The sequence below is a fragment of the Kaistia hirudinis genome (assembly GCF_014196455.1).
GTDB lineage: Bacteria > Pseudomonadota > Alphaproteobacteria > Rhizobiales > Kaistiaceae > Kaistia > Kaistia hirudinis.
In genome coordinates this window covers 682,332-1,028,166 of sequence record NZ_JACIDS010000003.1, presented here as the reverse complement: position 1 = coordinate 1,028,166, position 345,835 = coordinate 682,332, and the positions used below count along the sequence as shown (strand labels likewise).

General features: G+C 67.1%; 315 protein-coding genes, 1 tRNA gene and 1 pseudogene (1 of these 317 running past the window's edge). 150 read left to right on the top strand and 167 right to left on the bottom strand.

Translation table 11 applies throughout. The features are described 5' to 3' along the window. The first annotated feature begins 714 nt into the window (after nucleotides 1–714). The gene (locus tag GGR25_RS25035) at nucleotides 715–2,808 is read left to right on the top strand and encodes a peptidoglycan DD-metalloendopeptidase family protein (RefSeq protein ID WP_183399529.1); all 2,094 of its coding nucleotides are present in this window, start codon (nucleotides 715–717) and stop codon (nucleotides 2,806–2,808) included. Between the two features lie 75 nt (nucleotides 2,809–2,883). On the opposite strand, the gene clpB is transcribed toward GGR25_RS25035, so the two are convergent. The 6 genes from clpB to GGR25_RS14725 all read right to left on the bottom strand — a co-directional run bounded on the left by clpB (nucleotide 2,884) and on the right by GGR25_RS14725 (nucleotide 13,556). Then, nucleotides 2,884–5,481, bottom strand: a complete 2,598-nt coding sequence (gene clpB, locus GGR25_RS14750; RefSeq protein WP_183399528.1) for an ATP-dependent chaperone ClpB — start codon at nucleotides 5,479–5,481, stop codon at nucleotides 2,884–2,886. 981 nt (nucleotides 5,482–6,462) lie between these two features. Then, nucleotides 6,463–7,467 (bottom strand): DUF4167 domain-containing protein, encoded by a 1,005-nt coding sequence (locus GGR25_RS14745; protein WP_183399527.1) that lies wholly within the window; start codon nucleotides 7,465–7,467, stop codon nucleotides 6,463–6,465. 419 nt (nucleotides 7,468–7,886) lie between these two features. Beyond that, nucleotides 7,887–8,747 (bottom strand): peptide chain release factor N(5)-glutamine methyltransferase, encoded by an 861-nt coding sequence (gene prmC, locus GGR25_RS14740; protein WP_183399526.1) that lies wholly within the window; start codon nucleotides 8,745–8,747, stop codon nucleotides 7,887–7,889. 35 nt (nucleotides 8,748–8,782) lie between these two features. Beyond that, entirely contained in the window at nucleotides 8,783–9,862 is a 1,080-nt protein-coding gene (gene prfA, locus GGR25_RS14735; protein ID WP_380146876.1) for a peptide chain release factor 1, read from the bottom strand. After that, nucleotides 9,859–12,123, bottom strand: coding sequence for a phosphoenolpyruvate--protein phosphotransferase (gene ptsP, locus GGR25_RS14730; RefSeq protein ID WP_183399525.1), 2,265 nt, complete (start codon nucleotides 12,121–12,123; stop codon nucleotides 9,859–9,861). The genes prfA and ptsP overlap by 4 nt, the downstream gene beginning before the upstream one ends. A gap of 179 nt (nucleotides 12,124–12,302) precedes the next feature. After that, nucleotides 12,303–13,556, bottom strand: coding sequence for an aspartate kinase (locus tag GGR25_RS14725; protein WP_183399619.1), 1,254 nt, complete (start codon nucleotides 13,554–13,556; stop codon nucleotides 12,303–12,305). A 222-nt stretch (nucleotides 13,557–13,778) separates the two neighbouring features. On the opposite strand from GGR25_RS14725, the gene GGR25_RS14720 reads away from it, so the two are divergent. Then, nucleotides 13,779–14,438, top strand: a complete 660-nt coding sequence (locus GGR25_RS14720) for an HD domain-containing protein (protein ID WP_183399524.1) — start codon at nucleotides 13,779–13,781, stop codon at nucleotides 14,436–14,438. Here the strand turns inward: GGR25_RS14720 and GGR25_RS14715 are convergent. Next, nucleotides 14,435–15,352 carry a LysR family transcriptional regulator gene (locus GGR25_RS14715; protein ID WP_183399523.1) on the bottom strand — a complete coding sequence of 306 codons (918 nt, stop codon included), beginning with the start codon at nucleotides 15,350–15,352 and terminating at the stop codon, nucleotides 14,435–14,437. The genes GGR25_RS14720 and GGR25_RS14715 overlap by 4 nt on opposite strands. Nucleotides 15,353–15,457: 105 nt before the next feature. On the opposite strand from GGR25_RS14715, the gene GGR25_RS14710 reads away from it, so the two are divergent. Further along, entirely contained in the window at nucleotides 15,458–16,258 is an 801-nt protein-coding gene (locus GGR25_RS14710) for an SDR family NAD(P)-dependent oxidoreductase (protein WP_183399522.1), read from the top strand. Between the two features lie 61 nt (nucleotides 16,259–16,319). Continuing rightward, nucleotides 16,320–17,069 carry a bifunctional 2-polyprenyl-6-hydroxyphenol methylase/3-demethylubiquinol 3-O-methyltransferase UbiG gene (ubiG, locus tag GGR25_RS14705; RefSeq protein ID WP_183399521.1) on the top strand — a complete coding sequence of 250 codons (750 nt, stop codon included), beginning with the start codon at nucleotides 16,320–16,322 and terminating at the stop codon, nucleotides 17,067–17,069. Nucleotides 17,070–17,073: 4 nt separating this feature from the next. On the opposite strand, the gene GGR25_RS14700 is transcribed toward ubiG, so the two are convergent. From GGR25_RS14700 to GGR25_RS14685, 4 genes are all read right to left on the bottom strand, one after another. Then, nucleotides 17,074–17,520: a DUF1178 family protein gene (locus GGR25_RS14700; RefSeq protein WP_183399520.1), complete on the bottom strand. Its 447-nt coding sequence runs from the start codon at nucleotides 17,518–17,520 to the stop codon at nucleotides 17,074–17,076. Between the two features lie 52 nt (nucleotides 17,521–17,572). Further along, nucleotides 17,573–18,424 (bottom strand): carbon-nitrogen hydrolase family protein, encoded by an 852-nt coding sequence (locus GGR25_RS14695; RefSeq protein ID WP_183399519.1) that lies wholly within the window; start codon nucleotides 18,422–18,424, stop codon nucleotides 17,573–17,575. Nucleotides 18,425–18,560: 136 nt separating this feature from the next. After that, on the bottom strand, nucleotides 18,561–18,818 hold the full coding sequence (gene grxC, locus GGR25_RS14690) for a glutaredoxin 3 (RefSeq protein WP_183399518.1): 258 nt from the start codon (nucleotides 18,816–18,818) through the stop codon (nucleotides 18,561–18,563). 41 nt (nucleotides 18,819–18,859) lie between these two features. After that, nucleotides 18,860–19,657, bottom strand: a complete 798-nt coding sequence (locus GGR25_RS14685; protein WP_183399517.1) for a ComF family protein — start codon at nucleotides 19,655–19,657, stop codon at nucleotides 18,860–18,862. An 83-nt stretch (nucleotides 19,658–19,740) separates the two neighbouring features. On the opposite strand from GGR25_RS14685, the gene GGR25_RS14680 reads away from it, so the two are divergent. Further along, a complete protein-coding gene (locus tag GGR25_RS14680; protein WP_183399516.1) occupies nucleotides 19,741–20,616 on the top strand; it encodes a methyltransferase domain-containing protein in 876 nt (291 codons plus the stop codon). Nucleotides 20,617–20,622: 6 nt separating this feature from the next. Here the strand turns inward: GGR25_RS14680 and mutT are convergent, their stop codons facing one another. From mutT to GGR25_RS14660, 4 genes are all read right to left on the bottom strand, one after another. Further along, nucleotides 20,623–21,024, bottom strand: coding sequence for an 8-oxo-dGTP diphosphatase MutT (gene mutT, locus GGR25_RS14675; RefSeq protein ID WP_183399515.1), 402 nt, complete (start codon nucleotides 21,022–21,024; stop codon nucleotides 20,623–20,625). A 16-nt stretch (nucleotides 21,025–21,040) separates the two neighbouring features. Beyond that, a complete protein-coding gene (locus tag GGR25_RS25030) occupies nucleotides 21,041–21,793 on the bottom strand; it encodes a GNAT family N-acetyltransferase (protein ID WP_183399514.1) in 753 nt (250 codons plus the stop codon). Between the two features lie 2 nt (nucleotides 21,794–21,795). After that, a complete protein-coding gene (argJ, locus tag GGR25_RS14665) occupies nucleotides 21,796–23,028 on the bottom strand; it encodes a bifunctional glutamate N-acetyltransferase/amino-acid acetyltransferase ArgJ (protein WP_183399618.1) in 1,233 nt (410 codons plus the stop codon). Nucleotides 23,029–23,196: 168 nt separating this feature from the next. Next, nucleotides 23,197–24,126, bottom strand: coding sequence for a peptidylprolyl isomerase (locus GGR25_RS14660; RefSeq protein ID WP_246409667.1), 930 nt, complete (start codon nucleotides 24,124–24,126; stop codon nucleotides 23,197–23,199). A 298-nt stretch (nucleotides 24,127–24,424) separates the two neighbouring features. On the opposite strand from GGR25_RS14660, the gene secA reads away from it, so the two are divergent. Then, nucleotides 24,425–27,142 (top strand): preprotein translocase subunit SecA, encoded by a 2,718-nt coding sequence (gene secA / locus GGR25_RS14655; protein ID WP_183399513.1) that lies wholly within the window; start codon nucleotides 24,425–24,427, stop codon nucleotides 27,140–27,142. 367 nt (nucleotides 27,143–27,509) lie between these two features. On the opposite strand, the gene GGR25_RS14650 is transcribed toward secA, so the two are convergent. Continuing rightward, nucleotides 27,510–28,685, bottom strand: a complete 1,176-nt coding sequence (locus tag GGR25_RS14650) for a L,D-transpeptidase family protein (RefSeq protein WP_183399512.1) — start codon at nucleotides 28,683–28,685, stop codon at nucleotides 27,510–27,512. Nucleotides 28,686–28,807: 122 nt separating this feature from the next. After that, complete coding sequence (locus GGR25_RS14645; RefSeq protein ID WP_183399511.1) at nucleotides 28,808–29,761, bottom strand: acetyl-CoA carboxylase carboxyltransferase subunit alpha; 954 nt, start codon at nucleotides 29,759–29,761, stop codon at nucleotides 28,808–28,810. 565 nt (nucleotides 29,762–30,326) lie between these two features. On the opposite strand from GGR25_RS14645, the gene GGR25_RS14640 reads away from it, so the two are divergent. Next, nucleotides 30,327–30,686, top strand: a complete 360-nt coding sequence (locus GGR25_RS14640; RefSeq protein ID WP_380146901.1) for a DUF2794 domain-containing protein — start codon at nucleotides 30,327–30,329, stop codon at nucleotides 30,684–30,686. Here the strand turns inward: GGR25_RS14640 and GGR25_RS14635 are convergent, their stop codons facing one another. From GGR25_RS14635 to GGR25_RS14620, 4 genes are all read right to left on the bottom strand, one after another. Next, nucleotides 30,687–31,229, bottom strand: coding sequence for a GNAT family N-acetyltransferase (locus tag GGR25_RS14635; RefSeq protein WP_183399509.1), 543 nt, complete (start codon nucleotides 31,227–31,229; stop codon nucleotides 30,687–30,689). Between the two features lie 73 nt (nucleotides 31,230–31,302). Next, complete coding sequence (locus GGR25_RS14630) at nucleotides 31,303–32,055, bottom strand: Bax inhibitor-1/YccA family protein (protein WP_183399508.1); 753 nt, start codon at nucleotides 32,053–32,055, stop codon at nucleotides 31,303–31,305. A 140-nt stretch (nucleotides 32,056–32,195) separates the two neighbouring features. Continuing rightward, on the bottom strand, nucleotides 32,196–34,718 hold the full coding sequence (locus GGR25_RS14625) for an ABC transporter permease (protein ID WP_183399507.1): 2,523 nt from the start codon (nucleotides 34,716–34,718) through the stop codon (nucleotides 32,196–32,198). Further along, nucleotides 34,715–35,452 (bottom strand): ABC transporter ATP-binding protein, encoded by a 738-nt coding sequence (locus tag GGR25_RS14620; RefSeq protein WP_183399506.1) that lies wholly within the window; start codon nucleotides 35,450–35,452, stop codon nucleotides 34,715–34,717. The genes GGR25_RS14625 and GGR25_RS14620 overlap by 4 nt, the downstream gene beginning before the upstream one ends. Nucleotides 35,453–35,535: 83 nt before the next feature. Here GGR25_RS14620 and GGR25_RS14615 point away from each other — a divergent pair, with 83 nt between their 5' ends. The 4 genes from GGR25_RS14615 to GGR25_RS14600 all read left to right on the top strand — a co-directional run bounded on the left by GGR25_RS14615 (nucleotide 35,536) and on the right by GGR25_RS14600 (nucleotide 38,181). Beyond that, nucleotides 35,536–36,168 (top strand): arylesterase, encoded by a 633-nt coding sequence (locus GGR25_RS14615; protein WP_183399505.1) that lies wholly within the window; start codon nucleotides 35,536–35,538, stop codon nucleotides 36,166–36,168. 46 nt (nucleotides 36,169–36,214) lie between these two features. After that, complete coding sequence (locus GGR25_RS14610) at nucleotides 36,215–37,264, top strand: aldo/keto reductase (RefSeq protein ID WP_183399504.1); 1,050 nt, start codon at nucleotides 36,215–36,217, stop codon at nucleotides 37,262–37,264. A gap of 84 nt (nucleotides 37,265–37,348) precedes the next feature. Continuing rightward, nucleotides 37,349–37,891, top strand: coding sequence for an RNA 2',3'-cyclic phosphodiesterase (gene thpR, locus GGR25_RS14605; RefSeq protein WP_183399503.1), 543 nt, complete (start codon nucleotides 37,349–37,351; stop codon nucleotides 37,889–37,891). Further along, nucleotides 37,888–38,181, top strand: coding sequence for a 4a-hydroxytetrahydrobiopterin dehydratase (locus tag GGR25_RS14600; protein ID WP_183399502.1), 294 nt, complete (start codon nucleotides 37,888–37,890; stop codon nucleotides 38,179–38,181). Before thpR ends, GGR25_RS14600 begins: the two co-directional genes overlap by 4 nt. Before the next feature lie 4 nt (nucleotides 38,182–38,185). Here the strand turns inward: GGR25_RS14600 and GGR25_RS14595 are convergent, their stop codons facing one another. From GGR25_RS14595 to GGR25_RS14580, 4 genes are all read right to left on the bottom strand, one after another. Continuing rightward, nucleotides 38,186–39,868, bottom strand: coding sequence for an EAL domain-containing protein (locus GGR25_RS14595; RefSeq protein WP_183399501.1), 1,683 nt, complete (start codon nucleotides 39,866–39,868; stop codon nucleotides 38,186–38,188). Between the two features lie 182 nt (nucleotides 39,869–40,050). Beyond that, nucleotides 40,051–40,236 (bottom strand): 50S ribosomal protein L32, encoded by a 186-nt coding sequence (gene rpmF, locus GGR25_RS14590; RefSeq protein ID WP_104219779.1) that lies wholly within the window; start codon nucleotides 40,234–40,236, stop codon nucleotides 40,051–40,053. A gap of 156 nt (nucleotides 40,237–40,392) precedes the next feature. Continuing rightward, nucleotides 40,393–41,505 carry a 3-isopropylmalate dehydrogenase gene (leuB, locus tag GGR25_RS14585; RefSeq protein ID WP_183399500.1) on the bottom strand — a complete coding sequence of 371 codons (1,113 nt, stop codon included), beginning with the start codon at nucleotides 41,503–41,505 and terminating at the stop codon, nucleotides 40,393–40,395. Between the two features lie 100 nt (nucleotides 41,506–41,605). Continuing rightward, entirely contained in the window at nucleotides 41,606–41,986 is a 381-nt protein-coding gene (locus tag GGR25_RS14580) for a RidA family protein (RefSeq protein WP_183399499.1), read from the bottom strand. A gap of 197 nt (nucleotides 41,987–42,183) precedes the next feature. On the opposite strand from GGR25_RS14580, the gene sdhC reads away from it, so the two are divergent. The 14 genes from sdhC (at nucleotide 42,184) to lpdA (ending at nucleotide 57,404) form a co-directional block, all read left to right on the top strand. After that, nucleotides 42,184–42,582, top strand: coding sequence for a succinate dehydrogenase, cytochrome b556 subunit (gene sdhC, locus GGR25_RS14575; protein WP_183399498.1), 399 nt, complete (start codon nucleotides 42,184–42,186; stop codon nucleotides 42,580–42,582). 14 nt (nucleotides 42,583–42,596) lie between these two features. Then, nucleotides 42,597–42,974, top strand: coding sequence for a succinate dehydrogenase, hydrophobic membrane anchor protein (gene sdhD, locus GGR25_RS14570; RefSeq protein WP_183399497.1), 378 nt, complete (start codon nucleotides 42,597–42,599; stop codon nucleotides 42,972–42,974). Nucleotide 42,975: 1 nt separating this feature from the next. Beyond that, on the top strand, nucleotides 42,976–44,799 hold the full coding sequence (sdhA, locus tag GGR25_RS14565) for a succinate dehydrogenase flavoprotein subunit (RefSeq protein WP_183399496.1): 1,824 nt from the start codon (nucleotides 42,976–42,978) through the stop codon (nucleotides 44,797–44,799). Between the two features lie 10 nt (nucleotides 44,800–44,809). Continuing rightward, a complete protein-coding gene (locus GGR25_RS14560; protein ID WP_183399495.1) occupies nucleotides 44,810–45,589 on the top strand; it encodes a succinate dehydrogenase iron-sulfur subunit in 780 nt (259 codons plus the stop codon). A 75-nt stretch (nucleotides 45,590–45,664) separates the two neighbouring features. After that, on the top strand, nucleotides 45,665–45,847 hold the full coding sequence (locus tag GGR25_RS14555) for a hypothetical protein (RefSeq protein WP_183399494.1): 183 nt from the start codon (nucleotides 45,665–45,667) through the stop codon (nucleotides 45,845–45,847). A 61-nt stretch (nucleotides 45,848–45,908) separates the two neighbouring features. Then, nucleotides 45,909–46,295: a VOC family protein gene (locus tag GGR25_RS14550; RefSeq protein ID WP_183399493.1), complete on the top strand. Its 387-nt coding sequence runs from the start codon at nucleotides 45,909–45,911 to the stop codon at nucleotides 46,293–46,295. 226 nt (nucleotides 46,296–46,521) lie between these two features. Beyond that, nucleotides 46,522–47,085 (top strand): AprI/Inh family metalloprotease inhibitor, encoded by a 564-nt coding sequence (locus GGR25_RS24935; RefSeq protein ID WP_210299934.1) that lies wholly within the window; start codon nucleotides 46,522–46,524, stop codon nucleotides 47,083–47,085. 28 nt (nucleotides 47,086–47,113) lie between these two features. Then, on the top strand, nucleotides 47,114–48,283 hold the full coding sequence (gene zapE, locus GGR25_RS14540; RefSeq protein WP_183399492.1) for a cell division protein ZapE: 1,170 nt from the start codon (nucleotides 47,114–47,116) through the stop codon (nucleotides 48,281–48,283). 159 nt (nucleotides 48,284–48,442) lie between these two features. After that, nucleotides 48,443–49,408 carry a malate dehydrogenase gene (mdh, locus tag GGR25_RS14535; protein WP_183399491.1) on the top strand — a complete coding sequence of 322 codons (966 nt, stop codon included), beginning with the start codon at nucleotides 48,443–48,445 and terminating at the stop codon, nucleotides 49,406–49,408. A gap of 35 nt (nucleotides 49,409–49,443) precedes the next feature. Beyond that, on the top strand, nucleotides 49,444–50,643 hold the full coding sequence (gene sucC / locus GGR25_RS14530; protein ID WP_183399490.1) for an ADP-forming succinate--CoA ligase subunit beta: 1,200 nt from the start codon (nucleotides 49,444–49,446) through the stop codon (nucleotides 50,641–50,643). Continuing rightward, nucleotides 50,643–51,527, top strand: coding sequence for a succinate--CoA ligase subunit alpha (sucD, locus tag GGR25_RS14525; protein ID WP_183399489.1), 885 nt, complete (start codon nucleotides 50,643–50,645; stop codon nucleotides 51,525–51,527). The genes sucC and sucD overlap by 1 nt, the downstream gene beginning before the upstream one ends. Before the next feature lie 106 nt (nucleotides 51,528–51,633). Then, nucleotides 51,634–54,609, top strand: a complete 2,976-nt coding sequence (locus GGR25_RS14520) for a 2-oxoglutarate dehydrogenase E1 component (protein WP_183399488.1) — start codon at nucleotides 51,634–51,636, stop codon at nucleotides 54,607–54,609. Nucleotides 54,610–54,675: 66 nt separating this feature from the next. Continuing rightward, nucleotides 54,676–55,917 (top strand): 2-oxoglutarate dehydrogenase complex dihydrolipoyllysine-residue succinyltransferase, encoded by a 1,242-nt coding sequence (odhB, locus tag GGR25_RS14515; protein WP_183399487.1) that lies wholly within the window; start codon nucleotides 54,676–54,678, stop codon nucleotides 55,915–55,917. A gap of 77 nt (nucleotides 55,918–55,994) precedes the next feature. Next, entirely contained in the window at nucleotides 55,995–57,404 is a 1,410-nt protein-coding gene (gene lpdA / locus GGR25_RS14510) for a dihydrolipoyl dehydrogenase (protein WP_183399486.1), read from the top strand. 81 nt (nucleotides 57,405–57,485) lie between these two features. Here the strand turns inward: lpdA and GGR25_RS14505 are convergent, their stop codons facing one another. Further along, nucleotides 57,486–58,805, bottom strand: coding sequence for an MFS transporter (locus GGR25_RS14505; RefSeq protein ID WP_183399485.1), 1,320 nt, complete (start codon nucleotides 58,803–58,805; stop codon nucleotides 57,486–57,488). Nucleotides 58,806–59,001: 196 nt separating this feature from the next. Here GGR25_RS14505 and GGR25_RS14500 point away from each other — a divergent pair, with 196 nt between their 5' ends. Then, nucleotides 59,002–60,258, top strand: coding sequence for an Hsp70 family protein (locus GGR25_RS14500; protein ID WP_183399484.1), 1,257 nt, complete (start codon nucleotides 59,002–59,004; stop codon nucleotides 60,256–60,258). Here GGR25_RS14500 and GGR25_RS14495 read toward each other — a convergent pair. The 4 genes from GGR25_RS14495 to GGR25_RS14480 form a co-directional block, all read right to left on the bottom strand. Continuing rightward, nucleotides 60,237–61,238 carry a DMT family transporter gene (locus tag GGR25_RS14495; RefSeq protein ID WP_183399483.1) on the bottom strand — a complete coding sequence of 334 codons (1,002 nt, stop codon included), beginning with the start codon at nucleotides 61,236–61,238 and terminating at the stop codon, nucleotides 60,237–60,239. The two genes, GGR25_RS14500 and GGR25_RS14495, sit on opposite strands and share 22 nt — an antisense overlap. 192 nt (nucleotides 61,239–61,430) lie before the next feature. Beyond that, nucleotides 61,431–62,393 carry a tyrosine recombinase XerC gene (locus GGR25_RS14490; protein ID WP_183399482.1) on the bottom strand — a complete coding sequence of 321 codons (963 nt, stop codon included), beginning with the start codon at nucleotides 62,391–62,393 and terminating at the stop codon, nucleotides 61,431–61,433. A 24-nt stretch (nucleotides 62,394–62,417) separates the two neighbouring features. Then, nucleotides 62,418–62,723 (bottom strand): antibiotic biosynthesis monooxygenase family protein, encoded by a 306-nt coding sequence (locus GGR25_RS14485; RefSeq protein ID WP_183399481.1) that lies wholly within the window; start codon nucleotides 62,721–62,723, stop codon nucleotides 62,418–62,420. Nucleotides 62,724–62,742: 19 nt separating this feature from the next. After that, on the bottom strand, nucleotides 62,743–63,357 hold the full coding sequence (locus GGR25_RS14480) for a CPBP family glutamic-type intramembrane protease (protein ID WP_246409792.1): 615 nt from the start codon (nucleotides 63,355–63,357) through the stop codon (nucleotides 62,743–62,745). A 161-nt stretch (nucleotides 63,358–63,518) separates the two neighbouring features. On the opposite strand from GGR25_RS14480, the gene polA reads away from it, so the two are divergent. Both polA and GGR25_RS14470 read left to right on the top strand, forming a co-directional pair. Next, complete coding sequence (gene polA / locus GGR25_RS14475) at nucleotides 63,519–66,470, top strand: DNA polymerase I (protein WP_183399479.1); 2,952 nt, start codon at nucleotides 63,519–63,521, stop codon at nucleotides 66,468–66,470. Nucleotides 66,471–66,682: 212 nt separating this feature from the next. Then, nucleotides 66,683–67,126 (top strand): hypothetical protein, encoded by a 444-nt coding sequence (locus GGR25_RS14470; RefSeq protein WP_183399478.1) that lies wholly within the window; start codon nucleotides 66,683–66,685, stop codon nucleotides 67,124–67,126. A gap of 144 nt (nucleotides 67,127–67,270) precedes the next feature. On the opposite strand, the gene GGR25_RS14465 is transcribed toward GGR25_RS14470, so the two are convergent. From GGR25_RS14465 to dps, 4 genes are all read right to left on the bottom strand, one after another. After that, nucleotides 67,271–70,564, bottom strand: coding sequence for a glycoside hydrolase family 99-like domain-containing protein (locus GGR25_RS14465; RefSeq protein WP_183399477.1), 3,294 nt, complete (start codon nucleotides 70,562–70,564; stop codon nucleotides 67,271–67,273). A gap of 347 nt (nucleotides 70,565–70,911) precedes the next feature. After that, nucleotides 70,912–71,400: a DUF992 domain-containing protein gene (locus tag GGR25_RS14460; RefSeq protein ID WP_183399476.1), complete on the bottom strand. Its 489-nt coding sequence runs from the start codon at nucleotides 71,398–71,400 to the stop codon at nucleotides 70,912–70,914. 75 nt (nucleotides 71,401–71,475) lie between these two features. Next, a complete protein-coding gene (locus GGR25_RS14455; protein WP_210299933.1) occupies nucleotides 71,476–71,952 on the bottom strand; it encodes a hypothetical protein in 477 nt (158 codons plus the stop codon). Next, the gene (gene dps / locus GGR25_RS14450) at nucleotides 71,945–72,427 is read right to left on the bottom strand and encodes a DNA starvation/stationary phase protection protein Dps (RefSeq protein WP_380146850.1); all 483 of its coding nucleotides are present in this window, start codon (nucleotides 72,425–72,427) and stop codon (nucleotides 71,945–71,947) included. The genes GGR25_RS14455 and dps overlap by 8 nt, the downstream gene beginning before the upstream one ends. Before the next feature lie 235 nt (nucleotides 72,428–72,662). Here dps and GGR25_RS14445 point away from each other — a divergent pair, with 235 nt between their 5' ends. Next, complete coding sequence (locus GGR25_RS14445; protein WP_210299932.1) at nucleotides 72,663–73,244, top strand: AAA family ATPase; 582 nt, start codon at nucleotides 72,663–72,665, stop codon at nucleotides 73,242–73,244. Nucleotides 73,245–73,334: 90 nt separating this feature from the next. Beyond that, nucleotides 73,335–73,826: a disulfide bond formation protein B gene (locus GGR25_RS14440; protein WP_343068064.1), complete on the top strand. Its 492-nt coding sequence runs from the start codon at nucleotides 73,335–73,337 to the stop codon at nucleotides 73,824–73,826. A gap of 4 nt (nucleotides 73,827–73,830) precedes the next feature. Here GGR25_RS14440 and GGR25_RS14435 read toward each other — a convergent pair whose 3' ends face one another. The 3 genes from GGR25_RS14435 to GGR25_RS14425 all read right to left on the bottom strand — a co-directional run bounded on the left by GGR25_RS14435 (nucleotide 73,831) and on the right by GGR25_RS14425 (nucleotide 75,949). Continuing rightward, the gene (locus GGR25_RS14435; RefSeq protein WP_183399473.1) at nucleotides 73,831–74,634 is read right to left on the bottom strand and encodes a TrmH family RNA methyltransferase; all 804 of its coding nucleotides are present in this window, start codon (nucleotides 74,632–74,634) and stop codon (nucleotides 73,831–73,833) included. After that, a complete protein-coding gene (locus tag GGR25_RS14430) occupies nucleotides 74,635–75,192 on the bottom strand; it encodes an HNH endonuclease (RefSeq protein WP_183399472.1) in 558 nt (185 codons plus the stop codon). It abuts the gene before it with no gap. Between the two features lie 100 nt (nucleotides 75,193–75,292). Next, nucleotides 75,293–75,949 carry an alpha/beta hydrolase gene (locus GGR25_RS14425; protein ID WP_183399471.1) on the bottom strand — a complete coding sequence of 219 codons (657 nt, stop codon included), beginning with the start codon at nucleotides 75,947–75,949 and terminating at the stop codon, nucleotides 75,293–75,295. Between the two features lie 181 nt (nucleotides 75,950–76,130). On the opposite strand from GGR25_RS14425, the gene gluQRS reads away from it, so the two are divergent. After that, nucleotides 76,131–77,018, top strand: a complete 888-nt coding sequence (gluQRS, locus tag GGR25_RS14420; protein ID WP_183399470.1) for a tRNA glutamyl-Q(34) synthetase GluQRS — start codon at nucleotides 76,131–76,133, stop codon at nucleotides 77,016–77,018. On the opposite strand, the gene GGR25_RS14415 is transcribed toward gluQRS, so the two are convergent. Then, on the bottom strand, nucleotides 76,997–77,941 hold the full coding sequence (locus tag GGR25_RS14415; protein ID WP_183399469.1) for an AEC family transporter: 945 nt from the start codon (nucleotides 77,939–77,941) through the stop codon (nucleotides 76,997–76,999). The two genes, gluQRS and GGR25_RS14415, sit on opposite strands and share 22 nt — an antisense overlap. Before the next feature lie 249 nt (nucleotides 77,942–78,190). On the opposite strand from GGR25_RS14415, the gene GGR25_RS14410 reads away from it, so the two are divergent. Further along, a tRNA-Leu gene (locus tag GGR25_RS14410) sits at nucleotides 78,191–78,275 on the top strand. 257 nt (nucleotides 78,276–78,532) lie between these two features. Here GGR25_RS14410 and GGR25_RS14405 read toward each other — a convergent pair. The 9 genes from GGR25_RS14405 to mhpA form a co-directional block, all read right to left on the bottom strand. Next, nucleotides 78,533–78,865, bottom strand: coding sequence for a hypothetical protein (locus GGR25_RS14405; protein ID WP_183399468.1), 333 nt, complete (start codon nucleotides 78,863–78,865; stop codon nucleotides 78,533–78,535). Nucleotides 78,866–78,951: 86 nt separating this feature from the next. Beyond that, entirely contained in the window at nucleotides 78,952–79,794 is an 843-nt protein-coding gene (locus tag GGR25_RS14400; RefSeq protein WP_183399467.1) for a dioxygenase family protein, read from the bottom strand. A 39-nt stretch (nucleotides 79,795–79,833) separates the two neighbouring features. Next, on the bottom strand, nucleotides 79,834–80,907 hold the full coding sequence (locus GGR25_RS14395; RefSeq protein ID WP_183399466.1) for a branched-chain amino acid ABC transporter permease: 1,074 nt from the start codon (nucleotides 80,905–80,907) through the stop codon (nucleotides 79,834–79,836). Between the two features lie 7 nt (nucleotides 80,908–80,914). Continuing rightward, nucleotides 80,915–81,778 carry a branched-chain amino acid ABC transporter permease gene (locus tag GGR25_RS14390; RefSeq protein WP_183399465.1) on the bottom strand — a complete coding sequence of 288 codons (864 nt, stop codon included), beginning with the start codon at nucleotides 81,776–81,778 and terminating at the stop codon, nucleotides 80,915–80,917. Then, nucleotides 81,775–82,494 (bottom strand): ABC transporter ATP-binding protein, encoded by a 720-nt coding sequence (locus GGR25_RS14385; RefSeq protein WP_183399464.1) that lies wholly within the window; start codon nucleotides 82,492–82,494, stop codon nucleotides 81,775–81,777. Before GGR25_RS14385 ends, GGR25_RS14390 begins: the two co-directional genes overlap by 4 nt. Further along, the gene (locus GGR25_RS14380; protein WP_183399463.1) at nucleotides 82,491–83,210 is read right to left on the bottom strand and encodes an ABC transporter ATP-binding protein; all 720 of its coding nucleotides are present in this window, start codon (nucleotides 83,208–83,210) and stop codon (nucleotides 82,491–82,493) included. The genes GGR25_RS14385 and GGR25_RS14380 overlap by 4 nt, the downstream gene beginning before the upstream one ends. Nucleotides 83,211–83,277: 67 nt before the next feature. After that, nucleotides 83,278–84,552: an ABC transporter substrate-binding protein gene (locus GGR25_RS14375; RefSeq protein WP_183399462.1), complete on the bottom strand. Its 1,275-nt coding sequence runs from the start codon at nucleotides 84,550–84,552 to the stop codon at nucleotides 83,278–83,280. Between the two features lie 43 nt (nucleotides 84,553–84,595). Next, complete coding sequence (locus tag GGR25_RS14370; protein WP_183399461.1) at nucleotides 84,596–85,654, bottom strand: maleylacetate reductase; 1,059 nt, start codon at nucleotides 85,652–85,654, stop codon at nucleotides 84,596–84,598. Nucleotides 85,655–85,666: 12 nt separating this feature from the next. Continuing rightward, nucleotides 85,667–87,304, bottom strand: coding sequence for a bifunctional 3-(3-hydroxy-phenyl)propionate/3-hydroxycinnamic acid hydroxylase MhpA (gene mhpA, locus GGR25_RS14365; protein WP_183399460.1), 1,638 nt, complete (start codon nucleotides 87,302–87,304; stop codon nucleotides 85,667–85,669). Nucleotides 87,305–87,714: 410 nt separating this feature from the next. On the opposite strand from mhpA, the gene GGR25_RS14360 reads away from it, so the two are divergent. Then, nucleotides 87,715–88,350, top strand: coding sequence for a TetR/AcrR family transcriptional regulator (locus tag GGR25_RS14360; protein WP_183399459.1), 636 nt, complete (start codon nucleotides 87,715–87,717; stop codon nucleotides 88,348–88,350). 347 nt (nucleotides 88,351–88,697) lie between these two features. Here GGR25_RS14360 and GGR25_RS14355 read toward each other — a convergent pair whose 3' ends face one another. Continuing rightward, nucleotides 88,698–89,402: a FadR/GntR family transcriptional regulator gene (locus GGR25_RS14355; protein WP_183399458.1), complete on the bottom strand. Its 705-nt coding sequence runs from the start codon at nucleotides 89,400–89,402 to the stop codon at nucleotides 88,698–88,700. Between the two features lie 181 nt (nucleotides 89,403–89,583). Between GGR25_RS14355 and GGR25_RS14350 the strand changes: the two genes are divergently transcribed. The 6 genes from GGR25_RS14350 to GGR25_RS14325 all read left to right on the top strand — a co-directional run bounded on the left by GGR25_RS14350 (nucleotide 89,584) and on the right by GGR25_RS14325 (nucleotide 96,532). Next, the gene (locus tag GGR25_RS14350) at nucleotides 89,584–90,585 is read left to right on the top strand and encodes a sugar ABC transporter substrate-binding protein (protein WP_183399457.1); all 1,002 of its coding nucleotides are present in this window, start codon (nucleotides 89,584–89,586) and stop codon (nucleotides 90,583–90,585) included. 136 nt (nucleotides 90,586–90,721) lie between these two features. Beyond that, nucleotides 90,722–91,714: an ABC transporter permease gene (locus GGR25_RS14345; protein ID WP_183399456.1), complete on the top strand. Its 993-nt coding sequence runs from the start codon at nucleotides 90,722–90,724 to the stop codon at nucleotides 91,712–91,714. After that, the gene (locus GGR25_RS14340) at nucleotides 91,711–93,273 is read left to right on the top strand and encodes a sugar ABC transporter ATP-binding protein (protein WP_246409664.1); all 1,563 of its coding nucleotides are present in this window, start codon (nucleotides 91,711–91,713) and stop codon (nucleotides 93,271–93,273) included. The genes GGR25_RS14345 and GGR25_RS14340 overlap by 4 nt, the downstream gene beginning before the upstream one ends. Then, the gene (locus GGR25_RS14335) at nucleotides 93,273–94,280 is read left to right on the top strand and encodes an ABC transporter permease (RefSeq protein WP_183399455.1); all 1,008 of its coding nucleotides are present in this window, start codon (nucleotides 93,273–93,275) and stop codon (nucleotides 94,278–94,280) included. The genes GGR25_RS14340 and GGR25_RS14335 overlap by 1 nt, the downstream gene beginning before the upstream one ends. A 22-nt stretch (nucleotides 94,281–94,302) precedes the next feature. Next, entirely contained in the window at nucleotides 94,303–95,337 is a 1,035-nt protein-coding gene (locus GGR25_RS14330) for a Gfo/Idh/MocA family protein (RefSeq protein WP_183399454.1), read from the top strand. 22 nt (nucleotides 95,338–95,359) lie between these two features. Further along, nucleotides 95,360–96,532: an L-rhamnonate dehydratase gene (locus GGR25_RS14325; protein WP_183399453.1), complete on the top strand. Its 1,173-nt coding sequence runs from the start codon at nucleotides 95,360–95,362 to the stop codon at nucleotides 96,530–96,532. Nucleotides 96,533–96,607: 75 nt separating this feature from the next. Here GGR25_RS14325 and GGR25_RS14320 read toward each other — a convergent pair whose 3' ends face one another. The 11 genes from GGR25_RS14320 to GGR25_RS14270 form a co-directional block, all read right to left on the bottom strand. After that, nucleotides 96,608–97,738: a glycoside hydrolase family 172 protein gene (locus tag GGR25_RS14320; protein ID WP_183399452.1), complete on the bottom strand. Its 1,131-nt coding sequence runs from the start codon at nucleotides 97,736–97,738 to the stop codon at nucleotides 96,608–96,610. 42 nt (nucleotides 97,739–97,780) lie between these two features. Then, nucleotides 97,781–98,626 carry a carbohydrate ABC transporter permease gene (locus GGR25_RS14315; protein ID WP_183399451.1) on the bottom strand — a complete coding sequence of 282 codons (846 nt, stop codon included), beginning with the start codon at nucleotides 98,624–98,626 and terminating at the stop codon, nucleotides 97,781–97,783. Next, nucleotides 98,619–99,515, bottom strand: coding sequence for a carbohydrate ABC transporter permease (locus tag GGR25_RS14310; protein WP_246409663.1), 897 nt, complete (start codon nucleotides 99,513–99,515; stop codon nucleotides 98,619–98,621). The genes GGR25_RS14315 and GGR25_RS14310 overlap by 8 nt, the downstream gene beginning before the upstream one ends. 44 nt (nucleotides 99,516–99,559) lie before the next feature. Continuing rightward, nucleotides 99,560–100,903, bottom strand: coding sequence for an ABC transporter substrate-binding protein (locus tag GGR25_RS14305; protein WP_183399450.1), 1,344 nt, complete (start codon nucleotides 100,901–100,903; stop codon nucleotides 99,560–99,562). A 99-nt stretch (nucleotides 100,904–101,002) separates the two neighbouring features. Continuing rightward, complete coding sequence (locus GGR25_RS14300) at nucleotides 101,003–102,007, bottom strand: LacI family DNA-binding transcriptional regulator (protein WP_183399449.1); 1,005 nt, start codon at nucleotides 102,005–102,007, stop codon at nucleotides 101,003–101,005. A 291-nt stretch (nucleotides 102,008–102,298) separates the two neighbouring features. Beyond that, on the bottom strand, nucleotides 102,299–103,177 hold the full coding sequence (locus tag GGR25_RS14295) for a MurR/RpiR family transcriptional regulator (protein WP_183399448.1): 879 nt from the start codon (nucleotides 103,175–103,177) through the stop codon (nucleotides 102,299–102,301). Beyond that, nucleotides 103,134–104,015, bottom strand: a complete 882-nt coding sequence (locus GGR25_RS14290; protein WP_183399446.1) for an MBL fold metallo-hydrolase — start codon at nucleotides 104,013–104,015, stop codon at nucleotides 103,134–103,136. Before GGR25_RS14290 ends, GGR25_RS14295 begins: the two co-directional genes overlap by 44 nt. Continuing rightward, nucleotides 104,005–104,940, bottom strand: a complete 936-nt coding sequence (locus GGR25_RS14285) for an NAD(P)-dependent oxidoreductase (RefSeq protein ID WP_183399444.1) — start codon at nucleotides 104,938–104,940, stop codon at nucleotides 104,005–104,007. The genes GGR25_RS14290 and GGR25_RS14285 overlap by 11 nt, the downstream gene beginning before the upstream one ends. Further along, nucleotides 104,940–105,905 (bottom strand): shikimate dehydrogenase family protein, encoded by a 966-nt coding sequence (locus tag GGR25_RS14280; protein ID WP_343068063.1) that lies wholly within the window; start codon nucleotides 105,903–105,905, stop codon nucleotides 104,940–104,942. The genes GGR25_RS14285 and GGR25_RS14280 overlap by 1 nt, the downstream gene beginning before the upstream one ends. Beyond that, nucleotides 105,902–106,549 carry a bifunctional 4-hydroxy-2-oxoglutarate aldolase/2-dehydro-3-deoxy-phosphogluconate aldolase gene (locus GGR25_RS14275; RefSeq protein ID WP_183399443.1) on the bottom strand — a complete coding sequence of 216 codons (648 nt, stop codon included), beginning with the start codon at nucleotides 106,547–106,549 and terminating at the stop codon, nucleotides 105,902–105,904. The genes GGR25_RS14280 and GGR25_RS14275 overlap by 4 nt, the downstream gene beginning before the upstream one ends. A 9-nt stretch (nucleotides 106,550–106,558) precedes the next feature. After that, nucleotides 106,559–107,179, bottom strand: a complete 621-nt coding sequence (locus GGR25_RS14270) for a glucose-6-phosphate isomerase family protein (RefSeq protein WP_183399441.1) — start codon at nucleotides 107,177–107,179, stop codon at nucleotides 106,559–106,561. Nucleotides 107,180–107,415: 236 nt separating this feature from the next. Between GGR25_RS14270 and GGR25_RS14265 the strand changes: the two genes are divergently transcribed. The 5 genes from GGR25_RS14265 (at nucleotide 107,416) to GGR25_RS14245 (ending at nucleotide 113,404) form a co-directional block, all read left to right on the top strand. After that, entirely contained in the window at nucleotides 107,416–108,303 is an 888-nt protein-coding gene (locus GGR25_RS14265) for a carbohydrate ABC transporter permease (RefSeq protein WP_183399440.1), read from the top strand. After that, nucleotides 108,303–109,319 carry a carbohydrate ABC transporter permease gene (locus tag GGR25_RS14260; protein ID WP_183399438.1) on the top strand — a complete coding sequence of 339 codons (1,017 nt, stop codon included), beginning with the start codon at nucleotides 108,303–108,305 and terminating at the stop codon, nucleotides 109,317–109,319. The genes GGR25_RS14265 and GGR25_RS14260 overlap by 1 nt, the downstream gene beginning before the upstream one ends. Nucleotides 109,320–109,338: 19 nt before the next feature. Beyond that, nucleotides 109,339–110,787, top strand: a complete 1,449-nt coding sequence (locus tag GGR25_RS14255) for an extracellular solute-binding protein (protein WP_183399437.1) — start codon at nucleotides 109,339–109,341, stop codon at nucleotides 110,785–110,787. Between the two features lie 65 nt (nucleotides 110,788–110,852). Next, nucleotides 110,853–111,914 (top strand): ABC transporter ATP-binding protein, encoded by a 1,062-nt coding sequence (locus GGR25_RS14250; protein ID WP_183399435.1) that lies wholly within the window; start codon nucleotides 110,853–110,855, stop codon nucleotides 111,912–111,914. Beyond that, nucleotides 111,914–113,404 (top strand): xylulokinase, encoded by a 1,491-nt coding sequence (locus tag GGR25_RS14245; protein WP_343068062.1) that lies wholly within the window; start codon nucleotides 111,914–111,916, stop codon nucleotides 113,402–113,404. Before GGR25_RS14250 ends, GGR25_RS14245 begins: the two co-directional genes overlap by 1 nt. Nucleotides 113,405–113,423: 19 nt before the next feature. On the opposite strand, the gene GGR25_RS14240 is transcribed toward GGR25_RS14245, so the two are convergent. Then, nucleotides 113,424–114,497: a LacI family DNA-binding transcriptional regulator gene (locus GGR25_RS14240; RefSeq protein WP_183399434.1), complete on the bottom strand. Its 1,074-nt coding sequence runs from the start codon at nucleotides 114,495–114,497 to the stop codon at nucleotides 113,424–113,426. Nucleotides 114,498–114,626: 129 nt separating this feature from the next. Here GGR25_RS14240 and GGR25_RS14235 point away from each other — a divergent pair, with 129 nt between their 5' ends. The 9 genes from GGR25_RS14235 (at nucleotide 114,627) to GGR25_RS14195 (ending at nucleotide 124,615) form a co-directional block, all read left to right on the top strand. Next, nucleotides 114,627–115,583: a glycoside hydrolase family protein gene (locus GGR25_RS14235; RefSeq protein WP_183399432.1), complete on the top strand. Its 957-nt coding sequence runs from the start codon at nucleotides 114,627–114,629 to the stop codon at nucleotides 115,581–115,583. Then, nucleotides 115,580–116,746 carry a serine hydrolase domain-containing protein gene (locus GGR25_RS14230; RefSeq protein WP_183399430.1) on the top strand — a complete coding sequence of 389 codons (1,167 nt, stop codon included), beginning with the start codon at nucleotides 115,580–115,582 and terminating at the stop codon, nucleotides 116,744–116,746. Before GGR25_RS14235 ends, GGR25_RS14230 begins: the two co-directional genes overlap by 4 nt. Nucleotides 116,747–116,846: 100 nt before the next feature. After that, a complete protein-coding gene (locus GGR25_RS14225; RefSeq protein ID WP_210299930.1) occupies nucleotides 116,847–118,145 on the top strand; it encodes an ABC transporter substrate-binding protein in 1,299 nt (432 codons plus the stop codon). Further along, complete coding sequence (locus GGR25_RS14220) at nucleotides 118,142–119,101, top strand: carbohydrate ABC transporter permease (RefSeq protein WP_246409662.1); 960 nt, start codon at nucleotides 118,142–118,144, stop codon at nucleotides 119,099–119,101. Before GGR25_RS14225 ends, GGR25_RS14220 begins: the two co-directional genes overlap by 4 nt. Further along, on the top strand, nucleotides 119,098–119,922 hold the full coding sequence (locus GGR25_RS14215) for a carbohydrate ABC transporter permease (protein ID WP_183399429.1): 825 nt from the start codon (nucleotides 119,098–119,100) through the stop codon (nucleotides 119,920–119,922). The genes GGR25_RS14220 and GGR25_RS14215 overlap by 4 nt, the downstream gene beginning before the upstream one ends. 198 nt (nucleotides 119,923–120,120) lie before the next feature. Then, on the top strand, nucleotides 120,121–122,580 hold the full coding sequence (locus GGR25_RS14210) for an alpha-ketoacid dehydrogenase subunit alpha/beta (protein ID WP_183399427.1): 2,460 nt from the start codon (nucleotides 120,121–120,123) through the stop codon (nucleotides 122,578–122,580). Nucleotides 122,581–122,621: 41 nt separating this feature from the next. After that, nucleotides 122,622–122,861 carry a biotin/lipoyl-containing protein gene (locus GGR25_RS14205; RefSeq protein WP_183399426.1) on the top strand — a complete coding sequence of 80 codons (240 nt, stop codon included), beginning with the start codon at nucleotides 122,622–122,624 and terminating at the stop codon, nucleotides 122,859–122,861. A gap of 3 nt (nucleotides 122,862–122,864) precedes the next feature. Beyond that, nucleotides 122,865–123,635, top strand: coding sequence for an alpha/beta fold hydrolase (locus tag GGR25_RS14200; RefSeq protein WP_183399424.1), 771 nt, complete (start codon nucleotides 122,865–122,867; stop codon nucleotides 123,633–123,635). A gap of 14 nt (nucleotides 123,636–123,649) precedes the next feature. Beyond that, complete coding sequence (locus GGR25_RS14195; RefSeq protein WP_183399423.1) at nucleotides 123,650–124,615, top strand: sugar-binding domain-containing protein; 966 nt, start codon at nucleotides 123,650–123,652, stop codon at nucleotides 124,613–124,615. Nucleotides 124,616–124,642: 27 nt separating this feature from the next. Here the strand turns inward: GGR25_RS14195 and GGR25_RS14190 are convergent, their stop codons facing one another. The 6 genes from GGR25_RS14190 to pcaD form a co-directional block, all read right to left on the bottom strand. Further along, on the bottom strand, nucleotides 124,643–125,656 hold the full coding sequence (locus GGR25_RS14190; RefSeq protein WP_380146898.1) for a branched-chain amino acid ABC transporter permease: 1,014 nt from the start codon (nucleotides 125,654–125,656) through the stop codon (nucleotides 124,643–124,645). A gap of 2 nt (nucleotides 125,657–125,658) precedes the next feature. Then, complete coding sequence (locus GGR25_RS14185) at nucleotides 125,659–126,525, bottom strand: branched-chain amino acid ABC transporter permease (protein WP_183399421.1); 867 nt, start codon at nucleotides 126,523–126,525, stop codon at nucleotides 125,659–125,661. After that, the gene (locus tag GGR25_RS14180; protein WP_183399420.1) at nucleotides 126,522–127,238 is read right to left on the bottom strand and encodes an ABC transporter ATP-binding protein; all 717 of its coding nucleotides are present in this window, start codon (nucleotides 127,236–127,238) and stop codon (nucleotides 126,522–126,524) included. The genes GGR25_RS14185 and GGR25_RS14180 overlap by 4 nt, the downstream gene beginning before the upstream one ends. Then, the gene (locus GGR25_RS14175) at nucleotides 127,235–127,951 is read right to left on the bottom strand and encodes an ABC transporter ATP-binding protein (protein WP_183399419.1); all 717 of its coding nucleotides are present in this window, start codon (nucleotides 127,949–127,951) and stop codon (nucleotides 127,235–127,237) included. The genes GGR25_RS14180 and GGR25_RS14175 overlap by 4 nt, the downstream gene beginning before the upstream one ends. Before the next feature lie 55 nt (nucleotides 127,952–128,006). Next, complete coding sequence (locus GGR25_RS14170) at nucleotides 128,007–129,266, bottom strand: ABC transporter substrate-binding protein (RefSeq protein ID WP_210299970.1); 1,260 nt, start codon at nucleotides 129,264–129,266, stop codon at nucleotides 128,007–128,009. 375 nt (nucleotides 129,267–129,641) lie between these two features. Further along, nucleotides 129,642–130,433 carry a 3-oxoadipate enol-lactonase gene (gene pcaD / locus GGR25_RS14165; RefSeq protein ID WP_183399418.1) on the bottom strand — a complete coding sequence of 264 codons (792 nt, stop codon included), beginning with the start codon at nucleotides 130,431–130,433 and terminating at the stop codon, nucleotides 129,642–129,644. Between the two features lie 146 nt (nucleotides 130,434–130,579). On the opposite strand from pcaD, the gene GGR25_RS14160 reads away from it, so the two are divergent. After that, nucleotides 130,580–131,467: a LysR family transcriptional regulator gene (locus GGR25_RS14160; protein WP_183399416.1), complete on the top strand. Its 888-nt coding sequence runs from the start codon at nucleotides 130,580–130,582 to the stop codon at nucleotides 131,465–131,467. A gap of 9 nt (nucleotides 131,468–131,476) precedes the next feature. Here GGR25_RS14160 and GGR25_RS14155 read toward each other — a convergent pair whose 3' ends face one another. The 3 genes from GGR25_RS14155 to GGR25_RS14145 all read right to left on the bottom strand — a co-directional run bounded on the left by GGR25_RS14155 (nucleotide 131,477) and on the right by GGR25_RS14145 (nucleotide 134,265). Continuing rightward, nucleotides 131,477–132,112 carry a glutathione S-transferase family protein gene (locus GGR25_RS14155; RefSeq protein WP_183399415.1) on the bottom strand — a complete coding sequence of 212 codons (636 nt, stop codon included), beginning with the start codon at nucleotides 132,110–132,112 and terminating at the stop codon, nucleotides 131,477–131,479. Between the two features lie 3 nt (nucleotides 132,113–132,115). Next, entirely contained in the window at nucleotides 132,116–133,294 is a 1,179-nt protein-coding gene (locus tag GGR25_RS14150) for a muconate/chloromuconate family cycloisomerase (RefSeq protein WP_246409658.1), read from the bottom strand. A gap of 98 nt (nucleotides 133,295–133,392) precedes the next feature. After that, entirely contained in the window at nucleotides 133,393–134,265 is an 873-nt protein-coding gene (locus GGR25_RS14145; protein ID WP_183399414.1) for a dioxygenase family protein, read from the bottom strand. A gap of 473 nt (nucleotides 134,266–134,738) precedes the next feature. On the opposite strand from GGR25_RS14145, the gene GGR25_RS14140 reads away from it, so the two are divergent. From GGR25_RS14140 to GGR25_RS14120, 5 genes are read left to right on the top strand one after another with little or no spacing between them, the layout of a single operon-like run. Further along, nucleotides 134,739–135,506 (top strand): SDR family NAD(P)-dependent oxidoreductase, encoded by a 768-nt coding sequence (locus GGR25_RS14140; protein ID WP_183399412.1) that lies wholly within the window; start codon nucleotides 134,739–134,741, stop codon nucleotides 135,504–135,506. 22 nt (nucleotides 135,507–135,528) lie between these two features. Next, nucleotides 135,529–137,715 carry an alpha-ketoacid dehydrogenase subunit alpha/beta gene (locus GGR25_RS14135; RefSeq protein WP_183399410.1) on the top strand — a complete coding sequence of 729 codons (2,187 nt, stop codon included), beginning with the start codon at nucleotides 135,529–135,531 and terminating at the stop codon, nucleotides 137,713–137,715. 21 nt (nucleotides 137,716–137,736) lie between these two features. Then, a complete protein-coding gene (locus GGR25_RS14130) occupies nucleotides 137,737–138,975 on the top strand; it encodes a pyruvate dehydrogenase complex dihydrolipoamide acetyltransferase (RefSeq protein ID WP_183399409.1) in 1,239 nt (412 codons plus the stop codon). Nucleotides 138,976–138,987: 12 nt separating this feature from the next. Continuing rightward, nucleotides 138,988–140,430 carry an NAD-dependent succinate-semialdehyde dehydrogenase gene (locus GGR25_RS14125; RefSeq protein WP_183399408.1) on the top strand — a complete coding sequence of 481 codons (1,443 nt, stop codon included), beginning with the start codon at nucleotides 138,988–138,990 and terminating at the stop codon, nucleotides 140,428–140,430. Nucleotides 140,431–140,459: 29 nt separating this feature from the next. Further along, nucleotides 140,460–141,176 carry an SDR family NAD(P)-dependent oxidoreductase gene (locus GGR25_RS14120; RefSeq protein WP_183399407.1) on the top strand — a complete coding sequence of 239 codons (717 nt, stop codon included), beginning with the start codon at nucleotides 140,460–140,462 and terminating at the stop codon, nucleotides 141,174–141,176. Nucleotides 141,177–141,209: 33 nt separating this feature from the next. Here the strand turns inward: GGR25_RS14120 and GGR25_RS14115 are convergent, their stop codons facing one another. From GGR25_RS14115 to GGR25_RS14095, 5 genes are all read right to left on the bottom strand, one after another. Beyond that, nucleotides 141,210–142,712 (bottom strand): sugar ABC transporter ATP-binding protein, encoded by a 1,503-nt coding sequence (locus GGR25_RS14115; RefSeq protein ID WP_183399604.1) that lies wholly within the window; start codon nucleotides 142,710–142,712, stop codon nucleotides 141,210–141,212. Further along, nucleotides 142,712–143,806 carry a hypothetical protein gene (locus tag GGR25_RS14110; RefSeq protein ID WP_183399406.1) on the bottom strand — a complete coding sequence of 365 codons (1,095 nt, stop codon included), beginning with the start codon at nucleotides 143,804–143,806 and terminating at the stop codon, nucleotides 142,712–142,714. Before GGR25_RS14110 ends, GGR25_RS14115 begins: the two co-directional genes overlap by 1 nt. After that, nucleotides 143,806–145,926 carry an ABC transporter permease gene (locus GGR25_RS14105; RefSeq protein ID WP_183399405.1) on the bottom strand — a complete coding sequence of 707 codons (2,121 nt, stop codon included), beginning with the start codon at nucleotides 145,924–145,926 and terminating at the stop codon, nucleotides 143,806–143,808. The genes GGR25_RS14110 and GGR25_RS14105 overlap by 1 nt, the downstream gene beginning before the upstream one ends. 71 nt (nucleotides 145,927–145,997) lie before the next feature. Next, entirely contained in the window at nucleotides 145,998–147,014 is a 1,017-nt protein-coding gene (locus GGR25_RS14100; RefSeq protein WP_183399404.1) for a sugar ABC transporter substrate-binding protein, read from the bottom strand. 25 nt (nucleotides 147,015–147,039) lie between these two features. Continuing rightward, complete coding sequence (locus GGR25_RS14095; RefSeq protein ID WP_183399403.1) at nucleotides 147,040–148,035, bottom strand: ABC transporter permease; 996 nt, start codon at nucleotides 148,033–148,035, stop codon at nucleotides 147,040–147,042. 338 nt (nucleotides 148,036–148,373) lie between these two features. Between GGR25_RS14095 and GGR25_RS14090 the strand changes: the two genes are divergently transcribed. Beyond that, nucleotides 148,374–149,090: a FadR/GntR family transcriptional regulator gene (locus GGR25_RS14090; protein WP_246409656.1), complete on the top strand. Its 717-nt coding sequence runs from the start codon at nucleotides 148,374–148,376 to the stop codon at nucleotides 149,088–149,090. Between the two features lie 26 nt (nucleotides 149,091–149,116). Here GGR25_RS14090 and GGR25_RS14085 read toward each other — a convergent pair whose 3' ends face one another. Further along, on the bottom strand, nucleotides 149,117–150,169 hold the full coding sequence (locus tag GGR25_RS14085) for a zinc-dependent alcohol dehydrogenase (RefSeq protein WP_183399401.1): 1,053 nt from the start codon (nucleotides 150,167–150,169) through the stop codon (nucleotides 149,117–149,119). A gap of 20 nt (nucleotides 150,170–150,189) precedes the next feature. Further along, complete coding sequence (locus GGR25_RS14080) at nucleotides 150,190–151,926, bottom strand: acetolactate synthase catalytic subunit (protein ID WP_183399400.1); 1,737 nt, start codon at nucleotides 151,924–151,926, stop codon at nucleotides 150,190–150,192. Nucleotides 151,927–152,025: 99 nt separating this feature from the next. On the opposite strand from GGR25_RS14080, the gene GGR25_RS14075 reads away from it, so the two are divergent. From GGR25_RS14075 to GGR25_RS14065, 3 genes are all read left to right on the top strand, one after another. Next, a complete protein-coding gene (locus GGR25_RS14075) occupies nucleotides 152,026–152,715 on the top strand; it encodes a GntR family transcriptional regulator (RefSeq protein ID WP_183399398.1) in 690 nt (229 codons plus the stop codon). A 125-nt stretch (nucleotides 152,716–152,840) separates the two neighbouring features. Further along, complete coding sequence (locus tag GGR25_RS14070) at nucleotides 152,841–153,827, top strand: HAD family hydrolase (protein WP_183399397.1); 987 nt, start codon at nucleotides 152,841–152,843, stop codon at nucleotides 153,825–153,827. 45 nt (nucleotides 153,828–153,872) lie between these two features. Continuing rightward, complete coding sequence (locus GGR25_RS14065; protein WP_183399396.1) at nucleotides 153,873–155,531, top strand: arylsulfatase; 1,659 nt, start codon at nucleotides 153,873–153,875, stop codon at nucleotides 155,529–155,531. A 100-nt stretch (nucleotides 155,532–155,631) separates the two neighbouring features. Here GGR25_RS14065 and GGR25_RS14060 read toward each other — a convergent pair whose 3' ends face one another. Next, nucleotides 155,632–156,495 (bottom strand): DMT family transporter, encoded by an 864-nt coding sequence (locus GGR25_RS14060; RefSeq protein WP_183399395.1) that lies wholly within the window; start codon nucleotides 156,493–156,495, stop codon nucleotides 155,632–155,634. 107 nt (nucleotides 156,496–156,602) lie between these two features. Between GGR25_RS14060 and GGR25_RS14055 the strand changes: the two genes are divergently transcribed. Continuing rightward, nucleotides 156,603–158,021: an aminotransferase-like domain-containing protein gene (locus GGR25_RS14055; protein ID WP_183399394.1), complete on the top strand. Its 1,419-nt coding sequence runs from the start codon at nucleotides 156,603–156,605 to the stop codon at nucleotides 158,019–158,021. A 3-nt stretch (nucleotides 158,022–158,024) separates the two neighbouring features. Here the strand turns inward: GGR25_RS14055 and GGR25_RS14050 are convergent, their stop codons facing one another. Continuing rightward, nucleotides 158,025–159,059, bottom strand: a complete 1,035-nt coding sequence (locus GGR25_RS14050) for an aldo/keto reductase (RefSeq protein WP_183399393.1) — start codon at nucleotides 159,057–159,059, stop codon at nucleotides 158,025–158,027. A gap of 282 nt (nucleotides 159,060–159,341) precedes the next feature. Between GGR25_RS14050 and kdgD the strand changes: the two genes are divergently transcribed. Continuing rightward, a complete protein-coding gene (kdgD, locus tag GGR25_RS14045) occupies nucleotides 159,342–160,274 on the top strand; it encodes a 5-dehydro-4-deoxyglucarate dehydratase (protein WP_246409654.1) in 933 nt (310 codons plus the stop codon). A 36-nt stretch (nucleotides 160,275–160,310) separates the two neighbouring features. Here the strand turns inward: kdgD and GGR25_RS14040 are convergent, their stop codons facing one another. Next, nucleotides 160,311–161,045, bottom strand: coding sequence for a FadR/GntR family transcriptional regulator (locus GGR25_RS14040; RefSeq protein WP_246409776.1), 735 nt, complete (start codon nucleotides 161,043–161,045; stop codon nucleotides 160,311–160,313). A gap of 141 nt (nucleotides 161,046–161,186) precedes the next feature. On the opposite strand from GGR25_RS14040, the gene GGR25_RS14035 reads away from it, so the two are divergent. Beyond that, nucleotides 161,187–162,017 (top strand): NAD-dependent epimerase/dehydratase family protein, encoded by an 831-nt coding sequence (locus tag GGR25_RS14035; protein WP_183399390.1) that lies wholly within the window; start codon nucleotides 161,187–161,189, stop codon nucleotides 162,015–162,017. A 15-nt stretch (nucleotides 162,018–162,032) separates the two neighbouring features. On the opposite strand, the gene GGR25_RS14030 is transcribed toward GGR25_RS14035, so the two are convergent. Further along, nucleotides 162,033–163,628: a GMC family oxidoreductase gene (locus GGR25_RS14030; RefSeq protein ID WP_183399389.1), complete on the bottom strand. Its 1,596-nt coding sequence runs from the start codon at nucleotides 163,626–163,628 to the stop codon at nucleotides 162,033–162,035. A 216-nt stretch (nucleotides 163,629–163,844) separates the two neighbouring features. Here GGR25_RS14030 and GGR25_RS14025 point away from each other — a divergent pair, with 216 nt between their 5' ends. The 4 genes from GGR25_RS14025 (at nucleotide 163,845) to GGR25_RS14010 (ending at nucleotide 168,533) form a co-directional block, all read left to right on the top strand. Then, on the top strand, nucleotides 163,845–164,924 hold the full coding sequence (locus tag GGR25_RS14025; RefSeq protein WP_183399388.1) for a sugar ABC transporter substrate-binding protein: 1,080 nt from the start codon (nucleotides 163,845–163,847) through the stop codon (nucleotides 164,922–164,924). 108 nt (nucleotides 164,925–165,032) lie between these two features. Continuing rightward, nucleotides 165,033–166,049 carry an ABC transporter permease gene (locus GGR25_RS14020; RefSeq protein ID WP_246409652.1) on the top strand — a complete coding sequence of 339 codons (1,017 nt, stop codon included), beginning with the start codon at nucleotides 165,033–165,035 and terminating at the stop codon, nucleotides 166,047–166,049. A 5-nt stretch (nucleotides 166,050–166,054) separates the two neighbouring features. After that, nucleotides 166,055–167,557 (top strand): sugar ABC transporter ATP-binding protein, encoded by a 1,503-nt coding sequence (locus tag GGR25_RS14015; RefSeq protein WP_183399387.1) that lies wholly within the window; start codon nucleotides 166,055–166,057, stop codon nucleotides 167,555–167,557. Nucleotides 167,558–167,564: 7 nt separating this feature from the next. After that, nucleotides 167,565–168,533 carry an ABC transporter permease gene (locus GGR25_RS14010; RefSeq protein ID WP_183399386.1) on the top strand — a complete coding sequence of 323 codons (969 nt, stop codon included), beginning with the start codon at nucleotides 167,565–167,567 and terminating at the stop codon, nucleotides 168,531–168,533. Between the two features lie 80 nt (nucleotides 168,534–168,613). On the opposite strand, the gene gloA is transcribed toward GGR25_RS14010, so the two are convergent. Beyond that, nucleotides 168,614–169,030: a lactoylglutathione lyase gene (gene gloA / locus GGR25_RS14005; protein WP_183399385.1), complete on the bottom strand. Its 417-nt coding sequence runs from the start codon at nucleotides 169,028–169,030 to the stop codon at nucleotides 168,614–168,616. Nucleotides 169,031–169,190: 160 nt separating this feature from the next. Here gloA and GGR25_RS14000 point away from each other — a divergent pair, with 160 nt between their 5' ends. Beyond that, nucleotides 169,191–170,624 (top strand): FAD-binding oxidoreductase, encoded by a 1,434-nt coding sequence (locus tag GGR25_RS14000; RefSeq protein WP_183399384.1) that lies wholly within the window; start codon nucleotides 169,191–169,193, stop codon nucleotides 170,622–170,624. 13 nt (nucleotides 170,625–170,637) lie between these two features. Then, nucleotides 170,638–171,357 carry an FCD domain-containing protein gene (locus GGR25_RS13995; RefSeq protein ID WP_183399383.1) on the top strand — a complete coding sequence of 240 codons (720 nt, stop codon included), beginning with the start codon at nucleotides 170,638–170,640 and terminating at the stop codon, nucleotides 171,355–171,357. 42 nt (nucleotides 171,358–171,399) lie between these two features. Here the strand turns inward: GGR25_RS13995 and larB are convergent, their stop codons facing one another. The 4 genes from larB to GGR25_RS13975 are packed head-to-tail and all read right to left on the bottom strand — an operon-like array spanning nucleotide 171,400 to nucleotide 175,110. Continuing rightward, nucleotides 171,400–172,089, bottom strand: coding sequence for a nickel pincer cofactor biosynthesis protein LarB (larB, locus tag GGR25_RS13990; protein ID WP_183399382.1), 690 nt, complete (start codon nucleotides 172,087–172,089; stop codon nucleotides 171,400–171,402). Further along, nucleotides 172,086–172,880, bottom strand: coding sequence for an ATP-dependent sacrificial sulfur transferase LarE (gene larE / locus GGR25_RS13985; RefSeq protein ID WP_183399380.1), 795 nt, complete (start codon nucleotides 172,878–172,880; stop codon nucleotides 172,086–172,088). Before larE ends, larB begins: the two co-directional genes overlap by 4 nt. Then, complete coding sequence (gene larC / locus GGR25_RS13980; RefSeq protein ID WP_183399379.1) at nucleotides 172,877–174,187, bottom strand: nickel pincer cofactor biosynthesis protein LarC; 1,311 nt, start codon at nucleotides 174,185–174,187, stop codon at nucleotides 172,877–172,879. The genes larE and larC overlap by 4 nt, the downstream gene beginning before the upstream one ends. Nucleotides 174,188–174,198: 11 nt before the next feature. Then, nucleotides 174,199–175,110, bottom strand: coding sequence for an NAD(P)-dependent oxidoreductase (locus GGR25_RS13975; protein ID WP_183399378.1), 912 nt, complete (start codon nucleotides 175,108–175,110; stop codon nucleotides 174,199–174,201). A gap of 127 nt (nucleotides 175,111–175,237) precedes the next feature. On the opposite strand from GGR25_RS13975, the gene GGR25_RS13970 reads away from it, so the two are divergent. Then, a complete protein-coding gene (locus GGR25_RS13970; protein ID WP_183399601.1) occupies nucleotides 175,238–175,984 on the top strand; it encodes a FadR/GntR family transcriptional regulator in 747 nt (248 codons plus the stop codon). 103 nt (nucleotides 175,985–176,087) lie between these two features. On the opposite strand, the gene GGR25_RS13965 is transcribed toward GGR25_RS13970, so the two are convergent. The 6 genes from GGR25_RS13965 to GGR25_RS13940 all read right to left on the bottom strand — a co-directional run bounded on the left by GGR25_RS13965 (nucleotide 176,088) and on the right by GGR25_RS13940 (nucleotide 182,119). Continuing rightward, complete coding sequence (locus tag GGR25_RS13965) at nucleotides 176,088–177,380, bottom strand: nickel-dependent lactate racemase family protein (RefSeq protein ID WP_183399377.1); 1,293 nt, start codon at nucleotides 177,378–177,380, stop codon at nucleotides 176,088–176,090. Then, nucleotides 177,377–178,108, bottom strand: coding sequence for an ATP-binding cassette domain-containing protein (locus GGR25_RS13960; protein ID WP_183399376.1), 732 nt, complete (start codon nucleotides 178,106–178,108; stop codon nucleotides 177,377–177,379). The genes GGR25_RS13965 and GGR25_RS13960 overlap by 4 nt, the downstream gene beginning before the upstream one ends. Continuing rightward, a complete protein-coding gene (locus GGR25_RS13955) occupies nucleotides 178,105–178,830 on the bottom strand; it encodes an ABC transporter ATP-binding protein (protein WP_246409649.1) in 726 nt (241 codons plus the stop codon). The genes GGR25_RS13960 and GGR25_RS13955 overlap by 4 nt, the downstream gene beginning before the upstream one ends. After that, nucleotides 178,827–179,840, bottom strand: a complete 1,014-nt coding sequence (locus GGR25_RS13950) for a branched-chain amino acid ABC transporter permease (RefSeq protein WP_183399375.1) — start codon at nucleotides 179,838–179,840, stop codon at nucleotides 178,827–178,829. The genes GGR25_RS13955 and GGR25_RS13950 overlap by 4 nt, the downstream gene beginning before the upstream one ends. An 18-nt stretch (nucleotides 179,841–179,858) precedes the next feature. Next, nucleotides 179,859–180,731 carry a branched-chain amino acid ABC transporter permease gene (locus tag GGR25_RS13945; protein WP_246409645.1) on the bottom strand — a complete coding sequence of 291 codons (873 nt, stop codon included), beginning with the start codon at nucleotides 180,729–180,731 and terminating at the stop codon, nucleotides 179,859–179,861. Between the two features lie 173 nt (nucleotides 180,732–180,904). Further along, nucleotides 180,905–182,119: an ABC transporter substrate-binding protein gene (locus GGR25_RS13940; protein WP_183399374.1), complete on the bottom strand. Its 1,215-nt coding sequence runs from the start codon at nucleotides 182,117–182,119 to the stop codon at nucleotides 180,905–180,907. A 151-nt stretch (nucleotides 182,120–182,270) separates the two neighbouring features. Here GGR25_RS13940 and GGR25_RS13935 point away from each other — a divergent pair, with 151 nt between their 5' ends. From GGR25_RS13935 to GGR25_RS13925, 3 genes are read left to right on the top strand one after another with little or no spacing between them, the layout of a single operon-like run. Continuing rightward, nucleotides 182,271–183,257: an aldo/keto reductase gene (locus GGR25_RS13935; RefSeq protein WP_183399373.1), complete on the top strand. Its 987-nt coding sequence runs from the start codon at nucleotides 182,271–182,273 to the stop codon at nucleotides 183,255–183,257. A 12-nt stretch (nucleotides 183,258–183,269) separates the two neighbouring features. After that, complete coding sequence (locus tag GGR25_RS13930; protein ID WP_183399372.1) at nucleotides 183,270–184,148, top strand: amidohydrolase family protein; 879 nt, start codon at nucleotides 183,270–183,272, stop codon at nucleotides 184,146–184,148. Beyond that, nucleotides 184,141–185,121, top strand: coding sequence for an aldo/keto reductase (locus tag GGR25_RS13925; RefSeq protein ID WP_183399371.1), 981 nt, complete (start codon nucleotides 184,141–184,143; stop codon nucleotides 185,119–185,121). The genes GGR25_RS13930 and GGR25_RS13925 overlap by 8 nt, the downstream gene beginning before the upstream one ends. A 14-nt stretch (nucleotides 185,122–185,135) precedes the next feature. On the opposite strand, the gene GGR25_RS13920 is transcribed toward GGR25_RS13925, so the two are convergent. From GGR25_RS13920 to GGR25_RS13890, 7 genes are all read right to left on the bottom strand, one after another. Then, nucleotides 185,136–186,314 (bottom strand): M24 family metallopeptidase, encoded by a 1,179-nt coding sequence (locus tag GGR25_RS13920; RefSeq protein WP_183399370.1) that lies wholly within the window; start codon nucleotides 186,312–186,314, stop codon nucleotides 185,136–185,138. Between the two features lie 19 nt (nucleotides 186,315–186,333). Then, on the bottom strand, nucleotides 186,334–187,704 hold the full coding sequence (locus GGR25_RS13915; protein ID WP_183399369.1) for an LLM class flavin-dependent oxidoreductase: 1,371 nt from the start codon (nucleotides 187,702–187,704) through the stop codon (nucleotides 186,334–186,336). Between the two features lie 26 nt (nucleotides 187,705–187,730). Beyond that, nucleotides 187,731–188,840 (bottom strand): pyridoxal-phosphate-dependent aminotransferase family protein, encoded by a 1,110-nt coding sequence (locus GGR25_RS13910; protein ID WP_183399368.1) that lies wholly within the window; start codon nucleotides 188,838–188,840, stop codon nucleotides 187,731–187,733. 12 nt (nucleotides 188,841–188,852) lie between these two features. Further along, a complete protein-coding gene (locus tag GGR25_RS13905; protein ID WP_183399367.1) occupies nucleotides 188,853–189,692 on the bottom strand; it encodes an ABC transporter permease in 840 nt (279 codons plus the stop codon). After that, a complete protein-coding gene (locus GGR25_RS13900) occupies nucleotides 189,689–190,558 on the bottom strand; it encodes an ABC transporter permease (protein ID WP_183399366.1) in 870 nt (289 codons plus the stop codon). Before GGR25_RS13900 ends, GGR25_RS13905 begins: the two co-directional genes overlap by 4 nt. A 214-nt stretch (nucleotides 190,559–190,772) precedes the next feature. Then, nucleotides 190,773–191,888: an ABC transporter substrate-binding protein gene (locus GGR25_RS13895; protein WP_183399365.1), complete on the bottom strand. Its 1,116-nt coding sequence runs from the start codon at nucleotides 191,886–191,888 to the stop codon at nucleotides 190,773–190,775. Nucleotides 191,889–191,921: 33 nt separating this feature from the next. Next, nucleotides 191,922–193,031, bottom strand: coding sequence for an ABC transporter ATP-binding protein (locus GGR25_RS13890; protein WP_183399364.1), 1,110 nt, complete (start codon nucleotides 193,029–193,031; stop codon nucleotides 191,922–191,924). 230 nt (nucleotides 193,032–193,261) lie between these two features. On the opposite strand from GGR25_RS13890, the gene GGR25_RS13885 reads away from it, so the two are divergent. The 8 genes from GGR25_RS13885 (at nucleotide 193,262) to GGR25_RS13850 (ending at nucleotide 201,194) form a co-directional block, all read left to right on the top strand. Beyond that, nucleotides 193,262–194,296 (top strand): LacI family DNA-binding transcriptional regulator, encoded by a 1,035-nt coding sequence (locus tag GGR25_RS13885; RefSeq protein WP_183399363.1) that lies wholly within the window; start codon nucleotides 193,262–193,264, stop codon nucleotides 194,294–194,296. A 152-nt stretch (nucleotides 194,297–194,448) separates the two neighbouring features. Then, nucleotides 194,449–195,837 (top strand): ABC transporter substrate-binding protein, encoded by a 1,389-nt coding sequence (locus GGR25_RS13880; protein WP_246409643.1) that lies wholly within the window; start codon nucleotides 194,449–194,451, stop codon nucleotides 195,835–195,837. A 73-nt stretch (nucleotides 195,838–195,910) separates the two neighbouring features. Then, a complete protein-coding gene (locus tag GGR25_RS13875; RefSeq protein ID WP_183399362.1) occupies nucleotides 195,911–196,771 on the top strand; it encodes a carbohydrate ABC transporter permease in 861 nt (286 codons plus the stop codon). Beyond that, the gene (locus GGR25_RS13870; protein WP_183399361.1) at nucleotides 196,768–197,616 is read left to right on the top strand and encodes a carbohydrate ABC transporter permease; all 849 of its coding nucleotides are present in this window, start codon (nucleotides 196,768–196,770) and stop codon (nucleotides 197,614–197,616) included. Before GGR25_RS13875 ends, GGR25_RS13870 begins: the two co-directional genes overlap by 4 nt. Beyond that, a complete protein-coding gene (locus tag GGR25_RS13865; RefSeq protein ID WP_183399360.1) occupies nucleotides 197,613–198,386 on the top strand; it encodes a creatininase family protein in 774 nt (257 codons plus the stop codon). The genes GGR25_RS13870 and GGR25_RS13865 overlap by 4 nt, the downstream gene beginning before the upstream one ends. Continuing rightward, the gene (locus tag GGR25_RS13860; protein WP_183399359.1) at nucleotides 198,383–199,309 is read left to right on the top strand and encodes a phosphotriesterase family protein; all 927 of its coding nucleotides are present in this window, start codon (nucleotides 198,383–198,385) and stop codon (nucleotides 199,307–199,309) included. Before GGR25_RS13865 ends, GGR25_RS13860 begins: the two co-directional genes overlap by 4 nt. Next, nucleotides 199,309–200,805 carry a xylulokinase gene (locus GGR25_RS13855; RefSeq protein WP_183399358.1) on the top strand — a complete coding sequence of 499 codons (1,497 nt, stop codon included), beginning with the start codon at nucleotides 199,309–199,311 and terminating at the stop codon, nucleotides 200,803–200,805. The genes GGR25_RS13860 and GGR25_RS13855 overlap by 1 nt, the downstream gene beginning before the upstream one ends. Nucleotides 200,806–200,846: 41 nt before the next feature. Further along, nucleotides 200,847–201,194 (top strand): RidA family protein, encoded by a 348-nt coding sequence (locus GGR25_RS13850; RefSeq protein ID WP_183399357.1) that lies wholly within the window; start codon nucleotides 200,847–200,849, stop codon nucleotides 201,192–201,194. A gap of 5 nt (nucleotides 201,195–201,199) precedes the next feature. Here GGR25_RS13850 and GGR25_RS13845 read toward each other — a convergent pair whose 3' ends face one another. The 14 genes from GGR25_RS13845 to GGR25_RS13780 form a co-directional block, all read right to left on the bottom strand. Next, on the bottom strand, nucleotides 201,200–201,907 hold the full coding sequence (locus GGR25_RS13845; protein WP_183399356.1) for a glutamine amidotransferase: 708 nt from the start codon (nucleotides 201,905–201,907) through the stop codon (nucleotides 201,200–201,202). A gap of 352 nt (nucleotides 201,908–202,259) precedes the next feature. Next, the gene (locus GGR25_RS13840; protein ID WP_183399355.1) at nucleotides 202,260–202,934 is read right to left on the bottom strand and encodes an RraA family protein; all 675 of its coding nucleotides are present in this window, start codon (nucleotides 202,932–202,934) and stop codon (nucleotides 202,260–202,262) included. An 8-nt stretch (nucleotides 202,935–202,942) separates the two neighbouring features. Next, nucleotides 202,943–203,782: an SMP-30/gluconolactonase/LRE family protein gene (locus GGR25_RS13835; RefSeq protein ID WP_183399354.1), complete on the bottom strand. Its 840-nt coding sequence runs from the start codon at nucleotides 203,780–203,782 to the stop codon at nucleotides 202,943–202,945. Next, nucleotides 203,779–205,542 carry a CoA-transferase gene (locus tag GGR25_RS13830; protein WP_343068057.1) on the bottom strand — a complete coding sequence of 588 codons (1,764 nt, stop codon included), beginning with the start codon at nucleotides 205,540–205,542 and terminating at the stop codon, nucleotides 203,779–203,781. Before GGR25_RS13830 ends, GGR25_RS13835 begins: the two co-directional genes overlap by 4 nt. A 250-nt stretch (nucleotides 205,543–205,792) precedes the next feature. Then, nucleotides 205,793–206,812 (bottom strand): aldose epimerase family protein, encoded by a 1,020-nt coding sequence (locus tag GGR25_RS13825; protein ID WP_183399353.1) that lies wholly within the window; start codon nucleotides 206,810–206,812, stop codon nucleotides 205,793–205,795. Beyond that, nucleotides 206,809–207,618: an enoyl-CoA hydratase/isomerase family protein gene (locus GGR25_RS13820; protein ID WP_183399352.1), complete on the bottom strand. Its 810-nt coding sequence runs from the start codon at nucleotides 207,616–207,618 to the stop codon at nucleotides 206,809–206,811. The genes GGR25_RS13825 and GGR25_RS13820 overlap by 4 nt, the downstream gene beginning before the upstream one ends. 4 nt (nucleotides 207,619–207,622) lie before the next feature. Further along, a complete protein-coding gene (locus GGR25_RS13815; RefSeq protein WP_183399351.1) occupies nucleotides 207,623–208,828 on the bottom strand; it encodes a CaiB/BaiF CoA transferase family protein in 1,206 nt (401 codons plus the stop codon). Nucleotides 208,829–208,855: 27 nt separating this feature from the next. Further along, nucleotides 208,856–209,641, bottom strand: coding sequence for an SDR family NAD(P)-dependent oxidoreductase (locus GGR25_RS13810; RefSeq protein WP_183399350.1), 786 nt, complete (start codon nucleotides 209,639–209,641; stop codon nucleotides 208,856–208,858). An 11-nt stretch (nucleotides 209,642–209,652) separates the two neighbouring features. Beyond that, entirely contained in the window at nucleotides 209,653–210,645 is a 993-nt protein-coding gene (locus tag GGR25_RS13805) for an ABC transporter permease (RefSeq protein ID WP_183399349.1), read from the bottom strand. After that, nucleotides 210,629–212,155, bottom strand: coding sequence for a sugar ABC transporter ATP-binding protein (locus GGR25_RS13800; protein WP_183399348.1), 1,527 nt, complete (start codon nucleotides 212,153–212,155; stop codon nucleotides 210,629–210,631). The genes GGR25_RS13805 and GGR25_RS13800 overlap by 17 nt, the downstream gene beginning before the upstream one ends. Next, entirely contained in the window at nucleotides 212,145–213,128 is a 984-nt protein-coding gene (locus tag GGR25_RS13795) for an ABC transporter permease (protein WP_183399347.1), read from the bottom strand. Before GGR25_RS13795 ends, GGR25_RS13800 begins: the two co-directional genes overlap by 11 nt. Nucleotides 213,129–213,385: 257 nt before the next feature. Continuing rightward, entirely contained in the window at nucleotides 213,386–214,417 is a 1,032-nt protein-coding gene (locus GGR25_RS13790) for a sugar ABC transporter substrate-binding protein (RefSeq protein WP_183399346.1), read from the bottom strand. A 48-nt stretch (nucleotides 214,418–214,465) separates the two neighbouring features. After that, complete coding sequence (locus tag GGR25_RS13785; RefSeq protein ID WP_183399345.1) at nucleotides 214,466–215,308, bottom strand: IclR family transcriptional regulator; 843 nt, start codon at nucleotides 215,306–215,308, stop codon at nucleotides 214,466–214,468. Then, nucleotides 215,305–216,474 (bottom strand): ABC transporter substrate-binding protein, encoded by a 1,170-nt coding sequence (locus GGR25_RS13780; protein WP_246409641.1) that lies wholly within the window; start codon nucleotides 216,472–216,474, stop codon nucleotides 215,305–215,307. Before GGR25_RS13780 ends, GGR25_RS13785 begins: the two co-directional genes overlap by 4 nt. 316 nt (nucleotides 216,475–216,790) lie before the next feature. On the opposite strand from GGR25_RS13780, the gene GGR25_RS13775 reads away from it, so the two are divergent. Both GGR25_RS13775 and GGR25_RS13770 read left to right on the top strand, forming a co-directional pair. Continuing rightward, entirely contained in the window at nucleotides 216,791–217,453 is a 663-nt protein-coding gene (locus GGR25_RS13775) for a GntR family transcriptional regulator (protein WP_183399344.1), read from the top strand. A gap of 52 nt (nucleotides 217,454–217,505) precedes the next feature. Beyond that, the gene (locus tag GGR25_RS13770; protein ID WP_183399343.1) at nucleotides 217,506–218,729 is read left to right on the top strand and encodes an enolase C-terminal domain-like protein; all 1,224 of its coding nucleotides are present in this window, start codon (nucleotides 217,506–217,508) and stop codon (nucleotides 218,727–218,729) included. Nucleotides 218,730–218,738: 9 nt separating this feature from the next. On the opposite strand, the gene GGR25_RS13765 is transcribed toward GGR25_RS13770, so the two are convergent. Then, on the bottom strand, nucleotides 218,739–219,170 hold the full coding sequence (locus tag GGR25_RS13765) for a DUF1801 domain-containing protein (protein ID WP_183399342.1): 432 nt from the start codon (nucleotides 219,168–219,170) through the stop codon (nucleotides 218,739–218,741). A gap of 189 nt (nucleotides 219,171–219,359) precedes the next feature. On the opposite strand from GGR25_RS13765, the gene GGR25_RS13760 reads away from it, so the two are divergent. Together GGR25_RS13760 and GGR25_RS13755 are read left to right on the top strand one after the other, a co-directional pair. Continuing rightward, the gene (locus tag GGR25_RS13760) at nucleotides 219,360–219,839 is read left to right on the top strand and encodes a VOC family protein (protein WP_183399341.1); all 480 of its coding nucleotides are present in this window, start codon (nucleotides 219,360–219,362) and stop codon (nucleotides 219,837–219,839) included. 43 nt (nucleotides 219,840–219,882) lie between these two features. Next, complete coding sequence (locus GGR25_RS13755; RefSeq protein ID WP_183399340.1) at nucleotides 219,883–220,437, top strand: AAA family ATPase; 555 nt, start codon at nucleotides 219,883–219,885, stop codon at nucleotides 220,435–220,437. 22 nt (nucleotides 220,438–220,459) lie between these two features. On the opposite strand, the gene zwf is transcribed toward GGR25_RS13755, so the two are convergent. Further along, nucleotides 220,460–222,001, bottom strand: a complete 1,542-nt coding sequence (gene zwf / locus GGR25_RS13750; RefSeq protein WP_183399339.1) for a glucose-6-phosphate dehydrogenase — start codon at nucleotides 221,999–222,001, stop codon at nucleotides 220,460–220,462. Between the two features lie 172 nt (nucleotides 222,002–222,173). Between zwf and GGR25_RS13745 the strand changes: the two genes are divergently transcribed. Together GGR25_RS13745 and GGR25_RS13740 are read left to right on the top strand one after the other, a co-directional pair. Next, nucleotides 222,174–224,666 carry a glucan 1,4-alpha-glucosidase gene (locus GGR25_RS13745; RefSeq protein WP_183399338.1) on the top strand — a complete coding sequence of 831 codons (2,493 nt, stop codon included), beginning with the start codon at nucleotides 222,174–222,176 and terminating at the stop codon, nucleotides 224,664–224,666. A 25-nt stretch (nucleotides 224,667–224,691) separates the two neighbouring features. Further along, nucleotides 224,692–225,432 (top strand): ROK family protein, encoded by a 741-nt coding sequence (locus GGR25_RS13740; protein ID WP_246409638.1) that lies wholly within the window; start codon nucleotides 224,692–224,694, stop codon nucleotides 225,430–225,432. 25 nt (nucleotides 225,433–225,457) lie between these two features. Here the strand turns inward: GGR25_RS13740 and GGR25_RS13735 are convergent, their stop codons facing one another. After that, complete coding sequence (locus GGR25_RS13735; protein WP_183399336.1) at nucleotides 225,458–226,807, bottom strand: 8-oxoguanine deaminase; 1,350 nt, start codon at nucleotides 226,805–226,807, stop codon at nucleotides 225,458–225,460. A gap of 226 nt (nucleotides 226,808–227,033) precedes the next feature. On the opposite strand from GGR25_RS13735, the gene GGR25_RS13730 reads away from it, so the two are divergent. Further along, the gene (locus GGR25_RS13730) at nucleotides 227,034–230,831 is read left to right on the top strand and encodes an autotransporter outer membrane beta-barrel domain-containing protein (RefSeq protein WP_183399335.1); all 3,798 of its coding nucleotides are present in this window, start codon (nucleotides 227,034–227,036) and stop codon (nucleotides 230,829–230,831) included. A gap of 38 nt (nucleotides 230,832–230,869) precedes the next feature. Continuing rightward, the gene (locus tag GGR25_RS13725) at nucleotides 230,870–231,367 is read left to right on the top strand and encodes an OsmC family protein (RefSeq protein ID WP_183399334.1); all 498 of its coding nucleotides are present in this window, start codon (nucleotides 230,870–230,872) and stop codon (nucleotides 231,365–231,367) included. A gap of 11 nt (nucleotides 231,368–231,378) precedes the next feature. Here GGR25_RS13725 and GGR25_RS13720 read toward each other — a convergent pair whose 3' ends face one another. Beyond that, nucleotides 231,379–232,194 carry a hypothetical protein gene (locus GGR25_RS13720; protein ID WP_183399333.1) on the bottom strand — a complete coding sequence of 272 codons (816 nt, stop codon included), beginning with the start codon at nucleotides 232,192–232,194 and terminating at the stop codon, nucleotides 231,379–231,381. 361 nt (nucleotides 232,195–232,555) lie between these two features. On the opposite strand from GGR25_RS13720, the gene GGR25_RS13715 reads away from it, so the two are divergent. Next, the gene (locus tag GGR25_RS13715) at nucleotides 232,556–233,212 is read left to right on the top strand and encodes a carbonic anhydrase (protein ID WP_183399595.1); all 657 of its coding nucleotides are present in this window, start codon (nucleotides 232,556–232,558) and stop codon (nucleotides 233,210–233,212) included. Nucleotides 233,213–233,328: 116 nt separating this feature from the next. Here the strand turns inward: GGR25_RS13715 and GGR25_RS13710 are convergent, their stop codons facing one another. Next, the gene (locus GGR25_RS13710; protein ID WP_183399332.1) at nucleotides 233,329–234,681 is read right to left on the bottom strand and encodes an Nramp family divalent metal transporter; all 1,353 of its coding nucleotides are present in this window, start codon (nucleotides 234,679–234,681) and stop codon (nucleotides 233,329–233,331) included. Between the two features lie 126 nt (nucleotides 234,682–234,807). Between GGR25_RS13710 and GGR25_RS13705 the strand changes: the two genes are divergently transcribed. Genes GGR25_RS13705 through GGR25_RS13695 form a run of 3 tightly spaced genes read left to right on the top strand, consistent with a single transcriptional unit; the run spans nucleotide 234,808 to nucleotide 236,255 of the window. Further along, nucleotides 234,808–235,122 (top strand): ArsR/SmtB family transcription factor, encoded by a 315-nt coding sequence (locus GGR25_RS13705; RefSeq protein ID WP_183399594.1) that lies wholly within the window; start codon nucleotides 234,808–234,810, stop codon nucleotides 235,120–235,122. Further along, complete coding sequence (locus GGR25_RS13700; RefSeq protein ID WP_183399331.1) at nucleotides 235,119–235,643, top strand: SRPBCC family protein; 525 nt, start codon at nucleotides 235,119–235,121, stop codon at nucleotides 235,641–235,643. The genes GGR25_RS13705 and GGR25_RS13700 overlap by 4 nt, the downstream gene beginning before the upstream one ends. A gap of 12 nt (nucleotides 235,644–235,655) precedes the next feature. Then, nucleotides 235,656–236,255: an ATP-dependent Clp protease proteolytic subunit gene (locus GGR25_RS13695; RefSeq protein WP_183399330.1), complete on the top strand. Its 600-nt coding sequence runs from the start codon at nucleotides 235,656–235,658 to the stop codon at nucleotides 236,253–236,255. 6 nt (nucleotides 236,256–236,261) lie between these two features. On the opposite strand, the gene GGR25_RS13690 is transcribed toward GGR25_RS13695, so the two are convergent. Beyond that, nucleotides 236,262–236,702: a hypothetical protein gene (locus GGR25_RS13690; protein ID WP_183399329.1), complete on the bottom strand. Its 441-nt coding sequence runs from the start codon at nucleotides 236,700–236,702 to the stop codon at nucleotides 236,262–236,264. A 333-nt stretch (nucleotides 236,703–237,035) separates the two neighbouring features. Between GGR25_RS13690 and GGR25_RS13685 the strand changes: the two genes are divergently transcribed. Both GGR25_RS13685 and GGR25_RS13680 read left to right on the top strand, forming a co-directional pair. After that, nucleotides 237,036–238,070 carry an aspartate-semialdehyde dehydrogenase gene (locus GGR25_RS13685; RefSeq protein ID WP_183399328.1) on the top strand — a complete coding sequence of 345 codons (1,035 nt, stop codon included), beginning with the start codon at nucleotides 237,036–237,038 and terminating at the stop codon, nucleotides 238,068–238,070. 1,523 nt (nucleotides 238,071–239,593) lie between these two features. Next, the gene (locus GGR25_RS13680) at nucleotides 239,594–239,881 is read left to right on the top strand and encodes a DUF3892 domain-containing protein (RefSeq protein WP_183399327.1); all 288 of its coding nucleotides are present in this window, start codon (nucleotides 239,594–239,596) and stop codon (nucleotides 239,879–239,881) included. Nucleotides 239,882–240,554: 673 nt separating this feature from the next. Here GGR25_RS13680 and GGR25_RS13675 read toward each other — a convergent pair. The 4 genes from GGR25_RS13675 to GGR25_RS13660 all read right to left on the bottom strand — a co-directional run bounded on the left by GGR25_RS13675 (nucleotide 240,555) and on the right by GGR25_RS13660 (nucleotide 244,500). Beyond that, nucleotides 240,555–241,301 carry an Ntn hydrolase family protein gene (locus tag GGR25_RS13675; RefSeq protein ID WP_343068075.1) on the bottom strand — a complete coding sequence of 249 codons (747 nt, stop codon included), beginning with the start codon at nucleotides 241,299–241,301 and terminating at the stop codon, nucleotides 240,555–240,557. A 20-nt stretch (nucleotides 241,302–241,321) separates the two neighbouring features. After that, nucleotides 241,322–241,753, bottom strand: a complete 432-nt coding sequence (locus GGR25_RS13670; protein WP_183399325.1) for a hypothetical protein — start codon at nucleotides 241,751–241,753, stop codon at nucleotides 241,322–241,324. A 118-nt stretch (nucleotides 241,754–241,871) separates the two neighbouring features. After that, entirely contained in the window at nucleotides 241,872–243,404 is a 1,533-nt protein-coding gene (locus GGR25_RS13665; RefSeq protein ID WP_183399324.1) for a UxaA family hydrolase, read from the bottom strand. A 178-nt stretch (nucleotides 243,405–243,582) separates the two neighbouring features. Further along, entirely contained in the window at nucleotides 243,583–244,500 is a 918-nt protein-coding gene (locus GGR25_RS13660) for a ribokinase (RefSeq protein ID WP_183399323.1), read from the bottom strand. Nucleotides 244,501–244,901: 401 nt separating this feature from the next. On the opposite strand from GGR25_RS13660, the gene GGR25_RS13655 reads away from it, so the two are divergent. The 5 genes from GGR25_RS13655 (at nucleotide 244,902) to GGR25_RS13635 (ending at nucleotide 254,827) form a co-directional block, all read left to right on the top strand. Next, nucleotides 244,902–246,497 carry an OpgD/OpgG family glucan biosynthesis protein gene (locus GGR25_RS13655; RefSeq protein ID WP_183399322.1) on the top strand — a complete coding sequence of 532 codons (1,596 nt, stop codon included), beginning with the start codon at nucleotides 244,902–244,904 and terminating at the stop codon, nucleotides 246,495–246,497. Continuing rightward, nucleotides 246,479–248,683, top strand: a complete 2,205-nt coding sequence (gene mdoH / locus GGR25_RS13650) for a glucans biosynthesis glucosyltransferase MdoH (protein WP_183399321.1) — start codon at nucleotides 246,479–246,481, stop codon at nucleotides 248,681–248,683. The genes GGR25_RS13655 and mdoH overlap by 19 nt, the downstream gene beginning before the upstream one ends. 117 nt (nucleotides 248,684–248,800) lie before the next feature. After that, nucleotides 248,801–252,241 (top strand): pyruvate carboxylase, encoded by a 3,441-nt coding sequence (gene pyc / locus GGR25_RS13645; RefSeq protein WP_183399320.1) that lies wholly within the window; start codon nucleotides 248,801–248,803, stop codon nucleotides 252,239–252,241. A 131-nt stretch (nucleotides 252,242–252,372) separates the two neighbouring features. Continuing rightward, nucleotides 252,373–253,122, top strand: a complete 750-nt coding sequence (locus GGR25_RS13640; RefSeq protein WP_183399319.1) for an SDR family oxidoreductase — start codon at nucleotides 252,373–252,375, stop codon at nucleotides 253,120–253,122. Nucleotides 253,123–253,348: 226 nt separating this feature from the next. Next, nucleotides 253,349–254,827, top strand: a complete 1,479-nt coding sequence (locus tag GGR25_RS13635; protein ID WP_246409633.1) for a sensor domain-containing diguanylate cyclase — start codon at nucleotides 253,349–253,351, stop codon at nucleotides 254,825–254,827. Here the strand turns inward: GGR25_RS13635 and GGR25_RS13630 are convergent. From GGR25_RS13630 to GGR25_RS13600, 7 genes are all read right to left on the bottom strand, one after another. Next, nucleotides 254,817–255,098, bottom strand: coding sequence for a hypothetical protein (locus GGR25_RS13630; protein WP_183399317.1), 282 nt, complete (start codon nucleotides 255,096–255,098; stop codon nucleotides 254,817–254,819). The genes GGR25_RS13635 and GGR25_RS13630 overlap by 11 nt on opposite strands. 150 nt (nucleotides 255,099–255,248) lie before the next feature. Next, a complete protein-coding gene (locus GGR25_RS13625) occupies nucleotides 255,249–257,225 on the bottom strand; it encodes a glycoside hydrolase family 127 protein (protein WP_183399316.1) in 1,977 nt (658 codons plus the stop codon). 34 nt (nucleotides 257,226–257,259) lie between these two features. Next, nucleotides 257,260–258,114, bottom strand: coding sequence for a carbohydrate ABC transporter permease (locus GGR25_RS13620; RefSeq protein ID WP_183399315.1), 855 nt, complete (start codon nucleotides 258,112–258,114; stop codon nucleotides 257,260–257,262). After that, entirely contained in the window at nucleotides 258,114–259,094 is a 981-nt protein-coding gene (locus tag GGR25_RS13615) for a carbohydrate ABC transporter permease (RefSeq protein ID WP_246409630.1), read from the bottom strand. Before GGR25_RS13615 ends, GGR25_RS13620 begins: the two co-directional genes overlap by 1 nt. A gap of 87 nt (nucleotides 259,095–259,181) precedes the next feature. Further along, the gene (locus tag GGR25_RS13610) at nucleotides 259,182–260,429 is read right to left on the bottom strand and encodes an ABC transporter substrate-binding protein (protein WP_183399314.1); all 1,248 of its coding nucleotides are present in this window, start codon (nucleotides 260,427–260,429) and stop codon (nucleotides 259,182–259,184) included. Between the two features lie 58 nt (nucleotides 260,430–260,487). Further along, entirely contained in the window at nucleotides 260,488–261,537 is a 1,050-nt protein-coding gene (locus tag GGR25_RS13605; protein ID WP_183399313.1) for a LacI family DNA-binding transcriptional regulator, read from the bottom strand. Nucleotides 261,538–261,736: 199 nt separating this feature from the next. Then, complete coding sequence (locus GGR25_RS13600; RefSeq protein ID WP_183399312.1) at nucleotides 261,737–262,471, bottom strand: exopolysaccharide biosynthesis protein; 735 nt, start codon at nucleotides 262,469–262,471, stop codon at nucleotides 261,737–261,739. A 169-nt stretch (nucleotides 262,472–262,640) separates the two neighbouring features. Here GGR25_RS13600 and GGR25_RS13595 point away from each other — a divergent pair, with 169 nt between their 5' ends. Both GGR25_RS13595 and GGR25_RS13590 read left to right on the top strand, forming a co-directional pair. Further along, entirely contained in the window at nucleotides 262,641–264,989 is a 2,349-nt protein-coding gene (locus GGR25_RS13595) for a DUF3772 domain-containing protein (protein WP_183399311.1), read from the top strand. 90 nt (nucleotides 264,990–265,079) lie between these two features. Beyond that, entirely contained in the window at nucleotides 265,080–265,688 is a 609-nt protein-coding gene (locus GGR25_RS13590; protein WP_183399310.1) for a CAP domain-containing protein, read from the top strand. A 4-nt stretch (nucleotides 265,689–265,692) separates the two neighbouring features. Here the strand turns inward: GGR25_RS13590 and GGR25_RS13585 are convergent, their stop codons facing one another. The 3 genes from GGR25_RS13585 to GGR25_RS13575 are packed head-to-tail and all read right to left on the bottom strand — an operon-like array spanning nucleotide 265,693 to nucleotide 269,167. Beyond that, entirely contained in the window at nucleotides 265,693–266,637 is a 945-nt protein-coding gene (locus GGR25_RS13585) for a cupin-like domain-containing protein (RefSeq protein WP_246409627.1), read from the bottom strand. After that, on the bottom strand, nucleotides 266,634–267,731 hold the full coding sequence (locus tag GGR25_RS13580; protein ID WP_183399309.1) for a GNAT family N-acetyltransferase: 1,098 nt from the start codon (nucleotides 267,729–267,731) through the stop codon (nucleotides 266,634–266,636). The genes GGR25_RS13585 and GGR25_RS13580 overlap by 4 nt, the downstream gene beginning before the upstream one ends. Further along, on the bottom strand, nucleotides 267,728–269,167 hold the full coding sequence (locus tag GGR25_RS13575) for a lipopolysaccharide biosynthesis protein (RefSeq protein ID WP_246409624.1): 1,440 nt from the start codon (nucleotides 269,165–269,167) through the stop codon (nucleotides 267,728–267,730). Before GGR25_RS13575 ends, GGR25_RS13580 begins: the two co-directional genes overlap by 4 nt. A 162-nt stretch (nucleotides 269,168–269,329) precedes the next feature. On the opposite strand from GGR25_RS13575, the gene GGR25_RS13570 reads away from it, so the two are divergent. From GGR25_RS13570 to GGR25_RS13515, 12 genes are all read left to right on the top strand, one after another. Continuing rightward, a complete protein-coding gene (locus GGR25_RS13570; protein WP_183399307.1) occupies nucleotides 269,330–269,605 on the top strand; it encodes a sulfurtransferase TusA family protein in 276 nt (91 codons plus the stop codon). A 60-nt stretch (nucleotides 269,606–269,665) separates the two neighbouring features. Next, nucleotides 269,666–270,604 (top strand): Gfo/Idh/MocA family protein, encoded by a 939-nt coding sequence (locus GGR25_RS13565; protein ID WP_183399306.1) that lies wholly within the window; start codon nucleotides 269,666–269,668, stop codon nucleotides 270,602–270,604. A 220-nt stretch (nucleotides 270,605–270,824) separates the two neighbouring features. Then, a complete protein-coding gene (locus tag GGR25_RS13560) occupies nucleotides 270,825–271,979 on the top strand; it encodes an extensin family protein (protein WP_183399305.1) in 1,155 nt (384 codons plus the stop codon). 36 nt (nucleotides 271,980–272,015) lie between these two features. Beyond that, a complete protein-coding gene (locus GGR25_RS13555; protein ID WP_183399304.1) occupies nucleotides 272,016–272,849 on the top strand; it encodes an SDR family oxidoreductase in 834 nt (277 codons plus the stop codon). An 80-nt stretch (nucleotides 272,850–272,929) separates the two neighbouring features. Beyond that, nucleotides 272,930–273,457, top strand: a complete 528-nt coding sequence (locus GGR25_RS13550; RefSeq protein ID WP_183399303.1) for a TspO/MBR family protein — start codon at nucleotides 272,930–272,932, stop codon at nucleotides 273,455–273,457. Between the two features lie 91 nt (nucleotides 273,458–273,548). After that, nucleotides 273,549–273,740, top strand: a complete 192-nt coding sequence (locus GGR25_RS13545) for a twin transmembrane helix small protein (RefSeq protein WP_183399302.1) — start codon at nucleotides 273,549–273,551, stop codon at nucleotides 273,738–273,740. 10 nt (nucleotides 273,741–273,750) lie between these two features. Then, entirely contained in the window at nucleotides 273,751–274,323 is a 573-nt protein-coding gene (locus GGR25_RS13540) for a cob(I)yrinic acid a,c-diamide adenosyltransferase (RefSeq protein WP_183399301.1), read from the top strand. Between the two features lie 10 nt (nucleotides 274,324–274,333). After that, nucleotides 274,334–275,053 (top strand): rhomboid family intramembrane serine protease, encoded by a 720-nt coding sequence (locus GGR25_RS13535; protein ID WP_183399300.1) that lies wholly within the window; start codon nucleotides 274,334–274,336, stop codon nucleotides 275,051–275,053. 101 nt (nucleotides 275,054–275,154) lie between these two features. Next, on the top strand, nucleotides 275,155–275,904 hold the full coding sequence (locus GGR25_RS13530) for an electron transfer flavoprotein subunit beta/FixA family protein (RefSeq protein ID WP_183399299.1): 750 nt from the start codon (nucleotides 275,155–275,157) through the stop codon (nucleotides 275,902–275,904). Nucleotide 275,905: 1 nt separating this feature from the next. Continuing rightward, entirely contained in the window at nucleotides 275,906–276,841 is a 936-nt protein-coding gene (locus GGR25_RS13525; protein ID WP_183399298.1) for an electron transfer flavoprotein subunit alpha/FixB family protein, read from the top strand. 159 nt (nucleotides 276,842–277,000) lie between these two features. Beyond that, entirely contained in the window at nucleotides 277,001–277,882 is an 882-nt protein-coding gene (locus GGR25_RS13520) for a 3-hydroxybutyryl-CoA dehydrogenase (protein ID WP_183399297.1), read from the top strand. A 67-nt stretch (nucleotides 277,883–277,949) separates the two neighbouring features. Continuing rightward, entirely contained in the window at nucleotides 277,950–279,119 is a 1,170-nt protein-coding gene (locus GGR25_RS13515; protein ID WP_183399296.1) for an MFS transporter, read from the top strand. A gap of 68 nt (nucleotides 279,120–279,187) precedes the next feature. On the opposite strand, the gene tlpA is transcribed toward GGR25_RS13515, so the two are convergent. After that, complete coding sequence (tlpA, locus tag GGR25_RS13510; protein ID WP_183399295.1) at nucleotides 279,188–279,862, bottom strand: thiol:disulfide interchange protein TlpA; 675 nt, start codon at nucleotides 279,860–279,862, stop codon at nucleotides 279,188–279,190. 33 nt (nucleotides 279,863–279,895) lie between these two features. Between tlpA and argH the strand changes: the two genes are divergently transcribed. The 4 genes from argH (at nucleotide 279,896) to GGR25_RS13490 (ending at nucleotide 285,654) form a co-directional block, all read left to right on the top strand. After that, on the top strand, nucleotides 279,896–281,296 hold the full coding sequence (argH, locus tag GGR25_RS13505; protein WP_183399294.1) for an argininosuccinate lyase: 1,401 nt from the start codon (nucleotides 279,896–279,898) through the stop codon (nucleotides 281,294–281,296). Nucleotides 281,297–281,396: 100 nt separating this feature from the next. Continuing rightward, nucleotides 281,397–281,594 carry an LPS translocon maturation chaperone LptM gene (lptM, locus tag GGR25_RS13500; protein ID WP_246409621.1) on the top strand — a complete coding sequence of 66 codons (198 nt, stop codon included), beginning with the start codon at nucleotides 281,397–281,399 and terminating at the stop codon, nucleotides 281,592–281,594. 137 nt (nucleotides 281,595–281,731) lie between these two features. Then, nucleotides 281,732–283,000, top strand: coding sequence for a diaminopimelate decarboxylase (gene lysA / locus GGR25_RS13495; RefSeq protein ID WP_183399293.1), 1,269 nt, complete (start codon nucleotides 281,732–281,734; stop codon nucleotides 282,998–283,000). A gap of 107 nt (nucleotides 283,001–283,107) precedes the next feature. Continuing rightward, nucleotides 283,108–285,654: a TIGR02302 family protein gene (locus tag GGR25_RS13490; protein ID WP_183399292.1), complete on the top strand. Its 2,547-nt coding sequence runs from the start codon at nucleotides 283,108–283,110 to the stop codon at nucleotides 285,652–285,654. Between the two features lie 7 nt (nucleotides 285,655–285,661). On the opposite strand, the gene GGR25_RS13485 is transcribed toward GGR25_RS13490, so the two are convergent. Genes GGR25_RS13485 through GGR25_RS13475 form a run of 3 tightly spaced genes read right to left on the bottom strand, consistent with a single transcriptional unit; the run spans nucleotide 285,662 to nucleotide 287,310 of the window. Then, a complete protein-coding gene (locus GGR25_RS13485) occupies nucleotides 285,662–286,060 on the bottom strand; it encodes a response regulator (protein WP_183399291.1) in 399 nt (132 codons plus the stop codon). Between the two features lie 31 nt (nucleotides 286,061–286,091). After that, nucleotides 286,092–286,631, bottom strand: a complete 540-nt coding sequence (gene hpt / locus GGR25_RS13480; protein ID WP_183399290.1) for a hypoxanthine phosphoribosyltransferase — start codon at nucleotides 286,629–286,631, stop codon at nucleotides 286,092–286,094. Between the two features lies 1 nt (nucleotide 286,632). Continuing rightward, complete coding sequence (locus tag GGR25_RS13475; RefSeq protein WP_183399289.1) at nucleotides 286,633–287,310, bottom strand: FxLYD domain-containing protein; 678 nt, start codon at nucleotides 287,308–287,310, stop codon at nucleotides 286,633–286,635. A 62-nt stretch (nucleotides 287,311–287,372) separates the two neighbouring features. Between GGR25_RS13475 and ftsE the strand changes: the two genes are divergently transcribed. From ftsE to GGR25_RS13455, 4 genes are read left to right on the top strand one after another with little or no spacing between them, the layout of a single operon-like run. Continuing rightward, nucleotides 287,373–288,032: a cell division ATP-binding protein FtsE gene (ftsE, locus tag GGR25_RS13470; RefSeq protein WP_183399288.1), complete on the top strand. Its 660-nt coding sequence runs from the start codon at nucleotides 287,373–287,375 to the stop codon at nucleotides 288,030–288,032. Further along, nucleotides 288,025–289,023 carry a cell division protein FtsX gene (locus GGR25_RS13465; RefSeq protein ID WP_183399287.1) on the top strand — a complete coding sequence of 333 codons (999 nt, stop codon included), beginning with the start codon at nucleotides 288,025–288,027 and terminating at the stop codon, nucleotides 289,021–289,023. Before ftsE ends, GGR25_RS13465 begins: the two co-directional genes overlap by 8 nt. Nucleotides 289,024–289,080: 57 nt before the next feature. After that, the gene (locus GGR25_RS13460) at nucleotides 289,081–289,842 is read left to right on the top strand and encodes a YdcF family protein (RefSeq protein ID WP_183399286.1); all 762 of its coding nucleotides are present in this window, start codon (nucleotides 289,081–289,083) and stop codon (nucleotides 289,840–289,842) included. Nucleotides 289,843–289,876: 34 nt separating this feature from the next. After that, the gene (locus GGR25_RS13455) at nucleotides 289,877–290,659 is read left to right on the top strand and encodes a lysophospholipid acyltransferase family protein (RefSeq protein WP_183399285.1); all 783 of its coding nucleotides are present in this window, start codon (nucleotides 289,877–289,879) and stop codon (nucleotides 290,657–290,659) included. Here GGR25_RS13455 and GGR25_RS13450 read toward each other — a convergent pair. Then, nucleotides 290,646–291,188, bottom strand: coding sequence for a gamma-glutamylcyclotransferase (locus tag GGR25_RS13450; RefSeq protein WP_183399284.1), 543 nt, complete (start codon nucleotides 291,186–291,188; stop codon nucleotides 290,646–290,648). The two genes, GGR25_RS13455 and GGR25_RS13450, sit on opposite strands and share 14 nt — an antisense overlap. Before the next feature lie 63 nt (nucleotides 291,189–291,251). Here GGR25_RS13450 and GGR25_RS13445 point away from each other — a divergent pair, with 63 nt between their 5' ends. Continuing rightward, on the top strand, nucleotides 291,252–292,538 hold the full coding sequence (locus GGR25_RS13445) for a DUF2125 domain-containing protein (protein ID WP_183399283.1): 1,287 nt from the start codon (nucleotides 291,252–291,254) through the stop codon (nucleotides 292,536–292,538). On the opposite strand, the gene GGR25_RS13440 is transcribed toward GGR25_RS13445, so the two are convergent. The 5 genes from GGR25_RS13440 to GGR25_RS13420 form a co-directional block, all read right to left on the bottom strand. Continuing rightward, entirely contained in the window at nucleotides 292,539–293,420 is an 882-nt protein-coding gene (locus GGR25_RS13440) for an SMP-30/gluconolactonase/LRE family protein (protein WP_183399282.1), read from the bottom strand. An 11-nt stretch (nucleotides 293,421–293,431) separates the two neighbouring features. Beyond that, nucleotides 293,432–294,397, bottom strand: coding sequence for an ABC transporter permease (locus tag GGR25_RS13435; RefSeq protein ID WP_183399281.1), 966 nt, complete (start codon nucleotides 294,395–294,397; stop codon nucleotides 293,432–293,434). Continuing rightward, a complete protein-coding gene (locus GGR25_RS13430) occupies nucleotides 294,394–295,407 on the bottom strand; it encodes an ABC transporter permease (RefSeq protein ID WP_183399280.1) in 1,014 nt (337 codons plus the stop codon). Before GGR25_RS13430 ends, GGR25_RS13435 begins: the two co-directional genes overlap by 4 nt. Next, entirely contained in the window at nucleotides 295,404–296,909 is a 1,506-nt protein-coding gene (locus tag GGR25_RS13425; RefSeq protein ID WP_183399279.1) for a sugar ABC transporter ATP-binding protein, read from the bottom strand. The genes GGR25_RS13430 and GGR25_RS13425 overlap by 4 nt, the downstream gene beginning before the upstream one ends. Nucleotides 296,910–297,001: 92 nt before the next feature. Next, the gene (locus GGR25_RS13420; RefSeq protein ID WP_343068054.1) at nucleotides 297,002–298,060 is read right to left on the bottom strand and encodes a substrate-binding domain-containing protein; all 1,059 of its coding nucleotides are present in this window, start codon (nucleotides 298,058–298,060) and stop codon (nucleotides 297,002–297,004) included. 388 nt (nucleotides 298,061–298,448) lie between these two features. Here GGR25_RS13420 and GGR25_RS13415 point away from each other — a divergent pair, with 388 nt between their 5' ends. Further along, complete coding sequence (locus GGR25_RS13415) at nucleotides 298,449–299,645, top strand: low temperature requirement protein A (protein ID WP_183399277.1); 1,197 nt, start codon at nucleotides 298,449–298,451, stop codon at nucleotides 299,643–299,645. Here the strand turns inward: GGR25_RS13415 and GGR25_RS13410 are convergent. Continuing rightward, nucleotides 299,618–300,400, bottom strand: coding sequence for a GntR family transcriptional regulator (locus GGR25_RS13410; RefSeq protein ID WP_343068053.1), 783 nt, complete (start codon nucleotides 300,398–300,400; stop codon nucleotides 299,618–299,620). The two genes, GGR25_RS13415 and GGR25_RS13410, sit on opposite strands and share 28 nt — an antisense overlap. Before the next feature lie 202 nt (nucleotides 300,401–300,602). Between GGR25_RS13410 and GGR25_RS13405 the strand changes: the two genes are divergently transcribed. Further along, on the top strand, nucleotides 300,603–301,382 hold the full coding sequence (locus GGR25_RS13405; RefSeq protein ID WP_183399276.1) for an SDR family NAD(P)-dependent oxidoreductase: 780 nt from the start codon (nucleotides 300,603–300,605) through the stop codon (nucleotides 301,380–301,382). A gap of 355 nt (nucleotides 301,383–301,737) precedes the next feature. Here the strand turns inward: GGR25_RS13405 and GGR25_RS13400 are convergent, their stop codons facing one another. Continuing rightward, nucleotides 301,738–302,439, bottom strand: coding sequence for an E3 binding domain-containing protein (locus tag GGR25_RS13400; protein WP_183399275.1), 702 nt, complete (start codon nucleotides 302,437–302,439; stop codon nucleotides 301,738–301,740). Further along, nucleotides 302,436–304,880: a pyruvate dehydrogenase complex E1 component subunit beta gene (locus GGR25_RS13395; protein ID WP_246409617.1), complete on the bottom strand. Its 2,445-nt coding sequence runs from the start codon at nucleotides 304,878–304,880 to the stop codon at nucleotides 302,436–302,438. Before GGR25_RS13395 ends, GGR25_RS13400 begins: the two co-directional genes overlap by 4 nt. Before the next feature lie 177 nt (nucleotides 304,881–305,057). On the opposite strand from GGR25_RS13395, the gene GGR25_RS13390 reads away from it, so the two are divergent. Continuing rightward, on the top strand, nucleotides 305,058–305,642 hold the full coding sequence (locus tag GGR25_RS13390) for an SDR family oxidoreductase (RefSeq protein ID WP_183399273.1): 585 nt from the start codon (nucleotides 305,058–305,060) through the stop codon (nucleotides 305,640–305,642). Further along, a complete protein-coding gene (locus GGR25_RS13385; RefSeq protein ID WP_183399272.1) occupies nucleotides 305,626–306,525 on the top strand; it encodes an aldose 1-epimerase in 900 nt (299 codons plus the stop codon). Before GGR25_RS13390 ends, GGR25_RS13385 begins: the two co-directional genes overlap by 17 nt. A gap of 6 nt (nucleotides 306,526–306,531) precedes the next feature. Here the strand turns inward: GGR25_RS13385 and GGR25_RS13380 are convergent, their stop codons facing one another. The 4 genes from GGR25_RS13380 to GGR25_RS13365 form a co-directional block, all read right to left on the bottom strand. Then, entirely contained in the window at nucleotides 306,532–307,326 is a 795-nt protein-coding gene (locus GGR25_RS13380) for an SDR family NAD(P)-dependent oxidoreductase (RefSeq protein ID WP_183399271.1), read from the bottom strand. Next, nucleotides 307,323–308,906, bottom strand: coding sequence for a sugar ABC transporter ATP-binding protein (locus GGR25_RS13375; RefSeq protein ID WP_183399270.1), 1,584 nt, complete (start codon nucleotides 308,904–308,906; stop codon nucleotides 307,323–307,325). Before GGR25_RS13375 ends, GGR25_RS13380 begins: the two co-directional genes overlap by 4 nt. Nucleotides 308,907–309,031: 125 nt before the next feature. Next, nucleotides 309,032–310,009 carry a sugar ABC transporter substrate-binding protein gene (locus GGR25_RS13370; RefSeq protein ID WP_183399269.1) on the bottom strand — a complete coding sequence of 326 codons (978 nt, stop codon included), beginning with the start codon at nucleotides 310,007–310,009 and terminating at the stop codon, nucleotides 309,032–309,034. Nucleotides 310,010–310,089: 80 nt separating this feature from the next. After that, on the bottom strand, nucleotides 310,090–311,142 hold the full coding sequence (locus tag GGR25_RS13365; protein WP_183399268.1) for an ABC transporter permease: 1,053 nt from the start codon (nucleotides 311,140–311,142) through the stop codon (nucleotides 310,090–310,092). 218 nt (nucleotides 311,143–311,360) lie between these two features. Here GGR25_RS13365 and GGR25_RS13360 point away from each other — a divergent pair, with 218 nt between their 5' ends. Then, complete coding sequence (locus tag GGR25_RS13360; RefSeq protein WP_183399267.1) at nucleotides 311,361–312,395, top strand: LacI family DNA-binding transcriptional regulator; 1,035 nt, start codon at nucleotides 311,361–311,363, stop codon at nucleotides 312,393–312,395. Between the two features lie 23 nt (nucleotides 312,396–312,418). Here the strand turns inward: GGR25_RS13360 and GGR25_RS13355 are convergent, their stop codons facing one another. The 7 genes from GGR25_RS13355 to GGR25_RS13325 all read right to left on the bottom strand — a co-directional run bounded on the left by GGR25_RS13355 (nucleotide 312,419) and on the right by GGR25_RS13325 (nucleotide 318,613). Beyond that, complete coding sequence (locus tag GGR25_RS13355) at nucleotides 312,419–313,090, bottom strand: amino acid ABC transporter permease (RefSeq protein ID WP_183399266.1); 672 nt, start codon at nucleotides 313,088–313,090, stop codon at nucleotides 312,419–312,421. Then, on the bottom strand, nucleotides 313,087–313,752 hold the full coding sequence (locus tag GGR25_RS13350; RefSeq protein ID WP_183399265.1) for an amino acid ABC transporter permease: 666 nt from the start codon (nucleotides 313,750–313,752) through the stop codon (nucleotides 313,087–313,089). Before GGR25_RS13350 ends, GGR25_RS13355 begins: the two co-directional genes overlap by 4 nt. 67 nt (nucleotides 313,753–313,819) lie before the next feature. After that, the gene (locus GGR25_RS13345) at nucleotides 313,820–314,638 is read right to left on the bottom strand and encodes a transporter substrate-binding domain-containing protein (RefSeq protein ID WP_183399264.1); all 819 of its coding nucleotides are present in this window, start codon (nucleotides 314,636–314,638) and stop codon (nucleotides 313,820–313,822) included. A 183-nt stretch (nucleotides 314,639–314,821) separates the two neighbouring features. Continuing rightward, entirely contained in the window at nucleotides 314,822–315,988 is a 1,167-nt protein-coding gene (locus tag GGR25_RS13340) for an enolase C-terminal domain-like protein (protein ID WP_183399263.1), read from the bottom strand. Next, on the bottom strand, nucleotides 315,985–316,986 hold the full coding sequence (locus tag GGR25_RS13335; RefSeq protein WP_183399262.1) for a transketolase family protein: 1,002 nt from the start codon (nucleotides 316,984–316,986) through the stop codon (nucleotides 315,985–315,987). The genes GGR25_RS13340 and GGR25_RS13335 overlap by 4 nt, the downstream gene beginning before the upstream one ends. After that, nucleotides 316,979–317,833, bottom strand: a complete 855-nt coding sequence (locus GGR25_RS13330) for a transketolase (RefSeq protein ID WP_183399261.1) — start codon at nucleotides 317,831–317,833, stop codon at nucleotides 316,979–316,981. The genes GGR25_RS13335 and GGR25_RS13330 overlap by 8 nt, the downstream gene beginning before the upstream one ends. A gap of 3 nt (nucleotides 317,834–317,836) precedes the next feature. Next, nucleotides 317,837–318,613 carry an SDR family NAD(P)-dependent oxidoreductase gene (locus GGR25_RS13325; RefSeq protein ID WP_343068052.1) on the bottom strand — a complete coding sequence of 259 codons (777 nt, stop codon included), beginning with the start codon at nucleotides 318,611–318,613 and terminating at the stop codon, nucleotides 317,837–317,839. 264 nt (nucleotides 318,614–318,877) lie between these two features. On the opposite strand from GGR25_RS13325, the gene GGR25_RS13320 reads away from it, so the two are divergent. From GGR25_RS13320 to GGR25_RS13305, 4 genes are all read left to right on the top strand, one after another. Then, nucleotides 318,878–319,282, top strand: coding sequence for a hypothetical protein (locus tag GGR25_RS13320; protein WP_183399259.1), 405 nt, complete (start codon nucleotides 318,878–318,880; stop codon nucleotides 319,280–319,282). Beyond that, a complete protein-coding gene (locus GGR25_RS13315; protein ID WP_183399258.1) occupies nucleotides 319,279–319,821 on the top strand; it encodes a hypothetical protein in 543 nt (180 codons plus the stop codon). The genes GGR25_RS13320 and GGR25_RS13315 overlap by 4 nt, the downstream gene beginning before the upstream one ends. A 3-nt stretch (nucleotides 319,822–319,824) precedes the next feature. Next, a complete protein-coding gene (locus GGR25_RS13310) occupies nucleotides 319,825–321,285 on the top strand; it encodes an SGNH/GDSL hydrolase family protein (RefSeq protein WP_183399257.1) in 1,461 nt (486 codons plus the stop codon). A 96-nt stretch (nucleotides 321,286–321,381) separates the two neighbouring features. Beyond that, nucleotides 321,382–322,017 (top strand): SGNH/GDSL hydrolase family protein, encoded by a 636-nt coding sequence (locus GGR25_RS13305; RefSeq protein WP_183399256.1) that lies wholly within the window; start codon nucleotides 321,382–321,384, stop codon nucleotides 322,015–322,017. 3 nt (nucleotides 322,018–322,020) lie between these two features. On the opposite strand, the gene GGR25_RS13300 is transcribed toward GGR25_RS13305, so the two are convergent. The 3 genes from GGR25_RS13300 to GGR25_RS13290 are packed head-to-tail and all read right to left on the bottom strand — an operon-like array spanning nucleotide 322,021 to nucleotide 324,985. Beyond that, nucleotides 322,021–322,953 (bottom strand): prephenate/arogenate dehydrogenase family protein, encoded by a 933-nt coding sequence (locus tag GGR25_RS13300; RefSeq protein ID WP_183399255.1) that lies wholly within the window; start codon nucleotides 322,951–322,953, stop codon nucleotides 322,021–322,023. Further along, entirely contained in the window at nucleotides 322,953–324,086 is a 1,134-nt protein-coding gene (locus GGR25_RS13295; protein WP_183399254.1) for a pyridoxal phosphate-dependent aminotransferase, read from the bottom strand. Before GGR25_RS13295 ends, GGR25_RS13300 begins: the two co-directional genes overlap by 1 nt. Next, nucleotides 324,083–324,985: a chorismate mutase gene (locus GGR25_RS13290; protein WP_183399253.1), complete on the bottom strand. Its 903-nt coding sequence runs from the start codon at nucleotides 324,983–324,985 to the stop codon at nucleotides 324,083–324,085. Before GGR25_RS13290 ends, GGR25_RS13295 begins: the two co-directional genes overlap by 4 nt. Nucleotides 324,986–325,161: 176 nt before the next feature. On the opposite strand from GGR25_RS13290, the gene metX reads away from it, so the two are divergent. The 3 genes from metX (at nucleotide 325,162) to GGR25_RS13275 (ending at nucleotide 328,026) form a co-directional block, all read left to right on the top strand. Continuing rightward, nucleotides 325,162–326,337 carry a homoserine O-acetyltransferase MetX gene (gene metX, locus GGR25_RS13285; protein ID WP_183399252.1) on the top strand — a complete coding sequence of 392 codons (1,176 nt, stop codon included), beginning with the start codon at nucleotides 325,162–325,164 and terminating at the stop codon, nucleotides 326,335–326,337. 5 nt (nucleotides 326,338–326,342) lie between these two features. Next, a complete protein-coding gene (metW, locus tag GGR25_RS13280; protein WP_183399251.1) occupies nucleotides 326,343–326,978 on the top strand; it encodes a methionine biosynthesis protein MetW in 636 nt (211 codons plus the stop codon). Nucleotides 326,979–327,072: 94 nt separating this feature from the next. After that, nucleotides 327,073–328,026 (top strand): aldo/keto reductase, encoded by a 954-nt coding sequence (locus GGR25_RS13275; protein WP_183399250.1) that lies wholly within the window; start codon nucleotides 327,073–327,075, stop codon nucleotides 328,024–328,026. On the opposite strand, the gene GGR25_RS13270 is transcribed toward GGR25_RS13275, so the two are convergent. Beyond that, nucleotides 327,983–328,816: a class I SAM-dependent methyltransferase gene (locus tag GGR25_RS13270; RefSeq protein ID WP_210299924.1), complete on the bottom strand. Its 834-nt coding sequence runs from the start codon at nucleotides 328,814–328,816 to the stop codon at nucleotides 327,983–327,985. The genes GGR25_RS13275 and GGR25_RS13270 overlap by 44 nt on opposite strands. Nucleotides 328,817–328,929: 113 nt before the next feature. On the opposite strand from GGR25_RS13270, the gene gloB reads away from it, so the two are divergent. The 6 genes and pseudogenes from gloB (at nucleotide 328,930) to leuC (ending at nucleotide 333,301) form a co-directional block, all read left to right on the top strand. Next, on the top strand, nucleotides 328,930–329,703 hold the full coding sequence (gene gloB, locus GGR25_RS13265; protein WP_183399249.1) for a hydroxyacylglutathione hydrolase: 774 nt from the start codon (nucleotides 328,930–328,932) through the stop codon (nucleotides 329,701–329,703). Next, entirely contained in the window at nucleotides 329,700–330,134 is a 435-nt protein-coding gene (locus GGR25_RS13260) for a cupin domain-containing protein (protein WP_183399248.1), read from the top strand. Before gloB ends, GGR25_RS13260 begins: the two co-directional genes overlap by 4 nt. Nucleotides 330,135–330,289: 155 nt before the next feature. After that, nucleotides 330,290–330,664 (top strand): annotated as a pseudogene (rplS, locus tag GGR25_RS13255) (50S ribosomal protein L19); the annotation flags it as partial. 116 nt (nucleotides 330,665–330,780) lie between these two features. After that, nucleotides 330,781–331,596 carry a class I SAM-dependent methyltransferase gene (locus GGR25_RS13250; RefSeq protein ID WP_183399246.1) on the top strand — a complete coding sequence of 272 codons (816 nt, stop codon included), beginning with the start codon at nucleotides 330,781–330,783 and terminating at the stop codon, nucleotides 331,594–331,596. 87 nt (nucleotides 331,597–331,683) lie between these two features. Beyond that, nucleotides 331,684–331,821, top strand: coding sequence for a hypothetical protein (locus GGR25_RS13245; protein WP_183399245.1), 138 nt, complete (start codon nucleotides 331,684–331,686; stop codon nucleotides 331,819–331,821). Nucleotides 331,822–331,882: 61 nt separating this feature from the next. After that, nucleotides 331,883–333,301: a 3-isopropylmalate dehydratase large subunit gene (gene leuC, locus GGR25_RS13240; RefSeq protein WP_183399244.1), complete on the top strand. Its 1,419-nt coding sequence runs from the start codon at nucleotides 331,883–331,885 to the stop codon at nucleotides 333,299–333,301. A gap of 45 nt (nucleotides 333,302–333,346) precedes the next feature. On the opposite strand, the gene GGR25_RS13235 is transcribed toward leuC, so the two are convergent. Continuing rightward, the gene (locus GGR25_RS13235; protein WP_183399243.1) at nucleotides 333,347–333,628 is read right to left on the bottom strand and encodes a hypothetical protein; all 282 of its coding nucleotides are present in this window, start codon (nucleotides 333,626–333,628) and stop codon (nucleotides 333,347–333,349) included. Nucleotides 333,629–333,760: 132 nt separating this feature from the next. Between GGR25_RS13235 and GGR25_RS13230 the strand changes: the two genes are divergently transcribed. Beyond that, the gene (locus GGR25_RS13230; protein WP_183399242.1) at nucleotides 333,761–334,174 is read left to right on the top strand and encodes a metallopeptidase family protein; all 414 of its coding nucleotides are present in this window, start codon (nucleotides 333,761–333,763) and stop codon (nucleotides 334,172–334,174) included. A gap of 98 nt (nucleotides 334,175–334,272) precedes the next feature. Continuing rightward, complete coding sequence (gene leuD, locus GGR25_RS13225; RefSeq protein WP_183399241.1) at nucleotides 334,273–334,878, top strand: 3-isopropylmalate dehydratase small subunit; 606 nt, start codon at nucleotides 334,273–334,275, stop codon at nucleotides 334,876–334,878. Between the two features lie 133 nt (nucleotides 334,879–335,011). On the opposite strand, the gene GGR25_RS13220 is transcribed toward leuD, so the two are convergent. The 4 genes from GGR25_RS13220 to GGR25_RS13205 all read right to left on the bottom strand — a co-directional run bounded on the left by GGR25_RS13220 (nucleotide 335,012) and on the right by GGR25_RS13205 (nucleotide 337,338). Further along, a complete protein-coding gene (locus GGR25_RS13220; RefSeq protein WP_183399240.1) occupies nucleotides 335,012–335,287 on the bottom strand; it encodes a DUF1344 domain-containing protein in 276 nt (91 codons plus the stop codon). A 121-nt stretch (nucleotides 335,288–335,408) separates the two neighbouring features. Further along, nucleotides 335,409–335,684, bottom strand: coding sequence for a DUF1344 domain-containing protein (locus tag GGR25_RS13215; protein ID WP_183399240.1), 276 nt, complete (start codon nucleotides 335,682–335,684; stop codon nucleotides 335,409–335,411). A 136-nt stretch (nucleotides 335,685–335,820) separates the two neighbouring features. Then, nucleotides 335,821–336,096 carry a DUF1344 domain-containing protein gene (locus tag GGR25_RS13210; RefSeq protein WP_183399239.1) on the bottom strand — a complete coding sequence of 92 codons (276 nt, stop codon included), beginning with the start codon at nucleotides 336,094–336,096 and terminating at the stop codon, nucleotides 335,821–335,823. 330 nt (nucleotides 336,097–336,426) lie between these two features. Further along, on the bottom strand, nucleotides 336,427–337,338 hold the full coding sequence (locus tag GGR25_RS13205) for an HpcH/HpaI aldolase/citrate lyase family protein (RefSeq protein ID WP_183399238.1): 912 nt from the start codon (nucleotides 337,336–337,338) through the stop codon (nucleotides 336,427–336,429). 179 nt (nucleotides 337,339–337,517) lie between these two features. Here GGR25_RS13205 and pdxY point away from each other — a divergent pair, with 179 nt between their 5' ends. The 4 genes from pdxY to GGR25_RS13185 all read left to right on the top strand — a co-directional run bounded on the left by pdxY (nucleotide 337,518) and on the right by GGR25_RS13185 (nucleotide 340,203). After that, nucleotides 337,518–338,372, top strand: a complete 855-nt coding sequence (gene pdxY, locus GGR25_RS13200; protein WP_183399237.1) for a pyridoxal kinase — start codon at nucleotides 337,518–337,520, stop codon at nucleotides 338,370–338,372. Next, a complete protein-coding gene (locus GGR25_RS13195; RefSeq protein ID WP_183399236.1) occupies nucleotides 338,359–339,093 on the top strand; it encodes a DUF429 domain-containing protein in 735 nt (244 codons plus the stop codon). The genes pdxY and GGR25_RS13195 overlap by 14 nt, the downstream gene beginning before the upstream one ends. Nucleotides 339,094–339,242: 149 nt before the next feature. Beyond that, the gene (locus GGR25_RS13190) at nucleotides 339,243–339,656 is read left to right on the top strand and encodes a DUF3830 family protein (RefSeq protein WP_183399235.1); all 414 of its coding nucleotides are present in this window, start codon (nucleotides 339,243–339,245) and stop codon (nucleotides 339,654–339,656) included. Between the two features lie 37 nt (nucleotides 339,657–339,693). Beyond that, nucleotides 339,694–340,203 (top strand): heme-degrading domain-containing protein, encoded by a 510-nt coding sequence (locus tag GGR25_RS13185; RefSeq protein ID WP_183399234.1) that lies wholly within the window; start codon nucleotides 339,694–339,696, stop codon nucleotides 340,201–340,203. 94 nt (nucleotides 340,204–340,297) lie between these two features. Here GGR25_RS13185 and GGR25_RS13180 read toward each other — a convergent pair whose 3' ends face one another. Next, on the bottom strand, nucleotides 340,298–341,722 hold the full coding sequence (locus tag GGR25_RS13180; RefSeq protein ID WP_183399233.1) for a glutamate synthase subunit beta: 1,425 nt from the start codon (nucleotides 341,720–341,722) through the stop codon (nucleotides 340,298–340,300). Nucleotides 341,723–341,731: 9 nt separating this feature from the next. Then, nucleotides 341,732–345,835, bottom strand: partial view of a glutamate synthase large subunit gene (gltB, locus tag GGR25_RS13175; RefSeq protein WP_380146893.1) — the 3' portion only. Its footprint extends 615 nt past the window's final position; only the last 4,104 of its 4,719 coding nucleotides appear in the window; the start codon falls outside the window, past its right edge; its stop codon occupies nucleotides 341,732–341,734.

Genomic DNA, 345,835 nt, shown 5'->3' with positions numbered 1-345,835 from the left:
CGCCGCCATATAACCCGTCCAACCCACCGCCGCAAGACCCAAAACTCAGAGACGAGTTTTTCGTCTCGCAGACAACAGCGTCGTCCGCGTCGTTGGCGGATATCTACGTCCCGGCCGGTCCGGTGTCAACACCGATCTTGCAACAATCTTCGGGACGACGTTTTTGATGCCGATCTGTGGATAACCCGGACGGCGCACAGGCCGGTCCTCGCACCCGCCCTCGGCCCCATGGCCGCCTTATCCGGAATGCCACGGCAGCCCCGCCTGGCACGGTCTTTCCGACGGATTTGGGAGGGCGAGCGCGCCTCCACGTGCGTGCGCTCGCGCGTAGAGGCGCGTTTGCTGTTCCCTGAATTCCTGCTCAGACGCGCGCCGGGCTGTCCGAGCCATATTGATGACATCATGCAGGACGAGTGGAAGACAGGCGGCGACGCGGCATCGCGTGCGCCACGTCCTGCTACTGTGGCTTCTTCCACCCGCTTCCCGGCCGCCGGCCGACGACAAGCGGGGGCCGGAGCGGCGGCGGCCACGGTCCGGTGACACGCTTCGTGGCGGCCTCCGGTCGCGCCCGCTTCGACTTGGCCAACGTTGACTGGGTCATCGTTGACTTGGCCAGCGTCCGGCGGCAAGTTTCCGTACCCTGCGGGCAGCCGGGACGGCGCAACGATACGAGAGACGGCGACAAGGCCGGCGAGCAGAGGGAACGACGCTACCGTGAGAGGATGGGGACGCGGTCAGTCGGCAGGGGCGCGGAGCGGAGGTGTCGACCTCGGCACCGAGCCGGCGCTGACCGTCGGTACGCCGGACGGTCTCCCGCAGCGACGAAGCGTCAGCGTCCGCTGGCTCGCCGGAACCGTGCTCACGGGACTGACCTCGACCGTTCTGATGGGCGGCGCGCTGATGGCCGCGCTCGACGGCCGGCACCAGCTGGCGGTTCCCCCCGAGATCGGCCGCGCCATACGCAGCGCCATCGACAGTCTGGGAACCGGCCAAAAGGGCGACCGCATCCGGCCGACCCAGGAACCCGTCTCCGATCGGCAAGTCCTCCAGGTCAGCACGGTCAGCCGTCAGGGCGACCGCGACCTGATCAAGATGAAGCCCTTCGCCAAGATCACAACCGCGCTCGCGACGTCGATCACCGAGGCCGGCGCGGATATTCCCCCCTTCGATCCGACGCGCCTCGCGGGCGGCGATCCGGGCCCGGCAGCGCCGACGGCCGCCGACAAGCTCGCCGAGATCAAGGATGAGGGCACGTCGGGCGACGGCGAGGACGCCGATGTCGCCAGCGCCGACGGCGGCGCGGGCAGCTCGGGCGACGGTGCGGACCAGGGCGCCGCTTCGGATGCGCCGGCGCAGGAGCAGTTCTACGGCGCCAATGTCGAAGGCGAGATCTCGGTCAAGACCTCCGACCTGCCGCTCGACGAGCAGCCCATGGACAGCGAGCCGAGCGTCGCCGAGGCGGAAGCCGAGGCCGCGGCGCGCGCCACGGTGCCGAACCTCGCGGCCGGGACGGTCATGGCCGCCATGCCCTATGTCGACCCGGACCGCTTCACGGTCGCCGATCCGTCGAGCGATCCGTTCTCGGCGCTCGGCGTCAAGATCGTGCCGGAAAATGTCTCCTTCGTCGCCAAATCGGCGCCGACCTCGCGCAACGAGGAACGCGTCGCCTCGATCGACAAGGGCCAGAACTTCGGCAAGCTGCTCAGCCAGAACGGCGTCGGCGACCAGGATGCGAGCGCGATCATCGCCGCCATGTCGGATCTCGTCGATCTGACCAGCCTGAGAGCCGGCCAGAAGGTGCGCATTCTCGAGGCGATCGAGTCGGATTCTTCGGTTCGCCCGATGCGCGTCTCGATCTATGACGACGGCGTCCACCAGGCCACCGTGGCGCGGCGCGACGACGACACATTCGTGCGCGCCGACGAGCCGGAGAGCTCGACCGACGAATTCGAGACCGCCGAGCCGGCGGCGCCCGATGACGGGCCGATGCCGAAGCTCTACGATTCGATCTACGAGACGGCGCGCGAGCAGCAGGTTCCCGAGCAGCTCATCACCGAGCTGATCCGCATCTTCTCCTATGACGTCGACTTCCAGTCGCGCGTCGCGCCGGGCGATGCGATCGAGGTCTTCCATTCCCTGCCCGAGGATGGCGGGAGCGATGCGGACGACGAAATCCTCTACGCCTCGATCACCATCGACGGCGTGACCAAGCGCTTTTATCGCTATCGCTCGCCCGATGACGGCGTCGTCGACTATTTCGACGAGGACGGCCGCAGCGCGAAGAAATTCCTCGTCCGCAAGCCGATCAATATCGGCATCCTCCGCTCGCCCTTCGGCTACCGCAAGCATCCGATCCTCGGCTATGTCCGCCTGCATCCGGGCGTCGACTGGGCCGCGCCACGCGGCACGCCGATCCTAGCCGCCGGCAATGGCGTCGTCGAAAAGGCCGGCTGGACCTCGGGCTATGGCCGCTTCACGCTGATCCGGCATACCAATGGCTATGAGACGGCTTACGGCCACCAGTCGGGCATCGCCAAGGGCGTCGTCCCCGGCGCGAAGGTGCGCCAGGGCCAGGTGATCGGCTATGTCGGCTCGACCGGTCTCTCCACCGGCCCGCATCTCCACTACGAGGTGCGCATCAATTCCAAGCCCGTCGATCCGCTGCGCGTGCGCCTGCCGCGCGGCCGCGTGCTGCAGGGCGAAATCCTGACGGCTTTCGAAAAGGAACGCTCACGCATCGACACGCTCATCGGGACGCCGGCCGGGGCCAAGGTCGCCTCCATCCCCGACGACGAAGTCACGAACTGAACAATCCGCTGAACGGCGGCGTCACCCAAACAAAAGGCCCGGCGCGAGCGCCGGGCCTTTTTCGTTGTCGTCCGTTTACGCGGCCTTCGCCGCCTCGCCGCGCGGCAGGAACAGCAGCTTGTCCGTTCCGGCCGTGATCTTGACCAGCGTGCCGTCGGCGATCTCGCCGGCGAGCAGCTTGTCGGCGAGCGGATCCTGCACATAGCGCTGGATCACCCGCTTCAGCGGCCGCGCGCCATAGGTCGGGTCGTAGCCCTTCTCGGCAAGCCAGGCCTTGGCCGACTCGTCGAGTTCGAGCACGATCTTGCGCTCCTCGAGCAGCTTCTGCAGCCGCTTCAGCTGGATCTCGACGATCCGCCCCATCTCGGCCCGCTTCAGGCGGTGGAACAGGATGATGTCATCGAGCCGGTTCAGGAATTCCGGCCGGAAATGGCCGCGCACGACCGCCATCACCTGCTCGCGGACCGCATCGACATCCTCGTCGTCCCTGAGCGCCGCGAGATATTCGGCGCCGAGGTTTGACGTCATGATGATGACGGTGTTCTTGAAGTCGACCGTCCGCCCCTGCCCGTCTGTCAGCCGCCCGTCGTCGAGCACCTGCAGCAGGACGTTGAAGACGTCGGGATGCGCCTTCTCGATCTCGTCGAAGAGAACGATCTGGTACGGCCGGCGACGGACCGCCTCGGTGAGAGCGCCGCCCTCCTCATAGCCGACATAGCCGGGAGGCGCGCCGATCAGCCGCGAGACGGAGTGCTTCTCCATGAACTCCGACATGTCGATCCGCACCATCGCGCTCTCGTCGTCGAACAGGAACGAGGCGAGCGACTTGGTCAGCTCGGTCTTGCCGACGCCGGTGGGGCCCAAGAACATGAACGAGCCGATCGGCCGGTTCGGGTCCTGGAGGCCGGCCCGCGCACGACGGACCGCGGTCGAGACCGCATGCACCGCCTCCGCCTGGCCGACGACGCGCTTGGCGAGATCGTCCTCCATGCGCAGCAGCTTCTCGCGCTCGCCCTCCAGCATCTTGTCGACGGGGATGCCGGTCCAGCGCGCAACGACCTGAGCGACATGCTCGGGCGTCACCGCCTCCTCCATCATCGTCGAAGTCTGCTCCTTCTCGGCCGTTGCGAGCTGACGTTCGAGCGCCGGGATCGTGCCATAGGCAAGTTCGCCCGCCTTGGCGAGATCGCCGGTGCGCTGCGCCTTGTCGAGGTCGCTCCGCGCCTGATCGAGCTGCTCCTTGATCTTCTGAGCCGAGTTGAGCTTCTCCTTCTCGGCCTGCCAGCGCTGCGTGAAGGCGGCCGATTCCTCCTCAAGGTCGGTCAGCTCCTTCTCGAGCCGCTCAAGCCGGTCCTTCGAGGCCTGGTCGGTCTCCTTCTTCAGCGCCTCGCGCTCGATCTTGAGCTGGATGATGCGACGGTCGAGTTCGTCCAGCGCCTCGGGCTTGGAATCGACCTGCATGCGCAGCCGCGCCGCCGCCTCGTCGACAAGATCGATCGCCTTGTCCGGCAGGAAGCGGTCGGTGATGTAGCGGTTCGACAAGGTCGCCGCCGACACCAGCGCGGAATCGGTGATCCGCACGCCGTGATGCAGCTCGTACTTCTCCTTGATGCCGCGCAGGATCGAGATCGTGTCCTCGACCGTCGGCTCGCCGACGAAGATCGGCTGGAAGCGCCGGGCGAGCGCTGCGTCCTTCTCGACATGCTTGCGATATTCGTCGAGCGTGGTGGCACCGACGCAGTGCAATTCGCCGCGGGCGAGCGCGGGCTTCAGCAGGTTGGAGGCGTCCATCGCGCCATCCGCCTTGCCGGCGCCGACCAGCGTGTGCATCTCGTCGATGAACAGGATGATGCCGCCATCGGCCGCGGTGACTTCCGACAGAACGGCCTTCAGCCGCTCCTCGAACTCGCCGCGATACTTCGCACCGGCGATGAGCGAGCCCATGTCGAGCGCCAGAAGGCGCTTGTCCTTGAGGCTCTCCGGCACGTCGCCATTGACGATGCGCAAGGCGAGGCCTTCCGCGATCGCGGTCTTGCCGACGCCGGGTTCACCGATGAGGACAGGATTGTTCTTGGTCCGGCGCGAGAGGACCTGGATGGTACGGCGGATCTCGTCGTCGCGGCCGATGACCGGATCGAGCTTGCCGTCCTTGGCGACCTGCGTCAGGTCGCGCGCATATTTCTTCAGCGCGTCATACTGGCCCTCGGCCCCGGCCGAATCCGCCGTGCGGCCCTGGCGCAGCGCCTCGATGGCGCGATTGAGCCCCACCGCCGTCACGCCGGCGTCTTTAAGGATCTGCGCGGTCTTGGCATCCTTTTCGAGCGCCAGGGCGAGCAGCAGCCGCTCGACCGTGACGAAGGAGTCGCCGGCCTTCTTGGCCAGCTGCTCGGCCTGCGCGAACACCTTGGCGAGCGCCGGCGCCAGATAAAGCTGCCCCGCCCCGCCACCGGAAACCGACGGCATCGCGGCCAGCGCCTTCTCGGTCGCGGCCAGCGCCTCGCGCGCGCGTCCGCCGCTGCGATCGATAAGACCGCCGGCAAGCCCTTCCTCGTCATCGAGCAGGACCTTGAGGAGATGCTCCGGCGCGAACTGCTGGTGACCGCGCGTCAGGGCCTGAGTCTGCGCCGACTGGATGAAGCCCTTGGCGCGCTCGGAATAATTGTCGAAGTTCAAAATCGTCCCTCCTGACCCGTCCCCGCCGCCCTCATGAGGCACGGCGGGCCGATCAAAAATGCGGGCGTCGCCGCCCGGCGGCAGCCGTCTCGGCCTGCCACGTGAACGATATGGTGTTGCCGCAGCGCAACAGGAAGGGGCGGCGCGGGAGAAAATTACGGCCGCGATCCAGCGCGCCGAAGGACGGGCGACCGGCCTCCGCCGATCGCGCTTTCGGCGGCCGCCTTGCTCATTTGAGCCGCGCCTTCGCAGCCCCGTTCGGCAGCGCTGCGAGTGGCCGACCGATCAATGAAACAGCGCCAAGATCCCCGCCGGCCCTTGGCCGCGAGGCTTGAGTGAAGAGGTCGCGCGGGGCGGCCTGCTGCCCACGCGCGGACGGCGCGCCGGCTGAATTGGATATGTGAGGTGCCCGAGCCGCCCGTTTGAGGCAGCCGGCGCCCCGCGCCGACGAGATCTGCGACCGGTGCCGATGGACCGTGGGTGTTTCGTTGCTGGGTCACCCGGCGGCAAGTCCCACGCCAGCCTCTGCCTTGAGGAAGAAGCCGAACGCCCGCCGCTGGCCCGCGTGTACGGACCCGGCGCATCGGAGTTCCGGCCGCCCATTGGGACGAGGCTCGTTACCCCCTCGCCCCCAAGGCCCGCCGAGCCCCACCCGCAAACGGAACGACCGGTTCGCCCTCTTCGGTGGGTGGGGATGAGCGGAGTATGCGCCCGGTCGGAGGGGGCGGGGATAGATTATTTTCTCGGGCGCGAAGCCTGATGCAGCCGGATGATCTTCCCCCCTCCCCCTTGCGGGGAGGGCCGGGGTGGGGTCGCGGGCTACGGATGTCGCCTCAGGAAGAAAACGCCGGCATCTGTCGGACGCGTCACGGCCAACGCCACCGACCCCCACCCTGGCCCTCCCCACAAGGGGGAGGGAAATAGGGTGTGCCGGTTGTTGGGCCGTGGATCAGCTGCGAGGTCGACGCGAATAGCGTCGGATTATTCCTCGTCGACGGTCTCGATCGCGAGCGTCGGCTCGGCGCCTTCCTCAGCGGTGCGGCGCGTGCGGGCACGCGAGGCGCGGCGGCGGCGGGGACGGAACATCTCCTCCTCGCTCGTCGCGCCGACGGCCGGCTCCTCGGACGGCGCAGCGGCCGGAGCCGCCTCGATCGCCACCGGCGCCACCACGATCTCCTCGATGGGAGCCGGGGCCGGTGCAGGCGCAGGCGCCGCGACGACCGGAGCGGGCTCGGGGGCGACGTCGATCACCGGCTGCGGCGTGTCGCCCGTGACGAAGCGGGGCAGATCGTTGCGGACCGGGCGCTCGCCGCGTTCACGACGCTCGCCGCGCTCGCCACGCGGACCGCGATCCTCGCGGTTCTGGCGGAACGGACGCTCGCCGCGACCCTCGGGGCGCTCGCCGCCTTCGGCGCGCGCTTCCTGACGTTCGGGACGCTCGCCGCGCGGCTCCTGCCGGTCTCCACGGGGCTCCTGGCGTTCGCCGCGCTCGCGCTGCGGACGCTCGCCGGCACCGTAGTGGCCGTTCCCATTGCCGTTGCCGTTGCCGTTGACATAGGGCTGGGGCGCCTCGCCGACGGCCGGCGCGAATTCGCCTTCGCCCGCGAGCCGCTCCTGCGCCAGACGATCGTGCTGACCGAAGCGGTCGCTGAAGCGATCATCTTCCTCATCCAGGCCATCATCTTCCATATCCGGACGATAGAAGGGCTGCTGCTGAGGATTCTGCACCTGGGCCGCCGCGATGACGCGGAAATAGTGCTCGGCGTGCTGGAGATAGTTCTCCGCCATCACGCGATCGCCGGAAGACTGCGCATCGCGCGCCAGCGAAACATATTTCTCGGCGATGTGCTGGGCGGTACCGCGGATCTTGACGTCGGGACCGTTGCTTTCGAAGGAGCGGGTGAGCGGATTGGGCCCCTTCCGGTTTCTCCCGCGCATTCTCTTGTTATTATTGTTGTTATTGTTGTTCTGCTGTCCTGGTCGCATGAGCTTTCTCTTCCATGACCCTAAGGTCAGACAACGCGTTCGGGTCTGGGCGCATCGCGGCCTGTCGCGCCACGCATTCGTCTCGCGCCGGTGACAGGAGGACGACACCGGACGGAGCAGAATGGTGGGCGCACTGCCATCGGATTCGATCCGTGCATGACCGGGCGAAGCCCTGGCCGCTCATCGGCACGAAGACCGACGGATCCAATACGTTGCGCCATGACCGAGCAGAGATGACGTCCGTGACGACTGGATAAGCGCGCGGCTTTCGTTCCCCATGCGCCCGCGATTCCGATCGCCTCGCCGCGGTTAAGCCGGATGCGGATTTCTCCACTGCACCCGGATAACGCATCAAATCTATCTGCGGCGGGTCGAAAACTAGCCGTTTCGGTGCGCCTTTCCAAGTGCATTCTTCAAATTCATCCAAAGAGCCCTTGTGGCTCGGAGATGGCGACCCGCTCGGCCTCGACGACACGGCCGATCCCGGCGAGATCGCGATGGAGGCGCACGTCGAAGCCGGCTTCCTTCAGAAGCGCCGAGACCGATTCGTGCTGATCGTAGCCGACCTCGAAGAATGCCGCGCCGCCGGGCGCGAGCACGCGCTCCAGATCGGCGATGATCACGCGATAGGCGTCGAGCCCATCCGCACCGCCATCGAGCGCGAGCATCGGGTCGAACTCGCGCACTTCGCGCGCCAGACCCGCAATGACTTCGCTTCTTATATAGGGTGGGTTCGACACCAGAACATCCACCTGGGCGAGGGCCTGCGACCAGTCGCCGCGCAGAAAGAGGCTGCGATCGGCAAAACCGAGGCGTTCGGCATTGTTCCGCGCCGTGGTCGCCGCCTCCTCGGACAGGTCGAGACCCAAGGCCGTGATCTCGGGCAGCGCGCTCATCAGCGCAAGCAGGATGGCGCCGCTGCCAGTGCCGAGATCGGCGACGGTGAGCACGCGTTCGCGCCCGCCATGGCGGTCGAACCAGGCGAGCACGGCTTCGACGAGCACTTCCGTATCGGGCCGCGGCACCAGCGTCGCCGGCGAAAGACCGATGGAGAGACCCCAGAATTCGCGCGCGCCGATGATGCGCGCCACGGGCTCGCCCGCGATCCGCCGGTCGAGGTAATCCTCGATCCGCAGCCGCTCGGCGCTGGACACGGCGCGGTAATCGAACAGCGACAGCCGGTTGGGCTCGATATCGAGCACGGCGGCGATCAGGAGGCGCGAATCGAGCGCCGGTGTGCCTTCGCTGCCGAAGACGGCGGCAAGACGTTTCGCCGCCATGCGGCGCAGGGCTCCGAGGGTCAGCGCCTCGCCGCTCATTGGTCGAGCGCGGCGAGCAGTCCCGCCTGGTGCTCGGTGATCAGCGGCTCGATGATCTCGTCCAGCGCTTCACCCGTGATGACCTGATCGAGCTTGTAGAGCGTCAGGTTGATGCGGTGGTCGGTGACGCGCCCCTGCGGAAAATTATAGGTGCGGATGCGCTCCGAACGATCGCCGGATCCGACCTGTCCCTTGCGGTCGGCGGCGCGCTCCGAGGAGAGGCGCTCGCGTTCCAGATCGAACAGGCGCGCGCGCAGGATCTGCATCGCCTGCGCCCTGTTCTGGTGCTGCGACCGTCCGGCCGCGACGATCACGGTGCCGGTCGGCAGATGCGTGACGCGCACCGCCGTATCGGTCGTATTGGCGTGCTGGCCGCCGGCCGAGGAGGCACGGGTGGTGTCGATCTTGATGTCCTCGGGGCGGATGTCGACGTCGACCTCCTCCGCCTCGGGCAGCACGGCGACTGTCGCAGCCGAGGTATGGATGCGTCCGCTCGCTTCCGTATCCGGCACGCGCTGCACGCGGTGAACGCCGGATTCGAATTTCAGGCGCGCGAAAACGCCGCGCCCGGAAACCTCGGCAACGACTTCCTTGAAGCCGCCCGCATCGCCTTCGCTCTCGGAAAGCACCTGCATGCGCCAGCCATGCAGCGCCGCATAACGCTGATACATGCGAAAGAGATCACCCGCGAACAGTGCCGCCTCGTCGCCTCCAGTGCCGGCGCGGATTTCGAGGATCGCGCTCTTCTCGTCCGCCGCGTCCTTGGGCAGCAGCAGCAGGCGCACCGAACGCACCGAGGCTTCGATCGCCGCGTCGAGGCGGGTCTTCTCCTCCTCGGCGAGCGCGGCCATTTCCGGATCGCCCTCGAGATCCGCCAACGCGGCGCGCTCGGCAGCCAGCGCCTTCAGTTCGGTCGCCGCCTCGACGACGTCCTGAAGCTCGGCGCGCTCCTTCGACAGCTTGACCAGCGCCTCGCCATCGCTCGTCGCCGCGAGCTTCTGGTCGATGATCTCGGCGCGCGTCGTGAGCTGGCCGATCTTGTCCCAGGGCAGGCCTTCGGGAAGAACCAGGGTCACAGCGGCACGCCTTCCGCCTCGGCGAAGGCGACGAGCATCTCGCGGATGCAATCCTCGCCGTCGCTCGCCTCGATCAGCGGATCGAACCGGCTCTTGAGCCGGCCGACATCGAGCTGCAACAGCATCGCCTTCACCGGGCCGATCGCCGCGGGCGACATGGACAGCGAGCGGAAGCCGAGCGCGACGAGCGCGAGCGCGGCGAGCGGGCGGCCCGCGATTTCGCCGCACAGCGTCACCGGCTTGCCGGCGGCATCGGCCGCGTTGACGATGAGCTTCAGCGCGCGGAGGAAATGGCGCGACAGCGCGTCGAAGCGGCTGGCCACCTGCGTGTTGCCGCGATCGCTCGCCGTCAGATATTGCAGGAGATCGTTGGAACCGACCGAGACGAAGTCGACCGCCGCCATCAGCCGGTCGAGCTGGAACAGCAGCGAGGGCACCTCGACCATCGACCCGAGCAGAATGCGCGAGGGCGGCTCGCGGCCATGATGGGTCAATTGCTGCAGCTCGCGATCGAGCAATTCGCGCGCCTTGTCGATTTCCCAGACCTCGGTGACCATCGGCAGCATGACGCGCAGCTCACGGCCGGCGGCCGCGCGCAGCAGCGCGCGGAACTGCATGCGCAACAGGCCCGGGCGATCGAGGCCGAGCCGGATCGCGCGCCAGCCGAGCGCCGGATTCTCCTCCGGATGGTTGCGCATATAGGGCAGCACCTTGTCGCCGCCGATATCGAGCGTGCGGAAGGTGACCGGCAATTCGCGCGTCGCATCCAGCACAGAGGCATAGAGCGCCGTCTGGTCCTTCATGCGCGGCATGGTCGAGGCGACCATGAACTGAAGCTCGGTGCGGAAGAGGCCGATGCCCTCCGCCCCTGCCTCGGCCAGATGCGGCAGGTCGACCAGCAGGCCGGCATTCATGTTCAGATTGACGCGTACGCCATCGCGCGTCACCGCCGGCTTGTTGCGCAGCAGGCGATATTGCGCCTGACGCTTGGCGCGGAACTTGACCTTCTCGCCATAGGCGGCCTCGACATCGACGGCCGGGCGGATATGCGCCTCGCCGGTATCGCCGTCGAGAATGATCGCGTCGCCATTCTCGACCAGCGAGACGATGTTGTTCGCCCGGCCGATCGTCGCGATGCCGAGCGCGCGCGCGACGATGGCGACATGGCTGGTCGGACCGCCCTCCTCCAGCACCAGGCCGCGGATCTGGCTGCGGTCATAGTCGAGCAGTTCGGCGGCGCCCATGTTGCGCGCCACGATGACGCCGTCCTTCGGCATGGGCGAGCGATCGCCCGCGCCCTTGCCCATCAGCTGGCGCAGCAGGCGGTTGGCGAGATCGTCGAAATCGTGCAGCCGCTCGCGCAGGAACGGATCGGTCTGGCGCAGCAGACGCGCGCGCATGTCGCTCTGCACCTTCTCGACCGCCGCCTCGGCCGAAAGGCCGTTCTGGATCGCCTCTTCCATGCGCCGCGCCCAGCCGCGGTCATAGGCGAACATGCGATAGGCTTCGAGAATGTCGCGATGCTCGCCGGCGAGCGCGATGTCGTCGCGCGAGAGCATGTCGTCGACGGAAAGGCGCAGATGCGCGATCGCGGTCTCCAGGCGCTGGAGCTCGGCCTCGATATCCTCGGCGATCAGCGCGGTGACGACGACGCGCGGCTCATGCAGCACGACATGGCCGAGCGCGATGCCTTCGGAAAGCGGCGCCGCCTTCAGCGAGATCGGGCGCTTGACGTCGAGCGAGGTGCCGGGACGGGCGAGCCCTTCGAGCTCGCCGACCGCGATCATCTCGGCCAGCACCATCGCCGTGGTCTGGAGCGCCTCGACCTCTTCGTCGAAATAGGTGCGATGCGAGCGGTTCTGGACCGTGAGCACGCCGAGCGTGCGGCCGGCGCGCAGGATCGGCACGCCGAGGAAGGCGTTGTAGATCTCCTCGCCCGTCTCCGGGAGATAAGCGAAGGCGGGATGGCTTTGCGCGTTGGGCAGGTTGAGCGGCCGCGCCTCGGCCGCGATCAGGCCGACCAGGCCCTGGCCGACGCGCAGTCCCGTCTGGTGCACGGCGGCACGGTTCAGGCCCTCGGTCGCGTAGAGCTCGAGCACGTCATCGGCGCGGAGCACATAGACCGAGCACACCTCCGCGACCATGTTGGACGCGATCTGAGCCACGATCTTGTCGAGCCGGTCTTGCGCGCTGATCGGCTCCGCCATGATCTCGCGCAGGCGGCGGAGCAGGACGCGCGGTCCGGCGAGAGACCCCCGCATGGTCCGCCTTCCTCGAGAACTCGTCTTGCCGGCCGGGACCCGACTATCGGGACCCGCCACCGGTCGCGGCTGATTCGCCCCGCCGGAAGAGCTATGCGCCCTTCCGTGGCACGAGTTGGGCCGTACGCAAAATGGCGACTTCGAACAGGGTTCCGCCGGCCTCGGCCGGAGCCCTGCCGTCAGGCGGCATCCAACCCGTATAGGGAATGGAGGGTGCGCACGGCAAGCTCCGTATAAGCCGAGTCGATCAGGATCGATATCTTGATCTCAGACGTCGTGATCGCGCGGATGTTGATGCCCTTGGCGGCCAGCGCCTGGAAGGCGGAGGCGGCGACGCCGGCATGGCTGCGCATGCCGATGCCGATCACCGACACCTTCACCAGATCGCGCGAGCCCTGGACCTTGGCATAGCCGATCTTGTCCTTCGCCTTTTCGAGCTCGCTCATCGCGCGCTCGAAATCGGCCACCGGCAAGGTGAACGTCATGTCGGTCGTCGTGCCGTCCTCGGAGACGTTCTGCACGATCATGTCGACATTGATGTTGGCCTCGGCCAGCGGCACGAACACGGCCGCCGCGACGCCGGGCTTGTCGGCGACCTCGCGCAGCGAGATCTGGGCTTCGTCCTTGGAATAGGCGATGCCGGTGACGACCTGCTTCTCCACGATCTCGTCCTCGTCGCAAATCAGGGTTCCGGGGGGATTGTCGACGTCGCCGAGGCGCGGATCGGCCGGATCGTCGAACGACGAGCGCACGAAGGTGCGCACGCCATGCACCATGGCGAGCTCGACCGAACGGACCTGCAGCACCTTGGCGCCGAGCGAGGCCATCTCGAGCATCTCCTCATGCGAGACGCGGTCGAGGCGCTTCGCCTTCGGCACGATGCGCGGGTCGGTCGTGTAGACGCCGTCCACATCGGTATAGATGTCGCAGCGCGCGGCACCGATCGCCGCGGCGATCGCCACCGCGCTGGTATCGGAGCCGCCGCGGCCGAGCGTCGCGATGCGGTTGTCGGGGCCCAGCCCCTGGAAACCGGCGATCACGGCGACCTGGCCTTCGCCGAGCCGCTCGATCAGCTTCGAGCCGTCGATATCCAGGATGCGGGCCGCGCCATGGGCGTTGTCGGTCTTGATCGGGATCTGCCAGCCCTGCCAGGAGCGCGCATTGACACCGATCTCCTGCAGGCAGATCGCCAGCAGGCCGGACGTCACCTGCTCGCCCGAGGCAACGACGGCGTCATATTCGCGCGCGTCATGCATCGGCGCGGCGGCGCGGGTCCAGGCGACGAGTTCGTTGGTCTTGCCCGACATGGCGGAGACGACGACCGCGACTTCCCAGCCGGCGTCGACCTCGCGTTTGACGTGACGGGCCACATTGCGGATGCGATCGATATCGGCGACGGACGTACCGCCGAACTTCATCACCAGCCGGGCCATCATCAACCTTCAACGGGCAGCTTCCACCGCTTGCGCGGCGGACGATATGACAAACCCGGCGAAGGACCGCCGGGCGGCGCCTTCATAGCGGGAAGAAGGCCGGGGGGCAACGGGTGGGGAGCAGAGGGTGCGCTTCTCGCGCCATTGCGGCCGTATCGGCGGCGCGATAGGAGCCGGCGGGCACACGCACGATCCGCATACGCCGTCCGGGATAGCTCCATCATGCCAGCCGCCTTCTCCCGCTTCGAGACCTTCGCCCCGCAGGAGGCACTCGCCCGCGCTCTGCTGCCGCATGCGACCGAGGCCAATGGCGACGGCTCGCACGACGAGGCGCATCTGCTGAGGGTCTGGAAGAACGCCGCCGCCATCCAGCGCGAGGAAGGCGGCGATCCGTCCATCCTCCTGGCCGCGACGCTCTTGCACGACTGCGTCTCGGTCGAGAAGAACTCGCCGCTGCGCGCTGAGGCGTCGCGGCTCGCGGCGGAGAAGGCGGCCGGCATTCTGGCCGGGCTGGGCTGGGAGTCCGGGCCGATTGCCGCCGTCGGCCATGCGATCGCGGCGCACAGCTTCTCGGCCGGCATCGAGCCTGTCACCATCGAGGCGAAGACGCTGCAGGACGCCGACCGGCTCGACGCGATCGGCATGGTCGGCGTTGCCCGCTGCTTCTATATCGCCGGCCGCATGGGCAGCGCGCTCTATGACTCCGACGATCCGCAGGCCGCCGGCCGGCCCTATGACGACAAACGCTTCGCCATCGATCATTTCCACACCAAGCTGCTGAAGCTCTCGGCCGGCTTCCGCACGAGGGCCGGCGCGCGGATGGCGCAGGAGCGGCATGCCCGACTGGAGCGGTTCCTGGCCGAGTTCTCCGACGAGATCTAGTCCGGACCCAGCACGCCATCGCCTCGCCGCGCGAGGAGAAAATCGATCAACGCCCGCAAGGGCGGCGGCGTCTGGCGACGACCGGGATGGTAGAGGAAGAAGCCCGAGAACGATCGGCTCCACGACTCGAGCAGGCGCACAAGCCGGCCTTCCTCGACATCGCGTGCCGTGCTCGGTTCCGGCAGGTAGGCGAGGCCGACACCGCGCAGCGCCGCATCGCGCAGCAAGCCTGTGTCGTTGAGAGTGAGTGGCCCCTCGACGGCGATCTCGAATGGACCGTCGGGACCCTCGAACGGCCAGCGAAAGACCGCACCCGTCGCGGTCCAGCAATAATTGATGCAGGCATGCCGCCCGAGATCCGCCGGAGTCACCGGCGGGGATCGCCGCGCGAAATAGGCCGGACTGCCGACGACGGCCATCTTGATGCTCGGGGTGAGGCGCACTGCGACCATGTCCTGATGCAGCCGTTCGCCCTGGCGAATGCCGGCATCGAAGCTCTCGGCGACGACATCGGTCAGCGCGTCATCGACGATGAGTTCCAGCCGGATCTCGGGATAGGCCTCGGCAAAGTCCGCAAGCAATGGCGCCAGGACCAACTCCGCGGCCAGCCGCGGCAGGTTGATGCGCAGCCTCCCCGACGGGCGGGACTGGAACGCCCCGACGACGCTGACCGCCCCCTCGAGTTCCGCAATGGCGGGCTCGATCCGCGCCAGCAGCGCGAGCCCGGCCTCGGTCGGCGCGACGCTCCGCGTCGTCCGGTTCAGGAGCCGAACGCCGAGACGCTCCTCCAATTGGCGGATCGTGTGGCTGAGGGCCGACGGCGAAACGCCGAGCCGAACGGCGGCGCGCCGGAAGCTGCATTCCCTCGCCACCGCCGTGAAAGAAACCAGTTCCGAGAATGCGGCACCACGCATGATTGATGCATCCTGCTCAACAACTCATCCACATTAGGACAGATTGTCCGTCCTCGCAGGCACAATCACATTGGCGGCATCGAAACCATATCGGTGAACCGCATCATGACATCAGCCTCCGCCGCCACGAATGGACTTCCCGCAAGTGCCCCTCCCCTCGCCGGCAGGGTTGCCCTCGTGACCGGCGCCGGATCAGGCATCGGCCGGGCCGCCGCGCTCGCCTACGCCGCCAAGGGCGCCGCCGTCGCGCTGGTCGGACGTCGCGAGGCACTGCTGCTGGAGGTCGTCGCCGAGATCGAGGCCAAGGGCGGCAGCGCCGCGGCATTTGCGGCCGATGTCGCCGATGAAACTGCGATCCGGGGACTCATCTCCGATGTGGTTGCGCGCTTCGGCCGCCTCGACATCGCCTTCAACAATGCCGGCACGAGTTCCTACGGCCTGATCGAGCAGGCGAGTTCGGCTGAGTTCGACCGCGTTTTCGCGACGAATGTGCGCGGCGTGTGGCTTTTGCTGCGTGAGGAGATCGCCGCCATGCGTGCGGCCGGCCGTGGCGGCGCGATCGTCAACACCTCTTCGATCGCTGCGACCGGCGGTACCGCGGGCCTTTCGATCTACGCGCCGAGCAAGGCGGCGCTCGACGCCATGACCCGCGTGCTGGCGATCGAAATCGGGCGCGACGGCATCCGCATCAACAATGTCAGCCCTGGCCTCACGCGTACGCCGATGAATGATGGACTGCCGGATGTGATGTTCGAACAGGTCGCCGCCCATTCGGCCCTCGGCCGGATCGCGACGCCGGAGGAGATCGCCGACGCGGCCGTATGGCTCTCGGGCGACGAGGCGCGCTTCGTCACCGGACAGGACCTGCTGGTCGATGGCGGCTTCAACATCGCCGGCTGGCGATGAACTGGCGGCGGGGTTGACTTGACCGGCCCCGCCGCCGACCTTCCGGCCAAAGGAGCACGCCATGTCCGCCGCTGACGAGAAGACCACGGTCGACGACCGCGAGATCGCGCATTTTTCGGCAATTGCCGATGAATGGTGGGCGCCGGGCGGCAAGTTCGCGCCGCTGCATCGGCTGAACCCGATCCGCATCGGCTTCATCAAGGACGAGGCGGCGAAGCGGTTTTCGCGCGATCCGAAGAGCGCGCGCTGTCTCGAAGGGCTGCGCGTGCTCGATATCGGCTGCGGCGGCGGGCTCTTGTCCGAGCCGATGGCGCGGCTCGGCGCCGAGGTGGTCGGCGCCGATGCGTCGGCGACCAATATCGGCGTCGCCTCGGCGCATGCGACGGCTTCCGGCCTTGCGATCGATTATCGCGCCACGACGGCGGAGGCACTGGCCGAAGCGGGCGAGACCTTCGACATCGTGCTCGCCATGGAGATCGTCGAACACGTCGCCGATCTCGACCTCTTCATCGCCGAGACGGCGCGGATGGTGCGCCCCGGTGGGCTGATGGTGCTTTCCACCATCAACCGCACGCCGAAAGCCTTCCTGCTCGCGATCCTCGGCGCGGAATATGTGTTGCGCTGGCTGCCGCGCGGCACGCATTCCTATGAAAAGCTGGTGAAGCCGAAGGAACTCGCCGCCGCGCTCGGCAAGGCGGGGATCGACGTTTCCGCCGAGGCTGGCGTCGTCTACGAGCCGCTCGCCGACCGCTGGAAAGTCTCGTCCGACATGGACGTCAACTACATGCTGGCGGCGGTGCGGCCGGGCTGACGCCTCAGTTCCCCTCCTCGGGGAGCGATGGCAGCGCGTGGAATTCGATGCCTTCCTCGACCAGCGCGCGCGCCTCGTCGGGCGAGGCCTCGCCATAGATGCCGCGCGGCTCGACTTCCTCGTAGTGGATTTTGCGCGCCTCTTCGGCGAAGCGGTCGCCGACATAGTCGGCATTCGCCTCGACGTGTTCGCGCACCTTCTTCAGCATTTCGCGCAGCGCCAGCTGGCGCGGATCGGGCGCGGCGACGGGTATGGCCGGCACCTCGGCGCGCGCTTCGCGCCTCCGCGCCGTCGACACGGCCGGCGCCATCAGCGCCTTGGTGATCGACGTGTCGCCGCACACCGGACAGGCGAGCGCCTTCGCTCCGGCCGCCTTGTCGAAGGCGCCGGCATCGCGAAACCAGCTGTCGAATTCATGTCCGGCGGAGCAGACGAGGTCGTAACGTATCATGGCTGAAATATAGGCATTGCCGGCGCCCTTGGAAGAGGCGCCGGCTCAGCACTCAGGCCACGAAGGAGCCGACCTGGGGGATCGCCGCCAGGGCGAAGTCGCGCCGGTTGACGAGCGCGGGGATCGACTGCCGCGTCACCGAGGAGAAGGCGGGATCGATCTCGGCGATGATGAAGCCGGGCTCGTCGCCCGCCTCGGCGAGGATCTTGCCCCAGGGATCGACGATCATGGAGTGGCCGAACGTATCGCGGCCGTCCTCATGATGGCCGGCCTGCGCGGCGGCGAGGACATAGGACCCGGTCTCGATCGCACGCGCGCGCAGCAGCACATGCCAATGCGCTTCGCCCGTCTTCTTGGTGAAGGCGGCGGGTACGGCGATGACATCGGCACCGGCCTCGGCCAGCGTCCTGTGCAGCGCGGGGAAGCGCACGTCGTAGCAGATGGTGAGGCCGAGCTTCGCCCAGGGGAGATCCGCGACCACCGCCCGGTCGCCGGCGCGATAGGTCGCCGATTCGCGATAGCTCTCGCCGCCGGACAGATCGACGTCGAACATGTGGATTTTGTCGTAGCGAGCCGTCACGGCGCCGTTGGGGGCGATCAGGAAGGAGCGGTTGGCGATGTGGCCATCCGGCAGCAGGATCGCCATCGAGCCGATATGCAGCTGGATGCCGAGCTCGCGCGCGATCTCGCGGAAGCGCTGCAGCGACGGATCCACCTCCTCCGGCTGGATCGAGGCGAGCAGATGCGCCTTGTCCCGGTCGAGGATCGTGGTCATCTCGGGCGTCAGCACATATTGCGCGCCCGCCGCCGCGGCGGCGCGGATGAGCGCCTCGGCGTCTTCGACATTGACGTCCACGGAACGCCCGCTGCGCATCTGCACGCAGGCAGCCTTGAAGCTGGTCATATCCCGTCTCCCCGATCGATTTGAATGGAAAAGCAGCCGGAACACCGCGCCGCCGCTGAGCGCGGGCACGGTGCTTCGAATGCGTGTTTCGTCGCGCGCAGCCTCAAAGCCGCGCCGGTCTCTGCCCAGGCGCGCCTCATGCGGCGAGCAAGGGATCCAGTCGCCCTTCGCGCTCGAGCGCATGCAGATCGTCGCAGCCGCCGACATGGGTCGAGCCGATGAAGATCTGCGGAAAGGTGGAGCGGCCATTGGCACGCCCGATCATCTCGGACCGCAGCGCCGGGTCGCCCGTCGCGTCATGCTCGACATAGGCGACGCCCTTCGTCTCCAGCAGCCGCTTCGCGGCCGTGCAGTAGCCGCAGCCCTGCCGGGTATAGATCGTCACTTCCGCCATATGAGGTCCCTGACTGTCTGGCAGCCGCGACAATATAGGGGTCACTCCATCCCGTCGACAACCCGGGCGAAGACGACGACGTCGACGCTGGCCGCGCCGGCACGCAGCAGCGCCCGCGTCGCGGCCTTGGCCGTGGCCCCAGTGGTGTAGACATCGTCGACCAGCAGCACACGGCGGCCGGCGATCGCCGAACGCGCGCCCGGCGCGGGCGCGAAGGCGCCCGCGACATTGGCGGCGCGGGCGGGTGCCTTCAGCCCGACCTGGCGGCGCGTCGGGCGGATGCGCAGCAGCTTTTCGGGCTCGCAGGGCACGCCGAGGCGCGCGGCGACCACGGCGGCGAGCAGCGCCGACTGGTTGAAGCGCCGCTGCCAGAGCCGGCGGCGATGCAGCGGCACCGGAACCACCATATCGACCTCGCCGGCAAACTCGGCGGCGACTCGCGCCATCATCGCGCCGACGCCCTTCGCGATCTCGGTGCGGTCATGATATTTGAGCCCCTGCACGATGCGGCCCGACAGCCCATCATAGAGTGCGACCGCGCGGAGGCGGCCGAAGGGCGGCGGATCGGCGATGGCTTCGGCCGAAAGGGCGCCCTCGCCGATGTCATAGGCGAACGGAATCGCAAGGCGCGCGCAGAAGGGCCGCTCGATGAGACGCAACGCACTCCAGCACATGCTGCAGAGCGCCCCGGTTTCGGCGACGGGCGCGGAGCAACCGATGCAGGCCGGCGGCAGGACGAGGTCGATCGCCTTGCGCAGCAGCGGCCGAACGCCGGCGACCAGACGCGCCGGAGCGCTTTCCTGCACGCTGACGCTCTCTTCCGCCACCGCCGACCCCATATGATCCCCGTCGTCATCCTATTCCCTCACCGCGCGCCCCGAAAGCCGGACGGCTTCGGCGTCGCCGCACCTTCGAGATTTCGATGAACAAGGTTCCCTCGATCTTCGACCGCCGCCTGCTCGCGCTCCGCCGCCTGCGGGCCGAAAGCATGGCGGTGCCCGGCGCCGATTTCCTGTTCGCGCGCGCGGCCGAGGATCTCGGCGAGCGCCTCGCTTCCGTGCAGCGGCGGTTTTCGGCCGCCGCCATCATCGGTCCGGATACCGGCCAGCTCGCCGCGACGCTGGCCGCGGCCGCGCCGATCGGCGAACTCAAGCATGTGGCGATCGAGGACGGGCCCACGGGCGAAAGGCTGGCGCTCGAGCCCGCCTCGCTCGACCTCGCGGTCAGTGTGCTTGCGCTGCAATGGGTCAATGATCTTCCGGGCGTCCTGGCGCAGATCCGCCGCGCGCTGCGGCCCGACGGGCTTTTGCTCGCCGTGCTCGCGGGCGGGGAAACGCTGAAGGAGCTGCGCGATTCGGTCACGGCGGCCGAGAGCGAGCTCCGCGGTGGTGCCTCGCCGCGCGTCGCCCCGTTCGCCGATATCCGCGATATGGGCGGCCTGCTGCAGCGCGCCGGCTTCGCCCTGCCCGTCGCCGATACCGATCGGCTTGTGGTTCGCTATGACAGCCTGTTCGCGCTCGCCCGAGACCTCCGCGCCATGGGCGCCACCAATGTGCTGACGGCGCGCGATCCGCGTCCGCTGACCCGCGCCATCGCCGCCCGCGCGGCGGAGATCTATACCGAGCGTCACGCGGATGCCGACGGGCGCGTGCGCGCCACCTTCGAACTCGTCTCGATCTCGGGCTGGGCGCCGGATGCGAGCCAGCCAAAGCCGCTCAAGCCGGGCTCCGCGGCGATGCGCCTCGAAGACGCGATCGCCGGGGCTGCCAAGACGCGGAACGGGGACGGGACGGTCTGAAGAGGCTCAGAGCAGGTCGATGAGCGGCGCGATCAGCGGCTCGTCGGCCGGCGGCATCGGATAGTCGCGGAGCGCCTTGGCCCGCACCCATTTGAGCGCCTGGCCCTCGCGGCTCTCGGGAATGCCGGTCCAGCGCCGGCAGACATAGAGCGGCATCAACAGGTGGAAGTCGGGATAGGCGTGGCTCGCAAAGGTGAGCGGCGCCAGGCATGCCGTCTTGGTCTCGACGCCCAGTTCCTCGCGCAATTCCCGGATCAGCGCGTCCTCGGGCGATTCGCCGGGATCGACCTTGCCGCCGGGAAACTCCCACAGGCCCGCCAGTGCCTTCCCCTCCGGACGCTGCGCGATGAGGATCCGATTGTCGGGATCGACGAGGGCGCAGGCGACGACGAGGAGCAGGCGGGACATGGATGGTCTCGGTTGTTCAGGCGGGGCGGCGATAGTGATAGCCGTACTGATGCTGGAAGCCGAGCTTCTCATAGAGGCGGATCGCCGGCTCATTGTCGGCGAAGACCTGGATCGCAGCAAAGCGGGCGCCGCGGTCGCGCGTCCATTTGAGCGCCGCATGCATCACCGCCTCGCCATAACCCTGGCGCCGGCGCGCCCGGTCCGCGACGACGTTGAGATAGACGCCGATATCACCGGCGACGACAGCGAGTGCGGCGGCGGCGGGCTGCCCCTCGCGGCCATAGGCGACGAAGCCCTTCGCCTCGGACGCGATCAGGCCGATCAGCGTCTTCAACGTCTCGACGGTCGCCGCCGGATATTGGCTGAGCGCCGCCTCGGCGCGGAACCAGCGCGGATCGGCCGGCGGGAAGGAGCGCACATCGCCGCGCGGCTCCAGCGACGCCGCGGCGAGATCCATGGCGAGAACGAGGCTCTCGTCGAAGGATTGCCAGCCCGCGGCGTCGAGCGCCGCGACGACTTTTTCGCCCGCAAGCGGCGTCACGCGGAAGACGGGCGCGATGCCATGCCGGGCGGAGAGCGCGGACAGGCGCGCGATCCGGCGGCCGGCATCCTGCTCGTCGGTCGGATCGAGGCTCTGGAAACAGTTCGACCGCTTGGTGTAGCCCTGCGCATAGCGCCAGAGCCAGGCGCCATCATGGACCACCGCGATCGCCGGCCAGGCCGAGAGGCACGCTGCCTCGATGGCGAGCGGCGACGGCGGAAAGGTCACGTTCAGCTCCGGTAGTCGCCGTTGATCGCGACATATTCCTTGGTCAGATCGCAGGTCCACACCCGCGCCGTCCCGGCGCCGAGGCCGATATCGGCGGTGATGACGATCTCCTGGTTCTTCATATAGGCTGAGGCGACATCCTCGGAATAAGCCGGGTCGCGTTCGCCCTCGAAGGCGACGCGCGTGTCGCCGAAGGCAATCGACAGGCGGTCGCGGTCCGCCGGCTCGCCGGCCTTGCCGACGGCCATGACGACACGGCCCCAATTGGCGTCCTCGCCGGCCGCCGCGGTCTTGACCAGCGGCGAATTGGCGATCGAAAGGGCGATGCGCTTCGCCGAGGCGTCGGAGACGGCGCCCGTGACACGGACTTCGATGAGCTTGCGCGCGCCTTCGCCGTCGCGGGCCACCTGGATCGCGAGATCGAGCAGCACCGCGTCGAGCGCGGCGGCGAAATCGGCGAGGCGCGGATCGGCCGGATCGGTGATCGTCTCCGCCCCCGCCGCCTTGCCCGTCGCAAAGAGGAGCAGCGTGTCTGAGGTCGAGGTGTCGCTGTCGATGGTCACGGCGTTGAAGCTGCCGGTGACGCCCTTCGACAGCAGCGCCTGCAGGACCGGCGCGGCGATGGCGGCATCGGTCGCGACGAAGGAGAGCATCGTCGCCATGTCCGGGGCGATCATGCCGGCGCCCTTGGCGATGCCGTTGATCGTGACCTCGGCCGTGCCGAGCCGGACGCGGCGCGTGGCGCCCTTCGGGAAGGTATCGGTCGTCATGATCGCGCGCGCCGCGTCGATCCACGGCCCTTCGGCGACGCGCGTCGCCGTCTCGGGCAGGACCGCTTCGAACTTCGCCGCGTCGAGCGGCTCGCCGATCACGCCGGTCGAGGCCAGGAACACCTCGTCGGGCCGGCAGCCGGCCACCTTCGCCGCGAGCGCGGCCTGCCGCGTCGTGGTCTCGACGCCCTTCTTGCCCGTGAAGGCATTGGCATTGCCGGAATTCACCAGCAGCGCCCGCGCAGAACCACCGGCCAGAGAGGCGCGGCACCAATCGACCGGGGCCGACGGGCATTTGGACGTAGTGAAGACGCCGGCGACCGTCGTGCCCTCGGCGAACAGCGCCAGGAACACGTCGCGGCGGTCGCGATACTTGATCCCGGCCGCGGCCGTCGCGAAGGCGACGCCGGCGACGGGCGGCATTTCCGGGAAGGGGACGGCGAGCGGCGACACGGCGGCGGACATCATGCCTCGGCAGGTTCTGGCGCTGGAGAGGCCAACCCTCTGCCCGAAGCCTCGGTCACACGCAAGGTCTTTCGGGGTCGCGGTTTCCCGCGACAATAAAAAAGGCCGGAACGGATCCGGCCTTTCTCGATGTTCGCATGGCAGATCAGCGACGGCTGCGCGCGCGCCTTACTTGGCGGGCTGCGGGGCGGGCTTCGCCTTCAGCGACGGGTCGAGGATCTCGACCTTGTTGTCCTTGCGCAGCTGGGCAACCTCGGCGACGAAGGTGTCGCGCAGCACCATTTGCCGGACCTGGTCCTTGACCTGGTCATAGCTCGGCAGAGGCTGCTTGCGCTTATCCTCGACCTTGATGATGTGATAGCCGTACTGCGTCTTGACCGGCGTCTCGGTGTACTTGCCGACGTCGAGCTTGAACGCAGCGTCCTCGAACTCCTTCACCATCTTGCCCTGGGTGAAGTAGCCGAGCTCGCCGCCCATCTTGGCCGAGCCGGGATCCTTGGACTTCTCCTGCGCGAGCTTGGCGAAATCGCCGCCCGCGTCGAGCTCCTTGATGATCGCCTTGGCCTCGTCCTCGGTCTCGACGAGGATATGCGCCGCCTTCACCTCTTCCGGCGGGGTGACCTTGGCGATCTCTTCGTCATAGCGCTTCTTGACCGCCTCGTCGGTGGTCTTGCCGTCGATCTCGACGCGGAAGAACTCGCTGCGCAGCGCCTGGGCGCGGAGCAGAGCGAGCTGGCGCTGGAAGGCGTCGGTCTTGTCGAGGCCATCGGTGGTCGCCGCGGCGGCCATGAGCTTCAGGTCGACCAGCACGTCGAGCACCGCCTTGCGGCGCTCTTCCGGCGGCAGCTTGGCGATCTGCTCGCCGAACGCCTGCTCGGCGAGGACGAGATCGGCCTCGGTGATCGGCTCGCCATTGATGGTCGCGACGACGGTCGCCGGATCGACCGGCGCCGGTGCCGGCGCTGCAGCGGGCGCCTCGGCCGCCGGAGCGGCGGGCGCGTCCTCGGCGTGTGCCGGCGCGGCAACCGCCATCAGGCCGAGAAGCGCCAGAGCCGAGCCGCGCAGCTTCATCCGGCGCGGGGAGTGACGTGACGTCATCGATTTGTCCTGTTCCGTTACAGACGCTGGGTAGTTCGGGGAGGCCCGGACCGATGCGGCCGGAGCGTCCCGGATTCCTTGCAGTTGCTGCATTCTCGGGCCTGCCGGCGGGTCCGGGGCCACGTTGACATCCTGGGTGCCCCCTCTTATCTGTCTCGGGTCTCGGCGTCCAGAACGCTGTTGATGACCGAGGTGACGGCGCTTCCCACGGTTTCCGGCCCGAGAGCCTGTTACGAAGCAGGCGCGGCTTCGTCCCAGAACGGACGGGTGGCGCCGTTACAATATCAAGGATAACGCCATGGCGGGTCTCGGTTCTCTCGCGCGCAAGATATTCGGTTCCGCAAACGATCGCCGCGTGAAGGGGTATCGACCGAAGGTCGCGCAGATCAACGCGCTCGAAGCCGAAATCCAGAAGCTCACCGACGATCAACTTCGTGCGAGGACCGCTGAGTTCAAGCAGAAGATGGCCAATGGCGCGAGCGTCGAGGATCTGCTCGTCGAGGCGTTTGCGACGGTGCGCGAAGGCGCGCGGCGCGCGCTCGGCATGCGGCATTTCGACGTGCAGCTCATCGGCGGCATGGTGCTGAACGACGGCTCCATCGCGGAGATGAAGACCGGCGAAGGCAAGACGCTCGTCGGTACGGCGCCGGTCTATCTGAACGCGCTGACCGGCAAGGGCGTCCACGTCGTCACGGTGAACGACTATCTCGCCAAGCGCGATGCGGAATGGATGGGGCGCGTCTACCGCTTCCTGGGCCTCTCGGTCGGCGTGATCGTGCACGGTCTCGACGATGATCAGCGCCGCGCGGCCTATGCCTGCGACATCACCTACGGCACGAACAACGAGTTCGGCTTCGACTATCTTCGCGACAATATGAAGTACGAACTCGGCCAGATGGTCCAGCGTGGTCACCACTACGCGATCGTCGACGAGGTCGACTCGATCCTGATCGACGAAGCGCGCACGCCGCTGATCATCTCCGGCCCCCTCGACGACCGCTCGGAACTCTACAACGCGATCGACACCTTCATTCCGCGCCTCTCGGCGGAAGACTATGACATTGACGAGAAGCAGCGCTCGGCCTCCTTCACCGAGGCCGGCAACGAGAAGCTCGAGCTGCTTCTGACCGAGGCGGGGCTGCTCAAGGGCGAGTCGCTCTACGACGTCGAGAACGTGACCGTCGTCCATCACGTGAACCAGGCGCTGCGCGCGCATCGCCTGTTCCAGCGGGACAAGGACTACATCGTCAAGGGCGGCGAGGTCATCATCATCGACGAGTTCACCGGCCGCATGATGCCCGGCCGGCGTTATTCGGAAGGCCTGCACCAGGCGCTCGAAGCCAAAGAGCATGTGCAGATCCAGCCGGAGAACCAGACGCTCGCTTCGATCACGTTCCAGAACTATTTCCGGATGTACGGCAAGCTGGCCGGCATGACCGGCACGGCGCAGACGGAAGCGGCCGAGTTCGCCGATATCTACGGTCTGGAGGTCGTCGAGATCCCGACCAATGTTCCCGTCGCCCGTATCGATGATGATGACGAGGTCTACCGGACGGCCGCCGAGAAGTACAAGGCGATCATCCGCGTCATCCGCGACTGCAGCGAGCGCGGCCAGCCCGTTCTCGTCGGCACCACCTCGATCGAGAAATCCGAGCTTCTCTCGGAGCTTCTCAAGAAGGAGAAGGTGCCGCACCAGGTCCTCAATGCGCGCTACCACGAGCAGGAAGCCTATATCGTCTCGCAGGCCGGCGTTCCCGGCGCGGTGACGATCGCCACCAACATGGCCGGCCGCGGTACCGACATCCAGCTCGGCGGCAATCTCGACATGCGCCTCGAGCGCGAGCTCGAAAACGTCACGGACGAGGCCGAGCGCGCGCGCCTGACGGAAGAGATCAAGGCCGACATCGCAGCGAAGAAGCAGGTCGCGCTCGCGGCCGGCGGTCTCTACGTCATCGGCACCGAGCGGCATGAGAGCCGGCGCATCGACAACCAGCTGCGCGGCCGTTCCGGCCGCCAGGGCGACCCGGGCCATTCGCATTTCTTCCTGTCGCTGCAGGACGATCTGATGCGCATCTTCGGCTCCGACCGCATGGACGGCATGCTGCAGAAGCTCGGGCTCAAGGAAGACGAGGCGATCGTCCATCCCTGGATCAACCGGGCGCTCGAAAAGGCGCAGCAGAAGGTCGAGGCGCGCAACTTCGATATCCGCAAGAACCTCTTGAAATATGACGACGTCATGAACGACCAGCGCAAGGTCATCTTCGACCAGCGCGTGGAGCTCATGGCCGAGGACGATGTCGGCTCGACGATCGAGGAGATGCGGCACGAGGTGACGGGCGATCTCGTCTCCAAGCACATCCCCGAGCGCGCCTATCCCGAGCAGTGGGATGCGGCGGGCCTCGCCGAGGATTTCCAGCGCGTGCTCAACATGGACCTGCCGGTCGTGGAATGGGCCGCCGAGGAAGGCATCGCCGACGCCGAGGTGCGCGAGCGCGCGCTGAAGGCCGGCGACGACGCGATGGCCGCGAAGCTCGAGCGTTTCTCGCCCGACATCATGCGCCAGGTCGAGAAGGCCGTGCTGCTGCAGACGCTCGACCATCTGTGGCGCGAGCATCTGGTCACGCTCGACCATCTGCGCCAGGTGATCGGCTATCGCGGCTATGCCCAGCGCGACCCGCTGAACGAATACAAGACCGAGGCCTTCGAGCTGTTCGAGGCCATGCTGCAGAACCTGCGCGAGACGGTCACGGCGCAGATGATGCGCGTCGAGATCATGCAGTCGCCGCCGCTGATGCCGCAGGAGGTCGAGGACGTCGAGCCGATCCACCTCGATCCGGTCACCGGCGGCAATGAGATGGACGAGACCTTCTTCCAGGCGGTCGCCTCGGCGAGCCTCCCGGAGGCGGCCGGCGTCGATCCGAACGATCCCTCGACCTGGGGCAAGGTCCAGCGCAACGCGCTCTGCCCCTGCGGCTCGGGCAAGAAGTTCAAGCACTGCCACGGCCGCTTCGCCTGACGCGAGGCGGGTCCGTCACAGCCTGACTATCGACACACGAAATGCCCGGTACGGATTGCCCGTGCCGGGCATTTTGCTTTCTGGGTTCGACTAGCAGCAGCCGTCGCCGATGAGCCTGACCACAGGGCTATGGCCGTTGCTCCCTGTTACTGCCGGGCTCGACCCGGCAATCCAGACTCTCTTGCTTGGAGCAGCAGCTAGTACTCGACGAAACGACAGGCGGGAAGACTGGATGGCCGGGTCAACCCCGGCCATGGCAGGGCGGCGATGGCGCCCGAGAGCCAGAGCCCCAGGCGGCCCGCCCCATCGAAGCGCGGCAGTTCCAGCGCAGCCGATGATGCTCGACCGCGAAGCCCGCTACGCCGCGTCAGCCCTGCAGCGAGAGCTTCTTCTTCATATTGTTCCAGAAGCCGGGCTTGGCCGGCGGCGGCTCGGCCGGTGCCACGATGGCGCGCAGCGGCGATGGCGTCGGCAGGGGGACGCCCGGTGCCGGAACGCCCTCGACGGGCACCGACAGCGCCGCCGCCGAGGCCTCGTCGACCGTCGCCACGGCAGCCGCGCCAGGCGCCGCTGCGGCGACTGAACCGTCGGCCGGAGCCGCAGCCACCGGGGCGCCCGCAGCCTTGGCCGCCGCGACCTGGTCGGCCGTCGCCTTCTTCTGCGCGTCCGCCGCGGCCTTCTGCTCATCGGCCTGATACTTGACCGAGGCGATCTGGAACGCGGCGTCGTCCTTCATCTGCTTCTGCTTCACCGCCGCATCCAGCCATTCCGGCATGGACAAGGGCGGGCACGGCGCCGACGCGTCGAGCGGGATGCCGCCGGAACTGACGTCGAAGACATAGCGCTTGCCGCAGACGGCGACCTGGGGCGGCTTGCGCATGACCTCGAAGTGGTCGCTGCCCTGCTTCAGCATGACCCAGAACTCGAAGTTCGGGTCGTTGCGGTGCTTGGCCATGTTTTCCGGGGTCATCCGGAAGGGATAGAGGTGCACCTCGAACGAGCGCTGGCCGCCAAGGAAGGAATCCCGGGCCAGCGCATAAATCTCGCCAGCGGCCTCGTCGGTCATCGAATAGCAGCCCGCCGACGAGCAGGCGCCGTGCACCATCAGATTGGTGCCGGTGCGGCCGAGCGCGCGATCATAGGCGTTGGGGAAGCCGATATTGAACGACAGATAATAGCTCGACTTCGGGTTCATCTGCCCGGGCGTGATCGTATAGAAGCCCTCGGGGGCCTGCCGATCGCCCTCCTTGATCTTCGGGCCGAGCTTGCCGGACCATTTGCAGATCGAATAGGTCGAGAGCAGCGCGTACTGGCCGTCGCGCTTCTGCTTCCAGACTTCGAATTCGGAGCTTTCCTTGAAGGAGCGGATATAGATCGGCGCCTTCGGATCCATGTCGAGCTGCTGCATCTTGGCAGCGAGCTTCGCCGGGACCGGCCGCTGGTCCTTCGGAATGCCGGATTCCTGGCAGGCCGCGAGCAAGCCGAGCGCCGCGATCAGCAGCAATCCGCGACAGATGCGAGCGATCAGTCCGGACGCCGCCATGAATATCCCTCGAGCATCGCCTGCAACGTGATTGCCGGAAAAGCGGCCGCGTCTAGGGACGCGCTGGCCGGTTCCGCCGAATCGACGCGGTCACAATGACCGGAAACCCCGGCGGAATCGTGTCAAAGGCTCCGGCCGATCGCAAGGAACTTCTCCCGGCGCTGGCGCTTCAGATCGGCGCCGGAGAGACCGGAGAGCGAGGCAAGCGAGGCGGCGATCGCGTCACCCACCGCATCGATCGCGACATTCGGATCGCGATGCGCGCCACCGAGCGGCTCGGACACGATCTGGTCGATCACGCCGAAGCGGTAGAGATCCTGCGCGGTGATCTTCATGTTGGTCGCCGCATCCTGCGCCCGCGTCGCGTCGCGCCACAGGATCGATGCCGCGCCTTCCGGCGAGATCACGCTGTAGATCGAATGCTCCAGCATGAGCACGCGGCTCGCCGTCGCGATCGCGATCGCGCCGCCGGAGCCGCCCTCGCCGATGATCACCGAAACGCTCGGCGCCGCGAGCGCGAGCGCCGCTTCGGTCGAACGGGCGATCGCCTCGGCCTGGCCGCGCTCCTCCGCCTCGATGCCCGGAAAGGCGCCGGCCGTATCGACCAGCGTGATCAGCGGCAGGTCGAAGCGCTCGGCGAGTTCCATGATGCGGATCGCCTTGCGATAGCCCTCGGGCCGCGCCATGCCGAAATTGTGCTTGAGGCGCGTCTCCGTGTCGTGGCCCTTTTCCTGGCCGACGATGGCGACGGGACGATCACGGAAGCGGCCAAAGCCGGCCAGGACCGCCTTGTCCTCGCCGAACTTGCGATCACCGGCCAAAGGCGTGAAATCGGTGAACAGGCGCTCCGCATAATCGACGAAATGCGGCCGATCGGGGTGACGGGCGACCTGCGTCTTCTGCCACGGCGTCAGCTTCGCATAGATGTCGGCGAGGGCCTGCGCGGCCTTGGCCTCCAGCTTGGCGATCTCTTCGCCGATCGCGACGGCATTGCCGCTTTCGCCGAGCGCGCGCAACTCCTGGACCTTGCCCTGGAGGTCGGCGACCGGCTTTTCGAATTCGAGAAAGGTTATCATCCAGACCTGCGAGCCGGACACCAAGGGTGCCGGGTCCGGCGGTACGGCCGCCCCCGAGCGCGGCGCACACTGGCCGCAAGCCCCTGCGGTGTCAAGCCAAAGGACCCCGAAGGCAAAACTGCCCCCAAACGACAAAAAGCGCGCCACGAGGGCGCGCGTTCTTGTCGATGGGACGGCGTTCGGGGGATCACGCGCGTCCCAGGGAGGTCGACAACGGACGACGCTACTCTGCCGCCCGATGGTCAGAAGGTGGTCCGGTTCAGCCATGAACCCCGGGGGGCTGGGGGGCTGAGAAATTCCGAAGTTCCAGCCAAACCGGACCGTCTGAAACCATGATCCGAAGATGAGCCTGCAATGAGGCTGGTGCCGGGCCGAAAAAGGGCGAAACAATGAAATATCCGGAAGAGGCATCACGCCTTCGTGAAGCCGCCGGCGCTCCTCGGGGCGATGCGCAGGCACGCTCCACGCCTTGCCAGCGGCCCACTTCGGGGCGATCATGACAGCTCTATGACGGCGGTCGCGAACCGGACCAAAGGAGGCGCCCTTGGCGGAGAGCGAGGAGGAGATATCGGGCAGCGGCGCGCAGCTGGTCGCCCTCGCCGCCGCGCGGCCGGCCGCGGCGCCCCGCTATGTCGCGTTCGACCGCCACGAGCTCAACCTGATCCTCCGCGTCTATGGCCGCATGGTCGCGGCCGGCGAATGGCGCGACTATGCGATCGACCATCTGAAGGATCGGGCGGTGTTTTCGATCTTCCGCCGCACCGCCGAGATGCCGCTTTTCCGAGTCGAGAAGGACCCTGCGCTCGCCCGCCGGCAAGGCACCTATTCGGTGATCGCGGCCGGCGGCTACATCATGAAGCGCGGCCATGATCTCAGGCAGGTTCTCACCGTGCTCGAGAAGCAGCTGAAGCTCGTCGAGCCCTGATCAGCGGGTCGGCGGCTCCTCTGCGCCGGACCCGAGGCTGCGCTGCATCAGCACGCTGTCGAGCCAGCGCCCGTGCTTGAAGCCGACATTTTCCAGGATGCCGACGAGCCGAAAGCCAAGCGCGGCATGCAGGCGGATGGAGGCCTGGTGCCGGCTGTCGCCGATCACCGCGACCATCTGGCGGAAGCCGCCGGCCTCGGCCGCTTCGATCAGCGCCGCGAGAAGCAGCCGTCCGATCCCCCTGCCCTGCGCCGCTGCGGCCAGATAGATCGAATCCTCGACGGTTGCGCGATAAGCGGGTCGGGGCCGGTAAGGCCCGGCATAGGCGTAGCCGAGGATGCCCTCCTCCGCCTCCGCGACGAGATAGGGAAAGCCGCCCGCAAGCAGCGTGTCGCGGCGGCGGCGCATCTCGTCGAGATCGGGCGGCTCGAGCTCGAAGCTCGCCGTGCCCGTCGCGACGCTCAGGCCATAGATCGCCGTGATCGCCGCCAAGTCGGCATCACGGACGGGGCGGATCGAAACGGTCTCGCGGCTCATCGACATCCCGGGAACGGCCAGCGCAAACGAAAAGGGCGCAGCCTTGGCCGCGCCCTTTCCTCAAACCCTGTTGATCCGATCAGCGGCGGTCGCCGAACAGGCGGAGCAGCATCAGGAACAGGTTGATGAAGTCGAGATAGAGCGTCAGCGCGCCCATGATCGCCTTGCGGCCGGCCAGCGTGCTGTCGTCGTTGACCGAGTACATCTCCTTGATCTTCTGCGTGTCGTAGGCGGTGAGGCCGACGAAGATGAGCACGCCGAGGATCGAGATCGCGAAGCCGAGGGCCGACGATCCGATGAACATGTTGACGATCGAGGCGATGATGATGCCGATCAGGCCCATGAACAGGAACGAGCCGAAGCCCGTCAGGTCACGCTTGGTCGTGTAGCCATAGAGGCTCATCGCGCCGAAGGTCGCCGCGGTGATGAAGAACACCTGGGTGATCGACTGCGCCGTGTAGACGACGAAGATCGTCGTGAGCGAAAGGCCCATCAGCGCCGAATAGACCCAGAAGGTCAGCTGCGCGGTCGCGACCGACATCTTCTGGATGCCGAAGGACAGCACCAGCACCAGCGCGAAGGGCGCCAGCATGACGACCCAGAGCATCGGGCCGCTGAACAGCGCATCGCCGAGAGCCGTCCGCGCAATGCCTGCGCCGGTGTCGACGAAGGCCAGCTTGAACATGCCGATCGATGCGGCACCGGTGATCAGAAGCCCGATCGCCATGTAATTATAGACCTGCAGCATGTAGCTGCGCAGGCCCTGGTCGATAACACCGGTTTCGGCACGGGCCGCGCCAAACGGTGAAACGCGCCTGTCGAAATCTGCCATCGAAATCCTCTCCGAAATCCGCCCACGCCTGCCCATGCAGCCAATGGCGGGATCACCCGCGATATGGCCTCCGCCACCTCTAGGCGCAAGAGTGCGGCACATTACATCGCCGCAATCCTAAACGAAGCGTGCCTGCCGCCCTAGAGGTTTCTCAGATAGGGCGCGGCCTTGCGCCCGAGGAGGCGCCATGTCCCGGCGAGGCCGAGAAGCACGGTCAACAGCACCGCGACGAGCGCGGCGAGGACCGCTTCGAGCGCGGAGAAGGTGAAGCTCTGCTTCATGACGCCGGCCACGACGGCGAAGGCGGCGAGCGAGCCGACGCCGACGCCGAAGATCGCGGCGGCGAGCCCGAGCAGCCCGTATTCGAAGCCGAAGGCGAGCAGCAATTGGCGGCGCGTCGCGCCCAGCGTCTTCAGCACGACGGTGTCGCGGAGCCGCCCCTGCAAGCCCGCCGCGAGGGCGCCGGCCAGCACGAGCACGGCGGCGGCGAGCGCGACCGAGGAGGCGGCGCGGATCGCGACCATGAGCTGCTCGAGGATCGACGAGACACGGTCGAGCGCCTCGCGCACACGGATCGCCGTCACCGTCGGGAACGCCTTGCCGACATCGCGCATCAGCGCCGCCTCGTGCGATGGGTCGGGCGCGCCCGGCAGCGCCAGCGTCGTGAGCACCGAATAGGGGGCGCCGGCGAAAGTCGAGGGCGAGAACACCAGCACGAAATTGATCGCGAGGCTCTCCCAGTCGACCTGGCGGAGATTGGCGATCTTGGCCGTGATCTGGCGCCCCAGCACGTTCACCGTGATCGTGTCGCCGAGCTTCAGCCCGAGCCCGCGCGCGACGCCTGCCTCGATCGAGACGAGCGGCTCGCCCGTCTGCCCGTCCGGCCACCAGGTGCCTTCGACGAGGCGCGAATTCTTCGGCAGCGTCGCGGAGAAGGTGACGCCGCGATCGCCTTGCAGCACCCAGGCTGAATCGGCTGATGGCTTCACCTGGTCGGAGGGCACATCATTCACGCGCGTGATCCGCCCCCGCAGCATGGGCACGCTCTCGATCGCGGCGCCCGGCGCCTTTTCGGCGAGGAAGGTTGTGAAGGGGGCGATCGCGTCCTTCTGGACATCGAGGAAGAAGAAGCTCGGGCCATTGTCGGGCATCGAGCTCTTCAACTGCCGCTGCAGGCTGCCGTCGATCAGCGCCAGCGTGACGATGAGCGCGAGCCCGAGGCCGAGCGAGAGCATCACCGAATAGGTGAGCGCGCCGGGCCGGTGCAGATTGCCGACGGCATAGCGGAGCGGCAGTAGCGGGATGCGCGGCGCATGGCGGGCTGCGACCGTCACCAGCCAGCCCACGAGGCGCAGCACAATGAACGCCGCGGCGATGGCCCCGACGAAGATGAGCGCGATGCGCCGGTCATAGGCGAGCAACACGGCAAGGCCCGCCAGCACCGCGCCCGAGCCGAGCGCGCCGGCGAGAAAGCCGAGGCGCGCGCGTCCGCGCTCGATGCCGGACGAATCGCGGAAGAGCGAGGCCGGCGCCACATCCGGGATGCGGCCGAGCGGCAGCAGGGCGAAGGCGAGCGCCGTCACGAAGCCATAGAGCGCCGCCGTGGCGAGCGCGCCGGGGTAGACGCCGCTTTCGGCGCCGACCGGCAGCACATCGGCGAGGAACTGGATCGCGACGACCGGTACGAGCGCGCCGAGGACCATACCGATCACCACGCCGACGGCGGCGATGATCATGATCTCGGTCAGATAGAGCGCGACGACGAAGCGCGAGGCGGCGCCGATCGAACGCAAGGTCGCGATGACGCCGCGCTTGCGTTCGACGAAGGCCGCGACGGCATTGCCAACGCCGACGCCGCCGACGACCAGAGCCGCGAGGCCGACAAGTGTCAGATATTGCGTGAACTGGTCGATGCTGCGGCGAAGGCCGGGCGACGCGTCGTCGCGCGTGCGGATCTGCCAGCCGGCATCGGGAAACGCCGCCTTGGCGGCCTCGACCACCTTGCCCGGGTCGACGCCTTCGGGGAGCTTCACACGATAACCCCACTGCACGAGGCTGCCGGGCTGCACGAGCGCGGAAGCATCGAGCGCCGCGCGGCTGACCAGCAGGCGCGGGCCGAAGCCGAGGCCGGTCGCGAGCTTATCCGGTTCCGTCGCGATCACGCCGGCAAGGCGCAGCGTGGCCGCGCCGAGCCCGATCGAATCGCCAGCCTTCAAGCCAAGGCGCGTGAAGAGTTCCTCGTCAGCCAGGGCGTCGAGGGGCACCGCGGGCGAGAGGCCGCCGCCGCCCGCCGTGACGACGCTGCCATAGAGCGGATAGGCGCCGTCCACGGCCTTCACTTCGACCAGCGTCTGGTCCGAACCGTCCGCCCGGCGCGCCATGCCGCGCACCGAGGCGATCTCCGAGACGGCGCCCTTCGATTCAAGGAAGGCGCGCTCCGCGGCGCTCGCCTGGCGCTGGACGAGCGTGAAGGCGACGTCGCCGCCGAGGATCGCACGGCCCTCGCGCTCGATTCCCTCGGTCATGGATTGCGACACCGAGCCGACGGACGCGATCGCCGCGACGCCGAGCGCGATGCAGGCGAGGAAGACGACAAAGCCGCGGAGACCGCCGCGAAGTTCGCGCAGGGCAAAGCGGAGCGGCAGCAACGCGGCCCGGTTCATTCGGCGGCGCTCCGGGCCGGAACCTGCTCCTCCGCGGCGTCGAGCCGCCCGGAATGGACGCGCACGATCCGCTCGCAGCGTGCGGCAAGGGCCGGATCATGCGTGACCAGTACGAGCGTGGCGCCGCGTGCCGCGGCGACGGAGAAGATCAGGTCCGCGATCTGCCTTCCGTTCGCCTCGTCGAGATTGCCGGTCGGCTCGTCGGCGAACAGGATCGCCGGCTGCGCGACCAGCGCCCGGGCAATGGCGACACGCTGCTGCTCGCCGCCCGAGAGCATGCCCGGATAATGGCCGAGCCGGCCGCCGAGGCCGACCAGTTCGAGCTCCGCCCGGGCGCGGTCGAACGCATCGCGCACGCCCGACAATTCGAGCGGAACCGCGACATTTTCGAGCGCCGTCATATTGGGAATGAGGTGGAACGACTGGAAGACGATGCCGACATTCTGCCGGCGGAAGCGCGCGAACTCGTCCTCGCTGGCCCTGGAAAGATCGCGGCCTGCGACGACCAGACGGCCGGCATCGATCCGCTCCAGCCCGGCCATCACCATCAGCAGCGTCGACTTGCCGGAACCCGACGGCCCGACGAGCGCCAGGGAGGAGCCTGACGGCACCTTGAGCGAGACGCCTTTCAGAATATGGACGCGGGCGGCGCCCGTTCCGAGCGAAAGCTCGACGCCATCGACCTCGATCGCGGTCGGAGCCGGCAAAGAAGATGCGTGGTCTGGCTGCAGCATGATCGGCCACCCTATATTGCGAGCGCCGATCCCGGCACGTTCGTCCAATATGGGTGCGATGCAACAATGATAAAGGCCCAAACATGACGAAGGCGGCGACACTGCTTCTTTCCGTCCTGGCCGTCCTCGCCTGGACCGTGCTTCCGGCGCGCGCGGCGCCGCTGCGCATCGTCGCGCTCGGCGACAGCCTCACGGCCGGATACGGCCTCGGCCCCGGCGAGGGCTTCACGGATCAATTGCAGGCGGCGCTGAAGGCGCGGGGTCAGGATGTCGAGATCGTCAATGCCGGCGTCTCGGGCGATACGGCGGCGGGCGGGCTCGCGCGGCTCGACTGGTCGCTCGGCGAGGGCGCCGACGCGGTGATCGTCGAACTCGGCGCGAACGACATGCTGCGCGGCTTCGACCCGGCCGAGACGCGCGCCTCGCTGGACGCGATCCTGAAGCAGCTGAGCGCGCGCAAGCTGCCGGTCCTCCTCGCCGGCATGCGCGCCGCGCCCAATCTGGGGCCGGACTATGCGGCTCGCTTCGAGCCGATCTACAGCCAACTGGCCGAGCAATATGGCGCGGTGCTATATCCCTTCTTCCTCGACGGCGCCGCCGGCCAGCCCGCCCTCCTCCAGGCGGACGGGCTCCACCCGAACCGGGCGGGCGTTGCGGTGATCGTCGAGCGGATCCTTCCCGCCGTGGAGCGCCTGATCGCGGACATTCCGCGCTGAGGCCCCTACCCCAAACCACCGGGCGCGAGCCCGACGGAGCCTCGACATGAAATATCGCCCGCTCGGACGAACCGACATCGCTGTGTCCGAGATCTGCCTCGGAACCATGACCTGGGGCCAGCAGAACACCGAAGCCGAAGGCCACGCGCAGATGGACCTTGCCATCGACCGCGGCATCAATTTCTTCGACACGGCCGAGCTCTATTCGATCCCGCCCAAGGCCGAGACGCACGGCTCGACCGAGCGGATCATCGGCTCCTGGTTCAAGGCGCGCGGCAATCGCGACAAGGTCATCCTGGCGAGCAAGGTCGTCGGCCGCACGGCCATGGACTGGTTCCGCGGCGGCCGCTCCTCGCGCCTCGTCCGCGCCGACATCGTCCACGCGCTCGAAGGCAGCCTGAAGCGCCTGCAGACGGACTATGTCGACCTCTACCAGTTGCACTGGCCGGACCGGAACGTCACGCTCTTCGGCGCGAACCCGACCCGCTATGTCGAGCAGGAGCGGGCCGTGGACGAGGTGCCGATCGAGGAGACGCTCGGCGTGCTCGACGATCTCGTCCGCGCCGGCAAGATCCGCCATATCGGCCTTTCCAACGAGAGCGCCTGGGGCACGATGCGATTCGTCTTCGGGGCGGAGAGCGGCAAGGGACCGCGCGTCGTCTCGATCCAGAACGCCTACAACCTCCTGAACCGCACCTTCGATGTCGGCCTCGCCGAGATCGCGATGCGCGAGCAGGTCGGGCTACTGGCCTATTCGCCGCTTGCGCAGGGCTATCTCACCGGAAAGTACCAGAACGGCGCACGTCCGGCCGGCGCCCGCACGACTCTGTTCAACCGCGGCGACCGCTATGAGAAGCCCGGCGCCGAAGCGGCGATCGACGGTTATCTGAAGGTGGCGCGCGATTTCGGCCTCGATCCGGCGCAGATGGCCATCGCCTTCGTGACCTCCCGCCCCTTCGTTACGTCGAACATCATCGGCGCCACAAGCCTCGCGCAGCTCACGACCGACATCGACAGCATCGACCTCATGATCACGCCCGAGATCGAGGCGGCGATCGATGCCGTGCACCAGCTGACCGGTAATCCGACGCCCTGAGGCGATCGGCCGCGGCCCTTTACAGGCCGCGGCCAAACCGCAATGCTCGGTTCATCCTTCGCCGAATCCTGAAGGGGGATACCGATGCCGCGCCTTTTTACCGCGCTCGAGGTTCCAGCCGATGTCGGACAGCGTCTCGCGCTGCTCCGCGGCGGATTGCAGGGAGCCCGCTGGATCGACGAGGAAAATTACCACGTCACGCTCCGCTTCATCGGCGACATCGATTTCCGCACAGCCGACGAAATCGTCGAGGCGCTCGACCGCGTGAAACGGCGCGACATCGAGCTGCGATTCGAAGGCCTGACGGCCTTCGGCACCTCCAAGCCGCATTCGATCGTCGCCAAGGTGGCGCCATCGCGCGCCCTCGCCGAACTGCAGGCTGAGCATGAACGCGTCATGCAGAAGATCGGCCTGCCGCCCGACGGGCGCCGCTTCACGCCGCATGTGACGCTCGCGCGCCTCCGCGGCACGCCCCAGCGCGATGTCGCGAATTATCTGGCGCTCAAGGGCGGCTTCTTCGCCGGCCCATTCCACGTCAGCCGCTTCGTGCTGCTCTCCTCCAAGGATTCGACCGGCGGCGGCCCCTATCTGGTCGAGCAGAGCTACCCGCTCGCGGCGGCCGCATGAGCGCGAAGCTGACGGCAGAGGCACGGGATGCAGCGCTGGCGCAGCTTTCCGGCTGGACGCTCCGCGACGATGGCACGGCGATCGGACGGCGCTTCGTCTTTACCGATTTCAGCGAAGCCTTCGCCTTCATGACGCGCGCCGCGCTGGCGGCGGAGCGCATCGGCCATCATCCCGACTGGTCCAACAGCTACCGCACCGTCGAGGTCAGCCTGACCACCCATGATGCTGGCGGGCTGAGTGAACTCGACTTCGAACTCGCTGCGGCGATGGACCGGATCGCGGCGCGCTGAGGCCTCAGGCGCCGAAATCCGGCGTCAGCGTTGCCTCGCCGATCACGTCGCCCTGCAGATAGCGGACACCCCAGCTCGCGAGCAGCTTGGCGGAGGTCTCGTCGCGGACCCATTCGGCGACCGTCGCGAGGCCGAGTTCATGGGCGAGCGCCGCGAGGTGGCGCACGAAGATCTGATCTTCCGTGCTGTGGGCAAGATTCTCGATGAAGCTGCCGTCGATCTTCACGATATCGACCGCAAGTGCGCGGAGACTGCGGAAGGACGTATAGCCCGCACCGAAATCGTCGATCGCGAGGCGCACGCCAAGCTCATGCAGCCTCGTGATGAAGCGCGTCGCCTCCTCCAGGCTTCGAATGGCCGTCGCCTCGGTGATCTCGACGATCAGCCGCGACCCGACGCCCGGCGTCGCGGTGAGCCGCTCGGCGAGGCGGGCCATCCAGTCAGGCCCGGCTGCCGTCTCAGGCGAGACATTGACCGCGATCACGGCCCCGGGGTTGGCCTCCAGCGCTGCAAGCACCTGATCGAGCACGGCGAGGTCGAAGAGCCGCGCCAGCCCCAGCCTTTCAATGAGCGGAACGACCTGCGCGGCGAGGGCGACGGTGCCGTCGGACTGGACGAGACGCAGCAGCGCCTCGTGATAGGCCGTCCGACGGCTCGCCGCGTCGATGACCGGCTGATAGGCGATCCTGAGCCGCCCTTCGGCGAGCGCCCCGACCAGATCGCGCGACAGCTCGGTATTGGCCCGGCGCTCGGCTGCAATCATCGTCGAGGGCTTGAAGGGTATGAAGCGTCCCGGCCCCACGTCCCGCGCCAGTTCGAGCGTCTCGTGCGCCCGCTCCGTCACTTCCGCGCGCGAGCGGGCATGGCGCGGAATGGAAACGCCGCCGATCGAGATCGTGACCGACATCGCCCCATCCTCGGTTGCGATCACCTCGTCGCCCACGGCCGCGATGAAGCGCTCCGCCGCGACCGCCATCTCGTGCTCCTCGCAATTGTTGAGCAGGATCCCGAGCTTATAGATCGTGAAGCGGCCGATGGCGTCGCCATCGCGCAATCGCGCCGCGATGCGCTGGGCAACCGCGGCAGCGATCCGGTCGGCGGCGCCGAGGCCATAGGCCTCCTTGATCAGCTTCATATTGTCGATGCCGACCACGAGGAAGGCGGCATGCGTGCGCAGCTTCAGCGCCTGCGACACCGCCTCGTCGAGCAGCTCAAGGAGATAGGAACGATTGAAGAGGCCGGTCTCCACGTCATGGCGCGACAGGAAGGCGAGACGCTCCGCATGGGCGCGGCGGTCGTCGACGATGCGCACCACGCCCTCGGCGCGGACGGGGCGGCTGCCGCCATCCGTGTACCAGCGCCCGGTATCCTCGACCCAATGCAGCGGCCCCTCGGGGCCGGCAGGGCGGATGGCGTATTCGATCTGGAAAGGGACGCCCGATCCGGCATCGCTCGCGCCGGAGGCGAGAATCACATCGCGCCGCGAGGGACCATGCTGCGGATCGACGAGGGCGTCATAGGCCTGGCCGGTCGTGATCGCCGACTCATCATCGAGGCCGAGCAATGGACCGGCACCGGGGCTCCAGAGGAGGCGATCGTCCGCGCTGGTCCAGCGATAGGCGGCTTCACCGATCCCCGACAGGATCCGAGCGACCTCCAGATCCTTCGCAGCGTCCTCCGCAACCATTCCCTCGCCCCGAATCATGCGGCCGCAGGCGGGATCCGCCTCCGTGTCGCGCGGCGAGACTGTCACGTAGGCCGGGTGGATACAATCACGGCGAGCCGCAGGAGGACGTGGTCACGAAAAAGAGAAGGGCCGGCGCGAGGCCAGCCCTTTTCAATTCCGAATGTCGCTCGGAGAGACGAGGCTCAGCTCTCGCTCTTCGGCGTCAGGATCTGGCGGCCGCGATACATGCCGGTCTTCAGATCGATGTGGTGCGGACGGCGCAGCTCACCCGAGTTCTTGTCCTCGGTGTAGGTCGGCTGCGACAGGGCGTCATGCGAACGGCGCATGTTGCGCTTGGAGGGGGAGGTCTTTCGCTTCGGAACGGCCATTCTAGTTCTTCCTTGACTGACGACGCCGGCAAGCCGGCTGCGCGCCGCCCGAAGGCATCGCGGCTGAATTGGGTTGCGGCCTTATACAGATGTCGGCCGGGCTTGACCAGAAGGACGGCGCGAAAACTTTCACCCGCCCTTCCGGCCCCGATGGACTCAGGCCGAGAGACGCTCCAGCTCGGCGATGATCGCCGCGCCCATCTCATGCGTGCCGACCTTGGTCGTGCCCTCGGTATAGATGTCGGCGGTGCGCAGGCCCTTATCCAGCACGCCCGCGATCGCGCGCTCGAGCAGGTCGGCCGCCTCGACGAGGCCGAAGGAATAGCGCAGCGCCATGGCGAAGGAGGCGATCATCGCGATCGGATTGGCGATACCCTTGCCGGCGATGTCGGGCGCGGAGCCGTGCACCGGCTCGTAAAGCGCCTTGCGTCGGCCCGTCGTCGCATCCGGCGCGCCGAGCGAGGCCGACGGCAGCATGCCGAGCGAGCCGGTGAGCATCGCCGCCACGTCGGAGAGGATGTCGCCAAAGAGATTGTCGCAAACGATGACGTCGAACTGCTTGGGCTGGCGAACCAACTGCATGGCGCAATTGTCGGCGAGGATGTGACCGAGCGAAACGTCGGCATATTCCTCGGCGCCGACCTTGGTCACGACCTGCTTCCACAGCACGCCGCTCTTCATGACATTGTGCTTCTCCGCCGAATCGACGCGGCTCTTGCGGGTGCGCGCCAGGTCGAAGGCGACGCGGGCGATGCGCTCGATCTCGGAGGTCGTGTAGAGCTGGGTGTCGACGGCGCGCTTCTGGCCGTTCTCCAGCGTCACGATCTCCTTCGGCTCGCCGAAATAGACGCCGCCGGTGAGCTCGCGCACGATCAGGATGTCGAGGCCCTCGACCAGCTCGCGCTTGAGCGCCGACGCCTCGGCGAGCGCGGGATAGCAGATCGCCGGACGCAGATTGGCGAACAGAGCGAGATCCTTCCTGAGGCGCAGCAGCGCCGCCTCGGGACGGACGTCATAGGGAACGTCGGCCCATTTCGGTCCGCCGACCGCGCCGAACATCACTGCATCGGCCGCCAGGGCCTTGGCCATGGTGGCCTCGGACACGGCCTTTCCGTGCGCGTCATATGCCGAGCCGCCGACGAGGTCCTGCTCATATTCGAAGCTCGCGACGCCGCGCTTGCCGAACCAGTCGATGACCGTCTTCACCTCGGCCATGATTTCCGTGCCGATGCCGTCGCCCGGCAGGAGGAGGAGGTTGTAGCTGGTCATCGGATGGGTCTCTCGTCGGTCTGTTTCAGCGCGGGTGGCGATAGGCGACGAGCGATAAAGCCGAGGGCGCCGCTATGCAAGTTGCTCCTGCGCCAGAAACTTAGCTTTTGAGCGCGGTCACCTCGATCTCGATCAGGATCTCCGGGTCGACGAGATCGCAGATGAGCATGGTCGCCGCCGGCCGGATTTGCGCGAAGAAGCCGCCGACGATCGCGAAGACCGAATCAACCAGCGCCGCGTCCTTCAGATAATAGTGGACGCGCACGACGTCGGAGAGCGCGAAGCCCCCCTCGGCCAGCGCCTTTTCGATGGTCGCCATGGTGTTCCGGGTCTGGTCCTCGATCCCCTCCGGCATCGTCATGGTCGCATAGTCGTAGCCCGTCGTGCCGGCGACAAAGCACCAGGGTCCCTGCACGACGGCGCGGGAATATCCCGCGAATTTCTCGAAGGTCGAGCCGGTCGAGATCAGGCGTCGCGTCATGTCGGCATCTCCTTCGCGGCCATGGCCGGTACGATTTTGGGAAAGCTTGGGCCCCATCCGGCAAAGCGGATGCTATAGCGTTGGATCGCCGCGGACACCGAAAGGTTTTTGACCGCGCCGCACAATGCCGCTAGAACCGATCTAAACTTCCTGGCGGGAGGGAGCTTACGTAAACGTAAGCTATCGAGGAACCGAGAATGTCGAATTCCGACGCAAAGGCCGGGCGGCCGCTTTCCCCACATCTCCAGATCTATCGCTGGCCGATCACGATGACGATGTCGATCCTGCATCGCGTCACCGGCATGGCGCTCTATTTCGGGACGCTCCTGCTCGCATGGTGGCTGATCGCCGCCGCGGCGGGGCCGGCCTATTTCGACGTGGCCAACGCCGTGTTCGGCTCCTGGATCGGGCGGCTTGTGCTGTTCGGCTATAGCTGGGCGCTGATCCATCATCTGCTCGGCGGGCTGCGCCATTTCGTCTGGGATTTCGGCGCGGGCTTCTCCAAGAGCGCCCGCGACAATCTCGCCTATGCGAACATCATCGCCTCCGCGATCCTGACGGTCCTCGTCTGGGTCGTCGGGCTGCTGCTGCACTGATCGAGGCGAACGCCATGTCGATGAGAACTCCCCTCTCCCGCGTCCGCGGCCTCGGTTCGGCCAAGGAAGGCACGGGGCATTTCTGGCATCAGCGCGTGACGGGCGCGGCGCTCGCGATCCTCGTGACGCTCTTCCTGATCCTGCTGATCGCGATCGCCGGCCGGCCCTATCCGGAGGTGATGGCCGTCCTCTCCAACCCCTTCGTGGCGCTTTTGATGGTGCTGATGGTCGCCGCCGGCGCCTGGCATATGAAGCTCGGCATGCAGGTGGTCATCGAGGACTATTTCCATGGCGGGCTGCTGATCGCAGCCGTCATCGCCAACACGTTCTTCTCGATCGCGGTCGGCCTCGCCACTGCGCTCGCCCTCCTCAAGATCAGCTTCGGAGGCTGACATGGCGGAAGCCAATGGCAGCGCGCCGGCCGCAAACGGCCGCGCCTATCCCTTTATCGACCACACCTTCGACGTGGTCGTCGTCGGCGCCGGCGGCGCGGGCCTGCGAGCCGCGCTCGGCGCGAGCCAGGGCGGCCTCAAGACGGCCTGCATCACCAAGGTCTTCCCGACCCGCAGCCATACGGTCGCGGCGCAGGGCGGCATCTCGGCGGCGCTCGGCAATATGGGCGAGGACGACTGGCGCTTTCACATGTACGACACCGTCAAGGGGTCGGACTGGCTCGGCGACCAGGACGCGATCGAGTATCTCGTCCGTCACGCCCCGGCCGCGGTCTACGAGCTTGAGCATTTCGGCGTGCCCTTCTCGCGCACCGAGGCCGGCAAGATCTACCAGCGCCCCTTCGGCGGCATGACCACGCATTACGGCAAGGGCATCGCGCAGCGCACCTGCGCCGCCGCCGACCGCACCGGCCACGCCATTCTGCACACGCTCTATGGCCAGTCGCTGCGCCATTCCTGCGAGTTCTTCATCGAGTATTTCGCGATCGACCTCATCATGGAGGACGGCGCCTGCCGCGGCGTCGTGGCGCTCTGCCTCGATGACGGCACGATCCACCGCTTCCGCGCCGCCAAGACGATCCTGGCCACCGGCGGCTATGGCCGCGCCTATTTCTCGGCGACCTCCGCCCATACCTGCACCGGCGACGGCGGCGGCATGGTGCTGCGCGCCGGCCTGCCGCTGCAGGACATGGAATTCGTCCAGTTCCACCCGACGGGCATCTACGGCGCGGGCTGCCTCATCACCGAGGGTGCACGCGGCGAAGGCGGCTATCTCACCAATTCCGCCGGCGAGCGCTTCATGGAGCGCTACGCACCCTCGGCCAAGGACCTCGCCTCGCGCGACGTCGTCTCGCGCGCGATGACGATGGAGATCCGCGAGGGCCGCGGCGTCGGCAAGAACAAGGACCACATCTTCCTGCATCTCGACCATCTCGACCCGGCGCTCCTGGCGGAGCGCCTGCCGGGCATTTCCGAGAGCGCGAAGATCTTCGCCGGCGTCGACCTGACCAAGGAGCCGATCCCGGTCCTGCCGACCGTCCACTACAATATGGGCGGCATCCCGACGAACTATCACGGCGAGGTGCTGACCAAGGTCGGCGGCGATCCGGATACGGTCGTGCCCGGCCTGATGGCGGTGGGCGAAGCGGCCTGCGTGTCGGTCCATGGCGCGAACCGCCTCGGCTCGAACTCGCTGACCGATCTCGTCGTGTTCGGCCGCGCCGCGGCGCTCCGCGCGCTCGAGACCGTGAAGCCGGGCGAGAAGCAGGCCGAATTCGCCAAGGATGCCGGCGATGCCGCGCTCGCGCGCTTCGATCGCCTGCGCTATGCGAGCGGTCCGACGCCGACGGCGGCGCTCCGCCTCAACATGCAGAAGGTCATGCAGTCCAACTGCGCCGTGTTCCGCACCGGCGAGGTGCTGGACGAGGGTCACGACCTCATCCACAAGGTCTGGAAGTCGGCCGACGATGTCGGCGTCTCCGATCGTTCGCTGATCTGGAATTCCGACCTGATCGAGACGCTCGAATTCGAGAATCTCATCGTGCAGGCGGTCGCGACCATGGACTCGGCGCAGCGCCGGCAGGAATCACGCGGCGCCCATGCCCGCGAGGATTTCCCGAACCGCGACGACGTCAACTGGATGAAGCACTCGCTCGCCTTCGTCGATGCCGAAGCCAAGACGGTGACGCTCGACGACCGGCCGGTGCACACCTACACGATGTCGAACGACATCGCCTATATCGAGCCCAAGGCTCGCGTCTACTGAGGCGGCTTCCATGGTCCAGCTCACGCTCCCCAAGAATTCGACGCTCACCCAGGGCAAGACCTGGGCGAAGCCGGCCGGCGCGAAGAATATCCGCGAGTTCAAGATCTACCGCTGGTCGCCCGATGCCGGGCAGAATCCCAGCGTCGACACCTATTATGTCGATCTCGACGATTGCGGGCCGATGGTTCTCGACGCCCTGATCAAGATCAAGAACGAGGTCGACCCGACGCTGACCTTCCGCCGCTCGTGCCGCGAAGGCATTTGCGGCTCCTGCGCGATGAACATCGACGGGTCGAACACGCTCGCCTGCACCAAGGGCATCGACGACATCAAGGGCGCGGTGAAGATCTATCCGCTGCCGCATATGCCGGTGGTCAAGGACCTCGTGCCCGACCTCACCAATTTCTACGCGCAGCACCGCTCGATCGAGCCCTGGCTCAAGACGGCGACGCCCGAGCCCGAGAAGGAATGGCTGCAGAGCCATGCCGACCGCGAGAAGCTCGACGGGCTCTATGAGTGCATCCTGTGCGCCTGCTGCTCGACCTCGTGCCCGAGCTACTGGTGGAACGGCGACCGCTATCTCGGCCCGGCCGTGCTGCTGCAGGCCTATCGCTGGCTGATCGATTCGCGCGACGAGGCCAAGGGCGAGCGCCTCGACAATCTCGAGGATCCGTTCCGCCTCTATCGCTGCCACACCATCATGAACTGCGCGCAGACCTGCCCGAAGGGCCTGAACCCCGCCAAGGCGATCGCCGAGATCAAGAAGATGATGGTCGAGCGCCGGGTCTGATCCGACGCACCGCGGAACCACCGCCGCTGCCAAGGCATTTCATCCAGGGGGTCTAGGCTCGCTGGAGGAAAGACCATGGATATTCAGGAAGCAGCGCCACGCTGGACCGTCGAGGCGGTGGACCGCCTCAGGCAATTGGCCGAGGCCAGGGTTCCCGCGGAAGTGATCAGCCAGGCGATGCATCGCCCGCTCGCCGAGATTCTCGCCAAGGCGGCCGAACTCAAGCTGACGCTCGATCCGGTGAATCGCGAGCCCTGATCTGGCGACGGACCGGCGTGCTGTACTAGTCTTGCCCCGATTGGCAGGACAGGAGAGTCGCGTGGGGACGCTCGATCACATCGGTTTGCAGGTCAGCGACTATGACAAGCTGACCGCCTTCTACGAGAAGGCGCTGGCGCCGCTCGGCATTTCGATCATCATGCGGATTCCGGAAGAGGCGGGCGTCAAGGGCGCCGGCTTCGGCGCCGACGGCAAGCCGGACTTCTGGGTGTCCGAGGGTGGCCGGACGACGCCGCATCTTCATCTGTGCTTCGTCGCCAAGAATCGCGCAGCCGTCGACGCGTTCTATGCCGCGGCCATGGCTGCCGGCGGGACTGATAACGGACCGCCCGGGATTCGCGCGCATTATCATCCCAATTATTACGGCGCGTTCGTGCTCGATCCGGACGGCCACAACATCGAGGCCTGCTGCCACCGGCCGGAATGACCGGCATGCAGCACTCACGGCAAAATGAGACGGGCCGGCCCCACAACACCTTGTGGCGCCCGGCGAGATGGCTTATTGCGCGCTGCCATATCTTGAGCCGGTCGTCATGGTTCAGGCCGTTCGCCGCGGCGATGGACGACGTGGCATCATTGCTGGGAACCGATTGCCGTAATGCGGCTCGATTCGGCAGTTAAAGGGAATCAGGGGATCGAGGATGGAGAAGGTCATGCGACTGGGGCGTTTCGCGCCACTGCTGCTCGCGACGGCGCTCGCCGGCTGCGGTTCTTTCGGCGCGGTAGGTCTCGGGCCTATGGATCGCTCGCAGCCCGCCGAGAGCGACACGCTCCCCCCCGTCGCCTCGGCGCCGATCGAGAAGAGCACGCTCCCGCCGCCTCCGGCTGATCCCAACGCCGTCGCGGCGCTGCCGCCGACCACCGATCCGACCGCGCCGGCAGCTCCCGGTGCGACGCCTGCGGCTCCGGCAGCCCCCTCCGTCGCCTCCGGCGCGGAGATCGGGCGCACCGACCTCCTCGGCGGCTGGACGCTCTCCTCGGGCTCCGACAATTGCCAGCTCTTCATGACGCTGACGAGCTGGACGGGTGGCTATCGTGCCTCGACGCGCGGCTGTCAGTCCCCTGCCCTCAAGTCGATCTCGGCCTGGAGCCTGTCCGGCACGCAGGTCGTGCTGGCCGGCCAGGGCGGAACGCCGGTGGCGCATCTTTCCTCGGGCGGCAACAACCGCTTCAACGGCCAGACCGTCTCGTCGCAGCCGATCTCCTTCTATCGCTGATCCGGATCCGATCCGGCGGGAGTGTCCTTTGAGCAAGGAAGCGCCGCACGCTTCGCCGCTCGTCGCCACGGCCTATGACCGCATGGTCGCCGCCGGCGAGGTGGAGGACGATCCCGCCCAGCGCGCCCTGATCGCGCGGTTCGACGTCCTCAACGCCAGGCTCGCGACGCGGCGCCTGGCGAAGAAGTCGAGTTCGCTCGGCTGGCTGTTCGGTCGGCGCGACCATGCGCAGAACGATATTCGCGGCCTCTACGTGCATGGCGAGGTCGGCCGCGGCAAGACCATGCTCATGGACCTGTTCTTCGCCAGCGCCGTGAGTGAGCGCAAGCGCCGGGCCCATTTCAACGACTTCATGGCCGACGTGCATGCCCGCGTCTTTCGCGTCCGCGAGGCGATCAAGAACGGGACCGTCAAGGGCGACGACCCGATCCCGATCGTGGCGCGCGAAATCGCCGACGAGACCGAACTTCTCTGCTTCGACGAGTTCACGGTCACCGACATCGCCGATGCGATGATCCTCGGCCGCCTCTTCACCCAGCTCTTCGCCCGCGGCGTCATCATGGTCGCGACATCGAATGTCGCACCGGACGACCTCTATCGCGGCGGGCTCAATCGCGACCGCTTCCTGCCCTTCATCGCGCTGCTCAAGGAACGGGTCGAGGTGGTGCGTCTCGGCTCGCGCACCGATTATCGCCAGGAGAAGACCAACCGGCTGCGCGTCTATCTGACGCCGCTCGGACCCGAGGCGGATGCCGCCATGGACGAGGCCTGGGCGCGCCTGACGGACGGCGCGGCCGGAGAGGCGACCACCCTCTCCGTGCTCGGGCGCGACGTCACGGTGCCCCGCGCGGCGCGCGGCGTCGCCCGCTTCGATTTCGCCGATCTCTGCGCCCGGCCGCTCGGTGCCAGCGACTATCTCGCAATCGCGCACGCCTTCGAAACCGTGCTGATCGACCGCATCCCGGCCATGGACGCCGCCCGCCGCAACGAGGCCAAGCGCTTCATCACGCTGATCGATGCGCTCTATGACGGCCATGTGAAGCTGGTCGTCTCCGCGGCCGCGGAACCCGACCTCCTGTACCGTGCCGAGAGCGGGACGGAAGCGTTCGAATTCGCCCGGACCGCCTCACGACTCACCGAGATGCGGTCGCAGGAATACTCGAACCTCGCGCATCACGGCTTCATCGCGGAGACGTGACGTAAACGTCACCTATATCGATCTGCCGCAGAATTGCTTGGCCGATGCCTTTAGTTCGACTTGCGCCGTTCCCGCAATCGGGGTATGCCGCCGTCGTTCCGGCAGCCATCCGACTGTGGACCTTACGTTTAGGTAAACCTCCATCGGGAGATCTTGCATATGGCTCGAGCTAAGATTGCCTTGATCGGTTCTGGTCAGATCGGCGGCACGCTCGCCCTTCTCGCCGGCATCAAGGAACTCGGCGACATCGTGCTCTTCGACATCGCGGACGGCGTTCCGCAGGGCAAGGCGCTCGATATCGCCGAAGCCTCGCCGGTCGAGGGCTTCGACGCATCGATCTCCGGTGCCTCCTCCTATGCAGCGATCGAAGGCGCCGACGTCGTGATCGTCACCGCCGGCGTACCGCGCAAGCCGGGCATGAGCCGCGACGACCTTCTCGGCATCAACCTTCAGGTGATGGAGCAGGTCGGCGCGGGCATCAAGAAATATGCCCCGAACGCCTTCGTCATCTGCATCACCAACCCGCTCGACGCGATGGTCTGGGCGCTGCAGAAGTTCTCGGGCCTGCCCGCCTCGAAGGTCGTCGGCATGGCCGGCGTGCTCGACAGCGCCCGCTTCCGCCACTTCCTGGCCGAGGAATTCAAGGTCTCCGTCGAGGACGTGACGGCCTTCGTGCTCGGCGGCCATGGCGACACGATGGTGCCGCTGACGCGCTATTCGACCGTTGCCGGCATCCCGCTCACCGATCTCGTCAAGCTCGGCTGGATCGAGAAGAAGCGCCTCGACGAAATCGTCCAGCGCACCCGTGACGGCGGCGCCGAGATCGTGAACCTGCTCAAGACCGGTTCCGCCTTCTACGCCCCGGCCGCCTCGGCGATCGTGATGGCCGAGAGCTACCTCAAGGACAAGAAGCGCGTCCTGCCGGCGGCCGCCATGCTCGACGGCCAGTACGGCATCAAGGGCCGCTATATCGGCGTGCCGATCGTCATCGGTGCGGCCGGTGTCGAGCGTGTCGTCGAGATCGAACTGAACAAGGCCGAGCGCGCCATGTTCGACAAGTCCGTCGCCGCGGTTGAAAGCCTCGTCGATGCTTGCGTGAAGATCGCTCCGGCGCTCGGCGCCTGAACAGCCTCTTTGGCCCCGTCGGCGGAAGGTGACCGATGAACATTCATGAATACCAGGCGAAGGCTCTGCTGAAGAGCTTCGGGGCTCCGGTCTCGAACGGCGTCGCCATCTTCTCGCCGGCCGAAGCCGAGGCCGCCGCGCGCGAGCTCGGCGGACCGCTCTGGGTCGTCAAGTCCCAGATCCATGCCGGCGGCCGCGGCAAGGGCAAGTTCAAGGAAGAGGCGGCTGGCGAAAAGGGCGGTGTCCGCCTCGCCAAGTCGATCGACGAGGTGAAGGCCTTCGCATCCCAGATGCTTGGCAACACGCTCGTCACCATCCAGACCGGCCCGGCCGGCAAGCAGGTGAACCGCCTCTATATCGAGGACGGCTCGGACATCGAGAAGGAGTTCTACCTCTCCCTCCTCGTCGACCGCGCCACCTCGCGCATCGCCTTCGTCGTCTCGACGGAAGGCGGCATGGACATCGAGGAAGTCGCCCATTCGACGCCGGAGAAGATCAAGACCTTCTCCGTCGATCCCGCGACCGGCATCATGCCGCATCACGGCCTCACCGTCGCCAAGGCGCTCGGCCTCTCCGGCGCGGCCGCCAAGGAAGCGAACGACGTCGTCGCCAAGCTCTATGCGGCCTTCGTCGCCAAGGACATGGCGATGCTCGAGGTCAACCCGCTGATCCTCACCAAGGACGGGCACCTCAAGGTTCTCGACGCCAAGGTGTCGTTCGATTCGAACTCACTCTACCGCCATCCGGACGTCGTCGCGCTGCGCGACGAGACGGAGGAGGACCAGAAGGAGATCGAGGCCTCCAAGTACGACCTCGCCTATATCGCGCTCGACGGCACGATCGGCTGCATGGTCAACGGCGCCGGCCTTGCGATGGCGACGCTCGACATCATCCAGCTCTATGGCGAGAGCCCGGCCAACTTCCTGGACGTCGGCGGCGGCGCTTCGGAGGAGAAGGTGACGGCGGCCTTCAAGATCATCACCTCCGACCCGAAGGTGAAGGGCATCCTCGTCAACATCTTCGGCGGCATCATGAAGTGCGACGTCATCGCGCGCGGCGTGCTCGCCGCGGTGAAGGCGGTCGGCCTGCAGGTTCCGCTCGTCGTGCGCCTCGAGGGCACGAATGTCGAACTCGGCAAGGAGATCATCCGCGAGAGCGGGCTGAACGTGATCCCCGCCGACGACCTCGACGACGCCGCGCAGAAGATCGTCAAGGCCGTCAAGGGAGCCGCCTGATGTCCGTCCTGATCGACAAGAACACCAAGCTCATCACCCAGGGCTTCACCGGTAAGAACGGCACGTTCCATTCCGAGCAGGCGCTCGCCTATGGCACCAAGGTCGTCGGCGGCACCTCGCCCGGCAAGGGCGGCCAGACGCATCTCGGCCTGCCGGTGTTCGACACCGTCGCCGAGGCGCGCGAGGCGACCGGCGCCGATGCGTCCGTGATCTATGTTCCGCCGCCCGGCGCGGCGGATGCGATCTGCGAGGCGATCGACGCCGAGATCCCGCTCATCGTCTGCATCACCGAGGGCATTCCGGTGCTCGACATGGTGCGCGTCAAGCGCTCGCTCTCCGGCTCCAAGTCGCGCCTGATCGGGCCGAACTGCCCCGGCGTCGTCACGGCGGGCGAATCGAAGATCGGCATCATGCCGGCCAATATCTTCAAGCCGGGCAGCGTCGGCATCGTCTCGCGTTCCGGCACGCTGACCTATGAGGCCGTGTTCCAGACCACCAATGAGGGCCTCGGCCAGACCACGGCAGTCGGCATCGGCGGCGATCCGGTCAAGGGTACCGAGTTCATCGACATTCTGGAGATGTTCCTCGCCGACGAGAAGACCACGTCGATCGTCATGATCGGCGAGATCGGCGGCTCGGCCGAGGAAGATGCGGCGCAGTTCATCAAGGACGAGGCCAAGCGCGGCCGGAAGAAGCCGATGGTCGGCTTCATCGCCGGACGCACCGCTCCGCCCGGACGGCGCATGGGCCATGCCGGCGCGATCATCTCGGGTGGCAAGGGCGGCGCAGAAGACAAGATTGCGGCGATGGAATCGGCGGGGATTCGTGTCTCGCCCTCCCCCGCCCGCCTTGGAAAGACCTTGGTTGAGGTCTTGAAGGGATAGGAGAAAGAACCGACATTCCGGAGACGTAATGTCGGGACGAACATCGTCAGCGCGGCGGGGGCCGCCGCGCCATCAGGGAGAGAGGGGCGCGGCTCCTCACGAGAACATGTCACGCGAGCCGTCGAATTCGGCGTTTGCCACCTCTTCCTTCCTCTATGGCGGCAATGCCGCCTATATCGAAGACCTCCACGCGCGCTACCAGAACGACCCGTCCTCGGTCGACGCCGAGTGGCGGGACTTCTTCGCAGCACTTCAGGACGATCCCAAGTCGATCGCCGCCGAAGCGCGCGGCGCGACCTGGGAGAAGCCGAACTGGCCGATCCCGGCCAATGGCGAGCTGGTCTCGGCCCTCGACGGCAATTGGGGCCAGATCGAGAAGATCGTCACCGACAAGCTGAAGGCCAAGGCGCATCAGGCGCCGGCGTCCGCAAACGGCGCGGCCGCTGCCCCCGTCTCCGAGGCGGCGCTGCAGCAGGCGGCGCGCGATTCGGTCCGCGCGATCATGATGATCCGCGCCTATCGCATGCGCGGCCATCTCCACGCCGATCTCGACCCGCTGCATCTCGCCACCATCGGCGACCATGAGGAGCTTCACCCCTCCTCCTATGGCTTCACCGAGGCCGACTACAGCCGCAAGATCTTCATCGACAACGTGCTCGGGCTCGAATTCGCCACCATCCCCGAGATGCTGGCGATCCTGAAGCGCACCTATTGCTCGACGCTCGGCGTCGAGTTCATGCACATTTCCGATCCGGCCGAGAAGGCCTGGATCCAGGAGCGCATCGAGGGACCGGACAAGGCCATCTCCTTCACCAAGGAAGGCAAGAAGGCGATCCTGAACAAGCTGATCGAATCCGAAGGGTTCGAGAAGTTCCTCGACGTCAAGTTCACCGGCACCAAGCGCTTCGGCCTCGACGGCGCGGAATCGCTGATCCCGGCGCTCGAGCAGATCATCAAGCGCGGCGGCAATCTCGGCGTGCACGAGATCGTCGTCGGCATGGCGCATCGCGGCCGTCTGAACGTGCTGACGCAGGTGATGGCGAAGCCGCACCGCGCGCTGTTCCACGAGTTCAAGGGCGGTTCGTTCACGCCCGACGACGTCGAGGGTTCCGGCGACGTCAAGTATCACCTCGGCGCTTCGTCGGACCGCGAGTTCGACGGCAACAAGGTGCATCTGTCGCTGACCGCCAATCCCTCGCATCTCGAGATCGTCGATCCGGTGGTGCTCGGCAAGGCGCGCGCCAAGCAGGACAGCCACAAGGATTTCGTGCGCACCGGCACGCTGCCGCTGCTCATCCATGGCGACGCGGCCTTCGCCGGCCAGGGCGTCGTCGCGGAGTGCTTCGGCCTGTCGGGCCTCAAGGGCCATCGCACGGGCGGCTCGATCCATTTCATCGTGAACAACCAGATCGGCTTCACGACCAATCCGCGCTTCTCGCGCTCCTCGCCCTATCCGTCGGATGTGGCGAAGATGATCGAGGCGCCGATCTTCCACGTGAATGGCGATGATCCGGAGGCCGTGGTCTACGCGGCGAAGATCGCGATCGAGTTCCGGCAGAAGTTCCACAAGCCGGTCGTCATCGACATGTTCTGCTACCGCCGCTTCGGGCACAACGAAGGCGACGAGCCGGCGTTTACCCAGCCGCTGATGTACAAGAACATCCGCAGCCATCCGGCGATCGTCGAGATCTACGCGCAGAAGCTGATCGGCGAAGGCTTGGTCACGCCGGAAGAGGTCGAGGAAGCCAAGGCCAATTGGCGCAATCATCTCGAAGGCGAGTTCGAGGCGGGCCAGTCCTACCGTCCGAACAAGGCCGACTGGCTCGACGGCGCCTGGGCCGGCCTCAAGGTCGCGCAGGCGGATGATGATCCGCGTCGCGGCAAGACCGGTCTTGAGCTGGACGAACTGAAGCGGATCGGCACGCGTCTCACCGACGTGCCGAAGGATTTCCACGTCCACAAGACCGTGCAGCGCTTCATCGACAATCGCCGCAAGGCGATCGAGACGGGCGTCGGCATCGACTGGGCGACCGCCGAGGCGCTCGCCTTCGCAACGCTCGCCGTCGAAGGGCATCCGATCCGTCTTTCCGGCCAAGACGTCGAGCGCGGCACGTTCTCGCAGCGTCACTCGGTGCTCTACGACCAGGAAAGCGAAGAGCGCTTCATCCCGCTCAACAATATCCAGGAAGGCCAGGCCACCTACGAGGTCATCAATTCGATGCTCTCGGAAGAGGCGGTGCTCGGCTTCGAGTATGGCTATTCGCTGAGCCAGCCCAACACGCTCACCCTGTGGGAAGCGCAGTTCGGCGACTTCGCGAACGGCGCGCAGGTCGTGTTCGACCAGTTCATCTCGTCGGGCGAACGCAAGTGGCTGCGCATGTCCGGCCTCGTCTGCCTGCTGCCGCATGGCTATGAGGGCCAGGGCCCCGAGCATTCCTCGGCCCGTCTCGAGCGCTATCTCCAGATGTGCGCCGAAGACAATATGCAGGTTGCGAACGTCTCGACGCCGTCGAACTACTTCCACATCCTGCGCCGGCAGCTGAAGCGCGACATCCGCAAGCCGCTGATCCTGATGACGCCGAAGTCGCTGCTGCGCCACAAGCGCGCCGTGTCGCACCTCGCGCAGTTCGGGCCGCTGTCCTCGTTCCATCGCCTGCTTTGGGACGATGCCGAGTTCCTGCCCGACCAGCCGATCAAGCTCGCCAGCGACGACAAGATCCGCCGCGTCGTGATCTGCACCGGCAAGGTCTATTACGACCTCTATGAGGAGCGCGAGAAGCGCGGCATCAACGACGTCTATCTGATGCGCGTCGAGCAGCTCTATCCGTTCCCGCTCAAGGCGCTGGTCGGCGAGTTCAGCCGCTTCAAGAACGCCGACGTGGCCTGGTGCCAGGAAGAGCCCAAGAACATGGGTGCCTGGACCTTCGTCGAGCCGAACCTTGAATGGGTGCTGAACCAGGCCGGCGGCGCCGCGAAGCGCGCACGCTATGTCGGCCGCCCCGCTTCGGCCGCGACCGCGACGGGCCTCATGTCGAAGCATGTGGCCCAGCTCAACGCCTTCCTCGACGAGGCATTCGCCTGACGGGCGGCGGCCGACCGGCCGCTGCCCCCGCAACCGCACATCGAATCGAACGACAGAGAATCCGTCATGGCCACCGAAATCCGCGTACCTACCCTCGGCGAATCCGTGACGGAGGCAACGATCGGACGCTGGTTCAAGAAGGTCGGCGAGACCATCGCCGCCGATGAGCCGATCGTCGAGCTCGAAACCGACAAGGTCACCATCGAGGTTCCCGCGCCGGCTTCGGGCGTGCTCGAAGCGCTCGCCGCCAAGGATGGCGACACGGTCGGCGTCGGTGCCCTGCTCGGCACCATCGCCACCGACGGTGCCGCGGCTGCGCCGGCCAAGGCCGAGCCTGCCAAGCCCGCCAAGGCGGAAGCGCCCAAGGCCGAGGCGCCCAAGGCCGCGCCGGCCAAGGCGGTTGCCGCCGACGCGAACGGCCCCGCCGTCGCCAAGCTCGCCGCCGAGAGCGGCGTCGACACCGCGGCTGTCGCCGGTACCGGCAAGGACGGCCGCGTGACCAAGGGCGACCTGATCAGCGCGATCGCGACGGGCGCAGCCGCCCCGGCCGCGGCGCCCGCCCCGGCGCCTGCCGTCACGGTCCGCGCCCCGGTCGCCGCCGACGATGCCTCGCGCGAAGAGCGCGTGCGCATGACCAAGCTGCGCCAGACGATCGCCCGCCGCCTCAAGGATGCGCAGAACACCGCCGCCATGCTCACGACCTTCAACGAGGTCGACATGAGCGCGGTGATGAGCCTCCGCACCCAGTACAAGGATATCTTCGAGAAGAAGCACGGCACGAAGCTCGGCTTCATGGGCTTCTTCGTGAAGGCCGTCATCCAGGCGCTGAAGGACATCCCGGCCGTCAATGCCGAGATCGACGGCACCGACCTCGTCTACAAGAATTACTACCACATCGGCATCGCCGTCGGCACGGACAAGGGCCTCGTCGTCCCGGTCGTGCGCGATGCGGACGAGCTCTCGCTCGCCGGCGTCGAGAAGAAGATCGCCGATTTCGGCCGCCGCGCCCGCGACGGCCAGCTCAAGATCGAAGAGATGCAGGGCGGCACCTTCACGATCACCAATGGCGGCATCTACGGTTCGCTGATGTCGACGCCGATCCTGAACGCGCCGCAGTCCGGCATTCTCGGCATGCACAAGATCCAGGAGCGGCCGATGGTCGTTGGCGGCAAGATCGAGATCCGCCCGATGATGTATCTGGCGCTCTCCTACGACCACCGCGTCGTCGACGGCAAGGAAGCCGTGACCTTCCTCGTCCGCGTTAAGGACAGCCTCGAAGATCCGCAGCGGATGATCCTGGATCTCTGACACGCTGAAAACCGCAGCGGCTGCGCGCCATGGCGCGGGCAGCCGCCGACTGAATTGACATGAAGGGGTGAACGGGCATGGCTGAGCGGTACGACGTCATCGTGATCGGCTCGGGACCGGGCGGCTATGTCTGCGCGATCAAGGCCGCGCAGCTCGGACTGAAGGTCGCCGTCGTCGAGAAGATGAAGACCTATGGCGGCACCTGCCTGAACATCGGCTGCATCCCCTCGAAGGCGCTGCTGCATGCGTCCGAGCGGTTCGAGGAAGTCGGGCATCTCGAAAAGCTCGGCGTCAAGGTCGGCTCGGTCTCGCTCGACCTTCCCGCCATGCTCGCGCACAAGGATGCGACGGTTAAGTCGAATGTCGACGGCGTCGCCTTCCTGTTCAAGAAGAACAAGATCACCGGCTATACGGGCAGCGGCCGCATCGACGCGCCCGGCAAGGTCACCGTGACCCGCGAGGACGGCTCGTCCGAGACGATCGAGGGCAGCTCGATCGTGATCGCGACAGGATCGGACTCGGCGCCGCTGCCCGGCGTTCATGTCGACGAGCAGCGTGTCGTCTCCTCGACCGGCGCGCTGGCCCTGCCCAAGGTCCCGGGCAAGCTGGTCGTTGTCGGCGCCGGTGTGATCGGCCTCGAGCTCGGCTCGGTCTGGCGGCGCGTCGGCGCGGATGTGACCGTCGTCGAATTCCTCGACCGCATCCTGCCGGGCATGGATGGCGAGGTCGCCAAGCAGACGCAGCGCCTGCTCGAGAAGCAGGGCATCAAGTTCCGCCTCGGCACCAAGGTCACCGCCGTCGATGTCACCGGCAAGACGTCGAAGGTGACGATCGAACCGGCCAAGGCTGGCGAGGCAGCCGCCGAGACGCTCGACGCCGACATCGTGCTCGTCGCGATCGGCCGCCGTCCCTACACCGAAGGCCTCGGCCTCGAGGGCGTCGGCGTTGCGCTGGATGAGCGGAAGCGCGTCAAGGTCGACGCGCATTACCAGACGAACGTGTCCGGCATCTACGCAATCGGCGACGTCATCGCCGGCCCGATGCTGGCGCACAAGGCCGAGGACGAGGGCGTCGCGCTCGCCGAGATCCTCGCCGGCCAGGCGGGTCACGTGAACTATGGCGCGATCCCCGCGGTCGTCTATACGAGCCCGGAAGTCGCCTCCGTCGGCAAGACGGAAGAGGAGCTGAAGGCGGCCGGCATCGAGTACAAGGTCGGCAAGTTCCCGTTCTCCGCCAATGGCCGAGCGCGGGCGATGCTGGCGACGGACGGCTTCGTGAAGATCCTGTCCGACAAGACGACCGACCGCGTGCTTGGCGGCCACATCGTCGGCACCGGAGCCGGCGAGATGATCCACGAGATCGTCGTGCTGATGGAGTTCGCAGGTTCCGCCGAGGATCTCGGCCGCACGACCCATGCCCATCCGACCATGTCGGAAGCCGTCAAGGAAGCCGCGCTCGCCGCCTGGACCAAGCCGATTCATCTGTGAGACGAGCGGCCGACAGGCCGCTCGCATCAGGCCATGCCTTTCGATCGGGCAAAGCGGACAACCGCTTCGCCCGATTGCATTTCAGGCGAGCGGCTTTTCCTTGGTCTCGACGTCGATCATCGTGGTGGCCAGCGCGGCAATCACCAGCAGCGCCGCGAAGACGCCGAGCGCGACGTTGAAGGAGATGCCGACGACGATGCCGACCAGCGTCGGCGCAAACAGGCCGCCGAGCCGCGCCATGGCGCCGGCGATGCCCATGCCGCTGGCCCTGAGCGAGGTCGGATAGAGCTCCGGCGTGAAGGCATAGAGCGCGCCCCAGGTTCCGAGCAGCGCGAAGCTCATCAGCAGCATGGCGCCGGCGATCATGCCGGGATCCGACAGCACGGCATAAAGGAAGCAGCCTGCCGCCGAGAGCAGCAGGAAGGCGATCAGCGTCGGCTTGCGGCCATAGCGCTCGACGCCGAAGGCCGCCAGCGCATAGCCGGGGATCTGCGCGAGCGCGAGCAGCACCAGGAAACCATAGCCGCGCACGAAGCCGTGACCTTCGGAGACGAGCTTGCCCGGCAGCCAGGTGAAGACGCCGTAATAGGCGATCGAGACGAGCAGCCAGGCGGCGAAGATCGCCACGGAGCGACGGCCCATGCCGCCGGTGAAGAGCGCCGAAATCGGTTCGCGCTTCTCACGCGGCAGGGTGAGCGCGCCGGCGAGCACCGTGCCGCCATTGTCCTTGGCGATCCGGTCGAGCACCGCCTTTGCCTCCTGCGGCGAGCCGGCGCGCAGCAGGTAATAGGGCGATTCCGGCACGAGGAAGCGCAGGCCGAAGCCGATCAGCGCCGGCACGCCGGTGACGATGAAGATGAAGCGCCAGGCTTCCTCGACGCCATTATTGGCGGCCCACCAGGCCGCGAGCGCGACGACGAGCGTGCCGACCGCCCAGAAGCCCTCGAGCGCGACCAGCCAGCGACCGCGCCGCTTGGCCGGCAGGAACTCGGCCATCATGGCGTAGTCGACCGGGAGCGTCCCGCCGACCGCGAGTCCGGTCATGAAGCGAAGGCCGAGAAGAACGCCGAAGCTCGGCGCGAAGGCCGAGGCGAGGCCGAAGACCGCGTCGATCAGAACCGTGATGATCAGCAGGTTGCGGCGCCCGATCCGGTCCGCGAGACGGCCGAAGAAGGCGGCACCGATGAGCATGCCGACAAAGAAGACCGTGCCCGTCTGCAGCGCCTGCGGCACCGTCAGCCCGAAGCTCTTCGCGATCGAGGGTGCCGTGAAGCCGATGGCGAGGACCTGCATCGCATCCGCGGCCCAGACCAGCCCGAAGATGAGGAACAGCTTCCTCTGGAAGCTGCCGGTCCCGGCGGCCTCCAGCGCCTCGTCCACCGTGATCGCGCGTGTCGCCATATCGTCAACTCCTGCCCGGCGGCGCCGAATCGCCGCTTTTCTCGCGGCCTAGAGAACCCTCGAAAGCTGTGCGGCCAAATCAAGATTGTTATCGATCTGAAAGATCAGCCCGGATTGCCCGAGATTAGGGCTTGATCGCGCCGGCGCGAACCCCTAACCAATCCGCCCTCCTCCCCGCCCCTCCGGAGACATGGTCATGAGCGCCTGCGGCCTCGATTTCGGCACGTCCAACACGACGCTCGGCCTCGCCCGGCCGGCGCCGCACCTGGTGCCGCTGGAGGGCGAGGACGTGACCATTCCGAGCGCGATCTTCTATGCGCGCGACGCCGCGCCGATCGTCGGCCGCGCCGCGGTCGCCGCCTATGTCGATGGTCGCGACGGACGGTTGATGCGAAGCCTCAAATCCGTGCTCGGCAATCCGCTGATGGACGAGACGACGCAGGTCGGCCGCCAGCGCGTCGGCTTTCGTTCCGTGATCAGCCATTTCGTCCAGGTGATGAAGCGGCGCGCCGAGACCGTGAGCGGACGCGCGCTGACCTCGGTCGTCCATGGACGGCCGGTGCATTTCGTCGATGGCGACCCGGCGGGCGACCGCAAGGCGGAGGAGGCGCTGCGCGCTATCGCCCATGAGGCGGGCTTTGCCGAGATTTCGTTCCAGTTCGAACCGATCGCCGCAGCGCTCGATTATGAGCAGCAGGTGAGCCGCGAGGAGATCGCACTGATCGCCGATATCGGCGGCGGCACGTCCGATTTCTCGATCGTGCGCATCGGCCCGCAGCGGCGCGCCCGCGCCGACCGGGCCGCCGACATCCTTGCCAATGACGGCATCCGCGTCGGCGGCACCGATTTCGACCGGCACCTCAGCCTTGGCACGGTCATGCCCCTGCTCGGCTATCGCGGCGCCATGAAGCGCGCCAGCCTGCCGGTCCCTTCGGGCTATTATTTCGACCTCGCCACCTGGTCGACCATCAATCGCCTCTACGAGCCGGGCGTAATGCAGCAGCTGCATGAGGTCCGGCGCGAGGCGCAGCATCCCGAACTGATCGAGCGTCTCATCCACGTCGTCGAGGAGCGCGACGGCCACCGGCTCGCGATCAATGTCGAGGCCGCGAAGATCGGCCTCTCGGACGAACCCACCGTCCGGATCCTGCTCGAATGGATCGAAAAGGGCCTCGCCGCCGCCATCCGCCGCGACGAACTCGTCAGCCACACGCAGTCGCTCGCCGACCGCATCGGCGCCCGCATCGACGATTGCCTGCGCGATGCCGGCCTCACCGCCGACGCGATCGACGCGGTCTTCCTGACGGGCGGTTCGACCCGCCTCGCCCATGTGCGCGCCGCCATCCTCGCCAAGGCGAAGGAGGCGAAGGTCGTCGATGGCGACACCTTCGGCTCCGTCGGCATGGGCCTCACGATCGAGGCGGCGAACCGCTACGGCTCCCTCGCCGCCTGACGGCGGTCGGAGGAAAAGGTGAACCAGGCGATGCCGCCGATGACGAGCGCCGTGCCGAGCCACTCGACCGGCGTCAGCCATTCGTCGAGGATCAGCATGGCGAGCAGGATCGTGCCGACCGGCGAGAGCATGCCGATCGTCGCGTTGGACTGCGCGGGAATGCGCTGGAGCGCCGCGTTCAGGAACAGCGTCGGCAGCACGGTCGAGCCAATGCCGAGAAAGATGATGTGCGGATAGATGGCCGGCGGCACGGCAAGCGCGCTGATCGGATGCGTCACCAGGAACTGGCCGATGGCGACGATGCCGGCGGCGACCATGGCGATGCAGGTGAAGAGGCCCGAGCCGACCTGCTCGATCAGCCCCTTCGCGAACAGCTGATAGAGCGCGAAGGTCACGGCCGCGCAGAGGACCACGCTGACGCCGAAGACGATGCTCGTCGTCGAGGCGGCCGAGAACTCGTGAAAGATCAGCCCGAGACCGGCATAGGCGACGGCGAACGCGACCAGCGCCTTGGCGCGGATCGGTTGGCCGAAGAAGGCCGCGCCGAACAGCACCACCCAGAGCGGATAGGTGAACAGGATCATCCGCTCGAACTGGGCGGAGATCGTCTCGAGCCCGAGAAAATCGAGGTAGGACGAGATCCAGTAGCCGAGCAGGCCGACCAGGATGATCTTGCCGAGCATCGGCAGGCCGGGCAGCGGGCGGCCGTTGCGGCGACGATCCCGCACGGCGACGAGGCCGATCACGAGATAGATCGGGATCGCGACGAACATGCGCAGCGCCAGCGTGGTGGCTGCATCCAGACCCTGCGCATAGACCAGCTTGATGACGATCCCCTTGGACGCGAAAAGAAGCGCCCCGATCGCGGCGAAGGCATAGCCGATCAGGCGGCGCCGGCGGGCGGCATCGGATTCGGTCGAGGCTTCAGCCGGCTTGGCGGCTTGGCTCTCGGGCGGCGTCGTTGCGGGGGAGGCGTTCATACGCGCGATCTCGTCGTGGTGTTCAGAACGACGAGTGGCGCGTTTCCGCGTCGGCCCGTCATCCATGCGGCGGGCCGGGGGTCAGGTGTCAGAAACCGTCCCGGTCGCGCATGGCGCCAAGAATAAGAAGCCAGGAGGGGATGGCTGCACGGATCATGACAGCGCCTCTTCTAGCATCGTAAGGGAGGCTTGTCATGTCTGCGGATGCGCCTTCTGCGCCCGCGGATGTGCCTTTTCGAACACGGCGAGCAGCCGATCGGTGTCGACGGCCGTATAGATCTGCGTCGTCGACAGGCTGGCATGGCCGAGCAGTTCCTGGATGGCGCGGAGATCGCCGCCATTGGCGAGGAGATGCGTCGCGAAGGAGTGACGCAGCGCATGCGGCGTGGCGCTGTCGGGAAGGCCGAGCGCCCCGCGGAGGCGCGCCAGCGCGAGCTGGATCAGGCGTGCCTTGAGCGGCCCGCCGCGGACACCGCGAAAGAGCGGGCTGTCGGGCGCCAGCACGAAGGGGCAGAGCCGCAGATAGTCTGCGACCGCCTCGCCCACCACCGGAAGAACCGGGACGAGCCGGGTCTTGCCGCCCTTGCCGGTGACGCGGAGCACGCCGCCCTCGACAGACGGCGCCTCGGCCCGGCGCAGCGACAGCGCCTCCGATATGCGCAGCCCGGAACCGTAGAGCAATGCGAGCACGGCGGCATTGCGCGCCGCGACCCAGGGCGCCTCGTCGAGCTGTTCGTCCTCGTCGACCACGCGCAGCGCATCCGGAGCCGAGAGCGGGCGCGGCAAGGTCTTGGGTTGGCGCGGCGTCCGCATCGCGCGGAACGCGGCGCCATTGGCCAGCCCCTCGCGTTCGAGGAAGGCGATGAAGGACCGGATGCCGGCGAGGCCGCGCGCCAAGGTCCGCGCGCCGACGCCCTCCCCGCGCCGCGACGCCATGAAGGCGCGGATATCCGCCATGCGCAGCGCCGAGAGATCGGCGACCTTGGGCGGATTGCCGATATGGGGCGTCAGGAAGGCGAGGAACTGATCGAGATCGCGCCGATAGGCCTCCAGCGTCTTCGGCGAAAGCCGCCGCTCGGCGCCCAGATGCTCTTCCCACGCCTCGATGCGAGCGAGCGTATCAGGGGCGGCGATGACGAGGACGGGGGCGGTCATGCCGATCAGTAAGAGCCCGCAAGGTTAGTGAGGGCTTAACGCGATCGGCGCCGCGAAATGCCCGACCGTGGGAAACGGTTCGTAGAACCGATGCAGCAGCGCTTTCCAGCGCTGGTAGCGCTCCGAACTGCGAAAACCGGGATCATGATCCTCGAGCGAGCGCCACTGGACGAGCAGGAGATAGAGCCCCGACGACTCGCATGAGGGCCGCACTTCGATGCCGAGGAAGCCGGGGCTTGCGGCGATCAGCGGCGCGGCCTCGCGCATGGCCGCCTCGAAGGCGGCTTCCTGGCCCGCCTTCACATTGAGCAGGGCATGTTCAACGATCATGCGGATGCTCCCACCGGCCCTACAGCAACTGGCCCAGCGAATTGCCCCATTGCAGGGCGAGGGCGGGCCAGAGGCTGCCGGTGAAATGGCGCAACAGGCCGGCGATGCAGCCGAAGATCAGGACCGCGAACAGCACCATTGGATCGAAGGGCATCGGCACGGTGGTGGTGAAGAAGGCGGGGATACGGAACAGCACGCCGATCACCGCCGTCACGGGAATGGCGATCGCCGGATCGTAGAACTCGCTGAGCCGCGTCAGCACCACGCCGCGTAAGAGCACCTCGTTCATGAACACGCCGAGCGCGAGCCAGAGATAGATTTCCCATGGCAGCTCGGCCAGCAGACCGCCGGGCGTGCGCGCCAGGCTGACCCGGATCAGGTTCCAGGCGACGACGATCGCAAAGGCGGCCAGCGCCACGCCGAGCGTCTTCATCGACGGCCGGACGAGCCCAAGCCAGCGGCGCGGATGCGAAATCCGCTGCCAGCGGAGCCACAGGATGATGGCGATGGCCCAGAGCAGGATGGGCGTGAACTGGCGCAGCGACGGGTCGATCCCCTCCATGCTGCGCATCGCGTAGACCGTCATCGTCCAGATGACGAGCAGCGTCGCCAGGAACAGGGCGAGCGGCGCCATCAGCAAGCGACGCTGCTCGGCGTTTGCAGAGCGCGGGGCGGGTTTCTTCGGCTGGACCATGCGCGGCACGCTAGCCCATTCGAGGGCCCGGCCACAATCCATGCCAAGCGGGCCGGGTGCCGCTGTAGCCAAATCGGGACGGCGGAGGCATAGTCGCGCCCATGTCCGACGCCACGCTCAACGCCGCGCCTTCTCGCCCCGTCCGGAAGGGCGACCACGTCTTCCTGATCGACGGGTCGTCCTACATATTCCGCGCCTATCACGCCCTGCCGCCCCTGTCGCGCAAGTCCGACGGGCTGCCAGTCGGCGCGGTCGCCGGCTTCTGCAACATGCTCTGGAAGCTGCTGCGCGAGGCGAACGAGGTCGGCGTCAAGCCGACCCATCTCGCCGTGGTGCTCGACCACTCGGCGACGACGTTCCGCAACACGATCTACGACCTCTACAAGGCGCAGAGGCCCGAGCCGCCGGAGGACCTGCGGCCGCAGTTCAAGCTGATCCGCGATGCCGTCCATGCCTTCAACGTCGCCTGCATCGAGCAGGAAGGCTTCGAGGCGGACGATCTCATCGCGACCTATTCGCGCCAGGCGGTCGAGGCCGGCGCCGACGTGACCATCGTCGCCTCGGACAAGGACCTGATGCAGCTGATCCGGCCGGGCGTCATCATGCTCGACACGATGAAGGGCAAGATCATCGGCCGCGACGAGGTGATCGAGAAATTCGGCGTGCCGCCCGAGAAGGTCGTCGACGTGCAGTCGCTGGCCGGCGATTCCGTCGATAACGTGCCCGGCGTCCCGGGCATCGGCGTCAAGACGGCGGCGCAGTTGATCGAGGAATATGGCGACCTCGAAACACTGCTGGCCCGCGCCGGCGAGATCAAGCAGCCCAAGCGTCGCGAGGCGCTGCAGACCTTTGCCGACCAGGCCCGCATCTCCTATCGCCTCGTCACGCTCGACCAGAATGTGCCGCTGGATACGGCGATCGATGCGCTCTGCGTGCGCCCGACGGAAGGCGAGCGGCTGATCCGCTTCCTGAAGGCGATGGAATTCACCACGCTGACCGGCCGCGTCGCGAGCGCGACGGGCGTCGAATCCGCATCGGTCGAGCCCGATCCCAGCATCGCCTCGGCACGCGCGCTCGGCGAGACGGCACCCGCGCCGGCCGCGATGGCCGACACCGCCGCTCCCGCAACGGGCGCCGTTGCCGCGCTGCCCGAGTTGCACCCGTCCGCGCTCGCCGCGGCCCGGCTCGGCGCCGCCCGCGCGCCAGTCGACCGCTCGACCTATGAGACCGTTCTCTCGATCGACCGGCTCCGCGACTGGGCCGCTCGCGCGACCGCCGCCGGGATCGTCGCGGTCGACACCGAAACGACGTCGCTCGATCCGATGCAGGCCGATCTCGTCGGCGTCTCGCTGGCGCTGGCCCCCGGCGAGGCCTGCTACATCCCGCTCGCCCATCGCGGCGAGGGCGACGGGCTGTTCACGGAAGGCCTGCTGGCCGGCCAGATACCGATCCGCGACGCGCTCGCCGTGCTCAAGCCGATGCTGGAGGACCGCGGCGTCCTCAAGATCGCGCAGAACCTCAAATATGACTGGCTCGTGCTGGCGCGGTACGGCATCGAGATCGCGCCCTATGACGACACGATGCTGATCTCCTATGTGCTCGACGCCGGCCGCGGCGCCCATGGCATGGATCCGCTGTCGGAGAAATGGCTCGGCCATACGCCGATCACCTTCGACGAGGTGACCGGCAAGGGGAAGGCGCGCATCACCTTCGACCGCGTGCCGCTCGACCGGGCGACGGCCTATGCGGCCGAGGACGCCGACGTGACGCTCCGCCTCTGGCACGCGCTGAAGCCGCGCCTCGTCGCCGAGGGCATGGCGACGGCTTACGAAACGCTCGAACGGCCGATGGTTCCCGTGCTCGCGCAGATGGAACGCGCGGGCATCTCGATCGACCGCTCGATTCTCTCGCGCCTGTCGGGCGACTTCGCGCAATCGGCCGCGGCGCTCGAGGCCGAGATCCAGGAACTCGCGGGACAGCCCTTCAATGTCGGGTCACCCAAGCAGCTCGGCGATATCCTCTTCGGCGTGATGGGGCTTCCGGGCGGCACCAAGACCGCGACGGGCGCCTGGGCCACCGGGGCCAGCATTCTCGAGGACCTCGCCGAGCAGGGTTACGAACTGCCGCAGAAGATCCTGGACTGGCGCCAGCTCACCAAGCTCCGCTCCACCTATACCGACGCGCTGCCCTCCTATCTCAATCCGGAGACGAAACGCGTCCACACCTCCTACGCGCTCGCCGCGACGACGACGGGGCGGCTCTCCTCGTCCGAACCCAATCTCCAGAACATTCCGGTGCGCACCGAGGCCGGGCGGCAGATCCGCCGCGCCTTCGTCGCCGAAGCCGGCAAGAAGCTCGTCTCGGCCGACTATTCGCAAATCGAGCTGCGCCTCCTCGCGGAGATCGCCGACATTCCGGCGCTGCGGAAGGCATTCCGCGACGGCCTCGACATTCATGCGCTGACGGCGTCCGAAATGTTCGGCGTGCCAGTCGAGGGCATGCCCTCGGAAATCCGCCGCCGCGCCAAGGCGATCAATTTCGGCATCATCTACGGCATCTCGGCCTTCGGCCTCGCCAACCAGCTCAGCATCGGGCGCGAGGAGGCCGGCGCCTATATCAAGCGCTATTTCGAGCGCTTCCCGGGCATCCGCGACTATATGGAAGAGACCAAGCGGATCTGCCGCGAGCACGGCTATGTGACGACGCTGTTCGGCCGCCGCTGCCACTATCCCGACATCGCGGCGAAGAACCCGTCGATCCGCGCCTTCAACGAGCGTGCGGCGATCAATGCGCGGCTGCAGGGCAGCGCCGCCGACATCATCCGGCGCGCCATGGTCCGCGTCGCGCCGGCGCTGCAGGCCTCCGGCCTCAGCGGCCGCATGCTGCTTCAGGTCCATGACGAGCTGATCTTCGAGGTGCCCGAGGACGAGGTCGCCGCGACGCTGCCGCTGGTCGCGGGAATCATGGAGCGCGCGCCGGAGCCGGCCGCCCGGCTGAACGTTCCGCTCAAGGTCGACGCGCGCGCCGCCGACAATTGGGACGAGGCGCACTGAACAGCTCACTTCGGCAGCTGCCTAATGCTCGGAGCCGGAGGGCTGGCAGTCCTTCGCGGGCGAACCATCATCGGCGCGAGGCGTCGTAGCCTTGCCCATCGACGATGCGCGCCCGCATACAATTTACGCGCGAGCCGCCGAAAGCTCTTGGAACAGTTCCGAGGCTGTGGGATAACCGCTCACAGGGTCTAGGGACGATCGAATCCGGAAGTATGAGTATTTCTACGGACCACGGCGGCTACGAGATCGTCTATGACGAGGCACGGGATGTCTGGCGTGCGGACCAGCTTTCCCTGGAAGCAAGCGTCCTCTCCTCCCTCCGAAGGATGATCGACGAACTCGAGATCGAATCACGCCAGATGGAAACTCCGGCGTTCCTCCTCGATCACTCGGGTTTCTCCATCGTTCCGGTCACGGTCGTCATGGCCGATCGCGACGGCAAGAGCGCCTGGGTGATCAATCGCGTAGAAGACCCCAAACAGGTCAAGCGCGAGAAGGTCAGCCTGCATCGGCTCGTCGCCGATACGCCGGAGAACCGGCTGCTGCTCCTGTCCTGGCGCGATGCCTCGCGCGCGGTCTACGAAGAAGGCCAGCGCGTCGCACGCATGCGGGACGACATTCCCCGCATGGACGGATCGACCGCGCCCGAGGATTGAGCGGTCGGGTGCGGGCAAGCCGCGGCCGAATTCTGCAATCATTTCCATGATTTCGGCACAGCGAGGAATCCCGCTGTGCCCGCAGCGGACCATCGCTTTGGCACGAACAGGCGCCGGGATGCCCTGGTCGTTGAAGGCGGCTCTTCAGGCGCTGAGGCCGAATTGCTGCCGGAGTTCGTGCAAATAGGTCATCCGCCGGTCAGTCGGCGGCGCGAATTCCGGGAACATGAGATCGTAAATGCCATGGATCCGCTGGATCTCGTGCAGCTGCGTCTCGCCGCGCGTTCGCGCCGTCACACCTTGGCCGCGCCGGTGAACGTTCAGCGCCCGGCTATGGTAGGCGATCCTGCCATGCCGGCGGCAGGCACGAAGATAGAGCAGCCAGTCTCCGGCGATCGCGAACTCGGAGACATCGGGATCGTGGTCATCGAGGACCGCTTCGAGACAATCCCGCCGCCAGATCACACTCGACACGTTGAGAATGATATTGCGCTCGGACAGGAAGCGGGACGCAAACTCTGCACCGTCGAGCACCATCGACGTCGTGAAGGCCGTATCGTCCACGGTCGCGTAATAGAACTTGTAGCTCGCGCTCAGCCGCCGACCGTCTTCGTCGATGGCGCTGGAATCGCTGAAGGCGAACTGCACGTCGGTCTCGACGAACCTTTCGGCGAGCGTCGCGACGAGATCGGGCTGAGCGAGATCGTCGGCCTCGGCGATCCAGACGAGGTCGCCGCTCGCCATTTCGACTCCGCGCCGCCATTGGCGAAACACATTGCCGGAGTTGGAGTCGTTCGTGACGAGCCGGATATGCCGCTGCGACTCGTCGGCCGTGCTCCGGGCCACTGCCACGCTGTGATCGTTCGAGGCGTCGTCGAGGACGATGGTCTCGAAGATCGGGTAGCTTTGGTCGAATACCGACCGCAGCCGGTCGGCGAGATAGCGCTCATAATTGTAGTTCGGCACGACGACCGAGACCTTGAGCAGATCCGGATCGAGCCGTTGCAGCAACCAGAACGTGTAATCCCGAAACGAGAAGGTCCGCGCGATGCTCTCCGCCCTCTGCGCGGCCCGCGCGATTCGCTCCTCGTCAGGACGAGCGAACTCGTCGCAGATCGCGTCCGCCATCGCCGCGTCGTCGCCAAGCGGCACCAGGGTGCCGGATTCTTCCGAATCGAACAGGTCGACGAACCCGCCCGCCCCGTCGAAGGCGACGACCGGAAGTCCGACGGCCAGTGCCTCCAGCACGACAGAAGGAAACGGATCTTCGCGCGAGGTCAGTGCAAAGACGTCCGAAGCGCCGAGCAGGCGACCCATATCGTCGCGCTGGCCGATGAAATGGAGGTTGGGCAGATCGAGACGCGCGCCGAGTTCCTGCTTGGTTGGACCCTCGACGAGCCCGGCCCAGACGAAGTGGACGTCGGGATCTCCGACGAAGCGGCGGGCGACATCGGCGAAGATGTCGACACCCTTGCGCATGTCGGCGAAGCCGGCATTGAAGACGATCTTCACGTGCTCGCCGATGCCGAGCTCGCGGCGCAGGTCCGCTCGATCGGATGGCGAGGTCTTGAGTTTCTTGTAGAGGCCCTGCGGGCGAACCAAGGCGCTGAAGGAGACGCCCACGAGGGAAGCGAAGGCATCGCGGACGATGGACGAGGGAAAGATCAGTTCGTCCGACGCCACGGCGATGTCCACCGCCTGCGAAATGAGCCCGTAGCGCGCGATGAGCTGCGGCAACTCGTGCACCAACGTGACGATCCGGAAGGACCGATCCCGCAGCGGCTTGATGGCCATGCCCGAAGCGACGCTGTTGACGATCGCGGATGAGAAGCCGCGGCGCGAGAAATCGTTGACGAGATCCGCCACCGTATCCGCACGCGCGGCCGTGGTCGGCGCGATGTCGCGATAGCGCTCGATCAGCGGCCCGTCGCCGCACAGCAGGAACTCGATCTCGCAGCCGAACTCGCGCTTGAGCATCTTGCCGATATTGAGCAGCAGTTCCTGCGCCCCATGGGGATGCGCATCATGCCCGACGAGCAGGATGCGGCGCTTGGCAGCCGCCGACTTCACCCCGGCGATGCGACGCGCGGTCTCGTTCAGATAGGCGCCGCCGTAGTGGATGTCCGGCTCGAGATAGGTTCCTTCGGCCCACTCATTCCAGGCATTGATGAAGACAAAAGGCTGGCCGAACGCCGGATTGCGCTGTGCGTACTGGATCGTCTTCTCGAGCCAATAGCCATAAAGCGCAGGCGTCGAGCCGGTCGTGCTCATGCCCCTGCCCTGGCGACGCGCCTCGTTGTCCCAGGACGGGAAGATCGTCTTGATGAGCGGATAGGGCGGCGGCTTGAAGCTCAGCGAGGAGGAGATGAAATCGCGATAGCGGAAGATCTGCCCCGTCATCGAACGATCGTAGATGCGCGTCTCGTCGTTCACCGGCAACACGCGCTGATGCAGCTTGTGCGGCGGGAATTCGAGCGCTCCGTCGAAGCCGAATTCGGCTGGATCCTCACTGCCGAAAGCCTGCACCATCAGCAGGATCGGGGAGAGGCCGTGTTTCTCCTCGAAGAGCACGCGCCAATGGCGAACCACCTCGGCCGCATTCGGGATGACATTCGGACGGTAGACGATGACGACCGGGCGGCCGTCGACAGAGATGTAGCGTGGGTCCCGCATATGGCGCGCGAGGTCGTCCACCAGCAGTTCGGCGGCGTCGTGCGCATAGGATTGCTCCATGAGCACTTCCGACTCGGCGCCATCCCAGCGACGCGTCCAGTTCTCGTTCGCCCACATGATGCAGAAGGGCATGTCGAGGCTGGGGTCGGCGAGGAAGCGTTCAAGCGGCCGCTCGAGCAGGCGCTTGCCGTCGAAATTATAGTAGTAGAAGCAGAACCCCTCGAGGCCGCCCGCCTTGGCCATGTCGATCTGGCGCCGCATGGTGTGGTCGTCGGTGAGATCGTAGAAGCCGAGATCGCGCGGGATACGGGGCTGATAGTGGCCCTCGAAGCGCGGGATCGCCCGGGCCACGTTGGTCCATTCGGTGAAGCCTTTGCCCCACCAGCTGTCATTCTCAGGAAAAGCGTGGAACTGCGGCAGATAAAACGCGATCACCCTGGCGAGCTTGGCGTGATCGCCAACGATCGCGGGTGCGACCTCTTCGAAATCGGCGGACGGCGCGACATAGCGTCGAACGGAATCGGCTATACCGCGATCCTTGGCGACGGCATCGCCGCCTGATGTCTCGTCGCCCCACCAGGGCGCATCAGCAAGATAGACTTCGTCGAGTTCCTGAACGAGCGGCGCATTCTGGAGGAGCTGGACCAGATCCTTCCGCCAGGCGAGGGAGCGTCGGAAGCGCGCGTTCATGCGGCGGGTGACCCAAGTCTGCCGCGCCGCGCCTCGAAGGACCTCGATATCGAACTTCAATTCGAGAAGGGCCAAGGACGGCCATCGCTCGAAGCTCAGGAACTGCCGCACACCTACCCCCACACTGGACGCATGCGTCGCGTCCATAACCGGCCGATGTTCCCCGGCCACGCTCTACGCTCGCCAGGCGCCAATTGGCGAGGATACCGAAAGGGAAGTCCGCAAATCTCGCAAGAGATCTGTCGATCCCGATAGCTGCACCATGGCCCGCTCACCGCCATGGCAGCGCAAGGCGCCGAGCCTATACATCATTGGCGGGCCGGCGGAAACGCTGATGGCAGCGGATGGTCGCCCAGGTCCGTCGAGATATGCGGCTCCCCGCGTCGCGGGGAGCCGACGGTCCGATCAGTTCAACGATCTGATCAGTTCTTGGGGGCAGGTGCCGCCTCGAGCTTCACGGTGGTGACGCCGGCGGCGATGTTGAAGCCCGCCTCGCCTTCGACCGAGAGCGGCTGCAGGGCGAACGACTTCTCCGAACCGCCGACGAGGACATTGGCTCCGAGACCGCCGACAAAGGCGACATCCGCGCCCGCACCGCCATATTCGCCGGCGAGAGCAGCCGGGCCGGGAACCGTATCGGTGGCCGAAATCACGCCCCAGAGGAGCACGCCCTTCTGGATCTCGCCGATCGCCACGCCGTATTCGGCGATCTGGCCGGTGTAATAATCAACCGTCGCACTGTCGATCGAGGTGAACTTGCAGTTCATCTTCTGCTTTTCGACGACGAACATGCCGACGCCTGACGAAACGTCGCACTCGAGCTTTCCGACGGCTGCCTTCTCGGCAAAGGCCGGCGAGGCCAGCGGCAGGGCCGCCGCGAGGGCGAGAAGACCGATGCGCCAATTCTTCATGTGATGCTCCCGTTTGGTTCCGAATCGCGCGGCTGCGCTTGCACCTGCTTACCACAGGGCACGGCCTGCCTTCGATTACTGTTCATGCCTATGACGCCCGAGGAACCAGACGCGCTGAAGTGTCGCGAACAGGAAAGCCGTGGTCAGCCCGAACAACATGATGCCGTTCAGCGCCTCGATGGCGCCCAGCAGCTGCCAGTGTCCGAGCAGGACGATCGTGTCGTGGCCATAGCTCGTCAGCGCGTTGAGCGAATAGAGCATCGCCGGCGCCACGGAGGGGACGGCACCCAGGACGACGAAGGCGAGCCCCCATATCGACGCCTCGATGCCATGCAGGAGGGTCGCGAGGAACGCCACCGAACCCATGACGAGCACGAAACGCATCAGCGACGGGCGCCCGATGCCGGTCCGCTCGAGGACGGAAGTCACGCCCCGGTCGATGAGACCGAGGCACAGGACGTGGAAGACCACAGTCGTTACGACGAGAGGCACGCCCCAGAGCCAGCTGTTTTCCCAGCCGGTCTCCAGGGCCTGGATCGAACTCTCAAGCAAGATGGGAATCGAGGAACCAGAGCGCCTTGTCGAGCGTGCGCGAATAGGCCGTGAAGATGTCGGCGGTATCCGCGTCGCCCGCCTCGTCGGCCGCATCGATCGCGGCACGCGCCGACTTGGCAGTGGCGGCGTAGCGATCGCGCAAGGCCTTGAGATGATCTTCGATCGCATGGATATCAGTCGGATAGGGCTTCAGCGTCGTCTTGGACGCCACGTCCTGCGTCGTCCCAAGGGCAACACCACCCAGCTGGGCCGCACGCTCGGCGATCGTATCGACATGCTCGTCGAGGTCATCACGGAAGCCGTCCAGCATCTCGTGCACGGCGATGAACTGGATGCCCTTGAGATTCCAGTGGGCCTGCTTGGTGATGAGCGCGAGATCGATGCCGTCGGCGAGGCGCGCATTGATGAGCTCGATCATCGCCGACTTGACGTTGGACGCCAGCTCGATGCTGGAAGAAGAGGACTTGGCCAATCTCTTGGTCTCCTGATGCGTGACACTCCGCAGCCTCTCGTGGCGGGAGACGGCAAGAGCGAGCGCCATCCTTACCACTCAAGGCTGCCGGCGAAAATAACGGCCAAGGGCGCTCGACGTTCCGCAGACAAATGGACGCTCGGGACAATTCACTGGATCAAGGCGGTGGACGGATCGCCCTGCCTCGGGCAGATTCCGGCGCGCCGCATCAGCCCTGACCCGAAGGAGCCGTTCGTTGATCCAAGTCGCCACTCCGCCCGATCCCTGGCAGCGCACCGTCACGCAGAACGGCTTCGCGGCCGACGAGGTGATCTCGGCGCTGCAGAAATCGCTGCGCCGCGGCCTGGTCGACAATGCGCTGCTGCTCGGCTGGGAGATGTTCATCACCAGCCCCGAACTCGAGGAGAAGCTCTGGGCGCGCCTCTGCGTGATCTCGGTCGAGGATGTCGGCTTCGGCAATCCCAACGCCCCGGTCATCGTCGAGACGCTCTATCAGATGCACAAGCGCTATCCCCGGCCGGAGGGCGACCGCTTCCTCTTCGCCGCGCACGCCATCCGCCTGATCGCGACCGGCGAGAAGGAGCGGACGAGCGACGACATGGTCAACTGGGCGAAGCGGGGCACGGAGCTCGGCGAGCTGAAGCCCGAGATCATCGACGTGGCGCTCGATATGCATACGCGGCGGGGCCAGGAAATGGGCCGCGACTATGCCTTCTTCATGAGCGAGGCGTCGAAGGTCGAGCCGGCGAGCGACAAGGCCGATCCGAAATATCGCGCCTGGATCCTGGCAGCGCTGGCCGATGGCCGGCTCACCTGACTTCGCCCGCACGAGGACGTGATGGCAGCCGCGTCGACAGGAAGAAGGCGCATCGCTAGAAGCGGAGCCGGTTTCACCGGAGCGCCTGCCGTGGTTTCATCGCGCCGTCTCATTCCCGCCATCGCCGCCTTCGTCATCGGCCTCGCCGCGATCCTCGGCGCCTGGGGCTTCCAGCTGATCGGCGGCTATGTGCCCTGCAAGCTTTGCCTCGAGCAGCGCGTGCCCTATTACACCGGGCTTCCGATCCTGGCGCTCGGGATCATCCTGCTCGCCTCGGGCCGCAAGGCGGCACTGTCCCGGGTGGTCCTGATCCTCGCCGGCGCCATCTTCATCGTCGGGGCCGGGCTCGGCGTCTATCACGCCGGCGTCGAATGGGGCTTCTGGCTCGGCCCGGCGGACTGCGGCGGCGGCACAGCCACGACCGGCAACGCCGCCGACCTCATGAGCCAGATCTCCAGCATCAAGGTCGTCAGCTGCACGGAAGCATCCTGGCGGCTGCTCGGCCTCTCCTTCGCGGGTTGGAACGTCGTCGCTTCCGCGATCGTCGCCGCACTCTCCCTGACGGCGGCGTTCCGCCGCTGAGGCGTCAGCCGTTCGCCGTGGAGAGCGCGAAGAGCACGATGCCGCTTGTCGTCGCGACATTGAGCGAATCGATGCCGGCCGCCATCGGGATGGTGACGGTGCGCGTCCGCTCCAGCACCGAAGCGGGAAGGCCCGCGCCTTCCGCTCCGAGCAGGGCGGCGACGCGCGGCACGTTGCGGATGCCCGCGAGCGGCTCGGCGCCGGCGGGGCTGAGCGACAGCACCTCGTAGCCATGCCTGGCGAGCAGCGCGACGGCGTCCGCGCCGGCGGGAAGGCGCGCGAAGGGCATGGTGATCGTGGTGCCGACCGATACCCGGATCGCCTTGCGATAGAACGGATCGCAGCAATCGGAATCGAGCAGGATCCCGGCTGCGCCGAAGGCGGCAGCGTTGCGGAAGATGCCGCCCATATTGTCGTGATTGGCGATCGCCGACAGCGCGAGAATGATGCGCGGGCCTTCAGGCGCCAGCAGTTCCTCCGGCGTAATGGACGGGCCGCATTCGCCTGCCGCCAGGATGCCCCGGTGCAGCGGAAAGCCGGCGATGGCGTCGAGCACGGCGCGATGCGCGAGATAGACCGGCACCGTCTCGTCCAGCGTCTCCAGCAGCGGCGCCAGCGACGCGCGCCGCCGCGCGTCGATCAGGATCGAGCGCGGGCGGTGGCGGGCCGAGCGCAGCAGCGTGCCGAGCACGACCTCGCCCTCGGCGATGAAGATGCCTTCGCGGCCGATCAGGTCGCGCTCGCGTATGTCGCGGAAGACGGCGATGCGCGGATCGGCCGGATCGTCGATATCGATAAAATCGGGCAATCAGGGGTCGAGCTCGGTATCCCAGTAGAGATAATCGAGCCAGCTTTCATGGAGGTAATTGGGCGGGAAGGCGCGGCCATTATTGTGCAGGTCCGCGACGGAGGGCTGGAAGGGCATCTGATGCGGCCACATGCCGATGTCGCGCGGATGGGCGCTGCCCTTCCTCAGATTGCAGGGCGAGCACGCGGCGACGACATTCTCCCAGGTCGTCTGGCCGCCACGCGAACGCGGAATGACGTGATCGAAGGTCAATTCCTCGCGCGAACCGCAATATTGGCAGACGAAACGGTCGCGCAGAAAAACGTTGAACCGAGTGAAAGCCGGGTTGCGCGTCGGCTTCACATAGCTCTTCAGCGAGACGACCGAGGGCAGCCGCATCTGGAAGGATGGGCTGCGAATCGCGACCTCATATTCGGAGACGATGTTCACCCGATCCAGGAAGACCGCCTTGATGGTGTCCTGCCAGGACCAGAGCGAGAGGGGGTAATAGCTCAGAGGCCGGTAATCGGCATTGAGCACAAGGGCCGGGTGGGCGCCAGGCGGCACGGCTATCGTCAAGGCTGGCTTCCTCTCCTTGAGGCGCAGAAGCTCGCGATGCGTCGATTAATCTATAGGCTGTGTGTCATCCTTGTGAAGCGGGGGGCCGTGCGGCGCGGCGTCAGGCCGCGCCGGTTGCGAAGGCGCGTTGCAGAAAACGCGCACCCGCGGTGAGCCCTTCGGGATCGATCGCATGCGAGAGGGCCGGCCGCTCGAGCGTCGCGACGCCGAAGCCGGCGGCGCGCAGCGTCGCGGCCGTCTCGTGCATGGCCGCGATGGGGATTACCTCGTCGAGCGCGCCATGGACCAGGAGCACCGGCGGGCGGCTCACCACCTCGGCGGCGAGGCGATCGGGCCCGGCGATTCGCCCGGAATAGCCGATCAGCGCGGCCATCGGCCGCTTGCGGCGCGGGCCGACCTGCAGCGCCATCATCGTGCCCTGGCTGAAGCCGATCAGCGCGAGATCGGCATCGGTGAGACCATGGCGAGCGAGCTCCGCGTCGAGGAAGGCATCGAGCAGCGGCGCCGCCGCCTCGGCGCCAAGCCGATATTCATGCGGATCGCGCACCGCGAGGCGGAACCATTGATAGCGCGCCGGGTCCCAGTCGCAGGGATCGGGCGCGTTCGGTGCCACGAAGGCGGCATCGGGGAAGAGCGGCGCCAGCGCGCGGCCGAGTTCGATGAGATCATGGCCGTCGGCGCCGACGCCGTGCAGCAGGACCACGAGTTGCCGTGCGGGCTGCCCCGAGAGCGGCGCCAGCCGCGGACCGTCGAGCATGAGCGAAATCTCCCGGATCAATCCTCGATTCGCGGCTATGCTAGAGTCGTTCCGCGCTTCATGGAATCGCTGAACGGCTCTATCTCTTTGTTTGGTCGCGTTTTCTTCACGCGAACCGGGAGCCGCTTCACTCGAAAACGCTCCAGTTCGCCCAACATCGCTCCGCCATCCTGCCGCCCGGATGACCCGCACCTTCCGCTTCGCCCCCAGTCCGAACGGCTTCCTGCATCTCGGCCACGCCTTTTCGGCGTTGCTGAATGCCGATCTTGCCGATGCGGCCGGCGGTCGTTTCCTGCTGCGGATGGAGGATATCGACACGGCCCGCTGCCGGCCGGAGTTCGAGACCGCCATTGATGACGATCTCGCCTGGCTCGGGCTTTCCTGGGAGCAGCCCGTCCGCCGCCAGTCGGAGCATTTCGGCGATTATCGCGCGGCGCTCGGCCGCCTCGAAGCGATGGGTCTCGTCTATCCCGCCTTCCTGACACGGGCCGAGATCCGCGCCCGCACGGCCGATCCGGCCTGGCCGCGCGATCCCGACGGCGCGCCCCTTTATCCGGACGACGATCGGCAATTGCCCGCGAACGAGGCCGCGGACCGGATCGCCGCCGGCGCCCCCTATGCGCTGCGCCTCAGGATGGACGCGGCGATCCGCATCGCCGGCCCCCTCGCCTTCCTCGAGACAGGCTCTGGTCCGGCGGGAGAGACCGGACGCCTCGGCGCCGATCCAGCGCGCTGGGGCGATGTGATCATCGCGCGCAAGGAAGTGCCGACCAGCTACCACCTTTCGGTCGTGGTCGACGACGCGCTGCAGGGCATCACCGATGTCGTACGCGGACAGGACCTCTTCCATGCGACATCGGTTCATCGCCTGTTGCAGGTCCTGCTCGGCCTGCCCGAGCCGACCTACCGGCACCATCCCCTCATTCGCGATGCCGCGGGCCGCAAGCTCTCGAAATCGGACGGCGACAGCGGCCTTCGCGAGCTTCGCGCCGCCGGCGTCACGCCGGCAGAAATCCGGCGGCGGATCGGTCTCGAGAACCCTTTGCCTCACCCGACGCCGAGCACATAGAGCCAGACGGTGATCGTGAAGAGACTCAGCATGGTCGACAGCGACACGGCGCTGGCGGCGGCGGCGACGCCCGCCTTGTAATGGCCGGCGAGCAGATAGGCGTTCACGCCGCAGGGCATGGCGGCGAAGACGACCGCGACGCCGGCCCAGACCGGCGGCATCGGCAGGACCAGCGTCAGGCCGAGCACGATGAGCGGATGGACGACGAGCTTCAGCGCACTGATCACCAGCGAGGGCCCGAGATCGCCGGCGAAGCCGTAGCGGCGCAGCGCCAGCCCCATCGAGACGAGGGCGCAGGGCACCGACGAGGTTGCGACCATGTCGATCACCTGGCCGGAAACGCCGCTTGGATGGATGCCGAGCAATTGGCCGATGCCGCCGGCATAGATGCCGATCAGGATCGGGTTGCGGGCGAGCGCCTTGGCGAGGCGCAGCATGGTCGCCCGCGACACGCCATGCTCGAGCCCTTCGGCGAGGATCGTCGCCGCCGTCGTCATGATCGGCAGGTGGATCGCGATCAGCAGGAAGAGCGGCACGGCGCCCTGCTCCCCGAACGCCTTCAGGATGATCGGCACGCCGACAAAGACGGTGTTGGCCTGGCCGCTCGCAAAGCCCTGCATCGCCGCTTCCAGATGGCTGCGACCGAAGAGGCGCCGTGCTGCGAGGAAGCCGAGGCCGAGAACGATGAAGGCGCCGGTGAAATAGGCGATCCAATAGCCCCAGGGCTGGCCGTCCTCGGGCAGTTTGGCGGCGGAGAGCGTCTTGTAGATCAGCACCGGGACGGCGATCGTGAAGACATATTCGGAAAGCCCGTCCGCAGCCCGGTCGCCGAGGCGCTTGGTCCAGCCGGCGAGATAGCCGACGCCGATGAGGGCGAAGATCGGCAGGACGATGAAGGCGATGTCCTGCAGCCGATAGATCATGAACGCACGCCCATCTCGTGAGGAAGAGCGTGCCGGGCGGAACGCGTCGTCGGGAACGCTGGCGGGAAGGCGCGAACAATAGGGTCGATCGGACCGCTTGAACAGGGCCGCCGGCCGCATCGGGCGCGCATCGCGGCCTCAAGGCTTGGCCCTTCCGACAGGCACCGCAACACCCCGGCTTAGCGCTGGAATCGCTCCGCCAACTGTCGTATAGGACCGATCGACGGACCCCCACCGGTACCGTCGCAAGCGGGTGTGGTGGAACTGGTAGACGCGCCGGACTCAAAATCCGGTTCCGAGAGGAGTGTCGGTTCGATTCCGACCACCCGCACCACCTTCTTCCGAAGGTTGGCTTTCGGCCCGGGAACGCGGCCGCCCTCTCCCGAGGCTCCGAGACCAAGCACCACGACACTTTGATTCGCACCACGACACCTGGATTCCGGGTCGCCGTCCTCGGTTGGTTCATGGCGTGCAGCGAGATCGGCAAGCATCGCCGCGGGCGATGGCTTCCCCCGGGCCATGGGGGCATTTGGAGAGCGTAGCGACCACCGACACCGCCGGTGGCTTCTCTCCGGAACCAGCCGGAGGGGCTTACCGAAGCGCGATATAGGTGGCGGGGTCGAGCGCGGTGGCGCGAACGGATGACCGCCGCTCCGAAGCCTGGTCCAGCAGGTCGCGCAATTTTTCGCAGGCCGAGCGGATCAGATCGTTGGTCCGCTCCGGCCGCGGCAATATCTGGATTTCGGCGGAGACCGACGCCTGATCGCTCAAGCCTTGAACCGGGACGATCGCAAGATGACAGAGCGAGACGTCGACGTTGAACTCCTTGCAGAGCATGTTTCGGACCGGTGTCAGGGCCGCGCCGAGTTGCTCGGACCGTTCTGCCCAGACGGCTTCGTCCACATAGATCTTCAGATTGGGCACGGGTTCATCCTCTCCTGAGGGAAGCTAAGGGGTCTGGCGGGCGATGGCCGGGGCATCGCGCCCCCTCGCCGGCATGCATCGACAACTCATGAAGTCGGGGTCAGCAGGAAATCGAATGGCGACCGCCACAGGGTCGAGCCCTGCGGCAGCTTCTCGAAAGGCGCGACGAGCGACTTCTTGACCCCGAACACCGTGTCGGATTCGAGATAGGGGTCATCGCCGACGAATGTGTGCGTGACGAGCTTCTGAAACCCGGGTGCTGTCACGAGATAGTGCATATGGGCTGGCCGATAGGGGTGGCGGCCGAGATGGCCCAGCATCTGGCCGACGGGGCCATCATAGGGAATCGGATAGGACACGGGCTTGATACCGACGAAGTCGTAGCGGCCGTCCGGCCCCGTCACGAACACGCCACGATTGTTCCACTTGGGCTGGATCTCCGGCTGCTGGACGTCATAGAACCCTTCGGCGTTGTCGGACCAGACATCCAGACGCGCACCCTCGATCGGCGTGCCGTGCAGATCGATCACCGTGCCTTCGAAGCGGCAGCTCTCGCCCTTGCCGTCGAGACAGATGGTATCGCCCATCTGACGAACCGGCGCGCCGCGGACATAGAACGGGCCCAGCACCGTGTTCTCGGTCGCGCCCATCGGACGGCGATTGTTGATCGCATCGACCAGCATGGAAAGGCCGAGCGTGTCGCTGAGCAGGATGAACTCCTGCCGCTCGTCGCTGCATTTCTGCCCGGCCCTGGTCAGGAATTCGATGCCGTATTCCCACTCTTCCTGGGTCAGATGCACTGCCTTGGCGAAGGCGTGGAGATGGCTGACCAGGCTGGCCATGACCGCGGCGAGGCGCGGGGTCACGTCCTTGCCCATGCGGGAATTGACGGCTTCGACGGAGCCTTCTTCAGTGAAATATCGGGACATGTGCAATCCTCTTGGTTGGCTGCATTCCTTGGTCGCGCATCATCCGGCGGGCCTTGCCGCCTCTTGCTCGACGACGACCGGCTGGTGGCTGGGGGGACGATGGCGCAGGGGCAGAAGTTCGATTCCGGTCCGATCCGAAATGGCGCCCCAGATTCCGCCCCGGGCGAACAGCATGATGCCGATGCCGATCAGCCCCAGAAGGATCAGGTAGACGGTGCCATAGTCGGCAAGGAGCCGTTGCAGCAGATAGAAGATGGCGACGCCGACGATCGGGCCGGGCAGCGTGCCGATCCCGCCGATCACGACGATGAAGATCACGAACGCCGTCCAGTCGATGACCGAGAAGGCGGCATCCGGCGTCACGCGCGTGATCTGGATGAAGATCAGCGCGCCGCAGAGGCCGGTTCCGAAGGCGGTGAGCAGGAATACGATCGCCTTGATCCGCCGCGGATCGACCCCGACCGAGCGGGCGGCGTTCGCATTGTCGCGCAGCGCCTGCAGGCCGAGCCCCATGCGCGAGCGCAGGAAATAAAAGCTGGCCGCCAGCGTCAGGATCGCCAGGCCGAGCGCCAGCCAGTAGACCACCGTATCGGCCGCCGCCGCGCTGCTGACGCCGAGCACGCTCTTCACCAGCGGCACGCCGATCATGTCGCGGGTTGTGCCCTTGGGCAGTGAAGTCCCCGTTCCGCCGCCGAGCGCCTTCCACTGTCCGGCGGCCAGCCGCACCATGTCGGCCACGACCCAGGTGCCGATGGCGAAATAGGCGCCTTGCAGGCGGAAGGCGAAAAACGCCATCGGAATGGCGAACAGCACCGCGACGAGACCGCCGATGAGCGCACCGACCAGAGGATCGAGGCCCCAGAGGATGATGGCCGCGAACATGGCATAGGCACCGATGCCGACAAACGCCTGCTGGCCGACCGAAACCAGACCGGCGAAGCCGGCGAGCAGGTTCCAGTTCATCGCCAGGACGAGCAGCGTCAGGATCGAGAAGAGGTCCTGCACCACCGCGCGCGGCGCGATGAGCGGCATGGCGAACATCAGCGCCGCCAGGGCCACGGCGCCGGCGATGGAAGCGGGCCGGCCGAATGCGGAAGAAGTTCTGGTCGTCATGGTCGCCTCAATCGGTTGCCCGGGGGAAAAAGCCGCGCGGCTTCAGAAGAAGCACGATCACGAAGGCGATATGACCGGAGAGGATCTGCCATTCCGGATTGACCGCAGCCCCGAAAGCCTGCGCCACGCCGATCACCAGGCCTCCGGCCAGCGTCCCCCAGAGACTGCCGAGGCCGCCGATGATCACGGCCTCGAACGCATAGAGGAGACGGGCCGGACCGATGGAGGGATCGAAATTGGCGCGGGCGCCCAGATAGAAGGCCGCGAGCGTCGCCACGACCATGGCGATGCCGGTTGCCATCGCGAAGATCCGGCGGGGCCGGATTCCCATGAGCTGCGCGGTTACCACATCGTCCGACGTGGCGCGGAAGGCACGGCCGAGGCTGGTGCGATAGAAGAGCTGATTGAGCAGGAAGATGACGGCCACCGCCGAGGCGAGCGTCATCATCGGGATCACGCCGACCGTAACCGATCCGAGGTGGAGCGACTGGGTCTCGATCGGCCCGAGCGACAGCTTCTGGCTGTTTGCCGTGAAGCCTTCCAGAAGGGCGTTCTGGATCACCACCGACAGGCCGAAGGTGACGAGCAGCGGCGGGAGGATGTCGTCCCCCAGCACGCGGTTGAACACCTGCATCTGGAGCAGCCATCCGACCACGAACATGACCGGCGCGGCGATCAGGAGCGCGACGACCGGCGTCACTCCCAGCACCGCGGCGACGCCCAGGATCAGATAGGCCGCGAGGATGATGAGATCGCCATGGGCGAGATTGACGAGCCGCATGACGCCGAAGACGAGGCTGAGGCCCGCGGCGAAGAGAGCATAGAGCCCGCCGAGAAGGACGCCTTGCAGGAGCGTGTCGAGCCAGATCATGCGCTCACCCCGAAATAGGCGTCATGGATGGCTGCGCGGGATAGGTCGGCCGGCGAGCCTTCGAGCGTCACGCGGCCCTCCATCATGCAGTAGACGCGATCGGCGATTTGCAGCGCCTGGCCAACATCCTGCTCGACGACGACGATCGACGTTCCGGAGGCCTTGATCTTCGGCACGGCGGCATAGATGTCGCGGATGACCACCGGCGCGAGCCCGAGCGAGATCTCGTCGCAGAGCAGGACCCGCGGGTTCGACATCAGGGCACGCCCGATGGCGACCATCTGCTGCTGGCCGCCGGACAGGGCCGTGCCGGGACTGTTGCGTCGCTCCCGCAGGATCGGGAAGAGCCCATAGACGGCATCGAGCGTCCAGTCTCCGGCGGCCTTGCGCGCATAGGCGCCGATGAGCAGGTTCTCCTCGACCGAGAGCGAGGGAAAAAGCTTCCGGCCCTCCGGCACCATGGCGACGCCCGCCATGACGATCTCTGGCGCCGAGAGGGCGGTGATCGGCCTGCCATCCAGCTGGATCGTGCCGGATGAAGCGGAGACGATGCCGGCGATCGTCCGCATCAAGGTGGTCTTGCCGGCGCCGTTGGCTCCGATGATCGCGATCGTCTCGCCGACCCCGAGGCGCATATCGACGCCGAACAGCGCCTGGAAGTCGCCGTAATGCGCCGTCAGGCGGGCAATCTCGATGATGGGAGCGGCCCTGGTCATGCTGCGACGCCCAGATAGATCTCGCCGACTTCCGGCGAGGCCATCACCTCGTCCGGGGCACCGATCACCAGGACCCGCCCGAAGTTCAGCACCATCAGCCGCTCGACCACCGAGGTCAGCGCATGCAGGACATGCTCGATCCAGATGATCGCCGTCCCCTCGGCGTGGATCTGGCGGATCGTGGCGACGAGTTCGCCGCATTCGCCTTCGGTGAGCCCGCCGGCGATTTCGTCGAGCAGGATCACGCGCGGTTCCGTCGCCATGGCGCGGGCGAGTTCCAGTCGCTTGCGCTGGAGAAGCGACAAAGAGCCGGCGATGCGCTCGGCCTGAGCCGCCAGGCCGGTTCGCCGCAGAATGTCCATGCAGTGCCGCGGCGCGGCGTCGGCGGACAGCGCCCCGCCGAACCGGGCCGCCACGAGCAGATTCTCGTAGACCGAGAGATGGCCGAAAGGCTGGGGGATCTGGAAGGATCGCCCGATTCCCGCCAGGCAGCGCTGCATCGGGGGGGCGGCCGTCACGTCGCGGCCATCGAGCACGATGCGGCCGGAGTCGGGACGGAGGTTGCCGGCGATCAGGTTGAACAGCGACGACTTGCCGGCGCCGTTCGGCCCGATGACGCCCAGCGCCTCGCCGGCCCGAAGATCAAAGCTCACCCGCTCGGCGACGGTGAGGGCACCGAAGGATTTCGATACGTTGTGAAGGGAGAGGATCGGCATGGGGTCCAGTTCCGGCAAGGTCGTGAAGGCCGCCGCCGGCGCGGGCAAGGCGCCGGCGGCGGCGCGTTCAGCTCAGCGTTTCCAGAGTCCCGCTCAGCGGGATCTCGGGCGCGTTGCCGTTCTCGACGATGACGAGATCGAAGCTGCCGTCGGCCTGGCGCCGCCACTGGCCGCCGACCAGCGGCGTCTTGGCGACGTTCTTGCGGGCGAAGGGGGGAACGTTGTCCTTGCCCCAGCGGATATTGCCCACGACGGTGTCGAGCGACGTCGCCTGGATCGCCGTGACGAGCGCATCGCTGTCGGTCGGATCGGAGGCTCGCTGGATCACGTCCGACGCGACTTCGAACAGCGCATGGGTGAAGCCGACAGGCTGCGTCCATTGCCGGCCGGCCGCCTTGGAGAAGCCGGCCGCGAGCTCGGCGCAGCTTTCGCCGGTCAGCGATGATTTGTACGGGAAGGCGGGGGACCAGTAGATCTCGCAGGTCAGGTTGTGGCCGAGTTCGCCGAGCGCCTGCACGCTCTCGGGGAACAGCAGCGCCTTGGCGATCGAGACCAGCTTCGGCCGGTAACCCTGCTGCTGCGCCTGCGTCCAGAAGGTGGTGAAGTCCGGCGGGATCGGGATGCCCGTCAGGATCTCGCACTCGCCCTTCTTGAACGCGCCGATCTGCGCGCTGAAATCGTCGGTCAGGTTCTGATAGCGGCCGGGGTCGGTCAGGCGGTAGCCGGCAGCGGCCAGCACCGGCGGCAGGCCAACTTCGCTGGCCCAGGAATTGCCGTCGCCGTCATTGGGCCACAGCGCGCCGACGCTCTTGTTCGTCTGCGCGCGGTTCCACATGTTCATGAAGACGGAGACGTTGTCTTCGAGCCCCCAGAAGAAGTGATAGACATATTCGAAGGGCTGCCAGCTGTCCGGATCGGCCGGGTTGCCCTGCTGGCCGATGAACCAGGGCTGCCACGGCGCCACGGACGAGATGACGGGAATCTCCTCCGACTCCGCCACCGTGCAGACGGGATTGGTGGTTTCCGGCGTCGACGCGACCAGGATCAGGTTGACACGATCGCGCGAGATGAGCTCGCGCGCCACCTCGGCGGCGCGGTTGGGGTTGGACTGGCTGTCCTTGACGATCACCTCGACATCCAGCCCGTTCGCCTTCGCCGCCTTGAGAAATCCGGCGACCATATAGGCGTCGGCCTGCGAGAAGGCGCTGAGCGGTCCCGATTGCGGGCTGACATAGCCGATCTTGATCGCCGCACCCTTCGCAAGGGCCGGCATCGCCGGCAGTGCGAAGGCGCCGGCCGCCAAGGCCGCGCCACTCTTCAAGAGCTTCCGTCTGGTGAACATCGTTTCCTCCCTGATGCTCTGCGTCGTTCGATCCTGCGGACTGCTAGGCGGGCCTGATCCCCTCCCAGGCGCGCTGCAGCAACGAGCGGATGCCGTCCCGTTCGACGGGCCGTGGATTCCAGTAAGGGTCGGTTACGGCGAGCGCGGCGGCCCGGTCGAGATCGGCTCCGGCCAGACCGAGATCCCGCAGGGCGAGCGGCGCGCCGAGAGAAGCGGAGAAGTCGTAGAGACCGCCGCCGAGGCTCCCGCCGAACAGATCGGTCACCGGAGCCAGCGCCGCCGCTGCCGCCGGTTCATTGTAGGCCGCCGTATGCGGCAACATGATCGCGTGGGTCTCGGCATGGGGCAGGTCGAAGCTCCCGCCGAGCGTGTGGCAGAGCTTATGATGCAGCGCCATGCCAACCGTGCCGAGCACCGTTCCGCAGAGCCAGGAGCCGTAAAGCGCTGTGGTGCGGGCCGCGAGATCGCGGGGGCTGCCGACGATCGCGGGCAGCGCTTCCTTCAGCGCGCGGATTCCCTCCACCGCCTGCAGCGTCGAGATCGGATCACGGTCCCGCGCATAGAGCCCCTCGACGGCGTGCGCCATCGCATTGAGGCCGCTCGCGACGCTCATCCCGACGGGAAGGCCCAGCGTCAGTTCGGGATCGTAGACCACCACCTCGGGAAGGATCTTCGGATCCCGGATCGTCGTCTTCGTCCCGGCGTCGGTCTGGCCGAGGATCGGCGTGACCTCCGACCCGGCATAGGTCGTCGCGACGACGATCTGCGCCGCATCGTTGCGCCATGCGATCGCCTTGCCGAGGCCGATCGTGGAACCGCCGCCATAGGCGACGACGCAATCGGCGTCCGCGGCCTCGTAGGCGGCCATCGCCGCCTCCGTCACCTCGACCGGCGTATGCATCGCGGCCCCGGCGAACAGTCCCGCCGCCAGCGATCCCAGTTCGCCCGCGAGGTGTTCGGCATCGGGGCACTGGAACGGCGTGGCCAGGATCAGCGCATGGCGACGACCGAGGCGCCCCATCTCGTTGGCGACTTCGGACCGGACGCCGGGTCCGAAGACGATGCGTGCCGGTTGAACGGTGTAGCGGAATGAGCGGATCATGATGCCGCCCGATCAGGCGACGGCCAGACGAGGCTCGTCCTGCGCATCCAGAATATGGATGCGCGCCATCACGTCATCGAACTTGCGGCGCAGCGCCTGGGACGACGACGCGGTGGCCGCGACATAGAAATCGGGGCGCAATATCACATAGCTCGCGCCGATTCCGTTCAGCCAGCGGGCATAGGTGCCCTCGACATCCACGGCGTCGCAGCCGGTGCCCGCCGCGCCGATCTTCACGATGCGCCCGCCCAGCCGTTCCAGCTGCGCGACCTGATCGGGCGCCAGAACGGCGGCGGGATCGCGATCGAGCCCGAGCACGATCCAGCCAAACCCCACCGCCTGGTCGAACCGGTCGCGCCGGCCATTGGCCTCGACGACGCCCTGGGTCGAGAGTTCGCCGGCATGGGCGGTGTCCTCGCACCATGCGCCCGGGCCGAGCTGGCAGATATCGGTCGGAACCGGCTTGTAGTTCCGTTCGGCCAGTTCCGCCTTCATGCGGCGGTCGCGCGCGGCGGCCTCCTCGGGATCGGAGATGCAGATGATCTTCCCGAGCTCCTGGCTGAACTCGATATAGTGCCGGGCGTGCTCCTTCCGCTCCGACGTGTAGCTGTCGAGCGTCCGCGGATCGATCTTGCCCTCCAGAATGGCGTTCAGCCGCCATCCGAGCGCGAAGGCATCCCGGAGCCCGGCGCACATTCCCTCGCCGGCGAAGGGCGGCATCAGATGGGCGGCATCGCCCGCGATGGCGCAGCGGCCCTTGTTCCACACCTTGGCCCACCGCGCCTGAAAGCGGTAGACGGCGCTGCGCTCCATGACGGCGTTTTCAGGCGTCAGCCCCCAGGGCTCGAGAAGCTTCCAGGCATTCTCTTCCTTGGCGATCTCCTCGGGAACCTCTCCCGGGAGCACCATATATTCCCAGCGTCGGCGTCCCGGGCCGCCCGGCACGATCGTGGTGGGCCGCTGCGGGTCGCACATCTGCCACTGCGCCGGCGACATGGAGTAGTGCGCTGGCGGAATCATGTCGAGAATGAGCCAGTCGAAGAAATAGCCCCGGTCCTCGTTGTCGATGCCGAGAGCCTGCCGGACCATGCTGTTCGCGCCGTCGGCACCGACGACATAGCGCGCCCGCACCGTGCGCTGGCCGAGGTCGGCTGCATCTTCAAGTGGGTTGCGCTTGAGCGTCAGCGTGGCGCTGTCCGCGTCCTGGACGAGGGCGACAGCCTCGTATCCGCGGATATGGGTGATGTCGGGGCATGCCTTGGCGATGCCGGTCAGGCGCCCTTCCAGGTCGGGCTGGTTGAACCAGTAGCGCACGCGCCAGCCCGACGCCGAAATGCTCTTCCAGTCGAGGATCTGGATGTCCTCGCCGGCAGCGTTCTTCCAGTAGTAGAGCTCGTCATGGAAATTGATCGCCGGATCGTTCTCCGAGTCGATCCCGAGAACGGCCAGAATGCGTGCGATTTCATGGTCGTAGGTCACCGCCCGCGGACGGGCATAGGCCGTCGTCCAGCGCTCGATGAGCGTGACCTTCTTTCCCTGCCGTCCGAGAAGAATCGCCAGAAACGTACCGACCGGGCCGGCACCCACAATGGCAACATCGGCATCAAAGGACGCGCCCGCAAGCGGCGCGCCGGCCAATTCGACTGTCATGCTGGTCTCCTCCGCGGGTCGCGCAGCGGCGCCGACCCATCGACTCCCTCCGGGCCATGGACCCTCCTCCTCCGAGGCAGACCACGCCGTTGCCAAACACCTATCTCGAAAATGAATGATCGTCAACTTTGGCTATTAGCCATTTTTGAATTACGTTCGCACTAGCGAGAAGGAACATTAATTGCCTGATATATCTGCGTTATCATGATTTTTGTCGCACGCCACGCCGCCCGATCGCAGCCGTTGAGACAGGCAATGTGCTGGAAATGGCGCAGCGCGCAGCTTCCGTCCCGACGGACGTCGATCATGATTCACGTTCATAACTGAACGCGTTCACTTGAGAATTGCGATCCGGCGCCTTAGGATTGTGCGATTCATCGACCGCACAGCGACGGAGCCCTATCGTCACCATGAACCAGGAGCCGGCCGAAGGACGCGTTGCACGCAGACAACGCCGCATCCGCGATGCGCTGATTCAATCCGCCCGTGCAGTGATGAGCGAGAAGGGTGTGGACGGTTCCACGATGCTGGAGATCGCCGAGCGTGCCGATGTCGGCGCCGGCACGGTCTACAACTACTTCAAGTCCAAGGATGAGCTCGCCGTCTCGGTGCTCGAGGACATGATGCACGACCTCGCGCTTCGGATCGAGCGCGTGACGAACACCTTCGACGATCCCGGTCAGGTCTATGCCTTCGGCGTGCGAACCGTGCTGGAGGCGGCGACGCGCGATGTCCGCTGGCGACAGTTGCTCAGCCGGTCCGAGGTGATCGCCCATGCCATCTTCCGCCGCATGGGTCCCTTCGCGATCCGGGACCTGCGGCAAGCCACCGCCGTCTCGCGCTTTTCCGTCGGCGATCCGGAACTCGTGTGGAAGATGGCCGCCCACGCGATCGTCGGCGTCAGCCTGGCGATCACCAATGGCGAGCTGCCGGAGGAAAAGATCCACGAGACCGTCGTCCGGCTGCTCTGCATGAACGGCATCGGCACGGAAGCAGCCGAGGAACTGGCGTCGAGGCCGCGACCAGAATTGCCGCCGGAGACGTAGCGAGCGACGACCCCGGACGGTCTTTAGCCGGCCTATCAACAGGTCGCGACGCGCGGCCCACCGTTTCCGCTCGCCTCCTGCCAGAGATACGCTCCCCCCCGCCAAAGGACGGGCGTCGGCTCGACCTTCTGGCGCCGTATCCGGATCTGGAACACGATGCGCGCAGACAAACTCGGTCGCGACGTCAGCGATCCAGCGCCCATTCGGCCGTTCGGCCGGGGTTGCGGCGTCAGGCGCAGGTTCGAGCCGGGCCGTAACAGACAACCGCCTGTCGCGACCCTCGCCAACGGGACTCTTCATACAAGTTACGATCCAACCCGGCGATCGAGCCTGACAGAGGAGCCAGCCTATGTTTTGTCTGACATTCTCTCCCGGGCGCCTTGCAGATGCATCGACATGGCCATGGCGGCGGATTCGGGGTCGCGCTGCTCGATGGCGGCGAGGATGCGGGCATGCTCGCTGATGGTGATCTTCTTGATCTCGGGTCTGCCGCTGCCTGAGCGCGCGGCCCGGATGGTGTTCTGCAGTGCGCCGCCGAGAAACGCCATGAAATCAGCGTAATAGCCATTGCCTGTAGCCATGGCGATTTCGTGGTGGAAGGCGAGGTCGGCAATCACGCCCTCCTCACTCCAATCGCTGGAATCCTCCATCGCCGCATGGGCCTGCCGGATCCGCTCCAGATGCTCCTCGGTGCGGCGTGCGGCGGCGAGGCGCGCCGAAGCGAGCTCGAGCGGCTGGCGCAGTTCGAACAGCGCCAGGACATCGGCGGCATCGACCAGCGACTCACCCAGCTTGAACGACCGCCGCGTCGAGGAATGCGCGACATAGACGCCGCTGCCCTGCCGCGATGTCACCAGACCGTCGGATTTGATGCGCGAAATCGCCTCCCGCACCACGGTCCGGCTGACACCAAACTGTTCGGAAAGACTGTGTTCCGTGGGCAGTTTGGTGCCATGCGCGAAGGCGCCGCTGCGGATATTCGCGCTCAGATAATCCGCGATTTCGTCCGCGAGCATGCCGCGGCCGGGGGTGGCGGATTTCGACTGCGCCATCGGAGACTCCCTGCTTGCCGGACCAGCGTCGCACCCGGCATCGAACCTGTCTAACAAATTTATCACCAACAGAATTGTCTAACAACTTTTCTGGCGCTATGAGTCGGCCGTCGGCCCCGCTGAGCCGGGCGGCTGCCGAGGAGTGCACTGACGGGGTCCGGCTCGTCGATGGGAGGAATTCATGAACGTCACACGTCGCGCCTTCAATCTCGGCGCCATCCTCGCCGCAGGCACCGTCATTCTGCCCGGCGCCGTTCGCGCCGCGGACGAGAAGACGATCGCCATCATGTTCGACAGCCTGCAGTCGCCGTTCTGGGTGACGGGCTTCGACGTGCTGAAAGAGAAGGCGAAGGCCGCCGGCTACCAGCCACTCGAATCGATCTCGAACCTCGACGACAACAAGCAGTTCGAGCAGGTTCAGTCGATGATCCAGAAGAAGGTCTCCGGCATCATCATCGTGCAGACCGACTCGAAGGCCGTCATCCCCGCGATCCGCGAGGCCAACAAGGCCGGCATCCCGATGGTGCATTTCAACCGCCCGCCGGCCGAAAGCGACGCAAAGTCCTCCGCCGTGCAGGCCGACAATCGCGCCATCATGAAATCGACCGTGCAGGCGCTCGTCGACAAGGCGCGCAAGGCCGGCGGCAAGTACAAGGCGGCAATCCTGATCGGCGATCTCGGCGACCAGAACGCGATCCAGCGCCGCGACGGCTTCTTCGACGTCGTCGACCAGAACAAGGACATCATCGAGGTGGTGGCCCGCATCTCGACCGAGTGGAACCCGGACAAGGCCTTTGCGGACCTGACCAACGCGCTCCAGGCCAATCCCGACATCAATTTCCTCGTGACCTCGTCCGACTTCCTGCTGCCGCAGATCCAGCAGGCGCTCAAGATCGCCGGCAAGTGGAAGAAGACCGGCGAGGAGGGCCACGTCCTGTTCGCGGGCTTCGACGGCGACGAGGGCCAGTATGCCGCGCTCAAGGATGGCTACATGGATGTCGGTGGCGTCCAGAACCTCTTCTATGAGGCGGACCTTGCGATCGGCGCCATCGAGAAGATGAACAAGGGCGAGGAAGTGCCGAAGCTCCTGCTTGATCCCGGCTTCGTCATCACGCAGGAGACGCTCGACCAGGACCGCGACAAGATGTGGGGCTACGCGGTCTGGAAGAAGGCCAACGGCTGACGCGTTCCGGCGCCCGGATCGGGGAGATGCGCGCCTGACGGCCCGCATTTCCCCGATCCTCCCAGCTTCTTTCGCAAGCGGCGCGCCGGGCGGTGCGCCACCCGGCACGGGTCCCCTCAAGAGGCCATTGCACGTCATGTGGCGCTTCCTTCGCCGCCTCCTCACGTCGGAGTATCTGGTGCTGCTGCTCACGGCGCTTTACGTGCTGTGCCTGTGGCCCTTCGCGCCCGAGATCGTCAGCGCCCAGACGGCGCTCGAAGTGATCATGGCGATGCTGCCGCTCCTGCTGCTGGCGATCGGCCAGACCTTCGTGCTGATCGTCGCCGGGATCGATCTCTCGATCACCTCGACCATGGCGTTCAGCAGTGTCGTCGCCGCCGCGCTGATGACCGGTGATGGCGGCTATCTGGCAGGCAATGCACTCGCCGTCCCCGTCGCGCTCATCGCCTTCCTGCTGATCGGCCTCGCGGTCGGTTGCGCCAACGGCCTCTGCGTCGTGCGCCTCGGCATGCCGTCCTTCATGGTCACGCTGGTGGCGCAGACCTTCCTGAGCGGCGCCGCGATCTGGTTCACGTCGCTGCATTCGACCTCGGTCAGCATCGGCGATCTCCCAGCCGCCTTCTCCGTCATCGGCCGCGGCGGCATCGCCGGCATCCCCTATGCGCTTCTGCTCTGTCTCGTCGTTGCCTTCGCCGCGCACTGGCTGCTCGGCCGCACCACGCTTGGTCGCTGGCTCTATGCCGTCGGCAACAATCCGCGCGCCGCGACGGTGTCCGGCGTGCCCACGGGCCGCGTGATCATCATCGCCTTCGTCCTTTCCGGCTTCTGCGCCGCGCTCGCTTCGATCGTCTATACGAGCCGCCTCGAGACCGGCACGCCGGTGCTCGGCCAGCGCGTGCTGCTCGATGTCATCGGCGCGGCGGTGATCGGCGGCGTCAGCCTCTTCGGCGGACGGGGCAAGATCTCCTGGGTGATCCTCGGCGTCCTGTTTCTCTCGGTCGTCGACAAGGGCCTGCAACTCCTCGGCCTGTCGCAGTCCATCGTCTTCGCGGTCAAGGGCGGCGTCATCCTGCTGGCGGCGATCATCGACGCCCTGCGCAGCCGCATTCTGGTCAGGGTGGCAGCATGAGCTCGGCACGTGACAGCGCGGCAAGCGAACGTGCGGGCGGCGCCCCGCTGCTCAAGGTCGAGGGCCTCCGCAAGAGCTTCTTCGGCGTCGAGGTGCTGAAGGGCGTCTCCTTCACGCTCGAAGCCGGCAAGGCGCTCGGCGTCATCGGCGAGAACGGCTCCGGCAAGTCGACGACGATGAACATAATCAACGGGCTGCTGCCGCCCTCGGCCGGCACGATGGCGATCGACGGCAGGCCCTATGCGCCTGCGAATTCCAAGGAAGCCGCGCGCGCCGGCATCGCCTTCATCCATCAGGAACTCAATCTCTTCGAGAATCTCAGCATCGCCGAGAACCTGGCGCTGCAAGCTTTTCCGCGGAGAATCAGTTGGCTGCCGCAGATCGACAAGGCGCGGATGCGGGCGCGGGCTGCCGATCTGCTGCGCCGGGTCGATCTCGACCTGTCGCCGGACATGCTGGTCAACCGCCTCGCGCCCGGCGAGCGGCAATTGGTCGAGATCGCCAAGGCCCTGTCGGGCGACGCACGGATCATCGTCTTCGACGAGCCAACGACATCGCTGACCTCGCGCGAGGCGGAGCGGCTGTTCGCGCTGGTGGCGCAATTGAAGGCGCGCGGCCTCGGCGTCATCTATATCAGCCACATCCTCGAAGACGTGCTGCGGCTCTGCGACGATGTGGTGACGCTGCGCGACGGGACCATGGTCGACAACCGTCCGGCGGCCAGCGTGACCACCGGCCATCTGATCGAGAGCATGCTGGGGCGACCGATTGCCGAACTGTTCCCGCCGCGCTCCGCAGCGGCGCCGCGCCAGGAAGTGGCGCTGGACGTGCGCGGCCTGACCCAGCCGGGCATCGTGCATGACCTCACTTTCCGCGTGATGCGCGGCGAGATCGTCGGCATCGCCGGGCTGATGGGCTCCGGCCGCTCCGAAACGGCGCGCATCCTGTTCGGGCTCGACCCCGCCCTTTCCGGCACGGTCGCGGTGAACGGCACGGTCATCGCCCAGCGTTCGCCGCGCGCCTGCATGGCCGCCGGCATGGCCTTCCTGACCGAGGACCGGCGCGGCGACGGGCTACTTCTGCCCGAGGGCGTGCTGACCAATGTCGAGCTCGCCCGGCTGGCGGACCTTCGTACCAACGCCGCCGCGCCGCTGCCGCAGGCCATGCTCGACCGCGATGCGAGCGAAGCCGCACGATCCGTCCGCATCAAGGCGCACGACCTCGTGCGGCAGCCGGTGCTCAGCCTTTCCGGCGGCAACCAGCAGAAGGTCGTGCTGGCCAAATGGCTGCTGCGCGAGCCGGCCGTCTTCATTCTCGACGAGCCGACGCGCGGCATCGATGTCGGCGCCAAGGCCGAGATCTACGGCCTCGTCCGCCAGCTGGCCGAGCGCGGCACCGGCGTCCTCGTCATCTCGTCCGAGGTCGAGGAACTGCTCGGCGTCTGCGACCGGGTGCTGACCATGGCCCATGGCGAGATCGTCGCCGAATTCACCTGGCCGGAGCTCGATCGCGCTGCGATCCTGCGCGCCGCCATGCAGAGGCAAGAGGGAGCCGCGTGATGCAGACGAGTTCGACCCGCGCAAGCCTCGCCGTCCTGCGCTCGGCCCCTGCCCTCCTGTTCGTGGCGGTCGTCGTTCTTTTCGCGATCCTCGCCCCCCGCTTCCTCGAGGTGCAAAACTTCGCCAACATCCTCACCCAGTCCGCCAATGTGGCGATCGTCGCGGTGGGCATGACCTTCGTGCTGCTCCTGGCCGGCGTCGATCTTTCCGTCGGCGCGGCCATGTATGTCTGCGCCGCCGTGGCCGGGCTCTATTTCAAGGATCTGCCGGCGCCCGCCGCCATGGCGCTGATGACGGCGATCGGCGCCCTGTTCGGCGCCATCAATGCGCTTTTCATCGTCGGGCTCGGCATCGCCGCTTTCATCGTGACGCTCGCGACGCTCTTCGTCGGCCGCGGCCTGGCGCTGCATCTGTCGCAGACCAAGATGGTCTTCGCCGGCGACCCCGTGCTTGCCTTTGGCCAGGGCGGTTTCCTCGGCATTTCCTATGCGGTCTGGACCATGGCGATCGTGCTGCTCCTCGCCCTCTGGGTGCAGCAATGGACCCCCTATGGCCGCTATCTCTATGCGATCGGCGCCGATCGCGAGGGCGCGCGCAAGGCCGGCATTCCCGTCCGCCGCGTGGTGTTCGCGACCTATGTCCTCTGCGGCACGCTCGCCGGTCTCGGCGGCTTCGTCTCGTTCAGCCAGGTCGCGGCTGCCTCGTCCGGCTTCGGCCTGCAGAAGGAATTCCCGGTCATCGCCGCGGCCGTGCTCGGCGGCACCAGCCTGTTCGGCGGGCGCGGCGGCGTGCTCGGCTCGGTGTTCGGCGCGATCCTGATCCAGACGGTGCAGAACGGCCTCGTCCTCCTCAACGCCAATCCGTATCTCTATCCGCTGGTGATCAGCGCCATCATCTTCATCGCCGTGCTGCTCGACAGCCAGCGCACCCGCATCCTCGCCCGCCTGACGCGCCGGCAGATCCGGATCGAGCCCGGCGTCGAGGCCCGACGATCCACTGCGACCTGACCGACACCCGGAGACCGCCACCATGACCCACCGTCGCGCCGCCGTGATCGGCTGCGGGTTCTTCTCGCAAAATCATCTGAATGCCTGGAACGATCTCAGCGAGCGCTGCAGCATCGTCGCGGTCTGCGATATCGATCGCGCCAAGGCGGAAGCGGCCGCAAGGCGCTTCGGCGTGCCGAAGTCCTATACCAATGTCGACGAGATGCTCGCCAATGAGAGCCTCGATTTCGTCGACATCGCGACCACGGCGCCCTCGCATCTCGCCCTCGCCGAGGCCTGCGCCGCCAAGGGCGTGCCGGTCATCGTGCAGAAGCCGCTGGCGCCCGACTGGACGGATGCGCGCGCGCTGGTCGCCGCGCTCGACCGCGCCGGCCTGCCGATGATGGTGCATGAGAATTTCCGCTTCCAGGCGCCGCTGCTGCGCGCCGCCGAGCTGGTCAAATCGGGCGCGATCGGCAAGGTCGTCTGGGGCCGCTTCTCGTTCCGGACCGGTTACGACATCTATGCCGGCCAGCCCTATCTCGCCGAAGTCGAGCGCTTCGCCATCCTCGATGTCGGCATCCATGTCCTCGACGTCGCCCGCGTCTTCATGGGCGAGGCCGAGTCGGTCGCCTGCCGGACCCAGCAGGTCCGCCCCGGCATCAAGGGCGAGGACCATGCGACGGTGCTGCTCGGCCATGTCGGCGGCGGCACCAGCGTGTGCGAGATCTCCTATGCGAGCCATCCCGAGCCCGACCCCTTCCCGTTCATGATCTTCGAACTGGACGGCGAGGCCGGATCGCTGCGCGTCGATGCCGGCTGCAAGATCGTCTGGAAGAACGCGTCCGGCACCCATCACGAGACGGCGGCTCCGGAAGCCGTCGCCTGGGGCAGCGAGCCCTGGACCGTGGTCCAGGACAGCGTCCGCGCCACGCAGCGCCACTGGCTCGATTGCCTCGACAGCGGCGCCGTCGCGGCGACCTCCGGCCACGACAATCTGAAGACCTTCGCCCTGGTCGAGGCGGCCTATGCCTCCGCCGCCAGCGGCCAGATCGTCCGGCCAGCCTCTATCGACTGAAGCCGTCTCGCGGGGAAATATCATGAAGATCAAGAGCATCCGCTCGCGCGTCTATCGCTGGACCGGCCCCACCGCCGCGCCGCGCAGCAATCTGAGCGCCAGCGCGATGGATGCGCTGAGCGGGCTCGGCGATTCCATGAGCTCGTTCCGCTTCCATGAATGGCTCATCTGCGAGGTCGAGACCGACGACGGCATTGTCGGCATCGGCAATTGCGCGCTCGCCCCGCGCATCGCCAAGCCGATCATCGACGCCTATCTCGCGCCGCTGGTCATCGGCTGCGATCCGTTCGACGTCGAGGCGATCTGGCAGAAGATGTATCGCTCGACCATCGCCTGGGGCCGCAAGGGCATCGGCATGGCCGCGATCTCCGCGATCGACATCGCCCTGTGGGACATCATGGGCAAAGCCGTCGGCAAGCCGGTGTTCAAGCTTCTCGGCGGCCGCACCAAGGAGGCAATCCCCGTCTATGCCTCCAAGCTCTACAGCCAGCCGCTCGACAGCCTCGCCGCCGAGGCGAAGCGCTATCTCGACGAGGGCTTCACCATGATGAAGCTGCGCTTCGGCTGGGGGCCGCGGGACGGCGCGGCCGGCATGCGCAAGAACATCGATCTGATCCGCACCGTGCGCGAGGTCGTCGGCGACGACGTCGACATCATGATCGAATGCTATATGGGCTGGACGGTCGACTATGCCGAACGGATCCTGCCGCGGCTGGAAGAATTCCGCCCGCGCTGGCTGGAAGAGCCGGTGCTGCCGGACGATATCGCCGGCTATTCATTCCTGCGCCGCAAGAGCCCCATCCCGATCTCCGGCGGCGAACATGAATTCACGCTGTTCGGCTTCAAGCAATTGCTCGATGCCGAGGCGGTGAGCGTCATCCAATACGACACCAACCGCGTCGGCGGCATCACGGCGGCACAGAAGATCAACATGCTCGCCGAGGCCTATCAGGTGCCTGTGATCCCGCATGCCGGCCAGATGCACAATTACCACCTGACCATGGCCAATCTGAACTGCCCGATCTCCGAGTTCTTCCCGGTCAACGAGGTCGAGGTCGGCAACGAGCTGTTCTATTATCTCTTCGAAGGCGACCCCTTGCCCGAGCGCGGCTTCATCAACCTCAGCGACGACGTCCCCGGCCTCGGCATCACCCTCTCCGACAAGCATCTCGCCTCGTTCGAGGTGATCGAATAGGCGCTGCGCTGGACCACACCGAACAGGCGGCGGGAGATCGCTTCCGCCGCCTTGCGTGGTCTCGCGCGTACCTCGCTACGCGACTTCCAGATAGTCGCGGTCCGGGAGCGGCGGGAAGGGCGCCGTGGGGAGGGTCTGGTACCAGAAGGCGACCGAGGCGATATCGTCCTGCAGCGGCAGATAGCGCGGGTCCTTCTTCTCGGTTCGCCAGCCGAGCGCCTGGATGGTGACGCGAAGATCGCTCTCGAAGCGGATCGGGTCGTTCAGGTGCCAGCGATACATGCCGAAGCGCTGCTGGCTGCGATAGACGCCATCCGGCCGCAGAACCTGCGGCAGACCCGAATAGGGCGTGGTGAATTCGCGATAGCGGCTGTCCATCGTGTCGTCGACGACGCCGCCGTCGAAATTATAGGCGCCGCAGAAATAGTCCTCGGTGCCGGTGCCGCAGATGGTCGGGAAGGTGGTGTCGCCGTCCATGAAGAACTTGATCTCGCCCTCGCCCCACCAGCCGGAATTGTTGACGCCCCAGGCCATGTAGGTGCCGACATAGTGGCCGCGGCCGCTGATGCCGTCGACGATCGTATAGTCTTCCTTGAAGGGCAGCGGATTGGTGCGGCGGAACTGCGCATGGAAATAGGCCGCGTCCTCCGGCACGTCGGTCAGCGTATAGTTGATCTGGTAGAAGAGGATGCCGAAATTCTCCGGATCGCGGTTCTCGATCTCGATGCGCGCGGCCTTGCGGAAGGGCATTTCCCAATAGCAGTTGAAGGCCCGGCCGGGATTGACGCAGACGGCGAGCGAGGACACCTGCGCATACTGGTTCCAGCCCGAGCAGAAGAAGTCGCCCAGCGGACATTCGACCGAGGGCTGCTCCTGATCGTCCCACCAGATGCGCAGGATCAGTTCGCGCCAGCGCAGATACGCCGACGTCATCCAGATCTGCTGGATCGCGCCCATGCCGCGAATATCGGCGAGCACGCGCGTCTCGCCGGGCTCGATGCGGATCGAAGGCGAGACCTTCCAGCCGAGCACGCCGCCATCGGGTCCGAGGCCGCGCGCATGGATGGCGCCCGTGCCTTCGGTCGCCATGCCGCCGCGACCCTTCTCGCCCGTCATGTTCTCGGCGGAGATGGACCGCGTCTTGGCGGGAGACAGGCGGTAGAGATTATGCAGGCCGACGCCGAGGCCGTTGAACGAGGTTGTCATATGAGGATCCGTTGTTATGGGCCGGATTTACTTGAGGCGGATTTACTTGAGGCCCGTCGTCTTGATCGAATCCATGATCTGTCGCTGGAAGATCACGAAGATGACGAGCATGGGGATGGCGACGATGACGGAGGCCGCCATCGTATAGTTCCAGGCGGATGAATACTGGCTCTTGAAATTGGCGATCGCGACCTGAACGACCCAGAGATCGGACTGGGGCGCGACGGTGAGCGGCCAGAGGAAGCTGTTCCAGTTGGCGAGGAAGAAGAGGATCGCCAGCGTCGAGACGATCGGGCGGCTGAGCGGCAGGATGATGCTCCAGTAGATCCGCCAGTAGCCGGCGCCGTCGATCAGCGCCGCCTCCTCCAGCTCCCGCGGCAGCGACAGATAATATTGCCGCAGCAGGAAGATGCCGAAGGCGTCGAAGATCGAGGGGATGATGAGCCCCGCCCAGCTGTTCACCATGCCCATCATCCGCACCATGGCGAAGAGGGGCACGATGATGACCGGCAGCGAGACCAGGAAGGTGGAGAGCATCGCGAGGAACACCGCCTCGCGCCCCGGAAAGCGCAGCCGCGCCAGCGCATAACCCGCCATGGTGTGGAAGAAGAGCGCGACCACCGTGACGACCGACGAGACGATGAAGGTGTTGGCCAGATAGTGCCAGAACGGCACCTCGGTCAGCACGTAGAAGAAGTTCGCGAGCGTCGGCTGCGCCGGGAGCACGTTGGAGCGGAAGACCTCCGGCGGCGGCTTGAACGAGATCGAGAGCATGTAGAGCAGCGGATAGATCGCCATCACGCCGAGTATGGCCGTGATCACCATCAGGATGAGGCGGACGATGCGCTGCTGGCCGTCATAGACGGGGGGCGCGGGCGCCTTAGTCATACTGGAACCTCCCGCCGCGTGTTGCCCAGAAGAAGGCGAGCGTGATCGCCATGAGCATCAGCACGAGCAGCGTCGCCATGGCCGAGGCGTATCCGAACGCGCCATATTGGAAGGCCTGCTGATAGATGTAGGTGATCAGCAGCAGCGTCGCGTTCGCCGGCCCGCCGCGCGTCATCACATAGACGAGGTCGAAGGCCTGCTGGCCCGAGACTGCCGCGACCGACGAGACGACGAGCACGAAGAAGCTGGTCGGCCGCAGCAATGGCAGCGTGATGTGCCAGAAGCTTTGCGCGCGGTTCGCGCCATCGATGCGAGCGGCCTCGTAATACTCCTTCGGGATGTCCTGCAGGCCGCCGATGAAGATCAGCATGTAGAACCCCATCAGGAACCAGACGAAGGCCAGCACCACGGTGAACAGCGCGACATGCGGATTGCCGAGGAAGGACACGGAGCCGAGACCGAGGCCGGCAATCAGGCGTGGCAGCACGCCGATCTTCTCGACCGACATCAGTTGCCAGACGAGCGCGACGACGACGAGGCTGACGACCTGCGGCGCGAAGAACAGGAAGCGCATCGCGGTGTTGAAGCGCGATGTCTTCTGGACGAGCAGCGCCAGCATCAGGCCGATGACGTAGAGCAGCGGCACCGCCATCAGGGCGAAGGTCAGCGTCACCCGCAGCGCCGACCAGAACAGCGGATCGGCCACCATGCGCGCATAATTGCCGAGCCCGACGAAACGGAAGCCGCCGAAGCCGTCGACCTCGAAGGCGCTCATGCCGATCGCCAGCAGCATCGGCAGGCCGATGAAGATCAGCAGTCCCAGCGCGTCCGGCAGGACGAACAGGATGCCGGCAACCGCCTCGCGCCGCTCCGTCGGAAGCTGTCGCAAGGCGGCGCGCTTGGCCGCCTTGCGATCTCCGTTCAGATGGGCCGTCACAGCAGCGGCGCGCCCTTGTAGCTCGCCAGGAAGGCGTCGATCTGCTGGCTGGCCGTCGCCGCGGCCTGCTGCGGATCCGTGCCGCCCAACATGGTGCCCTGGATCGCGTCGGAGATCATCTTGTAGACCTCCGGCGGCAGGCGCGGCTCGGCCCGCGTGCCGGGATGGATCTCGCGCGTGAAGACGCCGAGCATGCCCTTGTCGAACGCCGCGGCGCCGGCCTTGAGCGCCGAATTGCGTGGCGGCATGTCCGATTTGGCGACCGTGCACCAGTCGACGACGCGGTCGATCGATTCCTTCGACATGGACGCGAGCGCCCAGGCGATGAACTTCGCGGCCGCCTCGGGATTCTTGCCCTTGGCGTTGGCGACGAAGGCCCAGCCGCCGCCGACCGTTACATATTTCCCGCCCGCGGGGACAGGCAGGCGGAAGACGCCATATTTGAAATCGGGGGCGTTGTTGGCGAGGTCGGAAATGCCCCAGATGCCCATGTTCTGGATGGCACAATAGCCGGAGGCGAGGTTGGCCGCGATGTCGCTGCCGCCACCGCCCAGCGCCTGGCGCGGCGCCGCGCCCGACGCAACGGCATCCTGCCACAACTTCAGCGCCGCCACGGTTGCCGGGCTGTCGAAGGCGCTCTTGCCGTCGGCCTGCTGGAACTCGCCGCCGCCCTGCCACATGAACGGATACCAGGTGAAGTTCTGGTAATAGCCGGGCTGCGTCTCGAACAGGAGGCCATAGCGATCCGCCGTGGTCAGCTTCTTGCCGACCTCCAGCAATTCGTCCCAGGTCTTCGGAACGTCGTTCTCGTTGAGACCGGCATCCTCGAACGCCTTGACCGAATAGTAGAAGGCCATCGGCTCGACTTCCATCGGGACGCCGTAGATCTTGCCGTCGACCTTGCGGTTGGCGATCACGGTCTCGGGGAAATCGGCCTGGGCGGCAGCGTCGATATGGGGCGACAGATCCGTCAGCACGCCGCCATTATAATAACGCAGGAAATCACCGGGCGAGATCAGGAAGACGTCCGGGCCCTGGCCGGACGCGAAGGACGTCGCCAGCTTCGTGCCGCCGATATATTCGCTGTCCGGCACGTAATCGAGCGTGATCTTGGCGTCGTTGGCGCTGTTCCACGCGTCGACCAGATGAACGATCCACTCGGACTGCGTCTTCGACGGGCCATTCGGTCCGATGAACTGCATGAAGTTGAGGCTGCCGTCTGCAGCGAAGGCGCTCGAACCCAGCGAGAAGCCGGTGAGTCCGGCTGCACCCAGGCCGACGCCGGCCTTCAGGATCGAACGCCGGGACCAGCCCTGCGGGCGGAGATGGGTATCACTCATGTTTTCCTCGGAAGCGTTGTTGATTGCTTGCGTTTCTTGCTTGGTTTCTTGGTTTGCCTACTGGGTGGCGGGCGCATCGCCCGCCGCATTCCGCCTGCATCAGGCGGTATCGAATTGCCGGAGGATGCAGGGCAGGATCTCGTTGCGCGGCGTGCCGTCGACGCGGCCCTCGACCCGGTCGAGCAGCATGGCGACGGAGCGCGTCGCGAGCAGCGCGGGGTCGTTGCCGACGCGGGTCACGCGGGGGCGGAAATAGTCGAAATGCTCCCACCCGCCGAAGGAGGCGACGGCGATGTCGTCGGGGATCCTCAGCTTGTGGTCATAGAGCGCGGCGAGCCCGCCCTGGGCCATCAGCGAGCTGGAAAAGAAGATCGCGTCGGGGAGGTTGCCGCCATGCTCGCGCAGCAGCCATTCGACGCCCTCATAGCCCGAAGGCGTGAGATAGCTGCCTTCATAGTGAAGCGTCGTGTCGACGATGCCGCCATGCTGGCCGAAGCCTTCGTCGAAGGCGGTGCGGCGGATGACGGCCTGATCGAAGAAGGAAGGACCGGTGATCTGCGCCACGCGGCGATGCCCCGCCTCGGCCAGATACTTCCCCATGAGATAGGCGCCGCCGGCATCATCGATCCCGACGCTGTCGATGACCTGGCTCGGCAACTGGCCGATGAACACGGCAGGAATGGTCAGTCGCTCGAGATCCTCATGCATCCGGTGCACGGCGAAATCGGCGATCAGGATGCCGTCGAAACGCTTCGGGCTGATCTGGCGCAGATATTCCCGGCCATGTTCGACCGACCGCCCGCCCGGCACGTCGGTGTTGAAGATCATGGTCTCCAGCCCGGCCTTCTCGAGCTCGGTCTGGATGACCTGGACGAGCTTCACATAGAACGGGTTGAGAATATCAGGGATCAGGACGGCAATGAGGTTCGTGCGCCCGGTGCGCAGCGACCGCGCCTGCGGGTTTGGCGCATAGCCCAGTTCCTCGACGGCAGCCATGACCTTGTCGCGCAGCGGCTTGGAGACGCGATCCGCGTGATTGAGCACGTGCGACACCGTCGTCCGTGACACCCCAGCTCGCTCGGCAACCTTTGAAATCGTGCTCATGCTTCTACCGATAGCGCTCTGCAAATCCATTTGCAAATGGATTTGCAAATGGATTTGCACGGCATGCATCTACAACTCTTCGGCGTATCCGGGCGCCGCATATCAGTTACAAACCACTGATTTCACAAAGATAATTTTGTCTTCAGGGCGCGCGGCCGCTCCATTCATGGAACGGCGAGGGCTTTCCTGGAGAACGCGAGAGCGCGAGAGCGGATTGTCGGCCTGACGGTGCGCCGGTGGGGAGCCGACTTGCATGCAGCGTTCCCGTTTCGAGGGAACGGTGAAGCTGGATCAGTAGTGGCCGCTCATGCGCACCTCGGCGAGGTGGCGCTTCATGTCGGCGACGCGCTCGCGATGACCCTCGCCGCGCGCCAGGCTGACGGCCGTCGACAGGATATCGATCACCACCATGGCGGAGAGCCGCGAGATCGTCGGGGTGTAGAGATCGGTGTTTTCCAGCGTCTCGGCGACGATGCGGATGTCGCAATAGCGCAGCATCGGGCTCTCGCAGCCGGTGATGCCGATGGTCGTCGCGCCCTTCTCGCGGGCAAAGCGCAGCGCCTGGATGACCTCGCGCGTCTGGCCGCGATTGGAGATGCCGACCGCGACATCGCCCTTCTGCAGCAGCGAGGCCACCATGAACATCTGGTGGCCGTCGCTATGGGCGCCGCAGGGCACGCCGAAGAGGGGAAATTTCTGCTGGGCATCGAGGGCGACGATGGCCGAGGCGCCGAGCCCGAAGAACTCGATCCGGCTCGCCTTCACCATCGCGGCGACGCCTTCGCCGATCGCGACGGGATCGAGGCGGCTGCGGACCCAATTGAGATTGGCGAGGTTGAAATCGAAGATCTTGCCGATGATCGACGTCAGCTCGTCCTCGGTCGAGATGGCCGAATGCGAGGTGGTGCGGGCGAAGACCAGCGAGCGCGCCAGCTTGATGCGCATGTCGCGGAAGCCGTCGCAGCCGATCGCGCTCGCAAAGCGCAGCACGGTCGGCTCGCTGACGCCGGCGGCCTTGGCAAGTTGCGCCAGCGTCATGTCGACGGAAGCATTGGGGTCGGCGAGGACCGCCTCGGCCACGCGGCGATCGGATTTGCGCAGCGTCGGCAGGCTGCGATTGATGACCTCAAGGAGATTGTCGTCGAGTTCGGTCGTCGCGATCTGATCCATGGGTCCCGCCTTCCGCCGCATCGAAGCTCAAGGTTTCACCCACCTTGGGCTTGAGGATGACAGGCCGCAGCGCCGAGAGAGCGGCGGCGTCGATGTCCGCCTCGTCCAGCGTATTGAACGCGAACATACCGAAATGGTGCGGCACGAGGTAGGGCGAATCCGCTTTGCGCGCCAGTGTGATGGCTTCGTGAAGCGTCAGATTGCCGGGAATGCCGTTGGCGAGGCGGTGCGCGTCGCGCCCATTGACGGGGAGGAGCACAACGTCCGGCGCGAAGTCGCGCACCGCCTCATCGAGACCCGGATACGGAACGGTGTCTCCGGAGTGATAGACGCAGAACCGTGGCGACCGGATCCCGTAGCCGAGAAAGAGATGTCGGCCGGACGCATCGCGCTCCAGCGTCTCGTGCGCCGCGGCGAAGACGCGGATTGTAAGGCCGGGCAGCGGCTCCAGCGTCTCGCCCGCATCGACGGCGACGAGTTCGGCCGCGGCGCCGATCCGCTCGCGCGCCAGGTCGCGCTTCGCGGCCGGAACGACGAAACGAAGCTTCGGAAAGCGTGCGGCGAGCGGGGCGAGCGTGCCGGCATCCATATGATCGCCATGGGCATGGGTGACGAGCACGAGATCGGGTTCAGGCAAGTCCTCCGGACGGATCGGCGGCGGCATCATCCGGCGATGGTCGTTCAGCTTGCCGGCATATTTGAGCGCGAGGCTGTCGGAGAGATAGGGATCGATCAGGATCCGATGGTCGCCCGTCTCGATCCAGAAGCCGGCCTGACCGAGCCAGGAGAGGCCCGGCCGTCCCGGCTCGGGCAGCCCTGCGAAGCGCTCAATGCGCATGAACCGCCAGCGCCTCCAGAAGGTTCTCCACCGCCCGCACCGTCGAGCGCTCGACCGAGGCGTCCGTAAAGCCGCCGATATGGCTGGTGAGCACGACGCGCGGATGGGCGAAGAGCGGCTCCGCTTCCGGCGGCTCAGCCTCGAACACGTCGGTCGCATAGGTGCCGACCTGTCCGCGCTCCAGCGCCGCCAGCATGGCATCGGCATCGACGAGCCCGGCGCGGGCCGTATTGACCACGACGCAGCCGCGCGTCAGGCCCGCGATGCGCTCCGCCGTCAGCAGGGGACGGCCGTCCTCCGGCAGCGGGGCATGCAGGCTGATGGCGTCCACGCCGCCGATCGCCTCATCGAGGCCGGTGCGACTGAAATTCGGATGGACGATGCGATCGGCATTGGCAAAGGGGTCATAGCCGACGACGCGCGCGCCAAGATCGAGGCAAAGTTGCGCGAAGGTGGCACCGATCGCCCCGAGGCCGATCACGCCGACACGCGCATCCGCGATCTCGCGCCCGAGGCGGCGCGGCCACGCGCCCCGGCGCATGCCTTCATGCGTCCAGACGATCTGGCGGAGGCCCGCCAGCGTCAGCGTCAGCGCGAGTTCGGCGACGCCGCGCGCATTGGTGCCGACGGCGCGGCGAAGCTCGATGCCGCGCGCTTCCAGGACGTCGAGCGGCAGATTGTCGACGCCCGTGCCATTGCGGCTGATGACGCGCAGCCGGTCGGCCGCATCGATCACCCGTTCGCTGACCGGCTCGACGCCGGCAAGCCAGCCGACGCAGCCCGGCAAGGCGGCGATCAGCGTCGCCTCGTCGGGAATGGCGCCCGGCGCCGGCATGACGAGTTCGAAGCCGGCCGTCTCGAGCGAGCGGAGCGCCGGATGGCCGCCCTGCGAGAGCGAGCGCGGCGTGATCAGGATGCGCCGCATCAGCCCCTCCCGGTCACGCGCGCGGCGATCGCCGCGATCTCGTCGAAGGCGGGTCCGGAGGTCGGGATGGCGATATCGAAGACTTCGGCGATCACCTGCGTCCAGCCATGGATGAAATAGGTCCAGCCATCCTTGACCTGCAGCCCTTTCACCGCCTGCTGGGCGCGGGCCTGGCCGAGGAAGATGAGGTCGCCGCGATAGTTCAGCTCCCACACGACGGCGCGCTCGGGGAAGGATGCGGCGTCGGTCAGCGGCGAGCCCGGCGCGTCCTTGCCGAGACCGGTCGCGTTGACAACGAGGCTGCCGGGCTTCAGCGCGGCGAGGATGGTGTCATTGTCGCCGGCCTCCGGTGCGAGCCGGTATTCGACCGGGATATCCGTGCCGAGCTCGTCGTGGATCGCGCGGATATGGTCGAGCCGCGGCTGCGAGCGGTTGGAGACGATGATACGCGAGGGGCGGTCGGCGCCGCGCTTCGCCTGCATCAGATGCCAAGTGATGGCGATGGTCGATCCGCCCGCGCCCATGGAGAAGAGTTCCGCGCCCGTCTGCGCGAAATGGCCGGGCGGCAGGAAGCCGTCGATGGACAGGCCCGAGGAGATCGGGTCCTTGGCATGGCAGATCAGGCGGTCGCCGCGCTTCGAAAGGCAGCTCGTCTCGGCCATCAGCCGCGCGTGGGTGTCGATCTCGTCGAAGAGATCGCGGCAGGCGTCGAACAGGTCGAGCTTGTGCGTCGTCACCAGCGCGCCACGCGACAGCGGATCCGCCTTGATGAAGGCGACGGCCTCGCGATAGCGCTCGGGCCGGTCATGCGGCACGAAATCGATCCCCTTGATCTCGACATCGCCGAGGCCGAGATGACCAGCCCACTCGGGGAACACCCGCATGATCGAGGATTTCGCCGTGGTGACGCCGATGAAATAGAAGGTCGGCCGCGTGGCGGGCGCGTAGGTCACGGCTCCGGTCACGGCTTGGCCCTCAGTTCCGCGACGCGGGCGACCGCCGCACGCGCATTGGCGGCGATCTTGGCGAAATTGCCTGCGGCGATGTCGGCGCGGGTGGCGATCCAGGTGCCGCCCACCGCCGCGACCTCCTTGAGCGCCAGCCAGTCGCCGAGATTGTCGAGCGTGACGCCGCCGGTCGGATTGAAGCGGATGCCGGTATGGGCATAGGGCGCGGCGATATTCTTCAGCATGTTCGGCCCGCCGGCCGGCATTGCCGGGAAGAACTTGACCATGCGGCAGCCGGCCCGCAGCGCGGCCTGCAGGTCGGTAGGCGTCATGATGCCCGGCGCGAAGGGCAGGCCGCAGGCGGCCGCATGCGCCAGCACGGCGGTATCGAGCCCCGGCGAGAGGGCGAAGCGGGCGCCGGCATCCAGCGCGGCATCGACCTGCGCCTCGTCCAAAACGGTCCCCGCGCCAACGAGAAGCTCGGGCCGCGCCTTGGCGATCGCCTCGATCGTGGCGCGCGCCGCGCCGGTGCGAAAGGTGATCTCGGCGACCGGCAACCCGCCCTCGATCAGGGCATCGGCGAGCGGCAGGGCGGCGGCCGCATCGTCGAGCGCGATCACCGGGACGATCGCGTGCGTGGAAAGCTCATCGAAGATGGACATGTCGTGCGGCTAGTCCTGCGTGGCGAGGATGGTTTCGATCTCGGCCTGGCTGCGCGGCCGGTAAGCGGCATTCGGCACGGCCTTCCAGCCGGTGCCGTCGGCGACGACGCGCGTCGCCATGCCGCCCGAGCGGGCAATGACGTCGTAGTCCTGTCCGGAATCGGCGGGGTAGCAGAAGCTCATCACCAGCGGCGCGGCGCCCGTATTCACCGAACGGTGGATCCACAGCGGCGGCACATAGACGAGCACCTTCGGCGCGATGGCGAGGATTTGCGTTTCGCCCTGCGGCGATTCCATCAGCATCAGGCCCTCGCCCGATTCGCCGTAATAGGTCTCGGGGCGATTGGCGCGGGCGTGGATGTGGCCGCGCGTAACGAAATACTCGTCGCCGATCCGGCCCGGCTCCATGAAGGTGGTGCCGAAGATCAGATCGCCATGGGCGGCCTGCGGGCGAACTTCATGGACATGATAGACGACGCGCGCGCCGCCCGTGGCGACGGCCGCGGCAAAGGCCTCGGCGTCGGCATAGATGCCGTCGAGCTCGGCGAGCCGCTTCTCGTAGCGCCCGGTCGCGTTCGACAGGGCGCCGCTGGCCGGATCGATGCGGTGCGCGCTGGGGGAAATGAGCATGGGGTCCTCCAATCCGTATAAAAACTACATTTTCGGCGATGGAATGCAATAAGAAAAGTTCGGAAGCTCGACGCCGCTGGCGTGAGGCACGCCGATTATCGGCCAATTCGGCCGGAATGACGCCCTGCAGCAATCCTTGCTGCGTTGCAATAGTAAAATAATCGGTAGTTAAGCTACCAAAAAGAGTTGCAGACTCTCCGGCGATCGGGCAAGTTGGCCTGAGGAGGAGGGACCGGATGAACGCTGCCGCTCACAGTCAGGATCGGATCAAGCATGCCTTTCTCTGGCCTGCCTTCCTGATCGTCCTCCTGATCTCGCTGTTTCCGCTGATCTACGCGCTCTCGGTCAGCTTCCAGACCATGCGTCTGGTGCCGCCGACGCCGCCCCGCTTCGTCGGCGTCAGCAACTACGCCGATGTTCTCGTTTCGGCGCGGTTCTGGGGATCGGTCTGGACCACCGCGATCATCGTCTTCGCCTCGGTCGCGCTGCAATATGTGATCGGCTTCGCGCTGGCGTTGGCGCTGCACCACAATGTGCCGGGCGCCGCGCTCTATCGCGTTACCTTCCTGCTACCGATGTTCCTGGCGCCGGTCTGCGTCGCGCTGATCGCGCGCATGATCTTCCATCCGGTGGTCGGCCCGGTGAACGACCTCTTCACGTTCCTCGGCGCACCCAACATCCCCTTCCTGACGCAGCCCAAGCTCGCCCTCGCCGTCCTCGTCACGATCGAGGTCTGGCAGTGGACGCCCTTCGTCGTCCTGCTGATGCTGGCCGGGCTGCAGGGATTGCCGGCCGAAGTCTTCGAGGCGGCGCGCGTCGACAACATCCCGGCCTGGCGGCGCTTTCGCGACATCACCTTCCCGATGCTGCTGCCGCTGTCCGTCGCCGTCGTGTTCATCCGCCTGATCGAGGGGTTCAAGATCATCGACACGGTGTTCGTGCTGACGGGCGGCGGTCCGGGTACATCGACCGAAACCGTGACGCTCTACGCCTATAATGAGGGCTTCAAGAAGTTCAACATCGGCATGACCTCGGCGCTGAGCTTCGTCTTCCTCGTCGTCATCATCCTCTTCGGCACCGTCTATCTCGCTGCGGCGCAACGCCTGACCCGGAAGTATGCGTGATGGAAAACCGCAGCTATCGGGCCCTCGGACTGTTCTTCAGCCTGTTCTGGCTCTTCCTGTGCCTGTTCCCGCTCTGGTGGGTGTTCGTCACCGCCTTCAAGCCGCCGCTCGCGGTGAGCCAGGGCGCCACCTACCTGCCGTTCATCGATTTCCAGCCGACGCTGCAGGCGTTTCGCGACGCCTTCTCCGGCCAGCGCGGCGATTTCCTGAACCCGATCCTGAGCTCCGTCTATGTGTCGATCACGGCGACGGCGCTCTCGGTCTTCCTCGGATCCATGGCGGCCTATGCGCTGGTGCGGTTCGAGTTCCGCGTCCGCCTGCTGTCCGGCGTCATCTTCGGCATCGTCGCCATCGGCGGCTTCATCCTGCTGACGTCTGTCTACGGGATGCGCGTTCCCTATGCGCTGGTCATCGTCCTCGTCGTCGGCCTGCCGGTCGCGATCCTCGCCAACCGCCTGCCGCTGCCGGGCCCGGTGATGACCAACCAGGACGTCACCTTCTGGTTCGTCTCGCAGCGCATGTTCCCGCCGATCGTCTCGGCCTTCGCGATCTTCCTGCTCTATTCGGAGAGCAACAAGGTCGGGCTACGCCTGCTCGACAGCTTTCCGGGCCTCGTCCTCGCCTATACCGCCTTCGGCCTGCCCTTCGCGATCTGGCTGATGCGCGACTTCTTCCAGACCGTTCCGATCGAGGTCGAGGAGGCGGCGCAGGTCGATGATATCGGCCGCATGCGCATCTTCTTCCAGATCGTGCTGCCCATGGCCAAGCCCGGCCTCGTGGCGACCGCGATGATCGTGCTCGCCTTCATCTGGAACGAGTTCCTGTTCGCGCTGCTGCTCACCTCGTCGAAGTGGCAGACGCTGCCGATCCTGCTGGCCGGCCAGAATTCCAGCCGCGGGGACGAGTGGTGGGCGATCTCGGTCGCCACGCTCATCTCGATCGTCCCGATGATCGTCGTCGCGGCCATTCTCGGCCGGATGATGCGCTCGGGCCTGCTCTCCGGTTCGATAAAGTAGTCTTCAAGGGAGGAATGGAATGAAGAGTATCCTGCTATCCGCCGTCGCGCTGCTTTCGGTCGCGGGCGCGGCCAATGCCGCCTGCTCGCCCGATTATTCCGGCGTGACCCTGTCCGTCTCGACCCAGAACGGCCCGTTCATCGCCTCGGCGCTGAAGGATGCCGCGAAGGTCTGGGAAGAGAAGACCTGCGGCAAGGTCAACATCGTCGAGTTCCCGTTCAGCGAGCTCTATCCGAAGTTCCTGACCGCCATGTCGCAGCAGACCGGCGACTTCGACGTCATCGGCTTCATCCCGGCCTGGGTCCCGGACTTCGCACCCTATCTTTCGACTATGCCGGCCGAGATGCAGAAGGGCCCGGCCTGGGATGACATCCATCCGGTCTATCGCGAACGGCTGATGATGTGGGACGGCGAGATCAAGTCGGCGACGATGGATGGCGACATGCATCTGCTGAACTACCGCGCCGATCTGTTCGAGGACGCCGCCAACAAGGAAGCCTTCAAGAAGAAGTACGGCTACGACCTCGCCGCGCCGACGACCTGGCCGCAATATTACGACGTGGCCGCCTTCTTCACCGATCCGGCCAAGGGGCTCTATGGCACGGCCGAGGCCTATAAGCGTAGCGGCCAGCAGTTCTGGTATTTCTTCAGCCACGCCGCCAGCTACACCAACAATCCCAAGAATCCGGGCTCGATGTTCTTCGATCCGGAGACGATGGACGCGCAGATCAACAATCCCGGCTGGCTTAAGGCCCTCGAGGATTACAAGCGCGGCCTCGCCTACAATCCGCCGGGCGCGCTCAACAATGGCTCGGGCGACGTGCGTCCGCTCTATGCCGGCGGCAAGGTCGCCATGAACATCGACTGGGGCGATTCCGGCGTGCTCGGCGCGACCAAGGGCGAGAGCGCCATCGCCGGCAATGTCCGCACGGCGGTGCTCCCCGGTTCGACGGAGATCTGGAACTACAAGACCAAGTCCTGGGACAAGTTCGACAAGCCGGTCGCCTCGCCCTTCCTCGCCTTCGGCGGCTGGCAGCTCGCCGTTCCGGCCGACAGCAAGAACCAGGCGGCCGCCTGGTCCTTCGTCCAGGTCGCGACCAGCCCCGAAGTCTCGGCCAAGGCGATCGTGACGGCCAATACCGGCGTCAATCCCTATCGTCTCAGCCACTACACCAATATCGACAACTGGTCGTCGATCTTCACCAAGGAGGAAGCCGAGAGCTATCTGAGCGCTCAGAAGGCTTCGCTCGACTCGCCGAACGTCGCGCTCGACCTGCGCATTCCCGGCTTCTTCAACTACACGGAAGTCCTCGAGATCGAGCTTTCCAAGGCGCTCGCCGGCGAGGAGGAGCCGCAGGCGGCGCTGGATAACATCGCTGCGGAGTGGAACAAGATCACGGACGAGTTCGGCCGCGACAAGCAGTTGGCCGCCTACCGCTCCGCGATGGGCCTGCCGCCGCTGAAGTAAGCCGATCTCCCATGCCACGCCCTGGCCGGGTTCACCCGGCCAGGGCATTTTCCGGATGGACAGCCATGTCGCATGTCGAGCTGAACCAGATCACCAAATCCTTCGGGGCCACCTCGGTCATTCCCCCGCTCGACCTCGCGATCGAGAAGGGCGAATTCCTGGTCCTGGTGGGGCCTTCGGGCTGCGGCAAGACGACGACGCTGCGCATGCTCGCGGGCCTCGAAAGCGCCTCGTCCGGCTCGATCCGCATCAATGGCCGCGATGTCACGCATGCCCGGCCGGGCGAGCGCGATTGCGCCATGGTGTTTCAGAATTACGCGCTCTACCCGCATATGAGCGTTCGCGAGAATATCGGCTACGCGATGAAGGTGCATGGCACCGACAAGGCCGTGATCGCCGAACGCGTCACCGAAGCGTCCAGGCTTCTCGGCCTCGATCCCTATCTCGACCGCAAGCCCAAGAATCTTTCCGGCGGCCAGCGCCAGCGCGTCGCGATCGGTCGCGCCCTCGTGCGCCATCCGCAGGTCTTCCTGTTCGACGAGCCGCTCTCCAACCTCGATGCCAAGTTGCGCGTCGAGATGCGCACCGAGATCAAGCTGCTGCAGCGCCGCCTCGGCACCACGGCGGTTTATGTGACGCATGACCAGGTCGAGGCGATGACCATGGCCGACCGCGTCGTGGTCATGCGCGCCGGCCGGATCGAGCAGGCCGCCGATCCGATCACGCTGTATGAACGCCCCGCCAACCGCTTCGTCGCCAATTTCATCGGCTCGCCGGCCATGAACTTCCTGAACGCCACGATCGCGGACGGCGCCGTGCGCGTCGGCGACCAGGTCCTGAGCCTCCCGCCCGACGAGGCGGCGCGTCTCGGCGCGCGCGGCAGCGTCATCTTCGGCATCCGGCCCGAGCATATGCGCGCCTCCGAACATCAGGCGGCGCTCAGCTTCGTCCCCGAAGCCGTCGAGCCGCTCGGACCCCACACGCTGGTGCTCGGTCGCCTCGCGGGCGAGAAGATCACGGCGCAGGTCGATCCGCGCTTCCCGGTGACGCCGGGCGCTCCCTGCACGGTTCCGATCGACATGACGCAGGCGCATTTCTTCGATCCGCAGACGGAGCAGCGTCTCTGATGCGCGACCTCTATCTGGCGATCGACGTCGGAACGGGCGGCCTGCGCGCCGCGCTGGTCGACACCGCCGGCAAGGTGCTGGCGATCAGCCATCGCGAGCATGAGCAGATCGTGCCGCAATTCGGCTGGTCGGAGCAGCGTCCGGCGGATTGGTGGACCGGGACGATCGCCAGCATTCGGGATGTTCTGGAGCGGGTCGACAACGCCGCGGCCCGCGTCGCCGCGATCTGCACCTGCGGCCAGATGCATGGCTCGGTTCTCGTCGATGCGAAGGGCGAACTCACGCGCGAAGCGGTGCTGCTGTGGAACGACAAGCGCCCCATCCCGCAGGTCGAGGCCTTTGCCGCGCGGGTCGCGGGCGAACGCGTCCTGCCGCTCGCCGCCAATCTTCCGTCTCCCGCCTGGCCCGCCTTCAAGCTGATGTGGCTGATGGAGAATGATCCGTCCGCCGTCGAGCGCGCGGCCGCGCTGCTGATGCCGAAGGACTGGATCAACTTCAAGCTGACCGGCCGTCACGCCCAGGACGTGACCGAAGCCTCGCTCTCCTTCCTGATGGACTGGCGCTCCCGGCAATGGTCGGACGAGCTGCTCGCGCTGACGGGTGTGCCCCGCCGCCTTCTGCCCGAACTCCACGCCCCGGGCGACGTGCTCGGCGGTCTGCTGCCCGATGTCGCCGGCGCGCTCGGCCTTTCCTCCGGCTTGCCGGTTCTGGTCGGTGCCGGCGATTATCCGATGGCGCTGCTCGGCTCGGGCGTCACGCGCCCCGGCATGGGCTCCGACGTCACGGGCACATCCACGATCATCACGCTGCTGCATGACGGGCCGGTGCTGGATCCCGAAGTGTCCAACGTCATCTCGGCCGACGGCACCTGGGGCGCCATGACGCTGCTCGATGCGGGCGGCGACGCCGTGCGCTGGGCAAGGCGTGCCTTTCACGAGAACGCGCTCTCCTATGCGGAGGTCGCTGCGCAGGCCGAGCGGGCCGAGGCGGGTTCCAAGGGCCTGTTTTTCCTGCCCTATCTCTCCGGCGAGCGCTTCGGCGCGCATCGCAATTCGCGCGCCCAGTTCTTCGGTCTCTCGGCGGCGCATGGCTTGCCGGAACTCCACCGCGCGGTGCTCGAAGGCGTCGCCTTTTCCGTGCGGATGAAGCTCGACACGCTGCAGGGCGGCCATGCGCGGCCCGAACGGATCGTTGCCGCCTCTGGCGGCGCCAAGGCGGCGCTGTGGCTCAAGATCAAGGCGAGCCTCTACGACGTGCCCTATGTCGTGCCGGAAGAACTGGAATGCGGCGTCGTCGGCGCGGCCATCCTTATGGACAGCGTGGTCGGCGGCGCGGCCAATCTCGACGCCGCCGTCGCGCACATGGTCCGCTTCGGCCCGGACATCATGCCCGATCCCGCCTGGACGGCGCGCTACGACCGGATGATGCCGATCTTCGCCCGCCTCTACACCGCCGCGCAGGCCTTCTACGACGACCTCGACGCTCTATGAGCGGAGGGCGGCGCGACGTTCAGTTTGACCGCGACGGCCTCGGCATCTCGGTCACGAGACCCCTGCCCTCGCCGATAATCGCAATGGACTGGCGGATCGTAGCGGTCATCGGGATGAGGTGTTCGCCGAGTTCGGACTTGGGCGCGAGCAGCAGTCGCACCGCCTCGCGGCCCATTTCTTCGTGCGGCAGGGCGAAGGTCGTGAGCCCCGGACGGAGGTCGGCGGCGAGTTCGTCATTGTCGAACGAGACCACCGACATGTCGGCGGGGATGCGCAGTCCGGCCTCGCCGAGAGCCTGATAGGCGCCGAAGGCCAGTCGGTCATTGAGGCAAAGCAGCGCCGTCAGCGGCACCTTGCGCTCGAGCAGCCCGCAGACCAGCTCATAGCCATTGCGCGCTTCCCAGTTCCAGCAGCTCTCCTCGGCAACGAAGTCGAGGCCGAAGCGGGCCATCTCGGTCCGGATGCCGGAAAGACGGCGCGACACGGTCTCGGAGCGAAAGAGGCCCTGCTCGACCATCTGATTGTGGCCGATGAGCGCGATGCCGTCGCGGATGCCGGCGTCGTGCAGCAGACGCACGGCCGCGCCGCCGGCCTCGAACTCGTCGGGAAGGATGCAGACCGGATGATGCCGGCTGGTCGCGTTCAGCATCACCACGCGGGTCGCCGCCGGAAGCGCCGGCACGAAGACTTCGCGCGCGCGCATCGCGGCGAAGATGAAGCCGTCGACCTGCCGGTCGAGCGCCGCCTCGATCGCCTGAACCTCACGCGCCGGCTCCCCGCCGGTCTCCAGCACGAGCACGACATGGCCCGCCGCGTCGGCGGCCTCCAGCGTGCCGCGAATGAGGCCGTTGGCGAAGCGCGTTGTCGCGACGACGTCGGAAATGAAGGCGATCGTCCGCGTCTTGTCGGTGCGCAGCGCGCGCGCCGCGAGATTGGGCCGGTAACCGAGTTCCAGCGCGGCGGCATGGACGCGGGCATGGGCCTCGGCCGAAAGGCGCGTATCGGGCCGGCCCGTCAGGATCATCGACGCGGCCGTCGGCGACAGCCCGGCCAATCGGGCCACATCGGCGAGCGTGACGCGCTTCTTGCTCAAGAAAACCCACCCCTTTGCACCCGCAACCCGAAGGCGGCGTACCGCCCCTCATAGCGGAGCGGGCCCGCGCTTGACAAACCAGCGACCACGCCATCATTTGCTAAATCCTTTTAGCAATATTGGTGGCTGATGGCCTTCTCGCTCGACGATCACTGGGTCTGGGATTTCTGGCTGGCCGACGACGGCGCCCTGTTCCACATGTACTTCCTGCATGCGCCGCGCGCGTTGGGCAATCCGGACCTGCGCCATCGCAACGCCCGGATCGGCCATGCCACGTCGTCGGACCTCATCGACTGGGACTTTCACGGCCGCATCTTCGAGGCCGGAGACGCCGGCGCCTTCGACGAGACGGCGACCTGGACCGGTTCGGTGGTGCGCGGGCCGGACGGGCTGTGGCGGATGTTCTATACCGGCACGCGCTTCCTCGCGCCGGATGCCCATCCCAATATCGAGACCGTCGGCGTCGCGACGTCGCCCGACCTCTATCACTGGACCAAGGCGCCCGGCCCGATCTGCAGCGCCGATCCGCGCTGGTATGAGACGCTGGGGACTTCCTCCTGGCCGGAGGAAGCCTGGCGCGATCCCTGGGTGTTCCCGTCGGCAGACGGCCAGACCTGGCACATGCTGGTGACGGCGCGGGCCAACCATGGTGACGAACTCGACCGCGGCGTCATCGGCCACGCCACCTCGCGTGATCTCGAAAGCTGGGAGGTCCAGCCGCCCCTGAGCGACATCGGCGCCGGCTTCGCGCATCTCGAAGTGCCGCAGGTTGTGACGCTCACCGGCGGGACGCATCTGCTATTCTCCTGCGACAGCGCCAAGCTGGCCGGTGACCGAAGCGGCGGGACGGGTGGGATCTGGAGCGTCGCTTCCGATGCGGCGGAGGGCCCCTACCCCATCGCGGCTGCGCGCCTGATCGCGCCGGAGGCGCTCTATAGCGGACGCATCATCGCGGATCGGAGCGGACGACCCGTCCTGCTCGCCTTCCACAATATCCAGGACGACGGCGCGTTTGCCGGCGGCGTCAGCGATCCGCTGCCGCTGGTCGAACGCGATGGAACGCTGCAGATCGAGGCCGAGGCATGACGATTTCAATCCAGGGACAGTTCGCGCCCGGCTTCGAGCCGGTCGCCGAGGCCTTCGCGGCCGCCTTCGCCGGCCAGCCGACGATGGGCGCGGGGCTGGCCGTCCGCGTCGCGGGCGAGCGCGTGGTCAATCTCTGGGCCGGCATCGCCGACGAGCGGACGGGCGCACCCTGGCAGGAGACGACCGCCTCGGTCGTCTTCTCCTGCACAAAGGGCCTCGCTTCGATCCTCGCCGCCCGCCTCGTCCAGGAAGGCCGCCTCGACTATGAGGCTCCGGTCGCGCGCTATTGGCCGGAATTCGCCGCTGCCGGCAAAGGCGAGGTGCTGGTCAAGCATCTCCTGTCGCACAAGGCCGGCCTCTCGGCGCCGGATGTCGATGCGACGCTCGACGACATTCTCGACTGGCAGACCATGGTGAGCCGTCTCGCCGCGCAGGCGCCGATCTGGCCGCTCGGTTCGGGCCACGCCTATCATGCGCTCACCCATGGCTGGCTCGCCGGCGAACTCATTCGCCGCGTCGCCGGTCAGTCCGTCGGAGCCTACTTTGCCGACACGATCGCCGCGCCGTTGTCAGTCGCGGCCTGGATCGGGCTGCCGGCGCGCGAGCGGGGCCGCGTCGCCCATCTCCAGGTCGACCCGGGTCTTCGCGACCTCTGGGCCACGGAGGCTGCGAAGCCGTTGGATGGGCCCGTCAACTGGACCTATCGCGCGATGACGCTCGGCCGCGCCTTGCCGGCGGAACTGGTGACGCCCGAAGGCGGCTTCAACGATCCGCGGGTCCAGGCCGCGGAGATCCCCGGCGCAGGAGGCATCGCGACCGCCGATGCGCTGGCCAGCATCTGGTCGGCGACGGTGACGGAGACGGATGGCGTCCGCCTGCTCGATCCCGCCACGCGCGCTTTGGCGACGGCGGTCCAGTCCGAAGGTCCGCCCGTGTTCCCGGAGCCGCCGCCGCACGCCCGCTGGGGCATGGGCTTCCAGCTCGATTCCGAGGCGCGGCGCTATCTGACATCGCGCAGCTTCGGCCATGACGGCGCCGGCGGTCAGGTGACCTTCGCCGATCCCGATGCACGCCTCGGCTTCGCCTTCGTGACGAACTGGATGATCGGACCCGGCGATCTCCGCGCGACGAGGATCATCGACGCGCTGCGCGGCGTGCTCTGAACCCGGAGGCGGGCGCCAATCTTGCCCGCCGCCATACTGCGTGCTAAATCCTTTTAGCACGCTGATCCACATGTAGATTTGCGGCAGGGAGGATTTCATCTTGACCATCAGATCGCTCGAAGCAGCCGGCATGGCAGTGGCGCTGTCGGTTGCAGCCTCGACGGCGGCGCTGGCCGCACCGAGCTGCGGCACAGACCCGGTCACGCTCAACGCCTATTTCGAGACGGGCTTCCCCTTGCCCGGCAAGCTGGCCGAGGCCTTCTCGAAGCAGTTTCCGAACGTCAAGTTCGACATCAAGGAAGACCAGTTCGCCAATCTGATGGAGAACACGCCGCGCCTCCTGGCCGGCGACGCGCCGCCCGATCTGGTGCGCCTTCCGAGCATGAGCGATCTCGTCGCCAACGAGCTCCTGAAGAACCTCGACGGCTACTACGCCGATTTCGGCTGGGACAAGTTTCCGGCCTCGCAACTGATCCAGCTCCGCGTCGAACCCGAAGGCCGCCCGCGCGGCACCGGCTCGCTCTATGCGATGGGGCTCAACTATTCGATGACGGGCGTGTTCTACAACAAGGAGCTCGCCGCCAAGATCGGCATGACGGCACCGCCGACGACGCTCGCCGAGCTCGACGCGCTCCTCGCCAAGGCGAAGGCTGCCGGCATCACGCCGATCATCCAGTTCAACAAGACCAATGGCGGCCTCGCCTTCCCGCTGCAGGACCTGATGGGCGCCTATGGCCCGCCGGAGCCGGTCAATGACTGGATCTTCCAGAAGGACGGCGCCACCATCGATACGCCCTCCAATCTCAAGGCGGCGGAGCATCTCGAAGGCTGGGTCAAGGCCGGCTATTTCGCGCCCGACACCAATGCGATCGACTATTTCGGGATGATGAGCGGCTTCATGAAGGGCGACGGCCTCTTCATGTTCAATGGCGACTGGGAATCAGGCAATCTCGACAAGCAGATGCCCGGCAAGGTCGGCTTCTTCCTGATGCCGCCAGCCGAGGCGGGTGGCCGGCATGCGGCCATGTCCGCGCCGCTCACCTATGGCATCGGCGCCAAGGCTGCGAACGCAGATTGCGCTGCCTTCTTCCTGAACTGGGTGGCAACCGATCCGGAAGCGCGCAAGATCAATGTCGAGGTCGGCGGCTCGAATCCCGGCGGCCCGGCCTCGCTGCCGATCCCCGCGGTGGCGCCCGGCTCGGTGACCGAGGCGACGCTCGCCGCGGGCTCCGTGATCGCCAAGGAGAATGGCGCGATGGACTTCATCGCCAATGCGACCGGCGCGATCTTCTCGGCCGGCTGGACGCCGGAACTGCAGAAGCTCGTCGGCGGCCGTCAGACGGCCGATGGGCTGCTGAAGGCCGTGCAGAAGGAATATGAGCAGGAACTCTCGCGTTGAGCGACAGGCCGCTCGATCGGGATGCGCCGCGGCGGGCCGAAAACCCGCCGCAGCAAGCTGCCGTCAAGCGCCGCGCGCCGACCGACCGCGACCGCCGCAAGCTGCGCGTCGCCATCGCCTTCATCGCGCCGGCGCTCGTCTTCTATGCGGCGTTCGTGCTCGTGCCGCTCGGCATGTCCGTCTACTATTCGCTGCAACGCTGGGACGGCATCGGCCGCCTGCGCTTCGTCGGCCTCAAGAACTATCTCATCGTGCTGACCGATCCGGACCTCCTCCAGATCATCGGCAACGCATTCAACCTGATCCTCTATTTCACGCTGATCCCGATCGCGCTCGGGCTTGCCGTCGCCTCGGTCATTCGCGGCCACATGTCCGGCACCTTCGGCACGGTCACCCGCACGGTGCTGTTCCTGCCGCAGGTGATCCCGCTGGTCGCGGCCGGCATCGCCTGGAGCTGGATGTTCGCCTCCACGGGCCTCGTCAACCAGCTGCTGACGGCGGTCGGCCTCGGCTCGCTCGCGCGTGGCTGGCTCGGCGACTTCACCTTTGCCCTGCCCGCGGTCGGCATGATCGGGGCCTGGGTGCTGCTCGGTCTCTGCACCATGCTGCTCGTCACCGGCATCGCCAAGATCGACACCAGCATCTATGAGGCGGCCGAACTCGACGGCGCCGGCAAATGGCAGGAGCTCATCTACATCACCATTCCCGCCCTCAGGCAGGAGATCGGCGTCTGCGTGACGGTCACCGTCATCGCCGCGCTGGCGAGCTTCGACATCGTCTATATCGCGACGGCAGGCGGGCCCGGCATCTCGACCATGGTTCCCGGCCTCGAGATCTACCGCCTCGCCTTCGCGCATCGCCAGGTCGGCCTCGCCTCGGCGCTGGCGATCGTGCTGATGGTGCTCGTCCTCCTCTGCATCCTCCCCGTCCAGTGGTTTGCCCGGCCGAAGCGATGATCGAAGCCCGCACCAACGCCCTGCTCGCGCGCCTCATGCTCATCGCCCTGATGGCGGTGACTCTGCTGCCGTTCCTCAGCATGTTCTCCGCGGCGCTCGCGCCTTCGGGTACCTATCCGGCCGGGCTGCAATGGCCGTCCGACCCGCAATGGGGCAATTTCGTCCGCGCGTTCGAACTCGCCAACATGACGAAGCTGCTGTGGTCGAGCTCGCTGATCGTGCTCGGCGTCGTTCCCGTGTCCGTGCTGATCGCGACCATGGCGGGGTTTGGCCTGTCGCGGATCGACAAGGGCCGCGGCAAGTGGCTCTATCTCGTCTTCGTGCTCGGCCTAACCCTCCCCTTCGAGGCGGTGATCACCCCGCTCTACTACGAGGTCAAGGCGCTCGGCATCCTCAATACGCGCATGGCGTTGATCCTGCCGCTGATCGGCCTGTTCATGCCCTTCTCGGTCTATTGGATGCGCGCGCATTTCCTGAACGTGCCGTCCGAGCTCGGCGAGGCGGCCGAGGTCGACGGCGCGTCGGAATGGAAGCAGTTCTGGCTGATCCAGGTGCCGATCGCCCGTCCCGCGATCATGTCGCTGTCGATCCTCCTGTTCCTGTGGACCTGGAACCAGTTCCTGCTGCCGGTGGTGCTCGTCCAGGATCCCGAGCAGCGGACGATGGCCGGGGCGCTCGGCGCCTTCCAGGGCCAGTGGGGCACCGACGTGCCGCTGCTCTGCGCCGGCGCGCTGCTGATCCTGACGCCGACCGTGCTCCTGTTCCTGATCTTCCAGCGCCAGTTCGTCGCCGCCCTGCTGCAAGGCTCGGTCAAGGGCTGAGGCGACCGTTAAGCCCGCATCGCATGAGGCAGGGACCCGCCTCGCGGCCTCATCAGGCGCCTATGAACTTTTGTACAGGAAAATTGACATATGTCGCAGCCGATGATTAGCTGCGCCGGAAAAGAAGCAGGAAGACGCCTGCTGGCTTGATCCGGCGCCGTGCGGGCGCGCCGAGCCAGAGGGCTTTCGGAGACGCGCATGCCCAAGGAAATCATCGTCGATCCCGATCTCATGCGGCAGAAGGCGACGCTCGCCTTCGCGGAGATTCCGGTCAACGCCTATGCGACGCCCTTCGCGGAGGAGCGGGCGCGGCGCGGCGATGCGGCGCTGCGCGAGATCCTGCGGCATATGCTGATCATCCGCGCCTTCGAGAGCATGCTGGCCTCGTTCAAGGCGACCGGCAGCTATGCGGGCATCTCCTTCAACTATAAGGGGCCGGCGCATCTGTCGATCGGCCAGGAAGGCGCCGCCGTCGGCGCCGCGCTGGCGCTGAAGCCCGAGGATCACATCTTCGGCAGCCATCGCAGCCATGGCGAGTTCATCGCCAAGGGCCTCTCCACGATCGCGCAGCTGGACGAGCCTGCCCTCAACGCGATCATGGCGGAGCATCAGGATGGCGGCCTGCTGCGATCCGTCCAGCAGCATATCGGCGGCGAAGGCAAGGCGCTCGCCGAGAACTTCCTGCTGTTCGGCCTGCTCGCCGAAATCTTCATGCGCGCCAATGGCTTCAATGGCGGCATGGGCGGCAGCATGCATGCCTTCTTCCCGCCCTTCGGCGCCTTCCCGAACAATGCGATCGTCGGCGGCTCGGCCGGCATCGCCACCGGCGCGGCGCTGCGCAAGAAGCTCAGCGGTTCGGGCGGCATCACGGTCGCCAATAGCGGCGACGGGTCGACGGGCTGCGGACCTGTCTGGGAGGCGATGAACTTCGCCGCCATGGCGCAGCTGGACACGCTCTGGGGCGACAAGAAGGGCGGCCTGCCTGTCCTCTTCTTCTTCAACAACAACTTCTATGCGATGGGCGGCCAGACGATCGGCGAGACGATGGGCTGGGATCGCCTGTCGCGCATCGGCGCCGCGATCAACCCCGCCTCGATGCATGCCGAGACGGTGAACGGCACCAACCCGCTGGCCGTCGCCGATGCGGTGGCACGCAAGCGCGCCCTGCTGCTCGAAGGCAAGGGTCCGGCCCTGCTCGACGTCGAATGCTACCGCATCAGCGGCCATTCCACGACCGATACCAATGTTTATCGCTCGCGCGAGGAAATGCAGCTCTGGGAGGCGCATGACCCGATCGTCCTGTTCGAGCGCGCGCTGCTCGATGAAGGCGTGCTGACCGAGGACAGTCTCGCCGCAATGCGTGACACCGTGGCCGCCCAGATCAAGGCGATCACCAGCGCGGCGGTGGACCCGGCGGCCGCGCCGATCGTCGATGTCCGCGCCGATCCGACCCTCATTGGCCGGCTGATGTTCAGCAATGCGGAAATCCCGGTTCCCGAGACGCCCGCACCCCTCCTGGCGGCGCCGGAGACCTCGGCCCGCATCCGCCAGAACGCCAAGAAGGCGCGGTTCGGACTGTCGGAAAGCGGCGAAAAGCTCTCGGCGATGCGCGCCATCACGCTGCGCGACGGGCTGTTCGAATCCGTGCTGCATCACATGGTCAACGACCCCAGCCTCATCGCCTATGGCGAGGAGTGCCGCGAATGGGGCGGCGCCTTCGGCGTCTATCGCGGCCTGTCCGATATCCTGCCCTATGACCGGCTGTTCAACTCCCCGATCTCCGAGGCGGCGATCGTCGCCACCGCAGTCGGTCATGCGCTCGAAGGCGGTCGCTCGCTGGTCGAACTGATGTATGGCGATTTCATCGGCCGGGCCGGCGACGAGATCTTCAACCAGATGGCCAAGTGGCAGTCCATGTCCGCCGGCGCGCTCAAGGTTCCCGTCGTGCTGCGCTGCTCGATCGGCAGCAAATATGGCGCGCAGCATTCGCAGGACTGGTCCGCCCTCGTCGCGCATATTCCGGGCCTCAAGGTGCTCTATCCGGCGACGCCCTATGACGCGAAGGGACTGCTTGCCTCGGCGCTGTCGAGCGAGGATCCCGTCGTGTTCTTCGAGAGCCAGCGGCTCTATGACGTCGTCGAGCAGTTCCGCACCGAGGGCGTGCCGACCGACTATTACCGCATTCCCATGGGGGAGCCGGACATCAAGCGGGTCGGCTCGGATGTCACGATCCTTACCATCGGTCCCTCGCTCTATTCGGCCATCGCCGCCGCGGAACAGCTGGAGACGCATCACGGCCTCTCCGCCGAGATCATCGATGCGCGCTCGCTGGTGCCGTTCAACTATGACACGGTGCTGGAATCGGTGAAGAAGACGGGCCGCATCCTGCTGGTGAGCGAGGCCTCGGAACGCGGCAGCTTCGCCATGACGCTGTCGGCCAACATTGCGCGCTTCGCCTTCGGCGATCTGAAGGCGGCGCCGCGCGTGCTCGGGTCGCCCAACTGGATCGTACCGGGCGCCGAGATGGAGACGACCTATTTCCCACAGGTCGAGGATATTCTCGACGTCGTGACGGGCGAGTTCTTCCCCGAGAAGCGCTCCAACCGTCGCGGCGTGCGCGACTGGAACGATCTCGACCTGGCACGACGCGCCCTCTAGCGGGGGGCGCGTCGCATTCTCATCGATCACTGGAGAAGACCATGGACATTCCGCTGCTGATGCCACAGCTCGGCAATGAAACGACCGAGGCCGAGCTGACCGAATGGCTGAAGGCTGTTGGCGACGCCGTGACCGAAGGCGAGCAGATCCTCGTCGTCACGACCACCAAGCTCAGCATGGAGATCGAAGCGCCCGCCAGCGGCACGATCAAGGAGATCGTGGTGCCGGAAGGCGATCTCGCCGAAATCGGCGCCACGCTCGCCATCATCAGCACGGAGTAGCCCGTGACCAGCGCGGTCCTGCATCGGCTCGGCGGCAAGGACGGCCGGCCCGATGTCGTCCTGATCCATGGCTTCGGCGCCGATCGCCTGTCCTGGCTCGCGAATGCGCCGGATCTCTTCGACGCGTTCCGGATCTCGGCCGTCGATCTGCCGGGCCATGGCGAGGCCGAACCCTTGTCGGGCGATACGAGCCTCGCCGGCCTCGCCGACGCGGTGATCGCCGCGCTCGATCCGCTCGGGCCGGATCCGTTTCATCTGGTCGGGCATTCGCTCGGCGGCGCGATCGCGCTCGAAATCGCCGCGCGCGCCCCCGCTCGCGTCCGCTCGCTCAGCCTGATCGCGCCGGCCGGCCTCGGCCAAGGCGTCGATGGCGACTTCCTCGAGCTCTTCCCCCAATTGCGCGATGCCGACGACGCGCTCGCCTTGCTTCAGCGGCTCGTCACCAGACCCCGCCTCATCAATCCGCCGATGGTGGCGCATGTGCTGAAGCATCTGGAGAAGCCCGGCCGGCGCGCGGCGCTCGCCTCGGCGGCTCTGGCGCTGCGCGCCATCGAGACCGATCTGGCGGACGCGGTCGCCGCGGTCGGGAAGAGCGACATTCCCCGCCTGACGATCTGGGGCGCAGCCGACACGATCAACCCGCTCGATCCCGACAAGCTCGCGGCCTTCGGCGGCGCGCAGCACATCGTGGCCGCCGCCGGCCACATGCCGCAGATCGAGGACTTCAAATCGGTCAATGGCTGGCTCAAGGCCTTCCTGGCGGCCCATTCCTGAAAGCGGGGACGCTCGTGGCAAAGCTCAGACGCGGAACCCAGACGGCGCTTTCGGAAACCGCATCGACGCGGCTGCGCGCGGCCTGGCTCTACTACAATCAGGGCCTCACGCAGAAGGAGGTCGCCGACAAGCTCGGCGTCAGCCGCACGACCGTCATCCGCATCCTCGACGAGGCGGTGAAGCGCGGCGAGGTGCAGCTCTGGATCAACGAGGGCATCGGCGACTGCGTCGAACTGGCGCTGAAACTCGAAAAGGCCTACGGCCTCGATGAGGCGATCGTCGTGCCGTCCGCCGAGGGGCCGGAAGCCACCGCAAAGGCGGTCGGGCTCGCCCTCGGACAGTTCCTCTCCGACGCCATCACCGATCACTGCACCATCGGTGTCGGCTGGGGCCGGACGCTGACCGCCTCGCTGGCGAGCTTCCGCCCTTCGCGAAAAGAGGGCGTGCGGATCGTCTCGCTGCTTGGCGGCGTGCTCGAGGCGCACCAGACCAACCCGATCGAATATTCCTGGCGTCTGGCGAGCCAGCTCGGCGCCGAATGCTATCTCTTCCTGGCGCCGCTCCTGGTCGATTCCGTCGAGACCAAGCGCCATCTCATCGATCGCTGCGGCCTGGACCGGCTCTATCGCCTCGCCGAGGACCTCGACATCGCCGTGATCAGCGCCGGCGACATCGCCGCCTCCGCCACGTCGCTGTCGCGCGCGCTGATCTCGTCGGAGGAACTGAACGAACTCGTGGCCGCCGGCTGCGTCTGCGACACGATGTGCAACTTCCTCGACGCCGAAGGGCGGACGGTCGCCCATCCGCTCAACGACCGCGTCATGTCGATCGATCTCGAGTCGGTGAGCAAGGCGCGGCATATCGTGCTCGCTTCGGGCGGCGCGCATCGCGCAGTGCCGATCCGCGCCACGATCAAGCGCGTCGGCTGCAACACGCTGATCACCGACGAGGCCGCCGCCAAGGCGCTGATCGGCAGCTGACGGGTCAGGCCGAGCCGCTCAGCCTTCCTATGACGGACGACGCGGTGCGGCGCGGGCGACCGGGAAGAGGCGGAAGCCGATCCGCGGCGCGATCAGGCTCCAGAGTCCGCCCCGCGCGAACAGCATGGTTGCAACCGACAGAGCGCCGAGGCCGACCATGTACCAGCTGCCCCAATCCGAGAACTGCTCGCGCAGGACGAAGAACAGCAGGCAGCCGATCAGTGGCCCCTCGATGCTGCCAATGCCGCCGATGACGACCATGAAGATCACCAGCACCGTCCAGTCATTGACGCTGAAGGCGACCTCTGGCGAAATCCGGAGCTTCTGCAGGAAGATCAGTGCGCCGAGAAAGCCTGTAACGCCGGCGCAGATGACATAGACCTGCAGCTTGAGCCGACGCGTGACGACGCCGGCACTCTCGGCCGCGACCTCGTCGTCGCGGATCGCGGCGAGCCCGAGACCGAGGCGCGAGCGCATCAGCGCCCAGATGCAGCCGATCACGGCGACGCAGGCGGCGAGCGTGATCCAGTAGATGATGCTGTCGCGCGTGCCGCGATCGGCCGAGATCGTCTTGACGAGGCCGACCGGGAGCGAAATCCCCGAGCCGCCGCCGAGCGCCCCGACCTGCGCGAAGCCGAGGCGGTAGACCTCCGCGATCACCCAGGTGCCGATGGCGAAATAGGGTCCCGACAGGCGGAAGGCGACCAGGGCCGTCGGCCAGGCGACGATAGCCGCGACGAACCCCGCGACCGGCAGGGCGAGGAGCGGCGGGACGCCGGCGAGAATGGCGAGCGAGAACAGGGTATAGCCGCCGAGCCCGACAAAGGCCTGCTGGCCGATCGAGATCAGTCCGGCATAGCCCGCCATCAGGTTCCAGAGCTGCGCGAGCGCGACATAGGTCATGAACTCGACCAGCAGCCGCTGCGAACCGCCCGAGGCCCAGAGCGGAACGCTCGCCATCGCCAGAACCACGGCAGCGAGAATGGCGAGGCGCACCGGCATGACGCTGCGTGGCAGGCGGCCGGGCATGGCGACGGTCATGGTCATGGGCGCTGCCTCGGAAAGAGGCCCTGCGGACGCAGGACGAGGATGATCAGGAAGACGACGTGGCCGGCGAGGATCTGGTAGCCCGGATCGATCGCCGCGCCGAGGCCCTGCGCGACGCCGAGGATGATGCCGCCGGCCAGCGTTCCCCAGAGCGATCCGAGCCCGCCCATGATCACCGCCTCGAAGGCGAAGAGCAGGCGGATCGAGCCGGAGGACGGATCGAAATTGGTCTTGATCGCCATCAGCACCCCGGCCAGCGCGACGACGCCCGAGGCGATCGCGGTCGCGATCGCGAAGAGATGCCGCCGGTCGGCGCCCATCAGCCCGACGATCTGCGCGTCGTCGGAGGTCGCGCGCATCAGGCGGCCGGTATTGGTCTGCGACATGAACAGGCCGAGCCCGCCCAGCACGAGGAGCGCCGTCGTGAACATGAGCAGCGGCACGAAGCCGATCTGGAACGGGCCGAGGGGCAGCGAAGCGGTGTCGAGCCAGCCCGCATTGAGCCGGCGCGAATTGGCGCTGAAGCCTTCGAGCATCAGGTTCTGCAGCATGACCGAGAAGCCGAAGGTGAGCAGGATGCCCGGCATGATGTCGCGGCCCATGACGCGGTTCAGCACCAGGCGCTGGCCGAGATAGCCGAAGGCGGCGAAGGCCGGCACGAGGATCACCACGGCGAGAAGCGGCGGCAGGCCGAGCATGTCGACCAGCAGCAGCGCCCCGAACGCCGCGGCCACGATGAAGTCGCCATGCGCCAGATTGACGAAGCGCATGACGCCGAACATCAGCGAGAGGCCGGCGGCGAAGAGCGCATAGAGCCCGCCGAGGAGGACGCCCTGCAGGATGGCGTTAAGCAGGTCGGTCATGCGGCGGACCTCGCGCGTCCGAAATAGGCGGCACCGATCTGGTCGCGCGTCAGCTGCCGGGATCGGCCGGTGAGATTCACGCGTCCCTCCTGCAGGCAGTAGAGGCGGTCCGAGATCTCCGTCGCGCGGCCGATATCCTGCTCGACGACGATCACCGCCGTTCCCGCGGCGCGGATAGCAGGCAGGCTTTCATAGATGTCGCGGACAACGACGGGCGCGAGGCCGAGGCTGACCTCGTCCAGCAGGAGGAGGTCGGGATTGGCCATGAGGGCACGCCCGATCGCGACGGCCTGCTGCTGACCGCCGGAGAGTTCGCTCGCGCCCTGACGGCGCTTCTCCTTGAGGATGGGGAACAGGGCCTGCACCTTCTCCAGCGACCAGTGCCCCTTGCGCCCGCCCGTGGCGCCGAGGCGCAGATTCTCCTCGACCGACAGCGAGGCGAAGAGCCGGCGCCCCTCGGGCGACATGGCGACGCCCGCACGGGCGATCCGGAAGGCCGGCTCGCCGGCGATATTGGCGCCGCGCAGCAGGATCGAGCCCGGCCGGGTCGGCAGAAGACCGGTGACGCTGGCGAGGAAGGTCGACTTGCCGGCGCCGTTCGCGCCGACCAGCGCGACGACCTCGCCCGCCTCGACATCGAGATCGACACCGAACAGCGCCTGGAAATCACCGTAGAACGCGTCGAGGTTCCGCACCGAGAGGAGGTTCGTCATGCCGGAACTCCGAGATAGATTTCCTGCACCTGCCGACTCGCGAAGACCTCCTGGGGATCTCCTTCGGCGATCTTGGCGCCGAACGAGATCACCGCCAGGCGATCGACGACGGCGAAGAGCGCGTGGACGACATGCTCGATCCAGATGATGGCGACGCCCTCTTTCCGAATGCCCCGGATCGCCTCGATCAGGCTCTCGCATTCGAGATCGGTCAGGCCGCCGGCGATCTCGTCCAGCAGCAGGACGCGCGGCCGGGTCGCGAGGCCGCGTGCGAGTTCGAGGCGCTTGCGCTCCAGAAGGCGCAGGCGGCCGGCGGGCACGTCGGCGAGATGGCCGAGCCCAAGCCGGTCGAGAATGGCGAGGCAGTCGCTGCCGGCCATGGCTGCCGCCTCGCCGGCACCGAATTCCGCGGCGACCAGGAGGTTCTCATAGACGGTGAGCCCGACCCAGGGACGCGGGATCTGGAAGCTGCGGCCGATGCCGGCGCGGCAGCGCGCGGCAGCCGAAAGCGCCGTGATGTCCCGCCCGGCGAGGCGGATCGTGCCGCGGTTCGGGCGGACGGACCCGGCGATCAGGTTGAACAGCGTCGACTTGCCGGCGCCGTTCGGACCGATGATGCCGAGCGCATCGCCCGCATCGACGGCGATCGAAACGTCGTCGACCACCTTCAATGCGCCGTAGCTCTTTCCAAGTCCGGTCGCTTCGAGAAGCATGGTTCCCTCCCCGGCACGCGCTGGCGGGGCCGCCGGCCCGCGGCCCCTATCGCCGTCAGCCGCCGATCGGGCGCATGGCGGCGCTGGTCGGGATTTCGGGATGGGCGCCGTTCTCGACGATCGCGAGTTGCGGCTTGCCGTCCACCACCGACCACTGGCCGCCGACGAGCGGCGTCTTCGAAATGCCCGGCACCGGACCCGTGGTGAAGTTCACCTTGCCGACGATGGAATCGTAGTTCGTGGCGCGGATCGCATCGCGGATCGCTTCTGGCTTGGTCGGATCGCCGGACCGCTTCAGGGCGTCGACGACGACCTCGAACAGCGAATGCTTGAAGGCGAGTGGCATCGTCCAGGGCTTGCCGGTCGCGGCCTCATAGGCGTCGGCGAGTTCCTTCGAGCTCTGGCCGGTGAAGCCGGACTTGAAGGGATGGTTCGGGCTCCACCACACTTCGACGGACAGGCCATCGCCGCGCTCGCCGAGGCTGGAGATCACCTGCGGGAATTCCAGCGCCTTGCCGAAGGTGACGACCTTGGGGTGGAAGCCCTGCTGCGCCGCCTGGGTCCAGAAGGTCGCGAAATCCGGCGGCGGCACGACGCCCGTCACGATCTCGACGCCGGCATTCTTGAAGGCGGTGATCTGGGCGGTGAAATCGTCCGACATCACCTGATAGCGGCCGGGATCGACCAGCGTGTAGCCCTTCTCGGCCAGAACCGGGGGGAAGCCCATCTTGGGATCGCCCCAGCCATTGCCGTCGGGATCGTTGGGCCATAGCGCGCCCACGACCTTGTTGGTCTCGACCTTCTCCCAGATGCCGGTGAAGGTGGCGATCACATCCTCGAGGCCCCAGAAGAAGTGATTGGTCCACTCGAAGCCCTTCGCCGGATCGCCGCCGCGGCCGAAGAAATGCGGCTGCCAGGGCGTATCATTGGTGATGCAGGGGACGCCGTTCAATTCGGCCTGATCGGCCACCGGATTGGTGGTGTCGGGCGTCGAGGTCGCGGTGAGGATATGCACCGCTTCGTTCAGGATCAGCTCCTGCGCCACGGTCGCGGCGCGGTTCGAGCTGGACTGGCTGTCCTTGACGATGATCTCGACGGCCCATTTCTCGCCGTTGATGTCGATGCCGTCGGCGAGACCCTTGCGGAATTGCTCGAGCACGAAGGCGTCGGGTTCGGCGAAGACGGCGAGCGGCCCCGTCTGGGGCGTGACGAAGCCGACGCGGATTACCCGATCCGCGGCAAGCGACAGGCGCGGCAGCACGGCTGCGGCGCCGAGCGCCAGCGCCGCCCGGCCAAAGCTGCGCCGGCTTATCATCATCGTCCGCGGCGTGCTGTCATCGGCGGCGAAATCGGTCATCTGGGTCTCCTCCCCCATGTGAATACGGCCGACGGTTCAGGACCGGTCGATGGCCGTCAGGTGCGTGGGCATCATTCCCGGGATGGATCCGACCTCCTCATCCGCAGCGCGGCGCTCCCATGTGGGCCGTCCACGGCGATCGATCCTCCCGAGGCCCACGGGCCTGCCTCTCGATAAGAGGCGGCGGCCCGGATGCTCGCAATGGCGCGGGAGGTATCCTGCGATACCCACCAGCCGCCGGGTTCCTCGCAGCGCACGCCCGGCTAGGCGCGAGCCGTCGCGCGGCCGCCCGGCGAATAGGCGCTCGCTCGAACCTTCGCTAGACGTCGCCGTTCAAGCGCTGGCTATGCCCAGGAACTCCCTGAGCAGCCGGATATACGCCTCCGGCTGCTCGATGCAGGGGAGATGGCCCGCGCCCTCAAGGCACACATAGCCGGCGTGCTGGATCAACGCCGCCGTGCCCTGGACGAGGGCGGGCGGCGTGGCACCGTCCTCGCTGCCGGCGATGACGAGGACGGCGTGCCGCATCGCGTGGCAGGCCGCCGACAGATCGGCGCCAGCCAGTGCCTCGCAGCAGCCGAGATATCCCGCCAGATCGCAGCGGGTGAGCATCGCCCGCCATCCAGCCAGTTCCTCCGGATGCTCGCGCCGCCAGCGGGCGGAGAACCAGCGCTCCAGGATCGGATCGGCGATCGACGCGATGCCACCGCGTTCCAGCGCGCCGATGCGGTCCGACCACATCTGCGGCGAGCCGATACGGGCCGCGGTGTTCGAGAGGACCAGCCGGTCGACGCGGCCCGGATGCGCCTCCGCGAGCGCCATGGCGATCTGCCCGCCGATCGAGAGGCCGACGACATGGGCGCGCGCGACGTCGACCGCGTCCAGCACCGCGATCGCATGCGCGGCGAGCTGCGGGATCGAATAGGGCCGCTCGGCCGTCTCGGAGAGGCCATGGCCGGGCTTGTCGAAGCGGATCACCCGGAAGGCGCCGGCAAGCCCGTCCGCGATCCCGTCCCACATGCGCAGCTCGGTTCCGAGCGAATTCAGCAGCAGAACCGCCGGCGCCCCGGCCGGTCCATCCACCTTCACATGCAGGCATATGCCTTGCGAGCGAACCATTAGCATCGGGTGCGTTCTCCTGTTGGAGCCGCAAGGAAGCCCTCGCGAAACCACGGTAGACAATGCGCCATGCCGTGTTGTCTGATACCCAAAAGGTATCGCACGACACGCTATGATGCGTCGTCGATCGCATTCCGCTCGGGGAGGACGGGATGGAGTTCAAGCGTCTCAAGTATTTTCTGGCCGTGGCGGAGGAACTGCATTTCGGCCGCGCGGCGACGCGCCTCGACATGGCGCAGCCGCCGCTGTCGCGCCAGATCGCGACGCTGGAGGCCGAACTCGGCGTCCAGCTCTTCGACCGCAGCCGCAGCCAGATCCGCCTGACGCAGGCCGGCGCGGTGCTGCAGGACCATGCCCGGCAGATCCTCGACCGGCTCGACGCGGCCTATCGCGAGACCAAGCTGATCGGCTCCGGCGGCGCGGGGCGCATCCGCATCGCCTTTGTCGGCTCCGCCTCGCACGGCCTGCTGCCGACGCTGATCAAGTCGTTCCGCTCCTTCTATCCGGATGTCGAGCTGGCGCTCTCGGCGATGAACAATGCCGAACTGCAGCACGCTCTGGTCAGCCGCGAGATCGACATCGCCGTGGCGCGGCCCGAGCTGAAGGACGAGGAATTCCGGCGCGAATTGCTGTGCCGCGAGCGCCTCATCCTCGCCCTGCCCGACAATTCGCGCTTCTCGGGCCAGAGCGAGGTGCGCCTGACGGATCTCGCCGACCAGACCTTCGTGCTCTATCCCCGCCGCCCGCGGCCGAGCTATGCCGATGTCGTGCTCGGCATCTGCGAGCGCGAAGGTTTCAAGCCGGCGGGGCTGGAACTCACGCAGGATTTCCAGAGCGCCATCAGCCTCGTCTCGGTCGGCGTCGGCCTGTCGGTCGTACCGGAATCCGTCGGCCGCACCCAGCGTCCCGGCGTGATCTACCGGCCCTATGTCGGCTATAATCCGGGCACGGCGCTGACGGTGCACGCGAGGCTCGACAACCGCGCGCCGCAGGTGATGAACTTCATGGACATCACGCGGAAATTCGCCCGCAAGCACTGAGACGGCCGATCAGCCCGCCGGCCGCGGATCGTCGCGGAACGAAGTCGGCGGGACCGAGGCCCGCGCGCTGAACGTGGCGTGCCAACGGGCGAGCGTGGGGCGCCCATCGCGCCAGGCCTCGCTGGCGAACCGGAAATCCAGATAGGCGAGCGCGACGCCGATCGTCAGATGGCCGATGTCGAACGGGCGCTGCTCCAGATCGGGCACATGCGTCTCAAGCCAGTCGGCGGTGCGGACGAGCTTCGTGCGGTAGACGCTCACCAGCTCCGCCGAACGCTGCGCCTCGGGGCGCATGCGCGTCTCGACCAACCAGGCGAGCGCGACGTCGAGCAGGCCGTTGCCGAGCGCCTCGTCGCGCTCGGCCTCGAACTGGCCGGGCCCCTGCGGAAACAGGCGCGGCCCCGCCTCGGATTGTTCGTCGGCCCAGCGGCAGATGACGTGGCTGTCGAAGAGCACCCGGCCATCATCGAGCTCCAGCGTCGGGATCTTGGACAGCGGATTGAGCCGCATCAGCCCTTCATGCGGGATCATCGGATCGGCATAGGTCCTAATAGTTCGGATGCCATCCGCCAGCCCCTTCTCGTGCAGCGCGACCATGACCTTGCGGACATAGGGAGAGCGCGGCGACCAGTGCAGCAGCGGCATGGCTCAGCCTTTCCGGCGCGCCGCGCGCAGGACGTCTTCGTTGATGGTCACGCCGAGGCCCGGACCGGTGGGGCAATGGATGTGGAAGTCCCGGAAGACGATCTCGCCCTGCGTCAAGTCGGCCTTGAGGATCTTGGGACCGAAATGCTCACAGCCCCATTCAACCTGCGGCAGCGTCGAGAGCACGGCGAGATGCGCGGCGGCACCGATGCCGGTTTCCAGCAGGCAGCCGCCGTAGAGCTCGAGCCCGCAGGCCTGCGCGATTCCCGCAGCCCGCTTCAGATTGAACAGCCCGCCGCTCTTCACGAGCTTCAGCGAATAGACGCTGCCGGCGGCGCCGATCGCGTTGGCGACGATCTCCGGGCCGGTGAAGGCCGCCTCGTCGATCATGATCGGGATCGCGCTGCGGGCCGCGATGCGGGCCGTGGCCGCGATCAGGCCCGGCCGCAAGGGCTGCTCGATCAGCACGACGCCAAGTTCGGCGAGGCGCGGCAGGAAGCGGATCGCCGTCGCCTCAGTCCAGCCCTGGTTGACGTCGCAGACGATCTCGCAGCCAGGCAGCGCCTCGACGATCTTCGTCAGGCGGGTCATGTCGTCGGCGGGCGAATGGAAGCCGAGTTTGATCTTGAAGCGGCGATGCTCGCGCGCTGAAAGCTTGGCCTTCGCCTCCTCGATCTCCTGCTCGGCGTCGCCCGAAGCCAGCGCCCACAGCACCTCGATCCGATCGCGGACCGCGCCGCCGAGCAACTGGCTCGCCGGCAGGCCGAGCGCCTTGCCGGCCGCATCGAACAGGGCGCTGTCGACGCCGGCTCGGGCAGCGTTGTTGCGGTTCGCGGCCTTGGCCATGAGCAGCGCGTTGCGCTCGAAATCGAGCGCGCTCCGCCCGCGGATCGCCGGGGCGATATAGGCGTCGATATTCGCCTTGATCGCCTCGACGCTCTCCTCGGCCCAGCGCGGGCCGCCGAGCGTCGCCGCCTCGCCATAGCCGACCGTGCCATCACCGAGGATCACCTTCACGATCACATAGGACTGGAAGCTGATCTCGGTATTCGACAGGCGGTGGCGCCGCGTGGTCGGACAATCGACGATGACCGTCTCGACGGCGGCAATCTCATGCCCCCGTGGCGCCTCGGCAACGGAAACCGGAAAGGCGAGCTCCGCTGTGTCCGGCTTGTGCATCATGGTCGTCCCTGGTGTGTCCGCATGAATGAGCGGCTTCGGAATACAGAACGCAACGCCGCGCCCGTGCCTCGGCAGGAGCGCGGCGTCAGAATTGCCGCTTACTCGGCGGCCATGCGCTGCTCGGCGGCGTGCGGCAGGGTGAAGTCGAACCGCAGGACGAGATCCGTATCCGCGCCCGCCGGCGCCTTGCGGAACTCGCCGATCAACTCCTGCTTGACCGCGAACACCGAGTCCTCGTCGAGATAGGGGCTCTCGCCGTCGAATATCTGCGAGATCAGCGGGCGATAGCCTTCGCGGGTCACCATCATGTGCAGATGCCCCGGCCGCATCTGATGATGGCCCATATAGCGGATCAGTTCGCCCGCGGTCTCGTCGCCGGGGATCGGATAGGGCACCGGGCGGATGGCGCGGAAGGCATAGTGGCCGTTCTCGTCGCTCTCGAAGCGGCCGCGGAGATTGTAGTCTGGCTGGTCGGGATCGTGGTTCTCATAGAGCCCGTTCGGCGCGTCCTCCCACACATCGACGATGGCGCCCTGGATCGGCTTGCCGTCGACGTCGCGGATATAGCCCTCAACGAAGACCGTCTCCTGCGTGTCGAACGCCTTCTGGACCGTCGAGGCGCCCTTCGGCAGGATCGGGGCGTTGTCGCGGAAGAACGGGCCGAGCACCGTCGACGTCGTCTCGCTGCCCGCGATCGGGTTCGAGAGCATGTCGACCAGCACCTCGACGCCGACGATGTCGGCGAGGAGGATGAACTCCTGTCGCTTGTCGGAGCAGGTCTGTCCGGCGCGGGCCAGGAAGTCGCAGGCCGCGAGGAATTCCGGATGGGTGAGATTCACCTCCCGGCAGAAATCATGCAGGTGATGGATGAGGCTCGTCATGATCTCGCGCTGGCGCGCGGAGATCGCCTCATGCTTGCCCAGTGACTGGATGACGACGTCCGTGACGTTCTCGATGGTGACGTTGCGCATGGTGTTCCTCCTCGAACTGGATCCCGACACAGGGTCGGGGGCGGGCGCCTCCTGTGCCCTCCGCTGATCCAAGGTTTGCACCCGGCGCCGCGAGCGTGCCAGCCGGGCGGCCGGTATCGGGCGATACCGCAGGCGTTCGACGCACCGGAGCGCCCTGGTCCCATGGCCGCTTTCCCCACCTTTCGAGGGCCGCCATGACCGCCGTCAATCGTCGATCCTGTCACGGCTAACCGGCACTTCCCGTGACGATCCCGCCTCTTCGCAGAGCTCATTCGGGCTTTTATCAGCTTGCCAGACAAGCTGATAAAGATTAGGCTCCGCCAACCAATCGAAGCGCCGGGGATGTGGGCGCAATCGAGCGCGGAGGAAATCTGGATGAGAGCGAGAGCGCGGCAGCGATCGGCCTCTGGGCACGGCGCGCGGGCGGCGAACGGCATGGCGAAGGCGTCCCAGCCGGAGCGTTCGATCGTCGCATGACGGACTCATCGCAAAGCCCCGTCGCGCTGATCACCGGCGCCGGCTCGGGCATCGGCCTCGCCTGCGCACGACGCTTCGCTGCCGCCGGCTACGCGCTGGCGCTCCTCGATATCGACCGGGCAGCCGTGGAAACCGCGTCCCGTTCCATCCGCGAGAGCGGCGCCGACGTCCTTGCGCTCGTTGGCTCCGTCGCCGACGAAGCGGCCATCGAAAACGCCGTGGAAGCCGCGGAGCAGACGCTCGGGCCGGTCCGGCTCCTGATCAACAGCGCCGGCATCGCCAGTAACAAGCCGACCTTCGAGCTGTCGCTCGCCGATTGGGAGCGGGTGGTTTCGATCAATCTGACCGGCACCTTCCTCACCTCCCGCATCGTCGGCGCCAGGATGGCGGCCCGCGGACGCGGCGTGATCCTCAATCTCGGCTCGATGTTCGGAACCGTCGCGGCGCCGCGGCGCGCCGGCTATTGCGGCACCAAGGCGGGCGTCGACATGCTCGGCCGCGTGCTGGCCGTCGAATGGGCGGAGCACGGCATCCGCGTCAACACGATCGCGCCCGGCTATGTGCGGACGCCCTTCGTCGACGACCTCATCGCCGCCGGCCGCATGGACGAGCACGCCCTTCTCGGCCGCACGCCGATGAAGCGCATGGCCGCGCCCGAGGAGATCGCCGACCTCGCCATCTTCCTCGCCTCCGACGCCGCAGCCTTCATCACCGGTCAAACGATCGGCATCGATGGCGGCTGGACGGCGTACGGCTACGTCTGAATCCCCGCGGAGCGCGCCTTCGATGCCTGACTACAAGAACCTCTCCCCGGCGGCGCCCTGGCGCGAGCTGATCGCGACGGATGCCGATTGGGCCGCCGCCGATCCCGCCTTTCTCGGCAATCTCCTGACCTCGATGCAGGTCATCCGAGCCTTCGAGGAGAAGGTGCTGGAGCTCGCGGGACAGGGCCTCGTGCACGGCCCCGCCCATTCGGCGATCGGCCAGGAAGGCGGTGCCGTCGGCTCCGCCCTGCCGCTGCGCGCCACCGACCAGATCAATGGCTCGCATCGCGCGCATCACCAGTTCCTCGCCAAGTCGCTGCGCTTCATCGAGCCGGACGGCCTCTCGCCGACGGCCGATCTGGCGGCGTCGGTTCGCGACCTCTCACACAAGACCCTGTCCGAGATCCTCGGCCTTGCCGACGGCTTCTGCCATGGCCGTGGCGGCTCGATGCATCTGCGCTGGGCCGATGCCGGCAATCTCGGCACCAATGCCATCGTCGGTGGCGGCGCACCGCTGGCCGCCGGCGCCGCCTTCGCGCATCGCCGGGCAGGAACCGGCGATGTCGCCTTCACCTATTTCGGGGACGGGGCGATCAATATCGGCTCGGTGCTGGAGACGATGAACCTCGCGGCGGCCTGGAAACTGCCGCTCTGCTTCTTCGTCGAGAACAACCGCTACGCCGTGTCGACCACCGTCGAGGAATCGACTGCCGAGACCCGCCTTTCCGCACGCGGCAGCGCCTTCGCGATCCCCGCCTGGAAGGTGGACGGCATGGATCCGCTCGCCGTCTATCTCGCGACGCAGGAAGCGCTGGAGGTCATGCGCTCCGGCGGCGGGCCGACGATCATCGAGGCGGATGTCTATCGCTTCTTCCATCAGAACGGCCCGCTGCCCGGCAGCGCCTTCGGCTATCGCAGCAAGGCCGAGGAGACCGCCTGGCGCGAGCGCGACCCGATCGACCGTGTCGCGCGCGTCCTGATGGAGCGGCAGATTCTCGGCGAGGCGGCCATCGCTGCGCTGCGCCAGCGTTGCAAGGCGCTGATGGACGACGTCGCCGCCGAACTCATCGAGGAGGTCGACGGCAAGCGTCGTATCCGTCCGACGCTCTGGCCCTCGCCCTCCTTCCGCGATTTCGGCATTCGCGGCGATCTCTCCGAGTTCCAGGACGTACGCACGGCGGAACTCGAAACCTTTGCCGGCGCGATCGAGCCCGAGGCGAAGTTCGTCGACATCGTCGCCGACGTCATGCAGCGCCGCATGGAGCAGGACCCCCGCATCGTCGTGATGGGCGAGGATGTCCACCGCCTCAAGGGCGGCACCAATGGCGCGACGCGCGGGCTCAAGGACCTCTTCCCGGACCGCGTCCTCGGCACGCCGATCAGCGAGAACGCCTTTGCCGGCCTCGCCGGCGGCCTCGCCATGGATGGACGAAACATCCCCGTGATCGAGTTCATGTATCCGGACTTCCTGTGGGTCGCGGCGGACCAGGTGTTCAACCAGATCGCCAAGGCGCGGCACATGTTCGGCGGCGACAGCGAGATGCCGCTGGTGCTCAGGACCAAGGTCGCGATGGGCACGGGCTATGGCTCGCAGCATTCGATGGACCCCGCCGGCATTTTCGCGACCTCGGTCGGCTGGCGCATCGTCGCCCCCTCGACGCCGTTCGACTATGTCGGGCTGATGAACAGCGCGCTCCGCTGCAAGGATCCCGTGCTCGTGCTGGAGCATGTCGATCTCTACAATGCGCGCGGGCCGGCGCCGGTGGGCGATCTCGACTATTTCATCCCGCTCGGCAAGGCGAAGGTGCTCCGCACCGGCAGCGCCGTCACGGTCCTGACCTATCTCGGCATGGTCCGGCATGTGCTCGACAAGGTCGAGGAACTCGGCGTCGATGCCGAGATCATCGATCTGCGCAGCCTCGACCGGGCCGGCCTCGACTGGCAGACGATCGAGGCCTCGATCCGCAAGACGGGCAATGTCCTGATCGTCGAGCAGGGTTCGATCGGCACCTCCTATGGCGGCTGGCTCGCCGCGGAGATCCAGAGCCGCCTGTTCGACTGGCTCGACCAGCCCGTGCAGCGCGTCCATGGCGGCGAGGCCTCGCCCAGCATCTCGAAGGTGCTGGAGACGGCGGCCTTCGCCGGACCTGCCGATGTCGAAGCGGGCCTGCGCACCGTCATGGCCGGCCAGGGCCGCCCCCTCCCCTAATTCTCTCTCCGGAGCCGTCGGATGCCCAAGGAAATCCTGATGCCGTCCCTTTCAGCCGGGATGGAGGAAGGCACGCTGGCGCGCTGGCTGAAGGCCGAGGGCGATGCCGTCGCGGCCGGCGAGATCATCGCCGAGATCGAAACGGACAAGGCGACCATGGAAATGGAAGCCGCCGAGGCCGGGATCCTCGGACGGCTGCTCGTCCCCGCCGGAACGAATGGCGTGCCCGTGAATGCGCCGATCGCCATTCTCCTCCAGCCCGGAGAATCGCTCGCCGAAGCGCCGGCGCCCACGCCCGCCGCGCCGCCGGCTCAGCCGGCTGCCTCAGAGGCCCCGAAGCCTGCAGTCGCGACCCAGGCGGCCGACGAACTGCCGCCGCGGCATCTCGCCTCGCCGCTGGCCCGGCGCCTCGCCGCCGAAAGTGACATCGACCTCGCCGCGCTCACCGGCAGCGGCCCGCGCGGCCGGATCGTGCGGATCGATGTCGAGCGCGCGCGCGCCGCCGCGTCGGCGGCTTCACCAGCGCCCGCGGCCGAGCCGCGCCCGGCACCGGTCCCGGAGGCTCCCGCCCAGAGGGTCACGCGGCTGCCGCACAGCGCCATGCGCCGGGTCATCGCCAGACGGCTGCTCGAATCGAAGCAGACTGTCCCGCATTTCTATCTGAGCGTCGAATGCGAGATCGACCGTCTCCTGGCGCTCCGCGCCGACCTCAACGCGGTCGCGGCGGATGACTACAAGCTCTCGGTCAACGACCTCGTCATCAAGGCGGCCGCGAAAGCGCTCCGCATCGTGCCGGAGGCGAATGCGATGTGGACGGAGGATGCGATCCTCCGTTTCGACGATGTCGATGTCGCCGTCGCCGTCGCGACGGATGGCGGGCTGATCACGCCGGTGCTACGCCGGGCCGACGAGAAAAGCCTCGGCACGCTTTCCAACGAGATCAAGGAACTGGCCGGACGCGCCCGCGCCAACAAGCTGAAGCCCGAGGAATATCAGGGTGGCGGCTTCACCGTCTCCAATCTCGGCATGTATGGCGTCGTGTCCTTCGCGGCGATCATCAATCCGCCGCAGAGCTGCATCCTCGCGGTCGGCGCGGGCAAGCGCCGGGCCGTCGTGCGCGAGGACGACACGATCGTCGCGGCGACCGTCATGAATTGCACGCTCTCCGTCGACCATCGCTCGGTCGATGGCGCGATCGGCGCCCGCTACCTCTCCGCTTTCAAGGATCTGATCGAGCAGCCGCTTCGCCTGCTCGCTTAAGGGAGCTTCAGCATGGATCTCATCGACCCGGACCTTTTGCGCGACCGTTGCCTGATCGACGGCATCTGGACCGGGGAGCCGAAGCTCGCGGTGACCGATCCGGCGAGCGGTGAGATCATCGCGCATGTGCCGCAGCTCGGCGCTGCGGAGACGCGCGAGGCGATCGCCGCCGCGGAGCGAGCTCTGCCGGCCTGGCGGGCGCGGACGGCCAAGGAGCGGGCGACGGCGCTGCGCCGCTGGTTCGATGCGATCGTCGTGGCGACCGAAGACCTCGCCATGATCATGACGCGCGAGCAGGGCAAGCCGCTGGCCGAGGCACGCGGCGAGGTCGCCTATGCGGCGGCCTATGTCGAATGGTTCGCGGAAGAGGCGAAGCGCGTCTATGGCGAGATCATCCCGAGCCATCGCGCCGACAGCCGCCTGCTGGTCATCCGCCAGCCGGTCGGCGTCTGCGCCGCCATCACGCCGTGGAACTTCCCGGCGGCGATGATCACCCGCAAGGCCGCCGCAGCCTTGGCGGCCGGCTGTACCATGGTCGTCAAGCCGGCCTCGCAGACGCCGCTGACGGCGCTGGCGCTGGCCCGTCTCGCCGAACGCGCCGGCATCCCCGCCGGCGTGATCAATGTCGTCACGGGCAGCGCCCGCGAGATCGGCGGCGAGCTGACCGCGAACCCGGTCGTCCGCAAGCTCTCCTTCACCGGCTCGACCGAAATCGGCAAGCTGCTGATGGGGCAGAGCGCCGCCACGCTGAAGAAGCTCTCGATGGAGCTTGGCGGCAATGCGCCCTTCATCGTGTTCGACGATGCGGACCTCGATGCGGCGGTGGAAGGGGCGATCACCTCGAAATATCGCAACACCGGCCAGACCTGCGTTTGCGTCAACCGCATCCTGGTTCAGGATGGCGTCTATGACGAGTTCGCCCGCCGCCTCGCGGTCGCGGTGGCGCGGCTGCAGGTCGGGCCAGGCACGGAGCCAGGCGTGACGCAGGGCCCGCTGATCGACAATGCGGCGCTCGCCAAGGTCGAGGAGCACATCGCCGACGCCGTGCAGAATGGCGCCGAAATTGTCTCGGGCGGTCAACGACATAGCCTCGGCGGCACCTTCTTCGAGCCGACCGTGCTCACCGGCTGCACGCCTGAGATGGCGCTGGCGCGCGAGGAGACCTTCGGGCCGGTGGCGGCTCTGTTCCGCTTCGCCGACGAGGCCGAGGCGATCCGGCTCGCGAACGACACCGAATTCGGCCTCGCCGGCTATTTCTACAGCCGCGACATCGGCCGGATCTGGCGCGTCGCCGAGGCGATGGAGTGCGGGATGATCGGCATCAATACCGGCCTGATCTCGACCGAGGTCGCGCCTTTCGGCGGCATCAAGGAATCCGGCTTCGGCCGCGAGGGATCCCGCCACGGCATCGAAGACTACAGCGAAATCAAATATCTCTGCATGGCCGGCCTTTAGGCGAGCCAGCGCCTTCGAGGGAGGAAGCCTTGTCCAGCTATGTTCTGATCACCGGCGCCAATGGCGAGATCGGCCGCGCCGTGGCGCGCGCCTTCGCCGCGGAGGGCGCGACGCTCGCGCTCACCGATCTCAATCCGGCGGCGCTCGAGAGCTTCGCCGCCGAGCTGCCGACGGAGGCGCATGTTTTTCGCCATGACGTCGCCAATGGCGAAGAGACGGCGGAACTCGCGCGCCAGCTCACAGAGCGCTTCGGCGCGCTCGACACCGTCATCACCTCGGCCGGCCTCTATGAGCACCTGCCTTTCGCGACGCTGAAGCCGGGCGACTGGGCGCGCGGCATCGCGATCAATCTCGACGGGGTCTATCTGACGCTGCAGGCCGTGCTGCCGCTGATCCGCGATGGCGGCAGCATCATCAACATCGCCTCGATGGCCGGCCATCGCGGCAGCGCCGACCATGCACCCTATGCCTCGGCCAAGGGCGGCGTGCTGGCGCTGACGCGCAGCCTCGCGCAGGAGCTGGGGCCGCGGATCCGGGTCAATGCGATCTCGCCGGGCCTGATCGATACGCGGATGATGCAGAGCCTTGCGCCCGACCGGGTCCAGAAGGCGATCGAGGGGCTGCCGCTGCGCCGGCTCGGCCGGGTCGAGGAAGTGGCATCGGTCGCCGTCTTCCTGGCAGGCCCCGGCGCCTCCTATATCAGCGGCGAGGCCATCCAGGTGAATGGCGGCCTCTATATGGCGTGAGGCCGCCGCTTCCCTTGCAACAGTCGGCGGCCGTCAATGGACGGCCGCATACATGATCTTCTCTTCGGTCGCCCGGCCCGGCGTGAACTCCTCGACCACGCGGCCCATGCGGTAGACCAGGATGCGATCCGACAGAACCATGATCTCCGGCAGATAGGACGAGATCACCATCACGGCGAGGCCGCTATCGGCGAGGTCCTGGATGACCTTGTGGATCTCGGCGATCGCGCCGACATCGACGCCGCGCGTCGGCTCGTCGAAGATGACCAGCTTCGGCTTCTGCACCAGCGACTTGGCGATCACGACCTTCTGCTGGTTACCGCCCGAAAGCTCGACAATGCGGGCATTGGGGTTGATCGCGCGGATCTGCAGGAGCTTCGACCATTCGGCCGTCACCTCGCGCGCCTCGCCCTGCGTCACCACGCTGCTCGACTGCAGGCCGGAGGCGATGAGGCCCATCTGGATGTTCTCGGCGATCGACATGGTCTCGAAGAAGCCTTCGGCCTTGCGATCCTCCGTCACATAGACGATGCCGTCGCGCATGGCCGGTCGCGGCTCGCGATAGCGCACCGAGCGCTCGCCGAAGCGCAGTTCGCCGCCATGGAAGATGTTGCGCTTGATGACACCGGCGATGATCTTCGCCGTCTCGGTGCGGCCCGAGCCGATCAGCCCGAACAGACCCGTCACCTGGCCCGCATAGATCGAGAACGAGGTGTTGCGGACCATCGAGCCCATGGAAAGGTTCTCGACGCTGAGGACCTTGGGGCCCGGCGGACGCGCATCGGCGTCGCTGCGCTTGCGGCCATAAAGCTCGTTGGAGAGCGAGCGCCCGACCATGGCGCGGATGATGCCGTCGCGGTCGAACTTGGACGTCACGTCGGACGCGACCAGTTCGCCGTCGCGCAGGATCGTGATGCGATCGGAAATCGCCAGCGCCTCTTCCAGCGCATGGCTGATGAAGACGATCGAGACGCCGTCCTTGCGGAGGCGATCGACGAGGGAGAAGAAATAGTGCTTCTCCTCCGGCGTCAGCGTCGCGGTCGGCTCGTCGAAAATGATGACGCGCGATTTCTGCCGGACCGCGCGGGCGATCTCGACGAGTTGCTTCTGCGCCGCGCCGAGCGTCGAGACATTGGCCCAGGGATCGACGTTGAAGTTGAGCGACGACAGGAACTGCTGCGCCGCGATGTAGAGGCCGCGCAGCCGGTTGAAGAGCTTCTCGTCGCCGAGATAGAGGTTCTGCGCCACCGTCATCGAGGGCACCAGGCTGGTTTCCTGGAACACCATGGCGATGCCGTTATGCAGCGCCTCGGCCGGACGCTGGAAGCTGACGGGCTTGCCGTCGAGCAGGATCTGGCCCTGGCTCGGCTGCGTGACGCCCGCGATCATCTTGGTCAGCGTCGACTTGCCGGCGCCGTTCTCGCCCAGCAGCGCGTGGATCTCGCCCTTGTTCAGGGTGAAGTTGACGTTCCGCACCGCATAGACGCCGCGATAATCCTTGGAGACATCGCGCAATTCGATGAGTGGCGCCGTCATCATGCAACTTCCCTGCGATTGTCGTCCGCCGCGATCGAGAGCACGGCGCCTCCGCCTTTCGACGTCACGAGGACGCGGCCGCCGATCGCGAGGCTGCTGGTAATCCCGTGACGCGCCCCGTCGGCGCGGCTGTGAAAGCTCGCTTCCGGCAGGAACGCCTCGTTGAGGCGAACGAGGAGCCCGTAGGAGCGCGAGGGCGCCCATGGCTTCAGGACGCCGAGCTGTTTCACCGATCCGCCCTGCAGCGGCTCGAGGAAGCTCTTGCCCGAGGAGAGGGCCGGCGCCATCCAGTGGGCGGGATCGATTTCCTTGAGCATCTTCCGCCGGAAGGCCGGCTCGCGCAGCACGAATTCGATCAGTTGGCGGCGCGGCGCGAACAGCGAAAGCCAGAGCCCGCCCTCGCCGGCTTGGAGGCGCGAAGGATAGGCCGGGAGATTGTCGAGCAGGACCGTATGCCGGCCCTTGTCGTCGAGGGCGATCAGGCGATGGCGCCAGGCCTCGGAGACGACGAGACCGGCGCCCCTCCGAACCAGAAGGCCCGCCGGCCAGCCGAGCTTGTCGGCGATGCGCCGGGCAGCGCCGGTCGCAAGGTCGACCTGCCAGACGGAGCCGAGATGGTTGCGCTCCATCAGATCGCGCGCCCAATCCTCCGGCCGGTTCCGGCTGGAGCCGACGGCGAGGAAGAGCTTGTCCGGCCCGTCGAAGGCGATGGCCGTGATGCAGGCCGCATCCGCCTCGGACAAGCCGGAGAGCCGGCGGCCCTCATGCTGCCCGCCCCGGATGACCAGCCCCTTGCCGCTCAAGCCGATGGCGAGCGGGCCCTTGCCGTCGGCGGCCAGCGCACTGATCGGCGCATCGAAGCGACCCGCCGGCGTCGCGCCGTCCATGAGATCGAGGCGGAACAGCTCGGCGCCGCTGCTGAAGAAGCAGCGCTCGCCGTCGCGAACGAGATTGTCCGCGGCAGTTGCCGTCGCGACCAGTTCGGCCTGATCCAGCGCATCGTTCGGCAGCAGCGCACCGTCGAGCGGGGGCACCGTCACCGCCGCTTCGCCGGCGCCGAAGATCGAATCATAGGTTCGCTTGAGGAACGACATCAGGGCTGTCCCCAATAGGCGTGCTGGCTGGTCCAGGACGGATCCGCATCCGCCAGCTTGTGGCGGCCGATGCGGTTGTTGTTGATGCCGCCGAGATAGAGATAGCCCTTGTGCTCGCGCACCGAGGTGATCTGCGGATGCGAGGCGCCGCCGAGATCCCAGAGCGATTCCGTCACGGTCCCGTCGAGCGACACCTTGACCACGCAGCCGGTGTTCAGGTTCGGGTAGAGCCATTCATCCATGGCGACGCGCTGCGCCATGCGGCGGCGGAAGGACGGCACGGTGAGGCTCATGTCGAAGACGGGCGAGCGCATGCCGGCCAGCGCGACCCAGAAGCGTCCGTCGGATGCCCTGTTCAGATTGTCGGGATAGCCCGGGAGATCGGCGACGACGGTCTCGACCTTCCCCTTCTTCGGGCCAGCAAACCAGAACCGGCTGATCCGGCAGGCCCAGGTCTCTGCGAAGAGCAGCGATTCACCGTCGCCGACCATGCAGATGCCATTGGGGAAGATCCGGCCGGAGAGGACGGTGCGCGTCGACTTGGTGCGCGGATCATAGGCGATGATGCGGCCATTGCCGCGGCCCTCGAGCGCATCGACGGCCCAATCGGACACGCCATAGCGCACCGTCGCCTCGCTGAAGAAGACGCGGCCGTCAGGCGCGATGTCGAGATCATCGGCCATGCGGATGCGGGAATCGTCGATGATCGAGAAGAGGCTGCGGTTGGTCTCATCCGACAGGCGGACGATCTCGCGCTCGGGCGTGACCATGTAGACGCCCATGCCGGCAACGCAGGCGTGGAGATTGTCTTTCGCGTCGAAGGCGAGGCCGAGCGGGAAGCCGCCGAGATGCACGAAGACTTCGGACGTCCGGTAGTCCGGCGCCAGGAAGCGGACGATGTCACCCTGCCGGCCGCCGGTATAGAGATTGTCCTTGCTGTCGAAGATCATGTCTTCTGGGCCGTCCAGCTCGCCGAGGCCGATGGCCTCGACGCCGTGGAAGGCGTCGTTGACGGCATAGGGCGAAGCGGAGCCGGCTTCGGTCGCCGGACGCTGCGGCAGCTCGAAATAGGTCGGCGACACATAGACCCGCGACAGCAGCTTGTGGCGGTTCTTGAGCCAGCGGATATCGACCGCGACGGCGAGCAGCAGGAGCAGACCGAGCACCAGCGGCGTCGCGCCGCTCGGCATGTTGAGGCGGATCAGGCTGTTGGTGACGAGGAGCACGATCGCGGTGCCAAGCAGCGCCTTGAAGATCGAGCCGCGACCGCCGCCGAGGCTGACGCCGCCGAGAACGGCCGCCGTGAGCACGGTCACTTCAAGGCCGATGCCGGTGTCCGGACCGACGCTGCCGAGCCGCGCGGCATAGAACAGGCCGCCGATCGCGGCGAACATGCCGGAGATGACATAGGTGATGCAGATGGTGCGGCGGACCGCGATGCCGGCATTATAGGCCGAGCGGCGCGAGCCGCCGACCGCCAGGATGTGCCAGCCATAGCGCGAGCGGCTCAGTACCAGATGGGCGATGATGGCGACGGCGACGAGCAGGACGAAATTGAACGGCACGCCGAAGAGGTCGCCTTCGCCGAGGAACAGCCAGGCGTCGGAATCGCTCATCGTCATCGCCACCTTGCGGGCATAGGCGAGGATGAGCAGGTCGACGACGGCGCGCACGATGATCAGCGTCGCCAGCGTCGTCAGGAAGGCGCGGAGCCGCAGATAGCCGACGAGCAGGCCGTTGATCAGGCCGACAAAGGCCCCGATGGCGGCGACGGCGGGAATGGCGAGATAAAGCGGCCAGCCGAGATAGTTGATGAAGGCAAGCGCCGCGAAATTGGCAAGCGCGAAGACCGAGCCGACGGACAGATCGATGCCGCCGGCCAGCATGACGATGGCGAGCCCGATCGCGACGAAGGCGACCTCGCCCAATTGGCGGGCCAGATCGGCGAACCCGGCGATCGAGAGAAAGCCCGGGATCAGCGACTGGAACAGCACGACCACGATGATGAGGAAGAGGAACGGGATCGTGTTGTCGATCCAGTTCTTCGAGAGCACCTCGCCGAGCAGGTGATCCGGCACGAGCCGGTATCGCCATTTGGCAAAGGATTCAGAAACCGACATGTCGCGACGCCTCAAGATCTCGTGGTCACGAAAGGGCAGCTCCGCCGCGTGCCGGCGGAGCTGCCTCAGGCTCAGAACGGCGCGGCGGCGACGTCTTCCATGGTCCAGCAGGAATTCGCGCGCATGGTCTCGCGCGAGATGTCCTTGATCGGCGTGTAGATGCCGTAGGGCTGGGAACCGGGCGTGGCCTTGACCTGCAGCACCTGAGCGATGGCGTCGGTCAGATCGCGGGCCTGGCCGATCGCGTCATAGCTGACATAACCGTTGAAGGTGCCGTTCTCGATATTGTCGCAGGCCGGCTTCTGGCCACCGCCATTGGTGATCAGCTGGATGGCGCCGGTCTTGCCGGCCTCGCGGATCGCCGCGGCGACGCCGGCATCCATGACCTCCCAGAGGCCGACATAGGCGCAGAGGTCCGGGTTCTGCTTGATGACGGTCGAGGCCACCGCATGCGCCTTGGTCGCGTCCCAGTCAGCCGACTGGCTGGAGACCACCTTGATATCGGGATGCTGCGCCAGCGTATCCTCGATCGCCGTCATGGTGATGGCGTTGTTCGGATTGGTCGGCGTGCCCTGCATGATGGCGATCTTGCCGCTCTTGCCGGCGGCGGGGCTGCAGGCGTCGACGGCCATCTTCGCCTGATGCAGGCCGACCTCGTACCAGTTGACGCCGACATAGGCGTCGGTGGTCGCAACCGACTTCAGATTGATCTGGATGACCGGGATGCCTTCCTTCTGCGCGCGCTGCAGCAGCCGCGCATAGACCTGCATGTCCGGGTTATGGACGACGAGGAGGTCCGGCTTCTCCGTGATCAGCGTCGTCAGCGCCTGCGCGCCCGCGTCGCTGCTCCAGTTCGGATCGCGCACCGAGAAGTCGTAGCCGAGGCGCTTGCCCTGCGTCTCCATCGCCTTGGCCCAGACCTGCGGCAGGTCGAAGCTCATGGCGAGCGGCAGGAACACGACCTTCTTGCCCTTGAAGGTGTCGTAATAGGACGGGGCGAGCCCATCATCGAACTGCTCGGCCAGGGCCGTCGAGACGGACCCGAGCGCCAACAGGGCAGCCAATGTTCTTCCGATAAACGTCTTCATGATTTCCTCCTCCGAATTCAGGTGATCAGATGTCGCCCTGCTGAGCCGTCTGCTCGTCGCGTGGATTAGCCAGGCTGTCGACGATGATCGCGATGAGCAGAACCGTTCCCTTGACGATGTTCTGCATGGTGAAAGGCATATCGAGGATCGTCATTCCATTGAGCAGGATGCCGATCAGGATCGTGCCGACCAGGATGTTGCGGACGCCGCCCTTGCCGCCGCTCAGGCCGATACCGCCGAGGACGACAACGAGGATGACGTCGTAGACCATGGTCGACTGCGCCACGCGGATATTGACCGAGGCGAGCAGCGAGGCGGTTATGAGGCCGGCGCCGAAGGCGATGATCGACGAGATCAGATACTGGATGACGGTCATCGGCCGGACGGGAATGCCGGTGATGCGCGCCGCGGCGCGGTTGTCGCCGATCGCGTAGAAGTAGCGCCCCCATTTGGTGAAGCGCAGGAACAGATAGGCGAGGATCGCCAGGACCGAGAACCAGATCACGGGCAGCGGCACGCCGAGGAACGAGTTCGAGATCGACCGCAGCCAGATCGCATTGTCCGGCAGATAGATGACGTCGAGATCGACCAGCGCCAGGCGACCGAAGCCATAGATCACGGTCGACATGGCCAGCGTCGCGAAGATCGCGGGGATTTCGACATAGGCGACGAGCACGCCCATGATGATGCCGACGGCGGCGGCGAAGGCGAGCCCGAGGCCGATCGCCTCGCCCGTCCCGAAGCCGCGATTGATCAGCGCCACGGTCCAGGCGGTGGACAGCGCCATGGTCGCGACCATGGCGAGATCGATGCCGCGGCCGATGACGACGATGCCCATGCCGATGCCGAGAATGCCGAGGATCGCGACGTTCTGGACGAGGGAGAGCAGGTTCGACGTATCGAAAAAGCCCGGAAGCAAGACGGAAAAGCCGATGAAGAGCAGCAGCGCGATGAAGAACACGATGTTCTCCTGAGTGAGCTTGAACCCACCCCGGCGCTGCTCGGTTTGACTAGCCGACATTCACGACTCCCTTCACTCTCCCGCCTTCACGGAGAATGCACATTGGATGGCCCGGGCGACCGGCTATCTGTCCTGGATCAACGAGCGTCGGATCGACAGGACGGCGCTGGCGCCGACGGATCGCGACCACGGTTCCGATTGCATGTGCCCCTCCCAAGGCTCGTCGTGCCGCTAGGACGACGATCGGCGGCATCAGGCCCGCCGTGCTGTTGACGACTCTATGGCACTAATCAGCTTGCCTGACAAGCTACTAATGAGATTGCCGGCTTGCTCGTATCCCACGTTACGCTTAGTTACGTGCTATGGTGGTAGCGCCCCGGATTCTGGCGGAGCGATAGATGAGCGGTATGGACACGGCTAACCGGCGTTTGGCGCCTCCTCGCAGCTACGCTAACAAGATCGCGGATATTTTGCGCGCCGAGATCGACCGCGGCGTGTTCCGTCCCGGCGAGCGGCTTCCGACGGAGAGCTCGCTGTGCGCGACCTTCGGCGTCAGCCGCGCGGTGGTGCGCGAGGCGATCAGCGCGCTGAAGCAGGGCGGCGTCCTCGAGAGCTATCAGGGTCGCGGCATCTTCGTCTCCGGCCAGCCGCCGGAGGCGACGTTCCGCCTCGCCGAGGCGGATTTGAGCGACCGGGACGAACTGGACCGGGTGCTCGAATTTCTCCTCGCCCATGAATCCGCCGCCGCCGGCCTCGCCGCGGAACGGCGCTCGCCCGAGGAACTCGCGCGGATCAAGTCCGCACTCGACGCGATGGAGGATGCGATCCGCCGCAACGAGACCGGCATCGACGAAGACCTCCAGTTCCACGCCCAGATCTCGGCCGCGACGAACAACGAGTTCTTCATCTCCTTTGCCGCCTTCCTCGAGAACCGGGTTCGCCACCTGATCCGCGAGGCGCGCGCCAACAGTTCGCGCGCCGGCCTGACGGACCTCGTCCAGCAGGAGCATCGCGAGATCTACAAGGCGATTGCCGAGGGCAACAAGGATGCCGCGCGCCTGGCGGCGGAGCAGCATTTGCGCAACGCCGCGACGCGACTGCGCCAGCGCGGCTGAGCGGACGCCGAAAGCCAGAGCGGCGCTCATGGCGTCACCGCGCGATCGGAATCGGCCAACAGCATCACCTTGAGCGCCTGCCGGCTGGCCGCGATCTCGAAGCCTTCGAGCGTCGCCGCAAGCGGCAGGCGATGCGTGATCATCGCGCGCAGCGCCTCGCCATTTTCGGCGAGGATCGACAGCATCCGGGCGAAGGTCGCAGGCGAGGAATCATAGGCGGCGCGGAGCTGCTGCTTCAGCCGCACGAAGCGCGTCAGATCGAACTGCACGGGACGGGCATGGATGCCGGTCGCGACGAGGACGCCGCCCGGCCTCAGCCAGCCGAGCCCGGCTTCGATCGATTCCGGGACGCCGGTCGCCTCGAACACGATATCGGCCTCGCCGCCCAGCAGCGCGGTCACGTTGGCGTCTCCATCTTCGTCGAGATCGAGCGTACGCTCGAGGCCGAGGCGCCGGGCCGCGGCGAGCCTCGCCCCGTCGTCCTTGCCGATCAGCAGCACGCTGGTTGCGCCGGCGCGCCGCGCGAGCCAGGCGATGCCGACCCCGATCGGGCCGGCGCCCATGACGATGACCCGATCCCCCCACTGCACGGCAGCGACATCGACGGCATTGCCGGCGACACAGAGCGGCTCGATCAACGCGCCGAGTTCGGCATCGACGCCGTCCGGCAGGCGGAAGCAATTGGCGGCGGGCACCACGACCCGCTCGGCAAAGGCGCCGTCACGGTGGAAGCCGACAATGCTGCGATTGGCGCAGAATTGCGGCTGGCCGATCCGACAGGCCGAACAATGGCCGCAGACCACCACCGGCGCGACGACGACACGGTCGCCTGGCGCAAACCCGACAACGTCCTTGCCCGTGTCGACGACACGCCCGCTTACTTCATGGCCGAGCGTGCGCGGCAGATGCGTGGCCAGGAACTGATAGCCATCCGTCCATTCATAGGCATGGACGTCGCTGCCGCAGATGCCGACGGCCTCGACCGCAATGAGGATATCGTCGCCGGCCGCCACGACTGGGGCGGCGGCCTCCATCCGCGCCAGTCCGTAGGCCGCATCGGTCTTCTGGAACGCCAGCATGCGCATCGGCTCCGCGGGGCTCAGAACGGGCTGGCGAATTTGCCGGCATAGACGGTCACCGGCGGCTGTGCGCCGGAATCGGTGAGCACGTCGATGACCGCCGGCTTGCCGCTCGCCAGCGCCTCGGCCAGCACGCCGGCCAAGTCGGCGCCGTCCTCGACGCGGATGCCGCGGATGCCGCAGGCCTCGGCGATCTTGGCGTGGTCGACCGGGGCGAAATAGACTGCGTCGGTATGCTCGCCATAGAGCGCGTCCTCCGAATCCTTCTGGTAGCCAAGGATCTGGTTGTTGAGGACGATGGTCATGACGGGAAGGTCGAGACGCTTGAGCGTTTCGAGTTCCGACCAGACATGGCCGAAGCCGCCATCGCCGACGATGGTGATGACCGGCGCGCCGGGCCGCGCCAGGCTGGCGCCGATGGCGAGCGGCAGCCCCCAGCCGAGGCCGGCAAGACCGCGCGGGGTGATGAAGCGCGCACCAGCCTCCGCCGCGGTCAGGTAGTTCGCGGCCCAGATCGAGGAATAGCTCGCATCCGTGGTGACGATCGTCTCCGGCGTCAACGCGGCATCGATGACGGCCATGACGCGCTCCGGCCGGATCGGGACGGCGTCCTGCGTGCGGATGCGGGCGGTCAGCGACTCCCAGCCGGCGCGGGCAGCGGCGATCGTCGCCTCGATGGCCGGGCGGGCGGCGACGCGGCGCGACAGGTCGAGACCCGCCATCGCCTCACCGAGCGCGCGTATGCCGCGCCGCGCATCGCCGACGAGGCGCACGGCCTCATAGTTCCGGCCGATCTCCATCGGGTCGACATCGAGATGGATGAAGGTCGCCGCATTCGGATAGAGCGACCAGCTGTCGGTGCCGTTCTGGTTGGTCCGGTTGCCGATCAGCAGGACGACATCGGCCTCGTCGATCAGCGGACGGAGATCGCGGCTGCGGCCGCCCTCCCCCATGAAATAGCCGACAACGCCGAGCGAAAGCGGATGATGCTCCGAGACGGTGCCCTTGCCCATGACGGTGGTCGCCACCGGTAGGTGGAACGTCTCCTGCAGTCGGGCGAGTTCCGCGCTGGCATCCGAGCCGTGGACGCCGCCGCCGGCGATCACCAGCGGCGCCTTCGCCTCGGCGAGAAGCCGCGCCGCGGTCGCGATCGCCGCCGCATCGGGCGTCGGCCTATCGAGCGGCGCCATGCCGTACTGGCTCTTGCGCGGGACGAGCGGCGCGGGGCCGACCGTCTCGATCAGGAGATCCACGGGAACGATGAGCACTGCAGGACCCGGGCGGCCCGAGGTCGCCGCGACGAAGGCCATGTCGACATAGTCGTCGATGCGGCTCGCATCCTCGATCCGGCGGACCCATTTCGCGCAGGAATCGAACAGGCGGACATGGTCGAATTCCTGGAAGGCGTTCTTGTCGGTCTGCGAGCGCGCCACGTCCTGGACCAGCGCGACCATGGGAACCGAAGCCTTCAACGCCTCGGCGAGCGGCGGCACCAGAAGCGTCGCGGCGGGACCGTTCTGCGCAGTCACCACGCCGACCTTCCGCGTCACCCGCGCATAGCCGTCGGCCATGGTGCCGCCGGCATTTTCCGTCCGGTAGACGATCTGCCGGATGCCGACATGCGGCGCGGCGAGATGGAAGGCGCTCGGAATGCTCTGGCCGAAGACATGATCCACGCCGTGGCGCCTGAAGGCCTCGGCCAGCCGCATGGCAACGACGGTCTCGTCGATGCGCTTGCTCTTTGTCTCTCCGGCCATTCGATCCTCGTGTTATATGTTGTTTGTTATAACAAATAAGCTTGCACTCGAAGCCGTTGTCAAGCACCTTGTCGGCGACGGTTTCGGCTGGGGATCGAGATGAACGATGACGTGATGGCGGCTTCGCCGTTCGATGCGCTGAGCAGGCAGAACCTGAGCGAGAGCGCCTACCGGCAGATCCGCAATGCGCTGGCCCAGAGCCGGCTCAAATCCGGGCAGAAACTCGTCCTGCGCAGCCTCGCCGAGCAGCTCGGCATCAGCGCCACGCCGGTGCGCGAGGCGCTGCTTCGCCTGGGCTCGGAGGGCATCGTCCGGTTTGACAGCCGCGGCACCGCCTTCGTTCCGGAAATGACGCTGCAGCGCTATCTGGAGATTCGCGACCTGCGCCTCTGGCTGGAGGGACAGGCGGGCCTGCGCGCCGTCGACACGGTGAACGCGGCCGATATCGAGCGGCTCGCGGCCATTCACGAGCGCATGGCGGCGGCGGAGAAGAACCAGGATTCGGCGCTCGCCCTCGAGATGAACGGGCAGTTCCACCTGCATCTGTGCATGCTCGCGCAGATGCCGATGCTGCTCCAGTTCGTCGAGAACCTCTGGGTCCAGTGCGGCCCCGCCATGGGCGTGCTCTACGAGGTCTCGCCGCCGCGCGACCCCGAGGGACACCAGCATCTGGCGGTGCTGCGCGGCCTCGCGCAGCGGGATGGCGAGGCCGTCCGCAAGGCGATCGAACGCGACATCGTCGTCGGCGGCCAGAGGCTCGTCTCGCTGCTGAGCCAATCGAAAGCCTGAGCGCTCCAACCGCGACGCGGGATAAGCCAAATATCCGGCGTGGCGTCGGCTGACGCAAAATAACAACAATGACCACGACGATGTGGTCTATGCTTCGCGCCTCTGCCGCATGCGAGGAGGTCGCCATGCGTTTTCTTGCAAGGGTCCTGGTCATTACGGGACTGCTGCTGGCGTCGCTGGGGGCCGGGCTCGCCGAGCCTTTGGCCTCCTGGAACGACGGGCCCGCCAAGCAGACCATCCAATCCTTCGTGCAGCGCGTCACCGACGCCAAGGGCAAGGACTTCGTCCCGCCCGAGCAACGCATCGCCGTATTCGACAATGACGGCACGCTGTGGGTCGAGCAGCCCATGTACACCCAGCTCGCCTTCGCGCTGGACCGGATCAAGGCGCTCGCCCCTGATCATCCGGAATGGCAGTCAAACCCCAGGCTGAAGGCGGCGATCGACGGCGACATGAAGGCCCTCGCGGCCACCGGCGAGAAGGGGCTCGTCGAGCTTATGATGGTGACGCATGCCGGCATGACGCCCGACGATTTTCAGAGCATCGTCTCGGATTGGCTGGCCAAGGCCGAGCATCCGCGCTTCAAGAAGCACTACACGGACCTCGTCTACCAGCCGATGCTGGAGCTGCTCGGCTATCTCCGCGACAACGGCTTCACCACCTACATCGTCTCGGGCGGCGGCATCGAGTTCATGCGGCCCTGGACCGATAAGGCCTATGGCGTTCTACCGGCGCAGGTGGTCGGCTCCAGCATCAAGACGAAATTCGAGATGGTGGACGGCAAGCCGGTGCTGATGCGCCTGCCGGAGGTCAATTTCGTCGATGACGGCCCCGGCAAGCCGATCGGCATCAACCAGCACATCGGCCAGCGTCCGATCGCGGCCTTCGGCAATTCGGACGGCGACCTCGAGATGCTGCAATGGACGACGGCCGGCGACGGCGCGCGCCTCGGCATGATCGTCCACCACACGGACGCCGAGCGCGAATATGCCTATGACCGCGATTCCACCTTCGGTCGTCTGGACAAGGCGATGGACATGGCCCCGGCGCAGGGGTGGGTGCTCATCGACATGAAGAACGACTGGAAACAGATCTTTCCAGCCGCGCAGTGAGGCCGCCAGTCGGTCTCGATACTTTCACCACGAAAGGAGCGGCCAATGGGTCTCCAAGTCCATAAATCGCTGCCAATTGTCACCGCGGCGGCGTTGCTGACGCTCGCGGGTGGCGCCCATGCCGAGGATAAAGCACCGACGACGAAGCCCAACATCCTGCTGATCGTCTCCGACGATACAGGATGGGGCGATCTCGGCCCCTATCTCGGCGGCAAGCGGCGCGGCATGCCGACACCCAATCTCGACGATCTGGCCGCCAGCGGCATGACCTTCACCAATTTCTATGGCCAGCCGAGCTGCACGCCCGGCCGCGCCGCGATCCAGACCGGCCGCATTCCGAACCGCTCCGGCATGACAACTGTTGCCTTTCAGGGCCAGGGCGGCGGCTTGCCGCATGCGGAATGGACGCTCGCCTCGGTGCTGAAGGAGGGCGGCTACAAGACCTACTTCACCGGCAAGTGGCACCTCGGCGAATCGGACTATGCGCTGCCGAATGCCCAAGGCTACGACGTGATGAAATATGCGTTCCTGTATCACCTGAACGCCTACACCTATGCCGACCCGAAATGGTTCCCGGAGATGAGCCCGGAGCTCAGGGCCATGTTCCAGAAGGTGACCAAGGGCGCGCTCTCGGGCAATGCGGGCGAGCCTGCGAAGCAGGACTTTGCCGTCAACGGCGAATATGTCGACACGCCCGAAAAGGGCGTGGTCGGCATTCCCTTCCTCGACAAATATGTCGAGCAGGCAGCCGAGGGATTCCTCGAGGACGCCGCCAAGTCGCCCGGCACGCCGTTCTTCATCAACGTCAACTTCATGAAGAACCACCAGCCGAATCTGCCCGCGCCGGAATTCGAGGGCAAGTCGATCTCCAAATCGAAATATGCCGATTCCGTCGTCGAGCTCGACACGCGCATCGGCAACGTCCTCAAGAAGCTCGACGAGCTCGGCCTGAAGGACAACACGCTGGTGTTCTACACGGTCGACAATGGCGCTTGGCAGGACGTCTATCCGGATTCCGGCTATACGCCGTTCCGCGGCACCAAGGGCACAGTCCGCGAAGGCGGCAACCTTGTCCCGTCGCTCGCGCGCTGGCCGGGCAAGGTGCCGGCGAACACCAAGAGCGACGACATCATGGGCGGCCTCGACCTGATGGCCTCCTTCGCCTCGATCGCGGGCGTTCCGCTTCCGACCAAGGACCGCGACGGCCAGCCCATGGTCTTCGACAGCTATGACGTCACCCCGGTCTGGTTCGGCAAGGGCGCCGACCCACGTCACGAATGGTTCTATTTCACCGAGAACGAGCTGACCCCCGGCGCCGTGCGGGTCGACAATTTCAAATACGTCTTCAACTTGCGCGGCGATGACGGCGCCCAGACCGGCGGTCTCGCGGTCGATACGAATCTCGGCTGGAAGGGGCAGGAGAAATACGTCGCCACCATCCCGCAAGTGTTCGACCTGCTCGCCGACCCGCAGGAGCGCTACGACATCTTCATGAACAACTTCACGGAGCACACCTGGGCCGTGGTTCCGGCCAATGACGCCATTTCGCGGCTGATGAAGACCTATGTCGACTATCCGCCGCGCAAGGTTCAGAGCGAGGCCTATTCCGGCCCGATCACCCTGTCCGGCTATGAGCGCTTCCGCAGCGTTCAGGACCAGCTCAAGGATCAGGGCTTCTCGATCGGCCTGCCAACCGGCAATTGAACGCCCGACGCTTCGGCCGGCTTATGACAGACAAAGGCAGCGGCGAAACCCTCGCCGCTGCCTTTCTTTGCACCGGTCGCAACGGGAAACGGCCCGCCCTTCACGTCGCGAACTTCCTCGCGCCCGCGACGCAGCCGACCACGCCGAGGGTCGCCACGAGCATGGCGAGGCTGACCCGCTCGCCGAGGAGCGCGGCGGCGAGGGCGAGCCCGAAGAAGGGCTGCAGCAATTGGAGCTGCCCCACGGCGGCGATGCCGCCGTGCGCGAGGCCGCGATACCAGAACATGAAACCGATCAGCATGCTGAACAGCGAGACATAGGCTAGGCCCATCCAGGCGCCGCCGGCAATGCCGGCGAAGGAGACCGGCCGCGTGAGGATGGCGAGCGACAGCATGACCGGCAGCGCCAGCACGAGCGCCCAGCAGATGACCTGCCAGCCGCCGAGCGCGCGCGAAAGGCGGCCACCTTCGGCATAGCCGAGGCCGCAGACGACGATCGCCGTGAGCATCAAGCCATCGCCGACGGGCGCTGCCGCCACGCCTTCGCGCAGCGCGAAGGCGACGACGAGCGCGCTCCCCAGCGCCGACATCAGCCAGAAGGCCGGCCGCGGCCGCTCGCCGGCACGGAGCACGCCGAAGATCGCCGTCGAGAGCGGCAGCAGGCCGATAAACACCAGCGAATGCGCCGAGGAGACGTGCTGGAGCGCCAGCGCCGTCAGCAGGGGAAAGCCGACCACGACGCCGAGGGCGACGATGAGGAGCGACACCAACTCGCGTCCCGACGGCCGACGTTGACGCAGCAGCACCAGCAGCGCGAGGCCGAGCAGCCCGGCGATCGCGGCGCGCGCGGCCGTCAGGAACAGCGGATCGAAGCCGAGCACGGCGGCACGCGTGGCGGGGAGCGAGCCCGAGAAGATCACCATTCCGATGAAGCCGCTGATCCAGCCGCTCGCCGCCTTGTCCATGACACGCTCCGGGGTCGTTTCGCCTGTCATGGCCGCGAACGGATCGACGATCCAGAGGCGATCCGGTACGATTTCGTCAAACTGTTATGCCTGATCGAGCAGTACGGATGGACGATACACTCAAAGCAAGGCCACACGGGACGCGGATCGAGGCGGTGATGGGGACGATCCGGTCCGGAATCGCCGCGCGCAGCCTGTCGCCGGGCATGCGCCTCGCCTCGGTTCGCGCGCAGGCCAAGACGATGCAGGTCTCCGTCTCGACCGTGGTCGAAGCCTATGAGCGGCTGGCGGCGGAGGGCGTCATCCATGCCCGGCCGGGGTCCGGCTATTACGTGTCCGGCCCGGCCGCACCGCTCTCCCTCGCGACGCTCGGGCCGAGGGTCGAGCGCGAGGTCGATCCGCTCTGGATCTCGCGCCAGGCGCTGGAGGCCGACGACGCGACCCTGAAGCCGGGCTGCGGCTGGCTGCCGGCCTCATGGATGCCAGTGACCGGGATGCGCCGCGCGCTGCGCGGGCTCGCACGCGGCGACGAGGCCGTCCTCATGGACTATGCCAGCCCGCTCGGCCTGCCGGCGCTCCGCTCCGTGCTCAGCCGGCGCATCGCGGCGAACGGCATCCAGGCCGGGCCCGACCAGATCATGCTCACCGAATCCGGCACGCAGGCGATCGACCTGATCTGCCGCTTCCTGCTCGAGCCGGGCGACACGGTCCTCGTCGACGATCCCTGCTATTTCAACTTCCATGCGCTGCTGAAGGCGCACCGGGTCAAGGTCGTCGGCGTGCCCTATACGCCGCACGGGCCCGACACCGAGGCCTTCGGCGCCGCGCTCCTCGCCCATGCGCCGCGGCTCTACATCACCAATTCCGCGATCCACAATCCGACCGGCGCGGTGCTGTCGCCGGTGATCGCGCATCGCCTGCTGAAACTCGCCGACCGGTCCGAACTGGTGATCGTCGAGGACGACATCTTCGCCGATTTCGAGACGGCGCCGGCGCCGCGGCTCGCCGCCTTCGACGGGCTGGCGCGCGTCATCCATATCGGCAGCTTCTCGAAGACGCTCTCGGCCTCGGTGCGCTGCGGCTATATCGCAGCGCGGCCCGACTGGATCGAGAGCCTCGCCGATCTCAAGCTCGCCACGAGCTTCGGCGGCGGGCGCCTCGCCGCGGAATTGCTGCACGCGGCGCTGACCGATGGCGGCTATCGCAAGCACATGGAGGCGACGCGCGCCCGTCTCGCCGCCGCGATGGAGCGGACCGCCGCGCGGCTCGAACGGCTCGGCGTCACGCCCTGGCTGATGCCGCAGGCCGGCATGTTCCTGTGGTGCCGGCTTCCCGAAGGCGTCGACGCGGCGCTCGTGGCGCGCCGCTGCCTCGACGAAGGCGTCGTGCTCGCGCCGGGCAACGCCTTCAGCCAGTCGCAGACCGCGAGCGGGTTCCTGCGCTTCAACGTCGCGCAATCGGCGGAGGAGAAGATCTTCGCGGCACTCGGCCGCGCGATTGACGGTGCGGTGCGACAGCGCGACTGACCGCTACGCCGCAGGGACAGGCGCGGCGGGGTCGATCAGGCCGGCCGCCTTCAGATCGGTCCACAGGGCCGGCGGAATCGCCTCACCGAGATAGGCGAGATTCTGCTGGAGTTCGCCGACCGATCGCGCGCCCGGAATGACGCTGGCGACGAGGGGATGGCCGAGCGGGAATTGCAGCGCCGCCGCCGCCAGCGACACGCCATGCGCCGCGCAGATCCCCTCGATGCGGCGGACGCGTGCGAGGACCGCCTCGGGCGCCGGCCGCGTGTTGAAGGTCGCACCCGGGACGGCGCCGCTGGCGAGAATGCCGGAATTATAGGGACCGCCGATGACGATCCGCGTGCCGCGCTGCTCGCAGAGCGGAAACAGCGTTGCCAGCGGCTCCTGCTCCAGCAGCGTGTAGCGTCCGGCGAGCAGGAAATAATCGAAATCGCCGGCCACGACGAAGTCGGACAGCATCTGCCACTGGTTGATGCCGACGCCGATCGCCTTGATCACGCCCTGCGTGCGCAGATCGTCCAGAACGGGATAGGCCCCGTCCATGGCCTCGCGAAAGCGGCTGCTTGCATAGGGATCTTCGCCGGGCCCGAAATGAATCGCTTCGTCCGGATCATGGATCGAGACCATGTCGACATAGTCGGTACCGAGGCGCTCCAAGGTCCCCTCGAGCGAGCGCATGGCGGCATCGCGCGAATAGTCGAACTCGGCGCGGAACGCCCCCGGCTGCGCCCAGAGCGCGGGCTGCATCTCGTCCGGGGAAATCGGTACGAGATCATATCCCACCTTGGAGGAGATCACGATTTCGGACCGCGGCAGGTCGCGGATCCCCAGCCCCAGGCGCGTCTCGCTGACGCCGAAACCATAGACGGGCGCCGTATCGAAATAGCGGATCCCGCTCGCATAGGCCGCGTGCACGGTCTGGATCGCCACATCCGTATCGACCGCGCGGTACATATTGCCGAGCCCCGTACCGCCGAGCCCCATGGTCGTCACCGACAGCCCGCCCTTCGCGACCGGCCTCGTTTCGATCTGCGCCATCCATCCCTCTCCGCCCAAAGATCATCCTGACGGGACAGGATCGCGCGTCACCTCCGGCCGATCCCGCATCCCGGGCAGCATTGACACATAAGTTGTCATATTACAATGTAACCGCATAACTCGATGGCACCGGACGGCCGACCATCCGCTACCGTCCGGTGCGCGAAAGGCCCCTCCATCCGGCCACGCGACGAACCACGCCGGCGATCCGCATCGATCGCCGCCGCACAGCCAATATCGCCCGCCCGCGCGCCGACCGGGCCCATGCACGGAGTCTTCGCCTTGAGCTTCTCGCCCACCGAACTCGCGACCACACTCGCCCAGGGCCTGCTGTCCTTTCCGCTCACGTTCTTTGGCGCTGACGGCGCCTTCAACGAGGACGGCTATCGCGCCCATGTCGCGGCGCAGGCGCGGGGCGGCGTTTCCGGCCTGTTCGCGGCCGGCGGTACGGGGGAGTTCTTCTCGCTCACGCTCGGCGAATTCGGACGCGTGGTGCGGGCCGCCGCACAGGAGACGCCTGCCGACCTGCCGCTCCTGGCCGGCGTCGGCTATGGCACGGAAATGGCGATCGAATTCGCCAAGGCCGCCGAGGCCAATGGTGCCGAGGGATTGTTGGTGCTACCGCCCTATCTGGTCAGATCCGAGCAGGAAGGGCTGCGCCGGCACCTGACGGCGATCTGCCGTTCGGTCGGTATCGGGGTGATCGCCTATAATCGCGACAATGCGGTCCTCGCCCCCGAGACGCTGGCCGCCCTCGCGGATGACTGCCCGAACCTGATCGGCCTCAAGGACGGCGTCGGCGATATCGAGCTATTGACGGCGCTGCGCCAGCGCATGGGCGACCGGCTGATCTTCATCGGCGGCATGCCGACCGCCGAGGTGCACGCCAGCGCGGCCGCCGCGATCGGCATGACCACCTATTCCTCTGCGATCTACAATTTCGCGCCCGAGTTCGCGCTGCGCTTCTTCGCGGCGCTGCGTGCCGGGCGATCGGAGGAAACGGGGCAACTCCTCCGCAGCTTCTTCCTGCCCTATCTCGCCATACGCAACCGGCGGGCGGGCTATGCCGTCTCGATCGTGAAGGCCGGTGCCCGGATCGCGGGGCTCGACTGCGGCCCCGTGCGCCTGCCGCTTCTCGACCTGACGACGGACGAGGAGCACCAGCTCGCATCCCTCATGCAGGCCAACGGCATGCCCGTTGCGGCGCCGGCTTGAGGCCGGGAGCACCGGTTGAGCGGACAGGACGCGATGCTAGGCACCCTCCCCGACGCCCACCATGCGGCGGTAGCGCTCGCGACCGGCCTCGAGATGCTCGCGCAAGGTGAAGCGGGCAGCCTCCGGGTTCTGCCGCTCGATCGCCGCCAGGATTCGGCGGTGCTCGATCTGGACCTGCTCCAGATAACGCCGCCGCTGGTCGGCGGTTTCGCCGCGCGGGCGAACCGATTGCCGCGGGATGATCACCGGACCCAGAAAGTGCATGAACCGTTCGAAATAGGGATTGCCCGTCGCCGAGGCGATGGCGCGGTGAAAGGCGAAATCGGGCTCCACGGCGCTGTCCTCCGCCGCGATGGACGCGTCGATCGCCGCGAGGCTGTCGCGCATGCGGGCGAGATCGTCATCGGTTCGCCGCTCGGCCGCCAGCCCCGCTGCCTCGACTTCCACCGCGAGACGGAGCTGGAGCACATGCTGGACCTCGGCCAGCGTGCGCAATTCGTCGGAGATGATCCGGAACGAGGCGCTGGCCTCATGATCCGCGACGAAGACGCCCGAGCCCTGACGGCTGACGACCAGGCCCTCGGAACGCAGCGACGCCATGGCCTCCCGGATCACGGTGCGGCTGACGCCGAACTGCGCGATCAGTTCCTGCTCGGTCGGCAGCTTCTCGCCGCTCGTGAGATGGCCGGCACGAATCTCGCGGGCGAACCAGTCCGCGACCTGCGCCGTGCGGCTGAGTTGGGGCGGCAATGTGCCGAGGGGTCGTTTCATCACGCCCAAGGCATAACTCAAACATCGCTGTTCGCAACCTGCGAATCATCGGGTGATACGATGAAAATGGCTCCCGTCGTCGCTGACGGGACTCCGCCAGTGCCACAGCGCGCAATCCCCTCGCATTAGGAAGGTGCTGAATTGTCCCTCTCCGACCGACCCGTCCTGCTGACGGGCGCCTGCGGCACGATCGGGCGCATGCTTGCCGAGCGTCTCTCTGCTCTGGGCTGGCAATTGCGCCTCACCGACCTGATCGATCTTCCCATCCCCCTGCCGCGCGGCGCGTGCTTCGAGCGCGCCGATCTCGAGGACGCCGCCGCTATAGGCCGGCTCGCCGAGGGTTGCGGCCTGATCCTGCATTTCGGCGGCATCTCGACGGAGCAGCCTTTCGAGACCGTGCTCGGGCCCAATCTGCGCGGCCTCTACCACATCTATGAGTCGGCCCGGCGCGAGCGCGCCCGTGTCGTCTTCCCCTCCTCCGTCCATGCCGTCGGCCTTTATGACCGCACGGACATCCTCGACCAGGACTGCCCGCTCCGGCCTGACGGCTATTACGGTCTCTCCAAGGCGTATGGCGAGATGCTGGCGCGGCTCTATTGGGACAAGCATGCGGTCGAGAGCGTGCTGATCCGCATCGGCTCCGTCCTGACCGAGCCGATCGACGAGCGCAGCCTCTCGACCTGGATCTCGCATGACGACTTCGTCCGCCTGATGGAACGCTGCGCGGCGGCCGAACGAACCGGCTGCTCCGTGATCTGGGGCGCCTCGGACAATGCGCGCAGCTTCTGGCGTCGCGACGCGCGCGACACGATCGGCTGGACGCCGCTGGACAGTTCCGACAGCCATGCCGAGCGGGTTCGCGGCCTCGTGACCGACGATCCGGTGATCGAGCGCTACCAGGGCGGCAAGTTCGTCGTGGTCGACTATAGCCGCCCGGACTTCCCGCCCCGCGCGATGTTCGAGGACGATTGAGCGGCGCCCGCCGCATCAGGAGTGACCGGCGGCGGCGCTCTTGATCAGGTCGGCCGCCTTCTCGGCGATCATGACCGTCGCTGCATTCGTGTTCGACGAAATGAGCCTCGGCATGATCGAGCTGTCGCAGACGCGCAGCGCGCCGATGCCGCGCACGCGAAGCTGAGGGTCCACGACCGAATCCTCGCCGCCGCCCATGCGGCAGGTCCCGACAGGATGATAGGCCGAGCGCGCATGCTCGCGCGCGAACGCCATCAGCTCCGCCCGGCTGCGTATCCCGGGTCCGGGCAGATGGATGGCGCTGACTAACGGCCTGAAGGCGGGCTGGGACAGGATTTCGCGGCTCATTTGGATGCCGTCCACCGCCCGATCGAGGTCATAGGGCTCGGCGAAGGCGTTGGGATCGATCGCCGGCGCGACCCGGGGATCCGCCGACCGCAGCGTGACCGATCCGCGCGAGCGAGGCCGCACATGGTAGGAATTCAGCGTGCAGCCATGGCCGCCCGGCACCCCGCCAATACCCTCCTCCAGGCCCGCGCCGGGGAGGAAATGGAACTGCATGTCGGGCGTCGCCTCGCTGCGGTCGCTCCACCAGAACCCGCCGGCCTCCACGATATTCGACGCGACGGGACCTTTGCCGAACAGGACATATTCGAGCCCGGCGACGGCCTGCCAGCGCCGCTTCTTGTAGCGGTCGATGCCGTGTGAGCCCGAAAGCTGGGCCAGGACGTCGACATCCATATGATCCTGCAGATTCTGCCCAACGGCCGCCGCGTCGCGCACGACCGCAATGCCGAGCGCGGCAAGCTGATCGGCAGGTCCAATTCCCGACAGCATCAAGAGTTTCGGCGAGCCGATGGCGCCGGACGCCACCACGACCTCGCGTTCCGCACGTAGCGTGACGGGACGGCCGTTCTCGATGATCTCGACGCCGACGGCGCGATCGCCCTCGATGACGATGCGATTGACGAGCACACCCGTGCGAACCGTCAGATTCGGGCGGCGCAGCGCGGGCCGCAGATAGCCGACGGCCGTGCTGCTTCGCCGCCCCCCACGCGTCGTGGCCTGATAGAAGCCCGCACCGGCCTGCTTGCCGCCGTTGAAATCCGCATTGAAGGGCAGGCCGGCCTCCTGCGCCGCGCGCACGAAGACACGCGTCAGGGGATGCGGCACGGTCGACGACACGCCGAGCGGGCCATCATTGCCGTGATGTTCGCCGACAAAGGTATCGTTGCCCTCGGACTTGCGGAAATAGGGCAGCACATCGCGATAGCCCCAGTCAGAGCAGCCTTCGGCGTCGCGCCAGGCGTCGTAATCCTCCGGACACCCCCGCGTGAAGACCTGCGCATTGATCGATGAGCCCCCGCCGAGGACCCGTGCCTGCGGATAGACCATTTTGCGGCCGGAAATCTCGCGGCCGGGCTCGGTCTCATAGCCCCAGATCAGGGGGCCGGCAGTCATCTTGAAGAAGCCGACCGGCAGATGGATGTACATGTTCGTGTCGCGCGGGCCGGCCTCGAGCAGCGTGACCGTGACGTCGGGATCCTCGCTCAGGCGCGCAGCCAGCACGCATCCGGCCGACCCGCCGCCGACCACGACATAATCCGACATCTCACCTCCCCGATCGCGCAACGGCACGAAATCCGGCGGCCAGCGCCGCTCTTTCGGCAGCACATTCGCAAGGCACTTGCTCAAGGTCAAGACAATGCATATGGTGATCTCCTTGAAGGGTTGTCGTACAATTAAACACGCTCGACCCCTTCGAATCTGAGACGCCGGGAGAAGAGGCGGCGTCTCGACTCGGCCTATTCAACGGGAGGAATACGCATGGCTGACAGGAGCAATGCGCGCTTCGGCGCGATGAATCGCAGGTCGTTCCTCGGAACGGTCGCGGCGGGCGTCGGCGTCGCCGCGCTGCCGAAAATGTCGTTCGCCGCAGACAAGCCGACGCTGGTGACGTCCATCCGCTCGCTTTCCAACCCCTATCACGCGGTCTGGAAGTCGGGCGCCGAAGCCTTCGCCAAGTCGGTCGGCATCGATCACGTCACGCTGGTCTCCGAAGGCAACAGCGAGAAGGGCATCGCGGACATCAAGGCCATGCTCGCCAAGACGGGCGGCAACATGGTGCTGAACTCCGATCCGAACGACACGCCGGACGCGCGCCCGATCGTCGAGGCCTGCGCCAAGGCCGGCGCCTATGTCGTCACGCAGTGGAACAAGCCGAAAGACCTGCATCCCCAGGACTTCAACCCCTATTACGTATGCCACATCGAGTTCGACGGCGTCGCCAGCGGCAAGCAGATCGCGGAGATCCTGTTCAAGTCGATCGGCGGATCCGGCGGCATCATCGCGCTGGGCGGTCAGATCTCGAACACCGCCGCAATCGAGCGGAAGAAGGGACTGGAAGAGGCGCTCGCCGCCAATCCCGATATCAAGCTGCTCGACTTCCAGGTCGCCAACTGGAAATCCTCCGAAGCCTACGACCTCACGGCCAATCTGCTCACGCGGTTCGGCGACCAGGTGAAGGGCGTCTGGGCCGCCAATGACGACATGGGCACCGGCGCGCTCGAGGCGCTGCGCGCCGAAGGCCTCGCCGGCAAGGTTCCGGTCGTCGGCGTCGACGGCATCAAGGCGGCCGTGGATGCGGTGCGCAATGGCGAGTTCGCCGCGACGGTCACCTCCGACCCGTTCTGGCAGGGCGGCATGGGCCTTTCGATCGCGCTGCAGGCGCTGCAGAAGAAGTTCGACCCCGCCACGCAGCCGCCGGATCATCGCGAGTTCTATGGCAAGGCCGTCCTCATCGATAAGGACAATGTGCAGGCCTATTACAAGAACAACATCGAATCCCAGCCGGTCGTCGACTGGAACGACATCTGGGGTCGCGTGACCGGCCCGATCCGGACCTGATACGTCCTCGTTTCCGCAGGACGCATTGTTCCGTCCGCGCCGGCACATGCTGCCGGCGCGCTTTTCGGTAGTTGCCGGCCCTGCCGGCCGTGAGCGGGATCCAGTCTGTTGACCGCAGATATCGACAATCTCAAATCCGTCCGGGGCGCCGCCCGACCGTCCTTGATCGGCGCCGCACGCCGGCTGACGAGCGGACGCGCCGCGCCGCTGCTCGTCCTCATTGCGCTGTGCGTGCTCATCACGATCGCCAATCCAAGCTTCATCGAGCCGCGCAACCTGATCCGCATCGCCAATTCGTCGGCCGTTCCGCTCACGCTCGCGATGGGGCTGACCTTCATCATCCTGCTCGGCAGCATCGACCTTTCGGTCGAGGGCTCGCTGTCGATCGCGGCGATGGTCGTGGTGCTCCTCGCGACCAATGACGCCAACAGCAATCATTTCGGCTGGTTCGCGGTCGTCGCCGCGATTGCGGCGAGCACGGCGATGGGCTTTGCCAGCGGCCTCGTCCAGACGATGCTGCGCATTCCCTCCTTCATGGCGACGCTCGGCGTCTGGTTCATCGGCCTCGGCATATCCGTCTATATGCTCGGCGGCTCCGCGGTTCGGCTGATGGATCCTTCGATCCGCGATCTTGCGCTGGCGCGGTTCCTCGGACTGCCGCTCGGCGTCTGGGTCGCGCTCGGCGCGTTCGGGCTCGCCTGCACCATTCAGTATTATACGCGCCTCGGCCGGCACATCGTGGCGGTCGGCGGCGCCGAGGACCTCGCGGAGCTTTCCGGGGTCAATGTGCGACGCGTCCGCATTCTCGCTTTCGGCCTAGCGGGCTTCTTCTTCGGCATTGCCGGCGTGCTCGCGGCCGCGCAGCTCGGCCGCTCCGACGCGGTCATCGCCGATGGGCGCCTGTTCGCCGCGGTCACCGCCGTCGTGGTCGGCGGCACCGCGCTCACCGGCGGCGAAGGCGGGGTGATCAACACGCTGATCGGCGTGCTCATCGTGACGGTGCTCGGCAATGGCATGATCCTGCTCGGCGTATCGCCCTACGTCCAGCAGACCGTCCAGGGCCTGATGATCATCGCCGCGGTTGCCCTTTCGCTGGATCGCCAGCGCCTCCAGATCGTGAAGTGACGGCCATGCTGACAGCCAACGCGATCACCAAATCCTTTGCCGGCGTACCGGCCCTCAAGGGCGTCTCGCTCGAGATCCGTCCGAACGAGGTGGTCGGCCTCATCGGCGAAAACGGTGCAGGCAAATCGACGCTCATGCGCATCTTCGCCGGCACGCACCAGCCTGACGGCGGCACGCTTATGCGGGACGGTCAACCGGTGCGGCTGCGCAATGCCCGCGACGGCGCCGCAAACGGCATCGGCATGGTTTTCCAGGAGCAGTCTCTGCTCCTCAACCTCTCCGTCGCGGAGAACATCTATCTCGGCCAGGAGAGCCAGTTCGTCCGGTTCGGCATCGTCGACTGGAAGGCCATGCGCACCGCCGCGCGGCGCCAGCTCGACAAGATCGGCGTCGATATCGACGTGACCGCGCGCACATCTGAGCTGACCTTCGCCGCGCGCCAGATGGTGGAACTTGCCAAGGCGCTGACGCTCGAGGAGACGGTCTCGCGGCAGATCGTCATCCTGCTCGACGAGCCGACATCGGTCCTCAGCGGCGCCGATATCGAGGTTCTCTTCAATCGGGTGCGCTCGCTGAAATCCCGCGCGAGCTTCGTCTTCGTCTCGCACCGCCTGGACGAGGTGCTTCGCATCTCCGATCGCGTCTACACGATGAAGGACGGCGAAGTCGTGGCCGAGCACCGCGCCGGCGACATCACGGCGCCGGAGCTGCACAAGATCATGGTCGGCCGCGGGTTGCAGACGGCCTACTACAAGGAAGACCGGCAGCTCCCGCCCCGCAGCGAGATCCTCGTCGATGCGTCCAAGCTCGGCGCGGCCGGCGCCTTTTCCGATGTCGACCTGCAGATCCGCGCCGGCGAGATCGTCGGCATTGCCGGCGTCGTCGGATCGGGTCGCGAGGAGGTGACGCGCACGATCGGTGGCTTCATGCCCCATACCGATGGCCGGCTCACCATCCTCGGCGAAGAGGTGCATTTCCGCTCGCCTGAACAGGCGGTGCGCCGGAGCGTCGGCTACATACCGCGCGAGCGACGGGTCGAGGGGCTCGTGATGTTTCTCTCGATCGCGGAGAACATAACCCTCGCCGACCTTTCCGCAGTCGTGAAGAACGGGCTGATCAGCTACCGCCGGGAGCGGAGCCTCGCGACCGTCTGGATCCGCCGGCTGCACATCAAGGCGCCGGGGCCCGACATCGCCTGTCGCAAGCTTTCCGGCGGCAATCAGCAGAAAGTTGTGCTCGCACGCTGGATGACGGCGGGTTCCCGCATCCTCATCCTCGACCACCCGACCCGCGGCCTCGATGTCGGCGCCAAGGAGGAGGTCTACGAGCTCGTGCGCGAGCTCTCCAGCCAGGGGGTCGCGATCCTGCTGATCTCTGACACGCTGGAAGAAACGATCGGGCTGTCCCACCGCGTCATCGTGATGCGCGACGGCGCCGTGACCGCCCGTTTCGACGCGGAGCCGGGGAAAAAACCGGACCAGGTCGACGTCGTCAAGGCGATGGTGTGAGGACCCGATGAACAGCACTTCCAACATCCGATCACTCCTGACGGCAGGCTGGCTGCAGGGTGCGATCCCGCCGATTCTTCTCGTCGCCCTCATTCTCATCATCGAGCTCGCCGCGCCCGGCTTCCTCTCCGGCGAGACGCTGATGCTCCTGCTAGCCAACACGGCGGTGCTCTTCATTCTCGCCGCCGGCGTGACCTTCGTCATTCTGATCGGCGGGATCGATCTCTCGATCCAGGCGGTGGCGTCGCTCGCCAGCGTGATCCTGGCGCAGCTTCTGCCGGGCATCGGCATGGCCGCCTTCCCCGTCGCGATCCTGGGCGGGCTGCTGTTCGGGATTCTGTCGGGATATGTGCATGTGCGGCTCAAGGTGCCCTCCTTCGTCGCAACGCTGGCGACGGGCGGCGTGGTGGCCGGCATCGCGCTGTGGCTGGCCGATGGTCGCGCGATCACAATCGAAGAAGCCGGGCGCGAGAACACCGCCTGGATCAACGGGACCGTCGCCGGCGTGCCCGCTGTCGCCCTCATTGCGGCGGTCATCGGGCTCGTCGCCTTCTTCGCGCTTCGCTATACGCCCTTCGGGCGCCATAGCCTCGCGGTGGGGGCGGGCGAACCGGCCGCGCTGGCGGCGGGCATCAATGTTCCGCGCACCAAGATCATCGCCTTCGCCGTTTCGGGAACGCTCGCGGCGATCGCCGGCACGATCCTCGCGGCGCGCCTTTCGAGCGGCTCACCCAATCTCGCCAATCAATTGCTGCTGCCGGCTATCGCCGCGGTCATTGTCGGCGGGACCGCGATCACCGGCGGCCTCGGCGGCGTCGCGCGAACGGCCGTGGGCGCCCTCATCATCTCGATCGTTCGGATCGGCATGACGTTCATCGGCATCAATATCTTCGCGGAGAACGTCGTCTTCGGCGCCGTACTGATCACGGCGGTCGCGATCACGATCGACCGCAGCAAGATCGCCATCATCAAATGACGCGGGAGCAGAGCTGCGTCGCAGGAAACCTGGGTTCGGAGACCGCACCGTGCGGTGCGGCCTCCGGCGCCGGATCTTGGTTACGACATGGTCGCAAGGTCGATGAGCTCGATCTTGTACCCATCGGGATCCTCGATGAAGGCGATATGCGTCGTGCCGTGCTTCATCGGGCCCGGCGGCCGGGGAATGCGCGCACCCTGCGCCTCGAGCGCGGCGCAGACGGCGTAGATGTCGTGGACGCCGAGCGCGAGATGACCGAAGGCGGTGCCGAGCTCATAGGGCTCTTCCCGGCCCCAGTTCAGCGTGAGCTCAACCACGGTATTCGAATCTTCCGGACCATAGCCGACGAAAGCGTTGGTGAACTTCCCATCCGGATAATCGTCGCGGCGAAGCAAGGTCATGCCGAGAAGCTCAGTATAGAACTTGATCGATTTGTCGAGATCGAGCACGCGAATCATCGTGTGCATCATTCTGAACGTTTCGGGCTTGTCGCTCATGTTCGGGTGTCCTCCTGCAAGCTATCGTCTTTGGGCTGATTTTCGAATGGAACAGTCGTCGCAAGCGTCGTCGCCCTTGATGTTCAAAACCAGCGTTGTATGATAACCATGCAAGATACTTCATTGTCCAGCCGTTTCGGATCGCCATTGGATTGACGCCATGCATGCTGTTCTTTCCCCTCAGGAATTGGCGCTCACGGCCCTCGGTGCCACGCTCCTGGCCGAGATCCTGACGCAGGACGATACCGAGATCGAACGCTACAGCCGGGACGGAACGGGCGACCATTACGCCCGCCCGCTGGCCGTTGTGCGCCCCCGTTCCGTCGAAGAGGTCAGCCTCCTGATGCGCTGCTGCCACGAGCACCGCATCCATGTGGTCCCGCAGGGCGGGCTGACCGGGCTGGTGGGCGCCGCGGTGCCGAGCTTTCCCGGCGGCGAGGTCGTCGTTTCGCTGGAACGGATGAACACCGTGCGCTCCGTGAATCCGATTGACTTCACCATGGTCGTCGAGGCGGGCTGCATCCTCGAAGAGGCCAAGCGCGCGGCGGAAGAGCTGGATTGCCTTCTCCCCATCACCTTCGGCGCGCAGGGCAGTTGCCGGCTCGGCGGAAATGTCGCGACGAATGCCGGCGGCTTCAACGTGCTGCGCTACGGCATGACGCGCGACCTCGTGCTGGGGCTCGAGGTGGTCCTGGCGGATGGAAGGGTCTGGAACGGGTTGCGGACGCTGCGCAAGGACAATCGCGGCTACGACCTGAAGCAGTTGTTCATCGGCAGCGAGGGCACGCTCGGCATCGTGACGGCCGTCGCGCTCAAGCTCTTTCCGCGCCCGACGCAGGTCGAGACCGCGCTGGTGGGCCTCGCCTCCGTCGAGGATGCGATGGCGCTCTATGCGCGCGCGCGCCGCGAGTGCAGCGATCTCCTCTCGGCGTTCGAATTGCTGCTGCGCGGCTGCATCGAAATCGCGATCGACGCGCAGGTCGGTCTCGAGGATCCGCTTTCGCAGCCCTATCCGGTCTATGTGCTTCTGGAGACGGCGGCTGGCGGGCGCGTCGATCTGAGGGCGCTGGTCGAGGACTTTCTCGGCCATACGGACGGACTGGTGCTGGACGGCGTGATCGCATCGAACAGGGCCCAGGCCGCTCGGCTGTGGCGGTTGCGCGAGGTGATGGTGGAGACGCAGGGGCGCGGCGGACGATATCTGCGGACGGATGTATCGGTGCCGATCTCCAGCATCGCGTCCTTCGTCGCGCAGAGCCTCGCCGCTTTGGCACAAGCTCACCCCGAAGCGCGCGTCGTGACCTATGGCCATGTGGGCGACGGCAATATCCACATGAACGTGGTCCCGCCTCTTGGCATGCCGCCCGAGACCATGGATGACCTCTTCCATGCGGCGGAAGACATCATCTTCGACGTGATCGACCGGCATGGCGGCTCGATCAGCGCCGAGCATGGAATCGGCCGCGTGAAGCAGAAGGCCTATCTGAAGCGCGCCGACGCCTTGACGCTGGAGCTTGCCAGCCGGATCAAGGACGCGTTCGATCCTCGGCACCTTCTCAGCGAAGGGCGTATTCTCCCCCTTCGCGACGTTTGATGGAGACAGCGGCGTGACATTGAAGCTCGACAAGGTAAGCCGCGGCCCCAATCTGTCGACGCTGGTGGCGAGTTCGATCTCACGCGAAATCGCGCAAGGCCGGCTCAAGCCCGGCGACCAGTTGCCCACGGAACAGAAGCTCGCCGTGACCTTCGGCGTCAGCCGCAACGTCATCCGCGAAGCCATCGCTCGGCTTCGCTCGGAAGGGCGCATCTGGTCGCAGCAGGGGCGCGGCGCCTTCGTCTCGGACGAGCCGAACGCCACCGTGCTCACGATCGACTATGACGCGCTGCAGCAGGCCACAGCCTTCCGGAGCCTGTTCGAGCTGCGCGGCATCCTCGAGGTGCAGGCTGCCGCGCTTGCCGCGCAGCGGCGCACGGACGCGGATGTGGCCGCCATGCGCGACGCGCTGGAGACGATGAACAACGTTCCCTATGGCAGCGTCACCTGGCTCACCAACGACCTCAATTTCCACAAGACCGTCGCCGCTGCCACCGGCAACGCCTATATGGTCCAGTTCCTGATGTTCGTTTCGGAACGTGTGCGCGACAGTATTCTGGCGTCGGGCAACCAGAAGAAGTCCGAGGAACTCGCCCGCGTCACGATCGGGGAGCACCAGCGCATCCTGGACGCGATCGAGGCCCGCGATCCGGATGCAGCACGCCTGGCGATGCTCGCCCATCTCTCCGGCGCCGCCAGCCGCGTCGGGCTGCCCGCTGAGCCGGCCCCCTAGACGGACACCCGATCCGCTGCGGGAAGCAGCAACGCGATCGGATCAAGAGCCGCGCGACGGATCCTGTTGCGCGTCGGGAAAGCTGTTCAGGATGCGGATCGCCGCGCAGGCGGCGCCATAGCCGCTGTCGATATTGCAGGTCAGAAGGCCGGGAGCGCAGCTCGATAGCATGGCGTTCAGCGCCGTCCTCCCCGCCTCGGCGGCGCCATAGCCGACCGATGTCGGCACGCAGATGATCGTGCCGCGCAACAGCCCGCCGAGGACGCTGGCGATTGCCGCATCCATGCCGGCGACCGCGATCACGACCGGGAATCGGAGAATCTCGTCGATCCGCTCCAGCAGGCGCCAGAGCCCGGCGACCCCGACATCGAGGATGAGCGACGCCTCGATGCCGGCATGGCGGAGCGTGCGCTCGGCCTCGCGCGCGACGACGGCATCCGACGTCCCGGCCGCCACGATCGCGACCCGGCCCCGGCTCGTGACCGGCCGCAGCGGACCGAAGAATGCCGTCCGCGACATCACGCAATAGTCGAGCGCGCGCGCCTGGTCGGGAGGAAGCTGCGCGAGACCATCGGCGTCGAGGCGCGTCAGCAGAAGGCCCCTGCCCCGCTCCGCCGCCAGGGACAGGATCGCGCTGATCTGGGCCGGGCCTTTGCCGGCACAGAACACCGCTTCATCCAGCCCGATGCGCTCGCCCCGCTCATAGTCGAAGACGATGTCGGGGGAGGTCATGCGCCGGCTCCCAAGAATGCGCTGCCCCGTCGATAGGGCTCGAACGCGATCGACCGGCCCGCGAGATCCGATGGCAGAAGAGCCGTGATCGCCGCCACGAGCTCGCCATCGCCGTGCAGCGCGGCCAATTCGGGCGCGTCCAGCTCGACCACAACGCCGGCGCGGCGAATGCGGCAGCGGACGGTCTGCACGCCGAGGCGTTCGATCACGAGCTTCTCGACGGCATCGACGGCCAGCAGCGCCTCCGGATCGATAGGGATCGCGGTCTCCACCCGGCTCGCCAGACAGGGTGAGGCCGGCAGCTCCGCCACCGCGCCGAGCCCCAGCTGGCGCGCGAGATCGCGCAGACCCGCCTTGTCGATCCCGGCCTCGACATAGGGATGGCGCACGCCCGCGCTACGGGCGGCGTCGAGGCCCGGCCGATAGTCTCCGAGATCGTCGATATTGGTCCCGGACACGATCTGACGGCGCGAAACCGCAGCAATCGCGCCATAAAGATGGCCCTTGCAGAAGAAGCAGCGGTTGACGGGATTGTCGCGATAGCGCCCGTCGGCGAACTCGCCCGCATCGAGCGCGACGAGGTTCCAGCCCTCGCGCTCCGCCCAAAGTTGCACCCGCCGGGTCCCGTCGACGGGCACGGCCGGCGAAACGGCGTGGAAGATTTCGACCGCCGCGGGTCCGAGGAAGCGATGCGCCAGCACGGCGAGCGTCATGGAATCGACGCCGCCGCTGACCGCAACGGCCACCGGGGGGAGCGAGGACAGCACCGCCTCGAGCCGCTGCCGCGTCATGGCCCCTCCCCCTCCCGCAACAGCTTTGCCTCCAGACCGGCGCGCAGCCGCGAGCGATCCGCGGCGCCACCAATCCCGGCGAGGTCATCCGCCTCTATCTTCACGGTCCGGCCCGCGGGCCGATCCGCGATCTTGGCGCGAAATGCGCGCCCGTCCCGTTCGATCTCCCTCATCTCGCGGCGCAGGATGGTCCGCGCGACAATGGCATGGCGAATGCCAAGCGTGGTCGTCTCGTGGAAGATCGCCTCTTCGACCGCCGAACGATGGGCGGGCTCCGCCAGAATCCGCAGGTGCGTCATCAGCCGGCCCTTCTTTCCATAGACAGGGGCCTGCAAGGCGTCGATCACGCCGGGCGCGGCCCGCAGATGCGCCAGCGCCGTCGCGAGATCCTCGCCGCTCTGATCGTCGATCTCGCATTCGAGCACCGCCACAGCATCGGTAGCGGGCGCATGGGCGGCCCGCGCTTCAAATGCGAGCACGCGGAGGCAATTGCTGATGCCCGGCAGGCGGCGGGCACCAAAGCCGTAGCCTGACGCGCGAAGCACCCGCGCGGCGACGGGCGTATCGCGATTGCCGCAGAGATAGGCGACGATCGCGGCGCCGGTCGGCGTAACCCGCTCGCCGGCAATGCCGTCATCCATCACCTCGAAGCCCTCCAGCAGCCGGGCGGCGGCCGGCGCGGGGACCGGGAGCGGACCGTGGGCCGTCCGGACGCGGCCGCTACCGATCGGTATTGCGCCGATCGTCCAACGCTGCACGTCGAGCCGGCCGATCAGCCAGGACGCGGCGACGATGTCGGCAATGGAATCCCAGGCCCCCACCTCGTGGAACGCCACGTCATCGACCGCCTGGCCATGGATGCGCGCCTCGGCACCGGCTAGAAGCGAGAAGATCCCGATCGCATGCGCGCGGGTGACCTCGTCGAGCGGCGACCGCGCCATGGCCGCGCGGATATCGCGCCAATGGATGTGGCCGTGGCTCGGCGAGCCATGGCCCTGATCCTCATGCGGGTCTCCATGGGTGTGTCCCGGCGCAGGAGCATGGGGATGCCGGTGGAGATCGGAGGGCTCGTGGCGATGCGGCCTTGATACGATGTCCGTCGCGGCCGGCTTGCTCACCACGAACCGCTTGCCGGTCAATATCCCGTCGTCATGTGCGAGGACCGTGCAATCCACGTCCGCGATCAGGGGACAATGCGAAAGTGCCGCCTGGAGGCCCGGAGCCAGATCGGGGCGGAGGTCCAGCAGCGCGGCGACGAACATGTCGCCTGCGACACCCCCGAGCGGATCAAGGTGCAGCTGGAGCATCCGTCCGGCCCTCATTCGGCCCGATCGACCGGACCGACGAGCGATAGGCCATTGGCCGCCGCGATCACGTCGGAGAGCGCCGGCACGAACGCTTCGCCCTGCCCCGCGGCGACGGCCGTCGCGAAGGAATTGCGCACGGCGGCGTTGATCGGATTGACCGCGCCGGAGGCCAGCGCGAACGATGCGAGATAGGACATGTCCTTCAACGCGTTGACCATCGCAAAGCGCTGCGCATTCTCGTCGCGTTCCAGCACGAATTCGAAGAACGCGCGATAGAAGCCGCAATCCATGCGACTGCCGCGCAGAACGCTGTCGAAGACCTGCGGCGTCAGGCCCGCCTTGGCGCCCAGCATCAGGGCCTCGGAATAGACCGCCGCATAGCTCATCGACACGAAATTGTTCAGCAGCTTCATGGTGTGACCGGTCCCGACCGGCCCCGTCGGGACGATGCGCGCTGCGAAAGCCTCGAGAATGGGCCGGGCACGCGCCACGGCCTCCTCCGGCCCGCCGATCATGACGTCGAGCTTCCCCTCGGCCGCCTCCTTGGGCGTACGAGCCAGCGGGGCATCGATCAGGGTTATGCCGCGCGGCGCGAGATCCGCGGCGAGCCGTGTCGTCACGGACGGGTTGGATGTCGAACAATCGATGAGCAGGAGCGGCTTGCCGGCCGCCACGATGCCGTCCGGCCCGGCCAGAAGCTGCTGGACCTGGTCGGAGCCAGTGACGCAGAGAATAACGACATCGCTTGCAACAGCGAGATCACGCGCGTTGGCGGCCTCCTCTGCGCCTGACTGGACAAGGCGATCGATCGCCTCACGTCGACGATGCGCGAGGACGGTAATCGGCCAGCCCTTGGCAAGCAGATTACCTGCCATACCCGAACCCATGGCGCCGACACCGACGAATCCGATCCGTTCCTTCATGCCGTTACTTTCCTTTTTGTTTCGTACCAGCTTACGACAACGATCGGTTTTGCTTTTCGCGCGCGATTACGCTAGCAACAGGCAAGGTGCGCAAGCGCAACAGTTCATTGCGGGATTTCACAGCCAGATGACCGACAAGGACGACGTCGTATTCGGCGCCATCCACCAGGGCCCCAATCTGCGTAGCGGCCTCGCCGACACGCTCATCGCCCAGATCGAGTCTGGCGCCCTCAAGCCCGGCCAGCGCCTGCCGACCGAACAGGAGATCGTCCGGGCGACGGGCGTCAGCCGCACTATCGTCCGCGAGGCGCTCGCGACGTTGCGGGCCAAGGGCCTCATTGCGACCCGCCAGGGGCTCGGCGCCTTTGTCCTCGCGAATCCCAAGCCGACCTCCTTCACGATCCTGCCCGACGATCTCGAATCGATCGACGAGGTCCGCCGCGTGCTCGAGCTCAGGCTGGGCATCGAATGCGAGGCCGCGGGTCTCGCAGCGCTTCGTCGTACCGAACACGACATCGAGCAGATGCAGGCGTGCCTTGCCGCGCTCGACGAGGCGATCGAAAGCGGGGGCTATGGCGCGGAGGAGGACTACGCCTTCCACCGCGCGATTCTCCGGGCGACCCAGAATCCCTATTATGCGCGGCTGTTCGATACGTTCGGAACGAGCATGGTCCCGCGCCAGTGGGCGCGCCTCGATCGCATGACGCCCGCGGAACGCAAACAGCATGCGGCACGCATGCGGCGCGAGCATCAGGCGATCCTGACCGCCATCCGCGACGGCAACGAGGCGGCGGCGCGGCGAACCATCCGGAGCCATCTCACCAAGAGTATGGCGCGCTTCGGAGAGATGCGGGACGCGAAACTCTCCTCGTGACGCGTGCGTGAGCGACGCGCGGGCCCCGCCTGATCGCACGACGACCGCAGAACGGCATCCCACCGCAAAGGTAGCCAGTGAAGCGCCGGGATGCCGCCTGACGCTATGGTGCGAAGCGCGGCACGACATAGGGCCCCTCCGGAATCACCGCGACGTGGGGATCACCCGAGCGCGCGACGCTCCTTGCGATTGCGGCATCGACATCATCGATCAATGTGACGCCCGTCAGCCGGCGGCTTTCGCCCGCAAGGCCCGTCGTGAACAACGCGACCTCGCCGAGGCGCATGGGCTTCAGCTGCATCTCCGTCTGCCACTCGTCGATCTCGGCGAGACGCCTGGCCGTCAGAGTCGCCAGGAACCGGTCGGGACCGAGAGCGACCAGGCGTGCCTGGGCGTCCCGGAATTCGGGCGAGCCGAAGCCTTCCGAGCATTCCGAAGCGATGATGAGCGTTCCCCCCGGCGCAAGGATGTCCAGCGGCGTCACCATGCCCTTGATCGTCTGGTAGTAGGTCTTGTCCAGCGGATAGCCGGCGGAGGAGGTCACGACGGTTGAGAAGCGCCGGTCGAGCGGCACCTGCGTCGCCGCGCTAACGAAATCGACCGCGGACTGATGGCTGGCGATGATCTCGCCGAAGGTGATGCAGACGAGATCGCGGTCCTCGTCGAGCACCGTGTTCACCGCATAGACCTCGCCGAGCATACGGACGATTTCCAGTTGCTCCTCATGCAGCGGATTGCCGATGAGGTTGCACTGGACCGCGAGCGGGTCCTCCATGAAGCGGGCGGAATGAAACGTCCTGATCGTCTCGTGATGGGCCACGCCGGGCGCGATCACCTTGCGGCCTCCGGACCAGCCAGCCATGAAATGCGGTTCGACCAGCCCGGTCGCGATCCTCAGATCCGCCTCAGCGAACAGGCGATCGATCTTCACCGGGGTCCGGCGGACCGGCGTATAGCCGAGATCGACATGGGCGGCATCATCCCGTGCGTCGTGATTGACGATCCGCACATGCTCAAGCACCCAGGGATCGCCGATCAGCTCTGCGAGTTCGTCGCCGAGATTGGGCCGGTGCAGACCGGTCGCGACGAGGATCGAGATCTCCGCGAGCGGAATGCCGGATGCGATCATCACCTCGATCATCGGCCGCAGGAAAAGCCGGTTCGGCACGGGCCGCGTAATGTCGCAGACGAGGATGCAGGCGCTCTTCCGGTCCCGCGCGAGTTCGGCGAGCGGCCGCGACCCGATCGGATCGGCCAGCACCGCCGCAAGGGCCGCCGCGGGATCGGCGAGCTTGGGCAGCGGCTGCTTGCGGATGACATGGCCGACCGACCCCGGCGGCAGCCGCACGGGCAGATGGCCGCGCCCATAGGATAGCGCGATCGGTTCCGGGCTCATGACGCTGGCTCCGTCGCCCCGCCGAGATAGAGCTCGCGCATCAGCGCCATGTCCTTCAGCTCGGAGATCGGGCCGCAGGTGACGATGCGGCCGTTCTGCATGAGGTAGCCGCGCGATGCCACCGAGAGCGCCAGACCGGCGTTCTGCTCCACGAGCAGAACGGAAGCGCCGAAGCGCGCGCCGATGCCGAGAATGATCGCCTGAATTTCCTTCACCAGCAGCGGCGACAGGCCGAGCGAGGGCTCGTCGAGCAGCAGAACCCGCGGGCGAGCCATCAGGCCGCGCGCGATCGCCAGCATCTGCTGCTGGCCGCCGCTGAGCGAGCCACCCTTCTGCTGGCGCTTTGCCGCCAGGATCGGGAAGAACCCCTCCATGACCTCGACGTCGGCCTCGATGCCGTCGGCATCGCGCCGCGCATAGGCGCCGAGGCGCAGATTTTCCGCCACCGTCATGTCGGCGAAGATGCGCCGCCCCTCCGGCACCAGAACGAGGCCGCGCTTTGCCATGACGTCCGGCGTACGACCCGTCAGATCCTCCCCGTCCATCACGACGCTGCCGGCGCGCGGACGGACGAGACCGACAATGGTGCGCAGCAGCGTGGACTTGCCGGCGCCGTTCGGACCGAGAATCGTGATGATCTCGTTTTCGCCGAGCGTCAGGGAGACATCGCGGTTGACGATGGAGGGGCCATAGCCGGTCGTGATGCCGCGAACCGAAAGAAGCGTCACAGCACGCCCCCGAGATAGACTTCCAGAACCTTGGGATCGTTCAACACATCGCGGATCGGCCCGTCGGCGATCTTCGATCCGAAGTCGAGAACCACCAGCCGCCGGCAAAGCATCTGCATCAGCTTCATGTCGTGGTCGATGACGCAGACGCTGATGCCATGCTCGGGCAACTGCTTGACCAGCCCGACAAGCGCCAGCGTCTCCTTGTCGTTGAGCCCGGCTGCCGGTTCGTCGAGCAGGATCAGCGAGGGCCGTGTCGCCAGCGCCAGCGCGATACCGAGCAGGCGGAGATTGCCGAAGGGCAGGACGCCCGCGCGCTCCCCGGCGAGATCGGAAAGGCCGACGAAGCGCAGGAGCGCCTCCGGCGTGGTCCAGGGATAGGCACGGGACGATCGGCGCGCATGCTCGCAGGCGATGCGCACATTCTCGATGACCGGCAGCCCCGGAAAGGCCATGGCCTGCTGGAACGTATGGCCGATGCCGACACCCGAGATCTGGTGCGCTGCCAGACCCGTTATGTCGCGCCCATGCCAGAGCACGCGCCCGCCGCTCGGCTTGTGAACGCCCGTCACGACATTGAAGAGTGTCGTCTTACCGGAGCCGTTCGGCCCGACCACACCGAGGATCTCGCCCTCCTGTATCGCGAGGTCGACGCCGGCCAGTGCCGTCACGCCGCCGAACTGCTTGCGCAAACCTTCGATTTGCAGAATGGCGCTCATCATGCGGTCTCCGACGTGCCGTCGGTCGGGACGTTGGGGCGCGGGGCGGAACCGACGAGCCGCCTTCCAAGCGCGCGCAGCCCGTCGAACAGGCCGGCGATGAGGCCGTTCGGCAGCAGCAGGATCACCGCGATCAGGCAGATTCCGTAGAGGATGCGCGATTCAACCGGATCGAGATTGAGCATCTCGGGCAGGAACGAGACGAGGATGCCGCCGGCAATCGGCCCGAGCAGCAGCCGCGCGCCGCCGATCATGACCATCAGCGCGAGATAGATCGAGGGGAAGGCCGAGAACTGGTTGGGCGAGATGTGGCGGAAGAAATAGGCGAGCAGCACGCCGGAAACGCCGGCGAACAGGCCGCTGACGACGAAGGCGCCGATCTTGTGCCGGCCGACATTGATGCCGAGCGACGCCGCCAGCTTCTCGTTCTCGCGGATCGCGCGCAGCGTGCGGCCATAGGAGGAGTTGATGATGAGCCAGCTCGCGACGGCGCTGATGGCGACGAAGGCAATGACAATGAAATAGTATGGCACGAGATCGCCGGCGGGTCGGCCGAACCAGGTGACGGGCAGTTGCAGGTCGAGCCCCGTCGCCGCGCCCGTGAAGGCGCCGCCATTGGTCAGCACGATGCTGAGCAACTGGCCGAAGGCGAAGGTCATGATGACGAAATGGTGCCCGGAAACCCGGAGCGACGGCACGCCGACAATGGCCGCGACCGCCGCGGCCAGCAGGCTGCCGAGCGGAAGCGCGACCCAGAAGCCGATGCCGAGGTCGCGCGCCAGGATGGCCGCCGTATACGCCCCGACGCCGACAAGCGCGGCATGGCCCATGGAGAGAATGCCGGTCTGGCCGAACAGCACTGCCAGGCCATAAAGCGCGACGATGTTGATCCCCGCGGATATGGCGAGCGACAGGATGCGGTTGCTGGGACCGAGCGCGGGAACCAGTGCCAGGACGACGAGCACCGCGAGCGCCGGCAGCAGGGAGGCGAGAGGCGAGGAACTGCTTTTCATGATCATGCTGCGCCCGGATCAGGCCATCTTGGGTCCGCTCGTGCCGCCGAATAGGCCGTTGGGCCGCACGAGCAGGACGAGGATCATCAGGCCGAACGAATAGGCGTCGGTCCATTCCGAGAAGCCGTAGCCCGCGCTGAACCCTTCGACGATGCCGAGGATCAGGCCGGCGACCACGGCGCCTGTAAGATTGCCGAGGCCGCCCATCAGTGCGACGGCGAAACCTTTCATGACCATCGTTCCGCCGGTGAAGGGAGTCACGGGGAAGAGCGCGATCAGGAGGGCGCCGCCGAGACCGGCGAGCGCGCTGCCGAGAACGAAGACGCCGGTGATGTAGCGGCGGACCGGGATGCCCATCAGCGCCGCCGTATCGCGATCCTCCACGGCCGCGCGGAGGGCGCGGCCATAGCGGCTTCGCGTGATCATCACGAATGTCATGGCGACGACGGCGATCGTGACGAGGATGACCATGACGCGCACCGAGGCGATGCGCACGCCGCCCACGTCCCAGACCCCGGCCAGCGGACGGGGGATGCTCTTCTGGTTGGGACCGAAGAAGAGAATGACCACGTGCTGCAGCACGACGATGAGGCCGAGCGAGACGATGAACCCGTTCGTTGGTCGCGTCAGCGTGAACCGGAACAGGCCGCGCTCGAGGACGAGGCCCATCAGGGCGACGGCCAGGATCGCGATCACCAGCGCCGGCACGAAGCCTGTTCCGGCCTGCACGGCGAGCCAGGTGACGAAGCTGCCGATCATCAGGAATTCGCCATGGGCGAAATTGATGATTCCGGTCAGCCCGAAGATGAGCGTGACGCCGACGGCGATCAGCGTGATGACGCTCGCGATCGACAGGCCGTTCAGCAGCTGCTGGATAAGGATAGGCAACATCGGTGTCCGCTTCCGAATGTATGAGCCGGAGTTGCCGACGGCATGGCACGCATGGCGCCGTCCGCAAGGATTGAGGGCCAGGAGCCGTTCAGCGTCTCCGCAAAGAGCAGAACGGCCCCATCGCTTTGATCGGTCTCGCTTTCTTCACGCGGACCGATATCCCCCTCGCTCGTCTAGTTCGGCGCTTCGGCAGGCGGCTGCTGCATGGCGCAGGTGATCGCCCCGCCCGGCGCCGCGGCGCAGACTTCGGTGGCGTGGGTGACCTGGTGCGAGGCGTTGAACGACAGATCGTCCGAGACGACGCCCTTGTGATGCATGCTCTCCAGCGCGGCGACCGTCGCGTCGGGATCGAGCGTGCCGGCCTTCTCCCAGGCATCGGCGAGGAAGTGGACATAGTCGTAGTAGAGGAGCGAGACCGACGAGGTCACACCCTTCGGCGCGCCGGCTGCGAAGTAATTGCTGAAATAGGTTTTCGCATTGGCGTTGGAGGACTCGCCCCAGCAGATCGGCACGCAGCTCATGGCCACGGGCACATCTGCCGAGAGACCGCGTTCCTTCCAGATGCCGGGATCGACGCCGAACAGGAAATAGCTGGGCGCCACGCCGAGCTCAAGCGCCTGCGGCAGCGCCGTCAGCGTCGAGTCACCATTGTACCAGAAGTGCACGACGTCCGGATTGAGGCTCTTCGCGCGGGTCAGGAAGGGCGAAAAGTCCGTCGTATCCGGCGGATAGGCGATGACTTCCGGAACCTCCTGGCCCTCCGCCTTCAGCGCCTTCACGTAATAGGAGGTGAGGAACTGGCCGGTCGCGTCATTGCCGACGATGACGACCGACTTCTTCAGCGGATGGCCGACGAGCGGGGTCAACAGGCTGAGCACGCCGCGGGCCGTCGAACCCGAGCGCTGGAATTCCTGCGGCTCGGACTGGAAGAGGTAGTGATCCTCGCCGCCGGGCGCGACGGACTGGGGATTGAGCACCTTGGCCAGCGTGCTGTTACCGGCGAAGTGGATCACCTTGGCGGGCTGCGTGATCTTGGCCATCGCAAGCGTGAAGTCGTGCGACTCCGAACCGAAGATCGCCGCGACCTTGTCGTCGCGCACCAGTTCCTGCGTCGCGGCGATCGCCGTCGCGATGTCGGTACGGTCGTCGCGCTTCAGGAGCTCGATCTTGTAGGTCTTGTCGCCGATCTTCACCCCGCCCGCATCGTTGATCTCCTTGACCGCCAGGCCCACGCCGGCCGGCAGCGTGTGGCCGGCGGAAACGAACGCGCCCGACTCGGCGGCAACGACGCCGATCTTGATCGTGTCGGCGTCCTGGGCGGACGCCGAATAGGCCGATGCGGCAAGGCAAAGCGCTGCCGACGCGCTTCTCAAAAGAAGTGAGCGCAAGGTTTGTTCCTCCCAGGACAAATTTTGCAGTCTTACCGGGTTGTCGTACAACCATGTTTCCTGTTAATGGCATTGACGGGGGATGTCAAGCAAGGGCAAAGACAGCCCTGGCAGGCCGAGCGACCGGGCGGCCGACGCAAAGGAGATCCTGATGAGATCGAGGGAATTCGGCCGAACCGGCCGCAAAGTGAGCGAAATCGGCTTCGGCGCCTGGGCCATCGGCGCCTCCTGGGGCGAGGTGAACGACGACGAGGCCCTTGCCGCGCTGCATGCCGCGCTCGACACCGGCGTCACCTTCATCGATACCGCCGACGTCTATGGCGATGGCCATTCCGAGAAGCTGATTGCCAAGGTCGTCCGCGAGCGCGGCGGCGAGCGGCCGTATATCGCGACCAAGGCCGGGCGCCGCCTGCCCGCGCAGACCGTTGAAGGCTACTCGCTCGAGAACCTCACGGCCTATATCGACCGCAGCCGCGCCAATCTCGAGATGGACACACTCGATCTGGTCCAGCTGCACTGCCCGCCGACGGACCTCTACTATCATCCGGAAGTGTTCGAGCGCCTGGACAAGCTCAAGGGCCAGGGCAAGATCAAGGACTATGGCGTCAGCGTCGAGCGCGTCGAGGAAGCCTTGAAGGCGATGGAATATCCGGGCGTCGTCAGCGTCCAGATCATCTTCAATGCCTTCCGCCAGCGTCCGATCGAGCAGTTCTTTAGGCAGGCGCGCGAGAAGAACGTCGCCATCATCGCCCGCGTGCCGCTGGCGAGCGGGCTGCTCTCCGGCAAGTTCACCAAGGACACCAAGTTCGCCGAGTCCGATCATCGCCTGTTCAACCGGAACGGCGAGGCCTTCGATGTCGGCGAGACCTTCTCGGGCGTGCCCTATGAGGTCGGCCTCGAGGCGGTCGAGCGCGTGCGTCCGCTGGTCCCCGGCGGCACCACGATGGCGAAGTTCGCGCTCCGCTGGATCCTCATGTTCGACGCGGTGACGGTCGCGATCCCCGGTGCACGCAACCCGGCCCAGGCCCGCTCCAATGCCGAGGCGGCGGAGCTGTCGCCGCTGGACGATGCGACGATGCGGGCGATCCGCGAGATCTACGACACCACGATCAAGCCCTACGTGCACCAGCGCTGGTAAGCAGGAAATCCCATGTCTTCGCCGAGGATCGACGCCCATCACCATTTCTGGAACCCAGCCGCCGGCGGCGACTATGCCTGGCTGAGCGGCCCGTTCGCGCCGATCAACAGGCCTTTCGCCCCAGCCGATCTGCGGCCGGCGCTCGAGGCATGCGGCATAGACGGCACGGTGCTCGTCCAGACCTGGAACGATCTCGGCGAGACATGGGATTTTATCCGCACGGCGGCGGCGACGGACTTCGTCGCCGGCGTCGTCGGCTGGATCGACCTGACGGACCCCGACGTCGCGGCGACGATCGCGAGCCTCAAATCCGCCCCGGAGGGCAAGTGGCTCGTCGGTGTGCGGCATCTGATCCAGACCGAGGCCGATCCGAACTGGTTGCTGCGCGCCGATGTCCGGCGCGGGCTTCTGGCCGTCGGCGCGGCCGGGCTCGTCTATGATCTCGTGCCCAACCTGCCGCAGCTTTCCTCATGCGTGGCGACGGCTGCGGCGCTGCCGGATCAGCGTTTCGTGCTCGACCACATCGCCAAGCCCGAGATCCGCAATGGCGGCTTCAAGGAATGGGCGGCGCTGATGCGCGGCTTCCGCGCCGAGCGCAGTCACGTGTGGTGCAAGCTGTCCGGCATGGTGACGGAGGCAAATTGGCAGAGCTGGACGCCGCAGGACCTCAAGCCCTATGTGCTTGAGGTGCTTGACATCTTTGGCGTGGATCGCTGCATGTTCGGCACGGACTGGCCCGTCTGTCTGGTCGCCGCGAGCTATCCCCGCGTCGTCGAGGCCCTCGAGGAATGCCTCGTCGACCTCTCTGCGGACGAACGGGCCCAGATCTTCGGCCGATCCGCGGTCGAAGCTTACCGCTTGCCCGGCTATGGCGGCGCCGGCCATGACTGAGCGCAGCAGGATCGGCTTTCGCTCGCGCCTCGGCTTCGGCGCCAGCGGCCTCGGCACGCTTTACCGCGATGTGCCGGAGGGGCGAGCGGCGGAAACACTGGCGACCGCCTATGAGGCGGGCCTGCGCTATTTCGATACCGCGCCGCTCTACGGGCATGGCCTCAGCGAACTGCGCCTCGGCAGCTTTCTGAGAACGGTGGCACGCGACACGGTGACGGTCTCGACCAAAGTCGGCCGCTATATGGTTCCGCCTTATGGCGAAGCGGTCGATTACGGGCTATGGGCAAAGCCGCTGCCGCTGAAGCCAGTGTTCGACTACAGTTATGCGGGCACGCTGCGCGCGCTTGAGCAATCTGCAAACCGCCTTGGAATCAACGACTTCGACCTGATCTATATCCATGACGTCGACCGCTTCACGCATGGCGACGCCTATGAGCGGCGGTTCGACGAGGCGATAGAGGGCTGCTATCGCGCGCTCGACGATCTGCGCAAGGCCGGGCATATCCGGGCGATCGGCGTCGGCGTGAACGAAAGCGATGTCGCGACGCGCTTCCTCAAGGCCGGACGGTTCGATGCCATCATGATGGCGGGGCGCTATACGCTGCTCGACCGGCAGGCTGAAGCGGACCTCATGCCGGAAGCGACGCGGCAGGGCACCGAGATCGTGGTGGCCGGCGTGTTTAACTCGGGCATCTTGGCGGCGGGGCCGGAAGCGGCCGGCACGACCTATGACTATGGCGCGCCGCCGCCAGAGGTGGTCGCGCGAGCGCGGCGGATTGCCTCCATTTGCGCCGCCCATGACGTTCCGCTGCAGGCGGCAGCGATCCAATTTCCCCTGCGACACCCGCAGGTTAGCGCTGCCGTTCTGGGAATGAGCCGGCCGGAGCGGGTCGGCGAGAACCTTGCCTGGTCGCGCCACCCCATTCCGCCGTCGTTCTGGCAGGCGCTGGAGGAGGACCGCGTCTCGCCTTGATCGGGCGCGGCAGTTCAGACGAGCCGGACGATCTCGTCTTGGATCGGCGTCGTTACGCTTGGGCCCGCGACGGGATCGAGGAAGACGTTGATCTCCAGGCGAACGCCGAATTCGGGCAGGTAGATCGCCGGCTCGATCGAGAAGCCGGTGCGCGGCAGGATCAGCCGCGTATCGTGGGTTTCGAGATTGTCGAGATTGACGCCGAGCGCGTGCAGGCGCTTGCCCGGTCCCATGGAGTGGCCGGTGCGGTGGTGGAAGTTCGCCCGGAAGCCGCCATTGGCGATAATCCCGCGTGCCACGTCATCGACTTCGTATCCGGCCAGCGTCTCGCCTCGGGCCCAGGCATTGCGGATCGCGGCGAGCGCCGCGTCGCGCGCCTCTTTGACCAGATCGAAGACCGATTGCAGCCGCGCGGGGATCTCCTCGCCGGCATAGGCGCCCCAGGCGATATCGGAATAGACATTGCGCTCGCCGGAAAAGCGGGCCCAGAAATCGATCAGCAGCCAGTCACCCCTGCCGATCGGCGACGAGGCGCCAGGGCGCGGCTCGTAGAACACCTGCCCGGAATGTTCGTTGACCTGCACGACGGGCGAGCCCTCGCTTTCGAGGCCGAGCCGATCGAACTCCGAGACGATGAACTGCTGCAGCTCATATTCGCCGACGCTCTCGCCGCGACGGATCGCCTGCCGCACGAGGTCGAAGGCCGCATCCTTGATGCCGGCGACGACGACGCAGGCGCGCTTGTGCGAGTCGATCGCATAGTCGTCCCAGGCCGAAGCCGAAACCTGGAAGAGATCGGCCGAGGAGACGAGGTCATAGCCGACATCGCGCAGCCACTCCGCGGTGCCCGCATCGAGGAACGACGCCGTCGGCACGGCGCCGTCCGGCGAATATTCGACGGCGAGACGCTGTGCGGGGCCGAGCAGGTCGCGCACCAAAGCGCGCATCTCCTCCCAGCCGCGATAGACCCGCTTCTCGACCGCGATATCGATGAAGAACATCTGGTCGACCGTGTGCAGCACCAGAACCGGTGCGCCTTCAGTACGGATGACGAGGAAGGCCCGCCGCGTCGGCGTCTTGCTCTCGCCGAGCACGCTCCAGAAGAACAGATTGCTGCCGCGATAATCATAGAGCAGCCAGGCGTCGATGGCGTTGGCGCGCATGAAGCTTTGGGCGGCGGAAAGGTCGAACATGGCTGCTCCTTGCCGCGCGTCAGCCGCGCCAGTACCGCTTGCCGGGATGGTCGTCGCGCAGCCGCTTCTGGCCGGCGCCGTAGAGGGTCTCGCGCAGCGTCGTGCCGGGATAGGCCGTGCGCATCAGGCCGCGGCGGCGCAGTTCCGGTACGACATGTTTGACCGTATCGACGAAGGTGCCCGGCCGGATCGCATAGGTCACGTTGAAGCCGTCGAGATCGGCAATGTCGACCCAGCGCTGCATCTCGTCGGCGATCGTCTTGCCCGAGCCGACGAATTTCGGACCCATGCCGCCGACGCCGAGATATTCGGCGATCTGGCGCAATGTCCAGACGCGGTCGGGATCGGCGGCCGAGAAGAGCTGCGCCGTGAAATGGGCGGCGTTGGGATTGATTTCGGTGAGTGGCTGGTCGGGATCGAATTTCGACACGTCGAGGCCGAGCGGTCCGGAGAACTGGACCATGGCGCCCTCATAGTCGGCATAGCTCTGCAGGTCCCGGTATTTCGCCTGCGCCTCCTCGTCCGTCTCGGCCGCGACGATCGTCGTGACCGCGAAAGCCTTGATCGAGCGCGGGTCGCGGCCGAGCGCGGCGGCGCGGGCGCGGATATTGGCGACGACCGGCGCAATCACTTCCGGCCGCGTGCCATGCACGAAGACGCCCTCGGCATGGGTGGCCGCAAATTGCTGGCCGCGCGCGGAGGAACCGGCCTGGAACAGCACGGGCGTGCGCTGCGGCGAGGGCTCGGCGAGGAAGGCGTCGGGCACGGAGAAGTGCCTGCCGTGATGGGCGATCTTGTGCACCTTGGCCGGATCGACATAGACGCCGCGCGCCTTGTCGATCACCACCGCATCATCCTCCCAGGAGCCTTCCCACAGCTTGTAGGCGACTTCGAGGAACTCGTCACCGCGGTCATAGCGTTGGTCGTGGGGGATCTGGCTGTCGAGGCCGAGATTGCGCGCGGCGCTTTCGAGATAGGAGGTGACGATGTTCCAGCCGATACGCCCGTCGCTGGCATGATCGAGGCTCGTCATGCGCCGGGCGAAGGAATAGGGGTGCTCATAGGTGAGCGAGACGGTTGCCGCGAAGCCGATATGCCGCGTCGCCGCCGCCATGGCGGAGATGATCAACAGCGGATCGTTGATCGGGACCTGCGTCGCGGTCCTGAGCGTCGCGTCGGTCTTGCCCTGGTAGAGATCGAAGATGCCGAGGATATCGGCGAGGAACATCGAATCGAAGCCCGCGCCTTCCAGCATGATGGCGAGCTCGGTCCAGTAGCGAATGTCCTTGTAGCGGTGCGACTGGTCTTCCGGGTGCCGCCAGAGGCCCGAGGAAATGTTGACGGGCGAGGCGTTCTCGAACGCGTTCAGGTGGATAAGCCGCTCGGCCATTGCGGATTGCTCCTCTTGGGCGCCGATCAGGCCGCGGCCTTCGCATAGCTGCGCGCCACGGCCTCGGCCGCCGCACCGACATCGACGGCGATGCCGAACCCTTCGAGCGCGGCGCCATAGGCGACGACGGCCGCGACCACGGACGGGAAGGCCGCGCGTGCGCCGGTATGATCGAAGCGTACGAGGCGGTCCTTGATGTCGCCGAAGCCCCGGCCGAGCGCGACACCGAAGCGCCCGGCCGCCGCGATCAGCGCTTCCGCATCGACGCCCGCCGGCACCGGCGCCGCCGTGACGAGCGCGGACGCCGCATCGTCATCGCGGATCCATGGTTCCAGCCCAAGCGCGCGCAGGCCAGCGCGGCTGGCCCTCGCCGCCAGCTGGTGGCGGGCGACGAGGGTCTCGAGCCCCTCCGCCTCGATCCGGTCGATCGCAGCTTCCAGCGCCCAGAATTCGAGCGGCGACGGCGTGCCGGGCAGGACGCCGCGGCCGCGATCGAGCCAGTTTTCCTTCAGCTCCTGCAGCGACAGGATCGAGGGCGAGAAGGACGGCACCTTGCCGATCGCCGCCCAGCCGCGCGCGCTCACGGTCACGGCAGAGAGCCCGACCGGACCGCCCAGCGCCTTTTGCGGCCCGATCGCCGCGATGTCGATGCCGAGCGCATCGATCGCGAGCGGATGACCGCCGAAGGAGGCGACGGCATCGACGACGACGAGGGCGCCGGCTGCGCGCGCATCCGCGGCGATCGTCGCGATCGGGTTGAGGGCGCCGTTCGCCGCCTCGCCGTGCACAACGGCGACGATGTCGACCGAAGGCAGCGCCGCGATGGCCGCCTTGACCGCCGAGGCCGCGATCGGCTGGCCCGGTTCCGCGACGACATCCGTGACCGCGACGCCGCCACGGCGCAGCCAGGCGCCGAAATAGGCGCCGTAGGGGCTGGTGATGACATTGATCGCGGAAAGGCCCGGCCGGGCGATCGAGGTCGCGATCGCCTCCAGCGACAGGATCGCCTCCGCCTGGATGAAGAGGAGGTCCGACTCGGTGGCGAGCAGGCGCTTCAGCCGGTCGGCGAGCGGAGCATAGCGCTCGGCGGGATAGGTCGGCGTGTCGAGCAGGGAATTGTAGGCGGGCGCGGGCATGGCGGGTTCCGTTCAGTCGGCGGACTGCGGGCGGCGGGCGAGCCGGTAGATCAAGGCGGCGACGCCCAGCATGGAGAGGGTGAAGACGAAGACGACGGACGCGGCCGCATAGACGGCGGGCGATGGTCCGTATTGCAGGCTGCCATAGAGATAGACCGGCAGCGTGTTGATCTGGGGCGTGGTGAGAAACGCCGAGACAACGAGATTATCGAAGGAGAAGGTGTAGGCCATGATCACGCCGGCCGCGAGCGCGGGCGCGAGCTGCGGCAGCACGATGAACCACAGCGTCTTGGCGCGGCTGCTGCCGAGATCGGCCGCCGCCTCCTCGACGCGGCGCTCGAGCGTCAGCACGCGGGCGCGCACGATCAGCGCGACGACCGCGATCGCCATCGGCGTGATGCCGGCAACCAGCGTCGCCGTCGAGAGCGGAATGCCCGTCTCGGCATAGAACAGCAGCAGCGAGACACCGATGACGGATTCCGGGACGATCAGCAGGATATAGGTCAGCGCGGCCAGCACGGCGCGCGCGCGGGCCAGCGGATGGCGCACGATCGCGTAGCCGAGCGCCGCGCCGACGAGCACGGAAATCAGCGCCGACCAGAACGCGACGATGAGGCTCGATTCGACGGAACGGCGCAGCGACAGGTCGTTCCACGCGGCCGGATACCATTGGAGCGTCCAGCCGGTGATGGTCGCGGTCTGCTTGTTCACGACGCCGAGATTGAAGGAGTAGACGATCGCCGCGAAGATCGGCGCGAACAGGAAGAGGACGGCAGCGGCGTACCAGATGGCCAGCGCCGCATGCGTTCCCCGCGCGCCCCAGCGGGCGCCCATCACGCCGCGCGCACTCATTGGCCGATCTCCGCGAAGCCCTTGGTGAGGCGGGCGAGCAGCACGACCATGACGCCGACGGCGAGGAGGACGAGCACAGCCATGGCCGCGCCGAGGGCATAATTCTGCGATTGCAGGAATTGCGACGAGATTGCCTGCCCCATCAGCACGCCCTTCGAGCCGCCGAGCAGGCGCGGAATCACCATCTCGCCGAGCATGGGCACCACGGTCAGCAGCACGGCGGTCGCGACGCCGGGGCGCGACAGCGGCAGCGTGACGAAGACGAAGGTCTTGAGCGGCGAGGCGCCGAGGTCGCGGCTCGCTTCCAGCAGCGGCTTCGGGATGCGGTCGAGCACCACGAAGAGCGGCACGATGGCGATCGGCAGATAGGCATAGACCATGCCGATGAAGACCGCGGTCTGCGTATCCAGCACGTCGAGCGGCCCGCCATGCAGATAGAGCGCGTTCAGCACGGTCTCCGCGAAGCCGCCGCGCGACATCAGCATGTGCAGCGCCATGATGCGGATGAGGAAGCTGGAGAAATACGGCACCAGGATCAGCACGACCGCGATCGCGCGCCGGCGGCCTGTGTGGCGGGCGAGGAAATAGGCGACCGGATAGGCCGCCGCGAGGCAGAGCGCCGAGGCGGAGACTGCGAAGATGATCGTTCGCAGGAAGGTCGCGCCGTTGAAGCCGGTGAGCGCGGTCCGGTAGTTCTCGAAGGTGAAGGCGAGCTCGACGCCGCCGAAGACGCTGCGCGCGAACGAGAACACCACGGTGAAGCCGAGCGGCGCGAGGAAGAACACCGCCAGCCAGGCAGCCGGTATGGCGGCGACGACATGGTCGGCGCTGCGGGCTGAGAGGCTGGAGCGGGATGGGGTGGTCATAGGATGACGAACGCGCTTCCGGACGCCGGCGATCGGGAATTCGCCGGAGCGGTCATGATAGTCCGCTTTGGCAATCTGGTCGCCAGAGCGTCGACGACGATGAATCTGCCGCCGAGGCAGACGGCAATGGCGCCTTCACCCCGGAGGTGAAATGCGGTCGGCCGTGAACGCCTGTTCACGGCCGACCCATCCGGAAAGCGATGATCCCGCCGCCTCAGCCCGCAGCCGCCTGGATCTCCGTCTGCACCTGGAGATAGGTGCCGATCGTGTCGGGATTGACGACGAAGGAGGTCAGCTTGGAGAAGTCGAGGTCCTTGCCGCCGAAGATCAGGTCCGCGTTCTTGGTGTCCTTGGGCAGCTTCTCCTCGAGGCCGGCCAGCGCGGCGGGGAAGCCGATATATTGCGTCTCGGCCAGCTGGACGTCGGGCTGCAGCTGATAGGCGAGGAAATCATAGGCCTGGTCGAGGTTCGGCGCGTTCTTCGGGATCGCGTAATTGTCGACCCAGAGCTCGCTGAACGGGCCCGGCACCACCCATTTCAGCTTCGGATTGAGGCCGATGATCGCGCGGCCGGTGCCCTGGTTGGTCTGCGCCAGCACGATCGAGCCATTGGCGACCGCATTCGGATCGAGGCCCGAGAACGACTTCACGTGCTTCGCCAGCGCCTTGACCTTCTCGCCGGCGGCGCGGATCTCGTCAGACGTCGCGGTGTTCCAGTCCTTGCCCTCGATCCACAGCTGCGGGCCGATCGTCTCCCAGCCGGAATCCGACAGGCGGATCTTGCCGGAGACCTCGGGCTTCTCGAAGGCCTTGAAGAAATCCTCCCAGGTCTTGATCTCGCCGCCGACGGCTTCCGGATCATAGACGACGCCGAGGACGCCCCAGTCCTTCGGGATCGAATATTTGTTGCCGGGATCATAGTCGCGGTTGAGCAGGTCCTGGTCGAACGAGGCGAGGTTCAGCCGGCTGTGGTCGAGCTCCTGAAGCAGGCCCTTGGCGGCGAATTGCTGGATCCAGCTCGACGAGGGGATGATCAGGTCGAAGCCGGCGCCGGCCGGGCTGTTCAGCTTGGCGAACAGCGTCTCGTTCGAATCATAGGTCGAGATGTTCGGCGTCACGCCGGTCTTCTTGGCGTAGGCGGCGAGATTGTCGGCCGAGAAATAATCCGGCCAGGAATAGATGTTGAGCTGGGCGTCCGCCGCGCGGGCGCGGAAGCCGCCCGGCAGTGCGGCGGAGAGCGCCGCCGTCGCGGGCGCGGCGCCGAGCAGCGTCAAGAGCGTGCGCCGGCTGAGGCCGGAGCGGGCGGAAGGAGCAGTCCTGAAGATCGTCATGGTCGGTCCCGCGGTTGCGAAGAAGAGGTGGGTTCAGTTGGGCCGCTCGTCGCGATAGGCGCGGGCGGCAGTTGCGTCGAAGGTCACGAAGACGGGCGTTCCGGGCAGAGGCTCGCTCGTATCGCCGGCATGGCGCTGCACGACGGATTCGAAGGCGAGGCCACCGGCGGTCGCGGCGCGCAGCCTGAGCGACGGGCCGATCGCGACGACATCGGCGAGCACGGCCGGGATGCGGTTCGCGCCGCTCGCGCCCGCCTGCGGCACGAAGCGCGTCGCCTCGGGCCGGATCGCGACGAGCGCGCGGTCGCCGGCGGCCAGGCCGGGCGCCAGATAATCCGCCTCGATGGTTCCGATATCGGCCTGAAGGACGCCGGCCCGCTCGACGCGCGCAGCGATCGTGTTCGCCGAACCGACGAAGAGCGAGACCCAGCCATTCACTGGACGGTCATAGATCTCGGCGGGCGGGCCGATCTGCTCGAAGCGGCCCTCGCGCATGACGGCGAGCCGGTCGGCCATGCCGAAGGCCTCGTCCTGGTCATGCGTCACATAGATGAAGGTGGCCTTGAGCTCGGCCTGCACGCGGCGAAGCTCGCGCTGCATCTCGTCGCGCAGCTTGCGGTCGAGCGCGCCGAGCGGTTCGTCGAGCAGCAGCACGGTCGGCTCGTTGGCGAGCGCGCGGGCAAGCGCCACGCGCTGCTGCATGCCGCCGGAGAGCTCGTGCGGCCGACGCTCGGCGAAATCGGAAAGGCGCACCAGATCGAGGAATTCGGCCGCCTTCTTCCGCCGGTCCCGCCGCGACAGGCCGCGCATGCGCGGGCCATAGGCGACGTTCTCGATCACGCTCATATGCGGGAACAGCGCATAGCTCTGGAACACGGTGTTGACGCTGCGCCGCTCGGCCGGCAGCTCGGTCACGTCCTCGCCGGCGATCCGCACCGTCCCGGCATCGGGCGCCTCGAAGCCGCCGATAATGCGCATGACGGTGGTCTTGCCGCTGCCGCTCGGGCCGACGATCGCCAGGAACTCCCCCGCGGCGACCTCAAGCGAGAGATCGGCAAGGACGCGGCGCCCGTCATAGCTCTTGCTGACGCCCTCGAGCGACACCGCACTTGTCGGGGTGTCCGAGGTCAGGTTACGCGGCATGGTGGCAGTCTCGAAGTCCAGGGCCTAGTCCCGCAGCACATGAGGGAACCCCTCCATTTCGTAAGGTGCCGGAATCCGCGCGGCGAGCAAGTCCATTCCGAAGTTCGGCATGTTGGCGGTACAATATTCCCCGACGCACCAAAGGCCGGCCGGCATGGGCCGCGGGCGTGCGCCCTCCCTTGACCAGTTGCGGCCGGCCGGATGACAGTCGTCGCTCTGAGGACGAGGGAATGACGAAGAAGCCGCCCCAGCGCCCCGCGACGCTCGCCGATATCGCCCGCCATGCGGGCGTGTCGCGGAGCCTCGCCTCGCTCGCGATCCGCGGCGAGGGCGCCGTCAGCCCGGAGACGCGCAAGCGCATCATGGAAGCGGCCGCCGCGCTCGATTACCGGCCGAACCTCGTCGCCCGCTCGCTGGCCTCGGCGGAGGCCGGCTATCTCGGCATCGTCGTCGGTGAAATCGAGAACCCGCTGCAGGCCGAGATCGCCAAGCTCGCGAGCGGCCTCGCCCGCGCCGAGGGCTACAGCGCGCTGGTCTCGATCGATGCGGACACGGACGAGAAGGCCGAGGAAGCGATCCGGACGCTGATCGCGCACCGCGTTTCCGGCGTGCTGGCGATCGGGGCGCCGTTCGAGAAGCCGGCAATCGCGCGTGTCGCCAGCTGGATCCCGATGGTCTATGTCGGCCGCCTCTTGAAGGTCGTCGCCGTCGATAGCGTCACGACAGACGACGTCACCGGCGGCATTCTGGCCGTCGATCATCTCGTCGCGCTCGGCCACCGGCGGATCGCCCATGTCGATGGCGGCGCCTCGCCGGGCGCCGAGCGGCGCCGGGACGGCTATCGCCGCGCCATGGAGCGGCACGGGCTCGAACGGCAGATCCGCATCATCGAGGGCGCCTATACGATCGATGCCGGCGCACGAGCGGCGCGGGCGCTTCTCGCCGAACCGGACTGGCGCCCCTCGGCGGTCTTCGCCTCCAACGACATGACGGCGATCGGCCTCATCAACGAGGCGATGCGGATAGGGCTCTCCGTGCCGGGCGACCTTTCCGTCGTCGGCTATGACGACGTGACGCTGGCCGGCACCGAGACGCTGTCGCTCTCGACCATCCACCAGTCCGCCGGCGATCTCGCCAGCGCGGGCATCGCCGCCATGATGGCGCGCCTCGCCGAGCCTGATGCCGCGGTCTCGAAGATCCTGGTTCCGCCCCGCCTCATGACGCGCCGCAGTTCAGCACCGTTCAGCGCCACGGCCGCCGCCTGACGAAAGCCCTCCGAAGCCGCTTGACAAGTCGGGCCTAAGAGCGTTCGCTGGCGTTATTGGAGCGCTCCAATAAAACGTCGTTTCAGGCGATCCGGGCGCTGCCAAAGGGAACAACCGCAGGCTCCGCGAGGGGCTCATTTCGGGAGACTTCCATGTTGAAGATGCTGAACCGCGCCGCGCTCGCCGCGACGCTGACGGCCGGCCTCACGGCGGGGCTGATGGCCGCGACGGCCCCGGCGCGGGCCGAGACGACGGTGAACATCGTCGGCTTCGGCGCCGGCTTCGCCTGGGCCGACCTGTTCGGGCCGTCGGGCACGGAGAAGACGCAGAAGCTGCTCGACTTCGAGAAGAAGGAGGGCATCACCGTCAACATGGAATATGCGGACGAGGAGGTCGCCCGGCAGAAGGTGCTGCTCGACCTCGTCAACGGCACCGGCAATTACGACCTCGTCATGCTCGGCAGCGACGGCGCCGTGCAGACCTTCTCGGCGGCCGGATATCTGGAGCCGCTCGACGGGCATCTCGACAAGGCGAAGGACTATTTCGACGCCGCGAAGGTCTACAAGCCCTTCCTCGAGGCCAACACGGTCGACGGCAAGCTCTGGGCCCTGCCCTATTATTCGTTCGGTCCGGGCGTCGTCTATCGCAAGGACATCTTCGACAAATACGGCATCACCACCTTCCCGAAGACGACCGAGGAGATGGAAGCCGCGCTGAAGACGATCAAGGCCGGCCTCGCCAAGGACGGCATCACCGACGTCTATCCGCTGACTATGCGCGGCGCCCCGGGCGAGGAGCCCTCGCTCGACCTCGCCGGCTTCGTCTTCGCCTTCGCCGGCTATCCGGCCTGGTTCGAGGGCGGCGCCACGACCCCGGCGGAGATCAAGGCCAAGAAGGCGAAGCCCATCTTCACGGGCGATTTCAAGAAGGGCTTCGAGACCTTCGTGAACTGGGCCAAGGACTATGGCCCGCCCGGCATCGCGACCCACACCTGGGTCGACATGATGAACCTCTACGGCCAGGGCAAGGCGGTCGTGCTGCTGCCCTCCGCAATCAACGGCTTCGCCGGCATTCCCGGCTCCGAGGTTCCCGCCGTCAAGCAGTTCAGCGCCTATGGCCCGAGCCCGATCGGACCGTCAGGCAAGCCGATCGAGAGCTTCTGGACCTTCTCCGTCGGCGTCTCCAACTTCTCCAAGGACAAGGACGCCGCCTACAAGGTGCTCGCCTTCATGACCTCGGAGCCGGTGATGGAGGACTTCGCGACGCAGATCGGCTGGCCCTACACGACCTATCCCTCGATCATGCATGGCCCGGTGCTGACCGCGAAATGGCCGAAGGAGACGCTGGACGGCGTCGAGGCGGCCTTCATCAGCGCCGATCCGCACTACTTCCCCTATATCCCCGAGCTGAACGAGTTCATGGACAAGATCGGCACGGCGGCGTCCGAGGCCATCGCCGGCACGAAGACCACCGACGAAGCGCTCGCCGAGCTGCAGAGCTGGGCCGAGGAGCGCATGGAGCGCGCGGGTTACTACAAGTAGACCGCTGCTGAACCAACAGGGCGCCCGCTCCACCGGACCGGGCGCCGCCTCTTCCTCGCGAATTGCGGACGGCATGGCGATCTTCAACGACTGGCGCTTCTGGTTCGTGGTGCCCATGGTGCTGGCGCTCGGAACCGTCGTGCTCTTCCCCTCCGGCTATCTGGTCTGGATGAGCCTGACGCACTGGATCGTCACCGATCCCGAGCGCTATTTCGACGGCGTCGGCAATTTCCGCGTCCTGTTCCGCTCGGCCGACTTCACCTCCGCCGTCTGGGTGACGCTGGTCTATCTCGTCGCCTCGACCGCGCTGATGGTCGCCTTCGCCATGGGGCTGGCGCTGGCCCTCTCGGCGCCGCGCACGCCCTCGGCGCTGCGCTCCATCGTCATCATGCCGCTGGTGATCCCGCCGGTGGTGGCGGGCTTCACCTGGCGCTTCCTGATGAATGGCGAGATGGGCTTCCTCGGCGCCTTCCTGCTGCCGGGGCTCGGGCTCAAGATGAATATGCTCGCCGATCCGACGGGCGCGATGATCTCGGTCGTGATCGCGGATGTGTGGAGCCGCGCCCCGTTCATGTTCCTGATCTTCCTCGCCGCGATGCAGAGCATCCCGCGCGACTATTACGAGGCGATCCGGCTCGACGGCGCGAATGTCTTCCAGGAATTCCTGCACGTCACTCTGCCGATGATCCGCCCGGCCGTCGTCGTCGCGCTGCTCTTCCGCGTCATCGACGCGATCAACACCTTCGAGCTCATCTATGTCATGACCAAGGGCGGGCCCGGCCGCGCGACGCAGACGCTCGCCCTGTTCGGCTGGAAGTCGGCGTTCCAGCGCTTCGATTTCGGCCTCGCCGCGGCGCTCGGCGTCGTCATGGTGGTCGTGACGACGGTCTGCGCCTCCATCGCCTATCGCCGCTTCCTGAGGCCCGCGACATGATCCGCCGACGCATCCATGACGACGGGCCGCCCGTGCCGGCGAGCGTGCGCATCGCCCGGCTTGCCTTCACGATCTTCGCGCTGGCCTTCGTGCTGCTGCCGATCGCCTGGCTGGCCCTCGGCTCGCTGAAGACGCGCAACCAGGCGCTCGCCTTGCCGCCGCAGCTGATCTTCACGCCGAGCTTCGACGCCTATTCGGCGATCGTCGCCAAGGGCTTCCTTGGCGCGTTCCAGAACAGCCTGATCATCGCGCTGTCCAATGTCGTGCTGACGCTGCTGCTCGGCACGCCCGCCGCCTATGCGCTGGCGCGCATGACCGGCAAGGCGCAGGACAATCTCTCCTTCTGGGTGATCTCGGTCCGCATGGCGCCCGTCTTCGCGGTGATCCTGCCGCTTTACGTGCTGTTCAAGGCGCTCGGCCTGCTCGACACGCGGGTCGCCGTCTCGCTCGCCCATCTGACGCTGACGCTGCCGCTCGCGGTGTGGATGCTGCTCACCTATTTCCGCTCGATCCCCGAGGAGCTCGACCAGGCGGCGATGCTGGATGGCGCAGGCCCGCTGCAGATCCTGCTCTATATCATCGTGCCGATCGCGCGGCCGATGCTCGCCTCCGTCGCGATCGTCGTGTTCATCTTCTCCTGGAACGAGTTCCTGCTCGCCTTCGTGCTGACGGCGCGCGGTGCGCAGACCGTTCCCGTGGCCGTCGCCTCGCTCGCCGGCACCATGTCGTTCGACTGGCCGCTGATCGCCGCCGTCTCGATCTGCTCGATGATCCCGGCGCTGATCTTTGTCGGCTTCGCGCAGCGCCATATCGTGGCGGGCCTCGCATCGGGAGCCGTGAAATGACCGACCGCTATCTGGAAGCTGTAAGGGCCCGCCTGCCCGAGATCCGCGATTTCGTGGCGCGCGAACCCTTCGCCATCCTGCCCGTCGGCTCGACCGAGCAGCACGGCCCGCATCTGCCGACCGGCACGGACACGATGATCGCCGAGACGATGGCGCTCGAGACGGCGAAGCTGAGCCGCGGTCTCGTCCTCCCCGCGCTGCCGCTCGGCTATGCCTGGGTCTGGCGTGACGTGCCGGGCACGCTGACGCTACGCTTCGACACCTATATGCAGGTGATCCGCGACGTCGCCGAAAGCCTCGACCGCTGGGGCATCAAGGCGCTCTACGTCATCTCCGGCCACGGCTCCAATCCGCAGCCGCTGAAGCATGCGCTGCGCGAGCTGATCCACGATCGCTACGGCATCCACATGCTCTACGGCATGTATGGCGGGCTCAAGGAGATGACGGCGGAGGCGGACAGCAAGCCCTGGGCCGACGACTTCCATGCCGAGGAGATCGAGACCTCGCTGATGCTCGCCATCGCGCCAGACCTCGTTCGGATGGACCTCGCCGCGCCCGACTATCCGCCGGTGCCGCCCGACTATGGCAAGTCGGAGCTGTCCATGGGCCACATCATGCGCAGCGGCGTGTTCGGCGATCCGACGCCGGCGACGGCCGAGAAGGGCCGGCGCTGGATCGGCCTCGGCGCCGCCCGCTCGGCCGCGCTCTGGACGGGCTTCCTCGCCCGGCACGGACTGATTTCTCAAGAAGACCAAGGAGAGCAGCAATGAGCGAGATCATGACCGTCAATGGTCCGATCACCGCGGACCAGCTCGGCATCACCGACTATCACGAGCATCTCTATGTCGAGCCGCCGACCTGGCTGCATGCGCGCGATCCCGATTTCGCGCTCGATTCGGTCGAGAAATCCGCCGAGGAGCTGAAGAGCTTCGCGAAGGCGGGCGGGCGGACGCTGTGCGAGCTCACCGCCGTCGACTTCGGCCGCAACACGGCGAAGATCAAGGCGATCGCCGACTTGGTGCCCGAGGTGAACGTCATCATGACGGCCGGCTACAACCGGCCGCATTATATGGGCCGCTGGGCGCATTCGGTCTCCGAGGCCGACATGATCCGCGACACGGTGCGCGACTGCCTCATCGGCATGGACGGCACGACCATCAAGGCCGGCATCATCAAGTGCGGCACCGAGTACAACAATTTCAACGACACGGCGCAGAAGCTGGTGCGCGTCGCCGCGGCCGCGCATCTGGAAACCGACCGGCCGGTCATCACGCATACCACCGCCGGCACCATGGGCTATGAGCAGGCGGGGCTACTGATCGAGAAGGGCGTCGCGCCGCACCGGATCGCGCTCTCGCATATGGACCGCAATCTCGATCTGCCGGACCACAAGCGCATCACCGCGCTCGGCGTCTATGTCGGCTATGACTGCTTCGGCAAGTCGAAATACGGCCCCGAGAGCCGGCGCGTCACGGCGCTGCGCGACATGCTCGACAGCGGCCACGGCCAGCGCGTGCTGATCGGCAATGATCTCGGCCGTCCCAGCTATTGGCGTTCGTATGGCGGCGGACCGGGCCTCGATTATGTGCTGACGCAGTTCCGCGACCGCCTGATGGCCGAGGGCTTCACCGAGGCCGAACTCACCATGCTGCTGGTCGACAATCCCCGCCGCTTCTTCGCCGGCGAGGCCTGATGCGCAAGGACGGGGCGACGCTCGGCATCGATGTCGGCACGTCGGCGGTCAAGGTCGTCGCCGTCGGCGGCGACGGCCGCGTGCTGGCGCGGGCGAGCCGGCCCTATCCGATGACGAGCCCGGCGCCGGGCTTCGTCGAGCAGGATCCCGAGGATTGGTGGCGCGGGACCCTCGCCGCCATCCGCGAGATCGTGGCGGCGATCGGCGCGGAGCGGATCGCGGGCATCGGCCTGTCCGGCCAGCTCAACGGCGTCGTTCTGCTCGATGGCGACAACCGCGTGCTGCGGCCGGCGATCATCTGGCTCGACACGCGCGGCGCGGCACAGGCAACCGAACTCGCCGCGCGGCATGGCGCGCTGCTGCGCGAGCGCGCCGCGACGGATCTGACCGGCATTGCGGTGCTGGCCAAGCTCGCCTGGCTCGCGAAAGCCGAACCCGAGCACCTCGCCGCGACCCGGCGGATCCTGCTGGTCAAGGACTATATCCTCCATCGCCTGACCGGCGCGATTGCCACCGATCCTTCCGACGCCTCGGCGACGGGGATGATGGATGCGCGCACGCATGCATGGATCGGCGAACTCGCCGACGCCGCGGGCTTCGATGCCGGCCTGCTGCCGCCGATCGCGCCCTCGCTCGCCGTCGCCGGCCATCTGGGCGCGGAAGCCGCCGCCGCGACCGGGCTGCCGTCCGGCCTGCCGGTTGCGCCGGGCGGCGGCGATGTCGCGGCGCTCGCGGTCGGCTGCGGCGTGGTCGAACCCGGCGTGCTCGGCGTCACGCTCGGCACGGCCGGCCATGTCGTGCTGGCCGAGGACGGACTGCCGCGCTCGGGTATGGAGCCCGGTTTCTGGCTGCTGCCGCATGCCGATCCCGCGCGCTCGATCTGGCTCGGCCTCGTGATGAGCGGCGGGCTCAGCCTTGCCTGGCTGCATCGGACGCTGTCGCTGAACGGCCGCCTGCCGCTCGCTTTCGAGGCGATGACGGCACTCGCCGACGACGTGCCGGCCGGCGCGCGCGGCGTGACCTTTCTGCCCTTCCTCGAAGGCTCCGCGACGCCCGTGCCACGGGCCGGCGCGCGCGGCGCCTTTCACGGCCTCGCCTCGTCGCATGGCGCGGGCGAAATGGTGCAGGCCGTCATGGAGGGCGTCGCCTTCAATGTGAAGGACTGCACGCGCCTGTTCGAACGGCTCGGCGGCCACATCGCCGAGGTGCGCGTCGCCGAGGGCGGCGCCCGGGTCGATGCCTGGTGCGCGATCATCGCCGACGTGCTGGAACGCCCGGTCACACGGATCGAGGAACTCGACGCCTCCAGCGTCGGCGCCGCGCTGATGGCCCAGGTCGCGATCGGCGCCGGCTCGCTCGACGCCGTGGTGCGGCGGACGGTCGCGACCAGCCGCCGCTTCGATCCCCGCCCTGAGCGGATCGCAGCCTCCCGCGCCGCCTATGAGCGCTATCGCCGCCTCGCCGACGCCGAGCTTTCGCGCGCCGCCGACGCCTGACATCGCCCTCCCCTTTTCATCGATCAAGCCGAGGTTTCCGCATGAGCATCGTCCGCCACGAGAGCGGCTCCCGCATGAGCCAGGTCGTCGTCCATGGCGGTCTCGTCCATGTCTCCGGCCAGGTCGGCCGCGACGGCACCGAGGTCGGGCCACAGACGCGTGCCGCGCTCGCCGAGATCGACCGCCTGCTGGCGCTGGCCGGCACCGACAAATCGCGGATCCTCTCGGCAACGATCTGGCTCGCCGACATCGCCGATTTCGCTGCGATGAACGCGGTCTGGGACGCCTGGGTCGATCCCGCCAACCCGCCCGCCCGCGCGACCGGCGAGTCGCGGCTCGCCAAGCCGATCTATCGCGTCGAGATCATGGTGGTCGCCGCGCTGCCCTGAACGGCTCAGCCGGCCGGCGCAAGACCATCCAGCCATGCGCCGAACATCGCCGCCGCGGCCAGCGCGAGCGGTGGCCCGAGGCGCCTGGCGTCGGCGCGCAGCACGCGCGGGTCGATGCCCGCGCCGGCGATCTCAGCGGCATGGCCGACCAGCCAGCGCTCGAAGCCGTGCTGCGTATCCGCCTCGGGATGAAACTGCAGGCCGAGCACAGTGCGTCCGACCGCGAAGGCCTGCGTCGCGCAGACCGGCGTCGCGGCGAGATGCTCGGCGCCCTCCGGGATGGCGAAGGCGTCGCCATGCCAGTGCAGCACCGCGACGCCGTCCAGATGGCGCAGCGGGCCGGCGCGGCCGGCTTCGGTCAGCGTCAGCGGCGCGAAGCCGATCTCCTTGACGCCGGTCGGCGCGACCTTGGCACCCAGCGCCGCGGCGACGAGTTGCGCGCCGAGACAAATGCCGAGGATCGGACGACCGCTCGCAAGCCGGCGCGCGATCAGCGCCGTCTCGTCGATCAGAAAAGGATAGGCCTCGGTCTCGTAGACGCCGATCGGTCCGCCGAGGACGACAAGGAGATCCGGCTCCAGCGGATCGAGCGCCGCGAAATCGTCGAGACCGACATCGTGATAGCGGACCGCATAGCCGCGCTGTTCGAGGACCGGTTCGAGCGTGCCGAGATCCTCGAAATGGACATGGCGAATGGCGACGACGTGCTTCACGGCGATCCTCGCGGCGAGAGAGGCGGTGCGCTCTGGTAGCCGCGTTTTGAGCCGTGCTCAAGGCGGGAGGGGCGCTTGGGTCAGTCAATCGCGCAGCGCCGCTCACCAAGGAGATTCCGCTGCAAAACGTTGATTCTCCGCCATCGCCTCAGTCTCCGCCGTCATCCCGTGCTCGACACGGGATCCATGCAGCCGAGGCGCAAGACGACAGCGAGTCTCAGGCTGAATGGATCCCGGCTTCCGCCGGGATGACGGCACGTTGGACGGCGGCTGGGTGTCTATCCCCAATGTGACGTCACCCTCTTACGGCGGCGTCCGCAAGGGGGAGGAAGGCCCATTCAAGCCCCCAGGCCTACATGATGCCTGTTTCGGCGAAGATGCCGCTCGTGTCGCGGCCTGCGAGGATCATGTCGCGGACGACGTCCTCGCCGGCGACCTTCTTCAGCGCCGCCGCGACGATGTCGCCGACATGGGCCTTCGGCACGGTCAGGACGCCGTCGATATCGCCGACGATCAGGTCGCCCGGCTCGACGCGGCAGCCATTCTTGAACTCGATCGGACAGCGATAGTCGATGACGCGGCCACGCACACGCTGGTCCTGCGCATAGGAGCCCATCGAGAAGACCGGGAAATCGAGCTTCAGGATCTCGCGCGTGTCGCGATGATAGCCGTCAAGCACCGCGCCGACCGCGCCGAGCTTCGCCGCGCGCGTGCTCATGAGGCCGCCCCAGAGCGCATACCGCGGCGAGGAACCGGTGCAGATATAGATCTCGCCGGCCGACAGCTGGTCGAGCGCCTTGAACATCAGTCCGAAGGCCTCGTTCGAGCCGTTATGGCCAAGCGACTCGCTGGCGCAATCGGCCTCGAGCACCGGCATGGCGCGGCCGACGAGGACATGCTCGCCCACCAGCGCGCGGATCTCCGGCGGCAGGAACTGCCGCGTCAGCCCGGCCACGTCCATGACGTCGCCGATCACGGCGGTGAAGAGTTTCTCGCGAACGATCGCGAAGAGTTCGGCATCCTGCATGGCGTTCCTCAGATGGCGTCGAGCCCGGAAAGGTCGATCTCTGTAATGTGCCAACGACCGAGATTGGCGGTGTAGAGCTTCGAACCCTTGAAGGCGATGTTGGTCGGATGGGCCATCACGGTGGCCTTCGGGTCCTCGATCAGCAGTTCGAGCGGTCCGCCCTCCTTCTTGCGATAGATGCGGCTCGGCTCGTAGCAGGAAATGTAGAGCGCGCCGTCCGGTCCGAAGGCAAGGCCGTCCGGGACGTTCGGCACCGGCTCCGCGATGCGACGGACGGCCCCGGCGGAACCATCGGCGCGGATTGCGACGAAGGAGACGCAGGGCACGTCGCTCTCGACGACATAGAGGCCGCTGCCGTCCGGGGCGAGCAGGCAGCCATTGGCGAAATCCATCGGCGCGTCGCACCACACGCCGCCGGCGCCGCTCGCGAGATCGTAACGGAAGACGCCGGGTCCGATATTGTTGTTGCCGCGGCTGTCGGTGACATAGAGTACGCCACGCGCTTCATCCACGACGGGATAGTTTGGAACGCCGATGCCGGAGGCGGCGAAGCGCTCGAATGCACCGGTCGCCGCCTCATAGCGGAAGATCGCCGCATGCTTCAGGTCGCAGGCGAAGACATTGCCGGCCTTGTCGAAGGCGATGCCGAGCAGGAAGCCGCCGGTCGAGGCCATGAGGTGCGCCGCGGAGCCATCGGCCTCGATGCGGATCAAATCGCCCGTCTCGGTGCCGCACCAGACCGAGCCATCGGGATGTATGGCGACGCCCTCGGGATGAGCGAGGCGCGGGGTCGAGAACACGCCGTCGAAGAAGACCCTTGCGGCGGCGATATCGAGCAGCGGCTTCATGCGATCCCTCCAGCATAGTGTTCGACGAGGCGCCGGTCCTCGGCCAGGATCGACGCGATCAGGCCGCCGCGCTCGCGTGCGCCGACGAATTCGAGTCGGCGAAGGCCGAGCGGATCGATTTGCCGGCGAAGGATATCCAGTATGTCCGCGTCGGGCAGGTCGATTTCCCGGCAATCGGCAGCGAAGCGCGGCGCGAATCCGGTGGCCGCGCCGATCGCCGCGCGGCTTGCGCCGGGCATGATCTCGGCGACGACCAATTCGCGCGTCTCCGCGTCGAGGCGGAAGACGCTGAGATCGGTGAAGATCTGCGCGCGCCCGGTCCGATAGCCCGCTGCGGACCGCTCTGCCGCGTCCAGCAAGCCGCGCCCGGAACTGGCGAAAGCAACCTCGTCGACGATCGAGAGCGGCGAATGGCGGGTGACGTAGATCGCATAGTCGCGATGCATGTTGGAGACATCCGCCATGCCGCCTTGCCCGGGCAGGCGGAGCTTGCCGCCGCTCTTCTTCACGAGCGCCAGATTGTTGACCCGCCCGAGCCGATCGACCTGTGCAGCGCCGATGATCTCATGCGTGACCGCGCCGGCCTGGTAATAGGTCGAATAGGTATCGTCGCCGCCGGCATGGGCGGCGGCTGTCTCCGCATCGAGGTTTTCGAGCGCCGAAAGCAGCATCGGCGAAGGCGCGATATCGAGATGGCCGCAGGAGAGCGTCGCCAGCATCATGCGCGGGGCATGCGTCGCCTTGGCGAGGCGGTAGGCGACATTGGCGAGCGGCGACACGGCGCCGGCCGAGGCGAAGCTCTCATCGTCGAGTTCGGCGGCGAGGCGGACCGCCATGATCTCGTCGATGGTCGGCGTCGCGGGCGCCGGGAGGATGGCCGGGAAGCGCTGCGGCAGATCGGCCGCGCGGATCGCGACGGCACGGCGCGGATGGGCCGGAACACCCGCCTCCGGCAAAGCGAGGCTTTCAGCGAGCGGCGCTTCGCTCTCGAACGCCGCTGCGAGCGCGGCATAATCGGTCGCATAGAACGGCAGGCACGAGGCCGGCCAGGCGCCGCCGGGCACGACGGCGATGGCCGAGATCTGGTTGCGCGTCAGCACGGTCTGGCGGCCGGCGGCACCGAGCGTGCCGACGGGGACGATCTCCTCCACCGTAACCAGCACCTTCTTGGCCGCGCCGACCATGGCGATATCCAGCGCGCGGGCGCCGATGATCTGGACATTGCCGCTCGCATCGGCGCGTGGCGCATGCAGCACGACCGTATCGAGGGCGAGCGGCGGGATCGCGCCGATCGGCTCGCCGACAAGCGGATCCGCGACGGTGCGGGCACCGGGGACCCGCTCCATCATGGACGAGCCCATGGGAAGCTGGAACGCGCCGGACGGCATGTTGCGCTGCGCGGCACGCAGCGCCTCGATCATGGCGAGCGCCGTCCAGTCGCGAAGGGGAACGGCCTCCGCCTCGGCGCTGGCGCGAAAGCGCGGCGGCAGGCCGAAAATGTCGAGGCTGGAGAAGCACAGATCGATCGAGCCGACGCAGCCCGCCTCCAGCAGCATTTCGAGCGCGAGCCCGCCGGCCCAGGCGGTGTAGGCGAGATTTCTTTTGTGCAACGCAGCAATGCTGCGCAGCAAAGCGATCGGCAGCCGCGCGAAATGATGCCCGCCGACGCCGAAGCAATCACCATCCGCGACCATGCCCGCCAGCGTCGCGAGATCGACGAAGGCTGGGCTGTTGGATTTGACGAGGCTCTGGCGGGTCACGACGAAGCCCCGCCCGACGGGCCCGGCTGCACTTGAGCCCTCCCCTTGAGGGAGGGCCGAAAGTGCGCAGCACTTTCGGGGAGGGGTCGCGGTGCCGATCGAGAAACACCGGCAGCTGTAAGGGCCGGCCCAGGCTGCGGAGCGGGCCATCGAAGCAACCCCTCCCCGAAGCCGCTTCGCGCCTTCGACCCTCCCTCAAGGGGAGGGTTCAGAAACGGCGCGCTCGCCCCCGCCTCGTCCCCCGCCATCGTCACAGCGCCTCCGCCTCGATGCGGTAGCGCGTCGTGAAGATCTCGCCGGCCGCAAAGTCGCGCGCGGTCGACGTGCCGGAGCGCGCGATCGGATTGTCGGCGCGCGCGGTCGCGGGGCCGAGGCCGAAGGGCGAGCAGATCGGCTCGATGCCGATGGCGACATGCGTGCCGTCGAAGGGCGCGAATTTGCGGCCACGATTGGAGAACCACAGCAGCAGGCTGGGGAAATGCTCCTTCTGCCAGATCAGGCGGACGCGGTAGCCCTCGGCGCGATTGGCGAGTGCGCAGCTGCCCTCGATGCCGTTCAGCTGCACCAGTTCCTCCGCATCGTCGGCGAGCGGGATGCGCGAGGCGTCGGTCGTGCCACCATTCCGGAGCGGGACGGCGCGCAGATCCTTGAACGAACGGTCGATGGCGAAGAGCGGCCCGGCCGGCTCGACGGTACCGGGATAGGTGCGGCCTTCCGTGAAGGGCGCCGGCTCGAGGTGGCACGCCTGCGCCAGCTTCGGCAGGCGGAAGGTCGGATGCAGGCCGATCGGCAGGCGGCAGGCGGCGCGCGTCTCGATCGTGAATTCGATATCGACCGCGGCGGCCTGCGGGTCGGGCGTGATCCGCCGCTCGACGCGCGCGATCGGGCTGGCGTCCGGATAGTCGAGCGTCAGCGCGAGCGACCCGTGAGCGCCGTCCAGCCACTGCCATTCCGCATTGGAGGAATGGCCGTGCAGTTCCTCGCCGGCCTCGGGCGTGCCGAGCAGCGGGGCCCAGTCGGGCGCGGCGTCCGGAACGGGCACTGCATAGCCGAAGGGCGCGCAGGACCAGTCGCCGCGAAGGCGCTTGAGGATGCCGGGCAGGCCGTCGGCCTCAGGCGTCCCGGCCCAGGGCGCGATATGCATCGGGCTGACCTGCCGGCCGCCCGCCACCACGAAGGTGATCGGCGCCAGCATCGCGCCGAGACGCTGCACCGTCAGCGCGCCGTGAGCCCAGCCGAGCCCGCGATAATCGTCCGTCTCGCCGCTCATCCCCTCCCCGCTTTCTCCGCTGCCTTTTCGGCGGCTCTCGCCACGCTCTTCTGCGCAAAGGCCTTCACCCGCGCCTGGCCGATTTCACTGCGATAGAGCGCGCAGACGAGCTCGCGCTCCTGTTCGAGGCCGAGGGCGAGCTCGCTCTCGCGCGCCACCGCCGTCAGCCGCTTCAGCCCCTCGACCGCCTCAGCCGGTTCGGCGGCGATCTCGCGCGCGATCTCCAGCGCGCGCGGCACGAGCCGCTCGGCTTCGACCACCTCGTTGACGAGGCCGCAGGCGACGAATTCGGACGCCGGTAGGATCGCGCCGGTCATCAGAAGGAAGTTGGCGCGGTTGCGGCCGAGCTTGGCGACGCTTCGCTGTGTCCCGCCGCCGCCGGGCACCAGGCCGAGCTTGATCTCGGGCAGGCCGAACTTGGCGAAATTCGAGGCGACGACCATGTCGCAAACGAGGACCAGTTCGAAGCCGCCGCCGAGCGCGAAGCCGTTGACCGCGGCGATCACAGGCTTCGCATTGTCCTCGATCGCGGCATACATGCGGGCGCCGTTCTTCTGGAAGGCGTCGAACTCGGCGCCCGTCTGCGCAGCATACTCCTTGATGTCGGCGCCGGCCATGAAGCCGCGCCCCTCGCCCGTCACGACGATCGCGCCGACCTCGCGGTCGTCGGAGAGCCGCTCGAACACCTCGGTGATCTCGGCCATCATGCGCCGGTTCATCGCGTTCAGCTGGTCGGCGCGGCGGAAGGTAACGAGCGCGACGCGGTGCTCGCGGGTGACGGTGAGCGTCTCGAAGCTCCAGCTCATCGCATCAGGCCCGCTCGATCGTCATGTCGCCGGAGGCTTCGAGCGCATCGATCTCGTCCGCGGCGAAGCCGAATTCGGCGAGGATCTCGCGGCCATGCTCGCCGACCATCGGCGCCGGCCGGTCGATCGAGGGCGGCGTCTCGCTCATGCCCACCGCCGGGGCCACGACCTTGACCGTCCCGGCCTTGGGATGCTCGTAGCTGGTGATCATCTTCATGTGCACCACCTGCGGATCTTCAGTCGCCGCGCGGATATCCTGCACGGGCGCCGCCCAGATATCGACGGAGAAGAGCCGCTCGAGCAGTTCGTCGCTGTCGAACTTGCTCGTCTCGGCGTTGACCTTCTCCCAGACCTCGTCGCGCTTCTTGAACAGCGTCTCGAGATCGTCATAGACGGCGAGGTGCGGCGCCTCGAGCACGGTGTAGAGCGTCTTGAACGGGCTCATGGCGATCGAGACATAGCGGCCGTCGCGCGTCTCATAGACGCCGAACGGCGCCTGCATGCCGGGATGGCCGATGCCGGAATTGGGCCGGACGAAATCCTCGCCGAGATTCATCACGGCGCAATATTCCTGGCCGAGATGCGCCAGCATGCCGGCCATCAGATTGACCTCGACCTTCTGGCCCTTGCCGCTCTTTTCGCGCCAATAGAGCGCGGAGAGGATGCCATAGACCATGTTCATCGCGCCGATCTGGTCGGCGAGCCCGGAGCCGGCGGGAATGGGCGGGCCGTCACCTCGGCCGGTATTGGTCTGCAGGCCGACAAGGCCCTGGATCAGCATGTCCTGCCCGGGACGCTCCAGATAGGGGCCCTCCTCGCCATAGCCCGAGCCCGAGCAATAGACGATGCGCGGATTGACGGCCTTGAAGTCGTCATAGCCATAGCCGAGCCGGTCGAGCACGCCGGGGCGGAAATTCTGCACGACGACATCGGCCTTCTTCGCCATCTCCATGATGATGGCGTGCACCTTGCGGCTCTTGAGATTGAGCGCGATCGACCGCTTGTTGCGGTTCCAGGCGAGGAAGTTCGGGCTCTCCGATCCGCCGACCCATTTGGCGAAGAAGGTCATGGAGCGGAAGAGATCGCCGGGACCGGCGCGCTCGATCTTGATCACGTCGGCGCCCATATCGGCCAGCAGCTGGGTGGCGAACGGCCCCTGCAGCAGATGGCTGAAATCGAGAATGGTGACGCCGGAGAGGGCCTTTTCCATGATGGTGGTGCTTTCGTTGGGCTGGCGTCAGACGAGGTCCGGCACGAAGCGCGGGGCGGCGGTGAGACCGCCGTCGACCTTCAAATCGATGCCGGTGGTGAAGCCGGCGGCGTCGCTGGCGAGGTAAATCGCGGCCTCCGCGACCTCCTCCGGCTTTCCGATGCGGCCGATGGGATGCATCTTGACCCAGGCGCGCGCGACATGTTCGCCGAGATCGGCGATGACCTTCTCGTTCATCGGCGTCGCGATCGTGCCGGGCGAGATCGAATTGAAGCGCACGCCGACCGGCCCGAACTCGACCGCCATCTGCCGCGTCATCGACAGCACGGCGCCCTTGGCACCGGCATAGGCGGTCCAGCCATCGAGGCCGACATGGCCCTGCGCCGAGGCCATGTTGATCACCGAGCCGGATTTCTGGCGGATCATGTGTGGCAGGGCAAATTTGCAGCCGCGGAAGACCGAGGTGAGGTTGACCGCGATGAGGCGGTGCCATTGCGCGTCGGTCATCTCATGCACCGGCATGCCGCCGATCGCGATCGCCGCATTGTTGACGAGCACGTCGATGCGGCCCGTCTCCTCGACGGCCGTCTCGATCAGCGCGGCGATGTCGCCCTCGACCGAGACGTCGCAATGGACATAGCGCGCCTTGCCGCCCTCGCTGCGGATCGACGCCGCGGCGGCCTCGCCCTTCGCGTCGTCGATGTCGGCGAGATAGACGCTCGCGCCCTCACGCGCCATGCCGCTCGCGATCGCATGGCCGATGCCGTCCGCGGCGCCGGTGATGACGGCCGTCTTGCCCTGAAGTCGTCCCATGACGAGCCTCCCTATGGCTGGCGCCGCTTCCACTCGTCGAAGCCGACGGCGGCGATGATGATGAAGCCGGTGATGACGAGCTGCCATTCCGTCGCGAGGTCGAGCATGCCGAGCCCGTTCGACAGGAAGGAGAGGATCAGCACGCCGAGCGCGGCGCCGAACAACGAGCCGACGCCGCCGGAGAGGCTGACGCCGCCGAGCACCACGGCCGCGACCACCTGGAACTCGAAGCCGAGACCGGCGACATGCACGGCCGAGCCGAGGCGCGAGGCGAGCAGGATGCCGGAGACGGTGGCGAGCAGCGAGGAGATGATGAAGCAGGTGAACTTGACCCGCTTCACGTCATAGCCGGCAAGGCGCGCGACCTCGGGATTGCCGCCCACGGCATAGACCTTCCGCCCGAAGGTGCGGTGACGCATGACGTAGGCAAAGACGAGCAGCAGCGCGAAGGCGATCAGCGCCGGATAGGGCACCACTTCGAACAGGCGGCCATTGCCGAGCTGGAAGAAGCTTTCCAGCATCACATCGTCGGGGATCGCCTTCTGGCCGGTATAGAGATAGACGCCGCCCCGCAGGATGAAGAGCGTGCCGAGCGTGGTGATCAGCGAGTTGATGCCGAGATAGGCGGCGAGGAAGCCGTTCACGATCCCGACGCAGAGGCCGAGCGCCAGCGCCGCCGCGATGCCGAGCGCGAGGGATTCCGTGGCGTTCATCACCGTGATCAGCGGGATCGCCACCGCCGCGACGAGCGAGCCGACCGAGACGTCGACTTCGCCGGAAATGAAGACGATCGCGACGCCGACGCCGGCGATCATCGCAAGCGACGCCTGGCCGAGCACATTGGTGAGGTTGCGCACCGTCAGGAAGGTGTCGGAGGCGAGCGCGAAGAACAGGATCACCGCCAGAAGCGCGACGACGAGGCCGATCTCGCTGCGGCGGAACAGGATGCGCGCCAGGCCGGGCGATGCGCTCCCAGAGGCGGAAAGGCTAGGCGATTGCGGCATTCAAGATCCTTTCCTGCGTCGCTTCCTCGCGCGAGAAAGTCGCGGTGAGGCGTCCCTCCGCCATGACCGCGATGCGATCCGAGAGGCCGAGCAGCTCCGGCATTTCCGAGGTCATCATGATGACGGCGAGGCCCTCGCCGGCGAGACGGTCGATCAGCGCGAAGATCTCGGACTTGGCGCCGACATCGATGCCACGCGTCGGCTCGTCGACGACGATCACCTTAAGGCCTCGCATCAGCCAGCGGGCGAGCAGCACCTTCTGCTGGTTGCCGCCGGAGAGATTCTTGATCGGCTGGAAGAGACTCGGCGTCTTGACGCGGAAGCGATCCACGAAGGACTGCACTGCGCTCCGCTCGCTGCCCTCATCGACGAAGCCGGCCTTCGCGAAGCTAGAGAGCGCCGCGAGGCTCATATTCTGCTGCACCGGCAATTCGAGCATCAGACCTTCGAGCTTCCGATCCTCCGTCAGCAGGCCGATGCCGAGCGAAACCGCCGTGCGCGTGTCGTGCGGCTTCAGCGCCGTGCCGTCGATGGTGATGCGGCCGGTACGGATCGGGTCATAGCCGACGATCGCCTTGGCAAGTTCCGTGCGGCCGGCGCCCATCAGGCCGAAGAAGCCGAGCACCTCGCCGGCCCGCGCCTCGAAGGAGACGTCCTTGAGCTTCGTGTCCGTCGAAAGCCCCTCGACGGACAGCGCCACCTTGCCGGCGGAGCCGGTGCGCGAGCGGGGGAAGAGGTTCTCGATCCGGCGGCCGATCATGTCGTGGATCAGGCTGTCATGGGTGTGCTCGCCGATCGGCTTGGTCGAGATGTGACGCCCATCGCGCAGCACCGTCACGGTGTCCGAGATCTCGAACACCTCGTCGAGCTTGTGGCTCACATAGACGACGGCGATGCCGAGCGCGGTCAGGCGGCGGATCACGACGAAGAGGAGTTCGACCTCCTTCGGCGTCAGCGACGAGGTCGGCTCGTCCATGACGACGATCTTCGCCTCATGGGCGAGCGCGCGGGCGATCTCGACCATCTGCTGCTGGCTGACGGGGAGATCGCCGGTCCGGGCCGCCGGATCGACGGCGAAGCCGATCCGATCGAACAGTGCCTTCGCCTCGGCGCGGATCGTCTTCCAGGCAATCGAGCCGTCGGCGCGCCTCGGATATTCCTCGAGGAAGATGTTCTCCGCGACGGTGAACTCGGAGATCAGCGCGATCTCCTGAAAGACGACCTTGATGCCCTTCTTCAGCGCGTCGCGCGGCGTCTTGAGCTCGGTTTCGACGCCGCCGATGGCGATCGTACCCGAATCCTTGCCATAGACGCCGGCCAGGATCTTGATCAGCGTCGACTTGCCGGCGCCGTTCTCGCCCATCAGCGCATGGACTTTGCCGGGCATCAGCGTCAGGTCGACGCCGTCGAGCGCGACGACGCCGGGAAAGCGCTTGCCGATGCCGCGCATGGCGAGCGCGGGAACGTCAAGGGGAATAGCCTCGTTCCGCGTGAGCGTCTCAGCGTGCATCGTTCCGCCTCCGCACGATATCGAGCCAGGTGGCGAGGATGATGACGAGGCCGGGCACGACCATCTGCAGGTCCTGGTTCCAGCGCAGGATTATGATGCCGTTATCGACGATCTTCAGCACGAGCACGCCGAGCAGCGTGCCGAATAGCGTGCCGCGGCCGCCGGCGAGCGAGGTACCGCCGAGGATCACCGCGGCGATGACGGTAAGCTCGAAGCCGCGGCCGGCCGTGGGCTGGCCGGCATTCATCAGCGAGGCGAGGATCAGGCCGGCGACGCCGACGAGCAGGCCGGTGATGACGAAGGCAAGGAGCTTGAGCCGCTCGGCGCGGAGGCCCGAGAGGCGCGCGGCGCGCAGATTGGCACCGACCGCATAGAGATAGCGGCCGAACAGGGTGAAGCGCAGCGTCACATAGCCGACGGCGAAGATCACGGCCGCGATGATGACGGGGATCGGAACGGGCCCGACATAGCCGGCGCCGATCGCGGTGAAGGCGTCGAGCAGATGATGGTTCTGCACGGCCTCGCGGGTATAGAGATAGACGCCGCCCTGCAGGATCATCATCGTCGCGATCGTCGCGATCAGCGAATTGATCTTGAGCCGCGTGACGACCAGACCGTTGAAGAGGCCGACAGCGCCGGAAAAAGCGAGTGCCGCGAGCGCGCCGAGCACGACCGAATGGGTCCTGTTGGTCACGTCCATCGCGACGCAGCCCGTGAAGGCGAGCGAGGCACCGACGGACAGATCCACCTCGCCGGCCACCAGCAGCATGGTCATGCCGACGGCGACGATCAGCACCAGCGCGCATTGGCGCAGGATCGCGATCGCGTTGTCGGGCGAATAGAACTGCGGCGCCGCCAGCGAAATGCCAATGCACAGCACCGCCAGCAAGCCGATCAGCACGATCTGGCTGTTGTCGGTGAGGGCACTCAAGGAGACGCCGCGCTTTCGCGCCGGAAGGGTGTCGGTGGTCATGAGGCGGCTCGGAACATTGGAACTCGCAAGGTTCGGCACAACGGAGCGAAAGCCTTCCCTTCACCTCGCCCTGAGGGAGAGGTCGGCGCGCAGCGCCGGGTGAGGGTTTACGGCCTATCCGGACGGGTCCCTAAACCCTCTCCCGTCGGCCTTCGGCCGCCGACCTCCCCCTCAGGGGGAGGTGAAGAAAGGGCTGCTCGCCATCAGGAAGAAATCGCCGGGGACGGCGGACCGTCCCCGGCAGTCTGGATGACGGCTTATTTCTTGAGATCGGCTGCCGTCTTCATGCACTTGTCCGGCGCCTTGACGGCGTTGACCGCGTCCCAGTTGATGGTGCGGACATTGCCGTCGACCGAATAGTACTTCTTCCAGCCATCGCCGAGCATCGGCGTGGTCGGCGAGACGATCCAGCTCGGGACCTCTTCCTTGTTGTAGAGCTTCACGGCCGCGTCGATGGCCGTGAAACCGACCTTCTCCGGGAACATCGCCGCCTCGATCTTGTAGGACGGCTCCTTCTCGATGGCGTTGATGAAGGCGAGACCTTCGCCGCCGGTGCCGACCACGAGCAGATCGTCCTGGGACTTGCCGGCCGCCTTCCAGGCCTGCAGGCCGCCGAGCGACGAAGAGTCGTTGATGCCGTAGATCACATTGACGTCGCCGTTCTGGGCGAGGGCAGCGGCCGAGACTTCGAACGAGCGGTCGGGATTGCCGCCGCCATCGAGGTCATGGACCATCACCGCATCCGGCACCTCGGTCTTGATGCCGTCCATGAAGCCGTTGGAACGCAGCACCGTCGCCGAGAGCAGCGGCAGGCCGACATTCATCACCTTCGCCTTGCCGCCGAGATGCTCCTTGGCATATTTGCCCGCCTCGACGCCCGCGTGATAGCCGGTGTCGTAGTCGCAGATCGCGACCAGCGTCGTCATGCCCTTGACCGGATTGCCCTCGAGGACGATCGGCATGTTCTCCTGCTTCGCGCGGCGCAGCAGCGGAACGACGGCATCCTCGTTGACCGGGGTGATGATCAGCACGTCGACGCCCTGGGACATGAAGTCCTCGGCGGCGGCGATCTGCTTGGCCGCATCGAGATTGGCGTCCTTGACCTCGACCTCGAAGCCGAGCTGGGCGGCGCGGTCCTTCATGCCCTTGATGACGTTCTGGTACCACTCATGCGTCGCGTAGTTCACGACGTAGCCCACCTTCTTGGGCATTTTCTCGGCGAAGGCCGAGCCGGTCACCATCACGGCGACGGCGGACGTGGCCAAAAGGCCGATCAGAAGCTTCCTCATGCTCTCTTCCTCCCTCTCATTCCGCCCTTCCCGGGCGGCAGGTATCGTTCAGGGGCTCTCCGCGCGGATCACGCGATTGCGCCCCTCGCCTTCGGGCGCACCGAGCGCGCGCGAAATGTCGTTTGCCGCGGCCCGCGCGGACGCCAGCACGCTCGCCCGGTCGAACCGCGCGCGCTTCTGCGCCACATAGGGAACGGTGAGCGCCGCGACGGTCGATCCGACATGGTCGCGGATCGGCACGGAAATGTTGATGCAGCCCTCGACGGCGAGCGAGGCGCGCATCTCGTAGCCCGCCTCCCCGATCGCGGCGAGGCGCGCGGCGATCTCGTCGGGCGTAGCGCCCGCCTCGCCCTCAGCCAACGCCGCGGCGATCACCGCCTGGCGCTCTGCCGGCGGCAGCGCCGACAAGAGGACAGCGCCGGAGCTCGTCTCGAGCACCGGGAAATGCGAGCCGAGCGCCACCGAGTAGCGCATCGGCAGGGGCGAATCGACCTGCAGCACGACCAGAACCGTCGAGCCGCGCAGCACGACCAGATGGCAACTCTGATCGGTCTCGCCGACCAGCGTGCGCATGACGGGCAGCGCCGCATCGACGAGCCGGTTGACCGGTGGATGCATATGCGCGAGTTCGAACAGCTTCAGCGACAGGCGATAGCGATCGGCCCGCGTGCGGATCAGATAGCCGCGGCCTTCGAGCAGCTGGATGACGCGGTAGATCTCGTGGATCGAGCGGCCGAGCCCGACCGAGATCTCGGTCTGCGTCACGTCCTCGTTGCGCGCGGCCATGAACTCGAGGATGTCGAGCGCCTTCTCGGCAGCCGGCACCTTGTAGTCGCGGCGCGCATCCCCGCCGCCCGCCTCATCCTCGCGCTCGACCTCGGGAAGGCTCATACGGCCCTCCGCTCGGGTGCGGCCGCGGTCAGCGTCTGCGCATAGCGGCGGTTCAGCATGACGGCGAGTTCGGCGGCCGACAGGCGTCCGGCGATCGCATCGGCCGCGGGATGGGTCAGGTCGCGGAAGAACCCGATGAAGCCGGGATGCGTCGGACGCAGCAGCGAACGCGACAGCGTCGTCAGCGTGTCGGCGAAGAAATTGCGCGTCAGCGCATTGACCGCCGGATCGCGCCAGGCGGCAAGCGAGCCGGGCTGGCCGCCGAAGCGGACATAGTCGCCGCGCTGAAACTCGGCCGAGCACAGATGCAGCGCATAGGCGATCGCCGCCTCGCGATGCTGGGAGAAAGCCGAGACGCCGATGCCGGCGCCGCCGAGCAGCGCACCACGAGAGCCGGGCGCCGGCACATCGGTGAAGGCGAGGCGCGGCGCCGCCTCGCGGGCCGCATAGTTCACATAGCCGAAGGCATAGGGAACATAGACCACGTCGTCATGCGCGATCATGTGGTCGTAGCAGCGGATCGGGTTCCACTCCGCCGACAGCGGATGCGCATAGGCGACCAGCGCCCGCAACGCGTCGATCGCCTGCTCGACCGCCTCGGGCGGCAGGAACTGCCCGCCCTCCCCGATTGTCGCGCCGGCACCGGCGGCGACGGTCATGACGAGGCACATCGCATCGGTCGGGATGAAGGGCAGCGCGATGTAGCGGCCATCCTTCCGCAGCCGCGCGCCGAGCGCCAGCACCTCGGCATGGCTCTTCGGCGGTCCGTCGGCATAGGCACCGAGCAGGTCAGGTCGATAGGAGGCGACCTGCGCCGCCGCATCGATCGGCAGCGCCCATTGCCGGCCGCCGGCCTGATAGGAGCGCCACGAGCCGCCGACGGAATCGGCCTCGAACCGCGCCGTCTCGGCAGCCGAGAGATAGGGGTCGAACGGAACCGTCAGCCCGGCCTCGGCGATATCGCCGATATAGGGATGGTCGAAGACGACGAGATCGTAGCGCCGCACGGCCTCTTCGAGCCGCCCCTCGCCGAAGTCGTGAAGGCTCTGCCGATCCCACACGATGTCGAAGCCCGGATGGGCAGCGCGCCAGGACTCGACGCTCGCATCGAGCGGCCCCCAGCAGCGCCTGTGATCCCAGGCGAGCCCACGCAACATCGCCGTCATTCCTCCCGCTCCTCCCGTCAGTGCCGAACTTGATCGGCTTGTCCGGGACGATAACTCCCATTTTTATTTGTGCAAACAGTTTTCTTATGTGCCGACTTAATCCGCGATCCGATCGAAATCCGGTCGTTCGCGGGGCCGATTGCCGTACTAATATATTAGTAGACCGCCATCGTCCAGTGGGTTACGCTGCGTCCCGAAGTCGTCGTGTTGCGCCGCCCAGCGATCGTGCGGCATGGATCGGACGGATGGGCCCGACGCGATACGGATGGCGGGCGAAGGAAGGGCGAGGGTCGATCAGGTGGAAGCGGCGTCCCCCATGAAGACGCGCTCGGCGGCGCAGGGCATCTATGAGCTGCTGCGCGGCGAGATCGTGATGAATGTCCTCAAGCCCATGGACACGATCCGCGAAGCGGCGATCGCCGAGCGGCTCGGCGTGTCGCGTACGCCGGTGCGCGAGGCGCTGCTCCGCCTCGCCGATCTCGGCCTTGTCGATATCTATCCGCAGAGCGGCACGCGCGTCGCGCCGATCCGCATTGAGAAAGTGCGCGCCGCGCAGCTGATCCGCGAGGCGGTGGAAGTCGAGATCGTCGGCCGCGCCGCGCTCGACGCCGATGCGGAAACCCTGGCGCGCCTGGAAACGCTCGTCGACGACCAGCGCATCGCGGCCGGGCGCGGCGACATACGCCGCCTGTTCGAGCTCGACGAGGCGTTTCATCGCGCGATCTTCGCGGCGGCCGGCTTCCTCTCGGTCTCGGAGGAACTTGAAGACCTCCGCGTCCATCTCGACCGGCTACGCTACATCTCGGTCGCCTGGCCGCGGCCGGCGGAGTTCATCGTGCGCGAGCACACCGCCATCCTTGCCGGCATGGCGGCACGTGACGCCGCTGCGGCCGCCGCCGCCATGCGCGCGCATCTGCGCGCCGTGCTCGCGCCGCTCGCCATCCTTTCGCAAGACATGCCGCAGGCCGCCTCGGGCTAGGCCTCGGACACTATCAAGCAGCCGAACAGGCGCAGCCAAGAGGAAGCATCCGTTGAAGATCGTCGATATCCGCGCCACCACCGTGGCCGTGCCGCTCGAAGCGCCGCTTCGCCATGCGAGCGGCGCGCATTGGGGCCGCTTCATCCGCACGATCGTCGAGATCGAGACGGATGAGGGCATCATCGGCGTCGGCGAAATGGGCGGCGGCGGTGAATCCGCCGAGGCCGCCGTGCGCGGGCTCTTGCCCTATCTCAAAGGTCACGACCCGCTCCAGCTCGAGCAATTGCGCTGGAAGATCATGAACCCCACCGCCTCGCTCTACAATAACCGCCTGCAGATCCACGCCGCGCTCGAAATGGCCTCGATGGATGCGGCCGGCAAGAAACTCGGCATCCGCGCCTGCGATCTCCTCGGCGGCGCCGTGCGCGAGCGCGTTCCCTTTGCCAGCTATCTATTCTATCGCCTTCCTGACCCCGTCACCGGCAAGGGCGGCGAGACGTCGCCGGACGAGATCGTCGCCCATGCGAAGGACCTCGCCGAGCGCCATGGCTTCCGCGCGCACAAGCTCAAGGGCGGCGTCTTCCCGCCGGACCACGATGTCGAGGTCACGCGCGCGCTCGGCGCCGCCTTCCCCGATGACGGGCTCCGCCTCGATCCGAACGCCGCCTGGTCGGTCGAGCAGGCGATCCGCGTCGGCCATGCGATCGAGGACCTGAACAACGACTATTTCGAGGACCCGACCTGGGGTCTCGAGGGCATGCGCCGCGTGCGCCAGTTCGTGCGCATCCCGACAGCGACCAACACGGTGGTCGTCAATTTCGAGCAGCTGGCGACCAATATCCGCCAGGAGGCCGTCGACGTGATCCTGCTCGACACCACCTTCTGGGGCGGCCTCCGCCAGGCCTATAAGGCCGGCACGGTGCTGGAGACCTTCCAGTATGGCGCCTCGGTCCATTCCTCCGGCGAACTCGGCATCCAGCTCGCCTCGATGCTGCATCTCGGCGCCGCGCTGCCGAACCTCTCCTTCGCCGCCGACGCCCACTACCACCATGTCGTCGATGACATCATTGTCGGCGGCAAGATGCGCTATGAGAACGGCGCGATCGCCGTGCCGACCGGCCCCGGCCTCGGCGTCGAGATCGACCGCGACAAGCTCGCGCAATATGCCGAATATTACCGCGAGGTCGGCGGCTACACCTATGACCGCGACCCGACACGACCGGGCTGGTATTCGGTCCTGCCGGAACAACGCTGGGCGGATCCGAAGGCGCGGTGAGGCGGAGCCTCAGGCTCCCTTAGACGTTTTGGTCGAGTTCGCTCCGGAATTTGCCGCCGTCGCGCCATTCAACGCCACGGCGGCGCGGATCAGCGCCTTGAACGCCGTCGCGTCGATCGTCTCGCCTTCATGGATATCGATCGCGCGGCGCACCTTGCCTTCGAGACTCGCATTGAACAGGCCTGACGCATCGTCGAGCGCGGCGCCCTTTGGGAAGGTGAGCTTGACCGCCTTCTTGTAGGTCTCGCCGGTGCAGATGATGCCGCCATGCTCCCAGACCGGGATGTCCCATTTCCACGCCTCGATCACGTCGGGATCGGCTTCGTGGATGAGCGTGCGAATCCGCGCCAGCACGGCGCCGCGCCAATCGGCACGTTCTGCGATATGGGCATCGATCCGCTGCGCGGGAGAAAGCCCTTCGTCCTCCGAAGTCTTATCCATGACCTGCCCTCCTCTTCATCCGTGCCCACGAGATCATTGCGCATCGCTCGACGCTTCGCGCTTTTCCGCTGGAACGTCCTGTGTCACGACTGCGTTCGGACTTCGGTGCGATCATCGCGCCGCCGTGCCCGCATGAGCGCGGAAAGACTGCCCAGGACTGGCTGAACACGCTAGAGGGAGGGACGAACCATGGCGAGCGCCAAGAATACGATCTGCATCTGGTACGACAAGGACGCCGAGGCGGCAGCCCGCTTCTATGCGGAGGTCTTCCCCGACAGCTTCGTGAGCGCCGTCCATCGCGCGCCGGGCGACTATCCCTCCGGCAGGGCGGGCGACGTGCTGACGGTCGAGTTCACAGTCGCCGGTATCCCCTGCCTCGGCCTCAATGGTGGGCCAGCCTTCAAGCACAGCGAGGCCTTCTCGTTCCAGATTGCCACCGACGATCAGGAGGAGACCGATCGCTACTGGAACGCCATCGTCGGCAATGGCGGCGAGGAGAGCATGTGCGGCTGGTGCCGTGACAAATGGGGCATCTCCTGGCAGATCACGCCGCGCGTGCTGATGCAGGCGCTGGCGGCCGGCGGCGACGAGGCGAAGCGGGCCTTCGCGGCGATGATGGAAATGGGCAAGATCGACGTCGCCGCGATCGAGGCGGCGCGCCGCGGCTGACGGCTTCACACGCCTTTAGAGACAGACAGGAGATCCGAGCGCCATGCGCATCGCGGTAACCGGTACGCATGGCACCGGCAAGACGACCCTGATCGGCGACTTCGTCGCGGCGCATCCGGGCTATGAGAGCGTGCCCGAGCCCTATTGGCTGCTCGACCAGCGCGACATGCCGTTCGCGGACGGGCCCACCGCGGCCGATCTCGAGCAGCAGCTCGACCAGAGCTGCCGCCTGATCCTCGAGCACGCAGGCGAGCGCGATGTGGTGTTCGATCGCTGCCCGCTCGACTTCCTCGCCTATCTCGACGTCGTCAGCGCCGACGAGGGCTTCGAGTGGCTGCCGCAGGGCAGCCTTCTCGGCCGGATCGCTCGCGCCCTCGCGACGCTGGATCTGGTCGTCTTCGTGCCGCTGCTGCAGCGCGACGAGATCGAGGTGCCGATCGAGTATCCGAAGCTGCGCGCCCGCGTCGACCGCCGCCTGAAGGCCATGCTGCGGCAGGACGATCTCGGCCTGCTGCAGGACGGCCCCCGCATCCTGGAAGTCTCGGGCTCGCGCGCCGGGCGCGTCGCGCAGATTGCGGAGGCGCTCGGCGAAGCGTGAGAGGCGGCGACCGGCGCCGCCTTTAGATCAATGGCTGCCAGGCGAAGCCGTCGCGCTCGATCAGATGGTCGGCCGCCGACGGGCCGGCGCTGCCGGCCTTGTAATGGTGGAGCTCGCCCTCGCCCGCTTCCCAGGCATCGAGGATGGGCTGCACCGCCGCCCAGCCGGCCTCGATATTGTCGGCCCGCTGGAACAACGTCGCATCGCCGGTCAGGCAGTCATAGATCAGCGTCTCGTAGCCGGTCGACGGCTCCGCCTTGAAGTAGTCGGAGTAGCGGAAATCCATGTCGACCTCGGCGAGGCGGACCGAGCGGCCGGGGATCTTCGCGGCGATGCGCAGCGACATGCCCTCGTCCGGCTGGACGCGGATGACCAGCGCGTTCGGCAGCAATTCGTCCGTCGGCGTCTCGTCGAACAGGCGATGCGGCGGGCGCTTGAACTGGATCGCGATCTCGGTGCGGCGCACGGCGAGCGCCTTGCCGGTGCGGATATAGAACGGCACGCCGGACCAGCGCCAATTGTCGACCGAGAGCTTCAGCGCGACATAGGTCTCGCGGTGGCTGTCATGGGCGACATTGTCTTCCCACTGATAGTTCTTCACATGCCGCCCGCCGATATTGCCGGCGAGATATTGCGCGCGGACCGTATCGCGCAGCACATCCTCGGGCGTCATCGGCGCGATCGCCTGCACGACCTTCGCCTTTTCGGTGCGGATCGCATCGGCGTCGAAGGAATTCGGCGGCTCCATCGCGATCATGGCGAGGAGCTGGAACATGTGGTTCGGCACCATGTCGCGCAGCGCGCCGGTAGCGTCGTAGAACTTGCCGCGCTGCTCGACCGTGACCGTCTCGGCGGCGGTGATCTGCACGTGGTCGATGAAGTTGCGGTTCCACAGCGGCTCGAAGATGCCGTTGCCGAAGCGCATCGCCATCACGTTCTGTACCGTCTCCTTGCCGAGGAAATGGTCGATGCGGAAGATCTGATGCTCCTGGGCCGCCGTCAGGAGATGCGCATTCAGCGCCTTGGCCGAGGCGAGGTCCGTGCCGAAGGGCTTCTCGACGACGATGCGGCGGAAGGCGTTCTCGCTCTCGTCGAAGAGCCCGTTCTCGCCGAGCTTCTCCGCGATCGAGCCGAAGAAACGCGGCGTGACCGCCATGTAGAACACGGCATTGGCCTGGCCGGTCTCGCTCTTGCGCTGATCGAGCCAGGCGCCGACCTTCTTGTAGGTCTCGGCGCTGTCGAAATCGCCGACGATGTAGTGGATGCGGTCCATCAGCCAGGACCACGCCGTTTCGTTCAGCGTCAGCCCGGCGGCACCCGCCATCTGATGGGCGGTATCGGTCAGGAAGGCACGATAATCGGCATCGTCGTGCTGGACGATGTCGACGCCGACGATCTGGAACTGCGCATCGAGCGCGCCCTCGCGCGCCAGATTATAGAGCGCCGGCATGACGAGCCGCTTGGTCAGGTCGCCTGAAGCGCCGAAGATGAACAGCGTCGAAGCCGGTGCCGGCCCTTGATCGTCGTGCGCAGGGCGCTTGCTGGCGGCCTCAGTCATGCTCATCCCCTTTGTCGTTTCCACCTTCGCTCTTGGCGGAATCATGCTGAAATTCGATTAAGATCGGAAGACGGCACGATGAAGGGAGCAGATTTACGCCGGATTATCGAATAGCCGCCATTGCTTGACGGGACGAGAAGCCAAGAGACGCCCGATCGCGGGTGCAGGGGGGACGAACATGGATCCGACATCGAAAGTGCCGCCGGGGGCGCCGGGCCTTCCCCCGCGCTGGACATCGAGCGCGAAGAGCGGCGTCGGGACCGCCCACAATGCCGCGAGCCGGATCTGGTTCACGCTCAGCCACGGCATCTTGAACGAGATCTACTATCCGCGCGTCGATGTCGCCTGCACGCGCGATTTCGGCTTCGTCGTCACCGGCCCGGACGGCTATTTCTCCGAGGAGAAACGCGACGCCGACCACGAGATATCGATGATGGAGGAAGGCGTTCCCGCCTTCCGTCTTTCCAATACCGCGCGCGACCGCCGCTACCGGATCGAAAAGGAAGTCCTGACCGATCCGCGCCGCGAGGCGCTGCTGCAGCGCATCACCTTCGAGGCGCTCGAAGGCGATCTCTCCGATTATCGGCTCTATGCGATGGTTTCGCCGCATCTCGTCAATGCCGGCGCCAACAACACGGCCTGGGTCGGCGACTACAAGGGCACGCCGATGCTCTTCGCCGCGGGCCCCCGCGGCGTGTCCATGGCGCTCGCGTCCAATGTGCCCTGGCGCGCGCGCTCTGTCGGCTTCGTCGGCGCCTCGGATGGCTGGCAGTTGCTGTCGCGCGGCCAGCCCCTGGACGAGAGCTACCAGCGTGCGGAGCATGGCAATGTCGCGCTGACCGGCGAGATCGATTTGTCGGCCCGGGGCGGACATGCCGTGCTGGCGCTCGCCTTCGGCGCCCGGGCGGAGGAGGCCGGCTATCGCGCGCTCTCCAGCCTGCAGGAAGGCTTCGAGACGGCACGCAAGCTCTACACCCATGGCTGGCGCGCCTGGCAGGATACGCTGCTGCCGCTCGACCGGCCGGCCGGCTCGTCCAATCTGAACCGCTACCGCATCAGCACCGCGGTGCTCGCCACGCACCAGCCGAACTCCTTTCCCGGCGCCGCCATCGCCAGCCTCTCGATCCCGTGGGGCTTTTCCAAGGGCGACGAGGACCTCGGCGGGTATCACCTCGTCTGGCCGCGCGACCTCGTCGAGACGGCGGGCGGCTTTCTCGCCGCCGGCGCGCCGGCCTTCGCCCGGGACATCCTCGCCTATCTCGCTTCGATCCAGGAGGCGGACGGGCACTGGTCGCAGAATGTCTGGCTCGACGGCGCGCCCTATTGGGAGGGCGTGCAGATGGACGAGTGCGCCTTCCCGCTGCTCCTTGCCGACATGCTCTGGCGCGGCGGTCATCTCGAAGTCGAGGAGCTGGAGCGCTACGTTCCGATCATCGAGAAGGCCGCCCGCTACATCGCCATGAACGGTCCCGTCACCGGGCAGGACCGCTGGGAGGAGGACGCCGGCTATTCGCCCTTCACCCTGTCGGTCGAGATCGCGGGGCTGCTCGCCGCCGCCGACCTGCTGGAGGTGTTCGGCCGCAAGATGGCCGCGCGCTATCTGCGCGAGACGGCGGACAGCTGGAACGACGATATCGAATACTGGACCTTCGCGAAGGATACCGAGCTCGCCCGCGACCTCGGCATCTCCGGCTATTATGTGCGGATCGCGGCGCCGGATTCGGCCGACGCCGCGTCGCCGCTCGACGGCTTCGTCCCCGTCAAGAATCGCCCGCCGAGCGAGATGAGCCAGCTCGCCGCCATGCTGATCAGCCCGGATGCGCTCGCCCTGGTGCGCTTCGGCCTCCGCGCGCCGGACGATCCGCGCATCCTCGATACGGTGACGGCGATCGACGCGACGCTCCGGATCGAGCTGCCGCAGGGCCCGATCTGGTACCGCTACAATGGCGACGGCTATGGCGAGCATGCCGATGGGCGGCCGTTCAACGGCGTCGGCATCGGCCGGCCCTGGCCGCTGCTGTCCGGTGAACGCGCCCATTACGAGCTCGCGGCCGGCCGGCCCGAGATCGCGGAACAGCTCCTGACCACGCTCGAAGAATCCGCCAGTTCCGGCGGCATGCTGCCCGAACAGGTCTGGGACCAGGCCGACATCCCGCAGCGGGAACTGTTCCATGGCCGCCCCTCCGGCAGCGCGATGCCGCTGGTCTGGGCGCACTCCGAGCACATCAAGCTGTTGCGCTCGCTGCGTGACGGTGCGGTGTTCGACATGCCGCCGCAGCCCGTCGAGCGCTACCAGAAGCAGGGCGTCACCGCGCCGGTCCGCACCTGGCGCTTCTGCGGTAAGATCCGCACCCTTCCCTCGGGCAAGGCGCTCCGGATCGAGCTGCAGGCGCCGGGTCTCGTGCACTGGTCAGCCGACGAGTGGAAGACGACGACGGATTCGCCGACCAGCGAGAACGCCTTCGGCATCCATCTCGTCGATCTGCCCGTAAAGGACCTTCCCGAAGGAACAATGATCCGCTTCACCATCTATTGGCCCGAGGCGGATCGCTGGGAGGGCGAGGACTTCGCGGTGGAGGTCGAGCCGCCGCGCGCGCCGACGCCGGCGCATCGTGCTCTCGGACCGAGCGGCGCGCGCAAGGCACCACCGGTATCCGACAACCCGCGTTAAGCGGGCAGCGGCGAGACGGACGAACATGATGGCAGCTGAGACGAAGGAGAGCGGCGTGGCGGGAATTCTGGCGATCGACGTCGGCGGGACCGGGCTCAAGGCGGCGGTGATCGACGAGAGCGGCAAGATGCTGACGGAGCGGGCGCGCGTGCCGACGCCGCATCCCTGCCCGCCGGAAGCGCTGCTCGATGCGGTCGCCGGCATGGTCAAGGACTTCCCCGCCTTCGACCGGATCTCGATCGGCTTTCCCGGCGTGGTGCGGAACGGCAAGGTGCTGACCGCCCCCAATCTCGGCACCGAGGACTGGGCCGGGTTCGGCCTGACCGACGCGATCACCAAGCGCCTCGGCGGCCAGCCGGCGCGGATGACCAACGATGCCGAGATGCAGGGCTTCGCGATCGTCACGGGCAAGGGGCTGGAGATGGTCCTGACGCTCGGCACGGGCGCCGGCACGGCCCTGTTCCGCGACGGCGAACTGATGCCGCATATGGAACTCGCCCATCACCCGATCCGCGGCGACAAGACCTATGACGAGTATCTCGGCAACGCCGCCTTCGAGGCCGAGGGCAAGAAACACTGGAACAAGCGGGTCGAGCGCGTGATCGGCATCCTGTTCACGCTGCTGCACTACGACCACCTCTATCTCGGCGGCGGCAATTCCAAGCACATCGACGTGACGCTGCCGGACAATGTCTCCATCGCCTCGAACGAGGCGGGACTGGAAGGCGGCGCCGGGCTCTGGCGCGGCAAGAACGCGGGCGCGTAAGTTGCTGGGCTTGCCCTGAGCGTCGCTAGACGGCCTCGAGGAAGGCCTTCGACGCCCGCGTGTGCTCGAAGATCAGCTCGTCGAGGTCCACCCCGCGCGGAAGGCCGTCCTCGACGACCCACTCGCCTTTCACCATGACGCGGTCGGCGCGGTCGGCGGCGCAATAGACGAGCGCGGCGAGCGGATCGCCCGCGCCGGAAAAGCGCAGGCCCTCGGGCCGGTAGAGCGCCAGATCGGCCTGGAGCCCGACGGCGATCGCGCCGATGTCGCGCCGCCCGAGGCAGCGGGCCGAGCCTTCGGTGCCCCAGCGCAGCGAGTCGCGATGCGTCACGTCGCGCGGATCATAGGTCAGCCGGTTCAGCAGCATCGCCTGCCGCACCTCGCCCATCAGGTTGGAGACGTCGTTCGCCGCCGAGGCGTCGGCGCCGAGGCCGATCGCGACGCCGGCCGCCTCCAGCTCGCAGGTGCGGCAGTGACCCGCGCCGAGCATCATGCTGGATGTCGGGCAATGGCAGACCGAGACGCCATGGCGGCCGAGCGTCGCGATCTCCGTGGCGTCGAGATGGATCGCGTGCGCGAGCCAGACGCGCTCCGAGATCCAGCCGAGGTCCTGCATCCGCTCGACCGGCCGGCAGCCCCATAATTCGCGCGCCGCGGTCACCTCCTCGCGCCGCTCGGCCAGATGCGTGTGCAGCCGGCAATCGAGCCGTTCCGCGAGCGCGGCCGTCTCGCGCATCAGCGTCTCGCTGACCGTGAAGGGCGAATCGGGCGCGAACGCGACCTGCGTCATCGCCCCCTCCGAGCGGTCGTGATAGCGCCGCGCCACGCGCTCGCTGTCGGCCAGGATCGCGTCGACCGTCTCGACAACGTTTTCCGGCGCCAGCATGCCGTCCTTGACCGAGAGATCGCGCGAGCCCCGCACCAGCGTGATCCGCATGCCGAGCCGCGCCGCCTCCTCCGCCTCGATATCCATCGCGTCCTCGAGACCGCGCGCGAACATCGCATGGTGATCCGAGGCCGTGGTGCAGCCCGACAGCAGCAGCTCGGTCAGAGCCATGCGGCTGGCGAGGCGGAAATTGTCCGGATTGAGCTTCGCCGCCCAGCGCGGATAGAGCGCGGCCAACCAGGGCATCAGCGGCTTGTCGATACCGTCCGGATGGGTGCGCGTCAGATTCGAATAGAAATGATGATGCGCATTGACGAGGCCCGGCGTCACGACATGGCGCGCCGCATCGAAGATGCGCTGCACCGCCGCGGCGGGCTCGGCGCCTTTCGGCACCAGTTCCGCGATGCGGTCCCCCTCGACGACGACACCGCGCTCCGCCCCTTCGGCGAGAATGGCGAGGGGATCACGGATCCAGAGGCGGTCTTGCATGGGGTTCTCCGAGGCGACGCGGAAGGACGACATCCCCAGCCTCGCCGCTCGGCCTCCACAGGTAAAGCCGCGCAGCTGACGTTATGGTTAACCCGGCATTAAGCGTGAATCGCCAAAGTCATCCTCAAGATCCGTCGCAAAAGGTTTCGCGTTCGGCGGATCGTCATCTCGGGGCGAAGTGGGGGTGCGAGTGCCGGCGTCGACGCGACAATGGGGGGCGATTCGGATGACAGCATCCGGTTCGCCGGTCGCGCGACATGCGGGCCTCGCATTCCTCGCCACCATGCTGCTTTCCGGTACCGCGCACGGCCAGAGCGTCTGGTCGAACACGGGCGCAGCGGACTGGAATACGGGGGCGAACTGGACGCCGGCCGCCGTCCCTACGGCCGCGGACATCGTCGTCATCGATAATGGCGGCGAGGCGCAGATCACCACGGCCGGCGCGAGCGCCGCGACCGTGATCCTCGGCAGCACCGACGGCACGACCTCCGGCCGGCTCACGATCACCGCCGGCGGCACGCTGACGACCTCCACCGACGCCGCCATCATCGGCGAATACGGCACCGGGGCGGTCACGGTCACCCGGCTCGGCTCCGACTGGAAGGCCGGCGGCGACGTTCTGGTGGGCGACCAGACCGGGGCAACCGGCACGCTCACCGTCGACATGTCCGCCACCATGGGCGTCGGCGGCGACATGATCCTCGGCAACAGCACCGGCGCGCGCGGCACGCTGTCCGTCGATGGCGCGGGCACCGTCGTCACCGTCGACAAGGATGTCACGGTCGGCAGCGCCGGGACCGGCTTCCTGACCGTCTCCGGGGGCGGCGAGGTCGACACCACCAATCTCACCGCCGCCGCGCTCGCCGGCAGCAACGGCACCATCCTCGTCACCGGCACGGATTCGCTGCTCGACGTGCAGGGCGCGCTGACGGTCGGCGGCGCCGGCACCGGCAGCCTGCGCATCGAGGCGGCGGGCTCCGTCGCGAGCCTCGGGGCCACGATCGGCACGGCGGCAGGCGCGACCGGCACGGTCACGCTCAACGGCGCCGGTTCGAATTGGAGCAATACCGGCCTGCTGACGATCGGGTCGGCCGGGGCCGGCAATCTGATCCTCGAGGCGGGTGCGGACGTGACCACCGACACGGCGGTCGCCGGAGCCCTCCAGGGCGGCAGCGGCACGATCCGCGTCACCGGTGCCGGCTCGACGCTGACGACGAATGGCCCGCTGACGCTGGGCGGCGCCGGAGCGGGCGCCCTCACGGTCGAGGCCGGCGGCGCGGTCATATCGGCGAGCGCAGTTCTCGGCGACCAGTCCGGCGGCACCGGCACCGTGGTCGTCACCGGCGATGGATCGAGCTGGACCAATGACGGCCTGCTCGTCGTCGGCAACGCGGGCAGCGCGACATTGACGGTCGAGGCGGCCGGTAGCGCCATAACGGGCAGCGCGACGCTCGGCGCACTCGCCGACAGCTCCGGTACGATCCATGTGACCGGCGAAGGCTCGTCGCTCGAGGTCACCGATGCGCTGGTGGTCGGGGCGGCCGGCAGTGGCCTGCTCGACATCAATTCGGCCGGCACGGTCACCACCGGCACGCTGACGGCCGGCCTCTCGGCCGGCGGCAGCGGCGCAATCACCCTTTCCGGCTCCGGCTCAAGCCTCGCCGTCACCGATGCGCTCATCGTCGGCGCGGCCGGCGACGCCAGCCTGTCGATCGGCCTCGGCGCAAACGCGACGGCGGGATCGGCGACGATCGGCAGCGAGACGGGCGGCACCGGCACGATCGCCCTCACCGATGACGGATCGACCCTCGATATCGTGGATACGCTGACCGTCGGCGACGCCGGAGCGGGCGCGCTCACGGTTGGCAACGGCGCGGCGGTCTCCGCCACCGACGTGATCCTCGGCGCCGACGCATCCGGCACGGGATCGGCGGTCGTCTCCAATGCGGGCTCCACGCTGACCGTCGGCGGTTCGCTCGCTGTCGGCCTCGCCGGCACCGGCGCGCTGACGATCGATGCCGGCGGCACGGTCACCGCGGCCGGCGCGCTGGTCGGCGCGCTTGCGGGCAGCGAGGGCACGGTGCTCGTCAACGCCGCCGGTTCGGATCTCGCCGTATCGGGCGAGCTTGTCGTCGGCGGCTCCGGTACGGGCATTCTCCAGGTGACGGCCGGCGGCACGCTCGAGAGCGCCGATGCTGTCATCGGCAATGGCGCGACGGGCATCGGCAACGTCACGGTCGCCGGGCTCGGCTCGGTCTGGACGGTTGCCGGCGATGTCATGGTCGGTGAAGCGGGCGCGGGCGCGCTCACGATATCCGGTCAGGGCGCAATCACGGTGGACGGCGGCAACGGCATCGTCACGCTGGCGAGCGCCTCGGACTCGACCGGCACGCTGACGATCGGCCTCGGCGCCGGCACGCTGGACGCGGCCGAAGTCACCGGCGGCGATGGCATCGCGACCGTCGTCTTCAGCCATGACGAGACGGGCTACACCTTCGCGCCCGACATCACCGGCTCGATCTCGCTGGTCCAGTCCGGCAACGGCCGCACCATCCTGACCGGCGCCAACACCTATCTGGGCACCACGGATGTCACGGCCGGCACGCTGGCGGCGGGCGCCGAGGGCGCCTTCTCGGCCGCATCCGATTTCACCGTCGCTTCCGGCGCGGTGCTCGACCTCTCCGGCTTCAGCCAGACCGTCGCGAGTCTCGCCAATGCCGGCACCGTGTCGCTGGCCGGCATGACGGCCGGCACCGTCCTGACCGTGTCCGGCAATTATGCGGGCGGCGGCAGCATCGTTCTCGGCACGGCGCTGGGCGGCGACACCTCCCCGACCGACAGGCTGGTCGTCCAGGGCGATGTCTCCGGCCGGAGCCGCCTCGCCATCGTCAATCTCGGCGGCAAGGGCGCCCAGACCAGCGGAAGCGGCATCGAGATCGTCACCATCGCCGGTGCTTCGCCGTCGGACGCCTTTTCGCTCGGCCGCACCATCGCCGGCGCCTATGACTACCGCCTTTATCAGGGCGGCGTCGGCACGGATGCCGGCAACGGCAACTGGTATCTGCGGAGCGACCTCTCCATCGCCGCACAGACCTATCGCGCCTATCCCGCCACGCTGCTCGCCTACAGCGCCGCCAGCATCGGCACGCTGGAGCAGCGCACCGGCGGCTGGACGGTCGGCGCGGCGACGACGACGGTTCCGGGCGGCGCCTTCGTGCGCGGCGCCGGCCTCTCGTCGAGCACCTCCCCCGATACGGGCTCGCCCTACCGGCAGGACCTCGCCTTCGGACAGACCGGCATCGCGGCCGAACTGCCGGTTGCCGCGCCCGGCCTCGTCACGGCCGGCGTCACGGCGACCTTCGGCCGCTCGCAGGTCAATGTGGACGCCGCCTCGCACGGAACCGCAGGGAGCGGCCGGATCGACACCGACGCCTATGGCTTCGGCGGCACGCTCACCTATTGGGGCCAGGACGGGCTCTATGCCGATGCCGTCGGCCAGCTGACCTATTTCGACACCGGGATCTCCACGAGCGACGCCGGCGCGCTGGTGGGCGGCAACTCCGCGGTCGGCACCGCGCTCAGCCTGGAAGTCGGCCAGCGATTCCAGCCGACTCCCTCGATCGCGATCGTGCCGCAGGCGCAGCTTCTCTACGCTTCGCTCGGCTTCGACGACCTGACGGATGCCGACGGCGTCGCGGTCGGCCTGTCCGGCGAGAGCCTGCTCGGCCGGGCCGGGGTGCGCCTCGAGCATTCCGGCTTCGTGGACGCCATCGCGCTCGATGCCATGCGCTACAATGCCTATGTGATCGCCAATCTCTATTATGCCTTCATCGGCGACACCGATGTCAGCGTGGGTGGCACCTCGCTGGCGCAGCAGACCGGCCGCCTCACCGGCGAGATCGGCCTTGGCGGCGCGCTGCGGGTGGCGGCACGGACGAGCCTTTATGGCGAGGCCAGTTATGCCTCAGCCTTCGGCAGCGGCGATGCGTGGTCGGGCAGCTTCGGCTTGCGCGTGCAGTGGTAGGCGCGCGAAGATCGGCTTGAACGATCACGGAGGGCGCGATGTCGACCATCAAGGCCACGCTGGGAGCGACGGACTATGCCGTGGCGATCTCGGCCGGATCCCACAATCTCGCCGTCGATGAACCGGTGGATCGCGGCGGCGGCGGGACCGCGCCGACCCCGTTCGACCATGTCCTCGCCGGGCTCGCCGCCTGCACGGCGATCACGCTCCGCATGTATGGTGCGCGCAAGGGCTGGGAGCTCGGCACGATCCATGCCGAAGTCGAGCTTCACCGCGCGGGGAAGGAACTCAGCGTCGCGCGCCGGCTGCGCTTCGGTGCGCCGCTCGGCGAGGCCGAGATCGCGCGGCTGGCCGAGATTGCCGAGAGGACGCCGGTGACGCTGGCGCTCAAGCAGGGCATGCCGATCAGGACCGAGATCGTTCCGTCCCTGCCGGACGAGACGGCGGCAGAACTCGACGAGCGGCTCGACGAGGCGCTGGAGGAGAGCTTCCCCGCCAGCGATCCCGTGAGCGTTTCGCCGCGCGGGAGCGAATAGGCTCGCGCGCCTCAGAAATGGATGCCGAGGCCGGCGAAGACGCCCTGCTGCGTCATGTTGTAGACGAAGCCGCCGTCCTCGTAATCCTCATAGATCGCGCGATAGCCGATCGAGGTCGAGAGCGTCTTGGTCCAGTTGTAGCCGACCGCGCCGAAGGCCTGCCAGGTCAGGTCCGAGCTAACGCCGAATCCGCCGATGTCGCCGAGCGCGTTGATGAACCACTTGTCGGTGATGTCGTAGTGGCCGTAGAGGCCGACCGTCGGATCGATCCACTGCTCGGTGCCGCCGTCGGACAGCGTTATCGGCACGCCGGCCGGCGTGATGCCGAGATCGGCATTGAGATACATGTAGCGGAAGCCGACCGTCGGGCTCAGCGTCAGTTTGGGGATGCCGAGCGGCAGCTTGTAGCCGGCGAGGCCCTGCACGATCGCCTGGTTCTGCGTGTAATCGAAGCCGAGCGCGCCGTTGCGGATCGTGCCGTCGTCCGAGACCCGGGCGAAGATGAAATCAGAGATGAACAGGAACTGGTCGTTCTCGGCCGCGAGTGACGCCATCAGCGCGCCGTCGAGATCAGACAGCACGTCGGAGGCGGTGAGGTTGACACGCGCCGGCCCGAGGCCCCGAACGCCGACATCGCCGTTCATTCCCGTCAGCCAGCCATAGATCGTCGCCTGGAAGCGCCAGTCATTGGTCGAGGACGCGACGACGGGCGCCGGCTCCTGCGCGATGTCCGCCGCGCTGGCGGCACCCACGAAAGGTCCGGAAAGCGCAAGTCCGGCAACCGTAACGCCGGCAAGCACGATGCCGGCAAACCAGGACTGCTTCATCTCTCACCCTCCAGGCCGGATCCCCAAGCGTCACGCCCGAGGCCCCCAGACCACCGCCGGCCGCGGGACCGACCAACCCGCACCGCTCGCCGTCGACCGAATCGCTCGGTATGGCGGCATCGATGCCCAATGCTCAGAGGAGTCGCACGGACGCGACGGCTCGTGCTTGATATTTTGCGACACCGCCGCCCTGGACATGATTTCGGATGGCGAGTGTGGCGCGCCGGCAATAGCGGCGCCGTTGGCCGCTGCCTATCTCGCGGCCGGCTGCGCCGCGAGGACGGTCTTGCTTTCGACCCCGCCATGCTGCACTGCATGATCCGCGTTCGAGTATTGTCCGGAGGATGAGCCGATGGCTGACATGTCCCGTTTTCCGAACCGGCTTCTGCGCGGCTACGCCGCGTTTCGCGAGCAGAGGCTGCCGCATGAGAGCTCGCGCTATCGCGTGCTGGCCGACGCCGGGCAGCGCCCGCGCACCATGATCGTCGGCTGCTGCGACAGCCGCGCCGCGCCGGAAACGATCTTCGATGCCGCGCCGGGCGAGCTTTTCGTCGTGCGCAACGTTGCCAATCTCGTCCCGCCCTATGATCCGGACGGCGAATATCACGGCACGTCGGCGGCGATCGAATTCGGCGTCATGGGCCTCAAGGTGCAGCACATCGTCGTGCTCGGCCATGGCCGCTGCGGCGGCGTCCAGGCCTATATGGCGGCGCGCGACGGCCAGGGCGGCGCCATCGCGTCGGCCAGCGACTTCATCGGCAAGTGGATCTCATTGATCGCCCCGGCCGAGGCCTTCATCTGCGAGGACCCCGCCGAGACGTCTGACGCGCAGCGAGCGCTCGAGTTCGCTTCGGTGCGCAAGGCGATCGAGAATCTCCGTACCTTCCCGACGATCCGCAGCCTTGAGGAGATCGGCGAGATCGAACTGCACGGTGCCTGGTTCGACATCTCGACCGGCGAACTGCATCTGCTCGACCCGCAGAGCGGACGCTTCGCCATCCCCGAGGTCACCCCCTGACGGCCGGCGGCGGGCTACAGCCGTTCAGCTGTTCACGGAACAGCTGAACGGCTCTCTCTCTTTGTTTGAACGCGTTTTCTTCACGCGAAGCGGGACCCGCTTCGCTCGAAAACGCTCTAGCCGCCCGTCGCCACGTCGTAGATCAGCTTCAGATTGAGCACGATGATGATCGCCGCCGTGATCGCGGCGATCGCCGTCAGCCAGCGCGGCGCGGCGAAGACGCCCATCTTGCGCTTCTCCGCCGTGAACATGACCAGTGGCACGACGGCGAAGGGCAGTTGCAGGCTGAGGATCACCTGGCTGAAGATCAGCAGCTTGCCGGTGCCGCTCGCCCCGTAGAGGATCGTCACCACCGCCGCCGGGACGATCGCGATCGCCCGCGTGATCAGCCGCCGCAGCCAGGGCTGGAGGCGGATATTGAGGAAGCCCTCCATCACGATCTGTCCGGCCATGGTCGCCGTCACGGTGGAGTTCAGGCCGCAGGCGAGCAGCGCGATCGCGAATAACGTCGGCGCGAGCGCCGAGCCGAGCAGCGGGTGCAGCAGCGCATAGGCCTTGTCGAGTTCCACCACGTCGTGCTGGCCATTGGCATGGAAGGCCGAGGCGGCGAGGATCAGGATCGAGGCGTTGATCGTCAGGGCGAACATCAGCGCGAAGGTCGAATCGAACGTCGCATAGCGGATCGCGTCGCGCTTGCCCGCCTCGTCCGTCGCATAGGCCCGCGTCTGCACGATGCCCGAGTGCAGATAGAGGTTATGCGGCATGACCGTCGCGCCGATGATGCCGAGCGCGAGATAGAGCATGGCCGGATTGGTCACGAGGTCCGTCGTCGGCGCGAAGCCGCGGATGACGCCGCTCCAGTTCGGATCGGCCATCAGGATCTGGATCAGGAACGAGACCGCGATGACGCCGAGCAGCGTGATCACCAGCGCCTCGACCCAGCGGAAGCCCTTGGTCTGGAGATAGAGCACCAGGAACACGTCGAGCGCGGTGATGATGACGCCGATCTCGAGCGGGATGCCGAAGAGCAGGTTGAGGCCGATCGCCGTGCCGATGACTTCGGCGAGATCGGTGGCGCAGATGGCGATTTCAGCGATGACCCACAGCACGAAGGCGACGGGCGCGGGATAGGCGTCGCGGCAGGCCTGGGCGAGATCGCGCCCCGTGGCGACCGCGAGGCGGGCAGCCAGCGCCTGCAGGATGATCGCCATGATGTTGGAGAGCAGCGCAACGAAGAGCAGCGCATAGCCGAACTGCGAACCGCCGGCGAGCGAGGTCGCCCAGTTGCCGGGATCCATATAGCCGACGGCGACGAGATAGCCCGGGCCGAGGAAGGCCGCCGCCTTGCGCCAGGCCGGCGCGCCGGAGGCGACTGCAATCGTGCCATGCACCTCGGACATCGAGGGCAGCCCGCGTTCGCGCCGCCAGCCACTGCCCTCAGCCGTCGTCTGATCCGGAATGCCGCGCATGCTACCTGCTCTTGATAATGCGAATTATTCGCATTTAGGGATGAGCGCGCGCGGATGTCAATGCGATCTCCCTGTAAGGCCGGTGTGGGCTTGCGAATCGCATAAGTCATGGCTTATGTTTATCGCATGATCGAGACGGATATATTCCGCGCGCTGGCCGACCCGACGCGGCGCGCCGTGTTCGAGCGGCTGGCCGGCGGCGAGATGAGCGTCGGCGCGCTCAAGGCGAAGTTCGCGGTCTCGCAGCCGGCGATCTCGCAGCATCTGGCCGCGCTGAAGGCCGCCGGGCTGGTCGTCGAGCGGCGCGAGGGGCGCTTTGCCTATTACCGCCTCGCGCCGGAGGGGCTGGCGCCGCTCGCGAGCTGGGTGGAGCGCTACCGCGCCTTCTGGCCGGAGAAGATCGAGAAGTTGAAGGACGTGCTGAAAGGAATGGACCCATGAGCGACCCGGACACCGGCGAGACGAAGCGCGCCTCGCTCGGCCTTGCATGCGATCTCGACGCGCCGATCGAAAAGGTCTGGCGCGCGCTCAGCGACCCGGCGCTCCTCGCGCAATGGCTGCTGCCGAACGACATCGTGGCTGAGCCGGGCGCGCGCTTCGCCCTCAACGGCTCGGCAGCGGATGGCGGGACGATCGCCTGCGAAATCCTGGAGAGCGATCCGCCGCGGCGGCTGAGCTTTTCCTGGAGAACCGACGGATCGAAAGCCGACAGCGGGGAAAAGCCTCTGGACACGATCGTCACCTTCGAGCTGGAACCGGGAGAAGAAGGTGGCACGCGCCTCCGCCTCTTCCATGACGGCTTCGTTGTACCGGCCGACTATCCGTTCGACGCTCCCGCGCCGGAGGCGGACACCATCGTTCTGCTGCCGCTCGATCTGGTTGCGCGGCGCCGTCTTCGCAAGCCCCGATATGCAATTTCCGCGCGCCGTGCGCTGCCGACCCTCATGCGCCTGGCTGCCTGAAGGAGATCCGTGATGAGCTTCGTCCCGATGGTCGTCGAGCAGTCCAACCGCGGCGACCGCGCCTTCGACATCTATTCGCGGCTCTTGCGCGAGCGGATCGTGTTCCTGAACGGGCCGATCGACGACGCTATGTCGGCGCTGATCTGCGCCCAGTTGTTGTTTCTCGAATCCGAGAGCCCGAACCGTGAAATCGGCCTCTACATCAATTCGCCGGGCGGCGTGGTGTCGAGCGGCTTTGCCATCTACGACACGATGCAGTTCATCTCGAGCCCCGTCTCGACGCTCTGCATGGGCTCGGCCTGCTCCGCGGCCTCGTTCCTGCTGATGGCCGGCGCGCCCGGGCGGCGCATCGCCCTGCCCAATGCCAGCATCATGCTGCACCAGCCGCTCGGCGGCTTCCAGGGCTCGGCCTCCGACATCGAGCGCCATGCCGACAACATCAAGCGCACCAAGCGGCGGCTGAACACGCTCTATGCCCGCCATTGCGGCCGCACGCAGGAGGAAGTCGAGGCGACGCTCGACCGCGACCATTTCATGGACGCCGAGGAAGCGCAGGCCTGGGGCATCGTCGACCACGTCTACGAGACGCGGACCCAGAGCCTCGCCGCCTGAGCGGGCCTAAAGCTGCACCTCCGGCGCCTTCGGGCAGGTCGGCGGCAGGTCGCGGTTCCAGCCGCGCGACGTCCAGTCGGCCTTCGGCTTCGCGTGCTCGCCTTCGCCGTCTCCTTCATAGAAGCTGAAGCAGTTCGCGCCGTCGCGCTCGACGAAGAAGCAGGCGCCTTGCGCGCTTTCATAGAAGGTGCAGAAGCGCCCGTCCTGCACCGACCACTCGCCGGAATCCGCGCCGTCGGGATCGTGATAGCGGATCGTGCCGTCGGCATTGTAGCTCTCGGAGAAGAAGGTGCCATTGGCATAGACGCCGTCGAGCGTGATGCCGGCGAGCGCCCGCTCGAGTTCGTCCGCGGTCATCCGCTCGCCTGCGGCGGCCGGGACAATCGCGGCCAGCGCCGCGGCGAGGAAAACCAGCACCGCCCCCCGGCGGCGCGCATGAGCGCCCATTGGACCGACCCTCCTTCAGACCCCCTGCCGGCGCCCGCGACAGTTGACTTGCGCGCCGTTTGCCGTCAGAAGGTCGGCATCAACATTCGGGCTTTCCGATGACCGTGCGGGCCGACTTCGTCTCGATGCCGTTCATGCAGGCGTTCACCGCCGGCACGATGGCTGACGCCTGCACGAAAAAAACCGCTCCGAAAACCACGACCACGCGCTGATCGCCCTCGCCTCCCCGTTCTCTCCCTCGGGGCGACCGGGGGTGACGAGCCGGACGGGTGCGCGGCGCGCATGACCGGGCCGGCGTGGGAGAGACGGACAACGAGCAGGATCATAACGAACATGGGCTACAAGGTCGCAATCGTCGGCGCCACGGGCAATGTGGGCCGGGAAATGCTGAACATCCTCGACGAGCGCGGCTTCCCCGCCGACGAGGTGGTGGCGCTGGCCTCGCGCCGCAGCCAGGGCACGGAGGTCTCCTTCGGCGACCGCACGCTCAAGGTGAAGCCGCTCGACCAGTATGATTTCTCCGACACCGACATCTGCCTGATGTCGGCCGGCGGCACGATCTCCAAGGAATGGTCGCCGAAGATCGGCGCACAGGGCTGCGTCGTCATCGATAATTCCTCGGCCTGGCGCTACGATTCCGAAGTGCCGCTGATCGTGCCGGAAGTGAATGCCGATGCGATCGTCGGCTTTCGCAAGAAGAACATCATCGCCAATCCGAACTGCTCGACCGCGCAGCTCGTCGTCGCGCTGAAGCCGCTGCACGATGTCGCGAAGATCAAGCGCGTCGTCGTCTCGACCTATCAGTCGGTGTCCGGCGCCGGCAAGGAGGCGATGGACGAGCTTTTCACGCAGACCCGCGCCGTCTTCGTCAACGATCCGATCGTCTCGGAGAAGTTCTCGAAGCGCATCGCCTTCAACCTCATTCCGCAGATCGACGTCTTCATGGAGGACGGCTACACCAAGGAAGAGTGGAAGGTGATGGCCGAGACCAAGAAGATCCTTGACCCGAAGATCAAGCTGACCTGCACCGCCGTCCGCGTCCCCGTCTTCATCTCGCATTCGGAATCGGTCAACATCGAGTTCGAGAAGCCGATCACCGCCGACGAGGCGCGCGACATCCTGCGCGAGGCGCCGGGCTGCCTCGTGATCGATAATCCCGAGGAAGCGCAGTACATCACGCCCTATGAGGCGACCGGCGAGGACGCGACATTCATCTCGCGCATCCGCGAGGACGCGACGATCGAGAACGGCCTCAACATGTGGGTCGTCTCGGACAATCTCAGGAAGGGCGCCGCGCTCAACGCCGTGCAGATCGCCGAAGTGCTGGTCAACCGCAAGCTGATCCAGCCGCGCAAGAAGGCGGCGTAGGGGCGGCAAGGCCCTCACCCCCGCCCTCTCCCGCAAGCGGGAGAGGGAGCCGCCGGCGCGTTTTCGGGACGTGTCGCGGACGGAGGTGGATGCGCGCACCCCCGCCACACGCTCCGCTCAACCCGCGCCTGGAGGGCGGGCCCTAAAACGCCTTCGCGTTCTCGGGGCGGGGGCACAGGCGGACGGGAAGGTCTCCGTCCGCGACGAGCATACCCGCCCCGCCATCAAGCACGCTTCGGCTGCGCCGAAGCTAGCCCCTCCCCGAGAACGCCAAGGCGTTTTCGGCCCTCCCTCAAGGGGAGGGCTCAAGAAGAGACCGGCGCCCCGCAAGAGGGAGGGAAAGCTGCGCCGCGGCCTTTTCGGCTGGCGCCCCCTCTCCCGCGAGCGGGAGAGGGCCGGGGTGAGGGTCTTCCGGCGCAGCAGGAAATGCTCAGCCCTGTTCGCCCCGCCGGCTCTCGCCGCGGAGGGATAGGGAAGAGGCGCGCGGGGCGGCCGGCGGCCTGGCGCACGGGCAGCGCGCCGGCAGCTGAAGAAGACGAACGACAAGGGGTTGCCCGAACCGCCCGCCTCCGGGCCTCCGGCGCCCCGCGCGTGACAGAGCTTCGGCCTCGCGCGATGGACCTTGGGTGTTGCTTTTTCTTCCAGCCACCCGGCGGCGAAATCCGCGCCCCGGCATCGCTGCCGGCGCACCGCCGCTGTCCCGGTGTCACGGGCCGGCGCATCGCACTTCGGCCGCTCCCGCCGCGGGCTCGTGACGCCACGCAGACGGAAGACTGCCACCACCCCGCCCACGAACGGAACGACCGGTTCGCCCTCTTCCATCGGGCGGGGATGGGAGGATTATGCGCCCGGCGCCAGGGAGCGGGGATAGATTATTTTCTAGCGCCGCCGGGGGCACGCGCCCTGCCGATCAACGCCCCGTTAGTCCCCTCCCCCTTGCGGGGAGGGCGTTCCCGCCGGCAGGACGCCGAGCCACCCTCGACAAACGAGGCTCCCCTTGAACCCTCCCCTTGAGGGAGGGTCAAATCCGCAAAGCGGATTTGGGGAGGGGTCACGGACGGATGCGTACGCGCACGACGACGCCGCACACTCCCCTTAACCCGCCCCTGGAGGGCGGGTCGAAAACGCGGCTATCGCGTTTTCGGGGCGGGGACACAGGCCGACAGGAAGGTCTCCGTCCGCGACGAGCATACTCGCCCCACCGCCAAGAACGCTTCGGCTACGCCGAAGCTAGCCCCTCCCCGAAAACGCCAAGGCGTTTTCGGCCCTCCCTCAAGGGGAGGGCTCAAGAGGAGACCGGCCCCCGCGTCTTTCCTCTTGGCGAACAGGAACAGATCCGCGCGCGCCAAGTCGAAAGAGACGCGGCGCGATGGTGCGAGTCCCCCCTTCCTCCTCCCCCTTGCGGGGAGGACCGAGGAGGGGGTACCGGCGCAGCGATCGGGAAGCTCGCAGGTCTCAGCTCGCGCTAGACGTGATTCTCATAAGGTGTAACACTTATGCAGCCACAACCACTGGAGGGGACGATGGCGCCACGTTTTGAGGTCTCGTGCATAAACAAGATCCCACGAGATAACATCTATGAACGGATACAGAAGATTGGCGGAAAGGCAGGTGGTGGTTGGACCCTGTCAGTCGCTGAGGTGATCGACCGCATCATAGCGCAGCGCGAGGAGTTCTATGTGAATCGCCCACGAGGCGATGTTGTTGACATCGAGGTCGCCATTAGCCGCTTCGGGAACCATTATATCAAGACGACGGTGGATGGGGACGAGCCGAACAATCTTCTAAGTCTTCCAGAGTGCCCAAGATAGTCTTGTCAGGCTTCTTGACGTTGCTCGGGCCAACAGCCCAAAACCAGCGCCTGTTGGGCTGCATTCAAACGCTCGCATTTGCCGCAGCGCGCCCCGTTGAAAAGGGCGGACAAAGAGGACCAGAGCCGCGCCCGCCATTTCGCGAAAGAACGGGCGCGATGGGATCGCCCCCCCTTGATCCTCCCGCTTGCGGGGTGGATCGAGGAGGGGATACCGGCGCAGGCATCGGGAAGCGCGCCGGCCGCGAAGAATAACGACGAGAACGGGGCCACCGCTTAACGCGATGCCCTTGCCAACAACGAAAAGCATGGCAAATGGTTCGGAGAGACCGAGTCGGCCCCCCCCTCCCCCGCGCTCCCCGCAAGGGGGAGAGAGCAAGGGGCGCCGTAATGCGCACCATCAGGCCAGCGCCGCCGAGGCACCCTCGACCGCCCTTCGCCGCGACGCGCGACGTTCAACGCCAGCAAACACGCCCAAGACGACCTAACCAGATGCGACCATGACACCTGAACGAGCATCGACGAACCGCACTCCGCGTGCCCCCCCGTTGAGAGAGAGTCAAATCCGCAAAGCCGGTTTGGGGACGGGATGCGGACCAAAGCCGGCCCTGGGAGTTGTTGAGCCTAAGGACTGCTTTTTGTCGGGAGCTAAGCAACTTGGCAATACGTCGCCGTCACGCTCCAGATTTCGGGGGTTCTGGCAGAGGTTGGGCCGCAGCCTCTCTGAGCACCCCGGCCGGATACTGCCGGATACGCTCTTCAATCGCATCGATGTGCTGACCAACCTCCTGGAGTTCCTCATCCTCCAAGATGCGAGCCATCCAATGCCCCTTCTGCCTAGTCAGCGTCGCGATCCTAATGGGCTCACCAACTCCCCCCGGAGCCATTTGAATCGCATGCCTCAACGCCCAGTAGACTCCCAGCGTAGCCGACTGCACATTCGGCATATTACCGGCCCAAATGACTCGACTGATGAATCCCATAAAGGGTTCGGCGAGCATCTGGCCGGACCCCATCGATACGAAGTTTAGCTTGTCGCTCTTAATCTCCGGCTGGAGGTCATTAGTACCGAATTCGACAAGCTGCGCCCGATCTTCCAATGGAGCTGCCAATAATGCACCAAATCCATAGCCCTGATCTTGTACGAATGGCACGCCCGTGCCTCTAAAATCATTGACGGCATCGTGAGACAACACTCGGCAGCAGTCGACACATTTGCCATTGAAGGCCTTCTTATCCCAGGCCTTCTGAACAACATCTTGAAAACGTTGGCCAAGTCCAACGGCGCCTGTCCCGGCGATGATCACACGATCGCCGACGACCGCCAGCTTATCGCTCGCCATCCGCATTAATGGGAGACGGCCTGCACCAGATGTGGCCATGCTATCTGCACCGACTATGACACCATCGGTGCATCTCACCCCGACAAGTACAGTCACACCTACCCCTGGAAGATGCTGTTCACCTTCATGTCAGGATAAGCCTGATAAACAGATTTTACCAGAGTCGCAAAGTCCAAACTGCGCACCCATCTGGCGACCTCGAGAATATATTCACGCTGCGCTTCTGGAATCGCAGCAAGCACTTGCGCTCCAGCTTCGATGCCCGCCTGATTCGCGGCATATGTTCGCCAACGACCATAGGACTGCCCCACCGTCGCCAAACCTTGATTCTGAAGGGATTCGACTTCGGAATAAACGGAACTATCAAATGGTCCGTAGTCATAAGGAGCGAAGTTAAAAGCCGGTCCCTCGGTCACTATCCCAGGAATATTGCGAGTTACAAGAAAGGCCGCCTTTTGAACTTGAACAGGTGTATAGGGTTTCCCGTCTGCCGCGGCCAAGATCGCGAGAGTCAATTCACGGCGGTTCATGTGTTCACGTCCATTGCGAGTTCAGCACGCTCTGCCGAGACGATTCGAACAGTATCATTGAACCCGCCCTATTGACAAATAGGCCCTTCGGAGTCCGCAAGCCCGAATCGCCCCCCCCTCACATCACCGCACCAATCTGCCACGGCACGAATTCCGCATCGCCATAGCCGAGCTGTTCGGACTTCGAGCGCTTGCCTGAGGCGACGGCGACGATCTCCTCGAAGATCTCCTCGCCCTTCTTCTCCAGGCTCACGCCCTCGAGGATGTCGCCGCAATTGATGTCCATGTCGTCGGTCATGCGGGCATAGAGGTCTGAATTGGTGGCGAGCTTGATCGAGGGGGTGGGCTTGTAGCCGGCGGCCGAGCCGCGGCCCGTCGTGAAGACGATCATGTTGGCGCCCGACGCCACCTGGCCGGTGACCGAGGCCGGGTCGTAGCCGGGGCTGTCCATATAGACGAAGCCGTGCGTGTCGATCGGCTCGGCATACTTATAGACGCCGCGCAGCGTCGCCGTGCCGCCCTTGGCGGCCGCGCCGAGCGACTTTTCGAGGATCGTGGTGAGGCCGCCCGCCTTGTTGCCCGGCGAGGGATTGTTGTTCATCTCGCCCTGATTGCGCTCGGTGTAATCCTCCCACCAATGGATCAGGTCGACCAGCTTCTCGCCGACCTCGCGATTGGCCGCGCGGCGGGTGAGCAGGTGCTCGGCGCCATAGATCTCCGGCGTCTCGGAGAGGATCGTCGTGCCGCCATGCTTGACCAGCAGGTCCGAGGCATAGCCGAGCGCCGGATTGGCGGTGATGCCCGAATAGCCGTCCGAGCCGCCGCACTGCATGCCGACCGTGATCTCCGAGACGGGGACTGTCGTGCGCGTGTGCTTGTTGGCGGCGGGGAGCATCTCCTTGATCATGTCGATGCCCCACTCGATGGTCTTCTTCGTGCCGCCAATGTCCTGGATGGTCATGGTGCGGAAGCCCTCGTGCTCGACGAGGTTGTAGGCCTTCATCAGGCGCGGGATCTGGAAGACTTCGCAGCCGAGGCCTACGACGAGCACGCCGGCGAGGTTCGGGTGCGAGGCATAGCCCCACTGGGTCCGCTCCAGCGTCTCATAGCCCTCGCCCGAGCCGCCCATGCCGCAGCCCGTGCCATGCACGAAGGAGACGACGCCGTCGACATTGGGGAAGGCCTCGAGCAGGCCCGAGCGGTTGAAGCCCTCGGCGATGTGGCGCGCCACCGTCGCCGAGCAGTTCACCGAGGTGAGCACGCCGATATAGTTGCGCGTGCCGACCTTGCCGTTCGGGCGCACATAACCCTCGAAGGTGCGGCGCTCGCTGTCGGGCAGGAGGCCGTCATCATGCGCGCCTTCCGCGAACTGATAGTCGCGGTCGAAATCATGCATGCCGCAATTATGCTCGTGGATATGCTCGCCCGGCGCGATCGGCGTCTTGGCGAAGCCGATAATCTGGCCGAATTTCAGGATCGGCCCGCCCTCCGGAATACCGGTGAGCGCCATCTTGTGGCCCTTCGGGATGCGCTGGACCGCCGTCACGCCCTCGATGGTCGTGCCCTGCATGATGGTGTCGACAGCCACGCGGACATTGTCCTTGGCGTTCAGGCGGAGGGTCCGGGGAAGGGCGGCGGTGGTGGCGCTCATGGGGATCTCGGCAAGAGGAAGCGGGACGATTGGCGTATCCAACCACATCTGGGGTGGCCGGTCGTCGGGCGCAACGATCATCCGTGCTTATGTGAAGACTTCATTCACAGATGATCGGAGCACATTGGTCGTACAATAAAGCAGGTTCGGTGTCACGGATACAGTGTCCGCGCGCGCCTCAGGCGAGCGCGCCATCCTGATTGGCGGCCTCGTCGATTTCGGCGCGACGCGGGAAGCTCGGCTGCGCGCCAAGCCGGGTGCAGGCGAGCGAGCCGGCGCTGGCGGCAAGGCGCATCGCCTCGGCGAGCGGCGCGCCCTCGTCCATGAAGGCGGCGAGCACGCCGGCGAAGGTGTCGCCCGCGCCGGTGGTGTCGACCGGATCGACGGGCAAGGCGGGCACGGCGATCGTCTCGGTGCCGGTTGCCGCCACGGCGCCGTCGCCGCCGAGCGTCGCGATCACGGTGCGCCCGAGGTCGCGGGCGAGCGTCGCGACGGTCGCCGCGCCGTCCGGTCCCGGCGCGAGGCCGAGATGGCGGGCGAGGTCGGCGGCCTCGGTCTCGTTGACGAGGATGATGTCGGCGGCGGCGAGGGCCGCCCGCTCGATCGGCAGGAACGGCGCGATCGACAGCATGATGCGCGCGCCGGCCGCCCGCGCGGCCTTCGCCGCGGCGAGGCTCTCGGCGAACGGCACCTCCATCTGCAGCAGCACGGTGTCGCCGGGGCCGAGCCGGACGGCGCCGAGATCCTCGCCCTTCAGGCGTGCATTGGCGCCGGGCGACAGCACGATCGTGTTCTCGCCGTGGCGGTCGACGGTGATGATCGCCATGCCCGTCGTGGCGCCGCGTGTCACCACAGCCCCGAGATCGACGCCGTCGGCCGTCAACTCGGCGAGCGCGGCGGCGGCCATGTCGTCGGCGCCGACCGCGCCGACCATGGCGACATTCGCGCCCGCGCGGCGTGCGGCCAGCGCCTGGTTCGCGCCCTTGCCGCCGGGAATGAGCTGATAATCGGAGCCCGGCACCGTCTCGCCCGGCCGCGGATGGTGATCCGTCCGGCAGACGAGGTCGATGTTGATGGACCCGAACACGACGATCATTGGCGTCTCTCCCTTGTGTCTCCAGCGAGGTTTGCGACCCTATGGCGCGGGGGTCAAGCGCGCCGTGGGCGTGGCCGTGCGGCCCCTTCGCGCGGGGCGCACGAATATTCCTCAGGGCAATCGCCAAGTGTCGTTTTGCGGACGCACAAAAATGGCTAGATTGCGTGCCAATCTTGCGTGTTCGCATGCTGTCGCCTTCGCGGGACGGCATGGCGAGGGAGGGGCTTCTCTTCGCCACGAATGACTGTTGTAACAAGGGATGCGCGCGTCAGGCCGAGGCGGCGTCCATCGACGCGGACGACCAAATCAGCTACGCCATAGCCGACTGAATTGACTGCCATTTCCCAGGAACCCATCCAGAAGCGAACGTGCCGAACCGTCGGGGTCTCACAGTAAGAAGCATGAAGAAGTCCGCCTTTTCCCTGACGCGCCGGCAATTGCTCAGCTCCGCCGGCGCCGCCGCCGCGACGGCGCTCGTCGGCTCGCTTCCCGCGCCGGCCTTTGCCCAGGCGACGAACGCCCCGGCCTCGCTGACCGCCGACGGACCGTTCACCCGGTCGACCGTTTCGGAGATCGCGCGCCGCCTCTCCCGCGTCCCCTATGCCGCTCCGACCTCGCGGCTGCCGGACGTTCTGAAGAACCTCACCTACGACCAGTATCGCGACATCCGCTTCAAGCCGTCGGTTGCGGTCTGGGCGAATTCGGGTCTGCCGTTCCAGCTGCAGCTCTTCCATCCCGGCTTCTATTTCAAGGAGCCGATCGAGGTTGCGATCGTCCAGGACGGCAAGGCGAAGCACCTGCCTTATTCGACGGACATGTTCGACTTCGGCCCGCTGGTGCCGAAGGGCATCCCGAACGACGATTTCGGCTTCGCGGGCATCCGCATCCACGGCCTGCTGAACCGGCCGGATTATTTCGACGAGATCGTCGTCTTCCAGGGCGCGAGCTATTTCCGCTCGCTCGGCAAGGGGCAGGCCTACGGCATTTCGGCGCGCGGGCTGGCGGTCAAGACGGCCGAGCCCGAGGGCGAGGAATTCCCGATTTTCCGCGCCTTCTGGATCGAGACGCCGCTCAAGGACAGCGAGACGATCGTCCTCTACGCGCTGCTCGACAGCCCGAGCGTCACCGGCGCCTATCGCTTCACGATCCGGCCCGGCATGCCGACGACGATGGACATCGAGGCCGATCTGTTCCCGCGCGTCGATCTCGCCAAGTTCGGCCTGGCGCCCTGCACGAGCATGTTCTTCTTCGGGCCGAACGATCGCATCGGCGTCGATGATTTCCGCCCCGAAGTGCATGATTCGGACGGGCTGATGATCCTGAACGGGCGCGGCGAGCGGCTTTGGCGGCCGCTCTCGAACCCGAGCACGCTGCAGATCAGCGCCTTTGTCGATGCCGGCATGCGCGGCTTCGGCCTGATCCAGCGCGATCGCGAGTTCGTCACCTATCAGGACCTCGAAGCGGTCTATGAGAAGCGGCCGAGCCTCTGGGTGGAGCCGGTCGGCGACTGGGGCCAGGGTGCGGTCACGCTGGTGGAGATCCCGACCAACTCGGAGATCCACGACAACATCGTCGCCTATTGGCAGCCGAAGGACGCGATCCCCGCGGGCTCGGAATATTCCTTCGCCTATCGCCTGTCCTGGGGCGGCGATCCGGCCTTTGCGCCGGGCGGCATGGTCGTCTCCGACACCATGATCGGCCGGGCCTTGATCGAGGATGACGGTCCCGCCCGCCGCTTTGTCATCGACTTCGCGCCGCAGCAGCTTCTCGACGGCAAGCCGGCGCCGGAGCCGAAGGCCACCGTCACGACGTCCGAGGGCACGGTCTCCAATGTCGTCGTGATGCCCAATCCGCAGATCGGCCAGGGCCAGGGCTGGCGGGTGCATTTCGAGCTCGATCCCGGCAAGGCCAGCCTGATCGAACTCCGCGTCGTTCTCACCTTCCCCGACGGGCGCCCGTCCGAGACATGGGTCTATCGATGGACGGCGACGGCGTGATCGCCCTGTCGGCCAGCAATAAAGCTGCCGCCGAAACAGACCTGACCGATGCCGCGGATCGTCCGGCTTCGCCCGAGATGCCGATGCGCGGCATGCCGGCCGAGATGCCCGGCGACATGCCGCGGCAATCGCTGTGGCGCTTTCGCCGGCGCAACCGGCGCCGCTTCATCGATGCCGGCCGCTCGCGTTCGTCGCTGACGCGGCGTTTCGCCGTGCTCGGCTCGGCGATGCTGCTCGCCGCCTTCGCGGTCTATGAGATGGAGCAGGTGCTCGAGGTCGGCGGGCTCACGCCGGTCGAGATCGTCGTGCTCATCCTGTTCGCGCTCAATTTCGCCTGGATCGCCATGGCCTTCGTCAGCGCGATTGCCGGCTATGGCGTCGTGATCGGGCGCCTCAGCCGCACCCGCCGCACCCCGGCCGGGCCGCTCGCCTCGCGCACGGCCTGCCTGATGCCGACCTATAATGAGGATCCGGCGCGCGTCTTCGCGGCGATCGAGGCGATGGCGACGGGCCTCTACGATCTCAACCAGGCGCCGGCGTTTGACTGGTTCGTGCTGTCCGACACCACCGATCCCGACGTGGCGCTCGCCGAGGAAGCGGCGCTGCTCGCGGCACGCAGCCGCCTCGGCGACAAGACGCGGCTCTATTACCGGCGGCGGCGGCGCAATGTCGCGCGCAAGGCCGGCAATGTCGCGGATTTCTGCACCCGCTGGGCAAGCCATTACGACAATATGCTCGTCCTCGACGCCGACAGCCTGATCGCGCCGGAGACGATCGTCGAGCTTGCCCGCCGCATGGACGAGGATCCCGATGCGGGCCTCATCCAGACGATCCCCGCGCTCGTCAACGGCACGACGATCCTGGCGCGCCTGCAGCAATTCGCCGGCCGGGTCTATGGCCCGATCGTCGGCTCCGGCCTCTCCTTCTGGACGGGCTCGGAAGGCAATTACTGGGGCCACAATGCGATCATCCGCACCGCCGCCTTCCTCGGCGCCGCGGGCCTCCCCGACCTGCCCGGCAAGCCGCCCTTCGGCGGCCATATCCTCAGCCATGATTTCGTCGAGGCCGCGCTGATCCGCCGCGCCGGCTGGACGGTGCGCATCGCCGACGACCTCGCCGGCTCCTATGAGGAGAGCCCGCCCTCGATCATCGACCTCGCGATCCGCGACCGGCGCTGGTGCCAGGGCAATCTGCAGCACATCTTCGTGCTGCCGGCGCGGGGACTGCACTGGGTCAGCCGCATCCACCTGATGACCGGCATCGGCTCCTACCTCGCCTCGCCGCTCTGGCTGCTGCTGATCCTCGCCGGCCTCGCCCTGTCGCTGCAGGCCCATTTCATCCGGCCGGAATATTTCACCGAGGATTTCCAGCTCTTCCCGACCTGGCCGGTGATCGACGCGGAACTCGCGCTCCGCCTGTTCGGCCTGACGCTCATCGTGCTGTTCGCGCCGAAGCTGCTCGGCCTCATCGCCTTCCTGCGCGACCCCGAGGCGCGGCGCAAGGTCGGCTTCTTCCGCACGATCTTCAGCTTCTTCTTCGAGATCTTCGTCTCCGCGCTGATCGCGCCGGTCATGATGCTGGTCCATACCGGCGCCATCGTCTCGATCCTGATCGGCCGCGATTCGGGCTGGAAGCCGCAGCGGCGCGACGATGGCGGCGTGCCGCTCAAGGCGCTGATCGTGCGCCATCGCTGGCACATGCTGTTCGGCATCGCCCTGCTCTTCGCCGCATCGCTCGATTCCTGGGTGCTGGTGGCGTGGCTGTCGCCGGCGATTCTCGGCATGCTGCTCGCCGTTCCGGTTTCCGGCATCACGGGATCGACGCGCATCGGCCGCGATATCCGCCGCCTCGGCCTGCTCCGCACGCCCGAGGAGGTCGATCCGCCCGCGATCGTGCGCGCAGCGGCGGCGCTCCGCCCCGTCTACGACCAGGCGATCGCGGCGCGGCCGGACCTTGCCACGCTCGCCGAGGACAGCAGCGCCCGCGCCCTCCATCTCGCTTTGGTCGACCGCGTCGCGGATCGGCCGCGGGGCCAGATCGACGCCACCGAGGCGCTCGCCACGGCCAAGATCGGCGAGGCGACCAATGTGGAAGAGGCGGTGGCTTTCATGACGCCGCAGGAGCGCGCCACCGTGCTCGCGACGCCCACGCTCATCGTCAAGCTGGCAGAGCTTCCCAAGCACTGATCGCCCTATAGCCGCCTCACATTGCAGTGCGGCAATCCGGCTTTTCGCAACCGCACAAACCGGCTAAGAATAAGGTCACGTCCCGGAGCGTGTGAGGGACCGACATCGGGGGAATGCGTGGCCATCAAGAAGATTCTCGTCGCCAATCGGTCAGAAATCGCAATCCGCGTCTTCCGGGCAGCCAACGAGCTCGGACTGCGGACCGTCGCCATCTTCGCCGAAGAAGACAAGCTGGCGCTTCACCGCTTCAAGGCGGACGAGGCCTATCAGGTGGGCAAGGGCCTCGGCCCGATCGAAGCCTATCTTTCGATCCCCGACATCATCCGCATCGCCCGCGAGGCGCGGGTCGATGCCATCCACCCCGGCTACGGCCTGCTCTCCGAAAGCCCTGAATTCGCCGAGGCCTGCGCCGAGGCCGGCATCACCTTCATCGGGCCCTCCCCCGATACGATGCGCATGCTCGGCAACAAGGTGGCCGCGCGCAATCTCGCCATTTCCGCCGGCGTGCCGGTGATGCCCGCGACCGATCCGCTGCCAGACGACATCGAGACGATCAAGTCCGAGGCGCTGCGCGTCGGCTATCCGCTGATGCTGAAGGCCTCCTGGGGCGGCGGCGGACGCGGCATGCGCGTCATCCGCGACGAAGAGACGCTGCTGAAGGAAGTCACGACCGCCAAGCGCGAGGCGAAGGCCGCCTTCGGCAAGGACGAGATCTATCTCGAGAAGCTGGTGGAACGCGCCCGTCACGTCGAGGTGCAGATCCTCGGCGACCGTCACGGCAATATCGTCCATCTGTTCGAGCGTGACTGCTCGGTGCAGCGCCGCCACCAGAAGGTCGTCGAGCGCGCCCCGGCGCCCTACCTCTCCGAGGGCGAGCGCAAGGAGATCACCGACTACGGCATCAAGATCGGCCACGCCGCGGACTATTACGGCGCCGGCACCGTCGAATTCCTGATGGATGCCGACACCGGCAAGTTCTACTTCATCGAGGTCAATCCGCGCATCCAGGTCGAGCATACCGTCACCGAGCAGGTGACCGGCATCGACATCGTGAAGGCGCAGATCCGCATCGCCGAAGGCGCCGCGATCGGGACGGCGCAATCGGGCGTGCCGAAGCAGGCCGACATCCGCTTGAACGGCCATGCGCTGCAGTGCCGGATCACGACCGAGGATCCGGAGCAGAACTTCATCCCGGACTATGGCCGCATCACCGCCTATCGCGAGGCATCGGGCTTCGGCATCCGCCTCGACGGCGGCACCGCCTATTCCGGCGCCGTGATCACGCGCTTCTACGACCCGCTGCTCGAAAAGATCACCGCCTGGGCGCCGACGCCCGAGGAGGCGATCGCCCGCATGGACCGCGCGCTGCGCGAGTTCCGCATCCGCGGCGTGGCGACGAACCTGACCTTCGTCGCCAACATCATCAACCACCCGAAATTCCGCGACAATTCCTATACGACGCGGTTCATCGACACGACGCCGGAGCTGTTTGCCGCCGTTCGCCGGCGCGACCGCGCCACCAAGCTGCTGACCTATATCGCGGACGTCTCCGTCAACGGCCATCCCGAGACGCGCGGGCGCACCAAGCCGAAGGCCGACGCGCTCGCCAAGGTCGTCCCCTATTATGACGAGCCGCCGGCGCCGGGCAGCAAGCAGATCCTCGAAGCGCATGGCCCCGAGGCCGTCGCCCGCTGGATGCGCGAGCAGACCCGCGTGCTGGTCACCGACACGACGATGCGGGACGGGCACCAGTCGCTGCTGGCGACGCGCATGCGCACGCATGACATTGTCGGCATCGCCGATGCCTATTCACGGGCGCTGCCGGGCCTGTTCTCGCTCGAATGCTGGGGCGGCGCGACCTTCGACGTCGCCATGCGCTTCCTGACGGAAGACCCGTGGGAGCGGCTCGCCATGATCCGCGAGCGCGCGCCGAACATCCTGCTGCAGATGCTGCTGCGCGGGGCGAACGGCGTCGGCTACACCAATTATGCCGACAATGTCGTCAAGTTCTTCGTCAAGCAGGCGGCCGCCGGCGGTGTCGACCTCTTCCGCGTGTTCGACTGCCTGAACTGGGTCGAGAACATGCGCGTGTCGATGGACGCCGTGCGCGAGGAAGGCAAGATCCTCGAGGCGGCGATCTGCTACACGGGCGACGTCCTCGATTCCGCCCGTCCGAAATACGACCTCAAATATTACGTCTCCCTCGCCAAGGAGTTGGAGGCGGCCGGTGCGCATGTCATCGGCATCAAGGACATGGCCGGCCTGCTGAAGCCGGCCGCCGCGCGCCTGCTCGTCTCGACGCTGCGCGAGGAGACGGACCTTCCGATCCATCTGCACACGCACGACACATCCGGCATTTCGGCGGCAACGGTTCTCGCGGCCGTCGAGGCGGGCGTCGACGCGGTGGACGCGGCGATGGACGCACTGTCCGGCCTGACCTCGCAGCCCTGCCTCGGCTCGATCGTCGAGGCGCTCAAGGGCGGCGAGCGCGATACCGGGCTCGATCCGGCGGCGATCCGCAAGATCTCGTTCTACTGGGAAGCGGTGCGCGGCCAGTATGTCGCCTTCGAGAGCGATCTGCGGGCCGGCGCATCCGAGGTCTATCTGCACGAGATGCCGGGCGGCCAGTTCACCAATCTGAAGGAACAGGCCCGCTCGCTCGGTCTCGACACGCGCTGGCACGAGGTCGCGCAGACCTATGCCGACGTGAACCGCATGTTCGGCGACATCGTCAAGGTCACGCCCTCCTCCAAGGTCGTCGGCGACATGGCGCTGATGATGGTGAGCCAGAACCTCTCGGTCGACGATGTCGAGAATCCGGGCAAGGAGATCGCCTTCCCCGAGAGCGTCGTGCAGATGATGCGCGGCGATCTCGGCCAGCCGCCGGGCGGTTGGCCGCCGGCGATCCAGGCCAAGATCCTCAAGGGCGAGAAGCCCTCGACCGCCCGTCCTGGCTCGCTCATTCCGGCGGCCGACATCGAGGCGGAACGGCGTTCGGCGCGAGAGAAGTCGGGCGGCGGCGAGATCGACGATTTCGCGCTCGCCTCCTACCTCATGTATCCGAAGGTCTACACCGACTTCGCCAAGGCGCTCGACACCTATGGCCCGACGAGCGCGCTGCCGACCGCCGTCTATTTCTACGGCCTGCCGGTCGGCGAGGAGATCCCGGTCGAGCTCGAAAAGGGCAAGACCATGCTGATCCGCTGCCAGGCGATCGGCGAGGCCGATGATGACGGGCTGATCCGCGTGTTCTTCGAGCTCAACGGCCAGCCGCGCGTCGTCAAGGTTCCGGACCGGGCCAATGCCGGCAAGATCGCCGCCAAGCGCAAGGCCGAGGAAGGCAATCCGAACCATGTCGCGGCGCCGATGCCGGGCGTGATCTCAACGCTCGCTGTCAAGGCGGGCCAGCAGGTCAAGGCCGGCGACGTGCTGCTCTCCATCGAGGCGATGAAGATGGAGACCGCCATCCACGCCGACCGCGACGGCACGATCGCCGAAGTGCTCGTGCATCCGGGCAGCCAGATCGACGCGAAGGACCTTCTCGCGGTCTTCGGCTGAGGGTCTGCACGTCCTCAGGAGAAAGAAAGCGCCGGGGCCTCTCCCCGGCGCTTTGCGTTTGCGCCGCCCGCTATGGCATATCGAAGCACCGCCTCGCTGCGGCCTGAAGAGCAGAAGGGAAGAAACGAGAAATGTCCGAGGACAGGAAGATCGCGCTCGTCACCGGCGGCGGCACGGGGATCGGCAAGGCCGTCGCGCAGGCGCTGGCGGGGGCCGGCTACCAGGTCGTCATCACTGGGCGCCGCCAGGAGGCGCTGGACGCCGTGGCGAGCGAGACCGGCCGCGGCATGGTCGCGATCGCGGCCGACCTGACCGATCCGGACTCGGTTGCCGCGCTGTTTGCCGCCATCAAGGCGCGCTTTGGACGCCTCGACCTCCTGTTCAACAATGCCGGCACCAACGCGCCGGCGATCCCGCTCGAGGAACTGACGCCGGCCCAGTGGAAGGCAGTCGTCGACACGAACATTTCCGGCGTCTTCTACTGCACGCAGGAAGCGTTCCGCATCATGAAGGATCAGGTGCCGCGCGGCGGACGGATCATCAATAACGGCTCGATCTCGGCGACGGCGCCGCGGCCGAATTCGGCGCCCTATACGGCGTCCAAGCACGCCGTGCTCGGCCTCACCAAGTCGACCTCGCTGGACGGGCGCAAATATGACATCGCCTGCGGCCAGATCGACATCGGCAATACCGAGACGCCGATGGCAGCCAAGATGAAAAGCGGCGTGCTCCAACCCGATCTGTCGATCAAGGTCGAGCCGACCTTCGACGTCAAGCATGTCGCCGACGCCGTCCTCTACATGGCCGGCCTGCCGCTTGACGCCAATGTGCTCACCATGACGGTCATGGCGACCAAGATGCCGTTTACGGGCCGCGGCTGAGGCCATCGGCGCGTCCAGAACCAGGGCGGCCGCGACGCTGGCGGATGGCTCGGCCGGCGACGACCGGCCATTTCCGCGGCGCGGCCTCCGGGCTATTTCTGAAAAGCGAAAGTTGTATTTCGCCGCGAGTCATGTTCATTTGTCGCCGAAAGCTGGCTCACGATCGGTGGGCCGGGCTGCAGGCATATCGTCAGATCTGATTTAAGTCTTTTAGGACGCCATGCGGATGGACACTCCTGCTGTGAGCGGGCCGATGGTGGATGCCACCTTTGATCTCGCCCCGATCGCGCTTTGGCTTGAAGACTACAGCGCACTTCGGCGCCTGTTCGGTGAGTGGCGCGCCCACGGTGTAACGGATCTCGAATTTCACCTGCGTGAGGATCGGGCGCGCGTGGCGCTTTGCTCGCGTTCGATCCGCCTGCTCAAGGTCAACCAGCGCACGCTCGCCCTCTATGGTGCGCGCGACGTTGCCGAACTCGAGGCCAATCTCGGCCGCGTCTTCCGCGACGACATGTTCGAGACGCATATCGCCGAGCTCGTGCAGCTCTGGGAAGGCAAGCGCGAGTTCTTCAGCACGACGGTCAATTATACGCTGGCCGGCGATCGGCTCGACATCCAGCTGCGCGGCGTCGTAATGCCGGGATCCGAGACGAGCTGGGACCATGTCCTCGTCTCGACGGAGAACGTGACGGCGCTCGAAACCGCCTATCGCCGCCTCCAGCGCAGCAACGACTATGGCCGCGGCCTGTTCCAGCATTCGCCCGTGTCGCTCTGGGTCGAGGATTTCAGCGCGGTCAAGCGGCTGATCGACGATGTCAGGGCGCGGGGCATCATCGACTTTCGCGTCTTCACCGACGTCCATCCGGAATTCGTCTCGCGCTGCATGAGCGAGATCCGCGTCATCGACGTGAACCAGCAGACGCTGGACCTGTTCGCGGCGCCGGACATGCAGACCTTGCTGCGGCGGCTCGGCGACGTGTTTCGCGACGACATGGAGCGTCACTTCCGCGAGCAACTGGTCGATCTGTGGAACGGCAAGCTGTTCCAGCTGCGCGAGGTCGTGAACTACGCTCTGGACGGGCGGGAGCTCTATCTGCTGCTGCAATTCTCCGTGCTGCCGGGGCACGAGGAGGACTGGTCGCTGGTGCAGGTGGCGCTGACCGACATCACGGCGCGCAAGGCGGCTGAGGCCTATCTCGAATTCCTCGGCAAGCACGACGCGCTCACCAAGCTGCACAACCGCTCCTTCTATATCGACGAGCTTGCGCGGCTGCAGCGCAACGCCCCCTTCCCCGTCTCGATCGTCATGGTCGACCTCGACGAGCTGAAGGAGACCAACGACCGGTTCGGCCATGCGGCGGGTGATGACCTGCTGCGCCGGGTCGGCGAGATCCTGGCGAAGTCCGTCGAGAAGCCGTGGAGCGCGGCCAGGATCGGCGGCGACGAGTTCGCGATCGTCCTGCCGGGCGCGGATGAGGACGAGACCAGACTCGTCATGGAGAATGTGCGCCGCCTGCTCGACCTCAACAATCAGTTCCACACCGGCAAGCCACTGTCCCTCTCGCTCGGTGCCGCCACGCGGCATGTCGGCGAGCGGATGGAAGAGGTCGCCCGTCGCGCCGACGCCGCGATGTACGAGGCCAAGCGCAGCTATCACGCCGATCTCGGCCTCAGCGGCGGTCGCGACCTGCCGCTCACGTCCTGACGGGCGCGCAGTCCGTCGCGTAGAGGAAATCCTTCACCGGCATGCCGCCGAGCACCACGAAGTGGATCAGGCGGGGCAGCCAGAAGACGACGTCGCTGCCGACGCGCCATTGATAGTCGCGATCGCTGCCGAGGCGGGTCAGATCGATCGGCGCGGTGACCGCGCCCTTGCCGTCGTCCAGCACGAGCGGCGTCGTGCATTTGGCGTTTGCGAGCTGCAGGTAGAGGATCCCGATGCCTGCGACGAGATAGAGGATCACGAGCCGCACCATCGAATATCCCACCTCAGCGCCCGAACCGTTGGGCCGGGATGGTGACGGCAGCCTTGCGGCAAAGCAACAGGCCGAAACGCGAAAAACGCCGTGCCCCCACGCCAGAGGCATTGGGGGCACGGCGCCGGTCTCGTCGCGTCCGGGGAGGTGTCAGCCGCGGCGAAGCCAGACGAGCATTTCGCCGGGGCTGCGATTGTCCCAGGCGTAATAGGGCACGGCCTTGATCGTCACCGGCTCACGCTTCGGCGGCTCGTTGCGATAAAGCTGCCCGTCCCAATCCTCGGTCGAATCGACATCGGCCCCGCCGATCAGCGTCACCACGCCGCCGAGCAGATCCGGCTCGGCTTGCGCCCGCAAGGCGGCGCCGGCCGGCAGGGAGATGCGGTTGAGGCCGACCGGATTGTCGACGCCCTCGAGGCAATAGACGAGCGGACCACGCTTCAGCGTGACGCGTCCCGCATCCTGGCGCACATCGGGATGCGCATAGAGCCGCTCAATGACGAGTTCGAGTTCGAGGTCGATCCGGTCCCCGGCGTGCCACTCGCGGGTGATCGTCGCATAGCCGTCGTGGACCGAGCGGTCGAGATCGACGGCCTCGCCGTTCAGCCTCAGCCTAGCGCCCGCCGCGAAGCCGGGAATGCGCAGGTGCAGAGCGAAGTGCGCGGGCTTCGCCACGTCCACATCGATCCGCACCGCCCCCTCCCAGGGATAGTTCGTAGACTGCGTCAGCGTGACCGCCGTGGTGCCGAGATCGAGCCGCGCCGTGCTGTCGCAATAAAGATGCACCGCCGCCTCGCCCTCGGCCTGGCCGTACATATAGGACCCGATCGACGCCACCATGCGGCCGATGTTCGGCGGGCAGCAGGGGCAGCGATGCCACTTCCAGCGATTGTGCTTGCCGCGGCTCTCCAGCGGATTCTCATAGAAAAAGAGCGAGCCATCCAGCGACAGGCCGGAGATCGAGCCGTTATAGAGCGCGCGCTCCATCACGTCGGCATAGCGGCGGTTGGGGCCCATGCCGAGCATGCGATTGGCCCAGAAGATCAGGGCGACGGAAGCGCAGGTCTCGGCATAGGCGCTTTCGTTCGGCAGATCATAATCCGACGTGAAGCCCTCATTGGCCTCCGAAGGCCCAAGGCCGCCGGTGACATAGAGCTGCTTGCTGTTCAGATCGTCCCAGAGCCGGTCGAGCGCCACGCGCAGCGTATCGTCGCCGAACTCGGTCGCGACATCCGCCATGCCCGAATAGAGATACATCGCGCGGACGGCGTGGCCGACGACCTTGTCCTGATCGCGCACCGGCTTGTGCGACTGGTTGTATTCATAGGTCTTGAAGTGGAAGTCCTTCGGGTCGGCGCCGCGGGCCCGCGCCTCCTGATCGTAATAGTGGGGCTGCTGGCCGCGCTCGTCGATGAAGAATTTGGCGAGCTTCATATAGCGGTCATTGCCGGTGACGCGCGCCAGCTTGACGAGGGCGAGCTCGATCTCCTCATGCCCGCAATAGCCGCGCTTCTTGCCCGGCTCGGGACCGAACTGGCTGTCGATATGGTCGGCATAGCGGCACATGATGTCGAGCAGCTTGCGCTTGCCCGTCGCCTGGAAATAGGCGACTGCGCCCTCGATCAGGTGCCCGGCGCAATAGAGCTCGTGGCAGTCACGCAGATTGGTCCAGCGCAGGCCCGGCTGCATGCGCTGGTACCAGGAGGAGAGATAGCCGTCCTCCTGCTGCAGCTTGCCATACATGTCGATGACCGCGTCGATCTTCGCCTCGAGCGCGGGATTGGGCTTGCGATAGAGCGAATAGGCCGCCGTCTCGATCGTCTTGGCGAGGTCGGAATCCCAGAACATCTGCGTCGTCACGGTCGAGGCCGTGAAGGTCGGCTTGCCGATGGCCGCCGGCGACATCGACATGAAGGGAATGCGCAGCTCCGGCACCGGCCGGTCGGGATCGATCTGGTCGAGCATGCCCGCCTCGACGCAGCGCTCATAGAGAATATCGGCGGTCTTGTCGGCGACGGCATCCACACGCGCGCCCCAGAAGCCGCGCACATCGACCTGGGGAACGGCCGGCGGACGGAAGCGGGCCCTCGGTGTCTCGGCAGCAGCCGGCGCGGAAAGTGCACTCATGGTCGTCTCCTGGACTGTGACGGGATGCGTGGGCCTACTTCACCGCGCCCGCGGTCAGGCCGCGGATGTAGAAGCGCTGAAGCAGGAGGAAGAGGACGAGGCAGGGGATCATCATCACGGTGACGCCCGCCTGGACGGCGCCCCAGTCGACGGCGCCGAAGCGTCCCGACTGGACGGCCGTCATCATGATCGGCAGCGTGAACTTCGACTGGTCGGTCATCAGCACGAGCGCCGCCAGGAATTCGTTCCAGCTGTTCAGGAAGGCGAAGATCGCGACCGTGACGACGCCGGGCCAGACGAGCGGCAGCATGATGCGCGCCAGCAGCGCCACGCTCTTCGCGCCGTCGATCCGCGCCGCCTCCTCGATCTCCTTCGGCACCGCATCGAAGGCGTTGCGCATCATGAAGATCGAGAAGGGCAGCTGCAGCGTAACATAGACGAGCACGAGGCCGGTCAGCGTGTTCTGCAGCTTGAAGGTCGTCAGGATCAGGAAGATCGGCGTCAGGATCGACTGGAACGGAATCATGATCGTCGCGAGGATCATGAGGAAGAACGCGTTCTTGAACGGGAAGTGGAAGCGCGAGAAGCCGTAGCCGGCGAAGACCGAGATCAGCACCGTGAGCAGCACGCTCATCACCGCGACATAGATGCTGTTCTGCGCCGCGTGCCAGAGCCCGTCGCCGAAGGTGTCGAGCGTCACATAGTTCTGGACCGAGAAGCCGGTCGTCGGCCAGGGCGGCAGCGGCGGCTGGCGCGCCTCCATGGGCGGCTTGAAGGTCGACAGCACGGCCCAGACGATGGGGGCGATGAACACCACCGAGAGGAAGATGCCGGTGCCATGATCGGCAAAGAGCGATGCGAGCGAGCGCTCGCGCGAACGGATCGCCATCACATGCCCTCCGGATTGCGCAGCAGGCGGAGCTGGACGAGGCTCAGGACCACGAGGATCACCAGCAGGACCATGGAGAGCGCGGCGCCGTAGCCGAGCTTGAACGACACGAAGGACTGGTTGAAGATCCAGTAGACGGCCGTCAGCGTGGAGTTCCGCGGCCCGCCGCGCAGGATGATGTAGAACTGGTCGAAGGCGAGGATCGATCCGGCGACGGACAGGATCAGCGCCAGCGCCAATGTGCGGCGCATCAGCGGCAGCGTGATCGAACGAAAGCGCTGCCACGCATTGGCGCCATCGATCTTGGCCGCCTCCATGAGCTCGCCCGGGATCGACTGCAGTCCGGTCATCAGTATCACCATGGTGAAGCCGGCGACCTTCCAGACCACCATGACGATGATCGACCAGAAGGCGGGATTGAAGGTGGCGAGCAGGTTGACCTTCTTGTCGGTCAGGCCGAGCTGATAGGCCGCCGGGCTGAACAGGCCGGCATCGACATTGAGCAGCCACGCCCAGAGCAGGCTCGCCGAGGCGAAGCCGACCACCACCGGCATGAAGAAGGCGGTGCGATAGGCGCCGACCATCGGCCGCGGCCGCTCGACGAAGAGCGCCAGCGGGAAGGCGACGGCGAAGATCGCGATGGTGACGATGACCGTATAGTAGAAGGTGAAGTTCAGCGCCCGCCAGAAGCGGACGTCCTTGGTGATGGCGATGTAATTGTCGAGCCCGATGAAGCTGTGCGTGCCCATGAGGGGCCAGTTGTGCAGCGACATCCAGGCGGTCATGCCGAGCGGCACGACGAAGAACACGATAACCAGCGCGATGGCGGGCGCGATATAGAGATAGCCGACCCATTGACTGCGATCGACGCGCCGATGGCGCGTGCCGCGAATGGCAGGCGTCGTGGCGGCTGGATCGGTGCTGGCTGCCTTGCTGTTGGCTGCCTGGGTGCCCGCTGCCTTGGCCGATAGGGTCGACATGGCGGCTCCGTCGTGGCGCTGCGAAGGTTTCTGGCGCTCAGAGAGCGGCGGAGGCGCGCGGCGCCTCCGCCTTGTGAGGGCGTGCCGTTACTTGCCGGCGCCCTGGTCGATGATGCTCTGCATCGTCTCCTGGGCGTTCTGGATCGAGCCGTCCACGTCGTCGCCGAAGAAGACTTCGCTGATCATCTGCGCCCACGGGCCGTTCGCCGAATTGATGATGTCGTTGAACACCACCGAATAGGGCGTGCGTCCCTTGGCCATCGCCTCGGCCGCGATCTTGTAGCGCGGGTCGAGGTTCTTCAGCGCCGCGTCGGCGATATCACCGCGCACCGGCAGCGAGCCGCGGCTCGCGAGCAGGGTCTGGCCTTCCAGCGAATAGGCGTAGTCCAGGAACTCCTTCAGCACGTCCAGCTTCTTGGTGCCCTTGGTGACGACGAAATTGTCGCCGCCGGCGAAGGACGACCAGCCGCCATCCTTGCCCGGCAGGAAGGTGACGCCGTAGTCGATGTCCTTGTACTGCGTGTTGAGCGCGCCGATGGCGAAGGCGCCCGACGGCGCGATGCCGATATTGCCCCCGGCAAAGGCGGCGAAGAAATTGGCGCCGTTGTCGGTCTGCGCGCCCTCGGGCACGAGGCCCTTCTTGACCATCGAGCGATAGAAGTCGATCGCCTCACGCAGCTTGGGGTCGGTCAGCATCGCCTTCGAGCCGTCTTCCGACAGGATCTCGCCGCCCGACGCCCAGACCAAAGGCGTGAAGGTGAAGATGTTGCAGCCGCCGCAGGCGCCGGAGAAATAGAAGCCCTTGATGTCCCCGCCGAGCGCATTGACCTTCTCGGCATCGGCCTCGATCTCGGCCCAGTTCGTCGGACCCTTCTCGGGGTCGAGCCCGGCCTGCTTGAACAGCTTCTTGTTCCAGATCAGCACGGAGGAATCCGCGGAGAACGGCAGGCCGTAAATTCGGTCCTTATAGGTGCCGGTCTTCACATGCGCCGGCGAGAGCTGGCTGAAATAGGGCAGCGATTTCGCCCAGTCGGTGATGTCCTCGAGCTGGCCTGCCGCCGCGAAGGCGGGCGTATAGATGAGGTCCAGCGACAGGCCATCCGGCGCCGTGCCGCCGGCGACGGAGGTCGCATATTTCGGAACGATCTCGGCATTGGGGATAATGTCGAGCTTGATCTGGTTCTCGTGGCTTTTGTTGAAGGCCTCCACGATCTGCGGCATGAAGTTCGAGCCGTCGGCGCGCACCCATATATTGGCGGTTTCCGCCGCCTGCGCGAGCGCCGTCATCGACAGCACGGCCGCCGTGGCGGCCAAGAGGCTACCCAGTCTTCTCATCGTCATCCTCCCACCCTGTTCGCCGGCTCGGCTCCTCCCGACCGGCGTCGCTTCTTCGTCAACCGCCCGGCGGCTGGCCGCAGGACTCCCTCACCATGAGCCGGCACGGCAACTTGCGTATGCCGGGCTCAACCCGCGTGCCGTCGACGAGCGAGAGCAGCGTCAGCCCCGCCTCGCGACCAAGCGCCACGAGATTCATGTCGACCGTCGTCAGTGGCGGACGCGACGCGCGGGCCACGATCTCCCAATTGTCGAAACCGACCACGGCCACGTCGTCCGGGACGCGCACGGACCGCTCGCGCAGCGCGTCGATGACGCCGCGCGCGATCTGGTCGTTGCCGCAGAACACGGCATCCGGCGCCTCGCCGGTGCCGTCAAACAGGCGCGCGATCGCCTCATGGCCCCAGGCTTCGGACCACGGTCCCATCAGCGCGGGCATCGGATCGAGGCCCTGCTCGGCGAGCACATCGGCATGGGCGCGGGCGCGCTGGTGCACGACGGCGAATGTCTCGGGCCCGGTGACATGGGCGATCCGCCGGCGGCCGAGCCGCGCGAGATGCTCCACGGCCAGCCGCGCACCGCCCTCGTCATCCGAGACGAAGGCGATCGAGCCCGGATCGGGCTGCGTGAAGGCATAGATGACGGGCAGTCCGAGCCCGGCGAGGTCGACCGGCAGATGGCGGTCGACGCGCTTGCCGGTCGCGATGATGCCGTCGACGCGCTTGTCCAGCATCGCGTCGACATGAAGCTGACCGAGCCGCGGATCGTCCTCGACATTGCAGAGAAAGACCGAGACGCCATTATCGACCAGCGCCTCGGAAATGCCGGCCATGACGGGCAGCGAGAAGCGGCCATAGGTGTCGTTGGTGAGCAGGCCGACCGTGAAACTGCGGCGGCGGAGCAGGCTCTGGGCGAGCCCGTTTGGCCGGAAGCCCAGCTGGCGCGCCGTGTCCTGAATCCGCGTCCGCGTCTCCGCGGTCATCCGGCCCTGGTCGTTCAGCGCCTTCGAGGCCGTCGCCACGCTGACCCCGGCCGCGAGCGCCACGTCGCGCAGCGTGACGGGTCGCCGCCTTGCGCCTCCGGTCCCGCTGTCCGACCCGCTCGACATCGCATTTCCTCTCCACGGCCCGCCTCTGATGGGCAGGTCCTTGTCTGAGAAAAGCTTTTCTCACTCGTCGCCTTAAAAAGGCGGGAGCGTCGGCCACCGCCTTGAGGCAACTTGAGAAAACCTTTTCTCAGTTCAGGCTACACACTCCTCCCGCTTCTGGCAAGCGGGTGCCGATGGCTCCGGCGAGAGAGGGCGATGGCTAGAAGGTCTCGGCGAGAGCCGTCGTCCAGCGATAGGCCATCAGGCTCAGCTCGGCGCTGAAGAAGACGATCGCGCCGTTCCAGGCGACCGCGATGAACGAGAGAAACGCGCCCGCGAGCACCGCGAGACCGTCGCGCTCGATCAGCCCGAAGGCGAAGGCGATGACCGCGAGCGCCGGCAGCTGGTTGCCGAGCGGGATCGGCAGAACGATCATCACCGCATGGACCAGGATCGGCAGCGCCAGCACGAAGCGGGCGACGCGCCCCGAGAGCGCGGGAAGGCGTGGCCGCAGCATCCATTCGACCCGGCGGAACCAGGGCGCGATCCAGAGCCCGCCCTTGACCACCGGCTCCCGCGGCATGCTGAAGCGTCGCAGCCTCTCGGGGAGGATCAGCCGGTCAGCCCCCAGCATCACCTGCAGCGCGAGAATGGCGAGCGCGGTGCCGAAGACGACGCCGGTGGGCAGGCCAGGCACCGGAATGAAGGATGGGAGCGCCAGCATCAGGATCGTCAGTCCGATCCCCGCGCCGCCGAGCGCGTCCACCATCTCGCCGACCGTGACCCGCCGATCCGGCAGGAGCTTTCCGAGATCGGCGAGGATGGCGGAGGCGGAGTGGGACCGGGCATAGGCCGCGAGATCGTCGGAACGCTCCGCCGCAGTGCCCGAGTCGAGGCTCTGAGAGCCGTCGCCGGCGGGCGTTTCGCCGCTCGAAGCCGGATCGTCGATCCCCACGCCGTTCTGCCTCCATCCGTCAGCCATTGCACGGCGGGGAAATTTCCGGCGACCAGCCGTTTCCCCGGCCCGCACAGACCGTCTTGCGAAATCGCTGCCATAGTGTCGTCATCACCGCCGTCCACTTCAAGGGCGGCCAGCCCAAGCTGGCATATCGGGCGGAGCACTCATGGTTCGGCGTCTTTCTCGGCTGTCCTGGCGATCGATAGCGACCGTCGGCGTGCTGCTGATGGTTTCGATCTTCCTGCTTGATGCCGCCGGGGCGGCTGCACAGGACGACCAGCAGGCGCGGATCGACACGTGGAACGCGACGCTGGAACGCGTCGACAGCGCCATCCGGCGCGTCAACGTCACCGACCCCGAACTGCGCGAGTTGAACGACCAGGTCACGGATGTGATGACCAAGGCGAGCGCCTTCGCGGCAAAGCTCGCACCGCAGATCGCCGCGGCGGATGCGCAGGTGAAAGCGCTCTCGCCGGTTCAGGGCGCCGACGAGACGATCTCCGACGCGGTGAAGGCCGATCTCGCCACGGCGCAGCAGACCTATGGAGACCTGGCCGGCAGCCAGAGGCAGGCAATCGCCATCGTCGCGCACGGGGCATCCACCCAGGCCCAGATCAACGAGCGGCGGCGCAGCATCTTCACGGCGCGCCTGCTCGAGCGACGCCAGAGCCTGCTCGATCCGACGCTGTGGATCGATGCCGGAGCCGAGGTCCCGGTGATGGCGTCCGGCATCGCGGACATCGTCAGCGAATGGTACTCCTCGTTCCGCGCCGGCGCGGACCGATGGGCCGCCATCGTCGTGGTCATCGTGGGCGCCAGCATGCTTATCGGCCTGTTCATGGGACGGCGCCTGATCGTCGACCGGATCAGGTCTCCACATCACACGGAGCCCTATTCCTCCCGCTCGAAGGTTGTCGCCGCAGCCCTCACCGTCGGCATCAACACCGTTATTCCAGCGGTGATCATGTTCGCGGGCCACTCGATCCTGACCGCTTTCCGCCTGTCGCCGGAACGGATGAGCCAGATCTGGTACGGGGTCGCCGTATCCGTCGTCCTCTTCGCACTGTGCTCCGGGCTGGCGCGCGCCCTGCTCGCTCCTGCCCGGCCGCCGCTGCGCCTCGTCTCGCTCGACGACGCGCTCGCCCGGCAGATCTTCAACTTCGTCATCGCCATTTCCGTCCTTCAGGCGCTCGCCATCTTCATCGATCGCCTGACGCGCACTGTGATGACGGCCTTGCCTCTGACGGTGGTCTTTGACGGCGTGCTCTCCGTCGCCAGCGCCCTGCTGATCGTCAAGACGGTCCGGACGTTGAATCGGCATGCCGATGCCACCGAGGAGGAGGACGACGGCGAGCAGGACGAATCGCCGCTGCAACGCTTCGCGCTGATCGTCGCCGGCCTCACCGCGGCCGTGGCAGTCGTTGCCAGCCTGATCGGCTATGTGGCGCTCAGCCGCTTCGTCACCACGCAGATCGCGTGGATGACGACCGTGTTCAGCCTGCTCTATCTGCTCACCATGCTGACCGACGAGCTGACGACGGCCTGGTTCCGCCGGGAAGGCGTGGTCGGCAGCCGGCTGATCGCGTCCGTCGGTTTCGCGCCGCGCTCGTTGACCCAGCTCGGCGTCGTGTTCAACGGCGTCGTTCGCCTCATCCTTGTCGGCCTCGCGCTGCTCGCCGTCTTCGCGCCCTGGGGCTTCGATTCCAATTCGGTGATCGGCAGCTTCCGCCAGCTGTTCATCGGCTTCACGATTGGCGCGATCACGATCTCGCCCATCACGATCCTGACGGCGATCGCAGTCTTCATCATCGGCCTCGTCGCGACGCGCGCCTTCCAGCGCTGGCTCGACACGCGCTTCCTGCCGACGACGCGGCTCGATTCAGGTCTGCGCAATTCGATCCGGACGATCATCGGCCATATCGGCTGGATCCTCGCGGCGGTGTTCGCCTTCGGCTATGCCGGACTCGACCTCTCGTCGGTCGCCATCGTCGCCGGCGCGCTCTCCGTCGGTATCGGCCTCGGCTTGCAGGGCATCGTCAACAATTTCGTCTCGGGCCTCGTCCTGCTCGCCGAGCGGCCGATCCGGGCCGGCGACTGGATCGTGGTCGGCGCCGAGGAGGGTGTCGTCAAGCGCATCAACATCCGCGCGACGGAAATCGAGACCTTCGACCGCGCGACGGTGATCGTGCCGAATTCGAGCCTCATCACCGGGCCGGTCAAGAACATGGTGCTGCATGACCGGTCGGGCCGCGCGGTCGTCAAGGTTGGCGTCAGCAAGGACAGCGATCCCGCCGTCGTGCGCGATATCCTGCGCCAGATCGCCAAGGATCATCCTCTGGTGCTGTCCTTCCCCGAGCCATGGGTGCAATTCACCGATTTCGACGCGAAGGCGCTGCATTTCGAGCTCGGTTGCTACGTCTCCGACAATGGCAAGGCCGGCACGGTCCGCTCCGATCTGCGCTTCCGCTGCTTCGAGGAATTCGCCAGGCACAACATCCAGCTCCCGGCCCCCTGACCGGACCATGTTGCTTCGCCGCGCCAAATCGGCGAACACTCGCCCCATCCGAATATTGACCGGATGCCGATCCCCCCGAGGCCCAATCCAATGACCAACCCATCCCGCCGCGTGCTGGCCCTTGCCCCGCTTGTCCTCGCCGCCATGCTTTCGGGCTGCTTCTCGACGGTGGAGGCGCCGAAGTCGCCGGTGTTCTACGACCGCCTGGACGCCGCCGGCGCCACCGTCAGCCCCGAGGCGGCGGCGAGCATGATCACCGGTTATCGCGCCACGCGCGGCCTCTCGGCCGTGACGGTCGATCCGCGCCTCAACAAGATGGCCGCCGATCAGGCGCGCGCCATGGCCGCAGTCGACCAGGTCGGCCATGACGTAAAGGGCGGCGGCAGCTTCGATAAGCGCCTCGCAGCGTCCGGCTTCGACGCCGGCCTCGCGGTCGAGAACGTCGGCGCCGGCTACCGCACGCTCGCCGAGGCCTTCTCCGGCTGGCGCGATTCGCCCAAGCACAACGCCAATATGCTGAAGCCCGGCGTGACACGGCTCGGCATCGGCACGGCCTATGCGCCGAAGAGCAAGTACAAGGTCTACTGGTCGCTGATCCTCGCCAAGCCCTATGAGCCGCCGGCCGGGATGGCGGGCCCGGCCCTGCCGGCGGATGGCAGCACGGTCGTCCAGCTCGGCGGCGCGGTGGTGGGGCGCTGACGCCTCATTCGGCCTTGCGGTAGAAATAATTGGCGTCGCGCCCGAAGAAGAGGGCGCGGAGCCGGCGGCGCATCGCCTCGCTGCGCCTGAGCGGCTCGAGCGGCAGGCGCGCGGCGTCATAGGCCGCGACCTTGGCCGCATCGAGCATGCGCCTCCGCCCCGGGGGCTGCTGCGGCAGGCCGAGTTTCCGCAGGACGGCATTGGTGAAATAGAGCTTGTTCAACCGCCGATCGGCCGGCGACTTCCAGGTGATCGCCATGGAAATCGACCAGTCGCCGCCGGTGCGCACCCAGTGCGGCCAAGTATAGGGCAGGAACAGCCCGTCGCCGGGCCCGAAGGTGAAGACCTGCCCCTTCGCTTCGAACGCATCGCGATAGGCGTGATTGCGGTGCTTGCCGGGAAAGGTCTCCAGCCCCTCTTCGTCGACAATCGATCGATCGCGATTGTCGAAGACGTGCATGAACTTCTCGCCGTGCAGGTGCACGAAGAAGTTCTCCTCATAGTCGATATGGAAGGGCGTCACGGAATTGGCCGAGGAGACGAAGATGAACCCCATCGGCTCCGAAAACGGCGGCGCCGCCGGGCCCGCCGACTGTGCCGCCTCGGCCAGCGCGGCCTCGATCAGCGCGCGATAGGCCGGCACCGCCTCGACATTCTTCAGGACCAGCCAGGCGCCGGCGGTCTCGATCCGCCGCACGATCTCTTCTGGTTCGAGATCGACTCCGGGCGTGTCCTCCGGCCGCTGGTTCGGCTGCAGGCGGCCGGAGTTGAACTCGATCCGGTCGCGCGGCAATTCACCGACGAGGGCGGCGAGCGCCTCCAGCTGTAACAGCGGGTGATCCGCGAGGGCGTGGCGGAACGTGAAGGGCTCGCGTGGAAAGCGCGCCCGCATGATGGCGGGATCCATGTCGATGATGCGGGACGCCGCATCCTTGCCGGTAGTCGTCATGACGCCTTCTCCTCACGAAGAGCCTCTTTCCGGCGGCGCTTGCGAAGCGCGCGGAGCTTCTGCCGCAGCGTCGCCTCGGCCTCGGCGCTGCGGACCGCCAGGCTGAAGAGCGCGGAGCCGCCCGGCGGCCCCAGCGCCAGCAGGCCGATACGGATGCGGTCCGGCCACAGCCCGTCGATCATCGGATGGCCGGCCGCGGCGAGCGAATCGACCAGCGCGACGTCTCCGGCCGCCGCCCAGGCGTCCGATGCCTCCAGCATGAGCTGGACGCCCGGCGAGAAGCGCGCGAAGCGCTCGTCATAGGCGATCTTCCAGCTCACGGCACGACCGCCGGACTGGAAGCTCGCCAGCATGGCGATCGGATCGCCGCCGAGCAGCAATTCGTCGATGGTCGCCATGCCCGGCAAAGAGCCCAGCAGGGCCGCGAGCGCGAAGGACCGGCTCTTCGGATCGGCAGCGAGCGCTGTGCCCTGCCGTCCCTTCCAGCCGCCCGCTTCGAGCGCCAGAAAGGCGAGCGCCGCGCGCTCGAAATCCGGCCCGTCCCGGAGACGGCGGAAGGCGAGTTCGCCCTGCTCCGCCAGGCGGCGCCACTGGCGCGCGAATTCTTTGCGCCGGCGCCGTTCCAGCGTGTCACGGAGCGGCGCGGCGCCGGGACGAAGGAGAAGCGTGGCGCGCGCATAGGCGCCGATCTCCACGGCTGGCCGGCCGCTGCGCTCTGCAAAGCCACGGATCGCCGTAGCCGCCAGGCCGTCGAGGGGAAGGTCGGGGAAGAGGAGGACGCGCCGCCCGGACCCGCCAGCCATTTCGGCTGCCAGCGCTTCGGCGGCGGCATCGGGCGTGGCGGCATCGAGGAGCGGCGTCCCGAGGGGGGCGTAGAGGTGCGTCCAGACGGACATGGCAGGGGCGATGCGGCCGAGTCGCGCCGCACGGATCGGCGCCAGTGCGACCAGCCTTCCGCCGATACGCGGTGCCGCGAGGCTCACCGCCTGATCGCCGAGATGGGCGAGCGAGGCGGCGGCGACAGCGGGCGCGAAGAGTGGATTCGCCTCGAGCGCCGTGGCCGCGAGATCGTCCCAGCCGGCCGGCGCGCTCACGGCTGGCTCCCGTTCGTTCCGGTGCCCCGCTTCAGCGACCGCGCCCCGGTGACATGGAAGATCGAGCAGTTGAGGCCGAGGCGCCAGCGCACGGCGAGATAGACGGCGATGGTTTCGAGCACCAGCGCGATCGCCGTCGCGGTCGCGGCGCCATGCAGGCCGAAGCGGGGGATGAGCGCATAGTTGAGCGCGAGATTGACCACGAAGGTCGCCGCATAGACCGCCGCGCAGATGCGCTGTTCGCCGGCCATGGTCAGGATGCTCTCGGCCGGCCCGATCGCGGCGCGGAACAGGAGCCCAACGGAGAAGATGTAGAGCAGCGGATAGCCCGCAATGAAGCTCGGCCCGAACATGGCCAGAAGCAACTGGCCGAAGACGAGCAGCAGGCCGACGGTCGCGAGCGAGGGCCAGAAGGTCCAGTGCAGCGAATCGCGCACCGCCGCCTCGAAAAGCGCCCGGTCGCCCGCCGCGTAATATTGCGAGAAGCGCGGCATGAGCGCGGCGCGCACCGCGAAATAGACGAAATGGACGAGCGCCAGCGTCTTCACCGCCGCGAAATAGATCGCAACCTCCTCGGGCGGGCGAAGCTGGCCGACGATCAGGATGTCGACATTGGTCAGGAGATTGAAGAAGCCCTCGACCAGGAAGATCGGCAGCGCGACCGCGACCCAGGTCCGTGGCCGGAAACGCCGCAGTCCGTCCGGCACGACATTGCGGGCCCGGCGGGCCAGCGCCAGCATCTGCCAGAGCGCCGTCGCATAGGTCGCGACGATGGCGGCGATCATCGCGGTGACCGCATCCGGCAGCGCGCCGAGGCGGATCGCCGCGAAGGTCAGCGCGATGATGAGCACAGGGCGGATGATGAAGGTCGGCCACAGCGCGAGATCGGGCCAGTTGAAGCCGCGGGCGAGGCCGTCCTGGATCTCGCCGATGGCGAGCATGGGAATGCAGATCGCTGCAAGATAGAGCGGCATGACGTAGTAGCTGGCGATATGATCGCCGAGCAGCCAGATGCCGAGAATGCCGAGACCGGCGAGCGCCGTCGCCGAGGCAATGCCCTGGAGGCGACTGCCGAGGATGATGCCCCGCAGGAGGTCATGGTCGCCGCGCTCGGCATATTCGGGCACGAAGCGCACGACGGCCGTTTGGATGCCGAAGCAGGCGAGACCGCCAACGATGACCGCGCCGACCCAGACCAGGACATAGACGCCATATTCGAAATCGCCCATCCAGCGCGCGAGCAGGACCTGGCTCGCATAGGCGATGACAGCGGAGATGATGCGGATCAGGAAGGCCGTGAGCGCGATGCGCTGCGACACCGCCCGCTCGCCGGAGCCGAACACCACCTCGTCCGCCCAGCCCGCCGGCCCCGCGAGCGCGCGGCGCAGCGGCGGCGGCGCCAGGCGCTGGACGATCCGGGCGAAGGGATGGCGCAATTCGCGTTGCTCCGGACGGCATGACATAGGGACGTCGCTGGCGACATCACATGGCGACATCAGGCCACCGCGCATGTCGCTACAATTTTCTGCATTAAGAAACCCTTGGGCAGATTACGGGTTCGGCCCATGCTGGGCTTCAAGCTGGATTCGTCGCTAAGAATGAATGAAGAGATCGAAGCCTGGGATGCAGCAAGGCGGCTCGACACGCTCGGTCTCGCCTGTCCGCTGCCGGTGCTGAAGGCGCGCAAAGTGCTGGCGGGGATGCGTGCGGGCGAGACCCTGATCATCGCGGCGAGCGACCCGATGGCGGCGATCGACATACCGCATATGTGCGCCGAGGACGGCCATCGCCTGCTGCGGCGGGCGGCCATCTCCGCGCCCTCGGGCGAGCAACTCTATTTTCTCGTCGCGGCCGGCGATGGACCCAAGCGCTGAACGCGCTTATGCAGCGATGAGACGCCGGGAGAACCGGCCTGTGGGAGAGGGAGGAGACGCATGAGCAAGCGCCGCATCGCCATTATCGGGCTCGGCAAGATCGCGCAGGACCAGCACCTGCCCGTGGTCGGCAAGAGCGCCGATTTCGAGCTCGTGGCCGTGACCAGCCAGCGCGGCCTCGGCCATGGCGGCGTGCCGAGCTTCCGCACGCCGGCCGAGATGTACGCCGCCGTTCCGGGGATCGAGGCCGTCGCGATCTGCACGCCGCCGGAAGTGCGCCATGCCATCGCCGTCGAGGCGATCGCCGCCGGCAAGGACGTGATGCTGGAAAAGCCGCCAGCGGCCACGCTGACCGAAATCGACGATCTGAAGCGGCGCGCCGCGGCGGCCGGGCGCGTGCTGTTCGCCACCTGGCATTCGCAGTTCAATCCCGCCGTCGACGAAGCGCGCGCCTTGCTCGCGGCGGCGGGCCTCAAGTCGCTGCGCATCGAATGGCGCGAGGATGTGCGCAAATGGCATCCCGGCCAGGATTGGGTGTTCGAGCCCGGCGGCTTCGGCGTCTTCGATCCTGGCATCAATGCGCTGTCGATTTTCGTGCGCATTCTCCCCGGCACGGCCTTCGTCGAAAGCGCCGAACTCACCTATCCGGCCAACCGCCAGACGCCGATCGCCGCCCGCCTCGCGTTCAAGAGCGACATTGCCGGCGCACCAGCGCTTTCCGCCGATTTCGACTGGCGCGAACAGGGCGACGAGAAGTGGCACATGATGATCGAGACCGGCGACGGACGAAGCGCGCGCCTCTTCAAGGGCGGCGCGGCGCTGTCGATCGACGGCAAGACGGTGATCGAGGCGCCGAGCGAGGAATATGAGCGGATCTATGTCCGCTTCGCCGAGCTCCTGGCCGAGCGCCGGAGCGAGGTGGAGAGCGCGCCGCTGACGCTCGTCGCGGACGCCATGATGATCGGCAAGCGGCTGACGACCGATCCCTTCGCATGGTAGCGTGAGCGCGGGCAGGACGTGACGGCGGGGGGAGAAGCGCAACCGAAGCGGTGACGCGGGCGTTGCTCAAGCGGACATCGGAGGATGGACGCCCATGAGTCTTCACTGCCCCGCAAGCCCGGCCCGCGCGCGTCCCGCCCTTGCAAGGGCCAGCGCGTGGGGGCTTGCATCGGGACGTCGCGGCGTTCTGGCGTCGGCCGTCGTCGCGGCCGTTATGCTGATGTCGAGCCCCTCGGCCGCGAGCGGTGACACGCTCACGCCGGGACAATTGCTGGAAAAGATCATTCCGCGCGTCCAGCAGCCCAAAAAGGTTCGCCGGAGCGTGAAGGCCGCGCCGAAGCCGGCCCCGGACGTTGCCGCGCCGGCCGATACCGCCGCGGCGATGCCGACGCCCCGTCCCCGTCCGGATCACGAAGACGCCAAGGTGGTGGCCGCGATCGATCCGCTGCCGGCCGCCGCAGCCGAGCCGGCCCCGCCGCCGCTTCCCGCTGCGCGGCGCGCGCTCGACGCCACCGCGATCCAGGCGGGCCCGACCAATGTCGGCACGCTGTCGCCGCCGCTGGGCGCGGAAGCGCTCGCCTTCGCGCCGCCGGTCGCCGCCATGCGGCTGCAGCCCGAGCCGGCCGCGCCAGTCGATCCGTCACTCTCGCCGCTCGGCATCGTGCTGCCGCCCAAAGGCATGCTCCCCGCTCCGCCCGGGATCGATCATCTGCCGGACGACCATGCGGCGGCCGACACGGAAGACGACGGTCCGCCGCTCCCGCGCGCCAAGCCCGGCATCCTCCTCGCGGCGATCATCCCGCCCCGCGCGCCGCTCATTCCCGAAACGCTGGCCGCCTGCAAGGCGGGCCTCGCCGCGCTCAAGATCGCGGCAAAGCCGATGCCGGCCGTGCAGGAGGGCGCATGCGGCGCGCCCGACCCGCTGTCGGTCTCGACGCTCGACGATGGGGACGTCGCGCTGCAGCCGGCGGCGACGATCAATTGCGAGATGGCCAGCACATTGGCGCTGTGGCTCGACGGCGACGTGCAATCGGCGGCGGTCGCGGCCTATGGCAGCCGCGTGACCTCGCTGCGGGTGCTCGATTCCTATAGCTGCCGCGGCCGCAACCGCGTCGTCGGCGCGCAGCTCTCCGAGCACGCCTTCATGAACGCGATCGATGTCGGCGCCTTCGAGATCGGCGGGCGGTGGGTGACCGTCGAGAAGAGCGGCGACCATACGGACAAGGACACGGACTTCATCGAGACGGTCCGCCACGCCGCCTGCACGCGTTTCATGACCGTGCTGGGTCCGGGCTCCGACGGCTATCACGAGAACCATCTCCACCTCGACATGCGCCATCGCGGCAAGCATGGTGACAGCCGCTACTGTCATTGACCGGGTCGGCGCGGCCGGCCGAGCGATCGGACCATCATGGCCGGACAAAAGATCATCCTCGTCACCGGCGCCTCGTCGGGCATCGGCGCCGATGCCGCGGCGACGCTGAAGGCGCGCGGCTGGCGGGTCTTCGCTACCGCCCGCAAGGCGGATGATCTCGCAAGGCTGCGAAGCGCGGGGATCGAGGCGCTCCATCTCGACTATGCCGACGCGACGTCGATCGCAGCCGCTTCCGAGCAATTGCTCGACGCGACGGGCGGGCGGCTCGACGCTCTGTTCAACAATGGCGGGTTCGGCCAGGTCGGCGCGGTCGAGGATATCTCGACCGATCTGCTGCGCGGCCAGTTCGAGGCCAATTTCTTTGGCTGGCACGATCTGACGCGCCGCATCCTGCCCGTCATGCGGAGGCAAGGCAGCGGACGGATCGTGCAGTGCTCCTCGGTGCTCGGCTATGTCGCCGGCAAATATCGCGGCGCCTATGTCGCCTCCAAGCACGCCCTCGAAGGGCTGACCGATACGCTCAGGATGGAACTCGCGGGCAGCGGCATCCATGTCGTACTGATCGAGCCGGGGCCGATCGCCAGCCGCTTTCAGGAGAATGCGCTGGCCAATTTCCGCCAGACCGTCGACATCGCCGCTTCGCCGCACCGGGCCGATTACGAAAGCCAGCTCGCGCGCCTGACCGGAACGCGCAAGCCCTCCGCCTTCAAGCTCGGCCCCGAGGCGGTGACGGCCGCGCTGATCCATGCGCTCGAGAGCCCGCGCCCCAAGACGCGCTACCGCATCACGACGCTGGCGAAGGGCGCGGCCTTCCTGAAGCGCATCCTGCCGGATCGGACGCTCGACGGGCTCATCGCGCGCAATTCGTGACAATCGCGACAGGGAACGATCCGCGCACCGGCTTGTTTCGTATCTGGATTACGGCCGAGCCGGGCAAGGAGTGACGCACCATGAGCAATCTGGTTCATGACGACGAGAGACATGAGCGAGAGCGGCATGCGGGGCGACAATGGCCTTCGCTTCTTGTGCTCGTCGCTTGCCTCGCCATCTGCTTCGTCGCGGCGGGCATCGGTTCGGCGCTGACCCTGCCGCAGATCCCGACCTGGTACGAAGGCCTCGTCAAACCCTGGTTCAACCCGCCGAACACGGTGTTCGGCCCCGTCTGGACGATCCTCTATGCGCTGATGGCCGTCGCGATGTGGCGCGTTTGGATGCGGTCCAGCGGCGATGTACGCCAGCGCGCGGCGGGCATCTTCGCGCTGCAGCTCGCGCTCAACGTCGCCTGGTCGGCGGTCTTCTTCGCCGCCCACTCGCCCGGCGCCGGGCTGATCGTCATCGTCGCGCTGCTGGCGGCGATCATCGCCACGATCTTTGTCTTCACGCCGATCGATCGGCTCGCCGCCTGGCTGTTCGCGCCCTATCTGGCCTGGGTGAGCTTTGCGAGCGTGCTGAACGGCGCCGTCTTTGCCCTGAACTGAGGCCGGGGCAGGATGCGTCAGTTCGCAACGCGCGCGAGCACGGGCGACAGAGCTAGAGTCCCCGCACTTCGATCTGCGGGAGGACGATTCGATGTCCGGCTTTTTTCATCTGCTGATTCCGATCGCGCTCGGCGCCGTCGCGCTGGTGCTGTTGCTCGGCCTGCTCAACATGCTGCGCGGCGGCTCGCCAGACCGCTCCCAGCGGCTGATGCGGCTCCGCGTCTTGCTGCAGTTCGTCGCGATCGTCATCATGATGCTCGCGCTCTATTTCTCCGCGCGCTGAGGCACTCTTCATGGTCGTTCTGAACCGGATCTACACGCGCACCGGCGATGACGGGACGACGGCGCTCGCCAGCGGCGAGCGGCGGATCAAGTCGGACCTGCGCATCGAGGCCTATGGCACGATCGACGAGACCAATTCGGTCATCGGCGTTGTGCGCCTCGCCACGTCCGGCATGGACCCGCTCGACGCGATGCTCGGCCGGATCCAGAACGACCTGTTCGATCTAGGCGCCGACCTCTCCTTCCCCGTCGAGGCCGAGAAGGCGGATCGCCCGGCGCTGCGAATCATCGATGCGCAGGTGGACCGCATCGAGGGCGAGATCGACGTGCTGAATGCCGCGCTGAAGCCGCTGCGCTCCTTCGTACTTCCGGGCGGAACGGCCGCGGCGGCGCACCTGCATGTCGCGCGGACGGTCGCGCGACGGGCGGAACGGCTGATGGTCGAACTCGCCGCGCATGAGCGCGTGAACGCGGCGGCGATCCGATATGTGAATCGTCTTTCGGATTTTCTTTTCGTGGCGGCCCGATTCGTGAATGATCAGGGCGCCGGCGACATTCTCTGGGTGCCTGGGCAGAACCGCTAGACGAGGCCGGATGTTCGTTCCGCTCCATGATCAGAACCCGCTGAAATATATCCGCTTCCCTTGGGCGACGCGTGGCCTCGTCGTCATCAACATCCTAGTCTTCCTGCTCTATCAGCGCGGCGGCAACGCGGACGCCGAGGCCGCATCGGTCATGTCGTTCGGGCTCATTCCCTCGACGCTGACGGGCGTGCATATCCGAACACCCGGCGTCTTCCATGCGCCGGAATGGATGACCTTCGTCACGTCGAGCTTCCTGCACGGCGATATCTGGCATCTCACCGGCAACATGCTGTTCCTCTGGGTCTTCGGCGACAATGTCGAGGACGCGATCGGCCATGTCCGCTTCCTGATCTTCTATTTCCTCTGCGCGGTGGGCGGCGGCCTCGCCCATGTCGCCGTCGCGCCCAATTCCGACCTCGCGCTGATCGGCGCGTCGAGTTCGGTCGCCGGCGTCATCGCGGCCTATTTCCTGCTGCATCCGCGCGTCAAGATCTGGATCCTGCTGCTGTTCCGCATTCCGCTGCGCCTGCGCACCATCTGGGTGCTCGGCTTCTGGATCCTGCTGCAGATCTATAATTTCCTGTTCGGCCCGCCCGGCGAAATCTCCTGGGCGGCGCATCTCGGCGGTCTCGTCACCGGCGCGCTGCTCATTCTGGTGATGCGCCGGCGCGGCGTTCCGCTGCTGTCGCGGGAGGAACCGGAGCTCATCGCCGCCGAACCGGTCGTTTGAACCATTCCGGATTGCGCGCCGCGCGTTGAAATATCCGCACGTCATCGATACGGTCCCGGCCGGGATTTTGCTGACAGAGTGCGACAGGGAACCGCTCCGAGATGAAGATACTGGTGCCCGTGAAGCGGGTCGTCGACGCGAATGTGAAGATCCGCGTCAAGGCGGACGGGACGGGAGTCGATCTCGCCAATGTGAAGATGGCGATGAACCCGTTCTGCGAGATCGCCGTCGAGGAGGCGCTCCGCATCAAGGAAGCGGGCGGCGCGAGCGAAGTGATCGTTGTGTCGGTCGGCGGCGAGAAATCGTCCGAGACGCTGCGCACCGGCCTTGCCATGGGCGCCGACCGCGGCATCCTGGTGAAGACCGACGCCGCACGGATCGAGCCGCTGGCGGTCGCCAAGCTGCTGAAGGCGGTGATCGGCAACGAAAAGCCCGATCTCGTCATCCTCGGCAAGCAGGCGATCGACGACGACAGCAACCAGACCGGCCAGATGCTGGCCGCCCTGCTCGGCTGGCCGCAGGCGACCTTCGCCTCCAAACTCGTGCTCGCCGATGGCAGCGCCGAGGTGACGCGCGAGATCGACGGCGGCGCCGAGACGCTGCGGCTCAAGCTGCCGGCCGTGGTCACCACGGATCTGCGCCTCAACGAGCCGCGCTACGCCTCGCTGCCCAACATCATGAAGGCCAAGAAGAAGCCGCTCGACGAGACGAGCCCGGAAGCGCTCGGCGTCGACATCACCCCCCGCCTCGAGGTGCTCAAGATCGACGAGCCGGCGAAGCGCGGCGCCGGCATCAAGGTCGGCTCGGCCGCCGAACTCGTCGGCAAGCTCAGGGAAGCGGGAGTAATCTGACATGGCAACGCTTCTTCTCGCCGAACATGACGACAAGAGCCTCAACGAGGCGACGGCGCGCGCGCTGACCGCCGCGCTGGAACTCGGCGCCCCGGTCGACATCCTCGTCGCCGGTTTGGCGAGCCGTCCGGCCGCCGAAGCCGCCGCGACGCTCGCGGGCGTCGGCAAGGTGCTGCTCGCGGACGACGAGGCGCTCGCCCATCGCCGCGCCGAGCCGGTGGCGGCGCTCATCCTGTCGCTGGCGGCCGATTATGACGCGATCGTCGCGCCGGCGACGTCGAGCGGCAAGAACGTGCTGCCGCGCGTGGCGGCCCTGCTCGACGTCATGCAGCTGTCCGACATCACGCGGATCGTCGCGCCCGATACGTTCGAGCGGCCGATCTATGCCGGCAATGCGATCGAGACGGTACGCTCGCGCGACGCCACGAAGGTGATCACGGTCCGCATCGCCGCCTTCCCGCCGGCGCCTTCCGGCGGTGCGGCGTCGATCGAGACGGTCGCGGCGACCGACGACATCCATCTCTCCGCCTTTGTCGGCGCCGATCTCTCGGTGTCCGAGCGGCCGGAGCTGTCGAGCGCCCGCGTCATCGTCTCGGGCGGACGCGCGCTCGGCTCAGCGGAGAAGTTCGCGGAGGTGATCACGCCGCTCGCCGATAGCCTGAAGGCCGCCATTGGCGCTTCGCGGGCCGCGGTGGACGCGGGCTATGCCGGCAACGACCTCCAGGTCGGCCAGACCGGCAAGGTCGTGGCCCCCGAGCTCTATGTCGCGGTCGGCATTTCCGGGGCGATCCAGCACCTCGCCGGCATGAAAGATTCGAAGGTGATCGTCGCGATTAACAAGGATCCGGAAGCGCCGATCTTCCAGGTCGCCGATTTCGGCCTCGTCGACGATCTCTTCACCGCGGTCCCGGCCCTGGTCGAAGCGCTCAAGCCATAGCGACGGCGTCTGGCGCCGCCGCTGCAACGCCCCGTTGCAGCCGATCGGACATTCGTCGCCATCCCACGCATTCTTCATGCGAAGCGGTTTCCCCTTCGCATGAAAACCTTCTAGATTGCCGTCTCCGTAAGGCTTGATCGGATGGGATCCGTCACGACCATGAGCAATGCGATTTCGACGATCGGCGTCATCGGTGCCGGGCAGATGGGCAACGGCATTGCCCACGTCAGCGCCCTCGCGGGCCTCGATGTGTTCGTCTACGACATTGCCGAGGAGCGGGTCCGCAAGGGCCTCGCCACGATCGATGGCAATCTGACCCGCCAGGTGCATTCCGGCCGCATCTCGGAGGATGACCGCAAGGCGGCGCTTGCCCGCGTCAAGCCGGCGATCGCGGTCGACGAACTCGGCACCTGCGACCTCGTGATCGAGGCGGCGACGGAGGACGAGCAGGTCAAGCGCAAGATCTTCGCGACCGTCTGCCCGGTCCTGAAGCCCGAGGCGATGATCGCGACCAACACCTCGTCGATCTCGATTACGCGCCTCGCCGCGGCCAGCGACCGGCCGGAGCGCTTCATCGGCATCCACTTCATGAACCCGGTGCCGGTCATGCAGCTCGTCGAGCTGATCCGCGGCATCGCGACCGGGGATGAGACCTTCAACGCGGCCAAGGCCTATGTCGCGGCGCTCGGCAAGACGGTGACCGTCTCGGAGGATTTCCCGGGCTTCATCGTCAACCGCATCCTGCTGCCGATGATCAACGAGGCGATCTACGTGCTCTATGAGGGCGTCGGGTCGGTCGAGGCGATCGACACGGCGATGCGGCTCGGCGCCAACCACCCGATGGGTCCGCTCCAGCTCGCCGACTTCATCGGCCTCGATACGTGCCTTTCGATCATGCAGGTGCTGCATGACGGGCTGGCCGATTCGAAGTACCGCCCCTGCCCGCTGCTGGTGAAATATGTCGAGGCCGGCTGGCTCGGCCGCAAGACGCAGCGCGGCTTCTACGACTATCGCGGCGAACACCCGGTTCCGACGCGGTAAGAATCGCCGCAAGGCCCGGCCGGGAGCGCTTTGCCCTCCCCGCACGCGGTGGTAGGAACCGGGCATCATGACCCGGAATCTCAATCCCCACGCCCTGTTCGGCCTCGTCGCCGCATCGACCATTCTCGGCATCGCCGGAACCGATCTGGTCCTGCCGGCCGTTCCGAGCCTGCCGGAAGCTCTGGGCAGCTCGATCGAAAAGGCCCAGATGGTGCTCGCCGCCTATGCGGTGGGCACGCTGGTCGGCCTGATCACGTTCGGCGAGCTCGGTGCGCGTCACGATCCGCGGCGCCTGATGATCTGGTCGCTCGGCCTGTTCACGCTGGCCTCGATCGCCGCGACGCTGGCGCCGTCCATGGAATGGCTGATCGCGTTCCGCCTGGCGCAGGGCGCGTTCGGCGCCGGGCCGGCCGTCTTCGCGCCGGGCTTCATCAAGGGGATCTTTGCCGAGGACCGGGCTGCCGCAGCGATCGGCCGGCTCGGATCGATCGAGGCGCTGGCCCCGGCGCTCGCGCCGATCGCCGGCGCCTATCTGCTGACGCTCGGCGGCTGGGAAACCTCGTTCTTCGTGCTCGGCGGCCTCGGCCTCGTGCTGACGCTCGTGCTCGCGGCGCTGGCGCGCACCCTGCCGGCCCGCACCGAGGCCGTGCAGCGGCACCAGACCTACTGGACCATACTCCGCAGCCGCCGCTTCCTGCGCTATGCGCTCAGCCAGTCCCTGGCGCTCGGCGGGCTGCTGGTGTTCGTCTTCGCCGCACCGGCGGTGATCACCGGCCCGCTCGGCCTCGGCATCAGCGAATTCGTGGTCATGCAGGTGGTCGGCATCGTCGCCTTCATCGTGGGCGCCAATCTGTCGAGCCGTCTCGCGGATCGTTTCGGCACCGAAAGGACCATCCTCAGCGGCACGTCCATGCTGGCGGCGGCCTTCCTGCTGATCCTGCTCTACGCGCTCGCGGGCGGCACGAGCCTCGTCGTCGTGATCGGCGTGTGGATCTTCGTAAATCTCGGCTTCGGCATTCGCGGCCCGGTCGGCTTCCATCAGGCGATCATCGCCGCCGAGGGCGATCATTCGCGCGGCGCGGCTCTCGTCGTCGCCGGCATCCTGAGCACGGCGGCAGCGGGCACAGCGCTCGTCGCGCCCTTCATCACGCTCGGCCTCTGGCCGCCCGCGCTCGGCGGAACGCTGCTCACGGGCCTCGCAACGATCCTTCTCGTCGCCCTGCGCGAACGGACATAGGCGGTCGCAGACGGCCTTCCCTTCGCCGCTCCGAGGAGGCGAAGACGAGCGCGCCGGATGTCAGGCCCTCACGCGCCGCTCTTTGCCGCCGTGATCAGCGCCTTGGCATCCTCCGAATCCCATTCGGCCGGGCCGGACATGACGCCGAGGGCGCAGCCCTTGCGGTCGACCAGCACCGTGGTCGGCAGGCCGACGGCCATCGCGTTCGACTTGAGATCGCGGAAGATCTTCGTCGACGGATCGGCATAGAGCGGCAGCGCCTTGACGCCGATCTCGGCGAGGAACGCCTTCGGCTTCTCCGCGCCCTGGGTGTCGATCGAGACCGGCACCACGGCGAAATCGGCGCCACCTTCCGCGGCCTCGAGCGAGTCGAGCGCCGGCATCTCCTTGCGGCAGGGCGCGCACCACGTCGCCCAGAGATTGAGGAGCACGGTCTTGCCGGCATAATCGGCAAGGGTCGCCTTGGCCCCGTCGGCCTTCTCGAAGGCGAGGGAGGCGAGCGAAACGGGCTCGGTCGCGATCTGGAAGGCGGCGACCTCGCCGCGCGCGAGCGGCGCCAGCAGGCCCGCCGCCTTCACGGCCGGCGCACAATCCGCGCCGCCGGATGCGGCGAGATTGCCATCCAAGCCTCCCCTCACGTATAGCACCGCAACTCCTGCCGCGATCCCGAGGACCGCGGCGAGCGCCAGCACCGGCCAAAGTCGCGTCTTTCCCGATCGCGTCTCGCCGCGCGCTTCGTTCATATCGTCCCGCCTTTGAAGAGGTTTCGAGGGGTCATGAGCAATTCGATGTGGGGCGGCCGCTTCTCCGAAGGACCGGCCGCGATCATGGAAGAGATCAACGCGTCGATCGATTTCGACCGGAAGCTCTACCGTCAGGACATAGAAGGCTCCAAGGCCCATGCCGCCATGCTGGCGGCCCAGGGGATCATCGGCGCGGACGATGCCGAAAAGATCCGGGAGGGTCTAGACACGATCCTGCGAGAAATCGAGGACGGATCGTTCAAGTTCTCGCGTGCGCTCGAGGATATCCATCTCAATATCGAATCGCGCCTCAAGGAACTGATCGGCGATGCGGCCGGGCGGCTGCACACGGCCCGCTCGCGCAACGACCAGGTCGCGACCGATTTCCGTCTCTATGTCCGCGACGTGATCGACGGCGTCGACGCCGCGCTGCATGAGCTGCAGGTCGTGCTCGCCGACAAGGCCTTCGCCCATGCCGGCCAGGTCATGCCGGGGTTCACCCATCTCCAGAGCGCGCAGCCGGTGACCTTCGGCCATCATCTCCTCGCCTATGTCGAGATGATTGCGCGCGATCGCGGCCGCTTCCAGGATGCGCGGAAGCGCCTCAACGAGAACCCGCTCGGCGCCGCCGCGCTGGCCGGGACCTCGTTCCCGATCGACCGCTTCGCGACCAGCGCGGCGCTCGGCTTCGACCGGCCGACGGCCAATTCGCTCGACAGCGTCTCCGATCGCGATTTCGCCATCGAGACGCTTTCGGCCGCGAGCCTCTGCGCGATCCATCTGTCGCGCTTCGCCGAGGAGATCGTGATCTGGTCCTCGGCGCAGTTCCGCTTCGTCCGCCTCTCGGACAAGTTCACGACCGGCTCCTCGATCATGCCGCAGAAGCGCAATCCCGACGCGGCGGAGCTGGTGCGCGCCAAGACAGGACGCATCATCGGCGCCGAGACGGCGCTGAAGATCGTCATGAAGGGGCTGCCGCTCGCCTATCAGAAGGACATGCAGGAGGACAAGGAACAGGCTTTCGACGCGTTCGAGAGCCTGGAACTGGTCATCGCCGCCACGACCGGCATGGTCCGCGACCTGGAGCCGGAAGCGGCGAACCTGAAGAAGGCGGCTGGATCGGGCTTCTCGACCGCGACCGACCTCGCCGACTGGCTGGTGCGCGTCGCCGGCCTGCCCTTCCGCGACGCCCATCACGTCACGGGCCGCATCGTCGCGATCGCGGCGGAGCGCGGCGTCGAGCTCAACCGCATGCCGCTCGCCGACATGCAGGCGGTGCACGGCGCGATCACGGATGCGGTCTATTCGGTGCTCACGGTGGACAAGTCCGTGAAGAGCCGCACCAGCTATGGCGGCACCTCGCCGAAGAATGTCCGCGCCCAGGCGAAACGCTGGCAGCGCGCGCTCGCACGGGAAGCTGCGCGGCGCAGCTAAGAGGGGTGACGGCAGGCCGCGATCCGCTATGATGGCCTGCCGCACCGACGAGCCCCAGCCTTCGCCGACTTTGGACTTGCCGACCTTGGAGTTGCCGATCTTGGCCGCCGCGACCCGCACCGCCCTCATCCTTGCCGCCCTCGCGCTCGCCGGCTGCGGCGTCAAGGGACCGCCCGAGCCGCCGCCCGGCGGCATCCAGGCGACGGAAGCGGCCGAGGCCGCGAAACGCGGCGAGAAGGTCGACACCTCCGTTCCGCTGCGCCCCGACAAGAAATTGTGGATCGACAAGCTGCTCTGAGCGCGGCGTTCTGAACCTTGCCGCGCTCTTTGCGCGGCGCTTGAACTTTTCTCTTCGATCCGTCATCGGAAGGCATGCGCGTCCGCATGGCGCGGACAGGCGCATGCGAGCCGCCGTGCGGGATTCGAGAAGCTCCCATGAACCATTTCGACTATCGCGACGGCGTGCTCCATGCGGAAGACGTGCCGCTCCCCCTGATCGCGGAAGCGGTCGGGACGCCGTTCTATTGCTATTCCACGGCCACGCTCGTCCGCCATTTCCGCGTCTTCCGCGACGCCTTCGCCGGCTTCGACACGCTGATCTGCTATGCGATGAAGGCGAACTCGAACCAGGCGATCCTCAGGACGCTGGTGAAGGAGGGCGCCGGCCTCGACGTCGTGTCGGAGGGTGAGCTTCGCCGCGCGCTCGCCGCCGGCTGCGAACCGGCCAAGATCGTCTTCTCCGGCGTTGCCAAGACGGCGCGCGAGATCGCGCTGGCGCTCGAGGTCGGCATCGGCTGCTTCAATGTCGAATCCGAGCCGGAGCTGGTCCGCATCTCCGAGATCGCGACCGCCATGGGCAAGGTCGCGACGATCTCGCTCCGCATCAATCCCGACGTCGACGCCAAGACGCACGCCAAGATCACGACCGGCAAGGCCGAGAACAAGTTCGGCATTCCGTTCCAGGACGCCCGCGCCGTCTATGCCCGCGCCGCCGGCCTGCCGGGCCTGCGGGTTGCCGGCGTTGACATGCATATCGGCAGCCAGATCACCGAGATGGAGCCGTTCGACACGGCCTATGGCCTGCTCGCCGAACTGGTCACGACGCTGCGTGAGGACGGACACGCAATCGACCATGTCGATTGCGGCGGCGGGCTCGGCATTCCCTATCGCCTCGACGATCCGCCGCCGCCCGATCCGGCTGCCTTCGCGGCGATCGTCAAGCGGCGTCTCGGCAATCTCGGCGCGCGCATCTTCTTCGAGCCTGGCCGGGCCATCGTCGGCAATGCCGGCATCCTCGTTTCCGAGGTGGTCTATCGCAAGGAAGGCACGTCCAAGACGTTCCTGATCGTCGATGCCGGCATGAACGATCTGATCCGGCCGACGCTCTACGAGGCGCATCACGACATCCGCCCCGTGCGCCTGCCCGCCGAGGACACGCCCTGGATCAAGGCCGATGTCGTCGGCGGCGTCTGCGAGACGGGCGACTATCTGGCGCTCGGGCGCGGCATGCCGCGGCTGGAGGCGGGCGAATTGATCGCGGTGATGACCGCCGGCGCCTATGGCGCCGTGCAGGGCTCGACCTACAATACGCGCCCGCTCGCCGCCGAAGTGCTGGTCGACGGCGACCGCTTCGCGGTGGTGCGTCCGCGCCAGAGCTATGACGATCTCATCGGCATGGACCGGATCGCGCCCTGGCTCGACTGACGGCGGTTGACGGGGCGCGCCTTGCCGAAGGGCTCGCCCCGACCCAGCTATGTTGGTAGACTGTTCATCCGATCGGCTGGGCGGCGAGAGGGACGAACGGAGCGCGGATGAGCGAGCCTGCCGGCGGAGCGGCGAAGCGGGAGGCCGACCAGCGACTTGTGTCGTCGGACGGCGAAGCCGCGGCGCGGCAACGGATCGCCCGCGCGATCGAGCGCGCCCGGCTGGCCCTCGTCTTCGAGCGCGTCTGGCCGCGCCTCGTGCCGATCCTCGCGCTGGGCGGCGTCTTCCTCATCCTCTCCTGGCTCGGCCTCTGGTCGCGCGTACCCGATCTCGCGCGCTTCGCCCTGCTCGGCCTCCTCGGTACCATCCTGCTGTTCCTCGTCCTGCGGCTCGGCGGCATCCGCGGACCGACCGCCGACGAGGCCCTCGCCCGCGTGGCGGAGCACAGCCAGGCGCCGCACCGGCCCGCCGTTGCGCTCAACGACAGCCTGAAGGACACCGACGATCCGCTGACGCTCGCGCTCTGGCGCGCGCACCGGCGGCGTCTCGTGGAAAGCCTCGGTGCCGTCCGGGCCGGCTGGCCGTCGCCGGGCATGAATGCGCGCGATCCCTATGCGTTGCGCTTCCTCGTGCCGCTGCTCCTCTTCGTCGCCTTCTTTGCCGCGGGCGCGGATCGCCGGCAATTGATCGGTGACGCGGTGCGACCGACCTTGCCCGCCGCCGAGATCGCGGCGCGGATCGATGCCTGGGTGACGCCGCCCGCCTATACGGGCATCCCGCCGATCTTCCTGACCGGCGAATCGGCCCGCGTGACGGGCGGCGAGCAGCCCGTGCGCATCCCCTTCGGCTCGGTGGTCACCGTGCGCGTGCCGCAGGATGATGCGCTCGCCGTCGTGGCGAAGACGGTGGATGGCGCCGACGTGCCCTTCGAAGCGGCGGAGACCCCGGCTGCGGGCACGGCGCAGGGGCCGCAGGCGCCGGCGCTCGGCGAGCGGCGCGTCGTGCTGCGCAAGGATGGCAGCGTGGCGATCGATCGCGGCGGCAGCGCGCTGATGGCCTGGAATTTCCTCGTGACGCCCGACCAGCCGCCCAAGATCGAGCTGACGCGCGATCCCGGCGCGACGCTGTCGGGGGCGCTGCAGCTCAATTATTCCGTCTCGGACGATTATGGCGTCATCGCCGCGCGCGCGATCCTGGAAAGCGCCGCGCCCGCGGGAAGCGAAGCCGCACGGCCGCTCGTCGGCCCGCCGGAAATGCCGCTCGGCCTGCCGCGCCTGCGCATGCGCGAGGGGGCGGGCGAGACGATCCGCGATCTCTCGGCGCATCCCTGGGCCGGCGCCAAGGTGCGCATGAGCCTCGAGGCGACCGACGAGGCGGGCCAGACCGGAAGGAGCGCGCCGACCGAATTCGTGCTGCCGATGCGCCAGTTCACCAATCCGATCGCGCGGGCCGTCGTCGAGCAGCGGCGCACGCTCGCGCTCGACGCCGGCAAGGCCGGTGCCGTCGCCGCCGCACTCGACGCGATCACCATGGATCCGTCGAAATATGACAGCGACGGCGTCTATCTGTCGCTCCGCGCCGCCTATCACCGCCTGACCGGCGCGCGCGGCGATGATGATCTGCGCTCGGTCGTCGATTTCCTGTGGGAGATCGCGCTCGGCATCGAGGACGGCGACCTCTCCCTCGCGGCGCAGGACCTCCGCGCCGCGCAGGAGCAGCTCAAGCAGGCGCTCGACCGCGGCGCGAGCGACGAGGAGATCGACAAGGCGATGCGCGACCTCCGCGCCGCCATGGACAAATATCTGCAGGCGCTCGCCGAGAATGCACAGCGCAATCCCGAGCAGTCCCGTGCGCCGATGGATCAGAACGCGCGGGTGATGAGCCAGCAGGATCTCCAGAAGATGCTCGACCAGATCGAGAATCTGGCCAAGACCGGATCGCGCGAGGCCGCGCAGCAACTGCTCAGCGAATTGCAGCAGATGATGGAGAACATGGAATCCGGCCGCAGCCAGCAAACGCAGCAGGGCGAGGGCGGGCCGATGAACGAGGCGCTCGACAAGCTGGGCGACATGATCCGCCGCCAGCAGCAATTGATGGACCGCACCTTCAAGCTCGATCCCGACACGGACGGCAGCGGTGCCGACCTGCCTTCGATGACGCCGCAGGAGCGGCAGCAGGCGCTCGACGCGCTGCGCCAGGGCCAGCAGGAGCTCCAGCGCAAGCTCGACCAGTTGCAGAAGGATATGCAGGCGCAGGGTCTGCAGCCCGACGGCCGGCTCGGCCAGGCGGGTCGCGCCATGGGCGAGGCGACGGATCAGCTCGGCCAGGGCCAGCCCAATCAGGCCGTGGGGCCGCAGGGCCAGGCGTTGCAGGCGCTGCGCGAAGGCGCCCGCAGCCTCGCGGACCGCATGGCGCGCCAGCAGCAGAACGGCACCGGCGTGCGGCAGGGCGGCGGAACCGCGCCGGGCCAGGACCCGCTCGGCCGCCAGCAGGCCGGGCGCGGCAATGATCTCGGCTCCTCGGTCAAGGTTCCGGACGCGATCGACACGCAGCGCGCCCGCGAGATCCTCGACGACATACGCCGCCGCCTCGGCGACGCGGCCAGGCCGCTGCTCGAGAAGGACTATCTCGAGCGGCTGCTGCAGCGCTACTGACGCGCGTTCAGGCGCAGGCCTGCCGCGGCGATACGGGGAACGCCGCCTCGAGCGCGGCGCCGACGGCCGAACGGATCTCGGCGAGCGAGAACGGCTTCTGCACCACGTCGTGAATGATGCGCGCGAGATCGTCGGCGCGTTCACGCTGGTCGGCGAAGCCGGTCATCAGCAGGATCGTCAGGCCGGGAAATTCGGGCTTCGCCTCCTTGGCGAGCGCGATGCCGTCCATCATCGGCATCTTGATGTCGGAGAGCAGCAGATCGAACGCGCCCTCCTCGCGACGCAGCGTTTCCAGCGCGTCGGCGCCATCCTCCGCCGTCTCGATCCGGTGGCCGTCGAGCGTCAGCGCCCGCGCCACGAAGCTGCGGACCGCGTCGTCGTCTTCCGTCACCAAAATGCGCGCCATGCCCGTCCTTCCCCAAAACCCTGCCCGAAAATCAGTCCTCGACCACGCCCACGAACGGAAGCTCGCGGAAGGCGTGACCCGCATCCATGCCGTATCCGACCACGAAGAGGTCCGGACAGACGAAGCCGACATGCTCCGCCTCGATCGGAACGGCGCGCTTGCCCGGCTTCTCCAGCAGCACGGCGACGCCGACCCGGTTCGCGCCGCGCTCCTCCATGAGCTTGCGCGCGAAGGAGATCGTGCGGCCCGATTCGAGAATGTCGTCGATGAGGAGCACGTCGCGGCCCTTCACATCGCTCTCGATGTCCTTGACCACGCGGACATTGCCGCTCGATTCCGTGCCGGCGCCATAGCTCGACAGCGAGATGAACTCGACCTCGGGCGCGAGCCCGGACTCATGCAGGGCGCGAATCAGATCCGCGGCAAAGACGAAACTGCCCTTGAGGATCGAAATCACCAGCAGGTCGCGATAGCCGGACGCTGCGATCTCGGCCGCCAGCTCGCGGTTGCGCGCGTCGATCGTATCGATGTCATAGAGGACGCGAATGCTGCGGCCGCGGACGATGGGCATATCAGGGCTTTCCTTCTGCCGCGTCTTCGAAGCGCAGCGCTAGCTGGCGCGCCGCTTCCGGCGGGTTGGCCAGTCTTGACCGGAACGGCGCGGCCTCGCCGGCCGAAAGCGGGGCGTGATCGATGTCAGCCGACCAGCCGCCGACCTCTCGGCCGTGCCCGTCGTACAGCGTGAAGCGAAGCGCAGGAAGCCCTCGTGGCGCGCCGCCCGGATTGACGATCTCGCCGGAGACGACCAGGCCGGACGCGCCGCCCTCTACGTCTCGCACCATCGAGACAGTGCCGAAATCGAGCCCGCGGAGGTTCACGGGCAGGCCGAGCCGCGCATAGAGGCTGGCGAGCCCCGGCGCGGCGGCGACGAGCGGCGCGCGGCCGAGCAGGAAGGCGGCCACGAGGACGGCGAGCAGCAGAAGCGACGCGCCGTCGCGCCAGTCCTGCGCGGACCGGCCCGGCGTCGCTCCCCTCGTCTTCACCGCGTTGTTCCCGCCGAGCAAGACCCGTGCGATCCTTGTGTTGGCGCAAAGCGGCGCCGATTCGTCGATTTCAACCCGATTCGGGCCCCTCGTGAAGCCGCCGCCGCATGTCGCCCGGAAGAGCGCCGCGGCTTTGCCTTGATCGAGTGGCATTTCCACGTCATGAACCATGGGGAATTGGAAAGTCGTTAACGCTGCCGCGGACATGCTGGCGCGGCGCGACGGCGGGTCCGCAGCCTGAGGGCCGGAGGCCGAACGGGGATTTTCTATTGATCCGATTTGAAAATGTCGGCCTGCGATATGGAATGGGCGCCGAGGTCCTGCGCGACCTCTCGTTTCAGATCGCGCCGAAATCGTTCCAGTTCCTGACCGGCCCCTCGGGCGCGGGCAAATCCACGCTGCTCAAGCTGCTTTTCATGTCGCTGAAGCCGACGCGCGGCCTGATTACCGTGTTCGATCGGGACGTCGGCACCATCCGCAAGGCCGAGCTTCCGGCGCTCCGCCGCCGGATCGGCGTCGTGTTCCAGGAATTCCGCCTGCTTGACCATCTGACGACGTTCGAGAATGTCGCGATGCCGCTGCGCGTGCTCGGCCGCGAGGAGATCTCCTATCGCGCCGACGTGATCGAGCTCCTGAAATGGGTCGGCCTCGGCGACCGGGTGCATGCGCTGCCGCCGATCCTCTCGGGCGGCGAGAAGCAGCGCGCGGCCATCGCGCGCGCGCTGATCGGCCAGCCGGAGATCCTGCTTGCCGACGAGCCGACCGGAAACGTCGACCCGCCGCTCGCCAAGCGCCTTCTGCGTCTGTTCGTGGAGCTGAACCGGCTCGGAACGTCCGTGGTGATCGCCACGCACGATATCGGCCTCATGAACCAGTTCGATGCGCGCCGCATGGTGCTGCATGAGGGGCGGCTTTCGATCTATGAATGAAACCCGCCCCGCACGAGCCGACGCCTTCGCAGCCGCGCCGCGCGAGGGCCTCTTCACGCGCTTCCTCGGCCCGCGTCGCCGCAGCGGCGGCGCGCAGAAGCCCGGCCCGATCGTGCCGGCGGGCTCGATCGCCGGCCGCTCGCTGACCATCGTCATCGCGATCATGAGCTTCCTCGCCTGCCTCACGCTCGGCGCGGTGACGCTCGTTCGCGACGCCTCGCTCGACTGGCAGTCCGACATCACCCGCGAGATCACGATCCAGGTTCGCCCGACCGAGGGCGTCGATCTCGACCAGGAGGCGCAGAAGGCGACGGCGATCGCCCTTTCCGCCAAGGGCGTCGCCTCGGCGCGCGCGCTCGCGGACTGGGAGAACGCCAAGCTGCTGGAGCCCTGGCTCGGCAGCGGGCTCGACATGAGCGATCTGCCGATCCCGCGCCTGATCGTGGTGGAACTGTCCGATCCCGAGGCGGTGAACCTGCCGGCGCTGGCCGAGCGGCTGACGCAGGAGGTCAAGGGCGCCAGCCTCGACGATCATCGCAGCTGGACGGAGAGGCTGAAGGCGATGGCCAATGCCACCGTCATAATCGGCTTCTCGATCCTCGCGCTCGTCTTCGTCGCGACCGTGCTTTCCGTCGTGTTCGCGACGCGCGGCGCCATGTCCTCTAACCGCGACATCGTTTCGGTGCTGCATTATGTCGGCGCGGAGGCCGGCTTCATCGCGCGCGAGTTCCAGCGTCATTTCCTGCTGCTCGGCCTCAAGGGCGGGCTCTGGGGCGCCGCCGCAGCGTCGTTCCTGTTCGCCTTGCTCTCCTTCTTCCTGACCCGCTCGCTCGCGACGCCGGAAGGCGACCAAGTGTCGGCGCTTTTCGGGCGATTCGCGATCGGGCCGCAGGGCTATATCGGCGCGCTGGTGATCGCCGTGCTGATCGCGCTCATGACCGCGGTGACGTCGCGCCTGACCGTCTATCGCCATCTCGCCGCACTCGAGTGAGCCGGCTCCGTACCGTCTTGCCCATCCCCTGCCCCAATCTGCTACGATCCTGACCCGATGAGCGATGCGATTCCATCCCGGATCGAGATGGCGCGGCCGGCATTCCGTACGGGAACGGTCGCCCAGATGCCGCGTCGCGCCGTGCGGCGGCGCTCGCCGTTCCGGCGTTTCGTCTCGTCGTTGCTGCTGGTGATCCTCGTCGTCCTGCTGGTCGTCGCCGCCGATTTCGCCCGCTTCGCCCTGCTCGTGGGAACCAGCGAGCGGCCGTCCGATCCGCGCGCCGAGGGCATTGTGGCGCTCACCGGCGGCGCGGCGCGCATCGATGGCGCGCTCAACCTGCTCTCCGCCAACCGCGCCGGACGGCTGCTGATCTCGGGCGTCAATCCCTCGGTCGGCCGGCGCGAGATCGCCTCGACGCTGGACCCGGATGCGCGCGGCTCGCTGGATACGCGGGTCGATCTCGGCCATGCGGCCCGCGACACGATCGGCAATGCCGACGAGGCACGCGCCTGGGCCGAGGACCACAAATACCGCTCGCTGATCGTGGTCACGAGCGACTACCACATGCCGCGCAGCATGGTGGAACTGGCGAGCGCGATGCCGGATGTGGAACTGATAGCGTATCCAATCCGCAACCCTCAGCTGGAAATGGAACGCTGGTGGCGCCATGCGAGCTCCGCCCGCCTTCTCTTGGCAGAGTACCTGAAGTATACGCTCGCCAGAGCGCGGCTCGTGTTCGAGTCGCCGAAGGAGCTGCACGAGACCGAGCCGTCGGCGACGGCGAGCGCGGCCGGCGTGGCGCCTGAGGTTTTGCGCTGACGCCGATTCCTCGACGCCACCGCAGAGCCGGACCATGCTGATCCTCCGCTCGATCCTCTTCCAGATCGCGTTCTACGTCATCATGGCGGCGATCCTGCTCGTCACGCTGCCGTTCTTCTTCTTCCTGCCGCACAAGGCCGCGATCGCCGTAGTCAAGTTCTGGACCGGCGCGTCCATGTGGGCGCTGCGCGTCTTCGCCGGCACGAAGATCGAGGTGCGCGGGCTGGACAAGCTGCCCAAGGGCGGCGCGCTGCTGGCGCCCAAGCACCAGTCGGCCTTCGAGACGATGGCGCTCTTCCCGCTGCTCGCCGACCCGACCTACGTCATGAAGCGGCAGCTGATGTTCATCCCGCTGTTCGGCTGGTACACGTGGAAGGCCGGCATGATCGCCGTCGACCGCGCCGGCGGCTCCAAGGCGCTGCGCAAGCTCGCGGCGGATTCGCGCGCGGCGGTGGCCGAGGGGCGGCAGATCATCCTGTTTCCGGAAGGCACGCGCCGGCCGGTCGGCGCCCCGCCGGATTACAAGTTCGGCATCATCCACCTCTACCGGGAGCTCAAGGTCCCGGTCTATCCGATCGCGCTCAATGCCGGGCTCTACTGGCCGCGCCGGTCCTTCCTGCGCTATCCGGGCACGATCATCATCGAAGTGCTCGATCCGATCCCGCCGGGCCTCGATTCCAAGACCTTCCTGCACCGCCTGATCGACACAATCGAGCCGGCGAGCGACCGCCTGCTGGAAGAGGCGGTGAAGACGCCGGGCCATCCGCCGCTGCCGGCGGAGGCCGAGGCGAAGCTTTCGGCGCTCAGGACGGCGTGAGCGTCTCGGCCTCGAGGGTGCGCGCGAGCCAGGCGAGCAGCGGATCATGCACGCCGACCTGCTCCAGATGGCGGCTGGTGGCGATCACATAATCGCGGTTCCGGCCCGACACGCCCTCGGAATCGCGGATATGGGAGAGCACCGTCTCCGGGTCGAGCCGGCCGGCATATTGCTGATGCGCGCGATCGACGACATAGGCGAGGCCGCGCACCCCGCGGCCCGTGCCGTCCTCCAGCCGCAGCGGCCGTTCGACCTCGCGATAGACATGCGTGACGAGCTCCCGCTCGCGCAGATAGGCGATGGTCGCCTGTTGCTCCGACGGGTCCACGCGGAAGGCGACGCCGCGGCACGAACCGCCTTGGTCCAGCCCCAATACGAGGCCAGGCTTTTCCGGCGTTCCGCGATGGACGAAGGAATAGATGCAGAGCGCGCGGTGCTCGCCATAGAGACGCGCAGGCTGCGCCTCGACATAGGAAAAGCCCGGCCGCCACATCAGCGAGCCATAGCCAAAGATCCACAAATCGGACATGAGTGACGTCCCGCACCTGCCGCTGCCTAGCAGGGCCAGATGCGGAGTTCAACGGAGCAGGCGATGACAGTTTCGGCAACGGGCGGTCCGACGAAACGGCGACGGGGCGGCCGCGGCTTCAAGATCCTGATCGGCGTCGCGATCGCCCTCGCCCTGCTGTGGACCGGCGGCTGGTTCGCGGTCCGCCACTATGTCGCCGGCAAGATCGACACCGTCGTCGCCCGGGCCGAAGCGGAGGGCGCGAGCCTTTCCTGCGGGGCCGAGAGCCTTTCCGGCTTCCCCTTCCGCCTCGGCATCACCTGCACGCCGCTCGAGGCCGCCTGCCCGGCCGAGGATGCGAGCCTCTCGCTCGCGGGCGTCGAGGCAATGGGCCTCGTCTACAATCCCGGCCACCTGCTCTTCGACGCCAAGGGGCCGCTCACGCTCAGCGGGCCGGACGGGACCTCGGCAAGCGCCAATTGGAGCGCGCTGCAGTCGAGCCTGCGGATCGGCTTTTCGGGCCTCAAGCGCTATTCGATCGTCTCCGACGGCCTCGACGCGAGCCTTTCGGCGCCCGGCCGCCTCGCCGGGCCCGTCGCCTTCAAGGCGGATCATGCCGAGCTGCATCTCGTGCCCGATCCCGACACGGCCGGCATGATCGACATCTTCACGACGGTCGACAACGGCGTCACCACCCTGCCCGGCCGGCCGGCCGTGCCGCCCGCGACCTCGAATGTCGCGATCGGCGTGCCCGAGGCGGTGCTGAAGCAGCGGAACGATCCCGTCGCCGCCTGGATCGCCTCCGGCCAGCCGGTGCGCATCCATCGCGCCGAGATCGACGTCGCGGGCCTTTCGCTCGCGCTCGCCGGCGACGCCACGATCGACGCGGCCGGCCTGATCTCCGGCAATTTCACCGTCCGCCTCTCGGCGCTCGACGCGCTGCCGGCGCTCGTCGACCGCTTCCGGCCGGGCAGCGGGGAAAAGGTCGCGCGCCTGATCGGCCCGATCTCCGCCTTCCTGCGGCCGGTCGATGCCGACGGCAAGACGTGGCGCGAGGCGAAGATCACCGTGCAGCGCGGCCGCGCCGTGCTCGGCTTCATCCCGCTCGGCCAGATCCCGTCGCTGCTGCGCGGCGCGGGCGGCATCGCGCTCGCACCGGCCCCCGCCCTGCCGGATCAGACGCTCACCCCGGCCGCGAACAGCGAACCGGCGGCGCCGCAGGACCTCGGCGCGCCCGCGACGGCAGCGGCTACCCCGGAGACGCCCGCCGCCGCGCCGCTCACGCCGTTGCCGGCGGCAACGGGCGCCGCCGAGGCGATCCGCGATCTCGCGACCACGCTGAAGCACCCCGGCCGCTGCGCGCGCGGTTGATCAGCCGCGGAACGGCACCAGCGGCAGGCCCTTCACGCCGACATGGAGGGCGAACAGCCCGCCGGCGAGCGGCTGGTCCCTGAGCTCCTCCGGCGAGCGGCGCAGCGTCGCCGTCGTCACATAGAGGATGTCGAGGTTCGGGCCGCCGAATTCGCAGCAGGTCGGCAAATCGGTCGGCAGGTCGATCGTGCGCATGAGCTTGCCGGACGGGTCATAGCGCATGACCTTGCCCTTGAATGGCACAGTCAGCCAGTAGCAGCCCTCCTCGTCCACGGTGGCGCCGTCAACGATGCCGTTCATGAAGGAGAGGTCGACGAAGGTGCGGCGGTTCTCCGCCTCGCCGGAGACCGGATCGAAGTCGAAGGCCCAGACGATCGGCGTATGGCTGTCGGTGTAATACATCGTGCGGCTGTCGGGGCTCCAGGCGAGCCCGTTCGAGCAGCCGACGCCCTCGACGATCTTGTGGCAGGTCAGGTCCGTGTCGAGACGATAGAGCGAACCGATCTTTTCCGGCGCCTTGGGCGGCGCCTCCCACATCGAGCCGGACCAGAAGCGGCCCTGCCGATCGGTCTTGCCATCATTGAAGCGCGTATCGGCGAGGTCGGCCTCCGGGTCGACGATCGCCTGCAGCGCGCCAGTGGCGGTGTCGAGGAAATGGAAGCCGTTCACGTCGGAGATGACCAGCCCGCCGATCTCGCGCACGGCAAGGCAGCCCGGATATTCCGGCAGCGTGATCGTCTGGTCGATGCGGGTATCGGGATCGAAGCAGTGGACCGTCTTGCCATAGATGTCGATCCACCACAGCACCTGGTCCTCGGGGTCCCAATAGGTGCTCTCGCCGAGCAGAGCCTTGGCGTCGACGACGCATTCGATATCGGTCATGTCCTCGTCCTTCAGGAAATGCGGCGCGCGCGGCGGCGCGGCAGGAGATCGGTGAGCGCCTCGCTGGCGAGCGCAACGGTCACCAGGATGACCGCGCCATAGACGACGAGCAATGCGCCATTCGACAGGTTGAGCGCCGGCAGGAGGCCGGTGAGCACGGTCAACACCAGCGCGCCGGCGATGGTGCCGACATAATGCCCGCTTCCGCCGAGGATCGAGGCCCCGCCGATCGCCACCGCCGCGATCGAGGTGAAGAGATAGGGATCGCCCATGCCGAGATAGGCCTGGCCCGAATAGCCGGTGAGCAGCATGCCGGCGAGCGCGGCGGTGAAGCCCGAAAGCGCATAGGCGGCGACCGAGGTGCGCAAGGTCGGGACGCCCGAGAACTCGGCGACCGTCGCGCTCGACCCGACCGCATAGAGGTAGCGGCCGAAGGCGGTCTTGGAGAGCAGCAGCGTCGCGACGATGGCGAGCACGATCCATAGCAGGACGATCACGGGGAAGCCGGCGATCCGTCCCACCGCGAGAAACTGGATCGCAGCCGGCGCCGTCGCCGGCGGGGCGCCGCCGGTATAGACGAGGATACCACCCTGCAGGATGACGTTGACCGCCAGCGTCATGATGATCGGCGGGACGCCGAAGAGACCCACCCCGAGGCCGTTGACGACGCCGACCAGCGTGCCGGCGGCGAGCAGCAGCGGCACGATCCAGACGAGCGGCGCATCCTGGCCATGGGCGAACAGCGTCATGAGCACCGCCGCCGCATTCAGCACCCAGGGCACGGAGAGGTCGATGCCGCCGCCGATGACGACGAAGGTCTGGCCGAGCGCGACGATGCCGATGAAGGCGGCGAGCACAGCGAGGCTGCGGAAATGCGTCGGCGACAGGAAGCCCGGCGCGACCAGGCCGGTCACGACCAGGAGCAGGATCAGCCCGAGATAGGCGAACAGGATCGAGCGGTGGCGCGCGAGATTCATGAGAGGTTCCGCCGCGATGACTTCTCGGCGAGCGAGCTCGCAAGGACCGCGATGAGCAGGATGACGCCGGAGGCGATCGGCTGCCAATAGCTGGAGATCGACAGCACGAAGACGAGATTGCCGATGATCGTCAGGATGTAGGCGCCGATGATCGTGCCGACCAAGCCGCCGCGCCCGCCGAACAGGCTGATGCCGCCGATGACGGCCGCGGCAACCGAGGGCAGGATGTAGTCCTTGCCGATGGTCGGCGAGCCGGCACCGGTCTGAGTGGTGAGATAGAGCGCCGCCAGCGCGGCGAAGACGCCGGACAGGCCGTAGGTCCACAGGTTGATGGCGAGCGGCGAGACGCCGGAGAGGAAGGCGGAGCGCTCGTTCGACCCCGTCGCCTTGATCGCGATGCCCGTGCGCGTGCGCTTGAACCAGAACCAGAAGGCGAGCAGCAGGATCAGCAGCCAGACCGGGCTGGCAAGGCCGAGCCACGAACCGGAGCCGAAGGCCATCCAGCCCGAGGGAAGGCTGCCACCGTCGATCGGCAGGATGATGAGCGCGGTGCCGGCGAGGATCGACCAGGTGGCGAGCGTGACCAGGAAGGGCTGGAGGCGCAGGACCGTGATCAGCGCTCCGTTCAGCATGCCGACCACGGCGCCGAGCAGGACGATCAGGACGCTCCAGAGCAGCGTCGTCGCGCCGCCATCACCGAATTGCGTGGCGGCGATCACCGTGCCGAGGCTGATCATGCCGCCGATCGACAGGTCGATGCCGCCGCGCAGCAGCACGATGGTCTGCCCGGTTGCGGCCAGCATCAGCGTCATCGCCGCCGCCGTATCGAGATTGAGCTCGTCGAGCGTGAAGACCCCCTCACGCATCGAGCCATAGACGGCGAGCAGCGCCAGCAGCATCAGGCAGGGAATGAGCAGCGAGGCGCGGTCCAGCAGCCATCCCCGCCAGCGTGCGGGCGCGCTGGGCGGCCGGGCAGCATGCTCGCCGGGTTCGCTCGCTATCATCGTCATGCAGCCCTCGTATCGATCATGGCGGCGCGGAGGATCTGGTGCTCGGAATTCTCCGCGCCTTCGAGGATCGCGGCGAGACGGCCATAGCGCAGCACGGCGACGCGATCGGCGACATGGACGAGTTCGGCGAGGTCGCTCGAATAGAACAGGATCGCATAGCCCCGCGCGGCGAGGTCGCGCATCAGCGTGAAGATCTCGCCCTTGGTGCCGACATCGATGCCGCGGGTCGGATCATAGAGCAGCAGGATGCGCGCATCGGTGAGCAGCATCTTGCCGAAGATCACCTTCTGCTGGTTACCGCCCGACAGCGTGCCGGCCGCCTGCTCCGGCGAGCCGGCCTTGATGCGCAGTTGCGCGATCATGTCGTCGACCAGCTTCGCCTCGCGCTTCGGATCGGTCAGGCCGAACCTGGTGAAGCGCTTGACGACGGAGAGGGTCAGGTTCTCGCGCACGCTCTTGGCCAGAAGCAGGCCGTGATTGCGCCGGTCCTCCGGCACGAGCGCCAGGCCGTCGCGGCCGGAGAGCGCATCGCGCGGGCTGCGGATGGTGCGCGGCTTGCCCCAGACCTCGATCGCCCCGGAGGCGCGGGCGGCGCCAAACAGCGCCTGGAACAGTTCGCGCTGGCCGTGGCCCTGCAATCCGGCGACGCCGAGCACTTCGCCTTCGCGCAGGTCCAGATCGAGGTCGGCGAGACGGTTCTCGACGCTGAGGCCCTTCACGCTGAGCGCAATCCGACCCGTCGTGGTGTTGCGCCGCTCGGGGTAGAGCCGCTCCATCTGGCGGCCGAGCATATCGGCGATGATCGTGTCGTCATCGACCGACGCGGTGTCATAGGCCGCAACCGTCGCGCCATTGCGGAAGACGGTGACGCGGTCGGCGATCCGGCGGACCTCGCCGAGGCGATGCGAGATGTAGATGACGAGCTTGCCCTCGGCGGCGAGATCGCGGGAAAGGCCGAGCAGCCATTCCGTCTCACGCGGGGCGAGGGCCGATGTCGCCTCGTCGAGGATCAGCACCCTCGGATCGCGGGCGAGCGCCTTGGCGATCTCGACCACCTGCCGCTCCGCCAGCGTGAGTCGGCGGAGTTCCTGGTCCGGCCGGATCGCGGGAAAGCGGTAGCGGGCGAAGAGTTCGGCCGTCGCCTCGCGCATGGCGCCGGCCCGCGCGGTGCGCAGGGGCGAAAGCGGCTCACGGCGGAAGAAGATGTTCTCCGCGACGGTCAGGTCGGGAATGAGCGAGAGTTCCTGGAAAACGGCCGCGACGCCGAGGCGTTGCGCTTCCTCGGGATTGCGGACCGCGAAGCGTTCGCCGCCGAGCGTGATGCTGCCGCTGTCGGCGCGCACGGCGCCGGCGAGGATCTGGATGAAGGTGGACTTTCCGGCGCCATTCTCGCCGAGGAGCGCATGCACCTCGCCGGAGCGGGCCTTCAGCGTCGCATCGGACAGGGCGACGATGCCGCCATAGCGCTTGGCAACGGAGAGCGCCTCGAGAAAATCGGGCATGGAGTCCGCTCGTCAGGGAAACGCTGGAAGAAGCGGGGCGGCACGGCCGCCCCGCAGAGTGCCGGCAGACAGGCTGCCGGAAGGGTCGCCGCTCAGCCGGCGGCTTCCTCAGCCGTAATCTCGACCCAGTCAGGCGTGATCGGCAGGGTGAGGCCCGGCGGACGATCGGGGAAGGCGTTCTTGCCGATCTCGATCTTCTGGATCACCGCCTTGGGATAGAGCTCCGACGTCCACGCGCCGCCATTCGTCGCCAGGAAGTCGCCATTCACGAGGATATGGCGATCGGCGGGCTTGGGCTTGCCGTCGAGGATGTCGACCGCGAGCTTGATCGCCTCGGAGGAGAGATAGGCCGGGTTCGATCCGAGGATGCAGGCGGCCCCTTCCGTCTGGGCGCAGGTGGTCGCCGCGACATTGTAGGAGAAGGCGGTGACCGGGACGACCTTGCGGCCGGCATCCTGCAGCGCCTTGATCGCACCCGAGCCATAGCCCTGCGTCAGGATGCCATCCACTTCGGGATGGGCGGCGAGAAGGCTGGCGACGCCGGCCTGCTCCGGGCCGAGCGCATATTCGCCGTTATAGGTGCCGATCACCTCGATGCCCGGATATTTCTTCAGCACCTCGAGATAGCCGTTCTCGAGCTGGGCCGAGATCGGTGCGCCGGCGAGGCCGCGGTCGACGAAGACCTTGCCCTTTCCGTTCAGCTGCTTGGCCATCCATTCCGCCATCACGGCCGGAATGCGGGTCCAGTCGGATTCGAGCGCATAGGCGCATTTCTCGCTCACGACCTGGTCGAAGGAGATGACGACGATGCCGGCGTCGCAGGCCTTCTTGATGGTCGGGTTCAGCGCCTCGGCCGAGGCCGCGTCGATCAGGATCGCATCGGGCTTCGAGCGGATGATGTTGTTGAGCGAATTGATCTGCGCCTGGACCGTGCCTTCCGCGTTCTCGATCTTCAAATCGACGCGCCCGGCCAACGGTCCCTTCTTCACCGACACCTCGGCGACGCGCTCCATCTGCTGGCGCCAGTCGTTGCCGACGAAATTGTTGGAGAGATAGATCTTGTAGGGCTTGCCCTCGGCGAACGCCTGCGGCGTAACCGCGAGCGCCATGGCGGTTGCCGCCACGGCGGATAGAATGACTGTCCGCTTCACATTGTCCTCCCTTGAAACCGTTACTTCCCAAGATCCGGCGCTCATCTGCGGCGACGGTTATGGTAACGTTATCATGCCTCTTGGGGACCTGCTACGGCATTATGGTGATGCTCCTCCGCGATCAGCCCGCCAGCCCGTCCTCCAACATCATGCTATTATAATCTTATCAGGCTGTCGATAGAGCGTTTTCGCGCGGAACGGATGCCGGAACGCGGCGATAAGTCCTGTCAGAACAAAGCGATAGAGATGATCTGCGGTGTCGAGCGGTTCAGCGTCGCCGGGCGCGGGAGCGCCGGCCCGCTCAGTTGCCGCGGCGGCTTTCCATCGGCACCGACCCACGCCAAGATGGCGGAGCCGACCCGCCCAGGAATTGCGAAAGCCCTCCCGCATGACCGCTGCTTCCCCCACGCATCACCCGCTCCTTCGCCGACGCGACGGTCATCATGCCCGTGTGACGTTCGAGGAACTGTTCTTCGACCTCGTCTATGTCTTCGCGATCACGCAGCTCAGCCACGAGCTGCTGCACAATCTCAACCTCACCGGCGTGGTCGAAACGCTGATCCTGTGGTTCGCCGTCTGGCTCGGCTGGCAATATACGTGCTGGGTCACCAACTGGTTCGATCCCGAGACGCCGCGTATCCGCACGCTGCTGTTCACGACCATGCTCGCCGCTTTGGTGATGGCCTCGGCCATCCCCGGCGCCTTCGCGGACAAGGGCCTGGTCTTTGCCGGCGCCTATGCCGCCATGCAGGTCGGGCGGACGGCCTATATCGTGTGGCAGCTCGGTCCGGATCACCCTCTCGCGGCCAATTACCGGCGCATGCTGGGCTGGCTGCTGATCGCCGCCGTCTTCTGGATCGCGGGCGGCCTCGTCGAGCACGAGGCCCGCATGGCGCTCTGGACGGTGGCGGTCGCCTGCGAATATGCCTCGCCGATGTTCGGCTTCGCCCTGCCCGGTCTCGGGAGGTCGACGACGAGGGACTGGACGATCGATGGCGGGCACCTTGCCGAACGCTGCCAGCTCTTCGTCATCGTCGCGCTCGGCGAGACGCTGCTCGCGACGGGCGCGACGCTGGCGGCGGCGGAGAGCTGGGATCCGGCGACGCTCTCGGCGATGCTCGCCACCTTCCTGGGCACGCTGGCCATGTGGTGGCTCTATTTCGGCACGTGGAGCCGTGATGCGACGGCGCGGATCGCCGGCTCCGACGACCCGGGCCGGATCGGCGCCTATTTCCACTATGTCCACGCGATCCTGGTCGCGGGCATCATCGCCACCGCCGTCGGCAATGATCTCGTGATGGCGCATCCGCACGACGCGCTGAAGACCACCTACGCCCTGGTGCTGAGCTGCGGCCCGGCGATCTACCTGCTCGGCAGCGCCGTCTACAAGAAGGTGGTCTACGGCGCCGTGCCAGCCTCTCATGTCACTGGCGTCGTGGTGCTGGCACTGCTGATTCCGGTCGCCTTCTTCGTCGACCTGCTCACCATGGGCTGGCTGACGACGCTCGTGCTGCTCGCCGTCGGCTTTCGCGAGGCGCAGATCCGCAGGGCCGGGACTCAGACGAGGTCGTTCGGCGCTTCGTAGCTCAGCGAAAAGAGATCGGCGCGATTGCGGTTGATCGTCAGTTCGACCGGCTCGCCATCCGCCGAGCGATAGAGCATCTCGATGACGAGGATCGGGCCGCCGACCTCATAGTCCAGCGCCTCGGCGAGTTTCTGGTCGGCGACATCGGCCCGCACGGTGATCCCGGCGCCGGACAGCTTGATGCCGAGATGGCGCTGGACGGAGCGGAAGATGACGACGTCGTCGAAATCCGAGCGCTTCAGCTGCGCGCCGATGGCGGGCGGGAAATAGAACGTCGTCTGCCCCGTCGGCACGTCCTTGAGGTAAAGCGTCGCGCGAAGGCACGGCATCGGCTCGTCCGCCGGCAGGCCGAACGCCTTGGCGGCCGTGGTCGAGCGCTCCTTGCGATAGGAGTGGATGACGAGGCGGCGCTCGCGGGTGGAGGCGGCAATCTCGGTGAAGCTCTTGAAGGCGAAGCTGCTGCTGCCGCGTGCCTCGGGCTCCGCGACGACGGCGGGCTTGGCCGCGCGCTTCTTGATCAGCCCCTCGCTCTCGAGATCGCGCAACGCCTGGCGCACCGTGATCAAGCTGACGCCGAAGCGCTCCGCCAGATCGGCCTCGCGCGGCAGCGAGGTGCCCGGCGAGAGACGGCCATCCGTGATCGGCGCCCGCAGGATGGCGAGCAGCTGCCGATAGAGCGGCCCGTCGTCCCGCGACAGCACGCGCATCGCGAAGACGTCCGAAAGATCGGGCGCCTCGCCCGCCTCTTCCGCCACCGCCTCTGCCCGCCTTCGACCACTCGCTCGCAAAGCTGAAGTCCCAGAATCGTCCGATAAAGGCGAAGGCTAGCGGAATTCTCCGCCGCGACCAATCGCCGGTTATGACGGTGCGGCATTGTCGATCCGCGCTCGCCTTGATTATAGTATCATAATAGATAAGAAATCGACCCTGCGGGATGTGGGGCGGGAGGAGGCTTCCATGCAGTGCGATCTCTCGGGCCGCGTCGCCTTCGTGACGGGGGCGGCGGGCGGCATCGGGCGCGCGATCGTCGACCGCCTGGCGGCGAACGGCGCCTCGATCGTCGTCGCCGACATCAATGCCGAAGGCGCCGAGGCCGTCGCCGCCGCGCTGCCGGACGCGATGCCCGCGATCGTCGACATCCGCGACGAGGCGGCGATCGACCGCGCCGTCGAACGCACGATCCAGCGCTTCGGCCGCCTCGATATCCTCGTCAACAATGCCGGCGTCAATACGCTCGCCCACCGCGTCGACATCGATGCCTTCCCGACCGAGGAATGGCATCGCATCGTCGGCATCGATCTCGACGGGCTCTTCCTGATGAGCCGCTCGGCCTTGAAGCCGATGCTGGCCGCCGGGCGGGGCGGACGGATCGTCAATATCGGTTCGGTGGTCGGCCTCGCGGCGATGCGGCTGCAAAGCCCCTTCGTCGCCGCCAAGGCCGGCATCATCCATTTGACGCGCTCGATGGCGCTCGAACTCGGCGCCAAGGGCGTGTTGACCAATTGCGTCGCGCCGGGCTCCGTGATGACCGAGGGAACGAAGAAGCTGTTCTATGGCGAGAGCGGCAAGTTCCACGAAAAGGCCGCCGCCTTCATGCGCCATGTCCCGCTCGGACGTCCGGGCACGCCGGAGGAGATTGCCGAGGCGGTCCTCTTCCTCGCCTCCCCGGCCTCCAGCTACGTCAACGGCCAGATCCTCACCGTCGATGGCGGCTGGACCGCCGGCTACATGATGTAGGGCGAGATCGCCCGCCGCGCGGAGGCGTGGGCGCGCAGGGAGCGCGCCGCGCCCGATGAGGGGCTGACGGCCACACTGTCGATGACGGTCACCAGTCCAGCTGCATCAAGCTCCGTCATTCCGGCGAAAGCCGGAATCCATACAGCCTGAGACCTATGCTGGTTTGCCGCTTCGGCTGAATGGGCCCCGGCTTTCGCCGGGGCGACGGCGGCGGATGAGGAGCCGGCGGAGAAAAGCCGCCGAATCGGCAAGGACAGGCTTTCCTCCCCGCCTTGGCGAAAGAGGAAGCCCCGCCAGCGGCCACAACACACGCGTGCCGGAACAACGTCGGCGCTTTGCCGGCATGCCGCTGCGTCTACACCAGCAGCCGCAGCGGGTTTTCGAGCGCGTCGCGGAAGGCCGCGAGCATGGTGGCGGCCTCGGCTTCGCTCACCGCGTCGCTGTCATGCACCAGCAAGGCCTCGCCCGTCTCAGTACCGGGCGCGGCCACGACGAGGATGCGCAGGTCGCAGTCCGGCGCGAGGCTGCCGGCGACCGGGCGGATGCCCGAGACGGCGAGATGGGTGAGCACGAGCGGCCGTTCGGCCGATGCGCCCTCCCCTGCCTCGAAGCGGCACGCGATCTCGGACGGGGCGAGGCGCGCCGGTCCCGCGACCGCTACCGAACGGCCATCCGCGGCGACGAGGCGGATCGCCTCGGCATAGCGCCCCGTCGCCTGCGCCGCGGCGCGGGCGAGGAAGGCGTGCAGCGGCACATCGACACCAGCCGCGGCAATAAGCTCGCGCAGCGGTCCGAGGGCGAGGTTTGTCGCGAAGGCGCCGAACGCCCGTGCCGCGACGGCGACCGGAGCCGGGGCAGAAGGCGCGGTGGCGACAGGCGCCGGCGCTGGCACGGCGGCCGCGGGCTCGGGCGCGGCAACCAGTTGCAGCGGGATATCGGCCGCGACGATGCGCCCGCGCGGGCCGGTGCCCGCCAGTTCGGCGAGCGCAATGCCGCGCTCGCGGGCGAGGCGCCGCGCATAGGGAGAGGCGGCGCGACGGCTGGCGGCGGCGCTCATGCCGCCCCTCCCGGAACGACGCTGCCGATGCGCCCGCCCATCGGGACGACGGCGCCCTTCGCCTGCTCGATCGGGCCGAGCACGCCGTCGATCGGCGCCTCGATCTCGACCACGGCTTTGTCGGTCTCGATCTCGGCGACGATCTCGCCGGCCTTGACCTTGTCGCCCTCGGCCTTCAGCCAGCCGACGATGGTGCCCTCCGAAACGGTCAAGTCACCGAACGGCATGGTGATCGGCTCGCCCGGGCCGCCGGGCGCCGCGGCGGCAGGTGGCGGCGGGGAAGCACTGGCGGCTTGCGACGGGGCAGACGGAACCGGGACGGGAGGAGATGATGCGACCGGCGCCGCCGTGCGGCCGCCGAGATGCCGCCAGTGCTTGGGGGTCGGCGCCGTCCCGGAGAGAACGCTCCGGACGGCGGCCAGGATCTTGTCGGTATCGACCAGCATCGCCCGCTCCAGCGCGGGGGCGAGCGGATGCGGCTGCGCCTCGGAATGCAGGCGGCCCACCGGCGCGTCGAGTTCGTCGAAGGCGAGCTCGTTCATGGCCTGCGCGAGTTCCGCGCCGACGCCGAACGCGCCCCAGCCCTCGTCAACCACGAGCAGGCGATGCGTCTTGGTGACGCTCGCGGCGACGGTGCCGACGTCGAGCGGCATGATGGTGCGGAGGTCGATCACCTCGGCCTCGATGCCTTCGGCAGCGAGCTTTTCGGCTGCTTCCAAGGAGCGGTGCACGAGCTGGCCGGCGGAGACGATCGTGATGTCGCGACCTTCGCGCGCGATGCGCGCCAGGCCGAAGGGCACGAAATGCTCGGCCGCAGGCACCTCGCCCTTGGTCGCGAACAGCGCCTTCGGCTCCAGCATGATGACGGGGTCGGAAGCGCGCAGCGCCGTCTTCATCAGCCCCTTGGCATCGGCCGGCGTCGCCGGCATGCAGACCACGAGGCCCGGCACATGCGCCCAGGAGGTGTGGTAGATGCCGCTGTGATGCGGGCCGGCCGAGCGCACGGCGCCGGAGCCGACACGGATCACGACGGGCGCATTCATCTGCCCGTTCGACATGTAGCGCAGCTTCGAGGCCTGCAGCACGATCTGCCCGGCGGCCTCGAACATGAAATCGGCGAACATCAGGTCGGCGATGGTCCGCGTTCCCGTGGCCGAGGCGCCGATCGCCGCGCCCGTGAAGCCCTGCTCCGAGATCGGCGTGTCGACCATGCGCTGCGGGCCGAACTCGGCATAGAGGTTCTTGGTATGGGCGAAGGTGCCGCCGCGCTCGCCCGTGCCCTCGCCGAAATAGAGGAGGTGCGGATTGCGGCGCATCTCCTCGGCAATGCCGTCGCGGACCGCATCCAGCCAGCTCTGCGTCTGCGTCGCGCCCGGGACGGGCTGGACCAGCGCTTCCGGCGGATTGAGCGGCTCGGCGAAGACGTGCAGCCCGCTCGTCGCTGGATCCGGCTCGGGCGAATTGCGCGCGAATTCAAGCGAGGTCTGCACGATCGCGTCGATGCGCGCATCGATGGCGTCGAGCTCATCCGTCGAAGCCACGGAGAAATCGTCGGTCAGCCGGGCGCGGAACAGCTTCACCGGATCGCGCTTGAGCCATTCATCGACCTCGGCCTGCGTGCGATAGGTGCCGGTGACCGGATCGCCCTCGTGATGGCCGACCGTGCGATAGGTCTTCGCCTCGATGAGGGTCGGGCCCTCGCCGGAACGGGCGCGGCGCGTCGCCTCGCGCATAACCTCCCAGACGGCGATCACGTCATTGCCGTCCACGGCAATACCGGGAATGCCATAGGACGCCGCCTTCGAGGCGATCTCGGTGTTGAGCGTCGCCGAGGCGAGCGGCGTCGCCGTCGCATAGAGATTGTTCTCGCAGACGAGGATCGCCGGCGCCTTCTGTATGCCGGCAAAGTTCAGCGATTCATGGAAGCCGCCATGATTGGTCGCGCCATCGCCAAAGAAGGCGACGCCGATATCCTCCCGCCCGCGTGCACGCCCCGAGAGTCCGACGCCGACCGCGTGGCTGATGCCGGCCGCGACGATCCCGTTGGTGCCGAACAGGCCGACCGAGCGGTCATAGAGATGCATGGTGCCGCCGCGGCCGCCGCAGCAGCCGTCGCGCTTGCCGAAGAGTTCCGCCATCAGGCTGTTGGGGCTCATGCCCTTGGCGAGCGCGTGGCCATGACCGCGATGGGTGGAGGTGATCCAGTCGGTCGGCTTCAGATGCGCGCAGATGCCGACGGCCGTCGCCTCCTCGCCGATATAGAGATGCAGGAAGCCGGGCGTCTCGCCCTTGCGGCACGCCGTCTGCGCCACGCTTTCGAAGCGCCGCAGCAGGACCATGCGCTCATAGAGATCGAGCAGGGCGGCTCGCGACAGTTCCGCCGGCAGGCCTGCGGACTTCACGGCGCGGACCTTGCGGCCCGATGCGGCTGCGCTCATCATTCCTCCCATTCTCCGCGGCGAGGCGGCGGCGCCTGCTTGGGTCCAAGACCATGGACAGGCGCTCAATGATTATAATAGCATGATGTTATGTTATCGACCGCAGGCTTGCCAAGCGGGAATCGCACGCGAGGATCGGCAAGCTCAGACCAAAAATGATCCGGTCGAGGGGGAGGACGCATGAAGATCGATCTCGCGGGCCAGACCGCGGTGCTGGCCGGCGCGCGCAATGCCGTATCGGACGGCGTCGCCGCGGCGCTCAAGCGGAATGGGGCCAGCCTGCTGCCGGCGGAGAAGATCCCGACCGGGCCGACGCCGGACCTGCTCGTTCTCTCCCATCCACTCGATCTCAGCGCCGATCTCTCGCCAGCCCTCACCGAGACGGCACGGCAGGCGGCGGCGGCGATGGCGGCGCGCGGCGCGGGGCGGATCGTGCATATCCTGTCGGCGATCGGCCTCGTGCCGATGCGGCGGCATGAGGCGGCCTCGGCGGCCATGGCCGCGGCGATCGCGAGCCTGCGCGTGCTCGCCATGCAGGCGGCGCCGAAGGTTCTGGTCAATGGCGTCGCCGCCGGCTTCATCGACACGGAAAACGGTGCTGCCGATCCGGCGATGCTGAGCCATGTGCCGCTCGCCCGGGGCGGGGCGGCGGACGAGGTCGTGAACGCCGTGCTGTTCCTCTGCGATCCGATGAACAGTTACACGGTCGGCCAGGTGCTGGCCGTCGACGGCGGCTGGGCGGCGGGCTATGGCCGTGACTTCTGAACCCAACCTCGTCACGCTGAAGGCTGGCGAATTGTCGCTCGGGCTCGTGCCGGAGATCGGCGGCTCGATCGCCCATTTCCGCTGGCGCGGCATCGACCTGATGCGCCCGCTCTCGCCGGGCGCCGCCGCGCGGCGCGACGTGCTCGCCGTCGCGTCCTTTCCAATGGTGCCCTACGCCAACCGGATCGACGGCAACCGCTTCGCCTTTGCCGGACGCGACTATGTCGTCCAGACCAATAACAGCCCCGAGCGCTTCAATGTGCATGGAACCGGCTGGAAATCAGCCTGGACGCTCGCCGCGCAGGACGGGGGCCTCGCCGAGCTCACGCTCGACCACCATGGCGGCGACGATCCCTATGATTATCGCGCGACGCAGATCTTTCGCCTGGCGCCCGAAGGGCTCGTGCTGGAGACGACGATCGAGAACACCGGCGCTGAGGCCATGCCGTTCGGCTTCGGCCATCATCCCTGGTTCGAGCGCGAAGAGGGCGTGACGCTCGCCTTCACGGCCAGCGCCTTCTGGCTCGAAGCGCCGGACGGCGTCGCGGGAGACCGGATCAGCCTGCCGCCGGAGCTCGATTTCACCGCCGGCGCGCCGCTGCCGCCGGGTTGGCGCAACAATAATTACGGCGGCTGGGACGGCATCGCCGAGATAAGCTGGCCGAGGCGCGGCGCGGGCCTCCGCATGGCCGCGGACCCGATCTTCGGCAATCTGATGCTCTATGCCGATCCGGCCAAGGACTTCTTCTGCCTGGAACCGCAGACCAACGTGCCCTGCGCCTTCAACAAGGCCGAGCGCGGCGAGCGCGACCTCGGCATCATCGTTCTGGAACCCGGTGACCGCATCGGCGGCACGATCTGTTTCACACCGTTCGCGGTGTAAGGGCCGTCAGAGCAGCAGCGCCGTCAGGCCGCCGTCGACGACGAAGCCGGAGCCGGTGACGAAGGAGGCGTCGTCGGAGATCAGGAAGCCGATGGCCTTGGCGAGTTCCGCCGGATCGGCGACGCGCGGCACGCGGCATTCGTCGAAATAGAGCCCGGCCGCCTCGACCTTGGCGCGAGCCTCGGGCCCATCCGCGCCGCCGAGCGTCATGCGCGTCGCCACCGAGCCGACGATGACGGCGTTCACACGGATGCGGTCGACGGCATAGTCGAGCGCCATCTGGCGCGAGAGGCCGAGCACGGCCGCCTTGGTGGCGGCATAGGCCGGAACGCCGGGAACCGTCGCCAGCGCATGGACCGAAGCGAGGTTGACGACCGAACCGCCGCCGCTCGCGCGGATATGCGGCAGCGCAGCGCGGCAGGTGCGGAAGACGGCCGTTAGATTGACGGCGATCGTCTTGTCCCATTCGGCGTCGGAGAGATCCTCGAGCCGCTTCCCGGTCGCATAGATGCCGGCGCAGTTGACGACGGCATCGAGCCGGCCGAACGCCGCGACGGCCGCCGCGACTGCGGCGCGCACCGCCGCGTCTTCCGTGACATCGCCTTCCCGGAAGACGAAGCGGTGACCGGCGGCGGACAGCTGGCTTTCGAGCGCCCGGCCCTCGGCGCCGTCCATGCCGAAGCCAAAGACGGAGGCGCCCTCGCCCGCCAGATATTCGGCGCTGGCGCAGCCGATGCCGGTCGCGGCGCCGGTGATGAAGATGCTCTTGCCGGCAAACTTGCCAGCCAACGCGCCGCTCATGCCTTGGAATTCCCCGTCCGCGCCGCCACGCCCGCCGTCGCCGCGCTGGCCGCCGCCTGCGCCGCCGCGACCGCGCGGAGCACGCGATCCTCACTGCCCGCTTCGCGCGAGAACGCGTCGACGACGCGGCCATCGGCCACGACGAGGCAGCGATCGGCGAGGCCGATCACCTCCTCGAGCTCGGAGGCGACCACGATCAGCGCGACGCCCTGATTGGCGAGGTCGACGATGAGGCGGTAGATCTCGTGCCGCGTGCCGGCGTCGACGCCCTTGGTCGGCTCGTCGAGCAGGAGAACGCGCGGCGCGCTCATCAGCACGCGGGCAAAGAGCAGCTTCTGCTGGTTGCCGCCGGAGAGATGCGCGACGGAAGCCTGCGGCGAGCGCGCCTTGACGTTCAGCGCCCGCATCGCCGCGAGCACGGCGCTCTTCTCCTTGTCGCCGCGCACGATGCCGTTCGCCGAGAGCGGCCCGAGATTGCCGATCGTGATGTTGGCGCCGACTGGCAGATTGAACAAGAGCCCGTCATGCTTGCGGTCTTCGGTGAGGAGCGCGATGCCGGCGCGCAGCGCGTCGCTCGCCTTGCGGATCGCGACCGGCTGCCCGCCGAGACGGATCTCGCCGGAATAGGGAATGCGGCCATAGATGGCGTGCAGGATCTCCGTGCGGCCGGAGCCGAGCAGGCCGGCGAGGCCGAGGATCTCGCCCGGCTTCACGTCAAACGAGACGCCCGTGACGCCGCGATTGACGCCGAAGCGCCCCTGGACCGAGAGGTTGCTGACCGAGAGCAGTGGCGGCGCGTCCGCCGGTGCGTCGTGATGCGGATAGAGACGCTGCAGCCGCTGGCCCGACATGGCGAAGATGAAGCGGTCGGCGTCGAAATCCTCGCGCCCGATCTCGGCGGCGACGCGCCCGTCGCGCAGCACCGTGGCGCGGTCGCACAGCGCCAGCACCTCCGGCAGGCGATGGGTGATGAAGATCATGGTGCGGCCCTGCTCGCGGAGGCGCCTGAGGACAGCGAAGAGGCTGTCGACCTCGGCACCGGAGAGCGATGCGGTGGGTTCGTCCAGCATCAGGACGCGCGGCGAAAACGAGAGGGCGCGGGCGATCATGACGAGATGGCGCTGCGCCGAGGTGAGGCTGGCGACGAGCGCGCCCGGATCGATGGTGAGGCCGAGATCGCGGAAGAGCGCGCGCGTGCGCGCCTGCAAGGCCCTCTGGCTGACGAGGAGGCCGCCGAGGCCGGTCTGGCCGGCGAAGACGTTCTCCGCGACGGTCAGGTTCTCCAGCACCTCGATTTCCTGCGGCACATAGCCGACGCCATGCCCGCGGGCGTCCGAGGTCGAGCCGAAGCGGACGGGCTTGCCGTCGATCAGGATCTCGCCGCTATAGGAGCCGTCCGCATGGACGCCGTTCAGGATCTTGACCAGCGTCGATTTGCCGGCGCCGTTCTGTCCGAGCAGCGCGTGGATCTCGCCCGCATGCACCGCGATGTCGACACCGCGGAGCGCCTGGACGCCGGAAAAGCTCTTCACGATGCCGCGGCATTCGATGACGGACTGCGGCGCCCTGGTGTCGGTCATGGTCGTCTGCTTTCGCCTGCGTCGCGCTATCGGCCTTCGCCATCATCGGGACGGTAAAGGCGGGTCGAGGAGATGTCTCCCCCGGGAACTTCCCCGGGAGAGACGGAGCGGTTGCTCGCCTTGCCTTACTGGCCGGCGCTGTCGAGCATCTTGTAATAGGGCTCGAGGTCGGCGGCGGTGAGCACCGAGGCCGGCAGCGGATTGAGATACGGCACCGTCTTGCCCTCGGCGAGATCATTGGCGAGCTCGGCCGTCTTGGCGCTCTCTTCATAGAGCGGCTGGGCGACCACGCCGAAGGCCTGGCCGGCCTTCACGATGTCGAGGTTCTGGCGGATATAGTCCATGCCGATGATCACGAGACCTTCGCGGCCGGCCTTGCGGGCGGCGCCCGACCAGGTCTGGATGCCGTTGCCGGTCGTCGAGAAGGCGGCCACGACGTCGGGATTGCCCTGCAGGATCGCGACGGCCTTGCCCTCGGCAGCCGACGGCTCGAAGCCCTCCATCTGCGTCTCAAGGATTTTGATGTCCGGGAACTTCTCCGCCATCGTCTTGCGGAACGAATCCGACATGACGTTCTCGGTGTCGTTGGACGAGCCCTGCGTCAGGGCGATCGTGCCCTTGCCGCCGAGCTTCTCGCCCATCGAGATCGCGGCCGCATTGCCGGCGCTCGGAATGTCCTCGCCGGTGGCGGCCTTGAGGCCGGGAACGCTGCCCTCGGGCGGCAGCACGTGCCAGGTCACGACCGGGAAGCCTTCCTGGCCGAGCTTGCCGATGAAGGGATAGATCTCCGGGCCGGGGCCATAGACGGCGATGGCGTCGAACTTGGTGCGCGCCATGGCGGCTTCGGCCAGCGGGATCGAGGCCGAGACGTCGTAATTGGTCGCGCTCGGATTGCCGACGACCTCGCAGGTATTGCCGAGTTCCTTGCACTTCGCGAGGAAGCCGGCCTGCATCAGGCGATGAACCGGATGGTCGCGCATCGGCTGGACCCAGAGGATGTTCTTGCCGGCGGCGTTGCCGAGCGCCGTGCCGCCCATCAGGGCCGCCGTCGCAGTGAGTGCGACGAGCAGCGCCTTGCCGAGCGCGGTTCTTCTGTTGAGCATGGTTAGTCCTCCCTCTTGATTGACCGGCCCCCCGCCGGATCTTGTTCGGCCGCCCGCCGACCCGGCGGAACGGCCGCCTTTCAGCCCGGGCTGTTACCCGGCTCGCTCACCGGCTGCGCACTGGAGCCGGCGATGAAGGTGCGGCGGCGGAGCACGTCGAGACCGACCGCGATGACCATGATCAGGCCGACGGCGATCTGCTGCCAGTTGGCATTGACGCCGATGACGACGAGGCCCGAGGTCACCACCTGCAGCAAAAGGATGCCGATCAGGCCGCCGGCCATGGTGCCGGAGCCGCCGAACAGGCTGACGCCGCCGACGACGACACCGGCGATCACGGTAAGCTCCCAACCGGAGCCGATCGACGTCGTGCCGGAGGAAAGATCGGCCATGACGAACATGCCGGCGACGGCCGCGAGCATGCCGGTGACCATGAAGGCGCCGATCTTGTAGCGGTTGGTGTCGATGCCGACGAGGCGCGCGACCTCGGGATTGCCGCCGGTCGCATACATGTTGCGCCCGAGCACGGTGCGGCGGAGCACGAAATCGGCCGAGACCGCGGCGATCACGAAGAAGACGAAGCTCCAGCCGAGGCCGAACACGAAATCGGCCATGCCGATGGCCCCGACGACCTTGGGCAGCGGATAGACCGGATAGCCATTGGTGACGAGCTGGATCAGCCCCTGGCCGATGAACAGCATGCCGAGCGTCTGGATGAAGGCGGGAATCTTGAGCTTCACCACGGCGAGGCCGTTGACGAGGCCGACGCAGCCGCCGACGAGCACGCCGCCCACCAGAGCGACAGGCACCGGCAGCGCCAGCGCCGTCATCAGCTTGGCGCTGACCACGGCAGAAAGCCCCGCCACCGCGCCGACCGAAAGATCGAACTCGCCGCTGACCAGAAGGATCGTCTGGCCGATCGCGATGATGCCGACGAAGGACACGACACGGAGGATCGCGCGGATGTTGCGCTCCGAAAGGAAGGCCGGTTCCAGTACATAGAAGAACACGACGATCACGACGAGCGCCAGAAGCACGCCGACCTCGCCGACGGCGACCAGGCGCGTCAGACGATCCCGGAGCGCACGTCCCGATGCCTCCGGCGCGGTTGAACGCTGGGCAGCTCTATCCATTCTTTCCTCCCTCGACCGGGAGCCGCTCCTCCTCGAGCAGAACCCGGTGGCCTCTTCTATCGCGGGCCTATTCACATAACATCATGCTATTATATTTTTATCAACAGAGAACCGACCGACATGCCGCCATGCGGCGGCCTGTCGCGACGCTGCTGACGCCGGGTGCACCGGCGCGATACAATGGCTCGCACCGATTTGCGGGCCGAGGATAACACGCGATGACCAAGCCGCCTGGCGGCAAGACGGGGAACGGACGGCCGCGGCTCGGCATGAAGGAGATTGCGCGGCGCGCGGGCGTCGCGCCGATGACGGTCTCGCGCGCCCTCGCCGATCCGGACAAGGTCTCGCCGCAGACGCGCGCACGGATCATGGAGGTGATCGAGCGCGAGGGATTCATCCGCAACCAGCTGGCATCCTCGATGCGCAGCCGCCGCCGCATCGTCGGCACCATGGTGCCGCCGCTGATCAATTCCGGCATCGCCGAGCAGGTGCAAGGCATGACCGACGCCTGCCATGCCGCCGGCTACCAGCTGCTGCTCATCCAGGGCAATTTCGACACCGAAGCCGAGGAGCAGGCGATCCGCTCGCTGCTCGGCTGGCAGCCCGCCGGGTTGATCCTGCAAGCCTTCGTGCAATCGCCGGCCGCGCGCCAGCTTCTTTCCGACGGCGACTATGCCGTCGTCGAGATCAGCGAGATTCGCGGCCGCGACCCGATCGACATGGCCGTCGGCGTCTCCAATTTCGACACCGCCTATGCCATGACGGCGCATCTCATCGACAAGGGTTACCGCCGGATCGGCTTCGTCTCGACACCGGCGCATGGCAATGACCGATTGCAGCAGCGCCGCATCGGTTATCGCCAGGCGCTGCTCGACCGCGGCCATGCCTATCCGGAGAGCCTCGAGGTCGAGGTGCCGATCACCCCGCTCGGCGGCGCCGATGCGCTTGCCATGCTGGTCGAGCGCGACAGCGCGCTGGACGTGATCTTCTGCTCCTCCGATACGCTGGCGATCGGCGCGGTGCAGGAGTGCCACCGCCGCGGATGGGCGATTCCCAAGCGTCTCGCCATTGCCGGCTATGGCGACATGGATCTCGCCGCGCAGCTCTTCCCGCGCCTCACCACGGTCCGCGTGCCGCGCTACGAGATGGGGCGCCGCGCGGTGGAGCAATTGCTGCGCCGCCTCGCCGGCGAGGCGGACCTTCCAGCCGTGGTGCCGATCGGCTTCGAGATCGTCGACCGGGAGAGCGCGTGAGGCACGCCGCCACGCGGTCACGATCAGAGTTCCACGGGGCGTTGGCGACCGTCGCCGACGCGCCGCTCCAGGTGACGGCCGAGCACGGAGAGCGGCCAGCACATGGCGAAATAGATCGCCGAGACCGTGCCGAAGACGAGGATCGGCTCGAAGGTCATGGTGTTGATCGCCGTCGCGGTCCGCGACAGCTCGGAGAGGCCGATCAGCGAGGCGACGGATGTCGTCTTGACGATCTGCACCATGAAGCCGACCGTCGGCGGCAGGCTCAGCTTCATCGCCTGCGGCACGATCACCAGTCGCAGCGTCGCGAGATAGCGCAGGCCGAGCGACTTCGCGGCTTCCCACTGTCCCTTGGAAACGCTCTCGATCGCGCCGCGAAAGATCTCGCCGAAGAAGGCGCCGCTGTTGAGGCAGAAGGTGATCGCCGCGGCCGGCCAGGGATCGGGCCTGAGGCCGATGAAGGCCGAGCCGTAATAGACCATGAAGAGCTGGATCAGGATCGGCGTCGACTGCACGAACGAGATGTAGCCGCCCGCCAGATGCCGCAGCCAGGCGGCGGGCGCAACGCGGAGCGCCGCGATGACGAGACCGAGCGCGCCGCCGCCGACGAAGGCGACGATGGCCAGCAGCAGCGTCCAGCGCGCCGACAGCAGCAGGAAATAGAACTCGGGAAGGCCGAACTCGCGCAGGCTCATGTCTTCCACCGGAACAGGACGTGGGAGAACAGGCGGAAGAGGAGGTCGCAGAGCCGGACCAGCACGAAATAGATCACCGCGATGACGATATAGATTTCGAAATTTCGGAAGGTCTGCATCGCCATGTTGTTGGCGATGGCCGTCAGTTCCTCGGCCGCGATGGCGGAGACGATCGACGTGCCCAGCAATTGCAGGATGAACTGGCTGGTGAGCGAGGGATAGACCGCGCGCACCGCCGGCACGACGATGACATGGCGGATGATCTGCCCGCGCTTGAGGCCGAGCGACTTCGCCGCCTCGATCTGGCCGGACGGGATCGATTCGACGCCGGCGCGCAGGATCTCAGTCGCATAGGCGCCGAGATGGATCGAGAGCGCGAGGATGGCGGCCTGGTCGCTCGAGAGGCGCAGCCCGAGCAGCGGCAGCGAGAAGAACACGAAATAGAGCTGAACCAACAGCGGCGTGTTTCGGATGATCTCCACATAGACGCCGATGGCCTTGCGGACCGGCGGCGGCCCGAAGGAGCGGCCGAGCGCGCCGGCAATGCCGATGACGAAGCCGATCGCGGCCGAGGACGCGGTCAGTTCCATCGTCCGCGCCGCGCCGTAAAGAAACTCCGGCCAGCGGTCGAGGATGGGTCCGAACTGGAAGACGTATTGCATGCCGTCGCCGCTCCGAACGGGGGAGGCGATACGGCGAAAAGCCGTATCGCATGCTTGGCAACCGCCGTCAGAAGGTCGGCAGGGTCGGCAGCGGCGTCTTGCGATATTTCTGCGAGAGGGCGTCGAGCGTGCCGTCCTGGCGCACGGTGAAGATGAAGGTGTTCAGCCATTGCAGCAGCTGAAGATTGTCCTTCCGCACGCCGATGCCGAAATAGAACGTCTTCAGCACATATTTGAGCTCGAAATCGTCGCCCTTGGCGCTCTTCTTCAGATAGATGTCACCATAGTCGCCGCCGCCCATGGCATCGATCTGGCCGGACAGCATGGCCTGCGAGATCGAGGCATAGTCGTCGAAGCGCAGGATCTCGATGCCGGGATTGGCCTCGGCCTGGGCGGTGAGCAGCCCGTCCTCGCCTGTGCCGCGCGTGACGCCGACCTTGAGGCCGACGAGATCCTTGGCCGACTTGATGTTGACGCTCTTCGGCGCCAGCACGACCGAGGATTGCGAGGCATAGGGGATCGAGAACGCGACCTGGAGCGCCCGCGGCGCCGTGATCGAGAAGATCGACACGACCATGTCGGCGCGGTCGGTCAACAGGGCCGGAATACGGCCGGGCGAGGTCACGGTGACGAACTCGACCGGGACGCCGATGGTCTTGGCGATCATCTGGGCGAGCTCGACATCGAAGCCGGTCGGCTGCATCTGGCTGTCCAGCATGCCATAGGGCGGCGTCGTGGTGTCGATGGCGACCACCAGCTTGCCGCGCGAGATGATGTCGTCGATCGTCGTCTCGGCGCGCGCTGCGGCCGGCAGCGCCGCCAGCGCAACGAGGCCGACCAGCGCGCCGGCGGCACGGCGGAACAGGCTCCGACGGGTATCGGTCATGGCAATCCTCCCTCATCGGCCGGCGCGAAAGCGCGCCGGCCCCGGTGTTCCTCTCCTGGAATTCTGGCGGATGCTCCGGCGACGGATGCCGGGCCTCTCTTCTTGTCGGGCGGGTAGGCCCCGCTCACGGCAACCAGACGAACATACTATTATAAGAATTACAAGACCAACGCGCCGCGCGGATCAGGAACGGCCCTTGGCGCCGAGTCGGCGCTCCCATCCCTCCTCATGCACGTTGAGATAGGCCTGCGGGTCATAGGGATGGGCGAGCGCCACTGCCTCGTCGAGCTCGATCCCGAGTCCCGGCGCATCGGGCAGCGAGAGATGGCCGGTCTCGGCGTCGATGGTGGGATGCCAGCTCACGAGGTCGTGCGTCCACGGCTCGTTGAAGGCGTCGAAATGCTCCTGGATCAGGAAATTCGGCACGCAGGCGGCAAGCTGCAGGCAGACCGCGGTGGCGACGGGACCGCCGCTTTGATGCGGCGCGATATAGCTACCATGGGCGAGCGCCAGATTGGCGACGGCCATGGTGTTGCCGATGCCGCCGAGCGACATCGGCTCGGGCTGGAAGATGTTGACGCCGCCGCGCTCGGCGAGCGTGAAGAACTGTCCAACCGTATCGTACATCTCGCCCGTGGCGACCGGGATCGGGCTGCGTCGGCCGACAGCATGCACGGTTTCCTGCCGGTCGCGGCTGGTCGGCTCCTCCCACCAATAGAGATCGAGCGGCGCGAGACGCTCGGCGGCACGGATCGCCTCGATCTCGGTGAAGCGTGCATGCACGTCGATCAGGATGCGCGTATCGGCGGGGAGATTGTCGCGCAGCGTCTTCAGGATGTCGTGCGCGATATCGAGATCGCGCTGCGATATGAAGCCCTTGGCGGTGCCGAACGGATCGAGCTTCAGCGCGTGGAAGCCCTTGGCGATCACATTCTCCGCCGCCTTCAAGAACGCGTCCGGCGTGCGCTCGGTCCGATACCAACCATTGGCATAGCCGAGCACGCTGTCGCGCACCCGCCCGCCCAGAAGCTGGTGGATCGGGACGCCGAGCGACTTGCCGAGAATATCCCAGCAGGCGACCTCGACGGCCGCGATTGCCGTGCGATGGATATGACCGCCATCCAGCGAGACGCTGTCGAGCATCCTGGTCGCGAGCGCCGTGATGCGGCGCGGATCGGCGCCGATCACGAGATGCTCGAGTTCGCGCACGGCGGCCTCGGTCGTGCGGATGAAGCCGTTCAGCGTGCCCTCGCCGAGGCCGGTGATGCCGGCATCGGTCTGGACGCGCACGAAGAGCCAGTTCTTCCAGCCGGCGCTGACGGTGAAGGTCTCGATCCCGGTGATCTTCACGCGTTTCCTCCTGTGGCAGCGGCGGCGATGTCGTCGGCGGTGATGCGGTAGCGTTTCTGCAAGGTCGGCACCGCGCCGCATTCGATGAAGCGATCCGGCAGGCCGATACGCGTGAGCGGCCGCGTGATGCCCGCCTCGAACAAGGTTTCGGCCACTAGCGTCGCGAGACCGCCCGAGACAACATGGTTCTCGGCGGTGACGAGACGCTTCACTTTGCCGGCAAAGTTGACGACGGCCTCCGCGTCGAAGGGCTTCAGGCAGGGCATGTGCAGGACGCCGGCCGCGATGCCCTTGGCGGCGAGGGCATCGGCTGCGTCGATCGCCCGCTCGGTCATGAAGCCGGTCGAGACGATGCCGACATCGCTACCCCCGCGCACGAGGCGTGCCTTGCCGATGGCGAAGTCGAAACCATCTGGCGCGAAGACGACGGGGACCTTGCCGCGCAGCAGCCGCATATAGACGGGGCCGTCATGGGCGGCCGCGGCGCGCGTCGCCGCCGCGATCTCTGTCGCGTCGCAGGGATCGATCACAACGAGCCCCGGCACGAGGCGCATGATGCCGAGATCCTCGATCGCCTGATGCGTGCCGCCATAGCCGGTGGTGAGGCCGGGCAGGCCGGCGATGATCTTCACCGGAACGGCGGAATGGGCGCAAGCGATCGCGATGAAATCATAGGCGCGGCGCGAGGCGAAGACGCCATAGGTCGTCGCGAAGGGCGTGAAGCCCGTGCGCGCAAGGCCGGCCGCCGCCGCGATCAGGTTCTGCTCCGCCATGCCCACGTTGAAGAAGCGGCTCGGGAACGCATCGCGGAAGGGGAGGATGTCGGTGTATTTGCCGAGATCCGCGGTCAGACCGACGATATCGCCGCGCTCCGCGCCGAGCGCGGCGAGCGCATGGCCGAAGGGCGCATCGACCGTCGGCCGGGTTCCCGTGACCTCGTCCCGGCCCATGGCTCGGGTATAGTTGGCCTTCGTGAAAACGCGCGCCGTCTCAGCCATGGTTGGCCTCCTCCCGGTCGAGTTCGGACATCAACGCGTCCCATTCGCCGCTGTCGACGCGGACGAAATGCGCCTTCTCGCGCGCCATCAGCGTCGGCAGGCCGAAGCCGGGATGGGTGCGGAGCACGATGGCGTGCGGCTTGCCGTCCCGTGCGCGCGCGGCATGGAGCGCATCCACGACGGCCGGCAAATCATTGCCGTCGATCTCCTGCGTCGCAAAGCCGAAAGCGCGCCATTTCTCGCCGACCGGCTCCATGTTGAGCACCACCGGCCCATCGGCCTGGATGCCGTTGCAGTCGATCAGCGCGACGAGGTTGTCGAGGGCGAAATGGCCTGCGGACATCGCCGCCTCCCAGGTCGAGCCCTCCTGCATCTCGCCGTCCGAGAGCTCGCAGAAGATCCGTGCCGGCGAACCCTTGAGGCGGAGCCCCAGCGCCATGCCCACGGCCTGGCCGAGGCCATGGCCGAGCGAGCCGCCGATCATCTCGACACCCGGCGTGGTGTCGAGCGTCGACATGTCCAGGCGGCTGTCATCGGCGCCGTAGCTGGTCAGCTCCTCCGGTGGAAAGACACCGGCCTCGGCCAGCGCCGCCCACAGCGCGATCGAATAGTGACCGGTCGACAGCAGGAAGCGGTCGCGGTCGGGCGCCGAGAGATCCGTCGGGTCCCAGCGCAGTTCATGGAAATAGAGCGCCGCGAGCGTATCGGCGATGCCGAGCCCCTGGCCGACATAGCCCTGGCCCGGACCGCGCGCCATCACCAGCATATGCCGGCGCATCGCATGCGCATGGGCGCGAAGCGCCGCGAGATCCGCCGTCTCCGGCGGATGATTGGCTGGAAGCGCCATGGTTCAGTCCCTGTCCATGCCGCCGGAAGCGTTGAGCCGCTCGGCGGTGATATAGGCCGGCGCATCGAGCGCGAGCCAGATGACCGCGGCGGCGACTTCGTCGATCCCCGCGCGGCGGCCGAGCGGGGCGCGGCGCGTCCGTTCGGCGATGAATTCCTCGAAATCCTCGCGGCCCTCGGCCCGCGCGAGCGCGCGCTCGGTGACGCGCTGCATCTCGGTGTCCATCATGCCCGGCGAGACGGAATTGACCGTGATGCCGAAAGGCGCGAGCGCGATGGCGCTGGTCCGCGTGATCGAATCGACGGCGGCCTTCGACGCCGCATAGGCGGCGTAGTTAGGCAGCGCCATGCGCGAGGCCGGCGAGGTGATGTTGACGATGCGCCCGCCGCCGCTGCGCTTCATCGCCTCGCCCGCCGCGCGGCTGAGCATGACGAGCGCAACGACGTTGATGGCGAGCGTCCGGTTCCAGAGCCCGGCGCTCATCTCGAAGAAGGGCTCGATCGCGCCATAGCCGGCATTGTTGACGAGGATGTCCAGACCACCCCAGGCCGCCCCGACCTGGCCGATGATCGCCTCACCCGCCCCTTCGGCCGTCAGGTCCTGCACGATCGACAGCGTGCGCGCCGCCGGCGGCAGGCCGCCGCGCGTCGCCTCGAGCCCCGCGGCATCGCGATCGACCATGGCCACCGCGACGCCCCGCGCCGCGAACATCGAGACAAGCTCCCGTCCGAGCCCCGCACCGGCACCGGTGACGACGGCCCGCATTTCCCCTGACGACACGATGGTTCCTCCCATTTCGTGACGATGGTAACGTTACCATAATTCACTGTCAACGGATGGCGTGGGGTGCGGATTGGCGACCTGCGGGCTCCCGGTTCGGGCGGTCATGGGGGGAGCCGACAGCCGGCCGATCGCGCGACGGCCGATGCGCAGAGACGCAGTCCGCCCTGCATATGGTCGAAATTGCGTGACATATACAATCTAAAGTTGTATATCGAATGTCTGGCGCAATTGGCGCCCGCCTCCCCTGTCAGCGAGTTCACGATGCCGATCCGAACCGATGTCTCCCTCTGGCGCGGCAACAACGCGCCGGAGATCGCCTGGACGCTGGCCGAAGCCCCGCCCGAGGGTGCGGCCTTCTTTCTCGCTGTCGAAGCCGGCGGCCGCACGCTCTTCACGCGCGACACGCCCTCCGGCTCGCTGCTTCTCGCCGGCAGCACGCTGCGCTGGTCGCCGAGCCTCGCCGAATCCCGCGCGATCCCGCAGGGCCGCGTCGCCCGCTACGAGATCGAGCAGCGCGTGGATGATGTCGAGACGACGCTGTTCTTCGGCGACGTGACGGGCCTCGGCGGCGTCAATGCCGACGCAGGCGCGCCGGCCGGCGCGACGATGCTCGACGCGGCCGATCCCGAGAACATTCCCCTCTTCCTGCTTGGATGGCTGGCATGAGCACCGCCCTTTCCACCCGCCCGATCCGCGACGGCGTCGGCAACGCCTTCCTCCAGCGCGTGCTGGACGTCTCCGGCACCGGCGCCGGACCCTTCCTGCCGGTTCAGGCCCTGGTCGGGCCGGAAGACGGCCTGCCGATCGATATCGAGGCCCTGTTCGCCGCGCTCTTAAGCGCGGTCGAGACGGCCGCGGACCGGATCGAGAGCGCGCTCGCCGCGCTGCCGGTGCCCGACGCGCCCTTCGCCCCGCTCGGGCATCGCACCGTGACGGTCACCGCGACAGCGCAGACGCTGGCCGCCCTGCTCTCCGCCGTCTCGGCCACGATCCCGAATGGCGCGAAGCTCGTCTATCTGCAGCCGCGCGGCGATGGCATCCGTTATGCCCATGGCGGCGCGACGCCAACCACCGCATCGGATGCGACCGGCATCGGCACCGCGCTCTATGAGGGCGCGCAATATCCCCTCCGCATGGCGGATTTTGCGACGCTGAAGCTGATCGCGCCGGCGAGCACGGTGCTCGCCATCGAATTCCGGGGTTGAGCCATGGCCGACGCGATCATCACGCCCCCCGTCCGTCTCGCCGAGACGCTCGGCGCGAAGCTCCGCCGCCTGGCGCGCGATGCCGAACGCGGCAATCCGACGTCGAACCTGCCCTGGAAGGCGCCGCCCGCCTATGCACAGGGCGAGGCGATCAAGACCGGCAATGTCCGCGCCTCCGGCGGAAACTGGTACGAGGCCCTCTCGACCGCGACGACGGCCGGCGCGAGCGGCCCGACGCATACGATCGCCAACCCCGCATTCGACGGCGCCGGCTCGACGGGCGTGCTCTGGTCCTGGATCGGCGCCGCGCGCATGACGGCCGATGATGGCGCAGCGCCGACCGTCAGCGTCGAGGCCTATGGCAGCCCGAGCCTTGGCTTGCTCTACCAGCCCGTCTCGCATCCCGGCCGCTTCCGCATGCTCGGCGCGACGCCCGAGGTCTACAGCACGACGCAGTGGAAGCCCGCCGTGTTCCAGTCGAAGAGCGGCACGACCGTCTATGGCGCCAGCTCCGGCATCGAGTTCATGGTGTTCGACAGCGCCTTCGCCATCGACCATGTCGCCTTCGCGCAGGGCATGACCGTCATCGTCGATGGCCGCTTCGTCTCGCTCGACCATGACGGCGTGCCGAGTTCCAGCCAGTGGCTCAAGGTCGCGCTGCCGGGCGGGATGCGGGAACACCGGGTCGAGGTGCGCGGCCGGCGCGACGACTGGAATTTTCGCGGCGTCCGCGTCTCGACGCTCGGCCAGGTCTATGCGCCGCCGGCGACCGACCTCGTGCGGGCGGTCTTCATCGAGGACAGCATTGGCGCGGGCTCGAACTACGGCCCCTACATGGTCGGCCAGACGCTGCACCGACAGTTCGGCGACCTCGTCGGTATCCGGGACATGTGGTCGCTTGCGAAGGGCGGCACCGGCTACATCGCCAAGGATGTCGACGGCGCGTCCTATAGCTATGCCGAGCGGCTGGCGCAGGCCGTGGCGCTGAAGCCGGACATCGTGTTCTTCGCCGGCTCGTCCAACGACCGCGGCACCAGGGCCGGCACGCCCTTCGCCTCAACGGCGATCACGGCCGCAGACCTGACGGCCGCGGCGCTCTCGACCTACCGGACGCTGCGCGGCCTCGGCTATGCGGGTCCCATCGTCTCCTTCGGCATCGTTCCGATCGATGACAGCGCGGAAGGGGCGGCGGCCAAGATCGCGTATGCCGAGCAGGCGGTCGCCGACGCGGTCACGGCCTTCGCGGATCCGCAGTGCTGGTTCGTGCCGGTGCGGACCGACCCGGCCGGGCCGTGGGTGACCGGCGCCTGGAACAACGAGGCGACACCGACCTCGGCGAATTCGGCGCTGATCACCAATATCGACCCCGGCGACAAGACGCACCCCGGCGCCTTCGGCGTCGCCTATTACGCGCAGCGCCGGGCCACGGCGTTCAAGCGGAGCGTGCTGCCGAATATCCGATGAGGGGACGCAGCATGGTGTATCCGAAGTCAGATATAACCATGGATTGTATCTCTGCACTCAAGCTCGTATTGGTTGTTATCTTCGGAGACACAACCCATGCGTCAGGCCCTGTCGAAGCTTCCCTTGCTCGCGATCAAGACGCTGCCGGCCTCCGGGCCGGCCTATGGCCCCGCCCTGAAGGTCTATGGCCGGATCCGGTCGGCCGGCAGCGTCGGCGAGCCGATCGTCTTCCTGGGCGATAGCCTGACCTCGGGCGCAGGCCTGCCCTTCGAAGCCGCCTACCCCGCCCTCGTCTCGGAGGCCCTCGGCAACCGGCGCTACGTCAATCTCGGCGTCGGGGGCGAGACGTCGGGCGAGATCCGGCAGCGCTTCCTGCGCATGGCCGGCTATCACGGCCGGCCGATCGTGGTCTGGGCCGGGCGCAACAATTATGCCGATGGCGAGGCCGTGATCGAAGACATCGCCGCGATCCTGGCGGCCGCAGCGGACCCGCGCTTCCTGGTGCTGGCCGTGCCACCCGGTGCCTATCCGGGCGAGCAGCCGGGCGAGGCAGGATGGGCGCAGATCAAGGCGCTCAATGCCGCGCTCGCCACGCGCTTCGGCAGCCGCTTCGTCGATCCGAACGGCAAGATCGGCGGGGGTCAGCGGCTGGACCAGATCCACCTGAACCGCGTCGGCCACAAGCTTGTGGCGGACACCGTTACCGAGGCCATCAGCCGCGCCGGCTGGTAGCGATCAGCCCTCGGGCTTCTCCGTGCCACGCCGCCCGAAATCAGGTGCGGCAGTATCCTGACCGATCGCGACGATGGACCGGCGGATGGCGCGCGTGCGGGTGAAGAGCTCGAACAGCGTATCGCCGTCGCCCGTGCGGATCGCGCGCGTCAGCATGGCGAGATCCTCGTTGAAGCGGCCGAGCATCTCCAGCACGGCATCCTTGTTGGCGAGGAAGATGTCGCGCCACATGGTCGGGTCCGACGCGGCGATCCGGGTGAAGTCGCGGAAACCCGAGGCGGAGAATTTCAGCACTTCCGAGCGGATGCCCGCCTCGAGGTCGGAGGCCGTGCCGACGATGTTGTAGGCGATCAGATGCGGCAGATGGCTGGTGATCGCCAGCACCAGATCGTGATGCTCCGCCGACATGGTCTCGACATTGGCGCCGAGCGTCCGCCAGAAGGCGACGAAGCGCGCGACCGCCGCCGGATCGACATCCTCGCCGGGTGTGAGCACGCACCAGCGGTTCTCGAACAGCGTGGCGAAGCCGGCGTCGGGACCCGAATATTCCGTGCCAGCGATCGGATGGCCGGGGATGAAGTGGATGCCGGCCGGCAGATGCGGCGCCATGGCCTTGACCACAGCCGCCTTGACCGAGCCCACATCGGAGACCACGGCGCCGGGCGCCAGATGCGGCCCGATCTCGGCGGCCACCGCGGCGCAGGCGCCGACCGGGACGCAGACGATGACGCAATCGGCACCCTTCACCGCCTCGGCGGCGGTAGCGAAATAGGCGTCGCCGAGCCCCAGTTCCTCGGCCCGCTTCAGCGTCGATGGCGAGCGCGTATGGATCGCGATCTCCCCGACCGCGCCGGAGGCCCGCGCGGCGAGCGCGATCGAGGAACCGATGAGGCCGATGCCGATCAGGGCGAGCCGCGAATAAAACGGAGCCTCCATCAGACGCCGCCCGCCTGGTGCAGGAACGCCTTGAGCGCGGCGATCGCCGCCTCGTTCGCCTCGGCACTTCCGATCGTCATGCGCAGCGCATCCGGCAAACCGTAGCCGCCGACGGTCCGAAGCACGATGCCGTGGTCGAGCAGATAGGCCTCGGCCTCGGCGGCCGTGCGGCCGCGCATCTTCGGAAAATGGATCAGCACGAAATTGCCGACGCTCGGCGTCACCTCGAGGCCCATCGCCTCCACCGCCTTGGTGACACGCGGCAGCCATTCTTCATTGTGAGCCACCGAAGCTTCGACATGCGCCCGGTCGGCCAGCGCCGCCGTCGCGGCGCGGAGCGCGGGGGTGGAGACGTTGAACGGACCGCGAATGCGATTGAGCACGTCGACCACCGCCTCGGGGCCGTAGAGCCAGCCGATACGCAGCGAGGCGAGGCCGTGGATCTTCGAGAAGGTCCGCGTCATCACGACGTTCTCGGCCTCGGCGGCCAGCGACACGCCGCTCTCATAGTCGTTGCGGCGGACATATTCGGCATAGGCCGCATCGAGCACCAGCAGCACGCGGCGCGGCAGCCCTGCATGCAGCCGCCGGATCTCGCTGAACGGCAGATAGGTGCCGGTCGGGTTGTTGGGATTGGCGAGGAAGACGATCCGCGTCCGCTCGCTCACCCGGTCGAGGATCCCGTCGACATAGGCGGTGTGATCCTTCTCCGGCCCGACGACGGGGACGCCGCCCGCGGCGCGGATCGCGATCGAATAGATCAGGAAGCCATATTCCGTGTGGATCGCTTCATCGCCCGGCGCGAGATACGCGCGGGCGAGCAGCGCCAGCAATTCGTCCGAACCGGCACCGCAAACGATCCGCGACGGCAGAAGACCATGCGCGGCGCCGATCGCCTCACGCAGAACCGTGGCGAAGGCATCCGGATAGATCTCCAGTCCCTCGGCGCTCTCGCGGAAGGCTGCGATTGCGGCGGGGCTCGGTCCGAGCGGCGTTTCGTTGGCGGCGAGCTTGAACGAGCGGCCGCCGCCCGTAGCAACCACGCGACCCGCATCATAAGCCGCGATGTTGAGGATGCCGGCGCGGGGCGTCGGGCGATCGGTCGGGCGCTCCGGCGCGGGGGACTTGCTCATGGCGAGACTCCGGCCTCGTCGAGGCGCTGATAGAGAACGGGATCCGCAGCGGCGTCACCGAGCGCGATGCCGCGGAAGAGCGCGCCGACACGGGCGAGATCCTCAAGACCGGCCCGCGCTGCGACGGCCGCGACGGGCGCACCGGCGGGGAGCACGACCAGGCGCTCGCGTCCCGATGCGGCGAGCACGGTGCCACCCGCTGCAAGGATCACCGGAGCCGGATCGGCGCCGATCGTGGCGGCCGCGAAGACGAGGAAATCCGGCGGAGCGGGATCGGAGAGTTCCGGCGAGATCACCAGCGCGGGATGATCGGCCGGGCGGCCGCCGACGCGAATGAAAGGCGAGAGCGCCATGATGCGCGGCGCCGACGGGCGGCCGAGCGCCCGCCACCAGGCACCGGCGGAAGCCGGCTGATTGAGCGACACGACGCCGAGATCCGTGCCGCTCTCCTTGATGTGGTTGATCGTGGAGAGCGCGTCGGACTGGCGGTGCAACGCGACGGTGAAGCCGAACAGGAACCGCGCCACGTCGCGCACCGCGTCGGCATTGACGCCGGCATCATAGGCGACGTCGAAGGACGCCTGCATGCGCGTGAAGGTCGTGATGATCTCGCGCCAGATATGCTCGACGGTCCACAGCGGCAGCGTGCCCTCATGGCGGTCGACGAGGCGGCGCATCATCTCGGCCTCGCGGCCCGGCCGGAAGGCGGCGCCCGGACGGCTCGTGCCCTTGACGCGGATGAGCGACGAAATCGCCGTGCTCCGCTCGATCAGGCAGCCATGCATCTCGGCGTCCAGCCGGTCGATCGTCGCCCGGATTTCGGCGAGCTTCTGGAAATCGGCCTCGCCCTGAGGTCTGGATTCGCTGGAGGACATGGTCTCGTCGGTCAGATCGGACATTCACCGGCGTTTCGCCGGCAGTTCAGGGGGATCGCGCGGGGCGACCGGCGGGGGCCGATTCATAGGCAAGCCCCGGATCGAAAGCAAAGAAAACGTCGAAAGCAAAGAAAACATTGACAGTCCGCGGAGGGCGCCCGTAGCTAATCGCCCCTTACCTAGCGGTCCAGAACCGAACCATGGCAACCACCAGCCATCCGGCGCCGAGCTTTGGCGCAAGCCAGGCGCGCAGCGAAGCGGACAATCCGTCTAGTCTCGTCATGCGCTTCGGACCGGACAAGCCGCTGATCCTCGAATCGGGCAGGCGCATCGACCATCTCCAGATCGGCTACCAGACCTACGGCACGCTCAATGCGGACCGGTCCAACGGGATTCTGGTCTGCCATGCGCTGACCGGCGACCAGCATGTCGCGAGCACCAATCCCGTGACCGGCAAGCCAGGCTGGTGGGAGACCATGGTCGGTCCGGGCAAGCCGATCGACACCGACCGCTTCTTCGTCATCTGTTCCAACGTCGTCGGCGGCTGCATGGGCACGACCGGCCCGGCCTCCACCAATCCCGAAACCGGCCAGCCCTATGGGCTCGACCTGCCGCTGATCACCATTCCCGACATGGTGCGCGCACAGGCCATGCTGGTCGACGCACTCGGCATCGACCGCCTCTATTGCGTCGCCGGCGGCTCCATGGGCGGCATGCAGGTTCTGCAATGGGCGGCGAGCTATCCGGACCGCGTCGCCAATGCGCTGCCGATCGCGACCGGGCCGCGCCATTCCTCGCAGAACATCGCCTTCCACGAGGTCGGCCGGCAGGCGATCATGGCCGATCCGGACTGGCGCGGCGGACGCTACCTCGCCGAGGACACCAGCCCGCGCAAGGGCCTCGCGGTCGCGCGCATGGCCGCGCACATCACCTATATGTCCGACGAGGGGCTGCACCGGAAATTCGGCCGCAACCTGCAGGATCGCGACAAGGTGGCCTTCGGCTTCGACGCCGATTTCCAGATCGAATCCTATCTGCGCCACCAGGGGCTTTCCTTCGTCGAGCGCTTCGACGCGAACTCCTATCTCTACGTCACCCGCGCGATGGACTATTTCGACCTCGCCGCCGATTTCGGCGGCCGCCTCGCCAATGCCTTTCTCGGGACCAAGACGCGCTTCTGCGTCGTCTCCTTCACCTCGGATTGGCTCTTCCCCACGGAGGAGAGCAAGTCGGTCGTGCGGGCGCTGAACGCGGCCGGCGCCAAGGTCTCCTTCGTCGAGGTCGAGACCGATCGCGGCCACGATGCCTTCCTGCTCGACGAGCCGGTGCTGTTCGCGAGCGTGCGCGGCTTCCTTTCCGCGTCGGAGGGGCGCTGACCATCATGACGAGCGACGGCAATTCCCGCGCCCATTCCCAGCGCGTTGACCTTCTCGTTGTGTCGGAACTGGTGGATCGCGGCGCACGCGTGCTCGACGTCGGCTGCGGCGACGGCGAACTCCTGAAGCTGCTCGTCGATACCCGCGGCGTCGACGGACGCGGGATCGAGATCTCGCAGGACGGCGTCAATGAGTGTCTGGCGCGCGGCCTGTCGGTGATCCAGGGCAATGCGGATACCGACCTCGTCGACTATCCCGACGATTCCTTCGATTTCGTCGTGCTCAGCCAGACGATCCAGGCGACGCAGCATCCGCGCCGCGTCCTGTCGGAAATGCTGCGCATCGGCCGCAAGGCGATCATCTCCTTCCCCAATTTCGGCCACTGGAGCGTGCGCACCTCGCTCGGCTTCAAGGGGCGGATGCCGGTGACGGAAAACCTGCCCTATTCCTGGTACGACACGCCGAACATCCATTTCTGCACCATCCGCGACTTCGTCGAGCTCTGCCGCGACGCCGATGCGCGGATCGAGAAGGCGGTCGCGCTCGATGCGGGCGGACAGCGTATGACGCTGAAGGCGCCCTGGTGGTTCTGGAATCTCTTCGGCCAGCAGGCCGTGTTTCTGCTCTCACGGCGCGGCTGAGCGGAGCCGCGCGCTCTGGCCATCGCAAGCGCCGACGCTAGATCCATTTTCGCCTGCCGGCGGTGGGCGTAGCCAGACCAGGAGAAGACCGGAAATGCAGAAGCGACCCCTCGGCCGGAGCGGCATGACGATCGCGCCGCTGGTGTTCGGCGGCAATGTGTTCGGCTGGACGGCCGACGAAGCGACCTCGTTTCGCCTGCTCGACGCCTTCGTCGACCATGGCTTCGACGCGATCGACACCGCCGACGTCTATTCGAGCTGGGTGCCGGGCAACAAGGGCGGCGAATCCGAGAGCGTCATCGGCAACTGGCTCAAGGCGCGGCCCGGCGTGCGGGAGAAAGTGAAGATCTTCACGAAGGTCGGCTCCGACCTCGGTCAGCCCGGCAAGAAGGGCCTCTCGGAGCGCTGGATCCTGCAGGCGGCCGATGAATCGCTCGCTCGCCTCGGCATCGAGACGATCGACCTCTATTTCTCCCACTGGCCCGACGCGGCGGTATCCCAGGAGGAGACGCTCGGCGCCTATGCGAAGCTGATCGCCGCCGGCAAGGTGCGCGCGGTCGGCGTTTCCAATGTCGATGCGAACCAGCTCGGCGAGGCGCTGCGCATCTCGGCCGAAAAGGGCCTGCCGCGCTACGAGGTGCTGCAGCCCGAATATAACCTCTATGCCCGCTCCACCTTCGAGGGCGCGCTGCAGCAGCTCTGTGTTGCCGAGGACATCGGCGTCGTGACCTATTTCAGCCTCGCCTCCGGCTTTCTGACCGGCAAGTACCGGTCGGAGGCCGATTTCGGCAAGAGCCCGCGCGGCGGCGGCATGGGCGACTATTTCAACGATCGCGGACGGGCAGTGCTCGCCGCGCTCGACGCGGTCGCAGCGAGCCACAACGCCACACCGGCCGCGGTCGCTCTCGCCTGGCTGATGGCGCAGCCGGGCGTCACAGCGCCGATCGCGAGCGCCACGCGTCTCGATCAGTTCGAGAGCCTCGCCCGCGCCGCCGAGCTGGTACTCAGCCCAGAGGATCTGGCTCGGCTGGACCAATCCGGACGCTGAGCGGCGCCGCCGGCGCGCCGCCCTGCGGCCGCTTCTGCAACTGGCCGGCACCGCTGCCGGCCGGGATCAGGGCTGGCTTCAGCACGAGGCGGCTCGATGTGCGCCGCGCCGGCAGGCCCTGATAGACGAGCTTGGTCGCCTCGACGATGAGCACGCCGGGGAAGGCCGGCCAGAGCGCGCGGCCGACCCGGTCCCAGTTGCGCCCGCTGCGCAGCAGGAGACGGTTCTTGAGCGGCGGGGCGAACAGCGCGCCCGACCAGGCGATCTCGCTATATTGCGTGTCGCGCAGCAGGCTCGAGATCTGGCTGCGGCTGAACGGACGGCCATAGCCGAACGGCGTCCGCTCGACGCGGGCCCAGATGCCGCGCCGGTTCGGCACGACGATGATGAGCCGCCCGCCCGGCACCAGCACGCGCCACAGCTCGCGGAGGAGATCGCGCGCATTCGCGGTCGTCTCCAGGCAGTGCACGGCGAGGATGCGATCGATCGAGGCGTCGGTGAGCGGCAGCACATCCTCATGGACGAGCGCGGCGAGATTGCCGCCCTCGTCGGACCAGTTCATCACGCCCTGCGCCGCCGGCATGAAGGCGAGCACGCGCTCGGCACCGCCCGCCAGAGCGCTGAGGAACGGCGTCGCATAGCCGATACCGAGGACCCGATCGCCGGTCCGCGTCGGCCAGAGGCTGCCCACCCGCGCCGCGATCAGCCGCTGCGCGATCGTGCCGAGCCGTTCCGCGTAGAAGCTGCGCAGATCGACCACGTCGGGAGATATGGTCCGCCCCTCTTCCAAACTGGCTCTCTCCTGTCGATATCCGCTGCATCCGATGTTAGGTATCGCGGGCGGGAAGCGCCAGCCGTCCGGACGCAGCCCCGCGCGACACCCTTCAATGCCCGGAGCATGCCATGGCCCTCGATATCTTTCAGTTTCCCTGCCTTGAGGACAATTACGGCGTGCTCGTCCATGATCCGGTGAGCGGACGCACCGCCTCGATCGATGCGCCGGAGGCGGCTGCCGTGCTGGCGGCGCTCAAGGAGCGCGGCTGGAAGCTGACCGACATCTTCACGACCCACCACCATGTGGATCACGTCCAGGGCAATCTGGAGGTCAAGGCCGCAACCGGCTGCACGATCACCGGCCCCGCCGGCGAGGCGGACAAGATCCCCGGCATCGACCGCACCGTGCGCGAGGGCGACACGATCGATTTCGCCGGCCATCCCGTGAACATCATCGAGACGCCCGGCCATACGCTCGGCCATATCGCCTATCACTTCCCGAAGGACGAGGTCGCCTTTGTCGGCGACACGCTGTTCGCGCTCGGCTGCGGACGCGTGTTCGAAGGCACGCTCGAGCAGATGTGGCGCTCGGTCGAGAAGATCGGCGCGCTGCCGGCCGAGACCAAGCTCTATGTCGGCCATGAATATACGCAGTCGAACTGGCGTTTCGCGACGGCCGTCGATCCGACCAACCCGGCGCTCGCGGCGCGCGGCGAGATGATCGCCAGCCTCCGGGCTGACGGCAAGCCGACCGTGCCGACCAATGTCGCGATCGAGCGGGCGACCAATCCGTATCTGCGCGCCGCCACGGCGGAACTGCGCAGCTCGATGGGTCTGCCGAACGGCACGCCGGCCGAAGTCTTCGCGGCGATCCGCACGGCCAAGGACAATTTCAAGGGATGAGCGCGGACGTATCGGCCGAGGAGATCATTGCTCTGCTGGATCTCGCGCCGCACCCCGAGGGCGGCTTCTACCGCCAGACCTTCGCGGACAGCTCGCCAGATGGCGGGCGGTCGGCCTCGACAGCGATCTACTTCCTGCTGCCGGCCGGAACGCGCTCGCACTGGCACCGGATCGACGCCATCGAGGTCTGGCACTTCCACGCGGGTGCGCCGCTCCTGCTCGACATCGCGCCGGATGGCGGCCCGGTCGAGACGATCCGTCTCGGCGCCGACCTCCTGGCCGGCGAGCGGCCGCAGGGCATCGTGCCGCGGCATTGGTGGCAGGCGGCGGAGAGCCTCGGCGCCTGGACGCTGGTCGGCTGCACCGTCGCGCCCGGCTTCCTGTTCGAAACCTTCGAGATGGCGCCGCCCGGCTGGTCGCCGAATGGCTGAAATCTGTCGATTCGCGCCGGTTCCAGTGGACTTGCCGCGCCTTTTCCGCTATGTGCGCGCATCCCGTGGCGCAAGCCGCTCGGAAACCAACTGAAAACAGCGCACCGAAACGCTGGCGCCCGCTCGACGGACGCCCCTCGGCAGGAGTTCAAGTCATGACCAACATCATCGAGCAGCTCGAGAAAGAGCAGGTCGAGAAGATCGCCGCCCTTCGCGCCGTCCCCGTTTTCGCCCCGGGCGACACGGTGAAGGTGAACGTGAAGGTTGTCGAAGGCTCGCGCACCCGCGTGCAGGCCTATGAGGGCGTCGTCATTGCCCGTTCCGGCGGCGGGCTCAATGAGAGCTTCACCGTCCGCAAGATTTCCTATGGCGAGGGCGTCGAGCGCGTCTTCCCGGTCTATTCGCCGCTGATCGATTCGATCGAGGTGGTCCGTCGCGGCAAGGTGCGCCGCGCCAAGCTCTATTACCTGCGCGATCGTCGCGGCAAGGCCGCCCGTATCGTCGAGAAGACCGAGCCGCGCGCTCCGAAGGAGAAGGCGAAGGGCTGAGGCCCCGGCCTTCCGGCCTTTCCGATGCGACTTCCAGAAGGCGGGTCATGTGATCCGCCTTTTTTCTGTTGCGGGTCTTTTGTGTTGCGGGTCTTGCGATGGACGATTTCAAACGCAGCAACCGGGCGAACTGGGACGAGAGGGCCGATCTCCACGCCCTCGATCGCACCGGCTTCTATGCCATCGACCGCTTCCTGGCGGGCGAGGACGTCCTCTATCCGATCGAGAGCCGCGAGATCGACGATGTCGACGGCCTGCGGATCGCCCATTTCCAGTGCCATATCGGGATCGACACGCTCTGCCTCGCGCGGCGCGGCGCCGCCGTCACCGGCCTCGACTTCTCGCCGCGTGCCATCGATCACGCACGTGACCTCGCGGCGCGCGCCGGGCTCGCGGCGAGCTTCGTCGAAGGCGAGGTCTATGATGCGCCGGAGCGGATCGGCACCGGGTTCGACATGGTGTTCACCAGCTGGGGCACGATCACCTGGCTCGACGACATCCATAGCTGGGCGGAGGCTGTCGCGGGCGTGCTTGAGCCGGGCGGACGGCTCTATTTCGCCGACACGCATCCCGGCATCGGCCCGCTCGAGGAAGAGAAGGGCACGCTGCAGCCGCGCTATGACTGGCGTTCGCTGCGCGAGCGGCCCGAGCATTTCGAAAGCGCCACGACCTATACCGGCGACGCGACGCAGCTGACCGCCACGCGCACCTATGAGTGGATGCGCGGCGTCTCCGATGTCGTCGGCGCGCTGCTGCGGGCCGGCATGCGGCTCGACTGGCTGCACGAGCATGAGCTCCTGCCCTATCGGCATTTCCCGATGATGGTCGATGCCGGCCAGCGCATGTTCGCGCTTCCTCCCGGCATCCCGCGCCTTCCCCTCGCGCTGTCGCTGCAGGCGACCCGGACCGTCTGACCGGCACGGCCGTTTGGAAATGCAATTGCCCCCGCGGCGGGCGCAGAGCATTGTTTGTGGGCAGCGAGGCTGCTATTTAGAAACGTTATGAACCTGACCGTGCAGAGGATCGCCTTCGTCCCCACGACCGCCAATTTCGCGGCGATGGACGACCATGCGCGCCTGCCCTGGCGGTTCTTCTCGCGCCTCCAGGCGACCGAGGATCGTGGTTCCGGCCGACTTTGACGGGGCGTGACGCCCCTCGAACGCCGCCTTTTCTCCGCTCCCCTTCTTCAGGAATGACGTCATGACCACGTCGCCGGCCAAACCGCGAACCCTCTACGACAAGATCTGGGACGACCACGTCGTCGAGCAGACCCCTGATGGCACCGCCATCCTCTATATCGACCGTCATCTCGTGCACGAGGTGACGAGCCCGCAGGCCTTTGAAGGTCTGCGCGTGGCGCATCGCAAGGTGCACCAGCCTGGCAAGACGCTCGCCGTCGTCGACCACAACGTGCCGACGACCGACCGTTCGCAGGGCATCTCCAATCCGGAATCGGCGCTGCAGGTAGCGACGCTCGCCGACAACGCCGCCGAGTTCGGCGTCGAATATTATTCCGAGCGCGACCATCGCCAGGGCATCGTCCACATCGTCGGCCCCGAGCAGGGCTTCACGCTGCCGGGCATGACGATCGTGTGCGGCGACAGCCACACCTCGACCCATGGCGCCTTCGGCGCCCTCGCCCATGGCATCGGCACGTCGGAGGTCGAGCATGTGCTCGCCACGCAGACGCTGCTGCAGCAGAAGGCGAAGAACATGCGCATCACCGTGGACGGCAAGGCGCCGGACGGGGTGACGGCCAAGGACATCATCCTCGCCATCATCGGCGAGATCGGCACGGCCGGCGGCACCGGCCATGTGATGGAATATGCCGGCGAGGCGATCCGCGACCTTTCCATGGAAGGGCGCATGACCGTCTGCAACATGTCGATCGAGGGCGGCGCCCGCGCCGGCCTGATCGCGCCGGACGAGAAGACCTTCGCCTATATCAAGGGCCGTCCCAAGGCGCCGTCGGGCGCGACCTGGGATGCGGCGCTGCGCTACTGGGAGACGCTCCGCTCCGATGACGGCGCGCATTTCGACAAGGAAATCCGCCTCGACGCCGCCGCGCTGCCGCCGATCGTCACCTGGGGCTCCTCGCCCGAGGACGTGATCGCGATCACCGGCGTCGTGCCGAACCCCGACGACATCGCCGACGAGAACAAGCGCGCCTCCAAGTGGCGTGCGCTCGACTATATGGGCCTGAAGCCGGGCACGCGCATGGTCGACATCCCGGTCGAGCGCGTCTTCATCGGCTCCTGCACCAATGGGCGCATCGAGGACCTCCGCGCCGCCGCCGGCATGATCGCCGGCAAGACGGTGCGCGAGGGCGTGAACGCCATGGTCGTTCCGGGCTCGGGCCTCGTGAAGGCGCAGGCCGAAGCCGAAGGCCTCGACGCGATCTTCCGCGCCGCGGGCTTCGAATGGCGCGAGCCGGGCTGCTCGATGTGCCTCGCGATGAACGAAGACCGGCTGAAGCCGGGCGAGCGCTGCGCCTCGACCTCGAACCGCAATTTCGAGGGCCGGCAGGGCTTCAAGGGCCGCACGCATCTCGTCTCGCCGCAAATGGCGGCGGCGGCGGCGATCGCGGGTCACTTCGTCGACATCCGCGACTGGCACTGAGAACGGCCGGATCGGTCCGGCAAAGGCCGGACCGATCCGATCCGCTTACCAGTTGTGGCGCGGCTTGTAGAAGCAGCGCTCGCCGACGGGAACAGTCTTCCAGCGCCAGCCATAGGGACCGTGGACCTTGACGGTGCGGAAGATCGGCTTGCAGTAGCGGCCAGGGCCGCCATGCCAGCCGGGACCACGATGGGGCGCGCCCCAGCCCGGTCCGCCATAGCCCGGCCCGCCGCCATAATAGGGCTGCGCCGAGGCGGCGGTGGGGACGAGCGAGCCGCCGGCGAGGACCAGCGAGGCTGCGAGAGCGAGGAAGGCAGGCTTCATCATGATGGCATCTCCCTTTTGCGTCGCGAAGCCGTCTGGCTTCGTTCTGGAGCCATATGATCAGGCGACGCCTGAACCCCGCCTGAGGTTCCCGTTCACCTGGCGTTCAGCCGATCAAAGCTGCGGGAGCGGCACGTGACGAGCATCGATATCGCCGCGTTCAAGGCGCCGTCGCTCGAGGATTTCGAGCGGCTCGGCCGTGTGGCGCTGGATGGGCTGCCGGCCGAATTCAAGACGCTGATCGGCGACATCGAGATCCGCGTCGACGAGTTTCCGGCGGAGGACGCGCTCGAGGAACTCGGCCTCGAGAGCGAATTCGACCTGCTCGGACTGTTTCAGGGCGTCGGCCTCGCCCATGCGTCGGCCACCGGCTACACGGGCCGGCTGCCCAACCGGATCTGGCTCTACCGGCGCCCGATCCTCGACTATTGGGCGGAGCATGACGAGACGCTCGGCGCCGTGGTGAGCCATGTGCTGATCCACGAGATCGGACATCACTTCGGGCTTTCCGACGACGATATGGAAGCCATCGAGAACGCGGCCGACTGAAGCGCGGCCGGCCGCAGCATGAAAGAAGATTGACCCGGAAGCGGGTTTCCACGCATCAAGCCGGATCCGATCCGGCAAGCAGAAAGAGGCATCCAACCATGGACAAGTTCACGACGCTCACCGGTGTCGCGGCGCCGCTGCCGCTGGTCAATATCGACACCGACATGATCATCCCGAAGGACTATCTGAAGACGATCAAGCGCACGGGCCTCGGCAAGGGGCTGTTCGCGGAAATGCGCTACCGCGAGGATGGCAGCGAGAATCCCGATTTCGTGCTGAACAAGCCGGCCTATCGCGACGCGACGATCCTGGTCGCCGGCGACAATTTCGGCTGCGGCTCCTCGCGCGAGCATGCGCCCTGGGCGCTTCTCGACCACGGCATCCGCTGCGTGATCTCAACGTCCTTCGCCGACATCTTCTACAATAACTGCTTCAACAACGGGATCCTGCCGATCCGCGTCGCGAAGGAAGATCTCGACAAGCTGTTCGACGATGCCGACCGCGGCGCGAATTCGCGCATCACGGTCGATCTCGAGGCGCAGGAGATCCGCGGCCCCGATGGCGGCGTGGTGCATTTCGACATCGATCCGGAGCGCAAGCACAAGCTCCTGAACGGTCTGGACGACATCGGCACGACGCTGGTCAAGGCGCCGGCGATCGCCCGCTATGAGGATACGACCGCGACCACCCGTCCCTGGGCCTGAGCCTTCCCTGCGGCCTTGGTCGGCTGCGGGACAGACTGGACGGCAGACATGAGAAAACGCCGCTCGGCGGGGGATCCGGGCGGCGTTTTCATTTGACCGGCCTCAAAAAAAAGGCCGGTCGATCAGCAATCGCTTAGTTGGCGTCGCTGTTGTCGGCGCTCGCCGGATGCGGGTTGAAAGCGCCCACGCCCTGCGTGCCATTGTAGGTCACGCCGACGGCCTGGCCCGGCAGAAGGCCGTAAAGCACCGAGCCATTGGCGAAGGTGAAGCTCTGGCCCGAAGCGAGCGTGAGCGTGCCGGCGGCCGGGTTCACCGAAGCGACGGTGCCTTCGATCTGCTCGGCGGCGAAGGCCGAAGCACCGGTAGCGAGGAAGGCCAGCGAGGCGGCCGCGATAGCGAACTTGCGCATGATATGTGTCCTTGAATTCTCTTGGTTGTGAGGGACGGGCCGCGCCGGACCGTATGTCCAGGCCTACCTGCCCGCCCCGTTGATCCCGATCCTGCCGGAGGGCAGGTTGATCAGAGATCGCTTAGTTGGCGTCGCTGTTGTCGGCGCTCGCCGGATGCGGGTTGAACGCGCCCACGCCCTGCGTGCCATTGTAGGTCACGCCGACGGCCTGGCCCGGCAGAAGGCCGTAAAGCACCGAGCCATTGGCGAAGGTGAAGCTCTGGCCCGAAGCGAGCGTGAGCGTGCCGGCAGCCGGATTGACCGAAGCGACGGTGCCCTCGATCTGCTCAGCGGCGAAGGCCGAAGCACCGGTAGCGAGGAAGGCCAGCGAGGCGGCCGCGATAGCGAACTTGCGCATGATATGTGTCCTTGAATTCTCTTGGTTGTGAGGGACGGGCTGCGCCGGACCGCATGTCCAGGCCTACCTGCCCGCCCCGTTGATCTCGATCCTGCCGACATCGGCCCTGCCGAAGGGCAGGTTGATCAGAGATCGCTTAGTTGGCGTCGCTGTTGTCGGCGCTTGCGGGGTGCGGGTTGAACGCGCCCACGCCCTGCGTGCCGTTGTAGGTCACGCCGACCGGCTGCCCCGGCAGAAGGCCGTAGAGCACCGAGCCATTGGCGAAGGTGTAGGTCTGCCCGGATGCAAGCGTCAGCGTACCGGTTGCGGGGTTGACGCTGGCGACGGTGCCCTCGATCTGCTCTGCGGCAAAGGCCGAGGCGCCGGAAGCGAGGAAGGCCAGCGAGGCGGCCGCGAGAACGAGCTTGCGCATAATGCAACTCCTTGTCTGCATTTGTCCTGCCGGACGGTGGTACCGAACCGATCGTTCGCATTCGGTGTCCGTCTTCGGTGACGCTGATATGGGCCCCTCTTCTTCGCGGCTCAATTCACGGATTTGTCATGTGCACCGATCTTGAAAAATGTGACTGATCGGTAATTGCGCCTCTTCCCAAATTTGGAGAGATACGTCCTAAGAATCACGATTATAGTAGAATTATCTACCGAAACCGCTCGCTATTGTTCACCATCTCGACGGTGATCGTTCACAAAATAGCGTTGCTTATCATAAGTCTACATATATTTTTTCGGGCTGTTCCGGCGGTCATACCGCCTCCCGCCCGGCGGCGCCATCGTCCGGCATGGCCTCACGCCGCGCGATTGCGGCGGCGAAGGCGATCCGGCGGGCCGCGATCTCGGCATGGAGCCGCTCGACCATCCGCCCGCCGAGGGCAATCGCGCCGCGACCGGCATTTTCGGGCAGCGCGAAGGCCGTAACGATCCGCTCCGCCTCCGCCAATTCCTCGCCCGATGGCGAGAAGGCGGCATTGCAGGGCGCGATCTGCGCGGGATGGATCACCGTCTTGCCATCGAAGCCGCAATCGCGCGCCACGGCGCACTCCGCCGCGAAGCCTGCCGTATCGGCAATATCGTTGAAGACACCGTCGAGAACGGCGAGACCGGCGATCCGCGCGGCAGCGAGCGTGTTCATCATCCAGGGCAGCATCGGCGCACGGCCCGGCACCTGCCGTGTCCCGGTCTCGCGGGAAAGATCATTGAGCCCGAGCACGAAGGCCGCGAGCGGCAGCATCTCGTCGCGTGAAGCCGCGATGTCGAGCGGGTTCAGGACGGCGCGCGGCGTCTCGATCATCGCCCAGAGCGAAATGGCGGCAGCACCATCCATCGCCCGGATCGCGGCGCGGACGCGCTCGACCTCTGCGCCGGACGACACTTTCGGAATCAGGATCGCGTCCGGCCGTGCCGCAACGGCCGCGGCCAGGTCCTCGGCGCCCCAGGGCGTGTCGAGGCCGTTGATGCGGATCACGCGCTCCGGTCCGGCCGGGGCTGCCAGCGCCTCGGCGACCCGCCGCCGTGCCTCGGCTTTCGCGTCCGGCGCCACGGCGTCCTCGAGGTCGAAGATCACGACATCGGCCCCAAGATGCGGCGCCTTCTCTACCGCGCGCGCATGCGACCCGGGAACATAAAGCGCCGTACGGCGCGGCACGACAGACGACATGGCCTTCTCCGCTTCTGCCGCGCGATCATAGCGGCTCGAGGCGGACGCAGGCCATGCGGGTGAGGGAATGCACCGCCAGACCACGACTAGATTGCTGATTTGTCGTCAATTCTTCACATCGGCGGGTTTCCCCTCGCGCTGAAAACACTCTAGATTTCGCGCCTTCCTCGGAGATCGCCATGCCCGGCCGCCAGAAGCCCGCTGTCCTCGTCATCACCAGCACCGTCGCCCGCGGCTCGATCGGCGGGCGCGCGGCCACCTTCGCGCTGGAGCGGCTCGGTTTCCCAGTCTGGCAGGTCGCGACCGTGACGCTACCCTGGCATCCCGGCCAGGGACGGGCCGACCGGATCGTGCCCGACGCGGCGGCCTTCGAGACGCTGCTCTCGGACCTCGCCCGTTCGCCCAAGCTCGGCGAGATCGGCGGCATCCTGACCGGCTATCTCGGCGCACCGGGCCAGGCGGCGGCGATCGCCGGCCTGATCGATGCGGTCAAGGCCGCACGGCCGGATGCGCTCTATCTGTGCGACCCCGTCATGGGCGATCACGGCACGCTCTATGTCCCGCAGGCGACGGCCGAAGCGATCCGCGACCATCTCGCGCCGCGGGCGGATCTGCTGACCCCCAACCCGACCGAGCTCGCCTTTCTTGCCCGCACGCCGCCGGAGGGCCGGGACGGGCTGATCGCGGCGGCCCGCTCGCTCAAGGCCCGCCGCGTCGCCGTGACCTCGGCGGCGGTCGAGGCCGACTGGACCGAGACGCTGCTTGTTTCCGCCGATGCCACGATCGCGGCGCGGCATGCGCAGATCACCGGCCGCGTCACCAATGGCACGGGCGACCTGTTCGCCGCGCTGCTGCTGGCCCGCCTGCTGGACGGCCTCAGCGATGCCGAGGCCCTGCGCCTGACCGCCGGCGGCGTCATGGCGGCGCTCGACGGAGCGGTCCGCCTCGGCACGGACGAGCTTCCCCTCGCCAGCATCCAGGATGCACTGGTCGCGCCGACGATCCCGGTCACCATCACCGATGACCGAGCCTAGCCAGCCCTTCCTTGCCGGCGTCGACGGCTGCAAGGCCGGCTGGATCGCCGTGCTGATCCCGGCGGACGGCCCGATCGCGCCGCAACTGCTCGTGACGGGTCGGTTTGCCGATCTCCTCGACCATCCCTCGCGGCCGGCCATCATCGCCGTCGACATGCCGATCGGGCTGCCGGACCATATCGGTCCCAACGGCAGAGGCCCGGAAAAGTCCGTGCGGCGCCTGCTCGGCGCGCGGCAATCGTCGGTCTTCGCCGTGCCGTCGCGCGCCGCCGTCTATGCGGGCGATTATGGCGCGGCCTGCGCGGCAGCGGTCGCTACATCGACACCGCCGAAGAAGGTCTCGAAACAGTGCTTTCATCTGTTCCCGAAGATGCGGGAGATCGACGCGCTGATGACGCCGGCGCTCGAGTCGCGCGTTCATGAGGTGCACCCCGAACTCGCCTTCTGGCGACTGAACGGCGGGCAGGCGATGTCGCTGCCGAAGACGATCCGCAGCGAAGCCTCGCGCCCGGGCATCGAAGAGCGGCGCCGGCTGCTCGAACGTCTCGGCTTCGCGCCGGATTTCCTCGCCGCTGTCCCCCGGGGCGCCGGAGCGGACGATCTCCTCGACGCGGCGGCCAATGCCCTGATCGCCCGGCGCATCCACGCCGGCGCGGCGGAGCCCTTCCCGGCCGAGCCGGACCGCGACGCGCATGGGCTCCGCATGGCGATCTGGGCCTGAAGCCCCCTCCCCCGCGGTCGGACGCTTGCAACTCCTCCGCCGGGCGCGCCGATGGTGCGCCGCGGCACGAGGAGCCTTGACCGCGCCCGCCGCGATCCACAATGTGCTCGCGGATCGCCCGACAACGCTTCGAAAGGACAGCAAAGCCGATGAGCAAACTCAAGATCACCGCCGGCCCCTACACCTTCTATGGCAAGTTCGAGGAGGAGGCGGCGCCGAAGACGGTGGCCAAGTTCAAGACGCTGCTGCCCTACAAGGAAAAGCTCATCCATGTGCGCTGGAGCGGCGAGGGTTGCTGGATTCCGCTCGGCGACCTCGATCTCGGCCTCTCCTATGAGAACCACACCTCGCACCCGGCCCCCGGCGAGTTCATTCTCTATCCCGGCGGCATCAGCGAAACGGAAATCCTGCTCGCCTATGGCGGCGTCGATTTCTCCTCCAAGGTCGGCCAGCTCGCCGGCAATCATTTCATCACGATCACCGAGGGCCGCGAGAACCTGCTGGCGCTTGGCAAGCTGACGCTGTGGCACGGCGCGCAGGACATCGTGATCGAATGGGCCTGAGGGCCGGCTGTCGCATGCGCGATCGGGAGACGGGACGATGAGCGACGACGAGGCTCTCCTCAAGGAGTTGCTGGACCAGGAGAAGCGGCTCGTCTTCGACCGCTTCGACAATGACACGGCGATCGCGCTCGGTCTCAAGATCATCGAACGCGCCCGTGCCGAGAAGCTCGCGGTTGCGGTCGATGTCTCGCGCGGCGAGCAGCGGCTGTTCTATGCCGCGCTCGAAGGCACGTCGGCGGACAACGAGTTCTGGATCGCCGGCAAGAACGCCGTGGTGCGCCGCTTCGGCCATTCCTCGTTCTATATCGGCCAGCGCGCACGGCTGAAGGGCGTCGATTTCGCCACGAGCAGCCTCGTCGACGGCGCGCTGTTCCGCGCCCATGGCGGCGCCTTCCCGATCATCGTGCGCCATGTCGGCGTCGTCGGCACGGCCACGGTCTCCGGCCTGCCGCAGGCCGAGGACCACAGGCTGGCCGTCGCCGTGATCGAGGAGTTCCTCGCCGAAACCGAGGCGGGCGAGCCGCGCGCCGAAGTCTGGACGGCCTGAAACTCTCCGCTTTTCGAGGCGGACACTAAGCAAAAAGCCCCGGCATCGGGTCCGATGCCGGGGCTTTTCCGTCTTGAGGGGTAGGTGGCCCGCCCTACCAGGGCAGACTTGTCTCGCCCATCAGCCGCTTGTCGATCGCATGCGCCGCCTGGCGTCCCTCGCGGATCGCCCAGACGACCAGCGACTGGCCGCGGCGCATGTCGCCGGCCGCGAAGACCTTGTCGACCGAGGTCGCATAACGCTCGGTATCGGCCTTCAGATTGCCGCGCTTGTCCAGATCCGCGCCGAGTTCGGCCAGCATGCCCTCATGCAGCGGATGCGCGAAGCCGATCGCGACGAAGACGAGATCGGCGCGGATGATGAACTCCGTGCCCTCGATCGGACGACGCTTCTCGTCGACGCGCGCGCATTCGACGCCCACGACCTTGCCGTTCTTGCCGACGACGCGCAGCGTCGCACAGGCGAATTCGCGCTCGGCGCCCTCGGCCTGCGAGGACGAGGTGCGGAACTTGGTCGGCCAATAGGGCCAGACCGTCAGCTTGTCCTCGCGCAGCGGCGGCATCGGGCGGATGTCAAGCTGGGTGACGGCGAGCGCGCCCTGGCGGAAGGCCGTACCGACGCAGTCCGACGCCGTATCGCCACCGCCGATGACGACGACGCGACGGCCGGTCGCGATGATCGGCTCCTCATTGCTGACGTCCTCGCGGCCGACGCGGCGGTTCTGCTGGACCAGGAACGGCATGGCGTAATGCACGCCTTCGAGCTCCACGCCCGGCAGCTTCGGATCGCGCGGGGCCTCGGCGCCGCCGGTGAGCAGCACCGCGTCATGCGCGTCGATCAGCTCGGCGATCGGCTTGGTCACGCCGACATTGACGCCATAATGGAACGTCGCACCCTCGGCCTCGATCTGCGCGACGCGCCGATCGATGAAGTGCTTCTCCATCTTGAAGTCCGGGATGCCATAGCGAAGCAGGCCGCCGGCCTTGGGCTCGCGCTCATAGACGTGAACATCGTGGCCGGCCCGCGCCAGCTGCTGCGCCGCCGCGAGGCCCGCAGGACCCGATCCCACCACCGCGACCTTCCGGCCGGTCTTCACCGACGGGATTTCCGGCTTGATCCAGCCGTTCTCCCAGCTCTTGTCGGCGATGGTCTGCTCGACCGACTTGATCGCGACCGGCGTGTTCTCGAGGTTCAGCGTGCACGCTTCCTCGCAGGGCGCGGGGCAGACGCGGCCGGTGAACTCCGGGAAGTTGTTGGTCGAATGCAGGTTGCGCGAGGCCTCCTGCCAGTCGCCCGTATAGACGAGGTCGTTCCAGTCCGGAATCTGGTTGTGGACCGGGCAGCCCGTGCCGCCATGGCAATAGGGGATGCCGCAATCCATGCAGCGGGCCGCCTGCCGCGACACCTCCTCGTCGGAGAGGCGCAGCGTGAACTCCCGGAAGTGCCGGATCCGGTCGGATGCCGGCTGGTACTTCTGGTCCTGGCGGTCGATCTCGAGGAAGCCTGTAACCTTACCCATGTGAATTCCTCACTCCGCCGCGATGCCGTAACGCGCCCGTTCCATCTCGATCAGTGCACGGCGGTATTCCACCGGCATGACCTTGCGGAACTTCGGCCGGTAGGCGGCCCAGTTCTCGAGGATGACCCGCGCCCGTTCCGAGCCCGTGTAGTGAAGGTGCTGCGAGATGAGCCGATGCAGACGCTCGTCGTCGAACCGGTTCATGTCCGAGGTGATGTCGATCCGGCCCTTGTGCTCGATGTCGCCGCCATGGTGATGCAGCTGTTCGAGCAGGTCGTCCTCTTCCTGGACCGGCTGGATCTCGACCATGGACAGGTTGCAGCGCTGCGCGAAGCTCTGGTCTTCGTCCAGCACGTAGGCGATGCCGCCGGACATGCCGGCCGCGAAGTTGCGCCCGGTCTGGCCGATGACGACGACGATGCCGCCGGTCATGTATTCGCAGCCGTGATCGCCGCAGCCTTCGACGACCGCGATGGCGCCGGAGTTGCGCACAGAGAAGCGCTCGCCGGCGACGCCGCGGAAATAGGCCTCGCCCTCGGTCGCGCCATAGAGCACCGTGTTGCCGACGATGATCGACTCTTCCGGCACGATGCGGGTGTTCTCCGGCGGCCGCACGACGATGCGCCCACCCGAGAGGCCCTTGCCGACATAGTCGTTGCCTTCGCCGATCAGGTCGATCGAGACGCCGCGCGCCAGGAAGGCCGCAAAGCTCTGTCCGGCCGTGCCGCGGAGCGTGATCGCGATCGTGTCCTCGGGCAGCCCGTCATTGCCGTAGCGCTTCGCCACCTCGCCGGAGAGCATCGCGCCCGCCGAACGATCGGTGTTGTGGATGCGCTCCTCGATCTTGACCGGCACGCCGGTCTCGAGCGCGGGCTTCGCCGCCGCGATCAGGCGCCGGTCGAGCACGTCGTCGATCGGGTGCTTCTGCAGCTCGGTGTGACGGATCTCGTGCGGCTCCGCGTCGGGCTTGAAGAACAGCCGCGTGAAGTCGAGACCGGATGCCTTCCAGTGTTCGATCGCAGCCTTCTTCTCGAGCCGGTCCGACTGGCCGATCAGCTCCTCGATCTTGCGCACGCCCATGGCGGCCATGATCTGGCGCACCTCTTCGGCGACGAAGAAGAAGTAGTTGATCACGTCCTCGGGCGTGCCCTTGAAGCGCTTGCGCAGCACCGGATCCTGTGTGGCGATGCCGACCGGGCAGGTGTTGAGATGGCACTTGCGCATCATCACGCAGCCGGCCGCGATCAGCGGCGCCGTCGAGAACGCGAACTCGTCCGCGCCGAGCAGCGCGCCGATGACGACGTCGCGACCGGTACGGAAGCCGCCATCGACCTGCAGCGCGACGCGCGAGCGCAGCCCGTTGAGAACGAGCGTCTGCTGCGTCTCGGCGAGGCCGATCTCCCAGGGCGAACCGGCATGCTTGAGCGAGGTCAGCGGCGAAGCGCCGGTGCCCCCCTCGAAGCCGGACACGGTGATGTGGTCGGCGCGCGCCTTGGCGACGCCGGCGGCAACCGTGCCGACGCCGACCTCGGAGACGAGCTTGACCGACACCGCCGCCGACGGGTTGACGTTCTTCAGATCGAAGATGAGCTGCGCCAGGTCTTCGATCGAATAGATGTCGTGATGCGGCGGCGGCGAGATCAGGCCGACGCCCGGCGTCGAGTGGCGGACCTTGGCGATGGTCGCATCCACCTTATGGCCGGGCAGCTGGCCGCCCTCGCCGGGCTTGGCGCCCTGCGCGACCTTGATCTGCATGACGTCGGAGTTGACCAGATACTCCGTCGTCACGCCGAAGCGGCCCGAGGCGACCTGCTTGATCGCCGAGCGCATGGAATCGCCATTGGCGAGCGGCAGGAAGCGCTCGGCCTCCTCGCCGCCCTCGCCGGTGTTCGACTTGCCGCCGATCCGGTTCATGGCGATCGCGAGCGTCGTATGCGCCTCGCGCGAGATCGAGCCGAACGACATGGCGCCGGTGACGAAGCGCTTCACGATCTCGGTCGCCGGCTCGACCTCGTCGATCGGCACGGGCGCGAGGCCCATGGCGTCGGCGAGCTTGATCTCGAACAGGCCGCGGATGGTCAGCAGCCGCTTGGACTGCTCATTCATCTCGCGCGCGAAATCCTCGTAGCGCTCCCAGGAATCGAGGCGCACTGCATGCTGCAGGTTCGCGACCGAATCCGGCGTCCAGGCATGGCGCTCGCCGCGGATGCGATAGTTGTATTCGCCGCCGATATCGAGAGCCGTCCTGAGGATCGCCTCATTGCCGAACGCCTCGCCATGACGGCGCACCGTCTCCTCGGCGATTTCCGGCAGGCCGACGCCGCCAATGGTGGTCGCGGTGCCGAAGAAGTAGCGATCAACGAAATCCTGCGACAGGCCGATCGCATCGAAGATCTGCGCGCCGCAATAGGACTGGTAGGTCGAGATGCCCATCTTGGACATGACCTTGAGGATGCCCTTGTCGATCGACTTCACATAGCGATGGACGATCTCTTCCTCGTCCACCTCGCCGGGGAACTCGTCGCGCATGTCGAGCAGGGTCTCGAAGGCGAGATAGGGGTTGATCGCCTCGGCGCCGAAGCCGGCGAGTGCGCAGAAATGATGCACCTCGCGCGCCTCGCCCGTCTCGACGACCAGGCCGACCGACGTCCTCAGCCCCTTGCGGATCAGGTGATGATGCACGCCTGCCGTGGCGAGCAGGGCGGGAATCGGGATCCGCTCCGGGCCGACCATGCGGTCGGACAGGATGATGATGTTGTAGCCGCCATGCACCGCCGCCTCAGCCCGCTCGCAGAGCCGGTCGAGCGCATCCTGCATCCCGTCCGCGCCCTTGGTGGAGGCGAAGGTGATGTCGAGCGTCTTCGACTGGAACGGGTTGTCGTCCAGGTCGCCGATGGCACGGATCTTTTCGAGGTCCTGGTTCTCCAGGATCGGCTGGCGAACCTCGAGGCGCTTGCGATGGCCGGCACCCTGCAGGTCGAACAGGTTCGGCCGCGGCCCGATGAACGAGACGAGGCTCATGACGAGCTCTTCACGGATCGGGTCGATCGGCGGGTTGGTGACCTGCGCGAAGTTCTGCTTGAAATAGGTGTAGAGCAGCTTCGACTTGTCGGAGAGCACCGATATCGGCGTATCCGTGCCCATGGAGCCGACGGCCTCCTGGCCGGTGGTGGCCATGGGGCTCATCAGAAGCTTCAGATCCTCGACCGTATAGCCGAAGGCCTGCTGGCGATCGAGCAGGCTCACATCCGTCCGCGGCGCGCGCGGCGGCACGGGCGGAAGATCTTCGAGCACGATCTGGGTGCGCGAGAGCCAGCTCTGATAGGGGAGCTTCGCCGCGAGCTGATGCTTGATCTCCTCGTCGGAGACGATGCGTCCCTCTTCGAGGTCGATCAGCAGCATCTTGCCCGGCTGGAGGCGCCACTTGGTGACGATCTTCTCCTCCGGAATCGGCAGCACGCCGGCCTCCGAAGCGAGGATGACGTCGCCGTCCTCGGTCACGAAATAGCGCGCCGGACGGAGCCCGTTGCGGTCGAGCGTCGCGCCGATCTGCCTTCCGTCGGTGAAGGCAACGGCAGCCGGACCGTCCCACGGCTCCATCAGCGCGGCATGGTACTCGTAGAAAGCACGCCGCTGCTCGTCCATGAGCGGGTTGCCTGCCCATGCCTCGGGAATGAGCATCATCGCGGCGTGCGGCATGGAATAGCCGCCCTGCACGAGGAACTCGAGCGCGTTGTCGAAGCAGGCGGTGTCCGACTGCCCCTCATAGGAGATCGGCCACAGCTTGGAGATGTCGTTGCCGAACAGTTCGGAATCGACCGAGGCCTGCCGCGCCGCCATCCAGTTGACGTTGCCGCGCACCGTGTTGATCTCGCCATTGTGCGCGACCATCCGGTAGGGATGGGCGAGCCGCCAGGACGGGAAGGTGTTGGTCGAGAAGCGCTGATGCACGAGGGCGAGCGCGCTCTCGAAGCGCGGATCATGGAAGTCGCGGTAATAGGCGCCGAGCTGATAGGCGAGGAACATGCCCTTGTAGACGATGGTCCGCGCCGAGAGCGAAACGACGTAGAAATCGTTGTCGAGCCCGGAATAGGTCGCGTAGATGCGGCTGGA

Coding starts and splice junctions, on each gene's coding strand:
- GGR25_RS14745 (WP_183399527.1), bottom strand. CDS start 7,467: ATGCGACCAGGACAGCAGAACAACAATAACAACAATAATAACAAGAGA.
- prmC (WP_183399526.1), bottom strand. CDS start 8,747: ATGGCGGCGAAACGTCTTGCCGCCGTCTTCGGCAGCGAAGGCACACCG.
- ptsP (WP_183399525.1), bottom strand. CDS start 12,123: ATGCGGGGGTCTCTCGCCGGACCGCGCGTCCTGCTCCGCCGCCTGCGC.
- GGR25_RS14725 (WP_183399619.1), bottom strand. CDS start 13,556: ATGGCCCGGCTGGTGATGAAGTTCGGCGGTACGTCCGTCGCCGATATC.
- GGR25_RS14720 (WP_183399524.1), top strand. CDS start 13,779: ATGCCAGCCGCCTTCTCCCGCTTCGAGACCTTCGCCCCGCAGGAGGCA.
- GGR25_RS14715 (WP_183399523.1), bottom strand. CDS start 15,352: ATGCGTGGTGCCGCATTCTCGGAACTGGTTTCTTTCACGGCGGTGGCG.
- GGR25_RS14710 (WP_183399522.1), top strand. CDS start 15,458: ATGACATCAGCCTCCGCCGCCACGAATGGACTTCCCGCAAGTGCCCCT.
- ubiG (WP_183399521.1), top strand. CDS start 16,320: ATGTCCGCCGCTGACGAGAAGACCACGGTCGACGACCGCGAGATCGCG.
- GGR25_RS14700 (WP_183399520.1), bottom strand. CDS start 17,520: ATGATACGTTACGACCTCGTCTGCTCCGCCGGACATGAATTCGACAGC.
- GGR25_RS14695 (WP_183399519.1), bottom strand. CDS start 18,424: ATGACCAGCTTCAAGGCTGCCTGCGTGCAGATGCGCAGCGGGCGTTCC.
- grxC (WP_183399518.1), bottom strand. CDS start 18,818: ATGGCGGAAGTGACGATCTATACCCGGCAGGGCTGCGGCTACTGCACG.
- GGR25_RS14685 (WP_183399517.1), bottom strand. CDS start 19,657: ATGGGGTCGGCGGTGGCGGAAGAGAGCGTCAGCGTGCAGGAAAGCGCT.
- GGR25_RS14680 (WP_183399516.1), top strand. CDS start 19,741: ATGAACAAGGTTCCCTCGATCTTCGACCGCCGCCTGCTCGCGCTCCGC.
- mutT (WP_183399515.1), bottom strand. CDS start 21,024: ATGTCCCGCCTGCTCCTCGTCGTCGCCTGCGCCCTCGTCGATCCCGAC.
- argJ (WP_183399618.1), bottom strand. CDS start 23,028: ATGTCCGCCGCCGTGTCGCCGCTCGCCGTCCCCTTCCCGGAAATGCCG.
- GGR25_RS14660 (WP_246409667.1), bottom strand. CDS start 24,126: ATGACGTCACGTCACTCCCCGCGCCGGATGAAGCTGCGCGGCTCGGCT.
- secA (WP_183399513.1), top strand. CDS start 24,425: ATGGCGGGTCTCGGTTCTCTCGCGCGCAAGATATTCGGTTCCGCAAAC.
- GGR25_RS14650 (WP_183399512.1), bottom strand. CDS start 28,685: ATGGCGGCGTCCGGACTGATCGCTCGCATCTGTCGCGGATTGCTGCTG.
- GGR25_RS14645 (WP_183399511.1), bottom strand. CDS start 29,761: ATGATAACCTTTCTCGAATTCGAAAAGCCGGTCGCCGACCTCCAGGGC.
- GGR25_RS14635 (WP_183399509.1), bottom strand. CDS start 31,229: ATGTCGATGAGCCGCGAGACCGTTTCGATCCGCCCCGTCCGTGATGCC.
- GGR25_RS14630 (WP_183399508.1), bottom strand. CDS start 32,055: ATGGCAGATTTCGACAGGCGCGTTTCACCGTTTGGCGCGGCCCGTGCC.
- GGR25_RS14625 (WP_183399507.1), bottom strand. CDS start 34,718: ATGAACCGGGCCGCGTTGCTGCCGCTCCGCTTTGCCCTGCGCGAACTT.
- GGR25_RS14620 (WP_183399506.1), bottom strand. CDS start 35,452: ATGCTGCAGCCAGACCACGCATCTTCTTTGCCGGCTCCGACCGCGATC.
- GGR25_RS14615 (WP_183399505.1), top strand. CDS start 35,536: ATGACGAAGGCGGCGACACTGCTTCTTTCCGTCCTGGCCGTCCTCGCC.
- GGR25_RS14610 (WP_183399504.1), top strand. CDS start 36,215: ATGAAATATCGCCCGCTCGGACGAACCGACATCGCTGTGTCCGAGATC.
- thpR (WP_183399503.1), top strand. CDS start 37,349: ATGCCGCGCCTTTTTACCGCGCTCGAGGTTCCAGCCGATGTCGGACAG.
- GGR25_RS14600 (WP_183399502.1), top strand. CDS start 37,888: ATGAGCGCGAAGCTGACGGCAGAGGCACGGGATGCAGCGCTGGCGCAG.
- GGR25_RS14595 (WP_183399501.1), bottom strand. CDS start 39,868: ATGGTTGCGGAGGACGCTGCGAAGGATCTGGAGGTCGCTCGGATCCTG.
- rpmF (WP_104219779.1), bottom strand. CDS start 40,236: ATGGCCGTTCCGAAGCGAAAGACCTCCCCCTCCAAGCGCAACATGCGC.
- leuB (WP_183399500.1), bottom strand. CDS start 41,505: ATGACCAGCTACAACCTCCTCCTCCTGCCGGGCGACGGCATCGGCACG.
- GGR25_RS14580 (WP_183399499.1), bottom strand. CDS start 41,986: ATGACGCGACGCCTGATCTCGACCGGCTCGACCTTCGAGAAATTCGCG.
- sdhC (WP_183399498.1), top strand. CDS start 42,184: ATGTCGAATTCCGACGCAAAGGCCGGGCGGCCGCTTTCCCCACATCTC.
- sdhD (WP_183399497.1), top strand. CDS start 42,597: ATGTCGATGAGAACTCCCCTCTCCCGCGTCCGCGGCCTCGGTTCGGCC.
- sdhA (WP_183399496.1), top strand. CDS start 42,976: ATGGCGGAAGCCAATGGCAGCGCGCCGGCCGCAAACGGCCGCGCCTAT.
- GGR25_RS14560 (WP_183399495.1), top strand. CDS start 44,810: ATGGTCCAGCTCACGCTCCCCAAGAATTCGACGCTCACCCAGGGCAAG.
- GGR25_RS14555 (WP_183399494.1), top strand. CDS start 45,665: ATGGATATTCAGGAAGCAGCGCCACGCTGGACCGTCGAGGCGGTGGAC.
- GGR25_RS24935 (WP_210299934.1), top strand. CDS start 46,522: ATGCGACTGGGGCGTTTCGCGCCACTGCTGCTCGCGACGGCGCTCGCC.
- mdh (WP_183399491.1), top strand. CDS start 48,443: ATGGCTCGAGCTAAGATTGCCTTGATCGGTTCTGGTCAGATCGGCGGC.
- sucC (WP_183399490.1), top strand. CDS start 49,444: ATGAACATTCATGAATACCAGGCGAAGGCTCTGCTGAAGAGCTTCGGG.
- sucD (WP_183399489.1), top strand. CDS start 50,643: ATGTCCGTCCTGATCGACAAGAACACCAAGCTCATCACCCAGGGCTTC.
- GGR25_RS14520 (WP_183399488.1), top strand. CDS start 51,634: ATGTCACGCGAGCCGTCGAATTCGGCGTTTGCCACCTCTTCCTTCCTC.
- odhB (WP_183399487.1), top strand. CDS start 54,676: ATGGCCACCGAAATCCGCGTACCTACCCTCGGCGAATCCGTGACGGAG.
- lpdA (WP_183399486.1), top strand. CDS start 55,995: ATGGCTGAGCGGTACGACGTCATCGTGATCGGCTCGGGACCGGGCGGC.
- GGR25_RS14505 (WP_183399485.1), bottom strand. CDS start 58,805: ATGGCGACACGCGCGATCACGGTGGACGAGGCGCTGGAGGCCGCCGGG.
- GGR25_RS14500 (WP_183399484.1), top strand. CDS start 59,002: ATGAGCGCCTGCGGCCTCGATTTCGGCACGTCCAACACGACGCTCGGC.
- GGR25_RS14495 (WP_183399483.1), bottom strand. CDS start 61,238: ATGAACGCCTCCCCCGCAACGACGCCGCCCGAGAGCCAAGCCGCCAAG.
- GGR25_RS14490 (WP_183399482.1), bottom strand. CDS start 62,393: ATGACCGCCCCCGTCCTCGTCATCGCCGCCCCTGATACGCTCGCTCGC.
- GGR25_RS14485 (WP_183399481.1), bottom strand. CDS start 62,723: ATGATCGTTGAACATGCCCTGCTCAATGTGAAGGCGGGCCAGGAAGCC.
- GGR25_RS14480 (WP_246409792.1), bottom strand. CDS start 63,357: ATGGCGCCGCTCGCCCTGTTCCTGGCGACGCTGCTCGTCATCTGGACG.
- polA (WP_183399479.1), top strand. CDS start 63,519: ATGTCCGACGCCACGCTCAACGCCGCGCCTTCTCGCCCCGTCCGGAAG.
- GGR25_RS14470 (WP_183399478.1), top strand. CDS start 66,683: ATGAGTATTTCTACGGACCACGGCGGCTACGAGATCGTCTATGACGAG.
- GGR25_RS14460 (WP_183399476.1), bottom strand. CDS start 71,400: ATGAAGAATTGGCGCATCGGTCTTCTCGCCCTCGCGGCGGCCCTGCCG.
- GGR25_RS14425 (WP_183399471.1), bottom strand. CDS start 75,949: ATGCTCGACGGTCCGCGGCTGGCGCCGCTCTCGGGGCAGCCCGCACGG.
- gluQRS (WP_183399470.1), top strand. CDS start 76,131: ATGACCCGCACCTTCCGCTTCGCCCCCAGTCCGAACGGCTTCCTGCAT.
- GGR25_RS14415 (WP_183399469.1), bottom strand. CDS start 77,941: ATGATCTATCGGCTGCAGGACATCGCCTTCATCGTCCTGCCGATCTTC.
- GGR25_RS14400 (WP_183399467.1), bottom strand. CDS start 79,794: ATGTCCCGATATTTCACTGAAGAAGGCTCCGTCGAAGCCGTCAATTCC.
- GGR25_RS14395 (WP_183399466.1), bottom strand. CDS start 80,907: ATGACGACCAGAACTTCTTCCGCATTCGGCCGGCCCGCTTCCATCGCC.
- GGR25_RS14390 (WP_183399465.1), bottom strand. CDS start 81,778: ATGATCTGGCTCGACACGCTCCTGCAAGGCGTCCTTCTCGGCGGGCTC.
- GGR25_RS14385 (WP_183399464.1), bottom strand. CDS start 82,494: ATGACCAGGGCCGCTCCCATCATCGAGATTGCCCGCCTGACGGCGCAT.
- GGR25_RS14380 (WP_183399463.1), bottom strand. CDS start 83,210: ATGCCGATCCTCTCCCTTCACAACGTATCGAAATCCTTCGGTGCCCTC.
- GGR25_RS14375 (WP_183399462.1), bottom strand. CDS start 84,552: ATGTTCACCAGACGGAAGCTCTTGAAGAGTGGCGCGGCCTTGGCGGCC.
- GGR25_RS14370 (WP_183399461.1), bottom strand. CDS start 85,654: ATGATCCGCTCATTCCGCTACACCGTTCAACCGGCACGCATCGTCTTC.
- mhpA (WP_183399460.1), bottom strand. CDS start 87,304: ATGACAGTCGAATTGGCCGGCGCGCCGCTTGCGGGCGCGTCCTTTGAT.
- GGR25_RS14360 (WP_183399459.1), top strand. CDS start 87,715: ATGAACCAGGAGCCGGCCGAAGGACGCGTTGCACGCAGACAACGCCGC.
- GGR25_RS14355 (WP_183399458.1), bottom strand. CDS start 89,402: ATGGCGCAGTCGAAATCCGCCACCCCCGGCCGCGGCATGCTCGCGGAC.
- GGR25_RS14350 (WP_183399457.1), top strand. CDS start 89,584: ATGAACGTCACACGTCGCGCCTTCAATCTCGGCGCCATCCTCGCCGCA.
- GGR25_RS14345 (WP_183399456.1), top strand. CDS start 90,722: ATGTGGCGCTTCCTTCGCCGCCTCCTCACGTCGGAGTATCTGGTGCTG.
- GGR25_RS14340 (WP_246409664.1), top strand. CDS start 91,711: ATGAGCTCGGCACGTGACAGCGCGGCAAGCGAACGTGCGGGCGGCGCC.
- GGR25_RS14335 (WP_183399455.1), top strand. CDS start 93,273: ATGCAGACGAGTTCGACCCGCGCAAGCCTCGCCGTCCTGCGCTCGGCC.
- GGR25_RS14330 (WP_183399454.1), top strand. CDS start 94,303: ATGACCCACCGTCGCGCCGCCGTGATCGGCTGCGGGTTCTTCTCGCAA.
- GGR25_RS14325 (WP_183399453.1), top strand. CDS start 95,360: ATGAAGATCAAGAGCATCCGCTCGCGCGTCTATCGCTGGACCGGCCCC.
- GGR25_RS14320 (WP_183399452.1), bottom strand. CDS start 97,738: ATGACAACCTCGTTCAACGGCCTCGGCGTCGGCCTGCATAATCTCTAC.
- GGR25_RS14315 (WP_183399451.1), bottom strand. CDS start 98,626: ATGACTAAGGCGCCCGCGCCCCCCGTCTATGACGGCCAGCAGCGCATC.
- GGR25_RS14305 (WP_183399450.1), bottom strand. CDS start 100,903: ATGAGTGATACCCATCTCCGCCCGCAGGGCTGGTCCCGGCGTTCGATC.
- GGR25_RS14300 (WP_183399449.1), bottom strand. CDS start 102,007: ATGAGCACGATTTCAAAGGTTGCCGAGCGAGCTGGGGTGTCACGGACG.
- GGR25_RS14295 (WP_183399448.1), bottom strand. CDS start 103,177: ATGGATCAGATCGCGACGACCGAACTCGACGACAATCTCCTTGAGGTC.
- GGR25_RS14290 (WP_183399446.1), bottom strand. CDS start 104,015: ATGCGCATTGAGCGCTTCGCAGGGCTGCCCGAGCCGGGACGGCCGGGC.
- GGR25_RS14285 (WP_183399444.1), bottom strand. CDS start 104,940: ATGCGGCGCATCCTGATCACGCCGCGCTCGCTCTCGCAGGGCGGCCAT.
- GGR25_RS14275 (WP_183399443.1), bottom strand. CDS start 106,549: ATGTCCATCTTCGATGAGCTTTCCACGCACGCGATCGTCCCGGTGATC.
- GGR25_RS14270 (WP_183399441.1), bottom strand. CDS start 107,179: ATGCTCATTTCCCCCAGCGCGCACCGCATCGATCCGGCCAGCGGCGCC.
- GGR25_RS14265 (WP_183399440.1), top strand. CDS start 107,416: ATGAACGCTGCCGCTCACAGTCAGGATCGGATCAAGCATGCCTTTCTC.
- GGR25_RS14260 (WP_183399438.1), top strand. CDS start 108,303: ATGGAAAACCGCAGCTATCGGGCCCTCGGACTGTTCTTCAGCCTGTTC.
- GGR25_RS14255 (WP_183399437.1), top strand. CDS start 109,339: ATGAAGAGTATCCTGCTATCCGCCGTCGCGCTGCTTTCGGTCGCGGGC.
- GGR25_RS14250 (WP_183399435.1), top strand. CDS start 110,853: ATGTCGCATGTCGAGCTGAACCAGATCACCAAATCCTTCGGGGCCACC.
- GGR25_RS14245 (WP_343068062.1), top strand. CDS start 111,914: ATGCGCGACCTCTATCTGGCGATCGACGTCGGAACGGGCGGCCTGCGC.
- GGR25_RS14235 (WP_183399432.1), top strand. CDS start 114,627: ATGGCCTTCTCGCTCGACGATCACTGGGTCTGGGATTTCTGGCTGGCC.
- GGR25_RS14230 (WP_183399430.1), top strand. CDS start 115,580: ATGACGATTTCAATCCAGGGACAGTTCGCGCCCGGCTTCGAGCCGGTC.
- GGR25_RS14215 (WP_183399429.1), top strand. CDS start 119,098: ATGATCGAAGCCCGCACCAACGCCCTGCTCGCGCGCCTCATGCTCATC.
- GGR25_RS14210 (WP_183399427.1), top strand. CDS start 120,121: ATGCCCAAGGAAATCATCGTCGATCCCGATCTCATGCGGCAGAAGGCG.
- GGR25_RS14205 (WP_183399426.1), top strand. CDS start 122,622: ATGGACATTCCGCTGCTGATGCCACAGCTCGGCAATGAAACGACCGAG.
- GGR25_RS14190 (WP_380146898.1), bottom strand. CDS start 125,656: ATGACCGTCGCCATGCCCGGCCGCCTGCCACGCAGCGTCATGCCGGTG.
- GGR25_RS14185 (WP_183399421.1), bottom strand. CDS start 126,525: ATGACCGACCTGCTTAACGCCATCCTGCAGGGCGTCCTCCTCGGCGGG.
- GGR25_RS14180 (WP_183399420.1), bottom strand. CDS start 127,238: ATGACGAACCTCCTCTCGGTGCGGAACCTCGACGCGTTCTACGGTGAT.
- GGR25_RS14175 (WP_183399419.1), bottom strand. CDS start 127,951: ATGCTTCTCGAAGCGACCGGACTTGGAAAGAGCTACGGCGCATTGAAG.
- GGR25_RS14170 (WP_210299970.1), bottom strand. CDS start 129,266: ATGATAAGCCGGCGCAGCTTTGGCCGGGCGGCGCTGGCGCTCGGCGCC.
- pcaD (WP_183399418.1), bottom strand. CDS start 130,433: ATGCTAATGGTTCGCTCGCAAGGCATATGCCTGCATGTGAAGGTGGAT.
- GGR25_RS14160 (WP_183399416.1), top strand. CDS start 130,580: ATGGAGTTCAAGCGTCTCAAGTATTTTCTGGCCGTGGCGGAGGAACTG.
- GGR25_RS14155 (WP_183399415.1), bottom strand. CDS start 132,112: ATGCCGCTGCTGCACTGGTCGCCGCGCTCTCCCTATGTCCGCAAGGTC.
- GGR25_RS14150 (WP_246409658.1), bottom strand. CDS start 133,294: ATGATGCACAAGCCGGACACAGCGGAGCTCGCCTTTCCGGTTTCCGTT.
- GGR25_RS14145 (WP_183399414.1), bottom strand. CDS start 134,265: ATGCGCAACGTCACCATCGAGAACGTCACGGACGTCGTCATCCAGTCA.
- GGR25_RS14140 (WP_183399412.1), top strand. CDS start 134,739: ATGACGGACTCATCGCAAAGCCCCGTCGCGCTGATCACCGGCGCCGGC.
- GGR25_RS14135 (WP_183399410.1), top strand. CDS start 135,529: ATGCCTGACTACAAGAACCTCTCCCCGGCGGCGCCCTGGCGCGAGCTG.
- GGR25_RS14130 (WP_183399409.1), top strand. CDS start 137,737: ATGCCCAAGGAAATCCTGATGCCGTCCCTTTCAGCCGGGATGGAGGAA.
- GGR25_RS14125 (WP_183399408.1), top strand. CDS start 138,988: ATGGATCTCATCGACCCGGACCTTTTGCGCGACCGTTGCCTGATCGAC.
- GGR25_RS14115 (WP_183399604.1), bottom strand. CDS start 142,712: ATGACGGCGCCACTCATCGAATTGCGCGATGTCTCCAAGGATTATCGC.
- GGR25_RS14110 (WP_183399406.1), bottom strand. CDS start 143,806: ATGTCGTTCCTCAAGCGAACCTATGATTCGATCTTCGGCGCCGGCGAA.
- GGR25_RS14105 (WP_183399405.1), bottom strand. CDS start 145,926: ATGTCGGTTTCTGAATCCTTTGCCAAATGGCGATACCGGCTCGTGCCG.
- GGR25_RS14100 (WP_183399404.1), bottom strand. CDS start 147,014: ATGAAGACGTTTATCGGAAGAACATTGGCTGCCCTGTTGGCGCTCGGG.
- GGR25_RS14095 (WP_183399403.1), bottom strand. CDS start 148,035: ATGTCGGCTAGTCAAACCGAGCAGCGCCGGGGTGGGTTCAAGCTCACT.
- GGR25_RS14090 (WP_246409656.1), top strand. CDS start 148,374: ATGAGCGGTATGGACACGGCTAACCGGCGTTTGGCGCCTCCTCGCAGC.
- GGR25_RS14085 (WP_183399401.1), bottom strand. CDS start 150,169: ATGCTGGCGTTCCAGAAGACCGATGCGGCCTACGGACTGGCGCGGATG.
- GGR25_RS14080 (WP_183399400.1), bottom strand. CDS start 151,926: ATGGCCGGAGAGACAAAGAGCAAGCGCATCGACGAGACCGTCGTTGCC.
- GGR25_RS14075 (WP_183399398.1), top strand. CDS start 152,026: ATGAACGATGACGTGATGGCGGCTTCGCCGTTCGATGCGCTGAGCAGG.
- GGR25_RS14070 (WP_183399397.1), top strand. CDS start 152,841: ATGCGTTTTCTTGCAAGGGTCCTGGTCATTACGGGACTGCTGCTGGCG.
- GGR25_RS14065 (WP_183399396.1), top strand. CDS start 153,873: ATGGGTCTCCAAGTCCATAAATCGCTGCCAATTGTCACCGCGGCGGCG.
- GGR25_RS14060 (WP_183399395.1), bottom strand. CDS start 156,495: ATGGACAAGGCGGCGAGCGGCTGGATCAGCGGCTTCATCGGAATGGTG.
- GGR25_RS14055 (WP_183399394.1), top strand. CDS start 156,603: ATGGACGATACACTCAAAGCAAGGCCACACGGGACGCGGATCGAGGCG.
- GGR25_RS14050 (WP_183399393.1), bottom strand. CDS start 159,059: ATGGCGCAGATCGAAACGAGGCCGGTCGCGAAGGGCGGGCTGTCGGTG.
- GGR25_RS14040 (WP_246409776.1), bottom strand. CDS start 161,045: ATGAAACGACCCCTCGGCACATTGCCGCCCCAACTCAGCCGCACGGCG.
- GGR25_RS14030 (WP_183399389.1), bottom strand. CDS start 163,628: ATGTCGGATTATGTCGTGGTCGGCGGCGGGTCGGCCGGATGCGTGCTG.
- GGR25_RS14025 (WP_183399388.1), top strand. CDS start 163,845: ATGGCTGACAGGAGCAATGCGCGCTTCGGCGCGATGAATCGCAGGTCG.
- GGR25_RS14015 (WP_183399387.1), top strand. CDS start 166,055: ATGCTGACAGCCAACGCGATCACCAAATCCTTTGCCGGCGTACCGGCC.
- GGR25_RS14010 (WP_183399386.1), top strand. CDS start 167,565: ATGAACAGCACTTCCAACATCCGATCACTCCTGACGGCAGGCTGGCTG.
- gloA (WP_183399385.1), bottom strand. CDS start 169,030: ATGAGCGACAAGCCCGAAACGTTCAGAATGATGCACACGATGATTCGC.
- GGR25_RS14000 (WP_183399384.1), top strand. CDS start 169,191: ATGCATGCTGTTCTTTCCCCTCAGGAATTGGCGCTCACGGCCCTCGGT.
- larB (WP_183399382.1), bottom strand. CDS start 172,089: ATGACCTCCCCCGACATCGTCTTCGACTATGAGCGGGGCGAGCGCATC.
- larE (WP_183399380.1), bottom strand. CDS start 172,880: ATGACGCGGCAGCGGCTCGAGGCGGTGCTGTCCTCGCTCCCCCCGGTG.
- larC (WP_183399379.1), bottom strand. CDS start 174,187: ATGCTCCAGCTGCACCTTGATCCGCTCGGGGGTGTCGCAGGCGACATG.
- GGR25_RS13975 (WP_183399378.1), bottom strand. CDS start 175,110: ATGAAGGAACGGATCGGATTCGTCGGTGTCGGCGCCATGGGTTCGGGT.
- GGR25_RS13970 (WP_183399601.1), top strand. CDS start 175,238: ATGACCGACAAGGACGACGTCGTATTCGGCGCCATCCACCAGGGCCCC.
- GGR25_RS13965 (WP_183399377.1), bottom strand. CDS start 177,380: ATGAGCCCGGAACCGATCGCGCTATCCTATGGGCGCGGCCATCTGCCC.
- GGR25_RS13955 (WP_246409649.1), bottom strand. CDS start 178,830: ATGATGAGCGCCATTCTGCAAATCGAAGGTTTGCGCAAGCAGTTCGGC.
- GGR25_RS13950 (WP_183399375.1), bottom strand. CDS start 179,840: ATGAAAAGCAGTTCCTCGCCTCTCGCCTCCCTGCTGCCGGCGCTCGCG.
- GGR25_RS13945 (WP_246409645.1), bottom strand. CDS start 180,731: ATGTTGCCTATCCTTATCCAGCAGCTGCTGAACGGCCTGTCGATCGCG.
- GGR25_RS13935 (WP_183399373.1), top strand. CDS start 182,271: ATGAGATCGAGGGAATTCGGCCGAACCGGCCGCAAAGTGAGCGAAATC.
- GGR25_RS13930 (WP_183399372.1), top strand. CDS start 183,270: ATGTCTTCGCCGAGGATCGACGCCCATCACCATTTCTGGAACCCAGCC.
- GGR25_RS13925 (WP_183399371.1), top strand. CDS start 184,141: ATGACTGAGCGCAGCAGGATCGGCTTTCGCTCGCGCCTCGGCTTCGGC.
- GGR25_RS13920 (WP_183399370.1), bottom strand. CDS start 186,314: ATGTTCGACCTTTCCGCCGCCCAAAGCTTCATGCGCGCCAACGCCATC.
- GGR25_RS13915 (WP_183399369.1), bottom strand. CDS start 187,704: ATGGCCGAGCGGCTTATCCACCTGAACGCGTTCGAGAACGCCTCGCCC.
- GGR25_RS13910 (WP_183399368.1), bottom strand. CDS start 188,840: ATGCCCGCGCCCGCCTACAATTCCCTGCTCGACACGCCGACCTATCCC.
- GGR25_RS13905 (WP_183399367.1), bottom strand. CDS start 189,692: ATGAGTGCGCGCGGCGTGATGGGCGCCCGCTGGGGCGCGCGGGGAACG.
- GGR25_RS13900 (WP_183399366.1), bottom strand. CDS start 190,558: ATGACCACCCCATCCCGCTCCAGCCTCTCAGCCCGCAGCGCCGACCAT.
- GGR25_RS13895 (WP_183399365.1), bottom strand. CDS start 191,888: ATGACGATCTTCAGGACTGCTCCTTCCGCCCGCTCCGGCCTCAGCCGG.
- GGR25_RS13890 (WP_183399364.1), bottom strand. CDS start 193,031: ATGCCGCGTAACCTGACCTCGGACACCCCGACAAGTGCGGTGTCGCTC.
- GGR25_RS13885 (WP_183399363.1), top strand. CDS start 193,262: ATGACGAAGAAGCCGCCCCAGCGCCCCGCGACGCTCGCCGATATCGCC.
- GGR25_RS13880 (WP_246409643.1), top strand. CDS start 194,449: ATGTTGAAGATGCTGAACCGCGCCGCGCTCGCCGCGACGCTGACGGCC.
- GGR25_RS13875 (WP_183399362.1), top strand. CDS start 195,911: ATGGCGATCTTCAACGACTGGCGCTTCTGGTTCGTGGTGCCCATGGTG.
- GGR25_RS13870 (WP_183399361.1), top strand. CDS start 196,768: ATGATCCGCCGACGCATCCATGACGACGGGCCGCCCGTGCCGGCGAGC.
- GGR25_RS13865 (WP_183399360.1), top strand. CDS start 197,613: ATGACCGACCGCTATCTGGAAGCTGTAAGGGCCCGCCTGCCCGAGATC.
- GGR25_RS13860 (WP_183399359.1), top strand. CDS start 198,383: ATGAGCGAGATCATGACCGTCAATGGTCCGATCACCGCGGACCAGCTC.
- GGR25_RS13855 (WP_183399358.1), top strand. CDS start 199,309: ATGCGCAAGGACGGGGCGACGCTCGGCATCGATGTCGGCACGTCGGCG.
- GGR25_RS13850 (WP_183399357.1), top strand. CDS start 200,847: ATGAGCATCGTCCGCCACGAGAGCGGCTCCCGCATGAGCCAGGTCGTC.
- GGR25_RS13840 (WP_183399355.1), bottom strand. CDS start 202,934: ATGCAGGATGCCGAACTCTTCGCGATCGTTCGCGAGAAACTCTTCACC.
- GGR25_RS13835 (WP_183399354.1), bottom strand. CDS start 203,782: ATGAAGCCGCTGCTCGATATCGCCGCCGCAAGGGTCTTCTTCGACGGC.
- GGR25_RS13825 (WP_183399353.1), bottom strand. CDS start 206,812: ATGAGCGGCGAGACGGACGATTATCGCGGGCTCGGCTGGGCTCACGGC.
- GGR25_RS13820 (WP_183399352.1), bottom strand. CDS start 207,618: ATGAGCTGGAGCTTCGAGACGCTCACCGTCACCCGCGAGCACCGCGTC.
- GGR25_RS13815 (WP_183399351.1), bottom strand. CDS start 208,828: ATGGAAAAGGCCCTCTCCGGCGTCACCATTCTCGATTTCAGCCATCTG.
- GGR25_RS13810 (WP_183399350.1), bottom strand. CDS start 209,641: ATGGGACGACTTCAGGGCAAGACGGCCGTCATCACCGGCGCCGCGGAC.
- GGR25_RS13805 (WP_183399349.1), bottom strand. CDS start 210,645: ATGCCGCAATCGCCTAGCCTTTCCGCCTCTGGGAGCGCATCGCCCGGC.
- GGR25_RS13800 (WP_183399348.1), bottom strand. CDS start 212,155: ATGCACGCTGAGACGCTCACGCGGAACGAGGCTATTCCCCTTGACGTT.
- GGR25_RS13795 (WP_183399347.1), bottom strand. CDS start 213,128: ATGACCACCGACACCCTTCCGGCGCGAAAGCGCGGCGTCTCCTTGAGT.
- GGR25_RS13790 (WP_183399346.1), bottom strand. CDS start 214,417: ATGAGGAAGCTTCTGATCGGCCTTTTGGCCACGTCCGCCGTCGCCGTG.
- GGR25_RS13785 (WP_183399345.1), bottom strand. CDS start 215,308: ATGAGCCTTCCCGAGGTCGAGCGCGAGGATGAGGCGGGCGGCGGGGAT.
- GGR25_RS13780 (WP_246409641.1), bottom strand. CDS start 216,474: ATGACGGCGATGTTGCGTGGGCTCGCCTGGGATCACAGGCGCTGCTGG.
- GGR25_RS13775 (WP_183399344.1), top strand. CDS start 216,791: ATGAAGACGCGCTCGGCGGCGCAGGGCATCTATGAGCTGCTGCGCGGC.
- GGR25_RS13765 (WP_183399342.1), bottom strand. CDS start 219,170: ATGGATAAGACTTCGGAGGACGAAGGGCTTTCTCCCGCGCAGCGGATC.
- GGR25_RS13760 (WP_183399341.1), top strand. CDS start 219,360: ATGGCGAGCGCCAAGAATACGATCTGCATCTGGTACGACAAGGACGCC.
- GGR25_RS13755 (WP_183399340.1), top strand. CDS start 219,883: ATGCGCATCGCGGTAACCGGTACGCATGGCACCGGCAAGACGACCCTG.
- zwf (WP_183399339.1), bottom strand. CDS start 222,001: ATGAGCATGACTGAGGCCGCCAGCAAGCGCCCTGCGCACGACGATCAA.
- GGR25_RS13745 (WP_183399338.1), top strand. CDS start 222,174: ATGGATCCGACATCGAAAGTGCCGCCGGGGGCGCCGGGCCTTCCCCCG.
- GGR25_RS13740 (WP_246409638.1), top strand. CDS start 224,692: ATGATGGCAGCTGAGACGAAGGAGAGCGGCGTGGCGGGAATTCTGGCG.
- GGR25_RS13735 (WP_183399336.1), bottom strand. CDS start 226,807: ATGCAAGACCGCCTCTGGATCCGTGATCCCCTCGCCATTCTCGCCGAA.
- GGR25_RS13730 (WP_183399335.1), top strand. CDS start 227,034: ATGACAGCATCCGGTTCGCCGGTCGCGCGACATGCGGGCCTCGCATTC.
- GGR25_RS13725 (WP_183399334.1), top strand. CDS start 230,870: ATGTCGACCATCAAGGCCACGCTGGGAGCGACGGACTATGCCGTGGCG.
- GGR25_RS13720 (WP_183399333.1), bottom strand. CDS start 232,194: ATGAAGCAGTCCTGGTTTGCCGGCATCGTGCTTGCCGGCGTTACGGTT.
- GGR25_RS13715 (WP_183399595.1), top strand. CDS start 232,556: ATGTCCCGTTTTCCGAACCGGCTTCTGCGCGGCTACGCCGCGTTTCGC.
- GGR25_RS13710 (WP_183399332.1), bottom strand. CDS start 234,681: ATGCGCGGCATTCCGGATCAGACGACGGCTGAGGGCAGTGGCTGGCGG.
- GGR25_RS13705 (WP_183399594.1), top strand. CDS start 234,808: ATGATCGAGACGGATATATTCCGCGCGCTGGCCGACCCGACGCGGCGC.
- GGR25_RS13700 (WP_183399331.1), top strand. CDS start 235,119: ATGAGCGACCCGGACACCGGCGAGACGAAGCGCGCCTCGCTCGGCCTT.
- GGR25_RS13695 (WP_183399330.1), top strand. CDS start 235,656: ATGAGCTTCGTCCCGATGGTCGTCGAGCAGTCCAACCGCGGCGACCGC.
- GGR25_RS13690 (WP_183399329.1), bottom strand. CDS start 236,702: ATGGGCGCTCATGCGCGCCGCCGGGGGGCGGTGCTGGTTTTCCTCGCC.
- GGR25_RS13685 (WP_183399328.1), top strand. CDS start 237,036: ATGGGCTACAAGGTCGCAATCGTCGGCGCCACGGGCAATGTGGGCCGG.
- GGR25_RS13680 (WP_183399327.1), top strand. CDS start 239,594: ATGGCGCCACGTTTTGAGGTCTCGTGCATAAACAAGATCCCACGAGAT.
- GGR25_RS13670 (WP_183399325.1), bottom strand. CDS start 241,753: ATGAACCGCCGTGAATTGACTCTCGCGATCTTGGCCGCGGCAGACGGG.
- GGR25_RS13665 (WP_183399324.1), bottom strand. CDS start 243,404: ATGAGCGCCACCACCGCCGCCCTTCCCCGGACCCTCCGCCTGAACGCC.
- GGR25_RS13660 (WP_183399323.1), bottom strand. CDS start 244,500: ATGATCGTCGTGTTCGGGTCCATCAACATCGACCTCGTCTGCCGGACG.
- GGR25_RS13655 (WP_183399322.1), top strand. CDS start 244,902: ATGAAGAAGTCCGCCTTTTCCCTGACGCGCCGGCAATTGCTCAGCTCC.
- mdoH (WP_183399321.1), top strand. CDS start 246,479: ATGGACGGCGACGGCGTGATCGCCCTGTCGGCCAGCAATAAAGCTGCC.
- GGR25_RS13640 (WP_183399319.1), top strand. CDS start 252,373: ATGTCCGAGGACAGGAAGATCGCGCTCGTCACCGGCGGCGGCACGGGG.
- GGR25_RS13635 (WP_246409633.1), top strand. CDS start 253,349: ATGGACACTCCTGCTGTGAGCGGGCCGATGGTGGATGCCACCTTTGAT.
- GGR25_RS13630 (WP_183399317.1), bottom strand. CDS start 255,098: ATGGTGCGGCTCGTGATCCTCTATCTCGTCGCAGGCATCGGGATCCTC.
- GGR25_RS13625 (WP_183399316.1), bottom strand. CDS start 257,225: ATGAGTGCACTTTCCGCGCCGGCTGCTGCCGAGACACCGAGGGCCCGC.
- GGR25_RS13620 (WP_183399315.1), bottom strand. CDS start 258,114: ATGGCGATCCGTTCGCGCGAGCGCTCGCTCGCATCGCTCTTTGCCGAT.
- GGR25_RS13615 (WP_246409630.1), bottom strand. CDS start 259,094: ATGTCGACCCTATCGGCCAAGGCAGCGGGCACCCAGGCAGCCAACAGC.
- GGR25_RS13610 (WP_183399314.1), bottom strand. CDS start 260,429: ATGAGAAGACTGGGTAGCCTCTTGGCCGCCACGGCGGCCGTGCTGTCG.
- GGR25_RS13605 (WP_183399313.1), bottom strand. CDS start 261,537: ATGTCGAGCGGGTCGGACAGCGGGACCGGAGGCGCAAGGCGGCGACCC.
- GGR25_RS13595 (WP_183399311.1), top strand. CDS start 262,641: ATGGTTCGGCGTCTTTCTCGGCTGTCCTGGCGATCGATAGCGACCGTC.
- GGR25_RS13590 (WP_183399310.1), top strand. CDS start 265,080: ATGACCAACCCATCCCGCCGCGTGCTGGCCCTTGCCCCGCTTGTCCTC.
- GGR25_RS13585 (WP_246409627.1), bottom strand. CDS start 266,637: ATGACGACTACCGGCAAGGATGCGGCGTCCCGCATCATCGACATGGAT.
- GGR25_RS13570 (WP_183399307.1), top strand. CDS start 269,330: ATGAATGAAGAGATCGAAGCCTGGGATGCAGCAAGGCGGCTCGACACG.
- GGR25_RS13565 (WP_183399306.1), top strand. CDS start 269,666: ATGAGCAAGCGCCGCATCGCCATTATCGGGCTCGGCAAGATCGCGCAG.
- GGR25_RS13560 (WP_183399305.1), top strand. CDS start 270,825: ATGTCGAGCCCCTCGGCCGCGAGCGGTGACACGCTCACGCCGGGACAA.
- GGR25_RS13555 (WP_183399304.1), top strand. CDS start 272,016: ATGGCCGGACAAAAGATCATCCTCGTCACCGGCGCCTCGTCGGGCATC.
- GGR25_RS13550 (WP_183399303.1), top strand. CDS start 272,930: ATGAGCAATCTGGTTCATGACGACGAGAGACATGAGCGAGAGCGGCAT.
- GGR25_RS13545 (WP_183399302.1), top strand. CDS start 273,549: ATGTCCGGCTTTTTTCATCTGCTGATTCCGATCGCGCTCGGCGCCGTC.
- GGR25_RS13540 (WP_183399301.1), top strand. CDS start 273,751: ATGGTCGTTCTGAACCGGATCTACACGCGCACCGGCGATGACGGGACG.
- GGR25_RS13535 (WP_183399300.1), top strand. CDS start 274,334: ATGTTCGTTCCGCTCCATGATCAGAACCCGCTGAAATATATCCGCTTC.
- GGR25_RS13530 (WP_183399299.1), top strand. CDS start 275,155: ATGAAGATACTGGTGCCCGTGAAGCGGGTCGTCGACGCGAATGTGAAG.
- GGR25_RS13525 (WP_183399298.1), top strand. CDS start 275,906: ATGGCAACGCTTCTTCTCGCCGAACATGACGACAAGAGCCTCAACGAG.
- GGR25_RS13520 (WP_183399297.1), top strand. CDS start 277,001: ATGAGCAATGCGATTTCGACGATCGGCGTCATCGGTGCCGGGCAGATG.
- GGR25_RS13515 (WP_183399296.1), top strand. CDS start 277,950: ATGACCCGGAATCTCAATCCCCACGCCCTGTTCGGCCTCGTCGCCGCA.
- tlpA (WP_183399295.1), bottom strand. CDS start 279,862: ATGAACGAAGCGCGCGGCGAGACGCGATCGGGAAAGACGCGACTTTGG.
- argH (WP_183399294.1), top strand. CDS start 279,896: ATGAGCAATTCGATGTGGGGCGGCCGCTTCTCCGAAGGACCGGCCGCG.
- lysA (WP_183399293.1), top strand. CDS start 281,732: ATGAACCATTTCGACTATCGCGACGGCGTGCTCCATGCGGAAGACGTG.
- GGR25_RS13490 (WP_183399292.1), top strand. CDS start 283,108: ATGAGCGAGCCTGCCGGCGGAGCGGCGAAGCGGGAGGCCGACCAGCGA.
- GGR25_RS13485 (WP_183399291.1), bottom strand. CDS start 286,060: ATGGCGCGCATTTTGGTGACGGAAGACGACGACGCGGTCCGCAGCTTC.
- hpt (WP_183399290.1), bottom strand. CDS start 286,631: ATGCCCATCGTCCGCGGCCGCAGCATTCGCGTCCTCTATGACATCGAT.
- GGR25_RS13475 (WP_183399289.1), bottom strand. CDS start 287,310: ATGTCCGCGGCAGCGTTAACGACTTTCCAATTCCCCATGGTTCATGAC.
- GGR25_RS13465 (WP_183399287.1), top strand. CDS start 288,025: ATGAATGAAACCCGCCCCGCACGAGCCGACGCCTTCGCAGCCGCGCCG.
- GGR25_RS13460 (WP_183399286.1), top strand. CDS start 289,081: ATGAGCGATGCGATTCCATCCCGGATCGAGATGGCGCGGCCGGCATTC.
- GGR25_RS13455 (WP_183399285.1), top strand. CDS start 289,877: ATGCTGATCCTCCGCTCGATCCTCTTCCAGATCGCGTTCTACGTCATC.
- GGR25_RS13450 (WP_183399284.1), bottom strand. CDS start 291,188: ATGTCCGATTTGTGGATCTTTGGCTATGGCTCGCTGATGTGGCGGCCG.
- GGR25_RS13445 (WP_183399283.1), top strand. CDS start 291,252: ATGACAGTTTCGGCAACGGGCGGTCCGACGAAACGGCGACGGGGCGGC.
- GGR25_RS13440 (WP_183399282.1), bottom strand. CDS start 293,420: ATGACCGATATCGAATGCGTCGTCGACGCCAAGGCTCTGCTCGGCGAG.
- GGR25_RS13435 (WP_183399281.1), bottom strand. CDS start 294,397: ATGAATCTCGCGCGCCACCGCTCGATCCTGTTCGCCTATCTCGGGCTG.
- GGR25_RS13430 (WP_183399280.1), bottom strand. CDS start 295,407: ATGACGATGATAGCGAGCGAACCCGGCGAGCATGCTGCCCGGCCGCCC.
- GGR25_RS13425 (WP_183399279.1), bottom strand. CDS start 296,909: ATGCCCGATTTTCTCGAGGCGCTCTCCGTTGCCAAGCGCTATGGCGGC.
- GGR25_RS13415 (WP_183399277.1), top strand. CDS start 298,449: ATGACCGCTGCTTCCCCCACGCATCACCCGCTCCTTCGCCGACGCGAC.
- GGR25_RS13405 (WP_183399276.1), top strand. CDS start 300,603: ATGCAGTGCGATCTCTCGGGCCGCGTCGCCTTCGTGACGGGGGCGGCG.
- GGR25_RS13400 (WP_183399275.1), bottom strand. CDS start 302,439: ATGAGCGCCGCCGCCAGCCGTCGCGCCGCCTCTCCCTATGCGCGGCGC.
- GGR25_RS13395 (WP_246409617.1), bottom strand. CDS start 304,880: ATGATGAGCGCAGCCGCATCGGGCCGCAAGGTCCGCGCCGTGAAGTCC.
- GGR25_RS13390 (WP_183399273.1), top strand. CDS start 305,058: ATGAAGATCGATCTCGCGGGCCAGACCGCGGTGCTGGCCGGCGCGCGC.
- GGR25_RS13385 (WP_183399272.1), top strand. CDS start 305,626: ATGGCCGTGACTTCTGAACCCAACCTCGTCACGCTGAAGGCTGGCGAA.
- GGR25_RS13380 (WP_183399271.1), bottom strand. CDS start 307,326: ATGAGCGGCGCGTTGGCTGGCAAGTTTGCCGGCAAGAGCATCTTCATC.
- GGR25_RS13375 (WP_183399270.1), bottom strand. CDS start 308,906: ATGACCGACACCAGGGCGCCGCAGTCCGTCATCGAATGCCGCGGCATC.
- GGR25_RS13370 (WP_183399269.1), bottom strand. CDS start 310,009: ATGCTCAACAGAAGAACCGCGCTCGGCAAGGCGCTGCTCGTCGCACTC.
- GGR25_RS13365 (WP_183399268.1), bottom strand. CDS start 311,142: ATGGATAGAGCTGCCCAGCGTTCAACCGCGCCGGAGGCATCGGGACGT.
- GGR25_RS13360 (WP_183399267.1), top strand. CDS start 311,361: ATGACCAAGCCGCCTGGCGGCAAGACGGGGAACGGACGGCCGCGGCTC.
- GGR25_RS13355 (WP_183399266.1), bottom strand. CDS start 313,090: ATGAGCCTGCGCGAGTTCGGCCTTCCCGAGTTCTATTTCCTGCTGCTG.
- GGR25_RS13350 (WP_183399265.1), bottom strand. CDS start 313,752: ATGCAATACGTCTTCCAGTTCGGACCCATCCTCGACCGCTGGCCGGAG.
- GGR25_RS13345 (WP_183399264.1), bottom strand. CDS start 314,638: ATGACCGATACCCGTCGGAGCCTGTTCCGCCGTGCCGCCGGCGCGCTG.
- GGR25_RS13335 (WP_183399262.1), bottom strand. CDS start 316,986: ATGGCTGAGACGGCGCGCGTTTTCACGAAGGCCAACTATACCCGAGCC.
- GGR25_RS13330 (WP_183399261.1), bottom strand. CDS start 317,833: ATGGCGCTTCCAGCCAATCATCCGCCGGAGACGGCGGATCTCGCGGCG.
- GGR25_RS13320 (WP_183399259.1), top strand. CDS start 318,878: ATGCCGATCCGAACCGATGTCTCCCTCTGGCGCGGCAACAACGCGCCG.
- GGR25_RS13315 (WP_183399258.1), top strand. CDS start 319,279: ATGAGCACCGCCCTTTCCACCCGCCCGATCCGCGACGGCGTCGGCAAC.
- GGR25_RS13310 (WP_183399257.1), top strand. CDS start 319,825: ATGGCCGACGCGATCATCACGCCCCCCGTCCGTCTCGCCGAGACGCTC.
- GGR25_RS13305 (WP_183399256.1), top strand. CDS start 321,382: ATGCGTCAGGCCCTGTCGAAGCTTCCCTTGCTCGCGATCAAGACGCTG.
- GGR25_RS13300 (WP_183399255.1), bottom strand. CDS start 322,953: ATGGAGGCTCCGTTTTATTCGCGGCTCGCCCTGATCGGCATCGGCCTC.
- GGR25_RS13295 (WP_183399254.1), bottom strand. CDS start 324,086: ATGAGCAAGTCCCCCGCGCCGGAGCGCCCGACCGATCGCCCGACGCCC.
- GGR25_RS13290 (WP_183399253.1), bottom strand. CDS start 324,985: ATGTCCGATCTGACCGACGAGACCATGTCCTCCAGCGAATCCAGACCT.
- metX (WP_183399252.1), top strand. CDS start 325,162: ATGGCAACCACCAGCCATCCGGCGCCGAGCTTTGGCGCAAGCCAGGCG.
- metW (WP_183399251.1), top strand. CDS start 326,343: ATGACGAGCGACGGCAATTCCCGCGCCCATTCCCAGCGCGTTGACCTT.
- GGR25_RS13275 (WP_183399250.1), top strand. CDS start 327,073: ATGCAGAAGCGACCCCTCGGCCGGAGCGGCATGACGATCGCGCCGCTG.
- gloB (WP_183399249.1), top strand. CDS start 328,930: ATGGCCCTCGATATCTTTCAGTTTCCCTGCCTTGAGGACAATTACGGC.
- GGR25_RS13260 (WP_183399248.1), top strand. CDS start 329,700: ATGAGCGCGGACGTATCGGCCGAGGAGATCATTGCTCTGCTGGATCTC.
- GGR25_RS13250 (WP_183399246.1), top strand. CDS start 330,781: ATGGACGATTTCAAACGCAGCAACCGGGCGAACTGGGACGAGAGGGCC.
- GGR25_RS13245 (WP_183399245.1), top strand. CDS start 331,684: ATGAACCTGACCGTGCAGAGGATCGCCTTCGTCCCCACGACCGCCAAT.
- leuC (WP_183399244.1), top strand. CDS start 331,883: ATGACCACGTCGCCGGCCAAACCGCGAACCCTCTACGACAAGATCTGG.
- GGR25_RS13235 (WP_183399243.1), bottom strand. CDS start 333,628: ATGATGAAGCCTGCCTTCCTCGCTCTCGCAGCCTCGCTGGTCCTCGCC.
- leuD (WP_183399241.1), top strand. CDS start 334,273: ATGGACAAGTTCACGACGCTCACCGGTGTCGCGGCGCCGCTGCCGCTG.
- GGR25_RS13220 (WP_183399240.1), bottom strand. CDS start 335,287: ATGCGCAAGTTCGCTATCGCGGCCGCCTCGCTGGCCTTCCTCGCTACC.
- GGR25_RS13215 (WP_183399240.1), bottom strand. CDS start 335,684: ATGCGCAAGTTCGCTATCGCGGCCGCCTCGCTGGCCTTCCTCGCTACC.
- GGR25_RS13210 (WP_183399239.1), bottom strand. CDS start 336,096: ATGCGCAAGCTCGTTCTCGCGGCCGCCTCGCTGGCCTTCCTCGCTTCC.
- GGR25_RS13205 (WP_183399238.1), bottom strand. CDS start 337,338: ATGTCGTCTGTCGTGCCGCGCCGTACGGCGCTTTATGTTCCCGGGTCG.
- pdxY (WP_183399237.1), top strand. CDS start 337,518: ATGCCCGGCCGCCAGAAGCCCGCTGTCCTCGTCATCACCAGCACCGTC.
- GGR25_RS13195 (WP_183399236.1), top strand. CDS start 338,359: ATGACCGAGCCTAGCCAGCCCTTCCTTGCCGGCGTCGACGGCTGCAAG.
- GGR25_RS13190 (WP_183399235.1), top strand. CDS start 339,243: ATGAGCAAACTCAAGATCACCGCCGGCCCCTACACCTTCTATGGCAAG.
- GGR25_RS13185 (WP_183399234.1), top strand. CDS start 339,694: ATGAGCGACGACGAGGCTCTCCTCAAGGAGTTGCTGGACCAGGAGAAG.
- GGR25_RS13180 (WP_183399233.1), bottom strand. CDS start 341,722: ATGGGTAAGGTTACAGGCTTCCTCGAGATCGACCGCCAGGACCAGAAG.